We start from the raw sequence: 461,373 nt of genomic DNA on the forward strand, positions 1-461,373 counted from the left end.
AGGAAATAAGTGCCTGAAAATGCACGAAAGGCATCTTTTATCGGCGTAATTTCTGTTCTTTGTTTTCTGACAACTTCAAGTAAAGTCCACGTAATTCCGCTTGTAAATAATGCACTAATGATTCCGCCAAATAGACCACCGCCGCTACTTCCAGCAGAGTTTCCAGCGTCATAAGCACTATTTGATGAAACGGTGTCCAGTGTTTGAGAAAAGTCAACAGACTGGAAGAAAATAATAGCTGGAATCAAGATGATTGATGCAATAATGATACCCAATAATACGGGAATTAAGTTTAGTAATGCTGCACTTCCCCATCGCCCATTTAAGGTAGTTCTCGCTTCTCGTTTTAATTCTGAGATTGATTTCATTTGTTTATTCCTCCTTTCTCTATAAAAGTATAACAAATAACTAAATAATGATTGACTAATATGCGTTGTTTTTTTATAGTAGCATTAAAAAAAGCTTAGGAACTCTGTGAAATCTTGCCAAAAGAATAGGAAACTATTATGATAGGAGAAGTTGCAAAAGTTAAAAAAAGAAAGTAGGGGAATGAATGTCACAGCCTGCCATTCGTTATCGATTAATAAAGAAAGAAAAACATACCGGTGCTCGTTTAGGTGAAATTATTACACCACACGGCACGTTTCCAACACCCATGTTTATGCCTGTAGGAACACTTGCTACGGTAAAAACAATGTCTCCAGAAGAATTAAAAGAAATGGGCGCAGGGATTATTCTAAGCAATACGTACCATTTATGGCTGCGTCCAGGAGAAGATTTAGTGGAAGAAGCAGGAGGACTGCATAAGTTCATGAATTGGGATCAGCCTATTTTAACTGATTCAGGTGGATTCCAAGTATTTTCGTTAAGTGATATGCGAAATATTGTAGAAGAAGGTGTCCATTTTAAAAACCATTTAAACGGTTCGAAAATGTTTCTTTCTCCTGAAAAGGCAATCATGATTCAAAATAAATTAGGATCAGATATCATGATGAGCTTTGATGAATGTCCGCCATTTGATGAGAGTTATGATTATGTAAAAAAATCAGTTGAACGTACTTCAAGATGGGCACAAAGAGGTTTAGACGCTCACGCAAATCCAGATAGACAAGGCCTATTTGGGATCATTCAAGGCGCTGGATTTGAAGATTTACGTCGCCAAAGTGCAAGTGATCTCGTTAGTATGGACTTCCCTGGCTACTCCATTGGCGGGCTTTCTGTGGGTGAATCAAAGGAGGAAATGAACCGTGTTCTTGATTTTACTACACCACTCATTCCAGAGAATAAACCACGCTATTTGATGGGTGTTGGTGCCGCTGACTCCTTGATTGATGGAGTCATTCGTGGAGTTGATATGTTTGATTGTGTGCTGCCTACAAGAATTGCGCGAAATGGGACTTGCATGACTTCCCAAGGGCGTTTAGTTGTCAAGAATGCGCAATATGCACATGATTTTCGACCAATTGATGAGAAATGTGATTGTTATACATGTAAAAACTATACAAGAGCGTACATCCGTCATTTAATTAAATGTGACGAAACATTTGGGATTCGATTGACTTCTTATCATAATCTTCATTTCTTGTTAAATCTAATGAAGCAAGTTCGTCAAGCAATTATGGATGATAATTTACTTGAATTTAGACAAGCTTTTTTTGAAGAATACGGATTTAATAAAGAGAATGCGAAAAGTTTCTAAAAAAAATGTGAAAAGGGTAGTTAAACGAGTGATTTTCTGCTAAAGTTATCTTTGTGACTACAAATCTGTGAGGTGAAATAAATGAATTCTTTACCAATGCTTCTGATGTTCGTTGTACTTATCGGTATGTGGTTTTTCATGTCTCGTACACAAAAGAAACAACAACAAGAACGTCAAAACTTATTAGATGGAATGAAACCTGGAGACAACGTTGTGACAATCGGCGGATTACATGGCGTCATTTCTGAGTTTAACGAAGACAAACGTACAGTAGTATTAGATTGTGAAGGCATTTTCTTGGAATTTGACCGTGCATCTATTAAAACAGTAAAACCAGGGACGACAGTAGAAGTTGATGATACTGTAACAACAGTTGAAACAACTGAAAACTCAAGTGATTCAGAAGAATAAACGAAGTTCGCATAGACATTTTTAAAATGAACTGGCACAAGAGCTTTGGGTGCTGGAATCAGCTTTATGTTTGATTCCGCACCTTTTTTCTTTTTAGGAGGAAAAATCATTGTTCAAAACGATTGAGAGAATGGTAGTAAATCGTACCTATAAAAAAAAAGTGAAAGAGCTTCACAGAACAGGCTATCAGGCAATTAATTTGGAAGAATTAAAACGATATTGTTCCGAATATCGTTGGACCAAAAAGACAGTAAGGACACTTAGAGAGAAGAAAGCAGATATTTTGTCTATTCAGCCAAATGAATTTTTTGATTATCAACAATTGAAAATTCAAACAACTAAGCAATCTTTTCATGAGCTTGAAGATTTTTCAGATTTGTTTTAAAAAAGAATTGTCGTTAATTTTAATAGATTGTGTAATAATTAATTAGTATAAAAGATGTTTTCATGAAAATGAAAACGTCTTTCTTTTTTTGTTTTAAAAACAATTAGGTTGATTTGGTGCGTTTTTTAAGCAACTGTGAAAAAAATCACAAAAAAGTATTTACAACATGAATGAAATGTTGTATGATTTAAATGTGAATTAGTTAACAAACAAAAAAAGAGTATCCAATAGGAGGAACATAATGGCTAAGACATTAGAAAAGGAAACCAAAAAAGAATTTGACGTTCAAGGGATGATTGATGAGTTAGCGGCAAAAGCAAACGTTGCCTTGAAGGAAATGGAAGATTTTGACCAAGAAAAAGTGGATCATATTGTTCATCAAATGGCGATGGCAGCATTAGACCAACATATGCCTCTTGCAAAATTAGCAGTGGAGGAAACAGGTCGAGGAATCGTTGAAGATAAAGCAATTAAAAATATGTATGCTTCTGAATATATTTGGAATAGTATCAAACATGATAAAACAGTTGGCGTAATCAATGAAGACCCGCAAACAGGTATCATTGAAATTGCCGGACCAGTTGGTGTGGTCTGTGGTGTGACACCAACAACAAACCCAACATCTACAACAATTTTTAAAGCAATGATTGCGTTAAAAACAGCAAATCCAATCATTTTTGCTTTCCATCCAAGCGCACAAAAATGTTCAGCAGAAGCAGCACGTATCGTTCGTGATGCTGCAATCGCTGCAGGAGCTCCTGAAAATTGTGTACAATGGATTGAACATCCTTCAATTGATGCAACATCAATGTTAATGAATCATCCTGGAGTTGCGATTGTCTTGGCTACAGGTGGTCCTGGAATGGTGAAATCAGCATACTCTACTGGAAAACCAGCTTTAGGAGTAGGTGCTGGGAACGTACCTGCATATATTGAAAAAACAGCAAAAATTAAACGTGCAGTCAATGATTTAATCGTTTCTAAATCATTTGATAACGGAATGATTTGTGCTTCTGAACAAGCAGTTATTGTTGATAAAGAAATTTATGCGGCTGTAAAAGCTGAATTTGAAGCACATCAAGTATACTTTGTGAAACCAAATGAATTACAAAAACTTGAAGATGCAGTCATGAATGAAGGAAAATATGCAGTAAATCCTGCTATTGTTGGTCATTCTGCAGAGTCAATTGCAAAACTAGCTGGAATTAAAGTGCCTGCAGGAACAAAAATATTAGTTGCTGAATTAGAAGGTGTGGGTGCTGAGTATCCATTATCACGTGAAAAATTATCTCCAGTACTAGCAATGGTTAAAGCACAAAATACAGAGCATGGGTTTGATTTATGTCAAGGAATGCTTGAATTAGGTGGGCTAGGACATACTGCTGTGATTCACAGTGAAAATGAAGATTTACATGTGAAATTTGGTTTACGCATGAAAGCTTGTCGTGTGTTAGTAAATACACCATCAGCAGAAGGCGGAATTGGTAATATTTATAATGAAATGATTCCTTCATTAACATTAGGTTGTGGTTCTTATGGCAAAAATTCAGTTTCTCGTAACGTATCTGCCATTAACTTAATTAACGTCAAAACTGTAGCGAAACGGAGAAATAATATGCAATGGTTTAAATTACCGCCAAAAATTTTCTTTGAAAAGAATTCTTTACAATACCTACAAAAAATGGAAAATGTTGAACGTGTTATGTTAGTTTGTGACCCAGGAATGGTTCAATTTGGCTATGCTGATACAGTTCGTAAAGAATTACAAAAACGTAAAAATGACGTGAAAATTGAAGTGTTCTCAGCTGTGGAACCAAATCCTTCAACAAATACCGTTTATGCTGGAACTAAAATGATGAATGATTTCCAACCAGATACGATTATTGCTCTTGGTGGAGGTTCTGCAATGGATGCGGCTAAAGGAATGTGGATGTTCTATGAACACCCAGATACAGAATTCTTTGGCGCAAAACAAAAATTCTTAGATATCCGTAAACGTACGTATAAGATTGAAAAAGCAGTGAAAACACAATTTGTATGTATTCCAACAACTTCTGGTACAGGTTCTGAAGTGACACCATTTGCGGTTATCACTGACAGTGAAACACACGTGAAATACCCATTAGCGGATTACGCATTGACACCAGATGTAGCAATTGTTGACCCTCAATTTGTTATGTCAGTACCTGCATCAGTTACAGCTGATACAGGAATGGATGTATTAACACATGCGATTGAATCATATGTTTCAGTTATGGCATCTGATTACACACGCGGATTAAGTTTACAAGCAATTAAGCTAGTCTTTGATTATTTAGAAAAATCTGTGAAGACTCCGGATATGGAATCTCGCGAAAAAATGCATAATGCTTCAACAATGGCTGGGATGGCATTTGCAAATGCATTCTTGGGAATTTGTCACTCAGTTGCACATAAAATTGGTGGGGAGTACAATATTCCACACGGACGTACGAACGCAATTCTATTGCCTCATATTATCCGTTACAATGCAAAAGATCCATCAAAACATGCAATGTTCCCTAAATATGACTACTTCCGTGCAGACACAGATTATGCAGATATTGCGAAATTCTTAGGACTAAAAGGAAATACAACGGCTGAATTAGTTGACTCATTAGTAAAAGCAGTCTATGACTTAGGTGTTTCTGTTGGAATCGATATGAACTTGAAAGCACAAGGTGTGACACAAGAAGTATTAGACTCAACAGTAGACCGTATGGCTGAATTAGCATATGAAGACCAATGTACAACAGCCAATCCAAAAGAACCATTAATCAGTGAATTGAAACAAATCATCATTGATGCATATAATGGATAATTCGAGAACACGCGAATAAAAATTTATGTAGGCAGACCTAATCTCTTAGCGGTTAGGTCTGTTTGCTATTGAACACGAGTTTTTTTGATTCAAAGATAGAGAAAAAAACTCGATGTTCAATAGTACTTGTCGAGCTCCAAGTGAAAACGAGAGAAGGACGAAATGGTTGTAGGAAATTAAGGAATAACCTCTCGTGTTCAATAGTATTTGCTAAGTCCTTGGTAGAGAAAAGAGCAAAAATTATGGAAAAGAAACCATTATTGGTTTGATTTTCTGATTTACTACATGATAAAGGAACACGTTGATAAAAATAGAAAAAATAGGTACACTAGAACTAAGATTGAAAACGTACACAAGGAGAGCGAATGGATGTTGGAGAGTATTCAAGCAGCACTAGAAGCATTAGCAGTTTCTCGAAAAAAATTAACAGATTTACTACCTAGTTTAAAAGGAAATAAAGTAATCTCATCAAATGAAGAGGCATTAGCGTTTGTCTTTGATTTGCAGGATTATAGCGATGCGATTCGGTTAGTGACGGATTTTGTTACTGTGGAAGTAGAAGACCAAGCCGTGACGCCTAAAGAAATTAGTCAACTCTTTTCAGAGCAGCGTGAATCATTAGAGAGACTAATAACAGAATTTACCCACTTGTCTGATGAAATGGAGGAAGGACACTACACGGAATCTTTTTATGGATTGAAAGCCGGGGGGGTTCGTCGGTTATCTGGAGGGCTACAGGGCGTGCTTGAAATGAATGGTCAGCTACTGCAAGAAAACTTGACCTTTCAACGTTTGATTAAAGATGTTGATGTCTCCTCTGGGATACAGGCAGAAGAGTCAGAAGAAAAGACAGGATTCTTTAGAAAGTTATTTGGTAAATAAAAGAAACAATGGACTTGTTTGAAAGGGATATACCCAGACATAGATAAAAAAATAGTAGTGAGATTTTGGCTACTGCCTACTCTCTGACTACTATTTTTATTTATTCTTTGATGTTTCTCATACTATATTTTGTTGGGTCAATCATACGTGCCTCACACCAATCCTTTGGGTAGCCAGTCAAGATAAGCGGGTGTTTAGTTACATCAGCAGTTGTTTGACTTCCAGTCATTGTATAGAGAATACGAAGTTCCTCTTTCCATTGCTCAACTAATGCAATGGTTTTTTCAGTTCCATGAGAAAGTAAAGAATTTAGGATAGTTCCAGAAATTCCGACTGCATCAGCACCTAGACAAAGAGCTTTGAAAATATCGTAGGCATTTCGAATCCCACCAGAAGCGACTTTTTGAAAATTTCTGGTTAATTCGTTAGCTTCTAATAGAGAAATCACAGTAGATTGTCCCCAGTCATCCAAATAAGCAAACTCACGTTTTTTTCGTCGAGCATTTTCAATTTGTGTAAAGCTCGTTCCACCTTGTCCACTAACATCAATTGTTTGTATTCCTGTAGATAAAAGAGCCGTGATTGTTTCCCGAGTCATTCCAAAACCGACTTCTTTCACTAAAACTGGAACATTCATTTGTTGATTGATCTCTTCAATAATTGATAGCCAATTTCTAAAATCACGGTCACCCTCAGGCATGACTAACTCTTGCGGGACATTTAAATGAATTTGGAGTCCGTCAGTTTCAAATAAATCTACCGCTCGCTTCGCGTTATCTACGGAAACACCACCACCGATATTTACAAGTATCTTTCCTTCAGGGTATTCTTCACGCATCACACTGTAAGAGTCAATCAAGCTGGAATCTTTCAGCGCAGCGCTAACAGAACCTGTAGCAATTAACAAATCTGTTTCTCGTGCAACAATCGCAAGCTGACGATTTATTTCCTTTGTCTTTTCGCTTCCTCCAGTCATGGCATTTATATAAAAAGGTGAACTCAAATTGAAATCAAAGAGCTTAGTCGACAAGTCCACCTCTTTAAGTGCTAATTCAGGTAAAGAGGAATGGATTAGCCGGATGCTGTCAAAATCATTTGGTTTTCCTTTGTAAAATGCTTTGGCTAACGAAACGTGTTCATCTTTTCGGTTCATCTGCAGTCCTTTCTGGGACGATTATAAACATGTAGTGGAAGAGGCGTGATTTCTGCCTTTTCCCAGGCGCTCATTAAAGGTAAAATGCCTGATTTTTGATTGAATAACACAATCCCGCAGTCGCCGCCTCCAGCCCCAGAGGACTTTGCTGCACCATCAAAGGTTTCTGCTAAATCACATAGCTCTTTTAATGCGGCCGTTTCAATCGTTACACCAGTAAGGTGGGACAGCTCATTAAGGAGGCGACGGTTTTTTCGAATCATTTGTTGAATCAAGTGCACATCATCAGTAAGAAATCCTTGAATTATTTGTTCTACACATTTTTTGCTTTCGGATAGAAATTCTTTATATCTTGTTTGTTGCTGCTGTTTCGATTGGTGAACCCGATCCACTAAATCAGAAGTGGAAGCTGGGCTACCTGTCCAGCCGATAATTAGGCGTAAGTCCTTTGGTGCATTTAATGGTTTAATAAGTAGACCAGGCCAATCCATTTGCAAAAGCTGGGTCACTGAACAGTTTTTTTGCTGGGTCTTTATCCATTCGTGGTCAAAAGTAGAAAAAGCAAGCCAACCACCATAACAGCTTGCTGCTATATCGCCACATGAGCCATTTCCCTGCACTTCTAAATGGGCTAGGGCAGCTAGCTTGAAAATCTCCAATAAATCTAATTGTAAGCCGTAGAACGCATTTAACGCTTTGATTGTTGCGACAGTTACGGCACCGCTAGAACCTAAACCATATTTTCGTCCGTTTGAACTATCTAATTCACTAGTTACTTTTAAATCGTAAAAAGAAAGAAGGACGTTTTTTTCTTGTGCATATTTTTCAGTTAAACGAATCGCTGCCAAAATATAGTGAAAAGGATTTTCACGGATATCTAAAACAAGTTCACCGTTTCTTCGCGTCCAGCGGATAGGCAAATCACTATATTGAGTGGATTGAATACTACCAATTTTTCTAGCAGCATTCATAGTGACCGTAACAAATTGGTCGACAGCGACGATAATTGCAGGATGTCCAGTTTCGACAACAGCATATTCGCCAGCAATATATAACTTTCCAGGTGCGGATACTTCAATCATGATAAACTTCCTTTTTTATAAGATTTCGATTCCAGGTCCTGCGTAAGCAGTTACCAGTTGTGCGGAATCAAAGAGTGTTTCTAAATACGCTTTTACATGAGGAATATTTTTTTTCTCAACGAGGACTTTCACGTTTGGTCCAGCATCCATCGTAAAGTAGCAATCAATTCCTGTAGATCGTAACTGACGAACCGCCTGCATGGCTTTTAAACTATCAGATGACCAATACGTAAATGGAGGAGTAGCAGCCAAGGTTGTTCCATGCATTTTTAAACAGTTTGCTTCAGCAACTTCTCCTAAAGCGGTAAAGTTTTTTTCTTGAATTGCATGTTTAGCTTTTGCTAAATCTTTTGGTGCATCTGCTAACCAACCAGAATAAAAGCTTGATGTTTCAACTGTTCTACGCATACCATCGCGGCTGGAAACATCTTTTTCTTGATCGTTGACAAGAACGAATAGCATAGCGAGCTCATTCTCCCAGTTGTCGGATGAAAGCTTGTGGGCAAAAGAGGTCAGGTCGTCATTTCCTTGCTCCCATTCAACAAATCCGCCAAAAATACTTCGACAAGCAGAGCCAGAGCCTCTGCGAGCTAGACGAGATAGGTCTTTATCAGAGAGCTGTAAATCCAATGCTTGATTACAAGCCGCAGCCAATGCAGCCAGCCCACTTGCGGAGGAGGCTAAACCTGCAGCAGTTGGAACAAAATTTTTACTGGTTACTTTTGCATAACAGGAAGTTCCTGCCAGCTCTCGTACAAGATTAAGAAATTGGCTGATTTTCATTGTTGCTTTTTCCTCTTGTAACTGATTATCTAGGTAAAATATATCCTTTGTATAGGATTCATCAAAAATAACTTCTGTTTCTGTGTAAAAAGCATCCAGTGTTAAAGACAAACTGTTGTTCATTGGTAAGATAAGGGTTTCGTCTTTTTTCCCCCAATACTTAATTAAAGCGATATTTGTAAATGCGCGTGCGTTTCCTTTATGCATAGGTATGTACTCCTAATCCTTGAATCCAAGTAGCAACAGCTCCATTTTTTTCTAAAGCTTTACAAACTACTTGAGCTTCTTCTTTTGTGTTGGTCAAAGCAATCATACAACCGCCACGACCACCACCTGTCAGCTTAGCCCCTAAGGCACCTGCATCAATTGCTGCATGAATTAGTGTGTCCAGTAGGTCATTGCTGACTGTCAGCTCTTTCAAATGTGTCTGAGCCTCGTTCATTGTGTCTGCTAGTTTTTGAACTTGGTTTTGGCTAATTGCTTCTTTTGCTTCTCTTGTTAATTGACCTAGTCGGTGTATTCTTGGCATCACTGGTTCAACCAGCTCATGTTCCATTTCAACAGCATATGCAACATCTTTAACCGCGGTACGTGTTTGTCCTTTTATCCCGGTATCAGCCACAACTAAAAAAGCTTCAACATTCAAGTCAAATGGAGTAAAGGGCTGTCCTCTTCTGAAGTAAATAGGATTATTTCCGCTAGTTGCTGCGGCATCAATGCCGCTTGGGTTTCCATGGGCAATCTGTTCCGCATGTTCAACATAGGCCAACAATTCTTCTTGTGAAAGAGGCTTGTCTAACAAATCAAAAAAAGCGCGAGTGATGGCAACTGCAACAGCAGCGCTTGAACCCATGCCACGTTCGGCAGGAATGGTACTGTCAATTTCAATTAGAATTGGTCCAATGGGATACTCTTTTTCTAGCTGTTGAACTAATGTTTTGATACTTTTTAAAGTGAAAGGGGCTTTCTCTAATGAACCTTTATAGTAGGAACAATGTAACCGAAAAGAATCGCTTGGACGAATCGTTGCGGTAATTGTTGTTGCTGAAAAAGGGAAGGCAATGGCAGGCTCTCCGTAAACTACGGCATGTTCACCCATCAAGATGATTTTTCCATTTGCTTTTCCATAACCGATATTTTTCATTTTTATGTAGCTCCTTTAATGAATAAAATCCTATTCTATTTTACACGATAATTAGTGAAAACCAAGCAAATTTCTATTAAAGTTAGAATTTTCCGTGAATTTCAAGTGAATTTGCAAAAAAAATCCCTCATATAATAAGAGGATACATGTCTTATACAGTTTACTCGAAGAAAGAGAAAGAAGTAAATTAAACCTGCATGATTTTATGAAAATTTGTGACTTTCTTAAAAGATTTTTGAGAAATGGATGAGTCTTTTATAGTCTGAATTGACGATAATTCTTATTGAGAGTATATTGTATTAGTTAGATTTTCTTTTGAAAATCAAGATTAATGATGAAGTGAGTTGGAGGTCAATGAGTGTGATAGTATTAGCAGGTACCATTGGAGCAGGAAAATCAAGTTTAACAAAAATGATGGCCGATCATCTAAACAGCCAAGCATTTTATGAATCAATAGATGACAATGAAGTATTGCCTTTATTTTATGCAAATCCAGAACAATATGCTTTTTTGTTACAAATTTATTTTTTAAATAAACGGTTTGAAAGTATTAAACAAGCGCTAGTTGATGATAATAATGTTTTAGATCGTTCTATTTATGAAGATTCATTACTTTTCCATTTAAATGCCGATTTAGGGCGCGCAACAGAAACAGAAGTAAAAGTGTATGACGAGCTATTGGCAAATATGATGGAAGAGCTACCTTATGCGGCGAAGAAAAAACATCCTGATTTGCTAGTACACATTAAGGTGTCATTTGAAACAATGCTTGAGCGTATCCAAAAAAGAGGCAGAGATTACGAGCAATTAACATTTGACCCAAGCCTTTATGACTATTATAAAGAGTTAAATCACCGATATGATAAATGGTACGATGAGTATAACGAAAGTCCGAAAATTCAAATTGATGGAGATCGCCATAACTTTGTGGATGATCCTTTAGCAAAAGAATATGTTCTTCGTTTAATTGATGAAAAAATAGAGGAAATACGTAAATAGTCATAGGTTCATAAATTAATCTGAAGAGGTTGAGCCAAGTGGTGAGCATCAAGAAACAAGTAGGTACGGTGCATCATCAGAAGCAAGCTTCGAGAGCTCAGCACCAAATAGGTACATTTTCTTATATCTTCAGCTCAACATGTTTTATGCGCAGAAGAGGCTGAGTTATTTCTTTTCAACTATTTAGGAGGTCTGGGCATAACCATCATAGTTATGGCTCAGTCTCTTCTTTTTTTATAGGCAAGTAAAGGAAACAATTGAATCCCTTAAAAATTCTGTTATAATAGTTCATTGTTGCAAGACAACCGCAGTTCATCAACCCTCCTGCGTAATCAAAACTAGGAGAAAGGAATGTTTTTATGGAAACAAACAGTAGAAAACAGTTAAGACTTGTTGTACTAAATGGAGTAGTTATGGCTTTGTATCTTGCGCTGTCAATTATTTTTCAGCCCGTGTCTTCAGGACCTATTCAGTTTCGGATTTCTGAAAGCTTGAATCATTTGGTTGTATTTAACCGAAAACTCATGTGGGGTGTTGTTGGCGCAGTTATTGTTTACAATACCTTTTGGGGATATGGAGTGATGGATGCATTATTTGGCGGAACGCAAACCTTTTTATCATTAGGGCTCACTGCATTACTTTATCATCGTGTAAAAAATGTGAAGCTACGACTGGTGATTAATACATTGGCGTTTACTGTGAGTATGGCACTCATTGCGTGGATGATTAATATGACTGGAGGCGGTGCATTCTGGGGAACCTATGGAACACTTGCACTCAGCGAATTTATCATCATGACTCTTTCTGCACCTTTGATGTATTATCTAAACAGCAGATTGCATTTTGAAAAAAGAGCGTAGTTTGTATAAATTTTGAAATAAAAAAGCAAACCAATTGAACAAATTGGTTTGCTTTTTTTTAATTCTCTGAATTTTGAAGGTCTTCAATTTCAAGTACTTTAAAGCTTTTACGTTCGAGGTGATCAACAACAGTTGTACACAATTCTTTGCTTGTTTTTGCGGGTAAAGTAATTAGTGTACGTCGGATAAATTCATCTTTTCCAATATCTAACGTAATACAGCTGGCAATACTACAATATTTTGAAATAATTTTTGTAATAGCAGCCAAATCACCTTGTTTACCTGTCGAAGCGATGGTTAACACATAGCTTCCATTATCGATACTCCAGGATTGTGATAGCATATTTAATAACGAGCTGTGTGTCAAAATACCATAGAAATGATTGTTGTCATCTAGTACAGTAATGTAAGGCAATTCTTTAATTGTAAAGAAGACTTTGAAGAATGACGTATTTACATAAATGTACTTTGTTGCATTTTTTAATAGGTGAGTAACAGGAAGTGTCATATCTCCGCCAGTTGATTTATGGCGATAAATGTGCATTTTATAAATATTTCCACGGAATATCTTTCCGGAATCATCTAAAATAGGGACACAACGATAACCGGAATCTTCGAGAATGTCTAAGGCTTCTTCTAAGGTGTTGGTTTCTTTGACAGTAGTTAAATCTTTTTTCTTGTAGACCATCGTTTTTAATAACATAAATATCCCTCCATCAAGACATAATTAATTTGTCATGTTCATCATATCATAACTGATTGAAAAACAGTAGCCAGAGTTTTCAGAAAAATTGACAGTAAAGAAAAATCATGCTAATGTTATTAGGTACATTTGTGAGCTTCAGTAAGGAGGAATACCTATGGCAACAAAAAAAGCAGCGCTTGCATGTTCTGTCTGCGGCTCTCGAAACTATACGAAATCCGTAAGTGAAGGCAAACGGAATGAGCGTTTAGAGATTAACAAATTTTGTAAGTATTGTAATCAATATACACTACATAAAGAGACGAAGTAGGAGGATTTTTTATGAAATTTTTACGTAGCGTAAAAGACGAAATGAAGAAAGTAACTTGGCCCTCAGGAAAACAATTACGCAGAGATACATTAATTGTTATTGAGACCTCAATCATTTTTGCAGTTATGTTTTTCATCATGGATACACTGGTTCAAAATGTATTCGCATGGATTTTAGGCTAATTTTTTTAAGAAGACAAACAGTAAGTTTGAATTTTCTTTAAAATGCCAGAGATCTTTTAGAATCAACTAGTAATACTCAATCAACGGTGCTATAATGAGTGAGAAGAAAAACTTCGGGAAAACTGAGGTTTTTTTATTTTAGAATGAGATGAGGAGCCGAAAAAATGGAAACTTTTGAAAAAAATTGGTACGTGTTACACACGTATTCCGGCTATGAAAATAAGGTAAAAGCAAACATTGAGTCTCGTGCACAAAGTATGGGGATGGGAGATTTTATCTTCCGTGTGGTTGTTCCTGAAGAAACAGAAACTGAAGTGAAGAATGGCAAGACAAAAGAAATCGTTCATAAAACATTCCCAGGTTATGTGCTTGTTGAAATGACGATGACAGATGATTCTTGGTACGTGGTGAGAAATACGCCGGGAGTAACTGGGTTTGTTGGTTCACACGGTGCTGGAAGTAAACCCGCACCTTTGTTGCAAGAAGAAATCAATCATATTCTTCGTTCAATCGGGATGAGCACTCGTCAGTCTGATCTTGATGTTGAAGTTGGTGAAGTAGTGAAAATCATCGAAGGTGCCTTTTCTGGTCTTGAAGGTCAAGTAACAGAAGTAGATGAGGAAAAACAAAAATTAAAAGTAAATATCGATATGTTTGGTCGTGAAACAAGTACAGAGCTAGACTTTGAACAAGTTGATAAAATTTAAACCGAGAAAGCTCTCGGTTTTTTTGTACAATAAAAAAATTTCTCTACGAAAGAGAGGGAGCATAGTTGAAAAAACGATTAGCAGTCATCCTTGTTCTTAGTATATTTCTATTAACGTCCTGTACATCAACAGACAAACAGCTAAATACTGGTACGAATGAGACCGCAACCACAACCACAACGAATCAAAATCCAGTAGAAAAGACGGCTGTACCAACATTGTTTATTCACGGATACAGTGGAAATGAGCACTCGTTTGGCGGAATGATTCAGCGATTAGAAGTAAAAGGAGAGGCTAAAAAAGAGTTGATTCTGACTGTTTCAAATGATGGACAAATTTCTGCCGAAGGAAGCCTTTCTGGAGAAAAGGATAACCCAATGGTTCAGGTTTTATTTGAAGACAATAAGAATAATGAATGGAATCAGGCAGAGTGGATTCGTTCAGCACTCGTGTACCTTAAAGAACAGTTTCAAGTAGAAAAAATTAACTTAGTAGGTCATTCAATGGGAGGCGTCAGTAGTCTGCGCTTTTTAGGTGCCTATGGACAAGACGCAAGTCTGCCTGCAGTTGAAAAATTTGTTGCAATTGGTGCTCCTTTTAATGAATTTGATGAAACACCTAACATGGAGAGTGTAACAAATGAATTGAAAAATGGACCAATCAATAAATCAGGGCGTTATCAGGAGTATCAGCAAACGGTGGCAAATATTCCTGCAAGTGTGGATGTGTTTCTTATTGGCGGTCAATTAAGTGAGACCGATTTAAGTGATGGAACCGTTCCGCTAGCTAGTGCTTTAGCGGTAAATGCATTACTTAGTCAAAATGGAAATCGTGTTCAGACGGAAATAATTGAAGGTCAAGAGGCTCAGCATAGTCAACTACATGAAAATTTAGATGTAGATAAGCTAGTTGGTGAATTTTTATGGGAGACTCAGAAATAATCAAATATATTTTTTTAAACGAATCAGTAAAAAGTGAAGAGGATGTGGGATAACTAATTAAGTTATCCCACACTTTGTAAAATCTTAATAAAGGTTGGAAACAGAAGTAACTCATCTCCACTGCGTTTGTCTCTCAACAACTTCTACGCATGGGACATGCTAAAGTTGAAGGTCTTCACTACGTTTCGCTCTCAACAATCTCTATAAATAGGACAAAGAATTGAAGGTTGTCTTTCACTATCTTCCACACATGCATACTAGAGTTGAAAGCTTCACAAATATGCTGAACACTGCTGTCTTAATTTCATTTTTTTCGAGTATAAATACTTGCTTACTTTTTGTAAGAGTTTTATGATGATTAAGTAATCATTTTATGAGAGAAGGAATTATCATGGCATATCAAGCAAGTACAGAAGAACATCCAATTGAAATCGTAAATATTGCTTCATTGGAAAATCGAGTGAAGGAAAATATGGAAAGAGGTGCGTTTGGCTACATTCGAGGCGGTTCTGAAGATGAGTGGACAATGGCAGAAAATACGCATGCTTTTAAAAAAAAGAAAATTATTCCTCGCGTATTAAGAGGGATTGATCACGTGTCATTAAAAACAACGCTCTGGGATATAGAATTGGATACTCCTATCATTCAAGCGCCATCAGCAGCGCAAGGTCTAGCTCATGAAAAAGGAGAAACGAATACAGCAAAAGGGGTAGCTGATGCTGGGTCAATATTTTCAATTAGTACCTATGCGAATACAACGATTGAAGATGCAGCAAAAGCTGCGCCCAACGCTCCACAATTTTTTCAAATTTATATGAGTAAAGATGATGGGTTTAATCAATTTATTTTGACTAAAGCAATGGAAGCTGGTGCAAAGGCAATTATTCTTACCGTTGACTCTACACTAGGTGGCTACCGTGAAGAAGATGTGGTTAATAAGTTTCAATTCCCACTTCCTATGCCAAATCTTGCTGCATATAGTGAACAAAGTGCAAGTGGTGATGGAGAGGGAAAAGGAATCTCTGAAATTTACGCCGCAGCAAAACAAGGACTTGTCCCAGAAGATATACGAAAGATAAAAGCATTTACGAAACTTCCAGTGATTGTCAAAGGGATTCAAGCACCTGAAGATGCAGAAGTTGCAATTAGTGCCGGAGCAGATGGTATCTGGGTGTCCAATCATGGTGGACGTCAATTAGACGGCGGTCCTGCATCATTTGATATGCTTCCTTTAATTGCGTCAATTGTAAATAAACGAGTGCCAATTATTTTTGATAGTGGCATACGTCGCGGCGAACATGTATTCAAGGCTTTAGCAAGCGGTGCAGATTTAGTTGCTATTGGTCGTCCGATAATTTACGGGTTGAATCTTGGTGGTGCACAAGGGGTGAAATCAGTCTTTGACCATTTAAATAAAGAATTATCCATTACTATGCAACTAGCAGGCACCAAAACAATTGAAGACGTGAAAAATACGACATTGATGGATTAACCAGAAGCAGGCTTTTCTATCTGCTTTGCTGACCAATGTTAAGATTTCAGAAAATCTAAGAGTGGGACAATAGTCAGAAAAAATCTGATTGTTATCCCACTTTTCTTGATTTCAAGATTCATATAAAGCACTCGTCCATGTAAGATTTAAGTGACTACACCTAATCAGAAAAGATGCGAGTACTTTATGTTTAGAGAGTTACTATCAACCAATCTTACCATTGGATGTGGAACAATCTATTTCTGAAGCAGATACTGAATTTGCGGTCAAGGTCTTAGCTGAAGCAATACCGTAAACACTAGACTCACTATTCTAAAAAGTATATGTAAAAAGAGCAGCTGTTGGATGGTCCAGAGTTAGACGGAAAATCTAATTTTGAACCATAGAACCATTCAGCTGCTCTTCTTTAGTTAGTTTGTTTGTCGGCTAGTTCCTTAGCAATTTTTTGAGCGGTGGGTGTTACGGCTAGCCCGCCCTCTGCTGTTTCTTTGAAGATAGCAGGCATTTGTCTGCCCACCTGATACATCGCTAGAACCACCTCATCTGGTGGGATGACGCTTCGTATACCAGCTAATGCCATATCTGCAGAGATAAATGCTTGTGAGGAACCTAAGGCATTTCTTTTTACACAAGGGACTTCAACAAGACCTGCAACAGGATCACAGATAAGTCCCATCATATTTTTTAAAGTGATGGCTACAGCTTGGGCTGCTTGGTCAGCTGAGCCGCCATTTGCGCAAACAAGAGCTGCACTAGCCATAGCACTTGCAGAACCAACCTCCGCTTGACAGCCACCTTCTGCTCCGCTGATAGAAGCATTATTTGCAATAACAAGACCAAATGCCCCTGCAGTAAATAAAAAGTTGAGTTGTTCTTCATGAGAAAGGTGAAGCCGTTCTTGTACGGCCATTAAGACACCCGGAACGACTCCAGCACTTCCGGCAGTTGGTGTTGCACAAATCAAGCCCATTTTCGCATTAACTTCATTGACTGCAATAGCATTTCTTACGGCTGTTAAAATCGTTTTTCCGCTAAGAAAATCTCCAGAGGCTAAGTAGTCCTCTAAGCGTTTTGCATCTCCGCCTGTAATGTTTGTTACAGAAGAAACACCTGCGACTCCTTCAGCAATAGATTGCTTCATAACCGTTAAATTTTGTTCCATTAATTCTATAATTTGTTCACGTGTACGTCCGCCTGTCTGCATTTCAGTTGCAATCATGAGTTCAGCAACGGATGGATATTCTTCAGCTTGTTTGACTAACTCTTCTATAGTAAGAAACATCGTTTGTCTCCTTTAATCAAAATAATTTACACTGTAAATGTTTGGAAGTGTTACAAGTTTTGCCACTGTTTCATCTAACTGAGGATCGTCTACCTCGATAATCATAATGGCATTTTCTCCCTTAGATTCCCGTGTGACAGTCATTGTACTAATATTAATGTCTGCATCTGAAAGAATCCCTGTAACTTTAGCAATCATCCCTGGAACATCTTGATGGACAATAATGTAGGTAGGGGTTCCCATGCTCAAAGAAATTTTAAACCCATTGAGCTCAGAGATTTGAATATTTCCGCCACCAATGGAAATTCCTGTGACAGAGAGTGTTCGTTTCCCCTTTTTCAAGAGGATTTTTACAGAATTAGGGTGTTCTGCTTTCTCTTGCTTAGGCACGAACAACACTTCCATCTGTTCTTCATAAGCAATTTTTAAAGATTCCGCCAAACGCGGATCATCGGGTTCCATGCCTAATAGTCCGCCGACTAGTGCGATATCCGTTCCATGTCCTCGATATGTTTTCGCAAAGGATTCATAAAGATAGATATCTACAGAATCAGGCTGTTCCCCAAAAATACTGCGAACGACTTTTCCAATACGAGCGGCTCCAGCTGTATGTGAACTACTCGGCCCGATCATCACAGGTCCAATAATGTCAAACACACTGCGATATTTTAATTGATCCAATCGATTCACCTCATCTTTTTTTAGATAATTCTTCATTGCTTGTAGTGTAGCACAATAATAAACAAAAGCAGAAAATTTTTTCTTATTATTAGCAGAAAATTAGTTTCTTTATAGAAGGACTTAATAAACGGCTAGCTCAAAAGGAAGGGAAATTCACGGAATTTTTCTAAATGAGTCAGACTTGGAAGAAAAAGAGGAATACAATATTTGTTGAAAAGAATAAAAATAATGAAAAACAGTTGAAAGTCTGGGGAATTTTGTTATAATGAATCAGTGTGCACCGAAGCACGCTATGTTTTGTGTGCCTTTCACAGGCGTAGAAAATGAAAGTGGGAGGAGAAATATGCATCTCCAATTAACCACATCACGGACTCAAGGAGGTATGTCTCGTGGCAAAAAAAGTAGAAAAAATCGTTAAATTGCAAATTCCTGCAGGTAAAGCAACTCCAGCTCCCCCAGTAGGTCCTGCGCTAGGTCAAGCGGGTATTAACATCATGGGATTCACAAAAGAATTCAATGCTCGTACAGCTGATCAAGCAGGTTTAATTATTCCAGTGGTTATCTCTGTATACGAAGACCGTTCATTTACATTCGTTACAAAAACACCACCAGCAGCAGTATTATTGAAAAAAGCTGCAAAAATTGAAAAAGGTTCAGGCGAGCCTAACAAAAACAAAGTTGCTAAAGTTTCAAGCGATCAAATAAAAGAAATCGCTGAGCTTAAAATGGAAGACCTAAACGCAGCAAGCGTCGAAGCTGCTATGCGCATGGTAGAAGGAACTGCACGAAGCATGGGAATCACTGTAGAATAATTCTACAACTGAATTGGCAAGTATTGCCAACCCTAAAGAAGTAGCTTCTCAGTCGACTCTGTATTGAAAGATATAGAACACGTGGGAGGTTAAACCGTTATAACCACAATCAAGGAGGAAACAAAATGGCTAAAAAAAGCAAAAAAATGCAAGATGCATTGAAAAAAGTTGATTTAACAAAAGTTTACCCTGTAGCAGAAGCAATTGCTTTAGCAAAGGAAACAAACATCGCGAAATTTGACGCAACAGTTGAAGTTGCATACCGTCTAAACGTAGATCCTAAGAAAGCTGACCAACAAATCCGTGGAGCAGTAGTGCTTCCAAACGGAACTGGTAAAACACAATCTGTGTTAGTTTTCGCTAAAGGTGAAAAAGCAAAAGAAGCAGAAGCTGCTGGCGCTGATTACGTTGGTGATGCAGATATGGTTCAAAAAATCCAAGGTGGATGGTTTGACTTTGACGTAGTAGTAGCAACTCCAGACATGATGGCTGAAGTTGGGAAATTAGGTCGTGTCTTAGGTCCTAAAGGATTAATGCCTAACCCTAAAACTGGTACTGTAACAATGGACGTTACAAAAGCAATCAACGAAGTAAAAGCTGGTAAAGTGACTTACCGTGTTGATAAAGCTGGAAACATCCATGTACCAATCGGTAAAGTTTCATTTGATGATGCAAAATTAGTTGAAAACTTCAACACAATTCATGACACATTAATGAAAGCTAAACCATCAGCAGCAAAAGGTCAATACATGAAAAATATTTCAGTAACAACAACATTTGGACCTGGAATCCATGTAGACCAAGCTTCTTTCTAATTTTTAACTAAATGAATTATAAAAAATTCTTGACTCAATCACCTTATCTATGGTAAGGTGATTGAGGTTAATAGTTAACTGTACCGAAGACAGTAGGTGACTTAGGTCTTAATTTCCTACCGAGGACATGTATTGATGAATATCAATAGTCCCTCTATGTCTACGGTGGCATGGGGTTATTTTTTTGTTTCAATATATATTGAGCAAATGAACCTCTCCATCAAAATCAGGAGGTGAAATTAAAATGAGTGAAGCAGCAATTGCTAAAAAATCAGCAATCGTAGATGAAGTAACCACTAAATTTGAAGCAGCCGCATCTGTAGTAGTCGTTGACTACCGTGGATTAACTGTGGAAGAAGTTACTGAATTACGTAAACAACTGCGTGAAGCAGGCGTTGAAATGAAAGTCATCAAAAATTCTATCCTTTCTCGTGCTGCCCAAAAAGCAGGTTTAGACGGATTAGATGAAGTATTTACAGGACCTACTGCAGTCGCTTTCAGTAATGAAGACGTTGTAGCACCTGCAAAAATCATCGACGGATTTGCAGCTAATGCAAAAGCATTAGAAATCAAAGGTGGTATTATCGAAGGAAAAGTTTCTTCTGTGGAAGAAATTAATGCTTTGGCAAAACTACCAAACCGCGAAGGACTTCTTTCTATGCTGTTATCTGTACTACAAGCGCCAGTCAGAAACGTGGCTTACGCTGTCAAAGCAGTGGCAGAAAAAGAAGAAGATGCAGCTTAATCGCCGCATAGAATTTGTTTAAAAATAAAAAACTACAAACTACTCAAATGGAGGAAACAAAAAATGGCATTGAACATTGAAAACATCGTTGCTGAACTAAAAGAAGCAACTATCTTAGACTTAAACGACTTAGTAAAAGCTATTGAAGAAGAATTTGGCGTAACTGCTGCTGCTCCTGTGGCTGCTGCTGGCGCTGCAGCAGGACCTGCAGCAGAAGAACAAACTGAATTCACTGTAGAATTAACTGCAGCTGGAGATCAAAAAGTTAAAGTTATCAAAGCAGTTCGTGAAGCAACTGGTCTTGGCTTGAAAGAAGCTAAAGCTGTAGTTGATGGCGCTCCTGCACCAGTTAAAGAAGGCATCTCTAAAGATGACGCTGAAGCTTTAAAAGCTGCTTTAGAAGAAGTTGGCGCTTCAGTAACAGTAAAATAATTCATTTTGAATTTTTAAACCGAAATCCTTATCTAAGGGTTTCGGTTTTTTTGTATTTAAAAAGATAATTTTAAAAGGATTAGAAACCTTTTGAGAGAGGCTTTTTGGAGCTTTTAATTTGTTTGTTTTTAACTAGATACATAATTGCGTGACTCTGACAAATAGTAAATAAATATCAAAAAAATAGAATATGTTTATATTAATTGAGAAAATTTATATGCTTTATTTGACTTTTTGTCAAGTATACTTGACAAAAATATGCCATTGCGTATACTTTAAATAATTAATATTTTGGAGGTGTTTTAGGATGAAAAAAGAACAAATATTAGAACGAGCTAAAATTGAAAAAAAAGATGAAGGAAAGGAATACAATTTTAATTATTCTTTGGCGTCAATGGGTGCTTACCTTTTTATTCTTTTAGTTATTTTATTGGTGATTCGTATATTGAGAAAAGAAAATCCATATGATATTCTTGGTATTTTAGTATCTTCTTTAGGGGTTTTTCAATATAAACCTTATAAGAAGATAGAACAAAAAAGACGAATTTATGTTTTATGTTTGTTTATTACTATTGGAGTAATACTATTTTCATTCTATATGTAACTATGGATAAGCTAATATTGAAGAACAACTTGAAATCATTTAGAACAGAAAAAAATTTGAATCAATCACAATTGGCAAGTCTAGTAGGAGTATCTAGACAAACAATTAGTAATATCGAAACTGGCGAGTTCACACCGTCAGCAAAGTTAGCACTATTATTGGCAATAGCATTGGATAAGAACTTTGAAGAAGTTTTCTATTTTTGAGTATACAAACATAGATGAGGTCGGAATAGAAGTGATAAGCTCCGAAAACCAAGTAAAAACTCAATTTCAGCTTATTTGTGAAACCTTCAACTTTATAACATATCCCGTGCGTAGAAGTTGATGAAAACGAAACGAAGTGGGAGTACTATGTCTATATTTCTGAGTTTTCTATGTTCATCCTATGACTGCCTTTTACATATTTTAGTTTGACTCAAGTGTGCTTACATAATAATGCTAAAGGAGTTGTTGATGTTATGAACACACATAAAAAGTCAGTGGGAGAATTATTAAGAAGTATGAGGAAGGAACGAGGATTAACTCAGGTTCAGCTATCACGTGGTATTTGTTCAAGAACTACTCTTGCAACAATTGAAACTAATAATTCAAGTGTAAATATTGATTTGTTAGAAAAACTATTGTCTAGGATGAATATCGATCTCTATGAGTTACAAATCATTAGAAGTAATTTCTCATACAGGAATAGGAAAGAAATATACAAAGAGCTTCAGTTGAAATATGTTAATGGGAATATTTCTCTTGAAAAATTACAAGAAGAAATGCAAGAAAATTATAAAAAAAATGGGAATATTGCGTATTTGGCAATATTTATGGTCTTCGCTAAAAAGATTCTTCAAGAAGATATAAAAACGCAACTTAATACCTATACTTATGAAGCTGAACATATAAAAAAATATTTTAAAACGGTCACACAGTATACTAATTATGAAATTAGTATTATGGCAAGTTGTCTCTTTCTTTTCGGGACTGAAACAATTCTCATGCTAATTGGAGAATGGAATCGAAAAATTAATAAAAAAAATCATTTTAGTTTCCAAGCAATAAATAATATTCTTGTATTTTATTTTAATGCAATTCAGATTTGTCTTGAAAGAAAAGATATAAATGAGGCATCGAAAATATTGAAAGGCTTGCAATTATATGATTTAGATTTACCGAACCGTATATATTATAGATTAATGGAAGAGTATTATAGAAGTCTGATAGTCATGATAGTACAAGAGTCTCCGGATAATAATATAAAAAGAATATATGATTTTTTTCTTTTTCTAGGATATAAAAAAAAAGCTGAGGTACTAAAGAAGAATACAGAAAATCTATGCAATCTGAATAAATGTCGAGATTCTTTACAAAAATAACTATATTTTTTCTCACGTGTGATAATTGATTTGTGAAAATTATCCTTGGAAAGGAGATAAAAAATGATTATGAATGAGCTTAATTGGGAATGGATAGAAGAGTTTTTTGTGAGATTATTTGGATAATCAGAAAAAGATTGGAGAGGTAAAAATATGAAGAAAATAACTGTTACATTAATTTTATTGGTTATAGCTTTTTTTTCATTTACTAGCAATGTGAACGCCTATGTATTAAACAACCAAAATGTCGGATACACTTGTCAGTACCAAAATTTATCGAGCGGTACAGGTTATATTTCTCATCTTAATAAAGCAACAGCATGGAATTATAGTGGTGCTAAAGTATATGTAAAATCAAGTAGTTCTGGATATATTAATATTTTTCAAGGAGTTGTAAATACTGATAATGGAACTTATGGTGTGTGTTATTACAATAATACTACACAAAGTGATGTTAGATATTACAAAGCTTTTATCAATGAATCGTCAGCAATAAGAAATGAGACTGTTGTACATGAAGTGGGGCATGCGCTGGGACTTAGTCATACGCAAGCATCTAATAATACTAAGGCTGTCATGCGAGCAACAGGGTTCAATAACAAGGCCTATCCCTTATCCGACGACAAAGCAGGAATGAATGCAAAATATTGAGTAAAGTTGAGGTGAATAGAGTTGAAAGTAAAAAAAATTATTTTTTCATTAGCTATAATGAGTTGTTTGACTATAGCAGCATATACAATGTATGAAATTTTTTCTTTTGATAAACTTGGACAGCGTACTGCAGAAATATATAATCTAGACAATGGAATGAAAGACCACTTGTTTAACAAAGATCTTCTTATTGATGCCAAAATGCCAGCGTATAAAGATTTAGAAGAACTTGAGAAAACTACAGAAATGATAGTTATAGCAAAAAAAATCTCTGAAGAAGCTCCTACCATTCTCTATGGGCAGGAAAATCGAATTGATATTGCCTATACGCTTTCACATTTTAAAGTATCGAAAGTAATTAGTGGTGATCAACTAAAATCTGGCAATGAATTTACTATGCTGGAAAATCAAGCATACGACGAAAGGCAAGATGTTACCTATCATATAGGAGGTTATCAAATGATTAAGGAAGGTAGGGACTATCTACTTTTGTTAAGAAAATCTGAAACTGATCCTTGGTATATTGTTGCGGGTGTTAATCCAGGAAAGGTTGACTTGAATAGTGACAAAACAGATTATCCAGAGTTTGTTAGGAACGCGAATACACCAATAGCAAAACAAATTAAAAGTGAATATCAAGATGATGAGAAAATTAGGGAAGAAGCAAGAAATGAATACTTGAAATATATTGAATAGTATTGGATAGATTAAATAAGAAAGACTTATTTTGATAATTTAAGCAAATGTTAAGGTGATTTCAGCTCTAAGTATTTTTTAGTGATGATTTATTTATAGTTTTCGTTGAGAGGGGTTACATCATTTTGAATTTTTAAACCGAAATCCTTATCTAAGGGTTTCGGTTTTTTTGTATTTAAAAAGATAATTTTAAAAGGATTAGAAACCTTTTGAGAGAGGCTTTTTTGAGCTTTTAATTTGTTTGCTCATTTAGAAGAATGAATTTCTTTTCGAGAGAATTAAAAAGGTGGAACCTAACTAATTAGGTTATACACCGACTTTGTTGTGCGCGACTTACATGGGCTCCATGTGATTCTCTAATATAATCTTTCTATAATGCATTAGCTCGTCGTAGTATTCGTAGAATCCAAGGTCTTTATATATAGTTAAAAATTGATAGCTTTCTTTTGTGGGTTCAGAGAAGTGTATTTCTTTATATAGAGTGCTATAAAATTTGACTAAAATGCGCCAATGCATAAATTCATGATTAGTGATTAAATCGTCTAATATATCTAAAATTTTAATTGCTGACTGATATTCTCTCTTTTCAAAGAGAGAAACTATACTATTTAAACATATTTTTATATAAAGTTCTCTGTTTCTTGGGACACTTATGTCCACTTTTTTCTCGATTTTATTGAACGTTTTAATAATTTCCGTTGTTTTTAGATAAATAATTAAATTACCAAAAAGAGCGAATTCAAAATAACCCCAAAAGTCTGTATCCAGCAAATAGGAGTGCAGAATGCTAAATGTTTGCTTTCGTTTACTTATAAAAACTTTGGGATCAAACAGATTAGTTAGTTTGTCAATTGCTTCATCTGCTTTGAATGAAATTAATAGCCAATAAAGATCATTTGTTATTAAAAACTGTTTATAAAAATTGTCCTTTAATGTTTTTAGGTTGGAAAGATCATGCTGCTGAATAGACAGATGTAAAGCATCAAATGATTCATCTTTGTAATTTGCATTTGTTTGAGAATAATAATTAAATTCATCTAACTTAATATTTAATCTATCTAGAATTTTGAACAAAATATCTGAAGACAAAGTGTAGCCCGAAGATTCAAAGCTTGAGTAAGTACTCCTAGGACAAATTCCTTTACACAAATTTACTTGAGTTATTTTCTTTTGTTTTCTTATTTTTCGTAATAGCTCTGATTGTTGGCTCATTCTTAACCTCCAAAAATGTCGTATTTTCGTCATTAAGTAACGATTTCTTAGTGAAGGCATTATAATTCTATTAATAATAAAAAGCAAGGAGGTTTAAACAATGTCTGAATTTATTTTATTTTTCAAAAAAAATTTAGATGTAATTATTAGACCTTGTTAAGATGGTAGTCACCTGGAACGAACTAAATGAAGGAGATAGATTATGAAAAAATTAGGTTTATTTAGTTGTTCATTAGTAATATTGTTCAGTTGTTTACTTTCTTTTTCTCAGATTGCCCGAGCCTCTAGCTTCATCAATGAAGAACAAGCACTTCAGATAGGTCCTCCAACCTATGAATACAGCACAACTGTTAGAACAGATAGTTATCCGCCATCCTCTCTTTTCCTAACATCCGTTAGCTATCAGGGTTCACTTTACTATGGATATATTTATCGTACGTCAGTCTACCAAGATCCTGATACACATCAATATTTTGGTTCATATAAAGGGATTCTGACGAGATATCAATAGGGGCATTGTTATTAAACATGGACTAGGGTTGTCAAGCCTTAGTTCATTTTTTATAATGAGGAACAATTGATGATAGAAAGGGTGTCAGCAAATGATCGTGAGAATGGAGCATGTAGATTTTAATTACAAGGGACAACCGATTTTTGATGATATGAAGTGGAGCATTGAAAATTCTGGAATTTATGGATTAATCGCACCTAATGGATTTGGAAAAACAACTTTGTTAAACTTGATGGCCGGACAGCTTTTGCCTAAAAAAGGGAAAATTCTAATTCACGACCAACCAATAACGCCGAAAGTTATTTTTGAGTCCATTTGTTTTACCCAAGATAGTTCAGTTTTATATGATTATCTTTCCGCATTAGATCATCTGCTCTTTTTTTGTGATCAAAGGAAAATCCCGAGAAGCGAAATTGAACCTGTGGCAGAATTTCTAAATATAACTTCCTATTATAAGAAAAAAGTGGGTAGCTACTCTCTAGGCATGAAGCAGCGAACTTTGCTTGCGATTGCTTTATTAAGCAAAGCACCTATTTTATTATTGGACGAACCTTTAAATGGATTAGATCCGACGAGTACAATTCTCATTCGAGAAGCAATTGCGAAAATGGCAGAAGAAGGCAAGACAGTTATCGTGTCCTCTCACAACCTAGATGAGATAGATAAACTTACAAATCAAATTTTATTTATTAAGGAACAGAAAATCTGGTTGGAGGATTTAAAACACTATCAAAAACAAGTGATGAAGTTCACCGTTATTCCAAAAGAAACCAAACGACTAACAGCCATTTTTCAGCAGAATTCTCTGGATTATCTTCAAGATAATCAGAGCTTCACCCTTTATTTATCAGAGACTTCTAGTGTGGAAATATTAAATCTACTCATTAAAGAAGGAATTGAAATCATTGGATTTGAACAGTGGACCACAGGATCAGAGCAGAGGTACAAAGAATTGTATGAGGTGAACTAGAAATGAGTTTACTATCTTTTGAAATGAAGAAAATTATAGCTACAAAATGGCTTTATCTATTGATTAGTTTTGTTTTATTTCTAAGTCTTATTTTTTTTCTTTGGAAATCAGTAGAAGTTGAACCGCTCATTCCAACAAAAATAGCAGAAATCCAAAAAGAATATGAACAGTTAGCGATAGCTGAACGTAATTTTAAGGCTTCTGATGAAAAAGCTTATGAGGCACTAAAAGTTCAGCACCCACAGCTATTTCAAACTGTTTATCAGGAGTTAGAAGAAGCAGAAGCTGGACTATTAGCAAAGGATAGCCAGCGCTTTGTTGATGCATGGCTGAATTATTATAAAGAACGATCCTCGGTTTATGATGTTCTATACCAACAAGACATACAGCCAACGCGAAAAGAACAACAAGAAATTTATTATCTTCAAACGCTTCAATCAAATAAGCAGGTTTATGAAGACAGAAATCATTCGCTATTTACACCCAATTTTTTATATCAGCTAGCATTAATTGTGAGTCAGCCTATCGTCTATGTATTTTTGCTTTTCTTATGCTTTCTGCCTTTTGGTCGTGAAAAAGAAGAAGGAACCATATTATTCATGTTAGGAATGTCTAAAAGACGAGAATTTTACTTTATCAGTAGTCAAATCTTACTATTTTTTTGTTATTTAGGCGCACTCGCCCTATTGATAACCAGTAGTTATTTCATAAGTCAATTTAGAGGACATGGTTTAATGGGGGGAAATGGATTCTCTGGAAACTGGGTTGTAGATGCCTCTTTTTTATTAAAAAGTGTAACAACTTATACACAAGCCTTATTTGTGTTTTGGGTGTTGTGTCTTCCATTGGGTTATTTCTTTTTACAGTTGTATTACTTTATGATGGTAAAAATTTCTGCAAGTTTAGCGGCAAATTTCAGCTTTTTATTAGTAAGCTTGGGGATAGGCTTTGGATTGAAGGATATATGGATTATTGGAAACCCATTTCGTTTCTTTAATCTTCAAGAACTATTATTTCATCAGCCTGACATGCTGGATTTAAGTTTGTCAGTAGTTGTTGCATTTCTTCTTGGAAGTGGGTTGTTTTTCCTTATTGTTCGTAGTCGGGATTTAAGCAGGAGGGTGAAAAAATGAAAAATTTACTCCTTTTTGAATGGAAAAAAAACGTCAAGCGAATTCATTTTTTTATAATTGTGCTTAGTGTATTTTTTAGTTGTATGCTCTTTTTTGTCTTTAATCATTTTGAGAATAATAAACAAATAGAAACGAACAAACAAACCTATTCAAAAAATATTCAAGCAATTGAACATGTTCAAGATACAATTGGAGCGCAGTTGCCAGAAGTAGAGTTAAAGAAAAATCAGCAAATGATTGATAAGCAAAAACAGCAACGCCAAATAATGGATAAAGGCTCCGATAAAGAGCAGTTAACTAGTAAAATAGAGAAATGGAATTCTGATGTCATCGACCAAGAAAAACTAATTGGGGTAGAAAGTTCGACCAGTCTTCCTCAAGTTGTGAAAGAACTAACCACACAAGAATACACTCTTTTACTCGAAAAAAAAGTGAAGCCTGCTTATCCTTTGAATAGTGTCATTCCCGAAACGATTTTATCTGATTTTGATAAAGGAGACTGGCAGCAATATGAGCAAGTAAACACAAAACGAAAATATGATCAAGGATGGCTAATGCTCTATGCTTTTTTTAAATCAGATATGCCGTTCGTTGCTTTTTTACTGATTGTGTTTTTATTTGGGTCAAGCGTCACGCTAGAATATAACAAGCAGCATCAACATAGCCGTTTTTTACAAATTCAAGGAATTACCTATTTTCCATTACTTGCAAGTAAATTAATCACCTCTCTTGTTTCGATCCTATTATTGCTGGGAACAGGTCTGTTAGCGGTGCTCGTTTCTGCTTATTTTTTCTCTGATATAGGGAGTTTAGATTACCCTATTCTCACATACTTTTTCCCAAGTAGTCTTGCCCCCATAACTTATCGTTGGTCAACGCTAGGGATGTATTTGGTACAAGCAATGAGTTTATTTTTGTTGTGTAGTATCTTTATTTTGGTTTTTTGCTATGTACTTGGACAATTTTTTAAGAGTGAGCTACTTAGCTGGTTGTTTGGATTTACTATGATAGGGATTAGCTATATTGTTCCTGCTAAGAGTTGGAATCCGCTCTACTATTTTCATATCCATGAGGTGGTTAGTGGGATGGGGGCATATGCAGCAAATGAGGAATCTTTAACAACGCAAAGTGGATTTCTGTCCGTTGGTATCGTTTTGATAGTCTTATTCATTTTAGGGGATTTTTTAAATAGGAGAGGGAGAAAGTATTTCTTTTTATAAATGTAGAAATAGCTACTTTTACAGATTAATTAAATGAAAGCAGTCACCTGTTGGACACGCTTCCTTCTTTTTGCTATGTTAATAAGGAGTAGAAGATACTATTTATTAAACGATGAAGGATGACGGCAGATGAATGAAGTGTTTCTTGGAATAGATGTAGGGACAACCGCAATTAAAATAGGTGTGATTGCCAAAGAAGAGCTGTGTTATGAACAATCAAGAAAGCTTACAACGTATTTTTGCGATAATGGTGCTCGTTATCAAAAAGGACAGGAGATTATTGACACAGTTACTTTACTTATTCAAGAAATTCCTGCAGTGCTTCGAATGCAAGTTGAAAGAATCGGCTTTAGTGTTGCAATGCATAGTGTCATGCCCTTTCAAAAGAAAATAGGAAACGTATATCTTTGGTCAGACACGCAATCAAGTGAGCTTGTTGAACAATTTCGTGGAACAGAGTTGGCTAAAAAATTGTATCGTGTTACTGGAACACCAATACATACGATGTCTCCTTTTTTCAAAATTCTCCATTTTAAACAAATAGGAGAATATGGTTCAAAAACTCGATGGTATGGTCTAAAGGAATTATTAATGCATCAGTTTACGGGAGAGTACATGATTGATTATTCTACGGCATCTGCGACTGGGTTGTTCAATTTAGAAAATCTGTATTGGGATAACGAAATACTCAAGCTACTTGATTTATCTGAAAATCAGCTGCCTCGGTTAGTTGACCCTCTCTATAGCCAAGCAATTAAAGCAGATTTTGCAAGAGAGCTTGGATTATCAGGGGCAACAAGGATTACTATTGGCGCAAGTGACGGGTGTTTAGCAGCTTACGGAAGTTATATTTCGACAGGGGTACCTAATAGTTTAACCGTTGGTACGAGTGCGGCGGTACGCAAGGTTTCCACAGAGGCTATATTTGATGAAGAAAGGCAGAACTTTTGCTATTATCTTGCTCCAGATAGTTACGTGGTTGGTGCTCCATCAAATAATGGAGGCTGCGTGTTAGAATGGGCAAGTAAAATTTTAGCAGATTCTGATTCTGAATTTTATGCTTTGCTTACAGAACGTTTAATGAAATCACCTATTGGAGCAAATGGACTTCGTTTTCATCCTTATATTAATGGAGAGCGAGCACCTTTTTGGAAAAGTGGGATGACAGCACAATTTAAGTATCTCACAATCCAACATACAAAAGAGGACATGACGAGGGCTGTTGTGGAAGGAATTCTAATGAATATTCGGATACTAAAAGAAATGGTGGGCGATGTAAACGAGCTAACATTGAGTGGAGGTTTCTTTAAAAATGAAATGCTTAGAGATATGACAAGTGAAGTATTAGGTGTAACTTGTTATCATGAACAATCAACAGAACCCATTTTTGGACTCTATTATTTGATATATGGAGCAACCACAGGAATAGAAGTTAAGAAACCAATTCAGTTTGTTCAAGAAAATGTAACATTGTACAATTCTATATATGACAGTTATTTTGAATAAATGTAGGTGCTAGGAAATAATGAGTGTTTAACTTATTTTCATAAGTTTGATGGGGAACGTTACGCTATTGAATTTTTCAGTCTGTAGAAGATTTTTGAGCAAAGAGATTGGGAGGTAAGTATTCAGTCTCGATAATCCGCTTGGTATTATGCAGTATCAGAAGTAAAACGTCTATGATTTATAGTAATACGCTGAAATTGTGGCTATTTATTAAGAGAAAAGGAAGCTAGGACAAAACTTTTAGAGTTATGTCCCAGCTTCTTTTTTTGAACACTGTTTACAACATTCTTCATGCAGCCAAGAAGAGTGTTGAAAAAGCAAAAAAATTGAGCAGGCTACTAGGCGTTTTCATAAACAACACATTTTGGCACGGATATTGCAAAGTAATAAGTGTAACTTAAAATTGGAAGGAGTTGGACAGATGAATTTAATTATATTAGCTAGTCATGGAGAATTAGCGATGGGGATGAAACACACAGCTAGTATGATTATTGGTGAGTCAGATAGGATTCATGCATTTAGTGCTTACAGAGACGAAGATGGACCTATTGAATTACAAGTAAAAGAGTTAGTTGAGGAATACTATGCAAAAGATGATATCTACATTTTGACAGATATCTTGGGAGGAAGTGTTAACACTTCCATGATGCAGCTGATAGTAAGCTATCCAAAAATTCAATTAGTATCGGGAATGAATTTGCCTTTAGTGATATCAATTGCCACCCAGACTCATAAGATAGCTGAAGATGAGCTTTGTAAAATTATTACGGAAAGTAAAGAGGCAATTCTTAACTGTTCAAAACTAATTAAGGAGAACGTAAATGAGGAGGTAGACGATTTATGATTAAATTAGTTCGAATTGACCATCGATTATTACATGGACAGGTCGTTTTTTCATGGAGTAAAGCGTTGAATATTTCACGAATCATTGTCGTCAATGACAGTGCCGCAACAGATGAGTTTAAAAAGATGTCTTTAAATTTATCCAAGCCAACAGGAATGATATTAAATATTTTTACAGTAGAAGAAGTCGTAAGCAAAATGTCTAAAATTGAAGAACTCAAGGACAATATTATGCTGGTTTTTGGAAATACAGCTGAGATGCTGAGATTTTGTCAGTCCTACTCTAAAATCACAGCTATAAATTATGGAGGGATAACAAAAAAGGAGGGATCGAAACAATATAGCAATGCCATATTTTTAGACAATCAAGAATTAGAGGATTCAAGGGCATTAAAGCAATTAGGTATACAGTTGTACATGCAGCAAGTGCCCACATCTAAGAAAGAAGAGCTAAATTCAAAAATTTAAAATAAAGGAGGATGAACATGTTATTTCAATCAATTGCATTAGGATTAATTGGTGTATTTTGTATTTTAGATTCAAGATTATTAGGCCGTTTAAACTTTGAGAGACCATTGATTGTAAGTACTTTGGTAGGGCTTGTCTTAGGGGATTTAGAAAAAGGACTATTGGTAGGGGCATCTTTAGAATTAATTTCTTTAGGGCTGGTAAATATTGGTGCGGCGGCTCCGCCAGATATGAATATGGCATCGATTATTGCTACAGCATTTGCTATTTTATCTGGGGCAAATGTGGAAGCTGCACTGACGATTGCAATCCCCATCTCAGTATTAGGGCAAATGCTGGGGATTCTGATGAGAACGATTTTATCTAATCTAACACACAGAGCTGATAAATTAATCGAAGAGGGAAATTATGGAAGTACCAGGCGAATACATATTGTGTGGGGAACCGGATTATATGCGCTAATGTATTTTGTTCCTATTTTTCTCGCTATTTATTTTGGCACGGATTTAGTTAAACAAATCGTGGAGCTCATTCCAGCATGGTTAACTAATGGATTGACCTTAGCAAGTAAAATATTGCCAGCATATGGGTTTGCTCTATTGTTAAACACAATGTTGACGAATAAACTCATTCCATTTTTATTGTTGGGCTTCTTTATTACTGCATACTCGGGATTAAGTATCATTGGAATTGCTGCATTTGCATGTATCTTAGCGTTTGTTATGTCTGAAATCAAATTTAAATCAGAAAGAAAACAGACTGTGACAGATCCTTTAGATGATTTATAAGGAGGAAAAAAGAATGGGAAAAGATCCAAATTCTTGGAAATATCGTCAATTTTTCTGGCGTTCGTGGGCAATTCAAGCTTCATGGAATTATGAACGGCAGATGAACATGGGGTTCATGTATGGGATGGCACCTATATTAGATGCAATTTATAAAGATCCTAATGATTCAGAATTGAAAAAAGAAGCGTATCAAAGACATATGGCATATTATAATTGCACCCCTCAGACAAGTGCATTTGTCTTAGGATTAGCCGCATCAATGGAAGAACAATACTATATTGATCAAGAAAATTTTAGTCCCGAAGCTGTAAGCGCAGTAAAAACAAGTCTGATGGGACCGCTATCTGGAATTGGTGATTCGTTCTTTCAAGGAACGATTCGGGTTTTAGCTTTTGGACTGGGAATCAATCTTGCCCAGAAGGGGAGTATCTTTGGTCCTATTTTAGCGATGCTCATTTCTTTTGTTCCGTCTTATCTAGTGACTTATTATGGTGGGAAAATTGGCTATAATATGGGGAATAAATACCTAACAAAGTTATATCAAGAAGGGTTAATGGAAAAAGTAATGTATGTTTGTTCGATTGTCGGTTTGATGGTTATCGGTTCGATGATTGCAAGTATGATTAACATTACAACACCTGTGCATGTAGGAGAAACGTTTGTTTTACAAGACGTGTTAAATGATATCATGCCTCAAATGATTCCATTAGGATTTACATTTTTCATGTATTGGTTGTTGAAGAAAAAAGTTCCTACTGGCTGGATGCTGGTAATTAGTATCGCTGGAGGCATTCTATTAAGCATTTTAGGCGTATTTAATTAGTGATAACCAAAAAAATGGTTAACTTATAAATAAGGAGGAATTCAAAATTATGAATTCAAAGGAAATTGTTCAAGAAATTATGCAGAAAAATGAGGTTGATAGTGTCTTCTTTGTGGGGTGTGGTGCATCAAAAGCAGATCTATATCCGGCAAAATATTTTTTAGACCAAAATGCAAAAAAGATTCGTGTTAGTCACTATACAGCAAATGAGTTTAATAAATCAACACCTCTCTCAGTGAATGAACATGCGATTGTCATCACAGCTTCTCTTGGAGGTGCAACTCCAGAGACTGTTACCGCAAATTCAGTTGCTAAAGAGAAAGGTGCCCATGTAATTAGTTTAACACGAACTGTTGATTCTGCATTAACAAAAGAAGCAGATTACGTCATTTATCATCGATTTGGAGAAAATTATGCAGCGAAGTTAGAAAAAACAGGGTATGCATTAGAGCTAGCAGTTGAAATACTTCAACAAACAGAGGGATATAATCATTATGAAAAAATGATAGATGGATTTTCAAAAATCTATAATCTTTCACAACAGTCAGCAGAATCTGCTCGATTAGAAGCAAAGAAGTTTGCACAGGCCTACAAAGATGATTCGGTTATTTATGTTATGAGTAGTGGAGCCACGCATGAAGTTGCTTATTCAACCTCTATTTGTTTGATGATGGAAATGCAATGGATTCATTCAGGGACATTCCACAGTGGTGAATTTTTCCACGGACCATTTGAAATAACAGATAAAGATGTTCCATTTGTCTTATTAATGAATGATGGGAAAACACGAGAAATAGACGCTAGAGCATTAACCTTTTTGGAACGTTTTGATGCAAAAACCGCAGTTGTCGATGCACTAGATTACGGATTATCTAGTGTGATTGATGCAGAAGTTATTGATTACTTTAATCCAATGATTATTACTGCTGTATTTAGAGTATATGCAGAAGAGTTAGCTATTGCCAGAGAACATCCATTGACAAAACGTCGTTATATGTGGAAATTATCTTATTAAATTAAGAATCATTGGAACCAGCTTTATAACAAAAAAAGATAAAGAGTGATAGATTAAAGTTGTTCTATACTAAATATTTTTAGATAAAAACAGAAGGAATGTACCAATCATTTACTTCAACCTTTATCTAGTATTGAGACGAATACAACTATTTCATGGCTGTCAAATATCTGGAGCAAAAATAAAGCTTGCTCCAGATTTCTTCTCATAAAAAGATTCGAAGGTCATTATTCGTTTGGTAAAATAAAGGAAAAGAATGAAAGCGGTGACGAAATGAAGCATACTATTATCCAATATTTGATTCAGCAAACGTTAACTTTTTCCCCAGAAAACATTGAATCATTTTCGGCACAGCAGATTTCTGCAGCTGTTGGACTGAATCGGAGTACAACAAGTGGTTATTTAAACCAAGCATTTAAAAATGGTGACTTAATAAAAATAAAGGAATATCCAGTGATTTTTTTGCATAAAGCAACATTTGCTACTCACTTTTTTCTTCCTAGTAAGTTAGAATACACCGCTCTTGAAGAATTATTATCTGAAAAGTACTCGAATTCTCTAGATCCATTAACTTATGTAATTGGTGCACAGGGAAGCTTAAAAGAGCAAATTGAACAGATTAAAACAGCAGTTTTATACCCAAAAAATGGATTACCCATTATGATTTGTGGTGCAAGTGGTTCTGGTAAGAGTTTTTTAGCACAGCAAATCCATCGTTATGCAGTTCATCAAGAGGTTATAAAGCAGGATGCACCGTTTCTCTCACTTAATTGTGCGCAGTATTTTAACAATCCGGAATTGCTTTCTAGTCTATTATTCGGCTATGTAAAAGGTGCATTTACTGGGGCTACACAAGATAGAGGTGGGCTTCTCCAGCAGGCAGATCAAGGAATTCTATTTTTAGATGAGGTGCATAGACTGACAGATGAAGGGCAAGAAAAATTGTTTACATTTATGGACTCTGGCAAGTATTCTCTTATGGGGGATGATGGGGTGGAAAAACAAGCAAATGTCCGTCTTATTTTTGCAACGACAGAAGATATACAAACGACTTTTTTACCTACTTTTTTAAGAAGGCTACCTGTAATAATTCATCTTCCTAGTTTTCAAGAAAGACCAAAATCGGAACGCTTAAAATTAGTAGATAGCTTCTTTTTAAAAGAAAGCGATATTCTCAATCGGACACTTCATGTATCCAAACGAGTCGTACATGCTTTACAATATTCCGAATTCGAAGGCAACGTGGGAAAAATCAAAAATTTAATTAAATACGCTTGTGGAAGCGCCTATGCCCGAGATAAAATCAGTACAGATATTCGAGTGAAAATTAGTGATTTGCCTGCAGAAAAATCATTGCGAACTACTGATTTTTATTCAGATACTACCTCACAAAGTTCAGAACGAGTCTACGTGCCACATTCAGAGAAACAAATTTCTTTGAAATCGGATGAAGTAATTAAGTTAGAAAATTTTTTTATTCTTTTAATGAGTAGATTTAATGAATTAGAAGCAAAACAGCTATCTAAAGAATATTTTGTTGAAGAAATGATTCGAGAAGTAATTTTATTAATGGATGAATTTGTGTTCCATCCTCCTTTTTCTAAAGAAGAGTCTGCATTTTCCTTTTTGAGCTATCATATTCGTTCGACCATTAAATACATGACAGAAAATTATGGTTTTGATCAAGATGGAAATAAGCTGCTATCTATTGCAATCTATCTTTATCTAAATGATAATGAGGTATTTTTAGATGAAAACGGAAAGTGGAAAGTAACGAGAAAACGTATTATCCAGTTTTTAGATGAATATATGGAAGAATCTTTATGGCTAGCTAAACGCTTATTAAACCAGTTGTCTGCACGTTTAGAGCGAGAATTTTTAGAGGAAGATCTAATTTTTGTTTCATTTTATTTATATAGTTTAAAGCTGTCAAAAATTAGTAATAAAGTGAAGTGTGTCGTGTTAGCCCATGGGTATTCGACAGCTAGCAGTATGTCAAATGTAGTCAATCGAATGTTAAAAAAGAATCTATTTCAGGCTTTTGATATGCCATTTGATATTACTCTGGATGAAGTAGAGAACCAAATCCTACATTACATGGAGAATTATCCTACACAAGCAGGACTAATCCTTCTCGTTGATATGGGCTCACTCAATCAACTATCAACAAGACTCGTCAACAAAATTAGTGGTCCTCTATTAATAATTGATGCAGTGTCTACGCCACTTGTTTTAGAGATTGGTCATGAGCTTTTAAAAGACAAACAATTGGATGAAATTTATCAATCAATTAAATTAGACGGAAGAATAAAAAAACAATTAGTATTTCCTGAAACTAAAAGAAAGAAAGCGATACTCAACTGTTGTTACACAGGAATGGGGAGTGCAATACAAATTCAAGAAATTTTAACCTCTAGTTTGGGTGAAGTCGGAAAAGATCTGATGATTATTCCCTATGATTATAAAAAGTTAAAAGAAAACAAGAAAAATGATTTGTCGTTTCAATTATATGAAGTGCTGGCAATCGTTGGAACAGAAAATCCAGATATAGAAGGAATTCCCTACGTCGGGCTAGATCATTTGATTTCGGGAGAGCAAGTAGATCAATTAATGAGTTTGCTGAAACAACACGCGACGTTTAGTGAATCGGAACTGAGACAAAATCTAGTATTTAATTTCTCAATAAAAAAAATTGTAGAGAATTTGGTCATTTTAGATGCAGAAAAAGTACTCACTCTTGTAAAAAAAGCGGTAGATAATTTAGAGGAAATTCTCCAAATAAAACTAAATAATAATAAAAAATTTTTGCTTTATTTACATGCTTGTTCGATGGTTGAAAGAATTTTGAGAAAAGAAAGAGTAGATAATCAAGAAGATATAGACGAATATCTGGCTGTGCACGGGAAAAGAATACTTGCAATACATCAGGCTTTTGCGGAGATTGAAAGAGAATACACGATTGAAATATCTACCTTAGAACTGCGGTTAATAGATGAAATTATTTCAAATTAAAGGAGAAGTAAGATGTTTGATAGTGTTATTTTTGATATGGATGGAGTCTTAGTTGAGACAGAAGAATTCTATTTTGAAAGAAGAATGAAGTTTTTTAAAGAAAAAAAGTTATTGCCAGCATCTAGTAAGATAGAAGATTATTTAGGAAAAACAGAAAAAGGTATATGGGAGACATTGGTTACGGATATATCCACTCGCAACTTGCTTTATAAGGAGTATGCTAGCTATCGGGAAGACTATCCAATAAATTATCCTGACGTGCTGCAGCAGGATGTAGAGGCTATTCTATGCAGGCTAAAGGAAAAAGAGATTAAACTGGCAATTGCTTCCTCCTCTCCATACATAGAGATTCAGCGGATGATTCAATCTTGCCAATTAGAAAACTATTTTGATTTGGTTATGAGTGGGGCTGAGTTGAAGGAAAGCAAGCCCAATCCTCAAATTTATTTAAACACTTGGCAACAATTAGCAACCGAAAACCCAATAGCTGTTGAAGATTCAATGGTAGGCATCGCATCAGCCAAAGCGGCGGGGATATATACGCTTGCTTTGAAGCAAAAGTTTTTTGTGGACCAATCAAAAGCAGATAAACAAATTTTTTCTTTAAATGAACTATTGTCTTTTTTTTAAAAGAAAAACCGTCTTGATACCAATCCTATGAAAAATTCGATTAGGATCGTATCAAGACGGGTATTATTTTTTTAGCCCAACTTCCTAACAATTTCTTCATAGAGAATTTGTGCATTTAACATCCCATAGTCTTTTTTTGATATGATTTTTATGGGTGTGTCTGGAAATTTTTTCTGAATTTCTTCTTTTGCATATCCGAACGCAGGCGTTAACAAAATATAGTTTGCTTTCGCTCCTTCTTCATCCACTTTAGTAGAATCATAGGTATTAATTTGGATATTTTTATTTGATTTTTTCATAAGCTGTGTCAGTCTTTGTTGGAGCAGCTGTGTTTGCATCAAGCCTGAATCTGTGATGAAGCTGAAAACAATATCAAAGATTATGACTTGTTTTTCTGGTATGTTTTCTGTGTGTTGGAATTCGTTTGGTTGTTTATTGCCCATTCGTTTTCTTCCTTTCGCTTTTGAGAGAAGAGAGTCAAAGAAAGAAGTCTGCTTGTTTCCTAAAAGTTCGTCGACAGATACATGAAAATAGTGACTCAAATCAAGAAGTAATTGAATATCAGGATTACTTTCTTCTCTTTCCCATTTAGAAACGGCTTGGGGAGTGACATGTAAAATTTCGGCTAACTCTTTTTGCGTCATCTTTTTTTCTGTTCTCAATTTTTTTATTTGCTTTCCAATTGCTAACATCAATATACCCCCATGAAACTCACCAAGGCAACAAACGCATAGTTGAGTCCCTTATTTTTTGATTCAACCAGTAGTTGAATCCTCTGTAATATCAAATATAGAGCATTTCTTTTAATATGTCACTAAAAAAACTTAGAATGCTGATTGAAAAATCAATCAATATCCTAAGCTTAAGTTTCATATTATAGTCCGATTAAGTAATCAGAGTCATTCATGGCTTCTACGGTTCCTAGTAAGTAGCCGTTCCCGACTTGAGAGAAGAAGTCATGGTTGCTTGTTCCTGTTGAGATACCGTTCATTACAATAGGGTTAACATCATTGGCTGTGTCTGGGAATAGAGGATCCATGCCAAGATTCATTAAGGCTTTGTTTGCATTGTAGCGTAAAAATGTTTTTACTTCTTCTGTCCAGCCTAATTCATCATAAAGTTCCTCTGTATAGCGTTCTTCGTTTTCATAAAGCTCATAAAGAAGTCCATACATCCATTCCTTCATCTTTTCTTGCTCTTCTTCAGGCAATTCATTGAAGCCAAGTTGGAATTTATAACCAATGTAAGTACCATGAACAGATTCATCACGAATGATGAGTTTGATAATTTCTGCTACGTTTGGTAACTTGTTATTTCCTAAATAGTAAAGTGGAGTATAGAAGCCAGAATAGAATAGGAACGTTTCTAGAAAGACACTAGCGACTTTCTTTTCTAAAGGAGTTCCATTTTTGTAAATTTCATTAATGTATTCTGCTTTTTTTTGCAGGTATGGGTTTGTGTTTGTCCATTCAAAAATTTCATCAATTTCAGACTTTGTATTTAAGGTACTAAAGATAGAAGAATAGCTTTTCGCATGAACAGACTCCATAAATTGAATGTTATTTAATACAGCTTCTTCATGTGGTGTGCGGACATCTTGTCTAAGCTGATCCATTCCACTTTCTGATTGAACGGTATCAAGTAATGTTAATCCGCCAAAAACATGTCCTACAGTGGTTTTTTCTAATTCAGAAAGGGTGCGCCAGTCATCTAAATCGTTTGATAAAGGGATTCGGGTATCTAGCCAGAACTGCTCTGTTAATTTTTCCCACGTTGATTTATCAATAATATCTTCAATCTCGTTCCAGTTTATCGCTTCATAATAAGTCTTTGACATGAAAATCCTCCTTTGTTCAGTACAAGAGGTTGGGACGGAAATCAGCTCCAAGAGAGAGGAGTCACTTCTGTTCCTACCGTTTATTAAGATTCAAGACGAGCGGGACATAACCATAGTTGTTATGTCCCTGTCTCAAAATGTGCAGTTAGATTACACAGCTTTCACATTGGTTGCTTCCAATTTCTTCTGCATCATCGGTAAAAGTACGTACATAATAAATTGATTTGACTCCCTTATTGAATGCATAGTGACGCAAAATATTCAAATCACGAGTGGTTTGTTTTGTGTTTTCTTTCCATTCATAAAGACCAAATGGAATTTCAGAACGCATGAATAAAGTCAAACTCATTCCTTGATCTACGTGTTGCTGTGCAGTTGCATAGACATCAATCACTTTACGCATATCCATATCATAAGCAGAAGTATAGTAAGGGATTGTATCATTTGCTAAATAAGGTGCTGGATAGTAAATTTTCCCAATTTTCTTTTCTTGACGTTCCTCAATCATACGAGTGATTGGGTGGATACTTGCACTTGTATCATTGATGTAAGAAATAGACCCATTTGGTGCAACAGCGAGACGATTTTGGTGGTATAGACCATCCTTTTTAATAGCTTCGCGAAGTTCTTTCCAATCTTCAGCAGAGGGGATAAAGATGTCCTTGAAAATCTCTTTTACTTTATCGAACTGAGGCTGGAATTCTCCGGTTACATACTTGTCAAAATAACGACCATTTGCATAATCTGATTTTTCAAAGTTATGGAAGACTTCACCAGATTCCTTTGCAATTGCATGACTTTCTACTAAGGTCCAATAATTCAATAACATGAAATAGATATTTGTAAAGTCAAGAGATTCTTCAGAACCATAAACCATATGATTTTTTGCAAAATACGTATGCAAGCCCATTGCACCTAATCCGATAGTGTGATTTAGTTTGTTTCCGTGTTGAATAGAAGGAACTACATCAATATCAGACGCATCTGTCACAAATGTTAATGCACGAGTCATCGCACGAACAGATTTTCCAAAGTCAGGGCTATCCATCAAGTTTACAATGTTTGTTGAACCTAGGTTACAGCTTATATCTGTGCCTAATACATCATATTCTTGTTTTCCATTGATAACAGAAGGTTCTTGTACTTGTAAGATTTCTGAACAAAGATTACTCATAATAATTTTTCCATAAACTGGGTTTGAACGATTGGCTGTATCAATATTGATAATGTAAGGATAGCCAGATTCTTGTTGCAGTTTTGAAATTTCATTTTCAAGATCACGTGCTTTGATTTTTTGTTTACGAATATTTGGATTTGCCACCATATTGTCGTATTCTTTGGTGATATCAACGTAAGAAAAAGGAACCCCGTACTCTTTTTCCACACTATAAGGACTGAATAAATACATATCCTCATTATTTCTTGTTAGTTCGTAAAACTTATCAGGTACGATTGCACCTAAAGAGAGTGTTTTTACACGTATTTTTTCATCTGCGTTTTCTTTTTTCGCAGAGAGAAATTGAATAATATCAGGATGGAAGACGTTTAAGTAAACAACACCCGCTCCTTGACGTTGACCTAATTGATTTGAATAGCTAAAGCTATCTTCAAACAATTTCATTACAGGAACCACACCACTGGCAGCTCCTTCATAGCCTTTGATTGGGGCACCTGCTTCACGCAAGTTTGAAAGGGTAATACCAACGCCACCGCCAATTCTAGAAAGCTGCAAAGCGGAGTTAATGGAACGTCCAATCGAATTCATATCGTCAGTTACTTGAATTAAGAAACAAGAAACCAGTTCACCTCGACGCTTACGTCCAGCATTTAAGAAAGAAGGGGTTGCTGGCTGGTAGCGTTGATGAATCATTTCATCTGCTAAAGTGAGTGCAAGCTCTTCATCTCCGTTGGCAAAATAAAGAGCATTAAAGGCAACGCGGTCTTCATACGTTTCTAAATAAGCAGTACCGTCGTTTGTTTTCAATGCATATTGGGAATAAAATTTATAAGCAGCCATAAATGATTTAAATTGGAAATTTTGTTCTTCTAAAAACTGATATAGTTTTTCAATAAACGATTCGGAGTAAAGCTTGATAAACGCTTCCTCTAGATAGTCATTTTTTAGAAGATAATCAATCTTCTCTTTAATAGAAGAAAACTTCATTGTATTTGGATTTGCATTCTCTTCAAAAAATGCAGCCAAAGCTTCTTGATCTTTGTTTAATGGGATTTGACCATTTACCGGGCGGTTAATCTCATTATTTAGCTTAAAGTAGCTAACGTCTTTTAAATTCTTAAGACTCAAGTTCATTCACAACCTTCTTTATAGTGTCGACATCCTCAACGGTGCCGCTAAATTCAATGGCATGCAGCAGAGGGGCTTGATAGTCCTTTGCTAATTGCTTTGCTGCGTAGACAAACAGTTCAGCAAAATTTCGATTGCCACTACCAATAATCCCTTTAAGTAGAGAGGCATTTTGTTCGTGATCTAAAAAATCGTAAACAACATCCATAATTTCTTGGTCATAGGTAGGTACAGCAAGAACAAATGGTTCTTTTATCTCAAAAAAAGGATTTGCAGGCTCAATTTCATAAGCAGGCAAATCCAACTTTTTAACAAATCTTCTGGTCTGACCAGTCATTGAGAAGAAAACAATCTTCATCTTAACTAGCTAATTGTTTTAGTTGGTCAGGACGGAATCCAATCACTGTTGCAGCATCAGAGGTAATTACTGGAACTGTTTGAAATCCTTGTTCTTTCAGCCAATCCACCGCTTCTGGTTGATTATCAATGTTCACTTCTTCAAATGCTATATTATTTTCGCTCAAGTAGCGTTTCACCATTTTGCATTGCATACAATTGTTTTTTGAAAAGATTTTTACGTTCATGATTGTTTCCTCCCGAATCAATTAAATTTCTATACTCATTAGTATAAATCTATCTAGAAAAAAGTCAATCTAAAAACACTATATATTGTGTCGAGGAAAAATATAAACACCAAGTTTAGTGTTTTGAAAAAATATGAAAGCAAGAATCATAAGGGTAAAAACGGTTTACTAAATCGAAAAAACTTTAAAAAAATTTTTCAAAAGAACTATTTTTTTCACTTAAAGTTATAAAAATAAATCGAAGAAACTTAGCTGGTTTATTCACAATCTCGTTGACTTTTTTCGTAAATGAGAGTACTCTTGTTGAGAACGATTATCAATTTCAATGATTTTTATTTTAATAGATTATGAATGATTTTCACAAGGAGAGGAACGTATGTTATTTCTTAGCCAAGCACAACACAATCGTGTGTATCAAATAAAAGAAGTGAAGGTAGATGAATCTGTGAAAAAGCATCTACACGATTTAGGTGTCATTCCTGGTGGAAAAATCGTATTAATTAATACCTCTGGTGAAAATGGAATTGTACTATTACATAATAGTAGAATTGCGATTACGCAAAATGTGTTGGAAGCCATTTTAATAGAAGAACCTTCAGCTAATCCTGCTAATTGGCTTTCGCTAGATCAACTTAATATTGGAGACACAGGACGAGTGGTAAGTATTCATGGGACAGGAGCTGTCAGACGTCGATTAATGGATATGGGGTTGACAAGAGGAACATCTGTTTATGTTCGTAAGCTTGCCCCTTTGGGTGATCCAATTGAGATTCATGTGCGAGGATATGAGTTGACACTGAGAAAAAATGAGGCAGAACTCGTGCTAATTGAAAAGGAGGAAGAAAGATGAGTGATTACCAGATTGCGTTAGCGGGAAATCCAAATAGTGGAAAGACAAGTACCTTCAATAGTTTGACCGGTTCAAACCAATACGTAGGAAACTGGCCCGGCGTGACAGTAGAGCGTAAGGAAGGCCGGCTAAAAACGGATGCTACAGTCACGATTCAGGATTTACCTGGTATTTATTCACTTTCTCCTTATACGCCCGAAGAAGTTGTTGCTAGAGACTATCTCTTACACGGACAGCCACACGCCATTTTAAATGTGGTTGATGCAACGAACCTTGAAAGAAATCTTTATCTAACGACTCAATTAATGGAGATGGGCATTCCTGTTGTGATTGGGTTAAATATGATGGACATCGTAGCAAAACAAGGGAAAAAAATTAATTTAGAAAAATTAGCCTATAGTATGGGTACGCCAGTAGTTGGAATGAGTGCTCTAAAAAAACGTGGACTACAAGAGGCAATAAATGAAACAATTCATGTCGCAAAACAATTTCCGGTAGAGGCTGATTACCCAACCTATGATGCTCGTTTGGAAACTGCACTGAATGAAATTGTGGATGTCTTAGGACAGACAGTTTTAGAAAAACAAAGTCGTTGGTACGCTGTTAAACTTTTTGAAAGGGATACTCAGGCGCAGCAAGAATTAAATCTAAGCGTCATACAAAAGAAAGAAATTGAAGAAATTATCTGCATCACTGAGAAAATTTTTAAGGATGATAGTGAAACAATCCTCATTAATGAACGATATGAATTCATCAGTCGCGTCATTCATCTTTGTGCGATTGAAAAAGATGAGATTCGGTTGTCATTTAGCGATAAAATTGATCAGGTAGTAACGAATCGCTGGCTTGCATTACCTATTTTTGCAGGTGTTATGTGGGGGATCTATTATCTTTCGATTCAAACAATCGGCACAATGGGAACCGATTGGATAAATGACCAGCTATTTGGAGAGTGGGTACCTACAACAGTAGGGAATTTATTGACGAATTGGCAGGTTGCTGACTGGATGCAAGGACTTATTTTAGATGGAATTATCGCAGGTGTTGGTGCGGTTTTAGGCTTTTTACCTCAGCTTATTGTCCTTTTTCTATGTTTGTCTTTCTTAGAGGACTGTGGGTATATGTCGCGCATTGCATTTGTCATGGATCGATTATTCCGTAAATTTGGGCTGTCAGGGAAATCATTTATCCCTATGTTGATTGCGACTGGTTGCGGGGTACCTGGAGTAATGGCAAGCCGAACAATTGAAAATGAAAAGGATCGTCGAATGACTATTATGGTCACGACATTCATGCCTTGTTCAGCGAAGCTTCCAATTATTGCATTGATTGCAGGGGCATTTTTTCCAACCAGCAGTTGGGTAGCGCCGTCTGCCTACTTTGTTGGGATTGGAGCAATTGTTTTGTCTGGAATTGCTTTAAAGAAAACACAGTTATTTGCGGGAGATCCAGCACCGTTCATTATGGAGCTTCCTGCCTATCATCTTCCACAAGTAAAAAGTATTGTGAGACAGACCTATGATCGCAGTAAATCATTTGTGAAAAAAGCAAGTACAATTATTTTTGTTTCAAGTATTCTTATTTGGTTTACGTTCTCTTATAATTTTGCTTTTCAGCCGGTTCAATCTGAACAAAGTATTTTAGCAAGCCTGGGGCATCTGATTTCTCCATTGTTTGCACCGTTAGGTTGGGGAAATTGGCAAGGAGCGGTAGCGACAATTACTGGTTTAGTGGCAAAAGAAAATGTGATTAATACATTTGGAATATTATTTGGACATGCAGAAGGGATTTCAGAAAACGGCCGCGAAGTATGGTCTACTTTACAAGGAAGCTACACCGCTGTTGCCGCGTATTCATTTTTAGTCTTTAATTTGTTATGTGCCCCATGTTTTGCCGCAATAGGAGCAATTCATCGAGAAATGGCAAATAAGAAATGGACGTGGATTGCTATTGGGTATCAGTGCGGATTAGCTTATGCAGTAAGTTTCATTATCTATCAAATTGGGCATGTATTATTTGAAGGTGCAGCAATAGGGATAGGATTTGCTTTGGCGATCGTCGTTCTTGCTGGAATGATTTATCAGCTAACAAAGAAAAATAAGCAAAAAATGGTATCAACTGTTACGTTAACAACTATTGAAGGAGGGGCAAAATGATTGCGACAATCATTCTTTCGATTTTAATTTTTGGTAGTGCAAGTTATGTGATTTATTCCAGAATAAAGACTGGAAAAACTTGTGATGACTGCAAGACAAGTTGTCCGGTGAAAACGCAGCAAAGTAAATGAAGAATTGTTTGCTTCAAAAGCTGGGCATGAGAAATTCAAGAGTTTGGAGTTGTACTTTACAAGTAAGTAATGAGAAAATAGGATTTCATTTTAGATTATTCTATATTTATAGAAAGACAAGAATCATTTAGGTAAAAAATTATTTATCCCTATTGAATACGTTTACTACTTATGCTAGAATCAGTTTGTAATTAAAATAAATTTTTTGGCGTGTTACTGATAATGCAGGCAAGACCAAAACAAACAATGTTACTCAGATTTATACTGGGTTTCGGTTTGTTTTGGTCTTTTTTTATTGAAAGGAGAAAAAAATGGATTATAAAAAAGTCGGTAAAGAAGTTTTACAGCAAGTTGGAGGGAAAGACAATGTGGTGAATATTACTCATTGTGCAACTCGATTACGTTTTGAATTAGTAGATAAAAAGAAAGTAAATACCAAGCAGTTAGAGTCAATAGAAGGAGTCATTAGTGTGGTTGATGGCGGCGGGCAATACCAAGTCATCATTGGAAATGAAGTTCAAACTGCATTTAAGGAGATTCAAAAAGAGATTGGTACAGAAAACTCAAAATCAAAGAAAGAGACTACTGAAAAAGAAAGTTTAGTTTCTCGACTGATTAGTGTAATCTCAACAACATTTACACCTATGATTCCCGCTATTACAGGGGCTGGTATGGTAAAAGCAATTTTGGCGATATTAACTTTAACAGGGCTATTGTCAGACAGTAGCCAAACCTACATTATCTTAAATACTATTGCAGATGCAGCCTTTTATTTTATGCCGATTTTGTTGGCATATGGTGCATCAATTAAATTTGATGTTAGTCCGATTCTTGCGATTACTGTTGCGGGTATTTTACTACATCCAAACATTTCTCAGCTTTTTTCTACAGGAGAATCTGTTACTTTTATTGGGATTCCAGTTCTTGCAGCTGATTATGCCGGATCTGTATTACCAATCATACTTACTGTATGGATTATGTCTTATGTCGATCGGTTTGCCGAAAAAGTCTCTCCGTCATTTATCAAGTTTTTCACTAAACCAATGTTGATTTTTTTAATTATGGGACCATTGGCATTAATAGTCATTGGGCCTTTTGGCACCCTTTTGAACGACTTGGTAGCTTCTGCAGCAGAATGGATTAATGGAAAAGCGGAATGGTTAATTCCTTTCCTAATGGGTGGATTACAGCCATTCCTAGTTGTTACAGGTACAGCTTGGGCAATGACTCCAATCGCAACAATGCAGTTGAGTAAGAATGGATCAGAAATGATTAACGGCCCAGGGATGTTGGCATCTAATATTGCGCAGTCTGGTGCGACGTTTGCGGTTGCAGTGAAAACAAAAAATAAAGAGCTAAAGCAATTGGCAGCCTCTTCTGGTATAACAGCGCTCATGGGAATCACCGAACCTTCCTTGTATGGTGTTACCTTGAAATTAAAGACTCCTTTGATTGCGGCAATGATTGGTGGGGCATTAGGCGGGCTGTATGCTGGGCTTAGTGGATTAGTCAGATATGCATTTGTCTCCCCAGGTTTAGCTGCGTTACCTGCTTTTATTGGTGAGAATCCTATGAATATTGTTCATGCAATTATTACTTGCTTGATTTCATTTATTGCCACATTTTTTATTGCGTATATTATTGGATTTGAAGATATCCCAGATGAAGAGATGTCTGATACAATTGAGCTGACGAAAGTTATGGCACCAGTAAAAGGAGAAGTAATTTCTCTTTCAGAAGTAAATGATGGTGTATTCTCAAAGGAATTATTAGGAAAAGGAGTTGCAATAAAACCTGAAGAAAGTATGATTGTCTCTCCGGTTGAAGGGGAGATAGTAACGGTCTTAAAATCTAAACATGCCATTGGTATTCGTTCGAAAGAAGGAATAGAATTGTTAATTCATGTAGGCATTGATACTGTAAACTTGAATGGAGCACCGTTTGAAGTATTTGTGGAAGAAGGAGAGCATGTCACTGTCGGTCAAAAATTAATACAAGCCGATTTTGATAAAATAAATGCAGCTGGATATGACAACACAGTCATTTTAGTTGTGACAAACAGTGAACAGTTTCCAACTATATCCGAGCATATAGGTATTATCGCCGAGCATTCTTCTGTCATGGATATAAAATAGGAGGGAATCTTGATGCATTATCAAAAATTAAATTCATTTCCTAAAAACTTCTTATGGGGGGCATCTATCAGCGCCTATCAAGCAGAGGGAGGAACAAATGAAGATGAGAAATTAGCTTCTATTATCGATAAATATATTCATCCGGAAGGTGTGGCAAGCTTTGAGGTCGCTTCAGATTTTTATCATAATTATAAAGAGGACATCAAGTTATTTGCAGAGTTGGGATTAAAAGCCTTTCGTTTTTCAATTGCTTGGACTCGAATAATGACTTTTGATAATAAAAAAGTCAATGAAAAAGGAATTGACTTTTATCATAATATTATTGATGAATGTATAAAATATGGAATTGAACCCATTGTTACGATGTATCATTTTGATTTACCCTATTACTTGGAGGAAAAAGGTGGATGGTTAAATCGACAGACAATCGATTATTTCTTGGAGTATGCGCAAGTATTGTTTCAAGAATATGGTGGGAAAATAAATTATTGGTTGACAATTAATGAACAAAATACCATGATTCTTCATCCAGGTGCGATAGGATTACCAGTGAGCGGTAACTTGCCTACAAAGAAAGAATTATTTCAAATGAATCATCATGTGCTGCTTGCTCAAGCAAAAGTTTTTAAAATTTATCATGAGTTAAGTGCTACCGGAAACATTGGTCCTGCAATTAATCTTACCGCGATGTACCAAGCAACCGCAGCGCCAGAAGATGCAATTGCTGCACATAACTGGGAGACATTGCGAGGATGGTCATTTTTAGATGTGGCGGTTCGTGGATCGTATAACTATCTTTTTGAAAAATATTTGCAGGACCGAGAGCTATATCCTACAATAGAAAAAAATGACTTTAAAACACTGGCAGCTGGAAAACCTGATTTCATTGCTATAAATTATTATTCTACAGCTACGATTGCTGCAAGCAAAAATGATGGGACAGATGAATCTGCTAGAGCAGGGGATCAACAGATTATGCTTGGAGAAGAAGGCGTCTATCGTGCCGCTGAAAATCCATATGTAGATAAAACACCCTATGGATGGGTTGTTGACGCTAGTGGGTTAAGATTGACCTTAAGAAAACTATATGATCGATATGAACTACCCATTCTAATTACTGAAAATGGGTATGGAGCACCAGATAAGATGGATTCTAATGGTGAAATTCATGATATTGAGCGAATTGACTATTTACGTAAACACATTCGAGCAATTCAAGAGGCACTCACTGATGGCGTGCAAGTTCTAGGCTACCTGCCTTGGTCGGCCATAGATGTAGTTAGTACGCATCAGGGGTTTAATAAACGGTATGGTTTTATTTATGTTGATCGGACGGATACTGATTTGAAAGAATTGGCTAGGGTAAAAAAAGACAGTTTTTATTGGTATAAAAAAGTCATTAGTCAAAATGGGTTGGATGAAAAAAGTAGGTGAATTGAATGAAAGTATTGAAGTCTTTAAATAATAGTCTCATTCTATGCCAAGATAATGAGGGCTCAGAAGTAATTTTAATGGGAAAAGGATTAGGATTTCAGTTGAAGAAAGGTGATACTGTTCCTTTAGAGAAGGTGGAAAAAATCTTCAAACTCGATTCTTTATCTTCCACTTTAAAAACAGACTACATTCATTTATTTGAAAATGTGTCTGATGAGTTGATTATAAATGTTAAAAAGATTGTAGATTATGCCAATACAAAGTTTGAGTATCCTCTCAGTAAAAATCTTTTTTTCACATTACTAGATCACATAAAATATTCTATTGAAAGAAGTAAGAATGGGATTGTTTTTCAGAATAAATTGTTAGTCGAAATTCAGAAATATTATCCAAAAGAATTTTCCATAGGCTGTTATGGAATTGAGCAAATTAACAAAGAACTGAATGTTCAACTACCTGAGGAAGAAGCCGGAAATATTGCTTTTCATATTGTAAACGCACAAGATGAACAGACCAATATGGAAGAAACCATCCAATTTATTCGAATGTTGAAAGATGTTTTAATGATATTAAGTTATCTTTTTCCCGAAAAAGAAGTAGATAAAGAATCCATGCTATACTTAAGATTTGTTACTCATTTACAATTTTTTCTTAACCGAATGATTAAAGCAGAAGAACTTCCTAGCAAAGATGATTTCTTATTAAATTCTGTCAGTAATCGTTTGCCCAAAGAATTAGAAGCTGCAAAAAAGATAAAAGAGTATGTGGAAAAGGAGTTACCTGTAACTGTTAATAATGATGAAATTTTATATTTAACACTGCATATTTCTAGAGTTTATTAGGTAGAAATAAATTTTTACGAAATAGTAATCACTCATATGGACGGAAATATAAGGACAATAAGTTGAGTTAAAAAGCTAGAGAAAATCTTTCTTTAAGACTGAATGAGTAGTACTTATATTTTTGTCCTTTATCTATCTAAAGCTAATTTTTTTATTGATTGGTTATTTCACTCGATAAATTTAAAAAAGGACACTATAATTACCTATAGAAAAAATAAATTCGGACAGAAGTGTTCAACTTCGAAAACCAGATAAGGATGTCTCACTGCCTATTTTCTTTAGAAGCAGTTTTTTATTAATAGTTCAGTCTTTTTTTGAAGCCTTCGATTATGTAGAAGATGTTGAAGGCCCCATCTTTCATTAAGGTTTTAAGAAATCTGGAAGTAACGACTATAGGCGGTTCTTAGACTCAGTCAACGTAATTAATTGAATTATAAATAGCATGATTAGGTTGTTTATGGATAGACGAGAATGGTTATCTAGAAAAACTATTAAAGGTGGTAAGAAAATTTGAGTAGTATTTTATTCTGATTAAAGAGTGAATCGAATAGATTGAGCGTTCAAAATATTCTAGACATAAGTTTTTTAAGACTTTATTTTGATTATTTTCCATATACATAGTAGTATTAGCGTAATAATACTCAAGGTGAGGGAACTATATGCGAGAAAAAAAGAAGGTTGTTGTCCCAAGATATCAGCAGATTGCTGTGGATTTAGCTGAGCGAATCATGGAAAATAGATATCAGGTTGGAGAAAAAGTTCATGCACGCTCTACGTTAGCGAGTGCTTATAATGTATCTCCTGAAACTGCTCGAAAAGCAATTAACGTTTTAGTAGATTTGGGGATTATGGAAGTACGTCATGGAAGCGGTGCGTATATTGCTTCAAAAGAAAATGCAAAATCATTTTTAGAGCAGTATAAAGATGTTCAATCGATTCAAGAAGTTAAAAGTGAAATCATGGAGAGTGTGAAACAGCAAAAAGACGAGTTAGATCATTTTGCCCAACTTTTAGATCAGCTTGTTGCTCAGACAAAACGTACACATACGATGAATCCATTCCTACCTTTTGAATTAGTATTAACCTCAGAAGCCCTCCACTTAGAAAGCTCTATCAGTGAGCTGAATTTATGGCAAGAAACGTCTGCAACAGTGGTAGCTATTTTGCATAATGAGGAGCTGCTGCTTTCACCAGGACCCTATGCGAAGTTATCAGAAAATGATACGATCTATTTTGTCGGAAATGAATATGCGCTTCAGCGTATGCAAAATTTCTTTTATCCGGGAGTTAGCTTGGATACTGAGGGAAGTATTTAGCAAACAGGATATTCAGTGAATTTCAGTTAAATTTAAAACTAAATAAAAGGACTTGTTATTGGGCATGTACAGTAACAAGTTTTTTTTGTGCAAAATTCTACCAGCTGGTTGTTGGGAACTAAAGAAGTGATTGTCTCAAAAATATATGCTTTTGGAACAAGATGTTGGATAAGCACCCCTTTTGACAAAGTGACCACACCATGTTAACCTAGTGTGGTCACTTAGTTTTCAGAAAGAAAATGAAAAAATGTGAAAAAGGAGTTTTTTTTTGATAAAAGTACAAGTAAACAACTTAACAAAAGTATTCGGGAAAAAAGCACAAACAGCGTTAGCGATGATGAAAGAACATCGACCAAAAACGGAGATTCTTGCAAAGACAGGCGCTACTGTTGGTGTGTATGATGTGAATTTTGAAGTGAATGAGGGAGAAATTTTTGTCATTATGGGCTTATCAGGTAGTGGGAAATCTACGCTGATTCGTCTGTTAAATCGATTAATTGAACCAACTTCAGGAGATATTTACATTGATGGACAAGATATAGCTAAATTAAGCAAAGAGGGACTTCGTGAGGTTCGTCGACATAAAATGAGTATGGTTTTTCAGAACTTTGGACTCTTCCCTCATCGAACAATTTTAGAAAATACTGAGTATGGATTGGAAGTTCGCGGTATACCTAAAGAAGAACGTCAGCAAAAAGCAGAGCAGGCGTTAAAAAATTCAGGCCTTATTTCGTTTAAAGATCAACTACCGAATCAACTTTCTGGAGGGATGCAACAGCGTGTGGGACTAGCAAGAGCTCTTGCTAACGATCCAGAAATTTTATTAATGGATGAGGCATTTTCAGCATTAGATCCACTAATTCGTCGGGAGATGCAAGATGAGTTGATTGATTTACAAGCAAATGTGCAAAAGACAATTATTTTTATTACGCATGATTTGAATGAAGCCCTACGTATTGGCGATCGAATTGCTCTGATGAAAGACGGAGAAATCATGCAGATTGGTACAGGTGAAGAAATTCTGACAAATCCTGCAAATGATTACGTTCGAGAATTCGTAGAGGATGTAGATCGCTCCAAAGTCTTAACTGCACAAAATATTATGGTTCCAGCTCTAACAACGAATATTGATATTGATGGACCAAACGTTGCGCTAAATCGCATGCGTAAAGAAGAAGTTAGTATGCTTATGGTAGTCAATAAAAAACGAGAACTAAAAGGATACATTACAGCCGAGAGCGCATTAGAGGCTAGGAAGACACACAGACCGCTGAGTGAATTTGTGGATGCGACAATTAGAACCGTGGATAAAGAGATGTTGGTCAACGATATTTTTACGATTATCTTTGATTCTCCTACACCACTTGCAGTTGTTGAGAATGGACGCCTTCAAGGAGTTATCATTCGAGGGAGTGTTCTAGAAGCATTGGCAGAAACAAGTGAGGTGAATGAGGATGAATAATTTATTGACAAATCAACTACCTGTTGCAGATTGGGTTGAAACGATAACTGAATGGGTAACCAATAATTTTGCAGGTTTATTCTCATTTATTCAAAATACAGGACAAGCTGTCATGGACAGCATTACACATGGATTAGTACAAATTCCACCCTTTATTTTTATTATTTTATTAACGATTGCTGCATTTTTTGTCTCTCAAAAACGATTTGGGCTAACTTTATTTACATTTATTGGTTTGCTCTTTATCTATAATCAAGGACTATGGACAGATTTGATGAGCACTGTGACGTTAGTCTTAATTTCAAGTGTAGTTTCTATAATTATCGGGATTCCACTTGGGATATTAATGGCGAAGAGTAGCAAAGCACAAAGCATTATTACGCCAATTCTTGATTTTATGCAAACAATGCCAGGATTTGTTTATCTTATTCCAGCAGTTGCCTTTTTTGGAATAGGAATGGTACCAGGGGTCTTTGCCTCCGTAATTTTTGCTTTACCGCCAACGGTCCGTTTTACAAACCTAGGTATTCGTCAAGTTCCTAAAGAATTAGTTGAAGCTTCGGATTCCTTTGGTGGAACAGCATGGCAAAAACTATTTAAGTTAGAGTTGCCTCTTGCAAAAAATACTATTTTAGCAGGGATTAATCAAACAACGATGCTTTCATTATCAATGGTTGTAATTGCCTCTATGATTGGTGCGCCGGGATTAGGACGTGGGGTGCTATCTGCGTTACAGCGTGCACAAGTCGGAAATGGATTTGTAAATGGTGTTGCCTTAGTAATTCTAGCAATTATTATTGACCGATTCACACAGCATTTAAACAAACCTAAAACTGTAACGAGTAAATCAATGTCTAAGAAAAAGAAGTGGGGAGTAACAGCTAGTGTAGTAGTGGTTATCCTTGCTGCAGTAGGTATCAGCTCGTTTACAGCAAACTCTACTACGGATAAAGAAATTAACTTAGCCTATGTGGAATGGGACACAGAAATAGCTTCTACCAATGTTGTTGCAGAAGTATTGAGACAGATGGGGTATAAAGTAAATGTTACCCCATTAGATAATGCAATTATGTGGGAATCTGTAGCAAAAGGTGAGATGGATGGTATGGTAGCTGCGTGGCTACCTAATACACATGGCTCTCAGTATGCGCAATACAAAGATCAAGTTGAAGATCTTGGTGCAAACTTAACAGGTGCAAAAGTTGGACTTGTTGTACCAAGCTATATGGACGTTGATTCTATTGAAGAGTTGAAGGCGCAGGCTGGAAAGACCATTACTGGAATTGAACCTGGCGCAGGTGTAGTTAATGCGGCAGAGAATACACTCAAGACTTATAGTAATTTGAGTGATTGGAAAGTGGCTACCTCTTCTTCAGGTGCGATGACTGTTGCATTAGGTCAAGCAATTAAGAATAAAGAAGAAATTGTGATTACAGGCTGGTCACCTCACTGGATGTTCGCTAAATATGATTTGAAATATTTGGAAGATCCAAAAGGGGGGATGGGCGATGAAGAAGCTATTCATACAATCGTCAGAGATGGACTAAAAGAAAATCAGCCAGAAGCCTACCAGTTGTTAGATAACTTTAAATGGACAAAAGAGGACATGGAAAAAGTCATGTTGGAGATTAAAAATAAAAAAGATCCACAAAAAGCGGCACAGGATTGGATTAAAAACAATCAAGAGCTAGTGGATAGTTGGAAAAAATAAATTCTTAAAATGAAAGAAGAACCTCCGTTAGAAGAAACAATTTAAACGAGGTTCTTCTTTTCATGTATGCTATAATAAAAAAACAAACGAAAAGAAGGTGTGTTCATGAAATCAACTGTTGAAATTGTCCAATTAAATGAAGAAGAATCTGTTTATTTAAAAGTACATGAATTGACAGGAACAGTTGAAAAAGCACTTAACTTATTGACGAAAAAGGAAAATTTTCTTTTGGGAGAACTAGAAGGAGAAACGTTTCGTATCCCTTTTTTAAATATTTTATACATAGAAGTGGTAGATAAAAAAAGTTATCTCTATACAAAAAATAATGTTTATCAAAGTAGTGAAAAACTTTATCAGCTAGAAGAACAGCTAGAGGTTTATAAATTTTTACGAATTTCAAAATCAATGTTGTTAAACATTGAAGCGATATTGAGCGTTTCACCGTTATTAAGCGGTCGTTTTGAGGCAACTTTACATAATGGAGAGCGCGTTTCTATCTCTCGAAAATATGTCCCTTTGCTAAAAAAAGGACTAGGAATGGGTGGAAGAGTATGAAAAATTACATTCGACGAGCAATTTCTCTTACCTCATTAGTGTTTACGATTTTAGTAGCTACTAATTTATTAGTAAACAAGAAAGCATTGTTTACTATCATTGAATACTTATTTTTCGTATCAGTAGTGTCAGGTATCCTTATTTTTTTGGTTGACGATAATGGATCGTACTCAAATCGACGATTAATCTTGAATCAGGTGCTTTATATAGGGATTATTTTTATGTTGGTTCTAGCTGGAAACAGCCTTTTACATTGGGAGCTAAGTTATTTTGGATTATTTAGTAATTTTGTTTTAGTTATTAGCATTTTCTTCTTTATCAAGCTGTTTGTGTATGGGCAAGACAAAAAAGAAGCAGATGAGATAAATAAGTATATCCAGAGAAAAGAGAAATCGGAATAACAGAAAAACGTGCAGAGCCTTAAACGGTTCTGTTTTTTTATTTATTTTAACCGCTTAGTTGCCAATTTTAACCACTTAGTTAAAATTGGTAGTTTCAAAAAAATAAATTGAGTATTCTTAGTTTATCAACAAGAGAAAAGGAGTCATCACCATGAATGAATTAATAAAGGTTACACATCTAGCAAAATCGTATAAAGAACAACAGGTGCTAAAAGATATTTCTTTTTCCATTAAAGAAGGGGAGCTGTTTTCCATATTAGGACCAAACGGCGCCGGAAAGTCTACCCTTATTTCTTTGATGCTTGGCTTAGTAAAGTCTGAAAAAGGTGAAATACAGGTAGAAGGCCGACGAATGAATCAGCAGTCTATGGAATATAAATCACTGCTTTCTGTTGTTTTTCAAGAAAGTATTCTTGATTCTGAATTATCAGTGAAAGAAAATCTTTTGATTCGTAGCTATTTTTATACGAATAGTTGGAAAAAAGCAGAGCTTCTTTTGAAAGAAAAATTGGCAGATGTTGAGGGGCTAAATTTATTAGATAAGCGATATGGTGTTTTATCTGGTGGGGAGCGGCGAAAAGTGGATATTGCACGAGCGCTGTTAAATACACCTAAACTATTATTTTTAGATGAACCTACAACAGGCTTAGATATTGTTTCTCGAGCAACGATGTGGCAATTGATTCATCGATTAAAGGATAAATACAAAATGACTGTCGTTTTAACCACCCATTATATGGAAGAGGCAAGAGAGTCAACAACAATTCTTATGCTGGAAAAAGGACAGATAGTTGCTGAGGGAAGTCCTGCTGAGCTGAAACACGAGTATCAATGTACAACTTTAGAAGACGTATTTTTAGAAATTATGGAAAAAGGGAGAGAAAAAAATGAACGCATTAGTCTATAGAGGGTTACGTCTGTTTTTCAAAAATAAACAAGCGGTGATGGGTGCCTTTATCGCGGCATTCATTCTGATTGGACTTTATGTATTTTTATTAGGAGATAGCTTAGTCAATCAGTTGTCCGCTTTGTCTAATCCCCAATTAGTCGTAGACACGTGGATGCTTGCGGGAGTCATCGGAATTGTGTCTGCAAGTTCTACGTTGGGCTCAGCCAGTCTAATGATTCGAGATCGTGAAAGAAATGTCTATACAGACTTTATGATTTCGCCTATTCAAAAAAGAAAAATTATGCTGGGTTATTTTTTAAGTACCTTTATGGTATCGGTTATTATTACTTTTTCAGTAGCTATCGTAGCAGAGCTGTATATTGTCTTTTTATCAAAAGGAGCATTTCTTACATTAGAACAAGCTATCTTACTATTCTTTTCTTGTTTATTTACGGTATTTTGTTCCTCTGCATTTATGTTTTTTGTCGCAAGTTTTTTCCGAAAGATTGATACCTTTTCAACAATGACCTCTATTATAGGTCCATTATTAGGATTTTTGACAGGTTGTTACGTACCTATCGGAAGTCTGCCGGAAACAGCTCAAATGGTTGTAAAGTATTTTCCTTTGACGAGTGGTGTTGTTTTAATTAGACGAGTACTGACAGAAAACGTCTTTACTTCAGATAATCCGGAAGCTGTTCGTGTGATTAAAGAGGAGTTAGGGATTACGATGGGTGGACAACATGAACTATTGTTTCCGTTTGTTCTACTTGCGATTTCAGGTATCGTGTTCTTAGCCATAGCTTTATGGAATATAAAACGATTTGAGGTCAAGCGCTAATTACAAATGAAAAATTTTTTTAAACAATTTAAACAAATAGTAGCAATCTTTTCTTGGAGAAATAATCTAGTAAAAGGTTGCTATTTTCCTTAGCTAAAAAATTTTTTTTATTTAATTTAGAAAGAAATGGCGCTTTTTCACATGTTTCGTTTCAGATAATTGTAATATCTTCTTTAGTAGCGTAAAATGCTTTAGCAATGCTATTTTTTTGAAGAGGAGAATGTGTATGGTCAACACACAAGAAGAAAAGTATCTGCAACAAGTCTATGGAGAGCTGGTCGCATCAAAAGAGCAGCTAGATTGTTTATTAAAACGGACAAAGGATGAAGGAATTACTGCGTTAAATGAAATGTCGGGCGATATTCGGTTAAATTTTGATAGTGTACTAGATAATCTAGATACATTTTCTATGATTGAGATGAAAAATAGGGAAATCGATCAAATGAATATCAAAATACAATCTGCCGATAGCCAACGAAAGAAAGTTGAGCGGTTATTGAAGTCTCCTTATTTTGGCAAAGTATCTGTTGATTTTCTAGAATCAGAGCCCCAAGAGGACTTCTATATAGGAATTCATAATTTTGCTAATGAGGAAGGGGTCAACAGGATTTATGATTGGCGTTCTCCCATTGCTGAATTGTTTTATAATAATATGATCGGTCCCTCCAGCTATTTAGCAAATGAGAAGAAGATAGATGTGGAGATTTTGAATCGTCGACAATTTTTCATAGAAAAGAATCACTTGATTCGTTATTTTGATACGGCAATTGCCATTCAAGATGATGTTCTTATAGCTGCATTAGAGCAAAATGCAACACAGCAGATGACAGATATCACCTCGACTATTCAAAGGGAACAAAATACAATCATTCGAGATATAGCTTCTCGTAATATTTTAGTGAACGGCGTTGCTGGAAGTGGGAAAACATCAACTATCATGCAGAGAATTGCTTATTTGTTATATTCTTTAAGAAAAGAAATGACTTCAGAAGATTTCTTGATTCTATCTCCAAATAATAAATTTATTCATTATATTAGTGATGTTCTTCCAGCGTTAGGCGAAAAAAATCCTAGAAATCAAACGATGCTGCAGTTCACCCAACTCTATTTAAATAAAGAGATAGAAGACGAAGGTCAATATTTTGAGAGAATCAGCGCGAATGAAATAGATGAGCAGATGGAAATATTGAGAAGTAAGTCATTTATCGATTTCTTAAAGAAAATGAGTCAAGACGTATGGCTGGGCGAAATTCCAATTGTTGATCTTAAGAAAAAAGAGACAGTGATTATTCCAAAAGAAGTTATTGAGAAACTTTATAATCGCACACCGAAAGATGCTCCAATAATTGAGCGAATTCAAGCAACAAAAGAACTTTTAAGCGAATACTGGAAAAACCGTTTGTTGCGTCAAGCATCTAGCGAAGAGACACAAAATCAAATTTTATCCTTATCTGAGGAACAGCAGAAACTTTATTTTGGTGAATTGATTTCGGATGATTCTGAAAAAAGTATTATAGCGTATGGCTATAAACGATTACGAAAAACTTATAGGAAAATTTCGAAAATGATTCAGCAAGTAGACTGGATAGATAAAAAGACCCTATTTTTGACACTTTACAAAAGCTTTGGAGACAAAACATATATTCATTCTGGTCAAAGTAAATATACGCTAGATGAAGCAGTTATTTTTTTATTTATTCAACATTGCTTTGTTGAAAAGATTCCACTGCCTAAAACAAAATTTTTATTCATTGATGAAGTTCAGGACTATACACCTGCACAAATTCAATTGTTAATGGAGCTATTTCCTAAAAGCCAATTTACGTTAGTTGGCGATGAAAATCAGTCTATTTTTAATTCATCCATTTCCTTTGCAACTGTAATTGACCTATTTGCTGACAATCAAAGGTCAATTTATCGATACGACTTGCTTAATAGTTACCGGTCAAGCGGTGCAATCACAGAGGTATTTAAAAAATTAAGCGTCCAATCAACTAAACAGATGGAGATTATCCCCATTCGTCCTAAAGGAGAAGAGCCAAAACTCTATCTGATTAAGGATCATTTGTCATTTATTTCAACTATTCATAAGATTACGTCGGATATTGGTGGAACGTTAACTATTCTGACAAAAACAATGAAAGAAGCAGAATCTCTACAGAAACAACTAAAAAAAGAAACGGAACAAAAGCTTATAGCTGTCTATCCAATCAGCCTGTCTAAAGGATTAGAATTTGACCACGTATTTCTTTATAACGTGTCCAAGGATAGATATAAATCTAAAAGAGATAAAAAAATTCTCTACACAGCTGTTTCACGTGCAATGCAAACACTTGCAATAGGCTACGAAAAAGAAGTATCTGTGTTCTTAAAATCAATGTAATCCAACAAGTGTCTCTGCTGCAAGGAGGATAAATACACTTGCGGCAGCGGACTATAAATGCCTGAAAAAGTAAAGGTTATGCAGCTCCTAAAGTAGTATTTAGGCGGGAAGAAATTGTTTGAAAAAAAAGACAAAAGAGTGTTGCAATTAAAATTTTAAAGTGTTAAAATAACTGAGTGATTAAGTTAACTAATTTAATTTTATCGCTCATTACTATTACGGGGGCATAGCTCAGTTGGTTAGAGCATCTGACTCTTAATCAGAGGGTCTAGGGTTCGAATCCCTATGCCCCCATTGGGTGCCAAACCCGCGACATCGGATTTCCATTGGCGTTATTATAACGTTTAGAAAATGGGGATTGCGATGTCTTTTTTTTAGAAGAAGCTGATGAACAGTGTACAATACCTGTTCACCAGTTTCTTTTTTTCTAAATTAATGTGTATCATTTTGTTAGTCATTATTGCATCGTTAAAGAAATTTCCTCTAGGTTCTTAACGGATAGGGAAATGATGGCCTTTTTATCGTATCCTGTATAATTAAAAGTCATATATTCGGTGTTCTGATTCTCTCCTCCAAGAGAAAAGCGAACAGGGGCGTAGTATGAAATTTTTTCCCCCTCGACAACCTTTAGTTGAAATGGATTCTCGTCAGAGCCTTTTGGTATCTTTTCAAGAAATTGTTTGTAATCACTAAATTTTACAACAAAGCTACTAGGATAGGCTGTGGCCGATTCTATTGGGAGAATCGTATCTTTTTCTGGGATAAATAATAGAGGATTAAATTTTTTAATTGTGGAATTATTTACTGAAAACAGCCAATTACCAGTAACTATAACAGGTTTTTTGGTTGATAATCCAGGCTTACTTTGTTTATAGAAGCCAGTTATCTTACTTATCTCAATAGTAAGATCTCCTGTCAAGTCAGAAAATTCTCCTGGTACAACAGGATTCATTCTACAGTAATACTGTAAAATATGTTTTTTGGTATCCATATGTGGAGTTAATCCCTGAGCTCCTGGAAGATTTGAGCCATTGGAATCTTTTACATCAATTGACAATGAATAATCATCAACTTTATGTTCATTGTCAACCATTTCTCTATTTTTTGAGTAGTCCATTGTTAGATAGAAACCTAGCTCATTTCCGTCTGAATAAATGGATTCTAGTTTTATATCGATGTCACCATCTGTCTCTTGTTTATTTTCAGTTCGAATAAAATGATTTTTAGTAACCGTTTCAGAAAAAAGTTTCATTTGTATATAGTCAACAGCAGCAGTAACATAGCCTGCCTTAAATAAAGGAAAGCCAACGACAAGCATTATTGCAGTTACGATTCCCAGTTTTGCCCATCTCTGTTTTCTCTGTTTTCTCTTTCGAATCAGGTCAAATGTACTGAAAATACGATTTTTTGTCTTTAGATTCATTTCTTCTTCTTTACGGAGCGCCTTCTTCAACTGTGTTTCAAAATCATTTATCATTGTTTTTTCCTCCATTCTTTTTTAAGAATTCAAGTATTTGTTTTCCAGTAAGTGACGTCCTCTGTGTAACCTTGATTTAATTGTTCCAGTAGGTAGTTCCAAAATCTGACTGATTTCATTAATGCTAAAATCATTGTAATAATATAAAATAAGTGGAATCCTATATTTGTCCGATAAATAGCTGATTAATTCTGCTAGCTCTAGCTTATCCGTTGAATCATTGGTTGGAATATCGAATTCTTCATAAGAGACTCGTTTATTTTTCTCTAAAATTTTTTTACAATTATTCACTAGAATTCTATAAATCCAAGTGTGAAAATAGTTTGGATTTTTAAGTGTATGGATATCTCGATAACTAATTAATATGGTTTCTTGCATGACATCTGCCACATCTTGCTGATTTTTTAAAAATTTATTCGCTGTGTTAAACAATATTTTTTCATATGCAGTGATAAGTTGAATAAATGCTTCATGGTTTCCTTTTTGAGCCTGCTTGACTAAAAATTCAGTATTTGCCAATGTTCTCCTCCTTTAGTATCTATACTAATTAGAGTCTTTCGAAAGGGGAAAGGTTGCATTAAATTTAAATGAGATTAAAAATATTTATTAAGTTATATTTTGTTAGAAAAACTACAGAAACGAGAGAAAACGTTTGCTTTGTATAGGGATCAGGTTATATTAGTGAAGTGAAAATATAAATAAAGAGGGTTTTTTATGAGGTTGGCAAAAAAATTATTGTTGAGTGATGTAGTGCTTGTTGGAGTGTTTATGATTGATTTAGTTAAGGTACATGCAGATTCTTTTGATACAAGTTACAAAGAAAATCAACTATTTTCTAGTCTTAAAGACACTGATCTTGTTTCTATTTTACCAGAGGGCGGTTTTTTATACGGACAGGGAATGACTACAGACATAGATGGAAATACTATTTATTATGATAGTCAAACAGATGAAAGTGCTATTTCAGTCGCAGAAGCGCGATTTCTCTTCTCTAACTCTGTTGAAGATGGCAAGGACAATTATCAAATTAATTCTCTCTCTACTAGGAGAACCTCGCCTGCCTCAACTGTTTTTAGTCTCAATCTGAGTGCCAAATATGAATCTTCTGCATTTTCAGGTAGTGGATTAAGATTTGCAGGCTATCTTTTTAAGACTACAGGTACTGCTGGTAAAAACTTAACATATAATACCTATGTTTCTGGAGGTGCCGTGGGTAGTGAGACGGATGCTTGGAATTCATATGATGCTGGTGAGCCAGTTGGGAACAGTATAGCGGTCACAGTTGGTACACCAGAAAGATTTTCTGGAACCTCAACGTACTTTACAAAAAATCCTAAGTCAGGTACCTACTATACTGTAGAAAATAAATAGATAATAGCATGTAATTGTTTCAGACAAAAAGCCGCATCGTTCAAGATAACGCACCTTTATTGAACGATTGAGGGGACAGTTAAAGAGCTACTAAAAGTATTTATCACTCGAGGTGATATTTTTACCAGTAATGAGGGATATTAGCTGAACGGAGTGCTTAGATTGGTATGAGAAAAATACCTATCTAAGCACTCTTTTGTGTAGATTCAATCATTTACTTGTTTTTCCATAGAAGATATCCACATCTAGAAATTTATCCAAATAAAGACCACTTCTTGTGAAAAAAACTCAAAAAGAATTTTTTTTACAAAAGATAATTGTAATGAACAAGTAAGCGTGTTACTATGATTGATATTGAGAATCATTCTCAATTGAATGGTTTGGAATTTATACTCTGCAGAGTAAAAGAATAGAAGGTGCCTTATTGCAATTAAGAAAAACTACGAATACATCAGCAGTTGGCTTTCGTAAACAAATACAGATACTTTTTACCCTTGGCTTCATCAGTATTTTTCTTCTATCCATCCTTATCTCTTTGGGAAATGGTCAGGCTGATATTTCGTTTCATGAGGTAGCTCAAATTTTATTTTATAAAACAACAAATGGCGCAGTGGGCTCTATTGACTCTATTAGTCAGTCAGTAGTAAATATTGTTTGGTTTGTTCGAGCACCAAGAGTGTTAGCAGCGGTTTTTGTGGGGTGTGGATTGGCTGTTAGCGGTACAGTAATGCAGGCAGTTGTTCAAAATCCTTTAGCAGATCCTTATATTTTGGGGATTTCCTCAGGAGCTTCACTGGGTGCTACTTTTGCTATTATGGTGGGGTTTGGCTCAGCTTCGATATTCTCACAGATAGGTTTATCAATGAGTGCATTCATGGGTGCACTTCTTGCAACATTTTTTGTTTTGGTTCTTTCAAGTATTGGTGGAAAGATGACTTCCATAAAATTAGTTCTATCAGGTACAGTGATTAATTCGATTTTTGGTTCATTATCAAGTTTAATTATTTTTCTGGCAAATAATTCAGAAGGGATGAAGACTGTTACGTTTTGGTCGATGGGAAGTCTTGCCTCTGCTAGTTGGGGGAAACTACCTTTTCTAGCAGTGATAACGACTTTGATTACCTTATTCTTTTCTTCCCAATTTCGTATTTTAAATACGATGCTTTTAGGAGAAGAAACAGCGATTACGCTTGGAATTTCATTAACGAGTTATCGAAGAATCTATATGTTAGTTGCTTCATTATTAACAGGCGTAATCGTTGCTGGATCAGGGATGATTGGATTTGTAGGTTTGATTATTCCTCATATTGTTCGCGGAATATATGGATCAGATCATAAAACGTTATTGCCAATGTCTGGGTTTATAGGGGCGTTATTTCTTATATGGACAGATTTACTTTCACGTATATTATTACCAAACACGGAGCTTCCAATTGGCATTTTAACAGCAATCATTGGTGCACCAATTTTTATTTATATTATTGTAAAAAAAGAATATCGGTTTGGGGGATAAAAAATGCTTGAAATAAATGACTTGTCCGTCAAGATAGGTAAAAAAGAGTTATTGAAACAAATTTCTCTTTCAATGAGAACAAATCAGTTTGTGGGGATTATCGGGCCAAATGGAAGTGGAAAATCAACCTTATTAAAATCCATTTATAAAGGGTTGATTCCAGCTAAAGGAACGATTTTCTACAAAGAGATGGATTTAGTAAAGTCTCCAGCAAAGAAAGTTGCTCAAAAAATGGGCGTAGTAGGACAGTTTAATGAATTAAGCTTTGACTTTACTGTATTTCAAATGGTTCTATTAGGAAGAACCCCACATAAACGACTATTGGAAAGTGATTCGCAAGAAGATTTTATTATTGCTGAACAAGCGCTTAAAGAAATGGGACTAACCGATTATAAAGAGCAAAGCTTTCTTTCTCTTTCTGGCGGGGAAAAACAGCGAGTTATCCTTGCAAGAGCGCTCGCACAGCAACCCGAGTTTCTCATTTTAGATGAGCCTACCAATCACTTGGATATTCGATACCAATTAGAGCTGATGGATACGGTTAAAAAATTAGATATAGGCGTACTTGCAGCGTTACATGATTTGGATATGGCTGCTTCTTATTGTGATTATCTTTTTGCCATGAAGGATGGGCAAGTCATAGCAGAAGGTTGTTCAGAAGACGTCTTAACGAAAGAAATAATTGAAGAGCTATATGGTATTCATTGCGAAATCTATAAGCATCCAGTGACGAATCGTATTGCTTTTCATTACTATATATAAAATAGGTGGGAAAATTTCATGAAAAAGGTAACATATGTTGGATTAATAATCACAATAGTAGGATTATTAAGTGCTTGTGGAACAGCAGATAAAAAAGAGACAGAAGTCAAGAATACAGGGACTTATCCACTAACAATAAAAAATTATACAAAGGCTGAGGGAGGAACTCAGTGGCATGAAAAGGATCAAGTATTTGATAAAGCCCCAGAGCGAATTTTGGCAAATACCCGACCAGCGGCTGAGCTATTGCTCCATTTAGGACTTCAAGAGAAAATCGTAGGGGTAGGTGCTGTTTTCGGTATGGCAGATCCTGACGTATCGTCTGAATTTGAGCAATTAAATCATCTCTCAGATGGGTATATTAGTAAAGAAACAGCGTTAAGTGTTGATCCTGATTTAGTCTTCGGACGTGGGGGACTTTTTGAAAATGAGGAATGGGGAAATGGGACAGTAGATGCTATAAATGAAATGGGGATTTCTACCTACATTCAAGAAACGTCTACAGATAAGGCGACATTTGACTCTGTCTATAAGGATATTGATAACTTAGGAAGTATTTTTGAGGCTAAACCTGCAGCAGATCGGTTTAAAAAAGAACTAGAAACACGAGAGAAGACCTTAAAAACAAAGGTTGACGAGGTAGGAACTGAACAGACTTTTGCTTTATTATTTATGAGTGATCCTAGTGAAATTTCAATTTATTCAGCTAATGGAGAAAGTTTCTTTAATTCAATGGTTGAAATGATTAAGCTAGACAATGTTTTACGTGATATTCAAGGAGATGTTTCATTAGAAACCTTAATTGAAAAAGATCCTGATGTGTTAATTGTTCCTGACTGGTCCACTTATCAAAAAGGAGCGAAAAAAAATGAAATGGTAGAGGCCGTTTTATTAAATCAAAAACTTTCAAGTTTGAAAGCAATCAAAAATAAACAGGTTTACTCTGTTGACTATAACTATATGTTTGGTTATGGTTATCAGTCTTTAACTGGAATGGAGCTTCTAGTTGAGGAATTGTATGGTAACTAAAAGAGACGAGATGGAACCAGTAACAGATTTAGTTATTATCGGTGGAGGGCCTGCCGGTTTATATGCAGCGTTTTATGCGGGATTAAGGGATATAAGAGTCACTGTTTTGGAAGCACAAGAAGAGCTAGGTGGAAAACTGAATTTTTATCCTGAAAAGTTTGTTTGGGATGTCGGAGCATTACCACCAACAAAGGGTCATATCATTCGTCAAAATTTAATTGAGCAAGCAACAACTTTTGATGCGACTCTCTATACAGATGCTAAGGTTACGCGGATAAAACAAGAAGACAATCAATTTTATGTAGAAGATAAAAAAGGTCGTGTGCATCCTTGTCACGCAGTCTTGTTTGCCATTGGTGGTGGAATTGTGTCACCTAAAAAGCTTAAAATTCCTGTGCATGATGATGTAAAGAGAAATATACATTATTCTTTTCCAAACCAAGAAATGATTCGAAGAAAAAACGTCTTGGTTTCTGGTGGAGGAGATGCAGCTGTTGACTATGCGAATGAGTGTTTGAAATTTGCAGAGAAAGTAACAATTATCTATAGAGGAAGTGCATTAAAAGCACATGAAGCATCTGCCAAATTATTTCAACGAAATGGTGGAATGCTCATTTTTGAATCCGAGATTCAAGAAATTCAAAAAGGTGAGACATGTGCGATGAGTCTAGTATTAAATAATAAAAGAAAAGTAGAGGTTGACCATCTAATCGTTCAGCATGGGCACGACAGAGATAGTACATTTTTAGAGTCTCTTGACTTTCCATTTAAAAAAGAGGAAGAGTTTTATCTATTTTGTGAGGAACCGACAAAAACAAATATAGAAGGAATATTTGCTGCTGGAGATATCCAGTTTTCAAAAGGAAAACTTTATCTTTTGGCGGGTGTCTTTCAGGAAGCAGCTAACAGTATTAATCAAATTAAACAGTATCTTGAACCTGAAAGTAATAGTTATGGAATGGTTTCTTCACATAATCATAAATTTGACAAAAAAAATGAAGAATTGATTAAAGGAAAGGACTACTAGAAAAATTTCTAGTAATCCTTTTTTTAGTTAAACTGAACTTAAATCGCATGATCCAGCTGGAACCGATGGACAAAAATAAAAAGTTTTGTCCAGCTTTCTTGATCCGTTAAATCATCGAAATAGAAATAGTTTTCACTTTTATAACGTTTTTCATAAAAATCGGAAATAATAATGTCCGCTGAATTCATATCCTCAACAACAGTGATGTTTTCACGACCAAATAAATTGTATAGCTGACTATGAATGTAGACACCGCCAAACATATTTTTTGAAAATTGAATATAGATTTTCAGAGGTGTTTGTTCAATTTGAGACAAAAAATAATAGATTAGACTGTGTGCCAGCGTTAAATGGAAAGGTGAAATCTCCTGATCTTTTAAAATAGGATTTTTAGCTAAGAATCGATTGAAAAATTCCTCTCCTTTAGTATAAAGTGTTGATTTTACAGTCTGCAGATTGGGATTTATAAACATAAATTCCTGCAAGTGAGATGAATCAAATCGAATGTATCGAACATTTGCAATATACAACGAAAAGAAATATAAAAGTTTGTATCTTAGATCGTTATAATTTGGCGAGCGTTTTATTTCAGGATATTCAATAATCAGCGCTGTAACTAATTGCTTACAGTAAAGAATTAAGTCGTTATTTACTTCAGCTAATTTCTGGCCAATCTTTATTTGAGTGTCATCCGTATCTCTGTAAGAACTAAAAATGCGACTCATAAAATTAAAAAATAATCCTTCAGATTCTAAACTTTCTTCATCGTGTATTTCAGGATAGCTTGTTTTTAGCAGACGAATCAGTGGTCCAGATAAGTCATTTTCTGATTGAAAAACTGCCATGACCTCTTTAAGTGATTCATGAAGAGCCAGCCTTTTTGCTTCAGAGGGGTATAACTGATGAATAACAGCTAATGAATGTAAGAACTTTGATTGTTTTGCAGCGGAGGAGTCAAAGAAAGCACGAAACTCTTGTTCTGTAAAACAGGAAAACAGTTCATCAATTGAAATATTTTGAAACAGCCAATCAATTCCTTGAGTGACGTTCCAAAAAAAATAGGTTTCAAACAATCGGATATTTTCATTACTGCCGGAAATACTGATATTATCGAGATTTATTGAGTAATCAATCTTTATAAAGAACGGCTTTAAAAACTGATTTGCATCTAAAAGTAGCTTATAAAGATACGGCAAACTAATGGAAAGACAAGTGGCTAAATCATGGATGCTTCGGATGGAATTCGAGAAAATTTTCTCGAATAATTGAAATTGTAGTGAATCCAGATGATAGCTAAAATTCATCTTTTTTAAAACATACTGACCATTAAAAGGTGTAGGATTATGAAAAAAATAACCATCATCCTCAATTATTTGAATTTGATTGAATTCTTTTACACTTTTCAAGTCTTCATTCATGGAATGAGTGTATCGCTTTAAGGTTGATAATGAAATATTGAATTTGGAAAGGATACGCTCTCTATGAACAGGTGCAGTTTGTGCAACAAGATACTTCAACAGAGCTAATTTTCCTACTTCACGTTTGTTTAAAATCATTTTTAATGCATTCCTCTCCCCGAATAAGAATAAAGATACCATGAGTTGTTTAATATGAAAAGCAGATGTTGATATTATGAAATGAATAAATTCAAGTTCTAATCAAATTTTAAATGGAATCATTCTTATTTTTGAATGAATATTTATTAAAATTCACTATATTTTTTCGGAAATATGGTTTAAATGCATATCTGGGAGTGAAGAGGGCTTTCCTGTATTATTTATGGAATTAATTTTGAGTCAAAATATGATATAAGAGCTTGTTTTGCAATAAAAATACTTATTTTTTTTGTGAATATTCTTATTTTTGTCGACGGAATAAACCAAATGGAATAAATTCATTTTTTTTCTTGAAATAAACTATAGTCAAAAAAGAAAATAGGGGTATCTATACTTTCATCAAAGGAATTGATAGGCTGTTGACTGTAGATTACGTTTACGAATCATCTTCTTTTTTGGGGACTGAGTGATTAAATTCTAGAGATGCGACGTTGAAATCCATGGATGCATCTTTTATATCACCAGAGGAAGAGAGGAAACAATGTAATTTATGGATAAGGGGAGGAAGCTTGGAAAGACGTCCATTTTTCTAAACAGATTAGCTGTTGAAGGATACAACATCATGTAAAGAAGTCTGGATAGTAATCAACTGAATATGGAGGGATAAAAGGAGGTTGGCAAATGGAGAAACACGTAGTTCGGTGGACGCTTATAGGGGGAAGATTGCTGCTAATTCTTCTAATTGGTTTTAGTACTCTCTATGCACAAGCGAGCACACGAACGTTGGCAGATGCGAGCAGTCGAGCAGGAATTACTTTTAAAAAAGGTTCTGGCCAGGATAATTCGCACCTTGTTGATGGGGAATGGTCATCACCGTCTAACAATGAGAATCATAATAATTCAAAAAAAAGATTGCCTCAAACAGGAGAAGAAAAATCAAGCAATCTAGGTTTTTTTGGAATATTTCTTCTCCTACTGCTGTCTGTATGGTTGGTAATAAATAGAAAAAGAAATGAGAGAGAAAAATGAAAAAAACAAATAAATTATTAGTAAACGCGTTACTTTCAACGGTTTTATTAGCATTAAGTGTGCCAGCTTTGGCAGATACTTCTGATGGAATTGTTGAATTAACTCCAGGAACCAGTAATCCAAATGGTCCTTTAGCATTGAACGAAGTACCTGGTTTTGATTTTGGAAGCAACGAGATACAGGCAACAGAACAAACATATACGACAAATGCAGATGCACTACTTTCTGTTGCTGATACACGTGGAACTGGAAGCGGCTGGAATGTTACCGCAAATATTACCGATTTTTCCGATGGTACGCATCAACTGACGGGGGCGGAATTCACTTTGCCAGCAGTTGTTCCGGTTACCTCAGGGAATGCGACGAAGCCAGCTGATGGGGTAGCGACCGTGTTAAACTCTGTTGACCAGCCGATTTTAAATGCTCAGGCGGGAGAAGGTTTAGGGCAATGGGATTCGCAGTATGATAATGCTCAGTTAAAAGTTCCAAGTGGAAACTATGCCGGTGCATATACAGCGACCATTGAATGGACTTTGACAGATGGACCTAATCCATAATCATTTAAAAAAAGGAGAAAAGTAAATGAAATTTGTTCAATATACAGCGATTAGTTTAATTACAATGAGTACAGTGTTTGCGTTAGGAACGACAGTTTCGGCTGCTACGACACCAAGTACTGCCTCTTCAAAAAACCATGTTGAGTTTCAGGGAGGAAACACAGATCCAACTGATCCCGTTGATCCGACCGATCCCGATAATCCGAATCCACCAATCGATCCAGTTGACCCTACTAATCCGGGAACAGGAAATCCTGGACCACTATCTTTAGATTTTGTTTCAAACATTGAATTTGGTACACATGATATTTCTACTAAAACAGAAACTTATCACGCATTAAATGAAAATCCATATGTTCAGGTGACAGATAAAACTGGTCAAGGTCAGGGTTGGAATTTAGTTGCTACAGCTTCTGAATTTAAAGATAGTACAGGATCAAAAGTCTTAAAGGGAGCCGAATTGACTTTTTTAAACGGTCAGACAAATACAAATATAGCAAATGTGTCTGCAGCTCCAACTGCGCAGCAAAGTGTATCATTTACGAATCAATCCGCACAGCCTATTATGAATGCTCAAGTAGGGGAAGGAAAGGGAACATGGGTTGATGTTTGGTCAGGCACAGCTAATGACAATGCTAACGTTTTATTAAAAGTGTTGCCAGGTTCTGCAGATGAGACCTCTTATACTGCCACTATTGATTGGACACTAACAGTAGCACCTTAATGTATGATGGAATGCTGAGATAAATATATTTTTATCACTTATCTTGGCATTTCTTTTTTATGATGTAACTAAGGAGTAAGAAATTTGAAAAAAAAATATATCATTTTTGGAATGACTCTTTTTTCCCTTCTGACATTCAGTAAAACTGGTTTTGCGGAGAAAATGGATTTTGGTGTCCAAACGATTCCTTCAGAAAATCAGATTGATAAAACAAAATCATACTTTGATTTACGAGTGAAGCCAGGAGAAAAACAAACGATCAGTCTTTCTTTATCGAACTCATCAGATAAAGAGATAACCGTAGCTATTGAGACCAATACGGCCGTAACGAATCGAAATGGAATAATCGATTATAAACAATCCGATGTAAAAGCTGATAACACGCTGACGTATGAATTTTCAGATTTAATATCAGGAGAAAAAAAGATTGTCCTTCCAGCAAAAAAGACAAAAAAAGTCGATTTTCAGTTGAATATACCCAAAAAAGAATTTGATGGGACTATTTTGGGTGGGATTTATATGAAGAAAATTGAAACAGAGCAAGAGAAAGAAAAGCAAAAGAATGTTCAAATTAAAAATGAATACTCCGTAGCGGTAGGCGTTGAACTTTCAGAAAATGATAATAAAGTAAAGTCAGAGCTCACTTTGAACGATGTCCATCCAGATTTAGAAAATTATCGAACTGCAGTCACAGCAAATATTCAAAATACTCAGCCTAAGCTTGAAGGAAAAATGAAAGTGGTTGCTCAAATCACAAAAAAAGGTCAGAAAAAAGTCATCCATTCTACAGAAAAAGAGAATATGAAGATGGCACCTAATTCTAATTTTGATTTTCCAATTAGCTGGGATAATGAGCCATTGGAGCCTGGAGTATATACAGTAAATTTGGCTATTCAGACAAACAATGGAAAATGGCAACTGACAAAGGACTTTGAAATTAAAGCTTCTGAGTCAAAAGCCTTAAATAGTGAGGCAGTAGAGTTAAAAAAGGATAATCAGTTCGTTTACATCGTTGTAGGGAGTCTTTTAGTTGTGATTATTTTAGTTCTTCTTTTTCTACTCTCAAAAAAAAAGAAAGCATGAATGAAATAAGTTTAATGAATTTAGCAAATGAAATAAAGGAGGTAAAAGGGTGAAAAAGATGATATTGCTACTTGGACTAGCAGGTCTATTTATCATTGTTTTCGGACAAACAATATCTGTAGATGCTACGAATGAAAGCTCTCCTCCACCACACATTGAATTGACGAATATTTTTCAACTACCCGCAGGATCTAATAGCCAGCTTATTCCAACTGCGGATGGGGATATTGTACAATTGACAGACACTTTAAAAAATCAAAATGGTGCCATTTGGTCTACGCCTAATAATATGATGGACTTAACAAAAGATTTTGAATCCTCTATGTATATTTATTTTGGGGATCAAGGTACGAGTGCCGCTGATGGAATGGCATTTGTTATGCAAAATGACCCCTCAGGTCCTAATAAAATTGTTCAAGGCGATGGGGCGCAGCTAGGTGTTTGGGATTCCAGTAGTTATGGAGTTTGGGATAAAGGAATAAAAAATAGTTTTGCTGTTGAATTTGATACGCATGATAATGCCAATGGAGGATTTGATACTGATGTTTCAGGAGATGATCATGTGGCGTGGAATTTTCCTGGCGATCGGTCAATGTATCATGATTATACAGATGTTGGAGATTGGTTCAAAAAGAAACGTTATATGGATCACCGCAATACACAATACCCGGGAGAATTGTCAACAGACAAATGGATTCCATTCAATATTAAATGGTCTTCGCAAAGTCAAACATTGACCTATCAGTTTAATAATATGGCGCCAGTTGCAGTTTCAATTGATACTCAAAATGTTTTTAAATCTACGAAAGTGTATTGGGGATTTACCGGTTCAACAGGTGCTCAAATTGAAATGAACCGGATGGTATTTGAAACGGTTCCTGGTTTAGTGAATGCTTCATTAGTGGAGACAATTGTTGACGATGCGGGAAACAGTGTAGAGCAAACAACTGTCAATAGTGGGCAAACACTCACTTATAGAGTGGAAGGAAGCTATCTTTCTGGTAAACAGGAGTGGAAGGATGTATTGGCTAATTTACAAATTTCAGGGAATGTCACATATGTTCCAGGAAGCTTAAAAGGAAAATCAACAGGAAACGTTGAGGTACCACTACCAGATTCTTCATGGAATGGAAATCAGCTTCAAGTGAATATGGGGACATTGAACGCAACTGAAAATCTTGCGTATTTGACATTCAAAGTGAAAGTAAATCCAGTATCCGCCCTAGCTCAAGTAAGTGAAAATAGTGTCTATGCTGGGAAAAATCATATTGAGGCAAGTAATTTTGTCAATTATTCGATTGCAGCAAACACGGCACCAGAATTGACTTTAGATAATTCGGGAACTACACAAACGAATCTTTTGGGGAACGATTATACACTTACTGGAAAATGGAAAGATTTAGATGGAACAAAAGGTGAACTTCACTATCTTGTGAATGGAAAAGAGAGTCTGGAAAACGCCGATACAGTAACTGCTGATACGTGGACTGCATACTCCCACACTATTTCTGCTTCTGATTTGGTGTTAGGGAAAAATACGGTTGAAGTTTACGTGATAGATAGCCACGGTGCTGAATCTGCGCATACCCAATTAACCATTCAAGTAAAAGCAGCGCCAGAGCTTACAGTTGATGATGAAGGAAAAACGATAAAGCTTGAATATGGGGTTCCTTATTCTTTGAAGGGTACGTGGTCAGATAAAGATAGTCCGACTGCAGAATTTTATTATGAAATTGATGGGCAGGTAGTGGGACCTATTAAGGAACAAAATCCTGTGTTGGGAGCTGACAACCCATATACACATGAGATAGATGGCAAATACCTTACAATTGGGCTGCATAAAGTGACTGTCTATATTATTGATCCAGATAAAAACAAATCGACAAGGAAGACACTTACTATTGAAGTAAATGGAACGTTGTCATTTACAAACGTCGCTTCAAAGGTTAGCTTTCAAACAACTGAGGTTCCACTAAAAGAAAAGATGGTTGCTCGAAATAAGGATTGGGACATTCGAGTAAAAGATACACGCGGTGTTGGGGGAAACTGGCATGTTGATTTGACGTTGGACCATAGCTTCAGTGATGGGGGAACTTCAGCCAACAACTTAAATGAAGGACTAATTTACAGAAAAGGAACTTCAAATACTGACATACTACCTGGTGTTTCAGAAACTGTGTTTACTAATACCACAACAAATACTTCAGAAGTACCTGTAACATGGAAAGATAATGAAGGAATTCTACTGTTAGTCAATTCAGCAGATTACGCGGGCGTTTATACAGGGACACTCAATTGGACACTTGTTGATGGACCGTAGCTATGTCGAGGAAACAAAGACATAAGGGCGAAATGGATAGGGAGACCTTCAATTCTTAGAATGTTTCGCTTTTAGAGATTTTGGAGAGTGAAACGGAAGATGGGCACCTCCTTTTCTTGTCTTTAATAAGAGCTAAGGAAGCTAGGACAGAACTTTTGGAGTGATGTCTTGGCTTCTTATTTTAAAAGTCAACCGTTTTGGCTAACCAACTTTTGGTAGGATATCCATTCAATTGTGAAAATCATATTTTTTTATTTCAATGTTATAATGTAAAAATACAGATGGGGAAGGACTCAGATGAATGACAGAAGCCAGTAAGTTGAAACAGTATAAAAAAATGGATGTTTTAAAAGCAACAGAGCAACGTCTTACTTATATTTTTACTGAGTTTAATCACGTTTATTTTTCCCTAAGTGGTGGGAAAGATAGTGGCTTAATGGTGCAGATTGCGAATAGAGTTGCAAAGAAGATGGGGAAAAAATTTGACTTATTTATTTTGGACATTGAAGCAAATTACACAAGTACGGTCAAGTTCATAGAGAGAATGAAACGATTGTCTAATGTGGAGAATGTCTATCATTTTTGTCTTCCTTTTTTTGAAGATAACAATGTCAGTATTTTTCAACCCCAATGGATGATGTGGAATCCTCAAGAAGAAGAGAAATGGATTCAAGCGATGCCAAAAGATGCAATCAAAGAGTCGGACATAGATGGAGAATTACGTGATATTTTCTATAAAAGCAACGGAAATCCTGATAGATTTATGCGTTACTTTATCTATTGGTATCATCAACAGAAAAATTTTGAACCAGTAGCTTGTGGAATCGGCATTCGTGCAGAAGAAAGCATTCATCGACTTTCAAGTATCCTGTCAAAAAGAAATAAATATCATAAAATAAGCTGGATAAAACGATTTTTTGATGATACCTACAACTTCTATCCAATTTACGATTGGAAAGTCGAAGATGTTTGGGGAGCAGTTGCTCAATTGGATCTGGATTTTAATCAGTTTTATGAGCAGTCTTACAAAATGGGGATTGCTTTTCAACATATGAGAATTTGTCAGCCTTATGGTTTACAGCAGCGTAAAAGTCTAAGTCAGTTTGCAGTAATCGAACCAGAGCTATGGCAAAAAGTAGTCAATCGGGTGAGTGGTGCTGATTTTGGGCGATTTTATTCAAAAACCTCTCTACTTGGTCATCATCAATCAAGCAAACCCAAACATTTAACATGGCAAGAATATGCCATTTACCTTTTAGAAACCATTGGGCTGACCAGTACAGGGCTTCGAGATCATTATTATCGGAAAATTAAAATTCTAATGGATTATTACCAGAAAAACTATGGAATTACTCCGGATGATATGCCAGATGAATCAACTCGAAAAGAATGGCTGGCAGATGAAAAACTGTGGCATGATTGGAAAGGAATCGCACGAGCACTGGAGAAAAATGATTATGCATTAACGACTCGTGATTATGCATTAACAAAAGAAGACGAAAAAGAATTGTATAAACTGTATTTTCAGTTTCAAGAAGTTACTGGAATTGATGAACTAGAAGGAAAAGTATATCAGAAAATTAAACAAAAATTACTGAGGAGTGAAAGTGACTGATGAAGAATACCTGGTATTTGTTTAAAGAGCCATATGATAAGACAATCTTTTATAGTAAAATGGCGGCATATTTTGCAGAAAGAACCTATCGTACACAATTTCCGTATCTTATTAATTCTCCAGAGACTTCTTGGTTCGTTATTGAAGATGAACATAAAAAAGTTATCGGGTTTTCCTCGTTTGAAGAAAAGAGAAGGGGAGTCGAGATTGGGGATGTTTACGTTTTAAATGATGAGGCATTATGGAAAAAGCTTGTGTCTAAAACCATTCGTGAGGCGAAAAAACTAAACAAGCCACTATTATTTACAGCAGTGAAGACAAAAGAAGAGGCCTCTTTTTTTCAATATAAGGGATTTAAAGTTCAACGTTTTTCAAAAAATTATTTATATTTAGAAATGAAGGTGCCTGTCATTGAATGAAGGGATAAAGTTTCCTGTGATGCACCCAATGATGGTGCCCGTTGATCAAATTAGTGCGAATGGGTACAATCCAAATCAAATGGCACAAAATGAGCGTAAACTTCTTGAACGTTCAATAAGCGAAGATGGCTTTACCCAGCCGATTGTTTGTTACTATGACAAGATTAAAGATATCTATTTGATTGTGGATGGATTTCACCGATATACTGTTGGAAAAACAAAATTTAAGCTGAGTCATCTTCCAGTCGTATTGATTGAAAAAGAAATTGAAAATCGGATGGCCAGCACTATTCGTCACAACCGTGCAAGAGGGGTACATCAAATTGATAAACTGGCTTCTATAGTGTTGATGCTGTCAAATAAAGGGTGGTCAGATAAAAAAATATCAGATCATTTAGGTATGGAGACAGAAGAAATCATGCGCCTAAAGCAGTCTACTGGATTAAAAGAAGCATTTATTAATCATGAATTTAGTAAGTCATGGGATGTATTTGAAGCAAAATATTATCCGAATACTTAGTGACTAACTAGCGTGGAAAGTGAATTCATCTTTTAGTTTAGTAGCAATTCTTCCTGTTAATAGGAGGCTTAGCTTTTAGTAAGCTGAGTTTTTTAGAACTACATGAAAAAAACAGGAGACAATGGATCACCTGAAAATTTGTAATCTACTCTACTATAAAAGTTTGTCAAATTTTTCAAAAAATCAAATAAAGAAAATATAAGTTTAAAAAAAGATTTTTTAAAAGAATTATTTTGAAAAGAGATATATCGGAGGGAACCTATTCTTATTAAATGTTCTTTTTCCGTTTATATAGATCAGGGATGAAAAAAATGAAACTAGCAGGGGAATTAAGTAGTGTTTATCAGATAAATATGGATTGAAAGGATGGTGTCGTAAAAAGTGAAGAGGTAGTGGGAAAGAAAAAAAACTAAATAAAGCACATAGTTATTTGAAATAATCAGATAAAATTCATCAAGAAACTATTTCAGAATTCAAAGAAATAGTTTATTCTTTTTCTGCAGAAAATACGGTTGTTATTTATGGTGGTTTTTCTTGGAAGAAAGTATTCCAAGAAAAAAATGAATCGATTTTCCATCTTTTTGATGTATCTAATAAAAAGAATTAGATTAGAATAACTACAAAGACTCACTCATATCAAATTATAATGCATGTTATTTCTAGTGTCAAAGGTTTAAGACCAAAAAAATGTTTTTTTTAGGAGAAAGTGCATAGATATGAGACAAGAATGTTTTCATCTCATTGGTATTCCAGAGAGAAGATTCGTACGTATGGTTTTTTTAAGCCGTCTATTGAGCCGTCAAAATAGAAGGGATTGGATAATTTGCCACGTAGAGGAGAAAATATTTATAAACGAAAAGATGGCCGTTGGGAAGGTCGATACATTAAAAAGCGTCATGTTAATGGAGACATCCAATATGGCTACATCTATGGTTATACATATCGAGTGGTCAGAGAAAAATTGCTCGAAAAAAAAATAGAGATAAGACAAACGAGCGAGTGTACTACTTATGAGGGAACAATTGAACAATGGATTGAATCATGGCTAGCTGGTGCATTTTCAAAACAAGTGAAGCCTTCTACACTCGCTAGCTACCAATACAAATTACGAAGGTATGTTATTTCAAATATAGGAAATGTCAAGCTGAATCAATTGAATGCAACGATGATACAAACACTCGTTGATACTTTAGTAGAAGATCAACTATCAGTTACTTCTATTCGTTTAGTGGTTCAAATTTTTAAACGTTCGTTAAAAGATGCGATGCTGCAAAGAGGAATCAATAATGAATTGTTCGAGAATATCAATTTTCCAACATCTGTTTCAAAGACAATTCCTGCTTTAACCTCACAAGAACAAAAGCGACTAGAAAAAGCAGCAGAAGAATCAAGTCTTGGCTTGCCAATATTGATAGCATTACACACAGGTATGAGAATCGGCGAGATAAGTGCATTGAGATGGGAGGCTATTGATTTTGAGGCTAAAGAGCTTTCTGTGGAGCAGACTCTTCAAAGAATTCCGTTACCAAATAATGAGGGGAAAACGAAGGTGGTTATTGGTTCAACAAAAAGTTCATCTTCTCACCGAGTAATTCCGCTGAATAAAAAGATAATGAGTCATTTAAAAAAAGCAAGAAAAGAAGCAACAAGTGAGTATGTTGTTGGAGAAAATGGCCATTACTTAGAACCGCGAACGATCACCTATCGCTTTAAGAAAATTCTTTCATCAAATAATTTAACGATGATCCATTTCCATCAGCTGCGGCACACCTTTGCTACTCGCTTATTAGAGCTTGGTGCGGATGTTGCTTCAGTTAGTGCCTTACTTGGACATCATTCAATAAAAATGACATTAGATATTTATATTACGTCACAAATGTCGCAAAGAAAGAAGTGGATTAATCAGTTAGTCTAGACAAAAATGAGTGTGCTTCTATGAAGGACATTCTGAGTAAAAATAACTTTAGTTATCGACGCTTGTTTTAAAAAGTCAAAGTAATAGACCGTCAAACAAGCCGTCAAAACATTTTTATAAGCTACTCTCACAAGTAAAATAGCTCCCTTTTCTTGGAATACTTTCTTCTAAGAAAAAGGAGCCTTTTTTCCCTTCTTTAAAAACAACCTAAAAACCAATGTTAGACGTACTGATATTGAGCCTTTTTTAGTGTGTGTAAATATCTTTATAGAATGATTATAACGCTTATTCATAAAAAACACTCAAAAAAGTAATTGAATTTTTTGTGAATTATTTGAAACAGAAAATAAGTTTATTACTTTGTTTCTTTATGAATGGAGCAACTTGCTTATCAGTGTGAAAGGAGGCTGTATGATCGTTTACAATTTTTAAAAGTTTAAGAGTGTAAAAAATAGGAGGAAATAAGAATGAAAAAAATGAAAATTGCAGCACTATCAACATTGTTAGTAAGTACAGTTGTATTGTCAGGTGGGTTATCAGCATTTGCTGATTCAACTTACTCAACACCAGGTCATGTCACTTTGACAGAAAATGATGAGCCAACAGGTCCAGTTGATCCAACAGACCCAACAAAACCAATTGTAGATCCAGAAGAAGAAGGCGGAAAAGAAACTGGAAACCAAGGACCTTTATCTCTTGATATAGCACCAAAATCATTTGATTTCGGTACACAAAAAATGTATACAGCTGAACATACATACCAAGCAGTCAATACTGCAGATGCAACTGCAGGAATTACAAACCAATACCTACAAGTAACAGATAACCGTGATGCTGATACATTTGGTTGGGTTATTACAGTGAAACAAGATCGCTATTTAACAGATGATACAAAAGGAAATACATTGACAGGTTCTATCATCAATATTCCAGCTGGAGAAGCACGTAATAACTTAGCTGCTGATCCGACTGCGGTAGATGCAAAATTAAAAACGTCAGCAGTAGCAATTGACCTAACAGAACAACGAGTATTTGAAGCACCGGAATCTGTAAAAGCAGGTAAAGGAACAAGTACATCACTATGGTCAGCAGCAGATGTCAGCTTAACGATTCCTGCAAATGTTGCAAAAGCGGGAGACTATACAAACAATGTTGTATGGACATTGACTGCAGAAGTTGGCAAATAAAAACAAAAATATAACTAAAGTTATCGAAGGAGAAAAAAATGAAAAAAACAAGTTTATTATTTAGTGCAGCAATTTTAAGCTCTCTATTCTTAGGAACAGGATCTGCTTTTGCTGTTGCAGACGGACCTGGATCACCTGATGTTCCAGCTCATGGTGAAGGATCTATTGGATTTACAGAAAATACAGGACCAACTGGACCAGTAGACCCAACAGACCCAAGTAAACCAGACCCAACAGGACCAGATGGCGAGAACGAAAATACAGATGCAGATGGACCATTATCACTAGATGTGTACCCATCAAAATTTGAATTTGGTTTAGCAAATCCAGTAGATATGAAAGAAAATACATATGCTTCTTCTGTCACAGGAAATCATTTCTTACAAGTAACGGATAACCGCAGTGATGCAGACGGTTGGTCAGTGACGGTTGCTCGTTCAGAATTTAAATTAGATGGCGGAACAGATGAACTAACTGGTTCTATTTTCACATTACCTCTTGCTACAGCAGTTGGACGTAATGCTTTGTCTGCTATTCCTGTGGATGCAGATTCAACTTTAACGACTGCGGGTGTTGACACAGCTATTCCTGTTGGTGATGGAAATGCAGTGACAATCTTTGGAGCAGATGGAACGGCAAATGTTGGGAAATCAACAAGTACGTATACTTGGGATGCAGCAAAAGAAACATTGACTGTGAAACAAAACACCGCAAAAAAAGGAACCTTCAAATCAACAGTTAACTGGACAATTACTGCAACACCAGCTTCATAATTAGTAATAAAATCCCTCCATCTTTTTAGGTGGAGGAATAAATTAGGGAAGATATTCAGGAGGAATACAAATGAAAAAAACAAGTTTATTATTTAGCGCAGTACTATTAGGCTCATTAGCTGTAGGAACGGGATCAGCATATGCTGCAGGAATTGGGACGGCTGCAGATCCTGCACAAGGTACTGCAACAATTCTATTTAAAGACAATGATTCTACAACAGGTCCAGTAGATCCAACAGATCCAACAAAACCTAATCCAGAAACGCTACCAGATGATGAAAATGACAAAACAGATGCACCTGGTCCATTGTCATTAGATGTGTATCCAGCATTCTTTAGTTTCGGCGAACAAATGGTTGATTTAGCAGGTGGTACTTATGATTCAGTAAAAACTGGTACACACTATGTGCAAGTAACCGACAACCGCGACGATTTAGGTGGTTGGACTGTATCCATGAAACGTACAGAATTTGAAAATGCATCAGGAAACAAACTAACAGGTTCTGGTTTATATATCCCTGCAGGAACAGCTAGAAATACATTAGTTGCAGATCCAACTGTAGCAGATTCTAATGCAAAACTTGGTTTAGCTGAAGGAACCGGCGACTTTTCTGGTATGTACGCAATTGGTTTAACTGAATCAAAATTATTCGGTTACGGCAATGATGTACCAAAATTGGTAGGTAAAGGAACCACCGCTTATTCTTGGGATGCATCTGCTGAAAAACTACATGTACCAGCAGGAGTAGCTAAAAAAGGAACCTTCACATCAACTATTGACTGGACTTTAACTGCAGACGTAATGAACTAAGAAACTAACTTAAAGGATGAGATACTGTATGACTAGAATCGGATGGAAGAAAAAATTAGTGGCGCTTGGATTAACCGTTTTATGTCTTGGGGGCATGAGGGGTCCTATTGCGTATGGAGACAATGACGACAATACTTCAGCAAATACAGGTGTTGGTTATAGTGTTCAAAAAGTAGACCCAGGAAATGAAGTCAACGATGCCAGTTCTTTTTATGATTTAGCCGTGAAGCCTGGAGAAAAACGAACAATTAAAGCGAAGCTAGTGAATCCTTCCGATGAAGAAATCACTATCGAATCAAAGCTCTATACAGCTTCGACTAATCAAAATGGGGAAATCAGTTATTCATCACAACCTGATGAGTTTGATGATAGTTTGAAAATAAAGTTGACAGATATTGGCGAAATTACATCCTCAGATGTGAAGGCAACCTTGAAACCAAATTCAGATAAAACAATTTCTGCAACAATTCAAGTACCAAAGGATGCAAAAGATGGGGTGATTCTTGGGTCTTGGTATTTTGAAAAACTAGGTCAAGGAGAAGCTGATAAAGACGATAAAGGGATTGTCATCAAGAATAAGTACAGTTATGCTATGGCAATCAAACTCACTGTCAATAAAGAAATTGAGACACCTAATTTAAATTTACTGAGTGTAACCACTGGATTAAACAATTATCGAAAGGTCATTAATGCGAATATCCAAAATGATCAACCGGCAGTTGTTTCTAATCTAAGTATGACCGCGCAAGTTATGAAAAAAGGACAATTTGATGTCTTATATGAAAATAGTGCAGAGAGTATGATCATGGCGCCAAATTCTAATTTTCCATTTCCAGTTTTTCTTGGGGAAGAACAATTAAAGGCTGGAGATTATACGCTGAAGATGACTGCAAAAGCAGTGGATCCTAAATGGGAAGCGAAGACGTGGGAATGGACACAAGATTTCACGATTACGTCTGAAGAAGCAAGAAAATTAAATGAAGAGGCCATCAATGATCCTCATCAGGAAACGCAATGGTGGCTTTACGCTTTGATTGGCTTAGGTATTGTACTTATTCTCGGTCTCCTTCTCTTTTTACTTTTAAAAAGACGAAAGAGAAAACAGCGAGAAAAGGAAGAAGCAGAGCGCAGAAGAAGGAAAAAAGCTAAACAAAAAAAGGCAAGACAAAAAAAAGAGAAATTGAAAAGAGAAGAAACTAAATCATAGAAAGGAAAGAGAACATGAAAAATAAACTTTCTTTGATCATTGGTGTGTTACTCGGGTGTATGTTGCTATTTACTGCACCTACAGGATACGCCGATGATGTTTCTTCTGTTGGAACAACACAAGGATCAGTCATTCTAAGTGGCTGGGGAGATATTCCCAAGCCTAAGCCTAATAAGCCAGAAGGACCACAAGGAAATTCAAGCTTAAAACCGAGTACAGGCGGGAAATACTTACCCAAAACTAATGAAAAGAAAAGCCAGTTACTTAGTAGTTTAGGATTGATTTGGTTAACAGTTCTCGGCTTGATCCTATTTGTATTTAAACGTAGAGAAAAAGAGGAAGAAGGTGAGCAACAGTGAAAATCAGAAAGTTAGTGAGAACGTTGGGTGTTTTCATACTATTAGGCCAACAGTTGATGGTAGGGACAAACGCCTTTTCAATAGAAACAACGGATTATTCCGATTCCCCACTGGAACTTACCGTCGAAGGAAATAAGGAATTGTCTCTTACTTCAAAGACTCAAACCGTTTCCGTAGACTTAAAAGATACTACCTCTTCTTCTGATACACCATCAGCTAAATTGCAAGAGCCTGTTTATGCCATCTGGTTTCCTGAGGGAGTCAGTTATGCTGGGACAAGTTCTCCAATTTCGGTAGAAACGTATCAAGATCATATTACCTTCCAATTTGTCAGTAACAAAGAAAAAGAAGCATCTTTCTCCTTTACGGCAAATACAGAAGAGAATCCAGATGAGCTTAAGCTACAAGCGACCCGATCCGGTGTCGGTCTGGATATACAATCAAATGATCTGCTACTGACCCCAGTAGAGGATATAACTACACAAACAACAGAAGAAAAGAGTACTGATTCGTCAGTAAAACAATCTGAGGAATCAGAAAAATCAGAAGACTTAAATGAAGAAACAGAGTCAAAAGAAACAAAAGAGGTTGATATTGCGCCAAAAGAACAAACAGCTCGTTCGTTACCAGAAGGCACAGTATTGGAAAATGGGATGGAAGTTTCCGATGATTTTGCCGATGGAATTACTGTAGATGAATATTTAGCACAATATACCTTTCCACACTTGCCTAAAACAGGTGTAACGGATGCTTATGAGTCTACAGAAGTGGATTTGCGCACATTTGCACCTAGTGAAATTGCGCTAGTTTATGACCGAGCTACATGGAATGCTGCCATTAGTAATTCTTCAATTAAAGCAATCAGTGTAGTCAAATCATTTGCAATGACTGCGGCTCAAAGTAACTCTGGCACTGCAAATCGTCAACTAGTCATTGAAGGTAATGGTATGTTAATCGACTTTAGGTCAACATTATCCCAAATAACTGGTGCAAATAATGTGGTCACCATTCAAAATCTAAATATGTATCATGCTAACTATTATGGTGCTGTCCGACCAACAGCTACTACTTCATTGCTTCAATTTCATAATTTAAATGACTACGGTTCGCAAATCATTAGTTCTCAAGGGCTGCCAGTAAAAATTTCTGGAGATTTTATTAGTCGATTCACGACAAGTAGCTACAAATCACCAATTGATGGAAGTAATGTGAATGCACAATATTTAGGACAACAGAATTTTGAATCATCAAATTTAGAATTTCTTGCCGATTCTGTATCAACACTGGAAACCTATAATGGTTCTAATATTGACTTGACTGCAGTTGGGGATGTAGTCGTATACGAAAACGCCAAGTTGAACTTGATTGCGGGAAATAAAGCAGCCGCAGCTGGAGAAGGTTCCAGCGGGTTTGCAATTAGTGCCCGTTATGCATCAAATTTCATCATGGAGAAAAATTCTGAAATTGACTATACCTACACTGATCCGGGAAATGGTAACCGTAATTCAAATGGTGCAGTTTACTTTAATGGAGCTGGAACATTTACTATGAGAGACGGAGCCAAAATGAATGTGACAAAAGATAGTCACTCAGGTTCTAGTGGGCTGATTAACTTTAATCAGGGAGGTACATTTAATCTAAGTAAAAGCAGTACAATTGATATGAATGTAACAGATGCATCCGCTGGGGCGGTAGCTGTTTATCTTCGTAGCTATCTATCAAATTACCCTGTATTTAATATTACTGACAACAGTCGAATGACAGTGAATATGAAATCAACAGGAACGGGAACAAACCCAATTATCGATGCGGGTGCTTATGCGACAGTGAATATTGATTCAGGTTCAACATTGGATATTCAAACTCAAGGATATAAGGGAAATATTATCAACTTGGGTGCGGGAAATGCTTCAAGAAAAACGTCATTTACTGTTGGTGCGGACGCAAAATTAAATGTCAATGCTCAAGGTAGAACAACCTCAACAACAGATGTAGTAAATGTAGGAAACTATGCTGCATTTAAGATTGTTCGTATGGGTTCGTTTAAGCTCTCTGCCAACATGGCACGTTATCTGTTTACGGTCGGTACCAACTCGACCTTCCAATTTTCCGATGCACTATTGGTTGACTTTGGCTACACGCAAGAGCCTGTTGCTGCAAGCGCATTGATCAATATGTCTGGTAACGCCGGGAAATTTTTAATAGATATTCAACGGGTGAAAGCTTGGAATCGATCGAATGTACCATTAAATGATGATACACCTACCTACGACTGGAATCCAATGTTTGGAATGGAAATTCCATATGCAGCAACTGCTGTAACCAGTGCAAACATCATCGGAAACTCAACAACAGTCGGTACTGCAGAGAGCTTTAAAAAGAACTTTAATACAGGACCGACAAATGGGTTCCAACGATTGTTATTTGAGTTTATTCCCGATGTTAAAGTGTTGATCGAAAACCAGCCAGTAGATGATCCAGCGAATGAAAATTCAAAGATTATCAAAGGGTTAACAAATGCAGGCGCCTATGTTCGAATTACAGATAAATCAGCAGCTGGTGCTGCGTATTCTTCATTCCCTGCCTCAAATAATACTGTAAGTGATCCCACAGTTGGTGGGTCTAACCCAAATTACACTGTAGTTGCTGATAGTCAAGGATACTTTGAATTTGAAGTACCAACATCTGCCAATGTACCGTTTATTGCAGGTTCAACCATTAGTGCCTATGCTTTCTTAAATGGGAAATCTGACTCGACAGATCCTATAGGTTCAACAGATGTACCAGAGGAAGAGTGGGACAAGGTTGTTAGTGATAAAACAGCACCAACAGCGACTGGAATAGAACAATCATTTGCAGTGGGAGATACGCTTCCAGAAGCAAAAACGTTTGTAAAAGACGCAGCAGACAGCAATCCTAATACGACAATTACTGCTTCTTACAAAGAAACAAATGACGTATTAAATGGGTATCTGTCAACAGTTGGTGATTATGATGTAACCATTATTTTGACGGATACAGCAGGAAATGCTTCGGAAGTTAGCGCAAAAATGCATGTCTTTGATACAACCGCAAAAATCGAAGGACAAGATATTGAGTTAAAAACTTCTGAAGTTGATTCAATAAGCCGTACAGAATTTGAAGAGCGAATGAAAACAGAGATTGATGCAACTGCTTATGCAATTGTGGATAGTCAATACAAAAATTTAGATGATAAAATTGTCTATGATTTTTCAAGGGTAATACAATCTGCAGGCGTATATACTGTTACACTAAGCGTACCAGCTTCTGAATCAGGTGGAATCAGTGTTCCTGTGAAAACTATAACTGTTACGATTAAGAGTAATGGTCCGACCGCTCCGGTAGATCCAGATAATCCACAAGAGGGAACCACTCCTCCTGAGGGAACAGAGAATCCTGGGACAAATGCGACAGGCGATTTGCGAATGGATTATGCACCATCAGCAATTACGTTTGGTACAGTTCCATTTGCCTATTCTGAAGAAACATATAATGCAACCAAGCCTAAGAACACAAATGGCGAAGAGATGACCAAACAATGGATTCAAATTTCTGATGATCGTACATCGTTAAATGGATGGTCTGTAAAGGTCAGTCAACCAGAGGAATTTAAAGATGCTCAAGGAAACAAAATTCTTGGAACAACGTTAACTATTCCAAAAGGGATTATCAATAACTCAATTGATGGAACGATTGATACAACCTCTGTGGATTCAAAAATGACCGCTAATTCTGTGGGATTAGGTGCAGGAGCCTCTGCGACACTCTTTGGTGCCAAGGATGCTGGAGCAGATAGTATCGGAAAGAAAATCAGTACCTATCAATGGGATCCTACTAAGGTGACATTGAACGTACCTGGTGGAAAAGCGAAAACCAATACTGCTTATGAAACAGAAATTAACTGGTCACTTGTAACTGAACCAACTCAATAGTGGGTAGAAAAAGTGTAAATAGTGATGAGTAAGAGACTGGGCAACTGCCCGGTCTCTTTATTTTTGTCTATTTTTGTTGCTGTAAAATAAATGAACTAGAGCGGAAATTATGTCGGATGTTGCTTTTGATGAATTGTTAATTAAGATTTTAGAAGAAACAGGCCCTATCAATTCTAAAAAAAGAGTAAAAATTCAATCTAGTTTTAAAAACTAGATTGAATAATTATAAAAACTTTGTTAAACTGTTATTGAAATTCAAATAGGAGTGGTTGGATGAATGAGTTAAAAAAAGAACTAGAAAGCTGGAGTAAAGAATTATCCACTTTTCATTTACCTAAATGGGAAGAGCTACCTGAACTAGATTTATATATGGATCAAGTTCTCACCCTGATTGATCGTTACCTCTCACCAGTTATTCAGCCGGAAAAGCACACACTCTTGACCTCCTCTATGGTTAATAATTATGTCAAGCTAGGGCTGATACCTGCGCCAGAAAAGAAACGTTATTCCAAGCAGCATGTAGCTTTTTTAGTTGCAATTACCTTGTTAAAGCAAGTGTTAACAATTCCAGAAATCAAAGAAGGTATCTTATTTCAAGGAAAAGCAGTTGGTATAAGAGAAGCATACAATTTATTTTGTGAGGAACAAGAGCAAGCCATCCATATTGCTTGCCGTCAAGCACAAGGGGAAGCTGTTTCAATTGCCCAACAAGAGGTTCGTTTTGACTATTTAGCCGTGAAAGCTGCGACTGCCTCTTTTGCAGCAAAATTGCTAGCAGAAAAGATGATTGAGATTGAAACAATTTATATGAAAGAAGGTCACTTTGATGAATAAAGAAAAAATAGCTATTTTAGTTGATTCAGGAACAGATGTACCTGAGGAGATTGTTACTCAGGAAAACATGTACATGATTCCTTTAAAAATTATTTATAAAGATAAAGAATATACAGATAAGATAGATATTACTGCAGAAGAAATCTATCAAAAATTACCGATAGAAATTCCAAGTACCTCTTTGCCTGATGGAGAAGCAATTACGAAGATTTTTGACAAGATTAAAGCAGATGGGTATGAAAAAGTATTAGCCATCACTATTTCCAGTGGTCTAAGTGGGACATTTAATGTTGTTCGCTTAATAGGAGAACAATATAAGGGACTGGAGACCTTTGTATTAGACACAAAAAATATTGGTATTGGTGCAGGATTTCAAGCAATCAGAGCTGCAGAACTCCTACGAGAAGGTGCTGATTGGGCAACGTTAACTCAACAGCTGAGTGATGAAGTTGTAAAAAATAAAGTCTTTTTTAATGTAGCGACTTTAGAGTATTTACAAAAAGGTGGAAGAATTGGTTTAGTTGCCTCATTATTAGGCACGGCTTTAAAGTTAAACCCTATAATTTCTTGTAATGCGGAAGGAATCTATCACACTGTAGCTAAAGCGCGTGGACGGAAAAAAAGCTTAGATAAAACCATTGACTTAGTGAAACAATTTGTGGGTGAGCATAAGAAATTTAATATTGCGGTTGCCCATGGAGATGCACTCGCAGATGCCGAATCAATGAAACAACGTCTAGCGGAAGTCTTCCCAAGGGTCAGCAAAATTTATTTTGGACAAATTTCTCCTGCTTTAGTGGTTCACACAGGTCCTGGGTTATTAGGTGTAGGAATACAACTTCTAGATTAAATAACAAAATTAAAAACCAATAAGAAACTAAAAAGTTTTTTCTGAAAAAGTAATGCAAAATTTCGCCATCCTTTTCTGAAAGTGATATGATTGATTTCGTGAAAGGGGTGATTTTTTGAAAAAAGCAATAGCAGAACTTATTGGTACATTTATTTTAGTTTTTATTGGTACAGCAACTGCTGTTTTAGGTGGGGGAATTGATGGTATTGGCATCGCAGGAATCGCGTTGGCATTTGGGTTGACTATCGTTGCTGCAGCTTACAGTATCGGCACTGTTTCAGGAGCACATTTAAATCCGGCAGTCTCAGTTGCTATGTGGCTTAATAAACGCATCACATTGACGGAGTTAGCTTACTATGTAGTGAGTCAAGTAATTGGCGCGATTTTAGCGAGCTTCACTTTGCGGTTCTTATTAACGGATGCAAAACTTCCTGTAGATAATCTGGGTCAAAATGGACTTGGAGAATTAAGTGTAGTTGGCGCATTAACTGTTGAAATTATTTTAACATTTATTTTCGTCTTAGTGATTATGACAGTCACTAGTGCGTCAAAAGGAAACAGCAAACTAGCAGGACTAGTAATCGGATTGACCTTAACAATGGTGCACTTTGTAGGTATCCCATTAACAGGAATGTCTGCTAATCCGGCTAGAAGTATTGGACCTGCCTTATTTGTAGGCGGCGATGCATTGAATCAGCTTTGGGTATTTATCGTTGCACCAATTGTAGGTGGTTTATTAGCTGCAGTTGTGGCAAAAGCCTTACTGAATACTGAAGAATAAAACAATAAATCGAATGATTAGCTGGATATAGAAGTAGTCGGGTAGAACGTTTGACGTTCTATTCCGGCTTTTTTTTGTCTTAAATAAAGGGGAATATCGCAGTGTCTGGTATTTGAAAAGTTTTATTTTTTATTAGAAAATTGTGTAAGGGTGAAAGAATCCACAAAATAAGGTATAATGGTTGAGTATAAATATAGATGAAAATGAAACCGAGGTGGCTTCTAATGAAAAAAATATTAGTTGTGGATGATGAAAAACCAATTTCAGATATCGTGAAATTTAATTTGACAAAAGAAGGATATGAAGTATTTACAGCCTATGATGGAGAAGAAGCATTAGAGAAAGTAAAAGAAGTAGAACCAGATTTAATTCTTCTAGACCTAATGCTTCCTAAAATGGATGGACTTGAGGTGGCTCGAGAAGTGCGAAAAACCTATGACATGCCAATTATTATGGTGACAGCTAAGGATTCGGAAATTGATAAGGTACTTGGCTTGGAGCTTGGAGCAGATGACTATGTGACGAAACCATTTTCTAATCGTGAGTTAGTTGCACGTGTGAAGGCCAATCTTCGTCGAGGAGCAGTTCCAGCAAAAGAAGCAGAGGATGCGGCACCATCTGAATTATCGATTGGTGATTTGACGATTCATCCAGATGCATATATGGTGACAAAACATGGCGGTACAATTGAATTAACCCATCGTGAATTTGAGTTGCTTTTCTATCTTGCCAAGCATATTGGTCAGGTGATGACTCGTGAGCATCTTCTTCAAACCGTTTGGGGATATGATTATTTTGGCGATGTTCGTACAGTTGATGTAACGGTTCGTCGCTTGCGGGAAAAAATTGAAGACAATCCAAGTCATCCTAACTATTTAGTGACGAGACGTGGTGTAGGCTACTACTTGCGTAATCCAGAACAGGAGTAAGCGAGTATGAAAAAAAAAGTTCGTTTTTACCAATCGGTTAACTTCAAAATCGCTTTAGCTTTTATTTTGATTTTGTTAATTTCAATTGAGATCATTGGTGCGTATTTCATTCGAGGCTTAGAGCACGAAACCATTAATAATTTTATATCAGATATGAATTCTCGTGTGACAAGTCTTGCGTCAACAATTGGTCCTGAGTTAAGCAAGAAAGATGATCAAGGACAAGAAACAGAAGATGTGTCGACGAATATTCAACGAATTATTAACAATAGTTCGTTATCTGATGTTATTGAAGTTCGTGTGATTGATGATAAAGGAATTGTTCGAGCAACCAATCGGTCCAATGACGCAAGCATCATTGGAAAAAAGAATGATTATACTAACGCAAATGATTTCACAAGTAAACAAGAGGTTGTCTTTGATCCAGGTACAGACAAGCGAGTGAATATCAATATACAACCGATTCAGTCCCCGACTGGCGATGCCAATATCGGGGTTCTTTATGTTAAAAGTGACATTGAAAAAAAATACTCGGAAATCAGCGATACTGCCTTGATTTTCTTTTCTGCATCGATGATTGCCGGTCTAATCTCAATTATTGTTGCGGTTCTTGTTTCCCGCTCAATCACGCAGCCAATTGGCGAGCTGAGAGAGCAGGCGCTTCGAATTGCTAGAGGAGATTATTCAGGAAAAGTAAAAGTACACGGTAAAGATGAGTTAGGTCAACTAGCAGATACATTTAATCAGCTATCAGAAAGAATAGCAGAGGCACAAGATACCATGGAGTCAGAACGGAATCGTTTGGACAGTGTACTCTCTCATATGACTGATGGTGTAATTGCTACGGATCGACGAGGGAAAATTATCACAATTAATGAGATGGCTCTTTCCTTACTAGATGTAACTACTGAAGGGGCAATTGGTGAATCGATTTTAACATTATTAGATATTGAAGAAGACTATACGTTGAGAAAACTATTAGAGGATTCAGATGAAATAGTGTTGGATCGTTCAACCTCAAATCAAGAAAAAGATCAGATGATTTTACGTGTTGATTTTGCGATGATTCGTCGTGAGTCAGGATTCATCAGCGGACTCGTTGCTGTTTTACATGATGTTACTGAACAGGAAAAAACAGAGAGAGAACGAAGAGAATTTGTATCGAATGTTTCTCATGAACTGAGAACCCCGCTGACAAGTATGAGAAGTTATATTGAAGCGCTAAGTGAGGGTGCATGGAAAGACGAAGAGATAGCACCCAACTTTTTAAATGTCACGTTGGAAGAAACAGATCGAATGATTCGTATGATTAATGACTTGCTAAGTTTGTCCAGAATGGATACGGGAAATTCCAATATACAGATGGAGTATGTAAACTTTAACGAACTTATCAGCTTTGTGCTGGATCGATTTGATATGATGGTCACAAATCAAGAGAAAAAGTATACGATTCGTAGAGAATTTACTCAAAGAGACTTATGGGTAGAAGTGGACACAGATAAAATTATTCAAGTTGTTGATAATATCATGAATAATGCTATCAAGTATTCGCCGGATGGGGGAACAATTACCTGTCGTTTACTTGAAACACATAATAATGTTGTGTTGAGCATAAGTGATCAGGGCTTGGGTATTCCTAAAAAAGATTTGACCCGGGTCTTTGAGCGATTTTATCGTGTGGACAAGGCGCGTGCACGTGCTCAAGGTGGAACTGGACTTGGTCTTGCGATTTCAAGAGAAGTAATAAAAGCGCATGGCGGGTCAATTTGGGCAGAAAGTAAGGAAGGAAAAGGTTCAACATTCTATATCTCCTTACCTTATGAACCCTATGAGGAGGATTGGTGGGAATGAAAATACCAGAAAGAATCATTCAAATAGGGCTCGTTTTTCTTATCTTACTAAGCTTGTACTTTACGTATGTTATTTGGTTGAGCCCAGCAAATAAAGGCACACAAGAATTAAATAACTCAACAAGCGCTGTTGTTTCACCCACGTCAAATTATCGAAAAGAAACAGAAACGTTTTTACCATTGAGAATTACGTGGTTTCAGGGGAACGAGATAAAAGAAAGTAATGGAGAAAATTTGATAACAAATATTCAAAAAGTGCTCAATGATTCATCCATCGGAGTGATAGAGAAAAAGGTTATTGAGGACAAAGATAGTTTTGAGCCTTACGATGTTGTTAAAAATGGCATTGAGTTGGGTTATGCCTCAAGCTTTTTATTGTCAGAGTATAATGAAACCTATGGCTTAGCAATGGATTTGAGTGAAGCAAATGAAGGAGCTTTTTATTTTAATACGATTCAGATTGATTACGATAAAAAGAAGATTCGATTCCTAGATTATAGTAATTATTCTGTTTATGAAGCTTCCATTGATATTGATGAAAAAAAGATTAATGACTTTTTACTATCAAAAAATACTTCATTAACACCAATGAAAAATGCAGAAGATTCGATTCTTGAGCGACAATATAGTACGCAGGATAAAGTGAAATTGAAAAAATATAGCTATATTTTAGCCCAACAGCCTGTTTCACTATTTAGAAATGCATTTTTCCAGAATCCGGAAAACGTTCAGGAAAACAATTCTGCTCTTTCTTTTTATAGCGGGCGTGAGGTGTTGTCTATTTCGGATACTAGCCAAGCAATCGATTTTAAAGGGGATATTTCTAAGAGTCCAAAGCAAGCAGATATTTTTTCAGAAAGTTTTTCCTATATTGAAAAGTTAGGAAATTCTATTGGGAACCTGCGTTACTTTGACCATGCTTCCAGTACAGTGAACTATCGAACTTTTGTTGAAGGATTTCCAGTTTTTAGTGATGGAAATCAAGGGAAAGTAAGTATTGATATTCAGCGTAACAGAAAGAGTCAAGTAGTTGGTGCGCCAGATTATTCGATCCATATTGAGACAAGCCGAAATACGATTCAGGTACCAATACCCTCTGATGAAGAAATAGAATTGTTAAGCACAAATGAGATGGTTCAACAGCTTGTTGACAAGGGTGCCTCTGTTGATAAAATAAAAAATGTAATCGTTGGCTATACGTGGAAAGTGATTAAAGATACAAAAACAGTGGTTGACTTGACACCTGAGTGGTATGTCCAATATGAAGATACGTGGTATTCTGCAAATGATTTACTCCAAAATCTATCAGAATTGGAGGGCAAATAAGTGGATTATCGAAAAATAGAATGGATATTTCTTATCGCTTTTCTAGGGTTGAATATGTTTTTATTTTCTATTTATAATGAAAGTCAAAACGAGGAAAACTCTATTAGCCGCTACAATCAAACGGATACCATTGAAAAACGTCTGGCAAATGACAATATAAGTGTATCTGGAAAGCTTTCGAACAAAAAAAATGAGGGATATTACTTAAGTGGCGAGCAAACGGATATGCATACAGCTTTAGAGAATGCGCGTGAAAAACGAGGAGATGAACAGCTCCTTAACACAGGAGTTAGCATCTCAGAAAATACACTGACAAGTATATTAAAAAATAATTCCTACATTAGTGAAGAAAAAATAGAAGACAGCTTAACTGAATTTCTTCAAAAAAAAGATCGCGTTCTTTTTGGAGAGGAGTACACGTATTTAAGCCGTTTTTCAACTACTGACGATGACTATCATCAGTTAATTGCTGTACAAACCTTTGAAGGAATTCCTTTTTATGATGAAACAGCAAGAATTGATGTTAGTTTAGAAAAAACAGGTGATTTACTTAAAATTAGTAAATATACACAAACACATATTTCAGACATAGAAATGCTTCGCGAAAAAATGGATTTGTACACAGAGCGTGATATAATTAATACACTCTATACAAATAATCGGATTCCTAGCGGATCAAAAATTAAGTGGAGTCAGCTAGCCTATTCAAGAATTTTAAAGGTTCGCGAAAAAAATGTATATGTACCTGTTTGGTTTGTAGCCATTGAAACAGCTGAAAAAACGGTACAGCTAGAAAGTGTGAATGCAATCAGTAATACGATCACAACAAATGCAATCGTTCCAAAGATTAATAATTAAGCAGTAGTAGAAATAGAAGGGAAGTAGCTACAGATTATGGAGTCAAAAGAAGCATTTAAGGTTAGTATTTTAGCTAGTGGAAGCACCGGAAATTCCCTTTATATTGAAAGTGAAAAGAAACGTATCTTAGTAGATGCCGGACTTAGCGGTAAGAAAATCACTTCATTAATGGCTGAAGTAGGGCGTTCACCAGAGGATTTAGATGCCATTTTAGTTACGCATGAGCATAAGGATCATATTCATGGAGTAGGAGTTCTAGCTAGAAAATATAAGTTAGATGTCTATGCAAATGAAAAGACATGGTCTGCAATGGACACGATGATTGGAAAAGTGGACGTTGCCCAAAAGCATATTTTTGAGATGGGAAAAGTACTGACTCTGGGCGATTTAGATATTGAGAGTTTTGGTGTTTCACATGATGCTGCAGCCCCGCAATTCTATCGTTTTTATAAGGATAACCGGTCGTTTGTTGTTTTAACAGATACGGGTTATTGCAGTGACAACATAAGAGGCGTGATAAAAGATGCGGATGCTTATTTGATGGAGAGCAATCATGATTTGGAAATGCTGCGAATGGGCGGATATCCATGGAGTCTAAAACAACGTATTCTAGGGGATCATGGACACTTATCAAATGAAGATGGTGCTCTTGTTATGACTGATATTATAGGAGACCGTACCAAACGAATTTATCTAGGTCACTTGAGTAAAGAAAATAATTTAAAAGAACTTGCTCATTTGACTATGGAAAACACGTTGCGAGAAAAAGATTTTGGTGTGGATGAGGCATTTAGAGTGTATGATACAGACCCAGATTCTGCAACAGAGCTATTTTCTATTTAAAAAGAGCGGACAGAACAAGTTATTTCTGTCGTGAATTAAAAAATTAAGAGCGTGGACATAAACTGTTTATTTAAGTTATGTCTCACGCTCTTTTTAGTGAATCCAGTGATAATATTTAGCTGTTTGTATAAGGATGACCATTGCATTCATTCCGCTGTGTGTCAGAATAGATGTCCAGATGCTTCCTGTAAAATAATAAAGAAGTGAGAAGAAAAAACCGAGAGAAAAATAGACAAGAAGATGTCCATCTTGATGTGCAATGGCAAAAAATAAAGAGCTAATAATTGCACCAATCCAGAAATTAGAATAGCGACTAATTATTCCTAATAGTGCACGACGAAAAACAAATTCTTCCATGATAGGTGCGGTAAGTGTAGTTATGAGTACATAGATAGGCAATTCTAAAATGGTTTTCGTGACTGATCGAGTATTCTCGGAGGTTTGCTGTGACTGAAAAAGCCAAGCTTCAACCATTGAGGCATAACTTTGGATAAATAGAGAAAGGACAATCCCGATGAGTCCAAGTACCAAGAGTTTAAAAATTGATTTTTTTGATTTTTCAAAAGGCAACGGATCATTTTGGCGTATATAGAAGTAGAAGATAAGTAATGTCGTTGCAATAGAGCATATAATGACACTTGCTATGTAGGGTGTGATGCTTACAAAGCCAAAGAGGACAATTTCTTTTGTGTCTGAAAGAAAATTAAGCTGCAGCAGAAAGCTTGGAAGCAATAGAGAAAGACCATAAAAGAAGATGGTTAAAAAGCTGTATTTCTTTAAAGACATTTAGTTGCTCCAATCTAATTTTCACTCATTATAGCATAGAAATAATGAAAAGTTGCTAGAATAGAACAGACAAAAAATTATAAAAAATTTGAAAGAAAATACTTGCAAACTGATACGGAAATGAGTATCATTAGAAATGTAAGTTAGCACTCGGTAGTCAAGAGTGCTAAAACTAATTATTATTTAACGGAGGGATTTATCGTGTTAAAACCATTAGGCGATCGTGTGATTATTGAAGTCGCAAAAGAAGAAGAAAAAAGCGTTGGAGGCATAGTTTTAGCTTCATCAGCTAAAGAAAAACCGCAAACAGGTACAGTTATCGCAGTTGGTGAAGGGCGCGTGCTTGAAAGTGGGCAAAAGATTCCTGCTGCAGTTAAAGAAGGCGACCAAGTAATGTTTGAAAAATATGCTGGAACTGAAGTGAAATACGAAGGAAATGAGTATTTGATTGTTTCAGGAAAAGATATTATTGCGATAGTTGAATAAAAGAATAAACTTTAAATAAATATTATATTGAGGTGGATGAATAATGGCAAAAGATATTAAATTTGCAGAAGATGCACGTGCAGCAATGTTACGTGGAGTTGATATTTTAGCAGATACAGTGAAAGTAACATTAGGTCCTAAAGGAAGAAATGTAGTTTTAGAAAAAGCATATGGCTCACCACTTATTACCAATGATGGTGTAACGATTGCGAAAGAAATCGAATTAGAAGATCATTTTGAAAATATGGGCGCAAAATTAGTTTCAGAAGTTGCTTCTAAAACAAATGATATTGCAGGAGATGGAACAACAACTGCAACAGTCCTTACACAAGCAATTGTCCGTGAAGGTCTAAAAAATGTGACTGCTGGAGCAAATCCATTAGGCATTCGCCGCGGAATTGAGCTTGCAACAAAAGCCGCGGTTGAAGAACTACATGCTATTTCAACAGTGGTTGATTCAAAAGAAGCCATTGCGCAAGTTGCAGCAGTTTCTTCTGGTGATGAACGTGTTGGCCAATTAATCGCAGATGCAATGGAAAAAGTTGGTAATGATGGCGTAATTACTATTGAAGAATCAAAAGGAATCGAAACTGAATTAGACGTTGTAGAAGGAATGCAATTTGATCGTGGATACTTATCACAATATATGGTAACTGACAACGATAAAATGGAAGCTGTCCTAGACAACCCATACATCTTAATTACAGATAAAAAGATTTCTAACATTCAAGACATCTTGCCATTGTTAGAACAAATTTTACAACAATCTCGTCCATTATTGATTATTGCAGATGATGTTGATGGAGAAGCATTACCAACATTAGTCTTAAATAAAATCCGTGGAACATTTAACGTCGTAGCTGTAAAAGCACCAGGATTTGGCGATCGTCGTAAAGCAATGCTTGAAGATATCGCTGTATTGACAGGCGGCACAGTGATTACTGATGATTTAGGTCTTGAGTTGAAAGATACGACAATTGAAAACTTAGGAAATGCAAGTAAAGTTGTTGTAGATAAAGATAATACAACTATTGTTGAAGGTGCAGGCGAAAAAGCAGCTATTGATGCACGTGTACAACTAATCAAAAATCAAATCGGTGAAACAACTTCTGATTTTGACCGTGAAAAATTGCAAGAACGTCTTGCTAAATTAGCAGGTGGTGTTGCAGTAGTTAAAGTAGGAGCTGCAACTGAAACTGAATTAAAAGAATTGAAATTACGCATTGAAGATGCATTAAATGCTACACGTGCAGCTGTTGAAGAAGGTATGGTTTCCGGTGGGGGTACAGCTCTTGTGAATGTTATCGGTTCTGTTTCTGCTGTAGAAGCAGAAGGCGATATTGCAACAGGAGTGAAAATTGTTATCCGTGCTCTTGAAGAACCAATTCGTCAAATCGCTGAAAATGCTGGGTATGAAGGCTCAGTAATTGTCGATAAATTAAAAAATGTTGAATTAGGTGTTGGTTTTAACGCAGCAAACGGTGAATGGGTGAACATGGTTGAAGCAGGAATTGTTGATCCAACCAAAGTGACTCGTTCAGCACTACAAAATGCAGCCTCTGTTGCCGCTTTACTATTGACAACTGAAGCAGTTGTAGCAGATAAACCAGAACCTGCAGCACCAGCTGGACCAGCAATGGATCCATCAATGGGCATGGGCGGTATGATGTAAGAGAGTTAAAAGAGTGGCTGTAAAGCCTATCTGACTAAAGAAATAGATTGGATTTTGCTCGTGATCGGCAAAATTCAATCTATTTTTTGTTAGAAGAACAAATCCCTTCACGATGTCTGTTAAGTTTCTTAAATCGAGTGTTAAGAATGCCTAAACAAGACTAATTCTCTCATTGTTTAAGGATCTGTGGCTAACTCAAAAAATTTTCGCTAGCTAAAAACTGGATGAACGTAAGCACTCTTTTCGATAACTATCCCCTGTTAATGCTTCTAAAAGTAGTTTTCTAAATGAAATACATTCATTTCTGTTTACTTGAATTTTTCACTTTGAGCTAGTTAACTGAAGACAAAGATATGATGAAAGCCCAAGAAAACAAAAGAATCAACGTAGATGGACGAATAAAGTTGTAAGTAAAAGTTTGGACTTGATAGCAAATTATGTATAGAAACAACTATAAATAAAGGATTACCTCCAGAGAAAAAGCTTGTATTATCAAATTTATTATCAAATAGAAAGGAATTCGATGATTAATTGCCCTCATAAATAAAAAATAAGGCAATCGCTAGTTGACCTAGTATAACTATAACAAAAATCAATATGAGCAGAGTAAGTAAAATTGTTAAGGTTCTGAATACGATGAAATCAATTTTTTTAACTGCTTTTCTTTTAAAATGTTTAAAGTAAATAAGCGTAGGTGAGACGAGAAGAAATAAAAAAATTAGAACCACAAGAACAGAAAATACAGGAATTAAATACATAATTTATTATACCCTTCAATATATTTTAAAAAAAAGTGCTGATTATTCACTGTTTTTATAATGAATAAGAATGCCTATTTTACGGCAAGTATAAACTCAGTTTAACAAATTCTGAAAAAGAGTGCCAATAGGGAAGGCGAAAAGCACACAGATGGTTAAACAACTATCGGGAATTAATCAACGATTATTACTGGAATAGAAGGAAAGAACAATAAAAATCTCTAAATTAAAATCATGTTCATCATTCAAATTAAACTGCTAGGTAGGCCTTTTTGTAACCCACTGATTCACTTATTTACAAACGCATTCATTTTCAGTATAGTTTAGCTAGAGAGTCGGGATGCGCAATCAATTATTTTATTCAATAAGAAAATAAGCCTAGCAATCGTCAGTCTTATTGTGATTTTATTGATAATCGAGACCTCTTTCAAAAATCTCAAGCTAGCTGCTGAACCAGATAGGAATGAATAGGGACAAAAGATGATACTAACTATAGAAGTACTTCTGCTATTAGAATGAAGTTTGCCCGAGCTGCTTGTAAGGACAGTCTCTTGGTGAGTGCTCAATCAGATAAGACGAGTATCTATACATATGAAGAACAAGAAGTAAGTTCAGGTTAAGCAAACGTCTGTGAGAAATAGTTTCACTAGTGAAAAGGTAGATGATTTATATGTAGAATATGCTCATTTAGTACCTCCTGTTTGAATTAAAGCAGCTACTAGAAAAACAAATGGATGCGATAAGAGCCAATAATGAGCAAACAGTATCAAAAGAAAATAAGGAGACTTTTATGATAGAAGAGATTGGAGAAGATAGAATGATTACATCGACACGCTCAGAATGTGTGGGAAAAAGGGTCGTGAAAGAGCTAGGAATTGTCAGCGGCTATGATGATTCTTGGAGAGCGATTCGCATGTCTGTTAGTATGACTGAATATATTCAAACAGCAATTAAAGATATGGAAAAAGAGGCAAAAAAGCTAGGTGCAAATGGTATTCTTGGAATTAGTTTTGCACTAGGGGATTCAACAAAGCCAGTTGTGATAGGAACAGCGGTTTTATTGGAGGATGAGTAATGATTTTGAAATAGTTATTTACTGTCAGCAGGGAAAATAAGTAGTCATTTTTGAAATTGATTAGAGTGTGAATAGGAAGGTTACAGTCTTTTACTACATAAAAAAACCAGGAGAAACTAACTGAATTTTTCCTGGTTTTTTTGTATTCTATCAATGACTTTCTTTTATCGCTTCTGCAAGTAACTTTGTAGCACCTTTTCCAGCTTTTTCGTCATAATAGGAGGTGAAGCGCTCGTCGACTAGGTACATTTCTGCCAATCCTTTATGGGCATCTACTGAATAGCTAGGCCAAGTGTAGAATAACCATTCTTTATGCAGGTTAACAAGTTTGGTTTTCACCTCAGAGACATCAGCATCAGCAGAAAGTGAAGAGCGTAGGAGAGAAATTAAATTTTTTTCTGTCTCGTTCATTTTTTGATATTGTTCTTCTGTAAGATTGCTAAATTTTTTATTAGATTGTTTCATGATTTCTTCTCCATACTGCTCACGTAGTTCTTGTCCATAAGTTGCTTCGTTTTCTTGTACTTTTTGTGCTTTAAAGGCTTCAAATTTTTCTGAATCTGTCATAGGGCTTTCTCCTTTTTGGTAACGTAATGTCTTTTCCACTGTAGAAATCAAGGAATCGATAGATGCGCGTTTTTTTAACAGCTGTCTGTAATGTCCTTCTAATGCAGTGGTAATTTGGAAGTTCGGCTGGTCTAAGATTTTTTTTATCTCTTCCAGCTTCATATCAAGGGAACGATAGAATAGGATTTGCTGGAGACGGTCAACCTCGGCTTCTCCATAGATACGATAACCTGAAGAATTGATTCGTTTTGGCTTCAGTAGTTTTAGCTCATCATAGTACCTGAGTGTTCGTGCACTAACACCAGATAGTTGAGCAATCGCTTTAATTGTATATTCCATAGTTATTCCTCCTGACAAATCTATCATAATCCCTCACGTTACGAGAAGGTCAACAATTTTTTCTAAAAAGTCAAATGGTTTAAATTCTACTTATGTTATACTTCATTTAAGAATGAAATGAAAGAGGGAACTTATGAATATAGTATTTTCGGATGTTGATGGAACATTTCAAGATTTAGGGGTAGAGACACCTCAGATAAATATTGATGCTGTAAAAGCTTTGCAGGCACGAGGGGATCATTTTGTATTTGTTACGGGTCGAGGATTTGGATTAGTTGAGCAAATGGAACAAGAGCTAGGATTAGATTGTGATGTTATTTTTGGAAATGGGGCTGGATTAAAGGAAGTCGGAAAGCCCGCTGTTTATCGCAACTGCCTTTCTTTAACTACATTAAAGAAGATGATTCCTATCTTGGAGGAAGAATCTATTTTGTATTTTATTCACACGGATCAGGAAGTGCTTATACAGCCTGTCGATAAATATCGAAAAAATCTTCAAGACTTACGTGAAAGTATGACTTTCATGGGAGACCAAGGAACGTTATTGATGGACTATAAAACGACCTATTTTGAAGAAAGCTGTCATCACGTTGAGGATATTGTAGAATTTTTAGAAGCCCATCCTGAACGGGTCATTGTAAAAGTAGAGCTAATGGAAGCAAGTGAAGAAAAACATCAGCTACTTCGAGAAAAACTTAGTAGTGAAACAACCTACGTGTTTACATCCTTTGTAAAAACACTTGAAATCGTCAATCCGCTAAGTACAAAGGGAGCTGCAATTCAAAACTACTTGAAAAACTATCCTGATGTGACGAGTTTTGGAATTGGTGACGGAGAAAATGATTTGCCAATGCTTGAAGTAGTAGACGTAGCGGTTGCTGTAGCAAATGCAACAGAAAGTGTGAAAGAAAAAAGTCATCGTCTGACAGTCAGCTGTAACGAGGGCGGTGTAGGAAAATTTATTTTTGAAGAACTTCTTTCAAATGAAAAATAATTTTAAAAAAATAGAGTATCTATATAAGAGAAGGAAAATAACTATCTGGTTTTTATAGGCTATGTACGTTTCCATTTTTGTTTTGAAGTATTAAATAAGTATCAAGGTTCTAAAGAGGAGAAGCATTGCTATTTAGCACGCACCAAACGCTCAAAAATTTGCCAAGAAAATCGAAATGATGAGCCAGTTGTAAAAAATCAAGCGATTTTCTTTTTCATCTGTGTTTTTTTGTTATAATAGAGGATAAATAAACTGAAAAGCAGATGTTTCATATAAAAGGAGTAAGAAGATGAAGAAAGTCTATGCAGATGACAGCTTAACACTACATACCGATTTATACCAAATTAACATGATGCAAACGTATTGGGAATTAGGAAGAGCTGATTTACATGCAGTCTTTGAATGTTATTTCAGAGAAATGCCGTTTAAACATGGGTATGCCATTTTTGCTGGCTTAGAAAGGCTCGTGGATTATTTGGAAAATCTCCATTTTTCCGAGACTGATTTAGCTTATTTAAAAGAAGTTGAAGGATATTCGGACGGGTTTATTGATTATTTAAGAAATTTTGAATTTGCCTGTACTGTCCGTTCAGCAAAAGAAGGCGAGTTGGTTTTTAACAATGAACCAATTATTCAAGTAGAGGGTCCTCTGGCTCATTGTCAGTTAGTGGAAACAGCTCTCTTAAACGCAGTTAATTTTCAAACATTACTTGCAACGAAAGCTGCACGTATTAAATCAGTAATAGGAGATGACCCCTTATTAGAATTTGGAACACGTCGTGCACAAGAATTTGATGCCGCTATTTGGGGTACAAGAGCAGCTTATATAGGTGGAGCAGATGCCACCAGTAATGTTCGCGCAGGAAAGATTTTTGGGATTCCTGCAAGTGGGACACATGCGCATTCACTCGTTCAGTCTTATGGAAATGATTACGATGCATTTGTAGCATATGCAAAAACGCATAAGGATTGTGTATTTTTAGTGGACACTTATGATACGTTAAAATCAGGAGTTCCTACTGCTATTCGTGTAGCAAAAGAATTTGGTGATAAGATTCGATTTTTAGGGGTTCGGATTGATAGCGGGGATATGGCGTATATCTCTAAAAAAGTACGAGAACAGCTAGATGAAGCTGGATATACGGATGCAAAAATTTATGCATCAAATGATTTAGATGAAAATACAATTCTTAATTTAAAGATGCAAAAAGCCAAAATTGATGTTTGGGGTGTTGGAACGAAACTAATTACAGCCTACGATCAGCCAGCTTTAGGTGCAGTATTTAAATTAGTTTCAATTGAGAATGAAGCAGGAGAAATGATTGATACGATTAAACTTTCCAGTAACGCTGAAAAAGTGACCACTCCTGGGAAAAAACAGGTTTGGCGTATCACTCGAAATTCTGATGGGAAATCTGAAGGAGATTATGTGACCTTATGGGATGAAGATCCTCGAGAAGAAGAGGAAATTTTTATGTTCCATCCTGTTCATACATTTATTAATAAAACAGTCAAAGATTTTTCTGCCAGACCCGTGTTAGAGGAAATCTATCATGAAGGAAATCTGGTGTATGAGCTTCCTTCGTTAGAGTCTATCAAATCGTATTCAAAAGACTGCCTTGATTCACTATGGGAAGAATACAAGCGTGATCTAAATCCTCAAAAGTATCCGGTTGACTTATCTACAGATTGCTGGAATCATAAAATGAAAATTATGGAACAAATTCGTCAACAAGTAGCCAAAAGCTATATTGTTGACTAGGAGGCAAAAAAATGAGCTTGCAAGATGAAATTATCAAGGAACTAGGCGTTCAGCCAACGATTGACCCTGAAAAGGAGATTCGTCGAAGTGTTGACTTTTTAAAGGACTACTTAAAGAAGCATTCATTTTTAAAAACATTTGTTTTAGGGATAAGTGGTGGTCAAGATTCTTCTTTGGCTGGTCGATTGGCAGAGTTGGCTATGACAGAAATGCGTGAAGAAACTGGAGATAGCACTTACCAGTTTGTAGCTGTTCGTCTCCCTTATGGCACACAGGCAGATGAGTCAGATGCAAAAAAAGCAATGGCGTTTATTCAACCAGACATTCAATTACGAGTGGATATAAAACCTGCTGTGGATGCGCAAGTCACATCTTTAACAGCTGCGGGTGTTCAAATTGGCGATTTCAATAAAGGAAATATAAAGGCTCGTCAACGTATGATTACACAATACGCAATTGCAGGAGAAAAAGCCGGGGCTGTGATTGGTACAGATCATGCAGCCGAAAATATTACTGGATTTTTCACAAAATTTGGTGATGGTGGTGCAGATATTTTACCACTCTTTCGATTAAATAAAAGGCAAGGGAAAGCATTGTTGCAAGCATTAGGAGCATCAGAGGAGCTCTATTTAAAAATACCAACTGCAGATTTAGAGGATGACAAACCTCTTGTTGCAGATGAAGTTGCTTTGGGTGTTACCTATGATGCGATTGATGATTATTTAGAAGGAAAAGAAGTTCCTGTAGATGCACAAGAAAAAATTGAAGCTTGGTGGAACAAGACCCAGCATAAACGACATCTGCCAATCAGTGTATTTGATACGTTTTGGAAGTAGAAGACAAGAGCTTAGGATTGTAATTGATTCTAAGCTTTTTTGCGTAAAAACTTCCTTTGAGCAGAGTGGAGAAAAATTTGTTAAAACTTTCCAATGAAGCTGGAAGCGACTTTACATTCAAAAAAGCAAGGACTACAATAAATGATGATGTGATTTCAATGTATGGTTTCAAATAAGAAATGAATGTGAAGGAGAACTTTCGTGAAAAAAAAGATTCAAGCATTACTGCGTGATAAACGAGTCATCTATCCAATCATTACCATCCTGTTATTGGCACTAGTAGTAGGGAGCAATCTTTATTTACAATGGTGTCAGAATAACCTTTCATGGGATTTAGCGTTTAAATTTGCTTTTTCATGGCATGCAGAGAAATTTTTCTTGGGTTGTTTTGTATTAGCAGTTCTTCTTTTGTTTTTCATTAGTCTGGCAGGCTCGGTAGGCGTTGGTACACTTCTCTATAGCTTGGTTATTGGTATTTTAGGCTATGCGGATTATATGAAGATGACGCTTAGACAAGAACCCATTTATCCAGATGATCTAAAAATGATTACAGAGTTGGGTTTGTTAAAAGAGATGGCAGGAACAGGACCGTTTATTCTTATCATGGCATTGTCCCTTGCTGCACTGAGCTTATTTGGCTGGGGAATTTACAAAAGCTTTAAAAAGCCTCGACACTTTCAAGTTATTCGAGGAACTACGTTTATCTTATCTATTGCGTTGTTTTTCTATATTAGTAATTTCAATAATCCAAATAATTTACTGCGAAAGGAATATAACAAGACGGCACTTTGGATTCCTTACAGTCAGAAGATGAATTATTATAATACAGGATTCATTGGAGGGTTTTTATACAATTTAAAAGTTGATCCCATGGATAAACCTGCAGGATACTCAAAAGAAAAAGTAGAAGAAATTACAAAAAAATATAAAGACTTAGCAAAAAATAAGAATAAGACACGTACTCAACGAGAACCTAATATTATCTATATAATGAGTGAAAGTTTTTCTGATCCTTCTCGATTGAATGGATTAACAATCTCTGGAGATCCATTAGCTGACTATTATGAAATGGCTAACCAAACATATAGCGGGAATATGCTCTCCCAAAATTATGGGGGCGGTACGGCAAACATTGAGTTTGAGGCATTAACCAGTTTTTCAATGGAGTTGATGAATCCACAAATGACTACACCTTATACAATGCTTGTTCCTAAAATGACTGAATTTCCTTCGTTAGTTTCAGTTTTAAAAGATAGAAATTATCAGACGACAGCCATTCATCCGTATAATACCTCTATGTATAAACGAAAAGATGTATATAATGTGTTTGGATTTGATCAATTTTTAGATGAAGATACTATGACATATACGGATACGATTCAAAAAAATCCTTATATTTCAGATGCAGCTGCTTACAAAGAAGTCATGGATATTCTAAAGGATGACAGTACGCCGCAATTTATTCATCTAGTGACCATGCAAACGCACATGCCCTATAGTGGAAAATATACAGCGCTTGACTATCAAGCAAGTGGAGAAGGGAATATGGATTCTCTCCAAAATTATTTACAAGACGTCTCTTATAGCAGTCAGGCATTGAAGACCTTTTTAAATGAGTTGAAAAAAGTGGACCGTCAAACGCTAGTTGTTTTTTGGGGAGATCACTTGCCAGGGATTTACTCTGATGAAATACAGGCTGCAAACGATGAAAGTACGCTTCATGAAACACAGTTTTTAATGTATGATAATAAAGGAAATTTAACAAACAAAGATAATCATCAAGCCATAACAAGTCCATTTTATTTTGCAGGAGATTTGATGGAACAAAGTAATCTGCCGACGACCGGATTCTATCAGCTGGTAAATGCGGTGCAAGAAACACTGCCAGCATTTGAACGAAATTTGTATTTTCAAAATGGTCAATGGCAAAAAGAAATAAAATTGACAAAAGATGAGTCAGAAGCCTATGAAGCCTATCAAATGATACAATACGATATTGTTGCAGGAAATCAATATAGTCTATCTGAACGTTTTTTTAAGGAGTAAATCATGAGTTTTGTAAAAAAGGACAATCAACAGTTTTATAATCCGATTCGTCGAGGAATCCTGAATCATCAGATGATTGAGCCTGGTGATCGAGTAGCAGTTGGAATGAGTGGAGGAAAAGATAGTACAAGTCTTTTATACTTTCTCGATACGATAAAACGACAAAAAAGGTTAGGCTTTGACTTTGAGATTGTTCCTATATGCTTATCGATGGGCTTTGATATGGATATATCCCCTATGAAGGAATTTGTTGAGCATTTAGGTTACAGTCTCGAGATTGTAGATACAAATATCGCGCAAGTGGTGTTTGATATACGTGAAGAAAAGTCTCCTTGTTCCTTATGCGCTAAGTTACGCAGAGGCTATCTTTACACTCGGGCACGAGAGCTGGGTTGCCAGAAAGTTGCCTTGGGACATCACTTAGATGATGCAATTGAAACGTATTTTATGAACTTTTTATTTCATGGAAAAATGAAAAGCTTTGAACCTAAAAGTTATCTGTCAAAAACGGATATTACGTTGGTCCGTCCGATGATTTATTTACAGGAAAAGGAGATTATTCGATTCGTGGATAGAGAAAATCTCCCAGTTATTTTTAATCCTTGTCCCGTAGATAAAAAAACAAAGCGAGAAGAAGTTAAACATTTGGTTAGTCACTTAGCAAAGGACTATCCTGATATTCGAGAGAAATTTATTATGGGGATGGAGCAAGGGCAGGTACAGGACTTTTGGCCTATTTCCAAAATAAATGACTAGAAGAAAGCTGGAATAAAATCGTTTTGTTTAGAAAACTGGACAGATTTTATTTCAGTTTTTTTATCCCAGGGTGAATAGTAGAGATTGAGGAGATTAGAAATAGCATCAACTACAGGTAGTGAGATCCACAGAATTTTTACTTTTAGCGGCTGGCTGACAGCTATTTGCTATTTAGTGATATTCACTCTTGTCACGACCTGTTCATTTTGATTTTTAAAGATTTAATACTCTGTAAAAATTATAGGGTTAACAGATGGACAAGAGAGGATTGTCAATAGTTTTATTGGCTTTTTATTGCATATCCAGTAAAAAAACATGAAAATTGTGAAAAATGATTGCTCTATTACACCAGTCATTGTATACTAATAGAGTAATGATTCATGAGGGAGTAACTGGCAGCGAAAGCTGTGGCAACATCACCAACCCTGAAAGAAATTTCTGGTGTTGTCTTAAACAGTGAGACTTATGTATGTTTATTGAGCATACACAAGTCTATTTTTTTTCCTTTTTTTCTAGGATTCGTTAGAATAGACTTGTAGAGCTGAAAAATGAGGAGGAAGAACATGTCAGAAGAGAAAAAGCAACAATTAACTCATGCATTTTACGGTCAAACAGAAGAAACCGTACTTTCTGAGTTAGACACTTCAAGGGAAGGGCTTAGTGGTGCAGAGGCGAAAAAGCGTCTGAGCGAATATGGAGAAAACGAGCTTGACGAAGGCAAAAAGAAAAGCATGCTTGTTAAATTTTTTGAACAATTTAAAGATTTAATGATTATTGTCTTAATCGCCGCAGCAATTATTTCAGCGATTGTCTCTCACGAAGTTATTGATGCTAGTATCATCATGTTAGTTGTAATCATTAATGCAGTGATGGGTGTTATTCAAGAATCAAAAGCGGAGCAAGCGATTGAAGCACTTAGAGAAATGTCTACCCCAAACGCGAATGTTTTGCGTGATGGCCATACATTATCTGTAAAAAGTGATGAACTGGTTCCGGGAGATATCGTTTTACTAGAAGCGGGCGACGTTGTCCCTGCAGATATGCGATTAATTGAAGTTCAATCATTAAAAATTGAAGAAGCTGCTTTAACTGGTGAGTCAGTTCCCGTTGAAAAAGAATTGACAGTTTTAGAAGGAACAGACATTGGTATCGGGGATCGTATCAATATGGCTTATTCAAATAGTAATGTGACTTACGGACGTGGAAAAGGTGTAGTTGTTAACACTGGAATGAACACAGAAGTAGGAAAGATTGCGGGCATGCTTGCACAAGCAGACGAAACAGAAACACCATTAAAGAACAACTTGAACCAATTAGGTAAATTCCTGACACTTGCAATTATTGTAATTGCAGTCATCATGTTCTTTGTAGGGATTTTTGTAAACAACACTTCACCAGTTGATATGTTGTTAACGTCTATTTCATTAGCAGTTGCGGCAATTCCAGAAGGATTACCAGCGATTGTAACGATTATTTTAGCTCTAGGAACCCAAGTAATGGCAAAACGTAATTCTGTAATTCGTAAGTTGCCTGCTGTGGAAACGTTGGGAAGTACAGATATTATCGCTTCAGATAAAACGGGTACATTAACGTTGAATCAAATGACGGTTGAAAAATTATATACAGATAATAAGCAAGTTAGCGCAGGTTCAGATATTTCAATAGATAATATGGCATTGAAAATTATGAACTTTAGTAATGATACAAAATTTGCACAAGATGGTACACTAATCGGTGATCCAACAGAAACGGCGTTAATTCAATTTGGATTAGACCATGGCTTTAACGTTACTGAGAAAGTTGCAGAAGAACCACGTGTTGCGGAGCTGCCATTTGATTCTGAACGTAAATTAATGTCTACCGTTCATCAATTAAAAGACGGTAAATTCTTAGTTGCAGTTAAAGGTGCGCCAGATATTTTATTACAAAAAACAAACCGAGTGTTGTTAGATGGCAAAGAAGTAGCAATGACACAGTCTGAAAAGAATGATATTTTAGCAAATAATACTGATATGGCGAAACAAGCTTTGCGTGTATTAGGCATGGCGTATAAAGTCATTGATACAATTCCAAACGAAGTGACAAGCGATGTGTTAGAAACTGAGTTGGTATTTGCTGGATTAGTAGGGATGATTGATCCTGAGCGTAAAGAAGCTGCAGAAGCTGTGCGAGTAGCTAAGGAAGCGGGCATTCGTCCAATCATGATTACAGGAGACCACCGTGATACAGCTGAAGCAATTGCTGCTCGTCTAGGGATTATTAAAGAAGGTGACGATGCTGCGGTTTTAACTGGTGCAGAGTTAAATGAAATGTCTGACGATGAATTCGCTAAGCGAGTACACGAATATTCTGTCTATGCACGTGTTTCTCCAGAGCATAAAGTACGTATCGTGAAAGCTTGGCAAACAGAAGGAAAAGTAGTTGCGATGACAGGGGATGGCGTAAATGATGCCCCGGCCTTGAAACAAGCAGATATCGGTATTGGTATGGGAATTACAGGGACTGAAGTTTCTAAGGGTGCTTCTGATATGGTTCTTGCAGATGATAACTTTGCAACAATCGTCGTAGCTGTTGAAGAAGGTCGTAAAGTATTCTCAAATATTCAAAAAACTGTTCAATACTTGCTAGCAGCAAACTTAGGGGAAGTTTTAACCTTATTTATTGCTACCTTACTTGCATGGGACACATTATTACCAATTCACCTATTATGGATTAATCTTGTAACAGATACATTCCCAGCAATCGCTTTAGGAATGGAACCTGCGGAAAAAGATTTAATGAGTCACAAACCTCGTGGACGAAACTCGAACCTATTTTCAGGCGGTGTGTTTGGAAGTATTATCTATCAAGGGATACTTGAAGGTGGAATTACGTTATTTGTTTACTGGTCAGCGATTCAATGGCCTGTACATGCTGGATATGATGCAATTCATGCTGATGCGCTAACTATGTGTTTTGCAACGCTTGGATTAATGCAGCTATTCCATGCATTTAACGTGAAATCAATTCATGAGTCCATCTTTAAAGTGGGACCATTTAGAAATAAAACATTCAACTGGGCAATTCTATTGTCATTTGCGTTGATGGCTGTGATTATCTTAGTACCTGGATTAAATGATATTTTCCGTGTAGCTCATTTAGATGGCTACCAATGGGGAATTGTCCTTGCCGCTTCTATCTCAATTATTCCAATCGTTGAAATAGTGAAGTTCTTCCAACGTATGGGATTAAAAAAAGCATAGCAAACAGGAACAGGTTCATGAATAAAAAAGAGAAAATGACATCTTAGTCAAATGAGATGAGCAAAATTTAGTGTCTATAAGCAACGAAAGCCAGCTGGTTTTCGTTGCTTATTTGTTTGACTTCAAAACTAAGTAACATTCTGTATTTGTAGTTTTGAAGCCTCTATAGCTAGTCATCTGTTTCCCTCGTTTTATTGATTAAGCTAGACTACTAAATAAGTGTTTTTATGGACACAAAAGCAGACGAAGGTGCGGGCATGACTGATTAAAGTTATACCCAAGCGTAAAACTCTTAATAAAGGCTAGGAAGAGAAGGGAATCTGTTGGGTGGGGGGCTCATCTCCACTTCGTTTCGCTCTCAACAACTTCTACGCATGAAACATGCTAGAGTTGAAGGTCTCCACTTCGTTTCGCTCTCAACAACTTCTACGCATGAAACATGCTAGAGTTGAAGGTCTCCACTTCGTTTCGCTCTCAACAACTTCTACGCATGAAACATGCTAGAGTTGAAGGTCTCCACTTCGTTTCGCTCTCAACAACTTCTACGCATGAAACATGCTAGAGTTGAAGGTCTCCCCTGCGTTTGTCTCTCAACAACTTCTGCACCATAGGATATGCTAGAGATGTCCCCGCTTGGTGCTGCAAATCACGTAGCTATCACAGTATCTTTTTGCTTCTCGTAGCTGACCATTTCTGTCTCGAGCTCTGAGCGAATTTTGTCTATAATTGAAAAAAGATTACTAGAAACTAAAGTTCAGATTTCCAAATCCTTTTTTTTGCACTTATTTTATTATTATGGTTCAATGGATTAAACATTTAAACCATACTAGGAGAGATTATTTTGACTGATTATACTACTTTACAACATGATTTTTATGAGCTAAGTGATTTTTTTATTGCATTAGGGGATAAAAAAAGGCAAGCAATTATTATTCGTCTGCTTGAAGAAGAAAATTGTACAGGTTTACAAGTTCCCTCATTATTAGAGATAACTAATTTATCTAGACCAGCAATTTCACATCATTTAAAAATTTTAAAAGAGGCAAAAATTGTGAAGCTTAGGCAAGAAGGAACAAAGAATTATTACTATCTTGATCATAAGCAAACGGAAATCAAAAAACTTCAATGCTTTTTAAATAAAGTCGTTAATATTATGAATGAGAAGGAAAATGTATGAAAAAAGTATTAATTGTTGAAACAAACATTCAAAAATATGCTGGTACAAACGAAGCAACTGGTCTTTGGTTAGGTGAAAGTGCTGAATTTATAGATGAACTTTATAAACATAATATTGAAGCTGATTTTGTAAGTACTTTAGGAGGCTTTGTTCCTTTAGATCCAAGAAGTATGAAATATGTAGATAAGGATATTATGAATATCTATTTAGAAAAAAATTTATTCATGACACTTTGATAAATTCGAAAAAGCCAAAAAATGTAAACCCAATTCATTACCATACTATCTATTTTACAGGAGGACATGGTGTCATGTGGGATTTTCCTGATAATAAAGAGATACAGGAAATTGCTTTGAGCAGTTATGAAAACAATGGCTATATTTTATCTGTTTGTCATGGGATAGCTGGATTACTTAATATTAAGGATAGGGAAGGGAACTTTTTGATTTCGGGGAAAAAAATTACAGGATTTACAAAAACCGAAGAATTACTAGCAGGTAAAATGAAAATAGTACCTTTCTTTAATCAAAAAATGGCAGAGGAAAGAGAGGCAATATTTCAAAAAAAACGATTTTATAAAGAATTTGCGTTAAAGGACGGACGGATTATTACAGGACAAAATCCCTTTTTTGTACGGGCTGTAGCAAAATTATATGTTGAGGAGCGAAAGAAGTGCAAACAATTTTAGGAAGTAATGGACAAATAGGCTATGAATTAGCGAAAGAATTATATAAAAATTATACAACAGATATTCGGTTAGTCAGTCGTAAGCCCCAAAAAATTAATCCTACAGATCAGGTGTTTGCAGCGGATTTAATGGATTTCAATCAAACTAAAAAAGCAATTGAAGCTAGTGATATTGTCTATTTTACTGTTGGTTTACCGATGAACTCTAATCTTTGGGAAGCTAATTTCTTGAAAATCACAAATAATGTTATACGAGCATGTAAAGAATCCCAGAGTAAACTTGTTTTTTTTGATAACACGTATATGTATCCAAAAGATAGCACTCCACAATATGAAAGCACTAAGTTTTCGCCTGTAGGTAGAAAATCTAACATACGTTCTGAAATGGCAAAATTAGTTTTAAGTGAAATAGAAACTGGTAGTTTAGAAGGAGTTATCTGTCGGGCGCCGGAATTTTATGGTCCAAATAAAACGCAAAGTATTACAAATACTTTATTCTTAGATAAAATTAAAAGGAATGTCACTGCTAAAATACCGGTTAATAAGAATGCTTTACGCACATTAATATGGACTCCAGATGCTAGTCGAGCAATGGCACTTATTGGAAATACACCAAGCGCCTATGGTCAGAGTTGGCATTTACCATGTGATGATCCTCATACCTTTCTAGATATGCTAAAGATTTCTGAAAAAATATTAAATAGATCTTTGAAATATAAAGTGATTCACTTGTGGCAATTTAAAATAGCTAAGCTTTTCAGTAAGGAAGTCCGTGAATTAGATGAATTACTTCCTAGATATGAGGTGGATAATATTTTTGTATCCGATAAATTCAAGCATGCATTTCCTGACTTTGAAATTACCTCTTTTGAAAAGGGAATTTCTTTAATACTTACAGAAAATAACACAAATTGATTATAAAAGCAGTTTTAGGCATCTTTGAATAATAGAGCTGACTTTATACATTCGAATACACGTGTGTCAAGTCGAAAGATGGCAAATCCAGAAAAAGTAGAATTCTTACTTGTATGAGTTATGAATCATTCAAAATAAGTGGAAACGTTTCTGTCGTTTAAAAATAAAATTGATATGCTGATGTGAGTGTGCTTTTATTTTTTTTAAATCATTAAGACTAGGCATAAAAGTTTCAAATAAAAAAAGATGAATCTGTCCATATTGATTGGTATAATAAAAGTACAATCGTTCTTTTATTACAAAATAAAAAAGGAGTAACTATGAAAAAAAAATTAGTTTCAATTTTATTCATCGGACTTATGTTAATAAGCTCAGTTAATCTAGCCGCCTGCTCTAAGGAACCAAACTGGTCATTTTCTAAGGAAGAAAAAGTATTTTCAGGTGAAACCTCTAAAATACAATTACAAAAGGGAGAAAAAATCCCTTTATCTGGCGGAGGATTTGCTATACGAGTTTACTATAAAGTAACAAATTTAAGTTCTGAAAGTGAAAATGCCTACGCACTTTTATTAAAAGAAATTGTTGGTCTTTACCAAAATGATAAGGAATTAGAATCAACGACAATCGTTTTTGCTGATGTGCCAAATATAGAGTCGGCAATAAATGTAGAGATGAAACCAGATGAAACTGTAGATGTTTATGTAGATTATGAAATTTCAGATTATGAATCAGATGTTGAAATCAAATTTACAGAAGATAGTGGAGAAGATACACGTGCAACATTGACTTTAAAAATGAATGATTTGGTAGAAGCAACTGAAAATTAATTTTTATCTATAATTCAATTTTCTAATATCACTTATAGGCTATTACTTATGAGCATATCCATAGCTAACACCGTTTAATTGGGAAGGCTAGAGGTTAGTTAACGGGAGTCCAGAACCAAGAGAGCAGTCTTTTGATTCTGGATTTTTTTACTAGATAATCTGTTATGAAATTTTAGCGTTATTCGAAAGAAACTTATCTATATGTTATCTTTCGTCTTGGCAGGAAGTGGCTCACTAAAGTAATGGTTATTTTTCGCTTTCATAATCGTTAGAAGTTTAAAGATTACGCTTGCAACAGACACCTGAAAGCTAGTGGTCAAAATGAAGGATACTTCAATACACAGAGATCCTTTCACTTTCTCATAAAAACTGTGGCGTACATAAGAAATCTATAGAATCTTTAGTGATTTGTGGCAGATTCATGAATATTTGGCTGGGGTGCTTGTCAGGAGGACCATAAACAGTTTAAAATAGAACTAACATTATAGAAAGTAGGGATTTTTTTGCGACCGAATTTAGGATTTTATGTACAGACAATTAATGACATCGTGACAGACACAGAAAAAATAGGAGAAAGTATGAATCCAAGCTATGAGGAAATTCGTACAGCCTTAGATGAAGATAAAACGGAGAGCCTTTCTGCTGATAAATTAAAAGAAATCAGTGTTCTTTTTGAAGAAGGGACAGATAAGTATCGTGCGATGGCAAAAAAAATCAGCACATTACGTCCGCCCGCTGCGGTTATGGGGATTCATAAGAAATTTGAGCGCTCATACTTAAGCTATGTAGCTGGTTGCGAAGAAATGCTTCAAAGTATCGATTCAGAAAAAGGAATTGATAAAAAGGCATTTGATGCAGCAGAAGAAAAACAGGATACGGCAACAGATGAGATTTCTTTCTCTATTCAAAGAATGACGAATTTATTGTTGAAAAAATAGTCAAAAAACAAAATGAGAGTTATTTAATTTAAAAATATAGTTTTTGCTTAGACAAATGATACAAAATAAGGTATGATTAATTCATAACCAAAAACAACCTTTTTATTTTTCATTTTACTCTTTTTAGAGTAATTACTCCTTTTTCCATCGGCCTAACCAACCGATGGTTTTTTTATTTTCTTTTTAGTGAAAAAAGTTACAAAGAGAAGAAAAGATAATTGTGTAAAATATGGAGCGAACGATTATGAAAGTACGGGTTATTTGATTTATAATAATTGTTATTTAATGTTTATTGTTATAAAATTTTTATACGAATAAACCAGTCAAATAAGTGAACTTTTTTGACTAGAAAGTGATCTATCGCTATGTGAAAGAAAAAGTAAAGGAGCCGTATTTTGTTCATTTGCTATTTAATAATGGTTTTTTTTGATTTTGAATAGGTTTTCAAAAAAGATTATTTAGAAATTATCCATTGTAGTTAGGAGTGTCCTGTATTTCACCTAATTTTGTCTATCCTTCTTTTCTCAGCTTTACGCACGTGAAGCATCATTAAAATTGTCGAGATAGACGAGTATAGAACTATTTCCTAAAGTCATTTTTATATTTGTTTTTGATAAGCTCAAAGCATATACTCGGAAATTTGAGGACTCTATAGAACAGTGGGCAGGCAATCCATGGACTAACTGATAGACACAAGATAGCATGGTCCATTTTTTTAGTGTAGTAAAGGACACATTTATGGGATGAATGTGGAAAAAATTATAAAAAAAGAGGTTGAACCTAGTAGCATCAGTGGTTCAACCTCTTCTTCTAATTTTCTACATTTCTTACATAATCATCAAAATACTGGAGTAAGTCTTTTTTGATTTGTTGATATTCTTCTTCTGTATAGTCTTTATTTTCAATTTTTCCATTGAAGAACGGAATATTTAATTCTTCCCTTAAACGATCTAAGACCTCTTGCTGATCCATTTCAACACCCTCTTTTTCAACTGTTTACTTATTCATTATAAAACATTGTAGGCTGTCGTCAACTCTTCAAAAATATCCTTCATTGAGGAAAGTTTGCTATAAAGCTTTCCAGTTGAATCATCTTCATGGAAGAATACCTGCTTTAACTCCAGATAAAATTCTTCAAAAGATACGTAGAAGGCTTCTACTTCAGATTTTTGGAGCTCTGGATGAAGCGTATAAAAAAGTTTTGAATGATTGTACATAGTAAATAATTCATTCGTATTTAGTAATATACGCAGTTCATCATAATTTCTGCTAGTAATCAACTCATAAACAGGCAAACATTTGTTGAAAAGATCAGATAAATCACTAACTAGTTGTTGTGTAGGTTCTTTCTTAAACATAGAATCATCCTCCTTATACTCAGTATAAACAAAGAAGTCTCATAAGAAAAATGATAACTATGATTAAGAAAACTAGTTCGCAAAAATAAGAAAACAAGTCTGAGATATAACTATACCAATTACTTTCAGATTTTCTGGAAATTTGATAAAGAGGAGAGCTTATGGAAACATATCTACTTGGTTCTTAGAGATGAACATTTCTGATCAGACTTCAGCTATTTCTATTGTTCAACATACACACAGACACATTCAGGAGCAAATACATCTTTTTGAACCATAGTTAATTTACCACTTTCTGCATTTCTGCGATATAGGGTTAGATTATCAGAGTTTTGATTCGCACAAATTAAAAAGTCATTTGACGTATTTAGATTGAAATCGCGTGGGAAGTCACCTTCTGTTGAAATCAATTGAATAAGTGAAATTTCTTCTCCTGACTCGCTGATTTCATAGACTGCGATTGAATTATGTCCTCGATTTGATGCATAAAGGAATCGACCATCTTTTGATACTCGAATAGCTGCTCCTCCATTAAATTCAGTGAAATCAGCTGGAAGTGTAGAGAGCTTTTGTTTTTGCGTAAATGTTCCTTTAGAAGCATCGTAGGCTAATACAGTTACTGTACTATCTAACTCTCCAAATAAATAAGCAATCTTTTCGTTTGGATGGAAAGCTAAATGACGAGGACCTGTGCCAGGTTCTGCTTGATAAATGGCTACATTTGTTAACTTGCCTTCTTCAGAGACATCATAAGTGTAAACACCATCTGTTCCTAAGTCACAAACAACTAAGCGATTATCAGGTGTTAAGTCCGTATAGTGAACGTGCGGTTTATCTTGGTTTTCATGCGGACCTGTTTTTTCTGTGTGATACACACTATCAGCTGCTTGGATTGAGCCATCCTCTAAGATACGATAGACATTGACTTCTCCTTTATGGTAGTTCGCTCCATAAAGAAGCTGACGTGCTTCATCAACAGCTACATAGCATAAGGGCGCTCCTTCTTCTGTCACAGCATTTAAAAATTGAAATGCTGGAGTATACGCGCTTGCTCCCCCTTTTCCTTCTATAGAAGTGATGGTGTAGACATTTCCCGCCTGACTTTTTGTTACATATGTAGGACTGTCTTCCTTCGTTGCTAAAGTCAGACCCTCTAATGTTTCTTTTTCGGTGTCTAAAGTCAATGTGTACAGACCTTCACTGACACGACGAGTGTAGGTACCTAATAATAGTTTTTCTAACATAAATTCTAGCCTCCAATTTTTTGATTCGTAACTATTTTACCATAGAAAGTGTTCGGTGGGTTTTTAAACAATCTGAGTATGCTATAATATTTATATCATTCAAAGTAAATGAGGAGCGATGTTGGAAATGAAAACAATTGTTAGCGAAATCGGCAGCCAAGCGTTAAGTGAAAAAGAACCGATTGTCATCTTATTTGGAGAAACAGCAACGCCTGCATTAAGAAACTATTCCGTCATTCAAGAAATGAAGGATAGCGAACCAGTTGAGTTAAAAAAAGCAGGGAAAATTCTTTTTGACGGAGAGGAATATACGATTCAATTTGTAGGAAAAACAGCAAATCAGAATTTGCAATCTATAGGTCATTTAACATTGATTTTTGACAAGGTTCCAGAAGAAAATCAAATTGTGAATGGAGTCTATCTAACACCATATAAAGTTCCAGCATTTAAAAAAAATACAGAAATCATTTATTTATAGGAGGTAAGGATGCAAGAAGATAAAAATCAAAAAAATCGGCCATTATCCTGGTTTTGGAAATGGTTCTTAAATAATCAAGTAGTTACCTCATTGCTAGTAGTCCTTTTAGTGTTACTTATCGTATTACTTTTTACCAAGGTTTCCTATCTTTTTGAGCCAATTTGGCAGTTTCTAGCGATTGTAGGTTTACCGATAATCTTAGCAGGGATTCTGTACTATTTAATGAATCCGGTCGTTGATTATTTTGAAAAGAAAGGAATTGCGCGACTTTATACAATCATTGCACTCTTTATTTTAGTTATTGGACTAATTGTTTGGGGTATGGTTGTAATTATTCCGAAAATTCAGGAGCAGACGATTAGCTTTACTACGAATTTACCCAATTATTTAGATACGATGAATAAAAAAATGGACGAGATTTTAAGTAGCCCACTGTTAGTGCAATTCAAAGATCAGGCTGAACAAATGAGTAATCGCTTGATGAGCTCATTAGGCGAGATTATTCAGAATATCTCTAAAATTACTGTTCAAAGTGTTGGAAGTTTTGTCGGAGCAGTTGCTACAATTTTAGTGGCAGTCATTACTATGCCCTTCATCTTATTTTATTTACTGAAGGACGGAAAGCAGTTAGCGCCATACTTTGTAAAATTCATGCCGACAAAAATGCGTAAACCTACGCTCAAAGTACTAAAAGAAATGAATGAGCAAGTTTCCTCTTATATTCGAGGTCAGTTGACTGTTGCATTTGCTGTAGCAATCATGTTTATTATCGGGTTTTGGGCAATTGGACTTGATTATGGCGTAACCTTAGGAATTGCTGCAGGATTTTTAAATTTAATTCCTTATCTAGGTTCATTTCTAGCGATGGTTCCTGCAATCTTTTTAGGAATTGTGGCAGGACCAATTATGCTGGTGAAGGTCTTAATTTTATTTGTTGTTGAACAAACGATTGAGGGACGATTCATCTCACCATTGGTTCTTGGAAGCCAGTTATCGATTCATCCAGTAACGATTCTTTTAGTGTTGTTAACCTCAGGTAAACTGTTTGGAATTGTTGGAGTGATGTTGGGAATTCCAGTATATGCAGCTGCTAAAGTGATTATTACACATGTATTTGAATGGTATAAGGATGTTTCCAATCTGTATGAAGAAGAAACTGAGGATCAGGAACAGGTATAAGACAAGAACAATCAGAATCAACCATTGAGCAATTGCTCGATGGTTTTTTTCTATTAAAAAATGACTGCTCTTTGAATAAAAATAAAAAAAGAGATTCTTCAGCTATTTAATAAGTGAAGAATCCCTTTTTTATTTTTAGAATGTTTTACCAAGTTCTGTTGCAGAAGTCATTGCTGTAGCTAATAATTCTTCGGCGCGGTCAGGGAAATGATCGATTCCTTCAATAAATAATTGATCTACTTGATCAACACCAATGAAGTTTAAAATCCCTTTTACATATTGTGAAGAAGCATCTTGTGCTTCGTAGAATCCGCCATTTGACTGGATGTGTAGGGCTTTTTTTCCTTCAACTAAAGGTTTTGGCCCTTCTTCAGTGTAACGGAATGTTTTTCCAGCAACGTTGATTGTATCAAACCAAGCTTTCAAACGAGTAGGTACGTTTAGATTCCACATAGCATTAGCAACTACTACTTTATCAGTTGCTAAAAATTGTTCAGTCAACTCATTAAAACGAGCGATTTTCTTTTGTTGGTCTGCAGTTAATGTATCAAAAGCAGCTCCAGAACGTAAAGCAGTCCATCCAGTTAAAATATCTTTATCAATTTCTGGAATGAATTCATTGTATAAATCTAAAACCACAACTTCATCAGAAGGGTTTGTTTCTTTATAAGAAGTTAAGAATGTATCTAAAGCTTTCATAGAGCGAGATTCCTCAGCAGATAATGGATGTGCTTTGATAACTAATAATTTTGACATAATGAGTCTCCTTTAAATTCTTTTTTTTATGACAATCATTAGTTTACTAAAAGTAAGTAACTTTTTGCAAGCTTTTTGTTTAAATTTTAATAAAAATATTTTTCGTCGCTTTTTTTAAAATAAATTTTGCTTGTAATTATGAAAAAAGTTTGAATTTTTTTGTAATTATTTTGGTTGGAAATGTCAGTCTATTCGCCAATTTATGAACTTTTTTGGAAATCATTTTTTCTTATGAAAATCTCGTGTAAATTCCTTGCAATCTGAAATGAAGATGCTATAATGACAAGGTGTCATATGACGATGTGTCATATTTGTAAAAAAGATTCGAGAAAGAGGGAGGATATTATGCCAACTCGTACATTTTTTCATTTGCCAGATGAAAAGCAGGAACGGTTATTGGAGGCAGCGCGTATTGAATTTTCAAGGGCACCTTTAAAAGATGCATCCATAGCAAATATTGTGAAGCTTGCTGAGATTCCAAGAGGAAGTTTTTATCAATATTTTGAAAACAAGGAAGATTTGTACTTTTATTATTTCGACTTGTTAAGACAAGATAGTAGAAGAGATATGGAGCAAGCAATTGATAAAGCCAATGGAGATTTATTTAAGGGATTTGAGAATTATTTTTCTCAGATGATACGAGATACATTAGTGGGTGTAAATTCTTCTTTTTATCGCAACTTATTTATGAATATGGATTATCGTGCATCTAGACGAATGATTATTGACTTTGCAAAAACAAAAAAAGAACAGCAATGCGAGTCAAAAGAAGAGAAGCATCAGCATTTAGCAGAGCAAATTGATATGGAACTATTGAAGGTGAAGGATGTTAGAGAGCTTGATTTATTGATTCAGTTGTTAATGCATGCAGTATTTTCAACGGTAGTTAATGGATATAAGCACTTAGCAAATGATCCGGAGTATTCCATTGAATTAGTCGTTCAGGATTTTCGGCTGAAGACGAGCTGGCTACGTGAAGGTGCAATGAAACAGAGAGAAGGTAAGTAAATGGTAAAAATAATCAAACGTGTCTCGCTGGTTTCAGCAATCATGGCCGTAATTTTTATGGTTGTTCAAGTATTAGCCGATTTATACTTGCCAACATTGACCTCTAATATTATTGACAAAGGGGTTGCGACAGGGGACATCGACTATATCTGGCAAACAGGATTTGTCATGATCGGTTTTTCAGTCATAAGTATCCTTGCTGCAATAGGGAATACTTTTTTTGCAACAAGAGAATCACAAAAATTAGGGCGTCAGCTAAGAAGTGACGTCTACAATAAAGTAGAACATCTATCTAATAATCAGTTTGATAAATTTGGGACAGCTTCATTAATTACTCGTACAACAAATGATGTTACTCAAATTCAAATGGTTACGCAAATGTTCTTGAGAATGATGATAAATGCGCCAATCACATTAATTGGGGCAAGTTTTCTTGCATATAGTAAGGATCCCAAGTTAACACAAATCTTTTTATATGTCTTGCCAATTATGGCAGTCTTAGTTGGTGGAATCATGTATTTTGCCGTTCCTTTATTTAAGAGTATGCAAAAGAAAACCGATCGATTAAACTTGGTTTTTCGTGAAGGATTAACAGGTGTTCGTGTCATCCGTGCATTTGGAAAAACGAATTATGAAGAAAAACGGTTTGATGATGCCAACAAAGACTACACACAAACAGCCATTAAAGTAAATACAATTGTATCCTTAATGATTCCATTGATGACTTTGATTATGAGTGGAACAAATATTGCCATTACATGGTTTGGAGGCCACTATATTGCTGATATGACCTTAGAGGTAGGGAATTTAATCGCATTTATGACCTATGCAATGCAAATATTGATGAGCTTTATGATGCTAGCAATGATTTTTGTTATGGTACCAAGAGCACAGGCCTCTGCAGAGCGTATCAATGAAGTATTAGAGCTTGAACCTGATATTACAGATGTAGCTAACCCAAATGAGCTGCCATTAAAAGGAAAAGAAGCAACCTTAGTTTTTGATCATGTTAATTATCGATATAAGGGAGCGGAAAACCTTGCATTGGAAGACATTGATTTCTCTGCAAAATCAGGAGAAGTGGTTGCGATAATCGGGGGGACAGGTTCTGGTAAAACCACACTCGTAAATTTAATTCCTCGTTTTTATGATATTGAATCAGGAAAAATTTTAATTAACAATACGAATATCTCAGCTGTTACACAAGCAAATCTTAGAGAAGCATTAGGCGTTGTTCCTCAAAAAGCGGTTTTATTTATGGGAACGATTCGTGAAAATATGCAGTATGGGGCAGCGGATGCTTCTGATGAACAAATCTGGAAAGCGTTAGAAATTGCTCAAGCAAAGGATTTTGTTTCTGAAATGACCGATGGACTAGATAGCTATGTTGAACAAGGAGGAGGAAACTTCTCTGGCGGACAACGTCAACGATTAGCCATTGCACGTGCTTTAGTGAAAAAAGCAGACATCTATGTCTTTGATGACTCATTTTCTGCACTTGACTTTAAAACAGATGCAAAATTACGTACTGCGCTAAAAGCAGACGTAAAAGAAGCCATCATTGTTTTAGTTGCACAGCGCGTAAGTACAGTTATGGATGCTGATACAATTTTAGTGTTGGATGAAGGAAAACTTGTAGGAAAAGGAACACATGACGAGTTGATGGCGAACAACCAAACCTATCAAGAGATTGTTCGTTCTCAATTAAGAGAGGAGGATGGATCAAATGAGTAAAGAAAAACAAGCTCATCCATCTAGACCTATGGGTGGAGGACCTGGTAGAAATATAGGTGCAAAAGGACCAAAAGCAAAAAACTTTTGGGGAACGGTTAAGCGGCTGTTTCACTATATGTCCAATAAAATTTATGCGATTATCGCTGTTATCATCCTAGCGATTGCGGCGGTTGTTTTCCAAATACAAACGCCTAAAATATTAGGGAAAGCGACGACTGAAATTTTTAATGGTGTGATGAAGGGCGTTGCCCAAATGAAAACAGGGGCTAAACTGGATAGTTTTCCAATTGATTTTGAAAAAATTGGTCAAATTTTATTAACAGTTATCGCTATGTACCTCATTTCGGCACTCTTTAGCTTCTTACAGCAATTCATTATGACTCGTGTTTCACAACGGACGGTCTATTCAATGCGTCGTGAGCTAGAAGAAAAAATGAATAAAGTCCCTATTTCTTATTATGATACGCATAGTAATGGAGATATTATGTCACGTGCGATTAATGATATGGATAATATTGCTGGAACGTTACAACAAAACTTAACTCAGCTCATAACTAGTGTGGTTACTTTTATTGGTGTTCTTTGGATGATGCTTTCTATTTCTCCTCAGTTAACGCTTATCGCTTTAGCAACCGTTCCATTAAGCTTAGTAGTAGTTATGATTGTCGCACCAAAATCACAAAAATTTTTCTCAGGACAACAAAAGAGTTTAGGACTGTTAAATGACCAGGTAGAAGAAAGTTATGGCGGGCATATGGTTGTCAAAAGCTTCAATCATGAAGCTGCTAATCAGGCTGAATTTGAAATTGAAAATGAAAAGTTGTATGAATCAGGCTGGAAAGCTCAATTTATTTCAGCAATGATTATGCCCTTAATGAACTTTGTTAAAAATTTAGGCTATGTATTTGTTGCAGTTCTTGGTGGTGTGAAGGTTGCTAACGGAAATATGAGCCTAGGGGATGTACAAGCATTCTTACAATATACGAGTCAATTTTCACAACCAATTACGCAAATCGCTAGCTTGATGAACACAATTCAGTCAACCGTAGCTTCTGCTGAACGTGTATTTGAGGTATTAGATGAATCAGAAATGAAGGATGAACCTTCTGGTGTTGCAGTGGTTGAAAATTCACCTTATAAAGTTCAATTTGATCATGTACAGTTTGGCTATTCCGAAGACCAATTATTAATGGAAGACTTCAATCTCGATGTAAAACCTGGAGAGATGGTTGCCATTGTTGGACCAACCGGAGCAGGGAAAACTACGCTTATTAACTTATTAGAGCGTTTCTATGATGTAAGTGGTGGAAGTATCAAATATGACGGAAGAGACACTCGTGATCTAACACGTGACGAATTACGTGCACATTTTTCAATGGTACTTCAAGATACATGGCTATTTACAGGCTCAATTTATGATAATATAAAATACGGTAATGAAACGGCAACAGATGAACAAATTGTCCGTGCAGCAAAAGCCGCCCATGTCGATGATTTTGTTCGTAAGCTTCCTGACGGATATAAGACAGTTTTAAATGAAGATGCAAGTAATATTTCACAAGGACAACGTCAACTAATTACCATTGCCCGTGCGTTCTTAGCTAATCCAGATGTTCTCATCCTGGATGAAGCGACTTCAAGCGTAGATACACGGACTGAGGTTCTCATCCAACGTGCGATGAGTCGTCTATTGGAAAACAGAACAAGTTTTGTTGTGGCGCATAGACTTTCAACCATTCGTGACGCCGATAATATTATCGTTATGAATCACGGTTCAATCGTGGAAACAGGAAATCATGACGAATTAATGGCAAAAAATGGTTTTTATGCTGATTTATATAATAGTCAATTTTCAGAGGATGCAGCATAATTTCCTCATCTTTAAAAGAAATAAGACAAATACTCTGTAAAATTACACCAATTTTCACAGAATATTTGTTTTTTTTCATTTTGTTTCGGATAATACTTGCGGGAATTCAAGATGATGAGTACAATAAAATTTGACATAGAGGGGGAGAAGAAGTAATGAGTGATTTTGTTTTAGAAAAAACGACTTATTTGAAGAGTGTTGCTATTCGAGTAAAAGATCGCGATGCAATGATTCATTTTTATAGAGATGTTGTAGGCTTTGATTTGAAACGCGAAGAAAACGAGCTTGCGATTTTTGGCACACAAGAAACTGGAAGTGAGTTACTTCTTTTAGAAGAAAGCCCAAGAGCAGATGAACATAGTGGTGAGATAAAAAAATTACACCGATTTTCACTAACTGTCCCTAGTGAAGAAGAGATGGCCAATGTCTTAACTCGTATTCGAAAGGCAGAGTATCCAATTGAGAATGCATTAGAAGACGATGATCGATTAGGCATTTTATTAGTCGATCCAGAAGGAAATGAGATTGGCATTTATTATTCAGAGGTGTTATCAGCAGATACAGCAACAGCTGAACCAATGGATCAAGAGGAATTATTAAAAAAAGCAGATGAAGCAGTTCACGTGCTGGCAAGCGGTACACGGTTTGATAAAGTTCATTTAAATGTCAGTGACTTGGACTGTCAACGCAAGTTTCTAGATGAAGTATTAGGGTTGAGTGTACAAAATGAAAACAATGGCATTATGGTTTTAAACGAAGGCGATTTTCATGTAGGATTGAACGAAGCACAAGGCGGAACTATTGATTTACCAACAGATTCTGTTTTGGGCCTAGACTTTCTAAAATTTCACGTTAGTGAAGAAACCATGAGTAATCTTGAGTCGCGTTTAATCACATTGAAAAAAGATTTTTTCATTGATAAAAAGAAAGCAATTATTACCATTTATGATGCAACTGGGATTGAATGGTGGTTTGTTAGAAAATAGTAAGTAGAGGGTGAAACAGAATACGTTTGTTTCCAATCTGTATTTATTTTTACAATACCAAGACAGAAGCGTTGTCTTGTTTAGGATCCACAGAAATCTAAAACGAAAAGGGCTGAGACAGTTAGTATGTCGCGGCCCTTATTTTGGCAAATTAGGAGGGATTATTTGTATCTTAAAACTCAAAAAGAAATTGAAAAGAAAAAAGAGCAGGGCGTATTTCCCGGTGCAGTGTTTGCATTTATAGAAGGAGATAAACAGGAAATACATGTGATTGGAGAGGCTCGTATCGTTCCAGAGGCACTGCCGATGGATGAGGATTACTTGTTTGATGTGGCATCATTGACCAAGGTTATCTGTACGACAAGTGTGGTGCTGAAACTCTTAGAAGATGGAAAAATACAATTGGATGATCCGTTAAAAACCTATCTTCCCGAGTTTAAAGATGAATCAATCAGCATTCGTCATTTATTGACCCATACATCCGATATAAATACTTGGATAGAGAATCGAGACGAACTGAATCAAGAAGAATTAAGAGCAGCCTACTTAACATTAAAAGCAGGAGAAAATCTTGGAAAAAAAGTGAAGTACACAGATGCAGGAACAATTTTACTCGGATTTATGCTAGAGAAAATTTACTGGGAAGATGTGATTGATATCTTTCAAGAAGAAGTATTAAATCCAATCGGTATGATGCAAAGTCTATTTTTACCTAAGGCCTCAAATCGGATTGTTCCAACAGAACAATTATCTACTGGCGAGGTGATTCATGGAGTGACACACGATCCTAAAGCGCGAATATTAGCTGAACATGCGGGAAATGCTGGGTTGTTTACAAATGTATCAGATGTAATTAAATTTGTAGAGATGTATCTTCAATTAGGAAGTGTGGAGAATGGAACCTTCCTGAAGAAAGAGACGATTTTAAAATTATTAAAGGACTGTACGCCTTCTGGAAAGGGACATCGTTCTCTTGGTTGGGATTTAAAAGAAGATGAGATGGATGGCCATCCTTTATTGTTTCATACTGGGTACACAGGGACATTTCTTTTACTAGATGTTGAAGAGCATTCTGCATTTATTTTTTTATCCAATCGTATCCATCCAGCTGACCATCGTGACGAATATATTCAGAATCGTGACGAAATTCTTTCTATTTACCTGAAAGAGAAGGCACTTAAAAAGAAATAGTGATATAATAACGAAGAATGAATTGAGAGGAGTTTTCTATTATGCAAGAGCCGTTATTTTTAAAGCCCGTTTTCCAAGAAAAAATTTGGGGAGGCAGCCGTTTAAAAACCGTTTTTGGCTTTGATATTCCAAATGATAAGATTGGGGAAGATTGGGCGATTAGTGCGCATCCTCATGGTGTGAGTATTGTTGAAAATGGAGAATTTAAAGGAAAAAAATTGGATGAGCTTTGGGCGACTCAAAAAGAATTATTTGGAAACCCAACTGGCCCGGTGTTTCCTTTGCTAACCAAAATTTTAGATGCGGAGGATGAGCTGTCTGTTCAAGTGCATCCTGATGATGACTATGGATTAAAGCATGAAGGAGAGCTAGGAAAGACAGAGTGCTGGTATGTAATTGATGCAGAGCCTGGTGCTGAGATTATTTACGGGCATCATGCGAAAACGCGTGAAGAATTGGCTGAAATGATTCACGAAGGACGTTGGGATGATTTATTGAAGCGCGTACCTGTCAAAAAAGGTGATTTTTTCTATGTACCAAGTGGGACAATTCATGCAATTGGAAAAGGAATTTTGATTTTAGAAACACAACAAAGTTCTGATACTACCTATCGTGTATATGATTATGATCGTAAAGACGATCAAGGAAATACAAGAGAGCTGCACATTCAACAATCTATTGATGTGACAACTGTACCAGCAAGCGTACCTGATGTTCAAATCAAAGAAGCTCGTCAAGGAGCGTCTTCAATTATTACGTATCTGCAAACAGAATTTTTCAATGTTTATGAATGGCAGGTAGCAGGAAAACTTCAAGTGAAAAAACAGGCGCCTTATACGCTGATGACCGTTATTTCAGGAGAAGGACAAGTAGTCGTTGATGGAAAAGAGTATTCATTAACAAAAGGAACAAGCTGTATTTTCCCAGATGCGGTAAAAGAGTGGACGTTATATGGTGATCTGGATATTATCGCTTCAGAGCCTGGCGAACATGTGTAAGTCATCTGGTAGGGCTTCATGAGTATAACTAGTTTAGCTGTAAGAGATGTTCTAAAAGTTAGCTGATTTGATTGGTGTGAATTCGGTATTAAACCGAAGACATGCCAATCAATTTTTTATGCATAGATAATTGTATGAATCAACACATGATTGCCAGGACTTGTTCATTGGATAAAAACAAACCGAGAGCAGCGAATAAAAGATTGATTAAGTTCAGTCTTTAGTCTGACTTCAAAAGAGCTTTTTTTTGATATACTACAGTAAATTGGGTGGAGGTTATGTAATGAAAAAGACAGGGAATTTTTTTGCTGATACTGCTATAGAAACGAGCCTTCTTCTATTCGTTTATCTTCTTTTAAACGTATTATGGACAAGCTATGGATTTCTTTTGATTTCACCATTGATTGTAATTGCTGCTTCACTTATGGGGCTGCAGAGTTTTTTATGGATTGATTTCTTTTTGACATGCTCTTTTGTCGCTCTTTTATTGTTTCTTACTCCGTGGTTTTTAAAGTTTACCAGAAACTCGCTGCAACTTATGGGACAAACCATTTTTGAGCTACATAAAAACTATAGACTCCGTCACTGTGAATGTTAATGAATTTTAAAGCACTATCACTTTAATCGTGAGAAATAGTGATGAAATTTGAAGAGAAAGGCACCACTTTTTGAGACTGATCCATTTTAGGGTCAGAGTCATCAAAAAATGGTGCCTTTTATTTTCGTAAACTACCAGGTGTACGATTCATTTTTTGTTTGAATAAAGTTGAAAAATAATGTTCATCAGAAAATGAAAGACGATCGGAGATTTCCTGAATAGGTAATCGAGTTTCTGACAATAAGACTTCTGCCATCTCCATCTTTTTTGTTAGAAAATAATCATAAGGAGTCTGATGAAAGTACCTTTTAAAGAGTCTGGTCAATTGTGAAGAGGAGAGATTCACTTGACTGGCAAGATCAGAAATTGTCAATGTGGTCTGGACATGAGTATCTAAAATCAGTTTTGCTTTTTGAACAGCCTCTGGAATCAATTCTTCTTTAGGACGAAGTTGTTGATGGATACCTAATAGAAGTTTATGAAATAAAATGGAGGATTTTTCCGTCCGTTGTGTTGGCGTAAGAGGATATTCTTGGCAAACTTTTATCAGTGCCTCTAACGTATTCTTCACGTCAACGGATTTTAATAAATATCGTTGATGGAGATGATAGACATCAAACAGTTGGTCGCACAGTGTACCAGAAACGTTTATCCAAATTTTATGAAATGGCGTTCGTTTATCCGACCAATAGAAATGATGATGATTTTTTGGCAAGATATAACTATCCCCTGCTTCAGATTGATAGGAGAGTCCGTCAATTTGTATTTCCCCGCTTCCTGATAGGACATACTCAATACTATAGATTTGCGAATGCTCCCTCTTTACACAATAGCCAGCAAATGGATAGGTAATTCCAGCTAGCTCAATTCGAAAGATATCTGGAAATTGAAATTGTTCTGGTAAAAAACTAATTATAAGTTCTTCCATGCGTGTATTCCTCACTTTTTCAGTCGTATTCTATCTTAAATTAAAACTATACGACGGTATACTATAAATGTAAAGAAAGATTGGAGGAAGAAAATGAAAACATTACCAAGAAATGAGCATCCGCAACCTCAATGGGAGAGAGAAAATTGGAAGAATCTGAATGGTTCATGGGCATTTGCCTTTGATTTTGGAAAAAGCGGATTAGAAAGAGAGTGGCAAGTAGACTACTCTTTCGATCAGGAAATTCTTGTTCCATTTTGTCCAGAAAGTGAGCTAAGCGGAATTGGTTATACCGATTTTATGCCTGCAGTCTGGTATCAGCGAACAATTCATATTTCTGAAGAACAGAAAAAAAATTCAATCCTGTTGCATTTTGGTGCGATAGATTATTTTAGTCAGATATTTATTAATGGACAGTCAGTTGGCACGCATAAAGGGGGCTATTCTTCCTTTTTCTTTGATATATCTGCGTTTGTCACAACAGGCGAGAATAAAATTACGATCTATGTGGAGGACGATAATCGAAGAGGACGTCAACCAAAGGGAAAGCAAAGTAGTCTTTATCATTCGCATGGCTGTGATTACACACGTACGACAGGGATTTGGCAGACAGTTTGGCTGGAATTCTTACCAAAAACACATATTAAGGAAATCAAATACTATCCAAATGTTTCTGAACGTAAAGTAACTATTGAAGCACTCGTTACGGGAAAAGGAACAGTAAATGTAGAGGTTTATTATAAAGGAATTCTCTGTGGTAAAGTTTCAGCTGTACTTACGGAGCATGGATTTTTAGAAGTTCAGCTTTCTGAAACTCATCTATGGGAGGTTGGACACGGGCGATTATATGATGTGCATTGCTCTTTTGAGGAGGATCGGGTCAAAAGTTATTTTGGTTTAAGAGAAATTTCTTTTAAAGAAAATAAATTCTTCTTAAATGGAGAGCCAGTCTTTCAGAGATTAGTACTAGATCAAGGATTTTATCCAGAAGGTATTTATACGGCTCCAGAGGATGATTGTTTAAAAAAAGATATTCAGTTGAGTTTGGATGCAGGATTTAATGGGGCTAGGTTACATGAAAAAGCATTTGAACCAAGATTTTTATATCATTGCGATCAGGCAGGATATCTGGTTTGGGGCGAGATGGCTAATTGGGGATTAGATGTTTCCTCATATTCTTCTTTGGCCGACTTTCTTCCTGAGTGGTCAAGTCTTGTTTCGAGAGATTTTAATCATCCGTCTATTATCACGTGGTGTCCTTTTAATGAGTCATGGGATTACGAGTACCGCAGACAAAAAAACGAGATTTTGGAAATGATTTATCATACAACTAAAAAACTAGATCCCACACGTCCTTGCGTGGATACCAGCGGCAATTATCATGTAATTACGGATATCTATGATGTTCATGACTATGCGCAAGACGTACAAGTATTTACAGAACATTTTACTGGAGAAAATCAAACGAATGGCGTTTTTTGGGATGAGCATGATGCACGACAAAGCTATAAAGGAGAGCCGTTTTGTGTAAGTGAATATGGTGGAATTAAGTGGGACCCAACAAATCAATCAAAGGATTCTTGGGGATATGGCGAAGAACCAAAAACGCAAGAAGAATTCTACGCACGATACAAAGGCTTAACGGAAGTTCTCTTAAATCATCCGAAAATTTTTGGCTTTTGCTATACACAGCTATATGATGTTGAACAGGAAAAAAACGGGTTATATTTCTACAATCGAACACCTAAATTCGATATGAAACGAATCAAAGAAATCAATCAGCAAAAGGCAAGAATAGAAAAGTAAAATTTGTGGAGGAAATTTTTGTTTTAGAAAAGAAAATACGCTTCTTTTTCAATTTCTACAAAATTTTTTTCTCAATTAAAAAAAGGGAACGTTCTAAGCTACAGAGTGCTGAAACAGCAGGCTCTTTGTAGAAGACGTTTCCTTTTTCATATAATCAAAGGCTATTTTCAACAACAGCGGTTGATTGGGTAGATTCTTCTTTAAAAACTTCCGGTAATTCTAACGCGTGTCCATATTTCTTTTCTAAGGCTAGCTTCAAAAGTCGAATGGCAAGATGTTCATTTCTTGAAAGAATGGGGCCGTGAAAGTAAGAACCATAGACATTTTTGTAAATGACCCCTTCAGATTTATCTTCCCCGTTATTTCCTTGCCCTTGAACAACAGTACCTAACGGTCGTTCTCCTTTACCTAAAAAGGTCCTTCCGTTATGATTCTCAAAGCCATAGTAGGTTTCATTGAATTCTTCATTGTGAATCACAATATCTCCTATAAAACGATTATTTTCTTGGCTAAGAGTGTAATGATCTAACGCACCAATTCCACGGATTTTTTCTCCGTTTGCGCCCATATAGTAGTGTCCAAGAAGTTGATATCCACCACAAATCGCCAGCATAACTCCGCCGTCTTCAATATATTGAGTAAGAGATTCTTTCTTTTCCTGAATGTCTTTTGAAACAATCACTTGCTCGAAATCTTGACCGCCGCCAAAAAATACTAAGTCATATTTTTGTGAGTCGAAGGGTTCATGTATACTTACCACTTCAGAATGGAAGGCTACACCCATTTTTTTTGCATAATAGTTCAGCATAAGAAGGTTGCCATTATCGCCATAAGTATTTAGCAGATTGCCATACAGATGAGCGACAGTTAATTCATAATTAGCCACGATCCATTCCTCCTTTGATATAGCCTTGACTGGCCAACTCTTTTCTTAATTGTAGAACGGCAGTATAAGTTGCAAGAATATAGACATGTTCAGTAGGAAGCTGTTTAATATCTTCGATGACTTCGTTTAAATCCTTTGTCTCGGTTAATTTATCCTCAGAAATTCCCGCTACTTTCAAACGAAGAGCCATATCTTTATGCCGTTCACCACCAGCTAGTACGGCTGGAATATCCATATCAGCAAATGCCTCATGATTGCCATCCCAAATCCAGCTAACATCAATACCGTCTGCATAATTGGCATTTAATAAGCAAACTAACGAAAAGGGATGTGGGGCTAAACCAATCATGTCAATGACCTGATTTAGACCAACAGGGTTTTTCACTAGAACGAGTGTACATTTTTTTCCATCTATAGAGATGATTTCTTGGCGTCCAAAAACTTTTTCATCATAGCTAAGTCCTTGGCGAATTTTTTCTGGTGCTACCCCATAGTATTCTGCAACAGCAGCAGCGGAAAGGGCGTTATATACGTTATACATTCCGCCAACCTCGATTCCATATTCCTGTCCATCAATGATGAAGTCAGCCGATACATTATCCATACTCACCATATCTGTGAGTTGATAATCTAGTTCAGGGCGATGAAAATCGCAATTTGGACAATAGTAGTCACCTAGGTTTGCATAGGTAATCATTTTGTAATGCAGGATATGGTGACAACGAGGGCACAACACACCATCTGTATTATAGTGGGCCATTTGTTCTCTTGGCTCTTCATGATTAAACCCATAGTATTTTCGCGGATTAACGGTATCTATTGAATTAAATATTGGCGAATCTCCGTTACATAAAATAGGTGCATTCGGAGATTTTGCTGCGCCTTCAACAATCATTCGATAGGTAGTATAAATTTCCCCATATCGATCCATTTGATCTCGAAAAATATTGGTGAAAAGAAACAGCTCAGGTTTGATATACTCTGTTACTTTGCTTAAACTCGCCTCGTCAATTTCTAATACGGCAAACTTTTTTTGCCCTTTTTTAGGCTTAGCAGCCAAGAATGTTGAAACAATCCCTTGAACCATATTTGCTCCGGTAGGATTGGTTAGCACATCAAATTCCTGTTTTAGAATATTCACTGTTAGAGCCGTTGTTAATGTTTTTCCATTCGTTCCTGTCACAACGACAATCTGATAATCTTTTGCTAGTGTATCTAAGATATGTGGATCAATTTTTAATGCTAGTGTTCCTGGGTAGCTTGAGCCGCCTTTGAAAAAATTTTTTAGTACCCATTGAGATGTTTTTCCAGCTGTAATCGCCAGTTGACTGCGTATACCCATGAATGAAACCCCCGATAAAATTTTATATAAAAAAGTCTGTTTTTTGTAAGAAAATAATTCAACTTATCATAACATATGTAGGAAAAAAAGTGGACTATCCATGCTGGTTTCTTAAAAAAATATAAAGGAAGCCCAACAGATTATTTTCTTCTTTATTATGATAGAGAAGAGAGGCTCAGGCGTCTATCAGCCCAAACCTCATACATAGAATAGTTTTGAAAAGTCAGATATAGATTTTATCCAATAATAATTTTTTCAGAAGGATATTCATAACCTAAATCACGTGTTTCTTTTGGTACAAACAATAGTAGTGTATAGAGCATACCAATTCGTCCGATAAACATTAGCGCTGCAATTGTTAATTTTCCGACAACTGTTAAATCTCCCGTTATCCCAAAGGAAAGTCCAGTTGTCCCAAAAGCAGAAGCAACTTCCACAATAATAGAGATGAGTGAATGGTCTTCAATTGCAGTTAAGAACAAAACGCTAAAAAAACACATTCCTAGAGATAACATGAATACAACAATTGATTTTCGGACATCATCATCATCAATCTGTCGACCAAAAATATTAATTTTTTCTTCACTTTTTAGGAAAGAAAAAAGGTATAAACCAATAATAGCAATCGTAGTTGTTCGCACGCCTCCACCAACTGAACTTGGACTGCACCCAATAAACATTAATAGAGAGAACACAATCAGTGTAGTTACCTGAAAGTCCTGCAGATTATGAATTTGCAAGCCGGCATTTCTTGTTGTAATCGAATAAAACATAGAGTTCATCCATTGGCTAACAGGGTTCATTCCTAAGAATAAATGATCTTTTTCCAAGAAAAAGATCAGCAAAGTTCCTACAACAAACAACAGCACAAATGCAAGTAACGCAATTTTTGTAAATAGAGAAAAACGAAAAGGAAGTTTGTGTTTTTGTCTCCGATAGCCTAGCCACTCGCGAATCTCCATCAAAACAGGAAAGCCGATTCCGCCAATAAAGATTAAGAACATAATACTCAGTAAAAATGGATAATCACCTGCAAAAGGAATAATTGAATCTCCTGTAACGTCAAATCCTGAGTTAGTCACCGCTGAAATTGCTTGATAAAATCCGTTGAATAACGCATCGCCCCAATTGTCAAAATAGTCATTTACATAAAAATATATAGAAAAAAGCAGACCAAAGATGACTTGGAACCAGATGATAATACCAAACGTAATTCGAATCATACGAACAATCCCACTTAATCGGGGTTGATTCATATCGGTCATAATCAACTGACGCTGTTTTAAAGAAATTTTCCGTTTTGAGATAATAAAAAAGAATGTGGAAATCATCATAATTCCTAGACCGCCCACTTGAAAGAGCAATTCTAAAAGAATCACACCTCGCTCATTAAAGACACTGTTAATATCGAAGGTAGACAAGCCTGTCACACTGATGGTGCTGACCGCCATAAATAACATATCAATAAAAGAAACATGAACATCTGGCTCCCTGAAAAATGGCAAATAAAAAAGCCCAGTAGAGACAACTGTCATGAGTATATAGTAAGAAACAATAATTTGAATTGAAGAAAAGTGACTAGAAATAAATCGATTTCCTCGCTTTTTAGATAAGCGTACAAAACGGCCGAGATTCATAACAAGGTCTCCTTAGACAAGTAGTTAAGATTAAGTATAACAGAAAACGATGTGAGTGGTTCAAAGGAAACTATTTTTTCTGTTTTCATGAAGATGAGGAAGTAAAAAGAATCTATACTAAGGGAATCAAAACGAAGAGAAATAAGTGAATAAAAAAATTTCTTTGAATATAATAAGATTATCCTCCATAATAGGTAGAAAAGGAGTTTTGTGCAGATGAAAATAAATCAATTTGGTATCCGACCAACTGAGTATCCAACGATGATTGAGGAGCTAAAACAAATCAGTTTTTATGAAGAAAAAGAAAATGTTACGCGTCAGTGGTTTTCATTTTTAGCTAAAAGTTTTCCAGAGGTTCAAGTAACATCTGGTATAACGGAAAAATATCAGTTGATTTTAGCGACAGATGAGCTTACTTTGGCTGAATTTGAAGAAACAAAGCAACCAGTCACAAAAGAAATTTTTTACACGGTGGCACTGCAGCTTCTCCAGTTTCAAGTTGAAATTGACTTTAAAATTGCTTCTGTTTTAGAGGATGCAAAAAAGATAGGTGTATTTGTAACAGAGAAAACACTATCAACAAAAGAAGCACTTATAGAGGCTTGGTATTATTTGTTAACTACTCATACCAAAAATGGGTTAAGCTATATTGATTTGTTAGCTAGTAGAGGATATTATGCTGAGAGACGTGTAGCTAAACCATTATTTTTCAATGGTAAGGCACAGGCAGTTTTTGCAACAGACGAGATTATTCGTGAAGTTGTTTATGTGGAAGCACCACTAGACACAGATGAAGATGGGAAAAGAGATTTACTAAAAGTGGAAATTCTTCGACCCGTAGAGACGCAGGAAGGATTGCGTGTACCGAGTCTCTTTACAGCAAGCCCATATAACCAAGGGACAAACCCTGAAGCTGGTGATAAAGCAACGCACGAGGTCAATGTTCCTTTGACAAGAAAAGAACCAAATCAGGTAAGTTATGAAGAGATTCAGTTTTCAAGAAAAGATGTGCAACTTCCTCCAGAGCGTGAAGTGAGTGGACAGGCAAAATATGCTTCTGAGACCTTCATGAGAGAAAAATCTTATGCATTAAATGACTATTTCTTAGCACGAGGATTTGCGGCGGTCTATTCTGCTGGGATTGGTACACGGGATTCAGAAGGAATTCAAACCTGCGGGTCAGTGGAACAAACGATTGCAACAACTGCAATTATCGAATGGCTGGCAGGGAATCGTCGGGCATTTACGAATCGTACAGATAACATTGAAATTTCTGCGTGGTGGAGTAATAAAAAAGTGGCGATGACTGGAAAATCTTATTTAGGAACCCTTGCAACTGCAGCAGCAACAACAGGGGTGGAGGGGTTAGAAACAATTATTTCTGAAGCTGCTATTTCTGACTGGTATCAATATTATCGTGATAACGGTCTAGTTATAGCCCCTGGTGGATTTCCTGGAGAGGATGCAGATGTTCTTGCTGAATCAACTTTTAGTCGTATGCATGATGCAGGGGATTATCTTAAGATTAAGGACTTTTTTAATGCAAAACAAAAAGAAATGGTGAATTTACAAGATCGAGTAACGGGGGACTACAACACATTTTGGGATGAACGAAATTATTTACCACATGTGAAAAACACGTATGCAGATATTATCATGGTCCATGGATTAAATGACTGGAATGTGAAGCCTAGACATGTAGCTCAGCTGTGGGAAGCATTAAAAGAGGTTCCCGTGGAGAAAAGACTTATTTTGCATCAAGGTCAGCATATTTATATTCACAATATGCCTTCTCTTGATTTCAATGATATGATGAACAGTTGGCTTAGTTATAAACTCTATGGTGTTGAAAATCAAGCAGACAAACTGCTACCTGCCATACTTGTCCAAAAAAATACTGTCGAACAGACGTGGGAAACAATGGAAGATTGGGTACCAGATCAATGGGAAACCCGTTATTTAAGTGACACTCAGCTGAGCGAAAATAAACAGACAGGTAATGCGAGCTATCAGGATAAATTAAGTAAAGAACAATTTAGCATCTATACAAAAGATATCGCCAAGTGGGAGACAGAGATAAAAGAGGAAGAAAGCCCATTAGAAGGACATCGTTATCTTGGAAAAACAACTCCTTTAGAAAGAGCAGTGACCCTCAGTGGTCAACCAGTTATTAAGCTGAAAATTGCATCAAGTGTTAATTTTGGTATGGTAAGTGTACAGCTAGTTGACTATGGAAAAGCCAAACGATTGAAGGAAATCCCTACTGTTCTTGAGCTAAAGGGGCTTCCTTTGGGAAATCAATGGCGAGAAGAGGATATAAAAGAATTTCAATTAGGAGGAATAACTTCTAATAAAATGATTACAAAGGGGCACATGAATCTACAAAATCGAACTTCTTCATGGAAAACAGATGAATTAGCGGCGGGAGAATTTGTTGATGTAACTTTTGCCCTTCAGCCAACGATTTATGAGGTGCCAAAAGGACATCAGATTGGTTTAATTGTCTATGGGACAGACTTTGGAATGACGGTTAGAGGCAATCAAGAGATTACTTATACGATTGATTTTGAAGGATCGGAAGTACAGCTGCCGATATATAACAAAGCAAACAAAGAAGTTAATTGAGGTGGGGAAGTAATCGTAAAAGAAGAGGTCGGTACAGAAGTGTTCAGCTTATTTCTTGGAGCTTAACACTTCTGTACCGGCCTGCTTTTTATCATTTTACTCTTGCGTGAGTGGTACGACCGTTTCTCTTTTCACAAGTTTGTGAGGGACAACAAGACGAACGCCTGTTGATAAAACTTCATGAATTTGATCCATTAGTTTTCTCATTGCCATTGTTCCAAGCTCGGAGACATCCACATCAATACTCGTTAAATAAGGATGCATGAGAGTGGAGAAAATGGAGTTATTAAAGCTAATCACAGAAAAATTTTCTGGAACTTTATAACCGTACATTTCTGCTAATTGGATAATACGAAGGGCGAATATATCATCAATAACGACGGCAGCCGTTGCCTTTGTTTCTTTTAACAGTTGTTCAAACCCGACAAAGTCTTCTGGTTTTTCCAAAGGGACACTGGCAAGTGCTGGTAGCCCTGCAAGCATCATTGCTTTTTGATAGCCAAAATATCGTTCAAAATAAACACTTTCATGCGTTGTATTTGTAATGAATAAAATATTCTCATGGTGATTTTTAATTAAAAAGTCAGTCGCATGTTTTCCAAGTAATTGATTATCGTTATCGACAAAGACAATTTCTTCCTCATTTTTATAAGGCTGACCGACGAGAGTAAATGGAATCGCATTTTCATAAAGATAGTCAATAACTAAATCATCCCGGTCTGAATAGACGAGAATAAATCCATCTACTTGTTTTTGACGATGCATCCGCTTGACGTTTTCCAAGAGTCTTGGAAAACTTTTCGCAGTGGCAATGGCAGTCGTCATTTCGTGTTTTTGTGCTTCATCATTGATAGCTTCAATAATTTCCAAGTAAAAAGGATTTCCGATTCGCTCTTTTGAATCTAACGGTGGTAAAATCACACCTATGGCACTGGATGTTCGTTTACCTAAGTTTCGCGCAGCGATATTCGGTACATACCCAAGCTCATCCATTACTTTGCGAACTTTTTTCTTTGTTGCTTCTGAGATACTTGAATGATCGTTAATTACACGAGAAACAGTTGAGGTGGCAACGCCAGCTCTTTTTGCAACATCTTTGACAGTGATAGTCATTTATTTGCCACTCCTTTTTTATAAGCATGAAAATCTATAGATGGTTTCTTGTTGTCTTTTTTGTAAGGGGGGTAGTTCAATTGACGGCCATGAAGGATGATGAACACTATCTGGGAACTGCTGCGGCTCAATTGCCAGTCCATAATTTGAGTGCATAGGTTTTCCGTTAATAAGAAATGGTGCGTCAAAACCAGTCGTAGAAAATAATACCACACTTTGATTTGTTGTTGCTATCTCCATTTTTCGACCAGAGGTCTGCTCAGTCAGTGTAAGCGCGGTAGGGAGAGTCTTATTTAAAATAAAACAGTCGTCAAGCCCTTCTTTAAAAGAAGAAAAAATAGCAGGAAACGACTGCATTTTTGAAACATCTAGAGGAAGTTCTTTTACTGGAATAATTTTTCCAGTTGGCAGCGTTTCTTTATCTGTCTCAAGAAGATGGCTAGCATTGACGAGCAGACTATGTGTGTCTAAATCTTGTTGACCTTCACCGGAAAGATTAAAGTAGCTATGACTTGTAGGATTTACAATAGTCGGATTCATACTTTGATAGTCTGTCGTCATAATCAGTGAATGATCCACTAGCTTGTAGGTGACACGCACATTTATTGGACCAGGATAGCCAGACACCGAATCTTCTAAATGAAATCGAATACCAATCACATCAGGGTCTTCTAAAAGCTCAATAGTCCAAAACTGATACGACCACCCTTGGGACCCTCCGTGAATATGGTGGGTCCCGCAATTTTTTTCTAGAGGAAAGTCTTTCCATTGTGCGTGCTTTATTCGACCAGCTACAGGGCCTACGACTGCTCCAAAATAGCTTTTATCAGAAAGCAATTCTTCTACACTATCATACGACAAGAGGATGTTTTCTGAAAGCCCTTCTTTATTTGGAGTAAAAAGCTGGTGCATCCGTGCGCCAAAATTATAAAAAGAAGCAGATAAATAGTTGTTAGTTAATGTGACTTTGATTAAAGGAGACCCAGTAACAGGTTCGATGCTAACGTTCATGGTTAGCTTGCATCCATTGCTCCACAAGATAATCAAAACTTAGCTGACTAGTCTCTGAAACAAGTGAAATGTCTGTCCCTAAATCTTCTTTTCGCCCAACACCTATTGGCAAAGCACCGCTTGCTTGAATGGCCTGAATTCCTGCTTTGGCATCTTCCACTCCAATACAGTCTTTTATCTCTACACCAACCTTTGAAGCCGCCAGCAGAAAAATGTCCGGGGCAGGTTTGCCTTTTGCAACACTTGCTGGGTCTGCAATTGCATCGAAATACGGTTCAATTGCCATTTTGTTCAAAAGAAAAGGTCCGTTTTTACTTGCAGAAGCTAAAGAAATTTTTACATTATGAGATTTTAATTCTTTTAATAGCGTCAAAATTCCTGGATATACATCTTCTGGGGTAATTTCTTGAATCATCTCAACATAATACTCATTTTTTCTGGCAGCCATTGCTGAAAACTCTTCTTCTGAAAACTCATTTTCTTTGTGTCCGTATGCAAGCATACGGCTTAAAGAATCCTCACGGCTCACACCTTTTAACTGTTCATTGAATGTACGATCAATCGTAATTCCAATTTCTTCCCCTAATTTTTTCCATGCACGATAATGGTATTCTGCGGTATCTGTAATGACACCATCTAAATCAAATAATACGCCTTTAAACATGTTTGTCATCCTTCTTTCTTAATGGGAGTGTTGTTTTATCTGTCAATAATAACCATTCATTATAAAGTTTTAATTTTAGTGGTTCTCCGTGAACTAAATCAAGCGTAACAGACTCTTTTGTTACTGTCACTAAGAGCAAGCGACCACGGTAGTTAATATGAAAAGCATAAGCATTCCACTTACTTGGAAGAAATGGCGCAAAACTTAACGTTTCGTGATCTGTTTTCATCTGAGCAAATCCTTGAATGATGGCAAGCCAGCTTCCAGTCATTGAGGTGATGTGTAGCCCATCTTCTGTGTCATTATTATAATTGTCTAAGTCTAACCGAGCAGTTCGCTGATACATTTCCAATGCTTTTTCTTCTAGTCCTAACTCAGCCGCTAAAATGGCATGAATACTTGGCGAAAGGGAAGATTCATGGACAGTCATAGGCTCATAAAATTCAAAGTTTTTCCGTTTTTCTTCAAGTGTGTAGTCATCAGAAAAGAAGTAGATTCCTTGCAGTACATCTGCTTGTTTAATAAAACAGGAACGTAAAATTTTATCCCATGACCAATGCTGGTTTAATGGAAGCTCTTCTAAATTAAGTTCAGAGGCAGCAAACAGATCCTTGTCTAAAAATGTATCATGCTGAACAAATATACCCAGCTCTTTATCAGTTGGATAGTACATATTTTCGACAATATCCAGCCAGTTTGCCAGTTCGTTTTCTTCAATAATCAGGGAAGTTTTATCCTTGAATTGTAAATAAGACTCACGCGTATAACGCAAAACCCAAGCTGCAATTGTATTGGTATACCAGTTGTTGTTCACATTATTTTCGTATTCATTAGGTCCCGTTACACCATGAATCATATATTTTTGCGCCCGTTTGGAAAAATGAACGCGGTCTGCCCAGAAACGTGCAATTTCACTTAACACTTCTAATCCTTTATTTTCTAAATATGATGTATCGCCTGTGTAATTTGTATAATTATAGATAGCATAAGCAATTGCTCCATTTCTATGAATCTCTTCAAAGGTAATTTCCCACTCGTTGTGACATTCAACCCCTGTAAAAGTAACCATAGGATAGAGTGCCCCTTTCAAGCCTTGTTGCCGTGCATTATGTTGGGCTTGCGGAAGCTGATTGTGGCGATAAGTTAATAGATTTTTTGTGACAGATGGATCAGCAAGCGCAAGATACAAAGGAACAGCATAGGCTTCGGTGTCCCAATAAGTTGCACCACCATATTTTTCACCAGTAAATCCTTTAGGTCCAATATTTAATCGCTCATCCTCGCCATAATAAGTAGCGAATAACTGAAATAAATTAAAGCGAATGCCTTGTTGGGCTTCTTCATCCCCATCAATTATTACATCTGCAAGCGCCCAGCGGTTTGCCCAAGCATCTATTTGATTTTTTTTATGAGCAGAATAGTCAGGTGTTAATGCCTGATAAAGTGTCCCTAGTGTTTCTATCTGTTTTTTTTCAGGAATATCTCGACTGGTTACTACAAGCACCTGTTTATCTAAATAAAAAGAGTCGTTTTCTGCAACATGAAATGAGAATGTTTCTTCGATTTTCAATGCTTCTTTAGAAATTTCATGGGAATAGTTTTTATTACTTACATGCTTCATTGCAGAGGTTACGCTGAATTGTTCTATATCAAACGAATTAGGAATCGTTTTTGCTGACAGATAAGAAAAACCCTCCATACGTCCAGCTTCTCTGGGTGACCAGAAATGTTCTTCGTAGTTGCTATCTTCATTTTGAACATCTCCGTCTAACTTAGAAACAATTGTAACGGTTGCGTCGCCTTTCAACACTTCAGCTGTTAAGCGAATCATAGCCATTTCCTTTTGGACAATGCTCAAAAACCGTTCAAAAGAAAATCGGATGGTTGTATCATTCACTGTAATGGTAAATTGACGAGATAAGATGCCTGTTTTCATATCCAATTCTAAATAAAAATCTTCAGGTTCCATTGAATACAGATCAACTGCAACACCATTCACATAAATATCCATTGCAATATAATTGACGCTGTTAATCACTTTTCCAAAATATTCAGGGTAGCCATTTTTCCACCAGCCAACCCGTGTTTTATCTGGATACCACACGCCAGCAAGATAACTGCCTTGATGATGATCTCCAGAGTAAGATTCTTCAAAGTTTCCACGCATTCCCATGTATCCATTTCCTAAACTAGTCAGTGACTCTTGAAGACGCCGGTTTTCTTTATCTAATGTATGAGTAGAAACTTTCCATGGATCTACTTGGAATAATCGTTGCACTTGTTTCATTTGTTTTCCTCCTAGTTGCTTTATGCTCTTATAATAAACGCAATCGGTTGCGTTAGTCAATAGAAATATGCTTGATTTTTAAATTAGAGGGTCAATCATAGAGCTGAACTGTGATTAGTGCAATCTAGTTGATAGAACAAAGCTTGTTAAAAGGAATTATTTTCTTTTTTTGTTTACAAATAAGAATTCAGCATATATAATAGCAACAAGAAACGAAACCGATTGCGTAAAGGAGTAAGAAGATGAAAAAATTATTTAGTTTTGAATTTTGGCAAAAATTTGGTAAGGCACTCATGGTTGTGGTAGCAGTTATGCCGGCTGCAGGACTGATGATTAGTATAGGGAAATCGATTCCCTTGATTAACCCCGATTGGGCACCGCTTGTTACAACAGGTAGCGTAATTGAAACGCTTGGTTGGGGAATTATTGGTAATCTTCATTTGTTGTTTGCACTGGCTATTGGCGGAAGCTGGGCGAAGGAACGTGCAGGTGGTGCTTTTGCGGCTGGGATTTCTTTTGTCCTAATCAACCGGATTACAGGTGCAATTTTTGGTGTGACTAGTGAAATGCTAGCCAATGAAGAAGCATATACACATACGTTATTTGGAACAAAGATTATGGTAAAAGGGTTCTTTACGAGCGTATTAGAAGCACCAGCCTTAAATATGGGCGTTTTTGTTGGGATTATCGCAGGGTTTGTAGGGGCGATGGCGTTTAACAAATACTATAATTATCGAAAACTACCCGATGCACTTTCTTTTTTTAACGGAAAACGATTTGTACCGTTTGTAGTGATTCTTTGGTCAACTCTGGTTGCACTTGTACTTGCCGTTGTCTGGCCTTATATACAAGCAGGAATTAACAACTTTGGCTTGTGGATTGCACAATCACAAGATACAGCTCCTGTTTTAGCGCCGTTCTTATATGGAACATTGGAACGTTTGTTACTACCTTTTGGATTACACCACATGTTAACCATTCCGATAAATTATACGCAACTTGGCGGTACCTACGAAATTCTTTCTGGTGCCCAAGCCGGGACACAAGTATTTGGTCAAGATCCTTTGTGGCTTGCGTGGGCGACAGATTTAGTGAATCTTAAGGGTTCAGGAGATATGACTCAATATAATTTTGTTTTGGAAAACTGGACACCTGCTCGTTTTAAAGTTGGGCAAATGATTGGTTCTTCAGGTATTTTGATGGGGCTTGCCTATGCAATGTATCGAAATGTTGATTTAGATAAAAAGGATAAATATAAATCAATGTACTTTTCTGCAGCTTTAGCTGTCTTCTTAACCGGTGTGACTGAGCCACTGGAATTTATGTTCATGTTTGCAGCGGTACCTCTTTATGTCGTATACGCAATTATTCAAGGGGCAGCATTTGCTATGGCGGATATTTTACCTCTACGCGTTCATTCATTTGGAAATATTGAGTTATTGACTAGAACACCTTTAGCAATAAAGGCAGGATTAGGCGGAGATTTAATCAATTTCGTCTTGATGGTCATCCTCTTTGCGGTTGTTACTTATTTTGTCGCTAACTTTTTAATTAAAAAATTCAATTTCGCTACACCCGGAAGAAATGGAAACTATGACGGAGAAGCAGCCGAAACAACAGGCAATGAATCAGTCAATGCAAACCAGCAAGTTATTGACATCATTAATTTGTTAGGCGGACGAGAAAATATTAAAGAGGTTGACGCTTGTATGACCCGATTGCGTGTAAGTGTTAATGCACATGAAAAAGTAGGAAACGAGGAAGCGTGGAAAAAAGCTGGAGCAATGGGTCTGATTGTAAAAGATAACGGAGTTCAAGCTGTTTATGGACCAAAGGCGGATGTGTTAAAATCTGATATTGAGGACTTACTAAACTCCGGTGCACAGATTCCTCAATCAACAAGTGTGAATGAAGAAGTAAGTGAAGTGACAAAAAACTCAACATTTCTAGGGAAAAAAGAAGGTCTTTATTCTTTGGTAGATGGGAAAGTGATTCCGATTGAAGAAGTGAAAGACGAGGTCTTTTCACAAAAAATGATGGGTGATGGATATGCCGTGATTCCGACAGATAGAACCATCTATGCCCCTGTGTCTGGGAAAGTTGTAAGTATTTTCCCTACAAAGCATGCCTTAGGTATACAAACAGCTGAGGGGATTGATGTGCTTATTCATATGGGAATTGATACTGTAGAAATGAAAGACATTGCCTTTGAAATTCTGGTTACAGAAGGACAAGACATTAGTGCAGGGACAAAAATTGCAATTGCTGACTTGGACAAAATTCGTAGTGAAGGCAAACAAACTACTATGATGGTTATCTTCACGAATGGAGAAAAGATTGAAACGTATCGACTTGAAAAACAAGGAGATCAACCTGCGAAATCCGTGATCGGCTATTTTACCATATAAGAGAGAATTGTTAGAATAAAACTATCGCAAGAACTCTGCAGATAAATTCAGGGGAAAAGAACCGTGGTTGGGACATTGTTTAAATGGTTTTGGCTCATGCATTTAGAACTTTAATAGATATGAGAAACAGAAAGTAACATCTGTCCCGATTGTTTTTTCCGCTATTTGTATGAAGAAAGTCTGGAAGAAAACACCTCTGTTTTACTCCAGACTTTTTCTGCTTATTGAAAGAGAGGAGAATTATGAAACTACTGACATTGAATACCCATAGCTGGATGGAAGAACAGCCATTGGAAAAATTAGAAACGCTTGCTCAAATGATTGCTGCTAGAGAAATTGATATTATTTGTTTACAGGAAGTGAATCAGCGAAAAGATGTTGGTGAAGGACATACAGATGCTTTTTTTCACCATGCATTAAATCAGATGCCTATTAAAAAAGATAATTTTGCGTACTTACTTGTGAAACGTTTAAAAGAACTCGAAATGAGTTATCACTGGTGTTGGATGCCTAGCCATATTGGCTATGAAGTTTACGAGGAAGGTTCAGCTATTTTATCAAGGAATACTTTACAGGCGGAATCGTTTATTGCTTCAGAAACAACGGAATTCACAGATTATCATACGCGTAGAATGTTGGGGGCCACGACAGTAGTAAACGGGAAAGATGTCTATGTAATGAGTTGCCACTTTTCTTGGTGGGAAGGTGAGAATTCGGGCTTTTATCAAGAATGGCAAACAACAGAAAATGTACTTTCTTCAAAGACAGTTCCCCTATTTCTAATGGGAGACTTGAATAATCCTTCGCATATTGAAGGGCAGGGCTATACACAACTAGTGAACAGCTCGTTGCCGCTAGTTGATTCCTTTTCTCATGCGAAAAATAAAATGGGTGAAGCGACGGTGAAAAAAGTAATTGATGGTTGGGAAAACAATCAAGAAAGCTTACGTATAGATTATGTGTTTGTCTCGAATCAGCTTGAAGTATCTACGTATGAAGTGGTCTTTGATGGGAAGAGGACTCCAGTTGTTAGTGACCATTTTGGCGTCTTTGTTTCGGGAAATTGGAAAGAGTAAACAGAAGTTAGATTTTTTGACTCGTCATTCTTTATCTCGAGAAACAGTTAAAAGAATTTATTGAAAAAAAGAAATATCTTGTTGACAAATGAAAAAACTAGAAGTAAACTAACATCAATATCTAATTGAATTTTAATTTTTACGTTGAAGAGAAGAGTAGCAAAGTCGCTGAGGTAAGAGAACCCGGATGGTGAGAAAGGGAACTTGGCAAGCTTGTGAAGATGAGCTCTGAGTTTTTATGTGGTTCACGCCATATGAACGGGTGCAACCGTTACATTGCCGGGTTTCAACAGGAACCAGTGAGGTACTTTTTGTGAGAAAAGTATAAATGAGGGTGGTATCGCGAAAGCATTCGTCCCTTTGTTTGTCGAAGAATCGACAGGCAAAGGGACGAATGCTTTTTTTATTATAAAAATGGAGGGAATACACATGACACAAAATGAGACATTTACAAAACGGAAGACTTCTCCGTATCGCTACGACGTGGTAGGTAGTTACTTGCGACCACAAGCATTAAAAGATGCACGGGAAGCATTTGAAGCAGGAGAAATTGACAAAGAAGTATTAACGCAAGTGGAAGATAAAGAAATTATTAAACTCATTAAAAAGCAAGAAGAAGCAGGATTGAAAGCTGTAACTGATGGCGAGTTTCGTAGAAGTTGGTGGCACTTAGATTTCTTTTGGGGATTAGAAGGGATTGATTTTCATGAACCAGAGCATGGCTATTTTTTTCACGGAGAAGAAACCAGACCTGGAACGGTTATTGTAACTGGTAAAATCTCAGGGGAAAATCATCCATTTGTTGAGGACTATAAATTTACAAGAGCACATGCTTCTGAAGGTGTAGAGGTAAAACAAACATTACCTGCTCCAGCGCAGTTATTAGTAGAGTTGTTAAGTCCAGATAATCGTCCAACTGTGGATCAGTATTATGAGAGTCTAGAGGCATTGTTTACAGATATCACTAAAGCTTATAAACAAGTTTTAGCAGATCTATATGACGCAGGTGCACGGGTAATTCAGTTTGATGATTGCACCTGGGGAGTTCTAGTTGCTCCATTACCAGCAGGATTTGTTTCCGAAGATGGGAAGGATGAGCGTGTCGTCCGTGAAGAGCTGAAAAAGTTGTATCTAGCGTTAAATAATTCTGTTTTTGAAGGTCTTCCTGAAGATCTCGTGGTGAACACACACGTTTGCCGAGGAAATTATCATTCTACTTGGGCTGCAGCGGGCGGGTATGAGGATGTTGCTGATGCGTTATTTGTAAAAGAAAAGGTAGATGCTTATTATCTTGAGTATGATAGTGATCGATCAGGAGGATTTGAACCGTTAGCCAGTATAAAAGATAAGCGTGTGGTCTTGGGGTTAATTACTTCTAAAACGGGCGAATTGGAAAATCGCCAAGCAGTTATCAAGAGAATCCACGAGGCAGCGGCGTATGTCCCGTTAGATGATTTATGCTTAAGTACACAATGCGGTTTTGCTTCAACAGAAGAAGGAAATATTTTAACCGAAAAAGAGCAGTGGAAAAAAATCGCATTTGTTCAATCGATTGCTACAGAGGTTTGGGGAGAAAACTAATAAGTAAAAGGAGAATGTAAATATGGCAGAAGTAGAAAGCTTTACGTTAGATCATACAAAAGTAAAAGCACCTTATGTGAGAGAAATCACACAAGAAAGTGGACCAAAAGGGGATATTCTTACCAATTTTGATTTACGGTTTGTTCAGCCAAATGAATCTGCAATTCCAACGGCAGGACTGCACACAATTGAACATCTATTAGCGGATCTTTTACGAGATCGAGTGACAGGAATTATTGACTGTTCACCATTTGGCTGTCGAACGGGCTTTCATTTGATTGTTTGGGGGAGCCCAACTGCGACAGAGGTGGCGATTGCATTGAAAGAATCTTTGGAAAAAATAGCAGATAGTATTCAATGGGCAGATGTTCAAGGAACAGATATTATCAGCTGTGGAAATTATAAAGATCATTCGTTGTTTTCAGCAAAAGAATGGGCGAAGAAAATATTGGAAGATGGGATTAGTGATGATGCTTTTAAACGCCATGTAGTGTAAATGAAACGATTCTTAAAGGAGCGGCTATGCATAATTTTCAATTGAAAGATAAGATTGTTTTTGTTGTTGGAGGAGCCAGCGGGATAGGAGAAGCCATTGTTTCTACCTTTATAAAGGAAGGAGCTAGTGTTATTAATGCAGACTACCTTTATTCAAATCCTTTGTTGGAAAAGGTACGCCCGGGCTATTGGCAAATTCACATTGATGTTGCAAAGGAGGAAACAGTACAAAAGGTCGTAAGTCAATTGATTACTCGTTCACTTATTCCTGATATCTTTATTGAGGTTGCCGGAATATCTACAATGGATTTTTTGACAAACAGTTCTACGAAAGATTTTGATCGCGTATACGCTGTGAATACACGTGGCGTCTACTTAACTTGTAAGCTAGTGGTAAGAGAAATGCAGCGGCAAAAGAAACAAGGTCGGGTGATTGTTATTGCTTCACAAGCTGGGAAAAATCCTTATCGAGGAATGTCAGCATACGTGGCTTCAAAGCATGCAGTAATTGGACTAGTAAAAACTTTAGCACTTGAAGTTGCCAATGAACAGATTCTTGTAAATGCTGTTTGCCCGGGAATTATTGAAACAAAAATGAAGCAAACTGAACGTGAAATAGGTGGTAGGTTGAGAAATATGACTGCTGAAGAAGTCCTACAAGAAGATATCAGTCAAGTGCCGCTTGGTAGGACAGGAAGTCCACAGGATGTTGCAAATGTAGTTTTATTTCTGGCAAGTCCATTGGCAAGCTACATGACAGGTCAAGCAATTAACGTAACAGGTGGAATGACGATGCATGGATAAAAGAGGAGGGATAAAGTGAAACGATTTATTGGCTTAATTACCAGTTTGGGGGCAGTATTTTTATTAACTGCTTGTCACTCGTCGGAAAATGAAAAGGCAATCGTTGTTGGCTCGCAAGGATCAGATGCACAAGTTTGGGCGTTTATAGCAAAATCAGAGGCTGCAAAAAAAGCGGGTATAAAAATAGAAGTACAAGAAATTGATGGAGGACCACAACTAAATACTGCAACTGCGCAAGGAGAGGTGGATGTAAATGCCTTTCAGTCCATAAGTTATTTAAATAGTTATAATCAAGACGGCGGAGACACACTTGCACCTATTGCGGCGACTTATATGGAACCACTTGGTATCTATTCTTCTATTTATAAGACGATTGATGAGGTGAAAGAAAAGTCGGTGGTGGCACTAGCAGACAATCCTGCGAATACAGCAAGAGGATTAAAATTGCTGGAAGCAGCAGGTTTGATTAAATTAAAAGAGGACTTTGATAATGGAACAGGAACACCTTCGGACATACAAGAGAATCCTAAAAAATTAGAATTCAAGTTAATTGATGACACAACTGGTCCACGTGTTTTACCAGATGTTGATTTAGTTTTAATCAGTAATACAGTGGCACTAGAAGGTGGATTAAATGTTTTGAAAGATGCGATTTACTATGAAAAAATTAATGAGGATACAAAAGAAAGTATCAATGTTCTAGCAACTAAAAAAAGTCGGTCTGACGAAGAAGAGCTACTCGCTTTAGGAGAGTTGTATCATAGTAAAGAAGTACAAGAATATATAAAAGAAACATTCGATGGGACAAAAGTCGAAGTGAAGGAATCAATAGAAAAAATCATAGAGTAAAGGGATTCGTGGACTGTCTCAATGAAAGCTATTCGTGTGAAAAATAGAGACTGCAACAGATCCCTTTTTTACTTGGGAAATCTTCTATATAAAAAGGGAAATTTGTTTCATTTAAAAAAGGAAGAAAACTAATACGATTGTTACCCTTTCAGTTTTCTAGTTGTTGTAACCAATCAATCCACTCAAGCTAAATATGCAAATAAAAAACGCTATATTATTCAATTTGACACGCCTATAATAAAGAATTCTAGTAAAACCACAGATAGGAAAATATTAGAAACGCACGGACAAATAGAGGGTCAGACTTCTGAATCAATTGTTGAATCTTCTTTTGAAGAGATGACAATGCCTGTTGATACAACCGAAACAACGATACAAGAGAATCCTGAAACAATAGGGATAGTTGAACCCGGTTATTCAGAAGTAGAGACGGATATATCAGAGAATCCCTCTCGTCCTTCGTCAATTGAAGAGGATGAATAATCTATATAGTGACGAGTGGTTGACAGCAAGCCTGCAGACATGCTACTATTTTGTTAATATAAATGTGAAGTGAGGGATCGTGCATTGAGAATTTAAGTCAAACTGTTGAAGCTGCATTCAGACTAGAACCTACCAAGGGGATAGTGTGCAGATTTTCAGGATTGGCTTAGCTTTTCAATGTAGGGTCTTTTTTTGAACCTATAAAAAGCTTTTTTGTAGCCTGTTTCTGAAAATTGGACGGGTTATTTTTTATGAGGTGAGAAAATGTCCACTATTGAAATTAAAAATTTATCCTTTGGTTATGACAATCAAGAAGGATTACTATTTGATCAAGCAACACTAAACTTTGATCAGCATTGGAAATTAGGGCTGATTGGCCGAAATGGTCGAGGGAAAACGACATTATTAACTATTTTGCAAGGAAAACTTCCTTATGAAGGACAAATTAGTCATCAATTGGATTTTGTCTATTTTCCACAAGCAATTCAAAATAAGCATCAACTGACCTATTACGTTTTGAATGATATCTGTTCATTTGAGCAATGGGAGTTGGAGCGAGAACTAAATTTACTCCATCTTTCACCAGACATTCTTTGGAGAGACTTCACAACTCTTTCTGGAGGAGAGCAGACGAAAGTTTTATTGGCTCTTTTATTTATCGATCAGCAGCATTTTCCGTTAATTGATGAACCAACAAATCACTTGGATATGTTAGGAAGACAACAAGTTGCTGAATATTTGAATAAGAAAAAACAAGGGTTTATTGTTGTAAGCCACGATCGAAATTTTGTAAATGAAGTTGTCGATCATGTATTATCTATTGAAAAAAGTCAGCTAGTTCTTTATCAAGGTAATTTTTCTGTCTATGAAGAACAAAAACGTCTGCGGGATGAATTCGAACAAGCACAAAATATGAAGTTAAAAAAAGAAGTTTCGCGCTTGAAAAAAACTGCCGCAGAAAAAGCTGAATGGTCACGTTCTCGAGAAGGGGATAAAACAAAAAGCCGAACTGGTTTTATTGATACAGAAAATAGGCGGGTAAATAAAGGAGCAGTTGGCGCTGATGCAGCACGGACAATGAAACGATCAAAAGCAATTGTCACACGTATGGAGACTCAAGCATCTGAAAAAGAAAAGTTATTAAAAGACATTGAATATATTGATCCTTTGCAGATGAACTTTCAGCCCACGCACAGACAGCGATTATTAACTGTCGAAAAGTTGTCATTAGGCTATGAAGAAAAAGTTTTGTTTGAGCCAGTCAGCTTTGAAGTAAATAAGCATGAACGAATTGCTATTACAGGACCTAATGGATCGGGGAAGTCTAGTATTATTCGCTATCTATTGAATGAATTTGATGGCCAGGTTAAAGGGAATGTTCAACTATCCACTCACACTCAAATTAGTTATGTTAGACAAAATTATGAAGATAATTCGGGCACCTTACAAGATTTTGCTAAAAAAAACAAATTAGACTATTCGATTTTTTTAAATAATTTGAAGAAATTAGGAATGGAAAGAGAAGTTTTCCATAATCCAATTCAACAAATGAGTATGGGGCAACGAAAAAAAGTGGAAGTAGCGAAATCTCTTTCAGTTTCTGCAGAATTATATATTTGGGATGAACCATTGAATTATCTAGATGTATTTAATCAAGAACAGCTGGAACAGTTAATTCTAGCTGTGAAACCTACGATGATTCTCATTGAGCATGATATCGCTTTTTTGAAAAAAATTATGACAAAACAAATTCATTTAAAATAACATTTCAAAAAATAACTGTTCTTTATCATCCAGTTATATTATAATTTAATAAGCGTTTTAAAAACGCAGAGAAGGGATGATAAAATGAAAAAAGCAACTTTACTTGTTGGGGCAGTAGCTGGGCTATTTTTATTAGCCGGATGTCAGGGGCAGTCAGCAAAAGAACAATTTATCGACACGTATAAAAATCAGGCGGATACGAAGAAATACAATGCTTCTGAGTTTGATTTTAAATTTGACGATATAAAAATCAAAACAGATGAGGGAAGCGCACAAGCAGCGATGATTGCTACGCAGCTAAAAGATATTTCTATTTCTGGTGATTTTCTAACTGATAGCAAAGGGGAAGACTTTGAATTCAATATGAATATTAAAGCATTCGATCAAACCCTACCTATTGAAATGATTCAAGCAGATGATGAACTCTACTTGTCAGGATCAACCTATACAGGAGCTATGGATCTTATTTCTGCATTTGGAATACCAGTTGAAGTAGACAAAGCGAAAAAAGATGAATTAAAGACAAAATATATTCCATTGACAGAATCGATGCTTGAAGAGTCTGGTTTAGATGAACAGGCAGATGTAAGTGCAGATGATAAAAAATTACTCAAAGAATTAAGCGACGGCAAACTAAATGATTTATTTAAAGATTATGTAGATGCAAAGCTTAAAGAGGATGATTTTAAAAAAGACGGAGATGAAATCTCTCATACATTTACAAAAGAAGAGTTAGAAGGATTTGTTAAATACGTTAAAGAAAATGGTTCAAAAACACTAAAAAGCTATGTAGAAGATAATTTTACTTTCTTAGATGAAGTGGATAAATTTACGTTGAAAACAACAGTAAACACCAAAACTGACAAAACGAAAGCTACAATGCACATGAAACAAGAAGAAGTAGAATTGAAGTTTACAATCAGTTTAACGCCTAAAGAATCAAAAGAAAAAGTTAAAAAGCCAAATAAATTAGATATTATTTCTGAAGAAGAAGCATCTCAATTATTTGGAGAAGCAATGGGTTCGAGTTACGGATATAATGATTCCTATGATGAAGATGATTATGATTTAGATGATTCCACAGATAACTATGATTTAGGGGACTACAAATTATCTGACGATGAATTTAAAGAAATTTATGATGAACTTGCAAAAGGAAAAGATCTACTAACAAAAGAGGATGTTGAGGAATACCTAGACATCGTGGAGTCAATGCTTACAGATGAACAAGCACAACAAATACGTGATTTAGTGAAATAAGGTAATAGAAGGTGGGATATAACTTAATTAGTTATGTTCCATCTTCTTTTTATATGCTTCTTCTTACTGATAAAGGGGGAAAAGATAGAAATTCGTGCATTTATGAAAAATTTGCTATAATAAAAGAGGAATTTTTATTGCTAGACAGTAAGGAGGGGTTCTATGAATAAGCAGCATGCTTATTATCAGACCTTAATTGAAGTAGTTTCAGAGGCATTTAGTAATGCTGAAGTGAAACGACAAGAAAAGCCAAGAATTAATAAATTAATTGAAGAAACAAGTCAGTTATTCAAACAGGCAGAAAAAGAGTATCGTTGGCTCAATGAGCAAGAAAATCCTCTATGGGAGTATGAACAATTATTGGTGAATGGCTATCAAATTGATAGTTATTGGAGCTGGGGAGAAGTAGAACACCTTAGCGAACATGCCTCCATTGATTACTTTATTTGTGTATCTGCTTCTGGATTTGTGGCTGGTGCTGTTGCTAAACAAGGAGAAACTTACCACAATAGATTATGGCCTCATATTTTAGGAGATACAAGCATGACTCAAGCTCTTCAATCCTTACGAGAAAATATTTATCAAGGACAATTTGTTGCTGATAATCCGTTTGTAAACATCCTACATAATCAACTAACCATTAATGCCCGACCAGACAGATTAGAGACACTGACTTTTGAGCAGCAACGACAAATTACAAAGGAGAATCCAAAGCACTATTTGGATTTCACTACCATGTCGGATATTCAAGCAGATGTTTTTTATAAAGTCATTAATTCAAAGCTTGTTTCTTTTAACTTTTTTGATGCACTTCCTGATGAGAAAAAAGGCGCTTCAGTCGATTACTGGACTACGTATAGAGAAGCTTTACTTCTTCTGGCAAAAGGAGAGGTCAAGGAAAAAAATTTGCAGTTTGTGAAGATAAATCATCCAAGACGCGGGATGGAATATGGATTGTATATTCGATAACTCACACAACAAATAGTTTGATTTTGAAAATAGACAAAGAGTAGGGAATAGATTCATTCGCCAATGAATCTATTCCCTACTCTTTATTGTTTTTATGCATATATGATTAACTTATTTTATCTAATGTAAACACTATTTTATCTCCTTGTTTCAATACAACTTCTTTAGCACCAACTGGACTCATCTCACCGTTTACTGTAAACAGCCAATATTTACCTGCCGCTTCATCTTGTGTATTCCCATCAATAGAGGTGATAAACCCATCTGTTTCTTCTATTGAAAAGGAAGATTTTATGGCAGTTAGTAAGTCTTCTCCTTCAGTCACAGTTAACTTCTTTGAATCCTTTTGCTTTCCATCAACAGACAATGTGACCGTAACAGAGATTGTACTTACAATACTGCTAGAGGTTGTTTGCGATGGTGTAGGAGCAGTATCGCCACTACAGCCAACAAAAATAGTTGTAGAAAGAGCCAGTAATAAACTAAAAACAATTTTTTTCATCTCATAAACTCCTATTCCATAGTATAATAAAAACGAACAATTTAACTCTACCAAAAAGAGAGAAGGAATGAAAGCATGCCAAAAAAAATAAAATGGTCAACTTTAATGCTTGCACAATTGGCATTGCTTACTGCTTTTTGTGTCATTGGACGCTTACTTACACAGCCGATACCTAATGTCCAGCCAGTAACAGCTATCTTGTTTTTAGTAACTCTTTATATGGGGGTTCTTCCTGCAATGATTGTGGGTGGTTTATCAATCGTGATAACTAATCTTTATTTAGGGATGGGTATATGGACCATTGCACAAATCATCACTTTTTGTTTGTTGTGTATACTGGTTGCTGGAATCAATTGTTTAATCCCTTTGAAAAATCATACTGGAATCATGTTGATTATTAGCTTTGTTAGCGGGTTATTATACGGTTTCCTCATATCAATTTTGTTAGCTCCATTTTGGGGAGTAAAAAGTTTTTGGCCTTATTATTTTTCGGGATTGCCATTTGATTTTATGCATGGGGTGGGAAATGCTTGCTTTTATCTGTTATTTAGTTTCCCAATTTCCTCTATTCTAACCAAGCGATTTTTAAAATAACTATTTTTTATGCCATAGTATAGAAAGAAGTAGAAAATATATGAATTTAAAAGAAAAAATAATTGCTCAAAGCAAACTACTCGGAATTGATAAAATCGGATTTGCTTCAGCAGAACCGTTTGATTATTTAGAGGATTCACTGAGAGAGCAAAAAGACAAAGGACATACCTCCGGGTTTGAGCATCCGGTAATTGAAGACCGGCTTTATCTAGAACGGACATTTGAAAATCCACAAACCATTATCTCTATTGCATTGGCTTATCCAACCAAAGCCCGGGATAAAGTTCCAAGAGATGAAAAAAGAGGTCAATTTGCTCGAGCTTCCTGGGGCATTGATTATCATGAAATTCTTCGCGATCGATTAGGAAAATTAATCGAGTTTATTAAAGAAGAAGCAAAGAACGATCAAGAAGCAGAACAATGGCGGTTTGCACCACAAGTAGATACGGGGGAATTAATTGATGTTGCAGTCGCCCAGCGCGCAGGTCTTGGATTTATTGGACGTAATGGGTTACTTATTACAGAAGAGTTTGGTTCCTTTGTCTATTTAGGGGAAATTATCACAAATATTACATTCACTCCAGATGAACCTGTTCCGTTTGGCTGTGGGGACTGTACGCGATGTATTACAGCGTGCCCAACTTCTGCATTACTAGGAGATGGCCGAATGAATGCCAAACGATGCTTGTCTTATCAAACGCAGACCAAAGGCATGATGCCAGAAGAATATCGAAAGAAGATGCACAATGTTATTTATGGTTGTGATATCTGTCAACTAGTTTGTCCATACAATAAAGGGAAAAACATTCATTTTCATGAAGAAATGGAACCAGACATAGAAACGGTTTATCCTAAATTAAAACCGATGCTTTCCATGTCTAACAAAGAATTTAATGAAAAATTTGGTCACCTAGCAGGTTCTTGGCGAGGAAAGAAGCCTCTTCAGCGAAATGCAATAATAGCCTTAGCTAATTTAGGGGATCGAAGCGCTCTTCCGGAAATATGGATGGCAGCGCATGATATACGACCGGTAATACGAGGAACAGCCGCATGGGCGATAGGGAAATTAGGAAAAAAAGAAGTTGATTTGTGGCAGCCTAGATTATCCAGCTGGTTGGAAGAAGAACCTGAAGAAGAAGTCATAAGAGAAATAAAAAAAGCACTTGAAATGTTTGAAGGATAAGCTGAGGATAATTACTTTACTTTTTCCTACCAGCATGATATACTTCTTTTTGTAGTATGGTTGTTGAATAAATGAATAGGCTAATTCATTCATCTGAATGGTTCAGTTCCTCTTTTTTTATACGCAAAAGTATTGCAAATAATTCGTGCGTATGCACAAACGGAGGAATACATTATGAACACAGGTACAGTGAAATGGTTTAACGCAGATAAAGGTTTTGGATTCATCACTCAAGAAGACGGAACTGACGTGTTTGCACACTTCTCAGCTATCCAAGGCGACGGCTTCAAAACTTTAGACGAAGGTCAATCAGTTACTTTCGACGTTGAAGAAGGCCAACGTGGCTTACAAGCAACAAACATCCAAAAAAACTAATTTAAACTAGTGAAAGCAATCCTTTTATGGGATTGCTTTTTTTATTTGCCACAAAAATAGATTCAAGAAAGAACTATAAAAGAGACATAATTAACTGATGATTAATGAGCCTAGTTTCTTTATTACATAAAAATAGAAAGTTTCTCAAGAGGAGTAAAAATATTTTTTTGAAAAAATCATTGAAAATTGCAAAAAAAAACTTACGAAGAAATTTTTTTTATGATAGGATTTTAGATGTTGTAAAAAAGGAGGAAATAATGTGCCAAAATCAAAAAAAGAAAGTTTACTCTTAACTTCGGTTATGTGTTTTCTAATGGTTCTTGGAATGAGTACGTACAATTTGATACTACATGACTCATTTTCATGGACTAGTTTAGTAACAGGACTAATTCCTGGAATTGTAGTTGCCTTTATTCTGGACGTATTTATTGTTGGGAAAATTGCAAAGGCTATTGCGTTCAAGCTTCCAATCAGTAAAGAGAAAATGATTTACATGATTTTAACAATCTCAACACTTATGGTAACAGGAATGGTCTTATGCATGTCACTTTTTGGTATTTTAATTGAAGGGGGCATTCAAGAAAATATGGGCGCTCTTTATATAAAAGCTGTTGCGTTTAATTTTATTGTGGCTCTTCCATTGCAACTATTAATCGTTGGCCCTATCTCAAGATTTGTTTTAGGAACTTACCAAAAAAGTCAATTAGTCGAGTTATAGGAAACAAAGGCAGGACAAACACCCAGGAGAAGGTTTGCTTTTCTGGTGTTTGTCCTATATTTTTATTGACGTTTCAAAGTGATAGTATTTAAGCTTTCAAAAAAGTCCAATAATTTTTTTGCACCAATCACTTCTTTAGAAAAACCTACCTTCGCCTCTTTATCCGCCAAAGTTAAAGTATAAGGTTTCGTTTTATGATAGGTTGTATAAATTGAGACAGTTAGATTCGCTAAGGTTTGTCCAAAAAGTTCATTTATTTCTTTGTAATAATGAATGGGTTCGCCAATTTTTCCTTCACATAATATTTGAGCACCTGATAGAAGCTTAAATCCAATAATGGTCTCAAAGGGAATCCGTTTTACTAAACTGAGACTAGCAGTGTGGGCATTACCAAGTCCAATTAACTGGCTGTTGTAATCTACATAAAATTTATAATAAACATATGAACATGTTTGACCAATAATTTCTATGCTGGGGTGAAAAGGCAGGGACATAATCCGCTTTTGATAACTCAATTCTTTTTCGTTTGCGATTAATTGTTTTTTATGAGGTCTAAAGATATGAGCTGGTAAATGCCAGAAAATCAACAGACTACCAGAAAGAAATAAAAAGAAATTCAACAATAGAAACTCTGATAATAAAAAACTGGACAAAACGGCTACGGCCACCACTAAAATACCACCAACAACACACCATGATTCTTTCCTCATTTTCATCAATCATACGCTCCTTTAATTAGGTATAGACCAAAACAAGTAAAGTCTATCACGAACAGCAAAAATATGAAAGCGATAACAGAAAACTGTTAGAACAAAAGAAAGAATTGACAAAATTTCCATAGATTACAAAGTTAGTTAGAAATTTCTTTAATAGAAATGTTTACTATAAAAACGAGTAGAGAAATTCCAATATTAATAGGTAGAAAAATTGGTTCTTAACGTTCTATACAAGAGTTAAGAGGCGATACCGCAAGGAAAAAGTTTTAAATAGACATTAAAAGAGCAAAAAATTGTTTGCTATACATCAAAATTCATTACTGAAATCACCTATTTAAGTGTAAAAAAAAGCAAAAAAGATAGAAAATCCTTGAAATTTTTCTGTAAAATTCAACATATTTGATTTGAAATTTTATATTTTTCAAAGTAAAAATAGTTGTTTTAAAAAAAATAGTTGTTAATTTCCAAATTATAGATCAAAGAAACGTTGATTTGACGGTATTTTCAGCATATGTGTCATAAAAGATAAAATAAACATTGTTCTGCAATCAAATGTCACAGATTTATTACCTATGAAATGTTTTGTGATGTTAAAGTGATACCTGTCGTTAAGCGATACAGACGACAAAGAAAAGGAGAATGTTTACATGAAATCACTTAAAACACTTTTACTAGGAGCAACATTAGCAGCCGGAGCAACCGTCATTTTAGGTACAGCAGACGCACATGCAGATTCTTTATATAAAGTTCAAACTGGAGATACACTATCAACAATTTCTGCTAAATACTCTGACGATAGCAGTCTAATTCATGCAATCGCAGAAAAAAATGAAATTTCAAATATTAATTTAATCTTCACAGGTCAAGAATTAGTTATTCCTACAGATGATGGTGAAGTAGCTGAAGCTTCAAGTCAAACACAAGAAGCTTATACAGAACCTGCGAATACACAAGAAGCTTATACAGAAGCTGCACCTGCAGAAACTTACGTAGAAGAAACACAATCTGCACCTGCAACTACTTCTTCTGCAAAAGAATGGATTGCTCAAAAAGAATCTGGCGGTTCTTATTCAGCAACTAATGGAAAATACATTGGTCGCTATCAATTAGATTCTTCTTATTTAAATGGAGATTATTCTGCTGAAAACCAAGAACGTGTTGCTGAAAACTATGTTGCTGAACGATATGGTTCATGGGAAAATGCACAAGCATTTTGGTTAGCAAACGGCTGGTACTAAGAAACAAGTAGAGATCGCTTCGGCGGTCTTTTTTTTTATCAAAAATTGGAATCATTTCATTGGTAAAACGCTTACTTTATCGTTTATTATAGACGTGTTAGAATAATGAAGAGAGGAGGTCTGTTTTTTTCTACTTTCAGAAAAATATTCTGATAAAAGAAGCAGCATAAGCAAGAAGAAAATTTTAATTGTCATTAAATGAAGAGGAGTGGGATTATAAAATGGTTGAACAATACATTTTATCAATTGACCAAGGAACAACAAGCTCAAGAGCCATTGTATTTGATAAAGCAGGAAAACAAATAGCGACTTCACAAAAAGAATTTACCCAGCATTTTCCAAAAGCAGGATGGGTAGAACATGATGCGAATGAAATTTGGAACTCTGTTCAATCAGTAATTGCAGGTGCTTTAATTGAAGGAAGCTTGCGCCCCCATCAAATTTCTGCAATCGGTATTACAAATCAGCGTGAAACAACCGTTGTTTGGGATAAAGAAACCGGTATACCTATCTATCACGCGATTGTGTGGCAGTCAAAACAGACAAACGAAATTGCTGATGAGCTGAAAAAAGCAGGTCACCAAGAGATGATTCAAAAAAAGACAGGACTAATTATTGATTCTTATTTCTCAGCAACAAAAGTAAAATGGATTTTGGATCATGTGGAAGGGGCACGCAATCGCGCCGAAAAAGGAGAACTTTTATTTGGAACAATTGATACGTGGATTGTCTGGAAGCTAACTGGTGGAAAAGCACATGTTACTGACTACACTAATGCGAGTCGAACGATGATGTACAATATTTATGATTTAACTTGGGATCAAGAGATACTTGATTTATTGGCTATTCCTAAAATTATGTTACCTGAAGTTCGTTCAAATTCTGAGATTTATGGCTATACAGAGGACTACCATTTTTATGGTCAACAAGTACCTATCGCAGGAATGGCAGGCGATCAACAAGCAGCCTTATTTGGTCAGACAGCATTTGAAAAAGGAATGGTCAAAAACACATACGGAACAGGTGCATTTATTATCATGAACACAGGAGAAGAACCAATACTGTCAAATAATGGGTTACTAACGACGATTGGTTATGGCATTGATGGAAAAATCACCTATGCTTTAGAAGGAAGCATTTTTGTTGCAGGCTCAGCTATTCAATGGCTACGTGATGGTCTGCGAATGTTTACAGATGCACCCGAATCAGAAAACTACGCAAAACAAGTACCTGATAGTGATAATGTGTATGTAGTTCCTGCATTCACCGGCTTAGGTGCTCCGTATTGGGATCAAGAAGCAAGAGGGGCAATTTTTGGGTTGACACGAGGAACAACAAAAGAGCATTTCATTCGTGCAACGCTAGAATCTCTTGCCTATCAAACCTGTGATGTAGTAAAAACAATGGCTGATGATGCACATACTGAAATTAAGCTGTTACGTGTTGATGGTGGCGCATCAAAAAATGAATTATTAATGCAATTTCAGGCAGATATTTTACAGACACCGGTAGAGCGTGCCGCCTTTTTAGAAACCACGGCATTAGGGGTTGCCTATTTGGCCGGACTAGCGGTTGGTTACTGGAAAGATTTAGATGAAATTAAAGCATTGAATCAGACGGGGAACCGTTTTGAACCAAAAATGGAAAAAGAAGTCTGTGAAAACTTGTATGCTGGTTGGCAAGATGCAGTTCAGGCAACTATGCAATTTAAACACCGACCACTTGAAAAATAAGTCTAGAAAGAAGGAAAATATATGGATTCGTCTGTGATGACTCAATTTATTGGTGAAGTATTGGGAACGGCAATCTTAGTCTTGTTGGGTGATGGCGTTGTAGCAGGTGTGAGTCTGAAAAAATCAAAAGCTGAAGGTGCAGGCTGGATTGCTATTACATTAGGCTGGGGTGCCGCTGTGTCAATTGCTGCCTATTCTTCTGGGTACCTTTCTTCTGCTCATCTAAATCCTGCAGTTACCTTAGGAATGGCGATGGCTGGAAATATCGGCTGGGATTTAGTTGCTCCCTATATTGCAGCTCAAATGGTTGGTGCGATAATTGGTGCGATTCTTGTCTATGTACAATATATGCCGCATTGGAAGGAAACAAAGGATCCAGCAACTATTTTAGGAACTTTTGCCACAGGACCTGCCATTAGAAGTTATGGTGCAAATTTAATAAGTGAAATCATCGGCACCTTCATTCTAGTATTTGCGTTACTCTCTTTTGGTACAGGTGATTTTGGCGCTGGGTTGAATCCATTGGCGGTTGGAGTTCTTATCATGGCAATTGGTCTTTCTCTTGGCGGAACAACTGGCTATGCAATTAATCCTGCTAGAGATTTAGGTCCGAGAATTGCCCATGCTTTTTTACCTATTCCAAATAAAGGAGATTCCGATTGGGGATATAGCTGGGTACCTGTAGTTGGTCCAATGATTGGCGGAGCATTAGCGGCTGGTTTGTTCATGATGTTACCTATTTAAAACGATAAAATTTAAATTGTGCAACTATTGCTATTACAGGTGTGATAAGCGAGTGCCATATTTTTGGGAAACAATCTTTACTTGTGATATATTCGTGCATTTATTACACCTTTTTAAATAAACGATTGAAGGAGAATACGGTATGAAAAAAATTATCAATGATCCTAAGGACGTCTTAGCGGAAATGACTTCTGGACTAGTCGGCGCTTATCCAGAAAAGCTGGAACAGATACCAGATACGTTTGTCATAAAAAGAAAAGTGAACGCACAGCAAGTCGCACTAGTGAGCGGCGGTGGAAGTGGTCATGAGCCTGCTCATGCGGGATTTGTTGGTGACGGAATGTTAAGTGCGGCAGTTTGCGGACAAGTTTTTACTTCTCCAACACCCGACCAGATATTCGCAGCTATCCAAGCAACAAATGAAGGAAAAGGTGTTTTATTAATTGTCAAAAACTACTCAGGTGATGTAATGAACTTCGAAATGGCGCAGGATATGGCTGATTTAGAAGATATCTCTGTAGGGTTTGTCTTGGTAGATGATGATATTGCCGTAGAAGATAGCACCTATACTCAAGGACGACGTGGCGTTGCGGGAACTGTTCTGGTCCATAAGATTTTGGGCGCTTGGGCAAAAAATGGTGCATCTGTTGAACAGTTAGAGACTGCTGGAAAAGAACTAGTCGAAAAAATTAAAACAATCGGCGTGGCTTTGTCTGGTGCGACAGTTCCTGAAGTAGGAAAACCTGGTTTTGAACTTGCTGAGGATGAAATCGAATTTGGTGTAGGAATTCATGGAGAGCCCGGTTATCGACGTGAGAAGAGCAAATCCTCTAAAGAAATGGCAAAAGAAATTGTTGAGAAGCTAAAAGCTGAATTTCAATGGGAAAAAGGAGATAGCTACGGTGTCCTAGTGAATGGCATGGGTGCAACACCTCTAATGGAACAGTATATCTTCTTTAATGATGTAAAAGCCATTTTAGAAGAAGAAGGCGTGGCTATCTCCTTTAGCAAAGTCGGAAATTACATGACTTCAATTGATATGGCTGGTCTTTCTTTAACGATGATTCAAACAGATCAGGCAATTTTAGATGCATTAAATATGCCTGTAGATACTATAGCTTGGTAAGGAGGAAACGGCATGTTTACACCCGAAAATTTATTAGTAACTATTCAACGTTTTGATGAAAAGATTCAAGCAAATAAAGACTATCTAAGTGAGTTGGATACACCAATTGGCGATGGAGACCATGGGAATAATATGGCTCGCGGGATGTCTGCCGTAATGCAAGCAGATATTCATGGAAGCTTGTTTGAAGAATTTAAGACCATTGCAATGACGTTAATCAGCAAGGTAGGTGGGGCATCTGGTCCGCTTTATGGAACCGCAATGTTAGAGATGGCAAAGGCCAGCAAGGATACAAATGATCCTGTTGAAATATTAAGTGCAGGGATTGCAGGAATTCAAAAACGTGGAAAAGCAACGCTTGGAGAAAAAACAATGCTTGATTTATGGATTCCAGCTGTAGATGCAGTAAAAGATGGAACCTTAACGCCAGAATTAGTAACTAATCTCACAGAAAATACAAAGGACCTGATAGCGACAAAGGGTAGAGCTTCTTATGTAGGGGAACGGTCAAAAGGACATATTGATCCTGGGGCAATGTCTTCAAACTATCTTTTCCAATCCATGATTGAAGCGGGGGTTTTTACTCATGAGTAGCGCAATCTTACTTGTTTCACATGTTGAAGAAATAGCAAAAGGGATTCAACGGCTTTTGTTAGAGGTTGCTAAAGATGTCACAGTGGTGGTTGCAGCTGGGCTAGAAGATGGAGGTGTCGGCACTTCTATGGAGCGTATCTCAACAGGAATAGACAGTATCTCTGAAGAAACAATTTTAGCTTTTTATGATTTAGGAAGCGCAAAAATGAATTTAGAGATGGCCATGGAAATGACTGAAAAAGAAGTCCGTCTTTATGATACAGCTTTTGTGGAAAGTGCATATACAGCAGCAGCACTGCTTCAAGCAGGCGCAGAGTTGTCCATGATTGAAGAACAGATAGCAGAACTGAAGATAAAATAAAATAAGCCCTATGTGACTATACTGATGTAGTGCCCCAAAAAATTAGACCAAAAATCTAACGTTTGGTGGTCGTTACAGATTACTCAGCTAGCACATAGGGATATTTTCATGCGTTACTTACAGAACTACCTTTTTTGGATATAGGTTTCCATCTTTTTTTGATAGAGAGTACTGTCAAATGTATTTGTTTGGAAATAGTTTGCCAGCAGATATCCGATGTATGGTCCTGTTGTTAAGCCAGATGAACCTAATCCGCTGGCAACAACAAGTGTTTCATCATCAGGCAAAGGACCAAAAAAGGGAGCAAAGTCAGAGGTATACGCTCTCGTTCCTACTCGAAAGTCTGGCAAGTTACCAGAAAAAAGAATATCAGATGAAAGAAACGGCTGACTGACTGTTCGCAAATGCTCATATGCTTCTTTGGTAGGCGTTAAATCAAAACCTTTGTCATTTTCATGAGTCGCACCAAGTAAAATCGTTCCATCAGAAAAAGGAATAAGATCACTTTCTCCATCTAGCATAGCTACTGGCCAATGCGTACTTTCTTTAAAATTAGTGGTAAAACTGAGCAGTTGTCCTTTCTGAGGACGAATATCTACCTTATAATCCAGTGTGGTTAACAACTGATTTAACCCTGGCCCCGCCGTAAGTGCCACGAAATCAAAAGTATCGATAGATTCGCCAGTTTCACGCTGGCAAATTACCCAATGATTTGCTTCTTTTTTTATGGCTACAGCCATTTGGCAAAGAGTAACTCCATTTAGAGCAGCTCGTTTTTTTAGTCTGTTTAGGTAGGCTGCACCGTCTAGACGTCCGCCACCAGAAATCTTTAGAGCAGGAAATTTTCCTAAAAGAGGAAGCTGCTGCTGAGTTTGCTCTGCAGATAATAACGCAATCTCCCCAATTTCAGGTGCGTCTTGCTTTCTTTCTTCAGCAAGAGAAGCTAAGTCAACTAAATCATTTTTTTTCCGAAGAAGTAAGGTCCCAGATTTTGTATAAACTGAGTGATCCAGCTGAAAATCAACGACGAGCTTTTCATAAAATGCAGCTCCCTCTTTTGCCAGCTGATACCATTGCTTATTTCTGCGTTTTGAAAGCCAAGGAGAAATAATTCCTGCACTTGCTTTGGTTGCTTGTCCTACTTCATTATCAAAAACGGTCACATGAACGTTTGGCTTATCTAAATAGCTGGCTAACGTCATACCAATAATTCCGCCACCAACAATTGCAATTTTTTTCATTGTGCTGCTCCTTATTTTCTATTTTCTTTCCATAAGACACTTTATTTTGACACAAGAAAGAAAAACAAACAAGATTTCTAGTCTAACCCATCTGGAAATTATACATAAAGTAAAAAATACCAAAAAACCTTTTTGAATTTAGGTATTTTTTGCTATAATTAAGTTAACTAGAAAATAAATCATTTTCCTCCTATTTCTATTGGAGGATTCCACATTCTAAAGGACAAATAAAAAGTACACGGAGGAAGAAAATGAACGAAAAAATGAAAGCGTTACAAAACGGATCGGATATTAGGGGAATAGCAATTGAGACACCCGAACATAAGGAGACTCTTACTGAAAGAGAAGTTTTTTTCATTGGGAATGGACTTGTAAATTGGCTGCGAAGTAAAGGAAATAGTGGACAATTAAAAATTGGTATTGGGCGGGATAGTCGATTGAGCGGACCAGCACTCCAAAAAGCGTTGATTAATAGTTTAATAGAACAAGGAGTAGAAGTCATTGATTTTGGCTTAGCAACGACCCCTGCCATGTTTATGGCTACGCAATTTCAGGAATTTTCCTGTGATGCCGGAATTATGTTAACAGCAAGTCATTTACCGTATTATTTCAATGGGATTAAGATTTTTAGTAAGGAAGGTGGGGCTGAGAAAGAGGATATCCAGTTTATTTTGACAAATACACAGCGAGAACAAAGTGCTTTCGTTGGAAATGTAGAAGAAAAAAATATTCTCCTTCCATATGCCAAAGACCTTGTAGAAAAAATTCGTAAGGGCATGAAGACCACACAAGAGAATCCATTAAAAGGAATGAAATTAATTGTCGATGCTGGAAATGGGGCAGGTGGCTTCTTTGCAGAATATGTTTTAAAGGAGCTAGGAGCAGACACAACAGGTTCTCAATTTTTGGAGCCAGACGGACGGTTTCCTAACCACATTCCAAATCCAGATAATAAAGAGGCAATGGCCAGCATACAATCAGCGGTATTAAAAAACAAAGCCGATTTAGGAGTAATTTTTGATACTGATGTAGATCGTTCTGCTGTAGTTGCAAAAAATGGCGAGGTTATTAATAGAAATAGCTTGATTGCTGTTTTAAGCAAAATAATTCTAAGTGAACATCCAGGTACAAGTATCGTCACTAACTCTCCAACTTCAGATCACTTGAAACAGTTTATTGAGGAAAATGGCGGGAAACAAGTGCGATATATTTCGGGCTATCGAAATGTGATTAATAAATCTATTGCGTTAAATGAGGAGGGAATTGATAGTCAGCTAGCAATTGAAACAAGCGGACATGCTGCGTTTAAAGAGAATTACTTTCTGGATGATGGTGCGTATGTCATTGCGAAGCTGCTCATGCTCTTGCCAAAATTACAAGAGAACGGACAAACGCTTGATACGCTGATTCGCTCTTTAAAACAGCCCGAAGAGACGACTGAAATTCGACTTCGCTTAGCCGGTAAAAACTATCGGAATGCTGGAGAGACAATTATTGCAGAGCTTCCAGAATATTTAGAAGAGGAAGAGGGGGTCATTCTTGACCCTGAAAATGAGGAGGGCGTTCGATTTAAAGTAACGAGTCCCTATGGAAGCGGCTGGTTTTTATTAAGAATGAGTTTGCATGAACCCCTACTTGTATTGCAAGTGGAGAATGATTTCAAAGGAAATAATCAAGTTGTTATCGAAAAATTAGCGAATTTCTTCAATAGATATTCTAATATTGAAAAAAATCAAATTTAACGCATTTTATTTTAAATATCGAATGATTGCGCTTGCATTTTTTTGAGTCTTTGTCCATTATAAGAGTATAGATAATGAGGAGAAGGGTAAAGGAAGTGCAAAAATGTATGTGGTTCAAGTATTACATGGCTATATCAGCCAAACAAACGGCTGGACAAGAGCTGCTTCAAATGCGAGAAGATTTGATACTTATGAACAAGCTGCATTTCTTGCAAGACGCTGTGGAGGGGTCGCGTTGCTTTTTGAGGACGTAAAAGAAAATGTCTTTGATTCTTAAAAATGGGCGTAATTATTTGAGGTGAAAAAATGTTAGTAAAGTTTCTTGTTGGAATGATTGTTTTTACTTATGGAACCAATTTTTTAGTTTATTTATATCTAAAAAATCAAAAAAAGGTTGGGATTTTAGAAAAACTATCGATTTATTTTGGTATTAATATGTCTGTCATGCTTGCAGATGGTGTATTATTATTTTTTGGGAAATTATTAGAGGATGGTATTTTAGTTTTTGAATAGTTTTCAAGCAAGATTTTTGTTTTCTTCATCAAAAGCACCTACAATGAATAGGTAATAATAAATTCAAAAGGGAGCGAAGAACAGTGAAAAAAGTATATGAAACAGCAATGATTAATCATGGCGGACGTGAAGGCGAAGTACAAGCGCCTAATGGAACGATGAAAATGAAAATCACAGCACCAAGTATTCATAGTGAAGGAACAAATCCGGAACAACTATTTGCGGCAGGATATGCTTCATGCTTTAATGGCGCTCTACAACATATGCTCAAAGAAGAAGGAATTAAAGCTGATTCAGAAGTAAAAGCTCGTGTATCACTTTATACATTAGAAGATGGCGGCTATACTATCGGTGTCATTTTAGAAGTACACATTGATGGAATGGACAAAGAAAAAGCAGAAGAAATGACTGATAAAGCACATGCGTTTTGTCCCTATTCAAAAGCAACAAAAGGGAATATTGATGTGGAATTGGTCATAGTCTAGAAAACAGTAAATCATTTAAAGTAAGCCTTTTGAGTAGTAGATTGCTCGGAAGGCTTTTTTTTGAGGGTGGGACATAGCTAATTAAGTTATGTCCTACTCTCGTAAAATCTTAATAAAGGAGCGACAATTTTTTGATACAATTAGCGAAGAATTTTCAAGAAGAAATCGGCAAATCATTCAGCAGTTAGAACAGGGAGAATCAGATATTTCTATCAAACAAAAACGACTACAAATTCAGCTTGAAGATATTTCTCACAAGAGACGGAGCATCATACAGGAGGAAAAAGATGAGCATTGATATGTATGTTTCTTCTTCGCAGGATTAAGCAACGAGTGTCAGTAATATGTGTAGGGAACAAATCCAAAGCTATCAGTCCTTACAAAAAGCGATTTCACAATTTACGTTAACGACGCCAAATTTAAAAGGGGCAACGTATGATTCTGCGAAAGCGTATTTTTCTAATGTATTGTATCCATTGGCACAAGGAGGTATGATACTATCAGAAGCGGTTGAAAAGGCAGTCAGCGCATTTCCTGAAGAGTACCTATCACAAGTAGACAGTATAGATTTAAAGCAGTCAGAGTTAGAAGAACAAATTCGTGAAATCAATCGATTACTAAATGAAGCCAGAGAGATTCGGACACAACTAATGTCTACTGCAACGGGAGAGACCTCACTGTTTCAGTTAGGATCCAATCTGGTGGTCATCGGTATGTACACGGACGTTAAGAAAAAATTAGAAGAAAAGTTACGAAAATTATTGTTATTTGATGCGCGCTCTACACTGATATTCTTAGAAATAGATAGTTTAAGAAAAGCAGTAGCCAAAGGAATAGAACAGACAAAGACCGCTTGGAATGGAGCAACGGGAACGTTCACTGTTCCTAATGACTTATCATGGAAAACGACGATTCAGGAAAAATGGACTACGTATGAAATGGAGAAGGAACCAGAAATAGACATCCGGGAAGAGGTTTACCCAAATGGCCCAAACGGAGATATAGTGATATACAACGTATATGTCAATGGTGTGTATGATGATAAACAATCAAATGAATTGAACACAATGATAGCAAAAAATCAGCTGAAGGAAGGATTACATTTTGTTGGTGAATTTGTTCTTATCAATGATATTTATCGAGTAATCAATGGAAAAGATTGGTTATCTGGAGAAGAATCCAGTCGTTTAAAAGCTGCGGAGTGGTTGGCTTTAACAGCAATACCTGTAAGTAAATTAGCCAAGATAGCCAAAGAGATAAAGGCAGGAGATAAAGGCAGGAAATAAAGTATTAAAAGACGTTGATTTAACCGAAAAAGAATGAAAACTATTAAATGATGCAGGTTACTTTAAAGAGGCAGCTGTGAAGGAGACTACTATAGTTGGTGAGAAAGCCAGTGGACTTGGAAAGAATATTGAAAATGTTAACCCTTCGGAAATTAGGTTCAGTCAAACTTCTGTAAATGGTTCTGATGAAATTATTGCTAGTATGAAAGCAAATGGTTGGAAAGGTGACCCAATTGATGTTGTGAGAATGCCTGATGGTAGCTTGACGACTCTTGATAACACAAGGGTTGCAGCAGCTAGAGAGGTTGGAATAGACGTTCAAGCCAATGTTAGAAGCTTTGATACACCTTTACCTGATCAAGCCACAATAGATAGATTTACGACAAAAAAAGGAGTTCCAAAAACATGGGGAGAAGCTATAGAGTTACGAGTTGGAAAACAGAAAGCTGATTTTAGAAATAACAATCCAATGGGGTCGTTTGATTTAGAAAAAATGAAATAGAAAGAATGTGCTTATAGTTATGAAAAAATTTTATATTGAAGAAGACGTATTTATATACCCTGAAGCCTATAACAAATTAATTGAATTAAACTTGGTAGATTTTGATGTGTGGTATTTAATTGAGTCAGGTCAAGCAACTAGAAGGTACCATGATTTGAAAGAAAGGTATCCTAATAGAAAGTTAATACCCTTTGCAAGAAGAGACGATAATGATGATATAGCTTGTTTTGAGATTGGAAAAGAAAATAGAGTTCAATTAATTCATGATTTTACTACAGAAGGTTTTGAACAAAGAGGTGAATTTGAGGATTTATGGGAATGGGTAGAATCTGCTGTTAAAACAATGGTCGAATATAATCGGGAGGAAGAAATTGTCTAAGGGAATAAACTATACAAAATTGAGTAAAGAAGTTTCTTATGCATTACGTCATGTTCCATGGGAATATGAGTTAGAACTAGATAAAAATGGTTGGGTGCCAATTGACCAATTATTACAAGCCATTCATCAGTCTGATGAATGGCAAAATGTAGAACTCGATGATTTAAAAATAATGATTGAGAAATCAGAAAAAAAGAGACATGAGATTAAAGAGAATAGTATTCGAGCATTGTATGGACACTCTATTCCAATGAAAATAGTAAAAGAAGAAGCTATTCCTCCTAAATTACTTTATCATGGGACTGCACATGATTTTTTATCTGAAATTGAAAAAATTGGTTTATCTCCTATGTCTCGACAATATGTTCATTTATCCGAAGATATAGAGACAGCTATTTTAGTAGGGAAAAGAAAAGAGAAGAATCCGATTATTTTAGTGATTAACACAGAAAAAGCTAGAGCGAAAGGGATAAAGTTCTATTTGGGAAATGAAAAAGTTTGGCTAGCAGATAGTATACCCTCAGAATTTCTTGAATTATTAAAAAAGTAAAGCTATTTTTTTAATTCTGTTTTTAGATGATTAAAATAATGAAAAAAACTCCATGCTATTTTGCTAGATTCTAAGGGTGAAGTAAAAAAGAGTTGAAAGAATAAACTGTTAATACGAACGGTGGGCATGTTATGCTGAAAAGGTTCGAGGGATAAGGGAAGGTACTAGCTATTTTGTGAGTTCCTCGGGCACTATCAAAAGTCTATACCTAATTACGGTTGGTTTTCTAATTGAATAATTAATGCAAGAGTTATAAGTAAGTAGAGGTGTTGTATGGAAAATATAAGAAAACGGTGTTATAAAATTTTGTCCTTAATTGAAGAAAGTCCATGGAAAGAAGGAAATTATAGTATTGTTAGAATTAAAAGAGCTATCAAGCAGATAGTAAGTGAAATAAATGATGAAGATAGTCTCAGTAAAGTGACTCTTAATATTCAAAGCTTATCCAGAAATTTTGTGGATGATACAGGTGACTACTCTAGTATTATTTTAAAAGAACTAGAGCTGTTGTCAAAAGAATTGAAAAATATAGTTCAGTAAGGACGCAATCGTTAGGGAGAGTCAAAATGTTATAGAGAATACAAATTACGTGAAGTAATAAATCTTTTGCAGGAAAAATGGACAAACAATTGTGAACTACGGAAAAGTAAATTTTTATTGTTTATTGTTATAAAAGAGAAAAACGCTCGGCTTTCTACATCCTTAGTCCTAAAAAAATTCATTCCTCAGGCTGAATGGGTGGATTCCTTTAAATGGTATCCTTTACTTAAGAAAAATTTAAGAGTTGGAAAGTAAGGGTGGAGGAATGAAAAAAAATATATTATTTTTGATTTTAGGTCAAGTGATTTCAGTGTTTGGAGGGGCTATTTTACGCTTTGCACTCTCGTTGTATGTGTTGGATCAGACTGGACGGGCAGATATCTTTGCAACGATTCTGGCTATTTCAAGTATCCCAGTATTATTTGCACCAATTGGGGGTGTTATTGCGGATCGTTTTAATCGAAGAAACTTGATGGTTCTTATGGATATGGCGAATGCACTTTTAGCAGTAGTCTTGTATCTAGTTTTAGGAATGAATCAGGAAATTTTCTTAGTTGGTTTATTACTCTTTATCCTATCGTTTGTGGGAAGCTTCGATACGCCAGTGGTTACAGCCAGTATTCCCTTATTGGTGAGACAAGAAAATTTAGAAAAAGTTAATGGATTAGTCAATGGAGTTCTTTCGTTATCCAATGTTGTAGCACCAATTATTGGGGGAATTCTATATAGCTTAATGGGCGTGCAAACATTAGTAATTAGTACAACAATCTTTTTTATTCTTGCAGCGATCATTGAAAGTTTCTTGAAAATCCCATTTGAAAAAAGACCGATGGAGCATGGAGCGATGAAGACATTAACGAATGATTTAAAAGAAGGTTTCTTGGAAGTAAAAAACAATCGGGTGATTCGGAATGCCGTGATTATTGCAGCATTAATAAATTTTTCATTAGCCTCATTTTTTATTGTCGGAACACCGATTATTTTAAGAGTGGTGTTACAGGCAAGTGATTCCATGTATGGAATCGGTATGGCAATGATTAGCTTTTCTACTATTTTAGGAGCTGTATTAGCAGGTTATTTCTCTAAAAAATTAACTTTAAAAACTCTTTATCGGACGTTTGCTTTATCTGCTGGATTAATGATGCTGATGAATATTGGCTTACTATTTGCTGGAAGCCAAGTAGGAACAACGATTAGCTGGATTTTCTTTTTTGCAACAGGACTTCCTATCGGCATGCTTATGAGTATTATTTCAATTTATCTGATGAGCATGGTTCAACGAATTACACCAAAGCAAAATTTAGGAAAAATTATGTCGATTATCGTGGCTGCCGCTCAGTGTGCTGTGCCAATGGGACAAGTAATACTTGGGTTGATATTAAAACAAACGAACAACAGTGTTTTTCTACCGATGACATTGATTGTACTGATTGTTTTACTTATCTCAATCTGGTGTTTTCAATTATTCCGCCATACTGAAGATTCAGATATCCGCTATGTAGCCAAGACAGACTAATAGGTAGCTATTCTTGTTCACAAGCGAATTAATACATGGAATTCGACAAATAATTTGAGCGTGGGACGTAACTTATACGGTTATCTTCTGCGCTCTTAAAATCTTAATAAAGGTTGAGAAGGGAGACTTATCATCTTCTACAAATGAACTCTCCTTTAGTTGTGGGCTTCGGGCATAGATTGAGCTTGTACTTGTGTTCCAACCTAGGACTTTTTTCGTTTTATAAAAAGATAGGGTAGAAGCAGTTCCTATTTGAAGTTCTTTTCAATGGACAGTAGATACCTTAACTTTTTTTTATTTTCTGGACAATAGAAATGACCAAATGAAAATATTAAGGTAAAATAAAGAAGAAGTGGAGGTCAGACAATGGCTAAAATTATGATAGTAGAAGATGAGGCGGTCATTCGCCAACTATTAATGGAAGAATTGGAAAAATGGAAGTTTACCAGCTTTGGGACCACTGATTTTAATCATGTTTTTGAAGATTTTGAAAAAGAAGAACCACAACTGATATTATTAGATATCAATCTGCCTGTATTTGATGGGTATTACTGGTGTCAAAAAATTCGTGAAGTGTCCAAAGTACCGATTATCTTTATTTCAAGTAGAAACACAAACATGGATATGATTATGGCGATGAATATGGGAGCAGATGATTTTGTTACTAAGCCATTTCAGATTGATGTCCTGATTGCAAAAATCAATGCACTATTGCGCCGTTCGTATAACTATGCGGAAAATAATAGTGAAACGATGACTCATAATGGAATTACGCTAAATGTTGACAATGGCAGTATGGAAATTAATGGAGAGATGATTAATCTCAGCAAGAATGAATATCGTTTATTATATATCTTAATGAAGCAGCACGGTAAAATTTTAACAAGAGAAAAATTGTTGCGTGCATTGTGGGATGATGAACGCTTTGTAGATGACAACACCCTAACTGTGAATATCAATCGGTTACGGAAAAAGATTCAACAGGCTGGGCTTGATAATTATATTGAGACAAAGGTTGGACAAGGCTATATCGTCCCTTAGATAAGGAGAACAAATGACTGTCTGGAAATATATAAAAGATCAATGGTTATTGTTGGTGGGGTGGCTATTTTTTGTGGCATTAACCGGGTTAGTGATGTGGTTAACTCCTGGGCTTTCAGTTGACTGGTCAATTATCGGCTATTTATTTTTAGTTGAAGGGGTGCTGCTAGCTGTTTTTATGGCGGCACATTATGTATTGAAAAAAAACTGGTGGGATAAATTAACGATTACAGAAGAAACCTCTACACTCCAGAATTATTTAGAGGGCGCGGATACACAGGAAGAACTACTGGTTCAAGATTATATTAATCAATTGATACATGAGCATCAGGAAGTTATGCAATCAGCTATCAGTAATCAACAAGATCAAAAAGATTATATCGATTCTTGGGTGCATGAGATCAAAGTTCCTCTGGCTGCAACGCAGTTAATTGTTCATTCGATTGAATATGATATTGATGATAGCAAATTTATGCTGCTGGAAAATGAGCTGTCCAAGATCGACGAATATGTGGAGCAGGTATTGTATTATGCACGTTTAGATAGCTTTTCAAGAGATTATCTTATTCGTGAATATTCCTTAAAAGCACTTATTCAACCCGTTATGAGAAGTCAGGCAAACTATTTTATTCAAAAAAATATCCACTATTCATTCGTTGGAGAAGATCAGACTGTCTTGACAGATGGGAAATGGGTGGCATTTATTTTTCGTCAGATTTTGAGTAATGCAATTAAATACACGCCAAAAAATGGAGAAATTGTGGTGAGCATCACTAAACGAGGAAAGGGCATTACGCTTTCTCTAAAAGATACAGGGATTGGTATTCCTAAAGAGGATATACGGCGAATTTTTGATAAAGGATTCACTGGTGAAAATGGGCGTCTGAGTGAAGAGCATTCTACTGGATTAGGCTTGTACTTAGCTAAAAGTCTTGCAGAAAAACTTGGTATAGAGCTAAGTGTTTCTTCCATTGAAAAAGAAGGGACAACGATGACTCTTTTCTTTCCAGCGCTGACCTTTTATTCCAAAGAGACCGATGACATGTGAAAATGATGAGGTTGTAACCGATATTTTAACAAGAAAATAAATAAAATAACTTTCGAAATGTGAGAAAACCGTGAAAATCGCGGTTTTTTTCTTGTATAGCGAACGTTTTCATTGATAAACTCAGTGCTTGTATTGAAAATGATAGAATGGAGAACAAGATGGATATATTAATTGCATTAGTCCCAATGTTTGCATGGGGAAGTATTGGATTGGTTAGTGGAAAAATTGGTGGAGATGCGAATCAGCAAACTCTAGGAATGACAATCGGCGCCTTTTTGTTTTCTATAGTAACTATTTTTGTGTTGCAGCCAACAGTTACTATTTGGGTGATCGTGATTGGCTTTTTATCTGGAGTATTTTGGAGTATCGGTCAAAATGGACAGTTTCACGGAATGAAACATTTGGGTGTTTCTGTTGGGCTTCCCCTTTCTACAGGGATGCAACTCATTTTGAATACCGTTGCAGGAGCTGTATTTTTTCATGAGTGGACAAAGAGTAAAGATTATTTCATGGGCATTCTTGCATTAATTTTTTTAGTCACAGGGGCTTATTTGACTGCAAGACAGGATGATAACAGCCAACCGAAAACAAATCAAAAGATGTTAAACTTTAGTAAAGGCTTTCGTGCACTTATTTTTTCAACGATTGGATATGGTTCTTATACTATTTTAATTACTTGGGCAAAACTTGATCCTGCAGCTGTCATTTTACCCCAGAGTATTGGTATGTTGGCAGGAGCAAGTGCCTTTGCATTTAAAAAAGTTGAAGTGAATCAGTTTGTTTGGAAAAACATGATTTGCGGTCTTTTATGGGGTGCAGGAAATGTTTGTATGCTTCTAACGCTTCAAAAAGTGGGGCTGGCGGTCAGCTTCTCTTTATCTCAAATGGGGATTATTATTTCAACATTGGGAGGAATTTTTATCTTAGGAGAAACAAAAACGAGAAAAGAAATGACCTACGTAATTCTTGGTTGCCTTTTAGTGATTCTTGGTGGTATTCTTTTAGGGTATATGAAAACGGCTTAGCTGAAGTCGAAGAATCGGTTGGAGGATAGAATGGATATTTTTCGAAAAAAGACGATTGAACGAAGTCCACTGAGTGGCATGAAAAAAGAGTTAAAAACTAGAGATTTAATCATGTTGGGGATTGGCGCAATTATTGGAACGGGAATTTTTGTTGTAACGGGCGTTGCTGCTGCAGATAATGCAGGTCCTGCGCTGACCGTTTCATTTGTCTGCGCCGCGCTAGTTGTAATTCTTTCCGGTTTATCTTTTGCTGAATTTGCTTCAAGAATTCCTGTACTAGGCGGACCTTACGCTTATATTTATGTAGTGTTTGGAGAAGCTGCTGCTTGGATGACAGGCTGGTTTCTTATCTGCGAATGTTTCTTAGCAATTTCTTCCGTTGCTTCTGGTTGGTCAGGCTATCTGCAGGGATTTCTAAGCAGTGTAGGCATTCATCTTCCAACGGCGCTAACTGCTGCGTACAATGCAGAAAACGGCACGTATGTTGATTTAATTGCTGTGTTAGTTGTTATCTGTGTAACATATTGGGTTTCCCTTGAAGCAAAAACAGCTTTGCGTTTAAATAACTTAATGGTTTATGTGAAGTTTGGGATTATTTTGCTGTTTATTGTGTTTGGTTTGTTTTTTATTAAACCAGGCAATTGGCAACCGTTTATGCCAAAAGGTTTTTCAGGTGTGTTAGATGGAGCTGCTATTGTGTTCTTTGCATTCTTAGGGTTTGATTCAGTAGCAATGGCGGCTGAAGAGGTAAAAGACCCTCAAAAAGACGTGCCAAAAGGAATCATCGGCTCAATTCTTATCTCAACGATACTTTATATCGTTGTTACGTTAATTTTGACAGGGATTGTTCCCTTTGATCAATTAAATGTAAAAGATCCTGTTGCCTTTGCTATGCGCTATGTGAACCATGGAATTGTCGGCTCGATCATTTCTGTAGGGGCAATCTTAACTTTGCTGACAGTAACGATCTCGATGATGTATTCGTTGGCCCGTCTGCTATATGCAATTAGTAAGGATGGCTTGCTACCTAAGTTTATGAATAAGCTGGATGAAAAGCGACGCACACCTAAAAATGCGACGTATGTTGCAGGAGTGGTAGCAATGATTTTTGCGGGTGTATTTCCCCTAAACTTACTGGCTGAATTTACCAATATTGTTGCACTGATGTATTTAATTATGGTGTCATTAGGGATTTTGAAGTTAAGAAAAATGGAAGGAATGCCTAAAAAAGGAGAGTTTAAAGTTCCTTGGGTACCATTTCTTCCACTTGTTTCCATCTTAACCTGTATTTTCTTAATGTTGCGGCTGAATACAGCAACATGGATTGTATTTTTGATTTCAATTGTTGTTGGGTTAGCTATTTATTTTGGCTATGGCTATAGACATAGCGTATACGAAAGAAAAGAAGGATAGTCACTAGTATAGCGTTTTTCGTCAACTGCTTTTGATAAAGAGCAGAGCAAATAAAAAACCGTCACAGAGAACGATTACTCGTTTTTCTGTGGCGGTTTTACTGTCTATGTTTATTGTGTTAATTCTAACAGCTTTTGTTTTAAATCTTCTTCCATATGTCCTAATTCAATTTCAGCGGCACGTCGTTTTTCCGTACCTTCTTTTTGGATACGTAAAGTTTCTTGAATTGTTTCGACTAAATCATTTTGTGTCTGTTGTAACGTTTCAATATCTACAATGCCACGTTCATTTTCTTTGGCTGTTTCAATCGCAGAGATTTTCAGCATTTCAGAATTTTTCTTCAACAGGTCATTCGTTGTTTCAGATACTTGTCGTTGTGCGGTAACTGCATCTTTTTGACGTAATAGGGTTAAAGCAATGACCACCTGATTTTTCCATAATGGAATAGCAGTATTGACAGATGCTTGAATTTTTTCTGCTAAAGCCTGGTTTGTATTTTGAATCAAACGAATTTGTGGTGCTTGTTGAATCGTAATTTGACGAGCTAACCGTAAATCGTGTGTACGCTTATCAAGACGATCTAAGAATTGTGAATAGTCATTGACCATTTGAACGTCCATTTGTTCTTGTGTTTCTTCAGCCTTTTTGATTGCTTCAGGAATGATGGTTGTCTGTAATTCCTCCATCTTTAATTCTCCAGCAGCAATATAAATGTTTAATGCATCAAAATAATCTTTATTTTTTTGATAAAGCTGTTCCAGCATTAAGTTATCTTTTAAAAGACCATCTTTTTCTTTATCCAGTTTTACTGCAATTTTATCAATTTGTGCTCCAATTTTTTGATATTTAGCGGTGACTTCATAAATTGACTGTTTTACTTTTCCGAAAACGCGCATAAAGATATTTCCTTCTCCTGCACGTAATTCATCAGGATTAGCTTCTTGAAGACGATACATTAACTCCGTTAACGAATCACCAACAGGTCCAATGTCTTGTGCCTGCACATGATTTAACATTGATTGAGAAAACTCACCTAGTTTTGTCTGAGCAGCAGAACCATAGCTGATAATTGATTGCGCATCAGTTGTATCAATTTTTGCTGCAAGTTCTTTAGCTTGAGCTTGTCTTTCCGCAGGCAGCTTGTCAATAAGTCGTGGTGCTACTTGCTGTTCTTTTAATGCAGAAATCTCCGTCTCCTGTGTAGCTGTTAATGAGTCTACAGGTGTTGAAAAGGGATTGTTTAACAAATCCTCTAATGTATCGTTAACTGGTGTAACATCTTTTACTTGTTTTGAATCATCCATAAACGTTCCTCCTAATACAATCGTTCCTTTTTTCAAAAAAATCTAGCCGAGGCTAGATTCTCTTTTATAATCCATTATCTCGCTTTAAGCTTTGTTTGGCAACGGTTAATTCAACATCTAGCTCTTCTAGGTCGTCTTCAACAAATTTCTGATAGTCTTGAGCAATAAGTGCAGCCACTTGATCAATGATTTGAGCACTTTCCTCAAGTTTTTCATAAGTTTGTTTGTTTTTTAACTCATGATTGTTGATTTCAATATATTTATTCGTTAAATCAACCATATTTGGCAGATGTGTATATAAAAAGTGACTAGCAGAATGTAATTTCGTTGGATCTTTTGTCAATTCCTTAAACAAAGCTTTAGAAGCTTTTACTGTATTTTGACGAAGATCGATGGCTTTTAATTTCGCTGTACCATTCATATTTTCTTGTAACTTTACAATATGTTGTTTTGCATGATTCATAGTGTTGCGAAAGAGCTCAATTTCACTGTTGCTCATGCCAAGTTGTGCATAATGAGATTCTTTTTCTTTTGTTAGTATGGGTAGGCTTTCTTCTACAGGCCCTTTTTTATTTCGAAACACAATAGAGGTGAAGAGTAGTAACCCAATGAGTAGAAATAAACCGAATATAACTGGACGTCCTAACGGAATAACCAAAAATAGGATCAATGTGAGCCCCACCAAAAGAATCACTTTACGAGATGTTTTCTTTTTTTTCATTTAAATTCCCTCCTATCCCGAAGATTGGGATACATTGTACGTTTTTTGCTAACGTATTTGTCTTAACTACAAGACTATTTTAGCACAGTTTGATTAAGAAAGAGTATCGGACTAAAGATGGATTTTTGGAATTTAGGGAATTTATAAGAATTGACCGATTCCTTTAAAGAAAAATTGAAAAAGTTTCTAGAAACAGGTATGATAGCAAAGAAAGTTAGGTGAAGAGTATGCGACAATTTGAAGAGTTTGAAGAAAAAACAATTGCACGCAAAAATATTTTTAAAGGACATGTTATTGAAGTAGTCGTTGATGACGTTCTATTACCTGATGGGAAAACAGCTACGCGCGAATTAGTTTTGCACAAGGGCGCTGTCGGAATTATTCCAATCACAAATGAAGGGAAAATTCTTTTAGTTAAACAATTTAGAAAGCCTTTAGAGAAGGTAATCTTAGAAATTCCAGCAGGGAAAATTGACCCGGGTGAAGAAACAATGCCTGAAAAGACTGCAAGAAGGGAACTAGAGGAAGAAACAGGATTTCAAGCGGACACATGGACATATGTTTCCTCGATGTATCTTTCACCGGGATTTTCAAATGAGAAAATGTATATGTATTATGCTGAAAAATTAGCCCGCGTAGAAAATCCGCTAGCTCAAGATGATGATGAAGTACTTGAATTGTATGAGCTGACGCTTCAAGAAGCAAAGGCCGAGATTGAAAAAGGTACAATCTGTGATTCAAAAACACTTTACGCTATTCAATACTGGGAGCTACAGCTAGTCAAATAATCAATGAAGTAAGGGAGTGTAAGAGATATGGGGAATGGTCCCTTAGTCACTCGTTCTGAATTACGGAAAAGACGTGCAGAAGAAGAAGACGTTTTGGAAAAGCAGAACAAACAACAAATGAAGCAAGCAAAAAAAGAGTACAATCAACAAGAAAAAGAAATTTCTAGCTTTTATCGAAAAGAGCAAAAAAAAGCAAAGCCTATAACAAAGACACGTTCAGGCGAACAGACTAAAATGCGCGAACGAAATAAATTTTTGAATAAATCGATACTAATCGTTGGTGTGTTGTTGATCGTGGTTATTTTAATGGTTATCTACTTATAAGAAAGAGGCAAGTCAAATGAAAATTGGGATTATTGGTGCGATGGAACAAGAGGTCAAGATTTTAAGAGAAACAATGCAAGTGCCTGTTTCTTGGGAACGAGCGGGTGCACTGTTTGTTTCTGGAACAATCGGCAAGCATGAAGTTATTGTGGTTCGTTCTGGAATCGGGAAAGTTCTTTCTTCTATTACAACTAGTTTACTGATTCAGCAATATGGTGTAAACATGGTGATTAACACAGGTTCTGCTGGAGGAATTGGTGAAGGACTGCATGTAGGAGATTTAGTTATTTCAGAGAAACTAGCTTATTTTGATGTGGATGTTACAGGATTTGGCTATGAACCTGGTCAATTGCCTGGGATGCCTTTATATTATGAAGCAAGCAGCTATTTGAAAGCAGAGATGGGCAAAGCTGCAAAAGCGACTAGCCATAATGTGAGGGAAGGACTAATTGTGACAGGTGATAGCTTTATCAACTCTCCGGAAAAGATGGAGCAAATTTTGACACATTTTCCAGAGGCTCTTGCTTGTGAGATGGAAGGAGCTGCCATTGCTCAAACGGCGCAGCAGTTCAATATTCCTTTTCTTGTTGTTCGCGCAATTAGCGATACAGCGGATGAAGCCGCGACACAAAGCTTTGATGCATTTATAGAAGAAGCGGGAAAACGATCTGCTGAAATGGTGATTGCTTTTGCAAAACATCTAGTATAGGAGGCGTACAAATGAAAGCTTTACTTTCGATTGATTACACCCATGACTTTGTCGCAACAGATGGAAAATTAACGACTGGAGATTCTGGTCAAGCTATTGAAGAAGCTCTTACAAAAGTAACCCAATCCTTCATTGATTCTGGAGATTATGTTGTTTTTGCTATTGATGCGCATGATCCTATGGATACCTATCATCCTGAAAACCATCTTTTCCCAGCGCATAATGTCATAGGGACTTCTGGAAGAGACTTGTTTGGATCTTTGTCTGCTATTTATGAGACGAATAAAGAAAATCCGCAAATTTATTGGATAGATAAACGTCATTATTCTGCATTTAGCGGGACGGACTTAGATATCCGTTTGAGAGAAAGAGGCATAAAGGAGCTTCATTTAACAGGCGTTTGCACTGACATCTGTGTGCTTCACACCGCAGTTGATGCTTATAACTTAGGGTATAAATTAGTGATTTATAAAGAAGCAGTCGCAAGCTTTGATCCAATGGGGCACAAGTGGGCTTTAAAACATTTTAAGAATACATTGGGTGCAGAAATAAAATAAAAATTGAATCAAAATACTCAAAATGAGCGATTTTTCCAGAAAATGGGAGAGTCACTCATTTTTTTCATAAATACGAAGCGTGCTAAAAACTAACTAGATGGTTTTCTAACAGTCAAAGGATATACCTGAGGCTAATCGCTTGAATAGTAGACGGTGATTATTTTCTGAGAAGATGCAGAAAATAATGACTAGAGAGTGTGGAAACGAGTGGATAAATACCTTGTATAAATGAAAGCACCGCCATGAATGTGGCATTACATTCATGACGGCGCTATTTAACTATATGCTTACCAGATACTAACGCGTTTTTCTGGTGCAAGATACATCGGATCTTCTGGCTGAATATCAAAAGTGGTGTAAAAGTCCGCTAAATTCTTAGGCTGAATATTTGCCCTTAACTTTGCTGGTCCATGTACATCAACAGACAAGAGTAATTGTTGATATTCTTTTTTAGCTTTTGTCCGCCAAATTTTTGCCCAGTTCATAAAGAATTCTGGTAAATTGACAGCGTCTTCTTGCTTTGCAGCTTCTAAGGCACAACTTAATCCGCCAGCATCTGCAATATTTTCAGAGACAGTTAGCTTGCCGTTAACAACCCCGCCAGCGAAGGGAAGTCCATCAAACTGATTAATCATATCCTTTGCGAGAGATTGAAAATGAGCGAAATCTTCATCCGTCCACCAGTTATTCAAATTTCCATACTCATCAAATAAGGCACCATTATTATCAAATGCATGAGAAATTTCATGCGCAATTACGGCACCAATCCCGCCATAATTAGCACTACTTGATTGTTCTAAACTATAAAACGGCGCTTGAAGAATCGCTGCCGGAAAGACAATCATGTTCCTAAATGGGTGATAATAAGCATTAACTGTATCTGCACTCATTTCCCATTCGTTTCGTCTAACAGGCTGATTCCATTGACTGTAGTGATCTTTTATGACAATCTCGCTGAATGTACGAGCATTTTCTAAAAGAGAGCCACCATTTTCTGCGGAGACTGTTTTAAATTGTTGATAAATAGCAGGGATTTCATCGGGATAGCCAACTTGAATTCCTAGAGCATCCAATTTTACAATCGCTTTTTCCTTAGTTGATTTACTTAACCAAGTATTTCGCTTAAGTCGAGATTTATAGACGGCTATCATATTTTCAACCATGTGGTGTACGTCTTGTTTAGCTTTTTCGCCAAAATATTTTTTCCCGTAATACATTCCGACTACTTGGCTAAATCGACCACTCGCTAAATAATAGGCAGCTTTTTCTTTCGGCATTGCTTCTTCTGCGCCAGATAAGGTTCGGCTATACAGTCCACTCGTTTGTCGAAACTCTTCTGCAAGATAGCTACTAAATTGCTGAAGAGTCATCACTAACAACCAGCTCTTTAAAAGAGGAAAATTTTCCTGCGTGACAATCTTATTAAATGCATCAAAAAACATAGGATCTGTAACAATTATCTTATCTGGTTTTGTACCAATCAGACCTTCAATAAGCTTAGTAAGGTCTAATTCTGAACTATGAGCTACAAACGTATCAAATGACTGAGGATTATACATTTTGCTGTAGTCAGCTGACTCTTCTGCACTTTTCACGTGAGGAGCGAGTAGCTTATCAAAAGCAATTGCTTGCTCCACAATCACGTCAGCTTCTGTTTCATCTTTTCCAGTGAGCTTGAAAAGATGCACCATCATATCAAAGAACACACTCATCAATTGTGAAGCACCTTCATGTCCGTCTTCATAGTAAGTTTTATCTGGTAAAATAAGCTCAGGGGCAGAAGCAAATAAGGCATTGACCTTTGCGTTTTTCATATCTGTATCCACTTCTAACGAAAAAGGAAGGGGCAATCCTGAAAGCTCCCATTGAGGAAACTGCTCATTTAAATCATTGAGTGTTTGTAACTTCTCAATGGTTTGAAGAATTGGAAGCACAGGAGCCGCTCCATCTTTTTCCCGTTTTTCAAAGTCAGTTGCAAGTTTGTAATAGGAAATAAACTCCTTCATTAAATCTGATGGAATAATTGATTGGTTTTGCACCATCTCTTTCGCATCTTTCATAAGAAGTTTTTCAATTTCAACAGCTAAATCTTGAAACCCGCCAGTAGCTGGCTTATCCGCTGGAATTTCTGCTGTTTCTAGCCATTCGTGATTGACATACTCATAAAAATCTTTTTTTAGTAAATTACTTGTACTCATCCAAAGTGCCTCCTTTTTATCCACCTATCTTCTATAGGAACTAACAGTAATAGATAGTTGTATTATTACAATAGAACAAAAATGAAGTTTAAACAAATGAAAAATTTGAATGCTAAAAATAAAAAAGTAAAAATTCATTATTTATTCGTAAAAATGAGGTAAGCTATAGAAAAAGAAAGGTGTGTTCACATGCGACGAGTACAGTCTATCCCTACTTATTTTTTGACGATTGAAGGAGAACAGCAGGCAGTAAAAAAAATAGTCTACCTTTCCGATTTTTATTGCCAAATCAATGCTCTAGCAATCGTGTTCTTAAATGATAGCTACGCAATTTTTGGCGTTCCTTCGGGTCAACTAATTGAATATTGTTTATCAGAAAATTCTTTTCCTTATTCAGATAATCAAGAAAATTATTATGGTGGTCCATTGAACTATTTTCAAAAATGTGAAGCTGATTTCCAACATTTGGTGACAAAAGAACTGATTTCTCTTCAAACAGTTGAAAATGAAATGACAAATCAAAAGTCACAATCTAAGACCCAAACGCATCACTCTGAAAATAAACGATATGATGAATGGGTAGGCATACCAGAAAATCGCTTTTTTGCTTATCGAAACTGGCGAACACCTTCAGGTTATTTATGTGGCACCTATGCCTCTACAGTTTTGTTAGCCTACTATCAGGATTATCTTGATGAGGCTATCATCCCAAGCAGATTACGAGAAAAAAATGAAAATCGCTATGAGGATTTAGCAGGCTATTTACGTCGGTTTATCCAACCTCATGGCTTACCGACCATCCCTTTTCAAGTCGGATTTGGGTTATCTCGTTATTTTGATCACTTTAAGTTAAACTATCGTGCTCGAACGACGGTCATTGGCTCATGGAATCGAGCGATTAAAAGAATCCAACAGGGCAAACCAGTCGCTGTAGGAATCTTAAAAATCCTAGGAAGCACCTATGGAAACCACTGGGTAACGGCTTATGCTTATTTAGAAAAATCTGATGGTACACGTTACTATAAAATTCATGATAATTGGGGAAACTACAATAAAGTTATTCACGCAAGCTGGGGAAATGGAACGGTTTCTTTACCCTAATCAATAAAATAGGGAAAGAAATGAATTCTCTTTTCATTTACTAAATACGTCTTTTTCACAGAATTTCTTTTAAAAATATGATAGAATTAGATGAAAATAATCTTTGGGAGGATCATATGAGCAAAAAATATCAAGACGGGACGCTAAAAATCTTTAGTCTTAATGGGAATCGTCCTTTAGCAGAAAAAATTGCTAAAGTTTTTGGGACTGAATTAGGAAAGAGTGTGGTTAAACAATTTAGTGACGGAGAAATTTCTATCAATGTTGAAGAAAGTATCCGCGGGGACCATGTGTATTTAATCCAGTCAACGAATGCACCGGTAAATGATAATTATTTAGAGTTGCTTATTATGATTGATGCAATGAAACGTGCAAGTGCGAAAACGATTAATGTAGTGCTGCCTTATTATGGCTATGCAAGACAAGATAGAACGGCAAAACCGCATGAGCCGATTACGGCAAAACTTGTAGCAAATATGTTACAGGAAGCTGGGGCTACAAGGGTATTGACACTTGATTTACATGCAGTACAGGTACAGGGATTCTTTGATATTCCCGTAGATAATTTGTTTACGATGCCATTATTTGCTCACTACTATCGCGAATTGGGGCTTACAGGAGACGATATTGTTGTTGTTTCACCAAAAAATAGTGGTGTTCAGCGAGCACGCAGTCTTTCTGAATATCTGAATGCTACACTTGCTATCATAGATCAGAGTGAAGAGGATAATCCCGAAACAGGCTATGTCATTGGGAATGTTGAAGATAAGATTTGTATCATGGTAGATGACATATTAAATACGGGAGAAACATTTGCTTATGGTGCGACTGTCTTAAAGAAAAATGGTGCTAGAGAAGTTCACGCATGTGCTTCACATGGATTGTTATCTCCTCCTGCAAAAGAAATTTTAGATGCTGCACCTATTAAAGACATTTGTATTACAGACTCTGTTTGGACAACAGAAGAAAAACATCCTGAGAACTTGACCATTATTACTTGTTCGCAGTTAATGGGTGAGGCTGTCAAGCGAATTCATGAAAATACGCCTATGAGTCCGCTCTTCCGATTAGAAGAAAAAGAATTTGATTAGACATTTAAAAAGAGAAAAAAAGACTGAATAAGTGATAGTTTTTTTAAATGGTGCTATCCATTGGAAAAAACTTGTTGCATTCAGTCTTTTTTATCTGTGAAGCGGTCTGTTAAATAAAAAATAAATAGACGAGGGTGGGACATAACTATCTAAGTTATAGTCCACCCTCATAAAATCTTGATAAAGGTGAGAAATAGAAAGAATTCATCTTTACTACGTGATGAGTGGCAACAATTTCTAAAAGCGAGATGGGGAATGGAAGTACTCCGCTGCACCTGTTCTCAGAGTTGAACACTTCTGTCTGACCTCATAGTGATAGGGAAAATTATTTATTGGTTATATGAAAAACGGAATAGGGGAATGGTATGAAAGAGACAAAAAAAGGAATTATTGCTGGCTTTTTAGCTTATATTTTATGGGGGATTATCCCTATGTACTGGAAGCTGCTGCCAACTGTAGGCGCACTAGATATATTGGCATACCGGGTAATATGGTCATTTGTATTTATGCTTATTTATATCCTTGTGACAAAGAAAACATCGGATTTTCTAAATGAATGTAAGCAGCTGTGGCAAGATAAGAAAAAACTTGGGACCATTATTTTAGCGGCAATTTTTATTTCGGTGAATTGGTTCACCTTTATCTATACGGTAAATCAAGGGCGGGTGACCGAGGCAAGCTTAGGCTACTATATGAATCCGCTTGTCAATGTATTATTAGCCACGCTCGTCTTGAAAGAGCCCCTAGGAAGTCTAGGAAAAATTGCATGTGGGTTTGCATTTATTGGAGTGATTTTACTGACGATACAGACGGGGACGATTCCAGTTTCATCATTAGTCATGGCTTTTTCATTTAGTATTTACGGTCTAATCAAGAAAGGGTTATCTCTTTCCTCCTATACTGGGTTAACAATTGAAACGTTAGTGATTTTACCAGCTGCTCTTATTTATTTAGTTGGGTTTTCTCCTGCAGGATTTATGACGTATCAAGGATCAACGAATCTTTTATTGATGGGGGCAGGAGTGGTTACAGCGATTCCTTTGCTGCTTTTTGCAGAATCTGCTAAGCGGATCTCCTATATTATTTTAGGGTTCATTCAATATGTAAATCCTACCATGATGCTGTTGTTGGCTATTTTTGTTTTCAATGAACCTTACACAAGCGAACAATTTTTTGCTTTTTCATTTATTTGGGTGGGGATTGGGCTATTTACTTATGCAACTCTTCATACCTGGCGAAAAGAAATACAATTTGAAAACCATAAGCTGATTTTGGATGAAACAAAAGACAAAGAGAAATAATTTTTGGTTATCTGCTTTTTTTATGCTAGAATGAGCCTAATTATTACTGGAAGGGATTGACCCTAGTGGAAAAGATTTATCTAGATCATGCAGCAACAACGCCTATGCACCCAACTGTGATTGCAGAAATGACACGAGTAATGGGCGAATATTTTGGAAATCCATCAAGTATCCATGGGTTTGGTCGGATGGCACATGAGCAGTTAGAGTCAGCAAGACAGATTATTGCTGATAGTCTGAAAGTACATCCTCACGAGATTATTTTTAATAGTGGGGGAACAGAAGGAGACAACACAGCCATTATTGAAACAGCGATGTCTCGTGAAGACGAAGGGAAACATTTAATTACGACCGCCATTGAACATCCTGCGGTAATGCAAACGATGGCATATTTGGAAACACAAGGATTTGAAGTTACCTATTTACCTGTTGATAAACAAGGAAATATTTCGATAGAAGAATTGAAATCAGCATTACGCGAGGAGACAACACTTGTTTCTATCATGTTTGGCAATAATGAAATTGGCAATCTTATGCCCATCAAAGAAATTGGCAATCTTTTAAGAGCGCATACCGCCTATTTTCATAGCGATGCTGTTCAAGCTTATGGAAATCAAGAAATTTATCCCCATGAGCTAGGAATTGATTTACTCAGTGTCTCTGCACATAAAATCAATGGCCCTAAAGGTGTTGGATTTTTATTTAAAAGTGATAAAGTTAAGCTTCCATCATTGTTGCATGGAGGAGAGCAAGAAGAAAAAAGACGTCCTGGAACAGAAAATCTCGCCGGAATTATGGGAATGAAAACAGCTGTTGAACGATTGACTCCAGAGGAACGTACAAAAATAAAACTACAATATAAAGAGTTTGAAACTCAAATCTTATCGTCACTTGATGCTGCAAACATCAGTTATCGTATAAATGGGGATGATGAGAACCGACTTCCTCATATTTTAAATCTCCATCTTAAAGGTATTGCTAGTGATTTGCTCTTAATGAAATTGGATTTGAAAAATATTGCAGTTTCTACTGGTTCTGCATGTACGGCAGGAACGGTAGATCCCTCTCATGTATTAGAAGCTATGTATGGAAAAGAGGCTTCCGCAATAAAAGAGTCAATTCGTATTAGCTTTGGACTTGGTGTAACAGCTGAACAAATCGAACGGTTTTGTAACGAGCTAATTTCTATTGTCAAAAAATGAAAAGAGTCCGTTGTTTGAATAGATAGGTTCACTTTCTAAGAAAGAGAGAGCCTATCTTTTTTCATGCACAGAATCATAATTTCAGCTAGCAAAGAGAGAAAGAAACCTCTATAATAGAAGATGACTAAATTATTGAGGTGAGAGACATGGCATTTTTAGAAATAGCAACAGTAGAAGGCGCGGATATATCTTATAAATTAAATCCTGAAGCAAAAAAATATACATTGAGAGATAATGGATTTACAGAAACGAAATCAGGGAACTTCCAGTTGATTCGTCCATTGGATGCAACTCCCCAAAGCAAAGAAGGATTTAAATTAAAAATCACTGTTTCAAGTGACATCAAAACGTTAAAAATGTCGATTACAACGGCAAATGGGTTGAAATCTGTCAATTTATTTAAAGATGAGAAGCACAAAATGAATCAAGAAAAATTTTTATTCTTAATGGACGGTATGATTGATCGCGGACTATTTGAGAAAGCCTAAAAGAACGAAATAAACTAAGAGCTCTGGATGCTTCATTATCCAAAGCTCTTTTTTTGAACCAATTAAGAGGGGACTTTTATCGGTTCATTGTTATATACGCTTTTTTTCTCTTCTCATTTTATAAAAATGACAAAAATATGAGAATAAACTTCTAGTAGTGAAAAAAATTGAAAAATGCCGTATAATATGAATCACTGAAAAGTTGCGACCTTCAACTCGTAGATGTTTCAGAATCTAATTGAAATGATGGTGATACCATGACAGACAACAGTAAAACACGTGTTGTCGTTGGGATGAGTGGCGGTGTTGACTCATCTGTAACAGCACTTTTGCTGAAAGAACAAGGCTATGATGTAATCGGAATCTTTATGAAAAATTGGGATGATACCGATGAAAATGGTGTTTGTACAGCAACAGAAGATTATAAAGACGTAGCCAAGGTAGCTGCGCAAATTGGAATACCTTACTATTCGGTCAATTTTGAAAAGGAATATTGGGATCGTGTATTTGAATATTTCTTAGCAGAATATCGTGCAGGAAGAACGCCAAATCCTGATGTAATGTGTAATAAAGAAATCAAATTTAAAGCTTTTTTGGACTATGCGATGGAGCTCGGGGCCGACTATGTTGCAACGGGTCACTATGCACAAGTTTCACGAGATGAGGATGGAACGGTTCATATGCTTAGAGGGGTAGATAATAATAAAGATCAAACATACTTCTTGAGTCAACTGTCCCAAGAACAATTATCAAAAACGATGTTCCCCTTAGGACATATGGAAAAATCAGAAGTACGTGCGATTGCACAACGAGCAAATCTTGCAACAGCAACGAAAAAAGATTCAACCGGTGTCTGCTTTATTGGTGAAAAAAATTTCAAACAATTCTTGAGCAACTATCTCCCTGCAAAGCCTGGAAATATGGTTACTCTTGATGGAGAAATAAAAGGAACTCATGATGGCTTAATGTACTATACTATTGGTCAACGCCAAGGATTAGGTATTGGCGGTGGTGGCGCATCACAAGAACCTTGGTTTGTTGTTGGAAAGGATTTGACGACTAACACGCTTTATGTTGGTCAAGGCTTCCATCACGAAGCACTTTATGCAACAAGCTTAGATGCTAGTGAAATTCATTTTACAACGAATCAACCTCAACCAAAAGAGTTTCGCTGTACCGCTAAGTTTCGTTACCGTCAACAAGATGTGCCTGTCACCGTTCGCTTAACTGGCGAAGGCAAAGCAACAGTCATTTTCGATGAGCCTGTTCGTGCAATTACACCCGGACAAGCAGTTGTTTTTTATGATGGAATGGAATGTTTAGGCGGAGGTTTAATCGACCAAGCATATAAAGAAGCAAAAGTATTACAATATATTTAATTATTGAACGACATAAAACAGGATAATCTGTTATTTGTCTGAGAATTTTTTATAGATGGATTAACAAGAAGAGCGTAGACAAATGCCATGAGAGCAAAAATCCTCATGAGTGTTTGTCCACGCTCTTTCTATCTTAGTTATAATTTAACGATTGTTCTCCCCAAATGTTTTCCTTGTTTTAGGGCCTCCATCGTGGCAGGCAGCTCATTTAAGGTGATTTCGTCGGAAAGTGTTGTCTGTGAAATATTCCAGTCTGTTGCCATTTTTCCCCATAAATCAATTCGCTGGTTCATCGGTAGGTTAACAGAATCAATTCCCAAAAGATTCACTCCTCGCAAGATAAAAGGAAGAACAGTGGCATTCAGTTTTATTCCTCCTGCGTTACCACAAAGGCTCATGCTTCCTCCGTAATAAAGAAATGGAATCAAATCCGAAGCAACTTGCCCCCCAACAGTGTCTAAAATGAAATGGAATTTTTGTTTATTTAAAGGGTGTGTTTGATTTTCAAATTCACTCGGAAAAACAACGTGATGTGCGCCTAATGAGTGAGCAACTGCTACTTGATGTTCTTTTCTTACCATGGCTGTGATGGAAGAAAAGCCAAGTTTCGCTAAAAGTTGTACAGCGATACTTCCAACCCCTCCTGTAGCTCCTGTGACTAGAATCTCTGGTTGAGAATCAATGGTTAATCCATTTTTTTCTAGTGCTTGAACAGAAAGTGCGGCAGTAAGACCAGCTGTTCCAAAAATCATTGCTTCTTTTAAGCTAAGCTGTTTGGGAAGCGGAACAACCCATTCACTAGGTACACGTGCATATTCTGAAAAGCCGCCCGTATGACTCATACCTACAGCAAAACCTGTAACCAATACCTCCTGTCCTACAGAAAAATGCTCATCTTCAGATTCAACAATCGTCCCACTAAAATCAATTCCTGGAATCATAGGATAACCGCGAATGACTCCTGTATTTTTTTGGAGGGCCAACATGTCTTTGTAATTTACGGAAGAATAAGCAACTTTTATGAGAACCGTTCCTTCTGACAGCTGTTCAATGGTTGTCTGCTGGACAGCTGAAACAACCTGTTCCTCTACTTCTTTTACAACAAGTGCTTGAAATGACTTCATAGAATAAACTCCTTTTCAATGAAATAGTGTTTTACAAAAAAACATACTTCCAATCAAACGCTAACATGTTCCCTTAAACCTGTCAATCACAAGTAAGGACACGTATACATAATTGCGGTAGCGGATGCCTACATTTTAGCATTTAAATGACTTTTTAAGAAGGAAAAACCATTCAAATAGAGTTTTGTTCTTATGGATGAAGGCAAGAAAAGAAGTGCAAATTCAGTGTATTTGCGAAGCCAGTAACTCTAGTCCCATGCGTAGAAGTCGTTGTGAGACAGATGCAGTGGAGATCTTCAATTCTCCGTCCTGTTTATAGAGAGTGTTGTCTCCTCAGCACATAGTGGAGATGAGTTCATTCACTTGCCACCCTCTGGTTCATTATCTGTAGTTGAAACCTGAATAGAAAAAAGAGGGGCACAAGTAAGAAAATCATTTTAAGAAATCTTAATCTTTTTCATACGAACCACTCGTTTTGTGATAAACTAAACCATATAATACGTATAGTTTTCAATTTTCATGAAAATAGTCGTTAGTTTTCAAAAGGGAACTTTTTTCACAAATCAATCTCTTGCAACTTTTTCTAAAAGTGACTAGTATGGTTTGTATCAAGAAGAAAGTGAGGGCCAGCAAATAATGTATCAAGTAATAGTGATGTATGGCGATAATGAGCCGTGGTGGTTTTTTGAAGACTGGCAAGCTGATATTGAAGAAGCTGTTGCTTTTCAATCATTGGAATCCGCACAAGCCTTCTATAAAGAACAGTGGATAAAGTTAAAATCTCAATATACATATATTAATGCAAAGAGTAACTTTTTAAGTGCCTTTTGGAACGAGGGCGATGAGCGTTGGTGTGAAGAATGCGATGATGATTTGCAGCAGTATAAAGGATTAGCTTTGTTAAAGGATAATCAGCCTATTTTAGTTGAGAGCGGAAAGGAATTTTATGAAGCAACTAATTCTAGCGGAAAAACCAAGTGTTGCCAAGGACTTGAGCAAAGTTTTGGGGGCACAGCAAAAGCATAAAAATTATTATGAGGGGCCAAAGGTAATTGTAACCTGGGCGCTCGGTCATTTGCTTGGGCTAAAGATGCCTGAGGATTTAAAGAAGGAATGGCAGACGTGGCAGATGGAAACATTGCCAATGATTCCACATAATCTGGGAATTAAGCCGTTGCCTAAAACAGGGCATCAGTTAAAAGCAATTAAACAATTGGCAAATCGCAATGACGTTAGTGAAGTAGTCATTGCAACAGATGCTGGACGAGAAGGGGAGCTTGTTGCTCGTTGGATTTTAGAGTATGTTCACTTTAGTAAGCCTGTCAAACGTCTTTGGATTTCTTCACAGACAGACAAAGCAATTAAAGAAGGTTTTAGGAATCTTAAGCCTGCTAAACAATATGATGATTTGTATCAGTCTGCGCTAGCAAGAGCGAAAGCTGACTGGTTAGTTGGTTTAAATGTGACCCGCGCATTGACAGTAAAATATCAAGATAGTCTTTCTGCTGGTCGTGTACAAACGCCAACATTAGCATTGGTCCGAAAACAAGAAAAACAAATTGAACAATTCCGTCCTCAAACCTATTTTACAATTCAACTAGAAGCACAAAATCAAAAGACGACGATGCGTCAGAAGAATCCCTATAGCTTTAAAGATAGAGACAAAGTGGAAGCATTTGTAAAAGAGCTAAGTAAGAAGAATGGAAAAGTGACAGATATTCAGGAGAAAATAAAAGTTGAACCTGCGCCATTGCCTTATGATTTGACGGAGATTCAAAGAGAAGCCAATCAGCGATATAATTTTTCAGCGAAAAAAACGTTATCACTTGTACAAAGTCTATATGAAATTCATAAAATTGTTACCTATCCAAGAACAGATAGCAAGTACTTAACGGCGGATATGAAAGCAACAATGAAAGAACGCTTGCAAGCAGTTAGCGATTTCTCACCAGAAGTAAAAACCTATCTAAAAAATGGTGCTGTTGTCAAACAGACTAAGGTGTTCCAAGATAGTAAAGTTACTGATCACCATGCGTTACTTCCTACAGAAAAAGCGGCTCGCTATGAAAAATTAGATAATGATGAACAGAAAATCTATCAAATGATTGTTCAGCGCTTCATCGGTCTATTTGCTGCTCCACACAAAACACAGCAGACCAAAGCAACAGTTGCTTTTGGTGAAGAAGTATTTGTGTTTCAACAAAGTCAGATAATAGAAGCGGGATGGAAAAAGACAGAAGAAGGACAAAAACCTATCGTGAAATGGCAGGTAGGTCAAAGCGTTGCCCCCAATTTTTCCATCACTAAAGAATTAACAAGTCCGCCCAAGCCATTAACAGAAGGAACATTGTTGGGCTTGATGGAAAAACATAGTCTCGGAACGCCAGCTACAAGAGCAGAGATCATCGAAAAATTGATTAAATCTGAGCTAATGGAACGAACAGCTAGTGGATTACAGGTTTCACAAAAAGGAAAACAACTGCTGGAGCTAGTAAATCCTTCATTAGTCACACCTGAGCTAACTGAAAAATGGGAACGTGACTTAGAAGCAATTGCTAAAGGTCGAAAATCAGCCAATACATTCATTAAGGAAATAGAACAAGAAACGAAACGATTGGTGACAGAAGTTAAAAAAAGTGAACAGAAATATCAAGATTTTTCTGTTACTTCAAAAAAATGTCCGGATTGTGGGCAGAATTTGCGTGAGAAAAATACACGCGATGGGAAAATCTACGTATGTACGAATCAAGAGTGTAGCTATCGCCGGAGAAAAGATCCTAAATTATCCAATCACCGTTGTTCTCAATGTCACAAAAAGATGGAAATTATTGAAGGGAAGAATGGCGCTTTCTTTAAATGTAAATTCTGTTCTATCACAGAAAAAATTCCTGATAAAAAAGAGCGTAAGCAGAAGATGACCAAACATGAAGAACGGCGTTTAATGAAAAAATATTCTCAGGCTGATGAGCCAGAAGAAAGCCCGTTAGCACAGGCATTAAAAGCTGCCCTTGAAAATAAATAAGCCTTATTTTTAAACAATTGAGCAATCTGCTTACCTAAATGGTGAAGTTAGATTGTTCTTTTTTATAATTAGTACATTTTAGTTGTTCTTATTGAAAACTTAGGATAAACTTAAAGAAGGATTTTCTACATAATTGTAAGTGTTTTATTGGAAATATGCTTGTGAAAAAAATATATAGTTAAAGGGAATTTTTATGGCTGATTATTGGATAACGCTAGTTACCAATAAGAAGTGACAGTTTTCTTTTTTTTGTTTACTAAGCCTCAAAAAATCTTTAAGATTTATCATTTCAGGAGTATACTTTCAAGTGAAATGCGCAATTATTCATAGAAATATTCTTTTTTCAGGAGTTTTGAAAATTGCAATTATTATTATTTTCTTTTCTATAAGGAGAAAAGAAAAACAGAAGGAGGAAACGCATATGGATATAGTGACATTAGCACGATTTCAGTTTGGAATGACAACGGTCTTTCATTACTTTTTTGTCCCGTTCTCAATCGGAACTGCTTTAGTCGTAGCTGTCATGGAAACCCTGTATGTAACAACAAAAAATGAGAAATACAAAAAATTAGCAAAATTCTGGGGAAATATTTTCCTATTGAGTTTTGCAGTAGGGGTCGTAACTGGTATTATTCAAGAATTCCAGTTCGGTATGAACTGGTCTGATTATTCACGATTTGTCGGAGATATTTTCGGCGCACCCCTAGCGGTGGAAGCTTTACTTGCTTTCTTTATGGAATCAACATTCCTTGGGTTGTGGATGTTTACCTGGGAGAAAGTCAATAAAAAGCTTCACTTAACGTTCATTTGGCTAGTAACATTTGGTTCAATGATGTCAGCGTTTTGGATTTTAGCAGCAAATAGCTTCATGCAACATCCAACAGGCTATACCTTAAATAATGGCCGGGCGGAGATGACTGATTTTGCTGCCTTATTAACAAATCACCAAGTTTGGTATGAATTCTCTCACGTAATTGCTGGCGCGATTACAATGGGTGGGATGATTGTTGCAGGATTAGCTGCTTTCCAATTATTAAAAAAAGATCGAAAAGACCATGATTCTTTTAAAAAATCAATGCGTGTGGGTCTAGTAATTACATTAGTAGGTTCAATAGCAGTGCTTGGCGCTGGGGACTTACAAATGAAAGCTTTAATTGAAGATCAGCCAATGAAATTTGCTGCAATGGAAGGTTCTTATGAAGACTCTGGAGATCCTGCTGCATGGGCACTTATTGCATGGGCAGATGAACGAGAACACAAACAAGTATTTGGGATTGAAATTCCTTATATGCTAAGTATTCTTTCTTATAGCAGTCTGTCAGGATCTGTGGATGGAATGAATACGGTCAATCAGGATTTAATTGAAAAATATGGTGATAGAGATTACTTCCCACCAGTAAACACCTTATTCTGGAGCTTCCGTGTGATGGCAGGCTTTGGAATGCTAATGTTATTAGTTTCTATTTTAGGATTATTCTTCTCACGTAAGAAAAAGCCAACTCTTTATGAAAAACGCTGGATGCTGTGGATTATGGCTCTATGTACGTTTGCGCCATTCTTATCAAACACTGCAGGATGGTTGATTACTGAGTTAGGTCGTTACCCTTGGACAGTTTATGGGCTATTTACAATTGAAGATAGTGTCTCTCCAAATGTATCTGTAACATCCTTATTAATTTCAAATATTGTTTACTTCTTATTGTTCTCTACACTAGGCGCAACAATGATTTATCTTGTACGTCGTGAGTTGAAAAAGGGACCAGATTATGAGGAGTTAGTGTTAGCAGAAGAAAATCAACCTTCAACTGATCCATTTGATAAGGAGGAGTTTGACGTATGAGTGCTTTACAACTATTATGGTTTGTTTTAATCGGTGTATTGTTTTCCGGATTCTTCTTCTTAGAAGGATTTGACTTTGGTGTTGGAATGTCTGTTCAAACACTTGCTCACAACGAAGATGAAAAAGACCAAATCGTTTCAACGATTGGACCGGTTTGGGATGGAAACGAAGTGTGGCTGTTAACTGCTGGGGGAGCAATGTTTGCCTCATTCCCATACTGGTATGCTTCACTGTTTAGTGGTTATTACTTGATTTTATTTATTATTCTTTTTGGATTAATTATTCGTGGGGTTTCATTTGAATTTCGTCACAGAATGCCAGCTGAAAAGAAAAATACTTGGAATTGGACATTGACAATTGGAAGCTTCCTCGTGCCGTTCTTCTTTGGTATTTTGTTTATCAGTATGATTCAAGGAATGCCGATTGATGCAAATGGGAATATGGAAGCAACATTTGGTGATTATATCAATCTATTTTCAGTGGTAGGTGGAGTAGCATTAACACTACTTTGCTACTTACATGGATTGAACTATATTGCGCTAAAAACGACTGGGCCTGTTCGTGATCGTGCGAGAAATTATGCAGAGCTTCTTTACTGGGTGCTTTATGTAGGATTAGTTGTTTTTGCTGTATTAATGTTCTTCTTTACTGATTTCTTTGATCGTAACTTCTTATTGACACTTGGTTTATTAGCCTTAATCGTTGTATTAACGGTTGTTGCAAATGTTTCTGTCTTTAAGAAAAAAGAAATGACTGCCTTTTTAGCTAGTGGCTTAACTTTGATTGTTTTAGTTGCATTATTATTCACAGGATTATTCCCGCGTGTAATGATTAGCTCACTAGGTTCTGAATTTGATTTACTGATTGAGAATGCTTCATCTAGTCCGTATACACTAAAAGTGATGAGCTATCTATCACTTACTTTATTACCATTTGTATTAGGATATACAGGATGGGCATATTATGTCTTTAGAAAACGAATTAGTCACACACCATCAACGGAGGTTAACGGATGATCGATCGAGCAATCATCAAGCTTCCAGGAATGAAAAAAATGCTCGGATTGCTTGCAGGACTCGCTGTTCTGCAGGCAATCTTTATTATTGGCCAAGCCTACACGATTGCCTCTGCGATTACAGGATTATGGGAAGGTGGACGTTTGCAGGAACAAGTGAAATGGATTATTGCATTTCTCATTGTTTATGCAGGTCGACACATTGTTACTTTCTTGCGTGATTTACTTTTGGATGATTATGCCTATGAACAAGCATGTGATTTGAGAAATCAGCTACTTCAAAAGATTTTTCGTATGGGTCCTCAAGTTGTTCAGCAAGAAGGAACAGGAAACATGACAACTATGGCGCTAGATGGCATTAATCAAGTGGAAAATTACATTCACTTAATTTTGGCAAAAATAATGAACATGATGATCATCCCCTGGTTGATATTAATTGTTGTCTTTTTATTAGATTGGCAGTCAGGTATTGTTTTACTAATTGTTTTTCCAATTATTATCATTTTTATGATTGTATTGGGCTATGCTGCACAAAGCAAAGCAGACAAGCAATATCATGCCTTTCAAGTCTTATCCAATCACTTTATTGATTCTTTACGAGGAATTGATACGTTAAAATTATTCGGATTAAGTAAAGGTTATGGAAAAAGTATTTTCCACACCAGTGAACGGTTTAGAAAAGCTACAATGAGTACACTGAAAATTGCGATTTTATCAACTTTTGCATTAGACTTTTTTACTACTCTATCTGTTGCGGTTGTTGCAGTTTTACTGGGTCTTCGTTTAATCAATGGTGCCATTTTATTATTTCCAGCTTTAACGGTACTGATTTTGGCACCTGAATATTTTTTACCCATTCGAGATTTTTCAAGCGATTATCATGCAACACTAGATGGGAAAAATGCGATGACAGCTGTAAATGCTGTGTTAACTCATCCAGAAAAAGAAGTTGTTCAAAAAGATTTACGCTTATGGAACAATGAAAGTCAACTGACCATAAACCAGCTCACTTTTCATTATGAAGACCAGCCTGCGTTATCTTCTCTTTCATTTTCCGTTAACGGCTATAAAAAAATTGGAATTATTGGTATGAGCGGCTCTGGAAAATCAACTTTAATCAATATTCTTAGTGGCTTTTTGCATCCAGATGAAGGGGATATTCAGCTAGATGAAACAGTTGATTCCTTCGCTCAGCATTCTTGGCAAAAACAATTGATTTATATTCCGCAAAACCCTTATGTATTCCAACTTTCCCTAAAGGAAAATGTTGCCTTTTATCATCCAGAAGCAACTATTCAAGAAATTGAGCAAGCTATTGAGGTGGCGGGATTAAGTGAATTAGTTAAAGAACTTCCTGAAGGAATGGAAACACAGCTTGGAGAAGGGGCTAGAACCTTAAGCGGCGGACAGGCTCAGCGGATTGCTTTAGCTCGTGCGTTTTTAGATCATTCTAGAAAAATTTTACTATTGGATGAACCGACAGCCCACTTAGACATAGAAACAGAGGTTGAATTAAAAGAGCGGATGCTTCCATTGATGGAAGAAAGACTTGTCTTTTTTGCCACTCATCGGCTTCATTGGATGAAAGAGATGGATTACATCTTAGTCATGGAGAAAGGACAATTAGTAGAGCAAGGGACACTAGAAGAGCTCCAAGCAAAAAATGGAGCATTTGTTCGGTTAAGTCAGCAGATGAGGGGGAGAGCAGATGGATAAAATTGGCTTATTTCATTCGTTAAAATCAGATGCTTGGGTAAAACCCTTCTTAAAAAAATATAAGCGTTCACTAATTGCTGCCCTAATTTTAGGGTTTGTGACGTTCTTTTGTGCAGGGGCTTTAATGTTCAATTCTGGTTATTTAATCAGCCGAGCAGCTTCTTTGCCAGAAAATATTCTACTGATTTATATTCCAATTGTATTAACACGAGCATTTGGGATTGGGCGCCCAGTCTTTCGTTATATCGAACGGTTGACTAGTCATAACTGGGTGTTAAAGATGACCTCTAATCTTCGATTAAAACTGTATACAACTTTGGAAAAAGATGCCATTTTCTTTAAGAGAAACTACCGAACAGGGGATATTTTAGGGTTATTGGCTGAGGATATTAACCATATTCAGAATCTCTATCTGCGAACGATTTTCCCAACAATTATCGCATGGATCTTATATGCATTCATCATTATTGCTTTGGGTGTTTTCTCTTGGTGGTTTGCCTTAGTGATGCTTCTTTTACTAGGTGTAGTTTTGTTCCTGCTTCCTTTATGGTCAGTCATCGTGAACGGAGCGCGCCAAGAAAAAGAAAAACAAATGAAAAATGAGCTCTATACAGATTTAACCGATAATGTATTAGGCGTTTCTGACTGGATTTTTAGTCAACGAGGAGAAGCATATGTGGCTCTTCATGAAGAAGCAGAAAAAGAGCTACGCGAGACAACTAGAGAAATTCACCGCTTTGATCGCAAACGAGATTTGCTTTTACAGCTGATGTTTGGGGTCATTACCATTGCCTTACTTGTTTGGACGAGTAGTCGCTTTGAAGGAAATCACGGCGGTGCAGCTAATTGGATTGCAGCATTTGTATTAAGCGTATTTCCATTAATCGATGCCTTTGCCCCGTTACCTTCAGCAGCCCAAGAAACCAATATTTATAAAGACTCTATTGACCGCTTGAATGATTTACCTGAAAAAGAAGAGATCCAGCCAACCAGCGAGAGCGTTGAAGGACCTTTTCATATCGAGATACAAGAGGTAACCTTCAGCTATCCTGAAACAAAAAAAGAAGTATTGAGTTATTTAACTTTATCAATTCAAGCTGGAGAAAAGCTAGCTATTTTAGGTCGAAGTGGTTCTGGTAAAAGTACACTTGCTTCTCTAATTCGAGGAGATTTGTTGCCTACTGACGGGCAAATCACCCTTAATGGTATCGATACGGTTAGATTTGGTGATTCGATAACAGACTATATTGGGGTTATTCACCAAAATCCCTATTTATTCCATACAAGTATTTTAAATAATATTCGAATAGGAAGACAATCCGCTACGGAAGAAGAAGTGTGGGATGTACTGGCACGCGTTGGTCTAAAAGAAATGGTAGAAGCATTACCTGATGGTTTATTAACCATGGTTGACGAAGCAGGGTTACGTTTTTCTGGCGGGGAGCGCCATCGAATGGCGCTAGCAAGAATTTTATTAAAAGATGTTCCTATTATATTGTTAGACGAACCAACTGTCGGACTCGATCCAATAACGGAACAGGCACTTCTTGATACGTTCTTCAATGAGTTGCATGAAAAAACAATTATTTGGATTACACATCATCTACAAGGAATTTCTTTGATGGACAGAGTAATTTTTATTGAAGATGGACAGTTAGAAATGAGTGGCAGTCCTAAAGAACTTGAACAAACAAGTGAACGATATCGCCATCTACAAGCAATTGACCGAGGCTTTTAACTGCCTCGGATTTCTCATGGTTTATTTTTGATAATCATAAATCGAAAACATCAATAGAAATTTTGACTTTTTTAAAATTAAGAGGTTTCAGTTAGAACAATTGAGGAAAGCTGACTGTAACTAAAATAGTGACGTTTTGCTTTTTAATGAGGTCGTGACAGACATGTTTTTGTAAAAGTAAATGAGTGAACATCTGAGGCCTCACTCAAAGAGAATGGTCTCAAATGTTCACTCATTTTTACTAATAATCTCGACCTAATAAGTCAGAGGTTAATTGTTTAATCATTGTTTTACCAGGACTATCAGGCAGAAGCTCGATTTCAGCTAATGCTTTTTCTGTAAAGCTCAGAGCAAACTCTTTTGCTTTTTCAACACCGTCATATTCTAAAACGAGTGCACTAACTTTTTGTGCTTCCTCTGTTGTGATGGCTTGTTTTTTATCAAGATAAGGTGAAAATGCCTCTGGATGTGCTTCTTTTGCCAATAGTAGCGGAAGGGTGTAGACTCCTTGTGCTAAATCTTCAAGAACAGGTTTCTTCAAGGTTTCACTATCTGAAACGTAATCAAGAATATCGTCATAGACTTGAAAAGCAACTCCTATATTTCGTCCAATTCGACCTGCAAGCTGTTGTGTCTCTACATCTGTTTTACCAAAATGTGCTCCTTCTATACAAGATAGCCAAAAGAGCTCAGCTGTTTTACCATTTACACTACGAAGATAATCACTGAGCGTTTGGTTTTGATCAAAGCGTATATGCATTTGATCCAGTTCTCCAAGAAGCAGGCGCTTCATAGAACGGGCATTGGTATGTAAAAATTCTGAACCGTTCATTGCATCAGCTAACAAATCAAAAAAGACGGTAAACAGTAAATCGCCTGTGTAGACAGCCACATCTTTTCCATATTCTGCTTGGACTGTAATCAGACCTCGGCGAAGTGGAGAATCATCAATGATATCATCATGAATCAAGGTGGCCATGTGTAGAATTTCTAACGAAGTTGCTACTTTAATTAATTGTTCTTCATCTTGTTTGGCTTTATCACCAATTTCAGAAAATAGTAAGAAAAGGGCAGGACGAAGCATCTTACCTCCTGCTTGTGCAAGATTGGTTAAGGCCACTTGAATATCTTGATTTCTAACCTGTACTTGGGTTTCAATCAGTGAGCAAACGGCTTTGAGTTTCTCTTGTATTGTAGGATAATTGTTCCAGTAGTCTAACATAATAAAATCCTTTCAAATAAACTAATCAACAGTGTATATTTTACCTCAGGGAAGAGGCGTTGACTAGCTTATTGCCTAAAATAGTAAAGAAAAGTGGAGATAAGATGAGTTTACCGGTGTTTTTAGAGCTGGTAGAGTTTAAAGCAAAAACGGCAAGTGTACTACCCTTCTTTATAGGGTTGTGTTACAGCTGGTATAACTACCAATCAATTCATATTTTATATGTCCTTATTTATTTTATTGCAATGTTTATCTTTAATATGGCCGTTGATATTTTAGATAATTATAATGACTACCATCACGCAACGGATGTCCATGACTATAAAGAAAAAACGAATATTATTGGTCGAGAAAATCTTTCATTAAAACTCGTGTATCGCTTGATGGTGAGTATGATTATTCTATCGGCACTATTAGGAATTGCATTGTCATTCGTAGTTGGCTGGCCTTTGTTGATTATGGGGCTTTATTGTTACTTAGTGGGCATCTTTTATTCCTCAGGTCCTAAGCCGCTTTCTAGCTTGCCGCTAGGAGAATTTTTTTCAGGCTTTACAATGGGCTTTATGATTTCATTAATCTGTGTGTACTTAAACACATTTGAGACATTTCAATGGAATGCTTCAACACTAGGAGGCATTTTCTTAATCTCATTGCCTAACACGCTTTGGATTGCCAATCTGATGTTAGCCAATAATATCTGTGATGTAGAAGAAGACGAAAAAAACGAGCGCTATACACTAGTTCACTACCTTGGAAAACCGCGTTCTATCGTACTTTTTGTACTATTTAATTGGATTGCTTTAGCCAGTTTGGTTTTAGCAGTTGTCCTGAAATTAGCACCTGTATGGATGCTAGCAACATTTATTGTTTTGCCAATCATTGTAAAACAAATAAACCTATTTTTACGTGAACAAAACAAGCAAACAACATTCATTTGTGCAATTCGTATTTTAGCAATAGGTGCATTTGCTCAAGTGTGCAGTTTTTTGGTTGGAATATTTATATAACGAAAGGAAGAGAAACATGAAAGAAGTAGTCATTTTAGGAGCAGGATATGCAGGTTTACGTACCTTGAAGGAGTTACAAAAAAGTAAAGAAGCATTTCACATTACATTAGTTGATCAAAATACATATCATTTTGAGGCAACTGATTTACACGAGGTTGCTGCGGGAACACAACCAAAAGAAAAAATCACATATAACATTGCTGATGTTGTAAAACCTGAAAAAACAACATTTATTCAAGCAAAAGTAGTGAAAATTGATCGAGAAAAAGAAGAGGTTTTTTTAGAAAGTGGACAAGTTTTAACTTATGATTATCTTGTTGTAGGATTAGGCTTCCAGTCAGAATCATTTGGTATCCCTGGTGTAACGGAATATGCGTTAGAAATGGTTGACGTTGATTCTGCGGTGAAGGTCAATGAACATATTCATGAAATGATGCGTCAATATGTAGCGACAAAAGATGAAAACTTCTTAAAAATTATTGTCTGTGGTGCTGGATTCACTGGAATTGAATTACTTGGTTCACTAGTTGAAGGGAAAAAAGCATTAGCTGATATCGCCGGCGTCACACCTGATAAAATCCAAATTTATTGTGTTGAAGCAGTGACTCGCTTATTGCCGATGTTTGATGAAAAACTCGCTGATTATGCAGTGAAACATCTAACAGATTGGGGAATCCAGTGGTACACAGGAAAACCAATTAAAGAAATTAAACCGGGTGTAGTTGTTTATCAAGACGATGCAGAAACAAAAGAAACCAAAGAGCTTGAGGCAAAAACGATTATCTGGACAACAGGTGTGAGTGGAAGTCATGTTATGGGAGATTCAGGCTTTTCAGAACGTCGTGGTCGTGTCATGGTTAGTGAAGACTTAACCGATCCAGATCATAAAAATGTCTACGTTATCGGGGATGTGTCAGCTGTCATGGATGCTGAAAGTCAACGTCCGTATCCAACAACTGCTCAAATTGCGTTAAAAATGGGTACTACGGCTTCAAAAAATATTATTCATCAACTGAAAGGTGAAAAAACAGAAGCCTTTACATTCAAGTCTCAGGGATCTGTCGCTTCAATTGGTAACACACATGCGTTAGGACTTGTCGGAAAGAGTTCGGTGAAGGGCTATCCTGCATCATTTATTAAAAAAATGATTATGAATAAATCATTGCTTGAAACAGGTGGGGTAAAAGAAGCTCTAGCAAAAGGACGTTTTGATTTATATCATTAAAATACACTCAGTGAAGAAAAAAGGAAACTAAACGCCATCGTTTAGTTTCCTTTTTTCACTTAGACGGCAGAGTAGCAGACTGCCGTAGAGGTTCCCACCCATAATTATCAGTGAATAAGTGACCATAAGTGTTTTCGGCTAGTTTATTTGAGTGGAATTAGCATTTTCATTTTTTCATATTTTTTCGTATAGTATATTAAGTTTTAATTGTAGAGCTTCTTTCATTCCTCCCACTTTCTCTCCTGATTAATGGGGAAAAGTTTACCCAAAAACCAGCAGAGACAATGGCTATAAAAGGAAAAACAAAATAACGATAGCGCGTTTGAATTTCAACTAGTTGATGAATTAAAGCATAGCCAAAAATAATTAGTAAAAGTAAGTAAAGTGCATTTTTCTTATTTACAGGTTTTAAGACATAAAAGAATGCACCTGCTATCAACACATAATACTGAGCTTTTTGAATGATAAAAAGAAGCGTTCGCCAAAAAGAAAACTGTTCCTTGAAATTGGTTGCCCATGAAATAGATGAATCAAAATCATTCCACATACGCTTGAATTTTTTCCCCATTAGTTTAGCTAAATCTGAAAGACTTTTTGTTCGTTCACCGATGAGCGCTTTTGCCGCTTTATCTCGTTCTTCTTGTTTATCAAAGTGATTAACAGCCTTGTAATCTTCCACATTCCAATGGCCTTCAGATGAAAGGTTCAAACCTAAAGCTAGCTTCCAATAAGGATTAACGGTGGAAATAGAGGTATCTGTTATCTTGTTTTGTTGTAAAAGACTATCAGTAATTTTACCGCTAACAGAAAAAACAAGTGGAATCGTGGTTAGAAGAAGGAGATACAAGTATTTCTTTTTCTCTTTTGGAAGCTTAAAGAAAAGGCCATATAAAATAAAGGCAATAAGTAAGATAGAAGCCAATGGGCGAGTCAAGTTGCCTATGAACAAAAGAAGCCCAACAAGCGGGTACCAACGATTTCCTAACAGGAATAAATAAATCGCGCATAGGAAAATGAATAGGGCAACGGTCTGATTAGTCAAAACGGAGGTTAATACAATATTAGGAACGTACAATGCCACAAACCATCCTGCAAGTATAGCGGCTTTTTTTGAAGCAACTTGCTGTCCTACTTTATAGGTCAAAAAGACTGTTACGGTGCTTAAGCACACATTTATAAATCTTAAAATAAAGACACTTGGACCTAGTAGTTTGATTACCAACCCTTCATATAGAACAAAACCAAGCTGGTAGGGTGAAACAATAAAGTAACGCATATCGTTCATAAATCCGAAATCTCCATCAGCAAATCGAACGGAGGCCTGATACATTTTAAGAAAATCCTGTTCTGGTTCGGTTGGAAAAAATAAAATCCAAAAAATACGCAAAAGAAAAGCAATTCCCAAAAGCCATATCAAAGAAGAAAGCTTTGAACGAAAATAAATAATCAAAAAAGAAAAGAATAATCCCCCTAAAAAAGTAATGAAAATAAGAAGAAGATGTTCAATAAATGTTAGTTCAAAAGGAAGATAGCCATTATTGAAGTAAACGAAGCTAATCACTAATATTCCTAAAAAAAAGAGTGCCGTAACGCCTAATAAAAAATACTTTGCCAACCATACAATAAGAGAGGATTCCTCTTTTCTTTGAATAAATAAATTCATCAAAAAACTCCTTAATAAAAAGTCATTCTACCATTCTTTTATGATACCTTATTTTCAATGAAAAAAATATTTTTATCTTTCTTGTTGACAATTAGCTGAAACTAGCGTAAATTAATAAACAACTTAACAAATTGACATCGAAAAGAAAAGTAGCAAGCGAATGCTTTAAGAGAGTCTCTGGTTGGTGAGAAGAGATAGCTGTAGGTTGTGAAACACATCTTGGAGTCGTTTTTCTGAAAAATAAGTAGGGAAATCCGGGAAGCCCGTTATAGCTGCGGTCATTGATTGATGACCAGATGAGGTTAGTAACTGCAAAGTACTAACAAATAAAAGGTGGAACCACGTGATAAACGTCCTTTAGTCTATTGACTGAAGGGCTTTTTTTATTCCATTTTTTCTGGAAATCCAATGACTGATAGAGGTTTTTCTTGTAAAGGAAAAACGAATTGAGGTGGAACCACGTTTGATGACGTCCTCTTGGCTTAGGCCAAGAGGGCGATTTTTTGTTTTTATAGGAGGAGAAAGAATGGAGTATTTATTAAGCGTCATGCCACAGCTTTTAGCAGGAGCTGTGACAACAATCAAATTATTTGCATTTACATTATTAGGATCATTACCTTTAGGAATTGTGCTGGCTTTATTATTGTCAGTTCCTTTTAAACCTTTAAATTATCTGCTGCAAACTTATGTCTGGGTGTTGAGAGGAACGCCGCTCTTACTTCAATTAATTTTCTTTTTCTATGGACTTCCTCAAATAGGCATTATCTTTGACCGATTTGATGCGGCAATTATTGCATTTATCTTAAACTACTCTGCTTATTTTGCAGAAATATTTAGGGGTGGCTTACAAGCAATTCCCGAGGGTCAATATGAAGCAGCAAAAGTACTGCGTTTACGGCCGATTCAAACAATACGAAAAATTGTCATTCCCCAAGTAATAAAAATTGTTCTTCCATCAGTGGGAAATGAAGTAATTAATTTAGTCAAAGATTCCTCTCTTGTCTATATCTTAGGGCTAGGAGATGTCATGCGAGCAGGGAAAATCGCGATGGAGCGTGATGCTACATTACTTCCATTGTTAGGCGTTGCACTTATCTACTTAGCAATGACAGGCATTTTTACACTGATTATGAAGCAAATTGAAAATAAATTAAACTACTACCGCTAGGGGGAACCAACATGATTGAATTAAAAGAAATAAATAAACAGTTTGGCGAAAAAGAAGTGATTAAAAATTTAAATCTAGTCATTCCTGATGGAGAAATTCTAGCAATCGTTGGTCCCTCTGGAGGGGGGAAAACCACGCTATTACGAACTCTTTCAGGTCTGGAAACAATTGACAGTGGTACCTTTCTTTTAAATGGTAAAGCCTTTGATCCGACACAGGCTACAGAGCATGAACAGGTTGTAGGCGTCGTATTTCAGGATTTTCAGTTATTTCCGCATTTAAGTGTATTCGAGAATATTTCTTTAGCACCAAAAATGGTTTTAAAGCAAGCAAAAGAAGTGTATACAAAAAAAATTCAGGAACTTGCACGAACATTGGAAATTAATGAGTTATTGACAAGTTATCCTTTTCAATTGTCAGGTGGCCAAAAGCAACGTGTAGCAATTGCACGAGCATTGGCGATGAATCCTAGTGTACTTGCTTATGATGAGCCGACAAGTGCATTAGATCCAGAGTTAAGACAACAGGTGCAAAGTCTGATTCTATCCTTAAAAAAGGAGGGCGTTACTCAAATTGTTGTCACACATGATTTGACATTTGCCAAAGCAATTGCCGATCAGTTGTTAGAAGTATCACCAAAATAAAAATGAAGATAATGGAGGAAACAAGTATGAAAAAAATTGGGATGGGTTTAGTAGTATTGGCAGGAATATTCTTTTTAGGCGCATGTGGAAATTCAAATAAAGACAAGACTGATACAGCAAAGGATTCGTGGGCAACGATTGAAAAAGATAAGACCGTAACTATTGGATTAGATGATACCTTTGTCCCTATGGGATTTAAAGATGAGTCTGGAAAAATTACAGGATTTGACGTAGAACTTGCCAAAGCAATTTTCGACGAATATGGGATTACTGTGAATTTCCAACCGATTGATTGGTCTATGAAAGAAACGGAGCTTGAAAATGGAACGATTGATTTAATTTGGAATGGCTATTCAATGAATCCGGCACGTGAGAAAAAAGTTTTGTTCACAAACCCTTATATGAAAAACGAACAAGTTTTAGTGACTGCAAAGAAAAATAAAATTGAAACATTTAAAGACATGAAAGAAAAAAATCTTGGTGCTCAAGAAGGATCTTCCGGCTATGAATCGTTTACCACTCAGCCAGAAGTGCTAAAAGATATTGTTGCAAATCAGGATGCTACTTTATATGGTAGTTTTAGTGAAGCGTTTATTGATTTGGAAAGTGGTCGAATTGATGGACTGCTAATTGATAAAGTTTATGCAAATTACTATCTAACTCAAAATGGGAAAATCGATCAATATCTGATTATTGATGGTGAGTATTCCAGTGAAAATTTTGCAGTAGGAGCCAGAAAAACTGATCAGACACTAGTAGATAAACTCAATAGTGGATTTGAAACGTTACAGAAGAATGGAACATTTGCAAAAATATCTGATAAATGGTTTGGAGAAGACGTGACTCCTTCTAAATAACGACTTACTTTACACTAGACTGAGAATTGAGAAAAGCAGTTAACTTCCAGCAAATAAATTGTGAAATTTAGAGTGAAGTTGGTTCTTGTTGCTGCTATCTCAGTCTTTTTTTTACTTTCAGTTTTTTACAAGAACTATTTAAGCTAGAAGAAAAAGAACTCATTACTTCGTAAAAAATGTTTTTTATAGAAAAAATACTTGTTTTGTATTCAATAAAATCAAGTGCCTCGTCCTCCTATATTTCTATTCTTTAATCGGAGGAATAAACGAATTAAATTCCCCTATAATCTCTAATTTTCCCTTGTTCTATGACTAATTTTTTCCTTTGAAATGAATCTAAATCCATGTTATTCTAAATGAGAAATACACAGGAGAGGAAGAATCAAATGGAACATAAAAAACTAGCTAGTTTTCCAAAAGATTTCTTATGGGGCTCGGCTTCTGCCGCTTACCAAGTTGAGGGGGCATGGCAAGAAGATGGTAAAGGCGTTTCCGTGTGGGATGAATTTGTACGAATTCCTGGAAAAACGTTTAAGGCAACAAATGGTGATATGGCGGTTGACCACTATCATCGATATAAAGAAGATATTGCATTGATGAAGGAACAAGGGCTAAAAACGTATCGTTTTTCAGTTGCTTGGACAAGGATTTTTCCAAATGGTCGTGGAGAAGTAAATCAAAAAGGGTTAGAATTTTACCATGACCTTATTGACGAATTAATAAAAAATGATATTGAGCCAATGCTGACCCTTTATCATTGGGATTTACCTCAAGCACTGCAAGATGAATATGGTGGTTGGGAGTCAAGAAAGATTATTGATGATTTTACAAATTATGCGACCACATTATTTGAAGCTTTTCGAGGAAAAGTTCATTATTGGGTAAGCTTGAATGAACAAAATGTATTCACATCTCTAGGCTATATGCTAGCAGCGCATCCACCAGGTGTTCAAGATCCAAAACGGATGTACGCAGTGAATCATATTGCATTTTTGGCTAATGCAACAGTTATCAATAAGTTTCATGAGATGAACATGCCAGGAAAAATTGGACCAAGCTTTGCCTATACACCTAATTATTCTATCGATAGTAATCCTAAAAATGTTCTTGCTGCAGAAGATGCGGAAGATTTAATGGCTAACTATTGGATGGATGTCTACATGTGGGGAAAATATCCGATTGCTGCAAGAAACTATTTACTAGAGCAAGGTTGGGCACCTGAAATTGAAGAGGGTGACCAAGAACTGTTGGAATCTGCTAAACCGGATTTTCTTGGAATTAATTACTATCAAACGGCAACGAATATGTTCAATCCTTTAGATGGGGTTGGCATGGGCAAGATGAATACCACTGGGAAAAAAGGTACGTCAGAAGAAAGTGGTATCCCGGGAATGTATAAGAAAGTGGATAATCCATTTGTGAATCGTACCAACTGGGATTGGGAAATTGATCCAGAGGGTCTGCGAATTGGACTACGTCGTATAACCAGCCGATACCGTATTCCTGTAATGATTACTGAAAATGGACTAGGCGAGTATGATAAACTCACTGAGAATAACGAAATTCATGATGAATATCGTATTGAGTATCTAAGCAACCACGTACATGCTATCAGAGAAGCAATTTCTGATGGTGCAACTGTGCTAGGGTATTGCACATGGTCTTACACCGATTTACTTAGCTGGCTAAACGGCTATCAAAAGCGCTACGGTTTTGTTTATGTCGATCAAGATGAAAATCAGGATGGCAGCCTTGCCCGCTATAAAAAAGACAGCTATTACTGGTATCAAAAAGTAATTCAGGAAAATGGTGAAAATAGCTAATCTTATACAGTTAGAAAATGAATTCATTCAATCAATGGATAAGAGCTAGGCAGAGATAGAAATGTTCAGCTTCTTTTAGAAACCAGCAACTCTGCGTGTTCCATACGTAGAAGATGTTGAGAGACAAATGAAGTGGATTTCCCTCCGTTTACCAAGATTTTACGAGAATGGGCTATAACTTAGATAGTTATGTCCATCCTCGTTTTTTTCTATTTTATTTAGAAAAATGATTTGCGGATGATATGAAAATGAAAGAATAGAAAATTTAAGAAAACAAAACTTTTGTTCGCCTCTTTTTTTTTGTATAATGGAGAGTGATGAAAAGAGGGATAGAAAATGGCGAAACGCAAACGCCCAACGAAAAAACGCAAAACAAAAAAACAACAACAGCAACAAGAACAGCTACTCACAATTCTATTAGGATTTGTATTTATTCTTTTTGCTATATTTGGTCTATTAAAATTAGGCTTCCTTGGAACGCTGATTGCTAATGGATTTCGAATTATAGGAGGAAATACCTACCCAATTCTGTGTGGTCTGTTAGTCGGCTATGGAGGCTGGCTGATGATTAAGAATACGCAGATTAGCTATGGTCAGCCCAGAAGATGGATAGGTGCCATTGTTTTTTATATGGCAATTCTTCTATTTTTACATGCACAGCTTTTTGGAAAAATTCAAAATGGTGAGCCTAATATTATTAGCACTACATGGGAAATGCTGACTATGGACATTCGTAGCGGGAAAATTGCTCAAAATGTCGGTGGTGGTATGATTGGCGCAATGATTTATAGTGGGACTTATTTTATGGTCTCTCAGGCAGGTAGCTATATTCTTGCCGTATTATTTGGACTTATTGGTCTCTTTTTATTTAGTATGAGAGATATTCATGAAGTAACCGATACGATACAGCTTTTAGGTGAGAAACTTCATGATTTATTTGCTGGAGATCCTGAGAAACAAGCAGCCAAGCAAGAAAAGAAAGAACAAAGAAAAGAGGAGCGTCAAAGACAACGAGAAGAAAAGAAAGAAGCAGCTCGTGTCTTAGCAGAGGCAGAATTTGAGGAACAACAAAAAAATCAAGTGCGTCCACTATCAAATGGCGAGCGCTTAGCAAATGAACAGAAAGAACAAGGCGACTTTGAACCTCAACAGCTTGATTTGGGTGCTATTATTGATGGCTATCAAGAATCCTTGCAGCCGGTTGAAGATCCCTACGATTATGCTGAGTCTCAACCTGTCAATCCACCTCAAACAAATGAAGAGGTGGAAGACACAGGAGATTTGAATTTTGAAATTAGTGCAGAAACAGAGAATCGAGATTACGAGTTGCCGCCAACCACGTTGCTGGATTCTATTCCTGCAACAGACCAAAGTAGTGAGTATAAAAAAATCGAAAAAAATATTGGTGTACTTGAACAAACATTCCAAAGCTTTGGTGTTGATGCAAAGGTTGTTAAAGCAAGCCTGGGACCTTCTGTAACGAAATTTGAAGTACAGCCCGCTGTTGGAGTAAAGGTTAGTAAAATTGTTAGTCTGACAGATGATATTGCTTTAGCATTAGCTGCTAAAGATGTGCGGATGGAAGCACCAATACCTGGGAAGTCCTTAATTGGTATTGAAGTACCCAATAGTGCAATTAGTATGGTTTCGTTTAGAGATATTATTGAAGCACAGCCAAAACATCCAGATAAATTGTTGGAAGTTCCGTTAGGTAGAGATATTTCCGGCATGGTTCAAACAGCTGACCTCTCTAAAATGCCTCACTTGCTGATTGCCGGATCAACTGGGAGTGGGAAATCTGTTGCAATTAATGGGATTATCACGAGTATCCTAATGCAGGCAAAACCACACGAGGTCAAATTAATGATGATTGACCCAAAAATGGTTGAGCTGAACGTTTATAATGGAATCCCACATTTGTTAACGCCAGTTGTAACAAACCCTAGAAAAGCTGCCCAAGCATTGCAAAAAGTGGTGCAAGAAATGGAAGAACGATATGAAAAATTTGCAGCAACTGGGGTAAGAAATATTTCTGGATACAATGAATTTGTTGCCCAAAAAAATTTAGAAATGGGTGAAAATCATCCAACGTTACCATTTATTGTAGTGATTGTTGATGAGTTAGCGGATTTGATGATGGTAGCAAGTAATGAAGTGGAAGATGCCATTATTCGTCTAGCACAAATGGCTCGTGCCGCAGGTATTCATATGATTCTTGCGACCCAACGGCCAAGTGTCGATGTCATCACTGGGATTATTAAAGCAAACGTTCCTTCAAGAATGGCTTTTGCAGTTTCAAGCGGGACTGACTCTCGAACTATTATTGATAGTAACGGTGCAGAAAAACTCTTAGGCCGTGGAGATATGCTATTTCTACCAATGGGTGAGAATAAACCAATCCGTGTGCAAGGAGCCTTTATCTCTGATCATGAAGTGGAACGAATTGTTGATTTTGTTACAGATCAGCAAGAAGCACGCTATGACGAAAAAATGATGCCTACAGAGGAAACAGCAAGCGCCTCACCAGATAACCCACAAGATGAATTGTATGAAGAGGCGAAAGCCTTAGTCATCGAAATGCAAACAGCCAGCGTTTCTCTTCTTCAAAGAAGATTCAGAGTCGGATACAATCGCGCTGCTCGTTTGATTGATGAATTGGAAGCCCATGGTGTCGTGGGAGCATCCGAAGGAAGTAAACCAAGAAAAGTTTTAATTGAACAAACAGAAGAGTCAGAAGCCGAACAGCTCCCAACAAATGAATAACGCTTCTTTCAAAGTTGCGTAAAACAAAAAACATGAGACCAACGCTTTAAAGTATTGGTTTCATGTTTTTTTTGTGAGACATGCAAAAAATAATTTAGAAATATCTTTCATTATTGACAAAATTCACCTTCTTCCTTCGTTTAATAGTAGAATAATCAGATAGTGAATGTTATGATGTTTGTATGAGAAACCAGTGAGGATGATGAGTATGAAGAGAAAAAGTGTACTTTATTTAGAAATTGCTGATCAAATCAAGGCAGATATATTTTCAGGAAAATATCCTGTAGGCACATTGCTTCCCACAGAGTCTGAACTCGAAGCACTCTTTGAAGTGAGTAAAATTACTGTTAGAAAAGCCATTGAACTTTTAGCAGCAGATGAATATGTTGAGAAAAAGAGCGGACGTGGAACAACTGTTTTAAGTAATCGTCCCTATAATAAGTTATCAAAAGCAGGTACATTTACGCAAATACTGAGTAAAACAGGATTAGATATCACAAAAGAAAACCTTTCTTTTGAAGAGGTCACTCTCACGCCTGAACAGGCTGCCTATGAATTTTATGGTGAGAAAGCGATGCTTTTTCGGAGATTGTACAACTTAGATCATCAACCCTATATTTATTTTGAATACTATCTGCCTGCTTCTTTAAATAATGTAACACTTGAATTATTTGGAAAAGAATCCTTATACCGAATTCTCGACCAACATGGCTATGAAATAGAACGGTTTGAAGATAGTTTTAAAGCAGTTTCGCTAACGTTTGATCAACAAAAGTTTTTAGTGACTCCTGAGGCTAACGGATTAGTAAGAACCAGACGTGCAATTAGTCCACAAGGAAAAGTTGTTGAATATTCTGAGGCACTTTATAATACTGCACTTTACCCTTACCTAATTGAATACGAGGCATAAAGCAGTCCAAACGAAAAATGTGAAGAGCGTTGACTCTGACAGGTTTTTTCGTCATTTGGCAAACAAAAAGAATCTGAATTCTCACTAAAAGAGAATATGTAGGTTCTTTTTTTATTTTTATACTCTAAGCAGCTGATACTAAAAAAAGTGAAAGGTGACGTGACGGAAATGTTAGATGATTGTTATTTCAATCACTCGCAGAATCCCTAAGAGAGGATTAAACTTATTCATGTAGAAGAAACAAGAAGAGGAGAGTCAATATGTTAACAGTACAACAGCTAACAAAAGTTTATGGAGATAAAATTCAATATGAGGCGTTAAAGGGAATTAATTTGACGGTGGAAGATGGTGAATTTGTTGGAATTATGGGACCATCTGGTAGTGGGAAATCGACCTTGCTCAATCTTTTAGCAACCATCGATCAGCCAACGAGTGGTGAGGTCTTGTTAAACGGACAAAATCCTAATCGATTAAATCAAGAAGACATTGCAAAATTTCGTCGTAGAGAATTAGGCTTTGTTTTTCAAAGCTTTAATTTAATGCCAACATTAACAGTTGAAGAAAATATCATTTTACCATTAACACTAGATGGTGAAAAAATAGGGATTATGAAAAGAAAACTAAAAGAACTAGCACCTAGATTAGGGATTCAATCCTTATTAAAAAAACGAATCGCTGAAATATCAGGCGGACAGGCACAACGGGTAGCTGTAGCACGAGCGATGATTCACCAGCCCAATTTACTCTTGGCAGATGAACCAACAGGAAATCTAGATACAAAATCCTCTAAAGATGTGATGGGTTTATTAAGACAATTAAACGAAGAAGAAAATGCAACCATTTTAATGGTGACGCATGATCCGTTAGCTGCCAGCTATTGTAAGCGAATTGTCTTTATTAAAGATGGTGAGTTAATTCATGAAATCGCAAGACACTCAAGTCAAAAATCATTCTATGAAGAAATTATGATTGAGCTTGCCCGAATCGAGGGGGTTGACAATGAATTTTAATCAGTTCGTTGTACGTAATACTGTACGCAATAAGCATCTATATATGGCCTATTTTTTAAGCACACTTTTTTCTGTAATGGTCTTCTTTACGTTTACGGTTTTCGCTTTTCATCCAGATTTGACCTCTGGGCTGAATACAAAAGTGCAGACTGGAATGTTAGCAGCCGCTGTTATTATCTATGGCTTTGCCTTTTTCTTTGTTCTGTATTCAATGGACGTTTTCTTGCAGTCTCGTAAGAAAGAATTCGGTCTATTGATGATTCAGGGAATGAGTCCTACTCAGCTTAGAAAAATGGTATTTATTGAAAATCTAGTCATTGGATTTTTTGCAACTATTTCAGGAAGTATTTTAGGAATCGGGTTTTCTCAAATTATTTTATGGCTATCGAAACAATTTATGCACGTTTCTTATGGTTTTTATTTTCCTGTCCAAGCATTTGTCTTAACAATCATTTCATTTTTAGCTTTATTTTTATTAATTTCTTTCTTCATTCAATTTCGTTTACCTAAATTAACGCTGCAGGAACTCTTAAAAGCGGGCGATTTAGGAAAAGGAATGATTAAGTCATCGAAGATAAAAGGGTTTTTAGCTATTTTACTTTTAGCAACGGGGTATGGAATTGCCCTTTTAGCACCAGGTTTAACGGTTCCATTAGTTATGCTGCCGGTAATTTTCATAGTAGTAGTTGGCACACGCTTTTTCTTTAATCAGCTAAGTGTCTTGGTTATTGAGGGATTAAAAAAGAAGCAAACCATTTTTTGGAAAAAGACAAATATGGTTGTCTTTTCAGATTTAGCTTTCCGTATGAAGGATAATGCTCGTTCGTTCTTTCTTGTGTCCATTATCTCAACCGTTGCATTCGCTGCTATCGGCACTTTATTTGGCTTTCAAAATCTAATAATGGAACAAACAAATGCGATTGCTTATGAATTTCAAGTGGAAGGAAGTCCATCTGAAACAGCTGCTGCAGAAAGCTTAGTGACAGATACTCTTGCAAAAGAAAACATTCAAGCAACTCCTGTTTCAGCAGTTCTTTATGGAAATGATAAAGGAGAACAATTTATTTCACAAAAAGAGTATAACCAAATGGCAAAAGAAATTGGGGAACCAACCATTTCAACAAATGCCGCTGTCCACCTGAATTCAGCAACGGCTGTTGGGGAACCAAAGAAGGATACGACCAAATCAGTAACAGTTAATGGAGAAACACTTTCTGTGGACTCAACAGAAACAACGCATGTGCTGTCTGCGTATCAACCGACATTTGTCGTTTCGGATAAGACAAATCTATCTGGACTCACTGAAACTAAATTAACCGTGTGGGAACCAAAATCTGCAAATCGTCAGCAGTTACTAACTGCAGGAAAAGCTTTTGAAGACGTACCACAATATATTTTTGCTAAAACCTACTCACAACAGTCCGTAATAGATATGTATAAACCTATTCTTTTTGTAGGTGTCTTTATTGGAATAGTCTTCTTTGTTTCAGCTGGAAGTTTCTTATACTTCCGATTGTATAGCGACATGGATGTGGATGTAGAAAAATTCAAAATGATTTACAAGCTAGGTTTATCAAAATCTGAGCTGAAAAAAATGATTTATCAGCAAGTAGGAATTCTATTCTTCACACCTATTGTTGTCTCAGTTATTCATGGAGCTGTAGCACTCACTGCAATGTATCATATGTTTAGTATGGGGATGCAGCTGACAGGATGGCAGGTATTAGGGGCGTTTGTCTTAATTCAAGCGGTATATTATCTGATTGCCCGTACCTTCTATTTCAAAAAAGTTTATCGATTGGTACATGCCTAAACAAGCATCAGTCAATCGTTTACCTAATCAAAAATATACAAGGAGTAGAGGCGTTTAGCTCCAAGAACTAAGTAAGTGCATCCACCTGTTTTTTCAGAAATAGATGGATGCACTTTTAATTTATTTATGAAGCCTTCAACTCAAGAGGGTGGAACATAACTATCTAAGTTATAGCTCACCTTCGTGAATGCTTAGTAAAATTTGGGAACAGAAATAATATAGTTATTTCCCAGACTCTTTTTTATTGTATAATAAATGAACAATAGAGAATATGGAGGGGGATTAAATGATTGATGAAGAAAGCTTCAAAGAAATTGGACTAACAATTGTCAGCTACCCAATTACTGTCGAAGATGGAGTGCCTGTCTATGCAGGACACTTAAAAGAACTACCCATGATTGCCGCATCTGCCCACTCAAAGCAACAGTTCATAAATAAGCTCTCTGAAAAATACCTTGCTTATAGAGAAGAACACATGGAACAATCCCCAGAAGAAGAATCAAATTTAACGATTGATGAGCTATTAAGATATTATGATGGTGAAACGTTTGACGGATTTGATATTGGGCTCAACTATTTGGAAAGAAAAGATGAGTCAACAGACTATTAAGTTAGCGTCTAAGTGGAAAAGTTGGAACCACACGTTTAGTATTCTATAGTCGTAGATTTTTAACAAGTCTAAATAATTGTGTTCATACTCTATCTTGTTTAAAATAATTGAGAAATATTCTCAATTAAACAGGAGGCAAACAATGACATCTGAACTCGCGCACATGATTCAAAACCGCCGTACTGCAAAACAAAGCTTAGACACCCCTGTATCAAAGGAGCTGCTAAAAGAGCTGTTATTCACTGCTAGTTACGCTCCTTTTCATAAAAGTGAGCCTTGGAAAGTAAAGTTAATCACTACAGAAAAAGAAAAAGTTTTTTTCTATACACAGGTAATAGAGACACTTAAACGTAACGGAGAAATCCATGATGAAGAATCAAGGCTGCGCCTAGAAAAAAAGATGACTAGCTTGATAAAAAGAGCACCAGTTACGCTTTTATTTGGGCGGAAACGTTCAGAGAATGCTCGTGCAAATACTGATGCCATTCAGGCAACGGCAGCTCTAATACAAAATTTTTCTCTATTACTTGCAGAACATGATTTAGTTGGTTTTTGGGCAACTCCAGGCTTTGTTTTGGATGACCAGCTTGCAACAACACTCGGATTTTCTGAAGAAATTGAATTGATTGCTAGTTATCGCGTAGGTTATCGTGACCACTCACTTCCTGTACGAAAAACTACACGCCAACCTCTTGAAACATGGGTCAGTGATTTATGTGAGTAGAAATGAAGAAGTGTATCTGTTACACAAAAATAGGAAGAAAATACTTGATTTTAATAATCATGTATCATACTGTGCAGTTCGCCCATGTATGAAAAATTTTAGGAGATCTGAAACTAACGATTATAGTTATGTTTCAGATTCTTTTTTTATTTTATTTCCTGATAAAAATGGAGATGATGTGTCTGCAGCAAAACTACCTATTTACTGACAGATTATGAAGGAAAGCAAACAGGTTATGATTCAAAACCTGTTGCTCGTTTTTCCTGTGCTAAACTGTGTTTATAAGAAATACCGAGCGTATTCTCATGAAAATGATAGCGTTATACTTACTAAAATGAGGTGATGTTTTGAACAACGAATCAATCATAAATAAAATGACATTAGCTGAAAAAGCATTGATGATGTCTGGTGCTACAACATGGAAAACAGTTGCATTGGACGCACATGGTATTCCATCCTTATTTCTTTCAGACGGTCCCACTGGATTAAGAAAACAAGTAGGAGAGGCCGATCATTTAGGACTAAACGCCAGCCACCCAGCAACTTGCTATCCAACGGCGGCTACAATTGCTAATAGTTGGGATGAAGCACTTGTAGAAGAGCTAGGGGAACATCTAGGCGCAGAAGCAAGAGAACTAGAGGTCGATGTTGTTTTAGGCCCTGGACTAAATGTGAAACGTTCTCCTCTAGGGGGACGAAATTTTGAATATTTTAGTGAAGATCCCTATTTATCAGGAAAAATGGCGGCAGGATTTACTCGTGGAATTCAAAGTAACGGAGTTGCTGCATGTCCAAAACATTTTGCAGCAAACAGTCAAGAGCTGCGTCGTATGGCAAATGATTCCGTTTTAGATGAACGCACACTGCGGGAAATCTATTTAACAGGGTTTGAAATTGCAGTGAAAGAAGCAAAACCAAAGTCAATCATGTCTGCTTATAACAAAGTCAATGGTGTGTTCGCAAATGAGAATGCTCATTTACTACAAGAGATTTTAGTAGATGAATGGGGCTTTGATGGCTTTGTGGTGTCTGACTGGGGCGGTAGTAACGATCATGCAAAAGGAGTGCAAAATGGCAGTCACTTAGAAATGCCTTCTACAGGATTAGCAGGTGCACAGGAGCTGATTGAAGCGGTTCAAGCGGGGCGTCTTGATGAAGCCATTTTAAATCAGCGAGTAGATGAACTATTAACTACAGTTTTTGCTATCGAGCAGGAAAAAAAGAATAGTCCATCTAAGAATCAAACCGCTGAAGAACATCATCAGTTTGCAAAAAAAGCAGCAGCTGAAAGTATTGTTTTGTTAAAAAATGAGGAACACATTCTTCCCTTGGATACCAAAAAAACAATCGGAGTGATTGGTGATTTCGCTGAGACTCCTCGCTATCAAGGGGCAGGTTCTTCCTTAGTCAATCCAACGAAGCTAGAAACAAGTATGGAGATTCTTTCAGAGTATTCTCTATCTGTTAAAGGATTTGCTAAAGGATATCATCGGATTGGAAAGCATGATGAACAATTGATAGAAGAAGCTGTTGCTTTAGCAAAAACAGTAGATCAGGTTCTCTTATATATCGGTTTAACGGAAATTAGTGAAGTTGAGGGATTAGATAGAGATCACATGCAGCTTCCGAATAATCAACAAGTATTGTTAGACGCTATTGCTGCAGTAAACCAAAATATTATTGTGGTTCTTTCAGGAGGATCAGCGATTGAGACCCCTTGGATTCATAAAGTTAAAGCGTTGGTTCATGGGTATCTTGGTGGGCAAGCCGGAGCCGGAGCTATGCTAGATGTGTTAACAGGAAAAGTAAATCCTTCTGGAAAATTAAATGAGTCTTATCCTATGCAATATGAAGATACACCCGCCTATAATTATTACCCGGGAACAGAAAAAACAGCAGAGTACAGAGAAGGTATCTTTGTTGGGTATCGTTACTATGAAACAAATCAGCTTAACGTACGGTTCCCCTTTGGCTATGGTCTAAGCTATACGACTTTTGATTACGCAAATCTACAAGTTGCTAATAATCAAGTCTCTTTTGAAATAACAAATACCGGCTCTGTTGCCGGGGCAGAAATTGCACAACTTTATGTAGGGATGCAAAACAGTCAAATTTATCGGGCCGCTAAAGAATTAAAAGGCTTTAAAAAAGTCTTTTTATCACCTGGAGAAACCAAGCAAGTAATCATTCCATTTGATGAAATGACCTTCCGTTATTTTGATTCAGAGCAAAATAAGTGGCAGACAGAAGCTGGAACCTACCAACTGATGATTGGAAGCAATGTTTCAATGATTCATTTAACGTCTGATTTAGAAGTTGCTGGAGTTATTCTTGCAGGAACAAAGAGAGAAGTTCTTCCTTCTTATTTTCATGGTGACGTCCGCAATGTTTCTGATGATGAGTTTGAATTATTGCTGGGTCATGCGATTCCAGATCATAAATGGAATAAGATAGCAGATTTAGAAGAGAATGACACATTGAGTCAGATGTATTATGCAAAAAGCAGTTTAGCTCGATTGATTTATAAAGTACTGACACGAATGAAAGATAAGAGTATTGAAAAAGGAAAGCCTGACTTAAATATCCTGTTTAACTACAACATGCCATTTCGTGCAATTGGAAAAATGACAGGAGGAGCTGTCAATCAACAGATGGTTTCAGGAATCTTGCTGATTGTAAACAGTCACTTTTTCAAAGGTGTAAACACTGTTCTAAAAGGATTTGCAGCTAATCGTAAATTAAAAAAACAAAAAGAATTTCAATAATTAGAAAAGGAGTAATGTCATGTCAGCAAAAGAAAACAATGCTGTGATAAGCAAATTGGGGGAGTGGAAGGAAAGTCATCCTGATTTGTATGAATTTATTTTATTTAATATTATGAGTAATGTTGCAACTATCACTAACTTTCTAGTATTATGGTTGAGTGGTGCTTTATTAGGAAATCTTATTGAAAATACACCCTTTCATTGGTTCATTTTTAACTATTCGAAGTCTGAAGGCGGGTTAAACGGATTTATCAGTTTCTTACTAGCCTATATATGTGCACAAATTGTTAACTTCTTTGTTCAAAAAAATGTTGTATTTGGTTCTAACACAAAGATGTCGAAATCGATTCCATGGTATTTACTAACAGTCATCGTCGCTGGGATTATTTCCATTTGGTTACCTCCTCATGTCATTAATTTTATCAAACCATACGTAGGAGGATTTGCTGCAACAGTTGCAAATGTAGTGAACATTGTCGTTCAAGTAGTCATTAATTATCCAATGATGAAATTTGTAATTATGAAAAAGGAGTAGCTATGAAAGTTTTAAGTATCATCGTTCCGGCCTACAATTCTCAAGAATATCTAGACCAAGTGATGCAGTCATTATTAGTGGAACAAGAACAGGTAGAAATTTTAATTATTGATGATGGGTCAACAGATAACACTGGCAACTTAGCGGATGATTATGAAAGAAAATATCCGACATGTGTCCGTGCGATTCATCAAAAAAACGGTGGACATGGAGAGGCTGTCAACACAGGGATTCTTTATGCTACTGGTCGATATCTAAAGGTTGTTGATAGCGATGATTGGGTGGACAAAGAAGCATATCATAAAATTATTAACCAACTAAATCAATTTACGGAAGAAAAAGAAATTGACTTGTTAATTAGTAACTATGTTTATGAGAAGCAGGGAGCAAAACGAAAAAAAGTCGTAAAATACACTTCGGCACTCCCAAAAAACGAGGTCTTTGGATGGAAGAATGTCTCATTCTCAAAGGGGCAATATCTTTTGATGCACTCGGTTATCTATCGTACACAGTTAATCAAGGACTCTGGCCTTCGCTTGCCGAAACATACCTTTTATGTAGATAATCTATTTGTTTTTGAACCTTTGCTGCATGTGAAAAAAATGTATTATCTAGATGTTGATTTTTATCGTTATTTCATTGGTCGTGAGGATCAATCTGTTAATGAGGAAAAAATGATTGCTCAAATTGACCAGCAACTATTTGTGAATAAACGTATGATTGATTTTTATAATCGGATGGAAGATGTTTCTTTTGATTTACGTAATTATCTTTTCAACTACTTAGAAATCATCACCATTGTATCCTCTGTCTTATTAATAAAAGACAACACACAAGAGAGTCTGTGGAAGAAGGAACAGCTTTGGTATTATATTGAAGAAAATAATCCTTCTCTCTATGAAAAGATGCGCTATCGCTTCACAGGGCGCGTTCTAACGAAGCATGGCATTACGATGAGATACTTTACAATTAATATATATAAAATGTTGCAAAAGCTCTATGGGTTCAATTAAAAGAAAATTGGTTATCAAACTCAATAACTCATGGTAGAAATATTCAGTACTAATAAGCTAAAATTCACAAAAAATTGTTTTCTAAATTTTTGGGGATTTTAGCTTATTTTCAAGTTTTCTAAAAGATGTTCCATTTCTATAAGAAAGACATATACATATAGATGAAAAAGGTACAAGAAGTAGCACTCTGTGCTTAATAAAAAAGAGCAACTTAATTTTTGAAGTTGAGACAGGGATAGAAGATGTGAGTAGTACTCTGGTACGGTAGCACAATTGAGAAGCTTTCAGCTTAAACATGTCTCACACGTAGAAGATGAGGTCACCTTCTTTACTAAAATTTTTAATAGCGTGGAATACAACTAGCTGAGTCTGTGCCTGTGCTTATTATTCCTTAAAACTCTTATCATATATTGTATTGACAGAGAAAATGAAATAACGTAGTATATATAATGATTGTTTTTTTCTAATTTTAATAACTATAAAAGTTTTATGAAGAGGATTTCTTAACTCTAAATTGTTAGAAATTTAAAAGACTTATTTATATAAATATGAAGTGTTGCTAATCTTGTGAATCATTTTCAGGAGAAAAGAACTTCTTTTTGTATATTGTCTGATTACTTCAAAAAGTATAAAAAGTGTGTGGTAGAACATTCTTTTACTCTTTTGATTAGTATTTTGAGTTAATGGAGTAATTTTCCCAAAAAAGGAGGTATAGTAAATTTATGCTTTGGTTTTTATTAATTAGCTGTCTTTTTATTTTAGCACTGGCTGCTATATTAAGTTATCGAACATTTGTCCAGCATCAATTAGATCAAATAAAGGTACCACAAAACGCAACGGCCAAGTTTAAAAAGAAGCTGTCTTATATAAAAAAGCGTGAGACATCAAAACATGTGATGTATATTATTATTTGGGGAATGGGTGTCCTTATTTTCCTGCTACTTATGACGATCACTTTCTTTGTAACTGAGACAAATCGTACAAATGAAGTAGATTCTCTAAAAACTGAAGTACAAAACTTGAAAAAAGAACAAAAGTACTTAATTGAAAAAACGGATTATCCAATTCAAGGATTAGGATTTGCAGATGCAAATTGGGAAGGTGTCTTATCTGGTAAAGATAGTAAAAAAATAAAAGAGACCATCGAGAAAACAATTGCTGAAAAGTTAACGCCTTATATCGGTCTTCCAACCATTCTTCTTTTCGTTGATTCACCTACTCAAAGTGTTTCTATTTCTATTACAGTTGAAGAAACTGGAGAAAATCACGAGCGATTAAAGAAAACTATTGAGGCTTTTGTTAAGGATTTAGGAACGGTAAAAGTAATTTCTCAAATACAGTTTGAATTAGTTAAATCAAAACAAAAACAGGCTGATGCACTTTACACTGCTATCTATATAAGAGAAAAACCTGGAGAAGCGTTTACTCAAGTATTAGACTCCGATAATAAAACTAAAGACAATGAAAAAAAATAATGTTTATATTATTCACGTAGACGAGTTAACGGTGTGAAAATATTTCGTCACACGGCAAGCATTGTTTACCAAAATTTTAAGCGGGTGCTGAACAGAAGTGTTCAGCTCTGATAACAGATATTGTGCATCATCGGAAATGAAACTTCCATGATTTACAGTAATAAAAAGGAATTCACAGGGGTGAGATATAACTTAAATAGTTATATCCCACCCCTCTTTTTTGAACAAAAATATCGTGTTAGTTGATTTTAACCCTTGTTTGTTAACAATCAATCGCTTGTATTCTTCCTTGCTTATTCTATAATAAATGAAAAGGATGTGGAGAATATGAAAATGAAAATTGGCGCAGTTATTTCTGAAAAACGAAAAGTCCAAGGAATTACACAACAAAAGTTAGCAGATTTTATGGGTGTCTCAAAAGCTTCTGTTTCAAAGTGGGAAACAGAACAAACCTATCCAGACATTACTTTACTACCATTATTAGCTACTTTTTTTGATATAAGTGTGGATGAACTTATAGGTTATGAGACACAATTAAGTAAATCAGAAATTACACGATTTTATCAGAAGTTTAAGGAAGAATTTACAGACCAACCAACAGAAGAAACATTCGCTAGCATTCAGCGTCTGATAAAAAAATACTATTCTTGCTATCCGCTTGTGCTTCAAATGGCTACTTTACTTTTGAATCATCTTGATTTACTGCCAGACGCAGACAATCCTGATAAAATGATGCTTTATATGAAAGAAATTAAGGAACTATTTTTACATGTGCGAGAGAACTCTGATGATCCAGATCAAGTTCAGCAAGCCATTGTATTAGCTGCTTATTGTGCCTTAAGTCAAAATAATTCCGATGAAGTGCTGGAGATTATCGGTCGAAAAGATACCCCTGTACTTTTACCTCCGGAAAGCTTAATTGCTGCTGCCTTAAGGATGCAGGGTAAGTCAGAAGAAGCATTGGAGGTCATGCAAAGTGCACTTTTTCAATATTTAACAATTATGACAAACCTGTTATGTAATATTGTACCGCTTGGAGAAGAGGCATCTCAGACTGATGAGGTAATCAGACGAACAACTAAACTCATTGAAATTTTTGATATGGAACATCTTCAATGTGTACAATGTCTAAATTTTTATACAGTTGCATGCAGTCATTATGCGATGAAAGAAAAAAAAGAGGACACATTTATCTATCTTGAAAAGCTTGTCCAGTTATTAAAACGCGGTCCCATTACACAAATATTTAAGGGGGATAATTTTTTTAACAAAATAGATAAATGGATTCAGACACTAGATTCAGGTGGCCAAATGCCTAGGAATACAGCGCTAGTTGAGGAACAACTACGTACATTTATCGTAAATTTTGAAGGATTTACTCAATGGAAAACAGACGAACGATATATCGAGTTAGTGAATCAAATTCACTTGCCAAAGGAGGAGTTAAAATGAATACAACAATTGATTTGGCTTTATTAAAAGAATTTTTACCTTTTCTAATCCCATATATTCTATTAGTGTGCGCACTTGCAATTACCGCACTTATACATGTTTTACGTCACCCGCATTATCGTTTTGGAAATAAGTGGGTCTGGGTAATTATAGTGTTATTTTTTCAAATAATTGGTCCAGTTATTTACTTTGTATTTGGGCGTGGGGAGGAATAGGCGTGTTTGCATTAGAGATACAAGGATTACAGAAAAAATTTCAGAAACAAGAGGTCTTAAAAAATGTAAATCTACAGGTTAAAGAAGGCTCGATTTTTGGATTTGTTGGCGAAAATGGTGCAGGAAAAACAACTACAATGAATATGATTGTAGGACTTTCCCCTATAGAGAATGGAACCATTCGTATATTCGATACGGCTGTTGAATTTGGCAATACAACAACGAACAAAATGATTGGCTATCTACCTGACGTTCCAGAGTTCTATTCCTATATGACAGCCAAAGAATATTTAACTCTTTGTGGCGAGATCACTGGAATGACAAATGATCAAATCAAGAAAAAAAGTGAAGAACTCCTTGCTTTAGTTCATTTAGAGAAGCAAAACAAAAAGATTGGGGGCTTTTCAAGAGGAATGAAACAGCGTTTAGGAATTGCACAAGCCTTGCTAAATGAACCTCGCTTATTAATTTGTGATGAGCCTACCTCTGCATTAGATCCCATGGGAAGAAAAGAAATTCTTGATATTTTACTTTCTCTAAAAGGTCGAACTACCATTTTATTTTCTACACATATTCTTTCAGATGTTGAACGTGTCTGTGATTCGGTTGGTTTTCTTCACAATGGTATGATAAAAACAAGTGGCTTAATTGAAGAAGTAAAAAAAGAGTACGGACAAGAAGGAATTTCAATTTCTTTTGTTACGGAAGAAGAGCTGACCACCCTAATTTCTTCTGTTTCTACTTTGTTTCCACTGATAAAGATAGATAGAGATAAAAAAACAGCATTTTTCACTAGTGAAGCAGATCTTCCAGGATTAGGGAGTCAGCTACTTAAGATTCTTTCAAATGAAAAGCTAGTTCCTTTAGAGTTTAAACGTTCAGAAACGACCCTCGAATCTATTTTTTTGGAGGTGGTAAAATGAGAAACTATTTTTTCTTTTTGAAAAAAGAATTAAAGGAAGGAATAAAAACCTATAAGTTGCCTATCCTACTTTGCATCTTTTTTACTTTTGGAGTATTGAGCCCAATGACAGCGAAGTTTTTACCCAAACTTCTTCCGAGTTTGTTAGGTGAAGGAATGAATTTTGAAATACCTGAACCAAGCTCAACAGATTCCTGGACACAATATTTTAAAAATATTAATCAACTAGGATTTGTTGTGGTCATTCTTATTTTTAGTGGTATTTTGAGCCATGAATTTGAAAAAGGAACCTTAATTAATTTACTAACAAAAGGGCTCTCGCGAACAACGGTTCTCTTGTCAAAGCTGACTTACATGATTGTTGTTTGGACAGTTAATCTAGTCCTATCCTTTCTTATTACATGGGGGTATACCGTTTATTATTTTTCAGACGGTAAGAGTCCACATCTAGTTTCAGCTATCTTTCCAATCTGGTTATTTGGCTGTTTACTCCTTAGTGTCTTTCTTTTTTCAGCTACGTTATTTGAAAAAAGTTCGGGTAGTCTTCTTATCATGGTTTTATTTACGGCAGCCGGATTATTTCTATCGATCATTGATCGAATAGCGAAATTTAATCCTTTCTCCCTTGTTCAAAAAAATCTCCCTTTTATCCAGGGAACAGAGTTCTTATCCGACTACTTGCCAGCTATGTGCATTAGTTTTCTACTTATTGTTTTACTAACATTTGGGGCTTGTAAAGTATTCAAAAAGAAAGTATTGTAAAAAATTTACATGCTTATATGGAACTAGAAAGAGGAACCCTAGATAGTTAAATCAGGAAACACTGCTTTGTTTATTTTATGTATAAAAATTTACTTTTCAATAAGGCAAATACGTGCTAAAATTATTTTATAATAATAGTTATTATAAAAAAGCACACTTGTATGAACCTTTCCATCAGTACAGGATCATCCTTTTTGCAAATGCTCGTAACATAGCAGAACCGATAACTCACGTCTGGTGATCAAGAATCTTCTCGTACAAATGTGCGAGGAGGTTTTTTTGTGAAAGTTAGTATTTTTTCTACATGTGTTGTTGACTTAATGTTTCCAAATGTTGGGGCTGCGATGGTGGAGGTGCTGGAGCGTTTTGGGTGCGAGACAGAGCTTCCTGATAAACAGATTTGTTGTGGTCAGCCGACTTACAACAGTGGCTACAAAGAAGCAAGCTATGCAACTCTAAAAAATCAGATAGACAGCTTTGAAGGAGCCGAATATGTGGTTGCTCCAGCAGGATCGTGTGCTGGAATGTTGAAAGAATATCCAGAATTTTTGAAAGATGATCCAGTATATGGTCCAAAAGCAGTTGCTTTAGCCGAAAAAACATACGAATTTAGCCAGTTCCTTTATCGCGTGTTAGGATTAACGGATGTAGGAGCAACTTTACCAGCAAAAGCAACTTATCATCGTTCTTGTCATATGACACGCATATTAAAAGAACGAGAAGCGCCATTTAAATTACTAGCTCATGTAAGGGGATTAGAGCTTGTTCCGTTAAATCATATTGAAAATTGTTGTGGGTTTGGTGGAACATTTTCAGTTAAAATGCCTGCTATTTCTGAAGAGATGGTTACCGAAAAAATGAACGACGTCATTGACACAGGGGCAGAAATTTTAATCAGTGCAGATATGGGCTGCTTAATGAATATCGGTGGAAAATTTAATCGTGAAGGGAAGAAAATCAAGATCATGCATATCGCAGAAGTATTAAATAATGCAGTTGATTTAAACCGAGTAGAGCAACCAAAAATCGTAACTGTTTCGTAGGAGGAAAGAAAATGGGACTTTCAACAAGTACAAAAACATTTGCTGAACGAATTGAAGACAGCAAAAAAGATACATTTATGCAAAAAGCAGTAGCTAAATCTCAAGATGATCAATGGGTAAAGCGAGAAGGTGCAAGAGAAGAGCTTGGTCATTGGCCTCAATGGAGAGAATTAGGGGAACAAATTCGTCAGCATACAATTGCTTATCTGCCAGACTATCTGGAACAGTTTAGTGATAATGTAGCAAAACAAGGCGGACATGTCTTTTTTGCCCAAACTGCAGAAGAAGCAAATGACTATGTGAAGCAGCTTGTACTGAAAAAACAAGCAAAAAAAGTAGTCAAATCAAAATCAATGGTAACAACAGAAGTGGATATTGATCCGATGTTGTTAGGGCTAGACGATGTGAGTGTGATGGAAACAGATTTGGCTGAATTTATTTTACAAATGGACGATTGGGATGAACCTTCTCATATCGTATTTCCAAGTATTCATAAAAATCGTGAACAAATTCGTCAAGTTTTTGAGGAAAAGCTAGGCTATAAGGGAGATAATGAACCGGAAAATCTAGCGAAGTGCGCAAGAGAAGTCATGAGAAAATTCTTTTTGGAAGCAGAAATTGGGATAACTGGCTGTAATTTTGCCATTGCAGATACCGGAATGATCAATTTAAATACAAATGAAGGAAATGCAGATTTAACCATTAGCGTTCCAAAGACACAAGTTGTCTTGATGGGAATGGAACGGATTGTTCCGACGATGAAAGAAGCAGAGGTTCTTGATAATCTCCTAGCTAGGAGTGCTGTTGGACAAAGTTTAACTACCTATGTAACATTTGCGGGAATTAAAGCAGACGATGAATCGGATGGACCTGAAGATTACCATGTTATCATCTTAGATAATGGTCGCTCAAATGCACTAGGAACAGCCTTCCAGTCGGTTCTCCAATGTATTCGCTGCGGCTCATGCTTGAACGTTTGTCCTGTCTATCGGCATATTGGCGGTCATGGTTATGGTTCCATTTATCCAGGCCCAATTGGCGCAGTATTATCCCCTATTTTAGGTGGCTATAAACAGTTCGGTGAGCTCCCTTATGCATCAAGTTTATGTGGTGCCTGTACAGATACCTGTCCGGTAAAAATCCCGCTACATGAGCTGTTAATTGAACATAGGAAAGTCATGACGGATGACTTGAAAATGAAACATGGCTTTGAAGACTTTCAAATGAAAGTAATTGGCAAGGGAACCTCTTCACCAGCTCTTTTCAAAATGGCAATGTCTGTCGATCATGCCGGATTAGGTTTGTTGAGTAAAAACAAAGAGATTACGGTAGATAATATGTATCAGTATGGCGGCTATATTGATAAGGGGCCTGCTATGATGAAAGGATGGACGGATGTTCGCGATCTCCCACGTCCGCCAAAATCATCTGAGAACTTCCGAAGCTGGTATAAAAAACACAAGGCAGGTGAAAAAGAATGACCACTGGAAACATACAAAATAGAGAGACATTTTTAACCAATCTATCTGAAAAATTAGGTGTTCCAAGACAACCTGTCAGTGAACATCCTTTTGTACCAATAAATCAGCTACCTCAAGAGCAGCTAGCCGATAAAAATAAAGAAGAGCTTTTAGAAGTCGTGAAAAAACGTGTACCAAAAATTCACACGGAACTGTTTGAGACAACTGCAGACGAGCTGACGGATACTCTGCTATCTTTGACCAAATTATCTGGTGGCGGAAATTTATTACTTCCTACAGATGAACGCTTTGAGAAATTTCAACTAACAAATTTTATAGAAACAGAATTGATAAATGAAGTAGATTCCATTTCTTATTGGCAACAAGGAAATGAATATAGAGATGAGAACATACAAGCTGCTGAACACGCCAATCTTTCTATTGCATTTGCAGAATTTTTACTCGCGGAATCAGGAACGATTGTCGTGGAAACCTCTGCAGGGCAGGGACGATCCTTACACTTTCTTCCAAAGCATTATATTTCTATTATTCCAATGAGTAAGCTCGTTGCTCGTTCTACACAAGCAGCTGCATTTTACTCAGAAAAAATAGCACGCGGTGAAAAAGTTGGTTCAGCTATTCATTTTATTTCAGGTCCTTCAAATTCTGGCGATATTGAAATGCAGCTGGTTGTTGGTCTGCACGGACCAGTGAAAGTTTATTATGTAGTAGTAAAGGACTTATAAAAGTCATGAATACTCATTGAAAATACAAATCGACTGTGAAACGTTAGTGAGCGTTTCACAGTCGATTTTGTTTTCTGGTTGTTCTTTTACTGAAATGATGGATAATTATTTTTATAAAATATACGGACTGTTAACCAAATAATTAGAAGGAAAAAAACAACAATAAGTATGAACCCTAGGATTACTGGAAACGGGTTTTTTTGAATTGTGTAGAGCATATCAAAAAAGATTTTTGACAGCCCAGTATACGACTGAGAAAGTTGAAATTGTTGCAGACCTTCAGAAAATTTCTCCCGAGTCACTTCATTTCCTGCAGAAAAGGCGTGTACTCCTAACGACTGATTTCCTAAAGCAAAATAGCCAATTGAAAAATTACCAAATGCTGCCATCGCAATAGCAAGATTCCCAATAGCTGTGATTCCTAAAGCAAAGTTTCCCATGGCTAACCCGCCAAAACCTGCACTCCCAGCTGCAATCAGACCAATTGATAGTATCCCTATAGAAAATAGACCTAAGCCAATTGCCCCAATAGAAAAAATTCCTATACTAAAAGTCCCAATGGCTAGAATGCCTTTTGCTTTTATTCCTACAGAAAGAACTCCTTTGGCAGTGGGGATCTGTGAGAAACTTTTTCTATTTTTATTTTGCAGCCTATTTTGAAAAAGCAAAGACATATTAGGAATCACAAAATGATAAAGAGGAAGATTTCCTATTTTTTTCTCACTTTTAAAATCAAGATATTCATAAGGCTTTCTTTCATTCACTAAATCATCTAGTGTAATTTCTAATAAATTAGAAATTTTTTCCAACGTATCTAAATCAGGATACCCCCGTCCTGTCTCCCATTTTGAGACAGCTTTATCAGTAACATACAATTCTTTTGCAAGCTCTTTTTGAGTCAGACCTTCTTGTTCTCTATAATTTTTTAATTGACTAGCTAAAAAATTTCCCATAGCGTAACCTCCTGTATTTTTTTCAAGTATACAAAAGAACAAGAAAAGAAACTATTAAAATAAGAAATTAAGCTGTCTACTTTGCGTAGAGTCTTAATATAACAGGTTTTTCTTGATTCTTATCGAATACTCTTGAAAGAAATTTATTTTTCTTTAAGCAAATAAGTTGCTAAAAATAATAAAATCTTCTATAGTTGACAAATCAATTGTTGACAAGTCAACTGTTAAAGGAGAGGAATTTTATGCAAAATACCAAAGCCAGTCAACTGTTGTTATTGCTAAAAACGGTTAGTAGTCAAGTTACACAAAATTTTGAAAAAAAAACAGGTTTAAGCTTAACAAGATATGGCATGCTTGTGTATTTAAGTCAACAAGGTGAATTGTCACAAAATGAATTACAGCGCTATATTCAAATTGATCAAGGAGCTGTTACCCGTCACTTGAAAATTCTTGAAGAGAAAGGGTATGTTTCTCGTAGCCGAAATCCCAAGAATAATCGAGAGGTTATTGTAAGAGCTACGTCTTTAGGAATAGCTACTGTTACCCAATGTGATCAAAAGAAAACTAGTTTATTATCAGAGTTATTTGAAGGATTTGATGAAGAAGAAATTATCATTTTGAGCAACATGTTATTTCGGCTTTGTAAAAATAATGAAAAGAATGAAAGATGAGGAATAGATAATGAGAGAAACAAATTTCGAAACAATTCTAAAAGGACGTCGTTCAGTAAGAAACTATGATCCTACTGTAAAAATTTCAAAAGAGGAAATGAGTGAGCTATTATCAGAAGCAACATTAGCTCCTTCTTCTGTAAATATGCAGCCATGGCGATTTATCGTTGCTGAATCAGAAGAAGCCAAGGCTATATTAAAGCCGCTTATTCGTTTTAATACACTGCAAAATGAGACTTCAGCTGCGATGATTTTAATTTTTGGCGATATGAATTGTTACGAATTTGCAGAGGAAATTTATGAGCAAGCTGTGGCAGAAGGAAAAATGCCAGAAGAAGTTAAGGACAAACAGCTAGAAGCAATCATTCCACACTATAAAAGCTTTTCTCCAGAAAAGATGAATGATGTGATAAAAATTGACGGTAGCCTTGCCGCTATGCAGTTGATGCTGGTAGCCAGAGCACATGGTTATGACACCAATCCAATCGGCGGTTTTGAACAAGATCAGTTAGCAGAAGCTTTTGGATTAGATGCTTCTCGTTACATTCCTGTCATGATTGTTTCAATCGGAAAAGCGGTGGAAGAAGGCTATGAATCTGTTCGTTTACCAATTGATAAGATAACAGAATGGAAGTAAACAAATATGACGACACTATCGATGATTTTGTGTGTGCTAGTTGCGCTTGAACATCTCTATATCTTTTATTTGGAAAGTCTTGTTCCAAATTCTGAAAGAACTGCAGCCACATTTGGTATTTCAGCAGAAGTTTTGAAGCAGGAAACGATTCAAACATTAATAAAAAATCAAGGAATCTATAATTTAATGCTAGCAGTAGGGTTAGGCTATACCCTTATTTTCTCAACTAACAAAGTAGAATTGGGAATTTTGTTCACCGGATTTATCTCAGTTGTTGCAATTTATGGTGGAGTAACCAGCTCTAAATCCATTATTTTGAAACAAGGACTACCAGCAATGCTAGCGTTGTTAAGCTTGATTGGATTTAATTAATTTGGAGTCATAACGAGACACAGGGCAGCACTTGATGCATGTCGGTCTCATGACTAATAAACAAAAAGATGGAAGGAGCAGCTCTAAAAAAGAAGGAGTTGCTTCTGTTCCTGCCGTTTAGTAAGAATTCACGAGAGTGAGGCAATAATCAGATTTTTTTCTGACTATTGTCCCACTCTCGCTGAGGTCTTTTTATTTTTTATCTATCGTTTCTCCGTTTAAATAAAAAAATCGAGATAGAGAAGTCCATAAAAAAAAGTGTTATTTCGTACTTCTTTTTCTTACTATAGAGTGAGACTATCTACTGCCTGTTATATTAATGGTTTATATCAATTTTTTTCTTGACTAAAAGGAAAGATTATCATTACAATGAATGGCGTAGTAATAAACTCAAAATAAAAAAGGCGCTCCATACTTTGGCCCTAAACCGCTGTATGAAGCCTTGAAATTCAGTAACCTGGCAGTAACTGATACATCAAGTTTGCCCTAGCGAATGCATACGCAAGCGCCGTCTTTATTGTACCTAATAAGCTAGCATATTTCTATACTTTTTTAGGTATTTTTTAAAAATCGGTTATTCATTATGCGCTTATTTAGCTATGACAAGAGGTATCTGACAGTTTACTGTTGGGTACCTCTTTCTTTATGTACAAATATCGAAATGACTCTGTCCTCTACGAGTCAAAAAAGCGCTTATAGGACAATGAACTATATTTGGAGTTTATTACTACAAAATTAGAAGAAAGGATAACTAGTTTGCTGTAAAATGAATCCGGTTTTCACTAAATTTATGTAAGTTCTTAAGAAAGGAGAGCGAATTGTGGATAGTTTAAAAATACGGAAAAAAAGAAATTGGAGAAAGCAAATTCGCCAAAGTCTGCCGTTATACTTTCTCTTACTACCAGCAGTTACCATACTCATCTGCTTTACTTATTTCCCTCTGTACGGTCTAACCATTGCATTTAAAGACTTTTCTCCTGTATTGGGAATCACGAATAGTCCATGGGTGGGCATGAAATATTTTGTTCAGTTTTTTAATTCCTATCAATTTTATGACATTATCAAGAATACATTAACAATCAGTATTTATGGAATTGTCGTAGGATTTCCACTACCTATTTTATTAGCCATTCTTTGCCATCAACTAAGAAATGGTCGTTTTAAAAAAGTGTTTCAAATTATTACGTATTTACCTCATTTTATTTCAATCATGGTCATTTGCGGGATGATTTTAATTTTTCTTTCTCCTAGCTCGGGTTTATTTGCTAATATACTGAAACAATTTAGTATCAAAATGCCAAACATATTAGCATTTCCCTCTGCGTTTAGCAGCGTGATTGTGTGGTCTGATGTCTGGCAGCATATCGGCTGGGACAGTATTATTTATCTAGCTGCTTTGGCAGGAATAGATCCGTCACTGTATGAAGCTGCAAAAATGGATGGAGCAAGCAGGTTTCAACAAATGACACGATTAGATATACCATTAATATTACCTACTGCAATGACACTTTTAATTCTACGTGCAGGAAGTATTTTAAATGTTGGCTTTGAAAAAGTATTTTTATTACAAAATAAAATGAATATTTCTGCGAGCGAAATTATTTCCACCCATGTTTATAAACTAGGTTTGATAAATTCACAATATAGTTTATCTGCTGCAGTAGGATTATTTAACACAATAATCAACTTATTAATCTTACTGATAGTTAACAGAATTTCCAAGCGCCTAACGAACACTACACTGTTTTAGGGAAGGAGAAAAAAATGAATTTTTTATCACACCAAAAGAAGCGAATCCCCGCTAAAGATAGGCTATTTGAATATTCTCTTTACCTATTTTTCTCTTTGTTAATTATTGGAACACTCTATCCTTTATGGTTTGTTTTTATCGCTTCATTTAGCAATCCTAATCATGTTGCGAATGGAAAAGTGCTGTTCTTGCCTGTTAGCTGGACTCTTAAAGGCTACAAGGCACTGCTGTCCAATAGTCAGATTTGGCGTGGTTATGGAAATACAATCTTATATACACTATTTGGCACCCTGTTTCAACTATTTGTGAATATTCCAGCTGGTTATGCACTTTCTCGACCAGATTTATATGGGAAAAAGTGGGTAAGTCTTTTGTTTGTAATTCCATTATTTGTAAGCGGAGGACTCATTCCTACGTATCTGAACATTCAACGATTCGGCTTATTGGATAATCCCTTAGTCCTAATTATTCCATTTTCTGTCTCTTGTTATAACATTCTAGTCATTCGTGCGTTCTTTAAACAAAATATTCCCAGCAGTCTTTGGGAAGCTGCGCAAATGGATGGCTGTTCAGTTTTTCGATTTTTTATTCAAATCGTTCTTCCACTATCTAAAGCAATACTGGCTGTTATTGGCCTATGGGTTGCTGTAGGGATTTGGAATTCGTGGTTTGATGCCATGATTTATTTGAGGAGTGAACAGTATCAGCCTTTACAGTTAATTCTACGCAGAATCTTAATTTTAAATGACTCGCTGGTTGGACAAAGTTTGAAACAAGACCTTCAACAGCAAGCGGAAATGATGAAATATGCCGCGATTGTTGTATCAACGTTGCCAATAATGTGTTTATATCCATTTCTACAAAAATATTTTAATCAAGGGGTCATGGTTGGCTCTGTTAAAGAATAGAGGAGAAATTAATGAAAAAAAAGTTGAGAATACTCGTTGTTTTTTTTGTGGCTATACCATTACTAGTTGCTTGTTCTTCAGCTAAAGAAAAAACTTCCAAAAAAAAGGGCGATAGTTATACAATTGTGAATACTCGTCCTTGGGCAGGTGAGGGATACAAGAAAGGCTTTGTAGAAAATTCAATCAAGGATAGTAAAATCAAGATAAACTGGGATACCTATCTATACTCAGATTGGGGCGATAAAAAAGCAGTAGTTTTAAGTGGAGGGGAGCTGCCAGATGCTTTTTGGGGAGGCTCATTAGTAGACAGTGATCTTGCTCAAAATAGTGAAGCATTTATTTCATTAGACGAATATATCACTCCAGAAATCATGCCTAATCTTTCAAAAGCTTTAGCCGAAGACGAAAAACTTAAAGCGGTTGCAACAAGTGCTGATGGGAAAATCTACAGCCTTCCAGCACGTGTACCAGGTCGTTCAGTCGTTGGAAATCAGCTATTTATCAATCATAAATGGTTAGATAATTTAGGTCTTGATATGCCTAAAACCTACCAGGAATTAGAGGATGTATTACGTGAATTTAAAAATAAAGATGCTGATGGAGATGGGGATTCAGAAAATGAGATTCCCTTATCAGGAATCATTTATCGAATGTTTTTGCCATGGGGATTAGCAGAAACGACCAGTACCATTAAATACATGTCTTGGGATGATAAAAAGGTTGTTTATTCTCCGGTGACGGAAAATTATAAAGTGGCTATAGAGCATTTAGCAAAACTGTATAAAGAAGGAATTCTCGATCAAGAATTTTTCACACAAGATAATACCATCTTAGGTGCTAAAAAAATGGATGCCTCTCAAATTGGTGTAACGGATGGCTGGGTACCCGGACCTTATGGAACAGAGGAAGGTGAATATGTTGCATTACCGGCAATTGAATCACCGGATGGTAACGCTTATGTTATCCAAGATGTAGATGACTATATTCGTAATCAGTTTTTCGTAACAACTGCTTGTAAAGAACCAAAGAAACTATTGTCTTGGATTGATAAATTCTATACAGATGATGCCTCCGTTCAGAATTTTTTTGGCAGCTTTGGAATCGGGACAACAAAAAATGACGATGGAACATACCAACTGTTAAAACCAAAAGATCCAGCAACTGTGCAAGACGAAAATTCATGGCATATCTCCTTTAGAGACTATGGTCCGAAATATGTTGGCGATAACTTCAACGAAAAAATTCACATGTTAGATGATGATGGAGACGGATTTAAACTGAAAATAACCAAAGATTTAGAACCATTTGCTAAGCCAATCTATCCTTCTCTGGCATTTACAACAGAAGAACAAGTTCGTTTAAGTTCATTAAATACAGATATACAGTCATTTGTAGAAGAAAAAATGGGTGAATGGGTGACAAATGGAGGCGTTGATGACGAATGGGATTCTTATTTGGCTCAATTAGATAAGATGGGATTGGAAGAATTTTTAACCATTCAGCAAGATGCAATGGATCGATACTTTGAAAAATAAATAGGAAGTTGGGACAGTAGATGAGGCAGCTTTTTCAAATAGATCATCCTATATTCCAAAGATTAGCTCTATTCGTTGATTTTTTTCTGTTAAATTGCTTGGTGTTGGTTACAAGTCTGCCAATTATAACAATAGGGGCTTGTCGAATCGCACTGAATCAGACGATAATTGAATATTTAGCAAAAAAAGAGCCCTCCTTACTACGTGCATATTTATCCCACTTAAAAAAGGGAAGTTGCGGGGTTCAGCTAAGTCTCATTTTTAGTTTACTATTGTTTCTTCAGGGGATGAGTTTGTTTTTTTCCTATTCGATAGGGCTATCATCATGGCTTCGTCTGTTCATCCTTTTGGGAATTATTGTTAGCTTTACCTGGAATGAATCTGCAAACTATTACTTTTCAAACAATTCAGACTCTTTTTTTAAAGGATTACAAGCTAGCTTTTTCCTGATTTTTTCTCATAAAATTTTTATTCTCTTTGCTGTGTTAAAGTGTATTTTATTTCTTTTTATCCTTCATCCAAGCGGCTTTATCTCCATCATCTATGTTTCTACATTTGGTGGAATCAGTCTGCTTGCTTATATAAAAAATAAGTTACTTTTCTTATTTTTCAAATGTAGAGAATAATATAAACAATTATTTAATAAAAAGAGGTGTTTCATGAAAAATAATACTAATTTCAGTAGATTTGAACGTTTGCCTCTAGGTGTGATAAAACCTAAAGGATGGCTAAAAGACCAGCTACAGATACAAGCTGACGGAATGACGGGGCATCTTGAGGAAAACTGGGCAGATGTTGGACCCGATAGCGCCTGGTTGAGCGGAACGGGCGAAAGCTGGGAGAGAGGGCCCTATTATCTAGATGGGCTGATTCCATTAGCTTATCTGTTAAACGATAAAAAGCTCCTTGCTAAATCCCAAAAATGGATAGAGTCTATTTTAACAAGCCAAACAGAATCAGGATGGTTTGGGCCTAAAAATAAAGACTGGTGGAGTCGAATGATTGTATTAAAAGTCCTCATCCAATATTATGAAGCCACACATGATGGACGGGTCATTCCCTTCTTAATAAATTATGCACACTATCAAAAAGAGCACCTTGAAGCAGAGCCTTTATCTGAGTGGGGAAAGGCACGGGGAGGAGAAAATATTTTATCGTTGCTATGGTTATATAATCAAACGAAAGAAAGCTTCCTGCTGGAGGTGATTGACTTATTAAAAAAACAAACATTTGATTGAGCGGCGCTCTATCAAAATTATCCGTTTAAAAGATATGTGACCGAGTTTAGTCATGAGAGTCACGTGGTAAATGTTGCCATGAGCTTGAAATATTTTGGCTTATATTTTGAATTAACTGGGGAAGACAAGTATAAAATTCTGTTAGAGAACGCACTTAAAACATTAGATTTATACCATGGACAGTTACACGGAATGGTTTCTGGTGACGAATGGTTGGCAGGAACACATCCAAGCCAAGGAACGGAGCTTTGTTCAATTGTTGAATACATGTACTCGATGGAAACCCTCCTTGCGGTATATGGTGGATCAGCATTTGGTGATCGTTTAGAACGTGTAGCGTTCAATGCATTACCAGCAGCAATCAGTAGAGACTGGTTTTCTCATCAATATGATCAGCAAGTGAATCAGATTTGTAGCTCAAAAGCGAAGAGAAATTGGACAGAAAACAATGACGAAGCCAATCTGTTTGGGCTTGAACCTCATTTTGGATGCTGCACAGCTAACATGCATCAGGGGTGGCCAAAGTTTACTTCCCATCTTTGGATGAAGGATAGTCAATCCTATGTTTGTCAGAGTATGGTTCCTTGTAAAGTGACTACGGAGAAACTGACGATTTTAGTTGAAGGAAATTATCCGTTTATTACAGGGGGAACGTTAAAAGTTAAAGCTAAAGAAGCTTATACGTTAAAGGTACGTATACCTAATTGGAGTAAAGAGGTTATTTTCAGAAAAAATAATGTTCAGCAACACCCTATAGTTAGGGAGGATTATTTACTTATAGAGGGAGATGCTGGAGCAGATGTATATACGTTGTTTTTTGTTGCTGAGGTGAAAAAAGAGCAACGAGCGCAGCGTGCAATCGGTATTACGTATGGTTCTCTTATCTTTTCACTGCCAATTAAAGAAGAGTGGAAAATACTGAAAGGAAATTCCCCTTTTTATGATTGGTCTGTGAAACCGAAGTCAGAGTGGCGCTATGCACTTTCAGAAAAGTCCACTTACTCCGTCCACTATCACAAACAAAATGAAAAACAAATTTTCGACAGCCGCCACTCGCCAATCTCTATTATAACTAGTGGTTGGAAAATACCGAACTGGAAAATCCATCAAAATTCAGCTGATACTCCTCCTTATCAAGTAAGGTCTGAAGAGAGGAGTGAGTTAACTTTAGTTCCATATGGTGGAGCAAAATTGCGAATTTCTGAGTTTCCTACCATTGATAGGAGCTTATTAAATAATTAGATACTGAAACAGGCGATATTCAAAAAAAAATTGACCGACTTTCTTAATTACCTCGCCAGCTTTTTACAATGAACTAGAAGAACCACCCGAGAGTTTTTTAGCCTTTGGGTGGTTTTCTTCAATGAATACTATTCTCTTATTATAAACGTATATGGGATACTTATTTTTTCTTTTTTATTTTCAATAAATTGTTGAAAGGCTGTTTTTCCGCATAGTTGTAAATGATGGTCGATAGTTGAAAACTGCATCAGCTCACTAGCAAGCAGATTATCACGTCCTACAATAGAGCTATAGGCTCTACTCGGGTTTGCTTTTAAAATTCCTGCGGCTACATCGTCTCCATTACAAAATATCGCTTCAATCCCACGTTTTGTAAAAAATTCTTCCGCCTGAAACCCATCTTCATAATGTATACAGTCCCAAAAAACATCTTCTTCGTCAAATTCTGGAAAAAGCTCATGGCACAATTGAACAGTTATTTTAGAGTTTTGGCTTAACTTGCGACTTCGTCCAAGTGTAACACCAATTCGAGTGAAACCCTGATTCTTCAGGTACATTAATCCCTCTCTCACAGATTCTTTTCGATTGATATAAACACAACTAGCTTCGACGTCTTTTATTTCTTCACAAAAGACAATTGGTCCATATTTTTGATAAGGCAAGAGTGTTTCAATCGTATTCGCGCGTGAGGTAATGATTAACCCATCAAATTCTTTTGCTACAAACTGTGAAAGATAGGCTAGTTCAACCGCAGCATCATAGTTGGTTGGAAGGAGAGTCACTTTATAATTTGATAGAAATGCTTCTTGCATGATTCCACTTAACACTTGGTCAAAATAGGAGTGGTTAGTAAAGGGGAGAATCACTCCTATATTTCTATTTTTCCCGTAACTTAAATGGCGAGCAGTAGAATTTGGCACATAGTTCAATTCTTTCATGACGGCTAAAACATGCTTACGCTTTTTTTCATCTACATAAGGATAGTCATTTATCACTCGAGAAATTGTGGAAACGGAGTAACCAGTTTGCTTGGCAATATCACGAATATTTGCCATTACTTATCACCTACAGACTTAAGTTTGTTTCTAAATAGTTTACCACACCAGTACCGGATTCAAAAAAAGTATACTCTTCGTTATCAAAAGAAAAGGTAATTCGTTTTGCTCCCCAGAAATAATCCATCACTAAGTTTTCAACTTCAGATAAGCGGATTTTTTTGCGAACCGGCTTTCTTAGAAAACCTTGGGGACTTTGAAGAAACAAAAATTCACCAGCAAATTGAATCGTTGCATAGTAATAATCTACGCCGAATTGATCTGTAATTTCTACATAGGTATTCATAAAACATCCTCCTTTTGAATTTTATAAATTGAGTATAATTTATGAAACGCGTCTCAATGCAAGTCATTTTGTTTGAAAAATGAACAATTCTATTTTTTATAGAAAAGGTAGTAGAGAATCCTAGTCAATTTATAAAATAAATGATTTTAATGTAGAAATAATTCATGCAGGAGTTTTTTTACTTAAGTGTTTGTAGACATTTTTAATCCAAAAAAATAATCTCGATTTTACTTTATGAGAAATTTCTTTTTTTTCAATCGTTTCATGAGCAAATACTCAGAAAGCATTGAGTGAAAACAGGTTTATTTTCTCAATAGTGATACACTTAAAGAGAGAAATTTGATTTAAATTAAAAAAATGGAAAGAGGGAAAAGCATGTACGAGAATCTGTTACCACGCTTTTTGAGCTATGTAAAAACGCAGACACGCTCAAATCCAAAAAGTGACACCATTCCTTCGACAAAAACACAAGTTGATTTTGCCATGGAATTAAAGGAAGAGTTGCACATGATTGGGTTGTCAGAAATTTATTATAATGAGGAGAATGGTTATCTAACAGCATTGCTGCCTAGCAATAGTGAAAAGACAGTTCCTGCAATCGGATTTATTGCCCATGTGGATACAGCTGATTTTAATGCAGATGGGGTGAGCCCTAAAATTGTAGAAAATTATGATGGTCACTCAGATATTTGTCTTGATGAAGAGGGAGCGTTTCAACTCACAGTAAAGGAATTTCCTAATTTAAAAAATTATCAAGGAGAAACATTAATCACAACAGACGGAACCACGCTGTTAGGATCAGATGACAAATCTGGCATAGCCGAAATAATGACTGCGATGGAATACTTCATTGAGCATCCAGAAGTGAAACATGGAGATGTGTACCTTGCATTTGGACCTGATGAAGAGATTGGAACGGGGGCGGATCATTTTGATGTAGAAAAATTCCCTGTAGATTTTGCCTACACGATGGACGGAGGACCTTTGGGTGAACTTGAGTATGAAACGTTTAATGCTGCTGAAGTTAACCTTACGATTCAAGGAAAAAATGTTCATCCAGGAACCGCAAAAAATATCATGGTGAATGCCTTACAAGTGGCAATAGACTACCACAACATGCTTCCAGCTGAAGAGGTTCCAGAAAAAACAGAAGGCTATGAAGGCTTCTATCATTTATGCGAACTTAATGGCACACCTGATGAGGCAACAATGCAATATATTATCAGAGACCATGACAAGAAAACGTTTGAAACCCGCAAGCAACTAATGAAAGAGAATCAAGAACAATTAAATAAGACTCTAGGTGCTGAAAGAATTTCCTTGGAAATGCACGATGAATACTACAATATGGGAGAAATTATAAAAAAAGATTTCCACATCATTGAACTAGCAAAAGAAGCAATGGAGGACCTAGGGATTACGCCAATAATTGAACCTGTTCGCGGAGGGACGGATGGCTCTAAAATTTCATTTATGGGGATTCCTACGCCGAATATCTTTGCAGGCGCAGAAAATATGCATGGCCGCTATGAATTTGTTTCCCTTCAGACAATGGAAAAGGCTGTCTCCGTAATTATCCGCATTTGTGAACGGAATGAGAAGCATTTATAAGGCTATTTGCCAATAAATATTTTAAAATTTAGGAGTGAGAAAGTTATGGAGAAGAAGAAACATAAGTTTACTTTTCCGACAGCGTATACAGTTATTTTAATTGTTTTATTATTGGTGATGGTATTAACCTATCTTATGCCTTCTGGAAAATATGCAAGTTTAGCTTACGACAGCACTAATAATGCCTTTACCATTGTACAACCTGATGGAAAAGAGTCCCAAGAGCCTGCAACTCAAGAAACACTGGAAAAATATAATATAAAAATTGATGTTGCTCGCTTTGAAGATGGCTCAGTATACAAACCTATTGCTATACCAGACACCTATCAAAAGCTAAAAAAGGAAAATACTGGATTTATTGGCGGTGTAACTACCTTTTTAAATGCGCCTATTCAAGGCTTGGCAGAATCTATTGACGTCATTACGTTTGTCTTGATATTAGGTGGGATTGTTGGTGTGATTAATCAGACGGGAGCATTTGCAGCAGGAATTGCTGCTCTATCAAAGAAGCTAAAGGGAAAAGAAGCCTGGCTGATTGTCATTGTTACCTCACTAATTTCTCTAGGTGGAACGACATTTGGTCTTGCTGAAGAAACAATTGCTTTTTATCCGATACTTGTTCCAGTCTTTATGGCTGCAGGATATGATGCATTAGTCGCCATTGCAGCTATTTATCTAGGCTCTTCAATGGGGACAATGGCATCAACCGTAAATCCTTTTTCTATCGTAATTGCTTCAAATACTGCTGGAATCAATTTTACCGCAGGAATGGCGTTACGTGTGATTTTGTTAATCGCCGGAACCGCACTTTGTATTTTTTATACAGTAAGATATGCAGAAAAAGTTAAGAAAGATCCTAGTACTTCTTTGATTTATAGTCAAAAAGACGAATTAGAAAAAGAATTTCTTTACAAAGATGAAATGGAAGAAATCCCTAAGTTTGATTTTCGTAAAAAGCTTATGCTATCCATTTTTGCCGCAGGTTTTGTTGTTCTTGTATACAGTGTAAAAGAATTAGGTTGGTTTTTCACTGAGATTTCAATGTTATTCTTATTTATTGCCTTTATTTTAGCTTTTATCTCAGGTCTTAAAGAAAAAGAGTTTGCTAATTCTTTCGTTTCTGGTGCAGCAGATCTATTAGGAACTGGCTTGGTCATTGCACTTGCACGTGGCGTGACAATTATTATGGAAGATGCTCAAATTAGTGATACCTTATTATATTGGTTGAGCAGTGGCGTCTCTCATATGAGTGGTGTTATCTTCTCCACATTCATGTTCCTAATTTTCATTTTACTTGGTTTCTTTATCCCTTCTTCTTCAGGTCTTGCCGTATTATCCATGCCAATTATGGCACCATTAGCAGATGTGGTAGGGGTATCAAGAGAAACGATTGTTACTGCCTATAACTGGGGGCAGGGAATTATTTCCTTCATCACACCAACGGGTCTTGTGTTGGCGTCACTAGCCATGGTAAACATTACCTTTGATAAATGGCTAAAATTTGTAACACCCCTGATGATTACTATTGGCGTGTTAGCAATTGTTTTGTTAGGAATCAGCGTCTATCTATAAGAAATAAATTAGTAATTTGCCTGTATTCAAGGGAGAACAATCCTTTGGGTACAGGCTTTTTTTACTCAGAAAAATCGTTAATTATTTCTGGAAACATATATATAAATACACCAATTCTACCTACTAAAATATGCAACAGAAACCACAAATATGTTATATTTTGTTGCATACAATAAGATATTACTTTTATATTTTTATACAAATACTTTTAGAATTTCGCCATTTAGTCAACTTTATCCACCAATCCTACTTAATTAGCTACTGACTTATAATTTTTAAATTGTTATATTACAATCAGAAAACGCTTACTAAATAAACGTGAAAGGTTGTTGAAAATGAGTAAGAAGGAACGCAATTTTATTAGTAAAGATGCAACAATTGAGGAAATTCGTAGCGACAAAGGATTCTTAGGACATCCTAAAGGAGTAGGGGCTTTAGCCTTTGGAAATTTTTTTAACTCAGCTGCATGGGGTGCTTTTTATGCCATTATGATTTTTTATCTCTACACTCCTTATACACACGGGCTTGGTTTTCCAGAAGGGACGGCTGCTCAAATGATTACAGCAATGGGCGCGTGTAATGGACTATTTGTTATCATGGGCAGTTGGTTAGCTGATAGAGTTTTAGGTATGAGAAAATCTCTAATTATCGGAAATATCGTAAAAGGGACAGGGTTTCTTTTACTAGCAATTCCTCCAGTCTCTCTCATACAAGGTCGTATTTTCGCAATTATTGCATTGTTCTTACTGGCCTTACCAATCATGGGGGCTAGCAATGCCTCTTTAACCGGGCAACTATATTCTAAACAAGATAATGGTCGGCGAGATGCCGCATTTACAATCCATCAGTTTGCAAATACAATCGCAGGGATTATTACACCAATTATTGTAGGTCAAATTGGTATGAGCAACTTTCATATTGGCTTTGGGATTGCAGCTTTTTTTGCCTTTTTGTATGGAGCAGTCATTTTTATAACACAGCACAAATTTTTTGGCTATCTTGGTGAGAATCCCGTGAAGCCTCTTCCTAAAGGGGCACTGAAAAAGATTGGGCTACGTGCATTTGTTATCACGGTAATCGTTGGTGTATTGATTTTTGGACTTATTTATGGAAAACTTATTGGTTTACAGGGATTTTTGAATGTGATTACCTCAGCAACATTTATTATTCCTATTTTATTTTTGACTAATTTGTTTAAGCAGACAGATTTAACCGATGCAGATAGACGACATATGAAGCCATTTATGAAACTTTTCTGTGCACAAATTCTGATTGCTTTAGGTGGAACGCTGCTTACATCAGCGATTGCTATCTTCATCGACCAAAAAATTAATCGTGAAATTTTAGGATTCGAAATTGCTCCTGGATCAGTTCCTACAATTTATACAGTTCTGGGTTTAATTATTGCTCCAATCTTTGTTTACTTATGGACGAATACAAAAGCGCAAAATATTCCAATTGTAAAAAAATACGCATGTGGAATATTTACAACATCCGTTGCTTTTGGTGTTTTAACTATTCCAACAATCTTTCTAGCAGGTAGTGCACCATACAGTATGTGGTGGTTAGTCATTTACTATGTTTTCATGGCTTTATCTGACCAATTAGTATGGCCAATTGGTTCTTCAATGGTTTCAAAATTAGCACCGGATGCTTATGAAACGCAAATGCAAACGGCCTGGGGACAAACAGCGGCTATTTCAAACGGGATTGCTCTCGTCTTATTCAATTTCTTTAAGACACCAGATCAGCAAGTCTATTTATTCCCAATTATGGCAGTGGTCTTACTTCTTACAGTAATTTACTTACTAGTAAATGCAAAGAAAATAGAAGCAGAAATGAACTAAAATTTGTTCCATTAATCTAAACAAATACAAAACTATCCGAAACGAATGTATAGTTGAATACGAGCGTGTGAACCTGAGCGATGATTAAGTACTCAGATTCACACGCTTTTGCTATTGCACGAAAAAAAAGAATGTCTCTGAGATTAAACAGCTACATTCTTCGTGTTACTCTATTTAGTTCTTTGAGGATAGAAGACAGGTGTTTCATTCCATGGGAAAGGTAGGTCAATTTCTTCATAAATTTTAGAGAAATACTCGTAGCCTTGAGGGTCGTATTCCTTTAACTCTGCTCTGCAGTTTACAGGACCACGAACGCCATCCCAGGTACCATCCTTAGATTCTGCCATCACGTTAAACCAGATAGTGCTTAGTGTGGCAAAATATTCTTCCTCATTGGATATTGCGTAAGTATTGGGCCATAGATGATGGTTCTTTGCATGTTGATAGGCTTCTTTCAGCTCATTAGCTAGTGTTGGATCTGGCAGATTGTTAATACCAATGAGATGAATTGCATGGCCGAATTCATGAACTAGAATGCATTCATTTAGGTATCTTGTTTGATTAGGCCCTTCCATAATACGTAAAATATTCTTATCTGAAATGGAGGTGACAGGATTATCTGGCACACCACCAAAGCCTTCTACGGGTCGATTCAAAATATCTGCTCCACCACGATGTTCAGGAATATCATAAGAGTCCTCGTTTTTCCCGTAAATAGCTAGTTCTGCTTGATAGCTCTCCATCACTTTAGCAACTTGCGGAATTTTCTGTAATTGTTTATCAATAATCTCCGCAGCTTTTCTATGTGCTTCTCTTGAAACATTCAGCGAAGATTTGATTATTATTTTTGAATCGGTTCTTGTAAATAAGGAATAAAAATCCTGCCAATGTTTTACTGTATACAACACGTCTGTTGAAGCAAAAAGTCCATCTGGGTTCTTTACTCGCCCAACAATTTTTACAAAAAGAGTGTCCAACTGTGTCTTTTTAATTTTCTCATTCAAAAATAGAGTTGTCCGTTTCTTATGGGACTCATAAACTGGTCGGACACTCCATTGTTCGTCCTCAGTTGCTCGTGAACGTTCAATGTCTAATGGTATTTGATTCAAAAAAACTGCGTAATCTTTTGAAACGTCGCTATGTTCAACCTCTTGATCCCAATAAAGCTCCAGCCGATGTTCATCAATCATTGTTAAATGATTGAGTTTTGGTGCATCAATATGACCCATTTCTCTCATCCTTTCTAATTTGCTAAGAAAAGCATATCAACTAAGCAATGAAGATTCAGTAGATATTTTAGTGAATGGGTGGAGAATAATCACTTTTTGTAAACGATACCATTAGACTTTATTAAAATGTCGTTTATTAAAGGTAAATCGATATTGGGTAGGGGTCATATTTTCAAACTTACGAAAGGTTCGCATAAAATATTTAGCATCGTCGTATCCAACATAAGCTGCAATTTCTTCAATACTTAGGTTTGATTCAGCTAACAGAAGCTTGGCTTGATCGATTCGGTGTTTTGTAATCTGCATCGTAATTCCAATACCAGTCTCATTTTTATATTTTCTCGATAAATAATTTTTATTATAGTTAAAGTGATTCGCAATGGACTGTAGACTGATTTTTTCAAAAGCATGGATACGTATCCAGTCTTGAATAGGCTGAAGTGTATCATTTTCAAGTAAACTACTTTTTAAAAGCTGCATGGTTTGGTGGGTAATCTCATATAAGATACTGTTGAGGTAGGCGTCTATGTAAGGTGGAACCACCTGATCTTGATATAAATCTAAAAGCTGGTTAATCATCAAATACAGTCGGTTCATATTCAGTTTGTCATGGTAATTTGGCAGTAAAAGTAACTGATTAGGACAAAAATCATCTGTTAAAAGCTGCTGGGCTTCTTGTTGGTCAAGCGATTGAACAGTGTCTAAAGAGAAGTGAAACCACAAAAAACGAATGGTTCCCTGTGTCTGTTTAAACCCTTTGTGAGGAACTCCTGGAGGAATAATCATCATCTGTCCCGCTTCAATTTCAAAAAACTCATTATCCACCTCCATAGGTAACGTTCCTTCAATTCCGCAGATAATTTCATAACTATCGATTATCCGACTAGAATGTATCCATGAATCTTTACTCATAAAAATACCCGCTGAGATAAAATGAGAATCCCCTTTGAAGTTCTTTGAACAATAGTACATGTGAAAACCTCCTTTTGAATAAATCTGCCTTTCATGAGTTAATATAATCCACTTATTATCTTTTTTCAACTACCGACAGAAAAAAGATTGTCTAGTATGCTTAAGATGAAATTAATTAAAGGAGAGTTGATGATAATGAGTAAGACGATTATTGCCAAAGATTTAGAGAGTTTATATTTAGGAAATTTACGTACAGTAGAATTTGATTTGTCACTTCCTGAAAAAGGAAAATTTGGTTCTACTTTTACTTGGCACTCAAATGATGAACGCTTTATAACCAATCAAGGAGTAGTGACTCGTCCAGAATATGGAAAAGGAGATCGCGTGATTCCATTAACAGTTACAGCTAAATATAAAGAGTTTGAAGCTTCAAAAATTTATAAAGTGAATGTTTTAGAAGAAGAAAATGACATTCAGATTGAACAAATATTTCCGGTGAATTTACAAAAGGTTGTCGGAGAATCTTTTTATCTTCCCCAAGCAGTTGCTGTGAAAACAACTAATCAAGAGATTTTTTCTCATCCAGTTGTTTGGACTGACGAAGAGGAGCTAATTTTAGAAAAACCAGGTAACTATTCTTTTTCTGGTCAAATTAAAGATACAGCTTACGAGGTAACTGCAACAGTTTCGATTGTTTTAGAAAAACCAGTGATACCTGAGAAGCATAAACAAATTGCTGCATTTCCAATGAAGAGTGTTCGTCTGACAAATCATTCCATGCTAAAAGAGGCACAAGATAGACGACTAGAATTTCTATTATCTGTTGATGATAATCAGATGCTGTATAACTTTCGGATGGCTTCAGGATTATCAACAAAGGGCGCACAAGAAATGATTGGCTGGGATTCACCAGACTCTCTTTTGAAAGGGCATACAACCGGACATTATTTGTCTGCATTGGCACTTTGTTATGGTGCAACTGGGAATAAAGAAATCTATCAAAAACTAAATTACATGATTCAAGAGCTAAGTTACGTACAGAAAGCCTTTGAAAAGAATCCTGCCATTCACAGTGGATTTTTAAGTGCCTACACGGAAGAACAATTTGATTTGTTGGAAGAATATACCCCTTACCCAGCTATTTGGGCACCTTATTATACTTTGCACAAGTTATTTGCAGGTCTTTTAGATAGCTATCGTATCGGAGGAATAACAGAAGGGCTTGCTATTGCAGACAAACTTGGAGATTGGACCTATCATCGATTGAATCGACTTCCACACCAGCAATTAAAAAAAATGTGGTCCATGTATATTGCAGGGGAATTTGGTGGAATGAATGAATCTTTGGCACAGCTCTATGAATATACTGGGAAAAAGGAACATTTGAAAACAGCTAAGCTCTTTGATAATGATCGCTTGTTTTTCCCAATGGAACAAAAAATTGATGCGCTTGGCTCATTACATGCAAACCAACACATTCCACAAATTATTGGCGCACTAAAAATTTACGATCAAACAAAAGAAGATGCCTATTTCCAAATTGCTGATTTCTTTTGGAAATCTGTAACCTCTGCACATATCTATTCTATTGGCGGAACAGGTGACGGAGAAATGTTTCAACAGCCGCATTTAATAGGGTCAAAAATTGATGAGCATACAGCGGAAACCTGTGCCTCTTATAACTTGTTAAAACTGACAAAAGAGCTTTACGAATATGAGCCCACCGTTGAAAAAATGGATTATTATGAACGGACTATGATTAACCATATTCTCTCATCAACAGACCACGAATGTAACGGAGGATCTACGTATTTTATGCCTACTTCACCAGGAAGTAAAAAAGGATTTGATGTAGAAAACTCTTGTTGTCATGGAACGGGGTTGGAAAATCATTTCAAATATGGAGAATCCATCTTTTTTTCAAACGAAGAGAACTTAGTAGTTAATCTATTTGTTTCTTCAAGATTAAGTGATGAAAGGACTGGATTAACTGTAGATATGGATTATGATGAGAATGAGCCTGAGAAAGTCTCATTTCAACTGACGTTTATCGACCGTGCATTCAACGTGAGAATTCCTTATTGGAGTAAAAAAATCATCGCAGTATGGGTCAATGAAACTATCATTTCATACACAGAAAAAGATGGCTACCTCGTTATTGAAGGCTTGAATAATGGAGACCGCGTATCTATTGAATTTGACATTCATTTTCGACTAGAGGAGACCCCTGATAGAAAAGAGCTATTTTCTCTTGCTTATGGACCGTACATTTTAGCCGTGCTAAGTGATAAGGAAAGCTTCATAGAATTTGATCAGTCACAGCTTGAAACGACTGCACTCCAAGCTATAAAAAAAGAAACAGGCACACTAAATTTTTCGTTAAATGACTTATTCTTCACACCCTTAGCAAAAGTAAACGAGGAGCATTACCATCTCTACCTAAAAAAATCATAAGGAAAGGATGCACCCTTCAGATGAGTGAACAAGAGACACGTAACCAAATACAAATGGATATAGATAGTTTATATTTAGGAAATCTAAAAACGATTGAGTTTGATTTATTCCTCCCTAATGAAGGAAAAAAAGGCTCTAAAATTTCGTGGTCCTCCTCTGACGAACGCTGGTTGAATAATCAAGGAAAGGTATCCCAGCCCCCTTTTGGACGGGGAAATCGCGAAATCAAATTAACCGCTACGTTTACGTTACACAATGAGCAGTTAACACATGTTTACGATGTTCGTATTTTAGAAGCTCCCAACGATATTAAGATAAAAAAGATTTACTCGATACAACTGATAAAAAAAGAAAACGAAACATTCTATTTACCTACGGGAATTGCAGTGGAAAGTCTTGATGGAAAAGTGGTCACACAAAAAGTAAACTGGGCTTGTAACGAGCCGTTATTACTTGCAAAAAAAGGGCATTACACATTTTCTGGTACGATTTACAGCACAGACTATCCTGTAGAAGCTCAAGTAGAAATCGTACAAAAGCTCACTCGCTATTCAGTTAGAAAAAAAAAGAAAAGTCTCTTTTCGTTAAAAGATGTCACACTGGATAAGCATTCATCTTTTTACAAAAATCAACAAAATTATCTGCAATTTTTATTGTCAGTAGATGATGATCAAATGCTTTACAATTTTAGAAAAACTGCTGGAATGGATACTAAAAATGCCGAGGAAATGATTGGGTGGGATTCTTTGCATTCACGTTTAAGAGGACACACAACTGGACACTATCTTTCTGCATTATCTTTAGCATCTGCTAGTACAAGGAATGTTCGTATAAACGAAAAGCTAACATATATGGTTTCTGAACTACAAAAGGTTCAGACAGTTTTTTCAGAAAAAAGCGGCTACCAAAAAGGATATTTAGGTGGCTATCCGGAAATCCAGTTTGATTTATTAGAAAAGCTCCATCCTTATCCAGAGGTTTGGGCACCTTATTATACACTTCATAAAATTTTAGCAGGACTATTGGATGCCTACCATTATACGAAGAATAAACAAGCATTAGAGATTAGTAAAAAAATAGGCAATTGGGTGTATCACCGATTAAGAAAACGAAGCTATAAAGAACGTCAAGCTATGTGGGGAATGTATATTGCAGGTGAGTATGGTGGAATAAACGAGTCACTGGCAGATTTATACGAAATTACGGGAGACTCTATTTATCTTGAAGCAGCTCGTTTCTTTGACAATGACTATCTTTTTTATCCATTGGAACAAGAAGTAGATGTACTGGGTGGGCTACATGCGAACCAGCATATTCCGCAAATTGTTGGTGCAATGAAATTGTATGAAGCTTCTGGGGAGGAGCGTTATTATCAAATTGCTCGTTTTTTCTGGGAATCAGTGACAAGTAATCATATTTACTCCATGGGTGGGACAGGTGATGGCGAGATATTTCAACAACCAAACGCAATTGCTAGCCATATTAGCAAGAATACAGCAGAGAGCTGCGCATCCTATAATCTGTTAAAGCTTACGAACGCACTCTATCAGTATGAAGGAACGACTGACTTAGTTGATTATTATGAATTGGCTTTACTAAATCATATCGCTGCCTCTCCTGCTAGAGATTGTTCTGGTGAGAGTACGTATTTTATGGCGACTCAGCCGGGAGCGCAACGATATTTTGAAGTAGAAAATTCGTGTTGTCACGGAACAGGAATGGAAAATCATTTCAAGTATGGGGAATTTATTGCTAGCTACACAGAGGAGTCTATTCACATAAATCTGTTTCTTTCTGCGAAAATCATGGCTAAGGAGCTGGGAGTCGACTTAACAATTGATGCTAATCTTGACCAAGGAACCATGGTCATAAAAAATCGTTCAACAAGCACTCGACAACTCAAAATCCGCTTACCTAAATGGACTAGCTCTATGACATTTTCTAGTGATGGAAAACCACAGAAGTTTGCGTTAGAGGAAGGGTATTATGTGATTGATCAACCTTTTGAAGAACTTTCGATTACATTTACTTTGTTATACGCAATTGTCGAAGCACCTGATGATCCAGGTCTATGTTCATTATATTATGGCCCCTATTTACTAGGAGGACTTTCAGAGCAGACGAACTTCTTATCGCTGGATTTTTCAGAGGAAGATTTACAAACACAGTTTCAAAAGAATCAGACAATTAGACAAAAAAAGACAGGGGTTGAGTTTATCCCTGTACACCAGCTAGATAATGAGTCGTATCATCTATACTTTAAAAAGGATGTGTAGAAAATGAATCGTTTAAATAAGTTAATGAAGAAAATGGAAGAAAAAGATATGCAAAGCTTATTCATTACCAATCCTAAAAATGTTCAATATTTGACTGGCTTCACTGGGGAAGAGTCCTATATGCTTATTTTAAAAGAAGGCTGTTTCTTCGTAACGGATGGTCGATATGTTGATCAGGCAAAACAAGAAATTCCAAAAGAGATTTCCGTAATTCGTTGGTCAAGCGGATTATTGGAGGAATGCATCGCACTAGTCAAGAGCGCTTCAGCAAAAGAAGTATATTTTGAAGCGAATCATCTAACTTATATAGAAGCAAAAAAATGGATTGATGGCATAGACATTCAAGCGAGGGATGCTGAAAATATAGTGGAATCTTTACGAGCGGTGAAAGATGAGCTAGAAATTTCCTATATCAAAAAAGCAGCAGACATTGTTGATCAAACGTTTTTGCATATATTGAATTTGATTCAACCAGGTATTTCTGAACGTAGAATTGCAGCAGAAATGGAATATTACATGAAAAAGCTAGGCTCGGAAGGTACATCCTTTGAAACGATTGTTGCTTCTGGCATTCGTTCCTCATTCCCCCATGGTGAAGCAAGTGAAAAGATTATTGTGCTTGGGGATATAGTGACACTGGACTTTGGTGCGTTGTATAAGGGCTATGCTTCTGATATGACTCGTACAATTTCTGTAGGAAATGTTACTGATAAATGGGAAGAGATTTATCAACTCGTATTAACTGCTGAAGAAATTGGATTAGATACAATTCGAGCAGGCATGAAAAGCTGTGAACTAGATAAAGCAATTAGAAAACCCATTCGTGAGAAAAACTTAAATCAGTATTTTTCACATGGAGCAGGGCACAGTATCGGCTTAGATATCCATGAATCCCCATTCATTAGTGGAAAGTCAAATGAAGTATTTCAAAAAAACATGGTTCAAACAATTGAGCCGGGAATCTATCTTCCAAATGAAGCAGGTATCCGAATTGAAGATGATGTGCTCGTACAAGATGAAAAAGGAATTCTTTTAACCAAAGCACCAAAAAGAGAATTTATTCATCTTCCATTTAAGTAAATTAACCACAAATCCATAAGGTCAGAACAGAGGAAATCAGCTTATTTACAAAACCTGAAATTCTCCGTTCCGCTTTTAGAGATTGATGAGCGCGAAATTGAAGTGGAGATGTGTTCCTTCTCCTCCCAACCTTTATTAAGATTTTACGAGGGCTAGATATAACTTAGATAGTTGTATCTAGCCTTCTTTGTCTTTTTTTAGACATTCTGATTTCGTCAGATGAGTGAATAGAGTGTACAACAAAAATCAGCGTATAAGCTAGTCACTTTCTATATTTTTTATCCATTTATCCATAATTATTACCTTTTTTACGTTGTTGAAACAGATATAATAAACCCGTAGAAAGCGTTTACTTGAAAGGAGTTTATTTATGGAGCAACAGGATGTTTTGCCCTTTGAAAAGAGTCGACAGAAACAAAAAAAGGGCTATCTAAAAGAGGTAAGAAAAAATTTGCCATTTCTTATGATGGCTTTGCCGGGAGCGATTTGGCTGATCTTTTTTTTCTACATTCCAGTGTTAGGGAATGTCGTTGCATTTAAAGATTTCCGATTTTTCCCTGGAGGGTTTTTAGACAGTTTGAAGCAAAGCGAATGGGTGGGATTTGAAAATTTTAAATTTTTATTTTCCTCATCAAACGCCTATATCATTACGAGAAACACATTGTTATATAATTTAGGATTTATCATTATTGGAACAATTATTGCGGTGATTATTGCAATTATTCTCAGTGAGTTACGTTCAAAAAGGATGGTGAAAATTTATCAAACCTCCATGTTGTTTCCCTATTTTATTTCATGGGTAATCATTAGTTATTTTGTTTATGCTTTTCTTTCTCCTGAAAAAGGGCTGATTAATTTATTATTTTTTACTCCAGAAACAGGAATTGATTGGTATACGCAAGCAAAGTATTGGCCAGCTATTTTATTATTTATGGGTATTTGGAAATCTCTTGGCTATAATTCCATTGTTTATTTTGCAACTATCATGGGGATTAACCCAACGTATTATGAAGCTGCGATGGTAGATGGAGCAAGCAAATGGCAGCAAATTAAACATGTTACGCTACCTCAAATTATCCCGCTTATTTCTATTTTGACGATTTTAGCAGTGGGAAATATCTTTCGGGCAGACTTTGGCTTATTTTATCAAATACCGAAAAATTCAGGGGCTTTATATAATGTGACCTCCGTGTTGGATACGTATATTTATAATGGATTAACAAGTAGCGGAGATATTGGGATGGCAGCGGCAGCTGGTCTCTATCAGTCTGTTGTGGGCTGTTTGCTGGTAGTTGTTACCAATCTTATCGCACGTCGTTTTGATCCAGAATCTGCATTATTCTAAAGGGAGGAATTCATTTGAAGAAAGAAGTAAAAACAGTTGAAATTAGAAAATTTGGAAAGAAAATGGATATACTCTCCAATGTTCTTTTAGTGCTATTAGCCATTTCCTGTTTGTTTCCTTTAATTTTTGTAATCATCATATCCTTTACTAGTGAAAATTCTATTCTGATTAATGGCTATTCATTATGGCCAAAAGAATGGAGCTTAGATGGCTACCGCTATTTATCTACTATGAAAGAACAGCTACTTCAATCACTCTTTATCACAGTGATTATCACTGTATTTGGTACGCTGGTTAATGTCTTTTTTACTTCAACTTATGCTTATGCGATTTCAAGACCTAATTTCAAATATCGGCGCTTCTTTACAATATTTGCGTTAGTTTCTATGCTGTTTAGCCCGGGAATGGTGCCAAGCTATATTGTTGTAACAACTATGATGAATTTAAAAGATACAATTTGGGCATTAATTCTTCCATTAGCATTGAGTCCATTTAACATCATTCTTATGCGGACCTTTTTTAGAAGGACTGTTTCAGAATCCATTATTGAATCGTCAAGAATTGATGGCGCAAGCGAATTAAGAACATTTGTGCAGGTCGTTTTACCACTTGCACTGCCAGGAATTGCGACAATCAGCTTATTTGCTGCACTACGCTATTGGAACGATTGGTTTAATGCTTTATTGTATGTTCAAAATGATGCGCTCATGCCTCTACAATATCTGTTAATGAAAATTCAAAGTAATATTGACTATATGTCCCAAAATGCAAGTCTTAGCGGGAATCTCTCTGAAAGTATGGGTGCTATTCCTAAAGAAGCTACACGAATGGCTATGGTTGTTATTTCGACGTTACCTATCGCATGTACCTATCCTTTTTTTCAAAAATATTTTGTAAAAGGACTAACGATTGGCGGCGTCAAAGAATAAATATATAGGAGGAAACAAAATGAAAAGAAGTTTAACAAAATGGATGTTGGCAACGACGGCTGCACTCGGACTCTTAGCTGGTGTAACAGGCTGTGGGAATTCGGACAAGAAGGATGCTGGAAAATCTGAAACGCCGACCTTACTCATGTATGAAATTGGTCAGCGACCAAAAAACTTCGATACATTGTTAAAAACAGTAAACAAAACAATGAAAGAAGAAGCAGGTGTAGAATTAGATATTCAATTTATCGATTATGGGGATTATAAGAAAAAAATGTCCGTGATTGTCTCATCGGGTGAGAATTATGATATTGCCTTTGCCGATAACTATGTAGTAAATGCACAAAAAGGGGCTTACGCAGATTTAACAGAATTACTTCCTAAATATGCAAAGGAGGCTTATGAACAGCTAGATTCAGCCTACGTTGAAGGAAACAAAGTAAATGACAAGCTATACGCATTCCCAGTTAACGGGAATGTCTATTCTCAACAAGTATTTGCCTTTGATAAAGCATACTTAGATAAATATGATTTAGATATTAGCCAGGTAAAAAGCTACTCTGATTTGGAACCACTCTTTGAAGTAGTGAAAAAAAATGAGCCTACGCTCGCACTGGTTGCAACTGGCCCAAACTTTAAAGTGAATGAAAATGTTGATTATATTGTAGACAACAACTTACCATTCGTTGTTCGAACGAGTGGCGATACATCGAAAATATTTAGCATCTATGATATGCCTGAAGCACAAGAAGATTTGAGAACCATGCACAGCTTATATAAAAAAGGCTATATTCAAAAAGACGCTGCAACTTCCAGCAATACCTATCCGCTAGGCTCGCAAACATGGTTTATGCGTGCAGAAACACAAGGACCTTACGATTACGGAGATACAATTTTAACAAATGCTGCTGGACGTGAAATTATCTCTGTTCCAATTACAGATAAAGTAAAAAAATCGAGTAATGTCCGGATGGCAAATTTCGTTATTTCTTCCACTTCAAAATATCAGGAAGAAGCGGTCAAAGCGCTAAATGTATTAAATAGTAATCCAGAAGTGATGAATACACTGGTTTATGGTATAGAAGGAGAAAGTTGGGAAAAGATTGGCGATTCATCAGTGAAACTGTTAGATGGATACCAGCCTGATACACACCTTTCTGGATGGAATGTGGGAAACAACAGAATTATCTATACTCCTGAAAATATTACACCTGAACAAATTGAAGAACGAGATAAGAATATTCAAAGCGCAACGAGTTCTCCTATTTTAGGCTTTAATTTTGTTCCAGATAATGTAAAAACTGAAATAACCAATATTTCAAATGTGATGAGCAAATATCAATCAGGATTGAATACAGGAACATTGGATCCAGATGAAACCATTCCAAAAATGAATGAAGAGCTTCAAGGTGCTGGAATGAAAAAGGTTCTTGAAGAAATTCAAACACAATATGATGCATTTCTTAAGAGTTAATTTCTGATGAAAGGAAAAGAAAATGGTGGAAAATAGCTTAACTCATTTATTTAATCGAAGCTATATACTTTTAAAAATCAACGCATACTTTCTTTTTTTCTGTCTGTTTGGAGGAATTATACTTGGAATTGGGCCGGCGATTTATACGGCCTTTTCCTTATTTTACAGCTTTCACTGGGAGAAAACAGGTTACAGCTATACGAATGCATGGAAAATTTATCGTGGATGTTTTATCAAAACAAATAAGCTGACCATTCTTTTCTTAGCTGGTTTTTTCTTACTGACAGTCAATTTATGGATAGCCGCCCAGCTAAAAGGGATCTTCTTTTTTGGCTTAACGTTCTTTCTTTTTTTTATACTAGTCATGCTGGTTTCTTTATGGATTCATTCGTTATTTTATCTAATGAAAACGTCTCTTTGTCTAAAAAATCTTTTAAAATTTTCTTTAGCGAGTCTGTTCTCAAGTGCTGGAAAATGGGTGAAAGAGATAATTGGCAGCCTTTTTCTTGTATTTATGATGTGGAAATATCCAGGAGCTGGTTTCTTTTGGGGATTTGGCGGAATATTAGTATATCAAGCAGTGATGCTGGAAAAAAAGACTCTCTGGTTTGAAAACCTTATGGAAAGTTGAGGAATAAAAATGAAAAAAAATGTTCTATTATTAATTGCAGATGACCAACGTTTTGACACAATTCATGCATTAGGGAACAAAGAAATTCAGACACCTAATTTAGATAAACTGGTAGCACGTGGCGTAAGCTTCACCAATGCGTTTATTCCTGGAGGAACAAGTGGGGCAGTTTGTATGCCTTCTCGTGCGATGATTAATACCAGTCAGTTTTTGACAAGTTGGGAAAACTGCGGTGAAACAATTCCAGAAACACAGGCACTTCTGGGAGAAACGTTAAAGAATGAAGGATATGAAACATGGGGAATTGGCAAATGGCATAATGGCACAGAAAGCTATGCTAGAAGTTTTAGTAATGGGGAAGACATTTTCTTTGGTGGCATGTGGGACCACTGGAATGTGCCTGTAAACCATTTTGATCCCACCGGACGATACGACCAATTAAAAACATTTACGCAGGACCCTTTTTCTTCAAACAAAACTATGCAGCTACCTGCAGAACATATAGCTATTGGAAAGCATTCAACAGATTTGTTCGCAGATAGAATAATTGAAGCCATTCAATCACATACAAGTGAACAGCCTTTCTTCATTTATGGCGGATTTCTTGCCCCTCATGATCCAAGGACTATGCCTGATGCGTTTAAAGAGATGTATAACCCTGAGGAATTATCATTGCCGGAGAACTTTCTTCCTGAGCATCCGTTTCCTTTTGATATTCGAGGTGAGCGTGACGAAACACTTGAAGCCTATCCAAGAGAACCTCAAAAAATCTGTCAGCATCTAGCCGATTATTATGCGATGATTTCACATATTGATGCACGAATCGGTGATATTTTAGACTCGCTAGAGGAACAGGGGATTTTAGATGAAACATTGATTATCTTTACAGGAGATAATGGTTTATCAATTGGGCAGCATGGTCTGATGGGAAAACAGAACTTGTATGATTGCAGTATACGCGTTCCATTAATTCTTTCAGGACCTGCACTCCCTAAAAATAGGTTGTGTGATGAGCGGTGCCTGTTGGTCGATATTATGCCTACAATTTTGGATTATTTATCGATTCCTATACCTAAAACTATTTATGGAGAAAGTCTTCTTCCAGTTATTTCAGGAGAAAAGAAAGGACGAGACCAGTTATTTCTTATGTTTACAACAAAAATTAGAGGTCTTGTCACAGAATCATTTAAATATCTAGAATATCGTACAAAAGATGGACACTATTCTCAACTTTTTGACAGAAAAAAAGATCCTTTTGAGAAAGTGAACCTATGCCATGAATCAGGGTATGAATCAACAGTTGATTCTCTAAAAGATCAGCTTTACATGTTAGCAAAAGAACATGGAGATTTAGAGTTTATCCAAGGAAAGGTATTTTGGAATCATAAGGAGAAACAAAATGACTAAACCAAATATTTTATTTATTTTGACTGACCAACAAAGAAAAGATACACTGTCTGCTTACGGAGACTTAGCTTGCCAAACACCTGTCATTGATGCCCTAAGTGAAGAAGGCTATACATTTGAAAATGCGTATACGACTTGTCCCATTTGCACACCGGCTCGTGCCTCTTTGCAAACAGGTCTATATCCTATGCATCATGGTATGCTGACAAATTCATATAATTATGGAAACATGGTACAGGAACTAGCAGATTCGCCTGATTTATTAAGTCGGCGCTTAGAAAAAGAAGGCTATCAGATTGGCTATACCGGAAAGTGGCATTTAGGTTCTGGTGTCGAGAACGTGAAAAATGATGCCTATATCCAAAAATACATGAAGGATATTCACTTTGCGGAGTTAGCGCTAAAAAATGACGCCCGTCCAACAACCTTAGGCTATACAGGAGATGATTTTTCCGGACATGGATTTGGTGGTCACCGCTATCCCCAATTTTTACATTATTTAGAAGAACAGAATCTTCCCTTTAAAATTGAAAATATTCAGACGGGATTTTATGGAGGTCATCAAGCGGGTATCGTTACGACGGGTGTACACACAACGATTGAACATTTCCTAGTAGAAAGAACCAAAACCATTTTGTCTGACTTTGAGAAACAAGAATCTCCATGGTATTTCCAATTAAATTTTTGGGGACCTCATGAGCCATACTTTGTGCCAAAGGAGTTTTTGGATTTGTATGAAAATGAATCCCTTCCTCCTTGGAAAAATTTTGAAGATAAAGGATCTTTAAAACCGAAGATTCATGACGTGAAGAAAGGAAACTTTTCAAAATGGACGGAGATAGAGCCTATCGTGAAGCATTATTTTGCTGGTGTTTCGCATATAGATTATCAAATCGGGCGACTCATCGAATTTTTAAAAGAAAAAGATCTGTATGACAATACGGTAATTATCTTTAGCTCAGATCATGGGGAATCTTTAGGAATTCATGACGGACTTTGTGATAAAGCGATATTTATGTACGAAGAAACCTGCAGTATTCCTTTAATTTTTAAAGATACGAAAAATAAGCAGGCGCAAAGAATCAGTGAATTTGCAAATAGCTGTGATATTTACTCCACGATTCTGGATTATGCCGGAGTAGACGCGTCTCTTCAAAAAAAAGATGGACAATCGCTAAGACCTTTAATGGAGAATATCCCTGTTGAATGGCCGGAAACAGTAGTGACAGAATGTTCAGGAATAGGAAGCCTCTTGTTTTCACAGCGTATGGTACGTAAGGACAACATAAAATATATTTTTAACTGTGGAGATGTAGATGAGTTATATGACTTAGCTAGTGATCCCCATGAGCTTATAAATTGTATTCAGCAAAAAGAATACGAAGAAATTATTAAGGATATGAAGCACGCAATGCACGAATGGATGTTGAAATACAATGACAACTTAATTTTTGAATTTGAACAGCTACGACTGAAAAATACACGCTAATAAGTATGTTAAACTAAAGATGTTTTTCATCAAAAACAAACTTTTTAGGGGGAGCGACGCTTGATAAATAAAGGAAAAGAGAACAAACTGGTGACGATAATCAAATGGTATGCCATTATTATAATAACGATTATTCTGTTGTTTGTTTCGCTATTAAGCTACTATTTAATAAAAAAATCGTATCAAAGAGAGGCTGAAGCAATTAATCAAGCCATTCTCCATGTGGGAGATGTCTATGCAGAAGACATGCAGCGTAGTTCATGGATGGCAGATAAGCTACTGGGAAATCAGGAAAAAATAGAAAGTGCACAAAAATATTTTGATATGCCTTTAGACAAATATATGAACTATATATTAAACCGAAGTGCAGAAACAGCGTATTCAACTTATTATTTTTTACCGCAGGAAGTCAAAAATCTTTATTTAAACGATCGGTGGGTTAGTAGCATCTCTTTTACCTTTAATAATTCTCCTAAAATTTTTTATTCAAATGCCTCAAATAAAGGTGGACTTTTAACAGAAACGTATCCTGAGGATCCAAACCATTTAACGTTTACCAGTCTGTTTTTTACTTCAGTGGACGGAGAGGTTCTTGGTACGTTTCGATTATCAATCATGAATGAGAAATATGACGAAATTCTGGAAAATTACCAAAATGAAGAACCTATTCAAATGCTTATTGTTTCGGACTCAAATCAAATACTTTACAAGAAAAGCGCATTAACCAATAAAGAATTCTCAGCAAAAGAAACTCAGTTTATCTCTAGTTCAAAAAATGTATACGATTACAAAATCATTGGGTTTGTTTCAAAACAGACTATCATCAAAAATCTTTGGAAAGAACTCTTTTTTATATGGGTAGTTGCTATTTTTACGTGTAGTTTACTTATCTATATCTTGTATCGATTACTATTTAAATATCAGCAGTCAGTGAATGATATTTTGATTTCGCTCAATAAAGTGTCTAAGGGAGACTTGTCGGTGCGGATTGACAAAAATCAAAAGGAGGCGGAACTATGGGAAATATCTAGCGGGATTAACTATATGATGGATAACATTAACTCCTATGTTGTTGATAACTATAGACTGGAGGCGGAACAAAAAGATGCAAATATGCGCGCACTCCAGGCACAAATTAATCCTCATTTTCTCTACAATACATTGGAGTACATACGTATGTATGCAGTTAATGTTGGTGCAAAAGAACTAGCAAATGTGGTTTATGCGTTCAGCAGCTTACTAAGAAATACAATTTCTCAAGAAAAGTACACTACGCTGGAAAAGGAATTAGAATTTTGCCGTCGATATATTTATCTGTATCAGATGAGGTATCCGGAATGTGTTGCTTATACATTTGAAGTAGAAGAACAAGTAAAAAAGAAACGAATCCCTAAGTTTTTACTTCAGCCTTTAATTGAAAATTATTTTGTTCATGGATTGGACTTTGAACGAGAGGATAACCTTATCTACGTCAAAGCTTATATATTAGATGAACGGTTAATAATTGATATTCGGGACAATGGGTTAGGTATGGATGAACAGAAAATGCATCAAATAGAGACAGAGACCACTCCAAGAGATGACGGAAGCTCTATTGGTATAAAAAATGTTCGAGAACGATTACGTTTATATTTTGAGGGAGATTTTCTATTTAAATTTATGAATAATTATCCTACCGGGACAATTATTGTAATGAACCTCCCTTTAAAAAAGGAGGAGGCAGAATGAGCTATAAAGTTTTGCTGGTAGATGATGAATATATGATTTTAGAAGGGTTAAAAAAACTACTGCCTTGGGATGAATTGGGATTTGAAATCGTGTCAACAGCGAAGAATGGGCGTTTAGCACTAGACTACGTACAAAGTACACAAGTCGATTTAGTAATTTCCGATGTTGCGATGCCTATAAAAAATGGTCTTTCATTTGTAAAAGAAGCGTATTCTCTTGGTCAAAAATTTGAGGTAATCATTTTGTCTGGCTATCAGGAATTTGACTACGTTAGGGATGCTTTAAAATTTGGGACTATCAACTATTTGCTTAAACCAATTGATGAAAAAGAAATGACGGATTCCTTAAAAAAGGCATTTCGTAGAATTCAGGAAAAAGAAAAAGAATCTCAGAAAAAAGAAATTTTGAGAGAAGCCATCTTATTAAAATGGCTTCATGATGAATGTGAATTAGAAGATGTCGCTCACTTTTTCTCCATTGAAATACACCAGCTTCAAAAACGCTCCTTTACCTGCATAATCATCAAAGATTGTTATAAAAATGAGGAGATTGAACAATTTATCTGCGAAGAAAAGCAAGATTTATATTTCTATTGGCAAGATGGACAAAGCTGGGTACTTATTTTTTCACACGAGGGAAATGAACTTCAATGTTTTTTAAGCGCCATAAAGAGACATCTTTCTTTGAGTTTTGATGAAATGATAATCGGAGAAACAGTGACTCGCTTAGATGAAATTTCACTCAGCTTTAACAATGCTCTCTCTTCAAAGGAGCTTCATGAATTTTATTTTGGTGAAAGTGGAAATGATTCTTTTTTTGATGATTTATCCATAAGAGAATCAATCCCTGAAGTCTCCTTCATAAAATTTAATCAAGCATTATCTATCCGTAATTTTTCAACGATTAGAGAAGAACTTTCTTCTTTATTTCAGCGAATAGAGCAAAAAAATATTTTACCAGATTATGCACGACATCTAGGCTTTCTTATTTTTATTGACCTATACAGGAATTTCGATTTATCTGAAACTTTTTATCAGAAACAAGCAAAAAAAATTATCGCAAGTAAACATTTTGATGAAATCGCACTTTATGTTTTCCAAACAATAAATGAAATTCAAGAGGGAAACAGCAATCGTGAATATTCTCCTTATATTCAGCAGATTTTACAAATTATTCATGAAGAATATCAGCATGAAATTACTTTAAAGGAAATTAGTGAACGCCTTTTTATAAATACGATGTATGCAGGGCAACTGTTTAAAAAAGAAGTAAATAAAAGTTTTTCACAGTATTTAAACCACTATCGCTTGTCAATTGCACAAAAGCTTTTGACCGATACAGAGGAATCTATTTCGGCGATTGCGGTAAAAACAGGTTATGCAACAGCAAATTACTTAGCAAAAAATTTCAAAAAAATTTGTGGAATGTCTCCAAAAGAATATCGAAAACACTATAAAACGTAGTAAAGGAACCAGTCTATGAAAAAGAAAAAAAATATCATTTGGTTTTTCGTCGATCAATTGCGAAGAGAGGCGATTAGCATAAATGGCGATGAAAATGTCTCTACACCAAATATTGATAACCTTGCAAAACAGGGTGTGAATTTTACAAATGCGGTGGGCGGCTATCCTCTTTGCTGCCCTTGTAGAAGTGCCATTTTAAGTGGACAATATCCGCAAAAAACAAATGTAACTGGACATGAACGTCAATTAGATAGACGCCTTCCATTAATTTCAGATGCATTCAATTCTCAAGGCTATGACACAATTTATTTTGGAAAATGGCATTTGGAAGGAATCAAGGAGAACCAGCATAAAGCAATCATTCCAAGAGAAGGAAGAGGGCATTTTAAAACGTTTATCGGCTATGAAAATAACAATAGTCCGTTTGACGTATATGTCCATGGTCATCGAGGGAAGAAAGAAATACCAAGCATTAAGCTGCCTGAATATGAACCGATTTCTTTAGTAAACCTTGCAATTCAAGAAGTAAAAACCTATAGTAAAAGAAAACAGGACGGTAATGAAACACCCTTTTTTATGGTCATTAGTATGCAACCGCCACATGATCCTTACGTTGCGCCTGCTCAAAATGTAGCACATTATCCACCTAGCAAGATTCAGTTCAAACAGAATGTTCCACCTTATGTTTCGCTGAGAAAAAGTGTAGCAAACGATTTATCTGGTTACTATGGAGCAATTGAATCTATTGATGAGCAGCTAGGCAGGCTAATTGAGCAACTAAAATCAGAGGACATGCTAGAAGATACCCATATTCTTTTCTTTAGTGATCACGGAGATATGCATGGGTCTCACGGTCAATTTCGGAAAACAAATCCCTATGAAGAAGCCATTGGTGTACCATTTATTATTGGTGGAGCAAAGCCCTTATCCTATGAAGGATACAAATCTGGCTCGTCTGATGTTTTAGTCAATCATGTAGATATTGCAAAGACTTCGTTAGGGCTTTGCCAACTTCCTATTCCAAACGAAATGGTAGGAACCGATTTTTCGTTTCTTAGATTAGAAGAACGGCCAATTTCAGAGCCTAAAGATAGCGTGTTTCTTCAAAGTATTATACCAACGATGCATGGGTCCAGTGTTGATAAACCCTGGAGAGGGATTGTAACAGACGATGGCTGGAAGTATATCTGCTTCGAATCGCAGGAATGGCTGCTGTTTAACTTAGTGAACGATCCGTTAGAACTTACAAATCTTGTACACGACTCTGATTATAGAGACATTCGTGTGAAATTAAATCAACGATTGGTTCAATGGATTCAGGAGACAGATGACTGCTTTTTCGTTCCTAAGGTTGTATAGAAAAATACCAATAGACTTGGAGAGTAAATGAAATGAAACATATTTCTGTTTTAGTAAAACCAGCTTCAGCACAATGTAATATTCGCTGTAAATATTGTTTTTATGCGGATGTTAGTTCGATGAGAGAGGTCCGTTCCTTTGGGAAAATGAAACCGGAAGTTTCTGAAAAAATGATACAAAATATTTTTCTCGACTTAGAGGATGGCGATGAACTCACCCTTGCTTTTCAAGGAGGAGAACCTACTCTGGCTGGACTTGACTATTTTAGAGGAATTGTTTCATACGTTCAGGCACAAAAAAAGAGAGTCTACGTCCATTATGCTCTTCAAACAAACGGTATCCTCATCAATAAGCAGTGGTGTGAATTCTTGAAAGAGCATCAGTTTCTAGTGGGATTATCCATTGATGGTCATCCTTTGTACCATGATCTGAATCGAGTGGATACAAAGGGGCATGGCACATTTCATAAAGTCCTAAAAACAAAAAACATGTTTGACGACTATGAGATTGAGTACAATGTATTATGTGTGTTGACAAATCCACTTGCAAAAGAGGCAAAGAAGGTCTATCGTTTTTTACAAGAGCAATCGATTCAATATGTTCAATTTATTCCGTGTCTTAATGAATTAGAGGCTGTTAAAAGAAGCAGCTATGCGTTAACTCCCCAACGTTTTGCTTCTTTTTACGGACAATTATTTAAGTATTGGTTCTCAGAGCTTGAATCTGGGCACTACCGAAGTGTTAAGCTGTTTGATGATTTGATGAATTTATTTGTTGGTGGAAGAGCCACCGCTTGTGGAATCTTAGGGAGTTGTCAAATTCAATATGTCATTGAAGCTGATGGTAGTGTCTACCCCTGTGATTTTTATGTGCTGGATGAATACCGGATGGGTTATATACAAGATATGGGATTAAAAGAATTATTTGAACAAGAAATTTCAGAAAACTTTTTATGTGAAAAACGTGATAATGGCCCGTTCTGTCAGTCTTGTCCTTTTCAAAAAGCATGTGGTGGAGGTTGTAAACGCATGAAAGATGCTATTTACGTAACGAAAGATCAACGTTTTTGCGGCTATCAGCAGGTGCTAGAGCAGGTCTTACCACATACAAAAGAAATTATGCAGCTAGTTGGGAGTACTCATTCATGATTTATTTTCTCTATTTTTTTGTGATTATTTTTGCGAATACTTTAGGTGCTATCTCAGGGATGGGTGGAGGTGTAATCATCAAGCCTCTGCTTGATTTAATTGGTGCGCACTCTGTGGCTGCCGTGTCATTTTATTCAAGTGTCGCAGTTTTTACCATGTCAATCGTTTCTACAGCTAGGCAGATGAGACAAGGGATTTCTCTAAAGCTTCCTCTTGTTCTATGGATTTCTATAGGTGCATTGGTAGGAGGAATGATAGGTAATGTAGCCTTTGAAGCGTTATATCAATTTGTTCCAACTGAGTCTTATGTGCAGCTTATTCAAATTATTTTGACGATTATCACACTTCTTTTTGCTTTTTTCGCAACAAAATTTGATTGGGCACCATTTGGCTTACGACATGTATTCTGGTATCTTTTTTGCGGACTGATTTTAGGCTTCTTTGCAAGTCTATTAGGAATTGGCGGAGGACCAATCAACGTGGCTTTATTAATGCTCTTTTTTGGTATGCCAATTAAAGAAGCCACTGTATATTCTATTTGTACCATCTTCTTTTCACAGTTATCGAAACTTCTAACCATTACGGTAACCACAGGATTTGAGCGATATGATTTAACAATTCTCTATGTAATTATTCCTGCAGCTATTTTGGGTGGACTCATAGGCGCTCGATTTAGCCATGTTCTTTCTCCCAAAAAAGTCACAATTGTGTTTCAATTAGTCATTTTGATAGTATTAGCAATCAATATCTATAATGGTTTTATTATTCTTTTTCACTAGTGTGCGTAACGTAATAGATAGTTTCGATAATAAGTAAAGGGGTGGGGCATCATTAACTAAGTTATGCTCCACCATCGTGAAATCTGAAGAAAGGTCGGGAAGGAGCTAATCTCCACTACGTGTTGAGTGTGGGGGAACTCATATCCACTGCGTTTCACTCTCAATAACTTCTACGCATGAGATATGCTAGAGATGTACCTACTTGGTACTGCAAATTACGAAGTTTTACTTCCAATGATGCACATAGTACCTGTTCTCAGAGCTGAACACTTCTGTATCGACCTCAGGCTCTCATGTGGCGTGATTCAAATGAACTTTGCAAATACATTTAATGAAAAATTGCATATTCCCTGAAAATGAGCTAAAGTATTTACAGAAAATAGATTGTATAGAGAATAGAGGAAAAAGAATGTCTGAAACAAAATTTTGTCGTGAATCTCGAGTAATCCAAACCCATCGAATCTTTCCTTTTGATTTGAACCCCTTTGAAGCTTTATTTGGCGGAAAACTCATGTCTTTAATTGATGATGCTGCATCCATTTCTGTTACTAGGCATTGTCGAAGAGGGGCAGTCACGGCTTCACTAGATAATTTGAATTTTCTAAAGCCACTACATGTCAACCATTCGGTGTGTGTGGAGTCATATATTTCTGGCGCGCACAAAAAATCAATGGAAGTATTTGTGAAAGTGGTAGGGGAAAATTTAACCACGGGAGAGCGCTATTTAGCAGCTACTTGTTTTACAACGTTTGTAGCGGTCCCTTCTCACATGAATGAAGAAACAGACTTCACTGTTCCCTCTGTAGTACCTGAAACAGAGGAAGAAAAGCTTGTTTGTTCAGGCTATGAAAAACGTCGGCTACATCGTTTACAAGAACGAGACGAGTACAAAGAATTTGCCGCAACACTTACTACCGACTTGCCTTGGATTGATCAAGCCTAAAAAAGGTAGAAGACACCCGATTCTTCGTGTCTTCTACCTTTTTCGTCTCTTTTTAGACCTTTGCGTGCTCTCTATTTTCCACTGCATAAATAGCATCAAGCACTTGCTGTGCTGAGATGGCTTCATCAATCATTTGGAAACTTTCCTGTTTTCCAGCAGCAAAATCGGCTGCCTGTTTTAATAAGAACACTTCCTCTTCATCTACATTTAATTCGGATAAATAAGTAGGGAGTCCAATGCTCCGATAAAAGGGTAGTAGCTCATTCATTTCATCAAAATCATTTGTATAGGCTAATTGCACTAAAATTCCATATGCGACTTTTGCTCCATGCAGAATTTCATGTGTCGATGGGATATAAGATAATCCATTGTGAACCGCATGTGCCCCAGCTGATCGGCCAAACTTAGCAGCAAATCCTCCGACTGTTCCTGCCAAAGCAATAATTGTATCCGCTACTCGTCCAAAGGCAGGGGAGACTATCTGTGCGTCTAAATCCTCCAATGCTTTCTCAGAGTCCTTCAATAAAATAGCTAATATTTCTTTTGCACTAGCAATTCCTAGACGAATAAAAGCGGTTTGTTCATTTTCAGATAAATTTCTAGTAATTCCTTCAATTTCATACCACTTAGCTAGAGTATCCCCAATCCCAGCAATAAAATATTCTTTAGGTGTTTGTAATAAAAACGTCCAGTCAACAAAAAGTAAAGAGGCGGAATATGTAAAGTAACCTATTTCTTTGAAGCTATGGTCTGGGTGATAGACAGCTGCCACTGGGGTATAGGGAGCACAATTTGAAATTAATGTTGGAATCAAAATTAATTCTGATTTCAGATATTCAGCTGCGATTTTTGCTGTATCCAAGACGCGTCCGCCTCCAATACCAATGACTACATCTGTTTGTCCAATCTCTTCTGCTAATCTTTTTCCATCTTCTTCGCTTGCACTTCCATCATAGATAAATGTTGGATAATCAAATAAATGCGTATAATAGGCTTTAAATTTTTCAAAGGAAACCTCCCCTGTTACAACAGCGACTGTTGTATATTCACTTAAATAATAAGGTAACTCCTCTAAAGCATTTTCTCCAGTTATGTAACGATTTACTCCAGGTCTAACTTCCGTATCCATATTCATAGGTATCCCTCCATTTTTTGTTAAGTTGCTGATTAGTTTAAACTTAAAAAATGATGTTGTCAACATTAGAAAGGTCTAATTTCAATAATATTCTGATAATTCAAAAGTAAATCGTTTTCTTTTTGAATTTGGCTTTCTTGCAGACATTAGGTACAATAAAGAAAAGAAAATAAGGAGGACTTGTCGTGATTTATTTTACTAGACATGGAGAAACACAATGGAACAAAGATGGACTCGTTTGTGGAAGAGCAGACATTCCTTTAACAGAAAAAGGAAACAAACAAGCAGAAGAATTAAGTAAAAAGGTAAATGGCTTGTCTGTCCCCGTTACAAAAATTATCCATTCACCTCTCATAAGAGCAAAAGAAACAGCAAGGATTGTTAGTGAATATAATCAGATAGCAATGACAGAAGATGCTCGTTTAGCAGAGTTTGATTTTGGTATCTATGATGGAACACCCATTGAAAATCCGGAATTTCAAGTTGCTCGTACAAAATTTGCTATCCGTTTTCCAGAAGGAGAATCTGTTTTAGATTTAGCAGCTAGAGTTTACCCTTTAATTGAAGAGTGTCTAGCTGACAAAGAAAACACCTATCTGCTTGTGTGTCATAATGCGTTGATTCGTGTAATGCATACGTATTTTAAACCATTAGACAATGGGGACTTTTTCAAATTTTCCGTAGATAATACAGAACTAGTTTCTTATGATACATCAACAAACTAACATGTTTAAATCCATTAAAACGCCTTTGTCGGGCGTTTTTTTTATCACTTGAAGGAAAACTATCTAATAAGTAAAAATAAATCCGTAAGCTATCCGATTCTTTTCTTGACATAGCTCTCATAAAGTAAGCACTGAACGCTATTTGAATTCAGATTTTTTTAGGATAATTTAATAAATTTTTGTTATTTTTGAGCAAATATATTTACACTTACAAAAAGTAAGTGTTATGATACTTGTGAGAAGAAGTGAAGGAGGAACACACAATGACCGTTATTATTCCAAAATTTCAAATTCATGAAAAAACACATCCTGGCAAGGTAACTTTAAAAGTAAACGATTTACAAAATGAAATAAATTTCTACGTAAATACTATCGGCTTGACGTTATTTTTATCAGAAGATAATCGAGCAACTTTAGGTGTAGGAAAACGAGAGCTTGTCGAATTAAAAAAAATAGCCAATGGACAAAAGAGTACAAATAAAACAGGACTTTATCACATGGCATTCTTACTGCCTGAAAGAAAAGATTTGGGGAATGTCCTCTACCATTTACTTTCTATTGATGCACCCATCATTGGCGCTGCTGATCATGGATATAGTGAAGCACTCTATCTTGAAGATCCTGAAGGAAACGGGATTGAAATTTATCGAGATAAACCAAGAGAACAATGGGATATTCGCGAAGATGGTGAAATTGTAGGTGTCACATTGGAAATGGATGCAGAGAGTGTTATTTCAGAGGCAGATACAAAAACCAGTCATCTCCCAGAAGGAACAGTAATGGGTCATGTTCATTTAAAAGTAGCTGATTTAGAAAAAACAGAAAAATTCTATACGGATGTTTTAGGAATTTCTTTAAAAAGCAATTTTGGCAGGCAAGCAAAATTCTTTGCTGCAGGAGATTATCATCACCACATTGGTACAAATGTATGGCAAAGTAAAAATGGGGAACCGATTCAAGAAACAGATTTAGGACTAGAGTCTATCACGTTATTGATTCCTGAGAAAGAAAATTTCATTCAAGTGAAAAAACATATAGAACAAACACAAGAACTTATATCAGAAAATAATGAGCAATTCATCGTCAGAGAGCCTAATGGTCTGATTTTTCATTTTCAACTTGAAAAGTAACCAGTAAAAACGAAAGAGACATCAAGCAAAATTATTCAATTTGCTTGATGTCTCTTTCGTTTTTTTATTTTTAGTCACTATAAAATATCTAAAAAAACATATTTCTTTTTGCTAAATTAATGATACCCTATTAATAACAACTTGTGAAAGTTGAAACTTAAAAATGAGGTGTAGAAAATGGAAAACGTAACTAGGCAATTAAAAAAAGCAAAAACTTGGAACATGGTCTTATTAGTTCTTACAGGAATTTCTGCAGTGACCTCCTTAATCGGCCTTCCAGGGACATTAAATCCGAAAAAGGAAACCTATGATGTATTGGGAAGCGCTGGTAAAAAATTCTATGAACATATCAACAGCATAGGTGTAAAAGCATACTCAGTAATTGCGTTACTTGTCATCATTGCATTAGTTGTTTTGTTCTTTTTAGCAAATAAAAAATTAAAAGAACAGCAACTAGCGCCAAAATATCCCTATTATATCTATATTGGCTATACAGTAGTCAGCATATTATATAGCTTATTGTTAACGCCAAAGCTTGAATTGCCTGATGTTGGCTCTGAAGCCGTTGCTGCAGTGACAACAGTGACGACAATCGTTATGCTGATCATTCAAGTTTTATTCATGATCCCTGCAATTATTGTATTAGTTCATTTATTTAAAGCAGATACTCAAGAGTAAGAGGAGAAATAATGAAAAAGCTATCAAAAAAGAAACAAATTCAACTAAGTATCATTAGCGGGCTGCTTATTGTCATAATTTTAATTGTAGCAATCTTTATCAATTTGAAAAAAAGCGAGAAGCCAGCAGAGACAAGCTATCAAACAGTAACCCTTGAGCAAACAGATCCATTATTATTTAAGGGGGTTGTGCAAGCTGAAAAAATAGAAGAAGTCTATTATGATCAAACGTTAGGGAAGATAAGTAATATCGCTATAAAAGATGGGCAAGAGGTCAAAGAAAAGACAGTTCTTTTGACTTACCAAAATGAAACAGTAGAAGATCAAGCATCTGAACAAGAGCAGTCAATAGACAAGCTGAATCTTGCCGTCTCGAATGCACAACAAAATTTAGATAACGCGTATCAAAAACAAAGTGATTTAACAAATAAGCGAGAAGAAGCGCGGCTTGAATATAACCGACAAGACTCAAATAGTGAAAAAGGTGCAGCAAAACAGCAAGAGCTAGAAGCAAAAATTGAGCAATATGATCAGTCTTTAGATGCTCAAAAAGAGGCAATCAGTCAGGCGCAGCAAAGCTTAGATGCAGCAACCCTAGATTTAACAGATGCGAATGAAACGATTGAAAAAACAAAGAAAAAAGTAACTACTAATGTAGCTGCTACTTCAACAGGGATTGCCTATGTCAATTTGAAAGGAAAAACAGATCCAAGTGTTCCGCTGGTGACCATTGTTAGTCCAAATACAGTAATTGAAGGAACTGTTTCCGAATATGACTATACTCGTGTAAAAAAAGGGAAAAAAGTAACGCTACGTGCAATGAGTGAAAGCAAAGAAATTAACGGAACGATTTCAGAAGTCAACCAATTACCACAAGCTACTACAGCACAAACAACTGGTACTCAAACAACCATGGCTAATTACACCTTTTTGGTGAAACCTGATGAAAGCCTTCAGTATGGATACAGTGTTGAGATTACTTTACCTATTGACGAATTACGAATCCCTAACAAAGCTGTAATCAAAGAAAAAGATCAAACATTCGTTTATTTATATCAAAAAGGAAAAGTGAAAAAACAAGCAGTTAAAGTAGAAGAGGTAAATGGGGTTACTATTCTAAAAGAGGGGTTGAAGCAAAAAGATCAGCTCATCTCAAATCCAGATAGCAAACTGAAAGATGGTCAAGAAGTGGCGGTGAACTAAATGATTGATTTGATTCATATAAATAAATATTATAAAAGCGAAGAAGAAACCCTCCATGTTCTCAAAGATATCAATCTGCATGTTTCCCCAGGTGAAATGATTGCAGTAATGGGGCCTTCTGGATCAGGAAAATCAACCTTGATTAACCTGTTAGGTTTTATTGACCGCAAGTTTGAAGGAGAGTATCTTTTCGAGGGTGAATCTCTTCTTACCTCTTCAGATGACAAGCTTTCAAAAATTCGTAATCAGACCGTTGGATTTGTCTTTCAAAATTTTAGTCTTATAGAGAATAATACTGTGTATGAAAATGTTGAATTGCCACTTCTATATAATGGTTATGGGTTTCATCAAACCAAGGAGCGTGTCATGCAAGCACTTGAAAAAGTCGGGCTAGCTGATAAAGCGGGGAAGCATCCTAAACAATTATCTGGGGGACAGCAACAACGTGTTGCTATTGCTCGAGCATTAATCAACAAGCCAAAGTTTCTGATTGCTGATGAACCAACAGGAGCGTTAGACACCCATACTTCAGAAGACATCATGAATTTACTGGTTGATTTAAATAAAGAAGATGGCGCGACTATCATTTTGGTCACCCATGATCCAGAACTTGTTCCTTATTGTTCCAGATTAATCAGTATTCGAGATGGCGCGATTATTGAAGATAAGGAGCTGGCGAGATGAAATTCTATGTCAATTGGCGATCGTCTCTTGGATCGATAAAAAAGAATCGAAAACGCAGCTTACTAACAATGTTTGGGATTATTATCGGAATCGCTGCAGTTATTGCTATCTTGTCATTAGGAAGAGGTTTTGAAAAGGATACGATTAAAAGTTTAACAAATAATGATTCTGATAAAGTGGAAATCCAAATTAATTTCACCCCTAATAATGATGGGTTATATTCTAGTAATCTTGGCTTTTTTTCTGACAGAGATATCACTCTTTTAAAAACCGTTTCCGGAGTTGAAAATGTTGATTATCCTCAGCAGGAGATGTCAAGTATTTATAAGGAAATCACCATTAAGGACAAACAAGAAAGCAAGCAAATAGAGCTTGTGGATGCTACGGAAAAAGAATTGTTATACGGACGTAATTTGACTACTTTAGATAACGAAACACAAAATAAGGTTGCCCTAATCGATTCCATCACAGCTCAAGGATTATTTGATGCAGAAAACAAAGCGATAGGTAAAGGAATAGAGCTAAACGGACAGATATTTAAAATTGTTGGTGTCTATCAGGGCGAGGAAATGACGAGCATGTTTTCTTTACCTGAGAGCAATATTCAGCTTCCCAAAAAGACCTACACGTATTACTTTGAACCAGAAAAAAATAATTATAGCTTAACGATGACTATTGCAAGTGGAGGAACACCAAGTGAAGTAACCACCGAAGCAATAGACTTGCTAAAAAAAGACGGCTCCATGCATGATTTCGGCGAGTATCAAGTATTTGATACAGCTATGTTAACAGATGGGATTGGGCAAATTTTAAGTACGATTACGTATTTTATTTCTGCAGTTGCAGGAATTTCCCTTTTTATTGCAGGAGTTGGTGTCATGAACATGATGTATATCTCTGTATCAGAGCGGACAAAGGAGATTGGTATTCGTCGTGCGTTAGGTGCAACACGCCGTTCGATTAAAATGCAGTTTCTATTAGAAGGAATGACGCTGACATTAGTTGGAGGAATCATAGGCTATATCTTTGGGATCTTATTTGCTTATGCAATCGGCTCACTCATTGATGTTTCTGTATCCATTGATTTCTTTACAGTGGCATTAGCTATCGGTGTATCAAGTGGAATAGGGTTAATTTTCTCGGTTATGCCAGCTTCAGAAGCTTCCAAAAAAGATTTGATTGATATTTTAAGATAAAGACTTTACGTGTCAAAATGAGAACAGCAGTGGGTGTGCTCGTTTTAGCAGGATTTCTAGGAGATCTGGAATATGACTATGATAGTTATGTTCCAGACTCCTCTTATTTTTGCCTTAATTTAAATAGAATTTTGAAAGAGGAACGAGAGGCAACTAATCTCCACTTCGTTTCGCTCTCATCAATCTCTATTAGCGAGATAAGAATTGCGCTTCGCTCTAAATAACTTCTATGCATAGGACATACTAAAGTTTTTAAGGATTCGAAAATAAGCTGAAATTGCATCAATACACTATTTCTAAAAGAAATAGATATACCTACTTGATGCTGCAAATCACGTAGTTTCACTTCCAATGATGTACAGCACCTGTTTTCAGATCGGAACAGAAATGTTCCAATCTCTTCTAAGTCTAGAGACCTATTTTTATTTTTTTTCGTGAATTCTCTTGCTTCTCCATACTATGCGTTGTATAGTATTGTGCATAGGGAGGTGTTGAGATGGATAGTCAATTAAAAAAAGGAATGTTGGAGTATTGTATCCTCGCATACCTCAATCAAAAGCCTTCGTATGGCTACGATATTGTCAAAAATATTTCTGGATTAATTCCAATTACTGAGTCTACACTATATCCGATTTTAAAGCGTTTAGAATCAAAAAAAAGCGTAGAGACTTTTTCGCAAGAATATAATGGACGACTTAGAAAGTACTATAAAATTACCCCGAATGGACGAATCATTCTCACGGAATTTATGGAAAGCAGGGTACAGGTAGAAGAAATTTATGCATTTATTGAAGGGAGTTTAACATCATGAAAAAAAATAAACAAATGTTTTTGGTGGAATTGGAACGGAAAATACCAAAAGGTGCACCTATCGAAGAAAAAGATACCTTTTTAGCTTACTGTAATGAAATGATTCAAGATTTAATAGAGGATGGCTATTCTGAAGAAGAAGCAATTTTCAAATTGGGCAATCCGGATTCTCTTATTTATGATAATTTTGAATCTTGGTTTGTAGTAAAAGAACAACAAGTACCGAGAAAAACAATGCCGTTTCTGATAATTATTGCCATTTTAGGATTTCCGCTATGGGGAAGTTTATTATTAGCAGCAATTTTGGTCATCTTGTCAGGGTATATAGTTTTATGGTGTGGTCCATTCATTACCGGATCATTCGCATTTGCTGGAGTCATTGGTGGGGTAGTCGCGTCCGTTACAAGTCTTATTGCCCTTCAAGATGGTGCTTTCATAGGGATTACACAGTTTGGAGTAGGAATCACACTCTTTGGTTTAGGTCTTATTTTCACGATTGTTACATACAAAATTAGTAGTATTTTTTTACGCGGAACAAGCATTTTTACAAAACGAATCATAAAAATCTTATTTGGCTGGAGGTATAAATTCGTATGAAAAAACAGAGAGTTAGAGACGTATTTAAACAAAGAATGAATGAATTATTCAAGGTGGGGATTCTGATGACTGCAGCAGGTATTTTCATCGCTTTCATTGGCTTTTCTATGTCTGGTTGGAATTACAAAGCTTATGATGAAGGAAATACGCATGCTTGGTATCGAACAGTCACTATATTCAGTGAATAAAAAAGAGTGAAGGCAGAAAATTGCTTCTGTTTCCAACCAATATAAATAAAAAGCGAGAGCTGGAAGTAACGATTATAGTTATTTCCAGTTCTCGTTTTCTATTTGATTTTTTTAAGCAGTTTAGCATAAATTCGTTCAACATCTGCAGTAGTTCCGCGTAATTCATAATCATCCAGTACAGGAATTGCAAATTTTTCTGCATATTGCTTTGCAGTTAAACAGTATTGGTGATTAAAGTTTTTATTCCCACTTCCTATAATTCCCAAACAAAGTTCATAATTCTTTTCGTAGTCCATGTATTCCCCTAATACGTTCGTTAAGATTTCTACGTCGCCATTATCGATTCCATTTCCTCCCTCTAGATAAGTGGGAACAAAAGCAAAGTAAGCTTCATTTTCTTTTTCAAAGTCAGAATTTTCGTGAATCTCCTTTAACTGAATGACCGGCGCCAGAGAATCGGATGCGCTCTTTTCTTTTGCGTAGTCCGCAAGTTTATTCACAAATGAACGTGTATTTCCTGAGATTGAAATAAATAAAATATTCATCCTATTTCCTCCTTATTATCGTTAAACATAAAAATGAGTAGTAAAATATTCAATAAATTCTACGTGAAATCTCCTCAGCTATTGAACTAGTTTATAAACTCAATTTTAAAGATTATTTTTCAATATTTCTAATCTAGTTTACCGCTTTTCTGAAAGAAATGGAAATCACAACTAAAAATTCAACCGTTTTTTCTAGGAAGAAAAGGAGCTTATTGTCTTTTTCTTGGGAAATATTTATAGTTACGTTACAATAATACTAACAAACAGATTAATCAAAAGGAGTAACATCTATGAATAAAAAAACACTAGGAAAAGGGTTGTTAGCAGGTGCGACTCTTGCTGCTGGCTATTTTGCAGTAGGGAATTATTTTTATAATGTCGCTTTAAAAAAAGAAAAGAAACCTTTTTTAGAAAACAATCCGAATTTGCCTGCTGGGACAAGTGGGGAAGAGCGTGCTAGAGAAGCTCGTAAACAAGAAAGAGAAGAGTGGTTAAAAACAGTAGAACAGCGTCCTGAAAAGTTGATGTCATTTGATGGGCTTCAATTAATTGGTACCTCTTTTTTACAGAAATCACCGACACACGAATGGGCGATTCTTGTTCATGGGTATCTGTCCAACCGATATGCTATGCAAGAAATGGCCTTTCAATTTTATCAATATGGATTTAATGTGTTAACGATTGATTGCCGTGGAAGTGGAGAAAGCCAAGGGGATTATACGACAATGGGCTGGCTAGATAGACTAGATGTAAGAGATTGGTGTAACAAGCTGGTTTCTGATGATCCAAAATCTGCTATTGTCCTTTATGGGATATCAATGGGTGGAGCAACAGTGATGATGGCTTCTGGTGAAACTCTACCTGAAAATGTAAAATGTATTGTTGAAGATTGCGGCTATACCTCAGCTTATGGGATATTCTCCTACCAGTTAAAAGAATTATTTCATTTGCCAAGTTTTCCTGTGATGAATGCTGCAAGCACGGTCACAAATTTACGATCGGGCTTTACATTAAAAGAAGCTTCCTCTGTCGAACAATTAAAGAAGAATCACTTGCCTATCTTTTTCATTCATGGAGATGCTGATACATTTGTACCATTTTCAATGTTGGAGGATGTCGTACAAGCAACAAAAGGTGAAAAAGAGGTCTATGTTGTTGCCGGGGCTCCTCATGGCGGTGCGTATGCTCATGATCCTAAGATTTATATGGAAAAAGTGATGCGGTTCATTTTACGAGCTTTTATGAAGGATTAAAGGAACAAACAGCTCACTGAGAAAAACACATGGTTTTTCAACCGAGAAACACACGGAAAAGAAATTAAGAATGACACTTATATTTTCCATATGATTCTGATTAACTAAAAATAGTTTGTGAATAGATGAGCTGTATAATATAGAGAAAAAGCGGTGTGGGGGGAATAATTTCCCCTCATTTTTTTGTTTTCTGAAAAAAGTTTCATTGTTTTTTTATATTCCTAAATTACTTGTAGTATAATCAATTTATTAAGCGTTAACTTTTAGGAAAGAAGAGAGGGAAAGATATGATTGAATTAAAACATTTGAGAAAAGTTTATGGGGAAAAAGTTGCACTGAATGATTTAAACTTAACCATTAAGAATGGGAGTATATTCGGCTTTTTAGGGCATAATGGTGCAGGGAAATCAACCACAATTAAGAGTATTGTGAGCATCATTGATCCAACAGAGGGTGAAATTTTTGTTGATGGACAAAATTTGAAAGAAAATCGTTTGACTATCAAACAAAAAATTGGTTATGTTCCAGATACTCCTGATATGTTTTTACAATTAACTGCTGATGAATATTGGAACTTACTTGCCAGTGCCTATAGTCTAAGTGAAGAACAAAAAAATAAACAAGTTGCACATTTAACAAACTTATTTGACATCCAGGGACAAGAAGCAAATACCCTAGAAAGCTTTTCTCACGGGATGCGCCAAAAAGTCATTTTAATTGGTGCATTATTATCTGATCCTGACATTTGGATTTTAGATGAGCCGCTTCAAGGACTAGATCCGCAAGCTGCATATGATTTAAAAGAACTAATGAAAGAGCATGCGAGAAAGGGAAAGACCGTTGTTTTTTCAACCCACATTTTAGATACAGCTCAACAGCTTTGTGATGAGCTGGCGATTCTAAAAAAAGGAGAGCTTATCTATAATGGTTCGGTGGATGATCTACTCGCTTCTTCTCCAAATGAATCCTTAGAAACCATCTACTTAGGCATGACTGGAAGACATTCTGATCAAGCAACAATGGATAGTTAGGAGGGTGATATAAAATGAATAAAAGTCAATTAATTAATTTATTTAAAGTTAATCTGCTTTATGCAAATCCCCAAGCAACTGTTCAGCTACGAAAAAAGGGAAAAACAGGAAATAAGATTTATCGAAGTATTCTTATGCAGTATGTTTTAATGGGCATATTTTTCACCTTTATTTACGGGATTATTATGGTTGCCATTGATTTTTCAAAATATCCCGGATTCTTTACATTTTATGCTGCATTATTTTCGGTCATGACCTTTTCACAAGGAGTCTCGATTTTGTATAATGTTTTTTACGATAGTAAAGACTTGAAGGATTATCTTCCTTTACCCTTTCAGCAAAAGGATGTCTTTCTTGCCAAATTTTTAATTGTGGCATTAACGTTATTACCTTTTTTGTTACCTGTTTTCGTCTTATTTGTTTTAACGACCGTTCGTTCTAGCTTATCTCTTTTGATAGGCTTACCTTTAAGTGTTATTTTGTTCATTCTATTTTTCTTTTTGTGTTGCGGAATCAGTACAGTACTAGTCTCTGGTTTGACACAGACGCAAATTTTTATGAAACATAAGAACATTATGACCACCCTAATGATGCTCATTCCAGCAATTGGAATGGCTTTTGGAATTATGTATATCAACCAAAAACAAAGTAATATATATGATGGAACGCTCTCGGATCAAGCGATTATCTATCCATTCCTGCCTTTTCATGTCGTATTGACAGACTTATTCTCAGTCAACGGTTTCGTAAGTTTTGCAGGAATTCTTCTTGCTTGTGGTTTGCTGATTATTGTATTAAAACAATGGGTTATTCCTAGCTTTTATCGCCTGGCTTTAGGGGAAGAGTCACAAGCAGTCTCTCAGAAACAGACAAAAACTAAGCCTGTTAAAAAGCAAACTTATGATGGACTGCCTAAGCAGCTACTACGCTACAATATCAATCTAATTAAAAATCCAACTTTATTAATGCAAGTATTAACTTCAACATTAATTATGCCGATGATTCTTGCCTTTCCAACTATATTCGGTGGGTTAATAAATTTAAGCAGTATTTCAAATAAGTTTTGGGTGATTGCCTTTTTAGCGGGAATGTTTTTAGCGCTGTTTACAATTAATTCCACCTCGATCATTAGCTTAATTATTTCACTCGATAGAGAGAACTTACATTTTGTCCGCTCATTGCCGATTAGTATGAAAGCCTATATGAAAGTGAAATTTAAATTTGCCTACATGTTTCAAGTAATTTTAACGAGTATTGTTACTCTTGCGTTGGCACTGATTTTACATTTACCGTTACTTCTTGTTTTATTTGCAGTATTAGGGACATGGTACGGTTGCTTTGTTGGAGGGATGTACTATTTCAACAGAGATTTCCGCCTACTTTCCTTAAACTGGACAAATGTTTCTCAGCTATTCACTCGAGGTGGGGGAAACTTTGCTATGGTATTCTCTATGTTTGGTACACTCATTTTAGGAAGCCTGTTGATTGGAGGATCAATTGCCCTTATTGTATTTGTTCCTGCAAGCTTAGTTGTTTCTCTTATTCTCTTCCTAGTAATTTTAAGTATCGGGTTTATTATGTTTAATCACTATAAACAAACATTTTGGAGAAATCTATAAGACTTTACAACCAAATAAAGTCTAATAAAGATGGATCTACTCATAAAAAAATGAGTTTAGATCCATTTTTTGTCTATTTATGGTAAACTGGTGTTCGCATATTCGTTTGAAAAGGAGAAAATGATGGACGCATGGGATGAAATAGTAAAAGAATGGTATCCGGAAATTTTAAGTAAAAAGAGTTACCCTTTAAAAATTTCTAAACACTACACAAGTGCTCAACGATGGGAAATCTACGAACGCCTAACAAAAAATCAAAGGGCACTCGTCAATAAACATCGCCGTTATTTGATTCAATCTCAATTTTTGGAAGAAAATTATTTACTTGCTACTGATTGGGTATTTGAAGATTTTAAAGTGAATCCTTTTTTCCGAACCTCTCGAAGACAGGAAAAACTTTTTTGTAAATGTGGACGAGAGCTAAAGGTTCAGTACATAGTCAAGTCACAAAAGACTGGGGAGCGATTAACATTAGGCATTTCCCACTTTGCTGAGCATTTACACGTCTCCGAAAATGTCGCGAGTTCAATTTCTCAGGGAATGACTAGGGTAGATTTAGCAATGGATGAATTGCTATGGCTAAAGCAGCAAAATTGTCCATTTCCTGAAGAACTATGGCAAAAATACCACTTGGCATTAATGTACAATAATCGACTAAAACAACCTAAAATACCTAACAAAAAGTTATATCTACGTGTTGCTGAATTTCGTGAAGCTGCCTTTCCAATCTATATTTCTGATTATCAGGCTTTACAAAAAGAAATCGATAGTATGTATCGGCAAACACAGCTAGAAGAAAAAACCATTCATGTAAAGAAAACAGATTTTTTTGAAAACAGAACCTCTGCAGAAATCAATACAAAAGCGTTTATAGAAACTTATCAGATTTTCTTAAAAAAAGATTTATCAGGAATACGAACAGAAGATTGCCAGCTAACAAAGCTTCCTGATAGCTACTTTCAAGAATTACTGTCACTTCTTAGGAAAGTGAAACATTTCCCCCCATCACTTGCTGAAAAAACCATTCAAGAATTTTCTGATACGCCTCAAGGACGGTGGATTCAACCGCAAATCTATAAGTTAATACTTGAAAAGTATTTGCTCCATGGATTCAAGGAAGTCTTCTTTTATGAGATTCCAAGACCTATGAGAAATGGTTTACTGCGTGTCTTAAAAAAAGAAAAAGAAGCGATGAAGTCTCCTCTAAAAAAAGAGAATCAGAGAAATACAGCGGATTCTAGTGAGAAAAAATCAGTAGAAGAATGGTTATTAGTAAAGAAACAGGCAAGCACCTCGACAAGGAAAAGAGCATTTGATGTTCTTCAGCAATTAGAGGGACTAAGAAAAGAAGACCCCTCAATTAACAAGGTATTACATGACTATTATGTAAAGATTAAGGAGAAACTATTTGATGATGGAGATACAAGTGGTTAATTATTCGTCAAATTGGCCGTTGTTATATGAAGAGGAAAAAAAAGCATTACTACCAATTCTTGGGAAAAATGGGGTAGCCATTTTTCATATTGGGAGTACCTCTGTAGTAGGTTTAAAAGCCAAGCCGATTATTGACATCTTACTGGTTGTGAAAGAAATTCAATTATTGGATCAACAGACACCAGATTTTGAAGCACTAGGATATGAAGTGATGGGTGAATTTGGATTGCCAAACCGACGTTACTTTCGAAAAGGTGGAGATAAACGAACGCATCAGATTCACGCTTATCCATATGATTGTACGCAGGAGATTCTACGTCATCTATGTTTTTGCGAATATCTCAGACAGCAGCCTGAGATTTCTTTAGAATATGGACGACTGAAACAACAACTAGCTAAGCAATATCCTAGAGATATAGAAAAATATGGAGATGGGAAAGAGGCATTTGTGAAACGAATTGAAAAAGAAGCACTGTTGAACTACTGGAAAAACAGATAAAAAGAAGACTCAATTTTAGAGAATGCATAGAACCACATTCTATAAATTGAGTCTTTTTGATTAATCTAATAATTGAAACTGAAGTCGAACTGGATTATGATCAGAGTATTGAAACGCTTTATCTACGACAGAAAGTTCTTGTATAGATATATTGTCTGAAAGAATGAATCCATCAATAAGAGAAATAAATGTCTGTCCTTTTTTATATGGTTCATCCAAATTACGAACAGATGGGATAGCTGCTTTGGCTAATCCTTTTTCTGCAACAGAAAATCCTTTTGGCAATTCACTTTTTGGAAAAGGTTGGTTCCAGCTGAAATCTGTTTCTGTATTTTGAAAAATAGCATCACTATTTTCTAATAAGGCGTGATTGTAATCGCCACCTACAATGACGTAGTTGCCTGACTGGTACTGTTTCTCCATCTCATCCCCTAATTTTTTTATCTGGGCTTTTTGAATAGCAGGGTCCTTTGTATAAGCCGATAGGTGGACATTAATCAAGGTTAAATGATGGCCATTTGAAACTGGCACATTTGAAACCGTGAAGGCTCTGTCTAAATCAAAAAATTTGTTGAAATTAGTTTCGATAGGAAGCGAGTACCGCATGCTATCATCAATTTTTCCTTTGCTGAGCGTTACAAGCCCTGACTTAGATTTCCCGATGGGCTCTGTTAACGGGTAAAATAAATAAGAAGAGTCGTAATTTTGCCCATACACACTGGCATAGCCGTCAAATGCATCCGTCAATTTTTTGACTTCATTCACCCCATAAGAACGTGTCGCTTTTTCGTCGACCTCCTGAAAAAAAGCAAAATCAGGTTGAAGTGCTTGAGTCGTTTCTATAATTCCTTTTAAGTTGTTTTGAATTGCTTCCTCACTAAATCCTCTTGAATAGCGACCACCGTCCATAAAAAAACTATAATCGGGACTGTAGGAAGCATAACCAATGTTAAACGTTGTGATTACATAGGGATGATTGGGACGAATTTCCTCTGTTACACTTTCTTTTACAGGCAAAGAAATGGCATCATCTACTCGTGCATAACTTAGATAAACATAGGAAACATAGCCAATCACAACAAGAACAAGTGCAATAATAAACATCAATAAATAGCGCATCAATTTTTTCATCATTTCCTCCTAAACATTCCCTGTAATACTAACAAAAAAAGAGAACAAAAATCAATCAATTGATTCTCATTCTCTCTAAAAACTATTTTTCTGTAAGTACGCCATCTTTCATCAGATATACACGATCACAAGCTTCAATTAAACGCTGGTCATGTGTAACCATAATGGTAGCCTTATTTTTTTCCTTTGTTTCTTTTGCAAGAATATCCACAACCTCAAAGGCACGATCTGAGTCCAAACTTGCAGTTGGTTCATCAGCAAGAATGATGGAGGGCTCATTATATAGCGAACGGGCAATTGCTACTCGCTGACGTTCACCTCCAGATAACTGTTCGGGATATTTCTTCTTCAAAGAATCAATCCCTAGCTGTTGAAATAAAGATGCTACCGCTTTTTTATCCGTTGTTGTCTTTTTTACTTTATCAACCAGCCTCAATTGATCCTCTACCGTAAGAAATGGAACAAGGTTAGATGCCTGTAGAATAAAACCGATTTCTTCAAAACGCAAGGAAGCTCGTTTTTTTTCAGACTCACTACTAAATGCTTGATTATTGATTCTTACCTCTCCTTCAGAAGGTTGCTGCAATCCTCCTGCTATAGTAAGAAATGTACTTTTACCAGAACCACTAGGACCGATAATAGCGACAAATTCACCTTTTTCCACTGAAAAATTAGTCTTTTTTAATGCTTGAATAGTGGTATCGCCATCTTTAAATTGTCGAGATACATTTAAAAATTCTATCGCATTCATATTTTTCCTCCTTATCCAATAGCCTTTAAAGGATCAACCTTTACGACAGTTCTTACTGAAAAGAATGCACCCAATATGGCAACTAGAAGCATAAGAGCAGCTATCGTTCCATAAAAAAGCCAATTACTTTCAAAGGGTACAGCTACAGGCAGGACAAGTGACGTACCAACTGTTCCCAAAAGGCCAATAGCCACGCCTAAAAATGCTAAAAGAGCCGTTTGTATAATTACCGAAGAAGCAATGTAGCGACTTGAAATTCCTTGTGCTTTCATCACTCCAAAAATCATGGTTTTTTGCATCGTTAAAACATAGATAAAAATACCAATCACAATAGCGGCAATTACAATTAAAAATCCAATCATAAAACCAAAAGTAAGAACTTGCGCATTGTATCCTGGAAGCTCATTTATGAAAGTTTTAATGGGAATAATTTCAAGTGTATCCTCTGACACAGAGACCTTTTTTAATGAATGATTTTCACCTCGAACCACAATCGCATTCACCCGTGCATTCTCTGTTGTATCCACTTTTTCAAATCGAAGCTTTTGATATGTATCAACAGTCGTATACAAAACAGGCGCTACACTAAATTTTGCATTGGAAGTAAAGCCGACGATTTTAATGATTTCCTCACTACCCGCAAGTTTTACTGTATCATTTAGCTGAATATTATTTTCTTCCTTAAGGCTAGAATCAGCGATTGCCTCATTATCTTTGGTAAATGCTCGGCCTTCTGTAACTTCAGGCATTAAAAACTCATCTGGATGGATCCCAAAGAAGCGAACATCTATTTTCTCGTCTTTTTTTTCATCGTCTGTTCTCTGAATCACACCGGCTGTCTGTCCTAAAATAGCAACTTCTTTCCCTTTTACTTCATTTTCCATTTTGATAGGAAGCATCGACATATTTATATTTGCATTCGATTCCTCAGAGAGAATAATCCCATCTGCGTTCCATTTATCTACCGCTGTTCGGTTATCTTGTGCCAAGCCAAAAGCTAAGCCTGTCAAGAAAAATACGAGGTAGGCAATTAAAAACATAACCCCCACTATTAAAGAATAACGTAGCTTTGAATAACGTATTTCATTCCACGCCAAAAACATTCTCTCAACTCCTTTACTATATTCTATCTTCAAGTATAGAGTTCTAGGATGAGATAAGCGAACTATCTGCTTTTTTATTTTTTCTCGCTTTTTATTTTTTCTCGCGTGTTAAGTTCAATTTTTCTTTACTATCAACTGGATATTTTTCTGCATTTTTTACTAGTTTTTCTTCAATAATTTGGGAAACATCTATTGATAAATCCGTAGTCAACATCAATGTATAAATGAGAATATCCGCAATTTCTTCTTTAATATTTTCAAAATTTTGTTCAACGGCCTGTTCACTGGTTCGCCATTGAAAATCTTCCAAAAGCTCGGAAGCTTCTAAATTAATGGAGATAGCTAAATCTTTTGCATTATGATATTGGCGCCAATTTCGTTCATCTCTAAATTGATTCACTAAATCTGTTAAACGGTGTACTTCATTCATCATCCAATCTTCCTTTCTTTCTCTTCATTTTCTCTCAATCTCCGGGGAAAGTAAATCCATTTGTAAGGATAAGTTTTTAGATTCTCTAGACATTTAGAGCGCAGTAGGGTAAAAAGAAAGAAGGAGAAAACTTGAAATATTTTTCCTTGAGACTGTCCCAAATCTTTTACACCTTAGTAACTGGCGAGAACAGAAGCTACTTGTTTCTTAAAATCTAGCTCCTCTGTATCGACCTCTATCTTATTAGGAGATGACTTATGAATTTACAAACCATTCATCACATAGCTATTATTGCTTCAAACTATGAAAAATCAAAAGACTTTTATGTTCGCTTACTAGGCTTTAACATAATTCGGGAAAACTTCCGATCAGAAAGAAATGATTATAAGCTGGACTTACAATTAGGTGATTGTGAACTAGAGTTATTTGGCATTTCTACGGCACCCCAAAGACCCAGTTATCCTGAAGCTTGCGGCTTAAGACACCTAGCGTTTAAAGTGGAGAACATAGAAGCTGTGATTGCAGAGCTAAATGAAAAAGGAATTGCCACAGAACCAATTAGAATAGATCCATTTACAGACAAAAAAATGACTTTCTTCCATGATCCAGATGGATTACCATTAGAATTACATGAATAATTTAGTCAAGATAACAAAATTGTCACTTTACTTTTAGGAAATTCGATGTTTTCTTTCTTCCTTTCTTGGTACACTAGAAAAAAAGAGAAGGAGAGAGGACATGAAAAAAATTATCTTTGGTGTTCTGCTAGGAAGTATTCTCTTATTTGGAGCGGCGTATGGCTTGCTTGGAGAAAGTTACCAGCTAGCAGACATCAGTCAACAAAAGTACAAAATATCATTAGAAGAAGCCATTCAGCTTTATCAAAAGGAAACAAAACAAGATAGCTGTACGGCAATTTCCTTTGATGCACCAGAGGACGTAGAAAATCCATCTGCCGCATCTTATAATTATGTATTTGAAGATGGAGATACTATCGTACGAATCGACCCAAATACTGGAAAAATAACAAAAAGTAAACAAAAGCTTGTAAAAATGAGCCAACAAAAAAGAAAAATCACATTACATGAACTAAAACAGCTACCCATGCCAAAAGATGCCATGTCAAAAGCCTTAAAAAGAGTACAGGGAAAAAATAATCAGGTCATTTCTTGGCGTTTACAAAAAAATCATGTAACACCTTCTTATACAGTTACAGTGAACCAAAACCATGCACAAAAAAGAATCTTGGTGGATTGATTTTTGTTTTTCTCTGAAAGTGAATCAGAAGTACACCAAAAATGACTATATAAATAAGTATAACCGGGTGAAAAATGACCAGTGCAATACTTATTTATCCCTCCTTTTTTGAGGTTATCATTTCCTATTTTACGCTTACTGGAGTAATCTATAAGTGAAGGAAATTGAGAAGAAGGAGCTGTCTGAAAATGGAAAAAATGATCTGTCCACATTGCGGGAAAAAATTTCGTTATGAAGAAATAAAAAATATAGTCAGTCATACTGGAAAAGAAATGGCGATTGTTTGTCCATATTGTGACTTGATTGCTGATAGAAAAGTAAGTCACGGCTATTTTGTTTCAACAAAAATTATTGAACAAAATTAATGGTATATAGTAAAGGAATTGGAAAAAAACTACAGGTTCTCTAAGAGTTTCAATGCAGTTTTGTTGAATGCTCAAAGAGAAATCTGTAGTTTTTATTTGAATGCACAAACATTATTTTCTTATCTATTTTAATAAAATTCTCATCTGCTTTGAATTGAAAGTTTGGGAATGTTAGAATGAATTTTGAAAGAGAGGAATAAAAATGATTCGCTTAATGACAAAAGAAGACGGTGCAGTTGTTGCACCATTAATATTAGTTATTTTAAAAGATATGGAGCTACCCTTTGTAACCCAATATGGGGAAGAGAAAACAATTGAAATACTCGCTGAAGCTGCGGCGGAAGCCAACTATCGTTATGGGTTTGCAAATGGAATTGTTAAAGAAGTTGATGGAAAAATTGCAGGGGTTGCTTTTGGTTATGCAGCTGAAGAGGAACCAACAATTGATGAACCACTAACCAAGGTTCTTGAGGCGCATGGAATGGATACAGCAGCGAAGTTATTCACAGATCCAGAAACCTTTCCAAACGAGTGGTACTTAGATTCTATCTGTGTATCAGAAGAATTTCGCGGTCAAGGAATCGGCTCTGAGTTGTTAGATGCATTGCCTAATCTTGTCAAACAAAAAGGAAAATCAATTATCGGATTGAGTGTGGATAAGGCAAATCCTGGCGCTCGAAAGCTGTACACACGAAAAGGATTTAAAGCTGTTGGAGAAGTCATGATTAGTGGTCATTTGTATGACCATATGCAAAAAAATATTTGACTAGAATATTGATTTCACAATGTTTGAGGGACAAGTCGAAAGTTGTCCCTACATCAACCAAACAAGGAGCTTATGGTCATCATAGAACGCCGAAAATTGTACATCAGTCTCTTCCAATCTTGATGATAGACAGAAAAGGACAACTAATTTTTGTCACGCTATCTTCATAAAAATAAAAACTTAGGTTATAAATCCTAATAGAAAAGCCGGATGCCAATGTGATTGGTGTCTGGCTTATTTGTATGTTTTTGTATTAAGTCATTTAATGTTTCTTGAAAAGAAGATAAAGCATACACAACTACGTACTTATCTCTCAACAAAGAAAATCGCGTATTATTTAGCTATATTGAAGAATTTTATAGTAAAAATAGAATGATAGTTCGATTGAATATCTGACTCCACAAAAATAAAAAAACCTAGATGGGGGAATTTTTCTACTAAAACCGTCCAAGATATTACCTCACCCCTACTTCTTTACCACTTGCTGAAATATTGTTTAAATGCTTCTTCCTACTTCATTGGAATAGTCACCTCGTTTAAGTTTTCTATTCACACGTCAACTTTTAATATACAGATTCAAATTAACGCTCAATCAGGATAGTATTTTATATATTATTCTTAGAATAAAGTTCGAATCGGAAATTTATTGAAATGCTGGAAAAGATAGTTTGCGTTAAGTTTTATTGATTTCTGAGGTGTCCATACAATCTCATTGTTTTTTAATATTCTTTCTGGTCTTCCTTTCAATGATTCAAACAAATATAGTCAATTTAGAAGGTGATGGATATGGAGCACTATCAGGACAGCAAAAAAAGAAGAATCATGATTCTTAAACGAATTTTAGATTCAGAACATCTGAGTTATCAGCAGCTTTCAGATGAATATTATGTATCTAGAAGCAGCATTGCTAACGATATAGCCTATGTAAAAAATGTGTTTGCAAAAGAACGATTAAGCTTAACGTTTGATAACTCAGGTACTTATTTTGAAGGGAGTGAAATACAAATTCAAAGAGTCCTTAAACGGACAATTCTCAATCATATTAATGAATTAGAAATAATTAACGGATTAATTGATACCTCACTTTTAAATGAAATAAACTCAGCGTTTCACCAAGCTATCATTGAAAAACAATTTGAAATTCCTGAGAGTTATTTTCAAAGCATTGTTGTCTCCATTCTGCTGATTGTTCAGCGCACTGATAAACGCCATGAGATTAATCTAAAGGGAAAAAACCAATATGGAAAATATTTTTTAGAATTTAATAAATATCCCTTGGTTTACGAGCTATTGAAAAAACTAGAAGAGAAAAATATCTATCAATTTTCTCCTGAAGAGGTTCAGTACCTTACCTATGTAATTGTAGGAAGTGGCTTAAAGTTTTTTATCAAAAGCGAGAATATCCCGTTTTCTTTTAGGGGAAAGGTTCGTCATTTAATCCAAAAAATTAGTGAGGGGATTCAGATTGATTTAACTCAGGATAGTCGGTTAGAAGAGGATCTGCTAGTTCATTTGTATCAGCTAATTTTACGGATTGAAGCACAAACTACAATTGTTAATCCCTTAATTGAAGAAATTAAACAAAATTATCCTGCTATCTATGGAGTGGTATGGTTTGCACTAAATGATTTCTATCGCACTTATGGAATGAATTTATCGGATGATGAGATAGGTTTTGTTGCGATTCATTTTCAAGCAGCAGTGGAAAGGATTAAGCGATTGAACAAGATTTTATTTGTTTGTCCCAACGGAATAGGAACCAGTTCATATGTCTCAGCAAAAATACGAAGAATTCTACCAGATATTGATAGCATCGAAACTGCCTCTATCGAAAAAATAAAGAAGATGGATTTATCCGATGTAGATTTCATTATATCAACAGTGGATATTCCTAGTCAGGAAAAACCAATTGTTCGCATATCCCCCATGGTTACAGCTAGAGATATGAAACGTATTATGAATTATTACATTGATTTAATTATTGAAAATGAGCAGTCTAGCCGAGATAACCGGATTGTGACTGAAAAAACAAAAACATTCATTTCTAATCATGTATATTTTGATAATTTTTCTTCCAAGAAAGACGCCCTTGAATTTTTAATTAATCGCCATCTATTCAATAGTGAAGATAGAAAAAGAAAGTTTATTCACTCCGTTTTTGAACGTGAATCACTGCAATCAACTTATTTAGACAATGGATTTGCCATACCACATGGAAATCCGGAGTTTGTTGATGAAACAGCAATTTCTATATTAGTTCTTGATAAGCCGATTCAATGGGCGCTTCAAAAAGTGGATATTATTGTCCTATTAATGATTAGAGAAGAAGATGTTAAACAAGTAGAATCTGTCATGAAATTAATCATGCAAGGAATTGAGGATAAAAATTGGTTTATCTCAAAAATGATGGAGGTAAAGGAATGAGTGAATTAAATAAGTTACTACCAGAAAATCATATACAAGTGGTGAAATCAGCAAAGGATTGGAGGCAAGCAGTCACAATCGCTAGTCAGCCTTTGCTAAAAGAGAAATTGATAACACTTACTTATTTAGAAAATATGATTGAAAGTGTAAAAAAGAATGGCCCATACATGGTTTTAACGGACTATTTTGCATTAATGCATGCGAAACCTGGAGAGGGTGTTAATCAGCAAAGTATGAGTTTATTGGTTACCAAAGATTCTATTGACTTAGAAGGGAAACCTGTGAAAATTTTTCTCATTCTAGCAGCAAAAGATAATGAAAGTCATCTGTCTAGTTTGCAGGACATTATGAATGTATTTATGGATAACAACCAATATAAAACCATTTTACATGGAAAAAAAGAAGAACTCGTTCATCTATTTAAATAGGAGGAAAAAATAATGAAAATTTTAGCGGTTTGCGGATTTGGTGTAGGAAGTTCAATGGTGTTGAAGATGTCTATTGATAAAGTAGTAAAAGAGCTTGGGGTGAAGGCAACCGTTGAAAATACGGATTTATCAACTGCAAAAGCTACACAGGCGGATGTATATTTTACAAGCAATGAATTACTTCCTGAATTAAAAGCATCTGTAACTTCTCCTGTTTATCCTATAAAAAAATATATGGATACAGAAGAAGTCAAGCAGCAATTGGAAACTTTTTTAGCAGAAAAGGGGGTCTAGAAAAATGAGTTTTATTACCGATTATATATTGAAGAACCCGCCAGTTTTATTAGGCTTGATTGCGATGATTGGGTTAATCATTCAAAGAAAATCATTTTCTGAAATCGTCAAGGGTTCAATGACTGCTGCATTTGGCATGGTTGCATTAACTGCTGGAGTGAATATGTTGGTGGGGACTATTTCTCCAATTAATACCGCAGTTCAAACCCAGTTAGGAGTGAAGGTAACAGAAGGTTTATCAGATGTGACCTTTACTGCTGAATATGGCGGAACAGTTGGACTTGCAATGTTTCTTGGCTTAATTATTCATTTATTAATTGCACGCTTTACTCCTGTAAAAACAATTTTTCTAACAGGTCACATGCTTTGGTGGTTCCCTTTTGTATTTGTAGCAGCAGGGGTTGAGGCAGGCCTAAGCGGCGGACTGCTGATTGTTTTGAGTGCTATTTTATCTGCGTGTTACTGGTCCTTTATGCCATGGATTATGCGTAAATACGTTTGGGATGCCACAGGTGATGACTCCTTTTTAATTGGTCATCCAACGGGAATTTTATCGTTAATTTCTGGGTTTGTAGCAAAAAGAGTAGGAAATAAACAAAAATCTACTGAAGATATACATGTACCTGAAAACCTATCTTTTTTTAGAGAAATTTCTATCACAGGTGCGCTTGTTATGTTTCTCATGAATATTGTAATTGGTATGATTGCTCCAGTATTAGTTCCTGAAGGTGGGAGCTTAGTAATGTTTGCTATTGATGCTGGGTTAAACTTTGGAGCGGGTCTACTTATTATGTTGTATGGGGTTCGATTATTGATTAATCAAATCATTCCGGCCTTTCAAGGAATTGCAGAAAAAGTGGTTCCTGGAGCAAAACCAGCCTTTGATGTTCCTATATTGTTCAACTATCGTCCAAATGCTGTGATTATAGGCTTCATTGTCGCAATGATTACCTCAACTGTCCTAGTAATTCTTGCAAATACATTTAATATTTTTGGTGTTCTGATTGTGCCATTAGTTATTACTAGCTTCTTTGAATGTGGTGGGGCTGCCGTAATTGGAGAAGGACAGGGTGGTTTACGTGGTTCTATTATAGGAACAGCTACTGCTTCAATTGCAATGGTTGCTTTGGTCGGAGTTTCTGCAGTTGTCTTTAGTTCAACTATTCAAAATTGGCTGCTAATTTTTGGTGGAAATGATTTATCGTTATGGGGAATAATTGGTCGAGCAATAAGCGGTTTGTTTGGAGGGTTTTAATATGTTTCAATATATGGAAAGAATAACGGATTTACTACGAGTAGTAGAAAAAGAAGAAGAGAAATCTATAAAACAAGCGATTGACTTGTTAACCGTAGCAAATTTAAAAAAGCAATCTATTTACATTTTTGGAGCAAGTCATGCTGGAATTTTGGCAGAAGAAATGTATTACCGTGCGGGTGGAATGATGACAATTAACGCTATTTTTGGCAGAGAAGTTATGCTGGATCGTTCGCCAATTACTTTTACGAGCCAGATGGAACGCTTGGAAGGGTACGGTACAGCGCTGGCTTCAACTGTTAGATTTAAGAAAGAGGATGTCTTAATTCTACATTCTGTTTCTGGCAGAAATCCAATTATCCTTGATTTAGCACTTGCCGCTAAAAAAAATGGAGTCAAAATTATTTGTCTTACTAATGTTGTGTATTCTAAGTCTGTAAGTAGTCGTCATACTTCTGGGAAAAAATTATTTGAAGTATCTGATATTGTAATAGATAATCACGGAGATATTGGTGACGCATGTTGTAGTCTGGATGGCATCGAACAAAAGGTCGGCCCTTCTTCAACAGTCGTTGGCGCAACGATTCTTAACTCTATTATTGTTGAAGTATGTAAAAACCTAATTTCAAGTGGTGTAAAAAATCCACCAGTGTTTTATTCGGCAAATATTGATGGTGGCGACAAGCTAAATAATGCGCTATTTGAAGAGTACAAAGAATCTATTCACTACCAATTTTCTTAAAAAATCCTAGAAAGAGGATGGAGCAAACATCATGAAAGGCTTACTTTGTTTGAGGAAAACAACAGAGGCACGATGAAATTGTTTTTTCTCTAATAGCGATCAATTTAAGAAACGATAGATTAAACACACCTACAATCAAGGAAGATTCTTCCAATAAAAAGAAAAGAAGACTGAAAATCCTTTTTACGATTTTCAATCTTCTTTTTTTGTTCTTGGAACTCAAGTCCAAAGTTCTTATTTTAGTGGAAACTGCAAAAAATCTTCTTTTTCAGTTCCCACTAATTCTGCTAATTCATATCCAAATTGAGACGAAGGGGTGATTTTCCTTTTTTTCGATTATATAGCCAATAGTCCATGATTGCAGCAATACAAATACATAGCGGTGCTTCATCGTCAACAGGAATATTTAGAACATAGTAATCACCAGTGAGTAAAGTCGCGTTGTTCATTTCCATGACCAAACGATTGAAATGATGGATGGTATATTGATGACGATAAATATTTCCTTGAACCGTCCAATGAAGCTGTCGAATATAGTAAAAGTCACCCGGCCAATTAAATATCTTCTTTAATGTTCCAACTTTTTTAAAACCTTGATAAATTTCAAAACGAGTCCCGAAAGTAAAGCTGACTTGTTTAATACTTGCGACAAGCTCACCATTCATTTTATAAAGAGAAAGGGCATCACCTTTTGTTCCCCAACGCCCGACTAAAAGAAATAGGGATTTTCCCTGATAGTCCTTCACAATCGTACGCGTCACGTTACTGAGCTGTCGTTCTTGAATAAAAAATTCTGACACCTGTAAGCCCACCTCTCTTTGTTTAATCTATTTTCTTTAAAACTTATAACTCTTCTTCAATTGCCCGCATAATTGCTTTTCCAACACCATTTTCTAAATTTGTGTCCGTTTCATACTTGGCATATTCTTTTACTTCAAGCTCTGCATTTCCCATCGCAAAGCTCACACCAGCTACCTGAAGCATACTTACATCATTAAAATTGTCTCCAATGGTCATAACATCTGTCAAATCAATTCCTCGTTCACTGGCAACATGGGCTACTGCAATCCCTTTTTGCGCATCACGATGATTAATTTCAATATTATTTTGACCAGAGGAAGTGACTGCTAAATCACCTAGTGCATCTATTTCTGTTGCTACAGGTCCTAAAACTTGTGGTCCCTCCATATGGAAACAAATAATTTTTAACACTTCTAATTTATTGTCTACGAGCAGTTCTCGAATACTGTCTACATACTCAATGTGAAGCAATTCCAGATTAGCAGCAGCCATAGCAATGGCCATTTTATAAGTTAAATGAGGGAGGTGACTTGCAATCATTGATGCAAAGCTTTCTACACGGCGGCTTTGACTTTGTGAGTATAATCCTTTGTTTGTTGACACTTCATAATAAATATCGTGAGCATCTAATATATCTAAAATTGTAGCGGTTCGTTCAGGGACAATCGGAACAGTAAATAATGAGGTACCACCTTTATCAAATACTTGTGCACCATTTAAAGTAATCATCGCACAATCAATGCCTACTTCATCTAAAGCAGAACGTGCTTCTTGATAATTTCTTCCAGTGGAAACCATAAACTCAATTCCTTTAGATTCGGCAAAACGAATAGCCTCAGCATTTTCTTTTGAAATTCCCATATGGGCGTCTAACAATGTACCGTCCATATCAGAAGCAATCAGTTTAATCATAAATTATTCCCCGTCCTTTCTTGTCTACTTCTCTATTTTACCACATTTTGCATCTTTTTTAAGGATAGAAATGGTCTTGTAACCGAAAGAAAACTGCGTTATTCTTAAAAAAAAGGAGAAGGAGAATACTGATGAAAGAACTAATTCATAATAGCTGGCAAGCAATTTTAGAAGGTGAGTTTTCACAGCCCTACTATCGAGAACTACGGGAATTTTTGAAGGTGGAATATAAAACGCAAAAAATCCATCCAGATATGTATCACATATTTGAAGCACTTGAGTTAACACCTTATGAAGAGGTAAAGGTCGTCATTTTAGGGCAAGACCCCTATCATGGAGTTAATCAGGCACACGGGCTTTCCTTTTCTGTTCAGCCTGGTGTGAAGACCCCTCCTTCACTAGTCAATATTTACAAAGAGTTACAAGATGATTTAGGGATTGCGCCTGTATCTCATGGTAATCTTAGTTCATGGGCACAACAGGGAGTTCTGTTGCTAAACACCGTGTTAACCGTAAGAGAAGGGCAGGCTTATTCACATCGGGGAAGAGGATGGGAACGACTGACAGATGCTATTATTGAAAAATTAAACGAAAGAGACAAACCCATCATTTTTATTTTATGGGGAAAGCCTGCTCAAGAAAAAGCAAAAATGATTGATAAATCAAGGCATATCATAATTAGTGGTCCCCATCCAAGCCCACTTTCTGCTTATCGAGGTTTTTTTGGCTCCAAACCATTTTCAAAAGCAAATGATGCATTTTTAGCCTTAGGAGAAACACCGATTGATTGGCAACTGCCAGACCCGTCTGTACTAAACAGTTAAAGCGCTGTTATAGTGCAGAAAGAACTATCTGTGAAATCTTTAACATTCTTAGACTTTTCTCTATGAAACAGCTTAAAAATCTGTTCTTTTTTTCAAAGATAGTGTATGATGAGTGAGTAAACTAAATCTGGAGGGTCTTATCTTGGAATTATTTGATAGTCTTAAATTTAAAGTTGTTCGTCGTAACATTAAAATTGTTTTCCCTGAAGCAACAGATGCACGTATCTTAGGTGCTGCTGCACGTCTTAAAGCAGAAGAATTAATGGAACCGATTTTAATTGGAAATCCGGAAGAAATTCGTAAATCAGCACATGCTCGTGGAATCAAAGCATCAACATTCACTATTTATGATCCAGAAAACTATGATGGCTGGGATGCAATGGTTGAAGCTTTTGTTGAACGTCGTAACGGAAAAGCAACGAAAGAACAAGCAGAAACGATTCTAAAAGATGTGAACTATTTTGGAACAATGCTTACTTATATGGGGATTGCTGATGGTATGGTGAGTGGTGCTATTCATTCTACTGGAGACACAGTTCGTCCTGCATTACAAATTATTAAAACAAAACCAGGTATTAGCCGTACAAGTGGTGCCATGATTATGGTTCGCGGACGTGACCAAGAAAAATATATCTTTGCTGACTGTGCAATCAATGTGAACCCAACTGCTCAAGAATTAGCTGAAATTGCTGTTGACTCTGCAAAAACTGCTGAATTATTCGATATTGATCCAAAAGTAGCAATGATGAGCTTCTCTACAAAAGGCTCTGCAAAAGCACCTGAGGTTGATAAAGTAGTTGAAGCAACAAAAATTGCTAAACAATTAGCACCGCAATATCAAATTGATGGAGAATTACAATTTGATGCTTCTTATGTTTCATCAGTTGCACAATTAAAAGCACCAAATTCTAACGTTGCGGGACAAGCGACTGTCTTTGTATTCCCAGAACTACAATCAGGGAATATTGGCTACAAAATTGCACAACGCTTAGGAAACTTTGAAGCGATTGGACCAATCTTACAAGGATTGAACAAACCCGTTTCTGACTTATCTCGTGGTGCCAATGAAGAAGATGTTTATAAACTTTCAATTATTACTGCCGCTCAAACATTAATGAGCTAATTGGAAAAATTAAAAACAGGAACAGCTAGTCTGCTCCTGTTTTTTTTGTTACACTTGTCCACCTTTTTTCCTATAAAGGTGCTTAGTTCACTAAATTATCAGCTTTTTTCTGTTTCTTTTCTTTTAAAAGCTGTACTTTTTCTTTTCAAAAAAAGATTCACAATGTATACTAACAAAAGAAAGTAGGGATAAGCTGTGAGTATTTTGATAGAGAATCCAAAAAGTACTGAGTATTTAGCGGTAATCATTGGAGAAGTGGCAAAAGCTGGAGACAATTTGGTGCTTACTGGTGATTTAGGAGCTGGGAAAACGACATTAACGAAAGGGATTGCACTTGGTCTAGGAATTGATCAAATGATTAAGAGCCCTACTTATACAATCATTAGAGAATATCAGCAGGGAAGAATTCCTTTGTATCATATGGACGTTTATCGAGTAGAGTTTGGCGCTTCTGATCTTGGGCTAGATGAATATTTTGAAGGCGATGGCTTATCTGTCATCGAATGGGGAAATAATTTAAAAGAGGCACTTCCGGAGGATTATCTAGAACTTATCATTACAAAAGACGAGACGGATTTAGAAAAGAGAACCATTACATTTCAATCGTTTGGTACGAAAGCCCAAGCATTTAAAGAGCGAATTTTAGAAAAATGGGCTCATACTCATGAGTGAAGAGATGGAAGTTGTCATACGTGAAGCAATTCCTAACGACGCAGGAGCATTACTTGCTGTGACCAAAGTAATTGGTGGAGAAACAGACTTACTCATTATGGATGAAGAAGGGATGGCTCTTGAAGAAGAGGAACTAGCCTATCAGCTTGCTCGTTTATACGAAAGTGAAAATAACATTCTATTCGTTGCTTTGGTGGATGCCAAAATCGTTGGGGTTGCCTCTGTAAAAGCAGAAGCGAACGTTCGAATGGCTCATATTGGTGAAGTAGGGATTAGTCTTTTACAAAGCTTTTGGGGCTTTGGCCTAGGAAGTTTACTGATGGATGAAGTGATTTTGTGGGCACAAGAAAGTAAAATTATCCGACGTTTGGAATTAACCGTTCAGAGTCGAAACCTGCGAGCAATTCATCTCTATGAAAAGTTTGGGTTTCAAACAGAAGGTGTGCTCAAGCGAGGAGCTAGACTAGATGATGGTCAGTTTCTAGATGTTCGGCTGATGAGCCTGCTGATTGATTAAAGAAGGTTCTATCAACAATGGATAGCCCATTATTGATAGAACCTTCTTTTATTTACACTGTTCCAAACATACGTCGAGATTTATTTGTTAAAATTGTTCCCCAAAATGTGACGGTAATGACGAGTAAAAAGTCAGCATGTAAAAAAGCAAAAAGAAAACTAAGTACGAACATACAAGGTGTTCCTATAAAGAAAATTTGTTTAAAGCTAATTTTTTCTAGTGCAGATAGTTTCAGCAAAAATTGGGTAAGAACAAAGGTGAATAAAAATAAATAAATCATATCTTTTCCTTTCCTTTCTACGCTTCTACAACAGTATCAGCAATTGCTTCTTCATTTTTCGCTTCAATTTCAAGCTGTTGTTTTTCAAATATTTTAAAGAATGGATAGTAAATAGCTAATGAAAGAACAAAGTTAACAATCGTTAAGATTGCTGCAGGAATACTCCAGTTTGTACTCATTAAAGAGCCCACTGGACCAACCATTGTAAAAGGCAATTTTGCCATCATCATAGGAACTAGACCTGTAATGGTTGCAATATAGGAAACAATCGTCAAGATAATTGGAGTAAAAATAAATGGGATAATTAAAATCGGATTCATAACAATAGGGGTACCGAATACAATTGGTTCATTAATGTTAAAGATTCCCGGAACAATCGTTAATTTCCCCATCTGTTTTAAGAATTTTACTCGTGATGTTAAGAATAAAATAGCTAGTGCTAGAGTGGTGCCTGATCCGCCAATTTGAACGAACCATTGTAAAAATTGCTCTGTAAACAAATTAGGTAGCTCATGTGCATTTCCAATATGATCGAAGGCCTCCATATTTTCTAGTATAGCCGAATCCCACATTGGTCGAATAATTGGTCCTAGAACTGCTTCTCCGTGAATTCCAAAAGACCAGAACAGTTGAATAAGAAAGACCGTGATAATTCCGCCAATTAAGCTATTACCAACTAGCAATTTTTTAAGTGGACTTACTGCTAAAGTAACCGTACTATTGATATCAAAATGCAGCCCATGTCTAATTCCCCAGAACAGTAAAATGATGACTGCAGTTGGAATAAGTGCCGCAAATGATTTTGAAACAGCCGGTGGAACACTACTTGGCATTTTAATAGTAATATTTTTTTGAAGAAGAATTCGATAAATTTCTACTGAAATAATAGCTGTAACAATTGCTCCAAATAAAGAGGTAGAGCTTAAATCTGCAATAGTTAAATAGCGGCCTGCATTAATGACTCCTTCAACATCATCAGCTACTTGGGTAGGAACAACTACACTGATAAGAAAACCTAGTGTTGATAGTAACCCAGAACTCAATGGATCCACTTTGTAAGATTCTCCTAAAAAATGTCCAACACTGAATGCTGCATATAGTGCCATTACACCAACTGTAAAGCGAAATGGAATATCTAGTGTAGGACGAATGCTGCTAATCATTTCTTCGTAGCCTTCAATTGGCAGATTTAAGAAGATAACAAATATCGAACCAACAACGGTTAATGGTAAAGTTGAAATTAATCCATTTCGAATCGCCATCAGATGTCGTTGCTTTCCAATTTTATCTGCAACAGGTAAAAAATACTTCTCAAGAAACCCCATAATTTTTGTCATGTTTTATACTCCTTTTGGTTATATTTTTTTGTCAACATGGAAATCATAACATTATATCCTTTTAATAAAAAGACACTGTGTAAGCGCATTAGTAAAAGAAAGGGTAGCTACATTAAAAGTTGACACAAATTGACAGTTTTTATTGCTACCCCCGTTTATTTAAAATAGAGGAAACTCTAGCTTATGTCACTGTGTAGATACAATAAATGTAACGCCCAGTAACACTTATGTTACAAATGACGAAATCTAAAACAGGTAACGCTTTCAGAAAAAAGAGAAATTCTTCGCAAAAAGGATAGTATACTGAGAACAGAAAGACTGAGGGAGGAAATAGATATGGAAAAATCTGGAATTAAAATTGTGACAATTGGTGGGGGCTCCAGCTATACACCAGAATTAATTGAAGGCTTTATTAAACGATATGAAGAGTTACCGATTCGAGAAATTTGGTTAGTTGATATTGAAAAAGGAAAAGAAAAGCTAGAAATCGTTGGAGAAATGGCACGTAGAATGGTGAAAGCTGCAGGGATTGATTGTAAAATATTCTTAACGTTAGATAGACGAGAAGCCTTAAAAGATGCAGATTTTGTGACCACACAGCTTCGAGTAGGTTTACTAGATGCACGAATCCAAGATGAACGTATTCCGTTAAGTCATGGAATGATTGGACAAGAAACCAATGGTGCAGGGGGGATATTTAAAGCTTTGCGCACAGTTCCTGTAATACTAGATATTGTTTCTGATATGAAAGAGCTTTGTCCAAATGCATGGCTGATTAACTTTACCAATCCTGCTGGTATGGTAACCGAAGCGGTCTTGAAATATGGTCAATGGGAAAAAGTCATTGGCTTATGTAACATTCCTGTGAATGCGGTAGTTGAAGAAGCAGAAATATTACAAGAAAAACCACGCGATCTATTCTTCCAATTTGCCGGAATTAATCATCTTCATTGGCATACTGTTAAAGACAATCGCGGTACAGACCGAACAGATGAATTAATTAAAAAAATGTATGGAGAAGGCGATGCAAAAAGTATTGTTGCCAACATTTCAGATAATAATCTATTATTTGAGCAAGTAGAAAACCTTCACATGGTTCCTTGTCCTTATCACCGTTACTATTACATGACTGAAGAGATGCTTGCTGAGGAGCTTGCAGATTTTAAAGCCAATGGTACACGTGCTGAAAAAGTAAAACAAATTGAAAAAGAACTTTTCGACTTATATAAAGATCCGGCTTTGGACTACAAACCACAACAATTAGCCGAACGTGGCGGGGCGCGTTATAGTGATGCTGCCTGTGAAATCATTAATGCTATCTACAATGACAAACATTCAACCATGACGGTGAGCACACGAAATAATGGAACAATTTCCGATTTACCTGATGATTGTGCAGTAGAAGTAACAGCGTCTATTACAGCAAACGGACCTATTCCTTACCAATTTGGTCATTTTTCACCAAAAGAACGGGGTCTTCTTCAATTAATGAAGTCGATGGAAGAGTTAACTATTGAAGCTGCTGTTACTGGAGATTATGGAACACTTCTCCAAGCATTCACGATGAATCCATTAATTACAAGTGGACCTACTGCTAAACAAATGATGGATGAGCTTCTCGAAGCGCATAAAGAGTATCTACCTGCTTTCTTCAAAAAATAAGTAGCTAACTACCTATTTTACTATATTCAGATAATTTTGAAGGAAGTAACCCTATCAAAATTTTCCAAATAAAGCCCCTAGAAATCAACTTAAACCGCTGATTTCTAGGGGCTTTTCACTCCTTAAACGTACTGGACACGCACTTATTCTTCTTCGCTAGTTTGAAATTGCTTAATTTTTCGCACTTCTTTTGCTAAGTACTCAATCGTATAAAGTGCAGGAACTTGCGAGGTTAAATCGGCATCTCCATTTTTTTCCGTAGAAATATAATAGGCAAGATTCACATCAGAAAGCTTGGCAATCGTTGAATTGCTGCTGTTTGTGATGGAAATAATCGTACTTCGATTTGCTAAAAACTGATTTAGATAGTTCACAATATTCTTTGTCTCCCCACTAACAGATAAAGCAATCACACACACTTTTTCTGCTAAGCTTTTGCTGAAGAAGTCAATTGGATGGTTCGCGGGATCTTCAATACGAAAAGCCATACTGAAAATAGAGGAGAAATAGAGCACCCCATATTCAGCAATAATATTAGAAGAACCAGAACCGATAAAAATAACTAGCTCTTTTTGTGCAAGAAGCTGAGCTGCTGCACGCAGGGTTTCTTGAAAATTTGACTCACTTGTACGATGAATAAAATTAATAAAAGCACTTTCGTCCACAGCATGAATAGGATGGTCATCCTTTAGAGACTCTTTGTAAAGCTGCAGCTTTATTTTAAACTCAGAAAATCCTTCACATTCAAATTTTTTACAAAAGCGAAGGACACTAGCTGTACTACTGTGGGTATTTTTTGCTAAATCACGAATTCTCATGTATACCACTTGGTCGATATGAGTGGCAACATATTTATAAATTTCTAAGTCAATGTTACTCAACTCAGGTGTATATTTAAGAAACAGCATACAAACGCCTCCGCTTTATGATGGTGAAAATTATTTGACAGTTACTAATTTTTTTAAGGGCTCCACACCAAAATGCGATTCCTGATATAATAAAATTTCTGCACACGCCCGACTATCCTCCAGTGCATCATGGTGATTTTGCAAAGTAATATCCAGATTCGCACAAACCGTATTTAAACGATGATTTTGCATCTCCGGAAATAGCTTTCTGCTGGTTTTTACCGTACATAAAGATAAATAGTTAGGTTGTTCTAACTGGTAATAGTCTAAACAGCCAGCAAGAACCTTTGTGTCAAAAGCTGCATTGTGAGCAACAATCAAACTATTCTGATGAAAATAGTTCTGAATGTTTTTCCAGACATCTGGAAACTTTGGTGCTTGACGAACATCTTCTGGATGAATCCCATGTACTTGAATATTTCTCCAAAAAAACTCTGTCTCTGGTTGAATTAGTGAATAATATTCTCCCACAATTTTGCTTTCCTGAACCATGACTAATGCTAAGGAGCAGGCACTGTAGGGAAGATGATTGGCTGTTTCAAAGTCCATTGCGATAAAATTCATTGCGAGAACCTCCTTATTTCTAGCTGTACTTTAGCATAGAATGACACAAATAACAAAAGAATCTAAATAATCTTAAAAATGATTATTCATTTTATTAAAAAGTAATCGATACTTCTACCGGACAATGATCACTCCCTGTAATCTCCGAATGTATTTTTGCATCAACAAGTTTTTCACTAAGGTCATCGGAGACGACAAAATAGTCAATTCTCCATCCCGCATTATTCGCACGTGCATTAAATCGATAACTCCACCAAGAATAGGCACCCTCTGTTTCTGGATAAAAGTAACGGAAAGTGTCAATAAATCCACTTTCTAATAACTCAGTGAACTTTTCACGTTCTTCTGGTGTAAATCCCGCATTTTTTTGATTTGTCTTCCAGTTTTTTAAATCAATGTTTTGATGCGCAACATTTAAATCTCCACAAAGAATCACAGGTTTCTTTTTCTTTAATTCTTTTAGGTACTCACGAAAAGCAATTTCCCATGTCATACGATAGTCTAGACGACGTAATTCGTTTTGCGAATTTGGTGTATAGCAGGTAATCATGTAAAAATCTGCATACTCAAGGGTAATCACACGTCCTTCTTTATCGTGTTCCTCAACGCCTAAGCCGTAAGTAACAGCTAAAGCGGGTTCTTTTGCAAATATTGCTGTTCCAGAATACCCCTTTTTTTCTGCGTAGTTCCAATACTGGTAATACCCAGGTAAATCCATTTCAATTTGACCTTCTTGGAGTTTTGTTTCTTGTAAACAAAAGAAGTCTGCATCTAGTTCATTAAATACTTCCATAAAATTTTTTTTCATAACGGCACGTAGTCCATTTACATTCCAAGAAATACATTTCATTTTTTTCATTCCTCTTTTCTTTTAGAAAAAACCATACTTTCTTCTTTATTCTAACGAAAAATAGTGTAAGATTAAAGCAAAGAAAATGAATTTGGAGGAAAAATCATGAAATTCGGCGTAGTAGGCGTTGGAAATATTGCAAAAAAAGCATATCTTCCTAGTTATAGTAGTCGCAGAAACCAAGGAGCGTTTCTTTTTGCTACTAGAAATTCATTGGTACAAAAGGAATTACGCGAAGCATTTGGATTTTCATCTGTCTATGATACATTAGACCAGCTAATTATAGAAGGTATTGATGCTTGCTTCATTCATACAGCAACACATACGCATTTTCAACTTGTTAAACAATGTTTGGAAAATAATATCCATGTTTTTGTGGACAAGCCTTTGAGTGAAAATCTACAAGAAGTGAGACAACTACAAGCATTAGCAAAAGAAAAAAAACTCTTGTTAATGGTAGGATTTAATCGCCGGTTTGCTCCTATGGTTACGTTTCTTAAACAACAACCAGACAAGCGAATCATCCACTTACAAAAAAACCGAGTTGCAGCAAAACAGACAACTGATTTTGTCATTTATGATTTATTTCTTCATCTAGTTGATACAGCCGTATTTCTTTTAGATGAACCAATTAAACAGGTTTCCAGTAAAGTAAAGGAATCAAAAGGCCATATGCAATGGGTCTCTTTAACCATAGAAACAGACACACAACTAGCCATCTTAACAATGGACTTGGTAAGTGGTGCGAATACGGAGGTGTATCAATTGACCACACCTAAAGGAACCTTCACTTTAACTAATTTAGTTGATTTACAAACGCAAGAGGCGGGAGAAACGCGTCTTACCTCATTTGGTGATTGGGAGACGACATTGGCCAAGCGCGGATTTGAACAATTGGTAGATGCCTTTATAGATGGCGTAAAAACGCGAAGTGCTGCAAACCTTAAACAGGAAAATATTTATTTGAGCCATCAATTATGTGAACAGATTTTGCAGCAGCCTTCTAAAGGATAAAGAAAACAAAATGCGTCTGGCTATTCTCACTACTCCTTAAAAATCTATACTTGTTCATTCTTAAACAGATAAAGGGTGGTTAGTTTTTTCTCCACGTGATAGAATGGAAAAGATATTGAAATAGAAGGGAATCATTTTTGTGGATACTGAAAACTTAAAACAAACGTTAACTCATATAACTCTTTTAATTGATGAACCATTAAAAAATTATACATTTACAAAAACGGGCGGGCCTGCAGATGTATTGGCTTTTCCAAAATCACAAGATGAAGTTGCGACACTAGTTGCCTATTGTCGGGAACACACAATTGATTGGACTGTACTGGGAAATGCCAGTAATCTCATTGTCCGAGATGGCGGCATTCGTGGTGTTGTTATTATGCTGACAGAAATGAAGCAGATTCAAGTAGATTCAACTAAAGTAATCGTTGAATCAGGGGCTAAATTAATTGATACAACTTATGTTGCGCTTAAACATTCTTTAGCAGGATTTGAATTTGCTTGCGGCATACCGGGAAGTGTAGGCGGTGCTGTATATATGAATGCTGGTGCATATGGTGGCGAAATCAAAGACATTTTTGACTATGCCGATGTCCTTCTAGAAGACGGGACAATCACAAGATACACGAATTCAGAAATGGCGTTCTCTTATCGTCATAGCCATATTCAAAGCATACATGGTGTGATTCTTCGAGCAGCATTTAATCTTGAAAAAGGAAATACAGAAGTTATAAAGGCAAAAATGGATGACCTCACTGAACGAAGAGAGTCAAAACAGCCATTAGAGTACCCCTCTTGTGGAAGTGTTTTTAAACGACCTCCTGGACATTACACAGGTGCACTGATTCAAGAAGCCGGCCTTCAGGGATTGAAATGGGGAGGGGCACAAATCTCAATGAAACATGCAGGCTTCATTGTGAATATCGATCATGCAACGGCGACAGATTATGTGGAATTGATTGCACATATCCAGCAAGTGATTAAAGAAAAATTTGATGTAGCGCTAGAAACTGAAGTACGAATTATTGGTGAAGAAGTCACTGCTTAGATAAAAAGGCTCTTTGTCAATAAGGACTGATGAGTTATACAAAATCAAATCTGGGTCAGAATGAACCTCATTCTGGCTCAGATTTTTTGTTATCTTACTTTGATTAATTGATTGATCAAAAAGATTCTAATTCTCATGTTCTCAAATGATTTAAATCCGTAGGATACTCGTTTCATTGTCTTTATGTGTGTGTTCTTTGCTTCTATTTTTCCATTGGAGTAAGGGTAGATCATTGCGTTGGTGATGCCTTCTTCATAATTCAGAAGGTTTTGAAGCTTCTTCCGAAAACCGTCATCTAGTGTTTCGGGAAGTTCTGCCAATAAGGAGAAAAATAAGTCAGGGTCTTTGTCTCGAAAGGCTTCAACTAATTCATGAAAAAAGGGATACGCCTCCTTCAGGGGCGCAGAAAAGCCAAGCAATCGATCAATCATCATTGCTTCAGTAAGAAACGGGTATTTTGGCGCTCGGAAACTTTTCCATGTTTTGTATTCATAATGGTTGATGTTTGCACGATTTTTTAGCAGAAAGCGCCAGTTCTTTCTCAGCTTTTCTGCCAGACTTTTCTGTCCTACTTTACGAAGCTCATTCATTTCACGGATACGTAACTCATTGAACGCCTGATTCATGTGTTTGACAATATGAAACCGATCAATCACTACTTTCGCATTTGGCAAAACACGCTTGGTGAGCTGGAAGTAGGCGGCGTTCATGTCTGTAACCAAGAATTCTACTTCTTCTGGATTGGTACAGCCTAAGAAATAGCTTGTTAATCGAGGTAACTTACGCGTAGGCAAGACATCAATTAATTTTCCTGTTTCGCCATCTGCGCAAATAAAGCTCATTTTATCTTCTATGGAAGCGTGCGAACGAAATTCATCAACCATCAATACTCTGGGGAGAATCTTCTTAGATTGCTTTGGTAAATAGCTTTTAAACTCTTTCAATGTACGAATAACGGTGGTCAAAGATACCTGACAGCTTTTCGCAATAAAAGATAAAGATACTTTTTCAGTCAGTAAAGAAGCAATTTTATATCTGACATGATTTGCGATTGAATGTCTAGGTTGGACAAAAGAACTTTGAGCAGTCCAATGAGTTCGACAATTTTTACAGGTATAGCGCTGCTTTTTTAAGCGCATAACCAAAGGCATATGATTGTATTGTTCAAAGCGGACAATCGTTTCCTTCTTCCCGTTTTTCACTACAATTGCTTTCCCATTTCCATCTACCACAGTAGAACCACAACTTCTACACGCACGAGGAGCAGGCGAGAGAACAGCATCGACGATCAACGTCTTTTCCTTCTGAAAGGTCTCGTAAGAGACCTCTGTAATCATCAAATCTTTCTCTATTATTCTCAGCATTTTTTTGATAGAATCATTCATATAGCATATCGTCCTCTCAGTTGTTTATTTTGTGGTGATTTAATCATACTAGAGAACGATATGTTTTTTAATACCTAAAGTGAAAATGGGACTGAAGAATCAATTATGATTCATCAGTCCCATAAATTATAGAGCCGATAAAAATAGACCCGCTACAATCGGTTAATAATCGATTGTAGCGGGTCTCGTAGTTTTTCACAGTTTTTTCGTAGCATTCTTTTTTACTAATCGTAACAAGACTGCGCAGACTGCCGCTGTTGCCACACCTGCAACGATGGCTTCAGGTACACCACTAGTAAAAATCACCGTTAAGACAGCGGCATAAACAGCAGAACCACCTTTTCCTATAACTGCTGCATAATCTTTTTGGAACAGGAAATAAATAAGATTCATAACAAAAATTGTATTGACTAAGGAGCCGGAAAGACCTGCAAGAAATAATGATATTGACTGCCCTTTTTCTTTTAACAATTTTTTCATCCCTAAATAGACAAAATAGGGGACGATTCCAATTAAGATTCGCGGAATAATCGCAATAATCAATGCCTTCCAGCTACCATTATTCGTTCCAATCACTGGAATAAATGGAGAAAAGACAAAAGATAGTGGGGTTTGGATAACGGTACTTCGAATCATACTAATGATTCCAAAAATTCCTCCCAGACTCCCACCAATTTTAGGCCCCAAGACAATTGATGCAATAATCACTGGAATATGCATGGTGGTTGCATTAATCGGCCCAATAGGAATAAATCCTAAAGGGGTTACTGCAAGTAGAATCATAATTGCCAAGAACATTGCTGTTAGTGTAAATTTTTTCGTATCCTTCACCGTTTCTTACTCCTTTGACTCATGAAGTGCTTGAGTGACTTCATCTAAAATATCAGGAATATTAGCTAATGCCCCTTTTCCAAAGTCACCACAAGCCAGTAACGCTTCACGAGGATCTATTTCTTTATAACCAACCTCTCTCAACCAATTAAGATTTCGTTGATTAACAGGATTTTGATACATATAAGTATTCATAGCTGGTGCAATAAGCTTGGGTACTTCTTCTTTTAAAGCCATCGCTACTGTCGTCAATAAATCGTCCGCTAAACCATTTGCAAGCTTACCGATAATGTTTGCAGTCGCTGGTGCAACAAGAAATAGGTCCGCTTTTTTTGCTAGCTCAATATGATTGATTTTATCAGGAAAATTTTCCTGCATCACGTCTGTATGGACATAATTTTTTGATAGTGATTGCAACGTCAGTGGTGTGATAAATTCCGTGCTGCTTTGAGTCATTATCACCTCAACATTATAGCCAAGCTTCACTAACTGATTGGCAATATCTGCACTTTTATAAGCAGATATACTTCCAGAGACTCCTAAAAGAATTGTTTTCATTATCCTTCTCCTTTACTTACTGCTTCAACAATCATTGAAGCGATTTCTAGTTTTGTAGAGCCCTGAGCAATTACGCCAGTATTCGAGACTAAATAGCCAATATGCTGCGATTGCGTAATTGATTCCAAGTCATTTGCAAGAACAAAATCTGCAGAATTTTTCTTTAAGCTTTCAGTTGCAACAGCCAGCAGCTCTTCTTTTTTCACACCCACCAACAGCTTAAATCCAACTAACAGGGTAGTCGGCTGCATTTGTTTGATCCGCTGGATAATTTTAGGATTTTGTTTTAAAACCATTAACAAATGATCTGTATTGGAAGAAATTTTTTTCTCACTTGTTTGCGGAACAGATAACTGATGAAATAAATTTTCAAAATTAGAAAAACTGGATAATACTTCTGAATCGGTCTTTAAATGCTGATAAAGAGTTTGTAAAAAGGGTTCTTGGGGAAGACTGGATTCTGGCGTAAAATCGCTCACTGCCATGCTATGGATGACAGCATGATAGGTAGTTTTTTCTAATAAATATTCTAATGTTTCTTTTAAGTCCATAGTAGTCTGAATATAATGCAAGTGAAGTCGATCCTGTTCATCAGGCAGCACTGCTTGATGAGTGGTCACATAGTCAATCTCAAACTCAGGCTTTAACAAAAATACTTCTGCAATCTGTTTTCCTAATCGCCCTGTTGAATGATTGGTAATGGAACGAACGCTGTCAATGATTTCGGAAGTTCCTCCTGCTGTAATTAAAATTCGTTTTGTACCAGACTCACCATTTTGGAGAAAATCTGTTTTTTGATTCATGGGTAAACTCCTTTTGAGACTTTTTCATTATCTTATCATACACTATATTTGTATCATAGGCTTCTAGCTCACTTTTAGAGAAAAAGTAAGGATCGTTATTTTTCTGTTAGGAATCAACAAAGTTATTTTCCTATTTTTTTTCAAAAAAATAGGAAAAAGTTCTTGTTTTTCTCGTCAAAATTCGTATACTAAGTAAGGATATTAAACTTGTAGTTTAGTATTACGAAACTTTTGTGACAAATTAACAAGTTTATTTGGAGGTGGGCCATGGAGATTGGTGATAAGCTGCGAAACTTACGCATTCAGAAAAATTTAACGTTGGAAGAGCTAGGGGAACGAACAGATTTAACCAAAGGCTATTTATCCCAGCTAGAACGAGAGCTAAGTTCTCCTTCAATGGAAACTTTTTTCAATTTACTTGAAGTATTAGGGGTAACTCCAGAAGAATTCTTTAGTCAAGAAACGAATGATCAAAAAGTGGTGTATAAAGAAGCAGATCATACGATTTATTTTGATGAAGAAAACGGGTATGAATTGAAATGGCTGATTCCTGATTCTAATGAAAATGAGATGGAGCCTGTCGTAATCACGTTTGAAAAAAAAGGCGAGTATAAAACATTTGAACCTTCCTTATCTGAAACATTTATCTATGTGTTAGATGGCAGTGTGTCGCTTCGTTTAGGAAGCAAAACCTACACCGCTAAAAAAGGAGAGTCCCTTTATTATCAAGCAACTGAACCGCATCAATTAAAAAATTATTCTCGGGGTAAAACCCGTGCACTTATTGTAGCAACAGAGTCCTATTTATAATCAGCTGAGGAGTGGAGAAGTGAATACTATTATTTCTTTTAAAAACGTCGTAAAGCAATATGATGATGATGAAGTGATTTTAAAAAATGTAAGTTTTGAAATTGAGCAAGGAAAATTTTATACTCTTTTAGGACCTTCTGGTTGTGGAAAGACAACGATTTTGCGTATGATTGCAGGATTTACAGAAGCAACAAAAGGGGATATATTCTTTGACAACCAGAGGATTAATGACATCCCAGCTAACAAACGGCTAGTAAATACAGTTTTTCAAGATTATGCTTTATTTCCACATATGAACGTATTTGATAATGTTGCATTTGGTTTAAAAATCAAAAAAATGGCGAAAGCAGATATTACTAAAAAAGTAAGAGAAGCATTGAAAATGGTTCAGCTACCTGGGTATGAAACGCGGGAGATTAGTGAGATGTCTGGTGGGCAAAGACAGCGGGTTGCCATCGCCAGAGCCATTGTGAATGAACCAAAAGTGTTGTTGCTGGATGAGCCATTATCTGCCCTTGACTTAAAGCTTAGAACAGATATGCAGTATGAATTACGTGATCTTCAACAACGCTTAGGCATCACTTTTATCTTTGTGACACATGACCAAGAAGAAGCTCTTGCAATGAGCGATGAAATTTTTGTGATGAATAAAGGAAGAATTGTTCAAAGTGGCACTCCTGTAGACATCTATGATGAGCCAATCAATCACTTTGTAGCTGATTTTGTTGGTGAAAGCAACATTGTTAATGGCGTGATGCTCGAAGATAATCTGGTTGAATTTGTTGGAAAACAGTTTGAGTGTGTCGATGGTGGAATGAGAGGGAACGAACCTGTTGAAATAGTCATCCGTCCAGAAGATTTGACGATTACAACACCTGATAAAGGCAAACTCGTGGTTACGGTGGATACCCAGCTATTTCGAGGCGTTCATTACGAAATTCTTTGTACTGACGAAGATAAAAACGAATGGATGGTTCACTCAACTCGCAAAGCAAAAGAAGGCAGTAAAGTCGGGCTTTTCTTTGAACCAGAAGATATTCATGTCATGCGGTTTAACGAATCGGAAGAAGATTTTGATGCACGTCTTGAAAGCTATGAGGAGTAGATGAAATGAAAACAATCCGTCGAATTTATTCTGTGCCTTATTTCATGTGGCTTATACTATTTGTTATTGCCCCTGTTTTACTGATTATTTATCAATCGTTTTTTGATATGAACGGGCAGTTTACTCTTTCAAATTATGCAGCCTATTTCACTTCAGGAACCTACCTGTGGATGACGTTTAATTCAGTATGGTATGCCTTTTTAATTACATTCTTTACCTTGCTTATCAGTTATCCAACCGCTTATTTTTTAACAAAATTAAAACATAAACAGCTTTGGCTGATGCTGATTATCTTACCCACATGGGTGAATCTACTCCTTAAAGCTTACGCATTTATTGGTATTTTCAGTATTCACGGAAGTGTGAATCATTTCTTTGACTTTCTTGGGATTGGTCCCAAACAGATTCTATTTACGGACTTTAGCTTTCTATTTGTTGCCACCTATATAGAGATTCCATTTATGATTATGCCTATTTTTAATGCGCTAGAGGAAATGAATCCTTCTCTCATTAGTGCTAGTCGTGATCTAGGAGCCAATAACTTTGAGACGTTTCGCAGAGTGATCTTTCCTTTGTCCTTAAATGGCGTAAAAAGTGGCGTACAAGCAGTATTTATTCCATCGCTCTCTTTATTCATGTTGACCCGACTCATTGGTGGAAACCGTGTCATTACACTGGGAACCGCTATAGAGCAGCACTTCTTAGTGACACAAAACTGGGGAATGGGCTCTACTATCGGTGTGATTTTGATTATTGCCATGTTTGTTGTGATGCTGTTAACAGGCGAAAAGCGTAAAGGAGGACGAGCAAAATGAAAAAATTTAAATGGTCGTATCTCTATTTAGCCGTTGTCTTTCTATTACTATATACGCCTATATTCTATCTGATTTTTTATTCTTTTAATGCAGGTGGAACGATGAATGAGTTTACAGGATTCACATGGGAAAATTATCAGGCAGTATTTGATGATACACGGCTAATTATTATCGTATTAAATACGTTTTTTCTAGCCTTTCTATCTGCTTTAATCGCCACCATGATTGGTACATTTGGCGCAATGGGCATTTATTATACAAAAAAACGTCAGGCTCGTACTGCATTGTTGAGTGCTAATAACATCTTGCTTGTCTCACCAGATGTCATTATAGGTGCCAGCTTTTTGATTTTCTTTACACTTATTGGATTTAGTTTAGGGTTTCAAAGTGTGCTGCTTTCCCATATCGCTTTTAGTATTCCGATTGTGGTATTAATGGTATTGCCAAAACTGCAAGAAATGAATGATTCAATGGTAGATGCGGCAAGAGATTTAGGAGCTAGTAACTTCCAAGTAGTAAAAAATATTATCTTACCTTTTTTATCTCCTGGAATTATCGCAGGATATTTCATGGCCTTTACTTACTCACTAGATGATTTTGCAGTCACTTTCTTTGTGACAGGAAATGGCTTTACTACTTTGTCAGTAGAAATCTATTCTCGTGCTCGCCAAGGAATCAGCTTAGAAATTAATGCATTGAGCGCACTGGTCTTTCTATTTTCCATGATTTTGGTAGTCGGTTACTACTTTATAAGCAAAGATAATACTTCCCGCAAGGTTCGCAAAAACCGTCGAGAAGCAAGAGAGGGGACAAAACTAGGATGAAAAAATTACAATCATTGTTCCTTGGTATTCTTGCCATCATCTTGATTTTGTTTTTCTCAGTTCGCCAGCTCGAAAAGGCAAGCGGAATGGCAGGAGCCGATATTGTAACCATCTACAATTGGGGAGACTATATTGATCCTGAGCTAATTAAAAAGTTTGAGAAGGAATATGGGTACAAAGTAAATTATGAAACCTTCGATTCAAATGAAGCCATGTTTACAAAAATTCAGCAAGGGGGAACAGCTTATGATATTACGATTCCCAGTGAGTACATGATTCAAAAGATGATGAAAGAACAACTCCTGCTGCCTATTGATCATTCACGACTTACTGGAATGAAAGCAATTGATGAACGATTCCTGGATTTAGATTTTGATCCAAACAATCAATACTCCGTTCCATATTTCTGGGGAACACTGGGTATCATCTACAATGATAAATTTGTTAATGAGGCAGACATGAAACATTGGGACGATTTGTGGCGACCAGAGTTAAAAGACAATGTCATGCTCATTGATGGAGCAAGAGAAGTCATGGGGCTTTCTTTAAATAGCTTAGGTGACTCATTAAACAGTAAAGACATTTCGGAATTAGATAATGCCTCAAAAAAACTAACGGGACTAACCGCTAACGTAAAAGCAATTGTTGCTGATGAAATTAAGATGTATATGATTAATGAGGAGAGTGCTGTTGCTGTAACATTCTCAGGGGAAGCTGCAGAAATGCTGGAGGAAAATGAGCATCTTCATTATGTGATTCCTTCTGAGGGCTCAAATTTATGGTTTGATAATATCGTAATTCCTAAAACAGCAAAGAATATTCAAGGTGCCTATGACTTTATCAATTTCATGTCTGAACCTGAAAATGCAGCACAAAATGCAGAATACATTGGCTATTCAACTCCAAATAAAGAAGCAAAAAAACTGCTGCCAAAAGAAATCTCCGAAGATAAACAATTTTATCCAGACGATAAAACGATTGAACATTTAGAAGTCTATGAAGATTTAGGCTCAAAATATCTAGGTATTTATAATGATTACTTTTTGGAGTTTAAGATTTATCGTAAATAAGGTTTAACGAATCCGAGTCATAACTTTTTAAGTTGTGATCGGATTCGTTTTATTTTTTCAGATGTTAAAGATACGAAATTTTTTAAGAGAAATAAATTGAAAGTCTTCCGCTCTCATCATCTTGTGCGCTTGGGATATGCTGGAGTTGAAGGAGTCGGAAATAAACTATATTTGCCTTAACACACTATCTCTGAAAGAAATAGATCTAAAAATCTACTTAATTGATGCGGTAAATCTCGGGGAGATTCTTTTTTGTTGACGATCGGTGCTTCGCAACTGAACACTTCTGTGCAGCTCTTTTCACCACAAGAAGACTTTGAGAATTTATTGAAAAGAGCTGAAGACGTCAAAAAGATGAATTGATTCACGTTTAAAAGTTTGTAACGCAACCAATGAGATTTTATCTACGAAAGCTCAAATAGCTCTTATCGATAAAAGAATTAGCAAAATAAAAAGAAAATAATTATTAAGTGTAAATTCCAATTAAGTACTCGATTAGATTTAAGGAATTACCAAAAAAATAATTTAAGTTTTGGTTTTCGTAATCTAGCCCTGTGCTCCCTCTATCAACAATAAAAGAAAGATCACTTTGCTTCACGTAGCTGCTATTCTCAGTTGACGTGATGGCAATAACTTTTCCTCCATAGCTTTTACATTCCTTCATTTTTATCAAACCGCGTTTATTTTCACCCGATTGAGAAAAAGTAATCAGTGTATGTGGCGTTTCATCTGAAACTAGACTGATTTCGACCCCATCAAGATCGATTGCATATATTTTTTTTAGAAGAAGTTTACGATAGGTGTAGTCCACCAAAAATTGGCAGAATCCTTCGCCGAAAAGATATATTTTTTTTGTCGCAAATGCATTTGAAAAAAACTCATCGATAGTATCCCAACTGTGGGATGAACTAGCAAAGGGAAGGTTGTCGATTTGCTTGCTTGATTTTATAGAAAACTCTGTTTCTAAGAAAAAGATAAATTCTTTGAAATTTTTAAAACCAGCACGTTTTGCTAAACGACTAATTGAAGACTGCGACGTGAAATTTTGCTCGGCCACTTTTTTTATTTCTATGAGTTTTTTTTCTTCAATATCAGCGATGATATTCTCGATGATTTTTTCATCGTCATCTCTAAGATTACTATTTGGTAGTAATCTGTTAAAATAATAAATTTTTTTCATAATTACCCTCCTAGTGAAACTACTTTCAATAACAGAAAGAAAAATCATCCTTTTGCAAAAGTATTGTATGCGTTCTCTATGCAGTTTATACTACACTCATAAAGAAAGCAAATACAATTGTATGAAAGTAATTTCTTTTATGAAAGAGGCAAAAGTATGAAAAAAATAATTATTAACGCAGATGATTTTGGCTACTCAACTGCGGTAAATCTGGGAATCCTAGAAGCATTTAAAAATGGCGTTTTAACTTCTACCACTTTAATGGCTAACATGCCAGGTCGTGATGAGGCAATCGAATTAGCCAAAAAAAATCGTGATTTAGGCGTAGGTGGCCATCTAGTGTTGACTTGCGGAACTCCAATGACAGTAAATAAAACCCTGACTGGTAAAAATGGCACTTTTTTTAATCTGAAAGAATATAAATTATATCGCAGCATGATGGATGCAGATGAAATTTTCAATGAGTGGTGCTGTCAGATTGATTACCTGAAGAATAATGGGATAAAGCTAACCCATCTTGATAGTCATCATCATGTGCACACCTTTCCTGAAAATTATGAGATTACTAAGAAAATAGCAGAAAAATACCAGTTATGTTTCCGAAATTCATACGGTCTTGAAGAAAGTTTAACTCTTCCTTATCAAAAAGGAATCAGAGGTTTCTTAGATTTAATGGATCACCCAGAGATTCGCAATCTAGGCTTCACTGTAAATGAAAGACATAAGGAGTGTTTTGAAGAAATACAATCTGTACTAGATTCCGTTAAGGAAAATGAGATTACAGAATTGATGGTCCATCCTGCGTTTGTTGATGAAACATTGTATGCAAACTCTTCTTTCAATATTCAGCGTACCAAAGAGGTTACCTTATTATGTGATCCAATGCTGCGAAATATTTTAGAAGAACGAAATATAGGATGTTACCATTATGGAGATTTTTTTCATTAATAGATTCATAGGAGTGTTTATACGGATAGTCAATTAAAAAAGGAGATGTATATGATGAAAGAAAAATTTATGCGCTCGGCAAGTACCTTTTCCAAAGCAATCATTCAACCAGTCATGTTTATGGCTGTTACGGGGATTATTTTATCTGTTTGCGCGATTCTTAAATTAGACATGATGCCCACCGTATCAAAAGAAATTGGGAACTTTGTTTTTAATATCATGTCTAACGGGATGATTGGACAATTAAGTGCCATTTTTTGTGTAGGTATTGCAGCAGCATTGGCTAAACCTAAATATAAAACTGATGCTGCGATATTGGGTACGATAACTTATCTTGTGTTCCTATATGCGAATAATGCTTGGTTAACCGTTACTGATAGATTAGCAGTAGCCGGAGAACAAGGTCTTTATGGAACTGGTCAAGGGACGGTTTTTGGAATTCAAGTCACAGATATGGGTGTATTTTTAGGGATTTTATTAGGCGTTTTTGTCGGAGTAATGGTAAATAAATTTGGAGAAATCAAACTACACAAATATTTGTCTCCTTACTCAGGAACTAAATCTGCTTATATTTTGATTGTTTTTGCAACTATCTTGTTTGCCATTGGAATCACCTATTTTTGGCCAGCAGTGAACTCTGTTGTTGAAACAGTCGTTAAGGCAACCACTACTGCAGGTTCTGTAGGATTCTTTTTCTATGGATTCCTAAACCGCTTATTACTACCTTTAGGATTACATCACTTCTTATGGATGCCTATTTTTTATACGCCACTTGGAGGAACCGCAGAAATCGCAGGTCAAGTATATAACGGTGCATTCAACATCTGGTTGGCAGAATTAGGAAATGCGGGTTCTATCACTACAATGCATCCATCTATTGGCTATTTAGCAAACTTTGGGTCAATTTCTTTACCGATAGGGATTGCTTTTGCACTTTGGAAAACTGCACGTCCTGAGAACCGTAAAAAAGTTGCAGCTATCCTCATTCCAACGGTGACTACAGCATTTTTAGCTGGGGTTACTGAGCCTTTAGAGTTCTTATTCTTATTCTTGTCGCCAATCTTATGGTTAGCACATGCAATTGTCTATGGAGTAAGTATGCTAATTACAAATTTGGTAGGGATAAATATTCAATTTGATACCGGCATAAATATGATTATTAATAGCTTTGCTTTTCCAGCTCGTTTGGGACACCAATATCTGATTCCAATTGTATTTATACTAACAGCGGTAATGGAATACCTCGTATTTAAACTTTTAATTGTAAAACTAGATATTCCTACTTTGGGAAGAGAAAAGAAAGAGAGCTCAATTGACAATCTAGTAATTGATGAGACTATGGATGCCGATGATTCAATTGATAATGATTCAGAGTTTGAACCGCAAATTAAAAACATTGTCGCCGGACTTGGTGGTGCAGAAAACATTGACAATATCATCAACTGCTATACAAGACTTCGGATAGATGTGAAAGATACCTCTAAAGTGAACATGAAGATTCTAAAAGAGAAGGTTCAAGCTTCCGGTATTGTAGACAAAGGTAAACACATCCAAATCATTATTGGTGTTGGTGTAGAAGAAGAACGAGAAAAAGTAGAGGCTTATATGGCTCATGAAAAATCTTTAAAAGCATAAAAGAAAAATTAATAATTGGGGGAAGTATACATGGGAAATAAATTTGTAATGATTGGCGGCGGATCAACTCAGTCTCCTGGAATATTAGAGGTTTTGCGAAAGCGAGCAGAAGAATTGAACTTAACTGATCTAGTTCTTTATGATAATGATGAGGAACGCGTTAATCTTTTAGGGCAGTATACAAAAATGTACTATAGAGAAACTGGCTCAACAGTGAATGTATCTTACACAACAAATATAGATGACGCTTTGTTAGATGCAGACTTCTTATTCATGCAAATTCGTCCAGGATTGAACAAGCAAAGAGCTATTGATGAAAAAATTTGTTTACAAAATGGTGTCGTGGGTCAAGAAACATGTGGACTTGGCGGATTTTCATTTGCAATGCGAGTGATTCCTGCAGTGTTGGAGATTATTCGTAAAGTTAAAGAGATTTGTCCAGATGCATGGATTTTAAATTATACAAATCCCGAAGCTATCTTGTCTGAAGCTATTTATCGGGAATTTCCAGATGCTAATGTGCTATGTATTTGCGATATGCCGATTTCAATTGAAGGAGCAATTGCAAAATATTTCAATAAAAATTTGAGAGATTTAACTTTTAAATACTTTGGCTTAAACCATTTTGGTTGGTGGACGAATATTATCGACGAGAAAGGAAAAGATTTGCTTCCAAAACTTCGTGAAGATGTCTTATCAGGAAAAATTGAGACGTTACTTATGTCAAATGAAGAGACAGAAGGGGATCAATACTGGATTGACACCTATAGACAAATGATTAGTCTATTCAAACGTTTCCCAGAATATTTTCCTAATTGTTATCTACAATATTATTTAACACCAGATGAAATGATTAGCCATGATAATCCAAACTTTACACGTGGAGATTATGTTATGCAAGGTCGTGAAAAAAGGATTTATGATGAGTGCCGACGAGTGATTGCAGCCGGATCAGCAAAAGATTCGTCCCTTCATGCTGGGGTACATGGGAACTATATTGTGGATATTGCATATGCGATTATTCACAATACAAGAGAACGTTTTACGGTGAATAAAAAGAATCATGGAGCAATCTCTAACTTTGATTCAGAAGCCGTAGTAGAAACTCCAGCATATGTTGGCTCAATGGGGGCTGAAACTATTAATATCGGGGAGATTCCTACTTTCCAAAAAGGGTTAATGGAAATGCAAAAAGCTTATGAGAAAATGACGGTGGATGCCGCATTATCTGGTTCATATCAAACCGCTTTAGAAGCTGTCATGTTAAATAAAACTATTCCTAACTATACTGTAGGGAAAAAAGTACTAGATGAATTGTATGAAGCTAATCAAGGTATGTGGCCTGAATTAAGTTAATTTTTTATGGTGTGATTTCACTTGAGTCATCGCTGGAACCTCTTTCCAGTAGAAAATAGAAGTCTTCTGATTGAAGATATCACTACTTTATACAGATATTTTAGGAACGAGCTAGCTAAGCTTCCTAAAAACGAGTGATAAACCAGGAACCTACACTTAAGAAAAGATAGGAGAATGCCAGTTGTTTCACTTTTTTAAGAAAAAAAATATTGAAATTTATTCGCCCGTAAAAGGAGAAGTTATAGAATTAGCTGAAGTAAACGATCCCGTATTCAGCCAGAAAATGATGGGAGAAGGGTTCGCTGTAATCCCTTCTGACTCGATTGTTTATTCACCAGTAGCAGGAACAATAAAATCAATTTTCCCAACGAATCATGCTATATCTATTCATAGTAGCCATGGACTAGATGTATTATTACACGTAGGAATTGATACTGTGACATTAAAAGGAAAAGGACTTTATCCAAAGGTTACTGTAGGTCAGAAAGTTGCTATTGATGATGAACTACTGACTATGGATGTTCAGTATTTAAAAGAACAAGAAAAAGAAAACACGATAATTGTAGTATTTCCTGAAGTAAAGGATAAATCTTACAGTATCTTTACAGGTTTTAAAGAACCTGGTGAGAAGGTTATGGCTATTCAATAGTATTTTTATATAAAAGTCATTTTTCGTCATTGAACTGACTTTTCAATTTTAGAGTAATTTACTTCTTTCTAAATAAGGCTATTTCTGTAATCTATTTTCCTAATATCAGAATTTACGGAGTATGTACACTTCCGATAAAAGAGCAGTCGGTATTTTAAGGAAGATAAGCGATTCAAACAGAATAAAAAATAGACAAGTTCCACGGAGGATTTCGCTACAAGCGAATGGCTCTTCGTGGAATTTTATTCTTATAGGCAGCCTTTAAGTTATGAACTCTGGCAATGGTCTGGCAACAAAAATGGGCGACAATAAACACATTTTTTAGAGGTTATTGAGAGTGTCCTCGTTACAAGAAGAAATATTTTCTATCAATCATTAAGTTGCCATTACCCTTAAAACAAGTAATAAAACAATTTTCATACTCAAATTATTAGATAAACGATACAATTAAAGTATTTATTGGATAAAATTTTTTAGATCATACTCGGTTGCATGAGGAAATAGAAGAAAAGGATAAAATTAAACTTAGTTATAACTCGCCAAACTAGTTTACAATAGTTACATAAGCGACCCATAACTATAAGTGGAAACCTCTAGTTCAAGCACGTTTTAAGCGTACGCGGAAGATAGCGTTACTTCATTTTCCACCCTCATTAAGATTTAACAAAGCCAGGGCATAACTTTTAGAGTTATGTCCTGGTTTCTTAGTTTCTTTAAAAATTCATACAAGTGAAGGAGGAACACATCCATTATCATTCTCTTTTTTAACTCTATGGTTGAAATACTTCGAAAATTGACAACTGCTAGAATTATATTGATACACTGTTTTTTAAAGAAATAAATGATTCCCCTTACGAGTATCCACCATAAATACTTTTTGGGACTCATTCACTATTTTCTTTGCAACAACTAAAATCAGTTTTACTGTACTTGTTGCAAAGAAATGTAATATTCAATAAGTAAATAGCTCACTATAATGAACGTATATTCATGATAGCGCTAACAGAATAATAGTTAGGATGTGCACATCATATGGTATCACAGAGACAAAAAGAGCTACTGGAGCTATTAGAATCCCAAACTGATTTTTTAACAGTGCAGGTCCTCGCCAATCAATTAGGCGTTTCCAAACGAACCGTACATTCTGAGTTAAAGCTGTTAGAAAATCACATTCAACGCTTAGGGAAATGCATTGAAAAAAAGAGAGGTGTCGGTATCTTACTAAAAAACTGCAAGATTGAACAACCATTTACAGAAAGCCTTGATACAATCGATACTTATAGTACGTTTTCAAGACGAATCGATATTATGAAAATCCTTTTGTTTGATGAAGAGATGATAAGTTTCAATTCTCTTTCTGAGCTCTATTTAGTAAGTAAGACTTCCATTATTAAGGATTTAGAATGCATCAAAGAAATTTTGCAAGCAGGTTCTGATATTACATTAAAAAGTGATGTACAGGGGACACGAATTAGCGGAACCGAATCAGATATTCAAAAAGCATATTTACAATTTAATCGATACATCATTAGCCATTCAAATTACTATTATGACGACACCATTCGAATGAAAATGAATGTACTCGGTCCATATTATGAGGAAACAATTATTTCTGTATGTACCAACATTCTGTATAACTATGTACGAGATAACAGCAATGCACTTGCAGATTACTACGTTCAAAACGTCTTAAATATTTTTATTATTCTTGTTCACAGAAACTTGAATGGCCATCATATTCAAGAAAATGAAAAGACTAAAGGCTCAGAATTTTCCCTTTTTTTTGAAGAAAGTGCGGTTAGATTATTACATAAAGCCGCGTTACGTCTTAGATTTTCTTACACAAATGAAGATGTAAAATTTTTTTCTCAGCATTTAATAGCAAATCGGTTTGAATCTCTTCCAAAAGAAACAATTGATAATGGAGTGGTGAAAACTTTACTTACCAGAGTGTCAAAAGCATTAAGTATTGATTTTTCAAATGATAAAAAGTTAGAGCAACAACTGATGGACCATATTCCACCAATGATTTATAGATTGCAATCAAATAACAAGACAGAAAATCCTTTTACGGAGCAAATTAAAACAGAGTTTTCGTTAACTTTCAATGTTATATGGGTTGTATTAAGTGAATATGAAAAGAAGCTCAATATCTCATTCAACGAAGATGAAATTGCCTTCTTAACCATCTATTTTCAATCAGCAATTGAACGAGCAAAGTTAAATCGAAAAATTTTAGTTGTCTGTCAAATGGGAATCGCAACCTCTGAATTATTAATGAATCGTATTAAAAACATCCTTCCTTCTTTGGATACAATTGAGGTTGCTTCTGTTGCTGAGTTAGAACATATAGATGTTTATCAATTTGACTTAATTATTTCTACTATAAAAATAGAGATTCCAGAGAAGAAAGTATTATTTGTTTCACCATTTTTGACAGATATTGATACCCAAAAAATAAAAAATTCTGGTTATAAACCAAGTAATCTTAGTCCGAAAAATTCAACGCTGACCGTTCAACATTTAAGAAAATACATTCAACCGGATCTGGTTTATGTAAACAGCGAGTTTTCTTCCAAGGAAGAGTTGTTTCGGATGGTTGGGTTACAGTTGATAAAAAAAGGACTTGTTTCAGAAAAATTTATCGAGAATCTTTTTCAGCGTGAAAAATTAGGCGGAACAGACCTTCCGTCAGGTACAGCTGTTCCTCATGGGCATCCGAGTTATGTAAATAAAACAACAATCGTATTTATAAAAAATAAGAAAAAATTTAAATGGGATAAATATTATGTAGATATTATTTTTCTTATTTGTATTTCAGAAGAAGACACAAATCAAACCAGACAGATTTTATCCGATATCTATAACATAGTCGATACAGAAAATGTTTTAAAGCAGATGAGAAAGCCAATCTCTAAGACAGAGATAATGGAAATTTTAAGGAGTGAATAATAAATTGGGAAATAGCCAAAAAATGAATGAGCATGTGCTTTCAAAAGAATTAATTTTTCTTGATGTTGATACAAGCAGTCAGGAAGAGATTATTCAGTTAGTTGTAAATCAAGCACATACAGATGGATATATCAGTAATAAAGAAGCATTCAATGCTGCTGTTAAAAAAAGAGAAGAAGAAGTATCAACAGCGATAGGCTACTCAATTGCCATTCCACACGGAAAATCTGATTCAGTCAATTATCCGTTTATTGCTTTTGTTAGAACAGCAAATAAAATGCGCTGGACAGAAAAAAATGAAGAACTCGTTCAGTTAATCTTTTTAATTGGTGTTCCAAAAGAAAGTGAAAATAATCTTCATTTGAGATTCATCTCTCAGTTAAGTAAACGATTATTAGATGAGAATTTTAGAAGTCAATTGTTAAACGGAGCGAACAAACCAGAAATTTTGGAAAAATTAAATTCAATCGAAATCTAAGGAGGAACCAAGAATGAAAATAGTAGCAGTGACTGCGTGTCCTACAGGAATCGCCCATACGTATATGGCTCAAGAAGCAATTGAAAAAGAATGTAGAAAACGGGGCTATGAAGTAAAAGTAGAAACCCAAGGAAGCATGGGGATTGAAAATGAACTCGAACAAGAAGAAATAGATGAGGCAGATGTAGTAATTTTAGCTGTCGCTATTGGCATTGAGGGGGAAGACCGTTTTGAAGAAAAAGAACGCCTAGGTAAGCTACTCTCCCTCGATCCAGCAAAGGCCATTCATGATCCAGTAAAAGTAATTGATGCTGCTGAAAAACTATAATCTGCCATAGAAAAGGAGGAAAAATATATGAAAAAGAAAGAGAGTTTCTTTAAAGACTTACAAAAAGCATTTAATACGGGCGTTTCATTTATGTTACCTGCAGTTGTAGTAGGTGGTATCTTCTTAGCATTGTCATTAGCAACAGGGGAAGCCACTGATTCTGGGATGCAAGTAACAAATCCTTTTATGAAAAACATCCTAGATATGGGTTCAGCAGGTTTTGCTATGATGATTCCATTGTTGTCGGGCTATATTGCTAATGCGTTAGCAGGCAAGCCCGCCTTAGTTCCAGCTATGATTTTAGGCTATATTGCAAATAATCCAATAGGCGAGCAGCAAGTTCAAACAGGGTTTTTAGGGGCAATGATTTTAGGTGTTGGGACGGGGTATTTCGTCCGCTGGGTAAAAACATGGAAAGTACCAGCAACTATTCGAACGATTATGCCTATTCTTATTGTCCCAGTCATTACAACTTTTCTTTTAGGAATGATTTATATTTATGTAATTTCTGTTCCAATTGGTGCAGCCATGGATTGGCTTGTTCAGGCACTTGGAAAAATGCAAGGAGGCAGCGCCATTATACTGGGAATGATTTTAGGCGCAATGACTGCATTTGATATGGGCGGACCCATTAATAAAACAGCAACTGCGTTTACTATAGCACTGATGGCAGAAGGTGTGTATGGACCAAATGGTGCGCATAGAATTGCCTGCGCTGTCCCTCCTCTTGCAATGGCTATCTCAACATTTATTGATCGAAAAAAATATACATCTGCAGATAAAGATTTAGGGATATCTGCATTATTTATGGGGCTTATTGGGATTACTGAAGGCGCAATTCCATTTGCCGTCAAAGATATCAAACGAGTATTGCCAGCGATTGTAATTGGAAGCGCTATAGCAGGCGGTTTAGGAATGGCTAATGGAGTTGAAGCGCTTGTTCCGCATGGAGGCTTGATTATCCTTCCTGTAGTTAATGGAAAACTTTGGTATGTCCTCTCAATGTTTATAGGTGTGTTCATTTCTGTTGCTATCCTACACTTTACAAAACCGAATTTAGAAAACATAGAAGAAGTGTAACACAGTTTTCTATTGAACATTTACAGTTTGATTTGCAACAAGTGTCAGAAATAAAAAAATTTGTTGCAAGAAATTGTCATATGCAACAAATAAAGTCAATTTTATACTTTGAGTGTAATAAATTTAAATCTTATTAAAATAAAAAAATTGGAGATGGCTTATAATGAAAAAATTACCAATAAAAACGGTCGTTGAAAGTCTGCTTACATTACAAAAGACGGGTGAGAGTGCTACTTTACTCGGGATTGGTCCAATGTCTAAAAACTGTGTTCAAGCAACACTCGAGTTATCACACGAAGATGATTATCCAGTGATGTTTATTGCTAGTAGAAATCAAGTTGATGCAGATGAATTAGGCGGTGGTTACGTAAATGGCTGGAATCAGTTTACGTTTGCAAAAGCAGTTGAAGAGGTGGCTGAAGAAATTGGCTATGATAATTTCTATTATTTATGTCGTGACCATGGGGGACCTTGGCAACGTGATAAAGAACGAAATGATCACTTACCGACTGACAAAGCAATGGCACTGGGACAAAAATCATATATAGCAGATATTGAAGCAGGCTTTGATTTATTAATGATTGATCCCACTAAAGATCCATTTGAAGTAGGGAAAGTAATCCCTTTAGAAACAGTTTTAGAAAGAACTGTTGACTTAATTGCATTCTGTGAATCAGAACGTAAATCACGGAATCTACCTGAAATCGGTTATGAAGTGGGGACAGAAGAAACAAACGGAGGATTAACCTCCACTGAAACATACGAATCCTTTATTCTACAATTAAAAGAGGAATTAGAGAAACGCGGATTACCAATGCCAACATTTATCGTCGGACAAACAGGAACGTTAACACGTAAAACAGAACAGGTTGGAACATTTAATTTCAAGAATGCCTATGATTTAGCACAAATGGCTAAACAATATGGAGTAGGCTTAAAAGAACATAATGGGGATTATTTGGATGATGTAACGTTGTTAGAGCATATTCCTTCTGAAATTACGGCAACAAATGTTGCACCACAGTATGGAACAGAAGAAACGCGTGCCTATTTAAATCTTGCCTCTGTAGAAGCTCGATTAGCAGAAAATGAACGAATTAGCGAAGCTTCTAATACACGAGAAATATTATTAATTCATGCAATTAAGAGTGAACGATGGAGAAAGTGGATGGTTGGTGATCAGAAAGAATTAACCGTTGAGCAAATTTTAGAATCTGGTGATGAACAATTACAAGCAGAAATTTTAGATATAGCGGGGCATTACACATTCAATGATGAAGAAGTAAAAGTCGAAATTGAAAAAATGTATGCTAACTTAAAAACATATAACATTGATGGGCAACGTTATGTAATCGATCATATCAAACGACCAATTCGGGACTATGCCGAATGCTACAATTTAAAAGGCGTCACTACTCGAATCAAAGCTATTTCTAAGTAACATAGGGCAGGTAGAAAGTGAAATCTGTTTTGCCTTCAAATGTATTAAAGCGGGTAGCTATTAAAATAGCGGTAAGCTTTGGCTGAGAAAGTTATTGGCATTGATTGTTTTGAAGCGCGTACACCAGGAGATACACTCATTTAAAACGATGGACTTACTGTTGAAAATATTGCGCAAACATACTAGTCATTGTAAAAATTTTTATAAGTTAGATAATCAACTGCCTAATTGAATCTAAAATAAAGTGATTAGGTATCCTCTAACAAATTTTTATTTTCTCTTCATAAGTATATGCTAAAATATTAGTATTGTGTTTAAACTATTGATTTTATCAAAACCTATCAATAAACGAGCTTATTCACGCAAAGGAGCCGCTATGACAGCCATTATCTTTGATTTAGATGATACACTCTACGATCAGTTACAACCGTTCCAACAAGCATATCAAGAACAGTTTAATTTTCCTGATGTGTCAATTGAAAAATTATATGTCTTAAGTAGAAAATACAGTGATGAAGTCTTTCATTTAACAGAAAATGGAAATCTGACAATAAAAAAAATGCATCGATATCGCATAAAAAAAGCATTTGCATATTTTGGCTACGAAATCACAGATGTTCAAGCAGATAAATTTCAAAAAAGTTATTTAAACAATCAGCAAAAGATTCAACTTCTGCCAGATATGAAAGATGCTTTAGATTATTGCTCCGCTAACGGCGTAAATTTAGGAATGATTACTAACGGTCCTGAAGAACATCAGAAAAAGAAAATAACACAGTTAAACTTAGAAAAATGGATTCCTAGACAGCAGATATTTATTTCCTCTGTTGTAGGATTTGCTAAACCTGATCCCCGTATTTTTCACTTAGTTGAAGAACGTTTACATTTAAATAAACAGGAGACCTATTATATTGGTGATTCTTTTCAAAATGACATGGTTGGCGCTCATGCTGCTGGCTGGAAAACAATTTGGAGTAACCATCGACAGCATAAACAGCCCCGGGACTCTAGTATTCCAGAGTTTATTCTTACGAAAGAAAACTCGTTATTAGAATTGTGTAAAAAAATAATATGATTGTTTATTTCTTCTTTGATTTTGGTACAGCGAAGAAAATCAACCTTAAATATTATGAAATCAAAATAGAGGGAACAGCGTTCTCAAAAATATAGGAACAAAGCATATCTAAGGATGCTTTGCTCCTATATTTTTGTTAAGGCAGATGTGCTCAGCTTCAAGAACTAGATAGGTACTGTTCATCATTGGAAGAAAAATAACGGGATATGCAGAACCAAGTTGGTAAATCTCTGCATCTATTTTTTTAGAAATAGTATATCGGTACAATTTCAACTCATTTCCATAGCATGTCCCTATGAATAGAGGTTTTTGAGTGCAAAACGTAGTAGGGATTTCCAATCCCAAACCTTTGTCCAGAATTTAGGTAATCTGGACATCACTAGTCACACGATAGGTGCTGCTCTATAAAAAAGTGAAGTAAATACTCATTTTCTTATTTTAAAAATTAATGGAGAGAAGCGCTAAAGTCATTAAATAATTCAAATAATCAGTTCTTCCTGCTTCTCTGGAGTTCACGCTCTATTATCTGCTTTTTTCTTATGACATTTGTCATAAAGAAGTCATGACACTCATGACTGTTGATGAGATTGCATTCAAGGTACAGTTAATGAGTAAAGAAAAGGAGGAAGCAAAATGACAGAAACAATTTTAGAGGTAATGAATATTCGTAAATCCTATAAAAAAAGAACGATTTTAAATACTCTCTCTTTTAAGGTAAACAAGGGAGAAATCGTTGCGCTTCTTGGGATAAATGGGGCAGGGAAGTCCACGTTGATTAATAGTATCAATCAGCTTATCCCGCTAGATGCTGGAACAGTTACTTTTTTTAATCAGCAAAACCAGCCAATTGACAGACAAAAAATTGGTGTGATGATGCAAAAAAATATCCAGCTAAGTCGCTTAACCGTAAAAGAAACCTTAACCTTAGCTGCTAGTTATTATCACAAACCCTTACCTTATACAAAACTGATTGCATTAGCCAATCTAGCGGAACACGAAAACAAACGGGTCGCAAAGCTATCTGGCGGACAAAAACGCAGACTTTCTTTTGCTGTGGCACTTGCCGGTGATCCACAACTTATTTTCTTAGATGAGCCTACAGCAGGGATGGATAGCAGTAGTCGGCAGAAACTATGGCAAGTCATCAGTTTGCTAAAAAAGGAAGGAAAAACCTTTTTTGTTACAAGCCATTATTTAGACGAATTAGAATCTTCAGCTAATCGTCTGTTAATTTTAAAAGAATCAAATATTGTATTTGATGGAACATTGGAGGATCTAAGAAGAAAATCCGGAACTGCGGAAATTACGTTTCATTCCAAGCTCTCTGAAAAAATCTTTACTGAATGGAAAACGGTTCTCTCAGTTACGAGAACTGGAGAATCTATCCATTTAATGACCAATCAAGTGAATCAAGTAGTTGTACAGCTCGTTCCCTACTTATCAGGCATTGAAAATTTAGTTATCAAACAAAATTCATTAGAGTCATTATTTGTTTCACTCAACGAAGGAGGCGGAAATCATGAATAATTTTTTCTATCAAGTATCAATTAACTTTCAGCGAATTATTTTTCGTAATTTACGATTTTTATTTTTTAACCTTGCGCTTCCCATTGCTTTTTATCTTTTATTTACAAAAGTAATGACCTATAACATGAGTGCAGATGCACTAACTGCTTGGAATTCTGATTATTTTGTGAGCATGGTACTATACAGCTCTTTAATGAGTTCGGTGATAACTGTAGCTAATACCCTATTAGACGATCAGGAAAACTCTTTTGACTTATTTATTGTTTTAAGTCCAATTTCTCGATTCCAATACTATGCCTCAATGATTGTCGTTTTCTTTACATTAAGTATGTCCGCAGTTGTTTCCCTCGGCATTGTTGCAAGTCTGGTTAATCATGTAACGATTTCTTTTATTACTTGGCTTGTTGTTTTATTTATTGTCCCACTTGTTTCGATTCCTCTAATTTTTATTGGAATTATGGTATCATTAACAGGAACAAGTAACGTTGTTAATTTATTAAGCAATTTGGTTGTCTTTCCCATGGCAATTGCAAGTGGACTTTGGTGGCCATTAGAGATTATGCCCGACTGGTTAAAAGCCATAGGAACCAATTTACCGACATACTTTGGCAGTTCTCTAGTGAAAGCAGTGATCCACCACCAGTCAGTTAGCATTCAAACAATTTTAGGCTTACTTATCTGGTCCATTCTAGGATTTGTTGGTATTCGACTTTTATTGCATTTTAGGAAAAAACAGGAGCTACTGACTATATGAAGCATTTTTTCACTGAACATATTTTATTTCCAAAACGATTCGGATTATTACCCTATTTTTTGCTCGTATTTCTTATCCCAAATGTTAGCTATTTCATTCCACTCGATTCAGTAACTAAAGGAATATTTTTTTTACTCCTGCTTGTTTTTTTAAAAGCTTACAGAGATGGATATGAGGTAACAAAACACCTACAATACCATTTTTTTATCCAATTAATCATTTCTTTATTATTTGGTATTTTTTTAGGAAACGGCTATCTCTTTATTTTCACTGCATGGGAAATAGGTTCTCTTCCTATAGGAAAAAAAAGATTTCAACAATTTCTAATAGCTTATTATTCCACCTGCGCAATAAGCATTGGTTGGGGCCTGCTTCATGCAGATCTCTCGATAGCTGAAAACGACTATAGTCTTTTTATTGCCTTTCTTTTTTCTATTATTTCACCACTCGTAGCACGTTCGGTTCAAAGTTCTTACCAACAGTCCTATCGTTTGGCTCAACAAAATCAACGTCTGGAATCTATTATTCGTCAAGGTGAAAGAGAGCGGATTGCGCAAGATTTACATGATAATTTAGGTCAGGCATTTTCAATCATTACGATGAAAACGGAGCTTGCTGCAAAACTTCTTGAGAAGAAACCAGAAGCCGTTCAAAAAGAGCTGATTGAAATTGCTGAGACTTCAAGGAAAAATTTATCTATGGTTCGAGAAATTGTCTCAAATCTTCAAGAGCGAACGATTGCTAAGACCATGATTGAAGAAGAAAAAAATATAAGAGTAGCTGATATTCTGCTCTACAGCAAAAATGAAGAGCTCGCTGAAAACTGGCCATTACCTGTTCAAGATGTGTGCTCTGCAGTTATCAAAGAGGCTGTGACCAATATGATTCGGCACAGCAAAGCGAGCCTTGCCGAAATTATTTTTGGAGAAACCGAAGACTCCTACTGCTTGACGATTCGAGATAATGGGGATGGATTTACCGCTATCCGTGAAGGGGCACATGGACTGACAGGCATGAGAAATAGAGTAGAATCCTTCCATGGTTGTTTCTCTATTATGAGCAAGGACGGAACAGTATTAGAAATTAAAATTCCAAATAAATCATTTAAAAAGGCTGAATAAAAATGACAACTATTTATCTTGCAGAAGATCAGGAAATGTTAAATTCTGCATTAACAACTATTTTAAATCTTGAAGATTCCTTTGAAGTAGTAGGTAGTGGGCTTGATGGGGAAACAGCCCTCGCTGAAATAATCAGATGTAAACCAGACCTGGCAGTATTAGATATAGAGATGCCAAAAATGACGGGTCTTGAAATAGCTCAGCAGCTTCGGATTCTCAAGATACCAACGAAATTAATTATTTTAACGACGTTTGCAAGAGAAGGCTACTTTCAGCAAGCATTAGCCAATCAAGTAAACGGCTATTTATTGAAGGATAGTCCAAGCGAGGAGCTTATTGAAAGTATCTATCGGGTACTGCGCGGAGAGACTGTTTTTTCACCTGATCTTGTACGTAGTGTTCTGAGTGCTGAAAAAAATCCTTTAACCAACAGAGAGATGGAGATATTATTCAGTATTCATTCTGGAGCAAGCACAGCAGAAATTGCTAAGCAAGTATTTTTGTCAGAAGGAACCGTCCGTAACTATATTTCCTCTATTCTTAGTAAGACCGGAACGCGAACAAGAATAGAAGCAATCAATGTGGCAAAAAAGAATGGTTGGCTTGCATAAATGGTACAGAAGAAAAGAACAAAAGCATTTGTGAAAATCAAATGTTACTTTGTTCTTTTTTTTGTTTTTTATGAAAAAAACGCCCAACTGGTATCTAATTAAAATAACAAGTATAAAAATGCATAAATTAACTTTTTTGTTTTTTTATCCTATAAAACCTTATATTATAAAAGGTTTATTTCTTTATAGCTATTTTATTTTTTAAAAAAATAATTGACAAATAACAATAAAAGATTTAAATTGGTCATGTGGTAGTAACCAGTTAGAAGGGAGGATTCACTTGTGAAAGATACATATAAAAAGCAGCCTCTTTATGATCAGTTAGTAGACGTTTTAAGAGAAAAAATTGAAACTGAGATGGGACCAAATACAATGCTGCCCTCAGAAAGAGAGTTAGTTGAACATTATGGATTAAGTCGAACAACCGTTCGTCTAGCATTACAAGAATTAGAAAAAATGGGGTACATTTACCGACAGCATGGAAAAGGAACGTTTGTTTCAGATTTAAGTAAAAAAACGACCAATTTATCAGGGGCCTATAGCTTCACAGATCAAATGAAAGCCTTGGGAAAGATACCCGAAACAAAAATTTTGGAGTTTGAAAAAATTGAAGCAAATAAGTATTTTGCAAATCAGCTAAATGTTTCTTTAGGAGAACCGCTCTATAAACTAAAGCGCTTACGACTAGCTGACGATCAGCCGATGATGCTGGAGCGCTCTTATCTTCCTGTAAAAATCTTTTTAAGTATGGATGTTCAGCAGTTAGAAAGCAAACCTCTGTATACACTTTTTGAAGAAAACTATGAACAAATCATTCGAGTAGCAGATGAAGAATTTTATGCGAGTCTAGTTACTGGCCGTGATGCAGAAATACTGGCACTCATGGAAAGCTCCCCTGTACTTCATCTAGTAAGAAAGACCTACAATATAAAAAATGAAATTATTGAATTTACGCGTAGTGTTGCCAGAGCTGATCAATTCCGATATAGAATCAGTCACGTTCGAATAAATGACTAAATGAATGGAGGAAAAAAGAATGTTTCAACAATCAAATGATGCGTTAAAGAAAATGGGGGCAGTCATCACCACACGAGAAATTCAACAGCAACCAGAGCTATGGGAAGAAACTATTCAGCTGTTTGAAAATCAACAGGAAAAAATGAATAACTTTTTCAACTCTCTAAAAGAAATAGCAAGTACACCTATCCGAATCATTTTCACTGGAGCAGGAACTTCGCAATATATTGGCGATACACTGATTCCATATCTCAATCGAGTAGGCGATACGAAAAACTATACCTTTGAAAGCATTGGAACCACAGACATTGTGTCGGCACCACTTGATTACTTAAAGCCAGACTCTCCAACGCTTCTTGTTTCATTTGCTAGAAGTGGAAATAGTCCTGAAAGTCTTGCAGCAGTTCAGTTGGCAGATCAGCTTGTTCACACCGTCTATCACTTAACGATTACTTGTGCATCCGATGGTCTTTTAGCAAAAAATTCGACAGATAACTCCAATCACTTGTTATTGTTGATGCCTGAAAAATCAAATGATGCGGGATTTGCTATGACAGGAAGCTTCACCTGCATGTTGCTGACCGCGTTACTGATTTTCGACTTATCATCTATTGAAACAAAAAGAAGCTATGTGAAGACCGCCTCTTTACTGGGAAAAGAGCTATTATCTAGAGAAGAAGAAATCCATGCATTCACCGATACAGATTTTGACCGTATCGTTTATCTAGGGTCTGGGAGTTTGGCAGGGCTCACAAGAGAAGCACAATTAAAGGTTTTAGAGCTGACTGCAGGAAAAGTAGCAACTGTATTTGACTCATCTATGGGCTTTCGTCATGGACCTAAATCGTTTATTAATGAAAAAACACTCGTTTTCGGATTTTTAAACAACGATCCTTACACACGTCAATATGACTTGGATATTTTAGAAGAGGTACAAGAAAATCAGATTGCTAAAAATACCGTGGCAATTGGTCAGCTAGGCAAACAACATTTTTCAGGAAACAAATTTATTTTTCAAACAAATGAGGAACCTCTGCCAGAAGCATATCTTGCTTTACCAGAAATTATGGTTGCTCAAACAATTGCCTTGTTTACATCCATAAAAGTGGGGAATACCCCAGATACCCCTTCGGCAACTGGAACAGTCAATCGTGTTGTAAAGGGTGTTACGATTCATCCATATTAAACTAGCACCTATTTTGGAATGGAGTGGTCAACATGTTAAAAATTTCCAAGAAAAAAAAAGAGAAGATGGATTTATTATCAACCGACACCGGTCGAATCAAAGCATTAGCAATTGACCAACGCGGTGCCTTGCGAAAGATGATGGCAAAGTACACGGACGAACCAACAGCTTTCATGATTGAAGAATTCAAAAGACTTGTTTCTGAGGAGCTAACCCCATATGCTTCGGCTATTCTGTTGGATCCAGAGTATGGATTGCCCGCTGCAAGAAACAGAGATAGTCATTCGGGGCTATTATTGGCCTATGAAAAAACAGGCTACGATGCCACAACACCTGGGCGATTACCAGATTTACTAGAAGACTGGTCTGTGACACGATTAAAAAATGAGGGAGCGGATGCAGTCAAATTTCTACTTTATTACGACGTAGATGAACCTGAAGCTATCAATCATCTCAAACACGTCTTCGTGGAAAGACTAGGAAGCGAATGCGCACAAGAAGAATTACCTTTTTACCTAGAGCTAGTATCCTATGACGCTACGATATCTGATGCAACATCAAAAGAGTATGCTCATGTTAAGCCGCACAAAGTCATTGAAATGATGAAAGAATTTTCTAAGCCTGTTTATAAAGTAGACGTCTTAAAAGTCGAAGTTCCTGTGAATATGAACTATGTTGCAGGATTTTCTCCTCATGAAAGTATCCATACTCCTGACGAGGCGGCGGCTTACTTTAAAGAACAAAGTGAGGCAACTGACTTACCATTTATCTTTTTAAGTGCTGGTGTATCTTCTCAGCTATTTAAGGAGACATTAGTATTTGCCCACCAAGCAGGTTCAACCTTTAATGGCGTTTTATGTGGGCGTGCCACATGGAGAGACGGCGTACAACCGTTCATGGAATCAGGAGAAGAGGCTGCACGAAATTGGTTGAAAAAAACTGGAGTGGAAAATATTACTTCGCTAAATGAAGTGGTAGAAAAAACAGCCAGTCCATGGTTTGAAAAAATAGAGGTCGTCTAGTTAATGGAAGCAAACTAATCTATTTGAAAAAAATGAACTTGATGAAATGAACATAGCTGTAGAATCAGGTTCATTTTTTAACAGAACAGTTGATAGCGGTTTCAACAAAAGAAATATCTCATCGGAAGCTAAGGAAACGAAAGAAGAAAGCCGTTTTGATAGAGTATTAAAAAAATAGCGAATACCTTTCTTGCTATTCGCCAAGTTTGTAAAGGATTAATTTTTGTGAATCAGGTAAACATTGGTTGTTTTTGGATGTTGGGTCCGACGAGGTCACTTAATTTCCCAAAAGAGTTAAAAAAAGGAAAAATGCACTCGTAATTTTTGAAACGGAAGGAGTATTTCAACGCTCAATCAGATGACAAAAACAATCAGTTTAAAAAAATTATTATAAATGAGGAGGAATGAACATGAGTATTATTGCTACACGTATTGATGGTCGATTAATTCACGGTCAAGTTGCAAATCTTTGGACAACAAAGCTTAATATTACAAGAATTATGGTGGTAGATGATGATGTTGCGACAAACGCAATCGAAAAAAGCGGATTAAAGTTGGCTACACCTGCTGGAGTCAAGCTAAGTGTTCTTCCAGTTGAAAAAGCAGCAACCAATATTTTAGCAGGAAAATATGATTCACAGCGACTGCTAATTGTCGCACGTCGACCCGATCGTTTCTTACAACTTGTTGAGCTAGGTGTGCCCATCACAGAGATTAATGTTGGAAATATGTCGCAAACTGATAAAACCCGCTCAATTACGAAATCAATCAATGTCATGGATAGTGATGTTGAGGTATTCAATCGTTTAAATGAAAAAGGTGTGAAATTGGTCGCACAAATGGTTCCAAGTGACCGAGCAGAAGACTTTATGTCGTTATTAAAGAACTAGGAGGGAATTATTCATGAATATAGCATGGTGGCAGATATTATTATTAACTTTATATGCAGGATACCAAATTTTAGATGAATTACAGCTTTACTCTTCAATGAGTGCTCCAGTTTTTGCAGGATTAATTTCAGGAATCATTATGGGTGATGTTACCGCAGGGCTTCTTATTGGTGGGAGTATGCAGCTGACTATCTTAGGTGTTGGGACATTTGGTGGGGCTTCAAGGATTGATGCAAACTCTGGAACGGTTTTAGCAACTGCGTTCTCTATTGCTTTAGGGATGGATCCAGAGCAAGCGATTGCCGCAATTGCTGTTCCTGTAGCAAGCTTAATGATTCAAATGGATATTCTAGGCAGATTTGCAAATACCTATTTTGCACATCGAATCGATGCCCATATTGAAACAATGAACTACAAAGGAATTGAACGGAATTTTCTAATGGGTGCGCTACCTTGGGCGTTGTCTCGGATGGTTCCAGTCTTCTTAGCCCTTGCTTTTGGGGGAGATTTGGTACAAAAAGTCGTTTCTTACTTAAACGGAGATTTAAAGTGGCTCGGTGATGGGTTATCTGTTGCAGGTGCTGTTCTTCCAGCCGTTGGGTTTGCAATCTTATTACATTATTTACCAGTGAAGAAACATTTTTCTTATCTCGTTTTAGGGTTTGTTATCACCGCACTACTAACAACATTGTTTGGAAATATTCAATTATTAGGAACTGGTGTAGCGAGTGTTGTGAAAGATTTCTCTGGAATCTTTAATGCATTACCAATGCTTGCTATCGCATTAATCGGCTTCTCATTAGCATCCTTAAGCTATAAAAATTCACAACTGACTCCACATGTACAAGGGTCAAATCACCAAGCTTCTGACGAGGGGGAAATTGAAGATGACGAAATCTAATTACAAACTAACAAAAGAAGATTTTGCTCAAATTAATCGTAGAAATTTATTTGGCTTTCAGCTAGGATGGAACTATGAACGGATGCAGGCCTCAGGTTATCTTTATACTATTTTGCCACAGTTACGAAAGATTTATGGTGATGGGACGCCTGAATTAAAAGAAATGATGAAAACACATGTTCAATTCTTTAATACGTCTAATTTCTTCAATACGATTATTACAGGAATTGATTTAGCAATGGAAGAAAAAGAGGGGATTACTGCAAAAGACACCGTTTCTGGTTTAAAAGTTGGGCTAATGGGACCATTTGCTGCAATTGGCGATTCAATATTTGCATCATTAGTTCCAACAATTTTTGGGGCATTAGCCGCAAACATGGCAATCAATGGCAATCCTACGGGTATCTTTATTTGGATTGCAGCACAAATTGCCATTATGATTTTCCGTTGGAAGCAGTTAAGCTTTGCTTACAAAGAAGGGATTTCTCTAGTAACAACGATGCAAAGTCGACTGACAGCTTTAACGGATGCAGCGACGGTACTAGGGGTCTTCATGGTTGGGGCACTTGTCGCTACGATGGTTAATGTAAAATTTTCTTGGGCACCAAGTATCGGAGATGTGACACTAAACATTCAAAATAGTATTGATATGATTTTGCCACGCATGTTACCAGCTGCAATTGTTGGCGCGATTTACTGGTTATTAGGAAAGAAAAATATTACGTCTACGAAAGCCATCTTTATTGTCTTAATTGTCTCCATCGCTCTTTCTGCACTAGGCGTCATTTCAAAATAAGAAAATTGGGGGATGAAGGATGGATACACAATTAATTTTAATTAGTCACGGAACACTTTGCGAGGAATTAAAGAAAAGTACAGAGATGATTATGGGAGAGCAGTCGTGTATACACACGGTCTCACTCTTACCTTCTGAAAGCCCGGAAGACTTTCAAAAAAAGTTTAAAGAAGCTACAAGAGGAATGGATGATTTCATCGTTATGGCTGATTTAATGGGAGGAACTCCTTGTAATGTAGTAGCAAAAGAATTAATGATTGGGGCACAATTTGATTTATATGCAGGAATGAACATGCCTATGGTTATCAGTTTTATTAATGGGCTTCTCACACAAACCTCGGTGAATCCTGTAGAGGATGCGAAAGAAAATATTTATCACGTCAATCAATTACTCACATTTGACGAAGACGATGAATAGAGCTATTTTGCGCAGATGAAAAGAATAGCCTCCATCTAGAGATGAAAAGAAGGTATACGTAATTTTTACAGAAGAAGCGAGCGTTAACAGGGACAGCCTTTCAGTGCTTGAGTTAACGCTCGCTTTCTTCTTTATTTAACGGAGATGAAAACCAATGAATCTATGTATTTTCTTAAAAAAAATATAGTAAAAACCAAAAAAAATAAACATACTTTCTTCATAGTTTCTGGCTAATATAAAGACATACCAAAACAACCCTATAACACTTTTTCATTTTTACTCCTCAAGTAAAAATAACTCCTTGACCACGGCTACCCACCGTGGTCTTTTTTTGATAAACAATTTCATTATATAAAAAGAAACTGAGCACTGCTTCAAAAAACAGCACTCAGAATTTTTTAGTCTGCAACAAGTAAAAACAATCCTTCTATAAATCAATTCTTTTCTTCAAACTTCTCCAACCTTTCTTTTCTAATCAGCTGCTGCACAGACAGATTTTTTTGCTCCTGCTTACGCATACACCCAATAATTGATTACTTGAGACGATATCTCATCTTTTGTATATGTTTTCTTGTAATGACTCTTTTTAGGCGTATCGTTAGGATCATAGACTTGAATGTTTCCATCCTTACTTGCAGCTAATATCATAATATGCCCGGTATCAGTGAATTCACCAGGAGCAACGGATACAACTACAGGGATATCTTTTTTCAGATAGTCAAGAGCGGAATTTATACTGTTACCGAGATTTTTAAAGGGCAGTCCATAGTATGTCGCAAAGTCTTGAAAAATGGTCCAAGATGTTCCTGCACCCTCAACAAAATAGACATCCTTTGCCCAATCCAAAATTTCCGTTGGCTCCACGACACGGTTTTGTTCTTTTGACAAAATCATTGAAAGAGTAGCAATGGCACATCCGTTAACTCCCAGTGTATTATCTCCATAAGAAAGCTCTGACCAGCGCTCATCTGTTTGAAGATTCAATGGGTAGTTGATTGTTTTTGGGTTTCTTTTTTTTAAATACGTGTTTGCTTTTTTACTAAATGATTGCTGTGACTGCTTTGCTTGAAACAGATTCGGTAGTTGCCCATCTGATAAAACGCTTCCTCCATTTATCAGCCAAACACCTCCAACAAGCAAACCTAAAAACACGAAGAGAACAAACGGACTTTTTTTCTTCCTCTTTTTATAGGGCTTTCGTATCTGAGTTTTTCCCATATCACCAACTCCTTTATGTTTGTACAATGAAAATAATTGCTATCCTCATTTAACGCCATATTCATAAAAATAGCAGTAGTTATAGCAATCCTTAAACGTTTCATAATCATCTTAAAAAAAAGCTAAGAATCTTTTGTTAAAAAGACCCTTAGCGCTCCATTATTCCAGTTCTTCGAGTTCAAGACTTACATTTTCCCATTCATTTAGAAAGTCCTCTTGTTGTTTTCGAGCAGCTTCTAACGATTGATTTAACTCCATCAGACGAATGTGGTCATCCAACAATTCAGGTTTCACCATTTCCAATTCCAGTTCAGAAATTTTTTCATCTAATGTGGCCATATCCTCTTCAATCTGCGTGATTTTCCGATTCAAGCTTCGTATTAATTTTTGTTGCTCTTTATTTTGATAGAACTCATTCTTAGGAGTAGAAGGGGTATGCGTTTGTGTTTCTTTTGCTAAGAGCTCGGCAATTTCTTCCTCTTCTTTTTTCTTTTCAAGATAATAATCATAATCCCCTAGATACAATTTGCTGCCAGTTTCTGATAACTCAATCACTTTAGTAGCTAAGCGATTAATAAAATATCTATCATGGGAAACAAATAAAAGAGTCCCTTCATAATCAATTAATGCATTCTCTAATACTTCTTTATTATCAATATCTAAATGGTTAGTCGGTTCATCTAAAATAAGAAAATTTTCTTTGTTCATGGCAAGTTTTGCTAGTGCCACACGTGCTTTTTCGCCTCCACTTAAAAGCGGAATCGTTTTTTCCACATCATCTCCAGAAAAAAGAAAACCGCCCAAAACATTTCTAATGTCTTTTTCCTGCGTCGTAGGATGTTCGTCCCACAGCTCTGAAAGAACCGTTTTGTTGCCATGGAGTTCAGCTTGCCCTTGATCATAGTAGCCAATGGTCACATTTGTTCCTAAGTGAGCAGATCCTTTAATGAACGGGAGTGTACCGATGATTGACTTTAATAATGTTGATTTACCAATTCCATTTGGACCTACCAAAGCAATGGCATCTTTACGGCGGACATCCAGGTTTACAGGTTCAGCAAGGATTTGAAGTGCATCATAGCCAATGGCCGCATCTTCCACCTGTAAGACAACATTTCCAGAAGGACGCTCAATATCAAATAAGAAGTGAGCTGATTTTTCATCTCCTTGTGGGCGATCCATGCGATCCATCTTTTCTAGTGCTTTTCTTCGGCTTTGTGCACGTTTGGTTGTAGAAGCCCGTACGAGATTTCTTGCAACAAAGTCCTCTAATTTATTAATTTCTGTTTGCTGTTTTTCATAGGCTTTCCATTCTGTCGCAAGCTGATCTGCTTTTAATTCTAAATAACGAGAATAGTTTCCTTTATAATTTCGCATTTTTTTTCGGCTAAGCTCATAGACCTCACTTGCTACTTTATCTAAGAAGTAGCGGTCATGAGAAACAATCAACAAAGCGCCTGTATAATTTTGCAGATATGTTTCTAACCATGCTAATGTCGTAATATCTAAGTGGTTGGTTGGTTCATCTAAAATGAGTATATCGGGACGTTGCAGTAACATTCTTGCAAGTGCAAGTCGTGTTTTTTGTCCTCCAGAGAGCGTCGTAATTTTCTTATCGTAAAAGGAGGCATCAAATTGAAACCCGTGTAAAACAGAACGAATCTCATTTTCGTACCCATAACCATTTTTTTCTGCAAACTCATGTTGAAGCTGATCGTATTCTTTCATTATGGAGTCATAATTACTGGCATCGGGAAGAAGCTCACTGATTGTCACTTCAACTTCTCTCATTCGCTTTTCCATCTGTCGAACGACGTCAAATGCTTTTAACATTTCGTTCCAAACGGTTTCATCTGAATCTAGTCCTGTATCTTGTGCCAAGTAGCCTAAAGTAGCAGATTTGTTTTTTGAAATCGTTCCTGCATCAGGACTTTCTAATCCCGCAATGATTTTTAAAAGAGTTGATTTTCCTGCCCCATTACGACCAACTAAAGCGGTTCTGGAACCAGTGCTTATTTCTAAATGTATATTTTCAAACAAAGTGTCTGCACCAAAGTAGCGGGCAATTTGATTAGCTTGTAGTAAAATCATGGAATCCTCTTTCCTGCTTGTGAATTTTACCTTCTACCTATGAGAAGATACCCTAATATAGTGTATCATATTTTGTGTAGACTCGCGAGATGAAAGCAATTGTCAGGTTTTTAGGTAATTTGAAAAAAATTCACAATTTTCAAGCTAAGGAATTGCTTTTTTAAGAGAAAACTTGTTATGATGTATATATTGTTCAAGGTAATTTATTATTGGAGGTAGTAATTTTGAAAGATCAAGTAATTCCAAAAGCAACAGCAAAACGCTTGCCACTATATTATCGTTATTTACGTATTCTAAATGATGCAGGAAAACAAAAGGTTTCTTCAACAGAATTGAGCGAAGCTGTTCAAGTAGACAGTGCAACGATTCGTCGCGACTTTTCTTATTTTGGTGAATTAGGAAAACGCGGATACGGCTACGATGTGGAAGACTTAATGAACTTCTTTGCGAAAACATTGAATGACGATGAACTAACGAACGTGGCCTTAATAGGGGTAGGGAACTTAGGGAGTGCCTTGCTGAAATACAAATTCCATCAAAGTAACAGTATCCGTGTAAGCTGTGCGTTTGACGTCAATGATGATATTGTCGGACGTATTGTTGATGGTATCCCTGTTTATCCTATGGAAGATATGATGGAGCAAATCAAGATTCAACAAATTGAAGTGGCTATATTGACGATTCCAGCTGACAGAGCACAGGGAGTTGTGAATCACTTGGCAGATGCAGGGATTAAAGGGATTTTGAACTTTACGGCTGCACGTTTATCAGCACCTTCACATGTATTAATTCAAAACGTAGATTTAACGAACGAGTTACAGACATTGATTTATTTCTTACATTCTGATAATTCGCTAACAAGCTCTGAAGAATAAAAAGAAGTCTATAAAAAAGCTAGCGCAGCCTTCTTCTCATCTGTATACCTTTATACAGATGAGAGGAGAGGAGCACTAGCTTTTTTATTCGTGAAATAATTCTTCATAGCTAAGTGTGTTTGTATGGGTTAGCTCTGTTAATAGTTCTTTCACTCGAGTCAAATTTATAAATCGTGCTTGTCTTTGCAGCTCTTTTCCTTGTGAGAAAATCAGCACAGCCGGAACGGTCATCACTTCAAATTCACTGGCTACCTCTGGAAAGAGATCGGCATCGAGCTGATAGGAAGGGATGTCAAATTCTTCTAAAAGTTGTTCCGTTCGTGGAAGGATCGCATGACACACGCTGCAGTCAACTCTGGAAATATAGACCAGCGAAGCTTGGGCTTGTTGAATTCCTTTTAATGCTTCGCTTAATTGTACAGGTTGAATCATAAAAAACGCCTCCTCTTTAGCCAAATTTACAAGCTTTGTCAGGGAAAGTCAATTTTTTTGTTTTTGTTAAAATAAACAAGATATGTAAAAACAGACTTGTTCTTTTTCTCAAAAAAAGGTATAGTTATTCCGTTTCTAAGAAAGGAGGAAAAGAATGTTTGAATTACTTCCTCATTCTGTTCTTCAGATGAGTACAATTTTTTTATCTATTGTGATCGAAGCTTTGCCTTTTGTCTTATTAGGCTGTCTGATTTCTGGCGCGCTTTATGTCTTTTTAACACCTGAACGCGTCCAAAAATTTCTACCAAAAAATAAGCTGCTCTCAATTGCTGCAGGTTGCGGTATGGGCTTTTTCTTTCCTTCTTGTGAATGTGGGATTGTCCCTATTGTGAATCAGTTTGTAAAGAAGGATGTTCCTATCTATACAGCGTTTGCTTTTATGTTAACCGCACCTATCATTAATCCAATTGTCATTTTTTCTACATTTATTGCCTTTGGAAACTCCTTCAAATTTGCATTATGGCGCATTTTGGGAAGCTTTTTAATTGCACTTGTTGTGGGTATCTGGCTAGCCTACTTTAATAAAACAGATGTCTTAAAGCAGAAAATGAACACAACATTGGAAGAGGAACCTCCACATGAACATATTCATGTGGCGCATGCACATACAAAGGAAGAAAGCCACCCACGATTCATTCATCAAGTTGCTCATGTCTTTACCCACGGAGTAGACGAATTCTTTGATACAGGACGCTATCTTGTCATTGGTGCATTGATTGCTTCTGCAATGCAGACCTATTTGCCTACAGGCTGGATGCTTACTCTTGCTTCAACAAAAGTGCTAGCAGTTCTGATTATGTTAGTTTTAGCTTTCGTTCTTTCACTTTGCTCAGAAGCAGATGCCTTTATTGGTTCTTCTTTACTCAGTCTGTTTGGTACTGGACCTGTTGTTGGCTTCTTAGTATTTGGTCCAATGGTAGATATTAAAAACTTACTAATGATGAAGCGGTATTTCAGCGGAAGATTTATTACCTCATTAGTTGGAATTATTGCGGTCGTTGTTTTTGTTTACGCGATGATTGTATAGGAGGTTGCTATGTTTCGATTACTTATTTTAGCTGGCTATTTTGAGCTCATGGCCTACTTACAAATTTCAGGAAAGCTCGATCAGTATATCAATGTTCATTACCAGTATTTAGCTATTTTATCTATGATTTTGGCGTTTGTTCTAGCGGTTGTCCAACTGATTCTTATCATGCGAAATAAAGAAACCGAGGCCCATGATGACGAACACGAGCATCATTTAACAAAATGGTATCAAAAAGCAAGTGCTTATCTATTATTAGCCCTCCCAATTATCGTAGGATTATTCTTTCCAACAATCAGCTTAGACACGACAATTGTTGAGGCAAAAGGGTTTAATTTCCCAATAAGTAAAGAATCTGTTGGTGATCCTGATATTCAAACACAGTATTTGAAGCCAGATACAAGTATTTATTTTAACGAATCTGACTATAAGGAACAGATGGATACATTGATGAAAAAGTACGATCAACAGGGGACATTAAAAATTACAGAAGAAAACTACTTGGAAGTTATGGAGCTTATTTATAATTATCCAAGTGCATTTATTGGTCGAAAGGTAGCCTATGATGGGTTTATCTATAATGCAAAAAATGAGCAGTCTACAGATTCCTTTGTCTTTCGTTTTGGCATTATTCACTGTGTTGCGGATTCTGGGGTGTTTGGGTTACGTACCCGCTTACCAGAAGCAGAAAAACTGTCTAATGATACATGGGTTCACATCGAAGGGGAAATTCAATCTGACTATTACCAACCCTTTAAACGAACACTTCCATTTGTAGAAGCGAAGACTGTTAAGACTATCTCTGCACCCCAAAATCAATATGTTTACCGTTCCTTCTAAAATTGTATACGAAAGAAACAGTGCTTCTTTTCATGATGACAACATTCATCTGGAAAAAAGCACTGTTTTTTATAAAGGAAATTTCTTTTTTGGTTTCTTTTTCTCTTTTACGCGTATTTTAAGAATTGTCTCTCGTTTGACTTTAAAATTCCGAATATTGTGGTTGAACACTTCCGACAATACCAGTCCAAGTGCGATGGCGCCGGCAATCATTACTGCTTGCACAGCAGCTGAAACTGCCTGCTGATAAGTCCCGACTACTAGGTTTCTCACTGCTTGATAGGCAAGCCCTCCTGGAACTAAAGGAACCATTCCCGGAATATTAAAAATCGTAACAGGCATCTTCATGAAACGAGAAAACACATAGCTTGCATAGGCTACACCTAAAGAGCCTAACAGAGACCCTAGAGCTGAGGTTCCGCCAAACTGAAGGCACCCCCAGTAAAGAAGCCAGCCAACGACCCCTGCGATGCCACAATAAAACAATGCTTTTCTAGGTACGTTGGTGATAATTGCAAATGCAGCAGTTGCTAAGAAACTAAATAAAACTTGTATAAGAATTGATTGCATATCTTATCTCCTAACCTAAAAATTGAAATACAAAAGCAATGGCAAAACCAATCATCGAAGCAGTCATCAACGCTTCTGTTCCTCGAGAGACCCCTGACAGGTAATGCCCGGCTAATAAATCTCGAATGGCATTGGTAATTTGTACACCTGGAACAAGAGGCATTACACAGCCAATAATAATCATGTCCTCACTAATACCCAGCCCGATACGCGCACAGAGAATCCCTGCAAAGCCAATAAACAAAGAGGAGAGAAATTCTGCTAAAAATCGAATCCGAAAGAAGCGAAGACCTGACAAATAAATACTATAGCCAATTCCTCCTATTGCAAGCGTGATAGGCAAATCAGTAAATGTCCCACCAAATAAAATCATAATTGCGCCACTAATCACTGCAGCACTAATAATTTGTAACCATATGGGGAAAAAAATCCGCTCTTTATCCAACTCTTTTAACTTTCGTAATAGTGCATCTAAATCCATTGCTCCTGAAACATACTCACGAGACAGATTGTTGACTTTTACCACTTTTTCTAGGTTAATCGAGCGGTTAGTTATTTGTTCCATTCGAATCGTTGACGACTGATCAATTCCTACAAACAATCCTGTTTGTGTGACATAGCTTACCAGTCGATAGTTTCCTGAAGCTAAAGCAATCCGACTCATCGTATCCTCAACACGATACATTTCTGCATTACTTTCCATCATAATTTTCCCTGCTAACAGACAGGTTTCTAATAATTTTTCTGTCATTTGCTCTGCCAATGAGGAACCTCCAGTCATTTGTTTTTGCTCCTTCATTTTACTACAAAATAATCAGAAAAAGTGAACTCTAAAAAAACTCTTGTACTCTTTTTTTATTAGGCGTATACTATCGTTGTTATGCGGGTGTAGTTTAGTGGTAAAATCCCAGCTTCCCAAGCTGATGTCGCGGGTTCGATTCCCGTCACCCGCTTAAAATAAGCCCCCCTGAGTATTCAATAGTCCGTTCACTAGTTGAATACTCAGGGGGGCTTTTTATGTTCAATTAGATGCTATGTCTTTTTTAAGAGAGATAGTTTTTTTATTGATTACTTCTTCAATGCACTAGCTATTCACTCAATAAAATTTCATCGCTTATTTTCTTCTACACATTTTAAAAACAACGAAGAACCATAAAGATTCATAACGCGATGTCTCATCTGCTTGCCAACCCCTAAATTTCGATAGCATTTCGAGACAAAGAGAGGATGAATAAAGCTATCTGATTTCTGAGCATGAACGCTCTGATACATCAAATAAGTGTATCGTTCTATTCAATAACTATTAAAGAACCTCTCAAAAACAAAAATATAAGCAGGAGCAGCTGTTACAGTAGCCTGTTGAAAAGCATCTTAACTAGCCTAAAAAAATATCAAAATGTTTTGCCTGTTCGCTTGTAGGCTCTATTTCAAATAACAGTCGGATTGATTGGTCATGCTGAACATTCTCAAATGTGAAGTTCAGCTGTTGACTCTCGCCAGGCGCAATTTTCTCGGATGTACCAGGTGCAGTAAGTACCAGCTGTTCATCGTCTATGTAGGCCGAAAAAGAAGCGTAGCACTCTGAAAAAGACAAGGCTTTGTCGTCTTCATTCTCCCAGTCAATAGATACTATCAGCTGTTTTTCTTTTAGAATTACGGATTGAAAGGTAAAAGAGGATTTCTGAAATGCTAAGGAAACTGTTTCAGATAATTGATTGCCGTTTGTTGACTGGCTATCGGTCTGCTCGCCAATTGTTTTCCACTCTTCAATAGGCTGACAACCTACTAAAAATACACTAGCTGTGATCAACAAAAATAGTATTTTCTTCATTCTCAATCCCTCCCATTTTCTTTTGAATAAGGAAAAAAGTACCTATTAAAAAAACAGTTTGAATGAAAAACACAGGAATATCTATCCAAATGAGAGAATAACGGGGTAGAAGTAAATACGTTTTTAACGAATCATTTGCTATAAGAATAATCGCTAAATAGGAGAGCTGAGCGATAAAGCTACCTACAAGTTCACCAATAAAATAAGGGAGGGCGTAACTAACCCAAAATATTCCTGCATTTTCAAAATAAGAAGTACCTATGTATGATTTGATTTGAAACTCTTTTTTTTGCTGGATAAACTCCTTCGATAAAAGAGTCAGTAAATAAGCAAAGCTTAGGAGAAGAAATACGAGACTTACAAACAAACTCGCTTTTTCAAGAAAGTGAAGTAGAAGTGTCAACTCTCCTTTTTTACTGACAAGTTCAGAAGAATCAGAAGCTAGCTCCTCCACTATTCGAGCATGAAGAAAATGCAAATATCCCCGCCCTAATAAACCAAAAAACAGGGTGCAAAGTGTGCTATAACCAGCAATCATCCAGGTAAATGTCCGGTTTCTCCAAGCATCTAAAAACCCATTTTCTCCAATAAATTTTACTCTTTCCAATAAACTTTCCCCCACAAACGTCTTTTTTTCCATTATACTGGAAGAGAATTTTAAAACGGATAAAATAGTTGATTGTTAGTAAAAAGTAATTGACCCGTAATAAACGGATAAAGGATGAAATGAATGAATACATTTGTAACAAAGAAACGAATCATGCTCGTTCTCACATTGATAATAGGTATAATAGTCCTTGTATTTTTTATACGACCAGAAACGCACGACGCATCAAATCCACCACAAAACACGCGCATCTGGGTCCTCTCAGACAATCATTTTATTGCACCAGAGCTTTATGATGACGGAAGCGAATTTGCTTTTATTGAGACGACTGCAGCTGGCAAAGAGCTGCGCTATCAAGAAGAAAGTTTACAGGCATTTGTTTCACTGGCCATCAAAGAAGCGCCTGATCAAGTGGTATTAACAGGAGATATAACACTAAATGGCGAGTACATTAGCGCTGAAAGGCTCGTAGCTCTTCTATCACCACTCACCGAAAAAAATATTGAGGTAAGAGTGATTCCTGGAAATCACGATATTCATGATGGGTGGGCAAGAAAATATGTCGGAGAGGAACAGATAAAGACAAAACAAATTTCTCCGGATGATTTTCGGACATTATTTAAAACAATGGGCTATGCTGGAGCCGAAAGCTACGATGAAAACTCTTTAAGCTATAAAGAAGCGGGAACAGCCGATTATGATTTTTATTTTTTGGACACGAATCAATATACACTTGAACCTAGCAAGAGCGCTCCTGCAACAGGTGGCAGATTCCGTCCAGAAACAATGCAATGGCTAAAAAAAGAAATGAAAAAAACCAATGACGAAAAGAAGCAGCCGATTGTTTTCATGCACCATAATTTATACGCCCACAACGCAGCAGTCAATCGAGGGTACGTCATTAATGATGCAGATGAGGTGCAGACACTCTTTGCTGCCAATCATGTTGCTGTGGTATTTTCTGGACATATTCACGCACAAGATATTCTTCAAAAAACAATAGATAACATAACCATTCCAGAAATTGTCACTAGCTCCTTTAGTATTACTCCTAATGGGTTTGGTGAATTGACGATTAATAAAAAAGGAATCGACTATCAACGAAAATCGGTGGATGTGGATAGCTGGGCAAAAGAAACAAACCAAACCGATACAAATCTATTAAACCACCAAGCATACCTAAAAGACTTATTTGTAAAAGATGGGGAAGCATTGGCCTATCGTTCACTAATAGAAAAAAAGATTCCAAAAGAAGCCGATATGGATGAAGCCGCACAACTCGTTGGAAAACTAAACGAAGAGTTTTTCACTGGAATGGATACAAGAAGCCCAGAAGAAGTGGAAAAAATAAAAACAAGTAATGGCTATCAAGTACTTGAATATGATTCTTTCTTAAAAAAATATATTGATTCAATTTTAAAAGATGATAATTTAGAGGATACACATCTATTTATCCCTAAAAACAACTAAAAAAACCCGTCTCTTATGGTAATTTATGCATAGAGACGGGTTTTTTTAGTTAGATAAGTCTACAATTTCGTCAAGTTCTGCTCGTATTTTCTCTCTTAAATGATGAGTAATCATTATAATTAATACATCCGTTTGCTTCATGAGGGTTTGTTCAATTTTTACTGCGCTTTCTTCATCTAAATTTGCTGTTCCTTCATCTACTAAAATAATTTTCTTTTTCCTCAAAAAACCTCTCGCTAATGCCAGTCGTTGTTTTTGACCACCCGAGAAGAGCCGGCCATTTTCTCCAACTGGAGTTTCTAGTCCCTGTGGCAGCTTCATTATCATTTCCAATAAATCAGCCTGTGCTAAAGCTTCTTGTAAATCTTTATCGGCGTAATCCTCTCCTAGAGTTAAATTATCGCGAACGGTTCCTGTAAACAAATAGGGACTTTGATCTAAATAAAGTACCTCTTGGTGAAGAGTATCTAAAGAAATTGTTTTTAAATCTTGCTGATTAAATAAAATTGTTCCTGTATACTCCCGAAGCTTTCCATTTAAAATATTTACTAACGTAGTTTTTCCTGAACCGCTATTCCCAATCAGTGCGTATTTTTTTCCTAACTGGAATTGTTGTGTCCGATTATTAATAATCTTTTTCTCGCCATAACAAAAACTAACATTTTTTAATTCAAATCCAGACTTAAGAGGAAGAGGTTTCGTAACAATCGGTTTTGAATACTGGATATTTTCAAATTTATCAAATAAGGGTTTGGTTGACTGAACGGCTCCTATTTGTTGAGTCAAATTTCCTAGCGTATTAAAAATGTTTCCTCCAAGGTTTCCTGTGGCTGTGATTGATCCAACTGTCAGCTTTTCTATGAGAACGAGATAGCCTGTAACTGCAAGAAGGCCCAGTTGCCCAACGATGTTTCCGGAAGCACCAGTAATCGCAACTTTTGCCATGACCTTTGCCTGCTGATTTTTTTTATTTCCCAACTTTTTAGAGGCGGTTACGGTTCTTTTTACAATCATTAAAAGCAAGTGAAAAACATAAAGTGTATCATAACCTGCTAACAGTTCAGAAACTTCAGCTAAGAACGATTCATTTTCTTTTGCTACCGCCGAAGAAGCAGCTGTCATCCTTTTTTGCAGAAGCTTAGGTAAAGAAATAAGAATCCCACCCATAAATAATGAAAAGACAGCTAAACTCCAGTGGAAACTTAATAATGTGAAAATGGACAATACAGCACTAATTCCTCCCGCTATAATCTGATAAAAACTATCAAAACCTGCTGATTCAATCATCGTTAAATCATTGGTCAGCCAAGAAGCGTAGGTTCCTACTTGGTGTGAATGAAACTCATTGTAAGAAGTCATTGCCAGTTTTTTTGTCATTTCTTCTCGAATGTGTGTCGACATTTTTTGTTTGATTCTGCTGGTCTTTTGAATTTGCCAATAAGTAAAGAGAAGAAAGAGAAGGTAAAAACTCAACATTTTGCCTAATGAGATAACAAAAAGTGCAGTATTTCCTTTAATTAAAGCATTAAGCATAGATACATTCATTAAGCTTGCAAGAATTTGTGTAACAGATGTACCTATTAAAATAAGACACAACTGCGCATTTTCTTTCCAAAAATAAAGTATAATTCGTTTCATATTCATGCCTCCTAGTTGATACTCTGAGTATAGATGGTGTATGATAAAGACATCTAAAAAATTACATATATGCAAAAATAGGAGATAAAAATGGAATATGGGGAAATTTTTCAAGCGATACGAAAAAATAAAGGCTTGACATTAAAAGATGTAGCAGGGGCAACTATTTCTTCTGCCCAGCTTTCTCGTTTTGAAAATGGAAAAACCATGTTAACTATCGACCAATTTTTTATTTGCTTAGAAAAAATGAATACAACGATAGAAGAATTTCAATTTATGCAAAAAAATACATGGCGTGAAAAATATGGAAGAATCGTGCTGGAACTTGAAGTACTGACAAACAAAGAAGATGTCACTGGTCTCATGCTTGCTTCAAAGAACTATTTTTCTAAAAGTCAGAAGCGATATGACTGGTATTATTTTTTTGGCTGTTTTTTTGAGAACATCGCCATTTTTCAAAAAAAAGAAACACGAGGGCACTTACGACATGTAGAAGAGCTGACTGAATTTTTTTTAAAGAGCGAGCACTGGGGGGAAATGGAGTTACGCGTATTTGGGATGTTTGTATTCGTTTTTGATGAGGAGACAATCAATTATCTCTTGCAAATCGCAGTAAAAAGAGGTAAATTTTATCAAGCGGTAAGTAAGGATAGACGACTTTTTTATTGTTTATTAAATAACTGTTTCTCCATATTTGTTTTTCACAAAAAATTTGAAGAGGCAAAAAAAGTACTGCTCTTACTTGAAAAAGAAACAAATGAAAAGAATGATTTATTATTCCCGCAAATTAATTTTTTGTTTAATAAAGGAATTATCTGTTTTATCGATGGAGAAATTGAAAAAGCAACCACCTATTGTAATCAAGCCATTTCAATTTGTCGTATTTTTAATCAAAAACAGCAAGCAGCTGTCTTTTCAAGACGCTTAGCCATGTGGGATAAAGAGCAGGTAAAAGAAGAATTTGAGGAACTGGTTCTTGAATTAAGTTACTTGCTAGATTAGGAGGAATCGTTATCAAAAAATCACCAAAAACAGTCTTTGCTGGATTACTTGTTTTGCTGTTGGGTACTCTGGGTATTTATACAACACAAGAAAATCCAGATATCTTAGGACAACTGAGTCAACTATTTGATCAAGCGCCTTCAGCTAGTCAACTCATAGATGTACCTAATTACGATGGGACACATCAGGAGATTGAAATCAATCACAATAAACCTGAGTTTACAAAAGACGAGCTGGATTTGAGCAAAGGAACGTGGGAGAGCTATTCAAATCTTGATCAGTTCAACCGAGTTGGGCCCGCAAATGCACTGTTAGGAAAAGATTTATTTCCTACAGAAAAAAGAGAACCATTACATGTAAATCCGACTGGATGGAACCAGAAAAAACTTGCCGATAATCAATGGCTCTATAATCGCAGCCATTTGATTGGCTTTCAATTAACTGGACAAAATAACAATTTAAAGAATTTAATGACCGGAACAAGAAGTCTAAATTCACCTTATATGCTAGTACATGAAAATGACATTACTAATTATATTAAGACAACAAATCACCATGTTCGTTATCGTGTAACTCCTTATTTTGAAGGAAATGAATTACTTGCTCGAGGCGTTCAGCTAGAAGCACAAAGTATAGAAGATGATAAGATAAACTTTAATGTCTTCATCTATAACGTACAAGAGGGTATGACCATCGATTACGATACTGGAAAAGCTACGAAGGAAAAATAAACGACTCTTTGATTGTAGAAGAATGAATCAGTAAATCATTCTTTCAGTCAAAGAGTCGTTTTCTATATAGTTTTATACCGTTTCCTTATAAGAACAAAACTAATGGCAAAAAGCCAGCAGACAATCGTTAAGCCCACTATCACGAGAGAAGCTTGTTGATGAGGGTAACGTAAAATTAATTGATTTCTTCCTATTTTTTGCTGCAAGACAGGGACACCAATCGTTGTCAGGCGAACGTTAGATTTCGTAATGTCCCTTTTATTAAATTCTATATTTGTGTCCGCATACTTAATCACCGGAACGGTAACGGGACTTACTGTATCTGATGACCATTCGACAATCAATTCATCACCTTTTACATATTTTTTAAAATTCTTTTGATTTTTAACTATCTGTTTTGTATACGCATTGTATTTATTTTCAGTACTTTTATTTGTCCAAGGCAGATAATCAGGTGTTGCTTTCTCCACGTAATGCAACGCCTTTGATAAATCATTGTCAAAAAATGACGCTTTAATCTCTGCTGAATCGGATGAAAAGAAAATCGTATGCTTACCTGTTTGAATATAAGAATCCTTAGACTGCCACTTATTAAGATCGACATTTGTAGTCTGAAGTGTTTGTCCAATACTAAAGAGAAGAATAAAACCTCCAGCAACTTTAGTATAACGAGTAACAGGAAAATTCTTTTGTAGAATCAGACCTAGTCCAAGCAAGAAAAGAACCGTAAATGGAATGAAAAAACGAAATGGAAATTGAATGAGTTCAATTAGCTGCATGCCTTTTGTTTGAACCAATTTCCAGAGAATCGTGTTTGCACATAAGAAAAAAAAGAAAGCAGCTGTAAACAGCGTAAGTTTAAGTAGAGCAGTTGTTTGTTTCCAACTTCTTATCACCTCAAACAAGAAAAATAGTAGTAATGGAACAAATAAAGTTGGTGTCCATAACCAATAGGAGCTGTTTTCAAAAATCGTTGAACGATCCATCGTATGATTAATGAACGGCTCAACAAGCATATTTTTTCCATATACTTGAATAAAGCTGTAAGTGACATTCAATGTCAATAAAAAGAAAAGACTCACTGAAATAAAGAGATTCCGTAGAAGCACTACTTTCTGGTTAGTTGTAAAAAAAGCATACAAGAAAAAGGGGAGATACACTAACACTAAAAACAAACTAGAGAGAATATGGGTTTGAAACATCAGTGCAACAAGTATGCCCAGTTTCACAGGATAAATTTCTTTTTTTTCAGCAAAATCAATGATTGGCAGCAAACACAGAGGAAAAAGTGCTGCTCCCCAGCTAGAAAACCCTTGTCGCAGCGTCCAATATTGAATCGAATAGGTCGTTATGTAGAATAAAGAAAGTAATAAACTATAGCTATTTTTAATTCTGGCTTTCTTTAGAAAGATAAACATTGAAAGTCCAGCGACACAATACAATAAATAATTTGAAAGAAGCTGATAGAAAAACCAAGATGGACTTAACAAAACAAGTATCCCTTGAAAATAAGCCATAAAAGGACCATAGAGTGCATTGACAATCCGACCAGATTCTTGAAAGCCATACATGGAAATAAAATATTGGAAGTTGCCATTTTTCATCTGCATTGCAGTATCATAAAATCGATTAAAATGAAAAATGGAATCTGAACTAATAATCATCGCCTGCTGGAGTAGCTGAGGAATCAAAAAAATACCAGCCACTATGAGAATAGTGAGTGGAGGAAGACTTTTCTTCAACCATAGGGGTTTCTGATTTGTATTTCTAATTTTTTCCATCAATTCCACCTCAACATAAGACTTCTATTCTCAGGCTACTCTTCCAGCAAAGAGGGAGCAAGTGAAAAACTTAATTTTCAGAAAAACTTATTAATTCCTAATAAGTAAGGGGATTCATCTTAATTATTTATTAAATTTTAAAACAAATACTACAAATTAACCTAAAAAAATTCATTTATTCCATGTATATTAAACCGAAGAGAAATAGAAATTCACTTGTACAGAAGAATTTGTTTGTAGTTTTTTGTATATTCTAGTAAAATGAAAGAGTATAAGGTAGTAGATACCTTAGGGAGAGAGGTGTAGAATCATGGGTTTTACAGATGAAACCGTACGTTTTGATTTTGACGACAGTCGTAAAAAAGAAGTTGGCGAAACTTTAGCCATCGTTTATCGGGCTTTGGAAGAAAAAGGCTACAATCCAATTAACCAAATTGTAGGCTACTTACTTTCTGGAGACCCGGCCTACATTCCCCGTTATCGTGATGCACGTAACTTAATTCGTCGTCATGAACGCGATGAAATAATGGAAGTGTTGGTCAAATATTATCTAGCAGATCATGGTGTCGTGATTTGATAAGAGTTATGGGATTAGATGTCGGATCTAGAACCGTGGGCATTGCAGTCAGTGATCCTCTTGGATGGACCGCTCAAGGAATCGAAATTATCCGCATAAATGAAGAACAAGGCGAGTTTGGTTTTGATCGGCTAAAAGAATTAGTTGATGAATACGAAGTCACTCATTTTGTTGTGGGACTACCCAAAAACATGAATAATTCCATAGGTCCTCGGGCAGAAGCATCCATGGCTTATGGAGATCAAATCAAAGAGCTGTTTGGCTTACCTGTTGCCTATCAAGATGAACGCCTTACTACGGTTCAAGCCGAGCGTATGTTGGTAGAGCAAGCAAATACATCTAGAGCAAAACGAAAAAAAGTGATTGATAAATTGGCTGCGGTCATGATTTTACAAAATTATTTAGATGGTGCCGGTAAACAATTATTTTAATTCATATAGAAAAGAGGAACTATAATGACAGAACACAACCATGACCATACTCACGATCATGATCACGAAGGACACGAGCACATCACATTAGTAGATGAGCAAGGAAATGAAACACTTTATGAAATTCTTCTAACTGTTGATGGTCAAGAAGAATTCGGGAAAAACTATGTTTTACTTTATCCAGCAGGGGTTCCTGAAGAGGAAGATGTGGAATTACAAGCCTATGCATACATCGAAAATGAAGATGGAACAGAAGGCGAACTAGAACAAATTGAAACAGACGCTGAATGGGATATGATTGAAGAAGTCTTCAATACATTCATGGCTGAAGAAGAAGAATAGACTATACCCTATGGAGAATCCTTACAGTGCTAAGGATTCTCTATTTTTATATTTTAGATTTTCCCATCGTTAGAAAATGACTACCTATAAGCCTTCCTACTTTCTAATGTTCATGTATTTCTATTTTTTATAAAAAAAAGAGATGCAGATGAATTTCTTCATCCACATCAAAAATTTTACAGCTCAATTTTTTATAGCTAAAGCGGCAATAAGCTGTTTTTCTTGAAACATTCTATTACTTCATAAGTGTTTTAATAAATAGTCTATATTATTAAGTAGTTCTTGAGTATTTTCGTTTATTACTTCAATATCAAAAGATCCTCTGGTAAGGGTAGCTGTTCCGTCAGCAGCTATTCTCCATAAAACAAAGATTACTATGCTTTAAAAATTTCCTTATCGCGCAAATGGATATTCTCTCTATTATCTTCCATCATCTCAATAACCATTGGTGTATCAGAAGCGTAAGCCTCGTTTAGTGCAGCATCTAAAGCTTCTTTAGAAGATACACGAACGGCATGAATTCCATAACTTTCCGCCATTTTTTTATAGTCAATATAGTCAATGTCGACTCCTTCTTTTTGTCCGTCATAATCTAATTCTTGTTGAAACTCAACCATGTTATATTCTTTATCAACCCAAATTACTTGAACAATATTTAAATTGTAATGAGCGACAGTTGCCAATTCTTGAGAGGAGAACATAAAGCTTCCGTCACCGCCAGAAGATAAAATCTTTTCCTCTGGACGAAGCAGAGCAGCTGAGATAGCCCAAGGAAGACCAACACCTAATGTTTGTTCTCCATCAGACATTAAAAAATGTTTTGGTTGATAGACATTTAGATAAGAACCCATCCATACTTCATGGCTGCCGCCATCCATGATGACAGTAGTCTTTGGATGAGAGTCAATTATTTGTTGTAAAGAATCAACAATTTCCAGCGGATGTAATGCATCCGTAGAGGTTTGTACAGGAACTTGTTTTTTTTCTGTTAATTTTTCTTGCAAAGTATGAATAATCGCTTTCCATTCGTCTGAGATGTCTTGTTCGATTATACCATCAGTAATAGTTTCCAAGTTTTTTGCTATGTTGCCTAAAACTAAGGTGTCAGGAATGTAGGTTTCGTCTAAATGATCCACTACCGTATCAACAGCAATGATACTCTTGTTATCAGTATTCCAAACGGAAGCCCAATACTCCACTAAGTTTAGACCTAATGTTATGACCAAATCACTATTAAAGACCAGTTCATCACCTGGGAGATTATTAAACAATCCTACTCTGCCAACATAGCTATAATTGAACTCACGAGTCAATAGGCCTGTTGCTTCAAAAGTTTCTACTACAGGAATACCAGTTTTTCTAACAAACGCTTGAATGGCTGTAGCAGCCTTTTCATCAGCTGCTCGTGCACCAATAATGATGACTGGACGTTTTGCAGCTTTAATTTTATTTACGGCGGTAATAATAGTTGATTTATCACTAATTGTATTGGCTAACTGGCTTACTAAGGGTAAAAATTCTAAGCCGTTTTTGTCAGTTTCTTCTAGCAAAATATTACCTGGGATGTCCATAAAAACTGCGCCTGGATTTCCACTGATACTTGCAACGTAGGCATTAGCTACTTCGTCTGCTAGTGCATCTGTATGTTCAATTTCCTTAGAATATTTAGTAATAGTTGAATCATTCATTACACCTGAAATATTCGGGTTTTGTGGGTAGGGTGTTAGCAACTTAGCTTGTGGGACCTGTCCGGCGATAGCCAATACTGGATCACCATCAGAAGTTGCCGTAGCTAAGGCGGTCACCAAATTTAAAGCACCAGGACCTGACGTTGTCATGACTACACCTGGTTTACCAGTAAGGCGTCCTATTCCTTGAGCCATAAAACCAGCATTCTGTTCATGTCTTACCGTAACAACCTTAATATTTTCTTCACGTTTTTTCAATGCCATCAATAAAGGACCTAATTTACCACCAGGTAATTGAAATACGTATTTCACTCCGTTCTTAACTAATGTATCCACAATTAAATCTGCACCATTCATACTCATAATAAATCTCTCCTAAAATTTTTTTGCAAGTGTTTATTAGGATTACTCGAGAAAATTGTAATGGTAATAAATTTGCTTACCCGAGAACTATAGATTCAAAAAAAATATTTGTAAATTAGGGAATTTTTTTATACTCCACTCCGATTTTTTTTTAGAAGTTGTATTAGTTTACAAATAGTAAGTAAATACTTATGATACATGCAGACATATATAAGAGGAGAAAACTGATTATGACAAGAAAAATATACAATTGCGAAAATGGCTGTGCGGTGGAATCAACTTTACAAATTATTTCAGGGCGTTGGAAAAGCGTTATATTGTATCATCTGATGTTTGACGGAGAGCTACGCTATAACGAATTACAAAAATTTATCCCAGGAATCACGAGAAGAATGGTTTCTCTACAATTGAAAGATTTAGAAACAGATGGTTTGATTTATCGTAAGGTAGTTCAAGAAAAACCTTTGCAGGTTGTGTATGGGATGACTAACTATGGTAATTCTTTAAAAAACATTATTGAATTGCTCTATCATTGGGGAGAGGACTTTAATCACAAAAATGCGGGTAAGCTTGAAGAAGAAAGTTTAACTGGCTATTAGTCAAAAATGATAGTAAAAAGAAGGTTTTACAGTGAAAAAAATCAGAAATATCGAAGAATTATACGAACTATTGAGTAAAACGATGGATCATTCAACTTGGTGGGATACGGAAAATCCATGGGAAATTGTTGTAGGATCAATTTTAGTGCAAAACACCAATTGGAAAAACGTTGACTACTCCTTAACAAATATCAGAAATAAGATTGGTTTTTTTCCAGAAAAACTGGCAGAAACTGATCAGCAGATTATCCAAGAACTGATTCGTCCAAGTGGGTTTTATAAAAATAAATCACGAGCGATAAAAGAAATTTTCGCTTGGTTTCAAAGCTATAACTATGATATTTCCATTATACAAGAAAAAGAACTGACAGTATTACGCAAAGAATTGTTGAGTATTTACGGTATTGGACATGAAACTGCGGATGTATTGTTAGTTTTTATTTTTAAGAAGGTCATGTTTATAGCGGATAAATATGCCCAACGAATTTTTAATCATTTAGGAATCAGCGAGAAGCTTACTTATCTTAAACTTCAAGAATTGATTGAGTTACCAGATAATTTTACTAATCAGCAGGCACAGAATTTTCATGGGTGGCTAGTGGATTACGGTCAGATGTATTTGAAATCAGAAGCCGACTGGCAGACAGGAGCGCTAAGTAATTTTAAACTGGTTCAAGAATGAGAGCAGTATAAAAAAATTCCCTAATTTACATTTTATTGGGTGAGGGTTAGTCTAGTCCTGTTCAAAAAAACTATTTTTAGGAGGATATAACATGAATAACCCATTTTTAGGTTTAAAAGACGTCCCCTCATTTGAAGTGACCAGTAAAGATATTGTTGAAGGGGGACTTTCCGACATAAAATTTATGTCTGGTGATTTCGGTATCAAAGGGGGACAAGATCTGTCACCTGAAATTTCTTGGTCAGGTGCGCCAAATCAAACGAAGAGTTTTATTGTTACCCTGTATGATCCCGATGCACCAACTGGATCTGGATTCTGGCACTGGGCAGTATTCAATATTCCAGCTTCTGTTAATGAATTACCTCAAGGAGCCGGCAACAGCGATAACTCAAAACTACCGTCAGGGGCCATTCAATTACCAAATGATGCTCGTGCAAAAAAATATATTGGAGCTGCTCCCCCTAAAGGTCATGGGGTACATCACTATTTCTTAACCGTTTGGGCTTTAGATAGTGATAAAGTTGAAATTTCTGAAGATTCCACACCTGCTTTTTTAATTTTTAACGTTTTTGACCATGTCTTAGCCCGTGGTGTTCTTCATTTCGAAGTAGAAGTGAACTAGTATTATCAGTTTAGAGAGGAAGATGTAAGGTGAATTATCCAAAAGAAAAATATTTTGGTGAATTAGAAAGAATCCATGAATTTTATGATGAAATGCCCACAGGAGTCAGCGTATCGGAAACTGGTAGAATTTTTATTAATTTCCCTGAGTGGGGTGACGATGTTAAAGCTACTGTGGTTGAAATAGTGGAGGGTCAATTAATCCCTTATCCTAGTCAAGAAGCAAATACTTTTCATTCGCAAGAACCTGAAAATGGATTTTTGAGTGTACAAAGCATTGTTGCTGATGGCGAAGGGACTTTGTGGGTATTAGATACTGCTGCACCAAAATTTGACGTTCCCGTTAAAGGTGGAGCAAAATTAGTCGCTGTCGATTTAAGGACAAATAAAATTAGAAAAATCTATACATTTTCAAGCGACGTAGTATTAGATACTACTTATTTAAATGATGTACGGATTGATTTACGTCGTGGAACTGAGGGTATAGCCTATATTACCGATTCTTCTATTACGGGTCCAGGTGCATTGATTGTGGTTGATTTAGGAACTGGGGATGCGTTTCGTATTTTGGATGGAGCTCGTTCAACTGCAGTTGATCCACAGTTTGTTCCTAAAGTCGAGGGTGAAATTTTGATGAATCGTGGAACGGATGGCTCAACTTCACCGTGGCAAGTGGCCGCTGATGGAATTGCGATTTCTCCAGATGGGAGCACCTTGTTTTTCAGTCCTCTGTCTAGTCGTCATTTATATTCCATTGAAACGGATATGATTTTTAATAAAGACATTGATGACAACCAGCTGGAATCCTATGTGAAAGACTGGGGAGAAAAGGGTGCTTCTGATGGGATGATTACCGCAGAAGATGGCACAATTTATGCTGGTGACTATGAAAACAATAGTATTCGTATCATCAATACTGATGGCTCAATGGAAACATTGACCCATGATCCTCGTATTCTATGGCCGGATACATTATCAATTGGACCTGATCAGTATCTTTATTTTAATGCGAATCAATTACAACGTCAGGCTGGCTTTCATAAAGGAGAAGACCTACGTGAAAAACCTTATAGCTTGTTTAGAATTTTCATCGGAAAAGGTCCTGCAAAAGTAAAATAAACGAACGTGATTCTTAGTTTTTATCTTACTAAATAGTAGAATACTCTGAATTATGCTGACCATTGATCATTGTATAGCGATAATAATTATGCACTCTATTGCTAGTTTTCCTCATATTTTTTGAGACTTTTGTAAAAAATTTTGGTTCATAATTTATTTAGAAGAATAAAGTAGAGAATAGGAGGAATTTTGATGTCAGAAAGAAAGAATATGCATGTGATTGGCTTTTTTGAAGGACTTCCAATCGAGTCTCCTCAAAGTTTCATTGATGAAAAAGAAGGTATCCCTACCCCAGGTCCACGTGATTTATTAGTAAAAATCAACGCAGTTTCTGTTAATCCAGTAGATACAAAATTGCGTCAAGGCACTCTTAAAAGAAATGCACTGCGTATTTTAGGTTTTGATGCTGTTGGAGAAGTCGTCGCAATCGGTAAAGAAGTAGTAAAATTTAAAGTTGGCGACCGCGTATTTTACGCGGGAACCACTACCCGATCAGGAAGTAATCAAGAATATCAAGTTGTAGATGAACGTATTGTTGCCTTAGCCCCTAAAAATTTATCTGATGAGCAAGCAGCTGCATTACCTTTAACCTCATTAACTGCTTACGAATTACTTTTTGAAAAATTTGGTTTGATTCCTAAAGAAGATGCCAATCAAGGAAAAAGTATTTTAGTTATCAACGGAGCTGGGGGAGTCGGATCAGTGCTCAATCAGTTAGCACATTGGGCTGGTTTAGAAATCTATGCGACGGCTAGTCCAAAAAATTTTGAATGGTTAATAAAAAATGGTGTGGATCATCCCGTAGACTACCATAAAGACCTAAGAGACAGTTTTCGAGAATTAGGAGTGAGTAGTGTAGATTATATCGCTGTATTATTTGATATTACACGTTACTTAGATCAGATTAACTATTTAGTAAAACCCTACGGACATGTTGGAACAATTGTCGGAATCCATGAACCTATCGATTTAAGTGCATGGAAAAATTTATCAGTTAGCTTTGATTGGGAGTATATGTTTGCTAAAACAGACTATCATTATATGATTGAAACACAAGGTCAAGAACTTGAATTAATTGCCAAGCTTGCAAATGAAGGAAAGCTAAAAACAACCTTGAGTAAAGTATATTCAGATGGAATTAACGCATCGAATCTAAAACTAGCAACTAAGGATGTAGAAAGTGGGCACATGCTTGGAAAAATCGTTATTAGTGGCCCCTTCAATGGCAATGACTCATGAAATTGATAGCTCATCCTTTATCAATTACAAGAGCCTGAACATTCTGCTTTTCTTTCTCAATAAATATTGAGAACAGTAACCACTACTTAGAAAAATTAACCAGCAAAAATCGAAAAAATTACGCATTCTCTTTGTTAAAAGTTGCACATTTTTGACTTTCTATTGGTTCCGTCGTAAACTCTATCTATGGAAACTCATACTGGATTATTAACTCATGTGAAGGTGTTCAAAGAAGGAAATTATCCTATAACTGGAATATTGATGTTTGAAAATGATGAGTGTATCAATTGCGTCATTAAAGACCGCTATCTGTCAAAATATGTATTGAGCTTACCAATGCATAAATATCGTTTGGAGGTACAGGGAAGATACAATGAACGTGGGCAATTTAATATAAAAAAAATGCGGATTATCAATATAGATAGTTACATTGCGATTATAGGAACACCTGAATAAATGAAATAGACCTCAGCGAAAAAGTGAGGTCTATTTTTTTATGGGTATAACGATTTGATTAGACATTCTTTTTTTTAATACTTCAGTAAATAAAAGCTACATAATGAATTAAAAAGTCAAGGTGCATTATCAAAAGTGTTACTGTCCACATTTTTTATCCTACAAATATTTATTGCTACGCTAGCTTGTCTAAACAACAAAAGCTTATTTTTTTCTATAACTTTGAATAAGAAAGACAAAGATAAAAAAGAATGCGCCTTCCCACAAGGTGGTTGTCCAGCTAAAACGTTCAGAAACACCAAAGAATATATTTCCTAAATTTGAGATAAGTAAATATATAATTGTTAGTACAAATGCATTACGTAATTTCTTCATATCATTGCCTCCTAGCTACATCTTTTTAGTTCACTCTATGTTTATTCACTGTTTGATAAGTTTAGTGTAACAAATTGCACAAAGGAAAACCAAAAATATAGTAAAAAATAAGCACCTACCATTCGTAATAGTAGATGCTTTCAGTATGAATTGTCATTTTCCATGAGAGAGTGTAACTCCTTATGCGATTTTTTCTAATTCTTTTACTGCATTTTCAATTGTTGTACCAGTAGCAAATGTATTTTCATCGTCTTTGACAAAAACGATAAACAGATTTAACTCTGTATTCAATGTTACTCGATACTCTAATTTTTTGTTATTGAATGTCATATAGCATTCTCCTTTCTCTGTAATGACGAAAGGCAACGATAACGTTCATAACGAAATTCCTACACTAATAATAGCACAAATTTCGTTTTTTATCTAGTTTACTGATTAACACTAGACTTTCCTTATCTCTTTTTTAAAAGATTAGTGAAACAAATACGTGATGAATCACTACGTCAATCATCCGTTTGATGCAGCGATTCATCACGTATTCGTTAAGGTCTACTTCATTTCTGGAACCAGCAGATTGATATTTGTTAAGTCGAAGGCAATCATTAAATTCGTTAAATGAGTCACGCCTAACACATGCTCATCAAATTCATCTTTTGCGTACATATCAATTAAACTATCATAGGGAATCGCTGTTTTTTTTGACAGCTCCGTTAAAGAAAGCCCTGTTTCATCAACATATTTCTTTAGATTAATTTTCATAAAAATAATCACTCCTTCTCACCAATACGCAGAAATACTCTTTCTAAGTACCTCTTCATTATAAGAACATTCGTTCGATATGTAAAGCGAACAGACTAGAAAATAAAAAAACTCTTACAAAAGAAAGATCTCTCTAATTTTTTGTTTATCTGTGGCTTTTCACTCTACAAAAAGGTGTAATTTTTTTTCTTTTTATGTTAAAAGGTGAAAAACATTTACAAATACAAAAAAAAGGTGTAAAGTAATGCCAGAAAGGAGTGAGAGTATGAACATAGATAGCTTAAAAGGAAACCTGATTGTTTCTTGTCAAGCACTTGAAGACGAACCGTTATACAGCTCATTTATTATGGCAAGGATGGCTCTGGCTGCCAAACAAGGTGGCGCAGCAGGCATTCGCGCAAATTCGGTGGAAGATATTCAAGCAATAAAAGAATTAGTTGATTTACCTGTAATAGGAATTTTAAAACGTGATTATCCAGATTCATCTGTTTATATCACTGCTACAAAAAAGGAGGTTACAGAGCTATTAAAAACAGATGCAGAAATTATTGCATTAGATGCAACTATACAATCTCGACCAAATGATGAAAAATTGAAAGACTTATTGCATCTTATTCATGACAATAATCGCTTAGCTATGGCTGATATCTCAACACTTGAAGAAGCTGTCTTAGCAGAAAAATTAGGATTTGACTTAGTCTCTACAACTTTAGCTGGTTATACTTCTTATTCAAAATCAACCGAAGAACCAGACTTTGACTTACTAAAAAAAATTTTAGAAAATGTCTCGGTACCAGTCATTATGGAAGGACATACAAATAAACCTGAGCATGTTACTGAAGCATTAAAATTAGGCGCATACGCTGTAGTAGTAGGGTCAATTATTACAAGACCCAAATTAATCACTGAACGATATGTAAAAGCAACGAAATGGTAGGTTAAAGAAATGATAAATGAAGTTTTATTAGTTTGTGATCTCGATGGAACATTATTAAATGAAAGCGGGCAAGTTGATAAAACGAGTCTTGAAAATTTAAGAAGATTTTGCCAAGATGGCGGACATTTTATCGTGTGCACTGGCAGAATGGATAGTGATATCAAATATATTGAAGAGCAACTTGGTTTTTCTGGCGAATTCAGAATTAGTCAAAATGGTGCTGTGATAAAAAATAAAAAAAATGAAACCATTTTTTTAGAGACCATTCCAGAGAAATATATTTCAATCATCAACCAAGCAGTTTTTAGCAAATCTTTACGAACAGAAGTATCTGATGAAGTACACAGACATTTTCCAAGTCCAAGAAATCCTGAAAATGTGGCAGAATTTGTTGATTCTTCTTTAATTATTGAAGACCTTCCATCTTATGTTTTAAAAGGAGCTATTTCACCAACCATTTATTTAACTTTTGGTGAAAGTCAAGTTTTCAATCAAATTAAGGAAGACATTAACAACAATTTAGGTGCTGGAAAAGTAAATATTGTCCAAACAAGTCCTTCTTCTTTAGAAATTTTCTCTAATCATGTTTCAAAAGGAGAGGCAGTAAAAAAAATTAAGAAGCAGTTAGCGATTGATTCGAAAAATTTATACATTGTTGGGGATGCTGAGAGTGATGTTTCGATGTTCTCCTTATCAAATTACTCCTATGCTGTTCAAAATGCAGAAGAAGAAATTAGGGAAAAAGCAAATTATTACGTTCCGACTGTTGGCGATGTTGTTGATGAAATCTACTCTCATAGGGGGTTAATTAAATGAAAATACTTTATATACCATTAGATGAACGCCCATGTAATGCAATTTATCCAATAAAAACAGCAAATGTAAACAATGAGCTGATGATAAAAACACCTTCTATTGAGCTCTTAGGTGTGAAAAAGAAACCAGGAAAAGTAAAAGAAATTCGACAGTTCCTATTGGAAAATTTTGATGACTGTGAATATGGTGTATTTTCTGCAGAAATGCTCCTTTATGGAGGCCTTTTACCTTCTAGGCTACATCAAAAATCTGCAAATGATTTAGAAACATATAAACAGTTTCTTATAGATTTAAAAAATAGGTATCCAGAAAAAAAGATTTTCTTCTCAAACTTAATCATGCGTACACCAAAGTATAATAGCTCCGATGAAGAGCCTGATTATTATGAAGAGTTTGGAGAATCCATTTTCCGATATGGCTGGTTAAAAGATAAACTTGCCCGCGAAAGCTTAACAAATGAGGAACTTGTGGAAAAAAAAGAAGTACAAGATAGACTACCCGATGAAGTGATTGAAGATTATGAGAATAGACGAAGATTTAACCTTGACGTAAATTTGTTACATGTCACTTTAGCGGAAGAAGGAGTCATCGACTTTTTGAGTATTCCACAAGATGACTCTGCCCCTTATGGATATACAGCAATGGATCAAAAAGAAGTATATGGTGAGATTAGTAAAAGAAGATTGAAAGAAAAAGTTATGGTCTATCCAGGGGCCGATGAAGTTGGGTTCACATTAATTGCAAGAGCTTACAATGACTATTTATCAACAACTCCTTCTATTTATGTACGCTATAGTTCTACTCTAGGACCGCAAATAATTCCTTTGTATGAGGATCGTCCAATGAATGAAAGCCTAAAATCACATGTTCTAGCTGCTGGATTTAAATTATCCGATACTCCTGATCATGCAGACTTTATCCTGGCTTACAATACTCCTGGGAAAAATATGCAAGAATCATGGGACCAGCTTACAGAAAAAGATATCACGTATGATAGCTTTAGGCAGCTCCTTCCATTTATTAAGCAAATCCAAGCAGATATAGAGGAAGAAAAAAAAGTCGCACTGTGTGATGCAGCATTCTCTAATGGCGGTGAAATTGAATTAATTGAATTGCTTGATGATGTTGGCGTACTCGAACAATTAGTTAGCTACAAAGCATGGAATACGAATTGTAATTCTTTAGGGAGTAGCATAGCAGCACTAGCTTTTTGTCAAAATGCATATGATGGACAAAAGGTGCGCGAAAATCTACTATGTAATTTGTATGAAGACTTATTCTATCAAACGATTATTAGAAAAAAAATTACAAATGAACAATTAGAAAAACGAGGATTGACCTATTTTGATTTGGGAGATCAAGAGATGGAAATAAGAGAGATTGTTCGTAACTGGATTATTGATTATCATCAATCAATCTTAAAAAATAGCTTTACCGATAAAAAAATCACACTTGATCAACTATCGTTTCCCTGGAACCGGATGTTTGAAATTCTATGTACAGTAAAAAGTGAGGAGAGTTAATCTATGAATGAATCAAATGTATTTATTGATAAAATGCTGGTATTTGCAAATAAGTTTTCTAGTCAGCGCCATATCACAGCCATCCGTGATGGATTTGTAACACTTATTCCTATTACAATCATTGCTTCTTTTTGGGTATTAATCAATAACCTCGTTTTGAGTCCAACAAATGGGTTATTAAAAAATGTGGAAGCGGCAGCTAAGTGGTCGGATTTGGGTAATCAGATTTATAATGGCACACTAGGTGTTATGGCTCTATTAATTGCTATGACGATTGGCTACAAATTAGCTGTCAGCTTTGGTGAGGAGGGGCTCATAGGGAGTGTAGTCGGCCTTGTATCGTACATGATTGTTTTACCCGCACAAATCATTTTAACAGATGTGAATGGAAAAACTTTTACCGCCACAGCTACGATGACTCAGACACAAACAAGCGCAACAGGTATGTTTTTAGCAATCATTGCAACTTTATTTTCAGTTACTTTATTGTGCAAATTTACTAAGATGGACAAGCTGAAAATTAAAATGCCAGAAAGTGTTCCACCATCAATATCTAAGTCGTTCAATATCCTTATTCCAACATTTTTAGTAACTTTACTACTAGGTCTTATTGAAGTTTTAATTATTTGGTCACTAAATACGGATATTCCAACACTTATTTCAAAATTCTTTCAAGCACCACTAGTTGCATCGTTTCAATCAATTGGAGGAATTTTACTTTATGTATTGCTAAGTAATCTATTGTGGGCATTTGGACTACATGGCACATTTATATTAGGTTCAATTGGGGAACCTGTTATGTTAACTGCCATACAACAAAATATGGATGCACTTAGAGATGGACAAGAGCTACCCAATATTGTCACTAAACCATTCTTAGATTCATTCGGATGGATGGGTGGTGGCGGAATGATTATCTGTCTAGTTATTGCAATTATGATTGGATCCAAAAGAGAAGATTATCGTTCAATTACAAAAGTGGGAATTATTCCATCTTTGTTTAATGTAAGTGAACCATTGATGTTTGGCATACCTGTAGTGTTCAACCCATTATTAGGAATTCCTTTAATTCTTGTTCCAATTGTCACAGTAACTATTGCTTATTATGCAACCGCTTTTGAACTGATAGCGAAGACCTCCGTGTTAATTCCATGGACAACCCCACCAGTGATTTCAGGTTATTTAGCGACGAATGGCGATTGGCGAGCATCACTATTACAAATTCTTTTAATTGTTGTTGGGGTATTCATCTACTTACCGTTTGTTAGATTAGCAAATAAATCATTGGAAAAAAATATTTAACGTAAGAAAGAGGAGAGAAACATGGCTAAAAAAACAATCATGTTAGTTTGTTCTGCAGGAATGAGCACAAGTCTATTAGTAACAAAAATGCAAAAAGCAGCTGAAGAAAAGGGAGTAGAAGCGGATATCTTTGCAGTATCAGCATCAGATGCAGATAATAATTTGGAAGCAAAAGATGTGGATGTTTTACTTTTAGGCCCACAAGTTCGTTTCATGAAAGCACAATTTGAACAAAAACTAGCACCTAAAGGAATTCCATTAGATGTAATCAACATGCAAGATTATGGAATGATGAACGGTGAAAAAGTATTGGCACAAGCTGAAAAATTAATCGACAACAAGTAATAGTGGAAACCCGGAGGACAGAATAATGGAAGATCAAAAGAATTTAGAAGCAGTCATGGGCTTAATCATGTACGGCGGAAACGCAAAAAGCGATGCAATGGAAGCCATTGCAGCAGCAAAAAAAGGTGAATTTGAAGAAGCAGATCAAAAGATTGCAGATGCAGAAGCTTCATTAGTAGAAGCACACCATTCTCAAACTGGTTTATTGACGCAAGAAGCGCAAGGAAACCACATGGAAGTAACTCTATTAACTGTTCACAGTCAAGATCACTTGATGACAGCAATTGCTTTTACAGATTTAGCAAAAGAAATCATTGATCTCTATCGATTCATAAAATAATAAATACGAAAAAATGAACTCATTTAATGGGTTCATTTTTTCCTTGTTAGATTCCTCTAGTAGCATCTCTAATTTCAGAGTATAATGAGACTATTCAGAAATAAATGAGGTGAAGATGTCATGGATTTATTAGCAACCATAAGTAGCTATTTTCCTTCCCTAACGAAGTCCGAGCAAAAAGTTGCCCAGTTAATTTTAAGTAATCCAGATGATGTAGTAACTCTTTCTATAAATGAATTGGCTATGATGGCTGGAGTAGGCGAAAGTACGATTGTTCGTTTCTCAAGAAAAATTGGACTCTCTGGCTTTCAAGAATTAAAAATTACTCTGGTAAAGTACCAAACTGCGCAAGAACAAAGTACTGTTGAAGATGGTAATGAAGTAAAAGACTTAGTTTATCGACAGCTAGTAGAAGGATTGCAGGATACAAAAGGATTTATCGATTCTGAAAAAATTAAAGTCGCAAGTCAGCTTATTCATAAAACACAGCATATTTATTTATTGTCTGTTGGAACTTCAGCATTTATTGCGATGCAGTTGAGTAACCGATTAAAGCGGTTGGGAAAGTTTGTTGAATTTGTTCCAGACGGCCAACTACAGAGTATTTATGCAACCATGATTAAGCCTACAGATTTGGTGATTGGAATCAGTAAATCAGGAAATACAAAAGAAGTGATTCAAAACATTGAGCTCGCAGAACAAAGTGGGGCGCCGATTATTACACTTTCTAATTTTATTAATTCAAAAATTAGCAAAATGGGCGATGTTGCATTGGTTGCTTCTTCTAAAGAATTTTTATCAGATGCAGGATCTTTTTCTGCAGTGGTCAGCCAATTGTATTTATTAGATACACTGATTAAAGCCGTTGTAGATATTGATCCAGAAAACTACCATAAAATTCGCCAACTAACTAATAAAGCATTGGTAAAACGAATTGATTGATAAGAAAAAAGGACAGTCATTTATAAAAACTGTCCTTTTTGATTTCATTTATTTCTCCTTTTTAAACCCTCTAAAAACAATTCCTAACCCCACCAGAAGAATGATGAAAAAGATATATAAGTCTACTTTTGCACCCACTATTGTCCCTTCAACAAAGCTAGAGGCACTTTCTTGAAAAAGTGCCATAACTAATGCAACGAATGCAGTTGAGATAGCGCCAAAGAGCTGTTGTAAGGTAGTGAATATGGCATTTCCATCGGCTTGCTCAGCGGATGTGATGGAAGAAAGTCCTATAGACATTAAATTACTATAGGAAAATCCGACCCCTATCATAAAGATGACGTGCCCAAGTATGGTTAAAGAAACAACCCCTGTGGGAACAACAACACTAAGAATTCCCCAGCCAACTAAGGCAATCACTATTCCAAATACTATTGGCTTTTTCGCACCAATACTATCTAAAATCCGACCTGAAATAGGTGCAAAGATTGCCCCAATCAAGGCTCCAGGGAACATCATTAATCCTGCTTTTGAGGAAGGAATGTCCATTGCTAACTGCATGAAATTTGGGATAATAAATGAAATCCCCAGCAACATCGATTGAAAGACAACAAAACCAAAGAGAAATCCTGAAAAAGCACGATTTTTAAAGACTTTTAAATTGATTAAAATATTTTTTTGGTTAAGTTTAAAAAACAGTGCAGCACTTAGCAAGACGATGAAAAGAAATAGCCAAAAGATTCCCTGACCAAAAAAACTAAAACTAAGCAAAATAGCACTAAACAAAACGGCCAAGGCACCTGCAGCACCCCAGTTTAATTGTCCGGATTTCTTAATCACTTCTTTAGGCATTGCATACAAACCGACAACCATAGTAATGACTAAAATTGGCAATAAGATGACATAGATATAGTGCCAGCCAATCGTTGACGTAAGGATTCCACCATAAGTAGGACCTAATGCAGGAGCAATAGAGGTCGTCAATGTTCCAATACCAATCATCAAGCCTCTTTTACTAAGGGGAACTTTTGTTAAAATGATGTTAAACATCAGCGGTAAGGCAATTCCTGTTGCAACACCTTGAAGAAGTCTGCCTGCCAGTAAGACGGCAAAATTGATAGGCAGACTGTTTAGTGCGACACCGGAGATGAAAAGAAGAATGGAGCAAAAAAACAAGTCTCGAACACAGTAATTTTTAATTAAAAAAGAGGAGAGAGGGACAATTATTGCAATCATTAATAGATAAATCGTCGTCACCCACTGAACATCTGCTGTACCAATCCCAAACTGCTTTATTAGCGTGGGAAAAGTAACATTCATGGCTGTCTCAATCAATACGCCACTAAATGCCATAATCCCAGTCGCCAATACGGCTAAATTTACGTTAAATTTGCTTGTATTTGTTTCTTTCATTCGCTCACCTCTAATTTTTTTCATAAAAAAAGGAGCCAAGATTCCTAAGAATCCCGCCTCTATCTCGACGCAAATCATTTGCGTTATCTGTACGATAATTTTATTATATCTAGCAATAAATAACAGTCAATGAATCTTACTCCTCTTAATAAATTCTTAATATTTAAAAGAGTAATGTCTCTTTCTTCATTTCAATCTATCGACTTTCTATTTTTCTCTCTGTATAATCAACTAAAACGAGGAGGGATATGAGTGAAAAAAACAAATGTACAAAGTGAGTTTTCACCATTAAAATCCGTTGTATTAGCACAGTCTGAATTTTGCTTTCCTGATGATACAGTGGAAGAGATGGCTACTTCTTTTCTAACAAAAGAAAATGAGCAGCTAGCAAAAGATAACGGTGGAAAAACAATCGCTGAAATTGATCCTGGCCTACAGTTGGAGTGGGAACAAGAGAAACTTGCTATGCAGTCGCTTCTTGAATCATATGGCGTTGAAGTTTTACGTCCAAGGCTACTGACTGACCATGAAAAACAGGAAGGGAAAGCATCTGGGTTCGGCTACAGTAATTTTTTCTCAAGAGATCCATTCTTTACCATAGGTTCTTTTATAATTGAAGGAAATTTGAACTTTATGCATCGCAGAAAAGAAATACTCCCTATACGTCCCGCACTAAATAAGTGGATTGAACAACATGATGGGATCTATTTAGCCGCCCCTCAGCCTGATACATCGTTAGGACAGGAAAGTCAAGAAGGTCCTTTTATTGAAGGAGGAGACGTTCTTGTATTAGATAAAACTGTGTTTGTTGGCTATTCTGGTCTAGCAAGTAATACAGCAGGTATCCAGTGGCTCCGCCGATTATTAGAACCATTCGGCTACGAGATTGTTCCTGTTCGACTTCATCCTCATATTCTCCATTTAGATTGTGCGTTAAGTTTTCTGAGACAAGGCCTAATGATTAGTTGTGAAGAGGCTTTTTTAGATGGATTACCCGATCAGTTAGCAGGCTGGGACAAAATTCCTGTGACTCTGGAGGAGGCCTCTTATTTACTTGCGAATGGGCTGTCCGTCAACGAAAAAGTATATATTACAGATGTCGCATTTACAGAGCTAATTCCAAAAATTGAAGCATACGGAATCAAAGTCGAAACACTAAGTTACCGCGTTTCTCGTATTTTTGGAGGCTCTTTTCGATGTACAACACAAGCATTGATTCGAGAAAAATAGCTAAAAAACTCATTCTAGGTGTCCGCCTAGAATGAGTTTTTTAGTGTTTATATTTACTATTTACTTTTTGAACAGTAGCCGAATATTCATTTTCAGGTGTATTCGTTAACTGATTGTAAAGGGATAGAATATTTTCAAAATCTTGTAAAACAGGATTCGTTTGAATCGTAATTACTGGACAAGACATCTTTTTTTCCATGGGAATATTACTGATAATCAACTCGTAGTTTTGAGAATTTTTCTGCAGCTCCTCTAAACTTTTATCTGTTGATAAAGTGAGGTTTAACCGCTGTTGCAGATGATTTTGGATATCGTACTTTAAAAACTGCTGATGACCATAACTCGTATTAAAAAACAGCACAGTATTTAGTGAGGGAACATTCTGCTCAATTTGTTCATTCATATCCGGCCACAAAGTGATTAGCTGAAAAATTAACTTATAGACAAACGAATACTCTCGTTTATGTGTCTGCTTTAGCTCAATACATTCTTCAAAGATACGCTTCACTTCCCCTGTAAATTTCTGATAGAACAAACTGAGACTAGAAAAAAATTCTTCTTCGGGACTGTAGAGAATTTTCGTCGGTCCGACTGTATTTTTTATAATATTGAACAAGCTAAGGATGATTTCCTCCCTATTTTTTATCGAGACTTGCTGACGTTCTTCTATTTTTTTTAAACTCCTAAGTAATTCACTTACAATTTTTTGTGAAGAAATATTACTTTTCACATCCTGAATCAACTGCTCATAAGAAAAATAGTAATTGGGATTTAGAAAATAATGAAATATCTGATAAATGTGCTCTTGTGTTAGTGACAGCCCATAAAAAGAGCGAAATCGATAGAGTAAATTATGACTGAATTGATGAGGAGGACAACTTTTTTTCCCCGTAGTTACTACATTTTTTTTCTTTATTCTACAAATATTCACATACGCCATAATACGAATCTTATTAAGATGGGCAAAATTAGTTGTTTCGTGTACAGAAAAATCATAGTAGCTTAAAAACTCGTCCACTAACAGATTAATCAACTTCAGCTCGTGAGATGAGAGTAATTCATCCAGATAATTATATTTTTCTAAAAAATATTGATAATAAAATTGGCTAATTTCCTGTTCATCACCCACCATATCCAAATTCGTTGTGCATATAGAAAAATTAGAAGCTTGTAATACCTCATTTATTCTCTTTATTTCTCGTTTCACAGTAGAATCACTTAGAAACAATTCATCTGAAATTTGTCCAATAGATGTATATTTATTGGTTAATAGATTTTCAATAATTAAAAAACTAATCGATTGGTTAAACAGCGAGTTATAGATAAACGTCGTTGAAATATTTAGCGGTCTAGTTATTCTAATACCAAACTTGTAGTTCGATTCAATTTTTGCTGGATATATATATTCATTTATTTCAGATATATCTTTTTTTAATGTGCGTTCAGGAATTTTTATTTTTTTTGATAGATTTGAAATTGTCGTCCAGTTATTATAAATCATGTTATTCAAAATTAAAAGATGCCTCTCTGTTCTTTTCTCTAATATGTTTTTCATAGACTCCTCCAAAAAAGGGTTAGGTATAGGCAAACTTTGAAATGACGCGGACAGCAAAAGACATTTATACTTCGATATGAACAAATTAGTTATACGCTTATTAAAAATAACTACAGAAAGGAGAAAAAGTCAACACCCTATTTCAAACAAATGATGGATAAAAATAAAACGTTCAAATAATTTTGTATCAAAAAAATGTTATATATGAGAATACAAGTACAATCGTTTTATAATTTTTGTTAATAAACAAAAATAAATAAATAAAATATGATTGTTTCAAACTCATGACATTTGGTTAAAAACGAGAGAGTGGCGAGTTATGCATATAAAAAAGAAAAAATTAACGTTTCTTCTCTTCCTAATAGGACTCATTTGTATTTCAAGCTCCTTTTACTTTCTTACAAAAAAAAGAGCACCAGAAGCCGTGATTACTTCTGGAAACATGCCAGATGTGGGGAAAAATGTAAAGCAAATGACCGCTGAAGAGTTAGAAAAATTTCTTCAAGAAAAAGCAGATAAAAATTATATCAACCTTGAGGTAAATCCAAATATTTATGGGCAATCTAAAAATAAAGAGGTTACGTTACAAATAGTAAATCCCAAGCAAAATGTATTTCCCATTTCTGTCGAAATTTTAGATGACTCAACAAATAAAACAATTGCAAAGACCGGGGCGATTCAACCTACACAATATGTAGAAAATGAGCAGTTGCTTTCAACCTACGAAGCCGGTGAATATCCTGTAACCTTTATTGTCTCCATTTATAACGTGATGAAAGAAAAAAAGGGGGAAACACAAATAGCAGGAATGCTGATTATTACTTAGGTCTTACATGCCATGCATGATGACAATAAATTTTTTGGAGGAAAAAGATGAAAAGAACAAAAAAAATGCGCCACTATTTACTTACGTTTGGTATTTTATTAGGTGGTTTAGCAGCACCAAGTATAAGTTTTGCAGATTACTTTGATGGTGATCCTGATCCAGGAAACGGAAACGAGGGAATCACTGAAAAAAAGGATAGTGCGCAGATTACAGTAGATGGATGGATAGGCGAGTTTGATCCAACAAATCCTGGACCTGGTCCCAATCCTGACCCGGGAGCAGACGGATGGGTCAACGTAACACTTCCTACTTCTGTTGTCTTTGGTGCAGTTGATGTGGACAATGGAAAAATAAAATCTCCAAGCTATACAATTACTAATAATTCAACAAAAGGTGTAAAAATCAGCGTAGAAGATTTTGTTCATGGAAAGGATGCTGACAAGCTTCCTGAGCTTGATTTGAAATTAAATAGCGGGGGGAAAATGATTCAATTGGTTTCTCCTACAGCGCCTACTTCAAAAGAAGAGATAACTACTTTAATCGGTGCAACAGCTTCTAGTAGTGACTCTGTAGATTTTAAATTCACAGGGTCAGTTGGAACCACTCATGATTACAAAACAACAATTGAACCTAAATATAATTTGGTATTGAAATTTGAAGCCCAACCATAGAAATACTCAGTTAAAACTTGTAGTTATGTGTTCATTCATTCTCTTATTTGTCAGCTTTCATGCGCATACATCGGTTTATAGCAGCACCCACTCTATAGAGGTGACAGGGGTGATATTTGCCAAAACAACAGAGAACACGCTTAGTTCAAACGGAACATATACGGATGAAAAACAAGCAACAGGGAAAAAAGAAATTCTTCCTAAATTGAATGATTCAACTAATCATTCTTTCATAAGTATTATTGGCTTTTTCTTTCTATTTCTCTCCTACATGATATCTTCATTGAAAAAGAGGGAAAGTGTTCATTGATGAGAGCTGAATGAACTCGTCGTAAAAATAAATTTCAGGTCTAATCGTCCATGCTAAGATAACTTATGAAGGCATGGTTAAACCAGATTTCACCTATTTCCTGAATGATTCAAATCCGGTTTGAATCATTCAGGTCCTATTCTTGCAAAACAGCAGTAGGAAATATATTGAGGTAACAAAAGAATTTATACAGACGTAGTTTGTTCCTAGGACCAAAAGAGGGTCTTCTGCTTCCAATTTTTATTAAATTTTTTGAGATTTAGACGGAACAAAGGTGCTCAGACTCGTAAACCAAGTACTGCGCATCATGAGAAGTATTCCAACGATATACATCAGCAAGCAAGAATTGCTTCTGTTCCCAATCTTTATTAAGCTTTTAGAAAATCTGGAAAGTAACTATTACGGTTATATCCCAGACTCCAGACTTTGTGCTCATTAAGGAGTAGTTATGAAAAAAAATCATCCGTTACATGTTTTTTTATTTATATTGACACTATTTTTCTTCTTCGTCTATTCGGTTAAAGACGTGCATGCTGCTGATTCAGCCGAGGTGGCTCAAGACATAGCGGTGTCTCATGCACAAACCCAATGGGAACTATTTGGAAAAAAAATAGAAGATACAGAAATTTCGCACATTACAGGAACAAAATCAACTATTTCCATCCCAACTGGCATCTATCTTGATGATGTTCGTTCGATGGAATATGCATTTACAGGTGACGTCACTTATAGTATTCGCTACGTGGCATCGACAGATCCAAATACTGTTGAAGTTAACAAGGTGAATGACTCAACAATTGAGCTGATTCGCGGCTATGGAGAAAATAAAACTGTTGGCCTGCAGATTGGCTATAAAATTCATTATAGTTTTAAGGTCTGGGAAAATGTTTTAGGAATTTGGTATCCAGTTAATGATCGATATGGTACTTACGAAACATTTATGAATGCGAACTTATCAGTAGATACAAAGTTTTTTGCTACTGCAAAAACAGATAACGTATTAGAAATAAATCAAAGTATTGCAACAACCTCACCTGACAAGTACGTTATCTTGAGTGGTGATACAACAGGTGTCACTAGTAAGTGGATCATTCGTCCCGATGTATCTAAGTTAGGCAAGGCATTTGGTGTCGCTAACTTTGCCAACAGTATAAGAAGTCAAGTAGTTCCGATTGATTTTATTGTTCAAGATACAACGCCGCCCACAGGAACGGCTGTCTCAACTTATGGTCTTGAAGCAGGAACTTCACTTGATCTTGAAAAACTTTTTATTCAATACGATGACAACAGCAAACTGCCGGTTCAATTGACTGGTGTAAATCCGATTGATTTTCCGAATGAAAGATTAGGGACGTTTCCCTATGCGATTCGTTTGACAGATACAAGTGGTAATTTTACAGAGGTAGCAACGACCGTTGTTCACAAGGATACAACGCCGCCTAAATTAACAGCTAAGAAAGTACTATTAGAGTTAGGGAACTCTGCAAAGCCAGAAATGTTTGCAGATGCCACTGATAATTACAAATTTGCTACTTACACGTGGGCGTTTGCTAACAGTACGCCAGACTTTACAAAGTTAGGCAAGCAGACCGTCCAAGTGCAAGCTGTTGATCAGTCGGGAAATATTGGAAAAATAGATACTGAGTTGACGATTCAAGATACACTTGCGCCAACTGCAACAGCCATCCCGCAACTCATCGAGTTAGGAAATAGTCTTCCGACAGATCCAGCAGCATTATTAAAAGATGTCAAAGATAATGATGAGCTGAAAAATCTTCGTTTTCGCTATGTCGATACTGGAGATGTATCTGTCGTGGGATTTAGTGAGGCAAAAGTAGAGGTGGAGGATTCCTCTGGAAACAAACGAGTAATAACCGTTCCTGTTTTTACGAAAGATCAAGATACCACTATTTTGGGAAATAGTGCAATTTATGCTAAAAATTTTGAAATATGGCAAGATGAGCTTAGCAAGCTTTCTGAAGCAGAAATTACTTCCTTGATTCATACCCAAAGCCAAATCAAAGGCTGGGATATTTTGACAGGAAAAGATTTAACCTCTGCAATTACTATAAAACAAACGGAATTAACATCAAAAAGCCCAGCCGGTATCTATGAATCTGTTCTTGAGCTGCAAACAAATCAAAAAACTATTCAAACAAAAGTAAAGAATCCTTCTGATTTAATTTCGATTCGTTTACCCACCTCTTTAACATTTGGGGTATCTGATGTAAGTGAGCAGGGAAAAATTCTATCTCCAACCTATCAGATAACAAATAAATCATATGCGCCGGTAAAAATTAGTTTAGCAAACTATAAAAATTTTACTACAAATGAGCTAGAGCTTCTAGATGCTGCGACTCCTGATCCGGTGACCATTACACCGGCTGCACGTTTAAATCTTCAGCTATGGACGAAAAGTGAAAAAGTAGAATTAGCCAGTCTTACTGACCATACACCAGTAACAACCATTGGACAATTGGCCTATTCAGAAAGCTATTCATTAAAATTTACCGGAAATTATTTTGGCGACTTCCAAAAAGAAAGACTGCCGAACCATTCGCTTGTATTAAAATTTGAAGCGATTAAGTAAGAATGAGTTATTTTCTTTAAACCAATATCTTATGAATAAAAGACTCATACGCTATTTAGATAGCCACTAGATACCAATTTTCTAAGAAAAATCAACGCAGTACAAAAAAGGATAGGAACAAAAAAATGTCATCTGATTACAATTATTTAACTCGCTACTTTGTCTATTTTGATTCCTTATATTCCGTAGCAATTGAAGAAAAATACAGTAAAATCTATACAGAATATTTACTTATAAGAGAGGAATACTATCAATTAGTCACCAAGCCACATCTGGATTGGTTTGTTCAAATGCATCAGATTCTTCAGATAGATGCTCGGCTTCAAATTTTAACTGATTTATTAAAAATTGAGCTAAAATATCCTGATTGCGAGGACGTATTTAATGAATCCGATATTATTGAGATTTCAAGAAATGATGCAAAAAATTATTACAAAGAAGTTTGTGGTATTCGTTTAAATGAACCAGTACCTCACAGTCTGCTTCATTTTGTTCCAAATGGGTTAAAATAAACAGAAAGAAAGCGTCTGGAAATTTGGATGTGCTAACGTCAATAGGACAATCAGCGAATGAAGTCTAAAACAAGCGCAGCCGACAATTAAATCTCCAGACTCTTTTTCCGTTGAATAAGTGAAGGACGCCAGTCATTTATTACTTACTTTTATTCACACATCCTTAAAAAATCTTACAAATCTTTTTGTTCCCCTTTACACGAACACGTGTGCTTAGTATGCTAATACAAAGGAGGAGATTTAATGCTAAAAAAATTCTTAGTGAATGCCAAACAACACACTTATGCCAATAACACGGGGCAAACAAGCAGTTCACGTCTACAGAGCTATGATTTAGAATATGCTGACGGAGACTTTATCTATAGAGACTCTTATGTAGGAACCCGTTCTTTTTCAGGTCAAGAAATTGTGTGGTATAAACAGGAGCCCGTTTGGTCTATGAACTATTATGGCGACGTATTGAATGACTCCTTCAAAAGTGCCTTTTTAAAAGCTGCTCTCATGAATCCTAGTGAAGAACTGCCTTATAGAGGAGCTTCTATCTACAAAGAAGAGGACTATACTTACATAATGGATGTTAATGGAACATTCGACAAATTTTCAGGAATAGAAAAAATATTTTTTCAAGATAGATTAGTCTATGAGTTATTTTTTCATGGTGGAAAGATAATCGATAAGCATTTTGATTAATTTTCAAGAAACAGCTAACACAGGGATATAATACTAATAATTGTTGATAGAGAAAGGGAGAAATGAAGTTGAAATATGAATGGCGTAAGCAAGAAAAAGAAATTTATCTACCAAAAAAGACTCCTCAACAGATAAATATACCTAAATACAACTACCTAATCTTGTCAGGAAAAGGAAATCCAAATTCTGAGCTGTTTGCACAACAAACAGCAGCACTTTACGCTGTCTCCTATCACTTTAGGATGGACATAAAAAAAGGGACTCTAGGTGGGGAGCCGATGGAGTATGTCGTCTATCCTCTAGAAGGTATATGGACAACTGGAGACGGTTCGAGAGGGGAAACACTAAATAAAGAGGCTTTAGAATACAAACTCATGATTCGTCAGCCTTCATGTATTACCCAAGAAAATTTGCAAGCAAGTCTTGAAAAGTTGGCAAGAAAAAAACCAAATCCACACTACGAAATGCTAGCACTTAAAGAATATGAAGAAGGAAGCAGTGTCCAAATGCTTCATGTGGGCAGTTATGATGATGAACTTGATTCCTTTAAAAAAATGGATGCCTACCTAGAAGAGCATCAACTAGCTCGAATGAATATTATGGATAGATATATTCATAGAGAAATTTATTTATCTGATCCAAGAAAAGTTGCTCCTGAGAAGTTAAAAACTGTCCTGCGTTATCAAGTTGAGCAAGAAGGTGGAACGGACATAACTAATTAAGTTATTCCACGCCTTTGTAAAATCTTAATAAAGGTTAGGAAGGAACTCATCTACACTATGTGTTGAGTGGAAGAAACTCATGTACACTTCGGTTCGCTCTCATCATCTTATACGCATGATACATGCTTGAGTTGAAGGTCTCCACTTCATTTCGTTCTCTTCCTTCACTCGCAATCGTTAACACTTTTTATTAATTAAAAAGAAGCTTTCTTCCTACTGACTGAACATTTCAATGGGTCTGCAGGACAAAGCTTCTTTTTTGATTACATCATTTTCTTTGCTTTTTCTGTATTTGCAAAATGCAGCTTTGCATATTTACCTAAAAGTGGAAGACCACCTTTTTTCAAAATTGCCGCCGCAACCTTATCTGACTTTGTACCCGCACCTGAAGGAAGAGTCATTCCAAGCGCAGCAGAGGCTTTATCAAGCTCTTCCAAAAAGCTTGCGCGACTGATAATCGAAGCTGCCGCAACGGCTAGATGATATTGTTCTCCTTTTGTCACAAAGAAAATTTTCTCAGTGACTTTCGTCTTTTCCATGGCTACATACTTTTTATAATTTCCTTCAGGGGTAAACTGATCAATTAAAATAGCCTCAGGTTTTACAGGTGAAAGTTTTTCTAAAAGTAGTGCGATTGCCTGATTATGCAGCGCGACCTTCATCCGTACCGCATTATAAGCTGGCTGAATTTCGTTGTATTTTTCTGGAGTGACAATTAATAGCTGATATGGAATCAGTTCTTTAATTTTTTCAGACATCTGTCGTATTTGCCTATCTGTTAAGGCTTTTGAATCTTTCACTCCCAAGGCCTTTAACTCAGAAAGATGCTCTTTTCCAGCATAAGCTGCACAAACAGTGACAGGGCCAAAATAACTACCATTTCCTACTTCATCACTCCCTAATACAGATAATTTACTGAAATTTTCTGGAAGAATCGACGAATTTACCGTATTTTCAACTGTCTTTTTTTTCGGAGGTATTATGTCTCCCCACAGAGCAGCTTCTTTTTGTGCATTCTTTCCTTGAAACATTACTTTCCCAGAAGTGTAGGCCGTAATGGTTGTATCTCCTTTTTTTGCTAAAAATTCACTATAAGGTACTTTCTTGTTTATCAGACTGTTTTTATAGGATTCTTTCATCTTATTCATAATTGCAGAAGATACTTTTATGACAACTGTATTCATGTTCATTCCTCATTCCACTATTCCTCTAAATCCACTTTCGTTTTAGGGCTCCGTACTTTTATACTACCGATTTTTTTATTTTTTTCAACGTCTCTTAATTAATTTACGCAAAATAGATGGAAATCTTTCAGTAAGCGTGCAGAAATAGAATTTTCTGTTATAATTTAGGAGCAGTCTATTTGAACTCAGCCATACAATGGATCGTTCATTTTCCATTTGACAGGCTTTTAGTAATTTCCCTATAATAATTTAGAATTTTAACGAAAATTTTAATTATATTCAACACACAAAGTAAACTCACTCATGCTACAATAGTAGGTAATGGATTGAAAACGGAAAGGAATAATCTACATGGTGCAAGAAAAGAAACGGTATAAAGCAGTGATTGCTGGCCAAAATTATACGATTATTGGGCAAGAAGGAAAACGCCACATGGATATTGTGACGAAACTTGTCAATGATCAATTAAATGAAATTAAACAAATGTCTCCACAAATTGATAATGAACAAGCATCCATTTTACTAGCTGTAAATGCGATTTCTGATCAGCTGAAAAAACAAGAACAGTTATTAAAATTAGAAAAACGAGTTACGGAACTAAAACAATCAGCCGTCAAGGTTGTAGAACTAGAGAATCGAGTGAAGCGAATTGAAGCAATTGAAGCTGAAGCTCGTCAGGTACTAGATCAAAATGGTCAAGAGGATGTTGAAATCCAAAATCATGTAGAAGCGCAGCAAATTCTAAATGAAAATCGCAAACGTCAAATTCAACAAAAAACTGCTCACGAATAGTGGGAAGGAGTGTTTTATGGTCACGCTTATCATTTTTCTTTTTTTAGCGATTGCTTTTTATTCTGGCGCAAGAAGAGGACTAACGCTTCAACTAGTCTATACAGTTGGTTACTTTCTTTCCTACTTAGCGGCTAGACATTATTACAAAGAATTGGCACCTAAGCTTGAATTGTACATTCCATACCCCTCTGTAACAGAAAACTCACAACTTGTATTCTTTACAAAAGAGATGGGGCTAGAATTGGATCAAGCATACTATGCTGCAATTGCCTTTCTTATTGTCTTATTTATAGGGTGGTTAGTAACTCGCTTGATAGGTATCTTTGCCCATAGTTTAACGTATTTGCCTATCTTACATCAGTTTGACTGGGTAGCGGGTGGTTTAGTTAGTGCGGCATTAATGTATATTGGAATTTTTCTTGTACTCAGCTTGCTCACGTTAATTCCTGTTGATTTTATTCAAAATCAATTTCGAGCAAGTGGCCTTGCACGCTCAATTGTTGAGAATACCCCTGTATTTTCAAAACAAATCCAAGATCTTTGGGTGAATACTATTTTGAAATAAGAAGAGAGCAGGATCTAACTCAAATAGTTACATCCGCTCTCTTCAAATCTTAATAAAGGTTGGAAAAGTAGCTTCTTATCATAGTTACCACTCACGAACTAAATAGTTCGATGATGTACAATTCCTATTTAGTGATGGGAGCTATCTGCATCTGTCCGCCTTGTTAAGAACACGAATTTTTAAAAGTAGGTGAAAGAATGAATAAACGAATTTTATCCACTTTAGACTTTGATAAAGTGAAACAAATGATGGCACAATATTTAGTTACGGCACAAGGGATAGATGAAATCAATCAGCTTGTCCCTGTTAGTGATTCACAGGTGATTCACGCATGGATGCAAGAAACAGACGATGCACTTAAGGTGCAGCGCTTACGTGGTGGCATTCCAATTCCAAAACTTGAAAATATTCGACCTCACATGAAACGAATAGAGATTGGAGCAGACTTGAATGGCGTGGAACTTGCCCAAGTAGCAAGAGTTCTTTCTACAACTAGCGAACTTACTCGTTTTATAAATGATTTGGAGGATAGTGAAATCGAATTTTTCCGTTTATATGAATGGAAAAAAGAACTGATTACTATTCCGGCTTTAAATCAACGATTAAAAGCCGCAATCGATGAAGATGGTCGAGTGACAGATGAGGCTTCTCCTGATCTTCGAATTATCCGTCAGAATATTCGTCGCAGCGAACAAACAATCCGTGAACAGCTAGATAGTATTGTTCGTGGAAAAAACGCGAAATATCTTAGTGATGCAATCGTTACGATGAGAAATGAGCGATATGTCATCCCTGTAAAACAAGAATATCGAAGCATCTTTGGTGGTGTGGTCCATGACCAAAGTGCCTCAGGTCAAACACTATTCGTGGAACCAAAACAAATTGTTGAATCAAATAATCGACTTCGTCAGCATCAAATTGCTGAAAGAAATGAAGTGGCACGTATTCTAGCAGAGTTATCCGCTGAACTGGTTCCCTATCGACAAGACATTTTGCATAATGCCTATGTGATTGGAAAATTGGATTTGATGAATGCAAAAGCACGTTTTGGAAAAGAAATTAAAGGAATTGTTCCAACTATTAGTGAAGAAAACCACGTTGTGTTTAAACAAGCACGTCACCCTCTACTCGATCAGGAGAAGGCTGTGCCAAATGATATTACTATTGGAAAAGACTATCAGGCGGTCGTTATCACTGGACCAAACACAGGGGGAAAAACAATTACGCTAAAAACGTTAGGATTACTCCAGCTTATGGGACAGGCAGGATTGCCGATTCCTGCAGAAGAAGAGAGTCAGATGGGAATCTTTGAAGAAATATTTGCTGATATTGGTGATGAGCAATCTATTGAACAAAGTCTGTCTACTTTTTCTTCTCATATGACCACAATTGTTGATGTCTTAGGAAGAGTAGATGAGCATAGCTTAGTTTTGTTTGATGAATTAGGCGCAGGAACCGACCCTCAAGAAGGGGCTGCTTTAGCTATCTCGATTTTAGATGCTTTAGGTGCAAAATCTGCTTATGTTATGGCAACTACTCATTATCCTGAGTTGAAGGTTTATGGCTACAATCGAGCAAATACCATCAATGCAAGTATGGAATTTAATGTGGATACACTAAGTCCAACCTATCGTCTGTTAATTGGCGTTCCTGGGCGAAGCAATGCATTTGAGATTTCTAAACGTCTAGGCTTGGATACACAAATAATTGATGAAGCCAAACAAATTATGGATGGAGAGAGTCAAGATTTAAATGAAATGATTGCTGATTTAGAAAATCGACGAAAAATGGCTGAAACAGAGTATTTAGAAGTCCGCCATTACGTAGAAGAAGCACAACACCTTCATGATGAATTAAAAGAGGCCTATAGTTTCTTCTTTGAAGAACGAGAAAATCAGCTAGCTAAAGCACGGAAAAAAGCAAATGAGGTTGTTTCTGAAGCAGAAGAGCAAGCTGAAAAAATTATTTCAGATATTCGCAAAATGCAGTTGGCTAATGGACAAGCCGGTGTAAAAGAGCATCAGTTAATTGATGTTAAAACACAGCTAGCAAACCTCCACCAAGACGAAGGTCATTTGAAGAAAAATAAAGTTTTAAAGAAAGCAAAAGAACAAAAAACTTTAAAAACAGGTGACGAGGTCATGGTGAATACCTATGGACAGCGAGGAACCTTGCTTAAAAAAATGGGTGCTAATCAATGGCAAGTACAATTGGGGATTTTGAAAATGCAGGTAGATGAAGCAGATATGACCCCTTTAACACCGCAAAAAGAGCCGGTTCAAAGAGTTATTCACTCTGTACGTTCAGCTGAGAGCAGTCATGTACCGAATCAGTTGGATCTGCGGGGTAAACGTTATGAAGAAGCGCTAGCCGAAGTAGATCAATATTTAGATGCGGCCATTTTAGCGGGATACCCCCAAGTGACGATTGTTCATGGAAAAGGGACAGGTGCTTTGCGACAAGGGATTACTGAATATTTGAAAAATCATCGCAGTGTGGCAAGCTATTCATTTGCACCAGCAAACCAAGGCGGCAACGGAGCAACCATTGTGAAATTTAACTAGCCTTGTTTCTCTCATACTCAAACATCTTACTTATTGTAAGCAGATAAGTAGAGAGATTTTCAAACAGGTGCTATAATACAGCTAGACTTAAATAAATGGAGGTCGTTTATAATGACTGAAGCAATTACAGACAAAACATTTGCAGAAGAAACAGATAATGGTCTTGTACTCATCGATTTTTGGGCTACATGGTGTGGTCCATGTCGTATGCAAGCGCCTATTTTAGAACAATTAAGTGAAGAATATGATGATGGTTCATTAAAAATCGTTAAAATGGACGTGGATGAAAATCCTGAAACACCTTCTTCATTTGGTATTATGAGTATCCCAACACTTATCTTGAAAAAAGATGGAGAAGTTGTGGAGAAAGTAATTGGTGTGCATTCAAAAGATCAATTACAAGAATTGGTTGCTAAACACCTATAATTTTTGTTCACAAGGTCTAGGTCGTTGATTTATTCAGCGACTTAGGCTTTTTCTTTTTTGGGAAAGAACATAGCTGCTATAGAGCACTTAGCCTGTTTAGAAACAGAATTTCTTCTTTATCCTTTCAATCATCAGTCTCATTATTTTTTTGACAGACATGGTATAATGATAGATAGCTTTGAAAGAAAGGGGATTAGGAATGAACGAACGAATTCAAAATAAATTGGCCTTACTCCCTGATCAGCCCGGCTGTTATTTGATGAAAGATAAACATGGGACGATCATATATGTTGGAAAAGCCAAAGTGTTAAAAAATCGCGTCCGCTCATATTTTACTGGGAGTCATGATGGAAAAACTGAACGACTTGTTAGTGAAATTGAGGATTTCGAATATATAGTAACCGAATCAAATATTGAAGCACTGTTATTGGAAATTAATTTAATCAAAAAAAATGATCCAAAATATAACATTATGCTTAAAGATGATAAAACCTATCCTTTTATCAAAATTACTAACGAAGATTATCCACGCTTGTTAATTACTCGTAAAGTATTGAAAGATAAAGCATTGTATTTTGGTCCTTATCCAGATGTTGGTGCAGCAAATGAAACTAAACGCCTATTAGATAGATTGTTCCCACTCCGTAAATGCAAGGTTCTCCCTAAAGAAGTTTGTCTTTATTATCATATGGGACAATGCCTAGCTCCTTGTATTTTTGACATTCCAAAAGAACGTTATAAAACAATGGTAGAAGAAATCAAACGCTTTTTAAATGGAGGACACTCGGTTATTCAAGAGGATTTACAAAAGAAGATGAACGAAGCCGCAGAAAATATGGAATTTGAACGTGCGGCAGAGTATCGAGATCAAATTAAGTCCATTGAAACAGTTATGACCAAGCAAAAAATGACCAATGCGGACTTAATTGATCGGGATATTTTTGGTTATGCTGTTGACAAAGGATGGATGTGTGTACAAGTATTTTTTGTCAGACAAGGAAAATTAATTGAACGAGATGTCTCCATTTTTCCATTCTATAATGAAGCATCAGAAGATTTCTTAACCTATATAGGACAATTTTATCAGGAAAATCAGCATTTTATTCCTAAGGAAGTCTTGATTCCTGATGATGTAGATCAAGAAAGTGTGGAAGCTTTACTTCATACAAAAGTACTCCAACCCCAACGTGGGGAAAAGAAAAAACTCGTGAAACTGGCAGGAAAGAATGCAACAGTTGCGCTCAATGAAAAATTTGATTTAATTGTCCGAAAACAAGAACGAACAATCGGAGCAGTAGAAAAACTTGGAAATGCCATGAATATTCCTACTCCTACACGGATTGATGCGTTTGATAACTCGAATATTATGGGAACAGATCCCGTTTCTGCAATGGTAGTATTTATCGATGGACGACCCGCAAAAAATGAATATAGAAAATATAAAATTAAAACTGTAAAAGGCCCGGATGACTATGCTTCAATGAGAGAGGTTATCTATCGTAGATATTCACGCGTATTAAAAGAAAGTCTCCCATTACCTGACTTGATTCTCATTGATGGGGGGAAAGGTCAAGTGGATGTAGCAAAAGATGTTTTGGAAAATCAATTGGGGCTGGATATTCCTATCGCAGGGCTTGCAAAAAATGATAAGCACAAAACAAGTGAATTGTTATTTGGTCCAACACTTGAGGTCATTTCTTTAGAGCGAAACTCGCAAGAATTTTTCTTACTTCAACGAATTCAAGATGAAGTTCACCGATTCGCTATTACGTTTCATCGTCAATTACGAAGTAAAAACAGTTTTGCCTCTAAACTAGATGGGATTGAAGGACTAGGACCAAAACGGAAAAAAACACTTCTCAAAGAATTTAAATCTCTAAAAAATATTACGGCTGCAACGATAGAGGATTTGCAAGCAGTCGGACTGCCGAAAAATGTCGCTCAAAATGTTCACAACGCATTATCAGAAGAAAATAAGTAAATAAACTATAAGCAATCGCTGTGACAATCAGTTGTCTAAATTTTCTGACAACTGTTAAATATGCGAAAATTGCTTATAGTTTTTTTGTTGACTTTATTTATTTATGTGATATATTTGTAACAGTGATAAATATATCACATAAATAAGAGAGCTATAGTCACGTATCTATAGATTCTGAACAAACGACTAAGCGTCTCAAAATAAATTGGAGGAAATAAAAATGAAACAAAAATTAACAGAATTAAAGGGTACCGTTTATTCACTGGAAATTATGTTGGCGTCCATCATTTACTCAGCCGCTTTTTTACTAAGAAATCCAAAATTTTATCCAGCACTTTTATACATAATCGTCGCAGTTGGCTTTTCTATCTATCTATTGATTAGTCGAAAAGAAACATTTGATGAACGGGGAAAACAATCCTTTATGATGGCTGGCGCAGTTACATTTTTCATTTTATTTACTGGATTAGTTGTACTTGCAGCGCTCTTAATGATGACTGCTATCTCGGTTCAACTTACTGCATTTTTGATGTTAATCAGCGTAGCAGCAATTCTATTGGTACATGGCCTTTCTTTTCTAATTATCGATTCAGTAGGTAAGAACTAATGGCAAGTTTACAAACAAATCTAAAGGAACATCGTTTAAATAAAGGACTCTCTCAAGCCGAGCTGGCAGCACTTGTCGAGGTGCGCAGAGAAACGATCATTCGCTTAGAAAAGGGAAAATACAATCCTTCCTTAAAGCTCGCTTATGATCTTGCACACTATTTTCAATTACCTATCGAATCGCTTTTCTGGTATGACTAGAGAAAAAAATAAAACAAAGATAGAACCTTCATTTTCTGTAGGATGAGATTCTTCCCAAATTATTTAGGTGTAACAAGAAAAATAAAACAGAAGTGTTTGGCTCAACGAAACAAGCAGGTACTGTACCTCCTCGGAAGTAAAACTTCCGCGATTTACAAAAGTAAGAGAAAATCACGAAAATGACCGGAAACGCAAAAGTCTTTCTTTCAATATGACTTCAACTTATTTGTGAAATCTTTTAATTCTTGCTTGCTCCATACATAGAAGGTGTTGAGAGACAACCGTAGTGGGAAGTTAGTTTCCTCCATTCTACCCTTCATCAAAATTTTAGGAGAGTTGAGGTTGGGATAGAAGCAGTTAGCTCCGAGAACTAATAAGGAGTTGCTTCTATTCCAACACTCGCTCTTTTTTAATAAAACCACGTTTTCTGATAGAAATAGGAGAAATTATTGACACTAACTATATCCTTTGATAATATATCGGTATAAGATATATCACATGATGATATATCTCTGAGTGATACAAGGAGTGAAGAGTATGGAGGATGCATTAACAGATTCCACTTATTTGATTATGTTGGCATTGTTACGGCCACAGCATGGATATGCCATTATGAAGGAGGTTAGTGAGTTAACGAAAGGAACTGTTGAAATTGGTCCAGCAAGTATGTATACCATATTAAAAAAATTACAGAAAAATCACTACATTGTATTAGAAGAAACAACTGATCGGAAAAAAATATATTCTATTACCGATTTAGGGAAAGAAATTCTAAAAAAAGACATTCAAAGACGAAAACTCTTTTTCGAAGCTGGGGAACAGCTATTAGCCGAAGGAGGAAACGCATGATTATTAAGAATCGAAAATATCTGATTACAAGCGGTGTCATGTTCTATCCTGAGTTAGAAATGACCATATTAAAAAAACAAGCGCTACAAGGATGGAAGTTTGTCAGAATGACGAGTTTTGGCGTATTAGTCTTTAAAAAAGGATGTCCAGAAGAAAAACAATTTGCTGTTGATTTTTACGATGGTGAAAAAAATGATATTCCGGACTATTTAGCTTTGTATGAGGAAGCAGGTTGGAAAACTATTTATAATTATCGAAAAAAATATTTTTATTTTGAGGCTCCTCTGAATGCCTCACCTATTTATACTGATCCGCAAAGTTATCGAGAAAGAATTTATAAAGAATGGAGTTGGGCAGTTTTTCGCAGCCTAGTTACATTTCCTATTGGAATAGCAATGATTTATTTATTAGTTATCACTAGACAGGAAACTGGTACTCCTTTATCCAATGAATGGATTCGCTTTTTCTTATACTTTTTTGGCTTTCTATTTGCTTTTTGGCCTGTTGGAATGATCGTGAATGTTCTTTTCTCACGTCTCACTTATGGAAAGCGAATTGAATTTTATAAGGAGCCTGAGAAGTTTGCGAAAAAGCAGCGAAAAATACGGGATGTAATTATTTTAATGATTATTGGTGGTTTTATGGGGGGCTGTATAAGCTTTCTCATGATTCATCTACTAGGAAACTTATTATAAAAAGGAGTGAAGGTTATGTTAGAAGTGAAAGATTTGGTAAAAACTTTTGGAGATTATACAGCTGTAGATAATCTTAGCTTTACAATTCCGGAAGGAAAAATTATGGGATTAATTGGACAAAACGGGGCAGGGAAGACAACTACGTTTCGGTTGATTTTAGATTTCTTATCTGCAGATTCTGGTGAAGTTCTTTGGAATGGCCATACGCTTAATGAAAAAGATTATGACATCATTGGCTATCTTCCAGAAGAACGGGGACTGTATCCTAAAATATCTATTCAAGATCAGCTAATTTATTTTGCTGCACTTCGTGGGAAATCAAAAAAAGAAATTGAACCTAAAATTGACGAATGGATGGAAAAATTTCAGGTTAAAGGAAAGAAAACAGATAAAGTAAAATCTTTATCTAAAGGGAATCAGCAAAAAGTACAACTTATTGCAACATTAATTCATGAACCAAAGCTAATTATTTTAGATGAACCATTTAGCGGGCTGGATCCGGTAAATGCAGAACTTTTAAAAGATGGCATTATTGAACTAAAGGAAAAAGGCTCTTGTGTTATATTTTCAAGTCATAATATGGATAACGTGGAAAAAATTTGTGATCATTTAATTATGTTAAATAATGGTCGAACAGTGCTGAACGGTAAGGTTCATGAGATTCGCCAATCTTTTGGTCGAACAAAAGTATTTTTAGAATCAGACTTATCTTTGGAAAACGTTCAATCCATTGAAGGCGTCAAAGAAGCACATCAAAGAGAAGATAAGAGTATAGAAGTCACTTTATCTGATCCAAAAGCAGGGGAAGAAATTTTTGCTCGTGCGACACAGTTTGGCTATATTCCTATGTTCAATCAACAACCGCCAACCTTAGAAGAAATATTTAAAATGAAAGCTGGTGCTACACATGAATAAGTTTTGGATTATTACGTCAGATGTTTATAAGAAAAATGTGAAATCAATCTCCTTTTTAATTATGATCCTTGTTCCATTTATTATGGTAGGTGTTGTTTATCTAGCAGGTACTTTTGCTGGAAATATGTCCGAAGTCGATAAAATCGGACTTGTTTCAAATCAACCTGAACTTGCTGAGGCGTTAGCGAAAGATAAAACAGGAGACTACAAGTTTACAGTGGTCAACTCTGAGGATAGCGCACAAAAACAACTAAAAGACGAAAAAATTGATGCATACATGGTACTAACCATTGATGGAGAAAACGTAAAAGGGGAACTTTTTAGTGAGTCTTCTATGGGGCAAAGTACAGAGTTAATTCTTCAGCAAACCCTTGCCTCTCTTCAATCATCCGGTCGCGCAGCCCAGCTTGGATTGAATGCAGAAGAAGTGGCCAGCTTGAGTCAGCCAGCCGAATTTGTGAAACAAAAAGTCAGTTTTGATGAAGATGGAAAGATGCAAGTAGGCGAAGACAACAGTGCACTGCAATTTATTGTTAGCTATGTTGCAACAATTCTTTTATTTGTCATTATTTTGACCTACGCACAAATTATCGCTCAAGAGATTGCTTCTGAGAAAGGAACACGTATTATGGAAGTAATCTTATCAAGCACAAAAGCACAAACTCATTTTTATGGAAAATTGACTGGTGTTTTACTTGTTGCAGTTACACAAATTGTTTTGTATGCCGCAGTTTTTGGCGCAAGTTATATGAAGTTTAAAGACCTTGAAATCGTTAAGCAATTTACAGAAAGTGGTTCGTTACAAAAAATTATTGGCCCATTCTTAGGTTACACTGTTATTTTTATCATTTTAGGTATTCTTATCTATTCTGTTTTGGCTGCATTATGTGGATCTCTTGTTAATAAAGCAGAGGATACAGCAAAAGCGATTTTACCGGTTACGTATTTATCACTAGGTGCCTACATGCTAGGACTGACTTTAGGTGCAGCGGATCCTAACAATATTGTGATTCGAGTAACTTCGTATATTCCGTTTCTCTCATCTTATGTGATGCCTATTCGTTTAGCTAACGAAACAGTTGGCATGGGTGGTGCTGCAATCTCTGTTGTTGTTTTATTAATTTCAACTTTCATTCTCATGTTCTTATCAGCTGCTCTGTATAAATCAAACGTATTAGTTTACAGTGAAGGTGGACTCATTTCTTCCTTGAAACAATCCATCTCAATTATGAGAAATGAGAAAAAAAAATAGATGTATTGTAAGTGAAGAGGTTGGGACAGAAACATTCAGCTCCGAGAACAGGTACTGTACATCGTCGGAAGTAAGGGTTCGTAATCTGTAGCAGCGAATAGGTATATTTCATCTCTGCGTTTCGTTAGATTTCACGAGAGTGTACTTGCGACATAAGTCTCATCAAAAAAGACGACCGAAAATCTTTTATACGATTTTCGGTCGTCTTTTTTTTTAGTGGATTTAAAAATCTTCCTTGATTGTGCTCATGTTCAACCTACATTTATCCAAATAGATCAAAATAATTGACGAGAGAAAAAAAGAAATAGACAATAGAGAAAACGCATTATTAAGGAGGAGTCACTTTGGATAAAACGAAAACATTAGCTAACGGTCTTCAAATGCCGCGTCTTGGGCTAGGTGTTTGGCGCGTAGAGGATAGCGAAGCTGAAAAAGCAGTTGGATGGGCACTTGAGGCTGGCTATCGAATGATTGATACAGCAATGGTCTACAAAAATGAGAAGGGGGTAGGAGAAGGCATTCGTCACTCTTCTGTTCCCAGAGAGGATATCTTTGTTACAACAAAACTTTGGAACGATGATCAAGGATATGAGTCCGCATTAAAGGCTTTTGACGCTAGCTTAGAGCGTCTTGGGCTTGACTATGTCGATTTATATTTAATTCATTGGCCTGTTGCTGGAAAGTATAAAGATTCTTGGCGAGCATTAGAGGAAATTTATGCAAGTGGTCGTGCAAAAGCCATTGGCGTATCAAATTTCCACCAACACCATCTAGAAGATTTGATGACCAGCGCAACAATCAAACCAATGGTGGATCAGATAGAAATTCATCCAACGCTTACTCAAGAGCCTTTGCGTGCGTATCTTGCTTCAGAATCTATTGCTGTTGAAGCATGGTCTCCATTAGGTCAAGGAAAAATATTAGAAACACCGACTCTTATAGAAATCGGAAAAAAATATGGAAAATCAGCCGCTCAGGTGATTATTCGCTGGCATCTTCAAAACGATATTATTGTCATTCCAAAATCTTCTCATGAAGGTCGAATTAAAGAGAATTTTGATGTGACGGATTTCGAATTAACGCCAGAAGAAATCCAACAAATTAATGCGCTGAATATTGATGAACGACTTGGATCAAACCCTGACTCATTCGATTTTTAAATAAAACAGAGGTCATTTTAACCCAATTTTATACAAAAAAAGAATCCAGATGCCAATCAATTTGACTGGTATCTGGATTTTTCGTTAAGATTTACATTCCAAGCATACCCTCGTAAAATCGAACGAAACAGAGGGAAGAGAGGGCGTGCATTTCCATTCCGTGTTGAGGAGGGGCAACTCATCAATCTTTAAAGGCAGGACGCTCTTAGAGATTAAATGTCTCCAGTTCGTTTGTCTCTCAACAAGTTCTACGCATGAAACGTGCGTAGTTAGAGGCTTCGGAAATTGGTTGAATTTGCCTCTCTATTTGGTTCTCTGAGCTGAATACTTCTGTTAAAACTTCGTCTGATTCACGATAATGAGCGTATCTCATCTATCTTAAAACTTTACAGTAGAAATTAACTGCTTGTCTTTAATACGATATATCTCATCACAGAAAGTTTCGTAAAAGTGACTATCATCTGAAATCACAATGGCGCTTCCTTTAAATTCTTTAATCGCTAAGGCTAGAGAAGTTTTACTTTTTTCATCTAAGTGTTTTGTTGGATCATCCAAAATCAGTACATTACATCCGGTCAATGTTAGGTCGCAAATTTTTATCTTTGTTTGTTCTCCACCACTTAATGTTGCTATCTCTCTAGAAGCTAATTCTTCTGGTAAACCGCATTTAGCCAATTCACGTCGGATAATTTCATACGTGAGCGTAACGTGCGTTTCTGCTAAATAATCTATCGGTGTAATTCGTTCATTCTCCCAATAGAGTTCTTGCAAAAAATAATTGATATGTGTATTGGGTGAAAAATGTACTTGTCCAGATATTTGTGGATATTCAGAAAGTAAGGTTTTAACTAACGTTGTTTTCCCACTACTTTCTTCTCCTGTAAAAACTAGTTTCTTTCCCTTTTTCAAAACCATGTTGATATTTTTAATCAATGGTTCAGTATACCCTACGGTTAAGTCATTAGTTTTTATTAATTCTGTTGAACTTGTCGGTGTATATTTGAATTTAATTGAAGCAATGGGGGTGCTTTTTAGCTCCTCAATCCTCTCTATTTTCTCTAAATGCTTACGTCTTCCTTGTGCCATTTTTGTATGAATTCCCGCAATATTTCTTCGAATAAATTCTTCTGTTTCTTTGATTTTTCTTTGTTGTGCGACATAGTCATTCTGGTGCGTTTCTACCTTTAATTTTTTTAGCTTTAAATACTCCTCATAGCCCATATGATATTTTTCTATCTTTTTAAAGTCGACATCACAAATACAATTGGCAATCTTTTTGACAAAAGAAAAATCATGCGATACAACAATAAACGCGCCATTGAATTTTTGCAAATAATTGGCTAGCCACTCTGTATTCTCTTTGTCTAAGTAGTTGGTTGGTTCATCCAATATCATGACTGTTGGCTTTTCCAACAAGAGTTTAGCTAACATAATTTTTAGTCGTTGCCCTTGTCCCAAAGCAATCATTTTTCCGCCCATATAAATGTGGTCTAAGCCTAACCCTTGTACAATCAAATTAGTGAATTGCTGTATCGTGTAAAAGTCTCTACTTTCTAATTGCGATTGGATTTCTGCTGCTTGATTCAATAATTTTTCCTCACCTGAATCAGCAAATTCTGAATACAACTTCGTCATTTTTGATTCAAGAGCAAATAAATCTTTATACGCCTCTAGGAGATAATCTTCTACTGTACAATTTTCATCAATTGTAACAAATTGATCGATATAGCCAACTTTGGTTTGCTTGTGCCACTTTATTTCTCCTTTATCTGGCATAATATCTGCCAACAGTAGTTTTAACAGGGTACTTTTTCCAGAGCCGTTTGGACCGACAACTGCCATATGATCGTCATCCATCAGCTTAAACGAACTTTTTTTATACAACATTTCTTCTGAATATGAATATTCTAAATCTACTACATTTAATACTTCCATTTTTCTTCCTCCTATACTTGCTGAAAACAAAAAGAGACCAAGACATAGAAATGTCTTGGCCTTCTCATTCTCAGCAAAAAACAAATAAAGATAGTACAATGAACCATACTAATCTTTGTCAATTCTTTACTGATGAATATAGGAAGTACTCTATTTTTCCTTCCCTCTAATTAAGCTCCATACAACACTTCATCAAATTAAGTTGTAGGGAGCAAGTAGTCGATATATATAATGGATACATGAAAAAAACTCCTTCCTCGCTCTTAAACTCTATCATAGTATAATTTATTAGGCAATATTAACTTGTTGCAATCTAAAAAATGAGCCCATTTTTAAAATTGCACTCTGATTCAAAAAACACCATTGATACTGCTCAACAACCACTTTATTAAACTCTTCTTCCTCTAAATAATCAGTAGAGACATTTCACTTGCAGCTGTCCTAATTACTACTTAAAAGTTGAGCCTATGACTAGGCACTGAATAGCAAAAGAAGGTTAGACAAAGGGGAAGAACCCTTAAGAATTTTGTCTCCTAAGGGTTCAGTAAATTAGGTTAATGATTGCTACATTTCATTTACAAAGTAATCAAATAAAGCCTGATCTTTTTGTTCTACGGTATGGGTGAGTTCTGGATGCCACTGCACACCTAAGATTGCCGAGCCATCTTTTGCTTCAACGGCTTCAATAATTCCATCTGTTGCCCAAGCAGTAGCTACTAAATTAGGAGCCAACTCCTTAATCGCCTGGTGATGATAAGAATTAACATAAGAACCATCTTGAACGAGCATGCTTAGTTTACTTGTTGCATCAACCGTAACACTATGGGTAGAAAATTGTGGAGCTGTTGGTTGTTGACCATGTTTGACTTGCCAGTTCTCATATAAAGAAAGATCTTGATAGAGACTTCCTCCCATCACAATATTCAGTAACTGTGTACCACGGCAAACAGTAAATATCGGTTTCTTTTGTTCGATAGCTTCTTTAATTAAAGCCGCTTCAAAAAGATCGCGATGGTAATTTGTTTCTTCAAGTTTTGGGTGCGGTTGCTCATTATAAAGGCGTGGGCTCACATCTTGACCACCTGCCAGTAATAGTTTATCAACTTTTCCAATATACTCTTTCGCATTATTTGGATCACTGACTGGCAGAACGAAAGGAAGTCCTCCTGCTTCTGACACGCCATTTATAAATCCTTGAGGAGTGTAGGTAACAAGATTGCCATTAAATACATCTGTTGCGTGAATTAACTGATTGCCAGCAATTCCAATTATTGGTTGGTTCACATAATCATTCCTTTCATTTTCCTACCTATTGTATCATGTTCATTGAACATTCAAAAATTTTTAGTTTTTATTAAGGAGCGTATTTTGATAAACGAAAGTTATTTGCATTTGTTATTTTTTTTGGTATACTCAAATCATATCTGAATACAAATGGTTGGGCGAAAGCTTTCAAGGATCAGGTTCTTCAAGGGGTGAGAAGAACGGGGAAAGAAAGCATCCACCAACAACTAATCATTGTCATTTCAAAGACACTGGACTTTCTTAAAAGGTTCAGTGTCTTTTTTTGTCAAGAAAAGGATGTGAATGTCATGTTAGAGGCAATACAAAAGATTCAAGAAGCAGAACGTCACAATGAACAATTGAAAGAAGCACTTATCCAATCATTGAAGAAAAAACAGGAAGAGCAAACACAAGAATTGCAGACGATCCAAAAAAACTTGCGAGAAAAAACACTCCACGAGGTTGAGCTTCTAGAGTCTAATTTGCAGGAAGCTCTTCAAAACGAGAAAAAAGAATGGCTTTTGTCTGCGGAAAAAACCAGAAAAAATTATCAGCGACTCTATGAAGAGCGAAAAGATGAAGCAGTCAAGACTATTATTGAAAGGGTGAAACAAACCTATGGCCGTCTCTAAAATGGAGAAAGTTTCCATTATTTTGGAAAAAACACAGCTAGAGAACGTCTTGCAGACACTTCAAGGGCTACAAGCCATTGAGGTACGAGATTTATCTCAGAAATCGGCTAGCAACCGTTGGATAGAAACCTATTTTTCTGATGCTTTTAATGAGAAACAGGAATCAAAAGAAGAGGAGCTTCACTATCTATTAATCAAAATTGAAGAAGCAAGTTTATTTATTCAACGAAACAGTGTCAATAAAAAAAAGAACACGCTACGTAGACAAGAAATTTCTTTAAAGGAACTTGAACAAACATTTAATGAAACCCAGTTTTCACCTCTACTTGAAAAAATTCTTACGTTAAAAAAGGAATGGGAAGCTCTCCAAGAAAAAAAAGAAGCGCTTCTGAAAAAAGAAAATTGGTTAGAAAATTGGCGCTATCTAGATATAAGTCCTAATGAATGGCTATCTTCTGAAACACAACTTACACTGGGAATCATTCGGGAAGCTTCTCGCGTTGATTTTATCGATATGCTTAGAGAAAAGACAGAGACCCATGTAGAAGAGCTCTTCCATCATCCAACAGAGACCTATATAGGTCTTCTAAATTTAAAAACACAGCAACCACTTGTTGAAGAGATACTCACTCAATTTCATTTTATGAAAGTAGACTATCCATATAACCACGCGCCTAAAAAAGAACAAGCTCTAGTAAAAGAAGAGCTAGCTTTTCTTTCTGCTAAAGAAAAGGAGCTATTCACACAAATAAATAATAATCATTCGCTGATTCGAGAGCTTCAGTGGGCAGAAGAAGTTGTCCTTGCACATATTGAACGTGAAAAAATTAAGCATCAGCTCTTACAAGCAAAGCATCTAACGATCGTTCAGGGATGGATAGCTTCTGAAGACAAACAACCGCTAACCGAGTTTCTTTCTCAAGAATTAGGAAAACAAGCGGTATACATCAGCTTTGAAGCACCCACAAAAGAGGAAATCACAACAGAAATTCCAACAAAGCTGAACAATCATCCCCTCATACGTCCGTTTGAAATGCTAACAGAAATGTATAGCTTGCCAAAGTATGAAGAGATTGATCCGACACCCTGGATGGCACCATTTTACTTTGTTTTTTTTGGAATGATGGTTGCAGATATTGGTTATGGGCTAGTTATGCTTTTAGGAACCTTACTGTTTCAAAAGCTTCAAGTACTTCCAAAAGGAACCGCACGCTTTGTAAAGTTTTTTCAAATACTTTCTATTCCCACTATGTTATGGGGGCTTGTGTATAGTTCGTTTTTCGGCATGGCTTTACCCACAGAAGTATTTGGTATTTCCTTGCCATTTCCACTTCTTTCCACCACGGATGACATGGAAACAATCTTAATTTTATCGGTTGTCTTCGGGTTTATACAAATACTTGTCGGATTATTTATTGCAGGAAAAGAGCATATCAAGAAAAAAGAATATTTATCTGCTATAAGCAATGGATTTTCTTGGCAGGGAATTCTAATAGGCTTGGCACTGGTAGCGATTGGTGGTCTACTTTTGAAGAGTCAGGCGGTTCTATTAACTGGAAGTATCATTGCAGGCTTATCCGCACTCTCTATTTTAGTCATCCCGATTATTCAGTCTCCTTCTAAACTAAAAGGGGCGGCAAAAGGCGCTTATAATCTCTATGGAGTGACTGGCTATATCGGTGATTTGGTCAGTTATACACGGTTAATGGCTTTAGGAATTTCAGGAGGAAGTATTGCCTCTGCATTTAATTTGTTAGTGGCATTTATGCCGCCAGTTGCAAGATTTACTATCGGTATTTTACTGATTCTTGTCCTGCATGCCTTAAATCTGTTTTTATCATTATTAGGCGCATATGTACATGGGGCACGACTCCAATATGTAGAATACTTTGGAAAGTTTTACTCAGGTGGGGGAAGACCGTTTCGCCCATTGAAAACAGCAGAAAAATATATGAATATTGAATCGAAAAAAAAGAATCAACAGGAGGAATTTTAGACAATGATGGACTACTTAATTAATCAAAATGGCGGTATGGTATTTGCTGTACTAGCAATGGCTACAGCAACAATTTTCTCAGGTATCGGATCAGCAAAAGGAGTGGGGATGACAGGAGAAGCGGCAGCAGCATTGACAACAAGTCAACCAGAAAAATTCGGACAAGCCCTCATTCTTGAGCTATTACCAGGGACACAAGGCTTATATGGATTCGTAATTGCCTTCTTAATTTTCATTAACTTATCAGGTGATATGACTGTCATCCAAGGGTTAGGATACTTAGGTGCCTCATTACCTATTGCATTTACTGGTCTATTTTCAGGAATTGCACAAGGACGAGTAGCGGCAGCTGGTATTCAAATTCTTGCTAAAAAACCAGAACATGCGACTAAAGGAATCATTTTTGCTGCAATGGTTGAAACTTACGCCATTTTAGGATTAGTTATTTCCTTCCTACTTGTCCTAAATGTTTAACAGGAGGGAATAGTACATGGATTCGATTGAAAAAATTATTCAACAAATTAATGAAAAATCGGCTGAAGAACGTACACTTATCGAAACGACAGAACAGACAAGACAAACAAATGAGTTTTTTGAAAAAAAGAAACAAATAGAAGAAACAGCAGCTAAACAAAGAGAAAAACAACTGCAGCAAGTCACTCAGAAGTATAAGCAGCTGCAAACACGGCAACAAATGGAGAGCCGACAACAATTGTTAACAGAAAAACAGCAATTTCTGAACAGTCTGTTTACAGAAGCACTTTATGCCATGCAAAGCTGGACAAAACAAGACCAACGCCAATTTGCAAAAGAGGCTTTGTCCACACTTCCTTTAACTGGAGAACAAATATTTTTAGCTGGCGAAAAATCAACTGAAATCTTTACAAAAGAATGGCTTTCACTAATCACCAAAGAACTGCCCTATCAGTTGAGACTCTCTAAGAGTTTAGTACCAAATCAAGCTGGATTTTTAATTGATGATCATGGTGTACAGTACAATTTTCTGTATAAAAATCTTATTCAGGACATTGAAGAATCCGTGCGCTTTGAAATGGCCACATATTTATTCGGATAGGAGGGATATTTTTGAAGCAAGCTAGCTATCATACAGTAAACCCGTTAATTCGAGGAAAAGAATTAGAATTACTTTCACAAGAAACCATCGATCGACTCATTCAGGCTGCTACTGTGGAAGAAGTCGGTCAGTTACTAATGACGACCATCTATCGAGAATTTATCTATGAGGGCTTTGAGCATGATTTCGAAAAAAATCTAGCGATTCAAAGAAGTCGGCTTTTTCGCTGGCTTGTTGAAATTACACCGCAAAAAGAACTCGTCTGGATTTACACCATGCGCTACACCTTTCATAATTTGAAAGTTTTCAGTAAAGCATTATTTATTGGTGAAGAGCTTGATCATCTATTTATAGACGACGGTCTTTACGAAAAAGAATGGCTGAAGGAAGCAATCTCATCAGGTACGTCAACGCGCTTACCCGCACTACTGATGGACAGCATTCATGAAGTAAATGAGTATCTAGAAGAATCAACTATTTTACAAGGAATTGATGTCATTTATGATCGGCATTTTTTGACTGCGCAACGGCAACTTGGAGAAAAATTAAATTCTCCTGAATTACTGGAAGAAATCATTGCGTTTATTGATTTGACTAATATTTCGACGGTCGCTCGTGGAATTAGACAAAATCGAAGTACGGCGTTTATGACAAGTGTACTTTCTAGTTCTGGAAGTATAAAAAAAGAGACCTATTTGCCCTATTCAGAGAAACCTATGAAAGAGTTTATTCTTTTTCTGAAGGATTCACCTTATGGTCAGATAGTTGCTCCTGCTTTAAAAGAGAAAACCATTGATTTCGTGTCATTGGAAGCTTGTACAGAAAACTATTTAACCAGCCAGTATCAACAAGCACAGACAGAAGCATTTGGTCCATTACCACTTTTGGCTTTTTTACATGCAAAAGAAATTGAAGCAAAAAATTTACGAACAATTATCGTAGGAAAACGAGGAAACTTCTCAACGAGTATGATTAGAGAAAGGATGAGACAGCTTGGCTTATAAAATTGGTGTGATAGGAGATAAAGATTCCGTGTTGCCCTTTAAGCTATTCGGCTTTGATGTACGTTATGGTCACTCAGGTAAAGCTGTTCGTCAAAGTATTGAAGAAATGGCAAATAGTAAGTACGGAGTCATTTATGTCACCGAACAATGTGCAGACTTAGCAAAAGAAACCATTCAACGGTACAAAGAAGAAGTCTCACCGGCAATTGTTTTAATTCCCAATCATCAAGGAACAATGGGAACAGGCCTTTCTGATATTCAAAAAAATGTTGAACGGGCAGTTGGTCAAAATATTCTATAAGACAAAGGAGATGGGAAATTGCAAGAAGGAAAAATTATTAAAGTATCCGGTCCTTTAGTCATGGCTGAGAACATGTCAGATGCCAGTATTCAAGATATGTGTCTGGTAGGGGACTTAGGTGTCATTGGAGAAATCATTGAGATGCGTGGAGATGTAGCATCGATTCAAGTATATGAAGAAACATCAGGTATCGGTCCAGGAGAAGCCGTGCGAACGACAGGAGAAGCATTATCTGTTGAATTAGCTCCCGGAATTCTTTCACAAATGTTTGACGGTATTCAACGCCCGCTAGATACATTTATGGAAATCACTAAGAGTAATTTTTTGGCACGTGGTGTACAGCTTCCTGCCCTAGATCACGAGAAAAAATGGCTATTTGAGCCAGTTAAAGCCGTGGGAGAGTCCGTAAGTGCTGGAGATATTATTGGAACTGTTCAAGAAACAGCGATTATTCTCCATAAAATTATGATTCCAAATGGAGTCAAAGGAACGATTAAAGAGATTTATAGCGGGGAATATACCATTGATGAACCCATCTGTGTTCTTGAAACAGAAGAAGGGGACAAAGTGTTAACCATGCTCCAAAAATGGCCAGTTCGTCGGAGTCGGCCAATCAAAGAAAAATTAAATCCGGACGCACCTATGATTACTGGGCAACGAGTGATTGACACATTCTTTCCTGTAACTAAAGGTGGAGCGGCAGCTGTCCCTGGACCATTTGGCGCTGGGAAAACAGTGGTACAGCACCAAATTGCTAAATGGGCAGATGTTGATTTAGTCGTGTATGTAGGCTGTGGGGAACGCGGCAATGAAATGACTGATGTTTTAAACGAATTTCCAGAGCTGATTGATCCTAAAACAGGAGAATCACTTATGGAGCGAACCGTTCTGATTGCTAATACCTCTAATATGCCTGTAGCAGCCAGAGAAGCGTCCATCTACACAGGAATCACCATTGCTGAATATTTCCGTGATATGGGCTACAGCGTTGCAATTATGGCGGATTCTACTTCACGTTGGGCAGAAGCACTACGTGAAATGAGCGGACGGCTAGAAGAAATGCCTGGTGATGAAGGATATCCTGCTTATTTAGGAAGTCGTTTAGCAGAATATTATGAGCGTGCTGGGCGAGTGATTGCTCTTGGATCTGATCATCGTGAAGGAAGTATCACTGCTATCAGTGCGGTTTCTCCTTCAGGTGGAGATATTTCTGAGCCTGTTACACAAAATACTCTACGTGTTGTAAAAGTATTTTGGGGGCTAGATTCATTGTTGGCACAGAAGCGACATTTCCCTTCTATCGATTGGCTGCAAAGCTACTCACTGTATTCTGCAGAAGTTGGGAAATATATGGATCAAGCACTACAAGCAGACTGGTCTGAAATGGTGACTGAAGGAATGCGCATTCTTCAAGAAGAAGCGCAATTAAATGAAATCGTTCGATTAGTCGGTGTGGATTCTTTATCTGATAAAGATCGTCTAACACTTGAGGTGGCAAAATCGATTCGTGAAGATTATCTTCAACAAAATGCGTTTGATGAGGTGGATACATTTACCTCACGAGAAAAACAGTTTAAAATGTTGGATATGATTTTGACTTTCCAAAAAGAAGGACAACGTGCCCTTGAATTGGGCTCTTATTTACATGAAATTATGGATGGGACGGTTCAACTAAGAGACCGAATTGCCAGAAGCAAGTATATCCCAGAATCAGAATTAGAAAAACTAGATAGCTATCTACTGTCTATCAGACAAACAATGCAAGAAATTATCGCTGAAGGAGGGATGTCTCATGATTAAAGAGTATCGAACAATTGGCGAAGTAGTGGGCCCTTTAATGGCGGTTGACAAGGTTTCTGGAGTAAAATATGAAGAGCTAATCGAAGTTCGTATGCAAAATGGCGAGATTCGTCGTGGGCAGGTTCTTGAAGTCCATGAAGATAAAGCGATGGTTCAAATTTTTGAAGGAACAAGTGGCATTAATTTAAGAGACTCTGCCGTTCGTTTTTTAGGTCATCCTTTAGAACTGGCAGTTTCAGAAGATATGATTGGACGAGTATTTGATGGTTTAGGGCGGCCAAAGGATAATGGTCCTGAAATCTTACCAGAAAAAATGGTGGATATTAATGGGGAAGTTATCAATCCAGTCGCCAGAGATTATCCTGATGAATTTATTCAAACAGGAATATCTGCAATTGACCATCTAAATACGCTTGTTCGGGGACAAAAGCTACCAGTATTTTCTGGTTCAGGTTTACCTCATAAGGAACTAGCTGCACAGATTGCACGTCAGGCAAGCGTATTAAATAGTGAGGAAGAATTTGCTGTCGTCTTTGCGGCTATCGGAATTACCTTTGAAGAAGCAGAATTTTTTATGGAAGATTTTCGTCAAACGGGTGCCATCGATCGCTCGGTGATGTTTATGAACCTGGCAAATGATCCTGCAATTGAGCGGATTGCTACACCAAGGATGGCGTTAACTGCTGCAGAATATCTAGCCTATGAAAAAGGAATGCACGTACTAGTTATCATGACAGATATGACAAACTATTGTGAGGCGCTTCGAGAAATTTCTGCTGCTCGCCGAGAAGTTCCTGGTCGCCGTGGCTATCCCGGATATCTATATACAAATTTAGCCACGTTATTTGAACGAGCTGGCCGAATTCGCGGGTTAAAAGGTTCTGTGACACAAATTCCTATTCTCACAATGCCAGAAGATGATAAAACACACCCTATTCCCGATTTAACAGGATATATCACAGAGGGACAAATTATCCTTTCTCGCGAATTGTATAAGAGTGGCATTCAGCCGCCAATTGACGTGCTTCCTTCTTTATCCCGATTAAAAGATAAGGGGACTGGTCCTGGGAAAACACGAGAAGATCATGCTGCCACGATGAATCAGCTTTTTGCAGCTTACGCACAAGGAAAACAGGCAAAAGAATTAGGTGTTGTTTTAGGAGAATCTGCTTTATCAGATAATGACAAATCTTATGCAAAATTTGCAACACAATTTGAGAAAGAATACGTAAACCAAGGATTCACAACTAATCGCTCGATTGAGGAAACGCTTGATTTGGGCTGGAAGCTTTTGTCCATGCTGCCGCGTACAGAGCTGAAACGAATAAAAGATGATATGTTAGATCAGTATTTACCTGAAGGGGCGTGAGTCTAATCGCACATTTAAATGTTAATCCTACCCGGATGGAACTAACCCGTTTGAAAAAACAATTGTCAACAGCCAGTCGAGGGTATAAACTTTTAAAAGACAAGCAAGATGAGCTGATGCGCCAATTTATCTTGCTCATTCGAAAAAATAATGTCTTAAGAAAAGAAGTTGAGGCTGCGCTTCATCAATCCATGCAGGATTTTGTTTTAGCAAATGCTTCAATCGATGAACGATTTATCGAAGAACTGTTTGTATTACCTGCAGAAAAGATTACACTGGACATGGTAGAAAAAAATATCATGAGTGTTAAAGTTCCTTCAATGAGTTTTGACTATGACGAACGTTTAGGAGAAGCACCCTTAGATTATGGCTACCTTAACTCAAATGAACAGCTGGATCGAGCAATTGATCGTTTTACAGAGGTTTTACCTAAATTGTTGGAACTAACAGAAATTGAAAAAACTTGTCAACTACTCTCTGGAGAAATTGAAAAAACACGACGTCGGGTAAATGCATTAGAATACATGACCATTCCTCAGCTGGAAGAGACAATCTATTCGATTCAAATGAAACTAGAAGAAAATGAACGCGCAGAAGTTACACGTTTGATTAAAGTAAAAAATATGGGGTCCACAACTTAAGTGGACTCTTTAAAGGGGTAAAGGACGATGAGAAAGAAAAAAAGACAAGCCACCAAACAAATGACAGCCGTTCAGCTTCTAGCTGTCGGTTTTTTGGTTTTAATCCTTCTTGGAGGCGGGTTACTCACTTTGCCCTTTTTCAGTAATAGTGGGACGTTCACACCGTTTATTGATGCGGTTTTCACAGCCACATCTGCTGTTTGTGTGACAGGACTGACTACGTTAAATACAGTGGAACATTGGAATGAATTTGGTCAATTCCTCATTCTTCTTTTAATTGAAATTGGTGGACTAGGCTTTATGATGATGCCTATTATCTTTTTCACACTTGCAAAAAAGAAAATCAGTCTCAGTACACGAATTGTTTTAAGAGAAGCACTGAACCTAGACGAGATGTCCGGAGTTATGAACCTGATGATTTATATTTTAAAATTGGCTGGTGCGATTCAGCTTATTGGTTCGGTTGCACTCTCTTTTGTCTTTATTCCAAAATTTGGCTGGCTAAAGGGAATCTGGTACAGCGTTTTTCACTCTATTTCCAGCTTCTGTAACGCTGGATTTGATTTATTAGGAGATAGTTTAGCTGGCTATCAGTCCAATGTCTATGTGATTATGGTTGTCTCCGCGTTAATTATTTCAGGCGGGCTAGGATTTCTTGTTTGGAGAGACCTATTAAATTATAAAAAAAATAGACGGTTTTCTTTACACACTCAAATTACTTTAATCGTAACAGTTACACTACTGATTGGTGGAACACTCGTTTTCTTCTTTACAGAACAGAACGCTCGACTGTTAGCTCCTGATGCTTCTTACATCGAACGATTTGTTAATACATTCTTTATGAGCGTTACGCCGAGAACAGCTGGTTATTTCTCCATCGATTATGCTCAAATGAGTCATGCCGGACTGATTATGACCATGTTTTTAATGTATATCGGCGGAACTTCAGGCTCTACAGCAGGTGGACTGAAAACTACCACGTTTGGGGTATTAGTTATCCAGATGTATTCAATGTTCAAAGGACGCACACGAGCAGAGTTTCGTGAACGAACAATTCGCTCAACTGCGGTGATTCGTGCACTTACGCTTTTTTTCTTAACCCTTACGTTATGCGTGGTCACCATCATGATTCTTTCCATTACAGAAACCATTCCTGAAACTTCAGGGATAGAATATATTGCCTTTGAAGTCTTTTCAGCTTTTGGTACAGTGGGGCTGACAATGGGGCTGACCCCTGAGCTATCATTTGTCGGAAAAATCATTATTATTTCTCTTATGTACATTGGGCGAGTGGGCGTGCTTACTGTCGTTTTCTCTCTTATTACAAAAGCTCAACGTCAAGAAGCAAAATACAAATATCCAGAAGAAAGCGTCATGATTGGATAAACAAAAAAGGGCTCTTTGTCAATAAGGACTGATGAGTTATACAAAATCAAATCTGGGTCAGAATGAACCTCATTCTGGCTCAGATTTTTTGTTATCTTACTTTGATTAATTGATTGATCAAAAAGATTCTAATTCTCATGTTCTCAAATGATTTAAATCCGTAGGATACTCGTTTCATTGTCTTTATGTGTGTGTTCTTTGCTTCTATTTTTCCATTGGAGTAAGGGTAGATCATTGCGTTGGTGATGCCTTCTTCATAATTCAGAAGGTTTTGAAGCTTCTTCCGAAAACCGTCATCTAGTGTTTCGGGAAGTTCTGCCAATAAGGAGAAAAATAAGTCAGGGTCTTTGTCTCGAAAGGCTTCAACTAATTCATGAAAAAAGGGATACGCCTCCTTCAGGGGCGCAGAAAAGCCAAGCAATCGATCAATCATCATTGCTTCAGTAAGAAACGGGTATTTTGGCGCTCGGAAACTTTTCCATGTTTTGTATTCATAATGGTTGATGTTTGCACGATTTTTTAGCAGAAAGCGCCAGTTCTTTCTCAGCTTTTCTGCCAGACTTTTCTGTCCTACTTTACGAAGCTCATTCATTTCACGGATACGTAACTCATTGAACGCCTGATTCATGTGTTTGACAATATGAAACCGATCAATCACTACTTTCGCATTTGGCAAAACACGCTTGGTGAGCTGGAAGTAGGCGGCGTTCATGTCTGTAACCAAGAATTCTACTTCTTCTGGATTGGTACAGCCTAAGAAATAGCTTGTTAATCGAGGTAACTTACGCGTAGGCAAGACATCAATTAATTTTCCTGTTTCGCCATCTGCGCAAATAAAGCTCATTTTATCTTCTATGGAAGCGTGCGAACGAAATTCATCAACCATCAATACTCTGGGGAGAATCTTCTTAGATTGCTTTGGTAAATAGCTTTTAAACTCTTTCAATGTACGAATAACGGTGGTCAAAGATACCTGACAGCTTTTCGCAATAAAAGATAAAGATACTTTTTCAGTCAGTAAAGAAGCAATTTTATATCTGACATGATTTGCGATTGAATGTCTAGGTTGGACAAAAGAACTTTGAGCAGTCCAATGAGTTCGACAATTTTTACAGGTATAGCGCTGCTTTTTTAAGCGCATAACCAAAGGCATATGATTGTATTGTTCAAAGCGGACAATCGTTTCCTTCTTCCCGTTTTTCACTACAATTGCTTTCCCATTTCCATCTACCACAGTAGAACCACAACTTCTACACGCACGAGGAGCAGGCGAGAGAACAGCATCGACGATCAACGTCTTTTCCTTCTGAAAGGTCTCGTAAGAGACCTCTGTAATCATCAAATCTTTCTCTATTATTCTCAGCATTTTTTTGATAGAATCATTCATATAGCATATCGTCCTCTCAGTTGTTTATTTTGTGGTGATTTAATCATACTAGAGAACGATATGTTTTTTAATACCTAAAGTGAAAATGGGACTGAAGAATCAATTATGATTCATCAGTCCCATAAATTATAGAGCCCAAAAAAGAAGAGTCGATGGACTCTTCTTTTTTGTTTATCCCTATTTTTCACGAATAACTTCAATTTTATAACCATCAGGATCCACGATGAAATAATACGAAGGTGCTGTTCCAGGTAATCCTTTAAGATCTGTTACGTTAAACCCAACTTCTTTATGACTTTCATGCAAAGCTTCTAAATCAGAAACAGCAATCGCGATATGACCGTAGCCGTCTCCCAAATTGTATGCTTCATGATCATAATTGTAGGTTAATTCTAGTTCATATCCATCGCCTGGTAATGTTAGATAAACTAACGTAAATTTACTTTCTGGAAAATCACGACGGCGGCTTTCTTCAAAACCAAATGCTGTTTGATAAAATGCAACGGATTCTTCAAGATTTTTTACACGTACACATGTGTGTGCCATTTTCATAGATAACTCATCCTTTCCTAACTACTGGTATCATCATAGCATAGTTGGAAAAAGAATTTAAGTTCTATGATTTCTAACTTGTTTCTGATTATTGAGTCCTGTAAAATAAAAGAAAGGACGAGTTGGAGGAAAATGAATGAGTAAGCCTAGTTTTGGGGAGAAGGTAGAAGGTATAGACTACCAGGCACGTTATGCTGCCTATATTATTGTAAGTCGAAACAATGGACAGGAAATGGTGCTTGTCCAGGCACCAAACGGGGCTTATTTTTTGCCGGGTGGCGAAATAGAAAACAATGAAACAAAGGAAGAAGCAATCAACAGAGAAATGATTGAAGAACTAGGGGTCGAGGTAGAAATCGGCTGGTATATTGGTGAAGCGCAGGAGTATTTTTACTCCAGACATCGCGATACATACTTTTTCAATCCCGGCTATTTTTACAGCGCCAAGTCATGGAAGAAAATAGGGGACCCTACAGAAACGACCAATCAGCTTGTTTGGCTCACACCACAAGAAGCGATTGTACAATTGAAGCGAGGAAGCCATCAGTGGGCAGTTACTGAATGGTTAAAAAAAGGAAAATGATCCATCATTACGGATTATTTTCCTTTTTCTCTTCTTTTAATTCAAAAAACATACGAAGCTTTTTATTTCAATTTCATGTTTAATGTTTTTGCAAGCTGACGATTTTCATATTTTGAATAAAAGTAGAAGCCGATAATATGGCCGATACAGGTCAGTATAATAATTGGGATGATATAGGGCTGAATAAATTGAAAGAGCGTTAGAGAATACAATAGTAAACCGCCTAATCCGCAAGAGACATTCACTAGCGTGCTGATAAGAATGTTGACTGGCGCCTTAAAAGTTGAATAATTCCATAAATAAGGATAAACGATACCAAAAGTAATACCAAATAGCGTGCCTATTCCCAGTATACGCCAGCTATCCATAATCTGAATCTGTTGATTGGGTAAAAATACAGTGGCTAGCAAGACAATCCAAACAGTAGTAACAAATGAAACCTGCATAAAATTATTTTTTAGTTCTTTTATCAAGATAATTTCTCCTTAATTTTTTTGGCGTAGTGACGACTGACAACATAGGTCTGCTCTGAATATGTATGGACTTCTAAACGTGCATATTCTCCCGTCGCAAAGGCTTTAATTTTTGTTAGGTTTAAGAGGGTGCTATTATTGATTCTCTGAAAATTTGGAAGCTCTGAATCAATAATCGCTTTTAATCTTTTTTGTATTAAATAATCTTTTTTCTCTTCAGTAAAAACTTTACAAAGGTGACCAAAAGACTCAATCCGTTCAATATCAGCTATTTTTACTAAGAGTATTCGATTATTGACAGGATTTATGACGGAAATTTGTTGCTGACTTTCAAATAACTCTCCTAATGAACGGAGTGGACGTTCATTATCAGGATGCGCATGAAGCTCAATTGTTTTCTTTGACAGCTCTTCTTTAAAAAAATAAGTGATATTCATTATCGTTCTCCTCTCTACATGCAGAATAACAAATTCTTTATTTCCTGTCTGTTGTTTTTTTTCTTGTTGCAAAAAGAAGACATCTTGTTGCATTGTTGCATAAAAAGTAAATATATTTTTTTATAGTCACTTTTCAAAAATAAAAAAACTGCTCAAACATAAAAGTCCTGTTTGAACAGTTTATACCAGATGATTGTTCTTTAGCTGCAACTACTTAAGTACATATTGATTGATTATTTGCGCAACCCCATGTTCTTCATTTGACGCAGTCTGAACATCTGCCGCTTTTTTTACAGCAGGTGTCGCATTTCCCATCGCTACACCAATACCAGCATACTCAATCATAGATAAATCATTTTCATTATCGCCAATTGCCATTATTTCTTCTTGCTGAATACCTAAATGGGCGGCAAGTTTGGCAACAGCTGCACCTTTACTTGCTTCTTTATTTAGAATCTCGTAATAAAAAGCGGCGCTCTTCACGGTTGTATACTGGTTTTTAAACGATTCAGGAAGCTTTGCAATTGCGGCATCCAAAATCTCCGGTTCATCAATCATCATCATTTTTACAGGTGACACTTGTGTCGTAATTTCTTCTGGCGTACGAAATTTAATTGGCATTCCAACAAGAGACGATTCGTGAACTGTATAGGGACTAATATCACGGTTGGGTGTGTAAATTGATTCTTCATCAATTACATGAAGATGACTTCCTACTCTTCGCGCCATTGCTTCTACAGTGATAAAATCATCACTTGTCAATCCATAGCGGGAAATAACTGTTCCTGTTTGTGTATTTTGAACAAGAGAACCATTATAAGTAATGACATAATCATTTTCCTTTAAAAGGTCAAGTTCATTTAATAAAAGCTGGACGCCTGGCAAAGGACGTCCTGTACATAAGACAATGGAAACCCCTTTATCTTCTGCTGCTTTCAACGCTTTTTTTACTTCTGGTGTTACCTCATGCTGGTCGTTTAATAAAGTTCCATCAATATCAATTGCTACTAACTTAATCGTCATTTCTTTTTGTGTCCTCCTAAGATTGCGCGTTAACTAACGCACCATTACGAATATATTGGGAAAATTCCTGATAGGTCTCCTCAAATAAATCATAGTGATTTCGAAGAGTAGGGTCAACCATTTCTTTTGGAAAGTAAAAACGCTCATCTCCTTGTTGCTGACCTGCCAGAGCAGAGACTAATTGGCTAACTTGAGAAAGCTCAATTAGTGTGCCATCTTTTTTTACAATTTCAATCTGTGTTCGATGACTTCCTTGTTCTGGACGATAAAAATCATAAGGAAGGTCGTAACTCGAATTAATCGCTGTATAATAGCGAGGATTGTAGCCTACTTTTTCAACTAATTGCTGTAATTTTTTGATAATCAGCTGATCTTCTTTTCCAGAAAACGTTGCTGATTTCAATGGTTTCCTGTTTAAAAAGCGTTTTGCTAAATCACTGAGTACAGGGTCATTTTCTTCTGTCCATTGAGTAAAATAGGTGCCTAATACCCCATCATCTAATTTTAAGTATTCATCCAAAGTAAAGGATTCTTTTAAAAAAGGAAGAAGAAGCTGTGCATTTGAATCAAATAATTCTGAATCTTCCTGATATAATTCATGTGCTCTATTTAAAAGATGCTCCAAAATAACTTCCATTCCACGAGAAACCGGATGAAAATACACCTGAACATACATTTGATAACGGCTAACAATATAATCTTCCACCGCATGCATCCCGTTCATGGCAAAAGCAATCCCTCCCTCATAAGGACGGATAACTCTGAGAATACGTGTTAAGTCAAATGTTCCATACTCGGTTCCTGTATAGTAAGCATCACGCAAAAGATAATCCATGCGATCGGCATCAATCTGACTGGAAATCATTTGGACAACTTGAGGATTCGGATACGTTTTTGTGATAACACTAGCAACTTTTTCCGGAAATCCTACTTCTACCTGATTTAAGATTTGGTAAACTTCTGTTTCTGGCGACGTGATGATTTCAACGGTAATTGCCTCATGATTTGTATGAAAAATGTGTTCAAAGGTATGCGAATATGGCCCATGTCCTACATCATGCAACAGGGCTGCGCACAAAGCGACTAATCGTTCTTGGTCATTCCAGCCGCCAATTCCCACTTTATCGAGTGAATAATTTCGTTCGAATATATCACAAATCCGACGAGTAATTTCATAAACGCCTAACGAATGAGAAAATCGACTATGTTCAGCTCCATGAAAAGTAAAAGAAGAGGTGCCTAACTGTTTTATGCGACGTAAACGTTGTACCTCTTTTGAATTTATTAAGTCCAAAATGACTTGATGCTGTACGTGAATATAATTATGCACAGGATCACGAAACACTTTTTCAATTGGTAAAGTCTGTTGTTTATAAGGTATCATCATTGGCTCTCCTTCAACAATTCATTTCGTTTCATCATTTTACTAAGATGCTTTTCAAAGCTTGCCTGTTGATTCGTTTCTTTAATAAATTTTTGGGAATCCATCCACTCAACAGCTCCGTATTGCTTTTCAAAGGCCGTGACCAAACGTATTTTTACTTCTTCTACGGTCATTGTCTGATGAAGTAAATCAGGCAGATTCATCATACTCTCTGGATTGACTGGCGGATACCCATCCAACCCAAATTGCTCTTCTAAACTGGCTTGATAAAAATTGCGCACAGCATTTCCTCGTGCCTGTTGATCTCCAGTAACACTTAAGTACATCATCACAGAAAGGCCGTTTTTAACACGTCTTTGTGCGATTCCAGCAAATTTTTTCCCATCTATACTCAAATCATAGGTGCCCGGGCAATAGGAATCTGCAATTTCATAGGCGTCAATTTTTTCATTTTGAAACGCGTCTCTCACCAGCATTAACATCCGTTCATAGCCAGCATCTATACTTTGTTTTACTCCATTTTCTTCTATTGGAAGAATTAGGGAAACATTTAATACACCCTCATCAGAAATAACACCCAAACCACCTGAATTTCGAACGACAGGCAGATAGCCCGCCTTAGTTAACGCTTCTAATCCTGCAGATAAATTGGTAACCCGTGTATCCTTCATTCCAAGAATCATTGTATCTGCTAGTTGCCAGAAGTGGAGAAGATGTCCGCCTTCTTGACTAACCGTTTCAATTAAGACATCTGTTAAGGCAAAGGGCTGAAGTGATTGTTTTTTTTCATAGATTGGCTGATCAATTACATACTCTTTCATTATCATAAGAAGCTCCTTTATAGCCAAAAATTTCATTAGTAATCAACTATCTCTTTTATTATATACGAAAAAAAGGCATTTTGCTCATTTTAGAAATGGATGGAATTCCAACTAAATGATTTTTGTTTTTCCAAAGATTGACTTTATTTGACAAAACAGGTAAAACTATGAAGAATATAAAATAGAAAGCTTTCACTTATTTATAGAAAAAGCCTATAGTAAAGGAGAAATCAATATGGATTTAACACAAGGAATGCCTGTCTCTATCCAGTTAGCGACAAAGGTCATTCAAAATAACGAAGTACAAGACTTTTATTTTGATTTAACAGGTCAAGTCGTAAAAATCGCTGACACTTTATATATCCGCTACAAAGAGATACAAGAAGACACTGGTGAAGAGGTACCTGTAACCATAAAGGTGACCCCAGATGGTCGCATTCAACTGATACGCGCTGGAGAGATGCGTATGCGATTAAAATTCGGCTATCAAGAACGACTAGAAACAAATTATCGTACTCCTTATGGCATGCTTACTATTCACACCTTCACTAAAAATTTACGTTTTAGTTTAAAGGATCGCCCTGTTTCTGGAAAGATTGTGATTGATTATGATTTGTATATGGTTGAGGACAAAATTGGTGAATATCATCTAACTCTTGATTTTACTGCGTAAAATTTGCAAGAATGAATTGATTTTTTCCATTTGTTTTTGTATGATAAGGAATAGACTGTGAAAGGACGTGTCCTGCTTGGAAATTAACGTATTTAAAGACGCCAATAAAAATGAATTATCTATGATTGAAGTAGCCCATGCAATTTTGGAACAACATGAGGATGTAATGGATTTTTCAGATTTGGTAAACCAAATCCAAACTTACTTAGAAAAAACAGATAGTGAAATTCGTGACTCTTTAGCACAATTTTACACAGACTTGAATATTGATGGAAGTTTTATTTCTCTTGGAGACAATCGTTGGGGCTTACGTTCTTGGTATGCTTTTGACTCAATTGATGAAGAAGTCAACCATGGACTTGAAGAAGAAGACGAGGATACTCCTAAACGTCGTAAACGTAAAAAAGTAAATGCCTTTATCACTGGTGATGAAGATGCAATTGACTATAATGATGATGATCCGGAAGATGCAGATTTAGTTGATGAAGACGATGATGATTTATTTGAGGATGATGATGAAGAAGAGGAAGAAATCTCAGCTTACAACACAGACTTAAAAGAAATCGGTGCAGATTCTGACGATGAAGAAGAACTTCCAGGAAGCATTGAAGAAGACTTAACAATCATTGATGATGATGACGAAGATGATGAAGAGTACGACGACGAGTTCGAAGAAGAAGAAAAATAGGCCAACTGGTCTATTTTTTTCTCCTTTAACATAAAAAAGCAAGCAAATTTATCCTTGTTGATAAACTTCGCTTGCTTTTTATCTGCTGTTTCTTAGATGAACTTTTTACAATAAGACCGCTGCTTATTTGCTAACACTTACTCACTTTTATTGCGAAATGTGTTAAAATGACAGAGAAAACGCGTCCTGAGGGAATCGAACCCCCGTCTTGAGAACCGGAATCTCAGGTGATATCCACTACACTAAGGACGCAAACACGAATATAAGTTTATCCGATATAACCAAAAAAAACAAGGGGAAGGAGCAAAAAATGAAATTTGAACAAAGTTTTTCTCAACAACAAAAGCAAACCCAAAAGCTCGCCATGACTCAGCAGCTTCAGCAATCCATTCAAATCCTTCAATTTAACACAGAAGAACTTGCTGAATTTGTCGAATCGAAATCATTAGAAAACCCGCTAATTGATTTTGTTGAGCCGAATTATAAAACAGATTATTCATCAAGCTCCACTAGCCAACGCTATGATAATGATGAAAAATTAAATTATTTGAATCAGATTCCAGATACGCATATGTCTCTTTTTGAATATCTTCTTGAACAAGTGCATCTAAATTATCGGGAGACCTATCTGCGCACACTTGTTTTATATCTGATTGAATTTATTGATTTAAATGGTTTCTTGACCATTTCTTTAGAGGATGCGGCTCTTCAGACAGGTGCAACAGATATTCAAATGCTTGACGCGCTTACTTTAATTCAACAGCTGGACCCTGCAGGAGTGGGTGCACGGAATCTTCAAGAATGTTTGATGCTTCAGACAGAACGTGACGATTTTGCACCCGCACTTGCTTACATCGTACTAGAAGAGAAATTTGATGCCCTTGCTCAAAGAAAATGGGAAGTCATTGCGAAACAATTTGATATTACTTTACAGGAGGTTCAAAAAATATTTGATTATATCCAAACGTTAACTCCGACGCCTGGAGCAATATTTGGAAATACTTCTGAATTATACGTGATTCCAGATGTAAAGGTTCAAATTGTGGATAATCAGATTTTAGTGACTTCAAATAAAAAAGGGCAGCCTGAAATTCATTTCCAGCAAAACTATTTTGATCGAATGAAGCAAGAAAATGATAAAGAAGTAAATACCTATTTGAAAGAGAAACAGCAAGAATTTGAATGGCTTCAAAAAACATTGCTGCAACGAGGAGACACCATTTTAAATGTTGCCAAGGCAATAATCGAACGCCAGCAAGAATTTTTCTTTGATACTACGCGTCCTATAAACGCATTAACTTTAAAAGAAATCTCAGAAGCGATTGGAGTACACGAATCAACTGTCAGCCGATCGGTAAATGGAAAATATTTAGAAACTAGCTTTGGTATTTTTGAACTGAAAAAATTCTTTACGAATAAATTAGGTACTAACCAGTCAGTGGATGGCGAAGAATTGTCTGCAGATAGTGTGAAACGACGAATTCAGACATTGGTAGAAGAAGAAAATAAAGCCAAACCACTTTCTGATCAGAAGCTTGTTGACTTGCTGAAAGAGGAATCTATTGATATTTCTAGAAGAACCGTAGCCAAGTACAGAGATCAATTAGGAATTGCCAGTTCATCAAAAAGAAAGCGATATGATCAGTGAATCGTATGAAGTTGAGAAATCTTTACAGATTTCTCGGCTTTTTTTGTTGAAAAAAAAATAGAAAACTGCTACACTTACTTACGTAAGGGAATGAGTTTTCTATTTTATAAATGTTTATAAAAGAAACCTTCCAAATTTTTTTAGCGTGTATGGGTCGTTTTAAGTCTATCTTGGACAAAAGATGTCCAACCAAGGAGTTTCCTATGATTAATGAATTGAAAATGATCGAAGCGATTGCTCCAGAAGTCATGGATGTACTTCAAGAAAGATTTCAAATTTTGCGGAACATCTATTGGATGCAACCAATAGGCAGACGTAGTTTGGCTGAAAGTATGGGAATGACAGAACGTGTCTTGCGTACAGAAACAGACTTGCTAAAAACCCTACAATTGATTGATACGTCCAAAAGCGGGATGACACTCACCAAAAAAGGAGAGAATATTTACCAAAATTTGGAAAAAATTATGAATCAATTACTTGGTGTCAACCAAATTGAAAAGCAACTTGCTGAATATTTTGGTATCAAACGTTGTGTTGTAGTCGCTGGTGATAGCGATGAGCAGCCAAAAGTTGTTGACGAATTTGGAGAAGCATTAAACGAAGCCCTCATGCAGTTACTTCCTGAAACCCAAAACATTATTGCGGTTATGGGAGGAACAACTATGGCGACTGTTGCTGAACATTTAACAAATTTAGAAACAGATACTCGACATAATCTTTTTGTTCCTGCAAGAGGAGGTATTGGAGAAGCCGTAACGGTTCAGGCAAATTCAATTAGTGCAATGATGGCCACAAAAGCAAAAGGAAATTATCGTGCTTTATACGTGCCAGAACAATTGAGTCTTGCTACCTATAATTCTCTTTTACAAGAGCCTTCAATTCAGGAGGTCTTAGGCTTGATTAGTCAAGCAAATTGTGTTATTCATAGTATTGGAAGAGCCTTGCATATGGCTGCCCGTCGAAAGATGACTGAAGAAGAGCTGCTTATGCTAAAGCAAAAAAATGCAGTCGCTGAATCATTTGGCTATTTCTTTGACGAAATGGGTAAAGTAGTCTATAAAGTGCCAAGAATTGGTTTAGAACTAAAAGATATCCAAGACATTCCAATTGTTATTGCCATTGCTGGCGGACATTCAAAAGCAAAAGCAATTAACGCGTATATGAAGAACGCACCTGAACAAACGTGGCTCATCACTGATGAAGCTGCTGCAAATGTGATTTTAAAAGGGGTAACCCTTTAAAATAAATATTTTTTTGATTTTCATAAGGAGGAAATCTTAAATGACAGTTAAAGTAGGTATTAATGGATTTGGACGTATCGGACGCTTAGCATTCCGTCGTATCCAAGATGTAGAAGGAATCGAAGTAGTTGCAATCAATGACTTAACAGATGCTAAAATGTTAGCACACTTGTTAAAATATGATACAACTCAAGGACGTTTCAACGGTACTGTTGAAGTTCACGAAGGTTCTTTCAATGTAAATGGTAAAGAAGTTAAAGTTCTTGCTAATCGTAACCCAGAAGAATTACCATGGGGCGAATTAGGTGTAGATATCGTTTTAGAATGTACTGGATTCTTCACTTCTAAAGCAGCTGCTGAAAAACATTTAACTGCTGGTGCAAAACGTGTTGTTATCTCAGCTCCTGGTGGAAACGATGTTCCAACAATCGTTTATAACACAAACCACGAAACATTGACTGGGAAAGAAACAGTTATTTCAGGTGCTTCATGTACTACTAACTGTTTAGCTCCTATGGCTAAAACATTGAACGACAAATTTGGCGTTGTTGAAGGATTAATGACAACTATCCACGCTTACACAGGTGACCAAATGACATTAGATGGACCTCATCCTAAAGGTGACTTCCGTCGTGCGCGTGCTGCTGCTGCAAACATCGTGCCTAACTCAACAGGTGCTGCTAAAGCAATTGGTTTAGTAATTCCTGAATTGAACGGTAAATTAGATGGCGCTGCTCAACGTGTTCCTGTTGCAACTGGTTCATTAACTGAATTAGTAACAATTCTTGACAAAAAAGTAACTGTTGAAGAAATCAACGAAGCTATGAAAGAAGCAGCTAACGAATCTTACGGATACAATACAGACGAAATCGTTTCTTCAGATATCGTTGGTATGACTTTCGGTTCATTATTCGATGCTACTCAAACAAGAGTAATGACTGTTGGCGATCAACAATTAGTGAAAACTGTTGCTTGGTATGACAACGAAATGTCTTACACTGCACAATTAGTTCGTACTTTAGAATACTTCGCAAATCTATAAGATTTATTCGACTGAAAAGTGTAAAACAAAACACTGTACAATCTAAAAGCGGGGAAGCGACGCGCTTCTCCGCTTTTTTTGATAAAAACTTTAATTGGAGGCAACCTTTCATGGCTAAAATGACTGTAAAAGATATCGATTTAAAAGATAAAAAAGTACTTGTCCGTGTTGATTTTAACGTTCCATTGAAAGATGGCGTGATCACTGATGATACACGTATTAAAGCGGCATTACCAACGATTAACTATGTATTAGAACAAGGCGGAAAAGCAATCTTGTTCTCACACTTAGGTCGTGTAAAAACTGAGGAAGACAAAGCTGGCAAATCTCTAGCTCCCGTTGCAAAACGTTTAGGCGAATTGTTAGGAAAAGACGTAACCTTTGTCCCTGAAACACGTGGCGAAAAATTAGAAGCGGCTATCAATGAAATGAAAGATGGCGACGTTGTTGTTTTTGAAAATACTCGTTTTGAAGATATTGATGGAAAAAAAGAAAGCAAAAATGATGCTGACCTAGGTAAATACTGGGCTTCATTAGGCGATGTCTTTGTAAATGATGCATTTGGTACCGCACACCGTGCACATGCTTCTAACGTAGGTATTGCTTCTACTGGCATCCCAACAGTTGCAGGCTTCTTAATGGAAAAAGAAATTAAATTTATCGGTGAAGCAGTTGAAGAACCAAAACGTCCAATGATTGCTATCTTAGGTGGCGCAAAAGTTTCTGATAAAATTGGGGTAATCGAAAATCTAATTCCTAAAGCAGACAAAATTCTTATCGGCGGCGGAATGACTTATACATTCTATAAAGCCAAAGGAATGGAAATCGGAAATTCTTTAGTTGAAGCAGATAAAGTTGAATTAGCAAAATCTTTAATTGAAAAAGCTGGCGACAAGCTTGTATTGCCTGTAGATTCAATTACTGCTGCTGAATTCTCTAATGATGTTCCTACTGAAGAGCATGCAGGAGATGTTCCTACAGGACAAATGGGTCTTGATATTGGACCTGAAACTATTGCATTGTTCTCTGAAACATTAAAAGGAGCGAAAACAGTTGTCTGGAATGGCCCTATGGGTGTATTCGAAATGAGTAATTTTGCTCGCGGAACTATTGGCGTTTGCGAAGCGATTGCCAACCTTGAAGATGCAACAACAATCATTGGTGGTGGAGATTCTGCTGCTGCTGCTGAACAGTTAGGCTTTGCTTCTAAATTTACACACATCTCAACTGGTGGCGGTGCAAGTTTGGAATTATTAGAAGGTAAAGAATTACCTGGTTTAGCTGCAATTAACGATAAATAATCAACGAAGTTCGTGCGGAGCACAGACTTCTCAACTATTAAGGAGTGAATCATTCATGCGTAAACCAATTATCGCTGGTAACTGGAAAATGAATAAAACTGCTTCTGAAGCAAAAGCATTTGCTGAAGCAGTAAAAACAAAAATTCCTGGAAATGACAAAGTGGATTCAGTGATTGGATCACCTGCATTATTTTTACAAGAATTAGTTGAATCTGCAAAAGGGACTGAATTAAAAATTTCAGCTCAAAACTGCTACTGGGAAAACTCCGGTGCTTATACTGGTGAAACTTCTCCAGCAGCGCTTGCTGACTTAGGAGTTGACTATGTCATTATTGGTCACTCTGAACGTCGCGAATATTTCCATGAAACAGATGCAGACATCAACAAGAAAGCAAAAGCAATTTTTGCAAATGGCATGATTCCAATCTTCTGTTGTGGTGAATCTTTAGAAACTTACGAAGCTGGAAAAACAGCAGAATGGATTGAAAGTCAAATCACAAACGGTCTAGTTGATTTAACAGACGGTCAAGTTTCTTCAATGGTGATTGCTTACGAACCTATTTGGGCAATTGGAACTGGTAAATCAGCAGATGCTACAATTGCAGATGAAATCTGTGGAGTTGTTCGTTCAACTGTTGAAAAATTATACGGTAAAGAAGTTTCAGAAGCTGTCCGCATTCAATACGGCGGTTCTGTAAAACCTGAGAATATTGCTGAATACATGGCAAAAGAAAATGTAGATGGCGCCTTAGTTGGTGGAGCTAGTCTAGAAGCTGACTCATTCCTAGCATTATTAGATGCAGTAAAATAAGCTTTTTTGAAAAACTTATGAAAATAAGCAGGAAACATTTGCACTCTGGTTCAAAATTAACTAAAATTGTTCATAAGGGGAGAAATCCCTTAGGATAAAAACAAACTCAAAGGAGAGACAAAACATGTCAATTATTACTGATGTTTACGCTCGCGAAGTCTTGGACTCACGCGGTAACCCAACAATCGAAGTAGAAGTATACACTGAAAGCGGTGCTTTTGGTCGTGGAATGGTTCCTTCAGGAGCTTCAACTGGTGAATATGAAGCCGTTGAATTACGTGATGGAGACAAAGGTCGTTACTTAGGTAAAGGTGTTACTAAAGCCGTAGATAACGTAAACAACATTATTGCAGAAGCTATCATTGGCTACGATGTTCGTGACCAAATGGGAATTGACAAAGCAATGATTGAATTAGACGGAACTCCTAACAAGGGTAAATTAGGTGCCAACGCAATTCTAGGTGTATCAATTGCAGCCGCTCGTGCAGCAGCAGATTATCTTGAAGTACCTTTATACCATTACTTAGGCGGATTCAATACAAAAGTATTGCCAACTCCAATGATGAATATTATCAATGGTGGTTCACATGCTGACAACAGTATCGACTTCCAAGAATTTATGATTATGCCTGTAGGCGCGCCTACATTCAAAGAAGCACTACGTATGGGTGCAGAAGTGTTCCACGCGTTAGCTGCAATCTTAAAAGCAAAAGGTTTAGCTACTTCAGTTGGGGATGAAGGTGGTTTCGCTCCTAACTTAGGTTCAAACGAAGAAGGTTTTGAAGTAATCATCGAAGCAATTGAAAAAGCTGGCTATGTACCTGGTAAAGACGTTGTTCTTGCTATGGATGCCGCTTCTTCAGAATTCTACGATAAAGAAAAAGGTGTTTACGTATTAGCTGATTCTGGCGAAGGCGAAAAAACAACTGAAGAAATGATCGCTTTCTACGAAGAATTAGTTGCAAAATACCCAATCATCTCTATTGAAGATGGACTAGATGAAAACGACTGGGATGGATTCAAGAAATTGACTGAAGTTCTAGGTGACAAAGTTCAATTAGTTGGTGATGATTTATTCGTTACAAACACAACTAAATTAGCTGAAGGTATTGAAAAAGGAATCGCAAACTCAATCCTAATCAAAGTTAACCAAATCGGTACTTTGACTGAAACATTTGAAGCAATTGAAATGGCGAAAGAAGCTGGCTACACTGCAGTTGTTTCTCACCGTTCAGGTGAAACAGAAGATTCAACAATCTCTGATATTGCTGTTGCAACAAATGCTGGACAAATCAAAACTGGTTCTCTATCACGTACTGACCGTATTGCAAAATACAACCAATTACTACGTATCGAAGACCAACTTGGTGAAGTTGCTCAATACAAAGGATTGAAATCTTTCTACAACCTAAAAAACAAATAATTTCTGTCTAAAAGGATAGAAATAAGAAAGCCTGATTAATATTCCTATTAGTCAGGCTTTCTGACGAGTGAACATAATTTGTATGATTTTTCACTTATCTTTCTATTCCTGTTCATTTGTAGACTGAGAGCGCATTTTCCTACCTCTCAGTCTATTTTTGCGAATATAGATAGTACATACGCTGGAACTATCACCGTTTATTACTCAACTAAGAAAGAAGGAATTTATTCGTGGACAAGTATCAAAAAAAGGTTTTATTATCAACATCAGCAGGAATTAGCTTAGAAAACATGGATATTATGTTTCTTTCTTTTTCACTTTCATCAATCATCGCTTCATTTGGTATTTCTAGCGCGCAAGCCGGATTCATTTCTACCATTACAAACCTCGGAATGCTTGTTGGAGGGATCATCTTTGGGATTTTGGCAGACAAATATGGTCGAGTAAAAATATTTTCTTACACTGTCATTTTATTTTCACTTGCATCTGCACTTATGTTTTTTGCCGAAAATATTTATTTGGTCTATTTGTTCCGATTTATTGCAGGAATAGGAGCTGGTGGGGAGTATGGTGCCTGCATGTCCCTTATCTCAGAAACATTCTCTAAAAAGCATTTAGGAAAAGCGACTTCTGTTGCTGGGATTGGCGCTCAGGTGGGAGCAATTATGGCAGCAGTCCTTGCTTCACTAATTATTCCTGTTTTAGGCTGGAAAATGCTTTACGTAATTGGCGTATTTCCAGTTATTTTGGTACTGTTCATCAGAAAAGGGTTAAAAGAACCTAAAGCCTTTACTGAAGCTGCAGAAAATGAGTCTGCCGGAAAATTTTCCTTATTATTTAAAGATAAAAAGACAAGCTGGCAAACAGTGGGGCTATCTTTAATGGTAACCGTTCAAATTGCAGGGTACTTTGGACTAATGAACTGGCTGCCCTCTATTATGCAAAAACAATTAGGCTTATCCGTGTCTGGCTCTTCTTTATGGATGATTAGTACAATCCTTGGAATGTCTCTAGGAATGTTTACCTTTGGAACGATTATGGATAAATTAGGTCCGCGACTTTCCTATACGATTTTTCTTATTTTCTCAGCCTTATCTGTCTTTCTAATTGTATTGGCAGACAGCAAATGGACATTGTTAGCTGCAGCCGTTATTGTTGGTTACTTCATTAACGGAATGTATGGAGGCTACGGAGCCATTATTAGTCGGTTATATCCCACTGAAATTCGATCAACAGCAAACAACTTCATTATGAACGTGGGTCGTGCAATAGGTGGATTTTCTTCAGTAGTAATAGGGTTTCTAATGGATCGTTATACACTGATGTTTGTCATTATTTTTCTATCAATTATCTATCTATTTAGTTTGTGCATTCTTTATACAATGCCAAGCGTAGCAAAGCTACATCAAAAAGACATACTGTAAAAATAGAGAGGGCGGGACATAACTATCTAAGTTATAGCCCACCCTCGTTCTTAATAAAGTGTGGAAACGGAAGCAACTCACCTACGAGTGGGGGGGACTCATCTCCACTTCGTTTCGCTCTCATCATCTTCTACGCATGGATACATGCTTGAGTTGAACAGTTCTGTCCCGACCACAAAAATAGGCAAAACACTTGCTTGTTTTTGTGGTCTCTTTCGTGACCTGTCGCTCATGAATAAATATTTGTAGTTTTTGTCATTCCTTGTTAAAATAGAGATGCATTTATTTCAAAAAAGGAGCGTATAAAATATGGATGGTAGTAAACTAAATGGCCACGTCGCCACAGAAGAATCATTAACTGAAAATGGCTATCGTAAGTATTCTGGTGAGGGAATTGATATCTATTATAATAAAGACGTATGTATACATGCGGGGAAGTGCGTGAAGGGAAATTCGGAGGTCTATGAGGTTGGGCGCCGCCCTTGGATTATTGCAGATAATGCTTCTACCGATGAAAATGTACGAATCGTTAATACATGCCCGAGTGGCGCCTTGAAGTATATTCGAAAGGATGGAAAGTAAACATGGAAATTAAAGAAGAAAAAAATCGCTTTGTTCTATTAAATGATGAATCAGCGGAAATTGGTGAAATGACTTGGTCTGATGCTGGAGAAGAAATCATGATTATTGATCATACTTTTGTTGATCCCACTTATCGCGGACAAAAACTTGCTGAAAAGCTTGTATTAGCAGGTGTTGAAAAAGCACGTCGAGAAAACAAAAAAATTGTTCCGCTCTGCCCATTTGCTAAAAAAGAGTTTGATCAAAAATCAGAATATGCAGATGTTCTTAGAAAATAACTTTGTCAAAATTGAGAGTATAAGGTGATAACCATCTTATCTCTCTTTTTTACTTCTACACCAAAAAGAAGACTAAAGAACCATCAATTACCAAGCGGGTTTGAATCAAAGACGTTTCATCTATTTATGAAAGTTCCTATTAACTGAAACTTTCACTAGATATCTCATCTATTCTGTGATACATTAAAATAGATGAATTTTCGTAAAAAAGGAGGTTTCTGTTACGTGAACTTGTATAATCTTATTTTAGGCGCGGTAATCGTCTTGTCTGTTTTATTAATTATTGTAATTATGATGCAGCCAAGTAAACAAAATAGTGCTGCTAGTGCTTTCACAGGCGGAGCAGACCAGTTATTTGGGAAACAAAAAGCACGCGGTTTTGAAGCCGTTATGCAAAGAGCTACAGCTGTGATGGGTGTGCTTTGGTTAGCTTTATTATTTGCACTGGCTTATCTATCTTCTCACTAAACAATTACACGGTTACTGTAGGATTTATTTCCTGTGGTAACCTTTTTATTTTGTCGAAAAAAAGCACCGGTCGAAAGTTCATACACAATCTATGGTAGAATGGTAATTGAGAGGTGAGTTTTATGAAACAACAAATCAATTTACCAAAACCGCTTTTTGCGCCTCACGGCAAACGAGCAGTTTTATTACTTCATGCCTATTCTGGCAGTTCAAATGATGTGCGCATGATGAGTCGCTACTTGGAAAATGCTGATTACAGTGTTTATTCGCCTATTTTTTCTGGGCATGGCACGTTAAATCCCTTAGATATTTTAAAACAAGAGAAGTATAAATGGTGGGAGGATACTACAGAAGCACTTGCTTTTTTAAAGGAACAAGGATACACCCAAATTGCTGTCTTTGGTTTGTCTATGGGCGGTATTTATGCGATGAAGGCATTGGAGACACAGGACCCAGCCATTATTGGCGGCGGCTTATTCTGCTCACCAATATTTCCTGAAAACAACAATGTACTTCCTAATTTTATGCTCTATGCAAGACAAGTTCTTCAAATTGCGGGTACCCCTACTGTTGAGTTGGAATCAAAATTGTCTGAATTCAAGCCATTAGTAGAAAACCAGCTTGCTGCTATTCAAGAGACTGCACAACAAACAGCCAACCAGTTATCAGCCATTCAGAATCCAGTATTTTTAGCACAAGCTGGTCAAGATGAAATGATTGATGCAACGAGTGTCTTTAAGACGGCTCACGCACTAAAAAATAGTCGATTCACTCTTCAGTGGTACCCCAACAGTACACACGTAATCACCGTTGGAAAAGATCGACGACAATTACAGCAGGACGTATTAAATTATTTAAACGACTTGCCTTGGAATGAGGAAAAAGAATGAATCAAGAAACAATCATAAAGAAAGTCCTATTTTTTATGGAAAGCAGTCAAAAAAAATCGTTTTCCATGGAACAAATAGCAGAGGCGTTAGGCCTCCAAAAAAGTGAAGACTTTAAAAAACTAGTTCAGGCAGTTGCCGCTATGGAACGAGCTGGACAAATAGAATTTAATAAAAAAGGCAAAATAAAACAGCCGCTTTCTCCCGCTTTGGTGGAAGGAACCTTTCGAGCAAATGAGCGTGGTTTTGGGTTTGTCACAATTGACCCCGAGGAAGATGATGTGTATATCCCTAAAGAATCAACTGGATTTGCAATGGATGGAGATATCGTTGCCATTGATATTTTAAAAACATCTGATCCATTTTCAGATAAAGGCGCAGAAGGAAAGGTTGTAGAAGTAAGACAACGGAAACTTACTCAAATCGCAGGTGAATTTGTCGCCTATTCTGAAGAAGAAGTAGCAGAAACAGACTTATATGGTGTGGTCTTACCAAAAGATAAAAAAATTGGCAACTTCAAAGTCTATGCGGTTGCTGAGGGGGTTAAACCCGTAGATGGCAGTATTGTTATCATCGAAATCACCCATTATCCTGAAAATGGGTATTCCTCTAGTTTAGAAGGAATAATCAAGCAGGTCATTGGTCATAAAAACGACCCAGGAATGGATATTTTATCTGTGATTGTGGCTAATGGAATTCCTACCCGCTTTCCAGATGACGTCCTCGCAGAAGCGGACAGTGTTCCTGATGAAATTCAGGCATCTGATTTAATTGGTCGAAGAGATTTACGTGATCAGTTAATTGTGACGATTGATGGAGAGGATGCCAAAGATTTAGATGATGCGGTGACAGTTAGAAGGCTGCCTAATGGGAACTATTTCCTTGGTGTCCATATTGCAGATGTCTCTTATTATGTTACAGAAGAAAGCCAACTAAATCGTGAAGCGTTTGAACGCGGCACAAGTGTTTATTTAACCGATAGAGTCATTCCTATGATCCCGCAAAGGCTCTCAAATGGTATCTGTTCTTTAAACCCACGCGTCCCTCGTCTCACGATGAGTTGTGAAATGGAAATTGATTCTTCAGGCACCATTGTCTCACATGAGATTTTCCAAAGCGTCATCCAAACGACTGAACGTATGACCTATACAGCAATCAATGAGATTTTGGAAGAGAACAATCCTGAAACAATCACTCGCTACGAAAAACTAGTGCCAATGTTCCGGGAAATGGGACAACTTCATCAGATCTTAGAAAATATGCGTATCAACCGCGGTGCTGTTTCATTTGAAGATCGTGAAGCGAAAATTTTAGTGGATCCTGATGGGCATCCCGTAGATATCTTGCTTAGAAGCCGTGGAATCGGAGAGCGATTAATTGAATCCTTTATGTTAGCTGCTAATGAGACTGTTGCTGAACATTTTACGAAACGTAAATATCCGTTTATTTATCGAATTCATGAACAACCAAAAGAAGAAAAAATGCAACGTTTCTTCGACTTTGCTGCAGCTCTAGGAATTATCGTTCGTGGAACGAAAGGAACCATTACGCCAAAAGATTTGCAAAGAGTGGTTGAAGATGTCGAAGGTAAGCCGGAATCTGCTGTAATCAACACCATGCTTTTACGAAGTATGCAACAGGCGAAATATTCAGAAACAAACTATGGGCATTATGGACTTGCTGCAGAATATTATACTCATTTTACTTCACCTATTCGTCGTTATCCAGATTTAATTGTTCACCGATTAATTCGCTCTTATAGTGAAGATTCAAGTGAAAAAAATCAAGAAAAGTGGGCAGAAGCTCTACCGGAAATTGCTGAACACAGCTCCAAAATGGAACGTCGTGCTGTAGAAGCAGAGCGTGAGGTAGATTCTCTCAAAAAAGCAGAATTTATGGCGGACAAGGTCGGAGAAGAGTTTGATGGAATTATCAGTTCCGTAGTCAAATTTGGCTTATTTATTGAATTGCCAAATACTGTAGAAGGACTTATCCACATTAATGAATTAAAACAAGACTATTTCCATTTTCTAGAAAATCATCTTGCGTTGGTGGGAGAGCGGACAGGATTAACCTTTAAAATTGGACAAAAAGTTCGAATTAAAGTAGTAAAATCCGATCCTGAAACACGGGAGATTGATTTTGAATTGCTAGAAGCAGAAGAAATTCCAGCGATGCAGCCGCCTAAAAAGGAAAAGCGGAGGAACCAACCCGATGATCGTCGTTCCCGCCAGTCAAAGCAAAAATCTGCAAATCCAAGTTATCGTAAAAAGAAACAAAAAACAAAAGGATCTTCTTCAGGAAAAGGGAAAAAACCATTTTATAAAGGAGTCGCCAAAAAAGGAAAGAAAAAGAAAAAATAACTATTGAAAGGGGAGGTTTCTATGCCAAAAGGCGAAGGAAAATTAATCGCCCAAAATAAAAAAGCGCGCCACGACTATGCTGTGCTCGATACAATGGAAGCGGGTATGGTATTACAAGGGACTGAAATCAAATCAATCAGAAATTCGCGCATTAACTTAAAAGATGGGTTCGTACGTGTTAGAAATGGAGAAGCTTTTCTCTACAATGTACACATCAGTCCTTATGAACAAGGAAATATCTTCAATCATGATCCACTGCGCACTCGAAAACTTTTATTACACAAAAAGCAAATCGCACGATTAGTTGGGGAAACCAAGAATACAGGTATCACAATTGTTCCTCTAAAAGTGTATATTCGTGACGGATATGCGAAAGTATTAATCGGGATTGCAAAAGGGAAAAAACAATATGATAAGCGAGAAGATTTAAAACGCAAAGATGTGGATCGACAAATTAGCCGAACCTTAAAAAGCTTTTCTAGATAGTACAAATATACTTTTTCACATATTCAATAGATTTGCTTTTACTATTGGCGAAAGTTTGATAGCATTACAATATCTGAGGCATAAATTTCAAGCTCTCTTATATAGGAAGAAACTATGATTTTAGAGAGGATTTCATTAGAGAATTTTCTGTTTTTTAGCCAAAGCGAAAAAAATGTCTATTTTTCATGAAAATGCTTTGAAATTTCTGTTTGCTGGTGGTATGATACCCATTGTTATCATCATTTAATTTAAACAACTTACCACCACTGGATCAGAATCTAGAGATGAGTTTACGGGAAAAGAGGTGAAATGAATTGGATGAAAAATCATTAACTTTTCACATTGGCCCCATCTGGTTTGATGGCACGATATGCTTAATGGTCTTACTCACGTGTGCGATTGTCTTTTTTACTGTTTATTTCTGCACACGCAACCTTACTATGAAGCCTAAAGGAAAACAAAACGCTATTGAATGGGTGATTGACTTTGTCAGAGGAATTATTACTGATAATATGCCAAAGAAAGAGTTGAATAATTTTCATTTATTAGCCTTTACATTATTCTTATTTGTTTTCATATCAAATATGTTAGGTTTAGTAACGAAGATTGTCTTGCCAAATGAGATTTCTATATGGAAAAGCCCAACTGCTGACCCGATAGTTACCCTTACTTTAGCATTCATGGTGATTGTTCTTTCAAACTTATATGGATCAGCTAGATTTGGATTAAAAGGATATGTAACAAATTCCTTCTTTAAACCTGTTTCTTTTCTAGCACCGGTAAAATTTATGGAAGAATTCACAAACGTTCTGACTCTTGGCTTGCGTCTATACGGTAACATTTACGCAGGTGAAGTTCTTCTTAGCTTAATTTCTCAAAAATTAGGTGGATTAGGTGGAGGCTTGGGTATCCCGTTAGCCATCCCGTTGGAAATGATTTGGATTGGTTTTTCAATATTCATTGGTAGTATCCAAACCTTCGTTTTTGTGTCATTGTCAATGGTTTACATGAGTCACAAAATTGAAGTCGAGGAATAAAATAAAAAGTTACATTATCTTAGGAGGAAAATAATCATGCAATATATCGCAGCAGCAATCGCAATTTTTGGAGCATCAATCGGTGCAGCATACGGTAACGGACAAGTAATCTCAAAAACAATCGAGTCAATGACTCGCCAACCAGAAATGGCTGGACAATTACGTACAACAATGTTTATCGGGGTTGGTATGATTGAAGCTGTGCCAATTCTAGGGGTAGTTGTAGCTTTACTACTTATCTTTATTTAAATTTTTAAGGAAGGCAGGACGCCGATTAATCGGGACACCGTCACTGCTTTCTTTCTATATGTAGAGTTTCGTTTCATACTCTTTTATGGAGAACTCTGACTCAGAAAGGAAGTTGAAGCATCTATGTTTAATCAGTTGGTTATTGCTGAAGCCGAGGGCAACTCGATGATAGGCACTATGATAGTTGTCAGTGGTGCATTTTTAATCCTCATGTTTTTATTGAAGAAATTTGCATGGGGGGCAATTACTGATTTACTAAAACAACGTGAAGACAAAATCGCCAATGATTTAGATTCTGCTGAACAATCTCGGGTATCAGCTGCAAAACTTGAACAAGAACGTCAGCAACAATTGCTTGCTTCTCGTTCAGATGCAGCGGATATCATCAAAAGTGCAAAAGAAAATGGTGAGGCTAGCCGCCAAACAATTTTAAATGACACCAAAGAAGAGGTTAGTCGTTTAAAAGAAAAGGCCAAAAACGATATTCTTTTGGAACGTGATGCTGCATTGACATCTGTCAAAGATGATGTAGCTGATCTTTCATTACAGATTGCAGCAAAAATTCTTAATAAAGAATTGTCACCAGAATCACATGAATCTTTGATCAATCAATACATTGAAGGTCTGGGTTCAAATAATGAAGCTAGATAAATACACTGTTGGTAAACGATATGGAAAAGCCTTATTCGACTTGGCGATGGAAGAACAACAGCTAGAAGATATCTACCAACAACTACTAAGTTTACGAGAAGTTTATGAAGAATTACCTGATTTAGGGAATATTTTAAGTGACACTCGCTTAGAGCCTTATGAAAAACGTGAAATTATGGATAAGCTTGTTTCACATTATCAAGGAACTATGAAAAACTTTTTGGAAGTCGTATTCAATTATAGTCGTATGGATGATTTACTTTTAATGATTGATGAATATGAATACCGTTATGGGGAACATCAAGGATTGATTTCTGGTGTTGCAACAACGGCTATTCCACTATCAGAAGAACAAAAAGCACAATTGGAAGAAAAGATTGCTCAGTTTCTAGGATACAAAAAAGCGACTCTTTCAAATAAAGTGGACCCTTCAATTATTGGTGGGGTAGTTGTTGAAGCCAATCATCAAGTGATTGATGGCAGTATTGGAAAACAATTAGAGAAAATCACTAGACTTATTAAAAAATAAGAACAGAAATGTATTTAAAGAGGTGAATCGAATGGCTATCAAAGCAGAAGAAATTAGTGCCTTGATTAAACAACAAATTGAAAATTATCAAAACGAGCTTTCTGTAGAAGAAATCGGTACAGTTACCTACGTGGGTGACGGAATCGCTCGCGCTCATGGATTAGACAATGCAATGAGTGGAGAGCTGTTGGAATTCTCAAACGGCTCTTATGGAATGGCGCAAAACTTAGAATCAAATGACGTTGGGATTATTATCCTAGGTGATTTTGAAACCATTCGTGAAGGAGATAAAGTAAAACGAACTGGAAAAATCATGGAAGTTCCTGTAGGGGAAAGTCTGATTGGCCGTGTTGTAAATCCTTTAGGACAACCAATCGATGGTCTAGGTGAAATTAAAACAGATAAAACTCGTCCAGTAGAAGCAATGGCACCTGGCGTTATGCAACGTAAATCAGTAAATGAACCAATGCAAACAGGGTTAAAAGCCATAGATGCATTAGTCCCAATTGGACGTGGTCAACGTGAATTAGTAATTGGTGACCGTAAAACAGGGAAAACTTCTATTGCGATTGACACAATTATTAATCAAAAAGGTCAAAACATGATTTGTATCTATGTTGCAATTGGGCAAAAAGATTCAACTGTGCGTGCACAAGTTGAAACACTTCGTCAATACGGCGCATTAGACTACACGATTGTTGTTACTGCTGGTGCTTCTGAACCTGCACCATTGCTTTACATTGCGCCATATGCAGGAACTGCTATGGGTGAAGAATTCATGTATAATGGCAAACACGTATTGATTATCTTCGATGATTTATCAAAACAAGCCGTTGCCTATCGTGAACTTTCTCTACTTCTTCGTCGTCCTCCAGGTCGTGAAGCCTACCCTGGTGACGTTTTCTATCTTCACTCACGTTTATTGGAACGTGCAGCAAAATTGAGTGATGAGTTAGGTGGAGGATCAATGACTGCCTTACCATTTGTTGAAACACAAGCTGGAGATATTTCTGCTTATATTCCAACAAACGTTATTTCAATTACGGATGGACAAATCTTCTTGGAAAGTGACTTATTCTACGCAGGGACAAGACCTGCCGTTGATGCTGGACTTTCTGTCTCACGTGTGGGTGGATCTGCGCAAATTAAAGCCATGAAGAAAGTGGCTGGAACGCTTCGCCTAGACTTAGCAAGTTATCGCGAACTAGAAGCCTTTACTCAGTTTGGTTCCGATTTAGATGCGGCAACTCAAGCAAAATTAAACCGTGGTCGTCGTACAGTTGAAATCTTAAAACAAAAACTACACGCGCCATTAGCTGTAGAAAAACAAGTAGTCATTCTTTATGCACTGACTCACGGATTCCTAGACAGCATTGCTGTAAATAAAATTTTAGAATTTGAACAAGCATTGTTTGAATATTTAGATGCGAATCATCCAGATTTATTCCAAACAATTCGCGATACGAAAGATTTACCTGATGAAGAGCAATTAAATGCTGCCATCAAGAGTTATCAAGAAATCTTTGTTGCTTCAAATTCTGAAGGAACTTCAGCAAAAGAACAATTACAATCAATCCAAAATGGCTAACAAAGGAGTGAAAGACAATGGGCGCTTCCTTAAATGAAATTAAGCAGCGGATTGCTTCAACGAAAAAAACAAGTCAAATTACGAAAGCCATGCAAATGGTTTCTGCCGCTAAATTGACTAAGTCAGAAGCTTCTTCAAAAAACTTTCAAGAGTATGCTTCTAAAGTACGCTCAATTGTTACCCATTTAGTGGCTTCACAATTAGCTGATTTGGAAGAAATGACCGTAGCGGATTCAAACGATGCACTGAACTATCACAGTATGCTCTTAAAACGTCCTGTAAAAAAGACAGGTTATATTGTGATAACTTCAGATGGCGGACTTGTTGGCGGCTATAACAGTTCTATTTTAAAGCAAACAATGAGCATGCTGGAAGATGATCATGCTTCAGAAAATGAGTATGTCATGATTGCAATCGGCGGAACGGGTGCAGATTTCTTTAAAGCACGCGGGATTAATCTTGCCTATGAACTACGGAATCTATCCGATCAGCCCAGCTTTGAAGAAGTTCGTAAAATCGTCACAATGGCTACAACAATGTATGAAAGTGAAGTGTTTGACGAGCTTTATGTTTGTTATAACCACCACATTAACTCATTAACTAGTCAATTTCGTGTTGAAAAAATGTTACCTATCTCAGACTTAGATGCAGATGAAGCAACGAGCTATGAACAAGAATATATCTTAGAGCCTTCTAAAGAAGTCATCTTAGATACGTTGTTACCTCAATATGCAGAAAGTCTAATTTATGGGGCCATCGTTGATGCAAAAACAGCAGAACATGCAGCCGGAATGACCGCAATGAAAACTGCTACCGACAACGCACAAAATATTATTAGTGATTTAACTATTTCATATAACCGTGCTCGTCAAGGAGCAATTACTCAAGAAATTACCGAAATCGTAGCTGGTGCAGCTGCATTAGAGTAATGTCATGATTGGAGGAATACAAATGAATTCAGGCAAAATTGTTCAGGTCATTGGTCCCGTTGTAGACGTGGAGTTTTCCCTAGACCATTCTTTACCAGATATTAACAATGCCTTAGTCGTTTATAAAAATGATGAAAGTAAACAAAAAGTCGTCTTAGAAGCTACTCTTGAACTAGGAGATGGCGTCATTCGTTCAATCGCCATGGAGTCTACAGACGGTTTACAACGTGGGATGGAAGTAATTGATACAGGAAAAGCGATTTCTGTTCCCGTTGGAAAAGAAACGTTAGGTCGTGTATTTAACGTGCTTGGAGACACTATTGACTTAGAAGCACCTTTTCCAGAAGATGCTCCTCGTAGTGGAATCCATAAAAAAGCACCGAATTTTGATGAATTAAGCACAAGTACAGAAATTCTTGAAACAGGAATTAAAGTAATTGATTTACTTGCCCCTTATCTAAAAGGTGGGAAAGTCGGCCTCTTTGGTGGTGCTGGAGTAGGTAAAACTGTATTGATTCAAGAATTAATTCACAACATTGCTCAAGAACATGGTGGGATTTCTGTTTTTACAGGGGTTGGTGAACGTACGCGTGAAGGAAACGACCTGTATTATGAAATGAAGGATTCTGGCGTTATCGAAAAAACAGCCATGGTGTTTGGTCAAATGAACGAGCCACCAGGTGCACGTATGCGTGTTGCTCTTACTGGCTTAACCATTGCAGAATATTTCCGTGATGTTGAACAACAAGACGTACTTTTGTTTATTGATAATATTTTCCGTTTCACACAAGCAGGTTCTGAAGTATCTGCGCTGTTAGGTCGTATGCCTTCAGCCGTTGGGTACCAACCAACACTTGCTACTGAAATGGGACAGCTTCAAGAACGGATTACTTCAACCAAAAAAGGTTCAATTACATCTATTCAAGCTATTTATGTGCCTGCGGATGATTATACTGACCCTGCTCCAGCAACTGCTTTCGCCCATTTGGATGCAACAACGAACTTAGAACGGAAACTAACAGAACAAGGGATTTATCCTGCCGTTGATCCGCTAGCTTCTTCTTCAAGTGCACTAGCACCTGAGGTTGTAGGTGAAGAGCATTATGAAGTAGCGACAGAAGTTCAGCATGTGTTGCAACGTTACCGTGAACTTCAAGATATTATTGCAATCTTGGGTATGGATGAATTATCTGATGATGAAAAAGTGTTAGTTGCACGTGCGCGTCGGATTCAATTCTTCTTATCACAAAACTTTAACGTAGCAGAACAGTTTACTGGTCAACCGGGATCATACGTACCCGTTGAAGAAACAATCAAAGGATTCCGTGAAATCTTAGATGGAAAACACGACAGCCTTCCTGAAGAAGCCTTCAGAAGTGTTGGTCGTATCGAAGACGTCATTGAAAAAGCGAAAACATTAGGCTATTAGAAAGAGGTGCCCCATGGATAATTATTTAACCGTGAATGTGGTTACTCCAAATGGTCTTGTCTATGAGCATCATGCAGCCATTGTTGTTGCAAAAACACTAGACGGTGAAATTGGTATCTTACCACGACATGCACCGATCATTGTTCCTTTAACGATTGATGAAGTGCGAATCAAACGTGTCGACGCAGACGCCCATATTGACTGGATTGCTGTAAACGGCGGCGTTATGGAAGTAAGAGAAAACATCGTGTCTATTATTGCAGATAGTGCAGAACGTGAGCGTGATATTGACGTCCCTCGTGCCGAGCGTGCAAAACAACGTGCTGAGAAGATGATTCAAGAAGCGAAACAAAATGATGACATAGATGAACTTAGTCGAGCAACCGTAGCACTACACCGAGCAATTAATCGTATCAATGTCTCAAAGCACACATAAAAAAAACAGATGAGAAGAACTTTTTTCTCATCTGTTTTTTTATGTTAGTACCGAAAAACGGATACCTTAGTAAGAAATATTATATATATGAAATAGATTTCAAACGAATTCTTTTGAACTGACATGAAAAAAGAGAAGGGTGGGAACAGAAATAACTCATTATCTGTGACCAACCTTTATTTAGATTTTATGAGGGTGGACTATAACTTAGATAGTTATGTCCACCCTTATAATTTTACTTTCTAATACAAAAAAAAGAATCCATAAAAGGGATGTTAAAAAACAAACCTAAATAATCTTTTAAAAGACTTTTAATCATCTTTTAAATGCGCAACGATTTTCCTTTTCTCTTATTTGTGGTATTATCTATATGTTCATATTTGATACTCACAGAAGAAGAGATAAGGAGATACTTATGCAAGTTTACGGAGTAGATGCGATAGTTCGCATCATTAGCCATCTAACATTTATTTATTTGGCATTTTGGTCCTTACGTTCTCTACGGGTAGAAACATTTTTCAAAGTCATGATGCCTACTCAAGTGCGCATGGCGATTGTATTATTTTCTATTTTTTTAGGCTATACAGCCAGCAATTTTTTCTTAGAGATTATTGCGCTCTGCCGAAATTTATTTTACGTCGGCTTATAAGTTGAAGAAGGGGTACTATTTTAGGACAAATAGTGCTATAATAGAAAAGATTTTGTGTGAAGTGATGCGCAAAAGAATGTGTGGAGGGGACAAAATGGAACAAATTATTGTTCAAGGTGGTAATCAATTAAAAGGAACTGTAAAAATTGAAGGCGCCAAAAATGCTGTGCTACCAATCTTAGCTGCAAGTTTACTCGCTGAGGAAGGCACAACTACTTTAAATAATGTACCAATCTTATCGGATGTTTTCACGATGAATCAAGTGATTCGTCACTTAAATGTAGATGTTAATTTTAATGAAGAATTAAAACAAGTTACTTTAGATGCTTCAAGAAAATTAGAAATTGAAGCACCCTATGAATATGTAAGCCAAATGAGAGCATCTATTGTCGTTATGGGGCCTTTATTAGCACGTAATGGTCATGCAAAAGTTGCTATGCCAGGTGGCTGTGCCATCGGTAAACGACCAATTGATTTACATTTAAAAGGGTTCCAAGCTTTAGGTGCAAAAATTATCCAAAAAAATGGGTATATTGAAGCCATAGCGGACGAACTAATTGGAAACTCTATTTATCTCGATTTCCCAAGTGTTGGCGCAACACAGAATATTATGATGGCTGCAGTCAAAGCAAAAGGAACTACGATTATTGAAAACGTCGCTCGTGAACCTGAAATTGTTGACCTTGCGAATATCTTAAATAAAATGGGCGCTCATGTTTATGGAGCGGGAACAGAAACCATGCGTATTGAGGGTGTTGACCATCTACACGCAGTGCAACATTCCATTGTTCAAGATCGTATTGAAGCTGGAACGTTTATGGTTGCTGCGGCAATGACACAAGGTAATGTACTGATTGAAGATGCCATCTCTGAACATAACCGTCCATTAATCTCAAAACTAATGGAAATGGGCGTAGTTATTACAGAAGAAGAAAATGGATTACGTGTTGTTGGACCAAAAACATTGAAAGCTACTGATGTAAAAACAATGCCACATCCTGGTTTCCCTACTGATATGCAAGCGCAAATGACTGCTATTCAACTAGTTGCTAACGGAACAAGTGTTACAACAGAAACAGTGTTTGAAAATCGTTTCCAACATTTAGAAGAGTTGCGCAGAATGAATGCGCATGTGAAAATTGATGGAAATATCGCAATTATTGAAGGAGCGCATGAATTACAAGGGGCTGAAGTATACGCTACAGATTTACGTGCTGCTGCAGCACTGATTTTAGCAGGCCTATGTGCAAATGGACTGACTCGTGTCCGTAACTTGAAATATTTAGATCGTGGGTATTATAAATTCCATGAAAAACTACAAAATCTAGGCGCAAACGTGGAACGTGTTGAAGAAGGAAAAGAAATTACTTCATCTGCAGTAATGGCTTAGTTTAAGGAGGCGTATCAATGAGTGCTACTCGCTATATTTTAATTACACTGCTTAAAATTGTAGTGGTCATTTTGTTGGTCATGCTTCTCTTTATTATTGGAATGATGATTGGCTATGGTGTTATTGGTGGAGGAAAACCTTTCTCTGTCTTTAGCCATGACCTTTGGAATCACATCTATACCTTTTTTAAATAAGAACTAGAAGAGACAGAGCTGAAAACAAACGTTGGCGTTCTTGTCTCTTTTTCTATAAATGAAAAGTAGGGATTGAATAAATGAAAAAACTATTAATTGGATTCGTAAAGTTTTATCAAAAATATATTTCTCCTGCGTTTCCACCGAGCTGTCGTTACTACCCTACATGTTCTGGTTATATGATTCAAGCAATTACTGTACATGGGGCGTTTAAAGGGACACTCATGGGAACTTCCCGAATCTTACGATGCCATCCCTTTGTAAAAGGCGGTTTGGACTATGTGCCTAAAACATTTAGTTTAAAACGAAACACTAAGGATAAAGTACAGCCAACATACACCTATAGGAGAGAAAAATGATTCGTCCATTACAACCTAATGAAGAGCTTCCGTGGGACTTATTGCTGGATGCTGACCCGGAAAAAGAAATAGTTGATGGATATATCCATCAATCAGAAATTGGTATTCTTGAGAGGGATAACAAAATCGTCGGCTGTATCGTCTTTCAAATACGGTCAAATGAAGCAGAGCTAATGAATGTCGCTGTTGACTCAAACTATCAAAAACAAGGATTAGGCGCAGCGCTTGTTGAGTATGCACTCAAAGAAATTGGAGAGAAGAAACCATTCACACCTTTTTCTGTTCTTGTAAAGACTGGAAATAGTACTCTACCCGCATTAGCCCTTTACAAAAGTCAGGGATTTAAAGAGATACAACAAATAAAAGATTACTTTTTGACTCATTATAGCGAACCTATTTATGAAGAAGGAATGTTGTTAACCGATCAAATCATTCTTAGTCAAATTATATAGGAATAGATAAATATAATCGAATGTATATATTTTTTAAAGAGCTCATTGAAAGCTCTTTTTTTATATCGTACAATAGAGGAGAACCATTATGAAAATGACTTATTGGAGGCTCTTATTATGGGATTATTAGTATTTGATTTTGGTGGATCAGCTGTAAAATATGGGTACTGGAATGGAAAAGCTCTGGAAAGTAAAAATCAATTTCCCACTCCTGCTACATGGGAAGAAATGAAAGTCAGCTTAAAGAATGTTGCAGATCAAATGGCTCAGCCATTCGATGGTATTGGAATTAGTGCACCAGGAGTGGTAAATGTTCACGCACAAAAAATCGAAGGAATTAGTGCGATTCCATACATTCATGGATTCGATATTTTTGGTGAGCTACGCGAACTGTTCGGTCTACCAGTTACAATTGAAAATGATGCAAACTGCGCAGGAATGGCTGAATTTTATCAAGGAGCAGCTAAAGGATATAAAGATGTTGCCTTTGTTGTAATTGGCACAGGAGTGGGTGGTGCACTATTTACAAATGGGCAAATTTCTAAAGGAGCACATTTATACGGTGGAGAATTTGGCTTAATGTTCTTAAACGGCGGACAAACATTTAGTGTATTAGGAACTGCTGTACAAATGGCTTGGCGCTATTGTGAACGAAAAGGACTTGAAAAAACTGCCTTCTCTGGAAAAGAAGTATTTGAGTTTGCTGAAGCAGGCGATGTTTTAGCACAAGAAGAAGTGGAAAATTTTTATGAATATCTGACTCAAGGATTATTTAGTATCCAATTTGCATTTGACCCAGAAATCATTGTTCTAGGTGGAGGTATTTCATCAAAAGATGGATTACTAGATGAGATAAACAAACGAATGGCTGAAAAATTGGCGATCTATGAGCTAAATGATTTTGTACCTAAGATTGTTTTATGTGAGTATCGCAATGATGCAAATCTTGTTGGGGCAGCAGCAAATTATGTTGCTCAGATAAACAACTAGCTTTATTTCGGAAGTCTAAAACGTAATGAAAGAGCTTTCCTTTAAGAAGAGGAGAGACGTTCATTGCGTTTTTTTATTTTCGAAAAGAATATGTAAAAAAAAAATTATTTTACTGGAATTCTTTGTATGCGCTTCATTCACTTATTAAATATAACTTTTTAAAAATAAGAAAAATGATTATTTTATTTGAATTAACAGAATTATAGAAATTTTCTGATAATTCATTGACAACCATTTTATTTTTCAGTATATTGATATACATATCTTAGAAAGATGCATGAGGGGGAAATAAAATGAAGAAAAAATTTACGTTTTTGTTTGCAAGTATGTTTTTACTATCTGCTTGTGGTGCAGGAGGAGCAGCTGGTCCCAAAAATTCGGGGAATACAGCGAGTGGTGAAACAATTAAAATCGGGATGAACATGGAGCTTTCTGGTGGCGTAGCAGCTTACGGGAATGCGGAAAAAGAAGGAATTGACTTAGCGGTTGAAGAAATCAACGACGCAGGTGGAATTCTAGGGAAAAAAATTGAATTAATTGAAAAAGACAACAAATCAGATAATAATGAAGCGGCTTCTATTGCTGCAAACTTAACGACAAATGATAAAGTGGTTGCTGTCGTAGGACCTGCTACTTCTGGAGCGGTAAAAGCAAGTGTTCCAAACATGACGAAAGCAGCAGTTCCAGTTATCACTCCTTCTGCAACAGATGATGCTATCACTGTACAAAATGATGCAGTTCAAGAATTCATCTTCCGCGTTTGTTTCCAGGATAGCTTTCAAGGAGTCATCTTGGCAAAATATGCTCAGGATAACTTAAAAGCAGATAAAGCGGTGATTATCGGTGATAATTCAAGTGATTATGCCATCGGATTAACCAAAGCCTTTAAAGAGACTTATAAAGGAACGATTGTAAAAGAAGAAAACTTTGTAGCAGGTGATAAAGATTATCAAGCAATCTTAACAAAAATTAAGAATGAAGATTTCGATGTCATTTACATCCCTGGTTACTATACAGAAGCAGGATTAATTATCAAACAAGCACGTGAAATGGGCATCAAGCAACCAATTATTGGTGCTGACGGTTTTGGAGATGAAAAGCTTGTAGAAACAGCAGGAGCAGAAAATGTATCAAACGTCTTTTATACTGGTCACTTCTCAACAGAAGCTCCAGCAACAGACAAGGTTACACCTTTTGTAGAATCGTTCTCTAAAAAATATGGAAAACAGCCTTCTGCTTTTAACGCACTTGGCTACGATTCAGTCTATATGTTAAAACAAGCGATTGAAGATGCAGACTCAGCTGATTCAGCGAAGATTACTGAAGCACTAGCAAAGATTAAAGGATTTGTCGGAGTAACAGGAGAAATGTCTATGGATAAAAATCATAATCCAGAAAAATCTGCGGTTGTGTTAGGTTTGACAGATGGAAAAGAAACGTCTGCTGAAACAGTCAATCCTTAATCGTTAACATTTAAGAGATCAAAAAAAGTCCGCAGGGAAACTATTTAAAATAGTATGCAGGAGTCTGGAACCTAACTCTTTGAGTGGTGTTTCGGACTCTTTCCCCCTTAATAAACAGTGAAAATAAACGTGAATTTTTTTGGGGTTTCCCCACTATTACGTAATGAATACGAAAAAAACATTGGAAGTGATCACAATGGAACTTATTTTACAACAATTAATCAATGGTCTATTTCTCGGCAGCATCTATGCGCTAATGGCATTGGGCTATACGATGGTATATGGCATTATCAAATTAATCAATTTTGCTCACGGTGAAATCTATATGATTGGTAGCTTCATCGGCTATTATTTGATCAATCAATTGGAGATGGGATTCTTCCCGGCACTCATTTTATCAATGGCATTAAGTGCAATTGTTGGTGTAACAATTGAATTTTTAGCCTATCGGCCGTTACGTAAGTCAACTAGGATTGCTGCATTGATTACAGCAATTGGTGTTTCTTTCTTTCTTCAAAACGTGATGATTTATTTCTTTAGCTCAGATACACGCGCCTTTCCTCAAGCCATTCAACGACAAACCTATGATTTAGGTATTATAGAAGTGAGTAACATTCAGTTGTTAATTTTAGGTATCTCATTGAGCTTAATGATTCTCTTACAGATAATTGTAAAAAAGACAAAAATGGGAAAAGCGATGAGGGCAGTCAGTGTTGACGCAGATGCTGCGCAATTAATGGGAATCAATGTTAATCGGACAATTTCATTTACTTTTGCTTTAGGTTCTGCATTAGCGGCAGCTGGAGGGATGCTCATCGGACTTTACTACAATTCGATAGATCCGATGATGGGCGTCGTTCCAGGGCTTAAATCGTTTGTTGCGGCTGTTTTAGGAGGGATTGGTATTATCCCTGGTGCAGCACTTGGCGGCTTTGTTATTGGTCTAATTGAGACAATTACCACAGCAATCGGATTTTCAGATTATAAGGATGCGGTTGTTTACGGTGTACTGATTCTTATCTTATTGATTAGACCTGCTGGGATTCTAGGAAAAAATCTAAAAGAGAAAGTGTAGGTGGACAACCATGAAAAAAAATCTAAAATTTAATCTTGTCTGGTTGGCCATTGCCGCTGGTCTTTATGGAATTTTATATGCATTGTACAGTGCAGGAGTCATTAGTTTTTTTACTGATTTTATTTTAGTAAGTATTGGAATAAATATTATTTTAGCAACTGGATTGAATTTAATTATCGGCTTCTCCGGACAGTTTTCGCTAGGTCATGCGGGATTCATGGCGATTGGTGCATACAGTGCGGCAATTATGAGTGTCAAAAATCCAACGATGGGCGGATTTTTCTCTGGTCTAGTCTTAGGAATCTTTTTATCTGGGCTTGTTGCCTTGATTGTTGGTATTCCAACGCTTCGTTTAAAAGGAGACTACCTTGCAATTGCCACATTAGGAGTTGCTGAAATTATTCGAATTTTAATCGTCAATCTACGTGATATTACAAATGGTCCTTCAGGGATTTTTGGTATTCCGCCATTTGCAAACTGGTCGATGGTGTTTGGATTTGTTGTTGTAACGACACTCGTGATTGTTAATTTCCTTCATAGTGGACCCGGTCGCGCAACAATGGCAATCCGGGAAGATGAGATTGCAGCAGAGTCTATGGGCGTAAACACAACCAAATACAAGGTGATTGCCTTTATGATTGGCGCCATGACTGCAAGTATTGCGGGGTCTTTATCCGCAAGTTATATTCAGTCCATTGCTCCCAAGGATTTTGGTTTTATGAAGTCTATTGATATTTTAATTATCGTGGTATTTGGCGGAATCGGAAGCATCACAGGTACGTTCGTTGCTGCAATCGTTCTGGGTGTCTTAAATATGTTCTTACAAGATTTTGGTGCCCTTCGTATGATTATCTATGCATTAGCATTAATCATCATTATGATTTTCAAACCCGGCGGCTTACTTGGTACGTGGGAATTTTCTGTAAAACGTATCTTTGAAAAATTTGGAAAAAAGGAGGACGATTCTGATGCCTCTATTGGACGTTAAAAACTTAACAAAAAACTTTGGTGGGCTTGCTGCCGTATCCAATGTAAATATTCAGTTAGAATCAAATGAGTTAATTGGCCTGATTGGACCCAATGGGGCAGGGAAAACCACCTTATTTAATTTACTAACTGGCGTTTATGAACCTAGTGAAGGGGATGTGCTTTTTGACGCATTAGGAAAAACACATCGGCTTAATGGAGAAAAGCCTTATAAAATTGCTGATTTAGGTCTTAGTCGAACTTTTCAAAATATTCGTCTGTTTAAAGATTTAACCGTGATGGACAATGTTTTGATTGCAATGAATAGTAAAAATAAAGAAAGTCTGCTTTCAAGTATTCTGCGTTTTCCAAGCTTTTACAAAAAAGAAGAGACCATGCAAAAAAAGGTCATTGAGCTGTTAGCCATCTTCGGGATGGAAGAAAAAGCACAGACTTTAGCGAAGAATTTACCCTATGGAGAACAGCGACGTTTAGAAATTGTTCGAGCACTGGCAACACAGCCAAAAATTCTCTTTTTAGATGAACCGGCTGCTGGGATGAATCCGCAAGAAACAGCGGAATTAACTGAGCTTATCAGAAAAATACAGGCAGAATTTCAAATTACAATTCTCCTTATCGAACACGATATGAGCTTAGTGATGGAAGTCTGTGAACGAATTTACGTGTTAGAATATGGACGGGTCATTGCAGAAGGGCAACCAGAGGAAATTAAAAACAATCCTCGAGTAATCGAAGCCTATCTTGGAGGTGAGCTATAATGCTGCGTGTACAAAATTTATCGGTTCACTATGGAATGATTCAAGCAGTGCGAGAAGTTAATTTTGAAGTGAATCAAGGTGAAATTGTCTCATTAATCGGGGCAAACGGTGCAGGAAAAACAACGATTCTCCGAACAATTTCTGGGCTTATTCGTCCTTCAAAAGGAAGTATTACCTTTGAAGGAAACGAGATTCAAAAAACTGTTCCACAAAAAATTGTTGCTTCTGGTCTCTCTCAGGTACCAGAAGGACGTCATATTTTTCCTGGTCTAACCGTTCAGGAAAATTTAGAGATGGGGGCTTTTTTACGAAAAGATTCTTCAGAAATGAAAGCTGACTATGAACAAATCTTCAAAAAATTTCCTATTCTAGCTGAACGAAAAACGCAGGATGCAGCAACACTTTCAGGTGGGGAGCAACAGATGCTTGCTATGGGACGTGCGCTCATGTCTAAACCGAAATTATTGCTGCTAGATGAGCCTTCTATGGGACTAGCGCCCATTTTTATTAAAGAAATTTTTACAATTATTCAAGAAATCCAACAACAAGGAACTACTGTTTTACTAATTGAACAAAATGCAAAAATGGCTTTATCGATCGCTAATAGAGGGTATGTCTTGGAAACTGGCAACATTGTTCTTGAAGGAACAGGCGCTGAGTTATTAGCAAGTGAAGAAGTTAAAAAAGCTTATTTAGGAGGGTAATTCATGAGTGTTCAGGATTTTATGACAAAAAATTTAATTGTGGTTCAACCCAACACCAAAATTTTTGATGCGGTTGATTTGATGAAAAAAAATGATATTCACCGATTACCAGTTGTGGAAAATGACCATTTGGTGGGGCTCATCACAGAAGGAACCATTCAAGAAGCCTTGCCTTCAAAAGCAACAAGTTTAAGTGTATATGAAGTAAACTATTTATTAAATAAAACAACTGTTGCAGATGTCATGGTAAAAAATGTACAAACGATCGTTCCAGAAGCTTTATTAGAAGAAGGCATTAGCTTAATGAGAAAAAATAATGTCGGTGTCCTTCCTGTAGTAGATACAAAAGAAAATCTGGTTGGAATTATTACAAATAATGATATTTTCGATGCTTTCTTAAAAATCACTGGCTATAATGATGGAGGAACACGCGTACAAATTCAAATCATAGATGACCATAAAGGTATTTTGGCTGATTTGACCAGACTTTTAGCAGACAATGATTTCAGTATCCTCACCATTGTTGTGAATAGAAAAGAACTGGAAACGATTGTTGAGTTGCAGGTGCAAACAAGAGAAGCGCAAAAAGTTCAGCAATTACTACAAGAAGCTGGTTATCAAGTTTTGGAAGCTGTGCTAACAAATACTAAAGAATAAGAAACTAATGAAGGTGTGGAATAACTAATTAAGTTATTCCACACCTTTGTAAACTCTTAATAAACGGCGGGAACAGAAGCAACTCCTTCGAAAATAAGCTGAAATTCCCAAAGATTTGAGGAACAATCTTCGTGAATTCCTTCTTATTTCTCGGAGCTGAACACTTCTGTCCCGACCTCATTGTTTTTTTGTTCCTTAGTTTTAATACAAATGAGTGGGAATATGGTAAAATAAGCAACGAGGTGAAAAGGATGTCAAAAAAAAATAAAGATATTGAAGTACGTGTAGAAGAAACAAAAAAAAGAGTAAATGGACAAGAAATTGATGTGACCCAATTATTCATCGGTAAAAAAATGATTGGTGAAGTGTTAACAAATGATGCAAAACATTTTGAAATCTTCATGGATAATGAATCTCAAGGGGTTTTTAAAACCTTGGATGAGGCGTTAGAATCCGTCATTCGCCAATGGAATTTACACGATTAAAAAAATAACTAAAAAAAATTGAAATTTCCTCTTGCAATAAGATGCTTTTTTATGTATTATAACTAAGTCAGGTTTTTTACTAGACTTTTGGAGGAATAGCGAAGTGGCTAAACGCGACGGACTGTAAATCCGTTCCTTAGGGTTCAGTGGTTCGAATCCACTTTCCTCCACCATTGGGGTATAGCCAAGCGGTAAGGCAAGGGACTTTGACTCCCTCATGCGTTGGTTCGAATCCAGCTACCCCAGTTTTCAACCGAATCATTTGATTCGGTTTTTTTGTTGCTTTTTTCTAATAATCATTAGTTGCTCAATCTGCTTTTTTGCGCTAAAGTAGGGTTAAGAAATCAATTAATGAAGTGGGGGAAATGTGATGGGAATAAAAGATAAAATTACAGAAGCGTCAGAAAAAATTTATGATTTAATCAAAGAAGATAAGTATAGTGTTGAAGTAAATCTTCTAAAAAAAGGAACAAAATCAACCTCAACAGTAAAAACAAAACGGCCAACTAATCATACCAAGAAATGGCGAGCTAAAAATAGGTAAATAAAATCAACCGAAGCAGATTGAAATGTAAGATGAGACCCAAACGTTAGACTTTTTTCGGAGTAGAATTCACTACTCCGTTTTTTTTGTTGCTCCTGCGACGCTCCCTCACAGATTGTTTGCTCAGAATTCTTCCACCACCAGCTTAATTGCCAATGCCTTTTAAGATTCTCAGGCTATCAAGAAGCGACTCTTGGTAGTCTAAGATTCTCGTAAAATCATTAACCAGCCGTCAGAAAGATAGGCTTGCACAACTTGAAATTTAAATCCGCATTATATTTTGCCATATAAAAAACCCCTTATCTTAGATTTTTGGTCTAACTTAAGAGGTTCAGCATACTACTCACTACTCCAGTCTATTTTTTTACTTTTAGTTCGTATATAATCGCATGCCTGAAAAAAATAGTAGTCTGTCTATAAAAAGAAGGTGCTCCTTGCGTTTACTCCTCTATTTCTCAACATCGATTCCTAAAACTGTTAAATGGCCATTTCCAACAAGCTTAATCACTAAACGAGCTAAATGATTAGGGGACATATCTGTATCACTTGTTATCCACCAGTGAAGCGTCCCAATAAAGATAGATGTCATATATTCAATAATAAAATCCATGGGAACTTCTATATCATTTTCTGTGATACGAAGCTGACTAAAGATATGATCATATTTGTCATATAAAATATCCGCTAATTTTTTTCTAAGTAATTCATTTGAAGAGCCGTCCATAATTGTTAAAAAGAACTTTTTATTTTCATGAATTTTTATATAGATTCCTGTCAACACGATTTCTACTTTTTTTATCTTTAATTTATTTCCTTCAATCAACTGTTCTGGATCTAATACAGAGGTAAATGCAGCAACAGCTAAATCAAAAATTCGTTCATATAAATCTGGTTTGTCTTTGAAATGTGAATAAAATGTTGCTCGATTTATCATCGCCTCATCCGCAATGTCTTGAATTGTCACATTCTCATAGCCCTTTTCTTCCACTAAACGAATAAACGCTTCAATAATCATTTTATTTGTTCGCTTGACACGTAAATCTGTCTTCTTCACTCTGTGAACCCCCTAACAAATTAATCAACAATCAAAAGTATTTTGTTGCTTATCTCACAAATCAGCTAGAATTGCGTATTGTATTTCTCCCATTTTCTCACTAAACTGTACATAAGTAGTATATCAGACACTTTGTTAGATAATCAACAATCTGTCGTAAAAAAGGAAGTAGGGGAAAGATATGACATTACGCGCAGGAATCGATGTCGGTTCAACTACTGTAAAACTGGTTATTCTAGATGAAAAGAATGCAACCGTCTTTGCAAAGTACGAGCGGCATTATTCAGATGTAAAAGCAGCAACTGAACGTGTATTAAAAGAAGCAAAAGAACTTATTCAAAATCAAACACTTACTATGAACATTACTGGCTCTGGTGGTATGGGGCTAGCAGATGTATTAGAAATTCCGTTTGTCCAAGAAGTCATTGCTTGTACAAAAACAGTAGAAGAAATCATTCCGGAAACAGATGTTGCCATTGAGTTGGGTGGAGAAGATGCCAAGATTACCTTTTTTGAAGGGGCACTTGAACAACGTATGAATGGAAGCTGTGCTGGAGGAACTGGTGCCTTTATAGACCAAATGGCTGTTTTGTTAAAAACAGATGCCAATGGTGTAAATGAACTGGCAAAAAATTATCAAACCCTTTATCCAATTGCTTCTCGTTGTGGTGTATTTGCTAAGACAGATGTTCAACCATTAATTAATGAAGGTGCCGCAAAAGAAGATATTGCTGCGAGTATTTTTCAGGCAGTCGTAAATCAAACAATTGCAGGACTGGCCTCTGGACGCAAGATAAAAGGGAAGATTGCCTTCTTAGGCGGCCCACTTTTCTTTATGTCCGAATTACGTAAACGATTTATTGAAACCTTGGATATTCAACCAGAAAATGTCATTTTCCCTGAAAATCCTCAGCTGTTCGTTGCGATGGGAGCGGCACTATATTCCGAATCAGCAGAAGAAAAAACACTGACTGATTTACTAGACAATCTGTTAAACGGGAATCAGGAACAATTAAGCCCATCTGATACTTTAGAGCCACTATTTCATGATGAACAGGAATTGGCAGACTTTCGGAAACGACATAGTCAGGCACAAGCAAGTGAAAAAGAATTAGCTTCCCATACGGGCGTTACTTTTTTAGGCATTGATGCGGGATCTACCACAACAAAAGTGACGCTTATTGACGAGGATGGAAATCTCTTATTTTCTTTTTACGGAAATAATCAGGGGCAACCCTTGGAAACAACAATGAGTGTTTTAAAAGACCTGTATAAAAAAATGCCTAAGGATACGTTTATTGGAAAAGCAGCCGTTACAGGCTATGGTGAGCATTTAATCAAAAATGCCCTAAAAGTTGATATTGGCGAAGTCGAAACAATGGCTCACTACAAAGCAGCCAATCATTTTCAACCGGGTGTAGATTTCATTTTAGATATTGGCGGACAAGATATGAAAGCCATGACTATCAAAGACGGTGTGTTATCCTCCATTCAGTTGAATGAAGCATGTTCTTCTGGCTGTGGCTCATTTATTGAGACCTTTGCAAAATCCTTGAATTACGACGTAAAAGATTTCGCACTGGCAGCATTAGAATCTCGAAAACCCGTGGATTTGGGCTCTCGTTGTACAGTTTTTATGAATTCAAAAGTAAAACAAGTTCAAAAAGAAGGCGCCTCTGTTGGGGATATTTCTGCAGGACTTTCCTACTCAGTTATTAAGAATGCGATTTATAAAGTAATTAAGATTCGCCGTCCGGAAGAACTCGGTAAAAAAATTGTCTGTCAAGGCGGGACATTTTATAATGAAGCGGTTTTACGTGCCTTTGAGCAAATTAGTGAACGCGAAGTTGTACGACCTTCTATCGCTGGATTAATGGGGGCATATGGTGCAGCTCTTATCGCTCTTGAAGATTATCAAATAGGAGAAGAGACAACAACGCTTTCATCCAAAGAGCTGGACGAATTTACAGCTGAAAAAGAGTTTACCCATTGTGGTCTTTGCGAAAACAATTGTATGCTTACTGTTACTGTTTTTTCTGATGGACGTCAGTTTGTGACTGGAAATCGTTGTGAACGCGGCGCACGCATTAAGATTAAGCGAGAAGACAGAAAAGTGAATCTTGTTGATTATAAATACCGTCGACTGTTTAAATATCGCGCGCTTCGTAAAAAAGATGCCGTTCGAGGAGTAATCGGCATCCCTCGAGTGTTAAATATGTATGAAAATTATCCATTATGGCATACATTTTTTACTGATTTAGGTTTTAGAGTTGAACTTTCTCCTCGCTCAAATAAAGATTTATACGAAAAAGGAATGGATACAATCCCGAGTGATACTGCTTGTTATCCCGCAAAAATTGCTCATGGACATATTCAGGCACTTATTGACTCAGGTGTTCCAAAAATTTTCTATCCAGGGATTATCTTTGAACGTCAAGAATCTGCCAGTGCGGAAAATCACTTTAACTGTCCAATTGTACAAAGTTACCCTGATGTTCTCAGAAATAATGTAGACGATATTCGAGAGGGCAAAGTTGATTACCGAAACCCATTTTTGAATTTAGCAAATGAAGAATCGATGGTAGGTGTTTTAACGAAAACATTTGCTGACTTGGGTATCTCAGAAGGAGATATTGCAAAAGCGCTTCGCCATGGTTTTGAAGAGCTAGATGCTTTTAAACGGGATATTCAGCAAAAAGGGGAAGAAACCCTGACTATGCTCAATCAAACAGGTCAACGAGGAATTGTAATTTCTGGACGGCCTTATCATTTAGACCCTGAAATTAATCACGGAATTGCGGAAGTCATCACACAAGAAGGATTCCATGTATTAACTGAAGATAGCATCTCTCATCTAAGTGATGTGGGCAATCTGCGTGTAGTCAATCAATGGGTTTATCACTCTAGATTGTATGCTGCTGCCCGAGTAGTCGCTAAGTCAAAAAATTTAGAGCTTGTTCAATTAAATTCATTTGGTTGCGGGATAGACGCGGTGACCACCGATCAGGTAGAAGAAATTATGGATCAATACGGAAAAATTTATACAGTACTTAAAATTGATGAAGGATCAAATTTAGGAGCTATTCGTATTCGTCTGCGTTCGTTGAAAGCGGCCGTAGGGGAAAGAGAAAAAATGAATTTTGAACCCGTACAGCGCTATGAAGAACCTGAAAAAATTGTCTTTACTAAAGAGATGAAAGAAAAACATACATTGTTACTTCCTATGCTAAGTCCTATTCATCAAAGTGGACTCGTTGATGTTGCCTTACAGGCTTCAGGCTATAATGTGGTCTGTTTACCTGCAAAAGATAATCAGGCAGTTGATATCGGCTTAAAATACGTAAATAATGATGCCTGCTATCCTGCTATTATTTCCATTGGACAATTAGTCGAAGCACTACAAAGTGGCGAATATGATATAGAAAATACAAGTGTGATGATGACACAAACTGGAGGGGGCTGCCGCGCAACAAACTATATTCCTTTATTGAGAAAAGCGCTAAATGACGCGGGATTTGAGCATGTACCCGTTGTTTCAATTTCTATGGGGAATAAAGGTGTGGAATCAAATCCTGGCTTCAAGTTTACCTTGCCAATGCTAAAACGTGTCGCTGTCGCTTTCTTATACGGGGACTTATTTGAACGAGTTGTCTATCGTACAAGACCTTATGAGCTAGAAGCTGGAACGATTGATAAGCTGCATGAACAGTGGATTCAACGGATTGAACCGAATATTCGGAGTGGTTCTCTAACTGCTTTCAACAGAAATATGAAGAAAATTGTTCGGGAATTTGATGAAATCCCATTATCTGATGAAGTGAAACCAAAAGTCGGAATTGTTGGCGAAATACTCGTGAAATATTCTCCAACAGCTAATAATGATATTGTTCGGCTCTTAGAAGCTGAGGGGGCTGAGGCTATCGTTCCTGACATTGTGGGATTCATGAACTACTCTTTATATAATCAAATTTGGAAGTACGATAATTTAGGAATGTCTAAACAAAGTAAGCTTGTGGCACAGTTTGCTATCCGTCTAATTGAAATGGTTGAAAAACCTATGGATAAGGCGTTAAGAAATTCTAAACGTTTTGATGGAATTAACTCCATTTATGATATGGCAGAAGATGCAGAAAAGATTTTATCTATAGGAAATCATACCGGTGAAGGGTGGTTCTTAACGGGAGAAATGATTGAACTGTTAAAATCAAATGTAAACAATATCGTTTGTATGCAACCCTTTGGCTGTCTACCTAACCACGTTGTTGGAAAAGGGGTCATTAAAGAATTACGGCGTCAATATCCCAATGCTAATATTGCGGCCATTGATTACGATCCGGGTGTCTCTTTAGTAAACCAATTAAACAGAATTCGTTTGATGATGGCGACTGCCAATAAAATGTTGGAAAAAGAAAAATTGAAAAACTAGAGTTGACGCTGTTGAAAAGAACCTTTCAACAGCGTTTCTCTACTATCCACTTGAATTACAGTTGTTAACCAGGTATATACCAGTTATAATAGAAACAGAAAATAGATTAGAGGAGGAGACCTAGATGCCTGGAAGTTTACCGGTGTATATACAAATACATGATCAATTAAAAGAAGAAATTGAAAACGGTGTGTGGAAAATTGGAGATCGTCTTCCTTCTGAACGAGAGCTGTCTGTAAAATTTGGTGTTAGCCGCATGACTTTACGCCAAGCAATTCAAACACTGTCAGATGAAGGGATTTTGGAACGGAAAATTGGCTCCGGTACATATGTAGCCAGAGAAAAAGTACAAGAAAAAATGACAGGAACTACAAGCTTCACAGAAATTATGGAATCTCAAAACCGAGTCCCCTCTAGCAAAACTGTTTCTTATTTCATCACCTCACCAAGCTCTAGTGAGATGGACAAATTAAATTTATCCAAAAATGACTCTATTTTACGAATGGAACGTATCCGTTATGCTGACGGTGTCCCCATTTGTTTCGAAGTAGCTAGCATACCAAACAAACTTGTTGAAAAATTCAGCAAGGCAGAAATTACAGATTCTTTTTATCGAACACTCGAAGAAAAAGGCGGAAAAAAAGTGGGACGAGCGAATCAAACCATTTCAGCTATGCTTGCTTCTGAACGGATTTCAGAATATTTAGAAATTAAACGAGGCGAAGCAATCTTACGTCTGCGACAAATTTCATACTTTGAAGATGGCGTGCCGTTTGAATATGTACGTACACAATATGTTGGAAACCGATTTGAATTTTACCTAGAAAAATAAAAAATGATCTGCGCCTCTCAGTTTGAGAAAACGCAGATCATTCTTTTTGTTTAAACGAATTATCTCAAGAAACCAATGTCTCTACATAAAGCATAGCTCCTTCTGTAAAGGTAACCTGACCATTTAAAAGATCGGTTACAGTCTCTTTAAAAATAGGAAGCTGCTCTTCATCTACCATGGCAATAACCGTTACAGCGTCAGTATATAATGTATCTTTGGTTACATAATGATTTAATTCTAAGTAGTTTTGGATTTTCCCCAACAATGGGTAACTCACTTGAATCATCACTTCTTTTTGTCGAACGCCACGAACAATTCCAACTTCATCCATAGCCTGCGCAACAGCACCAGAATAGGCACGGATAAGACCGCCTGCCCCTAGCTTAGTTCCTCCAAAATAACGAGTCACTACTGCCAAAACATTGATTACTTCCTTCTTTTTTAACACCTCAAGCATAGGAACACCTGCTGTACCACTAGGTTCACCATCATCGCTACTTCTTTGAATCGCATTCTTTTCTCCAAGTACAAATGCACTACAACTATGATTAGCTTTCCAATGTTCTTTTTTTATTTCTTGAATGAAGGATTTTGCTTGCTCCTCATTTTCAATTCGTTTTAAAAAGCAGATAAAGCGGGACTTTTTGATTTCAATCTCAGTTTGATAATCTTCCTTAATTGTAAAATATTGGTTCATGACTTCACCTCTCGTATTTTTAGTATAGGAAAAAAGAATCCAACTTTCAACTTTGTAATTGTTTGCACCATTTTTATTTTGTGGGATAATAGTAGAAAAGGATGGAGGAACAGCCATGAAGGAGCGAGCAAAAAAATACGATACAATTACCGATTATTTACGAGATAATGGCGGATCACAGGTTACACTCACATTTACTCAATTTGACGAGCTGCTTTTTCCTCATTCCGGCTTACCAAAAACTGCACGTAACGAAACAGATTGGTGGGCAAATGACTATCGTCATCCAGAAAAAGGGGCGTATGGTTGGCTAAACGCAGGCTACGAAGTTGTTCAAGTCAATCTTCAAAAAGAATATGTTGTTTTTAATCAGTTAGTAAAATCGAATTGGTTTTCTCATTCATTTAAATAAATCGATCACCTCAAAAAAGAAACGTCCATTTTGCGTATATTTCTTTTGAGGTGATTTTTTTATGAACGAGCTTTTAGGAAGGAGACTTCCTTATACAATCCATTTTGACAAGTTAACAGAAGATTTTTGTCTTTTCCCCGCTGTAATTGAGCACAATACAGTTATCCATTGTATGAGATGTAATACAAAAACAAAAAAAGAATTTGCAATGCTTCCTACTGGTGCTTTTTATTGTCCCTCTTGCATAGAAATGGGTCGGTTGGATACCCGTCTTCAGCTTATTCATCAAGCAGAGCCGCCAGTAAAAAAGAGACCGGTACGAATGGAATGGCACGGAAAGTTAACGTCTGCTCAAAAGGAAATTTCTGAAGATCTCTCTCAAAGCATAGAGAAAAAAAGACCACATTTGATTTGGGCTGTTACAGGAGCAGGAAAAACAGAAATGCTGTTTGCTGGTATTCATAAAGCTTTACAAGAGGGGCAACGTGTAGCCCTGGTTTCTCCTCGTGTAGACGTCTGTTTAGAGCTTTATCCGCGCTTACAAGCAGTTTTTCCAGAAGAAAAGATTTCTTTGCTTTACGGAGAAAATCAGACTGCCTACAGCTATACATCGTTGGTTATTTGTACAACACATCAGCTGCTGCGGTTTTATCAAGCCTTTGACTTTTTAATAGTTGATGAAGTAGATTCTTTTCCCTTCCAGGGAGATCCAAAGTTACATTTTGCAGTTAGCCAGTCAATAAAAAAGAAGTCTTGCTTAACGTATTTAACAGCTACTCCTCCTCAAAAACTTTTAAAAGACATTCAAAAAACTTTCTTTATCAGCCAGCTACCTGCAAGATTTCATCGGCGAAAACTTCCTGAGCCTGAGCTCATTTGGTGGAATCAGTGGTACAAGCGTTGTCAAACAGGAAAGAAATTAAAAAAACTACTACTGGTGATTCATCAACTAATTGCTGATAATGATGTTTTACTTTTTTGCCCAAGTATCTCTTTGATGAAAAAGCTGTTTCTTCATCTGAAAAAAGAACGGCCAGATTTACTTATTGAGCGTGTTCATGCATCCGATAAACGAAGAAAAGAAAAAGTGGAGGAAATGCGAAATCACCAATTTCGACTTTTTTTGTGTACGACTATCTTAGAACGAGGTGTTACTTTTGAACACGTATCCGTCATCGTATTAGGTGCAAATCATCCAGTATTTACAAAATCCACGCTTGTTCAAATCGCTGGACGTGTCGATCGAAAAGGAGACTATAATTTTGGAAAGGTTTATCTCATTTATGATGAACAGACCTCTGAAATGAAATTCGCTAGAAAAGAAATTAAGCAAAATAACCAGCTAGCTATGAAAAGAGGACTAATTGATGAATTGTAGTTATTGCAAACAGCCGATAATCAGAAACTTAACCTTAGCAGAGCTTTTAGGTTTAACGCCCATACCTAAATTTGGTCTTTGCTCTGTCTGCTCAAACCTCTTCCAGAGGATAGATGCTTTCACCTCTTGTACAGGTTGTGGAAGGCCAAATCATAAAGGACTGTGTCAAGACTGTTCTTTTTGGCAATCAGCTTATCCAGAGTACAAGTTTAAAAATCACGCACTCTATGAATACGATACAAATTTCAAAGAATGGATTTCCAGTTATAAATTTTCTGGTGATTATCAGTTAAGATACACATTCGCACACACACTAAAAAAAGCCTTGAAGCCCTTTAAACGATTCGTCATCTGTCCGTTGCCGCTCTCTTTTGTACGTATAGAAAAAAGAGGATTTAATCAAGTGGAGGGGATACTGGAAGCTGCAGAAATAACGTCAATACAGCTACTAAAAAGAATAGAGCTTGCTCCGCAGTCAGATAAAAACCGGAAAGCTCGTCTGTTAATGCCGCAGCCGTATACTTTAGCTACAGAAAAAAAACAGATAACCAATCGCTCTATATTACTAGTTGATGATGTCTACACAACTGGCAGAACACTTTTTCATGCAGCTGAAATCCTCTTGTCTGCATCACCCAAAAGACTGGAAACCTTGACTCTTGCCCGATGAAAATAAAACGGTTTAATTTCTTTTAAAATGATAGCGATTTAGTTTGCAAATAGCTTGAAGTTCGATATAATAAGAGTATAAAGAAGGTAGAAAGAGTGGTCCTTTTCCTTCTTTTCATGTGGTAGACGAAAGGGGTAATTTTTATGTTTAGATATAATGTCCGTGGAGAAAATATCGAAGTGACAGACGCTATTCGCGACTATGTAGAGAAGAAAGTCGGCAAGTTAGAACGCTACTTTAGCGAAGCACCTGAAGCAACAGCTCATGTAAATCTAAAAGTTTACACTGAAAAAACAGCTAAAGTTGAAGTGACTATTCCGCTTCCTTATCTTGTTTTACGCGCAGAAGAAACTTCACCAGATTTATACGCAAGTATTGATTTGGTTGTTGATAAACTAGAGCGCCAAATCCGCAAATTTAAAACAAAAATTAACCGTAAGTCTCGTGAAACTGCAGTCAATCCTGCAGCTGCAGCTACTTTCTTTAACGAAAGTAACGGTGACGAAGAAAATGAGTCTGAATTAGATATCGTTCGTACAAAACGCTTATCACTAAAACCTATGGATAGTGAAGAAGCTGTACTTCAAATGAATATGTTAGGTCATAACTTCTTCATTTTTGAAGATTCAGAAACAAATGGAACAAGTATTGTTTACCGTCGTAAAGATGGCAAATATGGATTGATTGAAACTGATTAATCATTACAAAACGAAAAGGGCTGAGTCGTAACTTTTGTTATGACTCAGTTTTTATTTTTAATATATGTTAATTTCTGTTGTTTTATTGATAAAAAGCTATCTTTTTGATGAAAAAAAGTACATAATAAACTAGAATGTGTCAAAGTTCGTGTGTATTTCTCACTAAGTTATTTCATTTATACGCAAGAAATGATAGAATATACGGGAGAATTTACACTTTGGTGTATTATAATAAAAGAAGTGAAATAAAAGGAGAAGAAAAAACGAATGGCCAATCTTTTAAAAAAAATAATTGAAAATGATAAAAAAGAAATCAAACGGCTAGAAGGAATTGCTAAGCAAATAGAGTCCCATGCCGATGAAATGGCTGCCTTAACTGATGAGCAGTTGACAGCGAAAACAGAAGAATTCAAATCACGTTATCAAGGTGGAGAAACATTAGATAAACTATTACCTGAAGCTTTTGCAGTGGTTCGTGAAGCAGCAAAACGTGTTCTTGGCTTATATCCATACCGTGTTCAATTAATGGGTGGGATTGTCTTACATGACGGAAATATTCCTGAAATGAGAACAGGTGAAGGAAAAACCTTAACAGCAACAATGCCTGTATACCTAAATGCATTAACTGGTGAGGGCGTACACGTAGTCACTGTAAACGAATATTTAGCAACTCGTGACTCAACAGAAATGGGCGAATTGTATAATTTCTTAGGGTTGTCTGTTGGTTTAAACATCAACTCAAAATCTTCAGAAGAAAAACGCGCAGCCTATAACTGTGATATTACGTATAGTACAAATAATGAACTAGGCTTTGATTACCTAAGAGACAATATGGTTGTTTATCGCAGCCAAATGGTACAACGCCCATTAAATTACGCAATCGTCGATGAAGTTGACTCTATCTTAATTGATGAAGCTAGAACGCCATTGATTATTTCTGGACAAGCAGAAAAATCTACAGCACTTTATACTCGTACAGATAATTTTGTAAAACGATTAAAAGAAGAAGAAGATTACAAAATCGATATTCAATCAAAAACAATCAGCTTAACTGAAGTTGGTATTGAAAAAGCAGAACAAACATTTAACTTAGAAAACCTGTATGATATTGAAAATACAGCATTAACTCACCATATGGACCAAGCATTACGCGCAAACTTTATCATGATTCGCGACATTGACTATGTGGTTCAAGAAGGAAAAGTTTTAATTGTTGACCAATTTACAGGTCGTATCATGGACGGACGTCGTTACTCTGATGGCTTACACCAAGCAATTGAAGCAAAAGAAGGCGTAGAAATCGAAGATGAAACAAAAACGATGGCTACCATCACTTTCCAGAACTATTTCCGTATGTACAAAAAACTTGCTGGGATGACTGGTACTGCTAAGACAGAAGAAGAAGAGTTTCGTGAAATCTACAACATTCAAGTGTTCCAAATTCCAACGAATAAGCCAATCATTCGTGATGACCGTGCAGATTTGCTGTATCCAACATTACAAAGTAAATTCCATGCAGTTGTCCAAGATATTAAAGAACGTTATCGTAAAGGACAGCCAATCCTTGTAGGTACCGTAGCAGTTGAAACTTCTGAGCTGTTATCTGATATGTTAAATAAAGAAAAAGTACCTCATGAAGTATTGAATGCAAAAAATCACTTTAAAGAAGCGGAAATTATCATGAACGCAGGTCAAAAAGGGGCGGTAACTATCGCAACAAACATGGCTGGACGTGGAACAGATATTAAGCTCGGATTAGGTGTTGTTGAACTTGGCGGTTTAGCTGTTATTGGTACGGAACGTCATGAATCTCGACGTATTGATAATCAGTTACGTGGGCGTGCAGGACGACAAGGGGATCCCGGTGTTTCTCAATTCTATCTTTCATTAGAAGATGATTTAATGAAACGTTTTGGTTCTGAACGTATCAAAGCTTTCTTAGACCGTATGAAGATTGATGAAGAAGATGCCGTTATCCAAAGTAAGATGCTCAGCAAACAAGTAGAATCTGCTCAAAAACGAGTAGAAGGAAATAACTATGATACACGTAAAAATGTCTTGCAGTACGATGACGTTATGCGCGAACAGCGTGAAGTTATCTACAAACAGCGTCTAGCGGTCATCATGGAAGAAAATGACTTAACAGAACCATTAATGAACATGGTTAAACGAACAATTGATCGCGTAGTTGATGCGCATACACAGCTTGAAAAAGAAAATTGGAATCTTGGAGGAATTGTTGACTTTGCTGCAAGTGCACTTGTCCATGAAGACTCTATTTCTGTCACAGATTTAGAAAATAAATCGCCAGACGAAATTAAAGCCAACCTCTACGACCGTGCAAAAGAAGTCATGGAAGTAAAATCAGGTCATTTAAATGGCGCTGAACAATTACTAGAATTCCAAAAAGTCGTTATCCTGCGTGTTGTTGATACAAAATGGACAGACCATATCGATGCAATGGACCAACTTCGTCAATCAGTTGGCTTGCGTGCTTATGGACAAAACAATCCTCTTGTAGAATATCAAACTGAAGGATATAAAATGTTTGAGGACATGATTGGTGCTATTGAATATGAAGTGACTCGTCTCTTCATGAAAGCAGAAATCCGTCAGAACGTTGAGCGTGAACAAGTCGCTCGTGGGGAAGCAAACTATCAAGAAGAGCCTGCCGATGCACAAGCACAAAGTAATACAAGCGACAAAAAGAAACCTGTTCAAGTGACAAAAGTAGGAAGAAATGATCCATGTCCTTGTGGAAGTGGAAAAAAATTCAAAAATTGTCATGGAAAAAATGCTGAATAGTTTCCTATCTCAGTCAACACGAACCTACTCGCTGAGGCAAAATTCTTTTGAGTTTTGCCTCAGTTTCTTTGCTAGCTTAATG

At 36.3% G+C, this 461,373-nt stretch carries 439 protein-coding genes, 5 tRNA genes, 2 pseudogenes and 3 other annotated features (1 of these 449 only partly in view); of the genes and pseudogenes, 355 read left to right on the plus strand and 91 right to left on the minus strand.

The genetic code is table 11. From position 1 onward, the window contains the following. Positions 1 to 368 carry the 5' portion of a DUF975 family protein gene (locus I589_RS03105; RefSeq protein ID WP_010769587.1) on the minus strand. The gene continues 349 nt to the left of window position 1, outside the view, so 368 of the gene's 717 nt are visible here — the first part of the coding sequence; it begins with the start codon at positions 366 to 368; its stop codon lies off the left edge, out of view. Between the two features lie 185 nt (positions 369 to 553). On the opposite strand from I589_RS03105, the gene tgt reads away from it, so the two are divergent. The 5 genes from tgt (at position 554) to I589_RS03130 (ending at position 6,216) form a co-directional block, all read left to right on the plus strand. Beyond that, positions 554 to 1,699, plus strand: coding sequence for a tRNA guanosine(34) transglycosylase Tgt (gene tgt / locus I589_RS03110; RefSeq protein WP_010769586.1), 1,146 nt, complete (start codon positions 554 to 556; stop codon positions 1,697 to 1,699). Between the two features lie 81 nt (positions 1,700 to 1,780). Beyond that, on the plus strand, positions 1,781 to 2,110 hold the full coding sequence (gene yajC / locus I589_RS03115) for a preprotein translocase subunit YajC (protein ID WP_010769585.1): 330 nt from the start codon (positions 1,781 to 1,783) through the stop codon (positions 2,108 to 2,110). 109 nt (positions 2,111 to 2,219) lie between these two features. Then, a complete protein-coding gene (locus I589_RS03120) occupies positions 2,220 to 2,495 on the plus strand; it encodes a post-transcriptional regulator (RefSeq protein ID WP_010769584.1) in 276 nt (91 codons plus the stop codon). Between the two features lie 241 nt (positions 2,496 to 2,736). After that, positions 2,737 to 5,334, plus strand: coding sequence for a bifunctional acetaldehyde-CoA/alcohol dehydrogenase (gene adhE, locus I589_RS03125; protein WP_010769583.1), 2,598 nt, complete (start codon positions 2,737 to 2,739; stop codon positions 5,332 to 5,334). A gap of 369 nt (positions 5,335 to 5,703) precedes the next feature. Beyond that, positions 5,704 to 6,216, plus strand: coding sequence for a hypothetical protein (locus I589_RS03130; protein WP_010769582.1), 513 nt, complete (start codon positions 5,704 to 5,706; stop codon positions 6,214 to 6,216). Positions 6,217 to 6,316: 100 nt separating this feature from the next. On the opposite strand, the gene fni is transcribed toward I589_RS03130, so the two are convergent. Genes fni through mvk form a run of 4 tightly spaced genes read right to left on the minus strand, consistent with a single transcriptional unit; the run spans position 6,317 to position 10,378 of the window. Next, positions 6,317 to 7,369 (minus strand): type 2 isopentenyl-diphosphate Delta-isomerase, encoded by a 1,053-nt coding sequence (fni, locus tag I589_RS03135; RefSeq protein WP_010769581.1) that lies wholly within the window; start codon positions 7,367 to 7,369, stop codon positions 6,317 to 6,319. After that, positions 7,366 to 8,451 carry a phosphomevalonate kinase gene (locus I589_RS03140; RefSeq protein WP_010769580.1) on the minus strand — a complete coding sequence of 362 codons (1,086 nt, stop codon included), beginning with the start codon at positions 8,449 to 8,451 and terminating at the stop codon, positions 7,366 to 7,368. Before I589_RS03140 ends, fni begins: the two co-directional genes overlap by 4 nt. A gap of 15 nt (positions 8,452 to 8,466) precedes the next feature. Beyond that, on the minus strand, positions 8,467 to 9,441 hold the full coding sequence (gene mvaD / locus I589_RS03145) for a diphosphomevalonate decarboxylase (RefSeq protein WP_010769579.1): 975 nt from the start codon (positions 9,439 to 9,441) through the stop codon (positions 8,467 to 8,469). Further along, positions 9,434 to 10,378, minus strand: a complete 945-nt coding sequence (gene mvk / locus I589_RS03150) for a mevalonate kinase (protein WP_010769578.1) — start codon at positions 10,376 to 10,378, stop codon at positions 9,434 to 9,436. The genes mvaD and mvk overlap by 8 nt, the downstream gene beginning before the upstream one ends. A gap of 354 nt (positions 10,379 to 10,732) precedes the next feature. Between mvk and I589_RS03155 the strand changes: the two genes are divergently transcribed. Continuing rightward, positions 10,733 to 11,377, plus strand: a complete 645-nt coding sequence (locus I589_RS03155) for a deoxynucleoside kinase (RefSeq protein ID WP_139242857.1) — start codon at positions 10,733 to 10,735, stop codon at positions 11,375 to 11,377. Between the two features lie 359 nt (positions 11,378 to 11,736). Continuing rightward, positions 11,737 to 12,237 carry a QueT transporter family protein gene (locus I589_RS03160; protein WP_010769576.1) on the plus strand — a complete coding sequence of 167 codons (501 nt, stop codon included), beginning with the start codon at positions 11,737 to 11,739 and terminating at the stop codon, positions 12,235 to 12,237. 58 nt (positions 12,238 to 12,295) lie between these two features. On the opposite strand, the gene cbpA is transcribed toward I589_RS03160, so the two are convergent. Continuing rightward, positions 12,296 to 12,940, minus strand: a complete 645-nt coding sequence (gene cbpA, locus I589_RS03165; protein WP_010769575.1) for a cyclic di-AMP binding protein CbpA — start codon at positions 12,938 to 12,940, stop codon at positions 12,296 to 12,298. Positions 12,941 to 13,097: 157 nt separating this feature from the next. Between cbpA and rpmG the strand changes: the two genes are divergently transcribed. The 5 genes from rpmG (at position 13,098) to I589_RS03190 (ending at position 16,572) form a co-directional block, all read left to right on the plus strand. After that, positions 13,098 to 13,250, plus strand: a complete 153-nt coding sequence (gene rpmG, locus I589_RS03170; protein WP_010769574.1) for a 50S ribosomal protein L33 — start codon at positions 13,098 to 13,100, stop codon at positions 13,248 to 13,250. An 11-nt stretch (positions 13,251 to 13,261) separates the two neighbouring features. Then, a complete protein-coding gene (secE, locus tag I589_RS03175; protein WP_010769573.1) occupies positions 13,262 to 13,432 on the plus strand; it encodes a preprotein translocase subunit SecE in 171 nt (56 codons plus the stop codon). A gap of 164 nt (positions 13,433 to 13,596) precedes the next feature. Next, on the plus strand, positions 13,597 to 14,139 hold the full coding sequence (gene nusG, locus I589_RS03180; RefSeq protein ID WP_010769572.1) for a transcription termination/antitermination protein NusG: 543 nt from the start codon (positions 13,597 to 13,599) through the stop codon (positions 14,137 to 14,139). A 65-nt stretch (positions 14,140 to 14,204) separates the two neighbouring features. Beyond that, on the plus strand, positions 14,205 to 15,080 hold the full coding sequence (locus I589_RS03185) for an alpha/beta fold hydrolase (RefSeq protein ID WP_010769571.1): 876 nt from the start codon (positions 14,205 to 14,207) through the stop codon (positions 15,078 to 15,080). A gap of 391 nt (positions 15,081 to 15,471) precedes the next feature. After that, on the plus strand, positions 15,472 to 16,572 hold the full coding sequence (locus I589_RS03190) for a lactate oxidase (RefSeq protein ID WP_010769570.1): 1,101 nt from the start codon (positions 15,472 to 15,474) through the stop codon (positions 16,570 to 16,572). A 406-nt stretch (positions 16,573 to 16,978) separates the two neighbouring features. On the opposite strand, the gene sdaAA is transcribed toward I589_RS03190, so the two are convergent. Next, positions 16,979 to 17,854 carry an L-serine ammonia-lyase, iron-sulfur-dependent, subunit alpha gene (sdaAA, locus tag I589_RS03195; protein ID WP_010769569.1) on the minus strand — a complete coding sequence of 292 codons (876 nt, stop codon included), beginning with the start codon at positions 17,852 to 17,854 and terminating at the stop codon, positions 16,979 to 16,981. A gap of 12 nt (positions 17,855 to 17,866) precedes the next feature. Further along, positions 17,867 to 18,535, minus strand: coding sequence for an L-serine ammonia-lyase, iron-sulfur-dependent subunit beta (gene sdaAB / locus I589_RS03200; RefSeq protein ID WP_010769568.1), 669 nt, complete (start codon positions 18,533 to 18,535; stop codon positions 17,867 to 17,869). A 389-nt stretch (positions 18,536 to 18,924) separates the two neighbouring features. Between sdaAB and rplK the strand changes: the two genes are divergently transcribed. From rplK to I589_RS03245, 9 genes are all read left to right on the plus strand, one after another. After that, a complete protein-coding gene (rplK, locus tag I589_RS03205; RefSeq protein ID WP_010769567.1) occupies positions 18,925 to 19,347 on the plus strand; it encodes a 50S ribosomal protein L11 in 423 nt (140 codons plus the stop codon). Between the two features lie 125 nt (positions 19,348 to 19,472). Further along, the gene (gene rplA / locus I589_RS03210) at positions 19,473 to 20,162 is read left to right on the plus strand and encodes a 50S ribosomal protein L1 (RefSeq protein WP_010769566.1); all 690 of its coding nucleotides are present in this window, start codon (positions 19,473 to 19,475) and stop codon (positions 20,160 to 20,162) included. A gap of 65 nt (positions 20,163 to 20,227) precedes the next feature. Then, positions 20,228 to 20,354 (plus strand) — a sequence feature (ribosomal protein L10 leader region). A gap of 52 nt (positions 20,355 to 20,406) precedes the next feature. Then, entirely contained in the window at positions 20,407 to 20,907 is a 501-nt protein-coding gene (rplJ, locus tag I589_RS03215; protein WP_010769565.1) for a 50S ribosomal protein L10, read from the plus strand. A 63-nt stretch (positions 20,908 to 20,970) separates the two neighbouring features. After that, positions 20,971 to 21,339: a 50S ribosomal protein L7/L12 gene (gene rplL, locus I589_RS03220; protein ID WP_010769564.1), complete on the plus strand. Its 369-nt coding sequence runs from the start codon at positions 20,971 to 20,973 to the stop codon at positions 21,337 to 21,339. 307 nt (positions 21,340 to 21,646) lie between these two features. After that, on the plus strand, positions 21,647 to 21,943 hold the full coding sequence (locus I589_RS03225) for a DUF6442 family protein (RefSeq protein WP_010770215.1): 297 nt from the start codon (positions 21,647 to 21,649) through the stop codon (positions 21,941 to 21,943). A 2-nt stretch (positions 21,944 to 21,945) separates the two neighbouring features. Then, a complete protein-coding gene (locus I589_RS03230; protein ID WP_034684325.1) occupies positions 21,946 to 22,149 on the plus strand; it encodes a helix-turn-helix transcriptional regulator in 204 nt (67 codons plus the stop codon). Positions 22,150 to 22,403: 254 nt separating this feature from the next. Next, the gene (locus I589_RS03235; RefSeq protein ID WP_010770213.1) at positions 22,404 to 23,306 is read left to right on the plus strand and encodes a helix-turn-helix domain-containing protein; all 903 of its coding nucleotides are present in this window, start codon (positions 22,404 to 22,406) and stop codon (positions 23,304 to 23,306) included. A 153-nt stretch (positions 23,307 to 23,459) separates the two neighbouring features. Continuing rightward, positions 23,460 to 23,957 carry a matrixin family metalloprotease gene (locus I589_RS03240; RefSeq protein WP_010770212.1) on the plus strand — a complete coding sequence of 166 codons (498 nt, stop codon included), beginning with the start codon at positions 23,460 to 23,462 and terminating at the stop codon, positions 23,955 to 23,957. Between the two features lie 21 nt (positions 23,958 to 23,978). Beyond that, a complete protein-coding gene (locus tag I589_RS03245) occupies positions 23,979 to 24,653 on the plus strand; it encodes a hypothetical protein (RefSeq protein WP_010770211.1) in 675 nt (224 codons plus the stop codon). 333 nt (positions 24,654 to 24,986) lie between these two features. Here the strand turns inward: I589_RS03245 and I589_RS03250 are convergent, their stop codons facing one another. Continuing rightward, complete coding sequence (locus I589_RS03250; RefSeq protein ID WP_010769563.1) at positions 24,987 to 25,865, minus strand: Rgg/GadR/MutR family transcriptional regulator; 879 nt, start codon at positions 25,863 to 25,865, stop codon at positions 24,987 to 24,989. A 202-nt stretch (positions 25,866 to 26,067) separates the two neighbouring features. Between I589_RS03250 and I589_RS03255 the strand changes: the two genes are divergently transcribed. From I589_RS03255 to I589_RS03310, 12 genes are all read left to right on the plus strand, one after another. After that, on the plus strand, positions 26,068 to 26,376 hold the full coding sequence (locus I589_RS03255) for a hypothetical protein (RefSeq protein ID WP_010769562.1): 309 nt from the start codon (positions 26,068 to 26,070) through the stop codon (positions 26,374 to 26,376). Between the two features lie 91 nt (positions 26,377 to 26,467). After that, complete coding sequence (locus tag I589_RS03260) at positions 26,468 to 27,346, plus strand: ABC transporter ATP-binding protein (protein ID WP_010769561.1); 879 nt, start codon at positions 26,468 to 26,470, stop codon at positions 27,344 to 27,346. A gap of 2 nt (positions 27,347 to 27,348) precedes the next feature. Next, positions 27,349 to 28,479 carry a hypothetical protein gene (locus I589_RS03265; RefSeq protein WP_010769560.1) on the plus strand — a complete coding sequence of 377 codons (1,131 nt, stop codon included), beginning with the start codon at positions 27,349 to 27,351 and terminating at the stop codon, positions 28,477 to 28,479. Continuing rightward, positions 28,476 to 29,699, plus strand: coding sequence for an ABC transporter permease (locus I589_RS03270; protein WP_010769559.1), 1,224 nt, complete (start codon positions 28,476 to 28,478; stop codon positions 29,697 to 29,699). Before I589_RS03265 ends, I589_RS03270 begins: the two co-directional genes overlap by 4 nt. 129 nt (positions 29,700 to 29,828) lie before the next feature. Continuing rightward, on the plus strand, positions 29,829 to 31,205 hold the full coding sequence (locus tag I589_RS03275; RefSeq protein WP_010769558.1) for a gluconokinase: 1,377 nt from the start codon (positions 29,829 to 29,831) through the stop codon (positions 31,203 to 31,205). A 421-nt stretch (positions 31,206 to 31,626) separates the two neighbouring features. Next, on the plus strand, positions 31,627 to 32,049 hold the full coding sequence (locus I589_RS03280) for a PTS sugar transporter subunit IIA (protein ID WP_010769557.1): 423 nt from the start codon (positions 31,627 to 31,629) through the stop codon (positions 32,047 to 32,049). Further along, positions 32,046 to 32,516, plus strand: a complete 471-nt coding sequence (locus I589_RS03285) for a PTS sugar transporter subunit IIB (protein WP_010769556.1) — start codon at positions 32,046 to 32,048, stop codon at positions 32,514 to 32,516. The genes I589_RS03280 and I589_RS03285 overlap by 4 nt, the downstream gene beginning before the upstream one ends. 17 nt (positions 32,517 to 32,533) lie before the next feature. Then, positions 32,534 to 33,304, plus strand: a complete 771-nt coding sequence (locus I589_RS03290; RefSeq protein WP_010769555.1) for a PTS mannose/fructose/sorbose/N-acetylgalactosamine transporter subunit IIC — start codon at positions 32,534 to 32,536, stop codon at positions 33,302 to 33,304. Positions 33,305 to 33,317: 13 nt separating this feature from the next. Next, positions 33,318 to 34,127, plus strand: a complete 810-nt coding sequence (locus I589_RS03295) for a PTS system mannose/fructose/sorbose family transporter subunit IID (RefSeq protein WP_010769554.1) — start codon at positions 33,318 to 33,320, stop codon at positions 34,125 to 34,127. A 49-nt stretch (positions 34,128 to 34,176) separates the two neighbouring features. Continuing rightward, complete coding sequence (locus I589_RS03300; protein ID WP_010769553.1) at positions 34,177 to 35,142, plus strand: SIS domain-containing protein; 966 nt, start codon at positions 34,177 to 34,179, stop codon at positions 35,140 to 35,142. Positions 35,143 to 35,415: 273 nt separating this feature from the next. Next, positions 35,416 to 38,154: a sigma-54-dependent transcriptional regulator gene (locus I589_RS03305; protein WP_010769552.1), complete on the plus strand. Its 2,739-nt coding sequence runs from the start codon at positions 35,416 to 35,418 to the stop codon at positions 38,152 to 38,154. A 12-nt stretch (positions 38,155 to 38,166) separates the two neighbouring features. Continuing rightward, a complete protein-coding gene (locus tag I589_RS03310) occupies positions 38,167 to 38,784 on the plus strand; it encodes an HAD family hydrolase (RefSeq protein ID WP_010769551.1) in 618 nt (205 codons plus the stop codon). Between the two features lie 71 nt (positions 38,785 to 38,855). Here the strand turns inward: I589_RS03310 and I589_RS03315 are convergent, their stop codons facing one another. From I589_RS03315 to nrdH, 5 genes are all read right to left on the minus strand, one after another. Next, a complete protein-coding gene (locus I589_RS03315) occupies positions 38,856 to 39,476 on the minus strand; it encodes a helix-turn-helix domain-containing protein (RefSeq protein WP_010769550.1) in 621 nt (206 codons plus the stop codon). Between the two features lie 182 nt (positions 39,477 to 39,658). Further along, positions 39,659 to 40,621 (minus strand): class 1b ribonucleoside-diphosphate reductase subunit beta, encoded by a 963-nt coding sequence (nrdF, locus tag I589_RS03320; RefSeq protein ID WP_010769549.1) that lies wholly within the window; start codon positions 40,619 to 40,621, stop codon positions 39,659 to 39,661. A gap of 145 nt (positions 40,622 to 40,766) precedes the next feature. Next, on the minus strand, positions 40,767 to 42,926 hold the full coding sequence (gene nrdE / locus I589_RS03325; protein WP_034684629.1) for a class 1b ribonucleoside-diphosphate reductase subunit alpha: 2,160 nt from the start codon (positions 42,924 to 42,926) through the stop codon (positions 40,767 to 40,769). Then, positions 42,916 to 43,284: a class Ib ribonucleoside-diphosphate reductase assembly flavoprotein NrdI gene (gene nrdI, locus I589_RS03330; protein WP_034684327.1), complete on the minus strand. Its 369-nt coding sequence runs from the start codon at positions 43,282 to 43,284 to the stop codon at positions 42,916 to 42,918. The genes nrdE and nrdI (I589_RS03330) overlap by 11 nt, the downstream gene beginning before the upstream one ends. Position 43,285: 1 nt before the next feature. Beyond that, complete coding sequence (gene nrdH / locus I589_RS03335) at positions 43,286 to 43,510, minus strand: glutaredoxin-like protein NrdH (RefSeq protein ID WP_010769546.1); 225 nt, start codon at positions 43,508 to 43,510, stop codon at positions 43,286 to 43,288. A 376-nt stretch (positions 43,511 to 43,886) separates the two neighbouring features. Between nrdH and I589_RS03340 the strand changes: the two genes are divergently transcribed. From I589_RS03340 to I589_RS03405, 15 genes are all read left to right on the plus strand, one after another. Then, positions 43,887 to 44,360 (plus strand): FeoA family protein, encoded by a 474-nt coding sequence (locus I589_RS03340; protein WP_010769545.1) that lies wholly within the window; start codon positions 43,887 to 43,889, stop codon positions 44,358 to 44,360. Beyond that, positions 44,357 to 46,516 carry a ferrous iron transport protein B gene (gene feoB / locus I589_RS03345; RefSeq protein ID WP_010769544.1) on the plus strand — a complete coding sequence of 720 codons (2,160 nt, stop codon included), beginning with the start codon at positions 44,357 to 44,359 and terminating at the stop codon, positions 46,514 to 46,516. Before I589_RS03340 ends, feoB begins: the two co-directional genes overlap by 4 nt. Then, complete coding sequence (locus tag I589_RS18015) at positions 46,516 to 46,647, plus strand: FeoB-associated Cys-rich membrane protein (RefSeq protein WP_174299001.1); 132 nt, start codon at positions 46,516 to 46,518, stop codon at positions 46,645 to 46,647. The genes feoB and I589_RS18015 overlap by 1 nt, the downstream gene beginning before the upstream one ends. Before the next feature lie 311 nt (positions 46,648 to 46,958). Continuing rightward, positions 46,959 to 48,782, plus strand: a complete 1,824-nt coding sequence (locus tag I589_RS03350; RefSeq protein WP_010769542.1) for a beta-glucoside-specific PTS transporter subunit IIABC — start codon at positions 46,959 to 46,961, stop codon at positions 48,780 to 48,782. 12 nt (positions 48,783 to 48,794) lie between these two features. Then, positions 48,795 to 50,216, plus strand: coding sequence for a glycoside hydrolase family 1 protein (locus tag I589_RS03355; RefSeq protein ID WP_010769541.1), 1,422 nt, complete (start codon positions 48,795 to 48,797; stop codon positions 50,214 to 50,216). Positions 50,217 to 50,221: 5 nt separating this feature from the next. Then, a complete protein-coding gene (locus I589_RS03360) occupies positions 50,222 to 51,058 on the plus strand; it encodes a PRD domain-containing protein (RefSeq protein WP_010769540.1) in 837 nt (278 codons plus the stop codon). A 659-nt stretch (positions 51,059 to 51,717) separates the two neighbouring features. Next, a complete protein-coding gene (locus I589_RS03365) occupies positions 51,718 to 52,374 on the plus strand; it encodes a GntR family transcriptional regulator (protein ID WP_010769539.1) in 657 nt (218 codons plus the stop codon). Positions 52,375 to 52,642: 268 nt separating this feature from the next. After that, a complete protein-coding gene (locus I589_RS03370; RefSeq protein WP_010769538.1) occupies positions 52,643 to 53,836 on the plus strand; it encodes a quaternary amine ABC transporter ATP-binding protein in 1,194 nt (397 codons plus the stop codon). Then, complete coding sequence (locus tag I589_RS03375; protein ID WP_010769537.1) at positions 53,829 to 55,547, plus strand: ABC transporter permease/substrate binding protein; 1,719 nt, start codon at positions 53,829 to 53,831, stop codon at positions 55,545 to 55,547. Before I589_RS03370 ends, I589_RS03375 begins: the two co-directional genes overlap by 8 nt. 105 nt (positions 55,548 to 55,652) lie before the next feature. Continuing rightward, positions 55,653 to 56,102, plus strand: a complete 450-nt coding sequence (locus I589_RS03380) for a LytTR family DNA-binding domain-containing protein (protein ID WP_010769536.1) — start codon at positions 55,653 to 55,655, stop codon at positions 56,100 to 56,102. Further along, on the plus strand, positions 56,099 to 56,503 hold the full coding sequence (locus I589_RS03385; RefSeq protein WP_010769535.1) for a DUF3021 family protein: 405 nt from the start codon (positions 56,099 to 56,101) through the stop codon (positions 56,501 to 56,503). Before I589_RS03380 ends, I589_RS03385 begins: the two co-directional genes overlap by 4 nt. 151 nt (positions 56,504 to 56,654) lie before the next feature. Further along, positions 56,655 to 57,410 carry an ABC transporter ATP-binding protein gene (locus I589_RS03390; RefSeq protein WP_010769534.1) on the plus strand — a complete coding sequence of 252 codons (756 nt, stop codon included), beginning with the start codon at positions 56,655 to 56,657 and terminating at the stop codon, positions 57,408 to 57,410. Continuing rightward, complete coding sequence (locus I589_RS03395) at positions 57,391 to 58,233, plus strand: ABC transporter permease (protein ID WP_010769533.1); 843 nt, start codon at positions 57,391 to 57,393, stop codon at positions 58,231 to 58,233. Before I589_RS03390 ends, I589_RS03395 begins: the two co-directional genes overlap by 20 nt. A 226-nt stretch (positions 58,234 to 58,459) precedes the next feature. Continuing rightward, complete coding sequence (locus tag I589_RS03400) at positions 58,460 to 60,616, plus strand: HelD family protein (protein WP_010769532.1); 2,157 nt, start codon at positions 58,460 to 58,462, stop codon at positions 60,614 to 60,616. 220 nt (positions 60,617 to 60,836) lie between these two features. Continuing rightward, positions 60,837 to 60,910 (plus strand) — tRNA-Lys (locus I589_RS03405). Between the two features lie 163 nt (positions 60,911 to 61,073). On the opposite strand, the gene I589_RS03410 is transcribed toward I589_RS03405, so the two are convergent. Both I589_RS03410 and I589_RS03415 read right to left on the minus strand, forming a co-directional pair. Further along, a complete protein-coding gene (locus I589_RS03410; RefSeq protein ID WP_010769531.1) occupies positions 61,074 to 62,093 on the minus strand; it encodes a DUF4179 domain-containing protein in 1,020 nt (339 codons plus the stop codon). Between the two features lie 21 nt (positions 62,094 to 62,114). Beyond that, entirely contained in the window at positions 62,115 to 62,612 is a 498-nt protein-coding gene (locus I589_RS03415; protein ID WP_010769530.1) for an RNA polymerase sigma factor, read from the minus strand. Positions 62,613 to 62,807: 195 nt separating this feature from the next. Here I589_RS03415 and I589_RS03420 point away from each other — a divergent pair, with 195 nt between their 5' ends. The 5 genes from I589_RS03420 to I589_RS03440 all read left to right on the plus strand — a co-directional run bounded on the left by I589_RS03420 (position 62,808) and on the right by I589_RS03440 (position 67,795). Further along, the gene (locus I589_RS03420) at positions 62,808 to 63,464 is read left to right on the plus strand and encodes a hypothetical protein (protein ID WP_010769529.1); all 657 of its coding nucleotides are present in this window, start codon (positions 62,808 to 62,810) and stop codon (positions 63,462 to 63,464) included. A 424-nt stretch (positions 63,465 to 63,888) separates the two neighbouring features. Beyond that, on the plus strand, positions 63,889 to 64,977 hold the full coding sequence (locus I589_RS03425; protein ID WP_010769528.1) for a FecCD family ABC transporter permease: 1,089 nt from the start codon (positions 63,889 to 63,891) through the stop codon (positions 64,975 to 64,977). 3 nt (positions 64,978 to 64,980) lie between these two features. Next, positions 64,981 to 65,739, plus strand: a complete 759-nt coding sequence (locus I589_RS03430) for an ABC transporter ATP-binding protein (protein WP_010769527.1) — start codon at positions 64,981 to 64,983, stop codon at positions 65,737 to 65,739. Between the two features lie 18 nt (positions 65,740 to 65,757). Continuing rightward, positions 65,758 to 66,768 (plus strand): ABC transporter substrate-binding protein, encoded by a 1,011-nt coding sequence (locus tag I589_RS03435; RefSeq protein WP_010769526.1) that lies wholly within the window; start codon positions 65,758 to 65,760, stop codon positions 66,766 to 66,768. Then, complete coding sequence (locus tag I589_RS03440; protein ID WP_010769525.1) at positions 66,758 to 67,795, plus strand: NAD(P)/FAD-dependent oxidoreductase; 1,038 nt, start codon at positions 66,758 to 66,760, stop codon at positions 67,793 to 67,795. Before I589_RS03435 ends, I589_RS03440 begins: the two co-directional genes overlap by 11 nt. A 38-nt stretch (positions 67,796 to 67,833) precedes the next feature. Here the strand turns inward: I589_RS03440 and I589_RS03445 are convergent, their stop codons facing one another. Continuing rightward, a complete protein-coding gene (locus I589_RS03445) occupies positions 67,834 to 69,351 on the minus strand; it encodes a helix-turn-helix domain-containing protein (protein WP_010769524.1) in 1,518 nt (505 codons plus the stop codon). Between the two features lie 681 nt (positions 69,352 to 70,032). Here I589_RS03445 and I589_RS03450 point away from each other — a divergent pair. The 23 genes from I589_RS03450 to I589_RS03560 all read left to right on the plus strand — a co-directional run bounded on the left by I589_RS03450 (position 70,033) and on the right by I589_RS03560 (position 96,094). Next, complete coding sequence (locus I589_RS03450; RefSeq protein ID WP_010769523.1) at positions 70,033 to 70,380, plus strand: EF2685/EF0750 family sortase-dependent surface protein; 348 nt, start codon at positions 70,033 to 70,035, stop codon at positions 70,378 to 70,380. Continuing rightward, positions 70,377 to 70,937: a WxL domain-containing protein gene (locus I589_RS03455; RefSeq protein ID WP_010769522.1), complete on the plus strand. Its 561-nt coding sequence runs from the start codon at positions 70,377 to 70,379 to the stop codon at positions 70,935 to 70,937. The genes I589_RS03450 and I589_RS03455 overlap by 4 nt, the downstream gene beginning before the upstream one ends. 25 nt (positions 70,938 to 70,962) lie before the next feature. Further along, positions 70,963 to 71,661, plus strand: a complete 699-nt coding sequence (locus I589_RS03460) for a WxL domain-containing protein (protein WP_010769521.1) — start codon at positions 70,963 to 70,965, stop codon at positions 71,659 to 71,661. A gap of 84 nt (positions 71,662 to 71,745) precedes the next feature. Continuing rightward, positions 71,746 to 72,744: a WxLIP family cell surface protein gene (locus I589_RS03465; protein ID WP_010769520.1), complete on the plus strand. Its 999-nt coding sequence runs from the start codon at positions 71,746 to 71,748 to the stop codon at positions 72,742 to 72,744. A 58-nt stretch (positions 72,745 to 72,802) separates the two neighbouring features. Further along, complete coding sequence (locus I589_RS03470) at positions 72,803 to 75,064, plus strand: lectin-like domain-containing protein (protein ID WP_245561672.1); 2,262 nt, start codon at positions 72,803 to 72,805, stop codon at positions 75,062 to 75,064. A 301-nt stretch (positions 75,065 to 75,365) separates the two neighbouring features. Then, positions 75,366 to 76,679: a DUF3440 domain-containing protein gene (locus I589_RS03475; protein WP_010769518.1), complete on the plus strand. Its 1,314-nt coding sequence runs from the start codon at positions 75,366 to 75,368 to the stop codon at positions 76,677 to 76,679. Beyond that, positions 76,679 to 77,098 (plus strand): hypothetical protein, encoded by a 420-nt coding sequence (locus I589_RS03480; protein WP_010769517.1) that lies wholly within the window; start codon positions 76,679 to 76,681, stop codon positions 77,096 to 77,098. Before I589_RS03475 ends, I589_RS03480 begins: the two co-directional genes overlap by 1 nt. Continuing rightward, complete coding sequence (locus I589_RS03485) at positions 77,091 to 77,618, plus strand: IbrB-like domain-containing protein (RefSeq protein ID WP_010769516.1); 528 nt, start codon at positions 77,091 to 77,093, stop codon at positions 77,616 to 77,618. The genes I589_RS03480 and I589_RS03485 overlap by 8 nt, the downstream gene beginning before the upstream one ends. Positions 77,619 to 78,441: 823 nt before the next feature. Further along, the gene (locus I589_RS03490; RefSeq protein ID WP_010769515.1) at positions 78,442 to 79,533 is read left to right on the plus strand and encodes a tyrosine-type recombinase/integrase; all 1,092 of its coding nucleotides are present in this window, start codon (positions 78,442 to 78,444) and stop codon (positions 79,531 to 79,533) included. A gap of 467 nt (positions 79,534 to 80,000) precedes the next feature. Then, positions 80,001 to 80,720, plus strand: coding sequence for a WxL domain-containing protein (locus I589_RS03495; RefSeq protein WP_010769514.1), 720 nt, complete (start codon positions 80,001 to 80,003; stop codon positions 80,718 to 80,720). A 38-nt stretch (positions 80,721 to 80,758) separates the two neighbouring features. Continuing rightward, positions 80,759 to 81,493, plus strand: a complete 735-nt coding sequence (locus I589_RS03500) for a WxL domain-containing protein (RefSeq protein ID WP_010769513.1) — start codon at positions 80,759 to 80,761, stop codon at positions 81,491 to 81,493. Positions 81,494 to 81,563: 70 nt separating this feature from the next. Next, on the plus strand, positions 81,564 to 82,304 hold the full coding sequence (locus I589_RS03505; RefSeq protein WP_010769512.1) for a WxL domain-containing protein: 741 nt from the start codon (positions 81,564 to 81,566) through the stop codon (positions 82,302 to 82,304). 28 nt (positions 82,305 to 82,332) lie between these two features. Then, the gene (locus I589_RS03510; RefSeq protein WP_010769511.1) at positions 82,333 to 83,511 is read left to right on the plus strand and encodes a WxLIP family cell surface protein; all 1,179 of its coding nucleotides are present in this window, start codon (positions 82,333 to 82,335) and stop codon (positions 83,509 to 83,511) included. A 14-nt stretch (positions 83,512 to 83,525) separates the two neighbouring features. Then, positions 83,526 to 83,870 (plus strand): EF2685/EF0750 family sortase-dependent surface protein, encoded by a 345-nt coding sequence (locus I589_RS03515; RefSeq protein WP_010769510.1) that lies wholly within the window; start codon positions 83,526 to 83,528, stop codon positions 83,868 to 83,870. After that, positions 83,867 to 87,823, plus strand: coding sequence for a WxL domain-containing protein (locus I589_RS03520; protein WP_010769509.1), 3,957 nt, complete (start codon positions 83,867 to 83,869; stop codon positions 87,821 to 87,823). Before I589_RS03515 ends, I589_RS03520 begins: the two co-directional genes overlap by 4 nt. A 273-nt stretch (positions 87,824 to 88,096) precedes the next feature. Next, positions 88,097 to 88,657 (plus strand): DUF1836 domain-containing protein, encoded by a 561-nt coding sequence (locus I589_RS03525; protein WP_010769507.1) that lies wholly within the window; start codon positions 88,097 to 88,099, stop codon positions 88,655 to 88,657. Beyond that, complete coding sequence (locus tag I589_RS03530) at positions 88,650 to 89,507, plus strand: DegV family protein (protein WP_010769506.1); 858 nt, start codon at positions 88,650 to 88,652, stop codon at positions 89,505 to 89,507. The genes I589_RS03525 and I589_RS03530 overlap by 8 nt, the downstream gene beginning before the upstream one ends. Positions 89,508 to 89,622: 115 nt before the next feature. Further along, positions 89,623 to 90,288 carry an MIP/aquaporin family protein gene (locus I589_RS03535; RefSeq protein ID WP_010769505.1) on the plus strand — a complete coding sequence of 222 codons (666 nt, stop codon included), beginning with the start codon at positions 89,623 to 89,625 and terminating at the stop codon, positions 90,286 to 90,288. A 224-nt stretch (positions 90,289 to 90,512) separates the two neighbouring features. Continuing rightward, the gene (gene yycF, locus I589_RS03540; protein ID WP_010769504.1) at positions 90,513 to 91,217 is read left to right on the plus strand and encodes a response regulator YycF; all 705 of its coding nucleotides are present in this window, start codon (positions 90,513 to 90,515) and stop codon (positions 91,215 to 91,217) included. A 6-nt stretch (positions 91,218 to 91,223) separates the two neighbouring features. Then, positions 91,224 to 93,068 (plus strand): cell wall metabolism sensor histidine kinase WalK, encoded by a 1,845-nt coding sequence (walK, locus tag I589_RS03545; RefSeq protein ID WP_010769503.1) that lies wholly within the window; start codon positions 91,224 to 91,226, stop codon positions 93,066 to 93,068. Next, positions 93,065 to 94,393, plus strand: a complete 1,329-nt coding sequence (locus I589_RS03550) for a YycH family regulatory protein (protein WP_010769502.1) — start codon at positions 93,065 to 93,067, stop codon at positions 94,391 to 94,393. Before walK ends, I589_RS03550 begins: the two co-directional genes overlap by 4 nt. Continuing rightward, positions 94,394 to 95,251: a two-component system regulatory protein YycI gene (locus tag I589_RS03555; protein WP_010769501.1), complete on the plus strand. Its 858-nt coding sequence runs from the start codon at positions 94,394 to 94,396 to the stop codon at positions 95,249 to 95,251. It abuts the gene before it with no gap. A gap of 36 nt (positions 95,252 to 95,287) precedes the next feature. Further along, positions 95,288 to 96,094 (plus strand): MBL fold metallo-hydrolase, encoded by an 807-nt coding sequence (locus tag I589_RS03560; protein WP_010769500.1) that lies wholly within the window; start codon positions 95,288 to 95,290, stop codon positions 96,092 to 96,094. Positions 96,095 to 96,187: 93 nt separating this feature from the next. On the opposite strand, the gene I589_RS03565 is transcribed toward I589_RS03560, so the two are convergent. After that, a complete protein-coding gene (locus I589_RS03565) occupies positions 96,188 to 96,880 on the minus strand; it encodes a CPBP family intramembrane glutamic endopeptidase (protein WP_010769499.1) in 693 nt (230 codons plus the stop codon). Between the two features lie 201 nt (positions 96,881 to 97,081). Here I589_RS03565 and groES point away from each other — a divergent pair, with 201 nt between their 5' ends. The 3 genes from groES (at position 97,082) to I589_RS03585 (ending at position 100,871) form a co-directional block, all read left to right on the plus strand. Next, positions 97,082 to 97,366 (plus strand): co-chaperone GroES, encoded by a 285-nt coding sequence (gene groES, locus I589_RS03570; protein WP_010769498.1) that lies wholly within the window; start codon positions 97,082 to 97,084, stop codon positions 97,364 to 97,366. Positions 97,367 to 97,409: 43 nt separating this feature from the next. Beyond that, positions 97,410 to 99,038, plus strand: coding sequence for a chaperonin GroEL (gene groL, locus I589_RS03575; RefSeq protein ID WP_010769497.1), 1,629 nt, complete (start codon positions 97,410 to 97,412; stop codon positions 99,036 to 99,038). Between the two features lie 1,548 nt (positions 99,039 to 100,586). Continuing rightward, positions 100,587 to 100,871 (plus strand): heavy metal-binding domain-containing protein, encoded by a 285-nt coding sequence (locus tag I589_RS03585; RefSeq protein ID WP_010769495.1) that lies wholly within the window; start codon positions 100,587 to 100,589, stop codon positions 100,869 to 100,871. A gap of 150 nt (positions 100,872 to 101,021) precedes the next feature. Here the strand turns inward: I589_RS03585 and I589_RS03590 are convergent, their stop codons facing one another. Next, positions 101,022 to 101,777: a MerR family transcriptional regulator gene (locus I589_RS03590; RefSeq protein WP_010769494.1), complete on the minus strand. Its 756-nt coding sequence runs from the start codon at positions 101,775 to 101,777 to the stop codon at positions 101,022 to 101,024. A 133-nt stretch (positions 101,778 to 101,910) separates the two neighbouring features. Here I589_RS03590 and I589_RS03595 point away from each other — a divergent pair, with 133 nt between their 5' ends. The 11 genes and pseudogenes from I589_RS03595 to I589_RS03645 all read left to right on the plus strand — a co-directional run bounded on the left by I589_RS03595 (position 101,911) and on the right by I589_RS03645 (position 115,957). After that, the gene (locus I589_RS03595; RefSeq protein WP_010769493.1) at positions 101,911 to 102,771 is read left to right on the plus strand and encodes an HAD-IIB family hydrolase; all 861 of its coding nucleotides are present in this window, start codon (positions 101,911 to 101,913) and stop codon (positions 102,769 to 102,771) included. 289 nt (positions 102,772 to 103,060) lie between these two features. Then, positions 103,061 to 104,533: a nicotinate phosphoribosyltransferase gene (locus tag I589_RS03600; RefSeq protein WP_010769492.1), complete on the plus strand. Its 1,473-nt coding sequence runs from the start codon at positions 103,061 to 103,063 to the stop codon at positions 104,531 to 104,533. 11 nt (positions 104,534 to 104,544) lie between these two features. Then, the gene (gene nadE / locus I589_RS03605; RefSeq protein ID WP_010769491.1) at positions 104,545 to 105,369 is read left to right on the plus strand and encodes an ammonia-dependent NAD(+) synthetase; all 825 of its coding nucleotides are present in this window, start codon (positions 104,545 to 104,547) and stop codon (positions 105,367 to 105,369) included. 201 nt (positions 105,370 to 105,570) lie between these two features. After that, the gene (locus I589_RS03610) at positions 105,571 to 107,415 is read left to right on the plus strand and encodes an LTA synthase family protein (RefSeq protein WP_010769490.1); all 1,845 of its coding nucleotides are present in this window, start codon (positions 105,571 to 105,573) and stop codon (positions 107,413 to 107,415) included. A 3-nt stretch (positions 107,416 to 107,418) separates the two neighbouring features. After that, complete coding sequence (locus tag I589_RS03615; protein ID WP_010769489.1) at positions 107,419 to 108,171, plus strand: tRNA 2-thiocytidine(32) synthetase TtcA; 753 nt, start codon at positions 107,419 to 107,421, stop codon at positions 108,169 to 108,171. A gap of 563 nt (positions 108,172 to 108,734) precedes the next feature. Further along, positions 108,735 to 111,413, plus strand: coding sequence for a cation-translocating P-type ATPase (locus tag I589_RS03620; protein ID WP_010769488.1), 2,679 nt, complete (start codon positions 108,735 to 108,737; stop codon positions 111,411 to 111,413). 841 nt (positions 111,414 to 112,254) lie between these two features. Further along, a complete protein-coding gene (locus tag I589_RS03625) occupies positions 112,255 to 112,590 on the plus strand; it encodes an ArsR/SmtB family transcription factor (protein ID WP_010769487.1) in 336 nt (111 codons plus the stop codon). After that, positions 112,587 to 113,278, plus strand: a pseudogene (locus tag I589_RS03630) (type 1 glutamine amidotransferase domain-containing protein). The gene I589_RS03625 and the pseudogene I589_RS03630 overlap by 4 nt, the downstream one beginning before the upstream one ends. Further along, positions 113,263 to 114,192, plus strand: a complete 930-nt coding sequence (locus tag I589_RS03635) for an NAD-dependent epimerase/dehydratase family protein (RefSeq protein ID WP_010769484.1) — start codon at positions 113,263 to 113,265, stop codon at positions 114,190 to 114,192. The pseudogene I589_RS03630 and the gene I589_RS03635 overlap by 16 nt, the downstream one beginning before the upstream one ends. 320 nt (positions 114,193 to 114,512) lie before the next feature. Next, complete coding sequence (locus I589_RS03640; RefSeq protein WP_010769483.1) at positions 114,513 to 115,019, plus strand: DUF5067 domain-containing protein; 507 nt, start codon at positions 114,513 to 114,515, stop codon at positions 115,017 to 115,019. A gap of 503 nt (positions 115,020 to 115,522) precedes the next feature. Continuing rightward, positions 115,523 to 115,957 carry a hypothetical protein gene (locus I589_RS03645; protein WP_010769482.1) on the plus strand — a complete coding sequence of 145 codons (435 nt, stop codon included), beginning with the start codon at positions 115,523 to 115,525 and terminating at the stop codon, positions 115,955 to 115,957. A gap of 810 nt (positions 115,958 to 116,767) precedes the next feature. Here the strand turns inward: I589_RS03645 and I589_RS18450 are convergent. From I589_RS18450 to I589_RS03655, 3 genes are all read right to left on the minus strand, one after another. Next, a complete protein-coding gene (locus I589_RS18450) occupies positions 116,768 to 116,929 on the minus strand; it encodes a hypothetical protein (RefSeq protein ID WP_010769481.1) in 162 nt (53 codons plus the stop codon). Positions 116,930 to 116,964: 35 nt separating this feature from the next. Further along, positions 116,965 to 117,315 (minus strand): hypothetical protein, encoded by a 351-nt coding sequence (locus I589_RS03650; protein ID WP_010769480.1) that lies wholly within the window; start codon positions 117,313 to 117,315, stop codon positions 116,965 to 116,967. A 221-nt stretch (positions 117,316 to 117,536) separates the two neighbouring features. Then, positions 117,537 to 118,559, minus strand: a complete 1,023-nt coding sequence (locus tag I589_RS03655) for a lactonase family protein (protein ID WP_010769479.1) — start codon at positions 118,557 to 118,559, stop codon at positions 117,537 to 117,539. Positions 118,560 to 118,686: 127 nt separating this feature from the next. Between I589_RS03655 and I589_RS03660 the strand changes: the two genes are divergently transcribed. Beyond that, positions 118,687 to 119,037, plus strand: a complete 351-nt coding sequence (locus tag I589_RS03660) for a PTS glucitol/sorbitol transporter subunit IIA (protein WP_010769478.1) — start codon at positions 118,687 to 118,689, stop codon at positions 119,035 to 119,037. Positions 119,038 to 119,046: 9 nt separating this feature from the next. Then, a complete protein-coding gene (locus I589_RS03665; protein ID WP_010769477.1) occupies positions 119,047 to 120,216 on the plus strand; it encodes an AI-2E family transporter in 1,170 nt (389 codons plus the stop codon). Positions 120,217 to 120,351: 135 nt separating this feature from the next. Here the strand turns inward: I589_RS03665 and I589_RS03670 are convergent, their stop codons facing one another. Next, on the minus strand, positions 120,352 to 120,972 hold the full coding sequence (locus tag I589_RS03670) for an NAD(P)H-dependent oxidoreductase (protein ID WP_010769476.1): 621 nt from the start codon (positions 120,970 to 120,972) through the stop codon (positions 120,352 to 120,354). A gap of 345 nt (positions 120,973 to 121,317) precedes the next feature. Between I589_RS03670 and I589_RS03675 the strand changes: the two genes are divergently transcribed. The 7 genes from I589_RS03675 to I589_RS03705 all read left to right on the plus strand — a co-directional run bounded on the left by I589_RS03675 (position 121,318) and on the right by I589_RS03705 (position 129,357). Further along, positions 121,318 to 121,980, plus strand: a complete 663-nt coding sequence (locus I589_RS03675) for a TetR/AcrR family transcriptional regulator (RefSeq protein ID WP_010769475.1) — start codon at positions 121,318 to 121,320, stop codon at positions 121,978 to 121,980. Next, entirely contained in the window at positions 121,981 to 123,714 is a 1,734-nt protein-coding gene (locus I589_RS03680; RefSeq protein ID WP_010769474.1) for an ABC transporter ATP-binding protein, read from the plus strand. Continuing rightward, the gene (locus I589_RS03685; RefSeq protein ID WP_010769473.1) at positions 123,707 to 125,584 is read left to right on the plus strand and encodes an ABC transporter ATP-binding protein; all 1,878 of its coding nucleotides are present in this window, start codon (positions 123,707 to 123,709) and stop codon (positions 125,582 to 125,584) included. Before I589_RS03680 ends, I589_RS03685 begins: the two co-directional genes overlap by 8 nt. A gap of 155 nt (positions 125,585 to 125,739) precedes the next feature. Then, complete coding sequence (locus tag I589_RS03690) at positions 125,740 to 126,570, plus strand: VOC family protein (RefSeq protein ID WP_010769472.1); 831 nt, start codon at positions 125,740 to 125,742, stop codon at positions 126,568 to 126,570. A 165-nt stretch (positions 126,571 to 126,735) separates the two neighbouring features. Next, positions 126,736 to 127,761, plus strand: a complete 1,026-nt coding sequence (locus I589_RS03695) for a serine hydrolase domain-containing protein (RefSeq protein ID WP_010769471.1) — start codon at positions 126,736 to 126,738, stop codon at positions 127,759 to 127,761. 41 nt (positions 127,762 to 127,802) lie between these two features. Then, entirely contained in the window at positions 127,803 to 128,759 is a 957-nt protein-coding gene (gene manA, locus I589_RS03700) for a mannose-6-phosphate isomerase, class I (RefSeq protein ID WP_010769470.1), read from the plus strand. Between the two features lie 283 nt (positions 128,760 to 129,042). Then, positions 129,043 to 129,357, plus strand: coding sequence for a hypothetical protein (locus tag I589_RS03705; RefSeq protein WP_010769469.1), 315 nt, complete (start codon positions 129,043 to 129,045; stop codon positions 129,355 to 129,357). 118 nt (positions 129,358 to 129,475) lie between these two features. Here I589_RS03705 and I589_RS03710 read toward each other — a convergent pair whose 3' ends face one another. Continuing rightward, positions 129,476 to 130,285, minus strand: a complete 810-nt coding sequence (locus I589_RS03710) for an AraC family transcriptional regulator (protein WP_010769468.1) — start codon at positions 130,283 to 130,285, stop codon at positions 129,476 to 129,478. Positions 130,286 to 130,378: 93 nt separating this feature from the next. Between I589_RS03710 and I589_RS03715 the strand changes: the two genes are divergently transcribed. After that, positions 130,379 to 132,091 (plus strand): glycoside hydrolase family 2 protein, encoded by a 1,713-nt coding sequence (locus I589_RS03715; RefSeq protein ID WP_010769467.1) that lies wholly within the window; start codon positions 130,379 to 130,381, stop codon positions 132,089 to 132,091. A 154-nt stretch (positions 132,092 to 132,245) separates the two neighbouring features. On the opposite strand, the gene I589_RS03720 is transcribed toward I589_RS03715, so the two are convergent. The 3 genes from I589_RS03720 to I589_RS03730 all read right to left on the minus strand — a co-directional run bounded on the left by I589_RS03720 (position 132,246) and on the right by I589_RS03730 (position 135,956). After that, positions 132,246 to 132,977 carry a type 1 glutamine amidotransferase gene (locus tag I589_RS03720; RefSeq protein WP_010769466.1) on the minus strand — a complete coding sequence of 244 codons (732 nt, stop codon included), beginning with the start codon at positions 132,975 to 132,977 and terminating at the stop codon, positions 132,246 to 132,248. Then, a complete protein-coding gene (locus I589_RS03725; protein WP_010769465.1) occupies positions 132,970 to 134,319 on the minus strand; it encodes a Mur ligase family protein in 1,350 nt (449 codons plus the stop codon). Before I589_RS03725 ends, I589_RS03720 begins: the two co-directional genes overlap by 8 nt. Before the next feature lie 236 nt (positions 134,320 to 134,555). Further along, positions 134,556 to 135,956 (minus strand): TrkH family potassium uptake protein, encoded by a 1,401-nt coding sequence (locus tag I589_RS03730; RefSeq protein WP_010769464.1) that lies wholly within the window; start codon positions 135,954 to 135,956, stop codon positions 134,556 to 134,558. Between the two features lie 216 nt (positions 135,957 to 136,172). Here I589_RS03730 and I589_RS03735 point away from each other — a divergent pair, with 216 nt between their 5' ends. Beyond that, positions 136,173 to 138,581, plus strand: coding sequence for a Xaa-Pro dipeptidyl-peptidase (locus I589_RS03735; protein WP_010769463.1), 2,409 nt, complete (start codon positions 136,173 to 136,175; stop codon positions 138,579 to 138,581). Between the two features lie 96 nt (positions 138,582 to 138,677). Here I589_RS03735 and I589_RS03740 read toward each other — a convergent pair whose 3' ends face one another. Genes I589_RS03740 through I589_RS03755 form a run of 4 tightly spaced genes read right to left on the minus strand, consistent with a single transcriptional unit; the run spans position 138,678 to position 143,656 of the window. Further along, the gene (locus I589_RS03740; RefSeq protein WP_010769462.1) at positions 138,678 to 139,694 is read right to left on the minus strand and encodes a LacI family DNA-binding transcriptional regulator; all 1,017 of its coding nucleotides are present in this window, start codon (positions 139,692 to 139,694) and stop codon (positions 138,678 to 138,680) included. Between the two features lie 18 nt (positions 139,695 to 139,712). After that, positions 139,713 to 140,705 (minus strand): aldose epimerase family protein, encoded by a 993-nt coding sequence (locus I589_RS03745; RefSeq protein WP_010769461.1) that lies wholly within the window; start codon positions 140,703 to 140,705, stop codon positions 139,713 to 139,715. Then, a complete protein-coding gene (gene pgmB / locus I589_RS03750; protein WP_010769460.1) occupies positions 140,695 to 141,369 on the minus strand; it encodes a beta-phosphoglucomutase in 675 nt (224 codons plus the stop codon). The genes I589_RS03745 and pgmB overlap by 11 nt, the downstream gene beginning before the upstream one ends. Continuing rightward, positions 141,362 to 143,656, minus strand: a complete 2,295-nt coding sequence (locus I589_RS03755) for a glycoside hydrolase family 65 protein (protein ID WP_010769459.1) — start codon at positions 143,654 to 143,656, stop codon at positions 141,362 to 141,364. Before I589_RS03755 ends, pgmB begins: the two co-directional genes overlap by 8 nt. A 242-nt stretch (positions 143,657 to 143,898) precedes the next feature. Here I589_RS03755 and I589_RS03760 point away from each other — a divergent pair, with 242 nt between their 5' ends. The 10 genes from I589_RS03760 to I589_RS03800 all read left to right on the plus strand — a co-directional run bounded on the left by I589_RS03760 (position 143,899) and on the right by I589_RS03800 (position 155,345). Then, entirely contained in the window at positions 143,899 to 146,064 is a 2,166-nt protein-coding gene (locus I589_RS03760; RefSeq protein WP_010769458.1) for a PTS transporter subunit IIBC, read from the plus strand. A gap of 242 nt (positions 146,065 to 146,306) precedes the next feature. Further along, positions 146,307 to 147,140: an endonuclease/exonuclease/phosphatase family protein gene (locus I589_RS03765; protein ID WP_010769457.1), complete on the plus strand. Its 834-nt coding sequence runs from the start codon at positions 146,307 to 146,309 to the stop codon at positions 147,138 to 147,140. A gap of 429 nt (positions 147,141 to 147,569) precedes the next feature. Then, the gene (locus I589_RS03770; protein WP_010769456.1) at positions 147,570 to 148,721 is read left to right on the plus strand and encodes a 5-methyltetrahydropteroyltriglutamate--homocysteine S-methyltransferase; all 1,152 of its coding nucleotides are present in this window, start codon (positions 147,570 to 147,572) and stop codon (positions 148,719 to 148,721) included. Positions 148,722 to 148,743: 22 nt separating this feature from the next. After that, positions 148,744 to 149,217: an S-ribosylhomocysteine lyase gene (locus tag I589_RS03775; protein WP_010769455.1), complete on the plus strand. Its 474-nt coding sequence runs from the start codon at positions 148,744 to 148,746 to the stop codon at positions 149,215 to 149,217. Between the two features lie 26 nt (positions 149,218 to 149,243). After that, on the plus strand, positions 149,244 to 150,020 hold the full coding sequence (locus I589_RS03780; protein ID WP_010769454.1) for an SDR family NAD(P)-dependent oxidoreductase: 777 nt from the start codon (positions 149,244 to 149,246) through the stop codon (positions 150,018 to 150,020). 15 nt (positions 150,021 to 150,035) lie between these two features. Then, a complete protein-coding gene (locus I589_RS03785) occupies positions 150,036 to 150,869 on the plus strand; it encodes a MetQ/NlpA family ABC transporter substrate-binding protein (RefSeq protein ID WP_010769453.1) in 834 nt (277 codons plus the stop codon). A 345-nt stretch (positions 150,870 to 151,214) separates the two neighbouring features. Next, positions 151,215 to 151,352, plus strand: coding sequence for a hypothetical protein (locus I589_RS18275; RefSeq protein WP_010769452.1), 138 nt, complete (start codon positions 151,215 to 151,217; stop codon positions 151,350 to 151,352). A 264-nt stretch (positions 151,353 to 151,616) separates the two neighbouring features. Further along, entirely contained in the window at positions 151,617 to 153,116 is a 1,500-nt protein-coding gene (locus tag I589_RS03790; protein WP_010769451.1) for an Lsa family ABC-F type ribosomal protection protein, read from the plus strand. Positions 153,117 to 153,200: 84 nt separating this feature from the next. Further along, entirely contained in the window at positions 153,201 to 154,376 is a 1,176-nt protein-coding gene (locus I589_RS03795; RefSeq protein ID WP_010769450.1) for a hypothetical protein, read from the plus strand. Between the two features lie 162 nt (positions 154,377 to 154,538). Further along, a complete protein-coding gene (locus tag I589_RS03800; protein WP_010769449.1) occupies positions 154,539 to 155,345 on the plus strand; it encodes a hypothetical protein in 807 nt (268 codons plus the stop codon). A 106-nt stretch (positions 155,346 to 155,451) separates the two neighbouring features. Here the strand turns inward: I589_RS03800 and I589_RS03805 are convergent, their stop codons facing one another. Further along, positions 155,452 to 155,847 carry a DUF4430 domain-containing protein gene (locus tag I589_RS03805; protein WP_010769448.1) on the minus strand — a complete coding sequence of 132 codons (396 nt, stop codon included), beginning with the start codon at positions 155,845 to 155,847 and terminating at the stop codon, positions 155,452 to 155,454. Positions 155,848 to 155,922: 75 nt separating this feature from the next. Between I589_RS03805 and I589_RS03810 the strand changes: the two genes are divergently transcribed. The 4 genes from I589_RS03810 to I589_RS03825 all read left to right on the plus strand — a co-directional run bounded on the left by I589_RS03810 (position 155,923) and on the right by I589_RS03825 (position 158,717). Next, on the plus strand, positions 155,923 to 156,441 hold the full coding sequence (locus I589_RS03810) for a hypothetical protein (protein WP_010769447.1): 519 nt from the start codon (positions 155,923 to 155,925) through the stop codon (positions 156,439 to 156,441). Between the two features lie 40 nt (positions 156,442 to 156,481). Continuing rightward, positions 156,482 to 157,624 carry a tRNA epoxyqueuosine(34) reductase QueG gene (gene queG, locus I589_RS03815; RefSeq protein WP_010769446.1) on the plus strand — a complete coding sequence of 381 codons (1,143 nt, stop codon included), beginning with the start codon at positions 156,482 to 156,484 and terminating at the stop codon, positions 157,622 to 157,624. Positions 157,625 to 157,798: 174 nt separating this feature from the next. Further along, a complete protein-coding gene (locus I589_RS03820; protein WP_010769445.1) occupies positions 157,799 to 157,999 on the plus strand; it encodes a cold-shock protein in 201 nt (66 codons plus the stop codon). Between the two features lie 259 nt (positions 158,000 to 158,258). Further along, positions 158,259 to 158,717 (plus strand): DUF2798 domain-containing protein, encoded by a 459-nt coding sequence (locus tag I589_RS03825; protein WP_010769444.1) that lies wholly within the window; start codon positions 158,259 to 158,261, stop codon positions 158,715 to 158,717. Positions 158,718 to 158,779: 62 nt separating this feature from the next. On the opposite strand, the gene I589_RS03830 is transcribed toward I589_RS03825, so the two are convergent. Then, positions 158,780 to 159,433 (minus strand): hypothetical protein, encoded by a 654-nt coding sequence (locus tag I589_RS03830; RefSeq protein ID WP_010769443.1) that lies wholly within the window; start codon positions 159,431 to 159,433, stop codon positions 158,780 to 158,782. A 647-nt stretch (positions 159,434 to 160,080) separates the two neighbouring features. Here I589_RS03830 and apf point away from each other — a divergent pair. The 6 genes from apf to dhaM all read left to right on the plus strand — a co-directional run bounded on the left by apf (position 160,081) and on the right by dhaM (position 165,229). After that, the gene (gene apf, locus I589_RS03835) at positions 160,081 to 160,671 is read left to right on the plus strand and encodes an aggregation-promoting factor (RefSeq protein ID WP_010769442.1); all 591 of its coding nucleotides are present in this window, start codon (positions 160,081 to 160,083) and stop codon (positions 160,669 to 160,671) included. 221 nt (positions 160,672 to 160,892) lie between these two features. Beyond that, positions 160,893 to 162,404 (plus strand): glycerol kinase GlpK, encoded by a 1,512-nt coding sequence (gene glpK, locus I589_RS03840; protein ID WP_010769441.1) that lies wholly within the window; start codon positions 160,893 to 160,895, stop codon positions 162,402 to 162,404. 21 nt (positions 162,405 to 162,425) lie between these two features. Continuing rightward, positions 162,426 to 163,148: an MIP/aquaporin family protein gene (locus I589_RS03845; RefSeq protein ID WP_010769440.1), complete on the plus strand. Its 723-nt coding sequence runs from the start codon at positions 162,426 to 162,428 to the stop codon at positions 163,146 to 163,148. A 142-nt stretch (positions 163,149 to 163,290) separates the two neighbouring features. Further along, positions 163,291 to 164,274, plus strand: coding sequence for a dihydroxyacetone kinase subunit DhaK (dhaK, locus tag I589_RS03850; RefSeq protein ID WP_010769439.1), 984 nt, complete (start codon positions 163,291 to 163,293; stop codon positions 164,272 to 164,274). A gap of 12 nt (positions 164,275 to 164,286) precedes the next feature. Next, on the plus strand, positions 164,287 to 164,868 hold the full coding sequence (gene dhaL, locus I589_RS03855) for a dihydroxyacetone kinase subunit DhaL (protein ID WP_010769438.1): 582 nt from the start codon (positions 164,287 to 164,289) through the stop codon (positions 164,866 to 164,868). Further along, a complete protein-coding gene (gene dhaM, locus I589_RS03860) occupies positions 164,861 to 165,229 on the plus strand; it encodes a dihydroxyacetone kinase phosphoryl donor subunit DhaM (protein ID WP_010769437.1) in 369 nt (122 codons plus the stop codon). Before dhaL ends, dhaM begins: the two co-directional genes overlap by 8 nt. Before the next feature lie 125 nt (positions 165,230 to 165,354). Here dhaM and I589_RS03865 read toward each other — a convergent pair whose 3' ends face one another. After that, positions 165,355 to 166,470 carry an NAD(P)/FAD-dependent oxidoreductase gene (locus I589_RS03865; RefSeq protein WP_010769436.1) on the minus strand — a complete coding sequence of 372 codons (1,116 nt, stop codon included), beginning with the start codon at positions 166,468 to 166,470 and terminating at the stop codon, positions 165,355 to 165,357. 251 nt (positions 166,471 to 166,721) lie between these two features. Between I589_RS03865 and I589_RS03870 the strand changes: the two genes are divergently transcribed. From I589_RS03870 to I589_RS03935, 14 genes are all read left to right on the plus strand, one after another. Further along, positions 166,722 to 168,212: a phosphohexomutase domain-containing protein gene (locus tag I589_RS03870; RefSeq protein WP_010769435.1), complete on the plus strand. Its 1,491-nt coding sequence runs from the start codon at positions 166,722 to 166,724 to the stop codon at positions 168,210 to 168,212. A gap of 103 nt (positions 168,213 to 168,315) precedes the next feature. After that, positions 168,316 to 168,489: a hypothetical protein gene (locus tag I589_RS18280; protein ID WP_010769434.1), complete on the plus strand. Its 174-nt coding sequence runs from the start codon at positions 168,316 to 168,318 to the stop codon at positions 168,487 to 168,489. A gap of 29 nt (positions 168,490 to 168,518) precedes the next feature. After that, positions 168,519 to 168,725, plus strand: a complete 207-nt coding sequence (locus tag I589_RS03875) for a hypothetical protein (protein WP_010769433.1) — start codon at positions 168,519 to 168,521, stop codon at positions 168,723 to 168,725. Between the two features lie 83 nt (positions 168,726 to 168,808). Then, entirely contained in the window at positions 168,809 to 169,210 is a 402-nt protein-coding gene (locus I589_RS03880; RefSeq protein ID WP_010769432.1) for an organic hydroperoxide resistance protein, read from the plus strand. A gap of 344 nt (positions 169,211 to 169,554) precedes the next feature. Next, positions 169,555 to 170,496: a pre-toxin TG domain-containing protein gene (locus I589_RS03890; protein WP_010769431.1), complete on the plus strand. Its 942-nt coding sequence runs from the start codon at positions 169,555 to 169,557 to the stop codon at positions 170,494 to 170,496. 76 nt (positions 170,497 to 170,572) lie between these two features. Further along, positions 170,573 to 170,998 carry a hypothetical protein gene (locus I589_RS03895; protein ID WP_010769430.1) on the plus strand — a complete coding sequence of 142 codons (426 nt, stop codon included), beginning with the start codon at positions 170,573 to 170,575 and terminating at the stop codon, positions 170,996 to 170,998. Between the two features lie 19 nt (positions 170,999 to 171,017). Further along, positions 171,018 to 171,377, plus strand: coding sequence for a hypothetical protein (locus I589_RS03900; RefSeq protein WP_010769429.1), 360 nt, complete (start codon positions 171,018 to 171,020; stop codon positions 171,375 to 171,377). Then, complete coding sequence (locus I589_RS03905; protein WP_010769428.1) at positions 171,370 to 171,927, plus strand: RNA 2'-phosphotransferase; 558 nt, start codon at positions 171,370 to 171,372, stop codon at positions 171,925 to 171,927. Before I589_RS03900 ends, I589_RS03905 begins: the two co-directional genes overlap by 8 nt. A gap of 273 nt (positions 171,928 to 172,200) precedes the next feature. Continuing rightward, positions 172,201 to 172,467 (plus strand): hypothetical protein, encoded by a 267-nt coding sequence (locus I589_RS03910; RefSeq protein ID WP_010769427.1) that lies wholly within the window; start codon positions 172,201 to 172,203, stop codon positions 172,465 to 172,467. A gap of 265 nt (positions 172,468 to 172,732) precedes the next feature. Continuing rightward, on the plus strand, positions 172,733 to 173,983 hold the full coding sequence (locus tag I589_RS03915; protein ID WP_010769426.1) for an MFS transporter: 1,251 nt from the start codon (positions 172,733 to 172,735) through the stop codon (positions 173,981 to 173,983). A 366-nt stretch (positions 173,984 to 174,349) separates the two neighbouring features. After that, positions 174,350 to 175,024, plus strand: coding sequence for a two-component system response regulator SapR (gene sapR / locus I589_RS03920; protein WP_010769425.1), 675 nt, complete (start codon positions 174,350 to 174,352; stop codon positions 175,022 to 175,024). A 13-nt stretch (positions 175,025 to 175,037) separates the two neighbouring features. Then, a complete protein-coding gene (sapS, locus tag I589_RS03925) occupies positions 175,038 to 176,072 on the plus strand; it encodes a two-component system sensor histidine kinase SapS (RefSeq protein ID WP_010769424.1) in 1,035 nt (344 codons plus the stop codon). Between the two features lie 158 nt (positions 176,073 to 176,230). Further along, a complete protein-coding gene (locus tag I589_RS03930) occupies positions 176,231 to 177,097 on the plus strand; it encodes a GRP family sugar transporter (RefSeq protein WP_010769423.1) in 867 nt (288 codons plus the stop codon). Between the two features lie 30 nt (positions 177,098 to 177,127). Continuing rightward, positions 177,128 to 178,510 (plus strand): amino acid permease, encoded by a 1,383-nt coding sequence (locus I589_RS03935; RefSeq protein ID WP_010769422.1) that lies wholly within the window; start codon positions 177,128 to 177,130, stop codon positions 178,508 to 178,510. Positions 178,511 to 178,620: 110 nt separating this feature from the next. Here the strand turns inward: I589_RS03935 and I589_RS03940 are convergent, their stop codons facing one another. Together I589_RS03940 and I589_RS03945 are read right to left on the minus strand one after the other, a co-directional pair. Next, positions 178,621 to 179,814, minus strand: a complete 1,194-nt coding sequence (locus tag I589_RS03940) for a toxic anion resistance protein (protein ID WP_010769421.1) — start codon at positions 179,812 to 179,814, stop codon at positions 178,621 to 178,623. A gap of 64 nt (positions 179,815 to 179,878) precedes the next feature. Beyond that, positions 179,879 to 180,535, minus strand: a complete 657-nt coding sequence (locus I589_RS03945; protein WP_010769420.1) for a 5-bromo-4-chloroindolyl phosphate hydrolysis family protein — start codon at positions 180,533 to 180,535, stop codon at positions 179,879 to 179,881. Positions 180,536 to 180,762: 227 nt separating this feature from the next. Between I589_RS03945 and I589_RS03950 the strand changes: the two genes are divergently transcribed. Genes I589_RS03950 through I589_RS03965 form a run of 4 tightly spaced genes read left to right on the plus strand, consistent with a single transcriptional unit; the run spans position 180,763 to position 182,913 of the window. Next, positions 180,763 to 181,323: an NUDIX hydrolase gene (locus I589_RS03950; protein WP_010769419.1), complete on the plus strand. Its 561-nt coding sequence runs from the start codon at positions 180,763 to 180,765 to the stop codon at positions 181,321 to 181,323. Between the two features lie 27 nt (positions 181,324 to 181,350). Continuing rightward, positions 181,351 to 181,647 (plus strand): cell wall synthase accessory phosphoprotein MacP, encoded by a 297-nt coding sequence (macP, locus tag I589_RS03955; RefSeq protein ID WP_010769418.1) that lies wholly within the window; start codon positions 181,351 to 181,353, stop codon positions 181,645 to 181,647. A 16-nt stretch (positions 181,648 to 181,663) separates the two neighbouring features. Next, positions 181,664 to 182,356 (plus strand): 5'-methylthioadenosine/adenosylhomocysteine nucleosidase, encoded by a 693-nt coding sequence (locus I589_RS03960; RefSeq protein WP_010769417.1) that lies wholly within the window; start codon positions 181,664 to 181,666, stop codon positions 182,354 to 182,356. Between the two features lie 11 nt (positions 182,357 to 182,367). Then, positions 182,368 to 182,913, plus strand: coding sequence for a cysteine hydrolase family protein (locus tag I589_RS03965; protein ID WP_010769416.1), 546 nt, complete (start codon positions 182,368 to 182,370; stop codon positions 182,911 to 182,913). Positions 182,914 to 183,200: 287 nt separating this feature from the next. Here the strand turns inward: I589_RS03965 and I589_RS03970 are convergent, their stop codons facing one another. Continuing rightward, positions 183,201 to 185,111 carry a M13 family metallopeptidase gene (locus I589_RS03970; RefSeq protein WP_010769415.1) on the minus strand — a complete coding sequence of 637 codons (1,911 nt, stop codon included), beginning with the start codon at positions 185,109 to 185,111 and terminating at the stop codon, positions 183,201 to 183,203. Between the two features lie 189 nt (positions 185,112 to 185,300). Between I589_RS03970 and I589_RS18580 the strand changes: the two genes are divergently transcribed. The 6 genes from I589_RS18580 (at position 185,301) to mnmA (ending at position 191,673) form a co-directional block, all read left to right on the plus strand. Continuing rightward, entirely contained in the window at positions 185,301 to 186,212 is a 912-nt protein-coding gene (locus I589_RS18580; RefSeq protein ID WP_010769414.1) for a hypothetical protein, read from the plus strand. 116 nt (positions 186,213 to 186,328) lie between these two features. After that, the gene (locus tag I589_RS03980; protein ID WP_010769413.1) at positions 186,329 to 187,303 is read left to right on the plus strand and encodes a ribose-phosphate diphosphokinase; all 975 of its coding nucleotides are present in this window, start codon (positions 186,329 to 186,331) and stop codon (positions 187,301 to 187,303) included. A 365-nt stretch (positions 187,304 to 187,668) separates the two neighbouring features. Continuing rightward, positions 187,669 to 188,604 (plus strand): EamA family transporter RarD, encoded by a 936-nt coding sequence (gene rarD, locus I589_RS03985; RefSeq protein ID WP_010769412.1) that lies wholly within the window; start codon positions 187,669 to 187,671, stop codon positions 188,602 to 188,604. Between the two features lie 65 nt (positions 188,605 to 188,669). Further along, complete coding sequence (locus I589_RS03990; RefSeq protein WP_010769411.1) at positions 188,670 to 189,806, plus strand: cysteine desulfurase family protein; 1,137 nt, start codon at positions 188,670 to 188,672, stop codon at positions 189,804 to 189,806. 146 nt (positions 189,807 to 189,952) lie between these two features. Beyond that, complete coding sequence (locus I589_RS03995) at positions 189,953 to 190,294, plus strand: DUF1831 domain-containing protein (RefSeq protein WP_010769410.1); 342 nt, start codon at positions 189,953 to 189,955, stop codon at positions 190,292 to 190,294. A gap of 257 nt (positions 190,295 to 190,551) precedes the next feature. Continuing rightward, complete coding sequence (gene mnmA / locus I589_RS04000) at positions 190,552 to 191,673, plus strand: tRNA 2-thiouridine(34) synthase MnmA (protein ID WP_010769409.1); 1,122 nt, start codon at positions 190,552 to 190,554, stop codon at positions 191,671 to 191,673. Positions 191,674 to 191,810: 137 nt separating this feature from the next. On the opposite strand, the gene I589_RS04005 is transcribed toward mnmA, so the two are convergent. Further along, a complete protein-coding gene (locus I589_RS04005) occupies positions 191,811 to 192,797 on the minus strand; it encodes a YhdH/YhfP family quinone oxidoreductase (RefSeq protein WP_010769408.1) in 987 nt (328 codons plus the stop codon). Between the two features lie 636 nt (positions 192,798 to 193,433). Between I589_RS04005 and I589_RS04010 the strand changes: the two genes are divergently transcribed. The 6 genes from I589_RS04010 (at position 193,434) to cydC (ending at position 202,128) form a co-directional block, all read left to right on the plus strand. Continuing rightward, positions 193,434 to 193,823, plus strand: a complete 390-nt coding sequence (locus I589_RS04010; RefSeq protein ID WP_010769407.1) for a DUF1033 family protein — start codon at positions 193,434 to 193,436, stop codon at positions 193,821 to 193,823. Further along, complete coding sequence (locus I589_RS04015) at positions 193,744 to 195,819, plus strand: DNA topoisomerase III (protein WP_034684347.1); 2,076 nt, start codon at positions 193,744 to 193,746, stop codon at positions 195,817 to 195,819. The genes I589_RS04010 and I589_RS04015 overlap by 80 nt, the downstream gene beginning before the upstream one ends. Before the next feature lie 421 nt (positions 195,820 to 196,240). After that, complete coding sequence (locus tag I589_RS04020; RefSeq protein ID WP_010769405.1) at positions 196,241 to 197,659, plus strand: cytochrome ubiquinol oxidase subunit I; 1,419 nt, start codon at positions 196,241 to 196,243, stop codon at positions 197,657 to 197,659. Further along, entirely contained in the window at positions 197,656 to 198,675 is a 1,020-nt protein-coding gene (gene cydB / locus I589_RS04025) for a cytochrome d ubiquinol oxidase subunit II (RefSeq protein WP_010769404.1), read from the plus strand. The genes I589_RS04020 and cydB overlap by 4 nt, the downstream gene beginning before the upstream one ends. Continuing rightward, on the plus strand, positions 198,672 to 200,390 hold the full coding sequence (gene cydD / locus I589_RS04030; RefSeq protein WP_010769403.1) for a thiol reductant ABC exporter subunit CydD: 1,719 nt from the start codon (positions 198,672 to 198,674) through the stop codon (positions 200,388 to 200,390). The genes cydB and cydD overlap by 4 nt, the downstream gene beginning before the upstream one ends. Then, positions 200,383 to 202,128, plus strand: a complete 1,746-nt coding sequence (cydC, locus tag I589_RS04035) for a thiol reductant ABC exporter subunit CydC (RefSeq protein ID WP_010769402.1) — start codon at positions 200,383 to 200,385, stop codon at positions 202,126 to 202,128. Before cydD ends, cydC begins: the two co-directional genes overlap by 8 nt. A 241-nt stretch (positions 202,129 to 202,369) precedes the next feature. Here the strand turns inward: cydC and I589_RS04040 are convergent, their stop codons facing one another. After that, the gene (locus I589_RS04040) at positions 202,370 to 203,350 is read right to left on the minus strand and encodes a polyprenyl synthetase family protein (protein WP_010769401.1); all 981 of its coding nucleotides are present in this window, start codon (positions 203,348 to 203,350) and stop codon (positions 202,370 to 202,372) included. Positions 203,351 to 203,454: 104 nt separating this feature from the next. Between I589_RS04040 and I589_RS04045 the strand changes: the two genes are divergently transcribed. Next, positions 203,455 to 204,357: a prenyltransferase gene (locus I589_RS04045; protein WP_010769400.1), complete on the plus strand. Its 903-nt coding sequence runs from the start codon at positions 203,455 to 203,457 to the stop codon at positions 204,355 to 204,357. 16 nt (positions 204,358 to 204,373) lie between these two features. Next, the gene (locus I589_RS04050) at positions 204,374 to 205,582 is read left to right on the plus strand and encodes an NAD(P)/FAD-dependent oxidoreductase (protein WP_010769399.1); all 1,209 of its coding nucleotides are present in this window, start codon (positions 204,374 to 204,376) and stop codon (positions 205,580 to 205,582) included. Between the two features lie 196 nt (positions 205,583 to 205,778). Here the strand turns inward: I589_RS04050 and I589_RS04055 are convergent, their stop codons facing one another. After that, positions 205,779 to 207,245 carry an ArnT family glycosyltransferase gene (locus I589_RS04055; RefSeq protein ID WP_010769398.1) on the minus strand — a complete coding sequence of 489 codons (1,467 nt, stop codon included), beginning with the start codon at positions 207,243 to 207,245 and terminating at the stop codon, positions 205,779 to 205,781. A gap of 128 nt (positions 207,246 to 207,373) precedes the next feature. Next, positions 207,374 to 207,606, plus strand: a binding site (T-box leader). 165 nt (positions 207,607 to 207,771) lie between these two features. Between I589_RS04055 and I589_RS04060 the strand changes: the two genes are divergently transcribed. From I589_RS04060 to I589_RS04160, 21 genes are all read left to right on the plus strand, one after another. Then, positions 207,772 to 208,413: an amino acid ABC transporter permease gene (locus I589_RS04060; RefSeq protein ID WP_010769397.1), complete on the plus strand. Its 642-nt coding sequence runs from the start codon at positions 207,772 to 207,774 to the stop codon at positions 208,411 to 208,413. Between the two features lie 11 nt (positions 208,414 to 208,424). Next, positions 208,425 to 209,057 (plus strand): amino acid ABC transporter ATP-binding protein, encoded by a 633-nt coding sequence (locus tag I589_RS04065; protein WP_010769396.1) that lies wholly within the window; start codon positions 208,425 to 208,427, stop codon positions 209,055 to 209,057. Positions 209,058 to 209,083: 26 nt separating this feature from the next. After that, positions 209,084 to 209,914: an amino acid ABC transporter substrate-binding protein gene (locus I589_RS04070; protein ID WP_010769395.1), complete on the plus strand. Its 831-nt coding sequence runs from the start codon at positions 209,084 to 209,086 to the stop codon at positions 209,912 to 209,914. 386 nt (positions 209,915 to 210,300) lie between these two features. Next, entirely contained in the window at positions 210,301 to 211,737 is a 1,437-nt protein-coding gene (locus I589_RS04075; RefSeq protein WP_010769394.1) for a glycoside hydrolase family 1 protein, read from the plus strand. 336 nt (positions 211,738 to 212,073) lie between these two features. Further along, entirely contained in the window at positions 212,074 to 214,500 is a 2,427-nt protein-coding gene (locus I589_RS04080; protein ID WP_010769393.1) for a DNA translocase FtsK, read from the plus strand. Between the two features lie 208 nt (positions 214,501 to 214,708). Continuing rightward, positions 214,709 to 215,410, plus strand: coding sequence for a GntR family transcriptional regulator (locus tag I589_RS04085; RefSeq protein ID WP_010769392.1), 702 nt, complete (start codon positions 214,709 to 214,711; stop codon positions 215,408 to 215,410). A 260-nt stretch (positions 215,411 to 215,670) separates the two neighbouring features. Next, positions 215,671 to 216,420 (plus strand): ABC transporter ATP-binding protein, encoded by a 750-nt coding sequence (locus tag I589_RS04090; protein WP_010769391.1) that lies wholly within the window; start codon positions 215,671 to 215,673, stop codon positions 216,418 to 216,420. Further along, positions 216,410 to 218,233 carry an ABC transporter permease gene (locus I589_RS04095; RefSeq protein WP_010769390.1) on the plus strand — a complete coding sequence of 608 codons (1,824 nt, stop codon included), beginning with the start codon at positions 216,410 to 216,412 and terminating at the stop codon, positions 218,231 to 218,233. Before I589_RS04090 ends, I589_RS04095 begins: the two co-directional genes overlap by 11 nt. A gap of 286 nt (positions 218,234 to 218,519) precedes the next feature. After that, entirely contained in the window at positions 218,520 to 218,843 is a 324-nt protein-coding gene (locus I589_RS04100) for a hypothetical protein (protein ID WP_010769389.1), read from the plus strand. Positions 218,844 to 218,985: 142 nt separating this feature from the next. Then, positions 218,986 to 219,567, plus strand: coding sequence for a nitroreductase family protein (locus tag I589_RS04105; RefSeq protein ID WP_010769388.1), 582 nt, complete (start codon positions 218,986 to 218,988; stop codon positions 219,565 to 219,567). 347 nt (positions 219,568 to 219,914) lie between these two features. After that, the gene (locus tag I589_RS04110; protein WP_010769387.1) at positions 219,915 to 222,332 is read left to right on the plus strand and encodes a glycoside hydrolase family 3 C-terminal domain-containing protein; all 2,418 of its coding nucleotides are present in this window, start codon (positions 219,915 to 219,917) and stop codon (positions 222,330 to 222,332) included. Between the two features lie 19 nt (positions 222,333 to 222,351). Next, positions 222,352 to 222,867 carry a GtrA family protein gene (locus tag I589_RS04115; RefSeq protein WP_010769386.1) on the plus strand — a complete coding sequence of 172 codons (516 nt, stop codon included), beginning with the start codon at positions 222,352 to 222,354 and terminating at the stop codon, positions 222,865 to 222,867. A 2-nt stretch (positions 222,868 to 222,869) separates the two neighbouring features. Continuing rightward, positions 222,870 to 223,880: a glycosyltransferase gene (locus tag I589_RS04120; RefSeq protein ID WP_010769385.1), complete on the plus strand. Its 1,011-nt coding sequence runs from the start codon at positions 222,870 to 222,872 to the stop codon at positions 223,878 to 223,880. Between the two features lie 722 nt (positions 223,881 to 224,602). Beyond that, positions 224,603 to 225,355 carry a hypothetical protein gene (locus I589_RS04125; RefSeq protein ID WP_010769384.1) on the plus strand — a complete coding sequence of 251 codons (753 nt, stop codon included), beginning with the start codon at positions 224,603 to 224,605 and terminating at the stop codon, positions 225,353 to 225,355. A gap of 333 nt (positions 225,356 to 225,688) precedes the next feature. Beyond that, on the plus strand, positions 225,689 to 226,807 hold the full coding sequence (locus I589_RS04130; protein ID WP_010769383.1) for a helix-turn-helix domain-containing protein: 1,119 nt from the start codon (positions 225,689 to 225,691) through the stop codon (positions 226,805 to 226,807). Beyond that, the gene (locus tag I589_RS04135; protein ID WP_010769382.1) at positions 226,804 to 227,022 is read left to right on the plus strand and encodes a PLDc N-terminal domain-containing protein; all 219 of its coding nucleotides are present in this window, start codon (positions 226,804 to 226,806) and stop codon (positions 227,020 to 227,022) included. The genes I589_RS04130 and I589_RS04135 overlap by 4 nt, the downstream gene beginning before the upstream one ends. Positions 227,023 to 227,024: 2 nt before the next feature. Next, positions 227,025 to 227,945: an ABC transporter ATP-binding protein gene (locus I589_RS04140; RefSeq protein WP_010769381.1), complete on the plus strand. Its 921-nt coding sequence runs from the start codon at positions 227,025 to 227,027 to the stop codon at positions 227,943 to 227,945. Next, entirely contained in the window at positions 227,942 to 228,706 is a 765-nt protein-coding gene (locus I589_RS04145) for an ABC transporter permease (RefSeq protein WP_010769380.1), read from the plus strand. Before I589_RS04140 ends, I589_RS04145 begins: the two co-directional genes overlap by 4 nt. A 281-nt stretch (positions 228,707 to 228,987) precedes the next feature. Next, positions 228,988 to 229,749, plus strand: a complete 762-nt coding sequence (locus I589_RS04150; protein ID WP_010769379.1) for a (Fe-S)-binding protein — start codon at positions 228,988 to 228,990, stop codon at positions 229,747 to 229,749. A gap of 11 nt (positions 229,750 to 229,760) precedes the next feature. Continuing rightward, the gene (locus tag I589_RS04155; protein WP_010769378.1) at positions 229,761 to 231,230 is read left to right on the plus strand and encodes a LutB/LldF family L-lactate oxidation iron-sulfur protein; all 1,470 of its coding nucleotides are present in this window, start codon (positions 229,761 to 229,763) and stop codon (positions 231,228 to 231,230) included. Then, positions 231,227 to 231,955, plus strand: a complete 729-nt coding sequence (locus tag I589_RS04160; RefSeq protein ID WP_010769377.1) for a LutC/YkgG family protein — start codon at positions 231,227 to 231,229, stop codon at positions 231,953 to 231,955. Before I589_RS04155 ends, I589_RS04160 begins: the two co-directional genes overlap by 4 nt. An 86-nt stretch (positions 231,956 to 232,041) precedes the next feature. Here I589_RS04160 and I589_RS04165 read toward each other — a convergent pair whose 3' ends face one another. Further along, complete coding sequence (locus tag I589_RS04165) at positions 232,042 to 232,908, minus strand: helix-turn-helix transcriptional regulator (protein WP_010769376.1); 867 nt, start codon at positions 232,906 to 232,908, stop codon at positions 232,042 to 232,044. A gap of 242 nt (positions 232,909 to 233,150) precedes the next feature. Between I589_RS04165 and I589_RS04170 the strand changes: the two genes are divergently transcribed. From I589_RS04170 to I589_RS18515, 7 genes and pseudogenes are all read left to right on the plus strand, one after another. Then, positions 233,151 to 233,579 (plus strand): MarR family winged helix-turn-helix transcriptional regulator, encoded by a 429-nt coding sequence (locus I589_RS04170; RefSeq protein WP_010769375.1) that lies wholly within the window; start codon positions 233,151 to 233,153, stop codon positions 233,577 to 233,579. Between the two features lie 10 nt (positions 233,580 to 233,589). Next, on the plus strand, positions 233,590 to 234,216 hold the full coding sequence (locus I589_RS04175) for a nitroreductase family protein (protein WP_010769374.1): 627 nt from the start codon (positions 233,590 to 233,592) through the stop codon (positions 234,214 to 234,216). Positions 234,217 to 234,222: 6 nt separating this feature from the next. Next, positions 234,223 to 234,588: a DUF1304 domain-containing protein gene (locus I589_RS04180; RefSeq protein ID WP_010769373.1), complete on the plus strand. Its 366-nt coding sequence runs from the start codon at positions 234,223 to 234,225 to the stop codon at positions 234,586 to 234,588. An 820-nt stretch (positions 234,589 to 235,408) separates the two neighbouring features. Next, entirely contained in the window at positions 235,409 to 236,338 is a 930-nt protein-coding gene (locus tag I589_RS04185) for an ABC transporter permease (RefSeq protein ID WP_010769372.1), read from the plus strand. Positions 236,339 to 236,352: 14 nt separating this feature from the next. Beyond that, complete coding sequence (locus I589_RS04190; RefSeq protein WP_010769371.1) at positions 236,353 to 237,246, plus strand: carbohydrate ABC transporter permease; 894 nt, start codon at positions 236,353 to 236,355, stop codon at positions 237,244 to 237,246. Between the two features lie 11 nt (positions 237,247 to 237,257). Beyond that, a complete protein-coding gene (locus I589_RS04195) occupies positions 237,258 to 238,781 on the plus strand; it encodes a type 2 periplasmic-binding domain-containing protein (RefSeq protein ID WP_010769370.1) in 1,524 nt (507 codons plus the stop codon). 761 nt (positions 238,782 to 239,542) lie between these two features. Then, positions 239,543 to 241,261: pseudogene (locus I589_RS18515) on the plus strand (beta-L-arabinofuranosidase domain-containing protein). A gap of 128 nt (positions 241,262 to 241,389) precedes the next feature. On the opposite strand, the gene I589_RS04210 reads toward I589_RS18515, so the two are convergent. Both I589_RS04210 and I589_RS04215 read right to left on the minus strand, forming a co-directional pair. Then, positions 241,390 to 242,316, minus strand: a complete 927-nt coding sequence (locus I589_RS04210; protein WP_010769366.1) for a LacI family DNA-binding transcriptional regulator — start codon at positions 242,314 to 242,316, stop codon at positions 241,390 to 241,392. Between the two features lie 10 nt (positions 242,317 to 242,326). Continuing rightward, the gene (locus tag I589_RS04215; protein WP_010769365.1) at positions 242,327 to 242,602 is read right to left on the minus strand and encodes a hypothetical protein; all 276 of its coding nucleotides are present in this window, start codon (positions 242,600 to 242,602) and stop codon (positions 242,327 to 242,329) included. Positions 242,603 to 242,977: 375 nt separating this feature from the next. On the opposite strand from I589_RS04215, the gene pepT reads away from it, so the two are divergent. From pepT to I589_RS04230, 3 genes are all read left to right on the plus strand, one after another. Further along, positions 242,978 to 244,213, plus strand: coding sequence for a peptidase T (pepT, locus tag I589_RS04220; protein WP_010769364.1), 1,236 nt, complete (start codon positions 242,978 to 242,980; stop codon positions 244,211 to 244,213). Between the two features lie 45 nt (positions 244,214 to 244,258). After that, entirely contained in the window at positions 244,259 to 245,785 is a 1,527-nt protein-coding gene (locus I589_RS04225) for a YfcC family protein (RefSeq protein WP_010769363.1), read from the plus strand. A 335-nt stretch (positions 245,786 to 246,120) separates the two neighbouring features. Beyond that, positions 246,121 to 247,632, plus strand: coding sequence for an oligopeptide:H+ symporter (locus tag I589_RS04230; RefSeq protein WP_010769362.1), 1,512 nt, complete (start codon positions 246,121 to 246,123; stop codon positions 247,630 to 247,632). 170 nt (positions 247,633 to 247,802) lie between these two features. Here I589_RS04230 and I589_RS04235 read toward each other — a convergent pair whose 3' ends face one another. Both I589_RS04235 and I589_RS04240 read right to left on the minus strand, forming a co-directional pair. Continuing rightward, on the minus strand, positions 247,803 to 248,861 hold the full coding sequence (locus I589_RS04235) for a hypothetical protein (protein WP_010769361.1): 1,059 nt from the start codon (positions 248,859 to 248,861) through the stop codon (positions 247,803 to 247,805). Positions 248,862 to 248,972: 111 nt separating this feature from the next. Continuing rightward, entirely contained in the window at positions 248,973 to 249,833 is an 861-nt protein-coding gene (locus tag I589_RS04240; protein ID WP_010769360.1) for an AraC family transcriptional regulator, read from the minus strand. A 135-nt stretch (positions 249,834 to 249,968) separates the two neighbouring features. Here I589_RS04240 and I589_RS04245 point away from each other — a divergent pair, with 135 nt between their 5' ends. From I589_RS04245 to I589_RS04310, 15 genes are all read left to right on the plus strand, one after another. Further along, complete coding sequence (locus I589_RS04245; protein WP_034684360.1) at positions 249,969 to 252,227, plus strand: beta-L-arabinofuranosidase domain-containing protein; 2,259 nt, start codon at positions 249,969 to 249,971, stop codon at positions 252,225 to 252,227. A 20-nt stretch (positions 252,228 to 252,247) separates the two neighbouring features. Next, the gene (locus I589_RS04250; RefSeq protein ID WP_010769358.1) at positions 252,248 to 254,503 is read left to right on the plus strand and encodes a beta-L-arabinofuranosidase domain-containing protein; all 2,256 of its coding nucleotides are present in this window, start codon (positions 252,248 to 252,250) and stop codon (positions 254,501 to 254,503) included. 3 nt (positions 254,504 to 254,506) lie between these two features. Further along, the gene (locus I589_RS04255) at positions 254,507 to 255,583 is read left to right on the plus strand and encodes a M24 family metallopeptidase (protein WP_010769357.1); all 1,077 of its coding nucleotides are present in this window, start codon (positions 254,507 to 254,509) and stop codon (positions 255,581 to 255,583) included. A gap of 370 nt (positions 255,584 to 255,953) precedes the next feature. Then, on the plus strand, positions 255,954 to 256,928 hold the full coding sequence (locus I589_RS04260) for an ABC transporter permease (protein ID WP_010769356.1): 975 nt from the start codon (positions 255,954 to 255,956) through the stop codon (positions 256,926 to 256,928). A 62-nt stretch (positions 256,929 to 256,990) separates the two neighbouring features. Beyond that, positions 256,991 to 257,857 (plus strand): carbohydrate ABC transporter permease, encoded by an 867-nt coding sequence (locus I589_RS04265; RefSeq protein WP_051100944.1) that lies wholly within the window; start codon positions 256,991 to 256,993, stop codon positions 257,855 to 257,857. Positions 257,858 to 257,876: 19 nt separating this feature from the next. After that, positions 257,877 to 259,331, plus strand: coding sequence for an ABC transporter substrate-binding protein (locus I589_RS04270; protein WP_010769354.1), 1,455 nt, complete (start codon positions 257,877 to 257,879; stop codon positions 259,329 to 259,331). A gap of 22 nt (positions 259,332 to 259,353) precedes the next feature. Further along, a complete protein-coding gene (locus I589_RS17745) occupies positions 259,354 to 259,962 on the plus strand; it encodes a DUF624 domain-containing protein (RefSeq protein ID WP_010769353.1) in 609 nt (202 codons plus the stop codon). A 9-nt stretch (positions 259,963 to 259,971) separates the two neighbouring features. Next, complete coding sequence (locus I589_RS04275; RefSeq protein ID WP_010769352.1) at positions 259,972 to 261,369, plus strand: sulfatase family protein; 1,398 nt, start codon at positions 259,972 to 259,974, stop codon at positions 261,367 to 261,369. Then, positions 261,362 to 262,858: a sulfatase family protein gene (locus tag I589_RS04280; protein ID WP_010769351.1), complete on the plus strand. Its 1,497-nt coding sequence runs from the start codon at positions 261,362 to 261,364 to the stop codon at positions 262,856 to 262,858. The genes I589_RS04275 and I589_RS04280 overlap by 8 nt, the downstream gene beginning before the upstream one ends. A 60-nt stretch (positions 262,859 to 262,918) precedes the next feature. Next, complete coding sequence (locus tag I589_RS04285; protein ID WP_010769350.1) at positions 262,919 to 264,586, plus strand: sensor histidine kinase; 1,668 nt, start codon at positions 262,919 to 262,921, stop codon at positions 264,584 to 264,586. Beyond that, entirely contained in the window at positions 264,583 to 266,049 is a 1,467-nt protein-coding gene (locus I589_RS04290) for a response regulator transcription factor (RefSeq protein ID WP_010769349.1), read from the plus strand. The genes I589_RS04285 and I589_RS04290 overlap by 4 nt, the downstream gene beginning before the upstream one ends. Positions 266,050 to 266,064: 15 nt before the next feature. Then, positions 266,065 to 267,408, plus strand: coding sequence for a sulfatase family protein (locus tag I589_RS04295; RefSeq protein WP_010769348.1), 1,344 nt, complete (start codon positions 266,065 to 266,067; stop codon positions 267,406 to 267,408). 32 nt (positions 267,409 to 267,440) lie between these two features. Beyond that, positions 267,441 to 268,556 (plus strand): radical SAM/SPASM domain-containing protein, encoded by a 1,116-nt coding sequence (locus tag I589_RS04300; protein WP_010769347.1) that lies wholly within the window; start codon positions 267,441 to 267,443, stop codon positions 268,554 to 268,556. After that, a complete protein-coding gene (locus I589_RS04305; RefSeq protein WP_010769346.1) occupies positions 268,553 to 269,335 on the plus strand; it encodes a sulfite exporter TauE/SafE family protein in 783 nt (260 codons plus the stop codon). The genes I589_RS04300 and I589_RS04305 overlap by 4 nt, the downstream gene beginning before the upstream one ends. Positions 269,336 to 269,744: 409 nt before the next feature. After that, positions 269,745 to 270,278 carry an acyl-CoA thioesterase gene (locus tag I589_RS04310; RefSeq protein WP_010769345.1) on the plus strand — a complete coding sequence of 178 codons (534 nt, stop codon included), beginning with the start codon at positions 269,745 to 269,747 and terminating at the stop codon, positions 270,276 to 270,278. 52 nt (positions 270,279 to 270,330) lie between these two features. Here I589_RS04310 and I589_RS04315 read toward each other — a convergent pair whose 3' ends face one another. Further along, positions 270,331 to 271,413: an iron-containing alcohol dehydrogenase family protein gene (locus tag I589_RS04315; protein WP_010769344.1), complete on the minus strand. Its 1,083-nt coding sequence runs from the start codon at positions 271,411 to 271,413 to the stop codon at positions 270,331 to 270,333. Between the two features lie 185 nt (positions 271,414 to 271,598). Between I589_RS04315 and I589_RS04320 the strand changes: the two genes are divergently transcribed. The 9 genes from I589_RS04320 (at position 271,599) to I589_RS04360 (ending at position 278,623) form a co-directional block, all read left to right on the plus strand. Continuing rightward, complete coding sequence (locus I589_RS04320; RefSeq protein WP_010769343.1) at positions 271,599 to 272,138, plus strand: histidine phosphatase family protein; 540 nt, start codon at positions 271,599 to 271,601, stop codon at positions 272,136 to 272,138. A gap of 263 nt (positions 272,139 to 272,401) precedes the next feature. Further along, positions 272,402 to 273,268 carry a VOC family protein gene (locus I589_RS04325; protein ID WP_010769342.1) on the plus strand — a complete coding sequence of 289 codons (867 nt, stop codon included), beginning with the start codon at positions 272,402 to 272,404 and terminating at the stop codon, positions 273,266 to 273,268. A 177-nt stretch (positions 273,269 to 273,445) separates the two neighbouring features. Continuing rightward, complete coding sequence (locus I589_RS04330; protein WP_010769341.1) at positions 273,446 to 273,946, plus strand: hypothetical protein; 501 nt, start codon at positions 273,446 to 273,448, stop codon at positions 273,944 to 273,946. 11 nt (positions 273,947 to 273,957) lie between these two features. Continuing rightward, positions 273,958 to 275,148, plus strand: a complete 1,191-nt coding sequence (locus tag I589_RS04335; RefSeq protein ID WP_010769340.1) for an efflux RND transporter periplasmic adaptor subunit — start codon at positions 273,958 to 273,960, stop codon at positions 275,146 to 275,148. Continuing rightward, the gene (locus tag I589_RS04340) at positions 275,149 to 275,832 is read left to right on the plus strand and encodes an ABC transporter ATP-binding protein (RefSeq protein ID WP_010769339.1); all 684 of its coding nucleotides are present in this window, start codon (positions 275,149 to 275,151) and stop codon (positions 275,830 to 275,832) included. Continuing rightward, positions 275,829 to 277,028 carry an ABC transporter permease gene (locus I589_RS04345; RefSeq protein ID WP_010769338.1) on the plus strand — a complete coding sequence of 400 codons (1,200 nt, stop codon included), beginning with the start codon at positions 275,829 to 275,831 and terminating at the stop codon, positions 277,026 to 277,028. Before I589_RS04340 ends, I589_RS04345 begins: the two co-directional genes overlap by 4 nt. Positions 277,029 to 277,524: 496 nt before the next feature. Next, positions 277,525 to 277,839 (plus strand): PadR family transcriptional regulator, encoded by a 315-nt coding sequence (locus tag I589_RS04350; protein ID WP_010769337.1) that lies wholly within the window; start codon positions 277,525 to 277,527, stop codon positions 277,837 to 277,839. Further along, positions 277,836 to 278,435, plus strand: a complete 600-nt coding sequence (locus I589_RS04355) for a DUF1700 domain-containing protein (protein WP_010769336.1) — start codon at positions 277,836 to 277,838, stop codon at positions 278,433 to 278,435. The genes I589_RS04350 and I589_RS04355 overlap by 4 nt, the downstream gene beginning before the upstream one ends. Beyond that, positions 278,432 to 278,623 (plus strand): hypothetical protein, encoded by a 192-nt coding sequence (locus I589_RS04360; protein WP_010769335.1) that lies wholly within the window; start codon positions 278,432 to 278,434, stop codon positions 278,621 to 278,623. Before I589_RS04355 ends, I589_RS04360 begins: the two co-directional genes overlap by 4 nt. 98 nt (positions 278,624 to 278,721) lie before the next feature. Here the strand turns inward: I589_RS04360 and nrdI (I589_RS04365) are convergent, their stop codons facing one another. Further along, positions 278,722 to 279,168 (minus strand): class Ib ribonucleoside-diphosphate reductase assembly flavoprotein NrdI, encoded by a 447-nt coding sequence (gene nrdI, locus I589_RS04365; protein WP_010769334.1) that lies wholly within the window; start codon positions 279,166 to 279,168, stop codon positions 278,722 to 278,724. A 290-nt stretch (positions 279,169 to 279,458) separates the two neighbouring features. Between nrdI (I589_RS04365) and I589_RS04370 the strand changes: the two genes are divergently transcribed. The 5 genes from I589_RS04370 to I589_RS04390 all read left to right on the plus strand — a co-directional run bounded on the left by I589_RS04370 (position 279,459) and on the right by I589_RS04390 (position 285,004). Continuing rightward, positions 279,459 to 280,421, plus strand: a complete 963-nt coding sequence (locus I589_RS04370; RefSeq protein ID WP_010769333.1) for an alpha/beta hydrolase — start codon at positions 279,459 to 279,461, stop codon at positions 280,419 to 280,421. A 287-nt stretch (positions 280,422 to 280,708) separates the two neighbouring features. Further along, a complete protein-coding gene (locus I589_RS04375; protein ID WP_010769332.1) occupies positions 280,709 to 281,452 on the plus strand; it encodes an ABC transporter ATP-binding protein in 744 nt (247 codons plus the stop codon). Positions 281,453 to 281,466: 14 nt separating this feature from the next. Continuing rightward, positions 281,467 to 283,071: a hypothetical protein gene (locus I589_RS04380; protein ID WP_010769331.1), complete on the plus strand. Its 1,605-nt coding sequence runs from the start codon at positions 281,467 to 281,469 to the stop codon at positions 283,069 to 283,071. Positions 283,072 to 283,194: 123 nt separating this feature from the next. Next, positions 283,195 to 284,505, plus strand: coding sequence for a hypothetical protein (locus I589_RS04385; RefSeq protein ID WP_010769330.1), 1,311 nt, complete (start codon positions 283,195 to 283,197; stop codon positions 284,503 to 284,505). Continuing rightward, positions 284,483 to 285,004 carry a GrpB family protein gene (locus tag I589_RS04390; RefSeq protein ID WP_010769329.1) on the plus strand — a complete coding sequence of 174 codons (522 nt, stop codon included), beginning with the start codon at positions 284,483 to 284,485 and terminating at the stop codon, positions 285,002 to 285,004. The genes I589_RS04385 and I589_RS04390 overlap by 23 nt, the downstream gene beginning before the upstream one ends. Before the next feature lie 60 nt (positions 285,005 to 285,064). Here the strand turns inward: I589_RS04390 and I589_RS04395 are convergent, their stop codons facing one another. The 4 genes from I589_RS04395 to I589_RS04410 all read right to left on the minus strand — a co-directional run bounded on the left by I589_RS04395 (position 285,065) and on the right by I589_RS04410 (position 288,419). Further along, entirely contained in the window at positions 285,065 to 286,135 is a 1,071-nt protein-coding gene (locus I589_RS04395) for an exonuclease/endonuclease/phosphatase family protein (RefSeq protein WP_010769328.1), read from the minus strand. Between the two features lie 82 nt (positions 286,136 to 286,217). After that, on the minus strand, positions 286,218 to 286,886 hold the full coding sequence (locus tag I589_RS04400; RefSeq protein WP_010769327.1) for an ABC transporter ATP-binding protein: 669 nt from the start codon (positions 286,884 to 286,886) through the stop codon (positions 286,218 to 286,220). Positions 286,887 to 286,897: 11 nt separating this feature from the next. Next, positions 286,898 to 287,989 carry an ABC transporter permease gene (locus tag I589_RS04405; RefSeq protein ID WP_010769326.1) on the minus strand — a complete coding sequence of 364 codons (1,092 nt, stop codon included), beginning with the start codon at positions 287,987 to 287,989 and terminating at the stop codon, positions 286,898 to 286,900. Positions 287,990 to 288,080: 91 nt separating this feature from the next. After that, complete coding sequence (locus I589_RS04410) at positions 288,081 to 288,419, minus strand: nucleotide pyrophosphohydrolase (RefSeq protein WP_010769325.1); 339 nt, start codon at positions 288,417 to 288,419, stop codon at positions 288,081 to 288,083. 257 nt (positions 288,420 to 288,676) lie between these two features. Here I589_RS04410 and gloA2 point away from each other — a divergent pair, with 257 nt between their 5' ends. The 9 genes from gloA2 to I589_RS04450 all read left to right on the plus strand — a co-directional run bounded on the left by gloA2 (position 288,677) and on the right by I589_RS04450 (position 295,950). Continuing rightward, on the plus strand, positions 288,677 to 289,057 hold the full coding sequence (gene gloA2, locus I589_RS04415; RefSeq protein ID WP_010769324.1) for an SMU1112c/YaeR family gloxylase I-like metalloprotein: 381 nt from the start codon (positions 288,677 to 288,679) through the stop codon (positions 289,055 to 289,057). A gap of 100 nt (positions 289,058 to 289,157) precedes the next feature. Then, positions 289,158 to 289,676 carry a PepSY domain-containing protein gene (locus tag I589_RS04420; protein WP_010769323.1) on the plus strand — a complete coding sequence of 173 codons (519 nt, stop codon included), beginning with the start codon at positions 289,158 to 289,160 and terminating at the stop codon, positions 289,674 to 289,676. Positions 289,677 to 289,864: 188 nt separating this feature from the next. Beyond that, positions 289,865 to 290,041, plus strand: a complete 177-nt coding sequence (locus I589_RS18455; RefSeq protein ID WP_010769322.1) for a hypothetical protein — start codon at positions 289,865 to 289,867, stop codon at positions 290,039 to 290,041. Positions 290,042 to 290,243: 202 nt separating this feature from the next. After that, positions 290,244 to 290,807 (plus strand): GNAT family N-acetyltransferase, encoded by a 564-nt coding sequence (locus I589_RS04425; protein ID WP_010769321.1) that lies wholly within the window; start codon positions 290,244 to 290,246, stop codon positions 290,805 to 290,807. Positions 290,808 to 291,587: 780 nt separating this feature from the next. Continuing rightward, positions 291,588 to 293,231, plus strand: a complete 1,644-nt coding sequence (locus tag I589_RS04430; RefSeq protein ID WP_034684365.1) for a BglG family transcription antiterminator — start codon at positions 291,588 to 291,590, stop codon at positions 293,229 to 293,231. Beyond that, positions 293,228 to 293,659 (plus strand): PTS sugar transporter subunit IIA, encoded by a 432-nt coding sequence (locus tag I589_RS04435; RefSeq protein ID WP_010769319.1) that lies wholly within the window; start codon positions 293,228 to 293,230, stop codon positions 293,657 to 293,659. Before I589_RS04430 ends, I589_RS04435 begins: the two co-directional genes overlap by 4 nt. A gap of 12 nt (positions 293,660 to 293,671) precedes the next feature. Continuing rightward, positions 293,672 to 293,953, plus strand: a complete 282-nt coding sequence (locus tag I589_RS04440; protein ID WP_010769318.1) for a PTS sugar transporter subunit IIB — start codon at positions 293,672 to 293,674, stop codon at positions 293,951 to 293,953. 4 nt (positions 293,954 to 293,957) lie between these two features. Then, positions 293,958 to 295,208: a PTS ascorbate transporter subunit IIC gene (ulaA, locus tag I589_RS04445; RefSeq protein ID WP_010769317.1), complete on the plus strand. Its 1,251-nt coding sequence runs from the start codon at positions 293,958 to 293,960 to the stop codon at positions 295,206 to 295,208. Between the two features lies 1 nt (position 295,209). Then, the gene (locus I589_RS04450) at positions 295,210 to 295,950 is read left to right on the plus strand and encodes a sugar isomerase domain-containing protein (protein ID WP_010769316.1); all 741 of its coding nucleotides are present in this window, start codon (positions 295,210 to 295,212) and stop codon (positions 295,948 to 295,950) included. Between the two features lie 287 nt (positions 295,951 to 296,237). Here the strand turns inward: I589_RS04450 and I589_RS04455 are convergent, their stop codons facing one another. Beyond that, positions 296,238 to 296,750 (minus strand): LURP-one-related/scramblase family protein, encoded by a 513-nt coding sequence (locus I589_RS04455; protein ID WP_010769315.1) that lies wholly within the window; start codon positions 296,748 to 296,750, stop codon positions 296,238 to 296,240. 43 nt (positions 296,751 to 296,793) lie between these two features. Beyond that, positions 296,794 to 297,663: a Cof-type HAD-IIB family hydrolase gene (locus I589_RS04460; RefSeq protein ID WP_010769314.1), complete on the minus strand. Its 870-nt coding sequence runs from the start codon at positions 297,661 to 297,663 to the stop codon at positions 296,794 to 296,796. A 131-nt stretch (positions 297,664 to 297,794) separates the two neighbouring features. Between I589_RS04460 and I589_RS04465 the strand changes: the two genes are divergently transcribed. The 4 genes from I589_RS04465 (at position 297,795) to I589_RS04480 (ending at position 300,799) form a co-directional block, all read left to right on the plus strand. Further along, positions 297,795 to 298,487 carry a uracil-DNA glycosylase gene (locus tag I589_RS04465; RefSeq protein WP_010769313.1) on the plus strand — a complete coding sequence of 231 codons (693 nt, stop codon included), beginning with the start codon at positions 297,795 to 297,797 and terminating at the stop codon, positions 298,485 to 298,487. Positions 298,488 to 298,629: 142 nt separating this feature from the next. Continuing rightward, complete coding sequence (gene pta / locus I589_RS04470) at positions 298,630 to 299,610, plus strand: phosphate acetyltransferase (protein WP_010769312.1); 981 nt, start codon at positions 298,630 to 298,632, stop codon at positions 299,608 to 299,610. A 201-nt stretch (positions 299,611 to 299,811) separates the two neighbouring features. Beyond that, positions 299,812 to 300,282, plus strand: a complete 471-nt coding sequence (tsaE, locus tag I589_RS04475) for a tRNA (adenosine(37)-N6)-threonylcarbamoyltransferase complex ATPase subunit type 1 TsaE (RefSeq protein WP_034684676.1) — start codon at positions 299,812 to 299,814, stop codon at positions 300,280 to 300,282. Continuing rightward, entirely contained in the window at positions 300,275 to 300,799 is a 525-nt protein-coding gene (locus I589_RS04480) for a GNAT family N-acetyltransferase (RefSeq protein ID WP_034684368.1), read from the plus strand. Before tsaE ends, I589_RS04480 begins: the two co-directional genes overlap by 8 nt. Positions 300,800 to 300,851: 52 nt before the next feature. Here I589_RS04480 and I589_RS18285 read toward each other — a convergent pair whose 3' ends face one another. After that, the gene (locus I589_RS18285) at positions 300,852 to 301,079 is read right to left on the minus strand and encodes a hypothetical protein (RefSeq protein ID WP_010769309.1); all 228 of its coding nucleotides are present in this window, start codon (positions 301,077 to 301,079) and stop codon (positions 300,852 to 300,854) included. A gap of 17 nt (positions 301,080 to 301,096) precedes the next feature. Next, entirely contained in the window at positions 301,097 to 302,416 is a 1,320-nt protein-coding gene (locus tag I589_RS04490; protein ID WP_010769308.1) for a PTS sugar transporter subunit IIC, read from the minus strand. Positions 302,417 to 302,752: 336 nt separating this feature from the next. Between I589_RS04490 and I589_RS04495 the strand changes: the two genes are divergently transcribed. Beyond that, positions 302,753 to 304,078 carry a 6-phospho-beta-glucosidase gene (locus I589_RS04495; RefSeq protein WP_010769307.1) on the plus strand — a complete coding sequence of 442 codons (1,326 nt, stop codon included), beginning with the start codon at positions 302,753 to 302,755 and terminating at the stop codon, positions 304,076 to 304,078. Between the two features lie 143 nt (positions 304,079 to 304,221). On the opposite strand, the gene I589_RS04500 is transcribed toward I589_RS04495, so the two are convergent. The 3 genes from I589_RS04500 to I589_RS04510 form a co-directional block, all read right to left on the minus strand. Further along, complete coding sequence (locus I589_RS04500; RefSeq protein WP_010769306.1) at positions 304,222 to 304,986, minus strand: MurR/RpiR family transcriptional regulator; 765 nt, start codon at positions 304,984 to 304,986, stop codon at positions 304,222 to 304,224. 30 nt (positions 304,987 to 305,016) lie between these two features. Next, a complete protein-coding gene (locus I589_RS04505) occupies positions 305,017 to 305,550 on the minus strand; it encodes a 3'-5' exonuclease (protein WP_010769305.1) in 534 nt (177 codons plus the stop codon). Positions 305,551 to 305,644: 94 nt separating this feature from the next. After that, positions 305,645 to 306,400 carry an exodeoxyribonuclease III gene (locus I589_RS04510; protein WP_010769304.1) on the minus strand — a complete coding sequence of 252 codons (756 nt, stop codon included), beginning with the start codon at positions 306,398 to 306,400 and terminating at the stop codon, positions 305,645 to 305,647. A 105-nt stretch (positions 306,401 to 306,505) separates the two neighbouring features. Between I589_RS04510 and I589_RS04515 the strand changes: the two genes are divergently transcribed. Both I589_RS04515 and murB read left to right on the plus strand, forming a co-directional pair. Next, complete coding sequence (locus I589_RS04515; RefSeq protein WP_010769303.1) at positions 306,506 to 307,414, plus strand: Gfo/Idh/MocA family protein; 909 nt, start codon at positions 306,506 to 306,508, stop codon at positions 307,412 to 307,414. 139 nt (positions 307,415 to 307,553) lie between these two features. Continuing rightward, the gene (gene murB, locus I589_RS04520; protein ID WP_010769302.1) at positions 307,554 to 308,462 is read left to right on the plus strand and encodes a UDP-N-acetylmuramate dehydrogenase; all 909 of its coding nucleotides are present in this window, start codon (positions 307,554 to 307,556) and stop codon (positions 308,460 to 308,462) included. An 89-nt stretch (positions 308,463 to 308,551) separates the two neighbouring features. On the opposite strand, the gene I589_RS04525 is transcribed toward murB, so the two are convergent. From I589_RS04525 to coaB, 4 genes are all read right to left on the minus strand, one after another. After that, the gene (locus tag I589_RS04525) at positions 308,552 to 309,847 is read right to left on the minus strand and encodes an ISL3 family transposase (RefSeq protein WP_010766954.1); all 1,296 of its coding nucleotides are present in this window, start codon (positions 309,845 to 309,847) and stop codon (positions 308,552 to 308,554) included. 195 nt (positions 309,848 to 310,042) lie between these two features. Then, positions 310,043 to 310,678: an ECF transporter S component gene (locus I589_RS04530; protein ID WP_010769301.1), complete on the minus strand. Its 636-nt coding sequence runs from the start codon at positions 310,676 to 310,678 to the stop codon at positions 310,043 to 310,045. A gap of 6 nt (positions 310,679 to 310,684) precedes the next feature. After that, positions 310,685 to 311,236, minus strand: coding sequence for a phosphopantothenoylcysteine decarboxylase (gene coaC / locus I589_RS04535; RefSeq protein ID WP_010769300.1), 552 nt, complete (start codon positions 311,234 to 311,236; stop codon positions 310,685 to 310,687). After that, positions 311,236 to 312,039, minus strand: a complete 804-nt coding sequence (gene coaB, locus I589_RS04540) for a phosphopantothenate--cysteine ligase (protein WP_010769299.1) — start codon at positions 312,037 to 312,039, stop codon at positions 311,236 to 311,238. The genes coaC and coaB overlap by 1 nt, the downstream gene beginning before the upstream one ends. Before the next feature lie 267 nt (positions 312,040 to 312,306). On the opposite strand from coaB, the gene I589_RS04545 reads away from it, so the two are divergent. The 5 genes from I589_RS04545 to I589_RS04565 are packed head-to-tail and all read left to right on the plus strand — an operon-like array spanning position 312,307 to position 316,663. Continuing rightward, positions 312,307 to 312,849: a helix-turn-helix domain-containing protein gene (locus tag I589_RS04545; protein ID WP_010769298.1), complete on the plus strand. Its 543-nt coding sequence runs from the start codon at positions 312,307 to 312,309 to the stop codon at positions 312,847 to 312,849. A 19-nt stretch (positions 312,850 to 312,868) separates the two neighbouring features. Then, a complete protein-coding gene (locus tag I589_RS04550; protein WP_010769297.1) occupies positions 312,869 to 313,954 on the plus strand; it encodes an ABC transporter ATP-binding protein in 1,086 nt (361 codons plus the stop codon). A gap of 5 nt (positions 313,955 to 313,959) precedes the next feature. Then, the gene (locus I589_RS04555) at positions 313,960 to 314,769 is read left to right on the plus strand and encodes an ABC transporter permease (RefSeq protein ID WP_010769296.1); all 810 of its coding nucleotides are present in this window, start codon (positions 313,960 to 313,962) and stop codon (positions 314,767 to 314,769) included. Then, complete coding sequence (locus I589_RS04560; RefSeq protein ID WP_010769295.1) at positions 314,766 to 315,593, plus strand: ABC transporter permease; 828 nt, start codon at positions 314,766 to 314,768, stop codon at positions 315,591 to 315,593. Before I589_RS04555 ends, I589_RS04560 begins: the two co-directional genes overlap by 4 nt. Further along, positions 315,590 to 316,663: an ABC transporter substrate-binding protein gene (locus I589_RS04565; protein ID WP_010769294.1), complete on the plus strand. Its 1,074-nt coding sequence runs from the start codon at positions 315,590 to 315,592 to the stop codon at positions 316,661 to 316,663. Before I589_RS04560 ends, I589_RS04565 begins: the two co-directional genes overlap by 4 nt. Before the next feature lie 466 nt (positions 316,664 to 317,129). On the opposite strand, the gene I589_RS04570 is transcribed toward I589_RS04565, so the two are convergent. After that, a complete protein-coding gene (locus tag I589_RS04570; protein ID WP_010769293.1) occupies positions 317,130 to 317,843 on the minus strand; it encodes a MurR/RpiR family transcriptional regulator in 714 nt (237 codons plus the stop codon). A 156-nt stretch (positions 317,844 to 317,999) separates the two neighbouring features. Between I589_RS04570 and I589_RS04575 the strand changes: the two genes are divergently transcribed. The 22 genes from I589_RS04575 to I589_RS04675 all read left to right on the plus strand — a co-directional run bounded on the left by I589_RS04575 (position 318,000) and on the right by I589_RS04675 (position 340,028). After that, complete coding sequence (locus I589_RS04575; RefSeq protein ID WP_010769292.1) at positions 318,000 to 318,791, plus strand: carbohydrate deacetylase; 792 nt, start codon at positions 318,000 to 318,002, stop codon at positions 318,789 to 318,791. A 54-nt stretch (positions 318,792 to 318,845) separates the two neighbouring features. Further along, positions 318,846 to 320,426 carry a PTS transporter subunit EIIC gene (locus tag I589_RS04580; protein WP_010769291.1) on the plus strand — a complete coding sequence of 527 codons (1,581 nt, stop codon included), beginning with the start codon at positions 318,846 to 318,848 and terminating at the stop codon, positions 320,424 to 320,426. 30 nt (positions 320,427 to 320,456) lie between these two features. Next, a complete protein-coding gene (locus I589_RS04585; protein ID WP_010769290.1) occupies positions 320,457 to 321,782 on the plus strand; it encodes a family 4 glycosyl hydrolase in 1,326 nt (441 codons plus the stop codon). Positions 321,783 to 321,963: 181 nt separating this feature from the next. Beyond that, positions 321,964 to 322,431: a PTS sugar transporter subunit IIA gene (locus I589_RS04590; RefSeq protein ID WP_010769289.1), complete on the plus strand. Its 468-nt coding sequence runs from the start codon at positions 321,964 to 321,966 to the stop codon at positions 322,429 to 322,431. A gap of 1,032 nt (positions 322,432 to 323,463) precedes the next feature. Further along, the gene (locus I589_RS04595) at positions 323,464 to 325,383 is read left to right on the plus strand and encodes a BglG family transcription antiterminator (RefSeq protein ID WP_010769288.1); all 1,920 of its coding nucleotides are present in this window, start codon (positions 323,464 to 323,466) and stop codon (positions 325,381 to 325,383) included. A 4-nt stretch (positions 325,384 to 325,387) separates the two neighbouring features. Further along, entirely contained in the window at positions 325,388 to 325,861 is a 474-nt protein-coding gene (locus I589_RS04600) for a PTS sugar transporter subunit IIA (protein WP_010769287.1), read from the plus strand. A 13-nt stretch (positions 325,862 to 325,874) separates the two neighbouring features. Continuing rightward, positions 325,875 to 326,189: a PTS fructose transporter subunit IIB gene (locus I589_RS04605; RefSeq protein WP_010769286.1), complete on the plus strand. Its 315-nt coding sequence runs from the start codon at positions 325,875 to 325,877 to the stop codon at positions 326,187 to 326,189. A gap of 27 nt (positions 326,190 to 326,216) precedes the next feature. Beyond that, positions 326,217 to 327,269 (plus strand): PTS fructose transporter subunit IIC, encoded by a 1,053-nt coding sequence (locus I589_RS04610; protein WP_010769285.1) that lies wholly within the window; start codon positions 326,217 to 326,219, stop codon positions 327,267 to 327,269. Positions 327,270 to 327,432: 163 nt separating this feature from the next. Next, the gene (locus tag I589_RS04615) at positions 327,433 to 328,710 is read left to right on the plus strand and encodes a class II D-tagatose-bisphosphate aldolase non-catalytic subunit (protein ID WP_010769284.1); all 1,278 of its coding nucleotides are present in this window, start codon (positions 327,433 to 327,435) and stop codon (positions 328,708 to 328,710) included. Between the two features lie 376 nt (positions 328,711 to 329,086). Beyond that, entirely contained in the window at positions 329,087 to 329,785 is a 699-nt protein-coding gene (locus I589_RS04620; protein WP_010769283.1) for an HAD family hydrolase, read from the plus strand. A 633-nt stretch (positions 329,786 to 330,418) separates the two neighbouring features. Further along, positions 330,419 to 331,312, plus strand: coding sequence for an ABC transporter ATP-binding protein (locus I589_RS04625; RefSeq protein ID WP_010769281.1), 894 nt, complete (start codon positions 330,419 to 330,421; stop codon positions 331,310 to 331,312). Further along, on the plus strand, positions 331,305 to 332,066 hold the full coding sequence (locus I589_RS04630) for an ABC transporter permease (protein ID WP_010769280.1): 762 nt from the start codon (positions 331,305 to 331,307) through the stop codon (positions 332,064 to 332,066). The genes I589_RS04625 and I589_RS04630 overlap by 8 nt, the downstream gene beginning before the upstream one ends. Further along, a complete protein-coding gene (locus I589_RS04635) occupies positions 332,063 to 333,187 on the plus strand; it encodes a sensor histidine kinase (protein ID WP_010769279.1) in 1,125 nt (374 codons plus the stop codon). Before I589_RS04630 ends, I589_RS04635 begins: the two co-directional genes overlap by 4 nt. 2 nt (positions 333,188 to 333,189) lie before the next feature. Then, positions 333,190 to 333,798 carry a response regulator transcription factor gene (locus tag I589_RS04640; RefSeq protein ID WP_010769278.1) on the plus strand — a complete coding sequence of 203 codons (609 nt, stop codon included), beginning with the start codon at positions 333,190 to 333,192 and terminating at the stop codon, positions 333,796 to 333,798. A 282-nt stretch (positions 333,799 to 334,080) separates the two neighbouring features. After that, on the plus strand, positions 334,081 to 334,815 hold the full coding sequence (locus tag I589_RS04645; RefSeq protein WP_010769277.1) for a GntR family transcriptional regulator: 735 nt from the start codon (positions 334,081 to 334,083) through the stop codon (positions 334,813 to 334,815). A gap of 19 nt (positions 334,816 to 334,834) precedes the next feature. After that, the gene (locus tag I589_RS04650) at positions 334,835 to 336,001 is read left to right on the plus strand and encodes an SIS domain-containing protein (protein ID WP_010769276.1); all 1,167 of its coding nucleotides are present in this window, start codon (positions 334,835 to 334,837) and stop codon (positions 335,999 to 336,001) included. 32 nt (positions 336,002 to 336,033) lie between these two features. Continuing rightward, entirely contained in the window at positions 336,034 to 337,023 is a 990-nt protein-coding gene (lacD, locus tag I589_RS04655; RefSeq protein ID WP_010769275.1) for a tagatose-bisphosphate aldolase, read from the plus strand. 225 nt (positions 337,024 to 337,248) lie between these two features. Continuing rightward, the gene (locus tag I589_RS18750; protein ID WP_425387013.1) at positions 337,249 to 337,344 is read left to right on the plus strand and encodes a hypothetical protein; all 96 of its coding nucleotides are present in this window, start codon (positions 337,249 to 337,251) and stop codon (positions 337,342 to 337,344) included. Positions 337,345 to 337,433: 89 nt separating this feature from the next. Then, complete coding sequence (locus I589_RS04660; RefSeq protein ID WP_010769274.1) at positions 337,434 to 337,913, plus strand: PTS sugar transporter subunit IIB; 480 nt, start codon at positions 337,434 to 337,436, stop codon at positions 337,911 to 337,913. Between the two features lie 13 nt (positions 337,914 to 337,926). Further along, positions 337,927 to 338,814: a PTS mannose/fructose/sorbose/N-acetylgalactosamine transporter subunit IIC gene (locus I589_RS04665; RefSeq protein ID WP_010769273.1), complete on the plus strand. Its 888-nt coding sequence runs from the start codon at positions 337,927 to 337,929 to the stop codon at positions 338,812 to 338,814. Further along, positions 338,801 to 339,610, plus strand: a complete 810-nt coding sequence (locus I589_RS04670; protein ID WP_010769272.1) for a PTS system mannose/fructose/sorbose family transporter subunit IID — start codon at positions 338,801 to 338,803, stop codon at positions 339,608 to 339,610. Before I589_RS04665 ends, I589_RS04670 begins: the two co-directional genes overlap by 14 nt. 19 nt (positions 339,611 to 339,629) lie before the next feature. Beyond that, entirely contained in the window at positions 339,630 to 340,028 is a 399-nt protein-coding gene (locus tag I589_RS04675; protein ID WP_010769271.1) for a PTS sugar transporter subunit IIA, read from the plus strand. Positions 340,029 to 340,538: 510 nt separating this feature from the next. On the opposite strand, the gene I589_RS04680 is transcribed toward I589_RS04675, so the two are convergent. After that, entirely contained in the window at positions 340,539 to 341,246 is a 708-nt protein-coding gene (locus I589_RS04680; RefSeq protein WP_010769270.1) for a C39 family peptidase, read from the minus strand. A 159-nt stretch (positions 341,247 to 341,405) separates the two neighbouring features. Then, positions 341,406 to 343,337 (minus strand): ABC-F family ATP-binding cassette domain-containing protein, encoded by a 1,932-nt coding sequence (locus I589_RS04685; protein ID WP_010769269.1) that lies wholly within the window; start codon positions 343,335 to 343,337, stop codon positions 341,406 to 341,408. A gap of 224 nt (positions 343,338 to 343,561) precedes the next feature. Here I589_RS04685 and I589_RS04690 point away from each other — a divergent pair, with 224 nt between their 5' ends. Then, positions 343,562 to 344,212, plus strand: coding sequence for a redox-sensing transcriptional repressor Rex (locus I589_RS04690; RefSeq protein WP_010769268.1), 651 nt, complete (start codon positions 343,562 to 343,564; stop codon positions 344,210 to 344,212). A gap of 84 nt (positions 344,213 to 344,296) precedes the next feature. Here I589_RS04690 and I589_RS04695 read toward each other — a convergent pair whose 3' ends face one another. After that, the gene (locus I589_RS04695) at positions 344,297 to 344,644 is read right to left on the minus strand and encodes a thioredoxin family protein (protein WP_010769267.1); all 348 of its coding nucleotides are present in this window, start codon (positions 344,642 to 344,644) and stop codon (positions 344,297 to 344,299) included. Positions 344,645 to 344,798: 154 nt separating this feature from the next. On the opposite strand from I589_RS04695, the gene I589_RS04700 reads away from it, so the two are divergent. Both I589_RS04700 and I589_RS04705 read left to right on the plus strand, forming a co-directional pair. After that, positions 344,799 to 345,731, plus strand: coding sequence for a permease (locus tag I589_RS04700; protein WP_010769266.1), 933 nt, complete (start codon positions 344,799 to 344,801; stop codon positions 345,729 to 345,731). A gap of 9 nt (positions 345,732 to 345,740) precedes the next feature. Further along, positions 345,741 to 346,571 (plus strand): TIGR03943 family putative permease subunit, encoded by an 831-nt coding sequence (locus I589_RS04705; protein WP_010769265.1) that lies wholly within the window; start codon positions 345,741 to 345,743, stop codon positions 346,569 to 346,571. A gap of 69 nt (positions 346,572 to 346,640) precedes the next feature. Here I589_RS04705 and I589_RS04710 read toward each other — a convergent pair whose 3' ends face one another. Then, the gene (locus I589_RS04710) at positions 346,641 to 347,141 is read right to left on the minus strand and encodes a threonine/serine exporter family protein (RefSeq protein WP_010769264.1); all 501 of its coding nucleotides are present in this window, start codon (positions 347,139 to 347,141) and stop codon (positions 346,641 to 346,643) included. Positions 347,142 to 347,151: 10 nt separating this feature from the next. Further along, entirely contained in the window at positions 347,152 to 347,892 is a 741-nt protein-coding gene (locus I589_RS04715) for a threonine/serine exporter family protein (RefSeq protein WP_034684682.1), read from the minus strand. 131 nt (positions 347,893 to 348,023) lie between these two features. Here I589_RS04715 and I589_RS04720 point away from each other — a divergent pair. Further along, positions 348,024 to 348,094 (plus strand) — tRNA-Gly (locus I589_RS04720). Between the two features lie 422 nt (positions 348,095 to 348,516). Here the strand turns inward: I589_RS04720 and I589_RS04725 are convergent. Together I589_RS04725 and I589_RS04730 are read right to left on the minus strand one after the other, a co-directional pair. Further along, complete coding sequence (locus I589_RS04725; protein WP_010769262.1) at positions 348,517 to 348,972, minus strand: hypothetical protein; 456 nt, start codon at positions 348,970 to 348,972, stop codon at positions 348,517 to 348,519. Then, positions 348,938 to 349,579: a hypothetical protein gene (locus tag I589_RS04730; protein ID WP_016250105.1), complete on the minus strand. Its 642-nt coding sequence runs from the start codon at positions 349,577 to 349,579 to the stop codon at positions 348,938 to 348,940. The genes I589_RS04725 and I589_RS04730 overlap by 35 nt, the downstream gene beginning before the upstream one ends. Positions 349,580 to 349,702: 123 nt before the next feature. Between I589_RS04730 and I589_RS04735 the strand changes: the two genes are divergently transcribed. After that, positions 349,703 to 351,049 carry a metallophosphoesterase gene (locus tag I589_RS04735; RefSeq protein ID WP_010769260.1) on the plus strand — a complete coding sequence of 449 codons (1,347 nt, stop codon included), beginning with the start codon at positions 349,703 to 349,705 and terminating at the stop codon, positions 351,047 to 351,049. Between the two features lie 45 nt (positions 351,050 to 351,094). Here the strand turns inward: I589_RS04735 and I589_RS04740 are convergent, their stop codons facing one another. Continuing rightward, the gene (locus tag I589_RS04740) at positions 351,095 to 352,687 is read right to left on the minus strand and encodes an ABC transporter ATP-binding protein (protein WP_010769259.1); all 1,593 of its coding nucleotides are present in this window, start codon (positions 352,685 to 352,687) and stop codon (positions 351,095 to 351,097) included. Between the two features lie 90 nt (positions 352,688 to 352,777). Here I589_RS04740 and I589_RS17750 point away from each other — a divergent pair, with 90 nt between their 5' ends. Further along, a complete protein-coding gene (locus I589_RS17750; protein WP_010769258.1) occupies positions 352,778 to 353,689 on the plus strand; it encodes an Rgg/GadR/MutR family transcriptional regulator in 912 nt (303 codons plus the stop codon). Positions 353,690 to 353,700: 11 nt separating this feature from the next. Next, positions 353,701 to 354,420, plus strand: coding sequence for a DNA/RNA non-specific endonuclease (locus tag I589_RS04750; RefSeq protein WP_139242908.1), 720 nt, complete (start codon positions 353,701 to 353,703; stop codon positions 354,418 to 354,420). A gap of 62 nt (positions 354,421 to 354,482) precedes the next feature. Here the strand turns inward: I589_RS04750 and I589_RS04755 are convergent, their stop codons facing one another. Then, positions 354,483 to 356,201: a hypothetical protein gene (locus I589_RS04755; RefSeq protein WP_010769256.1), complete on the minus strand. Its 1,719-nt coding sequence runs from the start codon at positions 356,199 to 356,201 to the stop codon at positions 354,483 to 354,485. 310 nt (positions 356,202 to 356,511) lie between these two features. Here I589_RS04755 and I589_RS04760 point away from each other — a divergent pair, with 310 nt between their 5' ends. From I589_RS04760 to I589_RS04770, 3 genes are read left to right on the plus strand one after another with little or no spacing between them, the layout of a single operon-like run. Further along, positions 356,512 to 356,778, plus strand: a complete 267-nt coding sequence (locus tag I589_RS04760) for an IreB family regulatory phosphoprotein (RefSeq protein WP_010769255.1) — start codon at positions 356,512 to 356,514, stop codon at positions 356,776 to 356,778. Continuing rightward, positions 356,778 to 357,209, plus strand: coding sequence for a Holliday junction resolvase RuvX (gene ruvX, locus I589_RS04765; protein ID WP_034684693.1), 432 nt, complete (start codon positions 356,778 to 356,780; stop codon positions 357,207 to 357,209). Before I589_RS04760 ends, ruvX begins: the two co-directional genes overlap by 1 nt. Before the next feature lie 24 nt (positions 357,210 to 357,233). After that, on the plus strand, positions 357,234 to 357,551 hold the full coding sequence (locus I589_RS04770; RefSeq protein WP_010769253.1) for a DUF1292 domain-containing protein: 318 nt from the start codon (positions 357,234 to 357,236) through the stop codon (positions 357,549 to 357,551). A 374-nt stretch (positions 357,552 to 357,925) separates the two neighbouring features. Here I589_RS04770 and alsS read toward each other — a convergent pair whose 3' ends face one another. Then, entirely contained in the window at positions 357,926 to 359,602 is a 1,677-nt protein-coding gene (gene alsS / locus I589_RS04775; protein WP_010769252.1) for an acetolactate synthase AlsS, read from the minus strand. Positions 359,603 to 359,832: 230 nt separating this feature from the next. Here alsS and I589_RS04780 point away from each other — a divergent pair, with 230 nt between their 5' ends. The 6 genes from I589_RS04780 (at position 359,833) to I589_RS18030 (ending at position 364,318) form a co-directional block, all read left to right on the plus strand. Then, a complete protein-coding gene (locus tag I589_RS04780; RefSeq protein ID WP_010769251.1) occupies positions 359,833 to 360,201 on the plus strand; it encodes a winged helix-turn-helix transcriptional regulator in 369 nt (122 codons plus the stop codon). Between the two features lie 31 nt (positions 360,202 to 360,232). Next, a complete protein-coding gene (locus I589_RS04785) occupies positions 360,233 to 360,883 on the plus strand; it encodes an endonuclease III domain-containing protein (protein WP_010769250.1) in 651 nt (216 codons plus the stop codon). A 91-nt stretch (positions 360,884 to 360,974) separates the two neighbouring features. Further along, entirely contained in the window at positions 360,975 to 361,505 is a 531-nt protein-coding gene (locus I589_RS04790) for a YbhB/YbcL family Raf kinase inhibitor-like protein (protein WP_010769249.1), read from the plus strand. Positions 361,506 to 361,534: 29 nt separating this feature from the next. Beyond that, on the plus strand, positions 361,535 to 362,623 hold the full coding sequence (locus I589_RS04795; RefSeq protein WP_010769248.1) for an L-dopachrome tautomerase-related protein: 1,089 nt from the start codon (positions 361,535 to 361,537) through the stop codon (positions 362,621 to 362,623). 192 nt (positions 362,624 to 362,815) lie between these two features. Continuing rightward, positions 362,816 to 363,862, plus strand: a complete 1,047-nt coding sequence (locus I589_RS04800; protein ID WP_010769247.1) for a zinc-binding alcohol dehydrogenase family protein — start codon at positions 362,816 to 362,818, stop codon at positions 363,860 to 363,862. A 186-nt stretch (positions 363,863 to 364,048) separates the two neighbouring features. Beyond that, a complete protein-coding gene (locus I589_RS18030; protein ID WP_071875926.1) occupies positions 364,049 to 364,318 on the plus strand; it encodes a hypothetical protein in 270 nt (89 codons plus the stop codon). Between the two features lie 204 nt (positions 364,319 to 364,522). Here I589_RS18030 and I589_RS18460 read toward each other — a convergent pair whose 3' ends face one another. The 3 genes from I589_RS18460 to I589_RS04805 form a co-directional block, all read right to left on the minus strand. After that, positions 364,523 to 364,693 carry a hypothetical protein gene (locus I589_RS18460; RefSeq protein ID WP_010769246.1) on the minus strand — a complete coding sequence of 57 codons (171 nt, stop codon included), beginning with the start codon at positions 364,691 to 364,693 and terminating at the stop codon, positions 364,523 to 364,525. Positions 364,694 to 364,873: 180 nt separating this feature from the next. Beyond that, a complete protein-coding gene (locus tag I589_RS18465) occupies positions 364,874 to 365,023 on the minus strand; it encodes a hypothetical protein (RefSeq protein WP_010769245.1) in 150 nt (49 codons plus the stop codon). 219 nt (positions 365,024 to 365,242) lie between these two features. Next, positions 365,243 to 365,452 (minus strand): hypothetical protein, encoded by a 210-nt coding sequence (locus tag I589_RS04805; protein WP_010769244.1) that lies wholly within the window; start codon positions 365,450 to 365,452, stop codon positions 365,243 to 365,245. Positions 365,453 to 365,717: 265 nt separating this feature from the next. Here I589_RS04805 and I589_RS04810 point away from each other — a divergent pair, with 265 nt between their 5' ends. From I589_RS04810 to I589_RS04840, 7 genes are all read left to right on the plus strand, one after another. Continuing rightward, the gene (locus I589_RS04810) at positions 365,718 to 366,389 is read left to right on the plus strand and encodes an N-acetylmannosamine-6-phosphate 2-epimerase (protein WP_010769243.1); all 672 of its coding nucleotides are present in this window, start codon (positions 365,718 to 365,720) and stop codon (positions 366,387 to 366,389) included. A gap of 9 nt (positions 366,390 to 366,398) precedes the next feature. Next, entirely contained in the window at positions 366,399 to 367,205 is an 807-nt protein-coding gene (locus tag I589_RS04815; protein ID WP_010769242.1) for a Cof-type HAD-IIB family hydrolase, read from the plus strand. After that, the gene (locus I589_RS04820; RefSeq protein WP_010769241.1) at positions 367,202 to 368,728 is read left to right on the plus strand and encodes a DUF4127 family protein; all 1,527 of its coding nucleotides are present in this window, start codon (positions 367,202 to 367,204) and stop codon (positions 368,726 to 368,728) included. The genes I589_RS04815 and I589_RS04820 overlap by 4 nt, the downstream gene beginning before the upstream one ends. A 3-nt stretch (positions 368,729 to 368,731) precedes the next feature. Next, a complete protein-coding gene (locus tag I589_RS04825; protein ID WP_010769240.1) occupies positions 368,732 to 370,030 on the plus strand; it encodes a PTS sugar transporter subunit IIC in 1,299 nt (432 codons plus the stop codon). A 21-nt stretch (positions 370,031 to 370,051) separates the two neighbouring features. Then, positions 370,052 to 370,375, plus strand: a complete 324-nt coding sequence (locus tag I589_RS04830) for a PTS sugar transporter subunit IIB (RefSeq protein WP_010767177.1) — start codon at positions 370,052 to 370,054, stop codon at positions 370,373 to 370,375. Between the two features lie 25 nt (positions 370,376 to 370,400). After that, the gene (locus I589_RS04835) at positions 370,401 to 370,715 is read left to right on the plus strand and encodes a PTS lactose/cellobiose transporter subunit IIA (protein ID WP_010769239.1); all 315 of its coding nucleotides are present in this window, start codon (positions 370,401 to 370,403) and stop codon (positions 370,713 to 370,715) included. Between the two features lie 120 nt (positions 370,716 to 370,835). Continuing rightward, positions 370,836 to 371,657 carry a MurR/RpiR family transcriptional regulator gene (locus I589_RS04840; RefSeq protein ID WP_010769238.1) on the plus strand — a complete coding sequence of 274 codons (822 nt, stop codon included), beginning with the start codon at positions 370,836 to 370,838 and terminating at the stop codon, positions 371,655 to 371,657. 48 nt (positions 371,658 to 371,705) lie between these two features. Here I589_RS04840 and I589_RS04845 read toward each other — a convergent pair whose 3' ends face one another. Further along, positions 371,706 to 373,070, minus strand: a complete 1,365-nt coding sequence (locus I589_RS04845; protein ID WP_010769237.1) for an MFS transporter — start codon at positions 373,068 to 373,070, stop codon at positions 371,706 to 371,708. A gap of 252 nt (positions 373,071 to 373,322) precedes the next feature. Between I589_RS04845 and I589_RS04850 the strand changes: the two genes are divergently transcribed. After that, a complete protein-coding gene (locus I589_RS04850) occupies positions 373,323 to 374,300 on the plus strand; it encodes a dimethylarginine dimethylaminohydrolase family protein (RefSeq protein ID WP_010769236.1) in 978 nt (325 codons plus the stop codon). A 40-nt stretch (positions 374,301 to 374,340) separates the two neighbouring features. Here I589_RS04850 and I589_RS04855 read toward each other — a convergent pair whose 3' ends face one another. Continuing rightward, entirely contained in the window at positions 374,341 to 375,855 is a 1,515-nt protein-coding gene (locus I589_RS04855; protein ID WP_010769235.1) for an AcpB/EbpR/MafR family transcriptional regulator, read from the minus strand. A gap of 319 nt (positions 375,856 to 376,174) precedes the next feature. Between I589_RS04855 and I589_RS04860 the strand changes: the two genes are divergently transcribed. From I589_RS04860 to I589_RS04890, 6 genes are all read left to right on the plus strand, one after another. Further along, positions 376,175 to 376,681 carry a hypothetical protein gene (locus I589_RS04860; protein WP_010769234.1) on the plus strand — a complete coding sequence of 169 codons (507 nt, stop codon included), beginning with the start codon at positions 376,175 to 376,177 and terminating at the stop codon, positions 376,679 to 376,681. Between the two features lie 47 nt (positions 376,682 to 376,728). Further along, a complete protein-coding gene (locus I589_RS04865; RefSeq protein WP_010769233.1) occupies positions 376,729 to 377,352 on the plus strand; it encodes a hypothetical protein in 624 nt (207 codons plus the stop codon). A gap of 758 nt (positions 377,353 to 378,110) precedes the next feature. Next, complete coding sequence (locus tag I589_RS04875) at positions 378,111 to 380,252, plus strand: hypothetical protein (RefSeq protein WP_010769232.1); 2,142 nt, start codon at positions 378,111 to 378,113, stop codon at positions 380,250 to 380,252. A gap of 125 nt (positions 380,253 to 380,377) precedes the next feature. Further along, entirely contained in the window at positions 380,378 to 380,764 is a 387-nt protein-coding gene (locus I589_RS04880) for a DUF7006 family protein (RefSeq protein WP_010769231.1), read from the plus strand. Between the two features lie 243 nt (positions 380,765 to 381,007). Next, complete coding sequence (locus I589_RS04885; protein WP_010769230.1) at positions 381,008 to 381,454, plus strand: DUF5680 domain-containing protein; 447 nt, start codon at positions 381,008 to 381,010, stop codon at positions 381,452 to 381,454. Between the two features lie 68 nt (positions 381,455 to 381,522). Next, positions 381,523 to 382,176, plus strand: a complete 654-nt coding sequence (locus tag I589_RS04890; RefSeq protein WP_034684395.1) for a GyrI-like domain-containing protein — start codon at positions 381,523 to 381,525, stop codon at positions 382,174 to 382,176. A gap of 263 nt (positions 382,177 to 382,439) precedes the next feature. On the opposite strand, the gene rnhC is transcribed toward I589_RS04890, so the two are convergent. Continuing rightward, a complete protein-coding gene (rnhC, locus tag I589_RS04895; protein ID WP_010769228.1) occupies positions 382,440 to 383,360 on the minus strand; it encodes a ribonuclease HIII in 921 nt (306 codons plus the stop codon). Between the two features lie 351 nt (positions 383,361 to 383,711). Here rnhC and zapA point away from each other — a divergent pair, with 351 nt between their 5' ends. The 12 genes from zapA to I589_RS04955 all read left to right on the plus strand — a co-directional run bounded on the left by zapA (position 383,712) and on the right by I589_RS04955 (position 395,366). Continuing rightward, positions 383,712 to 384,152 carry a cell division protein ZapA gene (gene zapA / locus I589_RS04900; RefSeq protein WP_010769227.1) on the plus strand — a complete coding sequence of 147 codons (441 nt, stop codon included), beginning with the start codon at positions 383,712 to 383,714 and terminating at the stop codon, positions 384,150 to 384,152. A gap of 16 nt (positions 384,153 to 384,168) precedes the next feature. Continuing rightward, positions 384,169 to 384,717: a CvpA family protein gene (locus I589_RS04905; protein ID WP_010769226.1), complete on the plus strand. Its 549-nt coding sequence runs from the start codon at positions 384,169 to 384,171 to the stop codon at positions 384,715 to 384,717. A 197-nt stretch (positions 384,718 to 384,914) separates the two neighbouring features. Beyond that, complete coding sequence (locus I589_RS04910) at positions 384,915 to 387,281, plus strand: endonuclease MutS2 (protein ID WP_010769225.1); 2,367 nt, start codon at positions 384,915 to 384,917, stop codon at positions 387,279 to 387,281. Positions 387,282 to 387,392: 111 nt separating this feature from the next. Then, complete coding sequence (trxA, locus tag I589_RS04915; RefSeq protein WP_010769224.1) at positions 387,393 to 387,707, plus strand: thioredoxin; 315 nt, start codon at positions 387,393 to 387,395, stop codon at positions 387,705 to 387,707. A gap of 199 nt (positions 387,708 to 387,906) precedes the next feature. Next, a complete protein-coding gene (gene uvrC, locus I589_RS04920) occupies positions 387,907 to 389,688 on the plus strand; it encodes an excinuclease ABC subunit UvrC (RefSeq protein WP_010769223.1) in 1,782 nt (593 codons plus the stop codon). A gap of 220 nt (positions 389,689 to 389,908) precedes the next feature. Next, the gene (locus I589_RS04925; protein ID WP_010769222.1) at positions 389,909 to 390,295 is read left to right on the plus strand and encodes a hypothetical protein; all 387 of its coding nucleotides are present in this window, start codon (positions 389,909 to 389,911) and stop codon (positions 390,293 to 390,295) included. Next, on the plus strand, positions 390,295 to 390,495 hold the full coding sequence (locus tag I589_RS04930) for a helix-turn-helix transcriptional regulator (protein ID WP_010769221.1): 201 nt from the start codon (positions 390,295 to 390,297) through the stop codon (positions 390,493 to 390,495). Before I589_RS04925 ends, I589_RS04930 begins: the two co-directional genes overlap by 1 nt. A gap of 537 nt (positions 390,496 to 391,032) precedes the next feature. Further along, the gene (locus I589_RS04935) at positions 391,033 to 391,344 is read left to right on the plus strand and encodes a PadR family transcriptional regulator (protein WP_010769220.1); all 312 of its coding nucleotides are present in this window, start codon (positions 391,033 to 391,035) and stop codon (positions 391,342 to 391,344) included. Then, the gene (locus I589_RS04940) at positions 391,341 to 392,039 is read left to right on the plus strand and encodes a DUF2812 domain-containing protein (protein WP_010769219.1); all 699 of its coding nucleotides are present in this window, start codon (positions 391,341 to 391,343) and stop codon (positions 392,037 to 392,039) included. The genes I589_RS04935 and I589_RS04940 overlap by 4 nt, the downstream gene beginning before the upstream one ends. Positions 392,040 to 392,054: 15 nt before the next feature. Next, positions 392,055 to 392,954, plus strand: coding sequence for an ABC transporter ATP-binding protein (locus I589_RS04945; protein ID WP_010769218.1), 900 nt, complete (start codon positions 392,055 to 392,057; stop codon positions 392,952 to 392,954). Beyond that, complete coding sequence (locus I589_RS04950) at positions 392,947 to 394,206, plus strand: ABC transporter permease (protein WP_010769217.1); 1,260 nt, start codon at positions 392,947 to 392,949, stop codon at positions 394,204 to 394,206. Before I589_RS04945 ends, I589_RS04950 begins: the two co-directional genes overlap by 8 nt. Before the next feature lie 380 nt (positions 394,207 to 394,586). Continuing rightward, on the plus strand, positions 394,587 to 395,366 hold the full coding sequence (locus I589_RS04955) for an aldo/keto reductase (RefSeq protein ID WP_081628373.1): 780 nt from the start codon (positions 394,587 to 394,589) through the stop codon (positions 395,364 to 395,366). A 378-nt stretch (positions 395,367 to 395,744) separates the two neighbouring features. Here I589_RS04955 and I589_RS04960 read toward each other — a convergent pair whose 3' ends face one another. Both I589_RS04960 and I589_RS04965 read right to left on the minus strand, forming a co-directional pair. Continuing rightward, positions 395,745 to 397,301, minus strand: a complete 1,557-nt coding sequence (locus I589_RS04960) for an ABC-F family ATP-binding cassette domain-containing protein (protein WP_010769215.1) — start codon at positions 397,299 to 397,301, stop codon at positions 395,745 to 395,747. 564 nt (positions 397,302 to 397,865) lie between these two features. After that, a complete protein-coding gene (locus I589_RS04965) occupies positions 397,866 to 398,585 on the minus strand; it encodes a gamma-glutamyl-gamma-aminobutyrate hydrolase family protein (protein ID WP_010769214.1) in 720 nt (239 codons plus the stop codon). A gap of 152 nt (positions 398,586 to 398,737) precedes the next feature. Then, positions 398,738 to 398,786: a sequence feature (sodium ion sensor (DUF1646 type); this cis-regulatory element may regulate processes involved in with the transportation of sodium ions), on the plus strand. Between the two features lie 107 nt (positions 398,787 to 398,893). On the opposite strand from I589_RS04965, the gene I589_RS04970 reads away from it, so the two are divergent. From I589_RS04970 to I589_RS05015, 10 genes are read left to right on the plus strand one after another with little or no spacing between them, the layout of a single operon-like run. Next, positions 398,894 to 399,217 carry a hypothetical protein gene (locus I589_RS04970; RefSeq protein WP_010769213.1) on the plus strand — a complete coding sequence of 108 codons (324 nt, stop codon included), beginning with the start codon at positions 398,894 to 398,896 and terminating at the stop codon, positions 399,215 to 399,217. Further along, positions 399,204 to 401,213 carry a V-type ATP synthase subunit I gene (locus I589_RS04975; protein ID WP_010769212.1) on the plus strand — a complete coding sequence of 670 codons (2,010 nt, stop codon included), beginning with the start codon at positions 399,204 to 399,206 and terminating at the stop codon, positions 401,211 to 401,213. Before I589_RS04970 ends, I589_RS04975 begins: the two co-directional genes overlap by 14 nt. Positions 401,214 to 401,216: 3 nt before the next feature. Then, positions 401,217 to 401,687: a V-type ATP synthase subunit K gene (locus I589_RS04980; protein WP_010769211.1), complete on the plus strand. Its 471-nt coding sequence runs from the start codon at positions 401,217 to 401,219 to the stop codon at positions 401,685 to 401,687. A 16-nt stretch (positions 401,688 to 401,703) separates the two neighbouring features. Next, positions 401,704 to 402,288: a hypothetical protein gene (locus I589_RS04985; protein WP_010769210.1), complete on the plus strand. Its 585-nt coding sequence runs from the start codon at positions 401,704 to 401,706 to the stop codon at positions 402,286 to 402,288. Between the two features lie 11 nt (positions 402,289 to 402,299). After that, positions 402,300 to 403,292, plus strand: coding sequence for a V-type ATPase subunit (locus I589_RS04990; protein ID WP_010769209.1), 993 nt, complete (start codon positions 402,300 to 402,302; stop codon positions 403,290 to 403,292). Then, positions 403,282 to 403,593 carry a V-type ATP synthase subunit F gene (locus I589_RS04995; protein WP_010769208.1) on the plus strand — a complete coding sequence of 104 codons (312 nt, stop codon included), beginning with the start codon at positions 403,282 to 403,284 and terminating at the stop codon, positions 403,591 to 403,593. The genes I589_RS04990 and I589_RS04995 overlap by 11 nt, the downstream gene beginning before the upstream one ends. 18 nt (positions 403,594 to 403,611) lie before the next feature. Next, entirely contained in the window at positions 403,612 to 405,393 is a 1,782-nt protein-coding gene (locus tag I589_RS05000; RefSeq protein WP_010769207.1) for a V-type ATP synthase subunit A, read from the plus strand. Continuing rightward, entirely contained in the window at positions 405,386 to 406,762 is a 1,377-nt protein-coding gene (locus I589_RS05005; protein WP_010769206.1) for a V-type ATP synthase subunit B, read from the plus strand. The genes I589_RS05000 and I589_RS05005 overlap by 8 nt, the downstream gene beginning before the upstream one ends. Positions 406,763 to 406,767: 5 nt before the next feature. After that, a complete protein-coding gene (locus I589_RS05010; protein WP_071875930.1) occupies positions 406,768 to 407,403 on the plus strand; it encodes a V-type ATP synthase subunit D in 636 nt (211 codons plus the stop codon). A 27-nt stretch (positions 407,404 to 407,430) separates the two neighbouring features. After that, complete coding sequence (locus I589_RS05015; protein ID WP_010769204.1) at positions 407,431 to 408,789, plus strand: TrkH family potassium uptake protein; 1,359 nt, start codon at positions 407,431 to 407,433, stop codon at positions 408,787 to 408,789. A 91-nt stretch (positions 408,790 to 408,880) separates the two neighbouring features. On the opposite strand, the gene I589_RS05020 is transcribed toward I589_RS05015, so the two are convergent. Together I589_RS05020 and gloA are read right to left on the minus strand one after the other, a co-directional pair. Then, on the minus strand, positions 408,881 to 410,176 hold the full coding sequence (locus I589_RS05020) for an ISL3 family transposase (protein WP_010766954.1): 1,296 nt from the start codon (positions 410,174 to 410,176) through the stop codon (positions 408,881 to 408,883). A 177-nt stretch (positions 410,177 to 410,353) separates the two neighbouring features. After that, on the minus strand, positions 410,354 to 410,728 hold the full coding sequence (gene gloA, locus I589_RS05025; RefSeq protein WP_010769203.1) for a lactoylglutathione lyase: 375 nt from the start codon (positions 410,726 to 410,728) through the stop codon (positions 410,354 to 410,356). Positions 410,729 to 410,864: 136 nt separating this feature from the next. Here gloA and I589_RS05030 point away from each other — a divergent pair, with 136 nt between their 5' ends. After that, positions 410,865 to 411,311 (plus strand): NUDIX hydrolase, encoded by a 447-nt coding sequence (locus I589_RS05030; RefSeq protein ID WP_010769202.1) that lies wholly within the window; start codon positions 410,865 to 410,867, stop codon positions 411,309 to 411,311. Positions 411,312 to 411,373: 62 nt separating this feature from the next. Here I589_RS05030 and I589_RS05035 read toward each other — a convergent pair whose 3' ends face one another. The 5 genes from I589_RS05035 to I589_RS05055 all read right to left on the minus strand — a co-directional run bounded on the left by I589_RS05035 (position 411,374) and on the right by I589_RS05055 (position 415,455). After that, entirely contained in the window at positions 411,374 to 411,784 is a 411-nt protein-coding gene (locus tag I589_RS05035) for a hypothetical protein (protein ID WP_010769201.1), read from the minus strand. Then, on the minus strand, positions 411,781 to 412,221 hold the full coding sequence (locus tag I589_RS05040) for a LytTR family DNA-binding domain-containing protein (RefSeq protein ID WP_010769200.1): 441 nt from the start codon (positions 412,219 to 412,221) through the stop codon (positions 411,781 to 411,783). Before I589_RS05040 ends, I589_RS05035 begins: the two co-directional genes overlap by 4 nt. 210 nt (positions 412,222 to 412,431) lie before the next feature. After that, positions 412,432 to 413,244 (minus strand): sugar-phosphatase, encoded by an 813-nt coding sequence (gene yidA, locus I589_RS05045; RefSeq protein ID WP_010769199.1) that lies wholly within the window; start codon positions 413,242 to 413,244, stop codon positions 412,432 to 412,434. A 16-nt stretch (positions 413,245 to 413,260) separates the two neighbouring features. Continuing rightward, positions 413,261 to 414,631 (minus strand): HD domain-containing protein, encoded by a 1,371-nt coding sequence (locus I589_RS05050; protein WP_010769198.1) that lies wholly within the window; start codon positions 414,629 to 414,631, stop codon positions 413,261 to 413,263. Continuing rightward, positions 414,628 to 415,455, minus strand: coding sequence for a lipoate--protein ligase family protein (locus tag I589_RS05055; RefSeq protein WP_010769197.1), 828 nt, complete (start codon positions 415,453 to 415,455; stop codon positions 414,628 to 414,630). Before I589_RS05055 ends, I589_RS05050 begins: the two co-directional genes overlap by 4 nt. 229 nt (positions 415,456 to 415,684) lie before the next feature. Here I589_RS05055 and I589_RS05060 point away from each other — a divergent pair, with 229 nt between their 5' ends. Next, positions 415,685 to 416,122, plus strand: a complete 438-nt coding sequence (locus I589_RS05060; protein WP_010769196.1) for a YwiB family protein — start codon at positions 415,685 to 415,687, stop codon at positions 416,120 to 416,122. Between the two features lie 76 nt (positions 416,123 to 416,198). Beyond that, complete coding sequence (gene rpoE / locus I589_RS05065; protein WP_010769195.1) at positions 416,199 to 416,810, plus strand: DNA-directed RNA polymerase subunit delta; 612 nt, start codon at positions 416,199 to 416,201, stop codon at positions 416,808 to 416,810. 180 nt (positions 416,811 to 416,990) lie between these two features. Here the strand turns inward: rpoE and I589_RS05070 are convergent. Continuing rightward, positions 416,991 to 417,062, minus strand: a tRNA-Arg gene (locus I589_RS05070). 58 nt (positions 417,063 to 417,120) lie between these two features. Between I589_RS05070 and rpoN the strand changes: the two genes are divergently transcribed. The 37 genes from rpoN to I589_RS18470 all read left to right on the plus strand — a co-directional run bounded on the left by rpoN (position 417,121) and on the right by I589_RS18470 (position 448,319). Next, positions 417,121 to 418,458, plus strand: coding sequence for an RNA polymerase factor sigma-54 (gene rpoN, locus I589_RS05075; RefSeq protein ID WP_010769194.1), 1,338 nt, complete (start codon positions 417,121 to 417,123; stop codon positions 418,456 to 418,458). A 203-nt stretch (positions 418,459 to 418,661) separates the two neighbouring features. Further along, positions 418,662 to 419,699, plus strand: a complete 1,038-nt coding sequence (locus I589_RS05080) for a sugar-binding transcriptional regulator (RefSeq protein ID WP_010769193.1) — start codon at positions 418,662 to 418,664, stop codon at positions 419,697 to 419,699. Positions 419,700 to 419,739: 40 nt separating this feature from the next. Further along, positions 419,740 to 420,741 carry a type I glyceraldehyde-3-phosphate dehydrogenase gene (gap, locus tag I589_RS05085; protein WP_010769192.1) on the plus strand — a complete coding sequence of 334 codons (1,002 nt, stop codon included), beginning with the start codon at positions 419,740 to 419,742 and terminating at the stop codon, positions 420,739 to 420,741. A gap of 110 nt (positions 420,742 to 420,851) precedes the next feature. Continuing rightward, positions 420,852 to 422,042, plus strand: coding sequence for a phosphoglycerate kinase (locus tag I589_RS05090; protein WP_010769191.1), 1,191 nt, complete (start codon positions 420,852 to 420,854; stop codon positions 422,040 to 422,042). Between the two features lie 55 nt (positions 422,043 to 422,097). After that, on the plus strand, positions 422,098 to 422,853 hold the full coding sequence (gene tpiA, locus I589_RS05095) for a triose-phosphate isomerase (RefSeq protein WP_010769190.1): 756 nt from the start codon (positions 422,098 to 422,100) through the stop codon (positions 422,851 to 422,853). Positions 422,854 to 422,977: 124 nt separating this feature from the next. Beyond that, positions 422,978 to 424,276, plus strand: a complete 1,299-nt coding sequence (gene eno, locus I589_RS05100; RefSeq protein WP_010769189.1) for a phosphopyruvate hydratase — start codon at positions 422,978 to 422,980, stop codon at positions 424,274 to 424,276. 230 nt (positions 424,277 to 424,506) lie between these two features. Continuing rightward, the gene (locus I589_RS05105; protein ID WP_010769188.1) at positions 424,507 to 425,700 is read left to right on the plus strand and encodes an MFS transporter; all 1,194 of its coding nucleotides are present in this window, start codon (positions 424,507 to 424,509) and stop codon (positions 425,698 to 425,700) included. A 309-nt stretch (positions 425,701 to 426,009) separates the two neighbouring features. Next, positions 426,010 to 426,282: a (4Fe-4S)-binding protein gene (locus tag I589_RS05110; protein WP_010769187.1), complete on the plus strand. Its 273-nt coding sequence runs from the start codon at positions 426,010 to 426,012 to the stop codon at positions 426,280 to 426,282. A gap of 2 nt (positions 426,283 to 426,284) precedes the next feature. Further along, a complete protein-coding gene (locus tag I589_RS05115; protein WP_010769186.1) occupies positions 426,285 to 426,560 on the plus strand; it encodes a GNAT family N-acetyltransferase in 276 nt (91 codons plus the stop codon). Positions 426,561 to 426,791: 231 nt separating this feature from the next. Continuing rightward, positions 426,792 to 427,028, plus strand: coding sequence for a preprotein translocase subunit SecG (gene secG / locus I589_RS05120; protein WP_034684698.1), 237 nt, complete (start codon positions 426,792 to 426,794; stop codon positions 427,026 to 427,028). A gap of 122 nt (positions 427,029 to 427,150) precedes the next feature. Continuing rightward, positions 427,151 to 427,918: an alpha/beta hydrolase gene (locus I589_RS05125; protein WP_010769184.1), complete on the plus strand. Its 768-nt coding sequence runs from the start codon at positions 427,151 to 427,153 to the stop codon at positions 427,916 to 427,918. After that, positions 427,915 to 430,278, plus strand: a complete 2,364-nt coding sequence (gene rnr, locus I589_RS05130) for a ribonuclease R (protein WP_010769183.1) — start codon at positions 427,915 to 427,917, stop codon at positions 430,276 to 430,278. Before I589_RS05125 ends, rnr begins: the two co-directional genes overlap by 4 nt. A gap of 21 nt (positions 430,279 to 430,299) precedes the next feature. Continuing rightward, complete coding sequence (smpB, locus tag I589_RS05135) at positions 430,300 to 430,764, plus strand: SsrA-binding protein SmpB (RefSeq protein ID WP_010769182.1); 465 nt, start codon at positions 430,300 to 430,302, stop codon at positions 430,762 to 430,764. Between the two features lie 314 nt (positions 430,765 to 431,078). Further along, the gene (gene atpB, locus I589_RS05140) at positions 431,079 to 431,801 is read left to right on the plus strand and encodes a F0F1 ATP synthase subunit A (protein WP_010769181.1); all 723 of its coding nucleotides are present in this window, start codon (positions 431,079 to 431,081) and stop codon (positions 431,799 to 431,801) included. 36 nt (positions 431,802 to 431,837) lie between these two features. Then, the gene (gene atpE, locus I589_RS05145) at positions 431,838 to 432,050 is read left to right on the plus strand and encodes an ATP synthase F0 subunit C (protein WP_010769180.1); all 213 of its coding nucleotides are present in this window, start codon (positions 431,838 to 431,840) and stop codon (positions 432,048 to 432,050) included. A gap of 123 nt (positions 432,051 to 432,173) precedes the next feature. After that, positions 432,174 to 432,701, plus strand: a complete 528-nt coding sequence (gene atpF / locus I589_RS05150) for a F0F1 ATP synthase subunit B (protein ID WP_034684407.1) — start codon at positions 432,174 to 432,176, stop codon at positions 432,699 to 432,701. Next, the gene (gene atpH, locus I589_RS05155) at positions 432,688 to 433,230 is read left to right on the plus strand and encodes an ATP synthase F1 subunit delta (protein ID WP_010769178.1); all 543 of its coding nucleotides are present in this window, start codon (positions 432,688 to 432,690) and stop codon (positions 433,228 to 433,230) included. Before atpF ends, atpH begins: the two co-directional genes overlap by 14 nt. Before the next feature lie 31 nt (positions 433,231 to 433,261). Next, complete coding sequence (gene atpA, locus I589_RS05160) at positions 433,262 to 434,818, plus strand: F0F1 ATP synthase subunit alpha (protein WP_010769177.1); 1,557 nt, start codon at positions 433,262 to 433,264, stop codon at positions 434,816 to 434,818. A gap of 17 nt (positions 434,819 to 434,835) precedes the next feature. Further along, complete coding sequence (locus I589_RS05165) at positions 434,836 to 435,747, plus strand: F0F1 ATP synthase subunit gamma (RefSeq protein WP_010769176.1); 912 nt, start codon at positions 434,836 to 434,838, stop codon at positions 435,745 to 435,747. A gap of 22 nt (positions 435,748 to 435,769) precedes the next feature. Beyond that, a complete protein-coding gene (gene atpD / locus I589_RS05170) occupies positions 435,770 to 437,176 on the plus strand; it encodes a F0F1 ATP synthase subunit beta (protein WP_010769175.1) in 1,407 nt (468 codons plus the stop codon). A gap of 13 nt (positions 437,177 to 437,189) precedes the next feature. Beyond that, positions 437,190 to 437,612 carry a F0F1 ATP synthase subunit epsilon gene (locus I589_RS05175; RefSeq protein WP_010769174.1) on the plus strand — a complete coding sequence of 141 codons (423 nt, stop codon included), beginning with the start codon at positions 437,190 to 437,192 and terminating at the stop codon, positions 437,610 to 437,612. A gap of 415 nt (positions 437,613 to 438,027) precedes the next feature. After that, positions 438,028 to 438,261, plus strand: a complete 234-nt coding sequence (locus I589_RS05180) for a DUF1146 family protein (RefSeq protein WP_010769173.1) — start codon at positions 438,028 to 438,030, stop codon at positions 438,259 to 438,261. 94 nt (positions 438,262 to 438,355) lie between these two features. Continuing rightward, positions 438,356 to 439,651: a UDP-N-acetylglucosamine 1-carboxyvinyltransferase gene (gene murA / locus I589_RS05185; protein ID WP_010769172.1), complete on the plus strand. Its 1,296-nt coding sequence runs from the start codon at positions 438,356 to 438,358 to the stop codon at positions 439,649 to 439,651. A gap of 17 nt (positions 439,652 to 439,668) precedes the next feature. Next, positions 439,669 to 439,845, plus strand: coding sequence for a DNA-directed RNA polymerase subunit beta (locus tag I589_RS18035; protein ID WP_010769171.1), 177 nt, complete (start codon positions 439,669 to 439,671; stop codon positions 439,843 to 439,845). 80 nt (positions 439,846 to 439,925) lie between these two features. Next, entirely contained in the window at positions 439,926 to 440,204 is a 279-nt protein-coding gene (yidD, locus tag I589_RS05190; protein ID WP_010769170.1) for a membrane protein insertion efficiency factor YidD, read from the plus strand. Beyond that, positions 440,201 to 440,656: a GNAT family N-acetyltransferase gene (locus tag I589_RS05195; RefSeq protein WP_010769169.1), complete on the plus strand. Its 456-nt coding sequence runs from the start codon at positions 440,201 to 440,203 to the stop codon at positions 440,654 to 440,656. The genes yidD and I589_RS05195 overlap by 4 nt, the downstream gene beginning before the upstream one ends. A 117-nt stretch (positions 440,657 to 440,773) precedes the next feature. Further along, positions 440,774 to 441,646, plus strand: a complete 873-nt coding sequence (locus I589_RS05200; RefSeq protein WP_010769168.1) for an ROK family protein — start codon at positions 440,774 to 440,776, stop codon at positions 441,644 to 441,646. A 293-nt stretch (positions 441,647 to 441,939) separates the two neighbouring features. After that, on the plus strand, positions 441,940 to 443,109 hold the full coding sequence (locus I589_RS05205) for an ABC transporter substrate-binding protein (protein WP_010769167.1): 1,170 nt from the start codon (positions 441,940 to 441,942) through the stop codon (positions 443,107 to 443,109). 196 nt (positions 443,110 to 443,305) lie between these two features. Next, the gene (locus tag I589_RS05210; RefSeq protein ID WP_010769166.1) at positions 443,306 to 444,184 is read left to right on the plus strand and encodes a branched-chain amino acid ABC transporter permease; all 879 of its coding nucleotides are present in this window, start codon (positions 443,306 to 443,308) and stop codon (positions 444,182 to 444,184) included. Positions 444,185 to 444,194: 10 nt separating this feature from the next. Continuing rightward, positions 444,195 to 445,172 (plus strand): branched-chain amino acid ABC transporter permease, encoded by a 978-nt coding sequence (locus I589_RS05215; RefSeq protein WP_010769165.1) that lies wholly within the window; start codon positions 444,195 to 444,197, stop codon positions 445,170 to 445,172. Continuing rightward, complete coding sequence (locus tag I589_RS05220; protein WP_010769164.1) at positions 445,153 to 445,929, plus strand: ABC transporter ATP-binding protein; 777 nt, start codon at positions 445,153 to 445,155, stop codon at positions 445,927 to 445,929. The genes I589_RS05215 and I589_RS05220 overlap by 20 nt, the downstream gene beginning before the upstream one ends. Beyond that, entirely contained in the window at positions 445,929 to 446,633 is a 705-nt protein-coding gene (locus I589_RS05225) for an ABC transporter ATP-binding protein (RefSeq protein ID WP_010769163.1), read from the plus strand. Before I589_RS05220 ends, I589_RS05225 begins: the two co-directional genes overlap by 1 nt. Before the next feature lie 3 nt (positions 446,634 to 446,636). Continuing rightward, positions 446,637 to 447,290 (plus strand): CBS and ACT domain-containing protein, encoded by a 654-nt coding sequence (locus I589_RS05230; protein ID WP_010769162.1) that lies wholly within the window; start codon positions 446,637 to 446,639, stop codon positions 447,288 to 447,290. Between the two features lie 251 nt (positions 447,291 to 447,541). Continuing rightward, complete coding sequence (locus I589_RS05235; RefSeq protein ID WP_010769161.1) at positions 447,542 to 447,775, plus strand: DUF2969 domain-containing protein; 234 nt, start codon at positions 447,542 to 447,544, stop codon at positions 447,773 to 447,775. 89 nt (positions 447,776 to 447,864) lie between these two features. Next, a tRNA-Tyr gene (locus I589_RS05240) sits at positions 447,865 to 447,948 on the plus strand. A gap of 1 nt (position 447,949) precedes the next feature. Continuing rightward, positions 447,950 to 448,021, plus strand: a tRNA-Gln gene (locus I589_RS05245). A gap of 124 nt (positions 448,022 to 448,145) precedes the next feature. Further along, positions 448,146 to 448,319, plus strand: a complete 174-nt coding sequence (locus tag I589_RS18470; protein WP_010769160.1) for a hypothetical protein — start codon at positions 448,146 to 448,148, stop codon at positions 448,317 to 448,319. 448 nt (positions 448,320 to 448,767) lie between these two features. On the opposite strand, the gene I589_RS05250 is transcribed toward I589_RS18470, so the two are convergent. Beyond that, entirely contained in the window at positions 448,768 to 449,334 is a 567-nt protein-coding gene (locus I589_RS05250) for a TetR/AcrR family transcriptional regulator (protein WP_081628372.1), read from the minus strand. Between the two features lie 220 nt (positions 449,335 to 449,554). Here I589_RS05250 and I589_RS05255 point away from each other — a divergent pair, with 220 nt between their 5' ends. After that, positions 449,555 to 453,799 carry a 2-hydroxyacyl-CoA dehydratase gene (locus I589_RS05255; protein WP_010769158.1) on the plus strand — a complete coding sequence of 1,415 codons (4,245 nt, stop codon included), beginning with the start codon at positions 449,555 to 449,557 and terminating at the stop codon, positions 453,797 to 453,799. Positions 453,800 to 453,923: 124 nt separating this feature from the next. Further along, positions 453,924 to 454,631 (plus strand): GntR family transcriptional regulator, encoded by a 708-nt coding sequence (locus tag I589_RS05260; RefSeq protein ID WP_010769157.1) that lies wholly within the window; start codon positions 453,924 to 453,926, stop codon positions 454,629 to 454,631. A 64-nt stretch (positions 454,632 to 454,695) separates the two neighbouring features. Here the strand turns inward: I589_RS05260 and I589_RS05265 are convergent, their stop codons facing one another. Beyond that, on the minus strand, positions 454,696 to 455,328 hold the full coding sequence (locus I589_RS05265; protein WP_010769156.1) for a YigZ family protein: 633 nt from the start codon (positions 455,326 to 455,328) through the stop codon (positions 454,696 to 454,698). A 115-nt stretch (positions 455,329 to 455,443) separates the two neighbouring features. Between I589_RS05265 and I589_RS05270 the strand changes: the two genes are divergently transcribed. The 5 genes from I589_RS05270 to secA all read left to right on the plus strand — a co-directional run bounded on the left by I589_RS05270 (position 455,444) and on the right by secA (position 461,291). Next, on the plus strand, positions 455,444 to 455,740 hold the full coding sequence (locus I589_RS05270) for a DUF7662 domain-containing protein (protein WP_010769155.1): 297 nt from the start codon (positions 455,444 to 455,446) through the stop codon (positions 455,738 to 455,740). A 61-nt stretch (positions 455,741 to 455,801) separates the two neighbouring features. Further along, entirely contained in the window at positions 455,802 to 457,118 is a 1,317-nt protein-coding gene (locus I589_RS05275; RefSeq protein WP_010769154.1) for an ATP-dependent helicase ComFA, read from the plus strand. Further along, a complete protein-coding gene (locus I589_RS05280) occupies positions 457,108 to 457,788 on the plus strand; it encodes a ComF family protein (RefSeq protein ID WP_010769153.1) in 681 nt (226 codons plus the stop codon). Before I589_RS05275 ends, I589_RS05280 begins: the two co-directional genes overlap by 11 nt. A 143-nt stretch (positions 457,789 to 457,931) precedes the next feature. After that, positions 457,932 to 458,486: a ribosome hibernation-promoting factor, HPF/YfiA family gene (hpf, locus tag I589_RS05285; protein ID WP_010769152.1), complete on the plus strand. Its 555-nt coding sequence runs from the start codon at positions 457,932 to 457,934 to the stop codon at positions 458,484 to 458,486. Positions 458,487 to 458,753: 267 nt separating this feature from the next. Continuing rightward, complete coding sequence (gene secA, locus I589_RS05290) at positions 458,754 to 461,291, plus strand: preprotein translocase subunit SecA (protein ID WP_010769151.1); 2,538 nt, start codon at positions 458,754 to 458,756, stop codon at positions 461,289 to 461,291. Positions 461,292 to 461,373: the final 82 nt, after the last annotated feature.

This window comes from Enterococcus phoeniculicola ATCC BAA-412 (genome assembly GCF_000407505.1).
GTDB lineage: Bacteria > Bacillota > Bacilli > Lactobacillales > Enterococcaceae > Enterococcus_K > Enterococcus_K phoeniculicola.

Coding starts and splice junctions, on each gene's coding strand:
- I589_RS04855 (WP_010769235.1), bottom strand. CDS start 375,855: ATGAAAAACATATTAGAGAAAAGAACAGAGAGGCATCTTTTAATTTTG.
- I589_RS04290 (WP_010769349.1), top strand. CDS start 264,583: ATGAGCTATAAAGTTTTGCTGGTAGATGATGAATATATGATTTTAGAA.
- I589_RS05280 (WP_010769153.1), top strand. CDS start 457,108: ATGAATTGTAGTTATTGCAAACAGCCGATAATCAGAAACTTAACCTTA.
- I589_RS03155 (WP_139242857.1), top strand. CDS start 10,733: ATGAGTGTGATAGTATTAGCAGGTACCATTGGAGCAGGAAAATCAAGT.
- I589_RS05050 (WP_010769198.1), bottom strand. CDS start 414,631: ATGATGATACCTTATAAACAACAGACTTTACCAATTGAAAAAGTGTTT.
- I589_RS04835 (WP_010769239.1), top strand. CDS start 370,401: ATGGAAGATCAAAAGAATTTAGAAGCAGTCATGGGCTTAATCATGTAC.
- I589_RS03460 (WP_010769521.1), top strand. CDS start 70,963: ATGAAATTTGTTCAATATACAGCGATTAGTTTAATTACAATGAGTACA.
- I589_RS18460 (WP_010769246.1), bottom strand. CDS start 364,693: ATGAAGAAATTACGTAATGCATTTGTACTAACAATTATATATTTACTT.
- yidA (WP_010769199.1), bottom strand. CDS start 413,244: ATGACGATTAAGTTAGTAGCAATTGATATTGATGGAACTTTATTAAAC.
- I589_RS03705 (WP_010769469.1), top strand. CDS start 129,043: ATGAAAAAGACAGGGAATTTTTTTGCTGATACTGCTATAGAAACGAGC.
- I589_RS04045 (WP_010769400.1), top strand. CDS start 203,455: ATGAGTTTACCGGTGTTTTTAGAGCTGGTAGAGTTTAAAGCAAAAACG.
- secA (WP_010769151.1), top strand. CDS start 458,754: ATGGCCAATCTTTTAAAAAAAATAATTGAAAATGATAAAAAAGAAATC.
- I589_RS04375 (WP_010769332.1), top strand. CDS start 280,709: ATGATTGAATTAAAACATTTGAGAAAAGTTTATGGGGAAAAAGTTGCA.
- I589_RS18035 (WP_010769171.1), top strand. CDS start 439,669: ATGAGTGCTACTCGCTATATTTTAATTACACTGCTTAAAATTGTAGTG.
- I589_RS04180 (WP_010769373.1), top strand. CDS start 234,223: ATGACGACACTATCGATGATTTTGTGTGTGCTAGTTGCGCTTGAACAT.
- I589_RS04005 (WP_010769408.1), bottom strand. CDS start 192,797: ATGAAGTCATTTCAAGCACTTGTTGTAAAAGAAGTAGAGGAACAGGTT.
- I589_RS03280 (WP_010769557.1), top strand. CDS start 31,627: ATGAATTTAATTATATTAGCTAGTCATGGAGAATTAGCGATGGGGATG.
- I589_RS04515 (WP_010769303.1), top strand. CDS start 306,506: ATGAAATTCGGCGTAGTAGGCGTTGGAAATATTGCAAAAAAAGCATAT.
- I589_RS04400 (WP_010769327.1), bottom strand. CDS start 286,886: ATGAATGCGATAGAATTTTTAAATGTATCTCGACAATTTAAAGATGGC.
- I589_RS04370 (WP_010769333.1), top strand. CDS start 279,459: ATGAATAAAAAAACACTAGGAAAAGGGTTGTTAGCAGGTGCGACTCTT.
- I589_RS04630 (WP_010769280.1), top strand. CDS start 331,305: ATGAATAATTTTTTCTATCAAGTATCAATTAACTTTCAGCGAATTATT.
- I589_RS18285 (WP_010769309.1), bottom strand. CDS start 301,079: ATGATTTATTTATTTTTATTCACCTTTGTTCTTACCCAATTTTTGCTG.
- I589_RS03585 (WP_010769495.1), top strand. CDS start 100,587: ATGATAGAAGAGATTGGAGAAGATAGAATGATTACATCGACACGCTCA.
- I589_RS04670 (WP_010769272.1), top strand. CDS start 338,801: ATGACGAAATCTAATTACAAACTAACAAAAGAAGATTTTGCTCAAATT.
- I589_RS04710 (WP_010769264.1), bottom strand. CDS start 347,141: ATGCAATCAATTCTTATACAAGTTTTATTTAGTTTCTTAGCAACTGCT.
- I589_RS04545 (WP_010769298.1), top strand. CDS start 312,307: ATGGAGATTGGTGATAAGCTGCGAAACTTACGCATTCAGAAAAATTTA.
- I589_RS03970 (WP_010769415.1), bottom strand. CDS start 185,111: ATGAGTACAAGTAATTTACTAAAAAAAGATTTTTATGAGTATGTCAAT.
- I589_RS03300 (WP_010769553.1), top strand. CDS start 34,177: ATGAATTCAAAGGAAATTGTTCAAGAAATTATGCAGAAAAATGAGGTT.
- I589_RS03945 (WP_010769420.1), bottom strand. CDS start 180,535: ATGAAAAAAAAGAAAACATCTCGTAAAGTGATTCTTTTGGTGGGGCTC.
- I589_RS04160 (WP_010769377.1), top strand. CDS start 231,227: ATGACCACTGGAAACATACAAAATAGAGAGACATTTTTAACCAATCTA.
- I589_RS03160 (WP_010769576.1), top strand. CDS start 11,737: ATGGAAACAAACAGTAGAAAACAGTTAAGACTTGTTGTACTAAATGGA.
- manA (WP_010769470.1), top strand. CDS start 127,803: ATGCAAGAGCCGTTATTTTTAAAGCCCGTTTTCCAAGAAAAAATTTGG.
- I589_RS03230 (WP_034684325.1), top strand. CDS start 21,946: ATGGATAAGCTAATATTGAAGAACAACTTGAAATCATTTAGAACAGAA.
- I589_RS04300 (WP_010769347.1), top strand. CDS start 267,441: ATGAAACATATTTCTGTTTTAGTAAAACCAGCTTCAGCACAATGTAAT.
- I589_RS04265 (WP_051100944.1), top strand. CDS start 256,991: ATGGATATACTCTCCAATGTTCTTTTAGTGCTATTAGCCATTTCCTGT.
- I589_RS05090 (WP_010769191.1), top strand. CDS start 420,852: ATGGCTAAAATGACTGTAAAAGATATCGATTTAAAAGATAAAAAAGTA.
- I589_RS03350 (WP_010769542.1), top strand. CDS start 46,959: ATGGATTATAAAAAAGTCGGTAAAGAAGTTTTACAGCAAGTTGGAGGG.
- I589_RS04425 (WP_010769321.1), top strand. CDS start 290,244: ATGATTCGCTTAATGACAAAAGAAGACGGTGCAGTTGTTGCACCATTA.
- I589_RS03620 (WP_010769488.1), top strand. CDS start 108,735: ATGTCAGAAGAGAAAAAGCAACAATTAACTCATGCATTTTACGGTCAA.
- I589_RS04450 (WP_010769316.1), top strand. CDS start 295,210: ATGTTTCAATATATGGAAAGAATAACGGATTTACTACGAGTAGTAGAA.
- I589_RS18470 (WP_010769160.1), top strand. CDS start 448,146: ATGGGAATAAAAGATAAAATTACAGAAGCGTCAGAAAAAATTTATGAT.
- I589_RS04170 (WP_010769375.1), top strand. CDS start 233,151: ATGCAAAATACCAAAGCCAGTCAACTGTTGTTATTGCTAAAAACGGTT.
- I589_RS03725 (WP_010769465.1), bottom strand. CDS start 134,319: ATGGGTATACGCAGTCAACTGGCGATTACAGCTGGAAAAACATCTCAA.
- I589_RS17745 (WP_010769353.1), top strand. CDS start 259,354: ATGGTGGAAAATAGCTTAACTCATTTATTTAATCGAAGCTATATACTT.
- I589_RS03650 (WP_010769480.1), bottom strand. CDS start 117,315: ATGTTTAAGAAAGAACCTACACAACAACTAGTTAGTGATTTATCTGAT.
- I589_RS04800 (WP_010769247.1), top strand. CDS start 362,816: ATGTCAGAAAGAAAGAATATGCATGTGATTGGCTTTTTTGAAGGACTT.
- I589_RS04015 (WP_034684347.1), top strand. CDS start 193,744: ATGAAGCAACTAATTCTAGCGGAAAAACCAAGTGTTGCCAAGGACTTG.
- I589_RS04940 (WP_010769219.1), top strand. CDS start 391,341: ATGATTATTAAGAATCGAAAATATCTGATTACAAGCGGTGTCATGTTC.
- I589_RS04135 (WP_010769382.1), top strand. CDS start 226,804: ATGAATACAACAATTGATTTGGCTTTATTAAAAGAATTTTTACCTTTT.
- I589_RS03670 (WP_010769476.1), bottom strand. CDS start 120,972: ATGTCAAAATTATTAGTTATCAAAGCACATCCATTATCTGCTGAGGAA.
- I589_RS04240 (WP_010769360.1), bottom strand. CDS start 249,833: ATGTACTATTGTTCAAAGAACTTCAAAGGGGATTCTCATTTTATCTCA.
- I589_RS05255 (WP_010769158.1), top strand. CDS start 449,555: ATGACATTACGCGCAGGAATCGATGTCGGTTCAACTACTGTAAAACTG.
- macP (WP_010769418.1), top strand. CDS start 181,351: ATGGGGAATGGTCCCTTAGTCACTCGTTCTGAATTACGGAAAAGACGT.
- I589_RS03240 (WP_010770212.1), top strand. CDS start 23,460: ATGAAGAAAATAACTGTTACATTAATTTTATTGGTTATAGCTTTTTTT.
- I589_RS04460 (WP_010769314.1), bottom strand. CDS start 297,663: ATGATTAAACTGATTGCTTCTGATATGGACGGTACATTGTTAGACGCC.
- I589_RS03470 (WP_245561672.1), top strand. CDS start 72,803: ATGATATTGCTACTTGGACTAGCAGGTCTATTTATCATTGTTTTCGGA.
- I589_RS04480 (WP_034684368.1), top strand. CDS start 300,275: ATGAGTGAAGAGATGGAAGTTGTCATACGTGAAGCAATTCCTAACGAC.
- yidD (WP_010769170.1), top strand. CDS start 439,926: ATGAAAAAACTATTAATTGGATTCGTAAAGTTTTATCAAAAATATATT.
- I589_RS04820 (WP_010769241.1), top strand. CDS start 367,202: ATGAAAATACTTTATATACCATTAGATGAACGCCCATGTAATGCAATT.
- I589_RS03400 (WP_010769532.1), top strand. CDS start 58,460: ATGGTCAACACACAAGAAGAAAAGTATCTGCAACAAGTCTATGGAGAG.
- I589_RS03675 (WP_010769475.1), top strand. CDS start 121,318: ATGCCAACTCGTACATTTTTTCATTTGCCAGATGAAAAGCAGGAACGG.
- I589_RS03435 (WP_010769526.1), top strand. CDS start 65,758: ATGAAAAAGGTAACATATGTTGGATTAATAATCACAATAGTAGGATTA.
- I589_RS04360 (WP_010769335.1), top strand. CDS start 278,432: ATGAAAAAACAGAGAGTTAGAGACGTATTTAAACAAAGAATGAATGAA.
- I589_RS04555 (WP_010769296.1), top strand. CDS start 313,960: ATGAAAACAATCCGTCGAATTTATTCTGTGCCTTATTTCATGTGGCTT.
- I589_RS03830 (WP_010769443.1), bottom strand. CDS start 159,433: ATGAAAATGAGGAAAGAATCATGGTGTGTTGTTGGTGGTATTTTAGTG.
- I589_RS04295 (WP_010769348.1), top strand. CDS start 266,065: ATGAAAAAGAAAAAAAATATCATTTGGTTTTTCGTCGATCAATTGCGA.
- I589_RS05250 (WP_081628372.1), bottom strand. CDS start 449,334: ATGATTATTGAAGCGTTTATTCGTTTAGTGGAAGAAAAGGGCTATGAG.
- I589_RS04695 (WP_010769267.1), bottom strand. CDS start 344,644: ATGATTCAACCTGTACAATTAAGCGAAGCATTAAAAGGAATTCAACAA.
- I589_RS03740 (WP_010769462.1), bottom strand. CDS start 139,694: ATGACTATCACTGTCAAAGATGTTGCAAAAAGAGCTGGCGTTGCCACC.
- rnr (WP_010769183.1), top strand. CDS start 427,915: ATGAATCAAGAAACAATCATAAAGAAAGTCCTATTTTTTATGGAAAGC.
- I589_RS03735 (WP_010769463.1), top strand. CDS start 136,173: ATGAAAATAAATCAATTTGGTATCCGACCAACTGAGTATCCAACGATG.
- I589_RS04465 (WP_010769313.1), top strand. CDS start 297,795: ATGAAAGAACTAATTCATAATAGCTGGCAAGCAATTTTAGAAGGTGAG.
- I589_RS04255 (WP_010769357.1), top strand. CDS start 254,507: ATGAATCGTTTAAATAAGTTAATGAAGAAAATGGAAGAAAAAGATATG.
- I589_RS04845 (WP_010769237.1), bottom strand. CDS start 373,070: ATGAAAGAAACAAATACAAGCAAATTTAACGTAAATTTAGCCGTATTG.
- rplL (WP_010769564.1), top strand. CDS start 20,971: ATGGCATTGAACATTGAAAACATCGTTGCTGAACTAAAAGAAGCAACT.
- I589_RS04975 (WP_010769212.1), top strand. CDS start 399,204: ATGGCCGTCTCTAAAATGGAGAAAGTTTCCATTATTTTGGAAAAAACA.
- I589_RS03755 (WP_010769459.1), bottom strand. CDS start 143,656: ATGAAACAAGTGCAACGATTATTCCAAGTAGATCCATGGAAAGTTTCT.
- I589_RS04510 (WP_010769304.1), bottom strand. CDS start 306,400: ATGAAATGTATTTCTTGGAATGTAAATGGACTACGTGCCGTTATGAAA.
- I589_RS04085 (WP_010769392.1), top strand. CDS start 214,709: ATGAAGAGAAAAAGTGTACTTTATTTAGAAATTGCTGATCAAATCAAG.
- atpH (WP_010769178.1), top strand. CDS start 432,688: ATGAAGCTAGATAAATACACTGTTGGTAAACGATATGGAAAAGCCTTA.
- I589_RS04270 (WP_010769354.1), top strand. CDS start 257,877: ATGAAAAGAAGTTTAACAAAATGGATGTTGGCAACGACGGCTGCACTC.
- gloA2 (WP_010769324.1), top strand. CDS start 288,677: ATGAATTTACAAACCATTCATCACATAGCTATTATTGCTTCAAACTAT.
- I589_RS04260 (WP_010769356.1), top strand. CDS start 255,954: ATGGAGCAACAGGATGTTTTGCCCTTTGAAAAGAGTCGACAGAAACAA.
- I589_RS04700 (WP_010769266.1), top strand. CDS start 344,799: ATGTTTGAATTACTTCCTCATTCTGTTCTTCAGATGAGTACAATTTTT.
- I589_RS03890 (WP_010769431.1), top strand. CDS start 169,555: ATGTGTAGGGAACAAATCCAAAGCTATCAGTCCTTACAAAAAGCGATT.
- I589_RS03590 (WP_010769494.1), bottom strand. CDS start 101,777: ATGGAATATACAATTAAAGCGATTGCTCAACTATCTGGTGTTAGTGCA.
- I589_RS04560 (WP_010769295.1), top strand. CDS start 314,766: ATGAAAAAATTTAAATGGTCGTATCTCTATTTAGCCGTTGTCTTTCTA.
- rpoN (WP_010769194.1), top strand. CDS start 417,121: ATGAAATTTGAACAAAGTTTTTCTCAACAACAAAAGCAAACCCAAAAG.
- I589_RS05180 (WP_010769173.1), top strand. CDS start 438,028: ATGCAAGTTTACGGAGTAGATGCGATAGTTCGCATCATTAGCCATCTA.
- I589_RS04625 (WP_010769281.1), top strand. CDS start 330,419: ATGACAGAAACAATTTTAGAGGTAATGAATATTCGTAAATCCTATAAA.
- I589_RS04245 (WP_034684360.1), top strand. CDS start 249,969: ATGAGTAAGACGATTATTGCCAAAGATTTAGAGAGTTTATATTTAGGA.
- gloA (WP_010769203.1), bottom strand. CDS start 410,728: ATGAAAATGGCACACACATGTGTACGTGTAAAAAATCTTGAAGAATCC.
- mnmA (WP_010769409.1), top strand. CDS start 190,552: ATGACAGACAACAGTAAAACACGTGTTGTCGTTGGGATGAGTGGCGGT.
- I589_RS03980 (WP_010769413.1), top strand. CDS start 186,329: ATGAGCAAAAAATATCAAGACGGGACGCTAAAAATCTTTAGTCTTAAT.
- I589_RS03615 (WP_010769489.1), top strand. CDS start 107,419: ATGAGTTTTGTAAAAAAGGACAATCAACAGTTTTATAATCCGATTCGT.
- smpB (WP_010769182.1), top strand. CDS start 430,300: ATGCCAAAAGGCGAAGGAAAATTAATCGCCCAAAATAAAAAAGCGCGC.
- I589_RS05055 (WP_010769197.1), bottom strand. CDS start 415,455: ATGATAATGAAAGAGTATGTAATTGATCAGCCAATCTATGAAAAAAAA.
- I589_RS03505 (WP_010769512.1), top strand. CDS start 81,564: ATGAAAAAAACAAGTTTATTATTTAGCGCAGTACTATTAGGCTCATTA.
- I589_RS05270 (WP_010769155.1), top strand. CDS start 455,444: ATGAAGGAGCGAGCAAAAAAATACGATACAATTACCGATTATTTACGA.
- I589_RS04120 (WP_010769385.1), top strand. CDS start 222,870: ATGAAAGTTTTAAGTATCATCGTTCCGGCCTACAATTCTCAAGAATAT.
- nrdI (WP_034684327.1), bottom strand. CDS start 43,284: ATGAAGATTGTTTTCTTCTCAATGACTGGTCAGACCAGAAGATTTGTT.
- cydC (WP_010769402.1), top strand. CDS start 200,383: ATGGATAAAATTGGCTTATTTCATTCGTTAAAATCAGATGCTTGGGTA.
- I589_RS03340 (WP_010769545.1), top strand. CDS start 43,887: ATGTTATTTCTTAGCCAAGCACAACACAATCGTGTGTATCAAATAAAA.
- cydD (WP_010769403.1), top strand. CDS start 198,672: ATGATCGATCGAGCAATCATCAAGCTTCCAGGAATGAAAAAAATGCTC.
- I589_RS04715 (WP_034684682.1), bottom strand. CDS start 347,892: ATGACAGAAAAATTATTAGAAACCTGTCTGTTAGCAGGGAAAATTATG.
- adhE (WP_010769583.1), top strand. CDS start 2,737: ATGGCTAAGACATTAGAAAAGGAAACCAAAAAAGAATTTGACGTTCAA.
- alsS (WP_010769252.1), bottom strand. CDS start 359,602: ATGAGTATGAATGGTGCAGATTTAATTGTGGATACATTAGTTAAGAAC.
- I589_RS05225 (WP_010769163.1), top strand. CDS start 445,929: ATGCTGCGTGTACAAAATTTATCGGTTCACTATGGAATGATTCAAGCA.
- I589_RS04230 (WP_010769362.1), top strand. CDS start 246,121: ATGAGTAAGAAGGAACGCAATTTTATTAGTAAAGATGCAACAATTGAG.
- I589_RS03290 (WP_010769555.1), top strand. CDS start 32,534: ATGTTATTTCAATCAATTGCATTAGGATTAATTGGTGTATTTTGTATT.
- I589_RS03480 (WP_010769517.1), top strand. CDS start 76,679: ATGAAGAATACCTGGTATTTGTTTAAAGAGCCATATGATAAGACAATC.
- I589_RS03495 (WP_010769514.1), top strand. CDS start 80,001: ATGAAAAAAATGAAAATTGCAGCACTATCAACATTGTTAGTAAGTACA.
- I589_RS03665 (WP_010769477.1), top strand. CDS start 119,047: ATGCAAGAAGATAAAAATCAAAAAAATCGGCCATTATCCTGGTTTTGG.
- I589_RS04500 (WP_010769306.1), bottom strand. CDS start 304,986: ATGCTGTTTCTTAAATATACACCTGAGTTGAGTAACATTGACTTAGAA.
- I589_RS18450 (WP_010769481.1), bottom strand. CDS start 116,929: ATGGATCAGCAAGAGGTCTTAGATCGTTTAAGGGAAGAATTAAATATT.
- I589_RS03760 (WP_010769458.1), top strand. CDS start 143,899: ATGAAAAAATTATTTAGTTTTGAATTTTGGCAAAAATTTGGTAAGGCA.
- I589_RS03845 (WP_010769440.1), top strand. CDS start 162,426: ATGGATTCGTCTGTGATGACTCAATTTATTGGTGAAGTATTGGGAACG.
- I589_RS04505 (WP_010769305.1), bottom strand. CDS start 305,550: ATGAATTTTATCGCAATGGACTTTGAAACAGCCAATCATCTTCCCTAC.
- I589_RS04050 (WP_010769399.1), top strand. CDS start 204,374: ATGAAAGAAGTAGTCATTTTAGGAGCAGGATATGCAGGTTTACGTACC.
- I589_RS17750 (WP_010769258.1), top strand. CDS start 352,778: ATGGAATATGGGGAAATTTTTCAAGCGATACGAAAAAATAAAGGCTTG.
- I589_RS04985 (WP_010769210.1), top strand. CDS start 401,704: ATGGATTCGATTGAAAAAATTATTCAACAAATTAATGAAAAATCGGCT.
- I589_RS04225 (WP_010769363.1), top strand. CDS start 244,259: ATGGAGAAGAAGAAACATAAGTTTACTTTTCCGACAGCGTATACAGTT.
- I589_RS04385 (WP_010769330.1), top strand. CDS start 283,195: ATGGACGCATGGGATGAAATAGTAAAAGAATGGTATCCGGAAATTTTA.
- rpmG (WP_010769574.1), top strand. CDS start 13,098: ATGGCAACAAAAAAAGCAGCGCTTGCATGTTCTGTCTGCGGCTCTCGA.
- I589_RS04395 (WP_010769328.1), bottom strand. CDS start 286,135: ATGAAAAAATTGATGCGCTATTTATTGATGTTTATTATTGCACTTGTT.
- I589_RS03375 (WP_010769537.1), top strand. CDS start 53,829: ATGAATAATTTATTGACAAATCAACTACCTGTTGCAGATTGGGTTGAA.
- I589_RS04860 (WP_010769234.1), top strand. CDS start 376,175: ATGCATATAAAAAAGAAAAAATTAACGTTTCTTCTCTTCCTAATAGGA.
- I589_RS03355 (WP_010769541.1), top strand. CDS start 48,795: ATGCATTATCAAAAATTAAATTCATTTCCTAAAAACTTCTTATGGGGG.
- I589_RS05060 (WP_010769196.1), top strand. CDS start 415,685: ATGGATTTAACACAAGGAATGCCTGTCTCTATCCAGTTAGCGACAAAG.
- I589_RS04095 (WP_010769390.1), top strand. CDS start 216,410: ATGAATTTTAATCAGTTCGTTGTACGTAATACTGTACGCAATAAGCAT.
- eno (WP_010769189.1), top strand. CDS start 422,978: ATGTCAATTATTACTGATGTTTACGCTCGCGAAGTCTTGGACTCACGC.
- I589_RS03530 (WP_010769506.1), top strand. CDS start 88,650: ATGAATAAAGAAAAAATAGCTATTTTAGTTGATTCAGGAACAGATGTA.
- I589_RS05080 (WP_010769193.1), top strand. CDS start 418,662: ATGATTAATGAATTGAAAATGATCGAAGCGATTGCTCCAGAAGTCATG.
- I589_RS03715 (WP_010769467.1), top strand. CDS start 130,379: ATGAAAACATTACCAAGAAATGAGCATCCGCAACCTCAATGGGAGAGA.
- I589_RS04970 (WP_010769213.1), top strand. CDS start 398,894: ATGTTAGAGGCAATACAAAAGATTCAAGAAGCAGAACGTCACAATGAA.
- I589_RS18030 (WP_071875926.1), top strand. CDS start 364,049: ATGGAAACTCATACTGGATTATTAACTCATGTGAAGGTGTTCAAAGAA.
- I589_RS04585 (WP_010769290.1), top strand. CDS start 320,457: ATGGGAAATAAATTTGTAATGATTGGCGGCGGATCAACTCAGTCTCCT.
- I589_RS04575 (WP_010769292.1), top strand. CDS start 318,000: ATGAAAAAAATAATTATTAACGCAGATGATTTTGGCTACTCAACTGCG.
- I589_RS05265 (WP_010769156.1), bottom strand. CDS start 455,328: ATGAACCAATATTTTACAATTAAGGAAGATTATCAAACTGAGATTGAA.
- I589_RS04665 (WP_010769273.1), top strand. CDS start 337,927: ATGAATATAGCATGGTGGCAGATATTATTATTAACTTTATATGCAGGA.
- I589_RS03390 (WP_010769534.1), top strand. CDS start 56,655: ATGAATGAATTAATAAAGGTTACACATCTAGCAAAATCGTATAAAGAA.
- I589_RS03930 (WP_010769423.1), top strand. CDS start 176,231: ATGGATATATTAATTGCATTAGTCCCAATGTTTGCATGGGGAAGTATT.
- I589_RS05115 (WP_010769186.1), top strand. CDS start 426,285: ATGGAAATTAAAGAAGAAAAAAATCGCTTTGTTCTATTAAATGATGAA.
- secE (WP_010769573.1), top strand. CDS start 13,262: ATGAAATTTTTACGTAGCGTAAAAGACGAAATGAAGAAAGTAACTTGG.
- I589_RS04640 (WP_010769278.1), top strand. CDS start 333,190: ATGACAACTATTTATCTTGCAGAAGATCAGGAAATGTTAAATTCTGCA.
- sapS (WP_010769424.1), top strand. CDS start 175,038: ATGACTGTCTGGAAATATATAAAAGATCAATGGTTATTGTTGGTGGGG.
- lacD (WP_010769275.1), top strand. CDS start 336,034: ATGTTAAAAATTTCCAAGAAAAAAAAAGAGAAGATGGATTTATTATCA.
- I589_RS03265 (WP_010769560.1), top strand. CDS start 27,349: ATGAGTTTACTATCTTTTGAAATGAAGAAAATTATAGCTACAAAATGG.
- dhaM (WP_010769437.1), top strand. CDS start 164,861: ATGAGTAGCGCAATCTTACTTGTTTCACATGTTGAAGAAATAGCAAAA.
- I589_RS04955 (WP_081628373.1), top strand. CDS start 394,587: ATGCCGCGTCTTGGGCTAGGTGTTTGGCGCGTAGAGGATAGCGAAGCT.
- I589_RS03940 (WP_010769421.1), bottom strand. CDS start 179,814: ATGGATGATTCAAAACAAGTAAAAGATGTTACACCAGTTAACGATACA.
- I589_RS03680 (WP_010769474.1), top strand. CDS start 121,981: ATGGTAAAAATAATCAAACGTGTCTCGCTGGTTTCAGCAATCATGGCC.
- I589_RS05125 (WP_010769184.1), top strand. CDS start 427,151: ATGAAACAACAAATCAATTTACCAAAACCGCTTTTTGCGCCTCACGGC.
- I589_RS05200 (WP_010769168.1), top strand. CDS start 440,774: ATGGGATTATTAGTATTTGATTTTGGTGGATCAGCTGTAAAATATGGG.
- I589_RS04420 (WP_010769323.1), top strand. CDS start 289,158: ATGAAAAAAATTATCTTTGGTGTTCTGCTAGGAAGTATTCTCTTATTT.
- nrdH (WP_010769546.1), bottom strand. CDS start 43,510: ATGAACGTAAAAATCTTTTCAAAAAACAATTGTATGCAATGCAAAATG.
- I589_RS03795 (WP_010769450.1), top strand. CDS start 153,201: ATGAAAAAAGCAACTTTACTTGTTGGGGCAGTAGCTGGGCTATTTTTA.
- I589_RS04840 (WP_010769238.1), top strand. CDS start 370,836: ATGGATTTATTAGCAACCATAAGTAGCTATTTTCCTTCCCTAACGAAG.
- I589_RS04570 (WP_010769293.1), bottom strand. CDS start 317,843: ATGAAAAAAATTTATTATTTTAACAGATTACTACCAAATAGTAATCTT.
- I589_RS04950 (WP_010769217.1), top strand. CDS start 392,947: ATGAATAAGTTTTGGATTATTACGTCAGATGTTTATAAGAAAAATGTG.
- I589_RS04280 (WP_010769351.1), top strand. CDS start 261,362: ATGACTAAACCAAATATTTTATTTATTTTGACTGACCAACAAAGAAAA.
- coaB (WP_010769299.1), bottom strand. CDS start 312,039: ATGAATCAAAAAACAGATTTTCTCCAAAATGGTGAGTCTGGTACAAAA.
- I589_RS03875 (WP_010769433.1), top strand. CDS start 168,519: ATGTTAGTAAAGTTTCTTGTTGGAATGATTGTTTTTACTTATGGAACC.
- I589_RS04805 (WP_010769244.1), bottom strand. CDS start 365,452: ATGAAAATTAATCTAAAGAAATATGTTGATGAAACAGGGCTTTCTTTA.
- I589_RS05205 (WP_010769167.1), top strand. CDS start 441,940: ATGAAGAAAAAATTTACGTTTTTGTTTGCAAGTATGTTTTTACTATCT.
- I589_RS04440 (WP_010769318.1), top strand. CDS start 293,672: ATGAAAATTTTAGCGGTTTGCGGATTTGGTGTAGGAAGTTCAATGGTG.
- I589_RS03595 (WP_010769493.1), top strand. CDS start 101,911: ATGAATATAGTATTTTCGGATGTTGATGGAACATTTCAAGATTTAGGG.
- I589_RS18465 (WP_010769245.1), bottom strand. CDS start 365,023: ATGACATTCAATAACAAAAAATTAGAGTATCGAGTAACATTGAATACA.
- I589_RS03805 (WP_010769448.1), bottom strand. CDS start 155,847: ATGAAAAAAATTGTTTTTAGTTTATTACTGGCTCTTTCTACAACTATT.
- I589_RS04390 (WP_010769329.1), top strand. CDS start 284,483: ATGATGGAGATACAAGTGGTTAATTATTCGTCAAATTGGCCGTTGTTA.
- I589_RS03450 (WP_010769523.1), top strand. CDS start 70,033: ATGGAGAAACACGTAGTTCGGTGGACGCTTATAGGGGGAAGATTGCTG.
- glpK (WP_010769441.1), top strand. CDS start 160,893: ATGGTTGAACAATACATTTTATCAATTGACCAAGGAACAACAAGCTCA.
- I589_RS03995 (WP_010769410.1), top strand. CDS start 189,953: ATGGCATTTTTAGAAATAGCAACAGTAGAAGGCGCGGATATATCTTAT.
- rplA (WP_010769566.1), top strand. CDS start 19,473: ATGGCTAAAAAAAGCAAAAAAATGCAAGATGCATTGAAAAAAGTTGAT.
- rplJ (WP_010769565.1), top strand. CDS start 20,407: ATGAGTGAAGCAGCAATTGCTAAAAAATCAGCAATCGTAGATGAAGTA.
- I589_RS04945 (WP_010769218.1), top strand. CDS start 392,055: ATGTTAGAAGTGAAAGATTTGGTAAAAACTTTTGGAGATTATACAGCT.
- I589_RS04165 (WP_010769376.1), bottom strand. CDS start 232,908: ATGGGAAATTTTTTAGCTAGTCAATTAAAAAATTATAGAGAACAAGAA.
- I589_RS05210 (WP_010769166.1), top strand. CDS start 443,306: ATGGAACTTATTTTACAACAATTAATCAATGGTCTATTTCTCGGCAGC.
- I589_RS03395 (WP_010769533.1), top strand. CDS start 57,391: ATGAACGCATTAGTCTATAGAGGGTTACGTCTGTTTTTCAAAAATAAA.
- I589_RS04760 (WP_010769255.1), top strand. CDS start 356,512: ATGGGTTTTACAGATGAAACCGTACGTTTTGATTTTGACGACAGTCGT.
- I589_RS04790 (WP_010769249.1), top strand. CDS start 360,975: ATGAATAACCCATTTTTAGGTTTAAAAGACGTCCCCTCATTTGAAGTG.
- I589_RS04105 (WP_010769388.1), top strand. CDS start 218,986: ATGACATCTGAACTCGCGCACATGATTCAAAACCGCCGTACTGCAAAA.
- murA (WP_010769172.1), top strand. CDS start 438,356: ATGGAACAAATTATTGTTCAAGGTGGTAATCAATTAAAAGGAACTGTA.
- I589_RS04780 (WP_010769251.1), top strand. CDS start 359,833: ATGACAAGAAAAATATACAATTGCGAAAATGGCTGTGCGGTGGAATCA.
- I589_RS04145 (WP_010769380.1), top strand. CDS start 227,942: ATGAGAAACTATTTTTTCTTTTTGAAAAAAGAATTAAAGGAAGGAATA.
- yycF (WP_010769504.1), top strand. CDS start 90,513: ATGAAAAAAATATTAGTTGTGGATGATGAAAAACCAATTTCAGATATC.
- I589_RS03775 (WP_010769455.1), top strand. CDS start 148,744: ATGGCAGAAGTAGAAAGCTTTACGTTAGATCATACAAAAGTAAAAGCA.
- I589_RS04725 (WP_010769262.1), bottom strand. CDS start 348,972: ATGAAGAAAATACTATTTTTGTTGATCACAGCTAGTGTATTTTTAGTA.
- I589_RS04910 (WP_010769225.1), top strand. CDS start 384,915: ATGAATAAACGAATTTTATCCACTTTAGACTTTGATAAAGTGAAACAA.
- I589_RS04405 (WP_010769326.1), bottom strand. CDS start 287,989: ATGTTTTTGGCGTGGAATGAAATACGTTATTCAAAGCTACGTTATTCT.
- I589_RS04335 (WP_010769340.1), top strand. CDS start 273,958: ATGAAAAAGCTATCAAAAAAGAAACAAATTCAACTAAGTATCATTAGC.
- I589_RS05260 (WP_010769157.1), top strand. CDS start 453,924: ATGCCTGGAAGTTTACCGGTGTATATACAAATACATGATCAATTAAAA.
- uvrC (WP_010769223.1), top strand. CDS start 387,907: ATGAACGAACGAATTCAAAATAAATTGGCCTTACTCCCTGATCAGCCC.
- nusG (WP_010769572.1), top strand. CDS start 13,597: ATGGAAACTTTTGAAAAAAATTGGTACGTGTTACACACGTATTCCGGC.
- I589_RS05220 (WP_010769164.1), top strand. CDS start 445,153: ATGCCTCTATTGGACGTTAAAAACTTAACAAAAAACTTTGGTGGGCTT.
- I589_RS04435 (WP_010769319.1), top strand. CDS start 293,228: ATGAGTGAATTAAATAAGTTACTACCAGAAAATCATATACAAGTGGTG.
- I589_RS04410 (WP_010769325.1), bottom strand. CDS start 288,419: ATGAATGAAGTACACCGTTTAACAGATTTAGTGAATCAATTTAGAGAT.
- rarD (WP_010769412.1), top strand. CDS start 187,669: ATGAAAGAGACAAAAAAAGGAATTATTGCTGGCTTTTTAGCTTATATT.
- I589_RS03385 (WP_010769535.1), top strand. CDS start 56,099: ATGAAAAATTACATTCGACGAGCAATTTCTCTTACCTCATTAGTGTTT.
- I589_RS03685 (WP_010769473.1), top strand. CDS start 123,707: ATGAGTAAAGAAAAACAAGCTCATCCATCTAGACCTATGGGTGGAGGA.
- I589_RS04865 (WP_010769233.1), top strand. CDS start 376,729: ATGAAAAGAACAAAAAAAATGCGCCACTATTTACTTACGTTTGGTATT.
- I589_RS04610 (WP_010769285.1), top strand. CDS start 326,217: ATGAAAAAGAAAGAGAGTTTCTTTAAAGACTTACAAAAAGCATTTAAT.
- I589_RS05030 (WP_010769202.1), top strand. CDS start 410,865: ATGAGTAAGCCTAGTTTTGGGGAGAAGGTAGAAGGTATAGACTACCAG.
- I589_RS05175 (WP_010769174.1), top strand. CDS start 437,190: ATGGATAATTATTTAACCGTGAATGTGGTTACTCCAAATGGTCTTGTC.
- I589_RS04020 (WP_010769405.1), top strand. CDS start 196,241: ATGGATATAGTGACATTAGCACGATTTCAGTTTGGAATGACAACGGTC.
- I589_RS04615 (WP_010769284.1), top strand. CDS start 327,433: ATGAAAAAATTACCAATAAAAACGGTCGTTGAAAGTCTGCTTACATTA.
- I589_RS05015 (WP_010769204.1), top strand. CDS start 407,431: ATGAGAAAGAAAAAAAGACAAGCCACCAAACAAATGACAGCCGTTCAG.
- ulaA (WP_010769317.1), top strand. CDS start 293,958: ATGAGTTTTATTACCGATTATATATTGAAGAACCCGCCAGTTTTATTA.
- I589_RS04195 (WP_010769370.1), top strand. CDS start 237,258: ATGAAAAAAAAGTTGAGAATACTCGTTGTTTTTTTTGTGGCTATACCA.
- I589_RS05215 (WP_010769165.1), top strand. CDS start 444,195: ATGAAAAAAAATCTAAAATTTAATCTTGTCTGGTTGGCCATTGCCGCT.
- I589_RS04330 (WP_010769341.1), top strand. CDS start 273,446: ATGGAAAACGTAACTAGGCAATTAAAAAAAGCAAAAACTTGGAACATG.
- I589_RS04070 (WP_010769395.1), top strand. CDS start 209,084: ATGAAAAAAATTGGGATGGGTTTAGTAGTATTGGCAGGAATATTCTTT.
- I589_RS03800 (WP_010769449.1), top strand. CDS start 154,539: ATGAATAAGCAGCATGCTTATTATCAGACCTTAATTGAAGTAGTTTCA.
- I589_RS04930 (WP_010769221.1), top strand. CDS start 390,295: ATGGCAAGTTTACAAACAAATCTAAAGGAACATCGTTTAAATAAAGGA.
- I589_RS03710 (WP_010769468.1), bottom strand. CDS start 130,285: ATGGAAGAACTTATAATTAGTTTTTTACCAGAACAATTTCAATTTCCA.
- I589_RS18455 (WP_010769322.1), top strand. CDS start 289,865: ATGGAAAAAATGATCTGTCCACATTGCGGGAAAAAATTTCGTTATGAA.
- sapR (WP_010769425.1), top strand. CDS start 174,350: ATGGCTAAAATTATGATAGTAGAAGATGAGGCGGTCATTCGCCAACTA.
- I589_RS04340 (WP_010769339.1), top strand. CDS start 275,149: ATGATTGATTTGATTCATATAAATAAATATTATAAAAGCGAAGAAGAA.
- gap (WP_010769192.1), top strand. CDS start 419,740: ATGACAGTTAAAGTAGGTATTAATGGATTTGGACGTATCGGACGCTTA.
- I589_RS03365 (WP_010769539.1), top strand. CDS start 51,718: ATGCGAGAAAAAAAGAAGGTTGTTGTCCCAAGATATCAGCAGATTGCT.
- I589_RS04380 (WP_010769331.1), top strand. CDS start 281,467: ATGAATAAAAGTCAATTAATTAATTTATTTAAAGTTAATCTGCTTTAT.
- I589_RS04605 (WP_010769286.1), top strand. CDS start 325,875: ATGAAAATAGTAGCAGTGACTGCGTGTCCTACAGGAATCGCCCATACG.
- I589_RS03225 (WP_010770215.1), top strand. CDS start 21,647: ATGAAAAAAGAACAAATATTAGAACGAGCTAAAATTGAAAAAAAAGAT.
- yajC (WP_010769585.1), top strand. CDS start 1,781: ATGAATTCTTTACCAATGCTTCTGATGTTCGTTGTACTTATCGGTATG.
- I589_RS04130 (WP_010769383.1), top strand. CDS start 225,689: ATGAAAATTGGCGCAGTTATTTCTGAAAAACGAAAAGTCCAAGGAATT.
- I589_RS04885 (WP_010769230.1), top strand. CDS start 381,008: ATGCTAAAAAAATTCTTAGTGAATGCCAAACAACACACTTATGCCAAT.
- I589_RS04960 (WP_010769215.1), bottom strand. CDS start 397,301: ATGGAAGTATTAAATGTAGTAGATTTAGAATATTCATATTCAGAAGAA.
- atpE (WP_010769180.1), top strand. CDS start 431,838: ATGCAATATATCGCAGCAGCAATCGCAATTTTTGGAGCATCAATCGGT.
- I589_RS05040 (WP_010769200.1), bottom strand. CDS start 412,221: ATGAATATCACTTATTTTTTTAAAGAAGAGCTGTCAAAGAAAACAATT.
- I589_RS03515 (WP_010769510.1), top strand. CDS start 83,526: ATGAAAAATAAACTTTCTTTGATCATTGGTGTGTTACTCGGGTGTATG.
- I589_RS05275 (WP_010769154.1), top strand. CDS start 455,802: ATGAACGAGCTTTTAGGAAGGAGACTTCCTTATACAATCCATTTTGAC.
- I589_RS04350 (WP_010769337.1), top strand. CDS start 277,525: ATGGATAGTCAATTAAAAAAAGGAATGTTGGAGTATTGTATCCTCGCA.
- I589_RS03915 (WP_010769426.1), top strand. CDS start 172,733: ATGAAAAAAAATATATTATTTTTGATTTTAGGTCAAGTGATTTCAGTG.
- I589_RS04925 (WP_010769222.1), top strand. CDS start 389,909: ATGAAACAAAAATTAACAGAATTAAAGGGTACCGTTTATTCACTGGAA.
- I589_RS04325 (WP_010769342.1), top strand. CDS start 272,402: ATGACCGTTATTATTCCAAAATTTCAAATTCATGAAAAAACACATCCT.
- I589_RS05110 (WP_010769187.1), top strand. CDS start 426,010: ATGGATGGTAGTAAACTAAATGGCCACGTCGCCACAGAAGAATCATTA.
- I589_RS05165 (WP_010769176.1), top strand. CDS start 434,836: ATGGGCGCTTCCTTAAATGAAATTAAGCAGCGGATTGCTTCAACGAAA.
- I589_RS03780 (WP_010769454.1), top strand. CDS start 149,244: ATGCATAATTTTCAATTGAAAGATAAGATTGTTTTTGTTGTTGGAGGA.
- I589_RS03745 (WP_010769461.1), bottom strand. CDS start 140,705: ATGAACGTTAGCATCGAACCTGTTACTGGGTCTCCTTTAATCAAAGTC.
- I589_RS04875 (WP_010769232.1), top strand. CDS start 378,111: ATGAAAAAAAATCATCCGTTACATGTTTTTTTATTTATATTGACACTA.
- I589_RS03380 (WP_010769536.1), top strand. CDS start 55,653: ATGAAATCAACTGTTGAAATTGTCCAATTAAATGAAGAAGAATCTGTT.
- I589_RS03965 (WP_010769416.1), top strand. CDS start 182,368: ATGAAAGCTTTACTTTCGATTGATTACACCCATGACTTTGTCGCAACA.
- walK (WP_010769503.1), top strand. CDS start 91,224: ATGAAAAAAAAAGTTCGTTTTTACCAATCGGTTAACTTCAAAATCGCT.
- atpD (WP_010769175.1), top strand. CDS start 435,770: ATGAATTCAGGCAAAATTGTTCAGGTCATTGGTCCCGTTGTAGACGTG.
- I589_RS04310 (WP_010769345.1), top strand. CDS start 269,745: ATGTCTGAAACAAAATTTTGTCGTGAATCTCGAGTAATCCAAACCCAT.
- I589_RS04980 (WP_010769211.1), top strand. CDS start 401,217: ATGATGGACTACTTAATTAATCAAAATGGCGGTATGGTATTTGCTGTA.
- I589_RS03130 (WP_010769582.1), top strand. CDS start 5,704: ATGTTGGAGAGTATTCAAGCAGCACTAGAAGCATTAGCAGTTTCTCGA.
- I589_RS04040 (WP_010769401.1), bottom strand. CDS start 203,350: ATGTTAGACTACTGGAACAATTATCCTACAATACAAGAGAAACTCAAA.
- I589_RS03310 (WP_010769551.1), top strand. CDS start 38,167: ATGTTTGATAGTGTTATTTTTGATATGGATGGAGTCTTAGTTGAGACA.
- I589_RS04815 (WP_010769242.1), top strand. CDS start 366,399: ATGATAAATGAAGTTTTATTAGTTTGTGATCTCGATGGAACATTATTA.
- I589_RS04880 (WP_010769231.1), top strand. CDS start 380,378: ATGTCATCTGATTACAATTATTTAACTCGCTACTTTGTCTATTTTGAT.
- I589_RS03440 (WP_010769525.1), top strand. CDS start 66,758: ATGGTAACTAAAAGAGACGAGATGGAACCAGTAACAGATTTAGTTATT.
- atpF (WP_034684407.1), top strand. CDS start 432,174: ATGTTTAATCAGTTGGTTATTGCTGAAGCCGAGGGCAACTCGATGATA.
- I589_RS04830 (WP_010767177.1), top strand. CDS start 370,052: ATGGCTAAAAAAACAATCATGTTAGTTTGTTCTGCAGGAATGAGCACA.
- apf (WP_010769442.1), top strand. CDS start 160,081: ATGAAATCACTTAAAACACTTTTACTAGGAGCAACATTAGCAGCCGGA.
- I589_RS04755 (WP_010769256.1), bottom strand. CDS start 356,201: ATGGAAAAAATTAGAAATACAAATCAGAAACCCCTATGGTTGAAGAAA.
- I589_RS03640 (WP_010769483.1), top strand. CDS start 114,513: ATGAAAAAAAAATTAGTTTCAATTTTATTCATCGGACTTATGTTAATA.
- I589_RS18275 (WP_010769452.1), top strand. CDS start 151,215: ATGCCTGTTGATACAACCGAAACAACGATACAAGAGAATCCTGAAACA.
- I589_RS04565 (WP_010769294.1), top strand. CDS start 315,590: ATGAAAAAATTACAATCATTGTTCCTTGGTATTCTTGCCATCATCTTG.
- I589_RS03690 (WP_010769472.1), top strand. CDS start 125,740: ATGAGTGATTTTGTTTTAGAAAAAACGACTTATTTGAAGAGTGTTGCT.
- I589_RS03270 (WP_010769559.1), top strand. CDS start 28,476: ATGAAAAATTTACTCCTTTTTGAATGGAAAAAAAACGTCAAGCGAATT.
- dhaK (WP_010769439.1), top strand. CDS start 163,291: ATGAAAAAAATTATCAATGATCCTAAGGACGTCTTAGCGGAAATGACT.
- I589_RS03550 (WP_010769502.1), top strand. CDS start 93,065: ATGAAAATACCAGAAAGAATCATTCAAATAGGGCTCGTTTTTCTTATC.
- I589_RS04190 (WP_010769371.1), top strand. CDS start 236,353: ATGAATTTTTTATCACACCAAAAGAAGCGAATCCCCGCTAAAGATAGG.
- I589_RS03810 (WP_010769447.1), top strand. CDS start 155,923: ATGCCAAAAAAAATAAAATGGTCAACTTTAATGCTTGCACAATTGGCA.
- I589_RS04125 (WP_010769384.1), top strand. CDS start 224,603: ATGCTTTGGTTTTTATTAATTAGCTGTCTTTTTATTTTAGCACTGGCT.
- groL (WP_010769497.1), top strand. CDS start 97,410: ATGGCAAAAGATATTAAATTTGCAGAAGATGCACGTGCAGCAATGTTA.
- I589_RS04735 (WP_010769260.1), top strand. CDS start 349,703: ATGAATACATTTGTAACAAAGAAACGAATCATGCTCGTTCTCACATTG.
- I589_RS03285 (WP_010769556.1), top strand. CDS start 32,046: ATGATTAAATTAGTTCGAATTGACCATCGATTATTACATGGACAGGTC.
- I589_RS03420 (WP_010769529.1), top strand. CDS start 62,808: ATGAGGTTGGCAAAAAAATTATTGTTGAGTGATGTAGTGCTTGTTGGA.
- I589_RS04770 (WP_010769253.1), top strand. CDS start 357,234: ATGACAGAACACAACCATGACCATACTCACGATCATGATCACGAAGGA.
- I589_RS04905 (WP_010769226.1), top strand. CDS start 384,169: ATGGTCACGCTTATCATTTTTCTTTTTTTAGCGATTGCTTTTTATTCT.
- I589_RS04580 (WP_010769291.1), top strand. CDS start 318,846: ATGAAAGAAAAATTTATGCGCTCGGCAAGTACCTTTTCCAAAGCAATC.
- I589_RS05005 (WP_010769206.1), top strand. CDS start 405,386: ATGATTAAAGAGTATCGAACAATTGGCGAAGTAGTGGGCCCTTTAATG.
- I589_RS18280 (WP_010769434.1), top strand. CDS start 168,316: ATGTATGTGGTTCAAGTATTACATGGCTATATCAGCCAAACAAACGGC.
- I589_RS03565 (WP_010769499.1), bottom strand. CDS start 96,880: ATGTCTTTAAAGAAATACAGCTTTTTAACCATCTTCTTTTATGGTCTT.
- I589_RS04175 (WP_010769374.1), top strand. CDS start 233,590: ATGAGAGAAACAAATTTCGAAACAATTCTAAAAGGACGTCGTTCAGTA.
- I589_RS04100 (WP_010769389.1), top strand. CDS start 218,520: ATGATTGATGAAGAAAGCTTCAAAGAAATTGGACTAACAATTGTCAGC.
- rnhC (WP_010769228.1), bottom strand. CDS start 383,360: ATGAATACAGTTGTCATAAAAGTATCTTCTGCAATTATGAATAAGATG.
- sdaAA (WP_010769569.1), bottom strand. CDS start 17,854: ATGTTTCTTACTATAGAAGAGTTAGTCAAACAAGCTGAAGAATATCCA.
- I589_RS03140 (WP_010769580.1), bottom strand. CDS start 8,451: ATGATTGAAGTATCCGCACCTGGAAAGTTATATATTGCTGGCGAATAT.
- I589_RS03255 (WP_010769562.1), top strand. CDS start 26,068: ATGAAAAAATTAGGTTTATTTAGTTGTTCATTAGTAATATTGTTCAGT.
- I589_RS04315 (WP_010769344.1), bottom strand. CDS start 271,413: ATGAATATGGATACGGAAGTTAGACCTGGAGTAAATCGTTACATAACT.
- I589_RS03900 (WP_010769429.1), top strand. CDS start 171,018: ATGAAAAAATTTTATATTGAAGAAGACGTATTTATATACCCTGAAGCC.
- I589_RS04685 (WP_010769269.1), bottom strand. CDS start 343,337: ATGATTTTACTACAAGCTAATCAAATTGCCCGCTACTTTGGTGCAGAC.
- I589_RS03655 (WP_010769479.1), bottom strand. CDS start 118,559: ATGTTAGAAAAACTATTATTAGGTACCTACACTCGTCGTGTCAGTGAA.
- I589_RS03410 (WP_010769531.1), bottom strand. CDS start 62,093: ATGATAAATGATTTTGAAACACAGTTGAAGAAGGCGCTCCGTAAAGAA.
- nadE (WP_010769491.1), top strand. CDS start 104,545: ATGAGCTTGCAAGATGAAATTATCAAGGAACTAGGCGTTCAGCCAACG.
- I589_RS04090 (WP_010769391.1), top strand. CDS start 215,671: ATGTTAACAGTACAACAGCTAACAAAAGTTTATGGAGATAAAATTCAA.
- nrdI (WP_010769334.1), bottom strand. CDS start 279,168: ATGAATATTTTATTTATTTCAATCTCAGGAAATACACGTTCATTTGTG.
- I589_RS03360 (WP_010769540.1), top strand. CDS start 50,222: ATGAAAGTATTGAAGTCTTTAAATAATAGTCTCATTCTATGCCAAGAT.
- I589_RS03950 (WP_010769419.1), top strand. CDS start 180,763: ATGCGACAATTTGAAGAGTTTGAAGAAAAAACAATTGCACGCAAAAAT.
- I589_RS03960 (WP_010769417.1), top strand. CDS start 181,664: ATGAAAATTGGGATTATTGGTGCGATGGAACAAGAGGTCAAGATTTTA.
- zapA (WP_010769227.1), top strand. CDS start 383,712: ATGGTGCAAGAAAAGAAACGGTATAAAGCAGTGATTGCTGGCCAAAAT.
- I589_RS03600 (WP_010769492.1), top strand. CDS start 103,061: ATGAAGAAAGTCTATGCAGATGACAGCTTAACACTACATACCGATTTA.
- pgmB (WP_010769460.1), bottom strand. CDS start 141,369: ATGTTTAAAGGCGTATTATTTGATTTAGATGGTGTCATTACAGATACC.
- I589_RS04055 (WP_010769398.1), bottom strand. CDS start 207,245: ATGAATTTATTTATTCAAAGAAAAGAGGAATCCTCTCTTATTGTATGG.
- I589_RS03190 (WP_010769570.1), top strand. CDS start 15,472: ATGGCATATCAAGCAAGTACAGAAGAACATCCAATTGAAATCGTAAAT.
- I589_RS04355 (WP_010769336.1), top strand. CDS start 277,836: ATGAAAAAAAATAAACAAATGTTTTTGGTGGAATTGGAACGGAAAATA.
- I589_RS03870 (WP_010769435.1), top strand. CDS start 166,722: ATGAACGAAAAAATGAAAGCGTTACAAAACGGATCGGATATTAGGGGA.
- I589_RS04155 (WP_010769378.1), top strand. CDS start 229,761: ATGGGACTTTCAACAAGTACAAAAACATTTGCTGAACGAATTGAAGAC.
- I589_RS03275 (WP_010769558.1), top strand. CDS start 29,829: ATGAATGAAGTGTTTCTTGGAATAGATGTAGGGACAACCGCAATTAAA.
- I589_RS04620 (WP_010769283.1), top strand. CDS start 329,087: ATGACAGCCATTATCTTTGATTTAGATGATACACTCTACGATCAGTTA.
- I589_RS03235 (WP_010770213.1), top strand. CDS start 22,404: ATGAACACACATAAAAAGTCAGTGGGAGAATTATTAAGAAGTATGAGG.
- I589_RS05020 (WP_010766954.1), bottom strand. CDS start 410,176: ATGAATGATTCTATCAAAAAAATGCTGAGAATAATAGAGAAAGATTTG.
- mvk (WP_010769578.1), bottom strand. CDS start 10,378: ATGAAAAATATCGGTTATGGAAAAGCAAATGGAAAAATCATCTTGATG.
- I589_RS04495 (WP_010769307.1), top strand. CDS start 302,753: ATGGAAAAATCTGGAATTAAAATTGTGACAATTGGTGGGGGCTCCAGC.
- I589_RS03500 (WP_010769513.1), top strand. CDS start 80,759: ATGAAAAAAACAAGTTTATTATTTAGTGCAGCAATTTTAAGCTCTCTA.
- dhaL (WP_010769438.1), top strand. CDS start 164,287: ATGTTTACACCCGAAAATTTATTAGTAACTATTCAACGTTTTGATGAA.
- I589_RS18580 (WP_010769414.1), top strand. CDS start 185,301: ATGCGACGAGTACAGTCTATCCCTACTTATTTTTTGACGATTGAAGGA.
- tpiA (WP_010769190.1), top strand. CDS start 422,098: ATGCGTAAACCAATTATCGCTGGTAACTGGAAAATGAATAAAACTGCT.
- I589_RS03445 (WP_010769524.1), bottom strand. CDS start 69,351: ATGATTTTAAACAAACGTGAAGTAGGAAAATTAGCTCTGTTGAAGTAT.
- I589_RS03865 (WP_010769436.1), bottom strand. CDS start 166,470: ATGAAAAAAATTGCAATTGTTGGTGGCGGAATTATTGGTATGACGTTA.
- I589_RS03660 (WP_010769478.1), top strand. CDS start 118,687: ATGAAAACAATTGTTAGCGAAATCGGCAGCCAAGCGTTAAGTGAAAAA.
- I589_RS04675 (WP_010769271.1), top strand. CDS start 339,630: ATGGATACACAATTAATTTTAATTAGTCACGGAACACTTTGCGAGGAA.
- I589_RS05195 (WP_010769169.1), top strand. CDS start 440,201: ATGATTCGTCCATTACAACCTAATGAAGAGCTTCCGTGGGACTTATTG.
- I589_RS05230 (WP_010769162.1), top strand. CDS start 446,637: ATGAGTGTTCAGGATTTTATGACAAAAAATTTAATTGTGGTTCAACCC.
- coaC (WP_010769300.1), bottom strand. CDS start 311,236: ATGAAAACAATTCTTTTAGGAGTCTCTGGAAGTATATCTGCTTATAAA.
- I589_RS03820 (WP_010769445.1), top strand. CDS start 157,799: ATGAACACAGGTACAGTGAAATGGTTTAACGCAGATAAAGGTTTTGGA.
- I589_RS04215 (WP_010769365.1), bottom strand. CDS start 242,602: ATGAATACCTATGTAGAAATTACAGATCAATTCGGCGTAGATTATTAC.
- I589_RS04810 (WP_010769243.1), top strand. CDS start 365,718: ATGAACATAGATAGCTTAAAAGGAAACCTGATTGTTTCTTGTCAAGCA.
- I589_RS05235 (WP_010769161.1), top strand. CDS start 447,542: ATGTCAAAAAAAAATAAAGATATTGAAGTACGTGTAGAAGAAACAAAA.
- I589_RS04060 (WP_010769397.1), top strand. CDS start 207,772: ATGGAGTATTTATTAAGCGTCATGCCACAGCTTTTAGCAGGAGCTGTG.
- tgt (WP_010769586.1), top strand. CDS start 554: ATGTCACAGCCTGCCATTCGTTATCGATTAATAAAGAAAGAAAAACAT.
- I589_RS04065 (WP_010769396.1), top strand. CDS start 208,425: ATGATTGAATTAAAAGAAATAAATAAACAGTTTGGCGAAAAAGAAGTG.
- I589_RS03305 (WP_010769552.1), top strand. CDS start 35,416: ATGAAGCATACTATTATCCAATATTTGATTCAGCAAACGTTAACTTTT.
- I589_RS04235 (WP_010769361.1), bottom strand. CDS start 248,861: ATGGGTCATATTGATGCACCAAAACTCAATCATTTAACAATGATTGAT.
- I589_RS03250 (WP_010769563.1), bottom strand. CDS start 25,865: ATGAGCCAACAATCAGAGCTATTACGAAAAATAAGAAAACAAAAGAAA.
- pepT (WP_010769364.1), top strand. CDS start 242,978: ATGTACGAGAATCTGTTACCACGCTTTTTGAGCTATGTAAAAACGCAG.
- I589_RS03560 (WP_010769500.1), top strand. CDS start 95,288: ATGGAGTCAAAAGAAGCATTTAAGGTTAGTATTTTAGCTAGTGGAAGC.
- I589_RS04660 (WP_010769274.1), top strand. CDS start 337,434: ATGAGTATTATTGCTACACGTATTGATGGTCGATTAATTCACGGTCAA.
- I589_RS03790 (WP_010769451.1), top strand. CDS start 151,617: ATGTCCACTATTGAAATTAAAAATTTATCCTTTGGTTATGACAATCAA.
- I589_RS04345 (WP_010769338.1), top strand. CDS start 275,829: ATGAAATTCTATGTCAATTGGCGATCGTCTCTTGGATCGATAAAAAAG.
- I589_RS04080 (WP_010769393.1), top strand. CDS start 212,074: ATGGCGAAACGCAAACGCCCAACGAAAAAACGCAAAACAAAAAAACAA.
- I589_RS03730 (WP_010769464.1), bottom strand. CDS start 135,956: ATGAATCTCGGCCGTTTTGTACGCTTATCTAAAAAGCGAGGAAATCGA.
- I589_RS04525 (WP_010766954.1), bottom strand. CDS start 309,847: ATGAATGATTCTATCAAAAAAATGCTGAGAATAATAGAGAAAGATTTG.
- I589_RS04075 (WP_010769394.1), top strand. CDS start 210,301: ATGGAACATAAAAAACTAGCTAGTTTTCCAAAAGATTTCTTATGGGGC.
- I589_RS03935 (WP_010769422.1), top strand. CDS start 177,128: ATGGATATTTTTCGAAAAAAGACGATTGAACGAAGTCCACTGAGTGGC.
- fni (WP_010769581.1), bottom strand. CDS start 7,369: ATGAACCGAAAAGATGAACACGTTTCGTTAGCCAAAGCATTTTACAAA.
- I589_RS04635 (WP_010769279.1), top strand. CDS start 332,063: ATGAAGCATTTTTTCACTGAACATATTTTATTTCCAAAACGATTCGGA.
- I589_RS04275 (WP_010769352.1), top strand. CDS start 259,972: ATGAAAAAAAATGTTCTATTATTAATTGCAGATGACCAACGTTTTGAC.
- I589_RS04250 (WP_010769358.1), top strand. CDS start 252,248: ATGAGTGAACAAGAGACACGTAACCAAATACAAATGGATATAGATAGT.
- I589_RS04705 (WP_010769265.1), top strand. CDS start 345,741: ATGTTTCGATTACTTATTTTAGCTGGCTATTTTGAGCTCATGGCCTAC.
- queG (WP_010769446.1), top strand. CDS start 156,482: ATGAATTTAAAAGAAAAAATAATTGCTCAAAGCAAACTACTCGGAATT.
- mvaD (WP_010769579.1), bottom strand. CDS start 9,441: ATGCATAAAGGAAACGCACGCGCATTTACAAATATCGCTTTAATTAAG.
- I589_RS04825 (WP_010769240.1), top strand. CDS start 368,732: ATGAATGAATCAAATGTATTTATTGATAAAATGCTGGTATTTGCAAAT.
- nrdF (WP_010769549.1), bottom strand. CDS start 40,621: ATGTCAAAGACTTATTATGAAGCGATAAACTGGAACGAGATTGAAGAT.
- I589_RS03455 (WP_010769522.1), top strand. CDS start 70,377: ATGAAAAAAACAAATAAATTATTAGTAAACGCGTTACTTTCAACGGTT.
- I589_RS04595 (WP_010769288.1), top strand. CDS start 323,464: ATGGTATCACAGAGACAAAAAGAGCTACTGGAGCTATTAGAATCCCAA.
- I589_RS04490 (WP_010769308.1), bottom strand. CDS start 302,416: ATGACAAAAATTATGGGGTTTCTTGAGAAGTATTTTTTACCTGTTGCA.
- I589_RS04740 (WP_010769259.1), bottom strand. CDS start 352,687: ATGAAACGAATTATACTTTATTTTTGGAAAGAAAATGCGCAGTTGTGT.
- I589_RS04430 (WP_034684365.1), top strand. CDS start 291,588: ATGGATATGGAGCACTATCAGGACAGCAAAAAAAGAAGAATCATGATT.
- cydB (WP_010769404.1), top strand. CDS start 197,656: ATGAGTGCTTTACAACTATTATGGTTTGTTTTAATCGGTGTATTGTTT.
- feoB (WP_010769544.1), top strand. CDS start 44,357: ATGAGTGATTACCAGATTGCGTTAGCGGGAAATCCAAATAGTGGAAAG.
- I589_RS04210 (WP_010769366.1), bottom strand. CDS start 242,316: ATGGCAAATATTCGTGATATTGCCAAGCAAACTGGTTACTCCGTTTCC.
- I589_RS04305 (WP_010769346.1), top strand. CDS start 268,553: ATGATTTATTTTCTCTATTTTTTTGTGATTATTTTTGCGAATACTTTA.
- I589_RS04650 (WP_010769276.1), top strand. CDS start 334,835: ATGTTTCAACAATCAAATGATGCGTTAAAGAAAATGGGGGCAGTCATC.
- I589_RS03510 (WP_010769511.1), top strand. CDS start 82,333: ATGACTAGAATCGGATGGAAGAAAAAATTAGTGGCGCTTGGATTAACC.
- I589_RS03260 (WP_010769561.1), top strand. CDS start 26,468: ATGATCGTGAGAATGGAGCATGTAGATTTTAATTACAAGGGACAACCG.
- trxA (WP_010769224.1), top strand. CDS start 387,393: ATGACTGAAGCAATTACAGACAAAACATTTGCAGAAGAAACAGATAAT.
- I589_RS03295 (WP_010769554.1), top strand. CDS start 33,318: ATGGGAAAAGATCCAAATTCTTGGAAATATCGTCAATTTTTCTGGCGT.
- I589_RS03475 (WP_010769518.1), top strand. CDS start 75,366: ATGACAGAAGCCAGTAAGTTGAAACAGTATAAAAAAATGGATGTTTTA.
- I589_RS04680 (WP_010769270.1), bottom strand. CDS start 341,246: ATGGGAAAAACTCAGATACGAAAGCCCTATAAAAAGAGGAAGAAAAAA.
- I589_RS04115 (WP_010769386.1), top strand. CDS start 222,352: ATGTCAGCAAAAGAAAACAATGCTGTGATAAGCAAATTGGGGGAGTGG.
- I589_RS04010 (WP_010769407.1), top strand. CDS start 193,434: ATGTATCAAGTAATAGTGATGTATGGCGATAATGAGCCGTGGTGGTTT.
- I589_RS03315 (WP_010769550.1), bottom strand. CDS start 39,476: ATGTTAGCAATTGGAAAGCAAATAAAAAAATTGAGAACAGAAAAAAAG.
- I589_RS03525 (WP_010769507.1), top strand. CDS start 88,097: ATGAATGAGTTAAAAAAAGAACTAGAAAGCTGGAGTAAAGAATTATCC.
- hpf (WP_010769152.1), top strand. CDS start 457,932: ATGTTTAGATATAATGTCCGTGGAGAAAATATCGAAGTGACAGACGCT.
- I589_RS03765 (WP_010769457.1), top strand. CDS start 146,307: ATGAAACTACTGACATTGAATACCCATAGCTGGATGGAAGAACAGCCA.
- atpA (WP_010769177.1), top strand. CDS start 433,262: ATGGCTATCAAAGCAGAAGAAATTAGTGCCTTGATTAAACAACAAATT.
- I589_RS03430 (WP_010769527.1), top strand. CDS start 64,981: ATGCTTGAAATAAATGACTTGTCCGTCAAGATAGGTAAAAAAGAGTTA.
- I589_RS03770 (WP_010769456.1), top strand. CDS start 147,570: ATGACACAAAATGAGACATTTACAAAACGGAAGACTTCTCCGTATCGC.
- cbpA (WP_010769575.1), bottom strand. CDS start 12,940: ATGTTATTAAAAACGATGGTCTACAAGAAAAAAGATTTAACTACTGTC.
- I589_RS04935 (WP_010769220.1), top strand. CDS start 391,033: ATGGAGGATGCATTAACAGATTCCACTTATTTGATTATGTTGGCATTG.
- I589_RS03910 (WP_010769427.1), top strand. CDS start 172,201: ATGGAAAATATAAGAAAACGGTGTTATAAAATTTTGTCCTTAATTGAA.